The following is a 461373-nucleotide window of genomic DNA, read 5'->3' as shown; positions in this document are numbered from 1 at the left end:
TACAGAACACGAAAATGATTTGGAGCTAGTAGAGCAAAAAGAAGCAGAGCTAAATAAACAGCTAAGTGGACTTGAAACATCTTTGAAAGAGCTTGAAACGTTGAAAAAGGACCTATCTAAACAGCAAAAAGAAAAAGGAAAAGTCCTTGGTCATGTAACGGAAGAAAAAGAACATGCACATGATGAACTAGGAAAGCTTGAAAATGAACAAGAAATTCTAGCGAATCAGAAAGCGGCGGTAAAGTCTGAAGAAGCACGCCGTCAAAAAGAAGAAGCGAAGAAAGCAGAACAAGCAGCTGCTGAAAAAAGTGCACCTGCACCAAGTGGAGGATCTGATAAAGTGTCAGATACACCAGCAAGTAGCTCAGGTTTCATTAAGCCAGCTGCAGGCCGTTTCTCATCAGGCTTTGGCGGACGTTCTGGCGGACAGCACTACGGATTAGATATCGCTGCAAAGGGCACTGTATCTGTCGTTGCAGCCGCATCTGGAACAGTCACGAACTCAAGCTACTCGTCGAGTTATGGAAACGTGGTGTTCATTACACATAACATCAATGGCCAAACGTATCAAACGGTATACGCTCACCTTTCAACAAGAAGTGTGTCAACAGGTCAAAGAGTCGAGCAAGGTCAATTCCTTGGATATATGGGCAACACAGGTCAGTCTTATGGCCAGCATCTTCATTTTGAAATTCATAAAGGATTATGGAATGGCGCGAAATCAAATGCAGTCAATCCAGCGCAATATATCCGCTGACAAAAAGCCGATAACAGCATGTTATCGGCTTTTTTCAAGTAGATGAAGTTAAAATAACAGCAGTAATCCGGCAATAATAGGTGTTAAAAGCACAGCGGATTTTAAGAGAGGTTTCGGCGCAAGGCGTGTAAATTTTGCCCCAATAAAAGCCCCTAATACGGTACCGATTAAGATCTGAACGAGCAGGATAAAGTCAACATAGCCTTCTGAAATATAACCAATTCCACCGCCAATAGAGATTGGAATAATCACTAGCATCGTTGTGCCAACAGCTTGTCTAATAGACAGCTTCAGCAAAATCAAAAGCCCCACTTGAATAAATGGTGCTGATCCGATACCGAACATCCCTGAAAGCATCCCTGATACAAGGCCTAATATAATGCCCCTGATCAGCAATTGGCGTGAAGAAAGCGGCTGCTGCTCAGCATCTTCTTTTAGGACAAACAATTTGATCATCATAAAAACAGCAGATAAAAAGAGCATACCAGCTGTTAAATAGTGCAGGCTATCCTCTGGAATAAAAGGAGCCACTTTTGCTCCGGCAAATGAAGCAATACAAGCTAGTGCACCGACAATCAAACCTGATTTGAGCTGGATATTTCCTTCCCGGTAGTGGCTGTATGCACCAGATAAAGTCGTAAATGCCATAGCAGCTAAAGATGTCCCAAGTGCAGTATGGATTGGTACATCAAAGATTAACGTCAGCAATGCGATGACAAAACCAGCCCCGCCAGCTCCTACAAACCCTAGTAAAATTCCTAATAAAAGCATCGTCAATATAATATACATAGCGAAGACTCCTTCTCGATCGTAACAAAATAAAAATTACACCTATTGAAATGATTAGTCAAGCCTCCTTAGGAGAATGTCTTTACATGAAATCCCTTCTTCTGGCATATAATAACTCAGGTCATCAGGAAGAGTTGAAGAAGGAGGCCAAATATGAAAAAACAAATCGCATCCATCATGGCAAGTGTCATTCTCATCATCAGTGCAGGGGTTATGACGCATAAAGAGGCGACTCAAGCGGAGTCACCGAAAGCGGCTGCAGTGGCTGGACAAACTCAATCAAGTGATCGAGCGAAGGAAAACGGAATGGAGAAAATTGAGAAAGCCTATGACCTCATTTCGAATGAATATGTAGAGGAAGTGGATCGTCAAAAGCTGCTTGAAGGTGCCATACAAGGAATGCTTTCAACCTTAAATGATCCGTATTCAGTATACATGGACAAGCAAACCGCAAAGCAATTTTCGGATTCACTTGATTCCTCGTTTGAAGGAATTGGGGCAGAAGTTGGAATGGATGAAGGAAAGATTATCATTGTCTCTGCCTTTAAAAAATCCCCTGCGGCAAAGGCGGGTCTGAAACCGAAAGATGAAATCATCAGCATTGATGGTGAGTCGATGAAAGAAAAAAGCCTAAACGATGCTGTACTGAAAATAAGAGGAAAAAAAGGAACGTCTGTCGCCTTGAAAATCAGACGAAATGGAATTGAAAAAGAGCTAACATTCCATATCAAACGAGAAGAAATCCCGCTTGAAACCGTAACGGCTTCAATGAAAGAGGTCAATGGTCATAAAACAGGCTATATTGCGATCTCTAGCTTCTCTGAAGATACGGCGAAGGATTTTACGGCAAGCTTGAATAAGCTCGAGAAAAAGGGCATGGAAGGCCTTGTGCTGGACGTGAGAGGAAATCCTGGCGGCTATCTACAAAGTGTGGAAGACATTTTGAAACATTTTATCACAAAGGATCAGCCATATATTCAAATTGCAGAACGGAATGGCGATCGAAAACGATATTTTTCAAAACGAAAAGAACAAAAACCATACCCAGTCAATGTCTTAATTGATAAAGGAAGTGCATCCGCTTCTGAAATTCTGGCTGGTGCCATGAAAGAAGCAGGGAAGTATGAAGTGGTAGGTGACGTTTCCTTTGGTAAAGGGACTGTGCAGCAGGCGGTACCAATGGGAGATGGAAGTAACATTAAATTAACGCTGTATAAGTGGCTGACACCGAAAGGGAATTGGATTCACAAAAAAGGCGTTGTGCCGACCATTGCGATTCATCAACCAGATTACTTCACCGTTGGCCCGCTCCAGCTGAAAGAACCACTTCAGCTTGATATGAACAATGAAGAAGTCAGACAAGCACAGACATTGTTAAAAGGGTTATCATTTGACCCAGGCAGAGTAGATGGATATTTTGACGAAGAAACGAAAAAGGCTGTACTCGCATTTCAAAGCACATACAATCTCGAAAAATCAGGTGTGATTGATTTAAAGACAGCGAAAATGATGAACAAGATGGTAGATGAAGTGAAATCTTATGAAAAGAATGATCTTCAGCTACAAACTGCACTAAAAGCACTATATCTCAAAAAATAAAGAGGCGAATAAATGCCTCTTTTTTTTGGTTCATAAGTGTTACGAACATGTAATAATTTATTCTTAAAAATATATTATATCGAGAAATATATTCATTTATTTTACAAAAAACATAACATTCCTTCGAATTTACCCGATAACATATTTATATAAGAGACTTTCTGTTGATTTAAACATGTCATGAAAATGAAACTTTTGAAAGTTGTATGTTACATAAATAATTCTTACAATAAAAAGTAGCACTCATTTTAAATATTTTATTTTTTGCGGATATTCAGCTTAAGCATTGAGCTGTACCGAGGTTTGCGCTTTTCTTAAAAGAACTAGTAAATGGGGGTACACAATTGAAAAGGGCAAGTATTGTGAGAGAGAAAAAATATTACGAGTTGGTAGAGGAGCTTAAGAGTCGTACGAAAGATGTGACGTTTTCGGCTACAAAGGCATTAAGTCTACTCATGCTGTTAAGCAGGTACTTGGTCAATTACACAACGGTAGAATCAGTCGACGAGATCGATGAAGACTGTGCTGAGATATACTTCAATTATTTAATGGATAATCATAAGAGACTTGGTATAAACTTAACCGACATCAAGAGGTCCATGCAGCTTCTCGGCGGCATATTAGACGTAGATGTAAATCACTATTTAAAAGATTTTTCACTGTCGAATGTCACACTTTGGATGAATCAGGAGAAATAAACCTGATGTCAAGCATCGATTTATTTGATAGAATAAGAGAAAATGCTTGACTTGGGCGGTGAACGATAATGAGCTCGGAGTGGATGGGAGCCGGATTAAAAGCGGTCGGTCTGTTTTTAATCCATCCTCTTTTTTATTTTATGATATTAATCAGCCTATTATATGGCTACATCCGCGTAAAGCGGGAGAGAAAAGCGTTTCAAACAAGAATAGAAGATGTTTACGATGAACTGAAATTTACATATTCAAAAGGATGGGTTCCAGGAATTTGTCTATCGATCATATCTGTAGGCTTAGGGATTTCCCTTCCGCCTGGATTCATCGTGCTGATTGCAGCGATGACCATCGTTTTCTCTTTATTCTTTAAGGCGAGTGCGCTTTCGTCTGCATACACACTCGGTTTCAGTTTTATTGCGGCATTTGGACTGATGTCTGTTCAAGTGAGCCATTCTTGGCTGCCGCAGCTTTCAATGATGAATGCATCAGCCGTTGTGATCCTGTTAGGGCTACTGTTAATGACCGAAGGCATCTTAGCCTATCGAACGGCGCATTTACGTACATCGCCTGCAATGGTGATGAGTGCGAGAGGACTTTTGATCGGCCAGCAGCGAGCAAACCGTCTGTGGCTTCTACCACTTGTTTTGCTGATGCCGGCAGGTGAATGGACTTCTTCTCTGCCATGGTGGCCTGTGCTTCAAGTGCACGATCAAAGCTTTTCATTTATTGTGATCCCGTACATCATCGGCTTTGGCCAGCGTATTCAAGGATCGCTGCCAATTGTGAGTATTCAAATTACGTCACGCCGAATAATGATGCTCGGTCTAGTTGTTGCTGCAGTAGGTGCGGCAAGTATTTGGTTTGAGCCGATTGCGTGGGGAGCTGTTGTTCTAGCGATTGCAGGAAGAGCCTTTTTATCATGGAAGCAGAGGGCGAATGACAACGCTGCACCATTCTTTTTCTCTAAGCGGAATCAAGGGCTTATGGTGCTTGGTATCATTCCGAATACCCCTGCGGCTGATTTAAAGCTTGAGATCGGAGAAATTATTACAAAGGTCAATGGAATCGAGATCAAAACCGTTTCAGAATTTTATGAAGCACTACAAACCAACCGTGCTCTGACAAAGCTCGAGATCATTGGTCTCAATGGTCAGACAAGGTTTGAGAAACGCGCCTCTTACGAAGGGGAGCATCACCAGCTTGGTATCTTGTTTGTGAAGGACGATCCACAGCAAGAGCCAACGGCGATTTCATCTTAAAAAAGCTGCTAGAGATGGCAGCTTTTTTCTTTTGGGCGCGTTTCTTTCCCATAGGATTCGCCCCATTCACGCATGGCAAAGATAATGGGCTTTAACGTATTTCCAAGAGAAGTCAGTGAATACTCGACACGAGGAGGAACTTCCTCATAGACTTCACGGTGAACAATCCCGTCTTGTTCAAGTTCTCGTAATTGCAACGTCAAGACACGCTGCGAAATTCTTGGCAGAAGCCGGCGTATTTCGTTGTAACGCTTTGGACCGCAAGTCAAATGATAAAGGATGACGCCTTTCCATTTCCCTCCGATGACATTTGTAGTGATAGACACGGGACAGCCATGATTCACAATACTGACTGGATTGGATGGTGCACTCATCTCAACATTCCTTTCTTAAACGAAAATGGTCATAAACGAACATGTTTGTACCTAACGAACAAAAATGTGCGTACTTGAATCAATGGAAGCTTTTCTTTTACCATAGAGATAGGACATCACACATTCGGGTTGTTTGTTTTCCTATCATAACAATTTCTATTAGGGAATGGAAAGAAATTGGATTGTGGGAACACACCTGTTCATTAGAAAGGATGAATAATATGCGAGACAAAGAGCTATTAAAAAAAGAAATCATTGAGGCGTATGAATTCCGTCATGCGACAAAAGAGTTTGACCCAGCGAAAAAGATTCCAGAGGATGATTTTGCATTTATTTTAGAAACAGGAAGACTTTCTCCAAGCTCTGTAGGGTTTGAGCCTTGGAAGTTCCTCGTTGTTCAAAATGAAGCATTCAGAGAAAAATTAAAAGAGTATACATGGGGGGCGCAAAAGCAGCTTCCAACTGCCAGCCATTTTGTAATCATCTTGGCAAGAACAGATGCCCGCTATGATTCAGCATATGCAGAATACATCAACAAGCAAATCAAAGGAATGACAGACGAAACGTTTGAAATGGTCAAGGGGCGCTACAGAGAATTCCAAGAGAACGATCTTCATCTACTAGAAAATGACCGTACATTATTTGATTGGGCTTCAAAACAAACGTATATTGCCTTAGGTAACATGATGACAGCTGCGGCACAGATCGGCATTGATTCATGCCCAGTTGAAGGATTTAGCTACGATCACATCCATCGTATCTTAGAAGAAGAAGGGTTACTGGAGGATGGTCAATACGACATCTCTGTCATGGCAGCCTTCGGTTATCGTGTCACTGAGCCAAAACGCGGCAAAACACGTCGCCCGATGGATGAAGTAGCTGTTTGGATTCGTTAATCGCTGTTTGTCTGAAAAAGGCTGTTGACAATTGCGTGGTTAGTCAGTATATTTAAAAAATAAAATCTTTGACGAATATACAAATTTGACTATAAACGCTTTGACTTGAGAATAGTAAATGAACATCCGTTTTTTAAGAGAGCTGCGGGTCGGTGCAACGCAGTAAAACGAATCATTGAACTCGCTCAAAGAGCGGTAAGACTGAATGAATAGTAAGTCTTTACGTGTGACCTCCGTTATCGGGTTTTAAGTTGGATTCAGCCATGGCTGAATCAATAAGAGTGGTAACGCGGTTGCAAGGTCAGTCGTCTCTTCCAGGAGATGGCTGGCCTTTTTATATGCTTTTATCTCATATTTGTCTGAAGATTCAAATTTAAAGGAGCTATAGAAAATGGAAAAGGAACATGTGCAGTTAAAACGAACAATGACATCAAGGCATATTATGATGCTTGCGCTTGGCGGTGCCATCGGTGCTGGTCTGTTTAAAGGAAGCAGTTCTGCCATTGATATTGCGGGTCCTGCTGTCATTTTGGCATACATGATTGGTGGTCTTATTTTATTATTTATTATGCAAGGACTTGCCGAAATGACCGTTGCACGACCTGGAGCAAGAACATTCCGTGACTTGATTGAACCTGTGTTAGGAAAGTATCCGGCCTATTTCTTAGACTGGATCTATTGGAAGATGTGGGTGCTGAACATTGCAGCAGAAGCGATTGTGTCGGCCATCTTTATTCAGTACTGGTTCCCACAAGTGCCAATCTGGATGCTTGTGTTAATCATTTCACTTGTAGTCACAATCATTAATGTTTGCTCAGTCAAAATGTTTGCTGAGACAGAGTATTGGTTGGCTTCTATTAAAATTGCTGTCATCATCTTATTTATTATCATTGGATTTACCATGCTATTTGTCTCATTCGGACAGTATGCAGCACCTGGATTGTCTAACTTAACGGATCACGGTGGATTTTTCCCAAATGGTACTGGTGGATTAATTGCAGCAATGCTGGTTGTCGTGTATTCATATGGTGGGACGGAGATGATTGGGGTCACTTTAGCAGAAACAAAAAACCCTGAAAAAGTCATCCCAAAGGCCATTCAAAGTACGTTTGTACGCATCATCGGTTTTTATGTACTACCGTTCTTTATCATTGTCAGCTTAATCCCTTGGAATCAAGTAAACAATGAGCAAGTAAGTCCATTTGTGACAGTGTTTGCAACAATCGGAGTACCGTATGCTAGTGACATTATGAATGGTATTATCTTACTAGCGATTTTGTCTTCTATGAACTCTGGCTTGTATGCTTCATCACGGGTGCTTTATACACAGGCAATGGATGGCCGTGTATGGAAAGGATTCTCCAAGCTGTCAAAACAGCAGGTGCCTGTTCGAGCCATCCTTGTATGTACATCTACCTTGTATGCAGCTGTATTGATTTCTCTTTTTGTAGGAAGTCAAACGTTTAATTACTTAATGGGCTCTTTAAGTTACACAGTTCTATTCATCTGGTTTATCATTGCCGTCGGTCATTTGAAATCTCGAAGCGTCGCACAGCCAGGCGGATATCGCGTGAAGCTGTATCCTTTCACAACGTGGTTTTCCGTTATTGCGATCATGGCCATTTTTGTCGGCGTTGTATTCAATACACCAATTGTTCAAACGCTGGTCACAATGGGCATTTATTTAATCATTACACTTTCTTTCTTTATTAACAGAAAACGGTTTGAAACAGCCGTCTAATTTATTAAAAAGCGTGCAAGACCTTCTGAAGGGTCTCGCACGCTTTTTTTAATGCTGTTTATATTGCTTGAAGTGGACAGGGGATTGAACGGGATGTGGCTTTGCCTGAAGGCCATAGCTATCCCTGACGATATAAAGCGGCCGGTCCTTGGCTTCATCGTAGATTCGGCCGATATACTCCCCGATCATGCCTAACATAAAGAGGATGATCCCGCTAAAGAATAGTTGAATGACAATTAATGAACTCCAGCCGGTGATGGTGCTGTTTGTAAATAGCTTTAAATATAAAACTAGAAACATCGAGATGAAGCCAATAGCTGAAAGGGCAATACCTGCCACGCTGGCTAGCTTTAAAGGTTTGTAAGAAAAAGATGTGATCCCATCCATCGAGAGCTTGAGCATCTTTTTGAGAGGGTACTTTGTTTCTCCTGCCAACCGCTCATCCCGAACATATTCTACCGCAATCTGTTTGAAGCCAACCCAGCTCACTAATCCGCGGACAAATGGGTTTTTCTCGCGTATTTTTCTCATTTCATGACACACTTTACGATCCATCAATCTAAAGTCGCCGGTGTCAATAGGAATATCTACTTCGGTGATTTGACGTAGCACTCGGTAGAAAAGGGAAGCCGTGTACTTTTTGAAAGCTGTTTCGCCTTTTCGTTGCGTGCGGACCGCGTATACGACCTCATAGCCTTCCTTCCATTTTTCAATCATGTCTAAAATCAATTCAGGTGGATCTTGTAAATCCGCATCAATCACTACGACAGCTTCTCCCTTTGCATAATCCATTCCCGCTGTAATGGCAATTTGATGCCCAAAGTTACGAGAAAAATCAATAAGTCTCACATGCGGATCGGTCTGGCAGTACCCTTCAATCAGTTCAGCTGTTCGATCCATACTGCCGTCATTGACGAAGAGAAGCTCATATGCTTCTCCCGTCGAATCCATGACGGTCTTGAGGCGCTGATACGATTCATGGATCACAAGTTCTTCATTATACACTGGGACTACAACAGAGTATTGTATGTTCTTTTCCATCAGTCATCGTTCCTCCCTTTTAATAGATGAATTAATCAACGGATAGTTCATAAAGAGTACCGCTCTCCATTCCGCCCATTCGTCCATTTGACTGATCATTTTGTTTTGATTGTTGGCTGTCTGAGCTGTCTGTTTGCTGATTCGTTTTGGATGTAGAGCTGTTCTGCCATTTAGAAGCAGATACTTCTTTGCCATTTTTTTGAATCCAAGTGAGAATGTCAGAGCTGCCGCCTCTCATACCAGAAAGATAGAAGTATTTGATTTTGCCGTCTTTAACGAGCTGTTTGAATTCATTAAGCGTGAGAATGTTATCAGATCCACTAAATCCACCTAATGCCATAACAGCTTTTCCTGTTTTAATAATGTAAGGCGAAGCAGTGGTTGCATCTGTTGTCCCGAATAGGAATTCTTCTCCCGTATTGTTTTTCTCCAGATAGCTGATCAGCTTTTCATTGACTTGTGAACTCATGCTGCCACTTGAAGTTGCAAGCTGAGGACCAGCCTCTGGCAGCATACTGTTTCCTCCGTAAAGAAGAGGTGTGCTTGCCCAGTATAGGGGTGCGATCAGCATCCCAAGGATGGCAATGAGAGACATGAATTGTTTTAGTTTTTCTTTCCCTTTTATCAAAAGTAGAGAAAGGATCGTTCCAATACCAATGATACCGACTGCAATGCTTAATCCAAGACCGATTGTGCTTGTAAATGTGGATAGGATAAAGATTTCAAATGCGGTTGTGACGAATATCGCAATTGGCAGTAGCCATTTTTTAAAGCCAGTTCCCGTTTGAAACAATTGAGTCATAGACACCCATCCGGCTCCTGCTAATACAGCAATTGGCGGTGCCAGCATGATTAAATAATAGTGATGGAAAAATCCTGCTACACTGAAAAATGCAGCAACAGGTATAAGCCAAGCTAACCAAAATAGTGTTTCTTTTTGTTTTGTATTGAGACGTCTTCTTTCAAAGGCTGTCGACAAGAAGATACCAATCGCACCAAAGAGCGCAAATGGAAGCAGCCAGCTGATTTGATCGGACAGTTCAGATTGGAACAGACGTAATGGCCCTTTTGTTCCTGTTCCAAACATGCCAGAACCACTTCCCATTTTTCCGCCCCCACCATTTGGCGGTCCATCACCATTACCGCCTGAAGGCATATCAGGTGGTGTTGTGCCGTTTGCACTGCTTGGTGGTCCTTGCATTGAAGGCTGTTCCTGACTGGATGGTTGGTTTGAACTGTCTGAGTTGTTTTGAGTTCCATTTGATGGCGGCTGAGGCATGGTGGAATTATTGTCATTTTGCTGATCACCTTGCTGTGAAGGTGGCTGTCCCTCACCCTGATTTGTGCCGCCTCCTCCGCCAGACTGTTGACCAGTCAACCGCTGCAGACCATTGTAACCAAAGGCTAATTCTAGTGCTGAGTTCGATTGACTTGATCCCATATAAGGACGATTGTCTTTGGAAGTGAGATCAACCGCTATAGACCATGAAGCAGATACACCTAAAAGAACAATCATTGAAATCATCAGCGATAACAACTTTTTCTTCCATGTCGTTCGATAGGCAATGATGTAAAACAGGACGAGAGCCGGTACAATCATATACGCTTGTAGCATTTTTGTATTAAAACCGACACCGATCATTGCAAAAGAAGCAATCGCCCAAAGCACTTTCTGCTGTTTTACAGCCTTGAACATCATGGCTGTTGCGAGTAAAAGAATAAAGACGAGTAAGCTGTCAATGTTATTTGTACGAGATACAGCAACTGCGATTGGTGTACACGCCATAATAAGCGCTGACAGTCTTGCAGCAGCCTGGCCAAATGTAGGTTTGACTAGGCGGTAGATTAAATAAACAGATCCAATGCCAGCTAAAGCTTGGGGTAAGATCACACTCCAACCATGCAGGCCAAAAATTTTGGCACTGATCGTTTGCAGCCAGAAGGCGAGCGGTGGTTTATCAACCGTGACATAACCTGAGGGATCGAACGAAGCAAAGAAGAAATTATGCCAGCTTTGCATCATACTTGTGACCGCCGCTGTATAATAAGCGTTCACCGTATCGTCGTTCCAAATGTTATAAATGTTTAAAATGGCAGATAAAATCAATATGAAAAATAAATAAAGATCAAATTTCTGAAAGCGTCTAATCAAAAGCTTGTCACTCCTTTTTCTTAACTTGAAAAAAGTGTAACAAGCAAATATGAATAAATTGTTAATAAAAAAAGGCCAATTCTTTATTTTTCTGTTGAATAAAAACAGCTCTAGAAAAGAGTTGTTTTGTTTAAGATGTCATCTTATTTTATGAGGAGACAGGCGGAGTTTCAGTGGTCTCTGCACTTGGTAATTGTATAATAGCGGTCGTACCTAGGCCTTGTTCAGATTGAAGAACGAACGTGCCACGATGTTTTTTTATAATTTGATAAACAATGGCTAGTCCAAGACCAGAGCCGCCATCTTTTCTTGTGCGGGCTTTATTCACTCGATAAAAACGCTCAGAAACATGAGGGAGATCTCCTTTTGGAATTCCGCTGCCTTCATCTGTAATTCTCAATTCAGCAGTTTGTTGGTGAACGAATAATTCAATCGAAATCGATTTTCCTGAAGGCGTGTAATGGATGGCATTGTCCAATAAATTACGAACGACTTGCTCAAGTCGATCGCTATCACCATAAATAATACAATCCTCTTCGAGTTCGCGGTTGAACGAGATTCTCTTTTGACTAGCAATGAATGTCATTTGATCAAGAACATCATGAATAAGCTGCGCAAAGACGATCGGCTCCATCGTTAGTGGGTAAGATTCCCCCTCTAACTGTGCGAGATCAAGAAGGTCATGTACGAGCCGGCTTAATCGTGTGGATTCGTCTTGAATAATCTGCATGCCTTTCTTTTGATCAATAATGCCTTCTTCAATTCCTTCAGCATAGCCTTTCATATAACTTAAAGGCGTTCTCAGTTCGTGGGAGACATTGGCAAGGAACTCTCTGCGATGCTGTTCAACTTTTTCTAAGGTAGAGGACAGTTTATTAAAGGAACGGCTCAGCTGATTTAACTCATCCCCTTTTTTGGTCACAGCCATGCGTTTTGAAAAATCACCAGATTCCATTTCCATTGCAATTTCTTTCATTTGATTGATCGTCCTTACGACTTTATTAGAACTTTTATATCCAATAAAGAAAATCAAAAGCAGGATAATTAAAATAGAGATGCCAAGTGTTAATCGAATTTGAACAAACGGTTCATACACATCAGATAAAGGCATAGAGAGGAAAATGGTTCCTGATAAATCATTTTTGTTTGAGAACACAGGGATGGCAATTCCGAGAATATCTTGATGAAACTGGGGGTGTTCTCTAATTAACACAACTGTTTTCCCCTGAAGAAGCTTTTGGCGTTCTTTAAACGTAATGAGGTTATCGTTTGTATTCGTATCGAAAGGAATACCGCTTGAAAGCTCCATAGGATCATCAGTAAAAATAACACTTGCCTGACTTGAGTCATTTGCCCACTTCATTCTGTCAGTAAAATATGTGTCTTTCCCGTGTTTGTGATAGATTTCTGCCAGTTTCTTTCCTTGTAAACTTAAAGAGTCAATCTGTTTATCTATATATAAATGCTGGTATAAGTAATACGTCAGGGCAAGAGCTGAGGCAGCAACGATGCCTATAACGGAAAGGATTAAGAAAAGCACTTTCCTTTTAATAGATAATGGCTTCATTTGTCCTCCTCAAACTTATAGCCGACACCCCAAACGGTCTTAATATACCGTTCCGCTTCCTTTAATTTCAGTCTTAGTGTTTTAATATGTGTATCGACTGTTCTTAAAGAGCCACTAGGTGAGTGTGATTCCCACAATTTTTGATAGAGCTGTTCACGGGAAAAGACTTGGCCTTGATTGAGCAGAAGAAACATAAGTAAATCAAATTCTCTTCTTGTTAAATTGATGGGCTCTTGCTTGAGATAGACTTGTCTGCCATCTTGATCGATCTCCAAGTCACCAATCATGATTCGACTGCGCTTTAAAGAAAGACCTCTAATTCGTCTTAATGTCGTTTCAATTCTAGCTGCAAGCTCACGTAGACTAAAAGGCTTCATGATGTAGTCGTCTGCTCCAATTTCCAGCCCCTTAATGCGATCCTCTTCATAACTTCTAGCTGTTAAAAATAAAATGGGGATTTGAGAGGTTTGCCTGATGCGCTGGCAGACTTCGAATCCATCCATATCTGGCATCATAATATCCAATACAACAAGGTCAATGGCCTCTTTTTCAAGCTGATGTAAGGCGCCCGTGCCATTATTTGCAGTTATCACGTGAAAGCCTTGTCTCTGCAAAAAGGATCCGATTAACTCAAGCATATCTAATTCATCATCTACTATTAAAATATTCATCTGTTCTTTCATTTCTTTTCCTCCAACATGATAGCATAAGGTCCTGCTGGGATGTTCAGTCGGTTCTTCAACATAAATGTATGTTTGTCGATGACGGATACTGAATTGTCATCTAAGTTGCTGACATATATAGATGAGGAATCAGCAGTGATATAATTCGGATTTTGACCGGTCTCAACAGAGGAAAGCAGTTTGTTTTTCTCGGTATTTACTTTATATAGTGTATGGTCTCCATGACATAATACATATAAAGTAGAAGAGTTTTTTTCTGAAAAAAATGCGACTGGCATAACACCTAGTTTGATTTCTCGCTGTTTCTTACCTGTTTTAGGGTCGTAAGCAAAAATGCTCTTATTTAATGTGCCCGGTTTACCGTGTCCTCCAACCCAAATGGAATGCCCATCAAAATGAATGCCAGATGGCCGTTCTAGTACGGAAATCGTTCGTATCTTTTTTTTCTTTTCAATATCAATGACTGAAACAGAATGACTTTTTGCATTTAAAACAAACAACGTTCCTGAAGAAGACAACGCCATAGAAGAGGGTAATGTCCCGGTCTTCACAGTTGCTTTTATTTTCTTGTGCACTGTATCGATAAAATAAACGACATTTTTCTCTGAATCGGTCACAAGTAAAGTGTTGGTATCCGCATCATACGCAAGTGAGGTCAGACCTTTATTCACATCCATATAGTCCGTTGCTGTTCCTTTTTTTAAATTGATTTCTATAAGAGATTGTCCTTCCTTACTTGATGCAATGATCACGTCTTTGTTGATGTGAACAAGATCAGTGAGAGGATGTTTTAAATCAACGGAAGAGACAATTTCATTTTTTTGTAAATCAACGATTGAAAAGGAGGCTTTTTTTAGTTGAGAAATGACAGCAATTGATTGAGAGCTGCCAGGGGGCGTAAATTGCTGGTCTTTTCCGCAGCCTGCTAGGAAAAATAGTAGAGCTGACAAGCATATTAAAAAATATTTCACTCGTTTCATCCTTCTGCTCCTTTGGTGCTCTATTTTCAAAAAGCATAACACAAAAATTGTGAAAAAAAATCGAAGTTATGAATGCTGGAAGATATGAAAAGAAGTTTTTAGGTGGGGAAGTAGAGGTAAATGAAAGCTGAAATTTCTTTTTCGTTTATTCATATGACATTTTTTCATGAGTAAAAGATCATTTTCACAGTTTGATCATTGTATCCATAATCGGTTACAGTAACAAATAATCATAGCTCCCCCGCCCTAAATAGAGCGAAGGGAGTCATTAAGCAGAGTGTTCAGATGAATGAGAAGTGGGTTTCGTTTTTAGACGATGAGAGAGGAGGAAACCAAGAATACCTGCGCCCATTAATATGATAAATAAAGATTGAAAACCACTTAATATACCAATTAAAGTAGATGAAATGATACTTCCGAAATATCTAAAGGTAGAAAAAATCCCAGATGCAGAGCCGGATAAACTCTGATCAACAGATGTTAAAGAAGCCATCTGCATGCTAGTCATGCCAATACCTGATGAGACCCCCCCAGCGACTAATGTGATGATAAGGAGTGGTAAATTTGGGTAGCTGCTTAGTGTGATCAGCATAACACCTGATAAAGTAAGACAGAGAAATGAAAATCGAATCATTTTTTTGGCGCCTTTTATTGGATGGAGCTTTGCCCCGAGTAATCCACTAATAGACATACAGAGTGAAAAGATCGAAAGGAAAATCCCGCTTTGTGTATGAGAAAGCGCAAGTTTTTGCTCCATAAACAGCGGCATAATGAGAAGAATCGCGTACATCACAAAATTACTAAGCATGATAGAAAGGTTAGCGTTCGTAAAGGTACTGTTTTTAAATAATGTCAAATCAATGATGGGATTTGTAACTTTCCGTACGTGTTTGAAAAATAAAGGAATGGAAATGACCGCTAGAACGCCATAGATCATGTATTCGTTTAATAATTGGCTTTTAGTAAACAAAATGAGTGTGGCGATCCCGATTGTTAAGTATAACGAACCGATGATATCTACATTGGCTTGTAAACGCGTATGTTTCATCTTCGGAATCATAAAAACGCCTGTCACAAGTGTGAGAATCAAAAATGGTATATTCACTAGGAAAATGGAATGCCAGTCAAAGCTCTGAATGAGAATAGAGCCGATAAAAGGTCCAAGTGCGGCACCAATTCCCGCTCCAAAACCGAAAAAACCCATAGTTTTAGAAAGCTTTTCATGTGATACTGTTGCTCGAATTAAAGCAATGCTGTTCGGTGTTAATATAGCTCCGCCTGCCGCTTGAATTGATCGGAAGCTAATAAGAAAAGCAAGATTAGGTGCGAAAGCACATCCAATGGAGCCAATCAAAAAGAGTATCACACCGGCTAAATACATGCTGCGGTGGCCGTATATATCTCCCAGCTTACCCGCAATAGGTTGAGTGACTGCCATGACAATTAGATAAATCGTGACCACCCAAGTAATGTTTGATATGGATTGATCGTAATAAGTTGATATGGATGATAGAGCGACTGCGATCATGGTTGAATTGACTGGAACTAAAATAGCTCCAAGCAGCAAAGAATAAATGATCAAGTTCTCTTTTTTAAGATTCAATGTGTTTACCACCTTTGTAAAAAAGAAGAATTTCACCCAATTAAGTGGGGGAAATTCCTCTCATGAAAATGTGTGTGCATGTCTCAATAAAGTCTTCTTTTTGTGTTAAAACAAGCTGAATGTCTTGCTCTAGCTGTTGAATGAAAAAGCCAAAATACGTGCTAATAAATATATCAGCATAGATGTCTTCTTTTCCTTCTAATACACGATGCTGAGCACTCATTTTTTTGAAATAATGAATCAGCATGTCTCTCAATTCTTGAGGATAAATTTTTTCATGGTCTGTTAAATCTTTAAACATAGCGGGTTCTCTCATGCTGATATAGATAAATTCTTTTTTTGAAGTCAAATCTTCAAGGAAATAGCTACCGAGAAATTTTAAATCGGTGTATAAATCGTCTTTAAATTCAGCTTCAAGGGTTTTGGTCGGTGTTGATTTCATTTTCATAATGGCAGCAATCACGCCGCGTTTGTTTTTAAAGTTACGAAAAATTGTCGCTTCACTTACATTCGCTTTTGTCGCAATTTCTTTTGTCGTTGTTTTTTGATAGCCCTTTTCAGACAATAATTCCATTGTTGCGCGAATGATCCGCTGATTTGTTGATTTTAACAAGCATACTCACCTCAGGTTATGAATGTGTTTGCAACAAAGTAAGTATACCGATAAAATCTGTGACCGCCAATATGATCCAAACAGTGACGACTATGCCCGTGAATGCTGATTTAATAACTGGATACGCCCATTGGCTCCATCTACTGTCACGAGGTCACCAGATTTTAGTTTTTCAGTTGCGATCCGTGTACCTAAGACAGCAGGTATCATATATTCTCTAGCGATAATAGCGGAATGGGACAAAATGCCGCCAGAATCGGTGATGACTGCTTTTGCGTCTCTAAATAAGCTGGTCCATAAAGGTGTCGTTGTTTTACAAACTAAAATGTCATCTTTCTCAAATTGTGAAAATTCATCAGCAGATGTAATGACTCTGACTCTTCCGGAAGTAATGCCGCTAGATGCACCAATTCCATAGATTGCATCGTCTGTGTTGTTTTCATTTTCCCTTAGCGAACCGAGCATTCTTTCTACTTGCTGCAATTCAGCTTCAGAAGGCGTTCCTGTATAAGCTGGTGGTTGGATGGATTCATTTTCCTTCATTTCAATTTTTCTTTGCTGAATGATCGAATCGTATGTGGTCGAAGTTGTGAGCGCATTGAGTACTTCATCATCGTAAAGATACCAAAGGTCTTCTTGATGAGGGATCGCTCCTTTTTGAACAAGAAGTTCACCAATTTTTAAGAGATAGAGTCTCGCTTTTGCATCTAACATGGCATCAATGTAAAAGTGATGATCATCTCGAATATTGGCTGCATGGAGTGCAAAATGATAAAGTTCCTCAAATTTTGTTTTAAACGCTTCATCTGTCACTTGACTGATAAACTGTTCATACGTTTCTTGCCTTTTGATCACGGCTTGTGCAAATTCTTCATCAAAATCAGATTGATACCGAATGTTGTTTCTAATGATGTCCAAGACAAATTCAGGATTTTCCACCCATGTTTCCTCTGTGAAATCATGGCTTTTAACAGACCGCCAACCATAGACTTGGAGAAAAGCTTCTACGTCGGAAATGAAGTTTTTTCCTTTATCTGTGTGATTGAGGGCAAATAATAGTTCAGCATTCGTTGAATGATCTTTAAATGCCTGAAGAAGCTCGGAATCTTGAAGAACGTCTTTTGCCAAGTGAGATAGCTTTTGATCTGTTTCAAGAGACTTGTTCATCACACCTATCATCATTTCATGCAGCAGAACGACTTGTGTTTGATCCCCAGTATATGTGACAAGCATGTCTTCAATGATCGCTGATAGAATGACTTGAGGTATGACAATATCAAAATGGTCGTCATACGCTCTTAGATAAATCTCCTTTAATTCTTGAAAGCCATTAATGGCTTCCTCAATTGTTAGCGGTTGAGTGATTTGCTGATCAAGTTTTTCGTATAATGGGAACAAGTTTTGCTTTAAAATGCGATACATTCTTTCGCTTAAACGAGGAAACATTTCGAATAGGCTCTCGTCAAAAACTGGTTCCTCTGACGCTTCTGGCATAGACGGTGAAGAATACAAATGACCTCTATAAAGCTTGATATCTTTAATATTAAGGTCTGGTACTTGATACTTCTCTCCGTTTTTCTTCATCCCGTTTTTTAAAGCAGGTATGATCAAACTTGAAAAAAGAGGACTTGTGGGTCCAGGCATATGATCGTCCATTGAGATCCAGAAGTCTTGCAGCTCTTCAGGTTTCATTTGAAAGGCTGCACCTGAGGAGCCATTTGCTGTATTGGAAAAAGAAGCAGTAATCGGTCTTGCTTGAAGTAAATAAAAAGTACCATCTGACATGCCGAATTCGATATCTACTCCATGTCCATAAAGTTCTTCTACTTGTTTTGTCATTTTCGTGATTTGGATCAATTGATCATCTCGAAGACAAAATTGGCCAGCCATCTCCTCACCTACGGGTTGTTCAATGACGCCCTCTTGACAGGGGACAATTTGCACCTCTTTTGTTCCTAGTGATTTTTCAATAGAGTACGTTTCTTTGTTTACAATAAATGTATCTGGCGTCACAAGGCCGGAGACGATGGCTTCTCCTAGTCCATAGCTTGCAGTCATCATGACTTCGTTTGTTTTTCCTGATACAGGATTCTCACTAAAGATGACACCAGAGATGTCAGAATGGATCAATCCTTGTACAACAACAGCCATGAGTGGCATCTCTTCCTCGTTCTCAATCATTTCTTCCTTATATTCTGCGACTCTTGCTGCGAAGTAAGACGACCAACATTCTTTGACGGCTTGCAAGAATTCTTCATTTGTTTTGATATTTAAATAGGTCTCGTATTGACCTGCAAAGGAGGCGCCTTCGAGATCTTCCGCAACAGAAGAGGATCGCACTGCAACGGATGGATATGTTTTCAACAATGATTGAAAGGATGAAAGTAATTCTGTCTCCATTTGTGAAGGAAACGAAGCTTCTGTGATTTTTCGGGCAAGGTTTTGATCAGTTGGATGGAAATTGTGATATGAAAGAAAGCTTGCAAAGCTGTTCGTTTTAATAATAAATCCATCTGGAACTGGCAGTCCGTGATTGTTTAATTTAATTAAATTCACGCCTTTTGCCCCTGCGAGTGATGCGGATTCTTCAGCCGCATGAAATAATACTGAATACATGGGAATGCCCCCTTATCCAAATAGCCAATGGTTTCATTTGTCTCTTTTTGTTTTTAAAATGATAGTGCGCACTATCATTTTCATCATAGAATTTATTGGATGTAACTGTCAAAGACGTAAAGACCTATCTTTAGAAAGGGGACGTTTTCACTAATTTTCCTCCTCATCTATATCAAAAGTCTTCAACCGAGAAGAAAAAAGCTGAAATTGAAAACTGTGAATTGTTCATTATGCCAATCTTTACTATAATCAAGGGAGTAGACCATGTAGAGGGAGGGTTTTTGTGATTACAAAAGCCATATTTGCACTTGTTTTTCCTTTCTTGCTCGTTATTTTATTTTCAAAGGTTACTTATAATCATTACGTTGGCATTGCATTAACAGCAGCGCTTTTATTTGCTTCGTATATGAAAGGCTATACAGAAACCTACTTTATCGTAGGATTAGATATTATTTCTTTAGTGGCCGGGGCATTGTTTATGGCTAAGAAAGAAGTCGAAAAAAGAGAGAAGGCTGAAAAACATCATTGATGTGATCCCTCTTGATGAAAAGAAAATGTTTTTGATTGCAGGAGCTGTGCTTACGATTCTAGTGAGTGCAGCTTTCTTTTTTGTGGTTTTTCTGCTGATCGAATATCTCGCTCCAAAATGTTCCATACTGAAAGGAAGGTTTCTTTAGAGGGTTATGAGTCACGGCAGAGAGGGTATGGTTGTATTGGAAATAAAAATCAAGTCAGACACGAACTTTAGTTCGTATTTTTGTGTTCTTTTATGATAATATATTCATTAGATAGATTTCGTAACGAAACGGAGGCTTTGATGTGAGTGACCGCTTTGAATTAGTTTCTAACTATCAGCCCCAAGGGGATCAGCCAAAAGCCATTGAAAAGCTTGTGGAGGGCATCCATCAGGGGAAACAGCATCAAACGCTGTTAGGTGCTACAGGTACGGGAAAGACCTTTACTGTATCCAACCTGATCAAAGAAGTGAACAAACCAACACTTGTCATTGCGCATAACAAGACACTTGCCGGACAATTATACAGCGAGTTTAAGGAATTCTTTCCGAATAATGCTGTTGAATATTTTGTGAGTTATTATGATTATTACCAGCCTGAGGCGTATGTGCCTCAAACTGATACATTTATTGAAAAGGATGCCAGCATTAATGATGAGATCGATAAGCTAAGGCACTCCGCCACATCCTCATTATTTGAGCGAAGAGATGTCATCATCATTGCCAGTGTGTCCTGTATTTATGGCTTAGGTTCTCCTGAAGAATACAGAGAGCTTGTGCTGTCTTTACGAACTGAAATGGAAATTGAACGCAATCAGCTGCTGCGTAAGCTTGTGGATATTCAGTATTCTCGTAATGATATAGATTTTCAGCGCGGAACCTTCAGAGTTCGAGGAGACGTCGTTGAAATTTTTCCTGCTTCACGAGATGAGCATTGTATCAGAGTGGAGTTTTTCGGTGATGAAATTGAACGTATTCGTGAAGTAGATGCTCTCACTGGAGAAATTCTCGGTGATCGTGACCACGTTGCTATTTTCCCAGCATCTCACTTCGTCACAAGAGAAGAAAAGATGGAAAAAGCGATTATTAATATTGAAAAAGAGCTTGAGGAACAGTTGGAAAAGCTTCGTGAAAACGGAAAACTGCTTGAAGCACAGCGTCTTGAGCAGCGGACAAGGTATGACCTTGAGATGATGAGAGAGATGGGCTTTTGTTCAGGGATTGAGAACTACTCAAGACATCTCACCTTACGTCCGCCCGGTTCAACACCTTACACATTGCTTGATTATTTTCCGGATGATTTTATGATTGTTGTCGATGAGTCACACGTGACCATCCCGCAAATTCGCGCCATGTACAATGGGGACCAGGCAAGAAAACAAGTGCTTGTTGATCACGGATTCCGTCTGCCGTCAGCACTTGATAATAGACCACTCACATTTGATGAGTTTGAAAAGCACATTAACCATATTGTGCATGTATCCGCAACACCTGGCCCATACGAGCTTGAGAAAACGCCAGAGGTCGTGGAACAAATTATTCGTCCAACCGGTTTGCTTGATCCAATCATTGAAGTCCGTCCGATTGAAGGACAAATCGATGACTTAATTGGGGAAATTCATGCAAGGGTTGAGAAAAATGAGCGTGTGCTTGTGACGACTTTAACGAAGAAAATGTCTGAGGATCTGACAGATTATCTGAAAGAAATCGGAATCAAGGTCAATTATCTGCACTCAGAAATTAAGACACTAGAGCGGATTGAGATTATTCGTGATTTACGTCTCGGAAAATATGATGTGCTTGTTGGGATCAACCTTCTTCGAGAAGGTTTGGATATTCCAGAGGTGTCGCTCGTGGCGATTTTAGATGCGGATAAAGAAGGCTTTTTACGTTCAGAAAGATCCCTCATCCAGACGATTGGCCGTGCTGCAAGAAATGCAGAAGGCCGGGTTATTATGTATGCAGACAATATGACGAAATCAATGGACATTGCCATACAAGAAACAAAGCGGAGACGTGAGCAGCAAGAAGCGTATAATGAGAAATTTGGTATCACTCCGCAAACGATCCATAAGAAGATTCGAGATGTGATCAAGGCAACAAAAGTACATGAGGATTCGGAAGAATACGAAACAAAAGCAGCACCAAAGTTGTCAAAAATGAGCAAAAAAGAACGAGAAAAAGTGATCGAAAACATCGAGATGGAAATGAAAGATGCAGCAAAAGCGCTTGATTTTGAAAAAGCAGCAGAATTAAGAGATCTATTGCTAGAGCTAAAAGCGGAAGGATGAATGCCAGATGGCTATGGAACGAATAGAGGTGAAAGGGGCAAGAGCCCACAACCTTAAAAATATTGATGTTAATATCCCGCGCGATCAGCTAGTGGTCATTACGGGTTTATCTGGTTCGGGAAAATCGTCGCTTGCCTTCGATACCATTTATGCAGAAGGTCAGCGCAGGTATGTTGAATCACTGTCAGCCTATGCACGTCAATTTCTCGGTCAAATGGACAAACCAGATGTAGATGCGATTGAAGGGCTTTCTCCAGCGATTAGTATTGACCAGAAAACGACAAGCAGGAACCCTCGATCAACTGTTGGGACTGTTACAGAAATTTATGATTACTTGCGTCTATTATATGCTCGAGTCGGAAAACCGATTTGTCCTATTCATGGGATTGAAATTACATCACAGACGATTGAGCAAATGACAGACCGTATTTTAGAGTATCCAGAACGAACGAAACTGCAAGTGCTTGCTCCGATCGTATCTGGACGTAAGGGAACACACGTGAAAGTACTTGATCAAATTCGGAAGCAGGGCTACGTTCGAGTTAGAGTTGATGGCGAGATGGAGGACCTGTCAGAAGAGATTGAGCTTGAAAAGAATAAAAAGCATTCCATTGAAGTGGTGATTGATCGAATTGTCGTGAAAGAAGGTGTGGCTGCACGGTTGTCTGATTCTCTTGAAACGGCACTCCGACTTGGTGAAGGTCGTGTGATGATTGATGTGATTGGACAAGAGGAGCTGTTATTTAGTGAGCATCATGCTTGTCCGCACTGCGGATTCTCTATTGGGGAACTTGAGCCAAGAATGTTCTCGTTTAATAGCCCTTTCGGTGCCTGCCCAAGCTGTGATGGGCTTGGTTCTAAACTAGAAGTAGATCCAGAGCTTGTGATTCCGAATAAGGATTTGACTTTACGTCAGCATGCCATTGCCCCATGGGAGCCTCAAAGCTCACAATATTACCCGCAGCTTCTTGAGGCGGTATGTACACACTATGGAATTGACATGGATATTCCAGTAAAAGATATTCCGGCGCATTTATTTGATAAAATTTTATATGGCAGCGGCTCTGAGCTGATTTATTTTAAATATGAAAATGATTTTGGCCAGGTCCGTGAAAATGAAATCGAGTTTGAAGGTGTGCTTCGTAACATTGAACGGCGCTACAAGGAAACGAGCTCCGATTATATTCGGGAGCAGATGGAAAAATATATGGCCAATCAGCCATGTCCGACCTGTAAAGGATATCGCCTGAAAAAAGAAACACTTGCGGTTCTCATCAATGGCAAACATATCGGAGAAATGACCGATTTGTCTGTATCTGATGCCCTTGATTTCTATGAGAAGATTGAGTTATCTGAGAAAGATTTGCAGATTGCCCAGCTCATTTTACGTGAAATCAAAGAGCGCTTATCCTTCTTAAATAATGTCGGATTAGATTATTTGACATTAAGCCGGTCTGCTGGCACATTATCAGGCGGGGAGGCGCAGCGGATTCGTTTGGCGACACAAATTGGATCAAGACTGACAGGCGTTCTTTATATTTTAGATGAACCATCGATTGGTCTGCATCAACGGGATAATGACCGATTGATTGGAACATTGAAAAACATGCGTGATATCGGAAACACACTGATTGTCGTAGAACATGATGAAGATACGATGCTTGCCGCTGATTATCTCATTGATATTGGACCAGGTGCAGGGGTTCATGGAGGAGAAGTGATTTCAGCTGGAACGCCAGAAGAAGTCATGAAAGACCCAAAATCGTTGACTGGACAATATTTATCTGGTGAGAAATTCATCCCGCTTCCGATTGAGAGACGAAAGCCTGACGGCCGATTCATTGAAATTAAAGGGGCAAAAGAAAACAACCTTAAAAACGTGAATGCGAAGTTTCCTTTAGGTGTCTTTACCGCTGTGACGGGTGTGTCAGGATCAGGGAAAAGTACACTTGTGAATGAAATTTTATTGAAATCCCTTGCCCAAAAATTGCACAGAGCAAAAGCGAAGCCAGGACAGCACAAAGAAATCAAAGGAATGGATCACTTAGACAAAGTCATTGATATTGATCAATCTCCAATTGGCCGTACACCAAGATCCAATCCTGCTACGTATACAGGTGTATTTGATGACGTGCGGGATGTGTTTGCGCAAACCAATGAAGCGAAGGTACGAGGCTATAAAAAAGGGCGATTCAGCTTTAACGTGAAAGGTGGACGCTGCGAAGCGTGTCGTGGAGATGGCATTATTAAAATTGAAATGCACTTTTTACCTGATGTATATGTGCCTTGTGAAGTGTGTCACGGGAAACGTTATAACCGCGAGACGTTAGAGGTCATGTATAAAGGGAAAAATATTTCCGATGTGCTTGAAATGACGGTAGAGGACGCACTTCAATTTTTTGAGAATATCCCGAAAATTAAGCGGAAACTGCAAACGATCTTTGATGTTGGATTAGGATACATTACACTTGGGCAGCCTGCCACGACATTGTCTGGTGGAGAGGCGCAGCGTGTGAAATTGGCATCTGAGCTTCACCGCCGTTCAAACGGAAGATCTTTGTATATTTTAGACGAACCGACAACCGGTCTTCATGTGGATGATATTGCTAGGTTGTTAAAAGTGCTCCAGCGCTTGGTCGAAAACGGGGATACGGTATTGGTCATTGAGCACAACCTTGATATTATTAAGGCAGCCGATTACCTTGTTGATCTAGGACCAGAAGGCGGTGCTGGTGGAGGAACGATTATTGCTTCAGGAACACCTGAACAAATTGCTAAAGAAGAAGCTTCTTACACCGGTCGATACTTAAAACCGATTTTAGAGCGTGATCGTAAGCGAATGAAACAGTTAGTCAAAGAAACAGAAAGTGTGACATCCTCATAAAGAAAAACCCCTCCGAAAGAGGGGTTTCAGCGTGTAGACAAACCCTCGCATTCTTTGTCAGTCCTGCGTGCTGGTGCTCACGAATGTGAAATTCGCTCCGCGCCAGTACTCGTCCTTCCTAGGGCTGCAAAGGTTTTCTATCACGCTGAAAAGAAGGCAAAGGGCTAAAATCAAGTTCATTTTAGCCCTTTGTCAACAATCTGAACCCCTCCGAAAGAGGGGTTTTCCTTTTATTGCACATCTTCCTTTGGCATTAAGTTACTGAGGTGCGTTAAATCCTTTAAAATATGAGTGCTGCTACTATCGAGCAGTACTTTTAAATAACGGATATCACCATACTTCGGATGAGACGGATGAATGGCCTCTAGCTCCTTGATCATATCGCTGTTCATGCTTTTCTGTTTCTGTATAAGGTCTAAAAGCGTTTGTGCCGTGTGGTTAGCATTATGATGATCTGTCAAAATAATTACCCCCTATAATGATAATCACCATCTTTTCAACATATTTTAAAGGGTAATCCATGAAGAATCTACACTTAGGTGCAAAAAGAAATAATTTGTGTCTAAGGTCATATGTAAATCGAATGAGTTTGAAACTTTTTATACGCCATAAACGTATGAGTTAGAAAGGAATTTTCATCATGAAGGAGCGAATATATATGAACAGAGATCAGTCGATCATTGCATCTATTTGTTATTTTAGTGTATTTTTCATGCCGTTTATTGTACCGATCGTGGCATATTTTGTAGTGGATCAAAAGGAAACGAAACGGCATTCGCTGCGTGCATTGTGGTCACATGTTTTGCCAGTCGCAGCGTGTGTGCTGCTGGTTTTTGGAGCTATCCCCTTTTTATTGACGACACAGGCAAGCGACTCACTCGTTCCAGTGTTCACCGTACTTATCTTGTCCTTTTTAGTCGCCATTGGCTTTTTGATCTCTGTCATTTGGAATATCATTCAAGGTATTAAAGTGCTTCAATCCATCAAATCGTAGGAGGGCTTTGTATGAATGAAAAAGAACGCATTTTAAAATTAGTAGAAGACGGGACATTATCTGCAAAAGAAGCAATTACGCTACTTGAAAAATTAGAAGAAAATCAGTCCATTTCACTAGAAAAATCAACGGCTGATCATACCTTTCATGAAGAAAAAGCTGGCACAGAGAATAAAGGAACTGGTACTGAAAACCTCGGTGCAAAGCTGTTTGGATGGTTAGATTCGGCGGTGAAAAAGGTCAAAGATGTAGATCTTGATTTGAACTTTGGACAGTCCGTCGACGTTGAACACATTTTTCAATTCAAAGACGCAGCACTGTCCCATTTAGATATTCAATTGGCAAACGGCAGTCTCAATTTGATGCCTTGGGATGATGGGGATGTTCGAGCAGAGTGTCATGCGAAAATTTACCGTGCAGAGGATGGAGAGCAGGCAAGACAGCAATTTCTTCAACATCTGGATTGCGGGCTTGAAGGGGACAAATTTTTTATCCGAACTGAAAAGAAGACCATGAAGGTCAATGTCACTCTGTATGTACCACGTATCCAATACGATAAGATCAAAGTCAAACTGTTTAATGGACCGATTCGCGGGGAAAAGCTAAAGACAAAAGAACTGGCTGCAAAAACAACAAATGGCGTCGTCTCTTTTGCCTCTTTACAAGCAGAAAAAGTCGGAATTGAAACAGCAAATGGACAAATCAAACTGGCTGATCACGAGTGTGGTATGATTGAAGTAGAAACCATTAATGGGCTCATTGACCTGCGCGGGAAAAGTGAATCAATTGATGCACAGAGCTTCAATGGGAACATTGCTGTTCAGCTGTCAGATGAGAAATGCCGTTCGATCTATGCAAAAACGACAACAGGCAGTGTGGACGTTCAGATTCCGCGTGCTTGTGCAGTGACTGCGGAGCTGAAAAGCAATCTCGGATCGATCTCTCATGAGCTGCTTGATGCAAATATGATTAAAGAGAAAAATGAAACGTTGCAAAAAGAGAAAATGATCAAAGCCAATCAACAGGCGGAGCACAATATATCCATTTTTGCAGAAACAAAAACAGGCTCAATCCAAGTAAAGCACCAATCAGACAAGGAGTGATTCTACATGAAGAAGCTTTATCGTTCAGCGACAGATAAAAAAATAGCGGGTGTTGTCGGTGGACTTGCTGAATACTTAAGTGTCGATGCATCCCTGCTTCGTATTTTAACGGTGATCATCGGATTTATGACAGCATTTATGCCGATATTCTTGATCTACTTCATCTGGTATTTTGTTGTTCCGGAAGAAGGCACTAACTAAATGCTTAGATGGATCGTTAGTATTTTCGTCAATGCATTACTTTTAATCGTCATTGCTGGATATTTTGATTCAGGCATTCTGCCAGGCCTTGGTAGTGTGTATATTGAAGGCTTTGGCGCAGCGATTGTAGCAAGTATTATTTTGTCCTTGCTCAATATTTTAGTGAAGCCGTTTTTGATCATTTTAACGCTGCCAGTGACAGTACTTTCACTAGGATTGTTCCTCTTTGTCATTAATGCCATCACACTGATGATGACCTCAAGCTTTATGGGAGATAGTTTTAACATTGATGGGTTTGGAACGGCCATTTGGATGGCTGTCATTTTATCCATTTTCCATCTGCTCATACAGAAAGGAATCGTGGAACCGTTAGCGAAAAAAAGCTAACGGTTTTTTTGTGTGAATTTATATCGTTTCCCCGTTCCATCTGTCATAAAAACCGTCTTCAGGAGACACAATATCCGAAGGGAGGCGGTGCACGATGGTGAATGTGAGCAGACAAATCATTCTTTTCCTTTTTTTGAGCATTCTTTTTTGTTTCAGTCAGCCTGCTTCAGCAGGATCTTTGACACAAACACAAGTGAACATACGAAATAAGCCCTTTTCACCTTTTATCTTTGATCAATTTCAAGTAGATGTCCGTCCGGTTCAAGGAAAAAAACGTGATCTTCAATTTAGGGCATCTATTAGTCAGTCAGAGCAAATTTTGTCTGCAAACTTGTACTATAAACAGAGTGATGAGCTAGGATATCGATTGATCCCAATGGAACGATTGCCGGGGATGAAACCAGAATTCACAGCGAAAATCCCGACAGATCAATTGTGGAATCCAACAGTTCATTACTATACAGAATTCCTGACGCAGAAGTCTGTCATCAAAACAACCGAACAAGCAGTTCACTTAAACGGATTTGAAGAGGATCTCTCACAAATTCCTGAGCTATTGATGACAGAAATCGTCGTGAATTCAAAAAACCGCAAAGGCAAGGATGCTTTTGAATTCATTGAGGTGTATAACACAACTCATGCACCCATTTCACTTCGACATTACCAGCTTCGCTATCGCAATCCAGCGCAAGGCGTGGAGATGGATGATATATATTCATTCCACACAAGTTCTATCACCATTTCTCCTGGAAAACCGTATGTATTTTGGCTTAGAAAAAAAGGGCAGGAGCATTTAACGGTAGCGGACTTTAATGCGATGTACAAAAGTCATTTAAAAGAGGGCGAGCATCTATCGGTCATTGAGAGTAAAGGATTGTCCAATTCTAAATCCCGCCTTGTTTCTATCACAACAAATATAGGAGAAGAGGTATCGTCGGCATCCTATCGTTTAAAGCCTTCATTGTTTAGCGAGCACAGATCGTTACTGTTCAAGTATCCAATGGATGGTACGACACAAATGAAGCTGATCTCGAAAGTGGAGGAAGAGCCAACACCCGGAAAAGTGTTAAAAGCACAAATTCCAACTGAAAAAAAAGAAATATCACAAGATGTTCATAAACCTGTGATCGAAGATATGACAGACAATCAACCGATAAAACCAACTGAAGGCATTGAAATGAGGGCAGATGTGCAGGATGATCAGTCCGTCAAAACGGTCAAATTGCGATATCGAACCAATCGTCATGAAGATTTTAAAGAGGTGCTGCTTCAAAAGGATCATAATGATCGGCTGTTTCACTATATTATTTATTCACCTGAGCTCATTGGTAAAGATCGATTGGAATATCAGATTGAAGCGTCTGACGGCGAAAATCATGCAATGACAATGAAAAAAACAATTGATGTGGAACAAGTAAGCAAAGCTCACGGCCTTCGATTGAATGTAGAAGAAGGAGATACGGTTTCAGGCGTATTTCACTTAAAAGCAACAGCAGATCAGAAAAAAAGCATAAAATTAATGATAGATGGAAAACCAATTCGACAAGTATTTCCTGCACTTGAAGCAGATCCATATCTTGCATTTGATGTCAAAGGGACAAATTTATATTTTAAGAATGGTGTGTCTATAGGTAAGCACTTACTTTCCATTTTTGATGATTCGACAAAAGTGTATCGCACCTATACGATACCAATACCAGAAAAACACTTAGAAAAGGCAGGTCCACAAACGATATCATTCCATGCTGGGACGAAGTCATCGCCGTTTGACCGATTTCCTGGAGAAAATCACGATGATTTTGAATTGAAAAATGTCCAGATGATTTTATCGAATGGAACTCAAATTCTGCCTCTAAATGCGAGCCAGCATGAGGAATGGAAAATGGGCGACGGTGGCAGCGCTAAGAAGGTAAGAGCATTTCAGTTTCAAATCCCGAAGCAGGCATATGCTTCAAGCTATATTCAGTGGGATACAAGAAGGCTGAAAGAAGGAGTACATGTTGTTCAGGCTAAAACCGCAGACGAATCTCAATCTGTACGTGTGAAAGTCGATAACACGGGTCCGAAAATCAAGAGTAATATACAGGCAAATGACCAATATAAAGGCGTCTTTACGTTAAAGGCAAAGGTGACGGATCGTTGGAGTGACATAGCGGAGATGAAGGCATATTTAGATGGAAAACCGATCTCTTTGCCTTATCAAACGTCCTCTAGCGAATTAGAACCTGGAGAACACACATTGAAGATAAAAGCAAAAGATGCCGCTGGAAACAAATCAACTTTGAAAAAGGTTTTTAAGACGGTACATGAACACCCTGAAACGCCAGAGAGAGTGTCAGATAGGACAAAAAAGGAATCATCTAAGCAAACAGTGCTAACCAATGATCCTACTAATGATCAGTTAGATTACTCCTTTTACCGTGCCTATCAATATACATCGCTGCATCCGTCCATGAAGATTTTCAAATATGCAGCGGAAACAGAGCCGCCAAAACATTTAAATGAAACAGGGGAAATGATTTTTTCTGATCGAGAAAGAAATCGCATTGCATTTGCTGATGGTAAATCAGTGGAAACGAAAGATCTACAGCATTTTCCTTATCATCGCTTTCAAATCAAGGTTCATCACGATGTACGTGAAAAGGATGTTGTCGAGGCTGTATGGAAAGGAAGCTCATTATCAGGGAGAAAGGTAACGATGTACGCTTGGAATCATCAGCAAGAAAAGTGGGATAAAATCACTCATCACTTTGCGAAGGATGAAAAGGAATTTTACCTAAAAGGGCTGCTGTCAGTCAGACAGTATATGAAAAATCAAACGTTTGATTTGCTTGTACAAGATGAGATCAGTAAGACGTTAAAGCCTTATAAGATGGTGTGGATGTCTGATACTCAATATTATGCCAGAAGTTATCCTCATATCTTCAAAAAAATGGTCGAGTGGATCAGAGATCAAAGGGACCCATTGAATATTCAATATGTGTTCCATACAGGTGATATTGTGGATGATTCAAAGGATAAGCAATGGAATCGTGCCGATACATTTATGCGTGTGTTAGATCAGCATCAGATTCCTTACGGTGTATTAGCTGGTAATCATGATGTCAGACACAAAGACGGCCATTATAGGGAATATGGGAGATACTTTGGAGCGAAACGCTTTGAAGACAAGCCATATTACGGTGAATCTTATCAAAACAATCGAGGTCATTATGATCTTATCTCTGCTGGTGGCAATGATTATATGATGGTGTATATGGGCTGGGGGATCAAGCAAAATGAGATTGACTGGTTAAATCGAGTCATTTCTGAACATCCAGATCGCATTGTCATTTTAAATTTCCATGAGTATTTGTTAGTGAGCGGCAATCGAAGCCCAATTGGAGATTTGATCTTCCATCAAGTGGTAAAGCGTCACCCGAATATTGTCGCAGTATTTAGTGGCCACTACCACGGAGCCAGTCGAAAAGTAGATGAGATTGACGATGATCATGATGGAAAAGTGGACAGAAAAGTATATCAAATCCTTGCAGATTACCAGTCAGGTCCTGAAGGCGGTCAAGGTTTTATGCGGCTGATCACTGCGGATCAAGAAAAAAATAAGCTTCATTTCACCACATACTCACCCTACTTGAATCAAGAACATTTTTATGATCCAAAAACGTATGGAGATCAAGATGAATTTTCAATTGATGTCGATTTAACACCAAAAATGAAATCCGTTAAAACCAATTATTTTGAATTGAATGTCTACACAAACGTTCTTCTTGGAGAAGTCAAAGGTGTGAAAAGTGGTAAAAAAGCAACCTTTGAATGGAAAGGGTTAAAGCCAAATCAAGAATATTATTGGTACACTGTCGCAAAAGACCGTTTCGAAGGGAAAGCGATTTCGCCTATATGGAAAATTCATACAAAAAATGATGATCAATCAACATTTCTTAGGAAATAAAAAACTGTGCTTTCAGGAGCACAGTTTTATCTTTCCATTGTGTGAGTGAGCTTGTATCGATCCCCTCTATAAACGGACATGACATACTCGAATGGAAGGTCATTTTGAAAATAAGTTGTTCTTGCAATGGAGAGAACAGGGTCCCCTAATGAAATAGACAGCACGTTAGCTTCTTCCTTTGAAGCAACATTGGCTTCAAGCTCCTGCTTGGCATGGGCAATGGTTAGACCTGTGTTCGCTTCTATATATTCATATAAAGATCCAGCTAAATGGTCCTTTGTGAGCTCGCCAGCAAATTTTTCAGGAATATAACTCGTTTCAATAGCCATTGGTTCATCGTTTGCAAGGCGGATTCGTTTTAATTCATAGACATCTTCACTGTTCGACAGCTGTAATGATTGCAGCAAGTGCTCTGGGCATGCGACTTTTTTGAAATCAATCAACTGACTTGAAGCTTTGAGCCCACGTTGACGCATATCTTCTGTAAAGCTTGTTAAGCCTTGAAGCGGTTGTTCAAATTTCTTTCGGCTAACAAATGTTCCTTTTCCTTTTTGCCGGTATAAATATCCTTCGTTCACAAGGTTCGATAAGGCTTGTCTGACAGTCATTCGGCTAATACCAAAGCGTTCGGCATATTCTCTTTCAGAAGGAATGAGTGTATCAGGTGCTAACGTTCCATCCTCAATCTGCTTTTTCAAGTTCTCCATAATCTGATGGTACATTGGGATAGGTGACTGCTTATCAATAAACATGTGAAAATCCTCTCGTGTTTAGCGTAGTGAACCAGCTTCTCGATCAATAAAAATCGTCACATCTTCATGAAGTTTCAGAGCAGATGCAGGGAAGTCTGGGTGAATCTCTGTTCGTTCTAAATATTGTATCACGTCCGCTTTTGATTTTCCTGATGCGAGAAGGAGAATTTTTTTACTTGAAAGAATGCTTGCAATTCCCATTGTAATGGCATGTGTAGGTACCTCATCTATAGAAGAAAAGTACCTGGCATTGGCTTGGCGAGTGTGTTCATCTAATTGGACGACATGCGTCTTTGAGTCAAAGGGAGTACCAGGTTCATTAAACCCGATATGTCCATTTTGTCCGATACCAAGTAGCTGAAGATCAATGCCCCCTAAATCTTCAATGAGCTGATCATACCTTAAGCACTCTTCTTCCAAGTGAGAAGCAGCACCATTGGGGAGGAAATATTGATCTGATGGGAGATCAATATGGTCAAATAAATGACGCTTCATGTAAGTCATATAACTATTTTCATGATTTTGATCAATTCCCACGTACTCATCCAGATTCACTGTTCTTGCTTGTTTGAAAGACAATTGTTCTGTTTGATGCAACTGAATTAACTCTTTATAAGTGTCAATTGGTGTACCGCCAGTTGCCAGACCGAGAACCGCATCTGTTTTTGATTTAATGGTACGTGCAATGAAAGCAGCTGCTGCTTTTCCTAATTGATCTTTATCTGCAAATTCGATGATGTTCATCAGTGTGTGGCCTCCTTTTTTTCATAAACGATTTGTCCATGGCAGATCGTCATCATGAGTTCGCCAGATTCATCCCAAATGACCAAATCTGCCAGTTTTCCAACTTCGATCGAACCGAGCTGATGATCGATCCCGAGCTGAGTGGCTGCATTTGTTGAGGTCATTTGAGCAATTTCTGTCCATCCACATTGTGTGATCTGTCTCATACGTTTGACCCCATCTTTCATTTGTAAAATCGATCCTGCAAGTGTTCCATCTGCCAGCAATGCTTTTTCACCGCTGACTGTCACAGTCTGACCGCCAAATTCGTAGGTTCCCTCTCCAAGTCCTTTTGCACGCATTGAGTCTGTAATCATGATCAAACGTTCACTTCTCTTTGCCAAATACGCAAGCTTTACGGAAAGAGGATGTGAATGAATGCCATCTGTAATCAGCTCAGTCAAAAGCTTTTCGTTTGTAAGCGCAGCCCCTGCAACATTTGGCTCACGATGCTGAAATGAACTCATCGCATTATAAAGATGCGTGACATGACGCGCGCCGTGCTTTGCTGCTAGTTCAATCATGTCATGAGGAGCATTTGTATGTCCAATAGAAGGAATGATATTTTTTTCTTTTAGCAGGGAAAGAAATGCAAAATCAGTATCTTCCTCAGGTGCAAAAGTGACAATTCGAATCAGCTGATCTGATGCACTCAGCCATTTCTCAAAAAGAGGAAGGTTAGCCTGTGTAATCCATTGAGCAGGCTGCGCTCCAGCTTTATCTTTAGAAATAAAAGGACCTTCTAGATGAATGCCTAAACATTGTGACTGACTTCCAGCCTGCTTTTCATTATAGGGTCTCCACTGTGCGACATTTTTAAGTGCTTGCTCAATCTCTTGATGATTTTGTGTAATGGTTGTTGCTAAAAAGCTTGTCGTTCCTTCTGCGGGTAAGTGATCAGCAAGTGTATTCATGGCTTCTGGTGTCGCATCCATCATATCTGCACCATATCCCCCATGGATGTGAATATCAATCATTCCGGGGAGTAAATAAAAGTTTTCCCGGGAAATATATACTTTTTCATAATTTCCTGTCGGCGGTGATGTTGAAATATAGTCGATCTTGCCATCGCGTAAACCGACAAAACCGTTTTCAATGATTTCTGTCTTTGTCACAATATGAATATTGGAGAGCAATAAAGAACTGCTCATGATTGTGCCCCCTTATTCTCGTCGTTAGATTCAGTTTACCTTTTTTAAGTATAGTTGTCTATACCAGTAAATGTGATGAAACAGGATCAGGATAAAATACTATTTTGGGTTCATCATTGAAAGTGATAAAATAGAGCTGTATTTCTGAAACGCCTGCGATAAAAGGAGGAAGAAGCGTGCCGAAAGTTCGTACGAAGGACATAATGGAACAATTTCATCTTGAACTGGTAAGTGGGGAAGAAGGGATTAATCGTCCCATTACAATCAGTGATCTTTCCAGACCAGGTATTGAAATGGCTGGATATTTTACATATTACCCAAAAGAAAGAGTTCAACTTTTAGGGAAGACAGAGCTTTCTTTTTTTGAACAGCTCCCAGAACGCGAACGAAAGCAGAGAATGATGTCTCTTTGTACAGATATTACACCTGCCATCATTTTGTCACGAGATCGTGAAGTACCAAAGGAATTGATCGAAGCATCAAACGAAAATGGAGTGCCGGTTTTACGCTCAAGCTTAAAAACGACAAGACTTTCGAGTCGATTAACGAACTTCTTAGAAAGCAAGCTTGCACCAACGACTGCGATTCATGGCGTACTCGTAGATGTATATGGTGTAGGTGTGCTGTTAATTGGAAAAAGTGGCGTAGGTAAAAGTGAAACGGCTTTAGAATTAGTGAAGAGAGGACACAGGCTGGTTGCAGACGATTGCGTGGAAATTAGGCAAGAGGATCAGGATACGTTAGTTGGAAGCGCACCAGAGCTGATTGAGCACCTTCTAGAAATCCGTGGATTAGGCATTATTAATGTGATGACCTTATTTGGAGCGGGCGCTGTCAGAAGCTATAAGAGAATTACGATTGTTATGAACCTTGAGCTTTGGGAACAAGGCAAACAGTATGACCGTTTAGGACTTGAAGAAGAAAAAATGCGGATCATCGATACAGATGTACCAAAGCTGACCATCCCTGTACGTCCGGGACGAAATTTAGCGGTCATCATCGAGGTAGCTGCAATGAACTTCAGATTGAAACGAATGGGACATAATGCAGCGGAACAATTTACAAGTAAACTTGCCGATGTCATTGAAGACAATGGCCAGGATGAATAGGAGCTGTCTATATGAATGAAGCAATTCAACCAATTAATCCGATTGCTTTTCAGCTCGGACCTATTTCGGTTCATTGGTATGGTGTGATTATTGGGGTCGGAGCCCTGCTTGGACTCTGGCTCGCATTAAGGGAGTGTGAAAAAAGAGGCATCAATAAAGATATGTTTATTGATCTCATCTTATTTGCCATTCCTATCGCCATTATTTGTGCACGAATTTATTATGTATCCTTTGAATGGGATTATTATCAGCAGCACCCAAATGAAATCATCAAGATTTGGAATGGCGGAATTGCCATACATGGTGGACTGATAGGGGCCGTGCTGACAGCGATTGTCTTTACTAAAGTGAGAAAGGTGTCCTTTTGGAAAATCGCCGATGTCGCAGCGCCTAGTATTTTACTAGGGCAAGCCATCGGGCGCTGGGGGAACTTTATTAATCAGGAAGCGCATGGTGAGGCTGTTTCAAGAGCCTTTTTAGAAAATTTGCACCTGCCTGAGTTTATTATTAATCAGATGTACATTGACGGGACCTACTATCACCCTACGTTCTTATATGAATCATTATGGAATATCGCAGGCGTTTTGATATTAATCTTATTACGTAGAACATCATTGCGTCGAGGCGAAATGTTCTTGTCTTATTTAATCTGGTATTCAATCGGTCGTTTCTTCATTGAAGGAATGAGAACAGACAGCTTAATGCTGACTGAGCACCTTCGAATTGCACAGATGATTTCAATTGCCATATTTGCAGTGGCTGTTTTGCTGATTGTGTTTAGAAGAATCAAGGGATATGCATCTATACCGTATAAAGAGAACAACTCATCAAATTAAGAGCAAGGGGGATAAGAGATGGGGGAGACATGGAAAAACGGCTTGAAAGCAGGGTTATCGACAACTTGGACACTTGGAAAAGTCATTTTTCCGGTTACCATTCTCGTTAGTATCTTGCAGCATACACCTGTGATGGATTGGATGATACAATTCATCCGTCCATTTATGGGTCTGTTTGGTCTTTCAGGGGAAGCGGCCATTCCGCTTGTTTTAGGAAATATGCTGAACTTGTATGCGGGTATTGCAGCCATCTTGACATTAGAGCTGCCTGTGAAGGAAGTGTTCATTTTAGCGGTCATGCTCTCTTTTTGTCACAACTTGATCATCGAATCAACAGTGGCGGCGAAGGTTGGGCTGCGGGTGTCTGTCATTTTGCTAGTCAGAATCAGTCTTGCCGTCGTGTCAGCAATTGTCATTCACCTCGTTTGGCAGGGAGGCGAGGAGCCGGCGCAATATGGTTTGCTGACAGCTGCTCAGTCGGCTGATGTGCCTTCTAGCTGGTATATGATCGTACTTCTTGCTTTACAGAAAGCTGTTCTTGGTGTGCTGCAGCTGGCTTGTATTGTCATTCCTCTCATGATCATTATTCAATTCATGAGAGACTTAGGGTGGCTCCATACGCTGTCTAAGTGGCTGTCTCCTTTTACGAGAATGCTTGGAATGAAAGAAAATACGTCTATGACGATGGTGGCTGGTTTGACCATTGGTCTTGCCTACGGGGCAGGCGTCATGATGAAAGCAGTGGAAGAGGACGGTGTCAGCAAAAAGGATTTAACGCTTGCTTTCATTTTCCTTGTGGCGTGTCATGCGGTGGTCGAAGATACACTCATTTTCATTCCTTTAGGTATTCCAGTCTGGCCGCTTCTTCTTATTCGCCTTATTTCTGCTATTTTATTGACAGCTGCCATCAGCTATATTTGGCGGAGGCGGGAACATGCAGCTGTTAGAAAGGAAGCTATATGAACCAATCAACTATTAACACAGTGCTATTTGATTTAGATGGCACATTAATTAATACAAATGAATTAATTATTGCTTCATTTCAGCATACGCTTGATCATTATTACCCTGGTCAATACAGCCGTGAGGATATCCTTCATTTCATTGGTCCATCATTATTTGATACATTCTCTGCAATGGATCCGAATCTGACAGATGACATGATTCAGATGTATCGAACGTTTAATCATGAACAGCATGACCTGCTTGTGACGGAGTACGAGACGGTGTTAGACACGTTGAAAATCCTCCAAGATCGAGGGTTTAAGCTTGGTATTGTGACAACAAAAATCCGTGATACGGTCTTAATGGGATTAAAGCTGACTGGATTGGAGCCATTTTTTGAGGTCATTGTCACACTTGATGATGTACAAAATGAAAAGCCGCATCCAGAACCAGTCCAGCTGGCATTATCCAAGCTCGGCAGTGATCCGCATGAGGCGATCATGGTTGGCGATAACTATCACGACATTTTATCTGGTCAAGCGGCAGGGACGAAAACAGCAGGTGTTGCTTGGTCTATTAAGGGAGAAGAAGCCCTGTTAAAGCATCGCCCAGATTATATGCTGCAGAAAATGAGTGATCTCTTGGCGATTGTTGGAGCTGATTAAGTTGAGAAAAACAGATCGTTATCCTGTCAAAGGGGTCAATTCGCTTAGACAAGTCTATCGAACGGTCCCCTTTCTCAAGGTTGTGAAAAACTTTATCTTTATTCAACTGGCGCGTTATACGCCTTTTATGGGAATGAAAAATTGGATTTATCGCACCTTCCTTCGGATGAAAGTCGGGGAGGATACGGCGTTTGCTTTAATGGTGATGGTCGATCTCATGTTTCCTGAGAAAATCACTGTCGGCCGAAATAGTGTGATTGGTTATAACACAACCATTCTGTCCCATGAGTATTTGATTAAAGAGTATAGGCTTGGGGAAGTCTATATTGGTGATGAAGTGTTAATTGGGGCAAATTCAACGATTCTACCTGGAGTGACAATTGGTGATGGTGCGATTGTATCGGCGGGAACTCTTGTGAACAAAGATGTTCCGGCAGGCTCCTTTGTTGGAGGAAATCCAATGCGGATGATTTATACGAAAGAGGAAATGGAAGCACGTCAATCTTCGTCTGCTGAGTAGCTCGGCAGACTTTTTTGTTGACATTCTAACTTGGTGTAACTATAATGATTACAACAGAGGTGAGAAAACATGAAAATCAGCAGCAGATTTACTGTCGCTGTCCATATTCTGGCCTTGCTATCACTTGAAAAAGGTTCTTTACAGACATCGGAGGATATCGCAGGAAGTGTCAATACAAATCCAGTGGTGATTCGCCGTATCATGAGTAAGCTCAAAAAAGCAGGCCTAATCTCAACGAGTCTTGGCAAAGGCGGTTCTCAATTGAATCGCAGTGAAGATGACATGACACTGCTCGATGTGTATAAAGCGGTTGAAGTTGTGGATGAGGGAGAGTTGTTTCAAATTCATGAAAGCCCTAACCCTGACTGTCCGATCGGTGCAAATATTCAAGCTGTATTAGAATTAATTTTGTGCCGTGCTCAAAGTGCGATGGAGCAAGTGCTTGCTGAGATCAAATTAAGTGAACTAACGCAGGTTTTAATCAAAAAAATTGGATGATCTATTCAATTTTTTTTACCTCTGTTGTAACTATCGTGGTTACATCTTAAGTGATCAAAATAACAATATATTGTAGGAGGAATTTACATGAACATTGGAATCATTGGCGCAACAGGTAAAGCAGGACAACACATTTTAAAAGAAGCTCAATCGAGAGGGCACGAAGTAACGGCAATCGTTCGAGATGCACAAAAAGTGACCAATTCATCAGCAGCTGTTTTAGAAAAGGATGTTTTTCACTTAGAGGCAGGAGACGTCAAAGGTTTTGATGTGATCGTAAACGCATTTGGTGCACCAGCAGGACAAGAGCACCTTCATGTAGAAGCAGGGAAAAAACTCATTCATCTCTTGAAAGAGACACCAGAAACGCGTTTAATCGTTGTGGGAGGTGCTGGAAGTTTATTTGTAGATGAGGCCAAAACAACTAGACTGATGGACACACCGGAGTTTCCAAAGGAATACTTTGCTACTGCTTCACACCAAGGAGAAAACTTAAAAGATCTTCAAAAGACCGAAGGATTAAAATGGACATTTTTAAGTCCAGCAGCCTTCTTTAATCCAGCAGGCAAACGGACAGGTGCTTATGTGAAAGGCAAAGACCATCTTATCGTCAATTCAAAGGGTGACAGCTATGTGAGTTATGCTGACTACGCCGTTGCACTTGTCGATGAGATAGAACAAGCTGCTCATGTTGGAGAACGATTTACTGTGGTTTCTGAAGCAGAATAAGTAGAATAACATGCGTTTCATTGTCGCTAAAAAACGATGAGTGAGGAGTCTGTCTTATGAATGATCAAGAAAAATCTTTCATCTATGTATGGGATGCGTATTGTGGCTGGTGTTATGGATTTTCCAACAGCATCCGTGCTTTACACGAAAATCACCCTGAGATACCACTGACACTTGTATCGGGCGGTTTATTTGTAGGAGAGCGTCGTCTACCGATAAAGAATTATCCACACATTTCAGAAGCAAATGAGCGTATCAGTCAGCTGACAGGTGTCGAATTTGGAGACCGTTACGAAGAGTTGCTAGAAAACGGAACATTCATTTTAGACTCTGAGGCTGCTGCAATTGGATTTTCTGCATTAGATCCATCGCACCAGAGCGTGCATTGTATTTGGCTTCATCTATGCAAAAGGCCTTTTATCAAGACGGAAAAAGCCTAAGTGATGAAGAAACTTATAGAGATATCGCTATGAAACACCAACTTGACCCTGATGTATTGGTTGAACGAATGAAGGAGACAGAAACGATCAATGATGCGTATGCCGATTTTGCAAAGGTTCAGCAATTGAACGTGAATGGCTATCCTACACTTTTACTAAAAAAAGGGGATGAATACATCAGCCTTGGCGGGGGTGCGATGACGGCTGAAAAGCTTGAAGACCGTCTGAAGGAAATACTAAAAAAATAAATCATTCAAAAACATCCTCCATTCGTATGGAGGATGTTTTTGATGCATGTGTAAATTCTCTCAATGGGAGAAGTGGTTTATGCTTTAATGATAATCGCCTGGCTGCCCATCTGTTTCCAAGAATCCTCAAACTGTTCACGATCTACTTTTTGATTCTTTTCTCCGTAAGGGTTATTTAAGTAGACATGATCTTTGTCATAGCCTGTGATGACCACGCTGTGCATATTAAAGCTGATATCTATTTTCCCATTTGGTGTATTCCATGTTTCAATGTTATCTGTTTTGGCGAAGGTCGAAGTGGTAATGACCCAGACAGGATAACCTTTTTCAAGTGATTGATAGATGGCCTTTTTGACTGGCTTGCCGGTTAAGTCAACGGCTTGATTACCTACATATTTTTTCGCAAGCTGATAAATGGGTTCGTGGTACACACCAAGACCTGGTCCATTCTCCATATCGCCTACAAACCCGTCATGAGGGTCTCCTTTTAAGCCATTCTCATAATTGAGCGGGACACGCTTAATCTCGTTTGCCAATGCGTTTTTCGTTATATGCTCATAGCCGCTGTAATGAAGAAGCATGGCTAAGCTCGTGACTTCGCATCCGTTATAAAGCTTTGGTGCATCCATTTGATTAAAGAGGATGACGTCCATGGCTTTTTTATTTCCTTTTAAACTAGAATGTGTTGTTTCTGTTTTTTTCGTAGAACGTGTTTCTTCTGCTGCTAGTGCGGTATCATTTTCTTTTTCTTTGGCTTCTTGTGGTGACGTTGTTTTCTTGACTTGGTCGAATTGTGAAACGTAAATAAAGCCGAAATAAACAAGACATGCGCACAACAAAGTTAAGATTAATGTCTGGATGAATTTCACTGTAATCTCCTGTGTTATTCAATATTTTTAAGTATTATAGCATGTTCCTAAAGCAAAGAGATCAAAAAGGATTAGGTGTCATTTTAATGTAATATATGAACAAATGATTAAGGAAAAAAAGGGGAAAATAAAAATGATTGATTTAATTACTTTATTTTGTTAGCATATTATCATATTAGCGAACTAAAGGATTCGGAATTTTTTGTTTTAATGTGTTGGAGGTGCGGAAGAACATGTTCATGTTTGAAAAACCATATGGTATGCGAGATTCATTACCAGGATTGTATGAGACGAAGAAAAGAGTTAGGCATTCTTTAACAGAGGTCATGAATGGTTGGGGTTATCGTTTAATGGAAACGCCAACGCTTGAATTTTACGATACAGTCGGTGTTCAATCGGCGATTACAGATACGCAGCTGTTTAAGCTTCTTGATCAAAATGGTCAAACCCTTGTGCTTAGACCTGATATGACGGGACCAATTGCGAGAGTGGCGGCTTCAAAGCTTCACGAACAGGCGTATCCGCTTCGAGTCGGTTATGCAGCCAACGTGTTTCGGGCACAGGAAAGAGAAGGCGGAAGACCTTCTGAATTTGAGCAGGTCGGTATTGAATTGATCGGTGATGGGTCGATTAGTGCAGATGCTGAAGTCATAGCGCTTGTCGTGTTTGCATTAAAAAATGCTGGACTTCAATCCTTCAAAATTGCGATCGGGCATGTGGCTTTGGCTGAGACCTTGTTTTTAGATGTATTAGGGAATACAGAGCGGGCGAACGTATTGCGCCGATTTTTATATGAAAAGAATTATGTGGGATATAGGCAGCATGTTAAACAATTGCCGCTCTCATCCATCGATAAAACAAGGCTGCTTCAGCTTTTAGAGCTGCGCGGCGGTCAAGAAGTGACCCAGCAGGCTGAAGAAATTGTGGTGTCACAAGAGGGCAAAGAAGTACTTGCGGAGTTAAAGGCGCTGTGGGAGACACTTGAAGATTACGGCTGTACAGAATATATCCGTTTGGATTTAAGCATGGTTAGTCATATGAGCTACTATACGGGGATTTTGTTTGAAGTATTTGCGGATCATGTTGGGTCTGTGATCGGAAGTGGAGGAAGATATGATCAATTGCTTGCTCACTTTGATGCACCCGCACCCGCTACAGGCTTTGGACTTCGATTAGACCGTCTTCTTGAGGCACTCGACGCAAAAGAAATAAATGAGCCCCAAGAGGCTGTGATTTTTAGTAAAGAACAGCGGCTTGAAGCATTTGATTTTGCAGAAAAAGAGCGGACAAAGGGCAAAAGGATTGTTCTCCAAGACTTAGCGGGTATTGAAAATATTGATGCCATGACCAAGGCATTTGAGCAAGTGACTTATTTTATCGGCGCTAGAAAGGAAGAGCAAAATGGGTAAAGTGTTGACAATGGCAATGCCAAAGGGGCGGATATTTGAAGAAGCAGCAGGGCTATTAAGACAGGCTGGATATCAGCTGCCGGAGGAATTCGAGGATTCAAGAAAATTAATCATTGATGTACCGGAAGAAAATCTTCGCTTTATTTTAGCGAAGCCAATGGATGTGACGACATATGTAGAGCACGGTGTAGCAGATGTGGGCATTGCAGGGAAAGACGTCATGCTTGAAGAAGCACGGGATGTGTACGAAGTGCTCGATTTAAACATTAGCAAGTGTCATTTAGCTGTAGCGGGGTTGCCGGGAGCCAGCTGGGGCGGTGTCGCGCCGCGTGTGGCTACAAAGTACCCAAATGTCGCTTCTTCTTATTTTAGAGAACAAGGTGAGCAGGTGGAGATCATTAAGCTAAATGGTTCCATTGAATTAGCACCGCTCATCGGACTTGCCGATCGAATTGTTGACATTGTCTCCACCGGTCAAACACTTAAGGAAAATGGGCTTGTCGAAACGGAACATATTTGTGACATTACGTCACGTTTTATTGTCAATCCTGTGAGCTATCGAATGAAGGATGCGGTAATCGATGAAATGGCGCAGCGTCTGGCAAGAATCATCGAAGGAGAAGGGGAGGAAACATCATGAACATCACCTACATACAAGAAGGTGAGACAGACACTCTCTCACTCAAGCGTTCTCTAGATACAGGAACGGAAGAGCAGCGATTGGCTGTTCAGCGAATAATCGAAGAAGTGAGAAAAAATGGTGACGAAGCGGTACGGTCTTTCACGAAGCAATTTGACGGTGTCTCTATTGAACAGCCACTTGTGACGGAGGATGAAAAGACAAAAGCCTACGAACGTTTGGACCCGGAGATGATCCAAATCATCCAAACGGCGATCCGGAATATTCGAACATACCACGAGCGTCAGCTGACCTCCTCTTGGTTTTATCACCAAAAGGACGGCTCAATGCTAGGTCAGAAAGTAACACCGCTCGATGCGGTCGGTGTATATGTCCCAGGCGGAACGGCCGCCTATCCATCATCTGTTTTAATGAATGTCATCCCGGCACTTGTTGCCGGCGTTGAGCGAATTGTCCTTGTGACACCGCCAGGAAAAGACGGTCGTCTGTCTGACGCTGTACTAGTAGCAGCGAAGGAGCTGGGCATTTCAGAAATGTACAAAATGGGTGGTGCTCAGGCGATAGCTGCTCTTGCATATGGAACGGACAGTATCCAGCCTGTTGATAAAATCACCGGTCCAGGAAACATTTATGTAGCACTTGCCAAACGGGAAGTATTTGGTCAAGTAGACATTGATATGATTGCGGGCCCAAGTGAAATTGCTGTCTTAGCAGATGAAACGGCAACTGCACATGAGGTGGCAGCTGATTTGCTTTCACAGGCAGAGCATGATGCATTGGCATCTAGTATTTTGGTGACACCATCTAAAGGATTGGCTGAAGCAGTGCAAGCAGAGGTGCAAGCGCAGCTGGATACTTTGCCAAGGAAATCAATCGCAGCACAATCCATTCAAGACCATGGCCATATTTACGTGACAGAATCCTTGGATCGTGCAGTTGATATCGTGAACCAGTTAGCCCCAGAGCATTTAGAAGTGCTGACGGCGTATCCAGCATCACTACTTGGTCAAATCAAGCATGCTGGAGCAATTTTCTTAGGGCGTTACAGCCCAGAGCCGGTAGGGGATTACTTCGCAGGACCGAACCATGTGCTGCCAACAAACGGGACTGCAAGATTCTCCAGTCCGCTTGGCGTCACGGATTTCCAAAAGAAAACAAGCATCATTTCATATAGCAAAGAAGCTTTTGAAACACATAGCGAAAGCATTGCAGCTTTTGCAAGATTAGAAGGGCTTGAAGCACATGCAAGATCGATTGAAGCGAGAAAGCGGGAGGAATCAAAATGAGACAGGCGGAAACAGCGAGACAGACAAATGAAACGAACATTTCGTTAGCGCTAGAGATTGATGGTGAAGGAAAAGCAGATATTCAAACAGATGTCCCTTTTATGACGCATATGCTCGACTTATTCACAAAGCATGGGCACTTTAACTTATCTGTAGATGCAAAAGGAGACACAGATGTCGATGATCACCACACAACAGAAGATATTGGCATCGTGCTTGGACAGATGTTTAAAGAAGCGCTCGGGGATAAAAAAGGAATTAAGCGCTACGGCTCTAGTTTTGTTCCAATGGATGAAACACTTGCCCAAGTCGTCGTTGATTTAAGCAATCGTCCTCATTTGGAAATGAGAGCTGATTTCCCGAGTCAGAAGGTCGGCACCTTTGATACGGAGCTGGTTCATGAGTTTCTTTGGAAATTTGCCCTTGAAGCACGAATCAATCTTCATGTGATCGTTCACTATGGAACCAATACCCACCATATGATTGAAGCCATTTTTAAAGCGATGGCACGCGCCTTAGATGAAGCAACAACCATTGATCCGCGTGTTAAAGGGATTCCATCGACAAAGGGGATGCTCTAATGATTGGCGTCATTGACTATGGAATGGGAAATTTGTTTAGCGTATCAAAAGCACTGGAACGAGCAGGAGCGTCTTATATCGTGTCTTCTGAAGTAGAGGAGCTGAAAAAGGCAGATGCGTACATTTTGCCAGGCGTCGGTTCGTTTCGTGATGCGATGCAGCTGTTAAGACAGACAGGACTTGAGGCGTTTATCCACCAAGTCGTGCAGGAAGGAAAGCTGTTATTTGGCATTTGCCTAGGCATGCAGCTGTTGTTTGAAGAAAGTGAAGAAGCAGGAAAAACAAAAGGATTAGGCCTTTTAAAAGGACGTGTCGTTCTTTTGAAGGATCGTGATCAGGATGGACAAAGGCTGAAGGTGCCTCATATGGGCTGGAATGAGCTCACATTTCATCAGCCGTCACCATTATTTGACGGTGTGCCGGAAGGATTTGCATACTTTGTTCACTCTTATTATGTGAGCGGCATGAATCCAGAAGATCTATTGGCAAGTGCGCCCTATGGCGTTCAAGTACCTGCCGTTGTTGGGAAGGGGAATGTGTTTGGAACGCAGTTTCACCCTGAAAAAAGCAGTACAACAGGAATGGCACTGCTGAAACATTTTATTCAATTAGCAAACGAACAGAGGGTGAGCAAATGAGTGATTTTACATTATATCCAGCAATTGATATGAGAAATGGCAAATGTGTACGACTTGTGCAAGGAGACTATGACCAAGAAACCATTTATGGAGATTCACCGTTAGACATGGCGAGACGGTTTGCAAATGAAGGAGCGAAATGGATACATCTTGTTGATTTAGATGGCGCAAAAGCAGGGAAACGCGTGAATCACGAGCATGTGCTGGCGATTGCTTCCTCATTAGATGTGAATGTCCAAATTGGCGGCGGCATTCGTACAGAAGAAGATGTTGCATTTTATTTAAACAATGGCGTATCGAGAGTCATTCTTGGCAGTTCAGCGGTGTCAAACCCGGTTTTTGTGAAAAAAATGCTGGCGCAATATGGAGAGAAAATTGCCATTGGCATTGATGCACGAAACGGTTTTGTATCGACTGAAGGCTGGCTTGAAACGTCGGAAGTGAAGGCGGAGGAACTCGGTAAGGAACTGGCAAAGGAAGGCGCAGAGGTCTTTATTTTCACTGATATTCAAATGGATGGCATGCTGTCTGGTCCAAATGTGGAAAGTACGGTTCGATTAGCAGAAGCAACTGGCAAACAAGTCATTGCCTCAGGTGGTGTCAGTGCAGTAGGTGATCTGCAAAAGCTGTCAGCACAAAAGCAGACAGGTGTGTCTGGTGCAATCATTGGCAAGGCGCTGTACACAAAGCAATTTACTTTAGCAGAAGCGTTTGAAGGGCTTGACAGCATATGATGACAAAACGAATCATTCCATGTCTTGATGTAAAGGAAGGGCGTGTGGTCAAAGGGATCCAATTTCTAGGGTTGAAGGATGCTGGTGATCCGGTCGAATTAGCGCAGATCTATGACGAGGAAGGTGCGGATGAACTCGTCTTTCTTGATATATCTGCCTCTCATGAAGGCCGAAAAACAATGGTGGATGTGGTCAAACAAGTGGCATCCACTCTCGCTATCCCGTTCACGGTGGGCGGCGGGATTAACCATCTTGATGATATGAAGCGTATATTAAGAGCGGGGGCAGACAAGGTGTCTGTGAACACAGCGGCTGTTTTAAGACCGGAGCTAATAACAGAAGGAGCCGACTTTTTTGGTTCACAGTGTATAGTTGTTGCGATTGACGCGAAATACGATGAAGAGAAACAAGCATACATGGTCTATACGCACGGAGGACGCCGTCAAACGGATTTAGAAGTGAGTGACTGGGCGAAAGAAGCCGTGCGAAGAGGAGCAGGCGAGATCTTGCTGACTAGCATGGATGCCGATGGTGAGAAAACGGGATTTGAGCATTGTTTGACGAGGCTTGTATCAGAAGCAGTCACAGTGCCAGTTATTGCTTCAGGAGGTGCTGGCAATGCGCAGCATATGCTGGAGGCTTTTACAAAAGGTGAAGCTGATGCCGCACTCGCAGCCTCTATTTTCCATTATAAAGAAACCTCTATTCAAGAGGTGAAGACATATTTGAGAGAACACGGGGTGAAGGTAAGATGAAACAGGCAAACGAATTAATCTTTAATGATGCAGGTCTCATTCCTGCCATTGTACAGGATGCTCAAAGCAAGGAAGTTCTTACTTTGGCGTATATGAATCAAGAATCCTATGAAAAAACATTAGAGACAGGGGAAACATGGTTTTTTAGCAGATCGAGAAATGAGCTTTGGCACAAAGGAGCTACATCTGGACACACCCAGCGTGTTACATCTATTCGCTATGACTGTGATCAAGATGCCCTGCTTGTTCTAGTGACACCAAGCGGCCCAGCCTGCCATACAGGCAGCTATAGCTGTTTTTCAGAAGATGGCGTGAAACAGCCAAGGGGAGAACAAGACCGCTTTGCCATTTTAAATGAACTGGAACAGGTCATTTCGAAACGGCAGATGGAAATGCCAGAAGGAGCTTATACGACCTATCTATTTGAAAAAGGAGTCGACAAAATCCTGAAAAAGGTAGGGGAAGAAGCTTCTGAAGTGATCATTGCGGCGAAGAACCGTGATCAAGAAGAATTGAAATGGGAAACAGCAGATCTCCTGTATCACCTTCTTGTGTTATTACGTGAACAGCAGCTGCCTCTTGATGATGTATTAAAGGTATTGAAAAAGCGCCATCAAGGGGAATGAAAAGCTGGGGGTATCCCCGGCTTTTTGCTTTTAAATGAAAAACAAATCCTTCCTTTCCTTTTGTTCTATGTGACGACTCATGAAGTATGTTATACTACACACGGTACACTGTTCGAAATGGAGGGTATCGGTGAGTAAATACACTTCTCAAAATAATCACACACAAGTCGTCCAGCTATTCCAAGATGGGCATTACTTTTTTCATAAAGGTCTAAAAGCATATAGAGAAAGAAATCTGTCTAGGGCAAGTAAGCTGATACAGCGGGCCATCGTACTTGAGCCTGAAAATGTAGAAATGCTGTCGCAGCTTGCCATTATTTATACTGAAATGGGTCATTACCAACAATCAAATGAACTGCTTGATTTTATCCTTGAACACTTGGATGAGAATATGTCAGAGTGTCACTACTTTAAAGCCAATAATTATGCGAATCTCGGTTTGTTTCAAGAGGCATATAGATGCGCCACTGCTTATGCTGCGCTGGAAGAAGACGGGGAATTTGCAGATGAAAATGACGATCTCCTCGATCTGCTTGATATGAGTGACGATGTTGATGAAGATTTTCCTTATGATCAGGATGATCTGATTGTAAAGCAGGATCAAGCCAACCATTTGCTAGAAAGCGGCAGGCTGGATGAAGCAATCGAGATGCTGGAACAGATGATTGTTGAGTATCCAGAGTTTTGGTCAGCGTATAATAATCTCGCTTTGGCCTATTTTTATTCTGGCCAAATCGATCAGGCAAAAGAAATGTTGAACCGGGTCCTTCATGAAAATCCCGGTAATCTGCATGCCCTTTGTAATCAGCTTGTTTTCTATCATTATGAAAAAGAAGAAGAAAAGGTCAATCTGTTAGCGAAGCAATTAACGCACGTGTATCCAATATTAAGTGAACAGCGTTATAAGCTTGGCGCGACATTTGCCCTTGTTGGAGAATTTGAATGGGCATTTAAATGGCTTTATTCTTTGTATAAAACAGGTTTCCAAGGTGATAGTACGTTTTTATACTGGCTGGCAAGTGCAGCCTATTATACGGGCCACAAAACGCTGGCGCAAACCGTCTGGGATAAGATGGTGGAAGAAGATATTGATGCAGATGAAATCAAGCCGTGGCAAGATAAACCAGAGGAGTCTGAGCCAATGGTTTCAATTGAGGAACGACTCACTGCCTACTATGTCAGCAAACAAAAAGGTGAACGTGACGTCTTGCAATCTGTTCTTGATTCCCGCGCTGCGAAAACGGCCTTTGAACAGCAGTTTATTGAGTTACTTTTATTTGAAGATCAAATGGAAGAACGATCGTTTTCAGAAGATGCGGTCTTCGCAAAACAGGCGGCATCTGCTTTGGAAGAAGCGGTGCAGCCTGATAGCCACATGCCATATTTTTGGTTATTCCATATTATTCAGCAAGCACGCGCTTCAGGCGTGGAGAAGAAAAATGCCATTGCATGGGCAGCAGCTTCTTATTATCTATGGATGAATGAACAAGAAGAATCAGCTGTCAGCAAAAAAGAGATCGCAGCTTCTTTTCAGATCAGCGTTCAAACGCTGTCAAAATATGAGGATATTATTTGTGCGTTCATGGTTTGAATAGGTAAATAGATTCAGATAACAGCAGCATGGCCGAAAAGGTCATGCTTTTTTCTTGGATAAAAAGGTGGGATTTGCTAGGATTTGGCGAAGTATGACAATCTCGACATCTATTTGAAACATAAATGTAATAAAAATATTAGCTCATTTTGTCGATGTGTCATGTATAATGAAACTCGTGGATTAAAACAAAGACATATATTTAAATATTTTACTATACATAATGCAACACCTAGTGATAGAAACAATCTGGTCAACATCTGACTGAATCATCAGGAAGAAAGACACAGGAAGCACAGATTGGTCGCAGAGAATTTGCTGCTTTCTCATGTCGCTTGGGAAATTGTCAAAGGAGGAACTATACGTGAAAAAGTTTATTACTTTCGGTTTAGCTTCGGTGATTGGAGCGAGCGGTTTATTTATTCCATTTACTCATGAAGCAAATGCACAGAACTTTGAACAAAAGAAACAAGAACTAGACAGCAAGCAGTCAGAGGTAAACAAGAATCTTCAAAAGAAAAAAGAAGAGCTTTCAAAGCTTGAGGCAAAACAAGAGGCACTTGCGCTAAAGCTAAAAGAAATTGACGAAAAAGCTTTAAAAACAAGTGATCAAATCGAAGAAAAACAAAAAGAAAACGAAAAAACAAAAAAAGAAATCAAAGCACTGAAAAAAGAAATTGCTGATACAGAAAAACGTATCGAAGAAAGAAACGAATTCTTGAAAAAGCGTGTACGTGCGCTTCAAGAAAGCGGTGGTTCTACGAAATACATAGATGTATTACTAGGAGCAAAAAGCTTTAGCGATTTCATCAGCCGTGCAGGTGCTGTATCTACATTAATCAACGCAGACAGCGAAATCATTAAAGAACAAGAAAGAGACAAAGCGGAATTACAAAAGTCTGAAAACGAATTAAACACAAAGCTTGAAGATGTTCAAAAGACGCTTGCAAAGCTTGAAACACTTCAAACAGACTTAAATAAACAGCTTGATGAGAAAGACAAGCTATTCAAGCAAGTGAAAAAGCAAAAAGGAAGTGCCTCTTCTCAAATCAGCGAGTTAAACACTGAGGCAAACAGCATTGCATCTGAAAAAGACGCAACAATCGCTGCTCAAAAACAAGCTGAAAAAGAAGCACGAGAAGCTGCTCAAAAAGCAAAAGAAGAAAAAGCACAAAGACAACAGCAGCGTCAAGCAGCTGTTCAAGCTGAAGACAACAGCTCTAATAACGACAGCGGTTCTTCTTCAAATAACAGTGGATCTTCAAATAACAATAGCAGCAGTTCACCAAGCAAAAAGCCATCTTCTGGCGGTGGATCACCTGTCAGCAATAACGTAGGCGGTATCGAAGGTGCAATCAGCACAGGTTCTACGATTGTAGGACAATCTCCATATAAATGGGGCGGCGGCAGATCACAAGCCGATATTGACGCACGTCGTTTTGACTGTTCTTCATTCGTTCGCTGGGCATTTGCATCAGCAGGCATCAACCTTGGACCAGTTGGCGGTACAACAACAGATACGCTTGTAGGTAAAGGAAGAGCTGTAAGTGCATCTGACATGAAACGCGGAGACCTTGTGTTCTTTGATACGTATAAAGTAAATGGACACGTTGGTATTTACTTAGGAAACGGTACATTCTTGAACGATAATAGCTCTCGCGGTGTTTCAGTTGACTCTATGAGCAACGTTTACTGGAAAAAAGCATTCAATGGCGTTGTAAGAAGAGTCGTTGAATAAATCATTACTTACTATATAACCGTAAACAGGCTTCCTTAAACAGCAGTTTAAGGAAGCTTTTTCTTTTTTTGAAGATATGAGCAAATGATTCGCTTATTACCCGCAGATTTAATAGGATATGGGTAAGGAATAAAAGCTAAGAGTGGAAATGATGCTCTCTGTCATGAATGGAAGCATCACCCAAGGGCATTCTAATAAGAAATGCTAGCAGCAATTGAAGAGGGAGTGACAGTTGTGTCAGAAGAAAAAATCTACGATACGATCATCATTGGAGCGGGTCCTGCCGGAATGACAGCCGCTGTTTATACATCACGGGGAAATCTTTCAACACTGATGATTGAAAGAGGAATTCCAGGCGGCCAAATGGCGAATACGGAAGATGTCGAGAACTATCCGGGCTTTGAAAGCATCTTAGGGCCGGAACTTTCAAATAAAATGTTTGAGCATGCAAAGAAATTTGGTGCCGAGTATGCGTATGGCGATATTAAAGAAATTGTAGATGGTGAAGAGTACAAAACCGTCAAAGCTGGTTCCAAAGAATACAAAGGACGCTCTGTCATTATTGCGGCAGGTGCTGAATACAAAAAAATTGGTGCACCAGGCGAAAAAGAACTTGGCGGCCGCGGCGTGTCATACTGCGCTGTATGTGACGGTGCCTTCTTTAAAAACAAAGAGCTTGTCGTGATTGGCGGAGGAGACTCAGCAGTAGAAGAGGGTGTTTACCTCACTCGCTTTGCATCTAAAGTCACAATTGTCCATAGACGCGACAAACTACGTGCCCAAAGCATCTTACAAGCACGTGCATTTGATAATGAAAAAATCGACTTTATGTGGAACAAAACCGTTAAAGAAATCAATGAAGAGAACGGGAAAGTCGGCAGTGTGACATTAATTGATACCGTGACAGGTGAGGAAGAAGACTTCAAAACAGATGGCGTCTTTATCTACATCGGTATGCTGCCGCTGTCTAAACCATTTGAAAATCTAGGGATTACAAATGCAGAGGGTTACATTGAGACGAACGAAAGAATGGAAACAAAAGTTGAAGGAATCTTCGCAGCTGGAGACATTCGTGAGAAAACACTTCGTCAAATCGTCACAGCAACAGGTGATGGAAGTATTGCAGCACAGAGTGCACAGCATTATGTAGAAGAGCTTGCTGAAAAGCTAAAAGCAATGAAATAAACAGCTGTCGTAAATCCTTAATATTGCGTCACGGGCTTTTAACTGGAATGTAACACGGGTGAAACAATTATCCGTTATGATGAAACTAGTAATTGACCCCCTTTTATAAGGAATACATGTTTGGCACGGATGTGAATCCGTGTCCTTTTTTTTTGCTTAAAATCAGAAATTCACGAGATGTTCACAAATGACGCATGGAGAACCGTTAGATGTTGTAAAATAAAGAATAGATAAAGTGCCCGTCACCATATTCATACGAAAACCTGTCTGTTTTCAGTGAAGAACGGGCATGTTCATTGTGGGAGTCATGATGAACCTGTATAATAAGAAAAAGACATAAAAGAGTAGGTGACAGCTGATGCAACGAGTAACCAATTGTGTGCTGCATCACGAAGATCAAGTTCTCTTGCTGCAAAAGCCAAGACGAGGCTGGTGGGTAGCACCTGGCGGCAAAATGGAGAGCGGAGAATCGGTCAAGGATTCAGTCGTTCGAGAATTTAGAGAAGAAACAGGCATTTATATTTTAAATCCGCAGCTAAAAGGCGTGTTTACCTTTATCATAAAAGAAGGCGATCAAATCGTTCAAGAGTGGATGATGTTCACCTTTATGGCAGATTCCTTTACAGGAAAAAACGTATCAGAGTCGGAGGAAGGCATTTTAAAATGGCATGATGTAAAAGATGTGCCCAGCTTGCCGATGGCTCCAGGAGATTCCCATATTCTTGACTTCATGTTGAAAGGGAAAGGACTTCTCCACGGCACTTTTACGTATACACCAGATTTTGAGCTGATTGCTTATCGATTAGATCCTCAAGGAGACTAATAAATGAACCGTTTTCATAAAGAAGGAGAGGGAGCAGGCATGAATACGCACAAACAAGATGATATTCAGCTTGTGATTATTACAGGAATGTCAGGTGCGGGGAAAACCGTTGCCATCCAAAGCTTTGAAGACTTAGGTTACTTTTGTGTGGATAACTTACCGCCATCACTTTTACCGAAGTTTCTAGAGCTCATGAAGGAATCCAATTCAAAGATGAGCAAGGTGGCCCTTGTGATGGATTTGCGCGGACGCGAATTCTTTGATAGCTTAATTGCTGCCTTAGATGAGATGAGTGATATCGGCTGGATCACACCAAGGATTCTATTTTTAGATGCAAACGATAAGGTGCTTGTCTCAAGATATAAAGAAACGAGACGTTCTCATCCCCTTGCGACAACAGGTTTGCCGCTCGAAGGAATTGAGATGGAACGCGATCTGTTAGAAGAGTTAAAAGGCCGGGCTCAAATGATTTTTGATACATCGGATTTAAAACCCAAACAGCTTCGAGAAAAAATTGTCGCACACTTTGCCACGAGCCAAGGGCAGGTGTTTACAGTGAATGTGATGTCCTTCGGTTTTAAATACGGTCTGCCGATTGATGCTGATCTTGTATTTGATGTGAGATTCCTGCCGAATCCTTACTATATTGAGAGCATGCGTCCACAGACTGGAAACGATGAAGAAGTACGTTCCTATGTCATGAAGTGGAGTGAAACGCAAAAGTTCACGGAGAAATTAATCGACCTTCTCAGCTTTATGCTTCCGTCCTATAAACGAGAAGGGAAAAGTCAGCTGGTGATCGCCATTGGCTGTACAGGCGGACAGCACCGATCTGTGACGCTAGCGAACTACTTATCGGAGTATTTTAAAAATGACTACTATACACATGTCACTCACCGGGACATTGAAAAGAGAAGCAGAAAATAGATGACGACACTACCAAAGGTTGTCATTCTTGGCGGAGGCACTGGCTTATCTGTTTTACTTAGAGGATTAAAGACAAAGCCAGTGGACATTACCGCCATTGTGACGGTAGCTGATGATGGAGGCAGCTCAGGCAGACTGCGACATGATTTGAATATTCCGCCTCCAGGCGATATTCGAAATGTACTTGCGGCACTCTCTGATGTCGAACCGCTTGTAGAAGATTTATTTCAGCACCGTTTTAATAAAGGGAATGACTTAACAGGCCACTCTCTCGGCAATCTCATTCTTGCGGCTATGACGAATATAACCGGTGATTTTTTTCATGCCGTCACAGAAATGAGCAAGGTCTTAAATGTGAGAGGAAAAGTATTGCCAGCAGCGAATTCAAGTGTTGTTCTTCATGCGGAATTAGAAAACGGGCAAGTGGTAACAGGAGAATCAAAAATCCCAACCTATGGTGAGCGAATTAAACGAGTGTTCCTCACACCCGATACGATTGAGCCGCTCCCAGAATCGATTCAAGTCATTCGTGAAGCCGACTTGATCGTCCTTGGACCTGGCAGCTTGTATACAAGTATCTTGCCAAACTTGCTTGTACCGCATATTGGCGAAGAAGTCATTCGTTCTAAGGCGAAAAAAGTCTATATTTGCAATGTCATGACACAGCCAGGGGAAACGCTTTCCTACAGTGCAGCTGATCATGTGCAGGCACTAAACGATCATATGGACCGACCATTTATCGATACGATATTTGTGAACAATAAAGAAATTCCAGAAGAAATCAAAGCAAAATATGCAGAAGAACAGGCGCAGCCTGTACAATTCGACACAGATGTACTCAAAGCCATGGGACTAGAAGTCATCCCTGGGGAAATCATTACATATGACCAGCATGTGATTCGTCATGATACGTTGAAAGTAGCTGCGCTGCTTGTCGATTTGCTGCATCAGAAAAAATAGGAATGGGGGTGGCAAGGATGTCATTTGCATCCGAAACAAAAAAAGAGCTGACTAATCTGGAAGTGAAGGACTGCTGCACAAAAGCAGAGCTTTCTGCCCTCATCCGTATGAACGGTTCATTATCTTTTTCTAATCGAAAATTGATTTTAGATATACAGACAGAGAACGCAGCCATTGCAAGACGTATTTATACCCTTTTGAAAAAGAAATACGATGTGACTGTCGAGCTGCTCGTTCGTAAAAAAATGAGATTAAAAAAGAATAATGTGTATATTGTCAGACTGGTAGAACGAGCGAAAACCATTTTAGAGGACCTAAAGATATTAGGTGAACAATTTGTATTTGAACGCAACATTTCAGAAGAACTTGTGAAGAAAAGATGTTGCAAGCGTTCCTATATGAGAGGTGCTTTTTTAGCAGGAGGTTCTGTGAATAATCCAGAAACCTCTTCGTATCACCTTGAGATTTTTTCACTATACAAAGAACATAATGATGCTCTTTGTGAGCTCATGAATCAATTCCATCTTAACAGTAAAACACTTGAACGCAAAAAAGGCTTTATCACATACATGAAGGAAGCGGAGAAAATTACGGAATTCTTAAGTGTTGTGGGTGCTCATAACTCATTGCTTCGTTTTGAAGACGTGCGCATCGTCCGAGATATGAGGAATTCTGTGAACCGGCTCGTCAATTGTGAAACAGCAAACTTGAATAAAACGATCGGTGCCTCACTGCGCCAGGTTGAAAATATTCAATTCATTGACGAAAAGATTGGACTAGACGCCCTGCCAGATAAGCTGCGTGAAATTGCGCAACTGCGTATTGACTACCAAGAAGTCACACTAAAGGAACTTGGCGAAATGGTGGAAAGCGGCAAGATCAGCAAATCAGGCATTAATCACCGTTTAAGAAAGCTAGATCAAATTGCAGAACAATTAAGAAACGGACAAGCTGTTACACTCAAATAGGGAAATAAAAAAGGGAGGCAGATCATATGGTGGAAAAAACGGTCACAATTCAGCTGAAAACGGGTTTGCAGGCACGTCCGGCTGCTTTGTTCGTTCAAGAAGCCAATCGTTTTGGTGCTGATATTTTTCTAGAGAAAGATGGGAAAAAGGTCAATGCGAAGAGTATTATGGGACTGATGAGTCTTGCGATCAGCTCTGGGGTCACCGTCAAACTAATAGCTGATGGAGCAGATGAACAAGAAGCCATCGATGCGTTAACGGATTTTATCAATCAAGAAAACTGAGTCTCTTTCAAGGGCTCAGTTTTTTTAGGAGGGAAAGTTGTGATTCAATCAGCCTTTTTACGGAAAATTGGATATGAAGCCGCGTCCATTACGTTTGATCAATTACCGGATTTACTAAGGAAGATGGCTTATACCTTTCCTTTTGAAAATAGATCTGTGGTGGGTAAACACGCCTATGCTTTGGATCAAGAAGGTTTGAAGCATCATCTTCTGGAAGGCAGCAGAGGTGGGCTTTGCTATGACCTCAATCCGCTCTTATATTATGTCTTAAAAGAGGCAGGTCTCGCCGTAAAGCTCGTTCAAGGGACCGTATATAACAAAGAAGCAGAGAAGTGGGCACTGGATGGGACGCATGTAGCCATCGTCCTTCAACATCACCATGAGCGCTACCTCATTGATGCAGGATTTGGTGTGAATTTACCCCTTCAGCCCGTCCCTTTTACAGGTGAATGGGTGGAAGCACCGTCCCTTCGTTTTCGCGTGAACGCAGAGGAAACAGAAAAAGGAACCCATTTACTCCAATTGGATAGGGGAGCAGGTGCTGAAACAGGTTATGCTTTCACATTAAAAGAAGTCGGTGAAGATACACTTGTGCAATTGCGGCATGAGATTTATGAAAATGAAGCCTCTCCTTTTAACAAAAGGCTGCTTGCATCCAAACTGACACCAACAGGTCGTGTGATCGTGACAGAGGATCATGTCACAATACATGAACAGGAAGAAGTATCGAAAAACTTGCTTCCTCAACCTTTTGAAGTATATGTACAAACACTTCTTGCGCCTAAATCATAGAGACAGTTTGCTTGAATGGTTGTCTTTGCGGATAGGCAAACTCTTGTACCTACTGTCGCACTCACGAATGTTAAATGTGCACCCCGGCTTGCCTAGCTGAATTCCCCCTTTAGGCGTATGACTCACCGCTCATAATTGCTGTCAAAAAAGCCGGGGTTAGTATCGTACTTTATCAAGTGCTTTTCATCATTCTATTCCCCTAATATAATGAATCAATATAAGTGAACATGGAGGGATGCCAAATGGATGTATCGCAAAAATCGTTGAAAACAATGATAAGCAACACTAAACTAACAAAAAAGGAAGAAGAAATAGCGGAATACATTTTAAATAATGTAAGAGAAGCATGTCTTGTTACTTCAATAGAACTAGCTCATAGATTAAAAGTGAGTAATGCTACAGTTGTTCGATTCCCGAAAAAGTTAGGCTTTTCTGGATATAGTGACTTTCAAAAATATCTTAGAGAACAGTACTATGACAAAAGCTTAGCCATTTCTGATGATGTGACCATTCCCTCTGAAAGATTAAAATTAAGTTATGATAAAGTGATACAGTCAGATTTACTGAATGACAATTTAAAAATTCTTGAAAAAAATATATATTCTATTTCAGAGAAAAATTCATCTGAAGAGTTTAACAAGGCAATCAATTATATCATTGACGCTAGAAGAGTTTATATTTTAGGTAGTAGAGCTAGAACTGGGTTAACCGAAATAATGGGAGTTTTCCTAAATCAGATCATTGATCATGTAGTGATTAATAGTCAACAATCGTTTACTCCGTTTGATTCCTTAGCTTCATGTAGTCAGGATGATTGTGTCCTTATTTTTTCATTCCCAAGATACTCTGAAGTAGACTTTGCAGCAGCCAAAATGGCAAAAGAAATCAATGCGAAAGTTGTCATCATTACTGATAAAGCCACAGCACCTATAGCACATTTTGCTGATGTCCTACTTTTAGTTTCAGTGGATAGTAATGCATTCTTCAATTCTTACACACCTGTATTATTTTTAGCTGAGTTAATATGTACACATGTCAGTCGAGCGACAGTCGCTCATAGTGAGGAAAAATTAGAAAGAATTAATAAACATATTAGCCAGTTTGGTATGTATTAATAAAAAGTATAGTTGATATAAATATGATCTGACCTTTGCAGGTGTATTTGAATTCTTTAAGGGAGGTCAAGCTTGTATGACTACAATCATGTATGACTCCAATAAAGTAAATCCGCAAAAAACGACCCACCAGTTTTTCTAATTGGTGGGTTATTGTTTGTTTACTTTACAACATGACTAATGGAGAAATTCTGAGAAACTGTTCATGTGTTGAGAAGATAAAAAATGGAACAGGACTAGGAAATGATAAACTTATATTTTTTGAAAATTTCAAAAAATATTGTTATTAACAAAATGGTTATGATAAAATCAAAATGAAATAAATTCTTCATATTTTTTAAAAAAAGAATAAATGAAAACGCTTGCTTGTGTGACTGGTTCTTCATGCTGATTTCTATAAAGTGTATTAATTCAAGTGATTTGGAAGAAATATTTAGTGTGAAAAAAACCCGTCATGTTTTTTAACAAGATAACTGACAGAAAAAGAAGCTTATATCATCATAATGATGAAGAAAATTATTCATTTATATTATTTTGAAGAATTTCAAAAAACATTTTCTGTGTTGTAGAGGAGGAAGTATGTTGAATGATTATAAAGTAGGGAAATTAATGGATCAGCAGCTATTAAAGGAATTACGTGAAAAATTTTCGTTTCTATCCTTTGACCCAGACTATGGGGAAAGACTTTTTTTTGATAATTCAGGAGGCTCTTTAAGGTTAAAGGAAGCCATCAAGGTGAAAGAAAAGATTGATTTGTTACCGGATTGTCCAGAAAGGTACCATCAAAGAGCAACAGATCTGAATGATGTGATGGACAAATGTAAGAGTGATGTATTGAGTGTCATGTTCGGAGCTGAGTCAGGTTCTTTAATAACAGATTTAACAGCTTCTCAAGCCATGTTTAAAATGGTCTCAACTATTATTGAAAATGTTGAGGGAACGAATGCCGTCACGACTAATATTGAACATCCTTCTGCGTATGACTCATTAGAATTTTACTGTCAAAAGAACAATAAAGAATTTAGAGTTGCTAAAGCAAATGTGAATACAGGCTTTGTTGATCCCGAAGCGATCGCTGATAAAATTGACGAGAATACGATTTTGTTAAGCGTCATTGCTTCCAGTAATATTTCAGGAAATATCATGGATCTTGAAGGAATGATAAAAGCTGCTAGAAAGAAAAAACCAGATTTATATATTATTGTTGATGCAGTCCAGCATATGCCGCATGGGACTCTTCATGTAGAAAAGCTTGGTATAGATGGAGCAAACTTTGCACCATATAAGTTTATGGCGTCAAGAGGTATTGGATTCGCTTATGTTTCAGACAGATTATCGAAACTTCCACATCAAAAATTAATAGCAAAGGATGATCGTGAATGGGAACTTGGTTCACCAACACCTTCGCTATTTGCATCTATGTCAGCTGTTATCGACTATGTATGTTGGCTGGGTTCGTACGACAGTATTGGAGAAATGTCTAGAAGAGAGAAGTATCTAAAGGGTATGAAAAAAATAGTTCTTCACGAAAGAGCACTACTCCATCGACTTCTTGAAGGCAGTGATCAGATCGAGGGATTGAGATATATGAAGAACGTAAAAGTTTTTGCGGATGACCCTGATTTAACGAAAAGAGATCTCATCGTTGCGATGGGAATTCAAGGGATAGAGGATGAACAACTAAGAAAGGATTATCAAGATCGAGGAATTACCGTTTATGAACGAGTGAATACTAGTGTCTACTCAAAACGTATACTCGAAGCCATTGGATTAACTGGTGCGATAAGGGTTTCACCGTTCCATTGTCATACAGAAGAGGACATCGATCAATTTTTATGTGTAACCAAAGAGTTATCTGAAACGAAGAGAATGAGCAAACTCATCAACTAGGGGGGAACTACTAATGAAGAAATTAGGTCTCGGTACAAAAGTATTTATTGGGTTTGTCATCGGTATATTGCTAGGTTTAATCTTTAAAGAAAAAATATTAATCATTAAACCTATTGGGGATATATTCTTAACACTCATTAAAATGATCGTGGTTCCGCTCATTTTTTTCTCCATCACTTCTGGAATCTTTAGTATTGGTGATGTTCAAAAATTAAAGAAAATCGGAACAAAGACGCTGATTTATTATATTGGAACGACTTTAATAGCAGGTGGAATCGGTCTTTTGGTTGCGCATATATTTAAACCGGGGAATGGAATTGATATTGATAGTATCAAGACATCGTCCGAATATAAAGCTGCCAATATTCCTACTTTTGGAGAGACAATATTAGGTCTATTTCCATCAAATCCTGTTCAGGCTCTAGCAGAAGGAAATCTCATGCAAATTATCATCTTTTCCATTTTCTTGGGAATATCCATCGTTTTAATAGGAAACAAATCAGTCACCCTTAGACATTTTTTTGAAGAAGGTACACAGGTAATGTATAAAATGACAGGAATCATCATGGCATTTTCACCTATAGGTGTGGCTGCTTTAATGGCTTGTACGATTGGGGAATACGGTTTGGGGATATTTGGGCCTTTAGGCAAATTTATTTTAGTTGATTATATCGGTTTGATTTCTGTCATCATTTTGATGTACTTGTTTATGTTAAAATTCATAGCGAAAATTCCCTTATCCAAGTTCTTTAAGTCAATAGGTAAAATTTGGGTAGTGACTGCGAGTACGACAAGCAGTTCTGGAACATTACCTGTTACTATTTCTGTGACGAAAGAAGATTTTAAGGTGAAAGAGGAACTAGCGCAATTTACCCTTCCTATTGGAGCAACGATGAACATGAATGGTGCCGTTGTGTATTACTCTGCTGCCATCATATTTGTATCCCAAATATATGGGATTGAGATGCCAATTAGCCAGCAACTACTAGTCATATTAATGACAACTTTAATATCAGTTGGATCGCCCGGGATTCCTGGAGGTGGTATCGTTATGACCATTATGCTGTTAACTACATTAGGACTCCCTATGGAGATAGTTGGAATGATTGCTGGGATTTATAGAATCATCGATATGGGACACACCTCACTTAACGTGACAGGTGACGTAGTCAGTACACTGTGTATTGCGCGTAGTGAAAATATGATTGAAGATGAACAACTAAATGTGAATAAAATAAACGATATAAAATATTAAACGAGTTGATGTAAAGGTATAATTAACTTAATATTCTGTTTATTGAAAATAACATGATTGCCTAGTGATATATCTCATTTAGCAATATCAATTGACACAACGTTTGCAGCCCGCAAGCAAACATGATAAAAAAGACAGCTCATCAAAGGGCTGTCTTTTTCATTGATTAACGAATCCTCGTAAATGTCGCATAGTGATCGGTTGTTTTATAAATGAGCCAGTCACTTGAGTATACTAGGCGGTCAGCATTACGGAAACCGGAGACGTAGTTGATGTCGGCTTCACGCCATGTACGGCCACTAGCGGATGGAAGGCGTCCCTCCCGATTAGAGAATACGTCTCCACCGATGCTTTTGCCTGGCGCGACTTCAGCTAAATTTCCTTTTGATGCCACCCATCCGAGGGCGCTCGCTTGTGATTTGGTGATGTAATTATCAGGTAGTCGTTTATTGCGGATTAAGTAATCTGCTACACCATCAAAGGTATTAATGACGGCAAGGGTACGAAGGTCTGGTGCAAGCTGTACGGAAGCAGTCTCATTTGTGGCTGTTGGTGTAAGTGGTGTTTCTGCATGGACTTGCTGCGGGATAAATCCAGAAAACAGAATGGCAGCAATCAGAGCGAACAGAGTAAAAATCGAACTTATTTTTTTCATCTTGATCCTCCTCAAAAGGAAATGGGATGCCGTCCTCTTGATGCTTGTCTACCTCATATTATAGCACCGGCATATGAAGAGAATGTAAAGAATCAGGAGATTGGAAAAAATGAGGCTTTTTGACCTACTGTCTCTAGATGACGTAAACAAAAAGACGCAGTTCCCTGCGCCTTTTTTCAATTAAGATGAGGCAAGCTCCTTCACAATATCAACAGGGGCTTTGCCGTCAATTCCATGAAGCACATTATGAATGGCTCGTTTCAGCATAAGATCTCTTGTCGTTTCAGTAGCGGAACCGATATGCGGGGCAAGCGTGACATTGTCCATCTCTTTGAAAGGATGATCTTCCTGAAGCGGTTCTTGCTCATACACATCCAGACCAGCTCCTTTAATCCACCCTTCCTGCAGTGCTTGAATGAGGCTTTTCTCATCGACGGTTTTTCCGCGGGAGATGTTCACGAATAAAGCTGTCGGCTTCATTAATTTCAATTCCCGCTCTCCTATCATATGGTACGTCTCATCCGTCAGCGGTGTGATTAACACAATGATATCAGCTTGCTTCAGCAAGTCATCCAGTGCACAATATACAGCGCCATATGCCGATTCGGCTTTCTCGTTCCGGCTCCGGTTGTGATAGAGGACGTTCATATCAAAACCATGAGCGGCTCGTTTGGCTACTTGCTCACCGATTCGTCCCATCCCAATGATCCCAAGCGTTTGATGATGGACATCAATGCCGAATATATCTTCCTCTTGAACAAATTTTGTCCATTTTCCCTTGCGGATAAAACGATCAAGCTCGGCAATTCTCCTCGCAGAAGAGAGAATGAGCGAAAAGGCAAGATCAGCAACGGTATGATCGAGTGTATAAGGCGTGTGCGTACCAATCACGCCTCTTTGTCTCATGGCTTCTAGATCAAAATTGTCATAGCCGACTGAATTATTGCTCACCACCTTGAGTTGGGGTGCATGATCTAATAAATCTTGATCAATTTTCGTACCAGATGTTAAAAGGCCATCAGCCTTCTGCAGCTTCTCAAATAATAGATCTCTTGGGATCGGATCCTTTGACTGCCATACCTCATATGTACAATGTTCTTTTAACATGTCTTCAAAAGCGGCAGGTAAGGGTTTGGCGACAAAAATATGTGGTTTCATCATCACAACTCGCTCCTTTCACATGGTCATCTTTCTCTTTTTATTATAAAGCAACCATTTTGGCAGTACACGTTTGAATATGAGCTGCTCAATATTTAATATACTGAAATAACTGAAAAGGAGAGATTTTTATAGTGAAAGAGTAAATGACATGGCCATCTGATGTCTTTTTATGATGTAGAAAAACGAGTGATTAGTAGATGAGTCATAGAAAAATGCTAGATGTTTCGAGAGATAATCTGACAAACTGGAAAAAAGATCGAGACTTTTTGATAGAAAATTTATTATATTTGCAGTGTATTAAACGGGATGGTCATTTTCTACTAAACCTTTTCATCGTCTTTTGGTGAAATGAGAGCCATCATTTGTAAGCAAAAGCCGCATATCCCCTGTGCTGAAGCGGAACAAAGAGCAAAATAGAGAAAATGCTTACATATTCTCTCATCGTTTTCTCATTTTTTTCTTTTTTTTCTATCATTTTTCTTCTCTATGCTTGAGAACACACAAGGGAAAAGGAGGCCAGGTAAGGCGTTACAATCACTTAAAAAAGATAGGAGATGACAGGATGGGATCAACATTAGAACAGATTCTTCAGCACAATGAAGACTTTGTGAAAGAGAGACAGTATGAGCCTTTCAAGGCGGGAAAATTTCCTGAGAAGAAATTGGTTATATTAACTTGTATGGACACACGCCTGTTGGAATTATTACCCCAATCCATGGGGCTTCGTAACGGTGATGCGAAAATCATTAAAAATGCAGGAGCCATCGTCACACATCCATTTGGCAGTGTCATGCGGAGTATTTTACTAGCCATTTATGAGCTGAAAGCAGAGGAAGTATGCATTGTCGGACATCATGAATGCGGAATGGCAGGCCTTGCGGCAGACCCTTTACTTGAAAAGGCAAAAGCACGGGGAATTGAGGAAAAGTGTTTGAGCATTGTGAAAAGCGCAGGTGTCGATTTAAAGGGCTGGCTGACAGGCTTTGATTCAGTGGAAGAGAGCGTATCTCAAAGTGTGAAATTAGTCAAAGAGCACCCGCTCATGCCAAGTGATGTAGCTGTTCATGGACTAGTGATTCATCCGGCAACAGGAAAGCTGGATGTCGTTATAAAAGATAAACAGATTGACCCGCAATATACCTAAATCATCTACACATACTTGAAGGAGGCCAACACATACCATGCGTTTTTATGGAAGATTTGAAGGTTATGATTCATCAAAGTTTAGACGCGATTTAATCGCTGGGCTTGTCGTGGGCGTTGTGGCAATTCCTTTAGGCATGGCTTTTGCCATTGCATCTGGTGTCGGACCAGAATACGGATTATACACAGTCATCGTTGCTGGCATTTTGATTTCATTGTTTGGTGGTTCAAAGTATCAGATCGGCGGACCGACCGGGGCATTTGTTCCAATTTTATTCGGGATCGTCAGCCAGTACGGTATTGAAAACTTACTCATTGCTGGTTTTATGGCAGGCTGTTTGCTTGTGTTATTCGGAATATTCAAACTAGGAAAGCTCATGAAATTTATTCCTCGTCCGGTTATCATCGGCTTTACTGCTGGCATTGCTGTCATTATTTTTTCAGGACAGATTGCCAACTTCCTCGGATTAAAGGGTGTTGAAAAGCATGAAAGCTTTTTCCTCAATATGAGAGAAATCGTGGTCCATCTCGGTACCGCAAACAGTCTCGCCATTCTCACAGCGATTGTTGGGCTCATCGTGATTTTGGCGGCACAAAAATACATTCCCAAAATACCTGGTGCTCTATTAGGTCTACTCGTTTCAACATTTATAGCTGTTCTCTTTTTTCAAGGACAAGTTGAAACCATCGGCTCTGCATATGGCGAAATCCCTCGTCAGCTGCCAACTTTCGCTTTCCCTGAATTAACGATTGAAAAAATAATTTATCTGCTGCCGCCGGCTATTGTCATTGCGCTTTTGGGCGGCGTGGAGTCCATCTTGTCAGCTATGGTTGCTGATAATATGAAAGGCTCAAAGCATGACAGCAATAAAGAACTCGTCGGGCAAGGAATTGCCAATATGGCGGCACCGCTTTTCGGAGGGATTCCAGCGACTGGAGCGATTGCTCGTACGGCAACAAACATTAAAAATGGCGGAGCAAGCCCCATTTCAGGAGTCGTGCATGGTGTCGTCGTCTTGCTCATCTTAATGTTATTTGCACCATATGCATCGATGATTCCGCTTGCTGCCATGGCACCGATTTTGATGTTTGTGGCGTGGAATATGAGTGAGAAAAAAGAGTTTATCAATATTGTCAAAGTCAAAAATGCGGATTCCCTTGTGCTCGTCGTGACCTTCCTGCTGACGGTCATCGGTGATTTGATTATTGGCGTGACTGCAGGTCTCATTTTAGCGTTTATCGCCTTTATCAAAAAAATGAGCCAGACAACAAATATCCACACAAATGTCGCTGTTCCTCAAATCGAAACGGCGGCTGCCTTAGAAAGGGAGACCGATCAGAAAGGGATTAGTATGTATTCGATTGAAGGGCCACTCTTTTTCGGTACAACCGATTCATTGGAAAATTCGATTTTGGATCATGTTCAGACAAAGCCGAAAACACTCATTTTGCTTATGAACAAAGTGAATTATATGGACACCTCAGCAGAAGCGGTTCTGATGAACATTTCCAATCGATTAAAGCATCACAATGGAAAATTGATGATTGTAGGGCTTCAATCACAGCCAAAAGAGCTTTTGCATCGTACCGGTCTTTTCCATCACATTGGAAAGCAGCATTTCTTTGAACGAACGGATGATATTTCACCACAGCAGCTATAAAAGGCTAAAAAAAGCACGTGACATGTCGGTCACGTGCTTTTTACCTGCTCTTTTTCACTAGAAAACCGTTGTGTAAGTTTCTGTTGATGGGAAGAGAAGACCTCTTCTACTGTTACATCATAGAGATCAGCTAGAACTAGTAGATTTCCTAAGACATCCCCCATTTCTTCAATAAGGTCCTTTCTTAACGCGGCGACCTCCTGTGTTTTCTCATCAGGTCGATCGCGTCCAATTTCGACCGCCCTGACTGCACGAGCGAGTTCTCCTGTTTCTTCCATCAGGAAACCTAACCTGATAAACGGCCCGTATTCTGTCCAATTTCTCATTTTGTAGAAATCTTTGATCCATTTTTCCATTTCAGTTGTTTGCATTCTCTTTATACAGCTCCTTATATGGTGTTCATCTTCTAATTTTACACTATATATAGATGGAGTGGCTGTTTCTTTACAATGAATTATAGTAGAATGAGTGGGTGAAGAAATCATAGAGAGAGATGGAGCTGTTTTGATGAAAACGATTTGTGTGTTTGCTGGTTCGAATCCAGGTGTGAATGACATCTACAAACAAAAAGCTGTCGAGCTAGGGGCTTATATGGCAGAGCAAGGAATCCGTCTTGTATACGGCGGCTCACGAATTGGCTTAATGGGAGCTATAGCGGATGAGGTGTTAAAAAACGGCGGGCAAGTGATCGGAGTCATGCCACAAGGGCTTTTTAGAGGAGAGGTTGTGCATCAAGAGCTCACTGAACTCATTGAAGTCAAAGGAATGCATGAACGAAAAGCGAAAATGAGCGAGCTGGCCGATGGGTTTATTGCCATGCCAGGTGGTTTTGGTACATACGAAGAATTATTTGAGGTGCTATGCTGGGCGCAAATTGGCATCCATCAAAAGCCAATCGGATTGTATCAAGTGAATCAGTATTTCAAACCGCTCCTCGACATGGTGACGTTCAGTGTACAGGAAGGTTTTTCGAATGAATCACACCTTCAATTGCTGCATGCCTCTGGAGAACCGGAAGAATTGATTTCACAGATGGCTTCCTATCAAACACCGTCTCTTCAGCAGAAATGGACGGAGCTGTCTTAAAACAGATGCATAACAAAAAACCGCCTGTTCAAAGAGCAGGCGGTTTGTTTTGTGATTATTTTTGTTCTTCTGTATTACGGGTCAAGACTTTGTCAATGAGTCCGTATTGAAGTGCTTCTTCCGCTGTTTTGAAGTTGTCACGATCTGTATCGCGCTCAATGACTTCAATTGGCTGACCAGTACGTTCAGCAAGTACTTGGTTCAGTTTATCGCGTAAAGAAAGGATTCGTTTTGCCGCAATTTCAATTTCTGTTGCTTGACCTTGCGCACCACCTAGTGGTTGGTGAATCATCACTTCACTATTTGGAAGGGCATAACGCTTACCTTTTTCACCAGCAGCAAGCAGGAACGCACCCATAGATGCAGCCATACCAATACAAATAGTTGATACCTTTGGTTTAATAAATTGCATCGTATCGTAAATGGCCATACCAGCTGTGATCGAACCGCCAGGGCTGTTAATGTAGATAGAAATATCTTTTTCTGGATCCTCGGCTTCTAAGAAGAGAAGCTGTGATACGATGGAGTTGGCAACATTGTCATCGATCGCAGAACCAAGCATGATAATACGGTCTTTTAAAAGACGAGAATAAATGTCGTAAGCTCTTTCCCCACGATTTGTTTGCTCAATGACTGTAGGTATTAAATTCATAATGTTCCTCCTTCACCTTTTAGGTAAGTATGTAATTCAATGATACATTTTTGGTCAATAAAGGTCAAACAAAATGCTGACCTAAAATCAAATACCCCTATCCATTTTCCCCAAAACTCTTCCACTTCAAACCATCATATGAGTATATGTATGGGAATGAAGAAAATGCATCGACAGGGATAGCGATTAATCATTGCTTTCTTGCAGCATTTCCCTTATAATTTGATATGCTGACGTTCAAAAAACATATCGTGCGCTCGTAGCTCAGTTGGATAGAGCGGTGGTTTCCGGTACCACGTCTGCCGGGGGTTCGAATCCCTCCGAGCGCGTCTATAGGATCCGATGGATCATTTATGAAAGAACTTGAAAACCCTTTGAAATAAAGGGTTTTTTTGTTTTTTATGAGTGGTGTTGTGTGAGTAAATTGAGAGGAACTCTTCACTATGTATCAGCATTTAAGTGAAGTAGTTCATTTTGTATCGAAAAACACAGATTACAATTGTTAAAAAGACAAATTTTCTTTATGATAGCGATCAAGTAAAGTTTAATTGGTGTAAAATCATTGCATCAACAATATTCTCAAAGCTTGTTCAACGAAAAGGAACGAAAAGGGCAGAATTCCTTAATAAGGAGGCACTAATGAATTGTGAAAGTGTTTTACATCAAATTGAAGTAGCTGTTAAAACATTGATAAAAATAGTAAGTCAATTAGAAGAAACTGATTTAGAAAAAAGACCAACACCTCATAAGCAGTCTATCGGAGAGTTGCTGGAACACATTGCGATCATTTGTGAAGCTGACTGGCGTATTGCGAATGAGGCGACCCAAGAAGAGATGGAAACATTTTATGCTAATGTAGCATATAAAACTGTAAAGTCGATAGAAAATGGCTTAATGACTAATTTTCATGCATTAAAAAATAATTATATGAAATTATCGGACGCAGAGCTACTGTCTCGTACCACTTCCTATTGGGGTGTGACATATACAAGGTATGAATGGTTGTTAGAGATATTAGCACACGTTTATCATCATAGGGGGCAAGTACACGCTATGCTTGTTCACTGTTACGATAAAGACCCTAAAATTTCTATGTTTGAATAACTGTCCTCAATTCAAATCACCATCGTGTTGGTTCAAGTAATGTCAATTATACGTTCTTCGAGTTCATGCTCGACCTAGTTCACGATAGAAAAAGGTCTCTCAAACCCTTCTCCATTAAGAGAGGGGCTTTTGTGTGGCGTTCACTTCTAAAACTTTACATCTATACCAAACTATTTATGCTATAATTAATAATCATTCTCAATTAAAGGTGGTTTCGTAAGTGAAAAAAATGATTTGGTTTATGAGTCTGCTGGCAGTATTGTTGGTGGCTTGCGGGCAGAAAGACAATAAAGAACAAGAATCAAATACTCGTACATATACAACTGAAACGGGTGAAAAGATCACCATCCCTGACAAGCCGAAACGAATTGTTGTGTTAACAGCACAGCTTGGAAATTTTAAAAAGTTAGGTGTGACACCTGTTGGCATGACAGATGTTTATCCTAAATCATCCTTTTTAGATGAAACAGGTGTGAAGAGGGTGCCGATAGAAAATGTGGAGGCAATCGCCAAACTGAAGCCTGATCTCATCATTGCGTATTCACAAAATGATCAAGTTGAGAAATATAAAAAGATCGCAAAAACAATTACTTTCACAACAAGTGAACATAGCTTTAAAGAGATGCATATTGAAATCGGAAAGATTCTTGGAAAAGAATCGTTAGCCAAAAAACAAATACAAGAAATGGACGAGCAGCTGAAAAAAGACGGCAAAGAGGTCAAAGCAAAAATTGGTGAAGACAAGACGTTCTCTATCATGGATGTGCAGCCTAAGCAAGTGTATTTATTTGGTACAGACTTTGGCCGCGGTGGGGAGGTCATCTATCAAGGGTATGGATTTAGCCTGCCTGAAAAAGCGGAGAAAGCTCTTCCGAAAGAAGGGTATCTCGGTATTTCATTAGAAGAGATGAATGAGTATACAGGTGACTATTTACTTGTACCAACAAAGGATGGAAAAGCACCTAATCTAGATATCACAGGTAGCGGTGTATGGAAGAAGAATAAAGCAGTGAAACAAGGACATGTTTTATCCTATTCAATCAAAGAATTTATCTATGCTGATCCAATCTCAATTGAAAAACAGTCTGCTGCGTTTAAAAAAATGCTGCTCAAAAATTAATAGAAAAAAGACAAAGCACTTAAAAAGGAGGCTTTGTCTTTTTTTCTGCTATCCTCTTAAAATACTAGCCATAAGACTCATTTCTGCCCTTTTCAGGCGTATTTGTTGAGCCTGATCACTGTATAAGATTAACATGGAAGGGAATTGACAATAAGGAGATGATTCTTGTGGCGAAGGTTTTAATGATTACGTTCCCAGCTGAAGGACATGTGAACCCAATGTTAGGGATGATTAGAGCATTTGTTGATCGAGGTGATGAAGTGCATGTGGTCACAACTGAACATTATCAAAAACGGATCAAACGCTTAGGCGCTCACATACATATACATCCAGATTATATTCGGACATTAAGTGTGGAGGAAGACGATTTGGAGTCCATGCAGCCATTTTTTCATGCCATGCTACAAACGTCATTAGACATTTTAGAAGTGGTGGAAACTCTTTCTCAACAGCATTCATTTGATTTGGTCTATTTTGATATGTTTGGAGCAGGTGAGCTTGTGCGGGATTACTTACAGATTCCAGGCATCGGTTCGAATCCTTCTTTTGTGCTGCAGGAGGCGCATTTTGATACACCTCTATACAGAAAAGATGAGAAGGCGGCTCATCTGTTAGAAGAAATACATGAACGTTTTGGCGTTCAGCCAAAGCATTTGATGCAATTCATGAAAAACCGCGGCGAACTGAATATGGTGTATACAAGTGAATATTTTCAGCCGTCTGTTGATGCATTGGATGATTCGTTTGTTTTCATTGGACCGAGTTTTCTAAAACGTGCTGACCAACACGATTTTCCATTAGAAGCGCTTGAGCGGGAGAAGGTCGTCTTTATTTCAATGGGAACGGTTCTTGGAGATACTGAAGCATTCTTTAATATGTGTATTGATGCCTTTGCCGACTTTGATGGAAAAGTGATTCTCGCAACTGGTGAAAAAATCGACATGTCTCTCCTAAAAGAAGCGCCATCTCATTTTCTGATCGAGCCTTATGTGCCGCAGCTTGAAGTCCTTGAACTGACAGATGTGTTTGTGACTCACGGCGGGATGAACAGTGTCAATGAAGGTATTCATTATCATGTTCCAATGGTCGTCATCCCGGTTGACAAAGATCAGCCGATGGTGGCAAAAAGACTGACGGATCTCTCTGCTGCTCGTGCACTCGATAAAGACCAGCTGACAGCAAGGCAGTTGAGAGATACTGTAGAGAGTGTACTCGGAAGTGACACATACCGTGCTGGGATTGAAAAGATTGAAGAAAGTTTCCAAACAGCAGGTGGAACAGAAAAAGCATTACGTGTCATTGATCAGTTTATGCAAGCGAAACAGACTCAATCATGAGTCTGTTTTTTCTGTGAAAAAGACATTGTATTTCCCAGATCTGTATGCTAATATTCAATTCGTAATCATTTCGATTGATAATCGTAATGATTACGATAAAATGAATTGTTTGGGGGAAGTACATATGAATGATCAACCAGTTTACATAAAGAAAAAGGATGAGAAAAAGCAGTCCTTTGTGACATATACCTTGATGTTGTTTTCAGTCATGGCTTGCTTTCTATTGGCATCATGTTCTGAAAATAAGACCTCTTCCAGTTTAAGTGGAAGAGAAGATGATGAACTGGTGTATGCAAGTACAAAAGATATAAGAGACATTAATCCCCATCTATATGGCGGGGAGATGGCCGCTCAAAATATGGTGTTTGAATCGCTTGTTGTGAATACGGAAAAAGGCATTCAACCAGCCCTGGCCCAAAGCTGGGATATTTCTAAAGATGGAAAAACCTATACATTTCATCTTCGAGAAAACGTGACTTTTTCAGATGGTGAGCCATTTAATGCGAAGGCTGTCAAAATGAATATGGATGCAGTTGTCAAAAATCTTGAAAAAAATGCTTGGCTTAATCTCGTGTCAGAAATTAAATCCACAAAGGCTGTAGATGAACATACTTTTGTTCTCACATTGAAGGAGCCCTATTATCCAACATTAGAAGAACTTGGTTTAACACGTCCATTCCGTTTTATTTCTCCCAAAAGCTTTATTGATGGCACCACATCAAAAGGCGTCAAAGGTTATGCAGGTACAGGTCCTTATGTGTTAAAGGAACATAAGAAAAATCAATATGCCATTTTTGAAGTGAATAATCATTATTGGGGAAAGAAACCAAAGATTTCAACGGTGAAATGGAAGGTCATGCCGGATCATCAAACCATTTTACTCGCTCTTCAAAAAGGGGAGGTTGATCTCTTATTTGGAGCAGATGGTGACATGATTGATGGAGATTCATTTCAGGCTTTAAAAGAAGCTGGTCAATATGGTGTGACTGTGAGTCCTCCTGTTGGTTCAAGATCTATTGTAATCAACTCCAATCAACCAATAACACAAGATCCAAAAGTAAGAGAAGCATTTCAATATGCCATTCAAAAAGAGATGATTACAGAAGGGATTTTAAATGGAACTGAACAGGTGGCACATACACTGCTTGCTCCGTCTGTCCCTTACGCGGACATTCCGCTTAAACAGAAAACCTATCAAAAAAAGAAAGCAGAGGCATTATTAGATGAGGCAGGCTGGAAGTTAAAAGAAGACGGCTATCGCTATCAAAAAGACAAGCCGCTTAGCGTGACCATTTATTACAATTCGGATAATGCAGGTGAAAGAACGATTAGTGAATCGATACAACAGGATTTCAAGCAGGTTGGAATCAAGCTGGATATTAGAGGTGAAGAAAAACAGGCATTTTTAGATCGTCAAAAAACAGGAAAGTTTGATCTTATGTACTCTCTATCGTGGGGACTTCCTTATGACCCTCAAACATACGTCTCTTCATTCCGTGTTGCATCCCATGCTGATTACCAAGCTCAATTAGGATTGAAAAAGAAAAAGTGGCTGGATGAGACCATTACGAAAGTATTGGTGGAGCCGGATGAGCAAAAACGAAAACAAATGTACCAAGATATTTTGACTTATATTCATGATGAAAATGTCTATATTCCTATCTCGTATTCTGTGACAAAGGCTGTTTATAATAAGCGCCTCAAAGGTGTAGGTTTTCATGTATCTCAGTATGAAATTCCTTTTGACCGAATGTATTTTTCGTCATAACCGGAGGCGGAGACATGACACGCTATATCATAAAAAGATTATTGTTTCTTTTACCACTCATTGTATTCATTACCTTCTTTGCGTTTGTGCTGCTTGCGATGCGTTCAAGTGATCCAGCTGAGGTCGCTTTACGTGTGAACCAAGTAACCCCAACTGAAGAAATGGTTGAATCCATGCGTCAAGAGCTAGGCTTAGATCAACCATTTTTCTTACGATATGCCACATGGCTTAAAGATGGATTAACAGGTGATTTTGGCAGCAGCTATGTCACGCGGGAGCCAGTTCTTGATCTGATCTTGGAGGCACTTCCTGCGACTTTACAGCTTGCAGGGATGTCCCTTTTGTTTATTATTGTGCTGAGTTTGTTGTTCGGAATGGTGTGTGCATATGCGGCACATACATGGTTGGATCGAATCGTGAGAGCATTTGTGTTTATTGCAGCTTCCATGCCTAGTTTTTGGTTGGGCATTTTGTTTATCTGGCTTTTTTCAGTCAAATTTAACTGGGTCAACACGAGTGGAATGGAAGGATTTAAATCGATTCTTTTGCCAGCGATGACTTTATCACTTGGCTACTTATCGACCTATGTGAGACTCATTCGAAATCAAATTCTAAAGTTTCAGCACGAGCCCTTTGTTTTTTATGCAAGAGCTCGTGGTTTAAAGGAACGAACCATTCAATTGAAGGTGATGAGACATGCCCTTCAACTAGCGGTAACAGCACTCGGTATGTCAATACCAAAGCTCATTGCAGGAACCGTCATTATTGAAAATCTCTTTGCTTGGCCAGGGGTTGGCCGTTTGTGTGTAACAGCTATTTTTCACGCCGATTTCCCTATTATTCAAGCCTATTTGTTTGTGATGGGATGCCTGTTCGTTGTGTGCAACCTCGTTGCTGATGTCATACAAATGATCATGAACCCGCAGTTAAGAAAGGAGGTCTAAAAAATTTGATCGTATGGAATCAATTAAGAAAAGATCGAATGGCTATTCTGTCTATCTGGCTTTTGGTACTTGTCACATTAGCTGGGCTGTTTGCACCGTTTCTAGCGCCGCATGACCCAACTGACACGAACATTCTTCAAAAATATGCTGGTGTGAGTCTAACATATCCCCTTGGAACCGATCAGCTGGGGAGATGCGTATTGTCGCGGCTCTTATATGGTATTCGGACAACGATGCTTGCTGCCGTGCTGACAATGTGTATCACGATGCTCATTGGCACGATACTTGGACTCATGGCTGGCTTTTTTAGAGGGAAAGTTGATGGAGCTCTAATGAGAATATGTGATGTCATGCTGTCATTTCCAGCAGAGGTGATGATTTTGGCCGTTGTGGGCATTATGGGACCTGGGCTTTTCAATATTATTTTAGCCAATGTCCTTGCAAAATGGGCTTGGTATACAAGGATGATTCGTTCGTCAGTCCTGCAATATACGAATGAACCATCTGTTCAGTTTGTGAAAGTATCTGGGGGTTCACCTTTTTATATCCTTCGAAAACATCTATTTCCTCGCATCTCAGGAGAGATAGCTGTCTTTGCTACACTTGACGCAGGCTGGGTTATTTTAAATATTTCTGCTTTGTCTTTTCTTGGATTAGGTGTGAGTGCACCTACACCGGAATGGGGCATGATGCTCAACGAGGCGAAGAATGTCATGGTGACGCACCCGGTTCATATGCTTCCGCCTGGACTTGCGATCTTATTTGTGGTCATGGCACTGAATTTTTTGGGAGACAGTCTTCAGCAGGTCATGAACCCTGCCATGCATCTTAGCAACAAAAAAAGGGGGAGACGGTTTGCCTTTCATCGAGATAAAAAACCTGTCCGTACATGATCCGATTCAACAAAAGGATTTAGTGGCAAATATCACGTTTGCATTACATAGACAACGTTGTTTAGGCGTTATTGGAGAAAGTGGAAGCGGAAAATCAACCGTGGCAAAAGCATTAATTGGCCTCATCCCTCCTTCGCTAGAGATGATTGGGACCATTTTGTTTGACGGTGAAAAATTGACAAGTCAGGCTGCACAGCGTTGGAGAGGAAAGCGAATTGGCTTCATTTCACAAGATGTCATGAATGCGTTCAATCCAATTGAAACAATTGGTCATCAAATACTTGAAACATTCCAGCGGCATTTGGGCTTACGTGGCAAAGAAGGAACAGCACATGCGATCACTGGGCTAGAACGTGTCCATTTAAACAATCCGCATATGTTAATGAAAAAATATCCTCATGAGCTGTCGGGAGGGATGCTTCAACGTGTCATGATTGCCATTACGATCATGCTTTCTCCTGACGTGATCATTGCCGATGAGCCTACAGCATCATTAGATGCATATAACCGGCGTGAAGTCATCACGCAATTACAGACGCTGAAAGAAGAAACAGGAGCTGCCTTGATCATCATTTCGCATGATTTAGGTGTCGTTCAGGCAATCGCTGATGAAATGTTGGTGATGCACCAAGGGAAGCTGCTTGAGCATCGTCATGCAAAAGAGATATTCACATCACCTGAGCATCCTCAAACGAGGCATTTACTAGAAACGAGGCTTCGGTTATCGGCCCCCCTTGAAGCACTCAGGCAGCAGAAGAGAGTGAGGGCATTCCCATGCTGATCACAGCAAATCAACTACTTAAACATGGAGAAGATAAAGGGCGCTTTTTTCATAAAGAGGAATCCATAGCACGCATAGCTCAGGTTTCATTTCAGATTGGAGAGGGTGAATGTGTCGGGTTAGTCGGTGAGAGCGGCAGTGGTAAAAGTACAATAGTACGTACGCTGCTTGGTTTAGAAACATTAGACGGCGGAGAGATAAAGATAGATGGATGGCCAGCTCATACATGGCGTAAGATGAACCGGGGGAAAATGAGTGTTGTTTTTCAGGATTATCTATCTTCTGTCCATCCTTCCTTTACAGTGAAAGAGATCATAGCAGAACCCATGCAAATAATAAAGCGAAACATGGATGTGAACCAAAAAGTGTTGTCCCTGCTTGAACAAGTAAGACTTCCATCGTCTTTGCTAAATCAATATGCTCACCAACTAAGCGGCGGTCAGCTCCAGCGTGTATGCATAGCAAGAGCCATATCGACGAATCCAGCCATTCTCATCTTAGATGAAGTCCTTAGCTCACTTGACGTTTCTGTCCAAGTTCAAATATTGGAGCTTCTTGAAACATTAAAGCAAGAGTTAGATATGACCATTCTTATGATTACCCATGATCTAGAGGCAGCCGTTTTTTTATGTGATCGACTTCTATTTTTACATGAGGGAAGACTTGTGGAAGAATGTAAAAGTGACCAGCTGTTAGAATCGACTCATCCATTTACGCTCAAGCTAATAGATTCACTCATGCCTTTTCAGCTTGACAAAAAATAACCAATCTTTTATCGTATACGTAATAAACGACGGAAGGGTGACCCAATGCAATGAAGTACTAATCCTATGACCTGTAAGCAAAATGAAAGAACGAAGGCAGTGAGCAAACGATATGTGTTGCTATGTTTGCTGCGTTTTCATTTTTTAGCTTCGGAATAGGATGGTACAGCTTGGGAATCAAAGATTGAAGTGATGGATACGGGGGATATGTGTGCTCATTTGATGAACCGCATGTCATTCTGTATCGATACGCTTATTTTTGTACACCATTTTGCCTCCTATTCTGAGAATGGGAGGCTTTTTCATGTCTCCTGATACGAAAGGAGAGGGTTGGATGTTACTGAGAGCCCACCAATTAAAAGTATTTCGAAAGGATCGTTTGTTATTTGATATAGAGGAGCTTGCCATTCATCAAGGGGACCGAATCGGCCTTGTAGGGACAAATGGCAGTGGGAAAACGACATTGCTCCATGTACTAGCGGGGAGGGAAAAACCAGACAGCGGCACATTTGCACATACTACAACTTGTACGCTGCTTCCTCAACTAAAGACAGGAGATGGCAGACAAAGTGGTGGAGAGATGACACAAGCTTATATTGAAAGAGCTTTAAGCCGGCCTTCTGCCCTTTTATTAGCCGATGAACCCACGACTCATTTAGATACGGAGCATATTGAGTGGCTAGAAGAAAAGCTTCGTCATCATCAAGGTGCTCTGATTGTCGTCTCGCATGACCGTGCTTTTTTAGATGCGTTATGTACAGACATTTGGGAATTGAAAGATGGGAAGCTCAAACTATACAAAGGCAACTACAGCGATTTTGCCCGGCAAAAAGAACTCGAACATCGCCAGCACGTGGAGGCGTACGAGGTGTATACCCAAAAGAAAAAACAGTTAGAACATGCACTGCAAAAGAAAATGAAAAAAGCCGACAAAGCGACAAAGCCATCTCCAAAGCTGAAATCCTCGGGGCCTAAAATTGCAAAGCCTTATTATGCAAACAAGCAAAAAAAGCTTCAAAAAACAGCCAAATCTATTGAAACAAGAATGGAGAAATTAGAAAAGGTGGAGAAGGTAAAGGAAGTCCAGCCTCTTCAAATGACGCAGCACACCATGAAGGAAGTGGCAAGCCGCTCCATTTTTCGTGTCGAACATGTAGATGGCATGGCAGGAGATAAAGTCCTTTGGAAAAAGGCGAATGTTGAAGTGAGAGGCGGAGACAAAGTCGCGATCATTGGGAAGAATGGGAGCGGTAAAACGACATTTCTTCGAATGCTTGTAAACGGACATCCCGGGATTTTTCGTTCAGAAGCCGTGAAGATTGGTTATTTCAGCCAAGATCTTTCAGGACTGAATCTAGATGAATCGATCTTACAAAATGAACTGGAACAGGCGATTCAAGATGAGACGATCGTTCGCACCGTTTTAGCGAGACTTGGGTTTCGGGGAGACGATGTGTATAAGCTGACGAACGTATTAAGCGGCGGGGAACGGGTGAAGACGATGCTTGCAAAGTTGCTCGTCAGTGATGCCAATGTTCTGATGCTTGATGAACCGACGAACTTTTTAGACCTTGCGGCAGTAGAAGCGCTTGAAGGACTTTTAAAAGATTACCCGGGCACAGTTGTGTTTGTCTCCCACGACAGGAGGCTCATCGAGCAGGTGGCTACTCGTATTCTTCATGTGCACGAGGGTACCATTGAACGCTTTGATGGCACCTATGAAGAATATAAACAAAAGGAAGAAAAGCCAGCTGCTACAAAGAAAGAAGAAGAGCTCCTGCTGATTGATATGCAGCTGTCTGAAGTGCTCAGTCGTTTAAGCATCGAGCCTTCTCGTGAGCTTGAAGAGACGTTTCAAGCATTGTTAAAAAGAAAGAAGTTGTTAGAGTCATAAAAAAAAGCCCCTGTGTTTACTGCACAGGGGTCTGTTCGTTTCGTTCTTTTTTCAATTGTTCAAGTTCGCTGACTGTGACAAGCTGGTAGCCTTGTTTGGTGAGTTCATGTATGATCTTCACTGCTGCTCGAGCAGAGCTGTCATAAATATCGTGCATGAGTACGGTTTTGCCATCTGCTGCATGTGAGAGAACATGGTTTGTGATCTGCTGGCTGTTACGAATTTTCCAGTCCTCAGGATCGACATCCCACAATGAAACGTTCATGCCCACCGCTTGATTGATGTCGGGATTTGTTCCTCCATATGGCGGTCTAAAGTGCGTAGGAGTATAACCGCTGGCCTTTTCAATCAGCTTCTGCGTGTCTTTTACTTGTTTGACCGCTTCTTTTAGAGGGAGTCTCGTTAATAAAGGATGGTTATATGAATGGTTTCCGATCTCATTTCCGCTCTTTAAAATGTCGGCAAGCATTCCAGGATAATACTGAACCCTGCTTCCTAATACAAAAAAGGTGGCGTGTCCTTTATTTTCCTTCAGCGCTGCTAAAATGGTTGACGTTGTGGCTGGGTTTGGACCATCATCAAATGTGAGTGCGATGGCTTTTTTATTCGGATCAAGCTTTGGCTTTTGCGGCAGCTTGACGGCTTTTCTTTTTGGATTCGGTTCTTTGATTTCATTCTGATTTTTGGTCTTATTCATATATTCCGGCTTCAAGATATCTTTTAGCAACGTCTTTTTGATCGCCAGCGTTTGCGGACCTAAGTCCTTTGCGGCTACTTGAGAAGCTGGGAAATAGAACTCTATATATTTCTCTTTTAAGGCGAATTGACTGAAGTTTTGATCAGTAGGGGCTGTTCCTTTTTGAAGGAGTGATAGATCCTTAGACAAGGTTTTATCTTTTTTAAGCTCCGTGTATGTAATATAGGATAATTTTTTCAAATAGTCCTTTTTTGGTTGAAATAAATCTTTTGTGTCAAGAAAGTCTTTTTTCTGAAAATCGAAATTGATTGTGACGTGATGAGTGGTCCCATTTTGCTGACCTGTATACGTGTAGGTCGTAAAATAAATGGCCGCAGATTGTTTTGCATAGTGCACCATGTCATAGTCAATATTCAGTTCAAACCGTTTGTTTTCATCAATGTCCTTTGCTTCACTAAATGTCTTTTTGAAATGCTCTAATGCTGAATTCGCATAGCTTTGAATCTTGTCATCTAGCTTTTTTTGATGAAAAAGTGGATAGTTCACCGCATATCTCATAAACTTCCCGTCATTTACAAGAGTGACAATTTCAACATTTTTATAATTCGTATCCTGCTTCACATTTTTCTTCTCTGTACCGCTTGCTTGCTGATTTTGAAAGAATGCAACTGCTCCAATGACGATGGCAAGCGCAAATAGGATGATACTCCATTTTCCCTTTACTGACACAACTTTCAATTCTCCTCTCATGACGGGTCATTCTTTATTCCTTTGACATCTGTTTGTAATATTTTTATAACATTTGACTTACTTTTGTAATTTTAGGGGATTTTCATGCGGAATGTCAACTATTTTCCTATTAAAATACTGTAAAAATTGATAGGTTTTTCAGAACGAGAAAAAGCAGAAGGAAAGAATTCTCTTATTTGCCGTCTACACATACCTTCAATAATTAAAAAAATGAGCCGTACATTGATTTTTCAGAGGCTGACGGCTATAATTTTGATGATTATGATTCTCATTTTCAAACTGACTTTTAATGAAGAAAAGGATGACACCGATTTTGCCGGATAAGCGAACATCTCAACAAAAACGATCATCACCTATTTTGTTCTTTTTATTGTTTTTTCTCGCTGTCATTGGTTTATTGGCGGCTATGTTTTTGGCTGTTTCCTACGGTGCAAAGTCATTGTCTTTGCAAACGGTATGGACAGCTGTGTTTGACTATCAGTCTCATGTGACAGAGCAGCAGATCATTCATGAATTAAGGCTTCCTCGTGTGCTAGGAGCGGCGCTTGTTGGAGCGGCGTTTGCTGTGGCAGGTGCGCTGATGCAAGGCATTACAAGAAATCCGCTGGCAGATGCGGGGATATTAGGCATTAACGGCGGTGCGATGTTTGTAGTCGCTCTCTGTTTTGCTTTTTTTCCAGGAATGCCTTATTCGGCATTGATGTTATTTTCTTTTTTTGGTGCCGTTCTCAGTACACTGCTGATCTTTGCCATTGGGGCGGCTGGCGGCGTGCTGACCCCACTTCGGCTCACTGTAGCTGGAGCTGTTGTTGCCGCATTGCTGCATGCGCTAAGCTCGGGTATCGCCATTTACTTTGATCTCAGTCAGGATCTGGCTTTTTGGTATGCAGGGGGTGTGGCAGGTGTCAAATGGCCGCAGCTGATGATCCTTGCTCCAGTCATTCTCATTGTCATCGTTTGGGCGATGTTATTAGGACGATCCCTCTCGTTATTATCACTTGGTGAAGATGTAGCTGCGAATTTAGGGGTGAAAACCCGGCAAGTGCGAATACTAGGTATGGCAGCTGCGGTTCTGCTGGCAGGCGTTTCTGTATCGGCGGTTGGGTCTATTGGGTTTGTCGGGCTTGTCATTCCGCATATTGCACGAAAGCTGGTTGGGGTCAATTATCGTTTCGTCATTCCGATGTCAGCGATTTTAGGCGCAATGCTTCTCGTCTTCGCTGATCTTGCCAGCCGGACAGTAAATCCGCCAAGAGAGCTTGCCATTGGCGTCATGGTGGCACTTGTTGGTGTTCCTTTCTTCTTATATATTGCCAGAAAAGAAGGGAGGAACCTGTCATGAAAGAGAAACGGCGTGCTCTTGTCGTGACAGCCGTTTTGCTTTGTCTGAGTGCAGCTGTCGTGCTGTATAGTTTAAATACCGGCACGCTGAAACTCAGTCCTCTCGTTGTCGTCAAAACGTTATTTGGCTTTGGAGATTTCCAAAGTGAGACGGTGCTGTTTGATTATCGTCTGCCTCGAATCGTCGTGACGATACTAGCTGGAATAGGTCTAGGTATTGCAGGTGGCATTTTGCAGAGTTTATCCCGCAATCCACTGGCTGACCCTGGGATTATTGGTCTGAATGCAGGAGCCGCATTCGGCTTAATCATCTTTGTGACGTATTTTCACGTACTAGAAGGAAATCCATCTTTACTCATTCCGCTCTTTACGTTTGGTGGAGGTCTGCTTGCGGCGGCAGTCATCGTTCTTCTTGCGTACGACAGGCATGAAGGGCTTGTGCCTATCCGGCTGATCCTTGTTGGAATTGCCGTAGCTGCGGGGTTTAGTGCATTGACGTTATATTTGTCATTGAAACTGGATGAAGATACATACACCTTCGCTTCAAGGTGGCTTGTGGGAAATGTATGGGGAAGAGACTGGATTCATGTGCTTGCGCTCCTACCTTGGATCGTATGTCTTGTCCCGCTTACGCTCATGCAGTCCAGCACACTCAATGCGTTAACATTAGGTGATGCCGTCGCCTCAAGTGTCGGAGTACGTGTAGAGCGCAAACGACTTTTTCTTCTCACCTTAGCTGTTGGTCTAGCGAGTGCAAGTGTATCGATGACAGGCGGAATTGGTTTTATTGGCCTTGTTGCACCTCATTTGGCAAGGCGTCTTGTCGGCTCACTGCACCAATATTTTTTACCAGTGAGCGCTTTGCTTGGATTGTTGATTTTGGTCAGTGCTGATACACTCGGACGTTCCATATTTGCCCCAAATGCCATCCCAGCGGGTGTGGTTGTGGCTTTTATCGGAGCACCTTATTTTCTCTATTTACTAACAAAAACAAAATAAGAAAGAGGAACTCATCATGAAAAAAGTACTTGTGTTTGGTTTAACGCTCTGTTTCTTGATTCTGGCCGCTTGTGGTCAACAGGAAACAAAGAAGACAACAAATCAAGATGAAAACGGAACACCTAAGATTGCGTCCTTGTCGATTCATTTAACAAATGACTTATTAGCACTCGGGATAAAACCTGCTGGCTCTGTTGTAGGGGGAGACTTAAAAGATTTCCTTCCACATGCGAAAAAGCAGCTTAGCCAAACGAAAAAGCTGGGCATCGCAGCAGATCCTGATATGGAGTCATTGCTTGCTTTAAAACCAGATGTCATTTACGTCGATGAAGAACTGGCTGGACAAGACTTATCAAAATACAAGAAAATCGCCAAAACCGAAGTGTTTAATTTAAATGATGGCACATGGCGTGATCATTTGAAAAAAATCGGCAAGCTCGTCAATAAAGAAAAAGAAGCCGATCAATATATTAAGGACTACAATCAAGAAGCTAAAGAAGTCAAATCACTCATCCAGAAAAAGATTGGAAATGGAAAAGTGATGGCGATTCGTGTAACAGCAAAAGAGCTTCGAGTATTTAGTATGAAACGTCCGATGGGTCCAATTTTATACGATGATTTAGGACTGACACCTGTAGATGGTGTGAAAAAACTGGACAGCAAACGTCCATTTGAAGTCATTTCTCAAGAAGTGCTTCCTGACTTTGATGCAGATGCTATTTTTGTCGTCGTGAACCGTGATGATAAGGCGCAACAGGCATTCAAACAGTTAGAACAGACGCCAATTTGGAAAGGCCTAAAAGCCGTGAAGAAAAACCAAGTGTATCCGATTGCCGATCAGCCATGGTTAGATTATTCAGCTCTAGGCAACAAAATGGCAATGGATGAAGCAAAAAAGATGTTCTCTAAATAAACAGCACATAAATCAAGGCATCATTCCGCATCTAGGAATGATGTCTCTTTTTTTGATTCGTTCTTCTATTCATTCGCTTTTTGCATACATATGAGAGGGAACGAGCAGTATCGCCCGTATGAAAGGATAAGGGGAGGGGTTACAGTTGAAGGTTCAAAAAATTAGTGCAGGCACTATTGCGAGGCTTGTGCTGCTTTTATTGGCACTTGTGAACAGCGCTCTCACTGCTGCAGGAAAAAGCCCAATTCCAATTGATGAAGAAGGTGTGCAGCAATTCATTACGTTAGCCTTTCTTGGCATCACATCACTATGGGCCTATTGGAAGAACAATGATATTACGAAAAAAGCACGAACCAAAAAAGAAGAATAACAGAAAACAGAGCCTTTTCATGCAAAAAGGCTCTCAGCATGTAGACAAACCCTCGCATTCGGTGTCAGTCCTGCGCGCTGGTGCTCGTCCTTACTAGACTGCAAAGGTTTTCTATCACGCTGAAAAGAAGACAAAGGGCTAAAATAAGTTCATTTTAGCCCTTTGTCCATAAACTGAAAAGAGTCTTTTCATATAAAAAGGCTCTATTTCATCGAAGCGACAAGCGCCTCTCCCCGCAAATTGGTTTGATCTCAGTGGCTTACGCCCGGTGTTCTCCCATATTGGTAAGAAACGCTTTCACTTCCTCGATGGTTAAGCCAATGGCCTTTGCTTCACTCATGAGACGCTTCCATTCTGACATATTTGAGTCGGTCAGCTTTCTATGATGGACATGTAACGTCTTTCCTTCCTGCTCCTTTCTGTAGGTTTGGAGCAGCTGATACAGTTCTTCTTTAGGCATGCCGGATTGGACGGCATGAACGATATGATCCCGCCACTCCTGTTCACCGCCCTCAGCGTAATGAAACATCATCGTTTCTGCATCAAACAGCTCTTGTAAATCAATGTCTAGTGATGAGGATACCTTTTTTAAAAACTGGACAGATGGATTACGATGGACACCACGCTCAATTTTACTCAAATACGATTTAGAGACATGGGCATCTTCAGCCAGCTGCTGGATTGAGTATCCTTTCCTCTTTCGGTAAATGCGTATCACCTTTCCTATCATTCGATATATGATCTCCCTTCTCCCCGGCGAATCGTTCTGCGACCTTTTCGTTCATTATAAGAAATAAATTGTTCTTTATAAAATTCAAAAACGTAAGAAACAGGAAGTAAACAAAAGAAAACGAACGATTTCGTTCTTTAAAAAGAACTATAAGACCTATTATGACATTTTTCTTTGCGGGTATTATCTTTTATAATCCAATCATTAACAAAAAGAAACCATATATAACCTTTTTATGATGAAATCGGGAGGTATCTATGAATGAGAATATAGGTTTTAAGCAGCTGTTTTCTGTCATAAAAGAGAAAATGGCCCTTCTGATCCTGATTGTCCTGATCGTAACGGGCATTTCAGCCTACTATCAGTTCTATGTCTCGACTCCTGTATATCAGGCAACCACTCAAATTCTTGTTCATAAACGAAGCAGTGATGCACAAGCGAATTTAAACGATATTCAGATGAACCTTCAATATACACGTACCTTTCAAGTCCTATTAAAAAGTCCAATCGTTATTGAAAAAGTAAAAGAAACACTCAATCTTACAGAATCGGCGGAAGGATTAAAACACAAAATTGCCACAAGTACAGAAAATGAGTCAGAGGTCATAAATATTTCTGTACAAGATGAGGACCGCGCGAAGGCAGTAGCCATTGCGAATACAGCCACAGAGGTGCTGCAAGAAGAAATCAAAAAAACCATGAATATGGATCGCATTAATGTTTTGTCTGAAGCCAAGCTGTCCAACACGATACTGATGAACTCACGTAAATTCGTTCACATCGTTCTGGCACTAGGCGCCTCTGTATTAGGGGGAATGACACTCATTTTCTTAATGAATTTACTCGATGATACGGTGAAACGAACACATCAAATAAGAGAAGAGATCGGATTGCCGTCGCTCGGCAGTGTCTATCAGATGCAGGCAGACAGGAGGGCAAAAAAAGACAAGCAGTCCGTCATAACGGGAGGACAGAACATTGATTTTTAAGAGGAAAAAACGAGAAAAAAGAGATTTATCCTGTATTTCTGTATTAAATCCTCACTCTGTCATTGCGGAACAATTCCGAACGATCCGAACGAACATCGAATTCACGTCGATTCAAACGAGGCTGAAGTCGATATTGGTTACATCCTCCTTGCCGAAGGAAGGAAAATCATTTACGGCTGCAAACTTGGCAGCTGTTTTTGCACAGCAGAAAAAACGGGTCTTGCTCATGGATGCTGATTTACGTAAACCTGCCATTCATGAATATTTTGATCTAAGCCCGCACACCGGATTGACCAATGTGCTATTAAATAATTGCAGTTTGGAAGAAGCCATTTTGCCTACACCGATTGAGCATTTAGAGCTGCTTCCGAGTGGGACCATTCCACCGAATCCCGCTGAGCTGCTTTCCTCCTCTGTGATGAAGCAGCTATTTTACGAGATTGAACAGCAGTATGACATGGTGATTGTTGATTCCACACCGCTTCTACCTGTAGCCGATGCCAAAATATTAGCAAACCGGACGGATGGAAGCATTCTTGTGGTTTTAAGCGGTAAAACGAAGATTGCCGCTGTGAAGAAATCAAAAGAAGTATTAGAGGGTACGACAGGGAAACTGCTTGGGGCGATGCTAAATGGCAAGAAAGTGAAAAAGGGAAGGCACTATATGTATTAAAGAGATTGATAGGTGATGTCTCCTAATCTTTAACAACGGAGGCACTCGATCCTGCTGTGGGCATGACATATGCCTTAGATGCTCGTCATCGGTAGTGGGATGTGAGGACGGGTTTGATGCCCATTTTACGTAAGAATAGTGATGTTTTAAAAAGGGGGAGGAGCGTTGACTTACGCCCAAAGATTATCAATCATCGTGGCACTAGATTCATATCTCATCTTAGTTGCCGTCTTTTTTGGCTTTCAATTTGTCCAAGAGGCGGCGTTAACCGTATATACATTTGAAATGCTCGTCATTTCTTCGCTCAGTCTGCTTATCGGGCACCATTTGTTTTCGTATATTTTTCACGTGTACAAGCAAGTATGGGCCTATACAGGGGTTAGAGAGCTATTTTCTTTAATGAAGACCTTTGCGTGTTCATTTTTATTTTCCATGACGATGCTGTACATTTTTGTGCAGACATGGCCATTTCGCTTTTTATTTATTGTCTGGCTTTTCCATGTGTTATTCATCGGTGCATCACGTATGGCATCCAGGCTGTTTCATGATGGTGCCAAGCGGTTTCAAGTTGAAAAGGAGCGGGCACTAATCATTGGCGCTGGATCAGCCGGGACCATTATCGTTCGTCAGCTTCAGCAGTCGAGTGATGTACATATTGAGCCGGTCGCTTTCATTGATGATGACAAAACAAAGCATAAGCTTGAAATTATGGGGCTGCCTGTTCTTGGGGGAAAAGAACATATTCAAACGGCTGTTGCGATGATGGATATTCAAAAAATCATTATCGCCATTCCATCCAAAAGCAGTCACACATTAAAAGGACTATATAAGGAATGTGTAGCGACTGGAATCAAAACACAGATTATGCCGGAAATGGAACAGATTTTAAAAGGAACCCACGCGCTGAATCAATTGCGGGATGTACAGCCAGAGGATTTGCTTGGAAGAGAGCCGATTCAATTAGATACAAGCCGTCTATCCGTTCACCTAAAAGGAAAAACGATTATGGTGACAGGAGCTGGCGGGTCTATCGGGTCAGAAATCTGTCGTCAAATTTGTGTATTTTCCCCTCGGGCGATTGTGCTTGTGGGACATGGAGAATTTAGCATTCATTCTATTTTACTAGAGCTGAAAGAATTGTATGGAGACAGCATTAGCCTATATCCACAAATTGCGGATATTCAAGATAAACAAAAAATGAGTGAAATCGTTGGTCATTTTCAGCCGGATATGATTTATCATGCCGCCGCGCATAAACATGTCCCGCTCATGGAAATCAGCCCGAAAGAAGCGGTGAAAAACAATATTATCGGGACAAAAAATGTGGCAGAAGCTGCACATGAGCACGGAGTTGAAACATTTGTCCTCATCTCATCTGACAAAGCGGTCAACCCTGCCAATGTGATGGGAGCGACAAAGCGGTTTGCTGAAATGGTGATTATGCAAATGGGGGCAAGCAGTGAAACGAAATTTGTCGCCGTCCGGTTTGGGAATGTACTCGGAAGCAGGGGCAGTGTCATTCCGATCTTTAAAAAACAAATTGAAAAAGGCGGGCCAGTGACTGTCACGCATCCAGCCATGACAAGATATTTTATGACGATACCAGAAGCATCAAGGCTTGTCATTCAAGCTGGTGCACTAGCAGAAGGAAGGCAGATCTTTGTTTTAGACATGGGGGAGCCAGTCAAAATTGTCGACCTCGCAGAAAACCTCATTCACCTCTCAGGCTACACCACAGATCAGATTCCAATCACATTTACGGGGATTCGTCCCGGAGAGAAAATGTACGAGGAGTTACTCAACCAGCATGAAAAAGCACAGGAGCAAATTTTCCCGAAAATCCATATCGGCCATGCCTTGGATGGTGATCCGTATGTGCTGAACCGCTTTATTCACGAATTTAATATGATGAGTGACGATCAATTAAGACAGGCCTTGTTTGCCGCCATTGAGTCGCATGATGTATTGCCTGAACCGATGCAACGAGAGGAGGAGCCACTTGCTAATGAAGAAAAAAGTCTTGTTTTGCGCAACGGTTGATTATCATTTTAAGGCATTCCATCTCCCGTATTTCAGATGGTTTCAGGAACAAGGATGGGAAGTGCATACAGCGGCAAATGGCCAGCTGGAGCTACCGTATGTGGATCAAGCGCATTCCATTCCGATTCAGCGTTCCCCTTTTCATTTGCACAACCGGCTTGCTTATGTGGAGCTGAAAAAGCTGTTAGAAAAAGAGCATTATCAGTTCATCCATTGTCACACACCGATGGGGAGTGTCATTGGCAGGCTAGCGGCCAAAGGGACGCGCAAAAAAGGGACGAAAGTTCTTTACACAGCGCATGGGTTTCACTTTTGGAAGGGGGCACCGCTTCAAAATTGGCTGCTTTATTATCCAGTTGAGAGGTGGCTCGTTCAATATACGGATGCACTCATCACCATTAATGGAGAAGACTATGAAAGAGCCGATCGTCTGTCAAAAGAGAAGGTGGCTGTGCATTATGTTCCCGGTATGGGTGTCGATATGAAGCGATTTGCACCAGTTGATGACAAAGAAAAAGACCGCCTTCGTAAAGCATATGGTTTTACCACGCAAGATTTTATCGTGCTGTGTGCGGGTGAATTAAATGACAATAAAAATCAAGGAATGCTCATCAAAGCTTGCGCTCAGGTGTATCGGAATATACCACATGTGAAAATTGTATTTGCTGGAGAAGGGACAAGTCGGTCGTCCTATGAAAAGCTGGTCTGTCAGCTGAATCTTGAGGAACATGTACAGTTTGCGGGATTTTGCAAACACATCGAAGATTGGATGCATATGAGCGATGTATGTGTATCAACCAGCTTGAGAGAAGGACTTGGGATGAATCTTCTTGAAGCGATGTCTGCTGAAAAGCCGGTGATTGCAACAGAAAATAGAGGGCATTGTGAGCTCGTCAAACATGGAGTGAACGGCTTTTTAGTCAAACCGCATGATGTGAATGGTTTAGCCGTTTATTTACAGCAGCTCTATCATAAAAAGGACCAGCTTCACCTAATGGGGAAAGCGGGACGTTCTATGGCTCACGCATTTGCACAGGAGCAGACGGTAAGTGCAATGGAGGAAATTTACACAACGTATATGGATCAAAAAGAGAAGGTGATGTGAGCATGCGTCAGCCGAAAGTATCGATTATCATGGGTGTTTACAATTGCCAAGAGACAGTAGAAGAAAGCATTGAATCGATTCTTCGTCAAACCTATGAAAACTGGGAGCTCATCATATGTGATGACGCATCAACAGATGGCACCTATGAAAAAGTGCTGAACTATACCATGCATGATCCAGATAGAATTCGCCTCATTCAAAACGAACATAATCAAAGACTTGCCGCCAGTTTAAATCGTTGTCTCACTGAAGCGAATGGAGAACTGATTGCAAGACAGGATGGCGACGATATATCAGTGTCTACACGATTAGAAAAACAGGTTCATTTCCTCGAAGCGCATCCAGAATATGATGTGGTTGGTACGGCGATGACGGTGTTTGATGAGTCAGGGGCGAAAGGCGTTCGAGCACTTGTCTCAGAGCCTGATCGAAGGGTGCTAGCAAGAGGAACGCCTTTTTGTCATGGGACGATTATGATGAGAGCGTCTGCCTACAAGGCTTTAAATGGCTATCGTTCTGTAAAAACAACTAGACGGATGGAAGATATCGATCTTTGGATTCGTTTTTTTGCTGCGGGGAGAAAAGGCTTTAATCTGCAAGAGCCCTTATACCTTGTAAGGGAGGATGAAGCGGCCTTTCAGCGCCGGAAATTCCGATATTCAATGGACAATGCCTGGCTTGTGTTACAAGCATGCAAGCAATTAAAATTGTCGCCGTTTGATTATCTCTTTGCGCTTAAGCCGGTCATCCGTGCCTGTATGTCACCAAAGATCATGAGGTTTTATCATCAGCGGAAACTTGGAAAATCTATGGTGAAAAGGAGGACGATTCGGGATGAGTGAGCCAAAGCGTGTACTTCATGTTGTGGGCGGAATGAACAGAGGCGGAGCAGAAACGATGATCATGAATATCTATCGTGCAATCGACCGGAATGTTCTTCAATTTGATTTCATTACCCACCGGGAGGATGTCTGTAATTACGATGAGGAAATTCGTCAGCTTGGCGGGCGGATTTTTTATGTCCCAAGTATTGGAGCATCCTCTCCATGGACGTTTGTCAAAACGTTGACGAAGACGATCAAGCAAACGGGACCTTATCAGGCGGTGCATGCACATACAGATTTTCAAACGGGCTTTTCTGCCCTTGCTGCGAAACTAGCAGGTGTAAAGATACGCATTTGCCATTCACATAATACGGCTTGGAAACAGTCTCCTAGCCGGGTTGATCATTTGTTGCTCAAAGGATTCCGTCAATTGATCTTTGCCTTTTCTACGCAGCTCGTTGCATGCGGTGAAGATGCCGGTGCCTTTTTATTTGGACAAAAAAGAATGCACGATGGACGAGTGGACATTTTGCCAAATGGGATTGATTTGGACCTTTTTTTTCAGTTGGAGCCAGAAGCGAAGGTGAAGATGAAAAAAGACCTCCATCTTCACGAGAGAAAACTGATCATTGGACATATTGGCCGATTTCATGAGCAGAAAAACCATGTTTTTTTCATCGAATTAGCGCAGACACTGAAAAAACAAGGGGTCTCCTTTCAGCTAGTTCTCATAGGAGATGGGCCGCTCCGGCCGGTGGTTGAATCGTATGCAGTGAAAGCAGGATTAATGGAAGACATTGTGTTTACGGGCGTTGTCTCAGAGGTTCCGCAGTATATGAAAGCATTTGATGTGTTTGTGATGCCGTCTTTGTTTGAAGGTCTTCCTCTCGTATTAGTGGAAGCGCAGGCATCTGGACTCCCATGTGTGATTTCAGATCATATCACAAAGGAAGTCGATTTAGGTTGTGGGCTTGTGAAACGGAAATCCTTGCAAGATTCAGCACATGAGTGGATGAAAGCCATACTAGAAGCCTACCATGCAGACCCTCCTCTTCAGGAGACCATTATTTCTCAGCTTGGCCTTAGAGGATTTGATGTGAAACAGAACATCACCCGTGTGATGAATGTGTATGGATTGTAAGGAAGGATTGGCAGATGGCGGTATATTTGGTGAACATGATCATGGTCTATTTATGGTCGAGCTTTGCTGCATTTTATGGCAGACGTGATGATACCATACAAAGCGGCTGGCGGCCGAACAAGCTTCTGGTGTTTTTTCCATTTTTATTTCTTTGTATTGTGGCGGGCATACGCTACAAAGTAGGAACTGATTTTGTAACCTATGGACAAATGTATGAGTTCTCCGTCAACTATGACAAGCCTTGGCATATTTTCGGATTCGGTGTAGACAAGGCCGCCACTGATCCGGGCTTTACATTGATCTTATGGATGCTCAATCAACTGTCACATGAGCCGCAAATCATGTATATCACAGTTGGGATTATCACCTATTTTTTTATTATCAAAACACTTGTGCGATATGGACGGCCATTTGAGCTTAGTATGCTGCTATTTCTCGGCACATTTCATTATTACGCTTCGTTTAATGGCATGCGGCAGTATATGGTGGCAGCGATTCTTTTTTATGCCATCCAGTTTGTCATCAAAGGTCAGTGGAAATGGTATTTTCCGCTCGTGCTTGTATGCGCGCTATTTCATTCCTCGGCACTCATTATGATTCCAGTCTATTTCATCGTCAGAACAAAGGCATGGTCTTGGATGATGCTTGTGTTATGTATGATTTTTCTAGGCTTAACCGCTCTGTATGACCGCTTTGTCTCCGTGTTTGTGGTGATGCTGCAAGGGAGTTCTTATGGTCATTACGAGGAGTGGCTGACAACGAATACGAATGGAATGAATGTGACGAAAATTGGTGTCTTGATTTTGCCGTTATTGCTTGCGTTCTTTTGTCGAAAACGACTTCGTGAGCTGACCCCAGAGAGTGATTATATTGTGAATTTTTGCTTGCTTGGATTTTTGTTTGGCATCCTTGCAACGAAGGATGTCATTTATGCAAGATTTCATATTTACTTTGGTCTGTATCAGCTCATTTTACTGCCTTATTTCACACGGATTTTTGATCAGCGAACCAATTTCTTTATGTATATCGGAATTGCGGTTTGCTATATTTTGTACAGCATCATGCTGATGCCGTTTGATTCTTCTGTTTTACCGTACCGAACGATTTTTACAAAGTAGATTTGAAGAAAGGTGGGGCTTGCTGTCATGCCAGCTATCAGTCTATTGGTCGCAGTCTATAACACTAGTCAATATGTGGAGCAGTGTCTTCAATCGATTGCAGACCAAAGCTTTTCAGATATAGAGGTCATCCTCATTAACGATGGATCTACCGATCACAGTGGAGACATCCTTGAAGCGTTTGCTGCGCGTGATGAGCGATTTCGGGTGATTCACCAAACCAATCAAGGGCTGGGAGCGGTGAGGAACAGGGGCATAGAAGAAGCAACAGGAACGTATCTTGCCTTTGTTGATTCAGACGATGTTCTCGCTCCTCAATACTGTGAGGCTTTATATCAAGAAGCCGAAAATACCGGTGCCGATCTTGTTGTCAGTGAATATTGGATTCAGTTTGAACAGTCAAAACGGATCATACCGACGACGCTGTTAGCTCAGCAGGAAGCCGATAAGACAAGTTTAATAGAATCGTTATTACATGGTGAGATCACGGGATTCTCATGGAATAAGCTGTATCGGCGGGCATTTATCAAAAAGCATCATATCCGTTTTCCGTTGAGAGGTGAGCTTGAGAATATTGAAGATCAATATGTCACGCTGCGCTGTTTTTCTTTATCACGTGTCATTGCCTTTGTTCATGAGCCGCTTTATTATTACCGGGTTCATTTGTCATCCATTGTCCAGCGATATCAAAAGCAGTATTTTCAACATGGACTGGCGTTTTATGATGCGCAGCGTGTGTTTTTAAAAGAGCATGATGAGCTGACACCTTATGAGAAGGCTTTTTATTTTTTTATCGTGAATCATACGCTGCATTGTATGCTCAATGAATGGAAGAGCCAAAATTCCCTTTCCTTTCAAAAAAAGCTTGGTCATATGCGTGAAATGGTGACACATGAAGCTTTTCAGAAGGCTGTGAAACAAGTGGAACCATCGAAGCTGACTGTGCGAAAGCGAATGATCTTATTCCTTGCTAGGATGCAGTGGGTGTATCCGCTCTCTGCCGCAGCTTCAAGCTATCAAAAATGGATTGAATATCAAACGAGAAAATCGGGGTGATGAGTGTGACATTGCAGCAATTAAAAGCACATGCCGCAGAGTGGCTGCTCTTAAAGGTCAAGTATCCACTTCAATATAGGTTGAGCCGCCAAAGACTGCCAGAGCTGCGTCATCAGAAAAAAATCATTCTCACGCTGCTACCGGCACATGACAACTTAGGTGATCATGCGATTGCCTATGCTAGCTTCTGTTTTTTACAAAAGCACTTTCCAGACTATCAAATCATAGAAGTAGACATGCAGGAGATGTATCGTCTAGCACGTCCGCTGAAGCACGCACGGCACCCAGAGGACATTGTCTTTATTATCGGCGGGGGCAACATGGGCGATTTATATCGATATGAAGAATGGACAAGACAATTTATCATGAACGCCTTTAAGTCTTATCCCGTCATTCAGCTGCCCGCTACTGCTCATTTTACAGAAACAAAGAGAGGGAAAAGAGAAGAACGCCGCGCTATTCAAGCATATCAGCAACACCCGAGGCTTCTCTTGATGGCAAGAGATCAAACCACCTATCAATGGATGAAGAAGCATTTTCCTAATAAAGAGGTGTGGAAACAGCCTGATATGGTCCTGACATTAGACGAAACATCAAAGAGTCAAACCCGTAAAGGAGTGCTGCTTTGTCTGCGTGAGGATAAGGAGGCATATCTCACGAAAGAGAAACGAGAACAACTGCAGGAGCATATCAAAGAAACGTATGATCAAGTTGGTTTTATCACAACGACCATTGGTAAGCGAGTGAATCGAACGACTCGTTTAAAGGAATTATCCACGTTATGGTCGCAGTTGAGACAGGCACAAGTCGTCGTGACAGATCGACTGCATGGCATGATCTTTTGTGCGATCACACATACACCGTGTGTTGTCATCAGGTCGTTTGATCATAAAGTCATGGAAGGATATGAATGGGTAGCGCACTTGCCGTTTATGACCCTTTTGAAGGAACCAACGGAGGAAGCGGTGAAAAAGGCCATTCATCAGCATATGAAAACAAGCGGACAAAAGGGAGAGGAAGTTGGATGAAGGCCCTTAAACACTGCGTGAAATCACCATGAACCGTGCGTTTCTTTACAATGTCAGTGCAAATGTGATGACGTTTTTCTTGATGATGCTGATGTCTGTTTGTTTAACGCCTTACATTGTTCATACACTTGGAGTGGAAGCGTTTGGTCTGATTCATCTGACGCAAAATATGATCAATTATTTATCGGTCATTACGGCTTCATTAAGTGCTGTGGTGGTGCGTTTTTTTTCTGTTGCGGCTCATAAAGGTGAGATGGAACAAGCGCAGCGCTATCTCGCTTCCTATTTTGTCAGTTCTCTTTTTTTATCCATCTGTCTTTTTTTACTTTGTCTATTCATGTCTCAGCAGCTGGTTGAATGGCTCCATGTGCCTGCTCATCTTGCAAAAGATACACAGATCGCCTTTGTGTTAGGGGGTCTTTTATTTATGCTCAATTTCGTCATGTCTGGTATTGGGGCGGCACCGTTTTATGCGAACAAATTATATGTGTCGAGTGTTGGACAGGCCATTCAGATGTTTGGCAGGGCGCTTGTGATTGTACTGTTATTTACTGTGACGACACCAGCCATTTGGCATATTCCGCTTGCAGCCGTTATGGGGAGTTTCGCCGCTTTGGGAATGGGTCTCTATTATTTTAAGAAACTCATTCCTTGGTTTTCGTTTAAGTGGCGGTACGTTTCTTTATCTTCAAGTCTCACGCTGGTTCGATCAGGGGTGTGGCATTCATTTGAGCAAATGGGCATTTTGTTGTTTTTACAAATCGATTTATTGATGACCAACTTACTGATTGGGGCAGAAGCGACTGGACAGTATGCCGCCATTTTACAATTTCCATTATTATTGCGCACCCTTGCAGGGACACTTGCGGTTGTGTTTGCGCCAACGATCACAAAATTATATTCAAATCAAGACGAGCAGGGGCTCATTCAATACGCCGCCAATGCCATGAAATGGAGCGGTTTATTTGTGGCATTCCCCGCGGCTCTGTTAGGAGGTCTTGCCGGTCCGCTCATGCTGTTATGGCTTGGACCAGCCTTTGAGGAGCTAAAATGGCTGCTGATGATTCATGCGGCTTATTTGTGTTTCACGTTGATGTTTTTACCGCTGACCTATGTACCGACTGCCTTTAACCGATTTAAAGTGCCGGCGGTTGTGACACTCATATTAGGCGGTTCCAATGTCCTGTTAGCCTATGGATTGACTCACCTACTTCAGCTTGGGTTATATGGCGTTGCATCAGCAGGGGCCGTTGTTTTATTGATGAAAAATATCGTTTTTCTCCCATTGTATACAGCCAAGATCACGAAACAGAAAAGTACCATCTTTTACAAACATACAGTCGTTCCGCTGTTTGGGGCTCTGTTCATATGGGGGATCTGTGCCGGCATTCAGGCTGTGTATGATGTGACGAGATGGTGGGAGCTATTTTGTATTGGCGGAATATGTTTCGTTCTCTACTTAGGCTATTTGTATCAATTTGCAGGAACAAAACAAGAGCGGATACAGCTCATGCGTAAGGTGAAACAAGCTGCTATTGAACGCTCTGTCTCTCGCTAGTGTGGAAAGGAGAAGCAATGATGAAAAGAATAATAGATGTGGTCGTGGCTTTGACCCTGCTCATCGCAGGCAGCCCCCTTTTCCTTCTCATCTATGGACTCATTCGGTGGAAAATCGGAGCGCCTGTGGTGTTTCGACAAGAACGGCCTGGTCTATACGGACAGCCGTTTATGCTTTATAAATTTCGGACGATGACCGAGGAACGCGATGAACATGGCGTACTGCTTCCAGACCATCTTCGATTAACAAAAACCGGCGCCTTTATTCGTAAGCTCAGTCTTGATGAATTGCCGCAGCTTGTCAATGTACTCAAAGGGGAAATCAGTCTCGTTGGACCAAGACCGCTTTTAATGGAGTATTTACAAATGTACACAGAGGAGCAAGCGAAGCGTCATCTTGTGAAGCCTGGTATCACTGGATGGGCCCAGGTGAATGGGAGGAATACTCTCTCTTGGGAGGAGAAATTCACCTATGACCTCTGGTATGTAGAGCACCAATCGTTTTGGCTCGATATGAAAATCTTATGGATGACCTTGCTGAAAGTCATCAAAACAGAAGGGGTGCAGCAGCCAAATCATGCAACAGCTGAAAAATTCAAAGGAACCGATACGTAAAGAGCAGCCCATTGGCTTAATAGGGGCTGGCGGACACAGCAAGGTCATTCAGGAGTTGATTTTTTTGCATCCTGATTACTCATTGTGCGCTGTATTAGACGATCGATTTGAGGAGGCTGACCCTCAAAACGGCACTTTGTATGGTCCGATTTCTATGAGTCAAAAGGTAAGAGATGAAATACCTGATATGCAATGGCTGATTGCCATTGGGCAAAACGAAATCAGACAGAGGATCAAAGAACGTCTCGCATTTGAAGAGAGGGCATTTGCCACACTGATTCATCCAGAGGCAGTTGTGAGCTCGTCAACGAAGGTTGGCCGAGGAACGGTTGTGATGGCAAGGGCTGTTGTGCAAGCAGATGCAGTGATTGGTGAGCATGCCATTATCAACACCGGTTCTATCGTGGAGCATGACTGCTTTCTCGAATCCTTTACGCACCTATCCCCGGGAGCCGTGCTCACCGGCTGTGTCTCTGTGCGAGAGGGTGCTCATATTGGAGCTGGGGCTGCTGTCATACCTGGCAGAACCATTGGAAGCTGGGCAGTGATCGGCGCAGGAGCGGCAGTGACCCGAGATATACATGATCAGAAAGTCGCCGTAGGCGTTCCTGCAATTGAGATCAAAGATCGAAGAGAAGGTGGGAAATCATGAGAGACAGGAAACGAATCTACTTATCTCCTCCTCATATGAGTGGAAAAGAACAGAAGAAAATAGAGGAGGCATTTAAAAGCAATTGGATTGCACCATTAGGACCGCTTGTAAATGAATTTGAGCAAGTGGTCGCGGATTATGCAGGCGTGAAGAGTGGAGCGGCATTGTCTTCAGGAACAGCAGCCATTCACCTTGCCTTAAAACTCATTGGCGTTCAAAAGGGAGATATGGTCTTTTGTTCCACTCTCACATTTGTTGCCAGTGCAAATCCTATTTTATATGAACAAGCGACGCCTGTTTTTATTGATTCAGAAAAAGAGACATGGAATATGTGTCCGCTGGCGTTAGAGAAAGCCTTCGCTGAAACAAAACGACTTGGGAAAAGACCCCGTGCGGTTATTGTCGTTCATTTATACGGACAAAGTGCGAAAATGGATGAAATCATAGCGGTGTGTGAGGCATATGATGTGCCAATCATTGAAGATGCGGCTGAATCGTTAGGCAGTATATACAAAGGAAGAAAAAGCGGTTCAATGGGCAGGTTCGGTGTTTACTCTTTTAACGGAAATAAAATCATTACAACATCAGGAGGCGGAATGCTTGTCAGTGATGATGAAGCAGCCATCGACCGCTGCCGATTTCTCGCGTCACAGGCAAGAGAACATGCCCTACACTATGAACATCAAGAGGAGGGATATAACTATCGGATGAGCAACCTGCTCGCAGGTGTGGGAATTGCACAAATGGAAGTGTTAGAGGAGCGTGTTCAGCAAAAACGCCGCATTTTCGAGCGTTATCAAGATGCTTTAGCCGATATTGAAGGCCTTCAATTTATGCCAGAATATCAAGAAACCACATCAAACCGCTGGCTGACCACATTCACCATTGATCATCATGTACAGATGTCTCCAGTAGAGATGATAGATGCTTTAGAACAAAAGCAGATCGAAGCAAGGCGTGTATGGAAGCCACTGCATCAGCAGCCGCTCTTTCATGGTTGTCCTTTTTATACAACAGCCGATGAAGTCCCTGCATCTGAGTTGTTATTTGAGACAGGTCTTTGCCTGCCATCTGGTACAAGCATGACAGACGCAGAACAGGAGCTTGTCATTGATACATTGTACAGCGCCCTGCAAAAGAAAGCATTATCCTCCACATAGGCTGCTCGTTCATCAGCAGCCTGCCTCTCTTTTTAACAAATCCCTTAATTTATGGAATAATAAGGAATATGCATTGTCATTTCTTATCAAATATGATATTGACAACAGAGTCCTTCCTCCTTAAAATGAAAATGATTATCAGCATCAATTAGGGGGAGCAACTTATGTCTATTTGGAATAAATTTCTGAAAATTAAAATAAATACAATATTACCTATCCTACTGATCTTCTTACTAGTAGGCTGTTCTCAAGCAAATAATGGAGCAGGTGGAGACAAGGATCATCCCGATATGATCACCATGGCATGGCCAAGAGATATTGGCGAAATGAATCCGCACATATACAATCCATCACAATTGTTTGCCCAATCCATGATTTACGAACCATTGGTGAGCTATCAAAAAAATGGAAAGCTTAAACCTGAATTAGCAAAATCATGGGATGTTTCCAAGGATGGCAAGGTGTATACGTTCCATCTTAGAGACAATGTCACGTTCTCAGATGGATCTAAATTTAATGCGAACATTGTGAAAAAGAATTTTGATACGATTTTAAAAAACAAAGAAGTACATAGCTGGTTAGGTGTCATAAAGAAAATCAAAAAGACAGAAGCAGTGGACAAGCAAACGTTTAAACTCACATTAACTGAGCCTTATTATCCAACTGTTCAAGAGTTAGCTGTTGTGCGCCCCGTTCGTTTCCTAGGCGAAGCAGGTTTTCCGAAAAACGGAGATACATTAAAAGGAATCGAAAAACCAGTGGGGACAGGTCCTTGGGTATTAAAGACGTACAAAAAAGATGATTACGCGATTTTTGAACGAAATGACCACTACTGGGGAGAGAAACCAAAGGTCAAAGAAATCAAAGTGAAGGTCATTCCAGATGCCGAAACAAGAGTGATGGCATTTGAAAAAGGCGATGTAGATTTACTTTATGGAGAAGGAACGATTAGCCTCGATGCTTTTAAACAATTAGAGGCGAGCGGCAAGTATGAAACGAAGATGTCAGAGCCCATAGCCACTAGACAGCTTGTCATGAACACAAAAGTCGATCAGCTGTCAGATGAGAAAGTGCGTCACGCGCTTCAGTATGCGATCAATAAAACATCATTGGTGGAAGGTGTGACATCTGGCTTAGAGGATGTAGCGGATCACATCTTGCCGACAAACATGCCATATACGTCAGGCATCCGGGTGAAATCTTTCCAATATGATGTGGACAAAGCGAAGGCTTTACTGGATGAAGCAGGCTGGACGCTTCCAAAAGGAAAAACCATACGCGAAAAAGACGGAAAAACGCTTGAGTTTAGTATGATGTATGACTCAGCAGAATCGATTCAAAAAACAATGGCTGAAACACTGCAGGCAGAATGGGCAGCCATTGGGGTCGGCGTCAAACTTGAAGGTGTCGAGCTGGCGACGCAGGTTCAGCGGTTTAAAGCGAATAAATTTGATATGAACTTCTTTAGCAATTATGGAGCGCCGTATGATCCGCATACATTTATGAACGTTGTCTCATCAGATGGTTTTGGATTCAAAGAGGCGATCTCAGCGTATCCGAATAAAGATAAGCTGATCAAAGAAATGACAGAGATTCCATCAACAACTAATGAAAACAAACGCAAAGCACTTTATTCGTCCGTCTTATCTTCCTTGCAAGATCAAGGGGCGATTGTGCCAATCTCTTATTTTAAAAAGACAGCTGTTTATCAAAAAGATGTGAAGGACTTTGATTTCCCTGCGAATCGAGATGAACATCCTTTCACAGGCATCAAGCTGAAGTAACAGAAGGAAGGTAAGCAAATGAGCCGCTATATCATCAAACGAATGTTATCCATCATTCCTGTATTTCTACTAGCCACACTGTTCACAACTGGCATGATTCATCTGTCACCAGTTGATCCAGCGGAGGCATATTTAGCAGCGGCTCATATTCAGCCTACTGATGAGGTATTAGCCCAAAAACGAAGTGAATTTGGTTTAGATGAACCTTTTTACATGCAGTACCTTCATACGATTGGAAAAGTCGTCCGTCTTGATTTTGGGCGGTCGTATATGACCAATCAGCCTGTGCTTGATGAGGTGATCTATCGAATACCTGCGACGATTCAATTGGCGTTCACTAGTCTGCTGATCGCAATTTGTGTCAGTATTCCACTGGGCTTTTTCAGCGGGTTGAGAAAAAATGGCGTTGTAGATCATGTGAGCCGGATGATTTCCTTCCTAGGAGCATCTATCCCGACCTTTGTTTTGGGATATTTGCTCATCTTCTTTTTTTCAGTGAAACTCGATCTTTTACCTGTTGAAGGTGTTGGTACATGGGAACATCTTGTACTGCCATCCATTACACTGGCTGTGCCGTTAATTGCGATGTATACGAGATTATTGCGAGCGAGTGTGAGTGAGACGCTTCACGAGCCTTTTGTTCAATATGCGAGAATGAGAGGGCTAAAGGAACAATCGATTATGTTCAAACATGTCTTCAGAATGGCGATATCACCAATGCTGACAGGACTTGGCGTGAATCTTGGCAAGCTGCTCACAGGGACTATTATTGTAGAGGCTGTTTTTTCATGGCCTGGATTTGGACGATTTTTTATAGAAGCGATCTTTAACCGTGATCTGCCGGTCATTCAATTTTATGTGTTGATGGCGGCGTGTATCTTTATCTTAAGTAGCTTGATGGTTGATCTCCTTCAGCTGCTCATTGACCCCCGTATTTCTAGAAAGGAAGGCCGCCAGCCATGATGACAAAAGTAAAACACCTCTTCTATCATCAAAAGATGATCTCGATCTGTGTGGTGCTGCTCGGTCTCCTGCTCATTGTGACGGTATGTGCACCATGGATCGCTCCGCATGACCCGGCGACTGTTAATCTTGCAATGAAACTAAAGGGATCTTCATGGGAGTATCCTCTAGGCACCGACCAATTGGGAAGATGCAATTTATCTCGTATTCTATATGGTGCTCGTATTTCACTAGGCTGTGCGTTGTTAATCTTTGTTTCCTCTCTATCTATCGGTTTAATCGTAGGGCTGATATCTGGATATAAAGGCGGCTGGATCGATCACATATTGATGAGATTGTGCGACGGGGTCATGGCATTTCCGAATTTGGTACTGATCCTTGGATTAGTCGGTATTTTTGGACCGGGGCTTTCTCAAGTGGTGCTGGCTTTGATGCTTGTGCAGTGGGTGTATTATGCTCGCGTCTTTCGAGGGATGGTGCTTAGTTTAAAAGAACAAAACTTTATTGCAGCTGCGAAGATTAGCGGTACTTCCCATTGGAATATCATGAGAAAGCATATGATTCCGAATGTACTGCCGCCACTCGCAGTTGTGGGCACACTTGAAATGGGCTGGGCGATTATGGACATTTCCGCCATGTCTTTTCTAGGCTTAGGGGTTCAGCCACCTACGCCTGAATGGGGAGCGATGATCCATGAAGGAAAATCTTATATTCAAACAAATCCTCAGCTGATGCTTTATCCGGGCCTTGTGATTATGGCTGTGGTCATTCTATTCAACTTACTGGGAGAAGCCCTTTCAGAGAAATATGGCATCAAACGTCGTGTGTAAAGGAATGAGTCAGTTGGAAGAGTCTATTTTAAACATAGAGAACCTGCATGTGCATACGAAAACGCCGCAAGGAACCATTTCTCTCGTTCAGGAAATAGCATTTGAGGTAAAGCGCGGTCAAATTGTTGGATTAATTGGTGAGAGCGGATGCGGAAAAACGGTGACAAGTATGTCGATCTTAAACATGCTTGATCGAAAAACAACGGAAGTGACAGGCAGTATCACTCTACAAGGTCGAGAATTGATCGGTTTGAGTGAACAGCATATGCGGTCTATTCGTGGCAAAGATCTCTCATATATCATGCAAAATCCAATGAATAGCTTTACGCCTGTATGGACGATTGGACATCAATTGATTGAAACAATCCGCCGGCATACAGCTGTCAGTAAAAGGAAGGCACGGGTCCAGGCAATGAAAGCCTTAGAGAAAATGAACCTGCCGCATCCAGATCAATTACTGAGTAAGTACCCTTTTGAATTAAGCGGGGGGATGCTCCAGCGTGTCATGATTGCTATGGCTGCCTGTATGCATCCGCCTCTGATCATCGCAGATGAACCGACAACCGCATTAGATGTACACAATCAGAAGCTGGTGCTTGAGCACTTGAATCAAATTCGTCATGAATACGGAACGGCGATTTTGCTCATTACCCATGATCTTAGTGTGATTGCGGAAATGGCAGACGAGGTCGTGGTGATGAAACAAGGAAAAATCGTTGAAAAGGCTGAAGTTCTTGAGCTTTTTGAACACCCGAAGCATGATTATACAAAGAAACTTTTAGCAGCTCGTCCATCCATGCCAGCTGTTTGCACGATTTGAGGTGAGAAGACCGTTGCATTTAATAGAAGTGAAAGCAGTTAGTCATTCATATGGCAACCGATCGTTTCTGATGAGGACAAAAGGGAGAGCTCCTGTCTTGAAAAACGTCCATTTGACCATTGAAGAAGGCACTTGTCTAGGATTATTAGGTCAAAGTGGTGCAGGGAAAAGTACACTCGGCCGCATCATCCTTGGACTAGAGAAGCCGAGGGCCGGACAAGTTCTGTTTGAAGGTCAGGATATCATTCGTGCAGATCAGCGGACACATCAGCATTTCCGCCGACATGTACAAGCGGTATTTCAAGATTCATATTCAGCGGTGAATCCAAGGTGGACAGTGGAACAAATTCTATCTGAGCCGCTTGAAAACTATGAACCAATGACCCGTAAAAAACGTCAGCATATACTGATTCACTGGTTAGAAAGAGTAGGGCTCAGTGAGCAGGATTTGTCCAAGTACCCATACCAATTTAGCGGCGGTCAGCTACAGCGGATCAACATCGCCAGAGCACTGGTGCTTCAGCCAAAGCTCATTGTGCTGGATGAATCAGTCAGTAGCTTAGATATGGTTACGCAGGCAGTCATTTTAGATTTGTTAGTCGAATTAAAGAAAGAGCTGAAGCTTGCATACTTATTTATCACACATGATTTGACAGCGGCCTATCATTTAAGTGATCAATTAGCGATTCTTGATCAGGGTGAACTTGTGGCTCAGTTTCAATCGAAGGATGATTTCTTTCTATCAGAGCACGAAGCTGTGCTGAAAATGAAGGAGGCAACGCTCGCCAGCCACCCTTTGTCTCGAACGATTGGCAGGCCGGTTCGTTAACTTTTTCATTCCCTCAATGCCTCTTTTAAGAGAGGCTATTTTTCATGAAAGGCAGGTGGCATCGTGAACCATCGAGCATATTTAGCTTTGGCGATCCCTTTAACCATTTCAACGATGACCACGCCATTACTTGGAGCTGTCGATACAGCAGTTGTTGGCCAGCTTGCCAACCCCGCTTATATAGGGGGCGTCGCAGTCGGCAGTCTCATTTTTAGTACATTGTACTGGCTGTTTGGCTTTTTACGGGTAAGTACATCTGCTTTTGCCGCCCAAGCAAACGGAGCGCAGAACGAGGAGCAGGGTGTTCTTGCTTTTCTAAGGCCTTTTTTGCTGGCTATTATTGTCGGGCTTTGTTTTATTGCTCTTCAATGGCCCATTATTCAATCCGCATTATGGATCATCTCTCCTGCTGCTGATGTGCGCGAATATGCAGCGGACTATTTTCACATTCGGATCTGGGGAGCGCCATTTACCTTAATGAATTACGTCATACTCGGCTGGCTGATGGGGATGGCAAAAATGAAAGAAGCCCTTTCTTTACAAATTTTGATCAATGTCATGAATATGATCTTGGCATTGATCTTAGTTCATGCGTTTTCTTTTGCCGTCAAAGGTGTGGCAGCGGCGACATTGATCTCTGAACTCACTGCTTTTGTGTTAGGGGTCTGGATTATCTTGAAGCATACGTCAAACGGTTTTCGGATGCCGTCTATCCAGCAGGTGATGGACACACGTGCAGTAAAGAAAATGTTTCATGTGAATAAAGACTTATTTATCCGAACGATCTGTCTGCTTGTTGTGATCAACATGTTTACAGCAAAGGGAGCTTCTTTCGGAACGGAGCAATTGGCGGCGAATGCCATTTTATTTCAAATTCACTACATCATGGCCTATTTGTTCGATGGATTTGCCAATGCGTCCAGCATCCTTGTCGGTAGATCAGTAGGTGCGAACGACCGAGCGCTTTATGATAAAACTTTAACCCTTTCGAGACAATGGGCAGTTGTGATGGCATGTGTCATTGCGGCAGGTTACTTTTTCTTTAAAGTACCGATTTTGAGCCTGTTTACAAATTTGCCTCAGCTTCTTGATGTGACACTGCAATATGCCGATTGGCTCGTTCTTTATCCGTTTGCTGCTTGCTTTGGCTTGGTGATTTACGGTGTATTCACAGGTGCGACAGAAATTGCTCCTGTTAGGAATTCAATGCTGTTTGCGATGATTTTGTTTGTGGCTGTTCAGGCGGCAGTCATTCCGATATGGCACAATCACGGACTATGGTTTGCCTTTATCATTTATACTGTAGGGCGGTCCGGATTTTTGATGATGTACAAATCGAAGCTGGATCAAAAGCTTTTCCTGCATGAAAAACACCCTTTGCAATCATGAGAAAGGGTGTTGTTTTTCGTCCATTTATTCGCTTTCTTTTTTCACCTTTTGGTACGCTTCATCGAGATGCTGAATTCGCTTCAAGACAACAGCATTTTTCGTCAATTGGTCCTGCACAAGTGTAGAAACCACCGACCGATAATAAGCGTTCATGGCATGAATCTTGTCTTCATGTTGATTCATGGCAATGTGCTGTTTTAAGTTATCAATAAAGTATGGAACGGAAAAAAGTTCAGACATGGAAATCACTCCTATTTCGTATATACGGTCCGTCAATCTTCATGTAAAATGATGAGAGGGAGGGGAGACAATGAGCCTTAAACTGCAACAAGAACTAGTATTAAAGCAGGTACTCACGCAAGAACTCAGGCAGGCGATTACGCTGCTGCAATTGAATTGTGCAGAGCTGGGTGAGTATCTTGATCAGTTAGCGCTTGAGAACCCTCTGATTGAGCGGAAAGACACGGACAGCTATCAACCAGTTTATCATAAAAGAACGCAAGATCGAATGACAGAGCCGTATCGTACGCATCAAAAAGAAAGCCTGCAAATGTATTTAAAGAGACAGGCCATTGATTTGAATTTAAGTGAAAAGAATCAAAGGATTTTTCAATTCATGATTGAGTCCATTGATTCCAATGGCTATTTAAATGAATCGGTTGACCAAATGGCCGCTGTTTTAAAGGCTTCGGCAGAAGAAGTAGAGGCCGTTCTTCATCAGCTTCAATCATTAGAGCCTGTCGGTATTGGCGCTAGATCATTGCAAGAATGCATCCTGCTCCAGCTTAGACGAAAAAAGGATCGCTGGTATGAAGCAGAGCTGATCATCGAAGGGCATTTCTTTCTTTTCGCAAGGAAGGCTTGGAAGGAAATCGCAGCTAAAACAGGTATGCCGTTGAAAACCCTGCAAGCCATACAAGATGAGGTGTCGCTTCTCGAACCAAGACCAGGCCTTCATTTCTCTTATGAAGACCAGGATGTGTATATAGAACCAGATGTGTTGATTACAGCTGTGGGAGGTCACATCACATTCGAGCTGAACCAGCGTGCTTTTCCGGATATTGAAATGAATGAAGGGTATTTCGCCATGATTCAAGATCAAAAGCGGCATGAAGCATATGCATATTTAAAGGAAAAGCATCAGCAGTACAATTGGCTTGTTCAAGCGCTGAAGCAGAGAAAACAAACGATGACAAATGTCGTTCGTGAGATTATCTTACAACAGACTGATTTTTTCCTGACAGGGAAGCATAAAATGAAACCGCTTACGATGAAGCGGGTTGCAGATATATTACAAGTGCATGAGTCGACAGTGAGTCGAACAGTCAAAGGGAAAATGGTGCAGACTCCTTATGGGTTAATGGAAATGAAACAGTTTTTCCAAGCGAAACTAGAAGGGCATTCGCTTGAAGAAGCATCCAGCTACACAGTGAAGACCCACATTGCAGAGCTGATTGAATCAGAAAATAAGAAAAAACCGTATTCGGATCAGCAAATCATGACGCAGCTTCAGCAAACCTTTGGTATCCGCGTCTCTCGCAGAACCATTGCCAAATATCGTGAACAAATGAACCTTCCGTCTTCCACGCTGCGGAAGCGATATGATTAAAAAGAAGCACATGCCAGAAACAATGGCACGTGCTTCTTTTTTGATGAGTGAAAGAGTGATAGAAGATTTCTTGAGAATTGAAAAAAGGGAAGACGTGTGATCTGAATTTTGGGGTAAAGTATAAGATAGGGCATGAGGCGATAGGGTAGACAACAGTGATGAGGTGAGACCAATTGAAATATAAACAAATCAAAACAAAAAAAATATATGAAGAAATTGCGGACGCATTAGTCGAATCCATTCGAACGGGGGAGCTTCTTCCGGGCGAAAAATTAGACTCGGTTCAAGCACTTTCTGAAAACTTTCAAGTCAGCCGTTCCGCTGTGAGAGAGGCGCTGTCCGCTCTGAAAGCGATCGGATTAATAGAGATGAAGCAAGGAGAAGGCACATATGTGAAGCAGTTCGATCCTGAGCAGCTCACATTTTGTTTATCTCCTGCTTTTTTGATGAAGCAGCAGGATATCGTGCAGCTTCTAGAAGTGAGATCAATCATTGAATCAGGTGCTGTCAAAAAGGCAGCATTGCTGCGGACAGACGAGGACCTCCATCGACTGCATGAGGCACTTGAACAAATGAAGCGTGCAGAAGCGCATAAAGAAATTGGTGAAGAGGCAGACCTTACATTTCATCTTGCCATCGCTAAAGCCTCAAAGAATCATTTACTGGCGGCGTTAATGAATCAGGTCTCATCCTTATTAATTGAAACGATGCGGGAAACGAGAAAAATCGTGTTATTTTCAAGAAAAGCGTCCATACGTCAGCTTTACAAAGACCATGAACGTATTTATCAAGCTGTCATGGACAAGCAGCCAGAAGAAGCGGAGAGGGCGATGCTTACACATTTGGAAAAAGTAGAACAACTTCTTGGTGATGTGCTGCAAGAACAGGAAGGAAAGCCAGATATTCAATAAGCTGTGCCGAAAAACGGCACAGCTCTATTATTGAAGAGAAATATGCAATTTTTTCATTCGATATTGCAGACTTTGCCTGCTCATGCCCAATATCTTTGCAGTCTGTGAAATATTGTCGTCCATTTTATTTAAGTAATGGACGATGTATTGTTTTTCAAATCGTTCCATTTGGGTTTGGAAATCAGTTGTATGATCTGAGCTCGTGTAGACAAACGTATCAGTTGCAGCTGATAGATTAAGCGGACTCATCTGCATGTGTTCACTAGGACGTCCTTCTCCTTGCTTGAAACGGAAATGGTAAGGAAGGTGATGCATGCTTAAGTATGTTTCGTCCATCATCATATTCATCCCAGCTTCAATCACATGCTCCAGTTCTCTTACATTGCCCGGCCAATGATACGTTTGGAACAGGGCAAGTACCTCTTCATCAGCCGCCTTCACATTCATTTGAAACAGTTCATTATATTTTTGAATAAAATGCATGACAAATGTGGGGATGTCTTCTTTTCGCTCAGAGAGTGGCGGGATAAACAAGGTGACAATGCCAAGCCGGTAAAATAAATCCTTTCGCATTCGTCCACCTGCGATCGCATCCACAGGGTCCTCATTCATATTAGCAATCACTCTCACATCAATGGCGATTTCCTTTGTACTGCCTAACCTTCTCACACGTTTCTCTTGCAAGACGCGCAATAGTTTTGCTTGAAGAGCTGGGTGTAATGAGTTGATCTCATCTAAAAGCAGTGTACCTCCTTGTGCTTGTTCGAATAGACCGGGCTGATCTGTTGCCCCTGTAAAAGCCCCTTTTTGTGTTCCAAAAAGCAGACTTTCAATGAGGTTATCAGGCAGTGCTGCGCAATTCTGCGTAATAAATGGTCCAGATGAACGGCTGCTGCCATTATGAATGCTTTGTGCAAATAGCTCTTTCCCCGTCCCTGTCTCACCAACAATCAGCACATAAGAAGAGGTACGTGTGGCTCGTTTCGCATGTTCAATCACTTCTAAAAAGGCAGGACTCTCCCCAATGATTGAATCAAATGTAAAGCGTGTGTTTCCTTTTTTCTTCATATTGTGATGAATGAGCCGTTCCAGTTTCGTGACATCATTCGAAATTTCAACCGCCCCTTGAATCAAACCGTCTCGAACGAGCGGGTATGTATGGTTAATCGTTGTGATTTCTTTTCCATTGTAGTTGTGATACGTCTGCTTTGCATGAACCGTCTGTTTCCCGGTTCGCAGCGCTTGGACAAGTGTACTGTGCATCTCATCCTGAAACACAAAGAGGTCTAAGACATTTTTATAAAGGACATCAGAACGTTTTAAAGATTCGATCTCCATCATTTTTTTGTTATAAACAATGGTATTACCATTTTCATCAATGGCGTGAACCCCAACATCAATTAAATCGAGCATTTGTTTATATAGATCAATCTCATTTTCGAGCTTTGCGGTATGCTGATCTTTTTTCACTTGCGCCACCTCCAGACATTACCTCTATTTTACATGAAAAATTTTGCGGTTTCCTCTAAAAAAATTTGCATACGCAAAATTATTTTGCGTTAAAGATGAGCACAATCCTAGGTACAGTGCGATCACTAAGTTGGCATGATCCTTGCATAATATAAGAGTGAAGATGAACCCAATCAAAAGAGGCAAGCTTATAGAAGGAGGAATACACGATGACACAGACAAAAGCATTGATTCATCAAACAGAACAATACGGTGCGGCGAACTATCATCCGTTGCCAATTGTGATTTCAGAGGCTGAGGGAGTGTGGGTGACTGATCCTGAGGGCAACCGCTACATGGATATGCTCAGTGCATATTCTGCAGTGAACCAAGGACATCGCCATCCCCGCATTATTGAAGCGCTTAAAACACAAGCTGACCGCGTGACACTTACATCAAGGGCCTTCCATAATGATCAGCTTGGCCCATGGTATGAGAAGATTTGCAAATTAACGAATAAAGAGATGGCATTGCCGATGAATACGGGTGCCGAGGCTGTGGAAACGGCGATAAAGGCAGCGAGACGATGGGGCTATGATGTCAAGGGGATCGAAGAGAATCGCGCAGAAATCATTGCATGTACCGGGAATTTTCATGGTCGTACAATGACGGCTGTGTCACTGTCTTCGGAAGCAGAATATCAAAGAGGTTTCGGTCCGATGCTTCCAGGCATAAAGCTCATCCCTTATGGAGATATTGAGGCATTACGCGAAGCGATCACTCCGCAAACAGCGGCTTTTCTCTTTGAACCGATTCAAGGAGAAGCGGGCATTGTCATGCCGCCTGAGGGCTTTATAAAAGAGGCAAAAGCGATCTGTGAGAAAGAACATGTGTTATTGATCGCAGATGAAATTCAAGTGGGATTAGCGCGGACCGGCAAGATGTTTGCATGCGACTGGGAAGACATTGAGCCGGATATGCTGATTCTTGGTAAAGCACTTGGCGGTGGGGTATTCCCGATCTCATGTGTTGTCGCAAACCGTGATATTTTAGGTGTATTTAATCCAGGGTCTCACGGGTCTACCTTCGGCGGGAATCCTCTTGCGTGCGCAGTATCACTTGCTGCACTAGATGTTTTAATCGACGAGAAGCTTGCCGAGCGCTCATTGGAGCTTGGGCAATATTTCAAAGACAAACTATCACGCATTCAAAGTCCTGTGATTAAGGAAGTACGCGGGCGTGGACTATTTATTGGGATGGAACTGACTGAGGCAGCTAGACCTTATTGTGAGAAGCTCAAGCAAGCAGGGCTGTTATGCAAAGAAACCCATGAGACAGTGATTCGATTTGCACCGCCGCTTACCATTTCAAAAGAAGACTTGGATTGGGCAATTGCTCATATCCAAGCGTTATTTCAAGCATAAATGATCAAGGGAGAAGCCTTCAAATTCTCCCTTTCTCTTTCAATGAACGGCGAATTTTGTCAAAGGTTGATGAATAGAAGAGTGAAAGTGGGGAAGCGGATTTGAAGCCAGAACAGCATAATGAACTAGAGCGTTCCATGAAAAGCAGACATCTTTTTATGATTGCCTTAGGCGGGGTCATCGGAACAGGCCTTTTCCTTGGATCAGGACTCATTATTCATCAGGCAGGCCCAGGGGGAGCCATTCTTTCGTTTATCATTGGCGGGTTACTCATGTATTTGGTGATGCTCTGTCTTGGTGAATTAGCAGTGGCGATGCCGACAGCTGGTTCCTTTCAGGAGTATGCAACCAAATATATTGGTCCGTCCACAGGCTTTATGATCGGCTGGCTCTATTGGTTTAGCTGGGCATGTACGATCGGACTTGAATTTACATCAGCAGGGATTCTACTCCAAAGGTGGTTTCCTGATATCCCAGTTTGGCTTTGGTGTCTTGCCTTTAGCGTCATCTTATTTTCCATCAATGCCATCTCAGCTCGCAGCTTTGCTGAAACCGAGTTTTGGTTTTCAGCCATCAAGGTTGCTGCGATCTTATTGTTTATTATCATTGGAATTGGCGCAATTTTCGGAATGATTCATTTGAAAGGTGGGGAACCTGCCCCTCTATTTCGCCATTTGACGGATCATGGCGGACTTTTTCCTAATGGTGTTTTTGCGATTTTATTAACCATGGTCACAGTCAATTTCTCCTTTCAAGGAACAGAGCTTGTAGGGATTGCAGCAGGGGAGAGTGAAAATCCAGAAAAAACACTCCCACGCTCTATTCGGAATATTATTTGGCGGACGATGGTCTTTTTTGTTTTATCGATTGCGGTTCTTGCAGCGCTTCTGCCATGGCAGACCGCCGGTGCAGTGGATAGTCCGTTTGTTGTGGTGTTGGACAAGGTCGGCATACCATACGCTGCAGATATCATGAATTTTATTATCATTACAGCCGTCTTATCTGTAGCGAACTCTGGATTATATGCATCATCACGTATGCTTTGGGCGCTTTCAAAAGACGGGAAAGGACCTGTTTTCACGAAAAAATTATCCAAACGTAAAATCCCGATCAATGCTTTATTGGTGACAATGGGTGTATCCGCTCTATCACTGCTCACGAGTGTTGTAGCACCAAAAACGGTATATGTCTGGCTCATATCCATTTCGGGTATGGTGCTTGTCGTGGTTTGGATGTCTATTTGTTTATCCCAATACTTCTTTAGGAGACAATTCATAAAAGAGGGCGGAGATGTAAAGGATCTTGTCTTCCGAACGCCTTTTTATCCATTCGTGCCATTAGCAGGCTTTATCGCATTTGGCATTGTTCTTATCAGTTTATTCTTTATTGAGGATCAGCGGATTGGTCTTTATTGCGGAGTTCCATTTATGGCCGCCTGCTACATCATTTACTACCTCAAGATTAAACCGAAGGAAGATGCGAAACGGTTTAATGAAGAGAAAGAAACGATACCGAAAACATAAGCAGGCGGCTTTTGACCGCCTGCACCTTTTCAAAGACAAATGCATTCAATATAGAAGAAAATAAATAGTTTGAAAAAAATAAAATAGCGGAAAGCTAGATGACAAGCAGGTTATCGGTCAAAATGTGTCTATTTTTTGTCTAAATGTGTTTGTAAGAGTTGAAAATGCAAGATTATCCTGTTAAAATAATTAAAGAAAGCAGGGATTGATTTTTTTTGGCTGTGGCGGGACGTTTTTTGTCACAGTGGGACGTTTTTAGTCCAACGTGAAAAGAAAGGGTCGTTAGCCATGAATCGTTTATTGGAAGCTCAAAAAAAATTATTACCAGATCTTCTCACAGTTATGCAAAAGCGCTACGACATTTTGCAGTACATCAGATTAGCTGAACCAATTGGTCGCAGAAGTCTTGCGACAAGTCTTGGTCTCAGTGAACGTATCTTAAGAGCTGAAGTTCAGTTCTTAAAGGAACAAAATCTGCTGGATGTCAAAACGAGCGGTATGATGCTGACGACTGAAGGTCATGCTTTGCTTGAAATGCTTGAAGGAATGATGAAGGACGTTTTAGGTTTAACCTTTTTGGAAAATACATTAAAGAGGAAATTAGACCTGGAAGAAGTCATCATTGTTTCTGGTGACAGCGATGAATCCCCGTGGGTGAAGCAAGAAATGGGAAGAGCTGCTGTCCAATGTATGAAAAAAAGGTTTACTGGAAATAATATCGTCGCCGTCACTGGCGGAACGACGATGGAAGCTGTTGCCGAAATGATGACCCCTGATGCCAAAAACAGAGACATGATGTTTGTCCCTGCGAGAGGCGGTCTTGGGGAGAATGTAAAAAATCAGGCAAACACCATTTGTGCCCACATGGCTGAAAAAGCTTCCGGTACTTACAAACTGCTGTTTGTTCCAGGACAGCTGTCAGAAGGTGCTTACTCTTCCATTATTGAAGAGCCGTCTGTCAAAGAAGTGCTTCAAACGATTAAATCATCCACGATGCTCATTCATGGAATCGGTGAAGCAAAAACAATGGCGATGAGACGAAACACACCCGCTGAAGATTTAAAACAGATTGATGAGCATGACGCAGTGACAGAGGCTTTTGGCTATTACTTTAATCGTGATGGCGAGGTCGTCCACAAAGTGCACTCCGTCGGCATGCAGCTAGATGATTTAGAAAGCATTCCACACATCATTGCTGTTGCAGGTGGATCATCAAAGGCTGGGGCCATTGAAGCTTATTTCAAAAAACCCCGCCGAACGGTTCTCGTCACAGACGAAGGAGCCGCAAAAGAGTTATTAAGGGAGTCAATAGATCCCTCAATATAAAACATTGTGACCTATAAAAGGAGGAAACATCATGGCAGTAAAAGTCGGTATTAACGGATTTGGACGTATTGGACGTAACGTATTTCGTGCAGCATTAAACAATCCTGAAGTTGAGGTAGTAGCGGTTAACGATCTAACAGACGCTAACATGCTTGCACACCTTTTACAATATGACTCTGTTCACGGAAAACTAGATGCAGAGGTTTCTGTAGACGGTACGAACTTAGTAGTGAACGGTAAAACAATCGAAGTATCAGCTGAGCGTGACCCTGCGAAATTAAGCTGGGGTAAACAAGGCGTAGAAATCGTTGTTGAATCTACTGGATTCTTCACAAAACGTGCAGACGCTGCTAAACACTTAGAAGCTGGCGCTAAAAAAGTCATCATCTCTGCTCCTGCTAACGAAGAAGATATCACAATCGTTATGGGTGTAAACGAAGACAAATATGATGCAGCTAGCCACGATGTCATCTCTAATGCATCTTGTACAACAAACTGCTTAGCTCCATTTGCAAAAGTACTTAACGATAAATTTGGTATCAAACGCGGTATGATGACAACTGTTCACTCATACACAAATGACCAACAAATTCTTGATCTTCCGCACAAAGACTACCGTCGTGCTCGTGCAGCTGCGGAAAACATCATCCCAACTTCTACAGGTGCTGCGAAAGCTGTTTCACTTGTATTGCCTGAACTTAAAGGTAAATTAAACGGTGGCGCTATGCGTGTTCCAACACCTAACGTTTCTTTAGTTGATCTTGTTGCTGAATTAAATCAAGATGTGACAGCTGAAGACGTAAATGCAGCACTTAAAGAAGCGGCTGAAGGAGAACTTAAAGGAATCCTTGGCTACAGCGAAGAGCCATTAGTATCTGGTGACTACAATGGTAATGCAAACTCTTCAACAATCGATGCTCTTTCTACAATGGTAATGGAAGGCAGCATGGTGAAAGTCATTTCTTGGTACGATAACGAGAGTGGATATTCTCACCGCGTTGTTGACCTTGCAGCTTACATTGCAAAACAAGGTCTTTAATTTCTCACACTGAAGGAACTCACTTGGTTCTTTCCTAGAGACACGATATAATGAAGACGGACAAGGGAAGGGGAAGCATCCCTTTCCCTTTTTCTCTGTATTTATCCGTTCTGCACGATTTCTCGTTTTGATGAGGGCAAAATGGGAAAAGGATAAAGAGAGACTTGTCCAATGCGTAAGGAAACCAGAATAAAGGAGGATCTCCTGACGAGCATGAATAAGAAATCAGTAAAAGACATTGACGTAAAAGGTAAAGTTGTGTTCTGCCGCGTAGATTTTAACGTTCCAATGAAGGACGGAAAAGTGACGGATGATACTCGTATTCGCGCAGCATTACCAACGATTGAGTATTTAACAGGACAAGGCGCAAAGGTACTACTAGCTAGTCATTTGGGTCGTCCTAAAGGTCAAGTTACTGAAGAACTGCGTCTGACACCTGTAGCAAAACGTCTGCAAGAGCTTCTTGGACAAGAAGTGAAAAAAGCAGATGAAGCTTACGGCGACAACGTGAAAAAGCAAATCTCTGACTTAAAAGAAGGAGATGTGCTAGTGCTTGAAAACGTTCGTTTCTATCCTGGTGAAGAAAAGAACGATCCTGAATTATCAAAAGCGTTTGCTGATTTAGCCGATGTGTATGTCAATGATGCGTTTGGTGCTGCACACCGTGCACATGCATCCACAGCTGGTATTGCAGCGTATCTTCCGGCTGTTTCAGGCTTCCTCATGCAAAAAGAGCTTGAGGTTCTAGGAAAAGCCATTTCAAACCCTGATCGCCCATTTACAGCGATTATCGGTGGCGCAAAAGTAAAGGATAAAATCGGTGTAATTGAAAGTCTTCTTGATAAAGTGGACAACCTGATCATCGGCGGCGGACTTGCTTATACATTTGTCAAAGCACTTGGCCACGAAGTAGGGAAATCTCTATTAGAAGAAGACAAAGTAGATTTAGCGAAATCCTTTATGGACCGTGCAAAAGAAAAAGGCGTGAACTTCCTGATTCCAACAGATGTTCTGGTAGCCGACGACTTTTCAAATGATGCGAATACAAGCATTGTGCCAATCTCTGAAATTCCAAGTGATCTAGAAGCACTTGATATTGGAACAGAGACAAGAGAGAAGTATGCTGATGTCATTAAAAACAGCAAACTTGTTGTCTGGAACGGACCAATGGGTGTATTTGAAATCGATGCATTCGCTAAAGGAACAAAAGCAATCGCAGAAGCACTGGCAGAAGCAAAAGATACATATTCTGTCATTGGCGGTGGAGATTCAGCAGCAGCTGTTGAGAAATTTGGTCTTGCCGATCAGATGAGCCATATTTCTACAGGCGGCGGCGCTTCACTTGAATTTATGGAAGGCAAAGAACTTCCAGGTGTGACTGCATTAAACGATAAATAAGACCAAAACTGCTATAAGGAAGTGTCAATCATGAGAAAACCAATTATAGCTGGGAACTGGAAGATGAACAAAACACTTGGTGAAGCTGTAAGCTTCGTTGAAGAAGTCAAGTCATCTATTCCATCTCCTGACAAAGTGGAATCTATTGTCTGTGCACCAGCCCTTTTCCTTGAAAAGCTGAACAGCCTTTCTAACGGAACAGACCTTAAAATTGGTGCGCAAAACATGCACTTTGAAGAAAACGGTGCATTCACTGGTGAAATCAGCCCTGCTGCGCTTAAAGATCTTGGCATCGGCTACTCAGTGATCGGTCATTCAGAGCGCCGCGAATTTTTCGCTGAAACAGATGAAACAGTGAACAAAAAAGCACATGCTGCATTCAAGCATGGCATCGTTCCAATCATCTGTGTAGGTGAAACGCTTGAAGAGCGTGAAGCAGGCAAAACAAACGAACTTGTTGCTGATCAAGTGAAGAAAGCACTAGCTGGTTTAACGAAGCAGCAAGTCGCTGAATCTGTGATTGCCTATGAGCCAATCTGGGCGATCGGTACAGGTAAATCTTCTACAGCAAAAGATGCAAACGATGTTTGTGCGCACATTCGCCAAACGGTTGCAAGCGAATTTGGTCAAGAAGCGGCAGACAGCCTTCGCATTCAATATGGCGGAAGCGTGAAACCTGCGAATATTAAAGAATATATGGCAGAATCCGATATTGACGGTGCTTTGGTAGGCGGCGCAAGCTTAGAACCTCAGTCTTTCGTTCAATTATTGGAGGAAGGTCAATATGAGTAAGAAACCAGCTGCATTAATCATCTTAGATGGATTCGGTTTAAGAGGCGAAACAGTCGGTAACGCTGTTGCCCAAGCAAAGAAACCGAACTTCGACCGCTACTGGAACGAATTCCCGCATCAAACCTTAACGGCTTCAGGTGAGGCAGTGGGTCTCCCAGAAGGTCAAATGGGGAACTCTGAAGTTGGGCATTTGAACATCGGTGCAGGACGCATCGTGTACCAAAGCTTAACAAGAGTGAATGTGGCCATTCGTGATGGGGAATTTGAGAAAAACGAAACGTTCCTAGATGCAATGACTTATGCAAAAGAAAATGACAAGGCCCTTCATCTATTCGGTCTCTTGTCAGACGGCGGTGTGCATAGCCACATCCAGCATCTTTTTGCCTTGCTGAAACTAGCGAAAAAAGAAGGCTTAACAAAAGTATACATTCACGGCTTCTTAGACGGACGTGATGTTGGTCAGAAGACAGCAAAAGTGTACTTAAAACAGCTTGAAGAACAAATCAAAGAAATTGGTGTCGGAGAAGTCGCAACACTTTCTGGACGCTATTACTCAATGGACCGTGACAAACGCTGGGATCGTGTGGAGAAAGCATATCGCGCGATGGCGTATGGTGAAGGCCCAAGTTATCAAAACATCTATGATGTCGTTGATGACTCCTATGAAAATGGAATCTACGATGAGTTCGTTATTCCATCTGTCATTACGAGAGAAAATGGTGAGCCGGTTGCAAAAGTAAACGACGGTGACTCTGTGATTTTCTATAACTTCCGTCCAGACCGTGCGATTCAAATTTCAAACACATTCACAAATGAAGATTTCCGCTCGTTTGACCGCGGAGAAGCACATCCGAAGGATTTACACTTCGTCTGCTTCACACACTTCAGTGAAACGGTAGATGGCTATGTGGCTTTCAAACCAGTGAATTTGGATAACACAGTAGGAGAAGTACTTTCTCAAAATGGATTGAAGCAGCTGCGGATTGCTGAAACAGAGAAATATCCTCACGTGACGTTCTTTATGAGCGGTGGGCGTGAAGAAGAATTTCCTGGAGAAGACCGCATCTTAATCAATTCACCAGATGTCGCAACCTATGACCTCAAGCCAGAAATGAGCGCTTATGAGGTAAAGGATGCACTTGTTGCAGACATCAATGCGGACAAGCATGATGCGATCATTCTGAACTTTGCTAACCCAGATATGGTGGGTCATTCAGGTATGCTTGAGCCAACAATCAAAGCCATTGAAGCAGTAGATGAGTGCTTAGGAGCTGTAGTCGACGCAATCCTAGCAAAGGGCGGACATGCTATCATCACGGCAGACCACGGTAACGCAGACGTGCTCATTACCGAAGAAGGAAAGCCGCATACTGCACATACGACAAACCCTGTTCCAGTCATCGTAACGAAAAAAGGGGCGACGCTTAGAGAAGGCGGCATTTTAGCCGATCTATCTCCAACGCTTTTAGACTTACTTGGTCTTGAAAAACCAAAAGAGATGACAGGAACATCATTGATTCAAAAATAACAAATTGATTCAAAAGGAGAGAAATAACGATGCCATACATTGTTGACGTATATGCACGCGAAGTATTAGACTCTCGCGGTAACCCAACAGTTGAAGTAGAAGTTTACACAGAATCTGGCGGCTTTGGCCGTGCACTAGTACCAAGTGGTGCGTCTACTGGTGAATATGAAGCAGTAGAACTACGTGACGGAGACAAAGACCGTTACCTTGGAAAAGGTGTTCTGACAGCTGTAAACAACGTAAACGAAATCATTGCACCAGAGCTTTTAGGCTTTGATGTCACTGAACAAGTAGCGATTGACAAAATGTTAATCGAACTTGACGGAACTGAAAACAAAGGGAAATTAGGCGCAAACGCAATCCTTGGCGTATCTATCGCTGTAGCACGTGCGGCTGCTGATTTCTTACAAATTCCACTTTACCAATACCTTGGTGGATTCAATTCCAAAACGCTTCCAGTACCGATGATGAACATCGTCAACGGCGGAGAGCATGCGGATAACAACGTAGACATTCAAGAATTCATGATTATGCCTGTAGGTGCACCGAACTTCCGTGAAGCACTTCGCATGGGCGCACAAATCTTCCATAGCCTGAAATCTGTATTAAGCGCGAAAGGCTTAAACACAGCTGTAGGTGACGAAGGTGGATTCGCTCCAAACCTTGGTTCTAACGAAGAAGCACTTCAAACAATCGTAGAAGCGATTGAAAAAGCTGGTTTCAAACCAGGTGAAGAAGTCAAACTTGCGATGGATGCTGCATCTTCTGAGTTCTATAACAAAGAAGACGGTAAATATCATTTATCAGGCGAAGGTGTTGTGAAAACATCTGCTGAAATGGTTGACTGGTATGAAGATATGGTATCGAAATACCCAATCATCTCAATCGAAGACGGCCTTGACGAAAACGACTGGGAAGGTCACAAACTATTAACTGAGCGCCTTGGCAGCAAGGTTCAGCTAGTAGGAGACGACTTGTTCGTAACAAATACGAAGAAGCTTTCTGAAGGAATCAAAAACGGCGTTGGTAACTCAATCCTCATCAAAGTAAACCAAATCGGTACATTAACTGAAACATTTGATGCAATCGAAATGGCGAAACGTGCAGGCTATACAGCTGTTATCTCTCACCGTTCTGGTGAAACAGAAGACAGCACAATTGCAGACATTGCAGTTGCAACAAACGCTGGACAAATCAAAACAGGTGCTCCGTCTCGTACGGACCGTGTGGCGAAATACAACCAATTACTTCGCATCGAAGATCAATTGGCTGAAACAGCTCAATACCACGGCATTGCTACATTCTACAACATCAAAAAGTAATTTATAGCTTATAACAAAGTTCTGAATTGGGTCATAAATTGACTTGAGTTTAGACGTACAAAAACCCTCGTTTACCTGTGGTTAAATCACATTAGACGAGGGTTTTTATATTTTTGTTGAAAGAATTTATAGAAAGGACACAACCAGCGGCAAGCAGATTTTTAAAAACACGATTGTTAAGTTATGTTCATATGTATTTACTGCATGCTCGGAATTAAGTAGAATGGCGGTATCTGAAAATTGGGGGTTGTGTGATGAATTTAAATTTAGAGCGAAATTTCTTGGTGAAATTTGTAGAACCACAATTTACCGAAAGTATATTAGATGGTGGTTTGTTCTTTAAAAGGAATGGTCATTTTATTGAACTTGAAGAGAAACAGTTAAAAACAGGAATTGGTGATAAAAGAGAAGGGGTATGGACTCGTGTGCTTGACCCCGAAACAAGTAAAATGGTAATCATGGCGGAAAACGGTCAGGAGATCCCTTTAAAGTTTAAAAAGGGGGTTTATCGAACTTCTTACGCCGACCTAAAACATTTACCAATATGTTGCTTTGTATCATTAAATCTGGGTAGAGATTTTGATATTGATATGGAAACCAATAATGCAACATTAAAAGAAAATTTAAAAAATGAATTAGTAAAACAATTTGCTGGAAGGGATTTAATCTTCTTTGCTAATCCTGAGGAATTAATGAAAAGAGTACACTCAGAATGTGACCGTGAGGAGATTAATTTATTACGGGGAATAGTTAAGTATTACGATGATATAAATGAAGCTCACCCCCTATCTGAAAAAGAATATGATGAGGCTCCTCATAAGGGTCTTTTATATAAAAGAAAGTTTTTCGAATTTCAAAGAGAATATCGAATTGTATTAAAAAAAATATTTGAAGATGATTATATTTTGAATATTGGTAATTTGAGGGATATTGCTTGTAATTTAGGAACTGTTAATTCTGAGGAGGATTTGTTTAAAATAACAATAAGTGAACAAAAAAAGCGTGAAGGTCTACTTGAATAAATTATGTCAGCTATGCACTGCGTTCCACTCTTTCATGAGAGAGGGACGGAGCGTTTTTTTGTGTTGAGCGAAATCCGATGGCTAATTCATTTGGCTTATCCTATTTCTGTAAAAAATCCTCCTTCAGTTAGAGATGAAGTCAAAACCCTTCCATTTATAAGCAATAAATCATGAAAACTCTACTAAAAATATGATCTGAATTGAACTTATGCTATTTGCATGGGGGTGGTATCATTTTACATATATTAGGGGGTGATGAGATGCTGAATCCTTTTAGCCTTCGTTTTCCAGTAGGCGTGTACATGTATGTCCTTCACCTACTGGCGGCATATGATGAAAGGAAGCAACGAATTCTAACTTCTAAGAACGTACAGAAAAATGCATTTTGGATTTATGTCCTTGCCGCTATCTTAGGCATTGTGACAGTTGCCGCTTTGATTTGGGCATGCAAAACATTTGGAAAAGGCTCGAAATTTTTAGGAGAGTTCAAGTTTTTAGGCCTGTATATTAAAATCAAATGCGGCTTCTAACAAATGGTGAGAACAGATGCGGGGTCATCTGTTCTATCTGAAATAAATGGAGGGACATGATGCTGACATTACACTTAACAGAAAAAACGTATAGCCGCACCTTTTCTCTCCGCGATATTCAGTTAAATGTAGAGAAAGGACGTATGCTTCTGCTTTTGGGGCATAATGGTGCAGGAAAGACCACGATGATTCAGTCTATGTTTGGCCTGACACCATTTACGGGTTTTGTCTCTTTGCATGGTAAACAGCTGAATTTTCAATCCTCAGCACATATCTCCTTTTTGAAAGAACATGTTTCCTATATTCCTGATGATCATGCTTTGTTTGATTATTTAACGCCAAGAGAATATTTCCATTTACTCCAGCTTCCAGACAAACGAAATGGACCTCGAGAAGAGGCCTTCGTCGATCTTTTTGAGCTGAAACCTTATATGGATCAGCCAATTGCCCAGTTGTCTCATGGCAATCAAAAGAAAACCCAAATCATTTCACAGCTCCTCAGGCCTTGTGATTATTATGTATTCGACGAGCCTACAAATGGACTTGATCCAGATATGATGATCATCTTAAAAAAGGTGCTCATGAAGCTGAGAGATCAAGGTGCAGGCATTCTCATTTCTACCCATCATTTGGGCTTTGGTGAGACATTGTATGATCACCTCATGATCTTAAGAAACGGTGATATCAAGCTGGATATGTCACGTCAAGAAACAAACAAAACATTCCCTCATCAAGCACTTGAGGATATTTATAAAGAAGTGAATCAAGATTACTATATGCAGGTGGAGAGGTTGCTCAATGACTTGGACACGACACGTTCTTCATAAAATAGAATGGGGCATGCTCACAACGAAAATCAAGCAGCTCGGCAAAAAATATCCTTTGCAGCTTCTCGCCGCAGCCGTTTTTATGTTGCTGATCTACTCCATATACGTTGTCATGAGCCTGCGTTTTTTTATGCAAGTAGGGGAGAGCGAACCAGTTGCTTTATACCTTCAATTTGTGAAAATGACCCTGCTGCTTTTGGGAGCAGGTATTGTCTTTTCCCGTCATAAAATGAAGCGTCAAGAGTATCAGTTCTTCTTTTTGAATAGTGCGATGCAAAGTGTCTCATTTGTCCTTTGTGTGTATTTCTTTCCGGTGCTGTTTTGTTTCATCATGCTTGGTCTGCTTTTTTTACCCATCCTATTAGGGCTGATCATTAGCGGCGTTACACTATCTTTGTATTGGATCATTGTGGTAGGGATCACTTGCTGTGGATTGGCGCTCTATACGTTTGCTTCTTGGATGCTGATACGCATTGGTGTGAGCCATTTTATATCAAAAACAAAAGAGCATTTACTGCTGCAAACGCTCGGATTTGTGACGCTTGGTGCTTTCATGTTTCTCCTTTTTCAAAAAGCGGTTGAGATGATTCACGTATGGCCGTCTATCTATCTTGTATTTCTGATGATCTTTCTATGTGCAGGGTGGTTTTGGCTGAAGGGCTTGGCGGCTTGTTATGTCAATCGGATGTTTTTGCAGCTAAAGGTAGAGGTGAAGTCGTTTTCTTACCAAAAAATCAGATCGGATTCTTCATTTTTCACACATCTGCGGCAGGAGCTTGTTTATTTTAGCCGATCAGCTGTGTTTAAAGAACAAGGTATTTTGTTCCTGTTTCTTGTCTGTTTCACGATAGGTCTCCCATGGATCTTTACTCCGGCAGAGACTGGCTGGCTGTATGCTTTTATTGTGCAGTTTGCCTTAAAGGAGATCCTTATTATGCTTCCTCTGATGATTGGCAGGGAATATCATCTCCATCAGCGAGCCATTTTTATGTTAAATACATCAAAGGGTGCCTATTTATTATCAAGAATTTTATTTTATTACACAATGAATGTATTGATTTATTTTGTCTATATCGGGCTTGCTTATTTCATGATAGGGGTCGAAAGTGAAGGGCACGGTTTGGCGAGTTTGTCCATTTTATTGATCACTGTCATGGCGGCATGTGTCGGGTTTATCGTGAAGATTAGTGAATTTAATAAACTGTTTGTGATCGTGATGATGATTGCTGTGTTCAGTATGTTGGATATGCTTTTAGTCCAGTGGCTTTCAGCAAATATCCAGCTTCTCTCAACTGCCTATATGGCTTGTTCAGCCGCATTCTTCATCTTCATATATGCTGCCATGCTAAAGAGGCCGATTGTGCGATGATGACGCTTTTATTTTGCTTAATAGCAGTTGTGCTCATTCATGAACTCGGTCATATCCTGATGGTGATGGTGTGCAACAAAATCGAAAAAAAACCCATCTTTGATTATGTGGTGATGATCGATTGGAAGCACGTGTCGATTGTCCATGAGAAATTTTCACGGCCGGGTTTTAATGTGATGGTGGCACTTGCAGGTCCTGTGTTTCCAGTGATCTGCTCGGGTGTGCTTTTCTTCATGTGGGGGCATCCATTGACGCATCCATTGCTGCTTTTTTCTTTATTAAATACAGTGATGCTGCATCCAGCTTGCCCAGACGGGAAAAATATCATCACCAGTTTAAAAGAGATGAAAGGAGAGAACTAAATGGTTAAAGTATTTCATTCGTTTTCTAGCGGCTTAACGCTTGCGATGCTTTATGTGTTTGCTGTGTTTATGACGCCAGTATTTTTAATGCTGCTAGAGGTTCATCATGTTGAATCAAGTCCAACTCTCTTTGGTATGCCATTTTATATCATGAAAATTGAACAGTATCAATTCAGCTCAGAGGCAACGCTCTTTGGGTGCGTGGTCTGTTTTTTAGCGGGTGCCGCTCTCTACTTCTTGATTCAATATGTGATTCATGCAGTGAAAAAGAGCAGAATATAAAAAAAGCAGGCTGAATGAAGTCAGTCTGCTTGAAGAACGAGTGACAACCGCACCATATCCATACATTGAATACCGTTCTCATAAATCGGTTCATCATAGTGCTTCAGAAAGAAATCGTGGTCGATAGACGCCATGCGAAAACCGCATTTTTGATAAAGGGCGAGCTGCTGAATACTAGAGTTGCCTGTGCCGATTTCAATCGTATGAAAGTCAGCTGCCTTGGCTTCTGAAATAGCATGGCGGATCAGCTGCTTCCCAATTCCTCTACCTTGCCATGACTCCTTCACGGCGACATTCATGATTTCCACTGTCTGCTGAGACAGAGGCGTCAGAACATACACACCAATCATGTCCTGTTTATGAAAAGCCACATAACAAGAACCAGATTGTACATAGGCAAGGACTTTTTCAGTTGAAGGGTCAGCTAATAGTAAAAGATCCATAGGAACAGATTGATCATGAGACAATGGCCGAATCTGTATCAAATCATTTCATCCTCTCTATTCTTTGATATACCCTTGTTTAACACCCCAATCATATTGATCCTGTACCCATTGAGAAGGAGGATGATGGGTGACATTTGGGTCCTTTTTGACAGTTGCTTTCCTAGTCGTTTGTGCTGCCTGCTTATTCGCTTGAGCCGTTGCTTTCGCTGATGCCAGTTCTTTTTGAAGCTGGTCTATTTTCAATTCAAGCGCTTTACGTTGTTTGATTTCTTTTTGATGCGCCTTCTTTTCTTTCTTCAGCTTGTTTGTGACGGTGGACAATTCCTTTTTTTGACCATCCATTTCATCTTTCATATCCGTTCCTTCTGACTTTAATTGTGTCAGCTGCTCATCATTCTTTCTCATTTCTTGCTGGTGTTTATTCTCTGATGCGGTGAGCGACTGCTGCTGCCACACAATCCAGCCAGTTGCACCTAGGATGATCACAGACAAGACAATGATCGTGATGTTTTTTTTCATGTTCTATTCCCCTTTCGTTAAACCTCTATTATCATCGGTTAAAACAAACCAGGTTTTAACAGAACAAGGGAATATTCGCATCAGATTAGCAGACACTATGAAAAAAGGAGGGTGTCTGTTGATTTCCTTTATGATTCATGTCATTGTGTCACTATTTGCTGTCTCAAACCCCATTGGAAACGTGCCTCTTTTTATCACTTTAACAGAAGGCTACTCAGAAAAAGAACGATCCCAGACGGCCAAAAAAGCGATTGTTGTGTCTTTTATGATTTTGATTGCCTTTCTTTTGGCAGGCAGGCTCATTTTCAAATTGTTTGGCATTGATATCCATGCACTCCGTATCGCCGGAGGTATTTTTATTTTTGGTATCGCTTACAATTTGCTAAATGCAAAAGAATCACATGTTCAAAACCCTCATTCGGATGAAAAGGCAGAGAGCAAAGAGAAGGCTGATGTTTCGGTGACCCCACTCGCCATTCCGATCATTGCAGGACCTGGTACAATTGCAACCGTCATGAGCTTAACCCCAGGAAGCCACCAAGTAACGCTTCATCTGCTTGCGATTCTTATTGGCATTGTGGTCGTACTTGCCATGACCTATTATGCATTTCATTATTCGAGTTTCATTATGCGAAAAATGGGGAAAACAGAGATGAATGTCGTGACACGATTAATGGGATTGATTCTAGCTGTTGTGGCAGTTGAGATGATAGGCGCAGGCATCAAAGGGATGTTCCCAATGCTGATGTCATAAGTGTATATAAAAAAGCTGTTTTTTTCTACAAAATTGTAAAATAAAACAGCTTTTTTTAAGGTTTTGGCACATGTTGAAATACTTCTTCACTTTCAAAGAACTCAATTAAACGGCTAATCCAGTCATAATAATCGAGACTTTCCTTGATTTCTGAAAGAAGAAGATTGATTTTATCTACTGTTTCTTCTGGCAGGTCATCTTGTTCAAGCAGCTCCAGCAATTCCTTGCATGTCTTCTTATGTGCCTTGCGATTTTTGCTGACAACACGTGACCAATTGGCTGCAAACAGTGAAATAAAGGTTTGATATTGATCTTGCTCAACGTCATATAAATCTTTGCGTATTCCTTTTTCATAAACCTTTTCAGCAATATTCAAATCAAGCATTTCTCGAACGACTTGACTCATTCTTGTTTTGCTCATGCCGGTCGCCTCTGAGAGCTCACCGAGCGTCATTGGTTTACGGTTCATATGAATGATACCAAGCACTCTACCCACTGTGGCAGAAAGACCAAAGGCATTCATGTTCTCGGCAGCTTTTTCAATATAATGATCCTGTGCTTTTTGAATGGCGCCTAACGCTTGCTTGTCCATTCCCCGCTTCATCCCTTCACGACTGACAATTTGTAACACAATATATCATATACCTGTTTGTTGATGAAAACAATAAATATTGAGTATTTGCTCGTAAGTTGGAGGAAAAAGGAGGGATCGGTACATATCAGGCCGTTAACTGAAAATTTTAAATAAATCTTATGCAATACAAACACATCGTAAACTTTTTATTTTATAAAGTTTGCACTATAATAAATAAGGTGTAAATTTTCTGAAAATATATATCCGACTAATTGGAGGTGTCTCATTTGCTGAAACTAGAGAATGTATCTAAGACGTATAAAGGCGGAAAAAAAGCTGTCAAAAATATTGATTTAGAAATAGCAAAAGGAGAATTTATTTGTTTTATTGGACCGAGTGGCTGTGGTAAAACGACAACCATGAAGATGATTAACCGACTGATTGAACCTTCCTCAGGAAACATATTCATCGAGGGAGAAAACATTATGAAAAAAGATCCAGTCCAATTAAGAAGAGAAATTGGTTATGTGATTCAGCAAATTGGACTTTTCCCTCATATGACCATCGCACAAAACATTTCCCTTGTGCCGAAGCTGCTGAAGTGGCCGGAAGAAAAACGAAAAGAACGAGCGCGTGAATTGCTCAAACTCGTCGACATGGGGCCGGAATACTTAGAGCGTTACCCTCATGAACTCAGTGGAGGACAGCAGCAGCGTATCGGCGTTCTTCGCGCACTCGCAGCAGAACCCCCTTTAATCCTGATGGATGAACCATTTGGAGCACTTGACCCAATTACAAGAGATTCATTGCAGGAAGAATTTAAGAAACTGCAAAAAACGTTAAATAAAACAATCGTTTTCGTCACACATGACATGGATGAAGCGATTAAACTTGCAGACCGCATTGTCATTTTAAAAGATGGAGAGATTGTCCAAGTGGGCACGCCAGATGATATTTTACGTAACCCTGTGAACGAATTCGTAGAAGAATTCATCGGGAAAGAACGTCTACTTCAGTCAAACCCGAATATGGAACGTGTGGAACAAATGATGAACACGTCCCCAGTCACAATTACCGTCGAAAAAACATTGACAGATGCCATCTTTATTATGAGAGAAAAGCGGGTTGATTCTCTGCTTGTCGTTGATGAAAATCATGTGCTGAAAGGCTATATCGACATTGAAACCATCGATGCAAACCGCAGAAAAGCAGCCTTCGTTGGCGATATTTTAAATACAGAATTTTATACAGTACAAGAAGGTGCACTTCTTAGAGATACTGTCCGAAAGATCTTAATACGCGGCATTAAATATGTACCGGTTGTCGATGCAAAAGGGCACTTAAAAGGCATCGTCACACGTGCAAGTCTTGTAGATGTCGTATATGACTCTATTTGGGGAGAAGATACCCCGGAGGCTGTCACTGAAATGAACTAAGGGAGGTGTACACATGGATCAAATCATCGATTTTCTTGAGAAAAATGGTGGGGAACTCCTCACAAAAATGTGGGAGCATTTATACATTTCTTTAATTGCCGTTGTGTTAGGCATTATCGTGGCCGTTCCTTTAGGCGTCATTCTTACACGAATGAAAAGAGGCGCCGGTTTTGTCATCGGCATCGTGAATATCTTTCAAACACTCCCTAGTTTAGCGATTCTTGCATTTTTTATTCCTATTTTGGGAGTTGGAAAAATACCTGCGATCGTTGCGCTATTTTTCTATTCCGTTTTGCCTATTTTAAGAAATACGTATGCCGGTGTTCAAGGTGTGAACAAAAACTTGCTTGAATCTGGAAAAGGAATTGGCATGACGACATGGGAACAAATTCGTCTTGTGGAACTGCCGCTTGCTGTTCCGGTCATTATGGCAGGTGTCAGAACCTCAACGATTTATTTAATTGGGTGGACAACACTTGCTGCTTTTATCGGTGGAGGCGGTCTTGGTGACTACATTTTAATTGGGCTTCAGCTTTACCAGCCGGAATACATTATTGCGGGTGCAATCCCTGTCACTATTTTAGCGGTCATCATTGACCTTACATTGATGAAGCTTGAGAAAAAAGTAACACCAGAAGGCTTAAAAGGATTGAAGGAAGTTTCATAAGGAGTTGGCTCATATGAAGAATCGAAAAACAAAATGGATCAGTGCACTGCTTGCCGGATGCTTGCTATTCATAAGTGGCTGTTCACTTCCTGGACTAGCCGGCTCTTCAGGGAGCACGCTGCGAATCGGTGCGCAAAACTTTACAGAATCAGAAATTATGGCCTATATGGTGGGAGACATCATTGAGCATTACACAGATAAAAAGACAACCATTGTGAAGAATTTAGGCTCAAATACGGTCCAGCAGAAAGCAATGGAAAACGGTGATGTCGACATTTCAGCAACACGATATACAGGCACGGATTTAACAAGTACGCTAGGAATGGATGCAGAAAAAGATCCAAAGCGTGCAATGGAAATCGTCCAGAAAGAATTCAAAAAACGCTATGATTACAAATGGTTTGATTCCTATGGGTTTGATAATACGTATGCCTTTGCTGTGACGCAGAAGATGGCGAAGGAAAACAACCTAGAAACAGTCTCTGATTTAAAAAAGAATGCCAAAAATTATCGCTTCGGTGTGGATAATATTTGGCTGAAAAAGAAAGGTGACGGTTACGAAGGGTTTGTGAAAACATACGGAATTGAATTTGGAAGCACTTTTCCGATGCAGATCGGGCTAGTCTATGACGCATTGAAAAATGAAAAAATGGATATTGTGCTTGCCTATTCAACAGATGGCCGGATCAAAGCGTATAATCTCAAAATCTTAAAAGATGATAAACGATTCTTCCCACCATACGATGCATCACCAGTTGTCCCTGAGAAAGTATTAAAAGAAAATCCAGGACTGGACAAGGTGATCAACAGGTTGATTGGAAAAATCGATACCGAACAAATGCAAGAGCTCAATTATCAAGTCGATGGAGAACTAAAAGAACCAGCGACTGTTGCGAGAGATTTTCTAAAGAAACACAATTACTTTGAGTAAGATTGGGAGGTGTCAGAGCTGATGGACACACTACAGCAATTATGGGCGTATTATCAACAGAACGGTTCATATGTGTTAGAAGAATTTTACCGGCATTTCCTCATGTCAGCGTATGGGGTATTGTTTGCGGCAATTGTCGGAATACCAGTCGGCATCTTTGTGGCGCATTACCGCAAACTGAGCAATTGGGTGTTCGCGATAACCAATGTCATTCAAACCATTCCAGCGTTAGCGATGCTTTCTGTGTTGATGCTTGTATTAGGACTTGGTGCAAATACAGTCATCTTATCACTCTTTTTATATTCGCTTCTGCCGATTATCCGTAACACGTACACAGGTATTGTCAGCATTGAGCATGCCTATTTAGAATCGGGGAAAGCGATGGGCATGACGAAATGGCAAGTGCTGAGAATGGTTGAATTACCGCTTGCTTTATCTGTCATTATGGCTGGTTTAAGAACCGCACTTGTGATCGCAATCGGTATTACAGCGATTGGGACATTTGTTGGTGCTGGAGGACTTGGTGATATTATCATCAGAGGATCAAACGCGACAAACGGAACAGCCATTATTTTAGCAGGTGCTATTCCAACTGCGCTCATGGCCATTATTGCCGACCTTGTCATGGGCTGGCTTGAACGCTATTTAAGCCCAATCAACAAGAAAAAAGAAAGCAAGGCGTTAGCTGAAAAAAACATGACGTCCGCATAAATGCTTGAAAAGACAAAACCTCCTCTACATCTGTAGGGGAGGTTTTTTTATCATGATTAGGCGGCTCACATCAGGAGACATTTATGATTCAAGTGTGATCCATTCAGAGGACCACTTCGCAATTTCCTCAAAAACGGGTGCAAGTGAGCGCCCCATATCAGTTAATGAATACTCAATACGCACGGGTGTTTCAGCAAAAACCTCCCGTTTTACAATGCCTGCTGCTTCCAGCTCTTTTAATCTCTCAGATAAAACCCTTCCGCTTAAATTGGTCAGAGCTGCTTCGATTTCACTAAAGCGCTGCGAACCTGAGAGAAGCTGAAAAACAATCAGTGCCACCCAGCGTTTACTTAATAACTCAACTGCTTTTTCAAACCGTGGGCACATATCAGATTGATTCATCTTTCTTCACTCCAATCTGAACCCATTATACCGTAATTCTGTCAAAAATCGGCGCAAAAAGCTTGTCAATGATCAAAACATTTTACGATGACGAACGGCTGTTTAGTAGAAATAACAAATAGCGGTTTAAATCCTCTATTTCATGTTTAGAAAGGGTGGACCATATGTCCCCATTAAATATTTCAAGATCATCAAGTTCATAGTGCTCTGCTGCTTCTTTTATTTGGGTAAAAGCCGTTTCTTCTTCCTTTATGACATAGGCAGAAGATGCTTCTTCAATATACCCTGCAGCCTGCATCATGTCCTCATAAGGTACTTTTAATGCACTTGCTAGTTTTTTAATTGTAGGAGGTTTCGGAATGCCGCGTTTCCCGTTTTCAATCCGAGAAATACCAGCAGCGCTGACCTCTGAATACATCGCTAATTGGTTCACCGATAGTTTCCTTTTCTCACGTAATGCTCTTAAATATGCACCGAAGTTCATCAACTCAAAACCTCACATGGTTAAAGATTATTTATCTCTAGTGTACTCGATTTGTTGACTATTGGCAATAAGTGTACCATGAAAATATTGACATTAGTTAATGGTGGATGTATCTTATGTTTATGCCCCGCTATTTGTTCGCCTTTTTTTGGTTAATGAGCGTGAGAAAGTATTGATTCAGCTGGCTGATGTCTTGTGCGGTGAGTGTTTCCCATTGGTCTCCATCGAAAATAGGGAGATGTTCTACATCCTTTTGAAGCGCCGTTTGATAGATTTTTAATATGGATTCATATTTCGGTTTCATTTCATGCACTTTTTCCTGTTCAATATAACCGGCAAGCAGCATTAAATCCTCATAAGGCACCTTCAAAGCGCGTGCTAATTTTTTTATGGTTAAAGGCTTTGGCACACCACGCTTTCCATTCTCAATCCGAGAAATACCGGCAGCGCTTACGCCTGAATACATGGCGAGTTGATTGACAGACATCTTTCTATTCTCTCTTAAAATGCGTAATTGTTCACCAAAGTGATTCATGTCATCGAACCTCACATTTCAGTATATGACTTATTTTAGTATGATCATTGACCAAAGGAAATAGAAAGGGCGTAAAAGTGTTGACATAAGTTAATGAATCCGAGAGATGTGAGAATCCTACATGTTGTACATATTGATCCTATAGGAGGTTGTAATGATGGTCGAAAAGATTCAGATCAGGCGGGCTTTTGTGATGCAGTATATGATCGAAAACGATATGTCTTTAAATCAGCTCGCAGATGAAATTGGCATCTCTCCTGCCACACTCAGCAGGGTATTGAATGGTCACCGTAAGCCAGGACAGCTTGTCATTGGCAAAATGATTCATTACTTTGATAAAAAATTTGAAGATTTATTTTACTATGAAGATGTTGACAAAAGTCAATGAATAAAATCATTGTATGATCATTAAGGAGGCGGCTTCATTGAAAAGAACTGGAATGGTAAGACACATCGATTCGCTTGGCAGAATTGTTCTGCCTTCAGAAATGCGAAAGGTACTCAATATAAAAGAAGAGCAGCTGTTAGAAATTTTCATCGAAGATCAAACCATTATGCTGAAAAAATATGATGCAGATAAGAGCTGTTTATTAACTGGCCAAATAACGAAATACAACAAAAGTTATGGAAATGGTAACGTCGTGCTGAGTCCTGAAGGAGCTGAACGGTTGTTAGTAGAATTAAAACAGCTCTTAAAAGAAGAAGCAACTCGCTAAAAACGCTTTTTAACCTCAAAAATTGCATATAAAAATGCTGCATACAATCCATTGGAGCGAAATTGAATCAAAATGACAAATAAAGTCGACAATATATAGGAAATCTTTATTTTGATGTTTCGTGACATGCACCTTGTTTTCATGTAAAATAAAGTTATGTGTACCAGTTTGTCTGGAGGTGTTTTCATGCACGCATTTGTTATCACATTACTCGTAATTGTCAGTATCGCACTTATCATCGTTGTATTATTACAATCAAGTAAAAGTGCAGGACTGTCAGGCGCTATTTCAGGTGGAGCCGAGCAGCTTTTCGGTAAGCAAAAAGCGAGAGGTCTTGACTTGATTCTTCACCGATTAACTGTCATTTTGTCAGTGCTTTTCTTCATCTTAACACTTGCATTGGCATATTTAGGCGTGTAGGCGCGAGTAACAGAAGGTCTGATCTTTTTTCAGACCTTTTTTTATTATCAGCACTCTTTTGTGTTTGTTTCATACATACAAGTGGAAAATATAAACCATATCAGAAGGAAAGGAAGTCACATCATGAAAGTTGTTACACCAAAACCATTTACGTTTAAAGGTGGAGAAAAGGCGGTGCTTCTTCTTCACGGTTTTACTGGGAATACAGCCGATGTTCGTATGCTTGGGCGTTATTTGAATGAAAGAGGCTATACATGCCATGCACCTCAATACAAAGGACACGGTGTACCGCCAGAGGAGCTTGTTCATACAGGTCCTACAGATTGGTGGAAAGATGTAGAAGAAGGCTATCAATTTTTAAAAGACGAAGGTTATGAGGAAATTGCGGTCTGCGGACTATCCCTCGGAGGAGTTTTTTCATTGAAATTAGGTTACACTGTACCTGTAAAGGGAATTGTACCTATGTGTGCACCTATGTACATAAAAAGTGAAGAAGTCATGTACCAGGGTGTACTAGATTATGCCCGTAACTATAAAAAATTCGAGGGTAAGTCAGAGGATCAAATTGAGCAAGAGATGGAAGAGTTCAAGAAAACACCAATGGGTACACTCAAGGCTCTTCAAGAACTCATTGCAGATGTCAGAAACAATGTTGACATGATTTATTCACCTACTTTTGTTGTTCAGGCACGTCATGATCATATGATTAATACAGACAGTGCCAACATTATTTATAACGAAGTAGAGACAGATGAAAAACATTTAAAGTGGTATGAAGAATCGGGCCATGTTATCACGCTTGATAAAGAGCGGGAGAAGGTTCATCAGGATGTATATGCATTCTTAGAATCACTCGATTGGTCAATTTAAATATATAGGGGGTTAGAGTGTGCAAAAAGAAGAATTTATGGATGAATTACTTGCGTTTATGCAAGAAGAGGCGTACAAACCATTAACGGTACAGGAATTAGAAGTCATGATGGAAATTACCAATCCAGATGATTATAAAGAGCTCGTCAAAGCACTTGTGATATTAGAGGATCAGGGACTGATCGTCCGTACCCGCAGCGACCGCTATGGTGTACCGGAAAAAATGAACTTGGTAAAAGGGAAGCTGTCTGCGCATGCAAAAGGATTTGCATTTGTGACACCAGAAGAGTTTGGACAGGATGATATTTTCATTCCGCCAAATGAGCTAGGCACAGCAATGAATGGCGACACCGTCATGGTTCGTGTCAGCCACAAATCAAATGGCACCAAAAAAGAAGGAACGGTCATCCGTATTCTGGAGCGTAATACTCAGACGGTTGTCGGTACCTATACAGAAACGAAAAGCTTTGGTTTTGTCATTCCTGATGATAAAAAAATCACAAACGATATCTTCATTCCGAAATCCGCTAAAAACGGAGCGGTTGAAGGTCATAAAGTCGTTGTCACGCTGACAAGCTATCCAGAAGGTAGAATGAGCGCAGAAGGTGAAGTGACTGAAATCCTTGGTCACAAAAATGACCCTGGCATCGATATTTTGTCGATTATTCATAAACACGGGCTGCCAGGTGAGTTTCCGGAAGAAGCGCTCCAGCAGGCAGTAGACACACCTGAAACGATTGATGAAAAGGACCTTGAAGGTAGACGTGATCTGCGCAATGAAACGATTGTGACGATTGACGGTGCAGATGCAAAAGACTTAGATGATGCCGTAACCGTGCAAAAGCTCGATGATGGCAAATATAAGCTCGGCGTGCACATTGCAGACGTTTCTCATTATGTTACAGAGAATTCGCCGATTGATCAGGAAGCCTATGAGCGCGGAACGAGTGTGTATCTTGTAGACCGCGTTATTCCAATGATTCCTCATCGCCTGTCAAATGGCATTTGCTCATTGAATCCGAAGGTTGATCGTCTCACACTCTCTTGTGAAATGATCATTGATCGTAGTGGGAAAGTCGTCAAACACGAAATTTTCCAAAGTGTGATCAAAACGACGGAAAGAATGACCTATTCCGATGTGAATAAGATTTTAGTTGACCAAGATGAAGAGCTTTTAGACAAATACGAGCCGTTAGTACCAATGTTCCAAGAGATGGAGAAGCTTGCAGAAATTCTGCGTGACAAGCGAATGGAGCGCGGAGCAGTCGACTTTGACTTCAAGGAAGCAAAAGTACTTGTAGATGATGAAGGCGCAGCAAAAGACGTAGTCATTCGTGAGCGTTCCGTTGCCGAAAAATTAATTGAAGAATTCATGCTGGTGGCAAACGAAACAGTTGCCGAGCATTTCCACTGGATGAATGTTCCGTTCATTTACCGAATTCACGAAGAACCAAATCCTGAGAAGCTTCAGCGCTTTTTAGAGTTCGTGACGACGTTTGGTTACATTGTGAAAGGGACGTCAACGAACATTCACCCGCGTGCACTTCAAAGTGTACTTGATGCCGTCCGTGATCAGCCGGAAGAAGTCGTGATTCAAACTGTGATGCTTCGCTCAATGAAACAGGCGAAGTATGATCCAGAAAGCATTGGACATTTTGGATTATCAACGGAATTCTATACACACTTCACATCGCCGATCCGCCGCTACCCGGACTTAATCGTGCATAGGCTGATCAGAACCTATTTAATAGAGAAAAAGACAGACGAAGCGACCCTTGAAAAATGGGGTCAATTGTTGCCAGAAATCGCTGATCATGCATCTACAATGGAGCGCCGCTCTGTTGATGCTGAGCGCGAAACAGATGACCTGAAAAAGGCAGAGTATATGCTTGATAAAATCGGTGAAGAGTTTGATGGTATGATTAGTTCCGTCACGAATTTCGGACTATTCGTTGAACTGCCGAATACGATAGAAGGCCTTGTCCATGTGAGCTACATGACAGACGATTACTATCGTTTTGATGAACAGCACTTTGCCATGATCGGTGAGCGGACAGGGAATGTATATCGCATTGGTGACGAAATTACTGTCAAAGTGGTGAGTGTGAATAAAGATGAGCATTCCATTGATTTTGAAATCGTCGGGATGAAAGGCACTCGCCGTAAATCACCAAAAGACTTCAAGTTCAAAAAACGGACAGATCCACCAGCCAAAAAAGGACGCGGAGGTCAAAAGGCCTCTGGGGAAAAAGGCAAAGAGGATAAAGGCGGCGACTGGTTTACAGGTCGTAAAAAGAAGAAAAAGAAAAAACGCGTTTTTGATAACGCACCGAAACAAAAGCGCAAAAAGAAAAAGTAACGTGACAAAAAGCAAATAGGGCACCATGCTCTATTTGCTTTTTGACCACGTGGCATCAGCATTGTCGAAAGCTGGATTGTTTGATAAAATAATCCGTACGATTTGGACCGTGTCTGTGTCAAAAGGAGGGTGTACGCCAATGCCAAAGGGAGAGGGAAAGGTTGTTTCCCAAAACAAAAAAGCCAATCATGATTATTTTATAGAAGAAACATACGAAGCCGGACTTGTATTACAAGGAACTGAAATCAAATCCATTCGAGCAGGAAAAGTGAATTTAAAAGATTCCTTTGCCAAAATCGAACGAGGAGAAGTGTTTCTTCACAATATGCACGTGAGCCCATACGAGCAGGGGAACCGTTATAACCATGATCCGCTCAGAACGAGAAAGCTGCTTCTTCATCGCAAGCAAATCAGCAAATTGATTGGTGCGACAAAGGAAGAGGGCTACTCACTTGTTCCCATTAAACTCTATTTGAAAAATGGCTTTGCCAAAGTGCTAATTGGAGTCGGTAAAGGGAAGAAAAAATATGATAAACGTGAAGATCTGAAGAAAAAAGATGCGAAACGTGAAATCGAGCGAGCTTTCCGTGACCGGCAAAAGCAATTCTAGACGCATGCAGATGGCTTGCTGAGAGCGGAAGCATTATGCTACAATATGTTATGCAGTAAACAATCATCGTCGTTTTTTACAGAAACCACCAGTTGTTTCGAGCGATGAGATTGTTATAATAGTCATATACGGAAGCAGTTAAGCGAAAGAACGTTTCCATCCCGTATATCCCTTTTACAAGGGGACGTTACGGATTCGACAGGGATGGTTCGAGCTTAGGCTGCGAGCCGAGAGGCGATCTCGTTAACACGCACCTAAATGTAACTGGCAAAACTAAAAGTTTTAACCAAAACTTAGCACTAGCTGCCTAATAAGCGCAGCGAGCTCTTCCTGACATCGCCTATGTGTCTGTGAGGAGCCCAATGAAGTAGGCTACGCTTACGTTTTCGTCTGAGGACGTAAGAAGAGATCCATCAGACTAGCTCTCCAAGCGCCCGTCAGCAGGCATGAGGATGAGTGAACACGTAAATATGTTGACTACGCTCGTAGACGCTTAAGTAATCGATGTCTCTGGACGTGGGTTCGACTCCCACCGTCTCCATCAAAACTTTTAGAATGCAGTCGTATCAAGGGTTTGAAAGCCCTTGATGCGGGTCTGGTATCATGAAAATCTAATTACTCAAAAAAAGACGCTATGAATAGCGTCTTTTTTTTATGTTTTTATTTAATAATAGTTGTTTGTTTAAAAAACATAGGATATCTTCCAATATAGTATTTTTATGTTATAAAAATTGAATTAATTTCTAAACAAACATCTTCATTTAGCCGATGATGAATTGTAGGGATATTTAACCATTACTATATTCTTATGAAAATTTATTTAATTAAATGAAGAAGATAGAACAAATTGTTCAATATAAAAGCAGAAAATTGCGAACAAACTCGGTATTTGGAAAAATCTCAACAAAAATGTTGAAAGTAAACTAGGAGGATAAGTACTTATGAAATCAGGAAATAAAAAATCGATATTGGCAGTAATTATGATGTCAGTCATGCTTTTAGCATTTGGTGCAGCATGCGGTGACACAAAAGCCTCAGAAAAAGAATACGCTGATTGGTACGAATCAAATCGAAGCGATCTTGAAGATGCTATGCTTACATACGCGAAGCGTATGATGGAGGCTGACCCTACCGACGACCAATGGGCTAAAAACGTTAAAAAATCACTAGATGATCTGCAAAAAGTTGTCGATGACGTAAAAGCGAAAAAGAACGCACCTGCTGCTTACAAAAAAGCACATGAGCATTTGGTCAAAGCAAGCGAAGGGTATCAATACTTAATTGATGAAACACCTAAAACGATTAAGACAATCGATGAAAATACGGTAGATGGACTCAATGTGATTGAGCACAGACTTGATAAAGCCCTTGAAGAAACGAAGAAAGCAGACGACGAAGTTGAAAAAGTAGCAAGCGATTCAAAAAACGATAAGAAATGAGGAAACAGACCTTGAAAACAAACAAAAAGTCGATCATTGCAACAATCCTTTTAGTATTCGTATTAGCGCTAACAGCAGCGTGTGGTAAAACAGAAACAACATCAGAATTAAGTCGTAAAGAAGCGAATGCTGCGTCAAAACCAAAAGAAACAAAAGCCGAGCAAGAAGCCTATGTTGATTGGTATGACGCACATATGGATGCCCTTGAAGATGAAATCATCGTTTATGAAGACCTTTTAAGAAATTCCGTGGCGGGGGATAAAGTATGGATGTCAAAAGTTGATAAATCTATTGCAAGAGCGCAAAAAATAATCAATAAAGCACAGAAAAAAGAAGCCGTTCCAGCAACATTTAAGACGGCTCATAAGCACACACTCCGTGCCGGAAAGGAATATCAATTCATTGTTGATAATACAGATGAAATGCTGTCTGAATATGATCCCGAACTCAAACTCATGCAAGAGGTAGTGAACACGATTGATGAAGTACATGCTGAAATTGAAAATGCAGACAACGAAGTCGATCGTCTTGTAGATGAAAAACAACTAAAACAATAAAAATGAGTTACTAGCATGAATGCAATCAACCCAATAGCTATTGATGCAGAACACAGCGGTTATGCTGCTGTGTTTTTTTATAGTTTTTTAGTGAAGATACCTTTAATCTAGAATCTATTGAGAAAGCGCTATAAATCGATTTGTCCTAATAGATGAAACTTATGAAAACGATTAGACATTGATATTTCTCCTATCACAATATGCTTCTCCAAGTGAAGCATAAAAAATAGTGAAAAGGATAAGGCCTCGTAAACAGAAAACATTCGAAACTTTCCAAAAAACCGCCAACCAATTCAAAATCACATCTTCCCATTTGAGACGTCCTCATATATAGTAAGATTAGACTAGTTCTAAATAACTGAAATTGGGGCGTTTACATGGATTCGATTGTTTTACATTTTATTGTGATCATGAGTGTTTCTGGCATTCTGTCCGTAATATTATCAATCATTGCTCATGCAAATCGCCATCGGTATATTGGCTGTCAATTGTTTATGTATATGTCTGGAGCAACTGCGATTTATATTTTTGGACATACATTTGAATTATTGGCGCGCACCCCTCAAGAAATTACATTCTGGGTTAGTTTTCAATACATAGGTCTTCCGTTTATTGCACCGTTCAGCCTAATGATTGTGCTGCAGTTTACTGGTTTCCATCAATATGTAACAAAGCGCCGCGTGCTTCTCTTCTTGTTGATTCCAATTTTAACCACCATTCTGGTGTTCACCAACTCTTTTCATTCACTCTTTTACCGAAGCATCACGATGAATACAGTAGACGGGTTTTTATTAGCTGATTTTACCATTGGTTATTGGTATATCATTCATGGGGTCTATACATTTGGCTGTTCCATGCTCGCTATTTTTATGCTGCTTTGGTTTTTACGTGTGAAGAAAGAATATTTGAAACAGGTTCTGATCTTGCTCGTTGGAATATTATTGCCGATCACGACCTCTTTTATCTATTTATTAGGTGTCACGCCTTTTCACATTGACCCAGTACCAGTGGTGATGTTTTTAACCAACGCACTCTACTTATGGGCGATTATGTCTTTTCATCTCTTTAAGCTCTCTCCCATTGCCATGGAGCGTGTGTTTGAACATATGTCAGAAGGTGTTCTTCTATTGGATCGATACCGAACACTGATTGATTATAACCCTGCGGCTGCATTGATCATTCCTGTGCTCGCTAAAAAGGGAATCGGCTATAAAATCGATGATATATTCTCAGGGATCATCAAAGAGCCAGCGTTTATACAGTGGCTGCGTTCTCCGCAGGACCATTCACAGTACGATTTAATGTGGGAAAAAGAGCAGCCCTTCTATTATCATCTCACTGCTTCTTCTCTTTTTAATAGAAGAGGCGAAGTCGAGGGCAGGCAAATTGTGATCAGCGATGTTACGGAGCAGCGACTATTGCAGGAAGAGCTGGAGCGCCGAGCATATATTGATGGTTTGACGAATATCTTCAATCGGTCTTCCTTTATTGAACGAACGCAGATGTTATTGGAAGAGGATGCGCAGGATACTGCGATATTGCTATTTGATATTGATTTCTTTAAACAAATCAATGATACGCATGGACATCATATTGGAGACGAGGCGTTGCGTCATGTTGTGTCCATTTGTCAGCAGCATTTGAAGATGGATGATTTATTTGGCCGATATGGTGGAGAAGAGTTCGCCATTTGTCTGCCGCATCATTCATTTGAAGAGGCATGTCATATTGCGGAACAGATGAGACATTCATTTGAAGTGAGTTTCTTTCAGACAGATGAGAAAAAAGTAAGAGTGACAGCAAGCTTTGGCGTCGCCCATACAGCGAATGATCCCTCTATATTAGAAACGCTTCTATTTGAGGCAGATCAAGCCTTGTATATGTCAAAACGCCAAGGACGTAATCGGATTTATGCATCAACTGGTTCGGACTATATGCTATACCAAAAGCAGGATCTTCCGCCTGCTTCTCATTGACTGTTGTCCTTCATTTAGATATGATAAACATAACATTTGAACGGTTTCCTAAAGGGGAGTAGCTTTTACGGTTTGGTCGTCATTACAGAAACATCCGTTGTTTCTCGGCCATTCCGGCATGAACATGTTAGCCAGACCTTTGCCTATCACACATGAGGCAAAGGTCTGGCTTTTTTTAAGGTCTTTTTGCATCTGTGTGGTTGGAAGCTGGACAAATGAGGGGTTTCAACATACAGATGAAAGGATGATGGATCTTGAAACAATATGTGATGGCGTTTCTATTTACCGGTACGTTTTTGTTAAGTGGATGTTCAGGACTGCTAGACCAAGTAAACGATACAACGACATATGTCACAGAGGCAAATGAGTATGTGACAGATATTCAGCAATTCACAGAGGATTTTCCACAGCTTGCGGAAGAAGCTGTACAAGATGCTGCCAAAAGAGCAGATTTGACGCAGCAACTGGAATCATTGAAAGCAGACATTCAAGAATTTAATGAACTCACAGCCCCATCAATAGCAGAAGACCTGCATGCACAAATCATAGAGAAAAATAAAGTGCTGTCAGAGGAGATTCAAGCCTATTTACAGCAATTGAAAATGGACAACTTCGATGCTGCAGCTATTTTAGAGGATCAGCAAGGGCTCATGAAGCAGCTTCAGCAATCGGTCAGCCTTTTGCAAGATATTGAACAACTAACAAATTAGGATAAGCAAACGGTGATCACAGCATATCTTTGCCTTTTCAGGTGAAGATATGCTTTAATTGAATGTAACACAAGTATGATAGAAAAAAGGTGATCAGATGACAGAACATGAAGAAAGACATATCGCTTCGCCTAGAGCTGAGAAGGAAAAAGAGCAATTAATCAATCGCTTAAAACGAGTGGAAGGTCAAGTGCGAGGGATTCAGCAAATGATTGAAAACGATCGTTACTGCATAGATGTCGTGAATCAAATTTCTGCTGTCAATGCAGCTTTAAAAAAAGTGAGTCTTCAATTAATGGAAAAGCATACACATCACTGCGTAGCGGATGCCATTAAGAGCGGTAATGGGGATGAAGCCATTGAGGAGTTAATGAATGTCTTCACGAAGCTGACAAAATCGTAGCAAAAAGCGGATCATTTATGTTTACAATGATACCCTACTAGGGTATAGTAAAATTAGAAAATGATTGATGGAGGCGATGAGAAGTGGAACAAGCAACACTACAAGTGCAAGGCATGTCTTGCGGACATTGTGTGAAAGCAGTCGAAGGAAATGTAGGAGAATTAGCAGGTGTTGAATCTGTGAAAGTCCATTTAGATAAGGGTCAGGTGGAGGTTTCCTTTCACCCAGATCAAATCACGTTACACCAGATCTCTGATGTCATTGAAGAACAGGGATATGATGTCGTATAAAATGAGCATACGTGCTGCATAAGACAGCACGTATTTTTTTAAAAATAACAATACCCCCATGGAGTATGTGGAGAGGTGAGATAAATGAAAAAAGAAATTGATTTTCAAATTACGGGAATGACTTGCGCCGCCTGTGCAGGCCGCATTGAAAAGGGCTTGAACAGGTTGGAAGGTGTGGACGACGCCAGTGTGAATTTTGCGCTTGAAACATCCCACATTGTGTATGAAACAGAACAACTCACAGCAGAGGATCTAAAACAAAAAATTCAATCTCTTGGCTATGATGTGGTGATGGAGCAAGCCGAATTTGATATAGAGGGAATGACATGTGCGGCTTGTGCAAACCGAATTGAGAAAAAAGTCAACCGGATGGATGGTATTGATCAAGGATCAGTGAACTTTGCGCTTGAGTCACTTCAGGTGACATATCATCCAGGGAAAATATCTCCAAGTGACATAAAAGAGGCTGTGAAATCCATTGGATATTCATTAATCGAACCAGCCGAAGAGCATGCAGAGGAAGGGAAAAAAGACCATCGCCAAGCAGCTATTGAGAAACAAACGGCACGCTTTTTGTTCTCGATGATTTTGTCATTGCCTCTTCTTTGGGCAATGGTCAGTCATTTTTCTTTCACATCGTTTATTTGGCAGCCAGAAGCGTTTATGAATCCATGGGTTCAGCTCGCATTAGCAGCGCCCGTCCAGTTCATTGTCGGCTGGCCTTTTTATGTAGGTGCTTATAAAGCGTTGAAAAATAAAAGTGCCAATATGGATGTCCTTGTGGCACTAGGGACATCGGCTGCTTTTTTCTATAGTTTATATGAAAGTATTCAGTCAGCAGTTCAAGGCACACATGAAGCGGCCCTTTATTATGAAACGAGTGCTGTGCTGATTACGTTGATTGTGCTCGGAAAGTTAATGGAAGCAAGAGCGAAAGGGAGATCATCAGAAGCGATTCAAAAACTGATGGGCTTACAAGCGAAAGAAGCTGTGATAGAGCGAGATGGGAAAGAAATGACCGTTCCTATTTCTGAAGTGAAAGTGAATGATCTTGTGTTCGTCAAGCCAGGTGAAAAAGTCCCGGTAGACGGAGAAATCATCGAAGGAACAACAGCGATCGACGAATCGATGATTACAGGAGAAAGTCTGCCAGTTGATAAAACCACAGGAGATACAGTCATCGGGGCAACCATCAATAAAAATGGATTTGTGAAAGTGAAAGCAACAAAAGTAGGAAAAGAAACGGCTCTTTCACAAATCATTCGAGTCGTCGAACAAGCGCAAGGCTCAAAAGCACCAATTCAAAGAATGGCAGATCAAATTTCAGGGATATTTGTCCCCATTGTTGTAGGATTGGCTGTGCTCACTTTTTTGATTTGGTATATCTTTGTTGATCCAGGAAATGTGACAGCAGCCCTTGAAACCTTTATAGCGGTCATCGTCATCGCATGTCCTTGTGCGCTTGGTCTTGCTACACCGACCTCTATTATGGCAGGCAGCGGCCGGGCAGCTGAATCAGGTATTCTGTTTAAAGGCGGAGAACACTTAGAGGTAACCCAATCACTAGATACAGTAGTGCTAGATAAAACAGGGACTGTGACAAAAGGGGAGCCGAGTCTTACAGATGTGATTGCGTCTGCCAATTGGACAGAAGATACGCTGCTTCAGTTAGCAGGATCGGCAGAACAGCAGTCAGAGCATCCACTTGCCAAAGCGATTACAGAAGGCATGAAGAACCGGGGTCTCCAAACGATCGAGGTAGAAGCCTTTCAAGCAGATCCTGGTCATGGAATTGAAGCAAGGGCTGCAGGACATGAGCTTTTGATTGGCACACGGAAGCTCCTAAAGAAACATCATATCAGCTGCGAAGCACTAGAAGCAGTTGTGACTGAGCTTGAAGAACAAGGAAAAACGGCGATGCTCATTGCCATTGACGGCGAGCCAGCAGGTATTGTCGCCGTTGCTGATACAATCAAATCGTCTTCTTCTCAAGCGGTCGCTCGTCTCAAAGAGCAAGGGATTCACGTCGTGATGATGACAGGAGATAACAAACGCACAGCAGAAGCGATTGCGAGTGAGGCAGGCATAGATCATGTCATTGCTGAAGTTCTTCCAGAGGAAAAAGCGGCTCATATTGCAGCGCTTCAGAAACAAGGAAAAAAAGTGGCGATGGTTGGAGACGGCATCAATGATGCCCCTGCCCTTGCAACAGCAAATATCGGGATGGCTGTCGGAACAGGTACAGATGTTGCCATGGAAGCGGCAGATATTACGCTCATGACTGGAGATCTCCATGCCATTGCAGATGCACTTGAATTTAGCAGAAAAACGATGAGAAACATTAAACAGAATCTATTTTGGGCACTTGCTTACAATTGTATTGGCATACCAGTCGCCGCATTTGGGTTCCTGGCACCATGGCTTGCAGGAGCGGCAATGGCCTTTAGTTCTGTATCGGTTGTGCTGAACGCACTAAGATTACAGCGATTGAAACCTGTCAGAGAGGGTGTGGCAAAATGAAGCTGAATGTCAAATGGGTGTGGACGTTGAGTGCTGTGATTTATGTAGCCATTGTACTGATAGGCTATGCGGTTTATGTCGAACTTTCTCCTCTTCAAGAGCCGCCAGCTGATCATATGCAACATGAGACTTCATCAGAAGCGAAGTCCTCGCATTCGGTGTCAGTCCTGCGCTTCGGTGCTCGCCCTTTCTAGACTTCAATGGATTTCTATCACAAAGAGCTAACATAAAGTTCATTTTAGCTCTTCTCAACAACCTGAGACTTCGCCAAAAGCGAAGTCTTTTTTTAACAATTTTGTGGAAAAACCCACCTTTTAAAAGATTTTTCATAAAAAATTCACTTCTTTTTGTTCCTTTTTGTCGTTTTTTGTAGGTTCATCGTTAAGATGCGATTAGGCAACAAAGAAAGCGTTATCAAAAAAAGGGGGTCCACGTATGAAAAAGTTAGGGTTAGCTTCTCAAATACTCATCGCACTTGTTTTGGGTGTTGTCGTAGGAGCACTATTTTATCAAAATGAAACCGTTATTAATGTGTTAACGCCGATTGGCGATATATTCATCCACTTAATTAAAATGATCGTTCTTCCAATTGTTATTGCTGCATTGATTGTAGCCGTTGCAGGTGTAGGCGATATGAAAACCATCGGAAGACTCGGTGGAAAAACGATTCTTTACTTCGAAATTGTGACAACGATTGCATTAGCAGTTGGACTGCTTGCAGCAAACGTTTTCCATCCTGGTACAGGAATTGATATGAGTAACATGGAGAAAGGCGATATCTCTAAATATGAAGAGACATCTAAGTCTTCTGCCGAAAAAGCTAGTTTCTCTGAAACGATTGTGCATCTTGTGCCAACAAACGTGTTCCAATCCATTGCAGAAGGTGATCTATTACCAACAATCTTCTTTACAGTGTTATTCGGATTAGGAATTGCAGCAGTTGGAGACAAAGGAAAACCAGTGTTAGGATTTTTTGAGGGCATCCTCGAAGCGATGTTCTGGGTGACCAATAAAGTGATGAAGTTTGCACCATTTGGTGTATTCGCGCTCATCAGTGTGACGGTGATCAAATTCGGGGTCGGAGCGCTTCTCCCGCTAGGTAAACTGGTACTTGTCGTTTACGGCACAATGGCATTCTTCGTTATTGTCGTACTTGGCATTATCGCAAAATTAGCTGGAACAAGCGTCTTTACACTATTTAGAGTGTTAAAAGAAGAAATCATTCTTGCATTCTCAACAGCAAGTTCAGAAGCTGTATTGCCTAGATTAATGGACAAAATGGAGAAGTTCGGATGCCCGAAAGCGATCACGTCGTTCGTTATCCCAACAGGCTATACCTTTAACTTAGATGGAAGTGCCATCTATCAATCCATTGCCGCCATATTTGTTGCACAAATGTACGGCATGCCTCTTTCCATCTATGAGCAAATTACGTTACTATTAATCTTAATGCTCACATCAAAAGGAATGGCTGGTGTACCAGGTGCATCGATCGTTGTTGTCATCACAACACTTGGAGCAATGGGACTTCCACTTGAAGGACTTGCCTTCATCGTTGGGATCGACCGTATCCTTGACATGGTTCGTACAACTGTTAACGTATTTGGTAACTCACTTGCAGCCATTGTCATGTCTAAGTGGGAAAAAGTGTTTGATCAAGAGAAATCGAAGAAGTATATTGAGGAATTAAAACAACAAACAAAAGCAGCGTAAAAGGAGATCTTTTCAAATGACGAAGCTACAGGACAAGCAAGTTCGTATCGAACGAGACTTTCTAGGTGAAAAGGAAGTAGACACTCAAGCGTATTATGGAATTCAAACATTACGTGCAGTAGAGAACTTTCCAATTACTGGCTACCATGTTCATGAGGAACTCATCAAAGCATTAGGGATTGTCAAAAAGGCAGCCGCACTTGCAAATATGGATACAAAGCGACTATATGCTGGTCTTGGAGAAAAAATTGTTCAAGCCGCAGATGAGGTTATTGAAGGAAAATGGAACAATCAATTTATTGTCGATCCAATTCAAGGCGGGGCTGGCACTTCAATGAATATGAATGCCAATGAAGTCATTGCAAACAGAGCGCTTGAACTACTAGGAAAGGAAAAAGGCGCTTATACTGAGCTAAGTCCAAACACGCATGTGAACATGTCGCAGTCAACAAACGACGTTTTCCCAACAGCGATTCATATTTCAACATTGAATATGATTGAAAAACTACTTTATACGATGGAAAACATGCATCAAGTCATGACAGAAAAAGCGCAAGAATTCGATCATGTCATCAAAATGGGACGTACGCATCTTCAGGACGCTGTTCCAATCAGACTTGGTCAAGAGTTTAGTGCATATGCAAAGGTTCTTGCTCGTGATATTAAACGAATCAAGCAGTCTAGACAGCATTTATATGAAGTCAATATGGGCGCAACAGCAGTTGGAACAGGACTGAATGCTGATCCTAAATATATTCGCCAGGTAGTTGGTTATCTAGCTGACATTAGCGGATTGCCGTTAGTTGGAGCAGAAGATTTGGTCGATGCTACGCAAAATACAGATGCTTATACAGAAGTATCAGCTGCACTGAAAGTATGTATGATGAATATGTCCAAAATGGCAAACGATATTCGTTTGATGGCTTCAGGTCCTAGAGCAGGCTTTGGTGAGCTGCACTTGCCGCCGAGACAGCCAGGTTCATCTATCATGCCAGGGAAAGTCAACCCAGTGATGCCTGAGGTCATGAACCAAGTGGCATTCCAAGTCATTGGAAATGACCACACGATCTGCCTTGCATCAGAGGCTGGTCAGCTTGAACTGAACGTCATGGAGCCAGTTTTAATATTCAACTTACTACAGTCTCTCAGCATGATGAAAAATGTATTTGAATCCTTTGTCGATAACTGCTTGCGTGACCTAAAAGCAGATGAATCTAGATTAAAAGAATATGTAGAAAAGAGTGCTGGTGTCATGACGGCGGTCAATCCGCATATTGGTTATGAAGCTGCTGCACGAATTGCGAGAGAAGCGATTCTTACAGGCGTATCTGTACGTGAGCTTTGTCTACAAAATGATGTGTTATCAGAGGAAGAGCTTGATGTCATCTTAAATCCTTTTGAAATGACGAAACCAGGTATTGCTGGTGCATCACTTTTAGAAAAGGATCGTTTAGAAGATTAAGCGGCATCATGAGAAGCGCACACCGACAAATGTCCGGTGTGCGTTTTTTCATGGACTGTTTGTTTTTCTGAAGCTCACATAGTATACTATCGTCAATTATTAGGGATGTGACTGCGTTTGAATTTACTGAAAAAATGGTTGAATACAGAGCCTTATTTAATTATCATGCTCATTGTTCTGACTCCGATTGGGGGAGAGCTGAAATTTTATCCATTTGAGGATAGCTTTCGGGTCAGCTTTGGAACCGTTGTCTTTTTCTTTATCCTGCTTCAAATGAAAAAATTCCCGGCATGGGCAAGCGGCATCATTGCGGGGGGATCAGTGTTTGCATTCCGGGTGCTTCTTGATACCGCTGTGTCAGGCCACTTAGCGCTGGAAGAGGCCGTTTCTTTAAGATTTCCTTCCCTGCTGTATTACGTCGTCTATGGCACGCTTTTTTATGTATTACAGGTCAGACGTTTCCGTGATAAGCCTTGGCTCATTGGGGCGACAGGGATCATCATGGAACTATGTGCAAGTGTAGTCGAAATGATTGCACTCAGGGGAGCCATTGATGAAATTTTAACAGTGAGAACGCTGTTTCAACTATTTGTATTGGCGATTTTCAGAAGCTTTTTCGTATTGGCTTGTTATACGATGATTCGATTATACGAAGAACAGGCGAGAGAGCGCCAAATGAAGAAGGAAAAGGAACACCTGTTGATGCTGCTGTCGAATCTTTATACGGAATCTACATATTTTTATAAAACCCTTGCACATGCTGAGCACATTACAGCTACTTCATATCAATTGTATCAGTCTCTGCATCATGCAAAGGATACGGAATCATTAGATTTGAAAAAACTCGGAAAAACAGCCCTGCAAATTGCAGGTGAGGTACACGAAATCAAAAAGGATAATCAGCGGATTTTTTCTGCCTTATCAAAACTGATTCATGAGGAAAACTTTCAGGAGTATGCAAGTCCTGCTCATATCGCTGGACTTGTAATTCGTATCCATGAAAATTACGCGGAATCTCTTAAAAAACACATCGTTTTTCATTATGATGAAGAAGGGCAGCATCCCGCTTATCACGTGTATACCATTCTATCTTTATTAAATAACATTGTATCCAATGCCGTTGAAGCCATTCCGGTGAATGGAGAGGTATCACTATCCATTTCACGGAAAGAGAATGATGTGATTTTTCAAATCAGTGACAACGGGCCAGGCATTAAAGAGCGTAACCATCATGTGATCTTTAAACCGGGCTTCACTTTAAAATACGACCAAGCCGGGAACCCATCAAGCGGCATCGGTCTTTCCTATGTGAAAGACACAGCCGAGAAGCTTGGCGGAAGTGTTGAAATGAAGAGTATCCCAAATCAACAAACGATGTTCACTTTAACGATACCAATTGATCAAGTCAGCAGAAAAGAGGGGAATGGGAGATGAGATTTTTTATTGTTGATGATGATGAAGCTGTTCGTTCTTCACTGGCACAGCTCATTGAAGATGAAGAGCTTGGCATTGTGGCAGGGGAAGCAGAGGATGGTGCTGAAGTAACAGCGAGCTACTTAAATGATTTGCATATTGATATCTTGTGTATTGATCTTCTGATGCCTGAAAGGGACGGTCTTGAGACGATTCGAGCGATCAAGGATGAATTTCATGGGAAATATTTAATGCTGTCACAGGTAGAAACAAAGGAACTCATCGGCCAGGCATATACGCTCGGTGTCGAGTATTATGTGACAAAGCCGATCAATCGGGTAGAGGTCTTAAGTGTGCTCCATCTCATGATTGAACGACTGCATTTAGAGCACTCAATTGAAAATATTCAGCATTCGCTCAAATCGGTCATGCAGTTCCAGCAGCGCGGACAGACAAAAACGAAGCAACGCGGGAAAAGTCTTGCAGAGGCAGGTCAGTTTTTGCTCGCGGAGCTTGGGATTGTCGGTGAAAAGGGGTCTAAGGATTTACTAGATATGATTCTTTTCACAGATCAGTATTTAGCGTTACATGCCGATCAGCACGACTCTTTTCCTTCATTAAAAGTGATTTTTACTGGCATCACAGAGGATAAATTAAACGAACCTTTTACATCAGCAGACATCGCAAGAGAAGCAAAAGCAGCGGAACAGCGGGTAAGACGTGCGATCAACCAATCATTGAAACACATCGCCTCGCTCGGGTTAACCGATTTTTCACACCCAACCTTTGAAAACTATGCATCAAAATTTTTCGATTTTACCATTGTGCGTAAGAAAATGAGTGAACTCACAAAAGAGACAAGTGGAAGAGAAGAGCACACACGTATCAATGTGAAGAAATTTGTACAGGTGCTCTATTACGAGGCGAAACGTATTTTTATGGAAGATTAAAAAGACATGCTCTCTATAAGGAGGGCATGTCTTTTTTTGTGATGGATTGAAGATGCATCTGCAGCACGGAGCGCATGAGCTGAGGCGGTAAACGATGGGGCTGTACGATTCCATTCAATGCAAGCCCATTGATGACCGCATAAAGCCGCTCAGTTTCTAATAAAAGATCGATATGATCTAGCAGTAGCTCATCCTCGTTCAATTTCATTAAGCAAAATTGAACGGTTTGAAAAAGCTCGTCATACATCTTTGCATTGAGCGGCTGTAAATCTGGTTCAGTCAGTGCTTTGACTGTAAAAGCCTGCCACACCTCCATTTCAAATATTCGTTCTTCGTCTAGTGGAAGAACCTGCTCCAATAACGTGAATACATTTTCCTCTGTTGAACCGTTTAATGGAAGCTTAGCAATTCGCTCCTTCACTCTTTCCTGAATTAAATTCATGGAGAATAGAAACAATTCTTGCTGTGTGGAAAAATAATGACGCATAGAGCCGGCTGAAATGCCAGCTTCTACGGCTATTTTTCGTACAGAAGCGCTTTCCAATCCCTCTTGTTTAATCACTCTCATAGCAGCTTGAGCGACCTTTTGTTTTTGTTTATGGTGATCGACGATTTTTGGCATACGTTGATTTTAGCACAGCTATTGTTTTTTTAACACAGTTGTGTTATTTTTTTATTTAATACAATCGTATTAAAAAGGATGTGGGGAAATTGGTCGGTTTATTGATTGTGGCATGTGAAATTGGTTTTTGGCTGTTTATTCTTATGGGCTTAACACTGCGTTATGTGTTTAAACAGAAAAAATGGGGTGCTTTCTTTCTTGTCTGTACGCCGGTTTTAGATCTCATCCTTCTTGCGGCTACTTATATAGATTTAAAGCAAGGGGCTGTGGCGAGCGTCATTCACGGGCTTGCGGCTGTTTATATTGGTGTGAGTCTGGCCTTTGGACATCAAATGGTGAAATGGGCGGATGCTAAGTTTGCTTATCGTTTTGCAGGAGGCCCTAAGCCGAAGGGAAAACCAAAGTACGGGAAGGAGCGGTCTTTGTATGAAATGGTGGGCTGGACGCGTCATTTCATCTCTTATGTCATCGGAGCGGGGCTATTATATGGATTGACCTATCTCATCCAAGCACCAGAACGAACGGAATCTCTGATGCAGCTTGTCAGTGTGTGGGGGATGGTCTTAACCATTGATTTCATCATTAGCATCAGCTACGTCATTTGGCCGAAAAAACACCCGGAAAATATAGCAGGATGACAAAAAAGACAGGCGGATTTACTCCACCTGTCTTTTCTTATGATGACAGTCCTTTATAAATGGTGTCAATATTCCATTTCATCATCTTATAGTAGCTGTCCCCATCTTCACCTTCTTTGCCAATAGAATCCGTAAATACTTTCCCCTTAATCGGAACTCCGGTTTCCTCAGATAGGCTTTCAAGGCTGCGCTTATCTACACTTGTTTCAAGAAAAAGGGCAGGAACTTGATGATCTTTGACAAAATGAATGATGCGCTTCATTTGTCCAGGTGTTCCTTCACTTTCTGTGTTGATCTCCCAAATGTAGCCGGCTTTCAGTCCATACGCATCCGCAAAATATTTGAATGCCCCTTCGCTTGTGACAAGGAGTTTTTTGTCTTTTGGGAGTTGATCAAACTTGTCTTTTGCTTCATCGTGAAGCGTTTGAAGCTTTTTGATATAGGTTTCAGCATTTTTCTCGTAATCCTCTTTATGCTCAGGATCTGCTTGAATGAGCGCATCTCTGGCATTTTGCGCATAAAGAATCCCATTCTCGACATTCAGCCATGCGTGTGGGTCCTGCTGGCTTTCAAGCCCTTTTGAAGACAAATACTTCACTTTGACGCCTTTACTCAGCTCGGCTACAGGTGCATCATCCCCGTCCTTGCCGCTCGATTCAAGCAGTTTTTGAAACCAGCCATTCCCTGTTTCAAGGTTCAAGCCATTAGATAGAACAAGGTCTGCATCCGTCGTATACTGAACATCCTTTGGCAGTGGGTCAAATTCATGTGGGTCTGTACCAATAGGAACAATGCTGTGAATAGAGACATGCTGTCCTCCTACTTCCTTCACAATGTCATAAAGAATGGAGTAGGTCGTGACAACTTTTAATTTACCGTCATCTTTTCCGGAACTTTTTTGCTGAGTAGAACAGCCTGCGATGACCAAAAGGGCAATACATACTGCGGTCAAACGGATTGCTAATACCTTCTTCATATATGTCCTCCTTTTACATAGACGCTTCCTTTTTTAACTGTGTTCGTTTTCGCTTCGATTTTAAGGATCTCCACAATATCCCTTGTTTCGGTGAAAAGATAAAGGCACTGCCGAATAATATGGTCGCGACCAGCACAATGGAAGCACCAGACGACAAGTTATACGTAAAGCTGAGTCCAAGTCCTACGACGGCTGAAACTGCTCCAAAAAAAGCAGATAAATAAATCATGATCCATAGCCGGTCTGTCAATAAATAAGCGGTGGCAGCTGGTGTAATAAGCATTGCAACAACAAGAATAATACCTACAGTTTGCAGGGATGCCACGGTCACTAAGGTCAATAAGGTCATGAGGAAATAATGGATCATGCGATTCGGTAAACCGTAAACGGAAGAAATCACTGGATCAAATGAACTAATGAGCAGTTCTTTGTAGAAAACAATGACAGCCAGTAAAATGAAAATGCCGATGCCAAGCGTGATCCACATATCAGATGAACGAACGGCTAGTACGTTTCCAAACAAGATATGATATAAATCGCTGGAACTTTTCAAAAATGTAATCAAAATGATCCCAATGGAAAAAAAAGCAGTGAATACGATCCCGATGGCAGAATCATTTTTAATGCGGCTGTTTTGACTGACATATCCGATGCCGATGGCTGTCAGTACACCAGTTAGAACCGCACCAAAGAAAAAGTTAATGCCGAGCATATAAGAGATGGCGACACCTGGAAGTACAGCGTGTGAAATCGCATCTCCCATCAAAGCCATTCCCCGTAATATGATAAAGCAGCCAATGACGCCGCAGATGATCCCTACCATAACGGATGTAAATAACGCTTTTTGTAAAAACGCATATTCAAAAAGTCCGGTTAAGAATTCCATTACGCGTCTCCTCCTGCTGATTTTAAAAATGGCAGCTGTGTTTCATATGCTTGGAGCATGACCTCAGGACGAAGAATATCATGGACAGGCCCTGCTTTGACCAGCTTCTTATTTAGAAGAACGAGATGGCTGAAGTAATCATCGGCTTTACTTAAGTCATGGTGGACGACCAGAATGGTTTTTCCTTCATCTCGTAATTCCTTCAAAATGCGGATCATCGTTTCTTCACTTGCCATATCAATTCCGACAAATGGTTCATCTAAACAAAAGAGCTGTGCGTTTTGAGCGAGTGCTCGCGCAAGGAAGACACGCTGCTGCTGACCGCCGGATAATTCCCCAATCTGTCTTTTGGCAAAGTCCTGCATCCCGACCTTTTCTAAGCAATGGTACGCATAGGCACGGTCTTCTTTTTTCGGTCGTTTGATCAATCCGAGCTTTGGGTATGTGCCAAGCAGTACGGTATCCAGCACATGGATAGGAAACGTCCAGTCTAGATCATTTCTTTGCGGTACATAGGCGATCTGTTTTCTCACTTGTTTAAAGGGTTGTTCAAAAAAACGAATGTCGCCTTGATCCTTTTCAATTAAATCCAAACATGCTTTCAATAAAGTCGATTTACCAGCACCATTTGGACCAATGATTCCAGTCATCGTTCCTTCCTGTATGGAAAGAGAGACGTTTTCTAGTGCATCCTGTCCGTGGTATGAGACATACAGGCGGTCGATTGTTAAAGCATATGACATCTCTTAAGGCCCCTTTCGATCATCAATTGCGTTTCCTAAAAATATATGCATACATTTAATAATTTTGACTAAAGGATGAAATGATTCTCTAACGCTAATTTGTTTCCTTAAGGAAACTTTTATCTTATTCTAATCGTATGTCCTTCTTTTGTAAAGAGAAATGCTGAATATTCCCATCAAGCGATCGTTTTTATGTTATGCAACGAAGAGGGGACATGAGCATGGATTATTGAAAATTCACATGACATCCTTGAATACGAAAAATCTCAAACATTTGCTTATAAATGATTGACAGTTTGTAAGAACTCCTCATATAATAAGGGTAATTCAATATATGAATATGTGCTCATATATAATATCTACAGCAGCTGATAGGTTTGATTGAATCAGGGAAGGCTACTTATATAGAAAAAGGTGAGAACATGAAAAAGATGAAGGATGAATACGTATTAAGCGGTCTCGATTGTGGAAACTGTGCACGTAAAATTGAAACAGGTGTCAGCAAACTCGAAGGGGTTGAAGCCTGCTCAATTAATTTTGCGACGGGTACATTAACTGTGACACATGCTGATGCACAAGAAACGATGTCAAAGCGTATTGAAAAAACCGTTCAGTCCATTGAACCTCATGTGAGTGTATCACCAAAAGAAGAAGGACATCACCACGATCACGATCATGGAACAAAGAATTTAAAAACGATTGTACTGAAATTAATTGGTGGTGCAGTCATTGGAACGGCGGCTTATTTTATACCTGACAATGGCTTACTGAAGTTCATCATGTTTTTCGCCGCGTATTTACTAGTTGGCGGAGATGTTGTCTTGAAAGCACTGAAAAATATTGTGCGTGGTCAAGTATTTGATGAGAACTTCTTAATGACTATAGCCACAGTTGGTGCTTTTGTGATTCAGCAGTATCCTGAGGCACTGGCAGTCATGCTGTTTTACCAAATTGGAGAACTGTTCCAAGGGGCAGCTGTGAATCGCTCTAGAAAATCAATTAGCGAATTAATGAATATCCGTCCAGAATACGCAAACCTCAAAGTGGGGCAAGAAACAAAAAAGGTAAAGCCGGAAGAAGTCAAAGCTGGTGACCGTATTGTCGTTAAACCAGGTGAAAAAATTCCTTTGGATGGACGTGTGATAGACGGTTATTCTCTTGTGGATACCTCTGCACTAACTGGGGAGTCTGTTCCAAGAGATGTGGAAGCAGGAAAAGAAGTGCTTGCTGGATTTGTGAACCAAAACGGTATTCTTGAAATTGAAGTGCAAAAAGAGCTCAGTGAGTCAGCGGTTACGAAGATTTTGGATTTAGTCGAAAATGCAAGCAGCCGTAAAGCGCAGACAGAAAACTTTATCACAAAGTTCGCTAAATATTATACACCTGCTGTGGTCGTGCTAGCTTTATTGCTTGCCTTTGTACCACCGCTTCTCATCCCATCAGCTCAATTGTCTGATTGGGTGTACCGGGCACTTGTCTTTCTTGTCATTTCGTGTCCATGTGCTCTCGTTGTATCCATTCCATTAGGTTTCTTTGGCGGAATTGGTGCCGCATCAAAACGAGGCATTTTAGTGAAAGGCAGTAACTACTTAGAAGCCTTGAACTCTGTCCGCTATGCGGTGTTTGATAAAACAGGTACTTTGACAAAAGGGAACTTTACAGTCACTCATATCGAAGCAGCGAATGAGAAATGGTCAGAAGAGGAATTGCTTTCTTTTGCAGCGCTGGCAGAAGCGCATTCTTCGCATCCGATTGCAGAATCGATTAAGGCGGCTTATGGAGCGTCTCTTGATGAGAGCCAGATCGAATCTTACGAGGATATTGCGGGGCATGGGATCAAAGCGACAATTCGCGGAGCCCATGTATTGGCAGGTAACCATCGCCTTATGGAACGAGAGGGCATTGCTTTTGAAAAAGAAAAACGAAGCGGAACGGTTGTGTATTTAGCAATAGACGGTGAGTTTGCGGGATCGATCTTGATTGCAGATGAAGTAAAAGACGATGCAGTTGAAGCGATATCTTCTCTAAAAGCTGCGGGCATTCAAACCGTGATGCTTACAGGGGATGCTGCGCAAGTAGGAAATGCAGTCGCACAGCAGATCGGCATTGACGAAGTTCACACTGAATTATTGCCACAGGATAAAGTCGCCAAAATCGAAGACATGTATGAGAAAAAAGCATCTCAAGACAAATTATTGTTTGTTGGTGATGGCATAAACGATACGCCGGTTTTGGCAAGAGCGGATATAGGTATTGCCATGGGTGGACTTGGTTCAGATGCAGCAGTTGAAGCGGCTGATATTGTGATTATGACAGATCAGCCATCGAAGGTAGCGGAAGCTATTGCTGTCGCTAAAAGAACGAGAGCCATCGTATGGCAGAATATTGCGTTTGCTCTTGGGGTGAAAGCCGTCTTTCTCATACTTGGTGCATTCGGTATTGCAACGATGTGGGAAGCCGTCTTCTCGGATGTTGGTGTCACTGTACTGGCTGTTTTAAATGCGATGAGGGTCATGAAATAAAATTGTAAGGAAAAATTCATGAATAGCGTCTTTCATAATAGACCCCCTCTTGTTAAAATAGAAGAAGTTGGATAATGGCATTTTCCTGAGCTGTTATCCTTTTTCTTTGTGAAGGAATGAATGAAAAAGATAAGGTAGGTGCTTTTGTGAGTAAAAAAAATAATCAATCTTCATCCATCAAGTTTGCAGTTATATTAACCATCATTGCAGCTCTTCTCATCGGTATTTTCGTTGTGATCGGTAACAACAACAGCCAAGAAGCACAAACAGTCGACAGTAAGCCGTCTATTAAAGGACAGCCTGTCATGGGAGATCAAAAGGCAAAAGTGCAAGTTGTCGAGTTTGGGGACTACAAATGTCCATCATGTAAATCATTTGAGACAGACATTTTCCCAAAATTGAAAGCAGACTACATAGATAATGGCGATGTATCCTTCTCATTTATTAACTTACCACTGCCTGTTCATGGGGACGGTGCGGTATTAGCAGCACTGGCTTCTGAAGAAGTGTGGAAAGAAGATCCGAAAAACTTCTGGGCATTTCATGAAGCGGTCTACAACGCACAACCAGATAGTGAAGCAGAATGGGTAACGCCAGCAAAGCTCACCGAATTGGCGAAGAAGACAACGAAAATTGATACGGACAAGCTGAAAGATAACCTATCAAAGAAAACATATCAGCCACAGCTGAACACAGATGATCAACTGGTGAATCAATACAAAGTAAATGCAACACCAACTATTTTCATTAACAATAAACAAGTCCAAAACTTTTATGACTATGATGAAATCAAAGAATTAATTGATCAAGAGCTGAAAGGGAAAAAATCATGAAAAATAAACTGATTTACTTATACAGCGCTTGGATCGTCTCAATTGTGGCGACGATGAGCAGCCTGTATTTAAGCGAAGTAAAGAAGTTTATTCCATGTGATATGTGCTGGTTTCAGCGCATTTTCATGTATCCGCTTGTGCTTTTACTTGGAATTGCTACATTCCGTGGCGATGTCAAAGTGAAGTACTACGTTCTCCCTTTGGCTGGGATTGGTGCTTGCTTTTCCATCTATCATTATATGGAACAAAAGATTCCAGGCTTTGCATCGATTCGTCCTTGTCTAAGCGGTATTCCTTGTTCCGTTGATTATCTGAACTGGTTTGGTTTTATCACCATTCCACTCTTAGCTCTCATTGCATTTATTCTGATCATCATTAGTATGCTGCTTTTAAATGCAAAAGAAGATTGAGGAGATAGCCTGCTTAAAAGCAGGCTATCAGCGTGTAGACAAACCCTCGCATTCGGTGTCATTCCTGTGCGCTGGTGCTCACGAATGTCAAATTCGCTCCGCTCCAGTGCTCGTCTTTCCTAGACTGCAAAGGTTTTCTATCACGCTGAAAGTAGACAAAGGGATAAAATCAAGATCATTTTATCCCTTTGTCAACAATCTGAGCCTGCTTAAAAGCAGGCTATTTTTTATTTTTGCAAAAAGATAAAATTTAAAGAAAATTTGTATTGCTTTTCATTTGTGTCAGATATACATTAAGGGGAGAGTGTTAGATGATCAGACAATGGTAAGGAGATAAGCGGAAAATGGCATGGGAAGTGTTAAGTATTATTGGCATTGTGGCATTCGCCATTAGTGGTGCGATTGTCGCAATGGAAGAAGAGTACGATATTCTTGGTGTGTACATTTTAGGGATTGTCACAGCATTTGGCGGGGGAGCGATTCGGAATCTATTAATTGGTCTTCCGGTGTCTGCTTTATGGTCGCAGGGCAAAATGTTTACCATTGCCCTTGTATCCATTACGATCGTGTTCCTATTTCCAAAGCTTTTGCTCAAGCACTGGAGCACGTGGGGGAATTTCTCGGATGCGATCGGTTTAGCAGCCTTTGCGATTCAAGGCGCATTATTTGCTGTACAAAGAGAGCTCCCGCTCAGTGCGGTCATTGTGGCAGCCATTTTGACTGGAAGCGGCGGCGGCATTGTGCGTGATTTATTAGCAGGACGAAAGCCACTTGTGCTAAAAGCAGAGATTTACGCAGTATGGGCAGCCCTTGGCGGCTTACTCGTCGGACTCGGCTTAGCGCAAGGAGAGCTTGCTTTATATCTGCTGTTTGTCATCCTCGTCATATGCAGGGTTTGTTCCTACTTATTCAAATGGCGGCTTCCCGCTAGGTCTTATTTTTTAAATAAAGGGTAAAGAAAAGGGCGATGTCGCTCTTTTTTTTATGTGTTATTCGAGCTTGATGTCAGCAGGTCAAGCTGTTTTCGTGTAAAATAAAAGTAGGTTCTTTATTCATCATTGGAACAATACACGAGATGAAAATATTGTCATTTGACTGAATATGTAGATTCAGTCTTTTTTTGCCTAGATGGATTGTTATGTGTTGGTTTCGCTTTTTGCGGGATACTAATGAAACGCTCATGACCGAACGGATGGATCAGAAAGAAATGAACACATCTTTGCATGTAAGCAAAACATGACGGAAAAAATGAAATGGGAGGGACATGTACTAGTGGAGATTTTTTTGGCAGTGCTCGTACTACTAGCACTCATTGCATCATCTAATATTATCAATCGTTTTCTGCCCTTTATTCCAGTACCATTAATCCAAGTGGGTTTAGGGATATTGGTCGCAGCTTTTCCTTCAGGTTTACATATTTCTTTAAATCCTGAGCTATTCTTCGTTTTATTCATTGCACCGCTGTTATTTAATGATGGGAAGCGTACCCCAAGGGACGAGCTGTGGAAATTAAGAGCGCCCATTCTTCTATTAGCTTTAGGGCTCGTATTTGCGACAGTCATTGTCGCAGGATATACCATCCATTGGATGATTCCAAGCATACCACTTCCAGCTGCATTTGCGCTTGCAGCGATTTTATCACCGACAGATGTAGTGGCTGTAAGTGCACTTTCCAGCCGTGTGAATATGCCGAAGGGGATCATGAGACTGCTGGAAGGCGAAGGGCTGATGAACGATGCATCAGGACTTGTTGCCTTTAAATTTGCTATTGCTGCAACGGTTACAGGGGCATTTTCCATTGCAGAGGCATCCTTTAGCTTTGTTCTGATTGCTGCTGGCGGATTATTGACCGGATTTATTCTGTCGTTTTTTATCATTCGTTTCCGCTATTTTCTCCGCCGTTTAGGCATGGACGATGTCACAATGCACATCATCCTGCAAATCCTCACGCCGTTTGTGATTTATTTAGCAGCGGAAGAAATTGGCGTATCCGGCATTTTAGCCGTTGTTGCCGGTGGTGTGACACATGCCATCGAGCAAGACCGAATGGAAGCGAATTTAGCAAAACTGCAAATTGCTTCTTCAAACACGTGGAATATTATTTTATTTATTTTAAATGGCCTTGTTTTCGTTTTACTTGGATTACAAATTCCTGATGTATCGACCGTCATTTTCCAAGATGAAGCCTTTAATAATATGCAGGTCATCAGTTACATTTTAATCATTACATTCTGTCTGATGATTCTCAGATTCCTATGGGTATGGCTGTTCTGGGCAGGGAACTGGAGTGTATCGAAAAAGAAGAACACGAAAAAACCGAAACTGCGTGCTTCCATGCTGATGACATTCTCTGGTGTTCGTGGTGCTGTTACATTAGCGGGTGCTTTCTCCATCCCGTTTACGCTTGCAGACGGATCACCATTTCCTGAGCGTCATTTAATTATTTTCCTCGCAGCAGGCGTCATTTTATGTACACTCATTTTAGCGAGTGTGCTACTGCCTATTTTATCGGAGAAAAAAGATAAGCAAGTGGATGTGGACTTAGATACAAAGATTCAGCACGCAAAACGGAAGCTGCTGAGAAGTGCCATTAAAACGTTAAAAGAAGGAATGAATGAGGACAATCGAGAAGTATCCCTTGCACTCATCAATGATTTCCGAATGAAGCTACGAAATATTCAGCGGGAACCGTACCAGTTTGGTATGAGAAAACAAGAGAGAAAAATCAGACTGCACGGCATTAAAGCAGAACAGATGAAACTTCAGCAGTTGATTGAGGAAGAGAAAATCGACAAAGAAGAAGCATATGAGCTGCAAGAGAGATTTCATGAGCTGGAAATGCTCTATTCCAACTCCTTTAAAATTCGTTTCTCAAAAGTGAAGTTTCTGCGCTTACTACAATGGCTTCAATTGTGGCGTCCGCATCAGCGTATTTCAAGCGGCATATTAGAAAACGAGGAATCGTATAAACAAATCCGTAAGAAAACGGCTGAAGCTGCGGTGGATTCTATTAAGCACCATATGACCGAAGACAATCAACAAACGTGTCATCAAGTCATTGGGTTTTACAATCAAGTGATTTTCCGCTGTGAACATGGTCCTTCTTTCTTCCAGCAAAAGGATCGTACGTTTGACCGGAAGAAGAAAGAGCTTAACTTCCAAGCCGTACAGACGATTCGTAATGAAATCCAAACCTTATATGAAAATGGCGAAATCAATCGTGATATTGCCCATCATTTAAGGGAATATATCAATGACATGGAAGCAGTCTTACTGACCAATACATGATGTTGTCAACTTCTCCCCTTTGTTTTATGATGAAAAAAAGAGACGAGCAGGGGGAGAGGCAGGATGACATATTACGGAGCGATTGAAGCTGGGGGGACAAAGTTCTGCTGTGCCATTGGTAATGAGCATGGGGATATCATAGAGGAATTAACCATTCCAACAGCGCACCCGGAAAAAACCATCCAATCACTTATTCCATTTTTTCAGCAACATGAAATTGCAGCATTAGGGGTTGGTTCCTTTGGACCGATTTGTGTCCAGAAAGACGATCCTTCTTACGGTTACATCATGAATACGCCGAAAGTGGAATGGAAGCATTACCCGTTGATACCTGAGCTGGAGAAACAATTAGGTGTACCGGTGTCCTTTACGACAGATGTCAATGCCGCAGCATTAGGTGAACTGACAAAAGGGGCCGCCAAAGGGCTAAGCAGCTGTCTGTATATCACGGTCGGTACGGGGATTGGTGCCGGGGCTGTTGTGAAAAATGAGCTTCTCCACGGTCACTCACATCCAGAAATGGGACACATCCTGGTCAGGCAGCATGAATCAGATCAGTTCGCAGGTGTCTGCCCGGCGCATGGTACTTGCTTAGAAGGACTGGCGGCAGGACCAGCTATTGAGACAAGGTGGGGAAAGCCAGCTAAAGAGCTTACCGAAGAAGAAGAAGTTTGGTCTCTTGAAGCAGATTATTTAGCACAGGCATTAATGCAATACACGCTGATATTAAGCCCAGAACGCATCATCATGGGTGGAGGCGTCATGAAGCAAAAACAGCTATTTCCGCTCATTCGAGAGAAGCTGGCTGCGTATGTCAATGATTATGTCGACATGCCGCCGCTTGATACATACATTGTCTCTCCTGGACTTGAGGACAAGGCAGGTATGACAGGTGCTTTACTGCTAGCGATTGAAGCGAAGAGAAACGCCTGATAATAGAGTTTTCAAACGCAACATGAGATAATGAAAAAGATGGAATCTATGAAAAGGTGGTTGTTAACATGGTCAAAAGCTTGAATGATACCGTAACACTAAATAACGGAGTAGAAATGCCATGGTTTGGTTTAGGTGTATTCAAAGTGGAGGACGGCAACCAAGTGGTTGATGCCGTCAAAGCAGCCATACGAAACGGTTATCGCAGCATTGATACGGCTGCCGTTTATAAAAACGAGACAGGCGTAGGGAAAGCCATTAAAGAATCTGGCGTAAAAAGAGAAGAATTGTTCATTACGTCAAAAGTATGGAACACAGATCAAGGATATGACAAAGCACTCGCTGCATGCGACGCAAGCTTAAACCGGCTCGGTCTTGATTACTTAGACCTCTATTTGATTCATTGGCCTGGACCAAATGCAGACACGTTTAAAGAGACATGGCGTGCGCTTGAGAAGCTTTATAAAGATGGAAAAGTAAGAGCGATTGGTGTCAGCAACTTCTACGTGCAGCATTTAGAAGAGCTGTTAAAAGATGCGGAGGTTGTTCCAGCGGTGAATCAAGTGGAGTTTCATCCAAAACTGACACTTGTAGAATTACGACAATATGCGAAAGAAAAAGGCATTCAAATTGAAGCATGGTCTCCGCTGATGCAAGGAAAGCTTTTGGATCATGACGTATTAAAGGAAATTGCAGCACAATACAACAAATCTGTGGCTCAAGTGATCTTGCGTTGGGATCTGCAAAGCGGCGTTGTCACCATTCCAAAATCAATCAATGAAGATCGCATTAAACAAAATGCCGACATTTTTGACTTCGAGCTTTCACAAGAAGACATGGAAAAAATCAATGCACTTAATAATAACGAACGTGTCGGGTCTAATCCAGAAACGATGACGGTTGGGTTTGAATAAATAAAATTATTCCCTCAGCGTGTAGACAAACCCTCGCATTCTTTGTCAGTCCTGCGTGCAGGTGCTCACAAATGTCACACCAGTACAGCAAAGGTTTTCTATCACGCTGAAAAGAAGACAAAGGGCTAAAATCAAGTTCATTTTAGCCCTTTGTCAACAATCTGAATCCCTTTCTCTTTTTGAGAAGGGGATTTTTTAATTCCTGCTTCGGCGCACAGCCAACAGCATGAGGAAAGACAGGATCACAATACAAATGGTCCAAGCCCACGCAAGTTCCATTCGTCCAGAATCAATCGCCACATAGATGGCTGTTGGGAGGGTTTGCGTTTTCCCAGGAATGTTGCCAGCGAACATTAAAGTCGCTCCAAATTCTCCTAACGCCCTTGCGAAACTTAAAACTGCACCAGAGAGAAGAGATGGCAGTGCGAGTGGGACGGTAATATAGGCAAAAACCTGAAAAGAATGCGCACCATCAACTTTTGCAGCACCTTCAATGTCTGACTCAATCGTAGAAAATCCAGCTTTCGCTGATTGATACATGAGCGGGAATGCGACAACTGTCGATGCAATGACTGCTGCCCAATAAGTGAAGATGACAGGCTGATGGAAGATCCATTCAATCGCTTGTCCAATCACACTGTTCTTCCCGAACGCAACGAGCAGCAGAAATCCTACGACCGTTGGCGGAAGGACAAGCGGCATCATGAGGAGCGTTTCCACGATCATTTTTCCTTTGAAAGATGTACGCGCCATCCAAAAACCAATGGACGTTCCTAAAACGACAGCCAATAATCCACTGAAAGCAGCCACTTGTACGGACAGCCAGATAGGTGAAAGAAAATCTTTGGTCAGCATCGGCATTATTTCACTTGAAAGCCGTACTTTTTAAAAATCGCTGCGGCTGGATCTGATTGGAGATATTGAAAAAATGCTTTCGCCTCTTTCATGTGATCGGTCTGTTTTACAATGCCAACAGGATAAATGATGGGGGAATGCATGTCTTGATTTGCCTCATCTACTATCTTTACTTTGCGAGAAACGAGCGCATCCGTCTTATACACGACACCAGCTTCCACATTTCCTGTTTCGACATAGTTTAATACTTGACGAACATCCTTTCCATAGACAGCGTTCTGTTTCACTTGGTCCCATATATTCAGTTTTGTGAAAATCTCTTTTGCATATGTACCAGCAGGAACAGATTCAGGTGTGCCAAGCGCTATCTTTCCTTTTATGTGCTCAACATCGCGAAAGGTTTTGATAGAAGAGGAACCGTCTTTTGGCACGATGAGGACTAGCTCATTTTGTATGACATCCTTTGTATGATCCTGATCGATGTCGCCAGATTGAACAAGGTCATCAAAAGGCTCTTCAGCTGCTGAGAAGAAGAGATCCGCTTTTGCTCCTTGAGCGATTTGCTGTTTCAATGCGCCGGATGATCCGAAATTATTCGTGAGTGCCACGTTTGGATGATCATCTTCATAGGCAGATTCAATCTCTTTTAAAGCATCCTGCAGGCTTGCCGCCGCTGAAATCACAAGTTCTGTCTTTTTGCTTTGATCTGATGACGTCGACTCCGTTTGACACCCAGTCAGGAGCAAACAGATGGTGACGTAGGTTAAGAATAAATATTTCATGATCACACCTCTTTATCATTCAACATCATGTGTATCCTTTATTATAATCAAACTTATTTGACCATTCATAGGCTTTCAGGAAAAGAGAAAAGAAAAAGCCGCCAGAGGGCAGCTTTTAATGCTGATAAAAACGTAGTAAGTTCCCGTTGATCACTTTATCTGATAGAGACAGCTCTTTATTGGCTTTTTCTATATAAGGCTGGCATACTTCATCTTCTTCAACAGGTTGTTTTGTTTTTTGATCATAGCACGTGTTCTTTGTATAAAGATAATCATCCGTAATAAAGTTTCCATTTCTCAGCACAGCGAACGGTGTCCGTTCATTGGAGAAAAGATCATTCCCAAATTGAATAGAATCTTTTGATTCAATGCCGAGTAAATGAAGAAGTGTCGGTTTGACATCCATTTGACCGGCTGTTTCAGAAATGGTTTGAGGGGCCTCGTCTGTCACCCCAGGAATGTAAATCAAAAAAGGGACCCGCTGCAGTTTAACCGCATCAAACGGTGTGATTTCATCCTGCTTCAGCAGCTCTGCCATTGCCTCATGATGTGCTTCTGAAATGCCATAGTGGTCTCCCATCAGGACAAACATTGTATTTTCATATAGTCCTTCTTCTTTCATTCGTTCAAAGAACCTTTTGATGGCTTCATCTTGATAGCGGACGGTGGTCACATAGCGGTTTAAAATGGTGCTAGTCGAATCGTATTCATCAATGAACTGATCCTTTGGATCAATTTCAAATGGGAAGTGATTGGTTAAGGTAATAAACGTGCTGTAATAAGGCGTCTTCAGCTTTTTTAAATAATCGATGGATTGGTCAAAAAAGTCGATATCCTTTAAGCCCCAGCCAGTCGAATTCTGTTCATTGACATCAAATGAATCGACATCATAAAAGCGGTCAATCCCAAGAGATTCATACATCACATCACGATTCCAGAACGTTTTATTATTCGCATGAAATTGGACGGATTGATAATTCTCTTTTTTCAATTGCTTGTACAGTGTGTCATATTCGTTGTCACTCGCTGTGAAAAAGACAGCGCCACTGCTAGATGGATAGAGGGAGTTTGCGACGATAAACTCTGAGTCCGACGTTTTGCCTTGCTCTGTCTGCTGATAAAATTCATCAAAATAGAAGCTTTTTTTGGCAAGTTCATTTAAAAATGGTGTGATGTATTGTCCATTCACCTTTTGATTCATGACAAATTGCTGCGTTGATTCAAGTGAAATGAACACGACATTTTTGCCTTTAGCAAGTCCAAAGTAGTCTTCATTCGGTGCACTGTAATCAGCTTTTGTGTAGTTTGCCACTGTTGAAAGTGTATCTTCGTCAGCAAAGGCTTTTTGTCCAATTCGTGCTGTTTGAGCGGCACCGTCATACAAATGGAATTGAAACAGCCCAAGATTTCGAACAATGACTTCTCGATCATATGAGCTTGTCAAAAATCGAGGGTGGTCCATCAAAGCTGAGCTGACATGGAACAATAGCAAGCTGCAGCAAACCACATAGTATGTTTTGATCGTCTTAAAAGACGCTTTTGGTGATAGCGGTTTCCGTTTTAAGAGCCATGCCAGCACCACAAAATCAATCAGCATGAGTATAAATAGCGGATGAAACAATTCAGTCATACTGCTGCCCATATCTCCCATGTTCTTTGCTTGAAATAAGACAGGAATGGTAATGAAATCAATATAAAAACCGTAAAAGATCGTATTCGATATCAAAATGGCTGTCAAAATAAAATTTGTGGTCAATAAAAAGACCTTTTGTTTCGTTTCATTTAAGAAAAGAGCAATCCCAAACAAAGGGAGCAAAAAGCTAAGTGGATTGATCAAAAGCAGCCATTCGTGAAACAGATTGGCCGTTCGTATATGAAATCCGAATTGATAAATGATGTATGTTTTCATCCACATAAAGAGGATGGAGTACACTAAAAACCAGTGATTTTTGAAAAACGCTTTCATTTATGTAACTCCTCACCATTCTGTATTCAGCTGCAAGGCAAAAACACTTATCTTAAAACTACTAAAAAAATGAGGAATGATCAATTCATATCCTGCTTTTTTGCAAAACTCTTTTTTCTTTTTCTAAAACGGCAATGGGATGGATATTCCGCAAATGACAGCCATGTAATAGCAGGTGACAATGGTCAGAGCAGCTAGTACGACTTGTTCTCCTGTGCTGCCTGTTTTGACATAAAAGGGGAGACGTACTTTCATGGTTGCAGGGAACAAAAATTTAATACCGTTCACTGTGCCTGCATCAAGGATGAGGTGGCTTGCCATCCCAACTAGTAACCCGGTACTGAGGCTGTCATTTGGAATGTATGTTGTCGCAATAAAATAAATGATCAGCAGAAATAATAAACTATGTGTAAAGGTGCGGTGACCGAACACACTACTGATCAGTGTGGAAAGGAGCGGGAATTTCCTGCCGATTTTGCTTTTCGTATGACATAGATCTGGGATGAGGGCACCTACTGATCCAGCAGCAGCCATCGTCACTGGTTCGAATCCGTAATAATAGGCGACGGCTGTGGAGGCGGCAATTCCGCCCATAATATGTGTTTTTCCTGTCATGATGCGTACTCCTGTTCTGTTTTTTGTTCAAGTACTCACTATATCAAGGGTGAATCCATTCAGCAAGGCTTATTTCTAAAGAAAATGGGATAAAATAGTTGGCTGTTTGGAAAAACATTCTATAATAAGAAGGAAGTCATGTTGACACTAACGATAAGGATGCGATTCGGATGAGTAATGCAGACATTTTAAAAGAAATTGTTCTTGTACATTATGAAGTCAGCCGTAAATTAAACCGCAAGTTACTTGAGTTAGAAAAAGACATCACGCCTCCACAGATATATGCTCTTTCTATATTGATACAAGGAAAAGTATCACATGCTGAAGAGCTCAAACAAAGACTCTCTCTCAACCCAGGTGCCGCTTCCATAGCCCTCAATAAATTATGTGAGCAAGGCTACATTCAGAGAGAACGGGACAAGGACGATCATTCCCTTGTCCGGCTAGAAGCCACGGAAAAAGGGCTGGCTATTTACGAAAAGCATACACGTCTTTTTGGAAAGGTGATTCAGCATATGATGTCAGACTTCACAGAGGAAGACTTAAAGACCTTTCTAACGTATTTGCAAAAAATGAGACAGACCTTTCACGATGAATGAACCGCTCCTCTTTGTATAATGCTGAGCGCTGTAGCACAAATTAAACAGGCAAAGGCATTTTATGAAAAGGGGGGAAATAGCGATGTCATTTTTCCAAAAGGATAAAAAGGCGAAAAGCGAGAAAGACCATCAGCAGGTAGATCAGCTGTTAGAAGAAGCAAGTAAAGAACTAGCAGGCGATCCGCTTCAGGAAGCTGTCCAAAAGAAGAAAAACAACCATCAATAAGCTGACAAAAAGGCGGAGAATCATTTCTCTGCCTTTTTTCTATGTTTTTCCCTTTGACAGATATGAGAATGTTTGATAACCTTCGTGTAGTAAAAATGAATAGAAATCCTCACGCTATGTCTCAGTGAGGTAGAGGTTGCGCGGATGATGAGTCACTCATGGGAGAGATGGAATCGTTGATCATGAGAAAAAAGGCATCAGCGCCGAAGTGTAGAGAGAGCTCCAACTTTCTTTATGCTGGGTCTGCATTGAACAAATGCAGGACTGCCACGTCTTTGAAGCGTGGAGGGCTATCCGGAGATCAAGGTGTATGTTTTGAAAAGCATGGACTTTTGTTCAGGCTTTTTTTTATGTTCTGATTGCCTAAGAAAAGGGTATGCTGGTAAGAAAGTGACCCAACATGAACATAAAGAATGCAAGTCATTGCTTCACAAATATATCAATGAAGATACTGCCGGGTCTGGTCCAAAGTGAATATAACGGAGGTACGAAAATGGAACAGACAAAAAAATGGGGTTTTTGGTTATTGACGGCTTTTGTCGTCGGAAATATGGTAGGTTCAGGCATCTTTATGCTGCCTAGTACACTTGCCCAGCATGCAAGTCCTTTAGGTGTGACGATGGCATGGCTTGTCACAGGTGGCGGCGTACTGATGATTGCCTTTGTGTTTGGACATTTGTCCATTCATAAACCGCAGCTGACAGCTGGACCACAAAGCTATGCAAGAGCGCTTTTTAAAGATCCGAAAAAAGGAAAAGCAGCCGGTTTTACAATGGTTTGGGGATATTGGGTGGCAAGCTGGATTAGTAATGTCGCCATTATCACAAGCCTAGCTGGTTATTTAACAACCTTTTTCCCAATTTTAACCGTGAAAACGGAGATCTTTACTTTTGGAAAAGAAGCGATCACACTTGGTCAGCTCACAACGTTTATCGTATGTACAATCCTTCTATGGGGGACTCATACGATTTTAATTACAAGCTTAAGTGCAGCAAGTAAGTTGAACTTTATTACGACCTTTTCAAAGGTGCTTGGATTCGTCCTTTTTATTGTCGCAGGCTTATTTGCATTCCAAACCGCATTATTTGAACATTATTACTTCCCTGTTGAAGCAGCAAGTGGTGAAGGAGTGCTCGGACTTGGAGGCCAAATTCATCATGCGGCCATTTCCACACTATGGGCATTTATCGGCATCGAATCTGCTGTCATTTTATCAGGAAGAGCCTCTTCGCAACGTGATGTCAAACGTGCGACGATTACAGGACTTTTAATTGCACTGTCTATTTATATGATTATTACCTTGATTACAATGGGCGTTCTGCCGCATGATCAATTGCAAGGTTCTGATAAACCATTCGTAGACGTGCTTCAGCTCATTATCGGACCGGCTGGCGGCATTGTCATGGCATTTCTTGCGATCATTTGTTTATTTGGTTCGATGCTTGGCTGGATTTTGCTTGGTTCTGAAGTCCCTTATCAAGCAGCAAAAGCTGGCGATTTCCCAGCAGTGTTTGCAAAAACAAACAAAAAAGGCAGTCCTGTTTTTGCTTTGACTGTCACAAATATCATGTCACAGCTGTTTATTTTCTCAGTCATGTCACGTACGATTAATGAAGCCTTTACTTTCTTAACAACATCAGCGACACTTGCGTATCTCATTCCGTATATCGTGTCGTCGATCTACAGCTTTAAGGTCATCATGCAAGGTGACACATATGAGCTCCAAAAAGGAAACCGGACAAGAGACGGGATCATTGCGCTTGTGGCCATGGGGTATTCCGCTTGGGTCATTATTTCAGGCACAGCTGATTTAAAAACATTTGGTCTTGGTATTGGATTGTTCTTAGTTGGCATTTTACTCTACCCATTCATGTTAAAAAAATTTGCCAAAGGTACAGTTTAAAAAATACGTTTCTCCAGCATTGGAGAAACGTATTTTTTTATGAGGCAGATGTTAATCGATCCACAATAAATTCGAGCTGACCTTCTAGTGACACAGGATCATTAAAGAAGTAACCGACTGTATCTGTTTCAAATACGCGTTTGTTTTGGACAGCAGGAAGTGATGCCCAGATGCTGCTTTTATATACTTGATCGCCATTACTTTTTGAACCGCTCCATGGGCTTGTGAAAATATAATCACCTGCAAATTCTGGAAGCTTTTCAAGAGAAATGTTTGCATAACCGACACCACTGTCGATGGCTTCTTTTTGGACGGCCTTCGGAGCTTTTAATTTCAGCTCGTCATAAATGATTTCACCACCGCGTGCAAAAGTGTTACCGAAAATGTAAATGCCCTTATCGAATGGTGATACGATCGAAACGGTTTTGTTTCCTACAGCTTTTGTTACTTTTGGTTTCACTTCAGCAATTTTGGCATCCCATTTTGTGATCCAATCCGTTGCTTTTTTTGATGTACCTGTCATTTTACCGAATTCTTTTAGCTGGTCTTTAAACGAATATTGATTGTATTGAATGGCAACTGTAGGTGCAATTTTTTTGTATTGATCAAATTTCTCATCTTCTCCCCAAGCAATGATCATATCCGGCTTCAAAGAGGCTACTTTCTCAACAGAGGGAGATTTTCCAAGATTTTTCACTCCATCTGTTTTTCCTTTATAGAAAGGGTTTTTAAAGATGGGTGCGGTGGTAGCAATTGGGGTTTTGCCGAGTGTGACGAATCCCCGTAATAGCTTTCCGCCAGAAGCACAATTCGTTGTGGGTTTTGAGGCAGTTTCACTTCACCCTTTACATCTTGATAGGTGATCGTGTCATTTTTCTTGGCTCCCGATTCTTTATTAGAAGTGCTGCCGCAAGCAGCAGTAAAAATCATAAGGGTCATGAAGGAAATCAAAAGAAGTCCAGTTCGTTTTTTCACAAAAGTTCGCTCCTATTCAATTGTTTATGATAATGATTCTCATTCGCGATTATATCTTAACATGATAGAAGAAAAAATGCATCGGCTATTTTATGACCAAAATGAAAATGGTGAAATTCTCCCGGTTTTTTGATGAAAATAAAGAAATTTATTAGAACAAGGATTTCAAAACGTGAAGAAAGTGATATACTAGACTCCGAGATTGATAATCATTATCATTAATAACGAATAGATATGAACGGAAAGGAAGAGACTGGTTTTGGGCTCACAATCGAATAAACAGCTGTCAGCTAAAGATGATGCGATAGATATTGTGACAAAGCCTTTTGGTACAGCAGCTGTTGTCATCATAGGAATCATTGCTTTAGCATTTGGTCTTTTTTTATCAGTATCGCTAGGAGCGGCAAACATTCATTTACACACGGTATGGGAAGCCGTCTTTCATTTTGACTCACAACAAACCTCACATCAAATCATTAGGGAACTAAGGCTGCCGCGTACAGTTGGTGCCGCACTTGTCGGTGCCTTTTTAGCAGTATCGGGTGCCATCATGCAAGGCATGACAAGAAATGCGCTTGCGTCTCCTGAAATCATGGGTGTGACAAATGGCTCTGCATTTGCGATTGCCATTGCGTTTGCTTTTTTCCCAGGCCAATCTTCTTTTACATTAATTCTTTGGTCATTTTTGGGTGCAGCACTTGGCGCCTCTATTGTATTTGGGGTTGGAACCCTTTCAAAAGGGGGACTTACTCCTGTGAAGCTCGCATTAGCCGGTACGGCTGTTGGCGCACTTTTAAGCTCAATTTCCTCAGCGATTGCCATTCGATTTGACGTCGCGCAAGATATGAGTTTTTGGTACGCAGGCGGTGTGGCTGGTGTAAATTGGAGCAATATTAAGATCATCATTCCAGTTGCGGCTGTAGGACTGATCATCGCAATGATTCTTGCCCGCTCCATCACGGTTTTAAGCTTAGGTGATGAATTAGCAAAAGGGCTTGGACAATATACACGAACAGTCAAGGTACTTGGCATATTGGTCGTGATCCTTTTAACAGGTGCAGCCGTGTCAGTTGCAGGTTCTATTGGCTTTATCGGGCTTGTGATTCCTCATGTTACGCGTTTCTTGGTCGGCGTTGACTATCGCTGGATTATCCCTTGCTCAGCTATTTTAGGGGCTATTTTGCTCATTTATGCAGACATTGCGGCAAGGCTTGTCAATGCGCCGTTTGAAACGCCAGTTGGTGCCATTACAGCCATTATAGGCGTTCCTTTCTTCTTATATTTAGCGAGACGTGAAAGGAGCGGAATTTAAATGGAAATGGTACAGCAGGCAAAGAAAAAGAAATACAAACGAACGATGGTCATGATCTTTTTAGCCATCGTGGCTGTGTTCCTAATAAGTTTAAATACCGGAGAGATAAGGATTTCTCCGATGGATACATTCAAAACATTTTTTGGACTCGGAAGTGAAATGGATGAGCTTGTATTATTCGAGTTCAGACTTCCGAGGATGGTCATCGCTTTACTTGTTGGCGCTTCTATCGCTGTATCAGGAGCCATTTGGCAAGGTGTTTCTCAAAATGGTTTAGCTGATCCCGGCATTCTAGGTGTAAATGCGGGTGCAGGTTTTGCGGTTGTTTTGTTTATCTTTGCCTTTCAGGGCTCGATGTCGAACTTAGGTGATTTTACGATATTTGTACTGCCGCTTTTCGCTTTCGCAGGGGCAGCCTTTGCTGCATTTCTCATTTATGTGCTAGCGTGGAAAAAGGGCATTACGCCTGTTCGATTGATTTTAACTGGTATTGGGATCAATGCTGCATTTTCGGCAGCAATTGTGGTCATTCAATTAAAGATGAGCCCAAATGATTTTAACCAAGCCATTGTGTGGCTGTCAGGAAGTATTTGGGGCTCAAGTTGGACATATGTCTTATCAGTCGTGCCGTGGATGCTGATTTTTCTTGTATTAGCGATGGTGAGGGCACGCTACTTAAATATCATGAATTTGGGTGATCAGATATCTTATGGCTTAGGGATTTCAGTTCATAAAGAAAGAAGTTTTCTCATGCTGATTGCAGTTGCATTAGCCGGTGCAAGTGTCGCTGTTGCAGGGAGTATATCGTTCCTAGGGTTAGCGGCACCACACCTCGCAAGAAAGCTAGTTGGACCGAAACATCAAGGAATGATACCGGCGTCCGCTATGATTGGTGCACTGCTGTTATTACTTGCAGATACACTTGGGCGTGTCATACTTGCTCCATCAGAGGTGCCCGTTGGACTTGTCGTTTCTGCCTTAGGCGCACCTTACTTCATTTACTTATTGATGAAAACGAACTAATGAGGAAGGAGAGTACAACAGATGAAATCACTTGAAACAGAAAAGCTTTGTATTGGCTATCATGACCGTTTGATTGTAGACGATTTAAATATCAGCATCCCAAAAGGCAAGGTGACGACATTAATTGGGCCGAATGGGTGCGGGAAGTCAACGATTTTAAAAACAATGTCTCGTATTATGAAGTCCCATCAAGGTGCTGTTTATTTAAATGGCCAGGCTATCCATCAAACACCAACAAAAGAAATTTCAAAACAAATGGCCATCTTACCGCAGACGCCTGAAGCACCAAGTGGTCTGACCGTTTATGAGCTTGTGTCATATGGGCGTTTCCCGCATCAAAATGGATTTGGCCGTTTATCAAATGAGGACAAACGAATCATCAGATGGGCACTTGAGGAGACGGGAATGATTGCATTTCATGACCGGCCAATTGAAGCACTCTCCGGTGGACAGCGTCAGCGGGTATGGATTGCGATGGCACTCGCTCAGGAAACAGAGCTGCTTTTATTAGACGAACCAACGACGTATTTAGATCTTGCTCATCAGCTGGAGATCCTTCAGCTATTAGAACGCTTAAACAGAGAGCAGGGCAGAACGGTGCTGATGGTGATTCATGACCTGAATCATGCTGCACGCTTTTCACATTACATGATTGCCCTCAATCAAGGGAAAGTCATTAAAGATGGTACGCCTCATGAGGTCATGACAAAAGAGGTGCTCAGTCAGGTGTTCCACATCGATGCAGAAATTGTTCTTGATCCGAGAACGAATAAGCCGATCTGTTTAACATATGACTTAATGAATCATGAAAGAAAGCTTGAAGCTGTGAACGGATAATAGATGGACAAAAAACTCGGTATGTATGACCGGGTTTTTTTTGCATTTTTTGATATTACCTTGTTATGCCATTTTCTCCAGTTGATCTTTTTTCGCTTTTATGCAGAAAAGAGGTACTTTTTTACTTTGGACAATGGTAATATACGGTTAGAGATCATAGCTAGAAAGGAAAGAGATGCGTGGAAACAGCAAAAATATTGATTGCAGATGACGAAGAAGCAATTGTAAAAATGGTTGAACGCGTATTAAAAAAAGAAGGGTTTCAACATATTTATAAAGCCTATCATGCAGATGAAGCATTAGATATTGTCAAAAACGAGGACATCCACCTCTTACTTCTAGATGTGATGATGCCCGGTAAGTCTGGCTTTGATGTTCTACCTGAAATCAGGAAAATGACGAAGGTACCGATTTTCTATTTAACAGCAAGAACGTCTGATGTAGACAAATTGACTGGATTTGCACAAGGTGCAGACGATTACATCACAAAGCCATTTAATCCGTTAGAGCTAGTAGCTAGAATTAAGGCGCACTTAAACCGAACTTATATCTCCTTACAGGAGGAGCAGGAAGAAGCGCACAGTCAATATGAATATGCTCATTTCTCGTACCATCCTCATGCAGCCGAGTTGAAAGTAAGGGGAAAGGTGACGGCTTGCTCAGCTCAGCTTTTGTCCTTGCTGAAGTATTTTTGTGACCATCCGAATGTGGTACTTTCAAAAGATCAAATCTATGAGAAAGTATGGGGTGTTCCGTCATATGGTGACAACAACACCGTCATGGTTCATATCCGAAAGCTGAGAGAAAAAATAGAGTTAGATCCAAGCCAGCCTGAATATATTGTGACGATCCGTGGTATGGGCTATAAGTTCATTCCGCAACCTGTGAAGGTTCTTCAATAGTTTATGAATTTACGAACAAAACTTTTCTTTCACTTTGTCGGACAAATGTTTATTGTCATCGTCATTCTGACGATCGGGCAAACATTCTCTGAAAATCTTTATTTTCAAAAACGCTATGAGAATATGACTGAAACTGGTTTAACGAAGGCAGATGGAGATACACTCATGAGCTGGCTTTATTTTAACGAGGATGGAAAAATGGAAGCCGATGATCAGCTCAAACAAGCAGTGGAAAAACGTGATGGCTGGCTACAAGTGATTGATTCCAAAAAACGCAATGTCTATAGCTATCAACTCCCTAAAAACATTCCAACATCCTATCAAAAGGATGAAATGATCAAGATCTTTGAAAAAAGACAATTTAAAGATTACAAGATGTACTTCTGGCCAATTGAGATTGATCAAGAAAGCTTTATCGTCTTATATGGATTTAAAACGAACAGCACAAAGGTAGCCAATTATCTCAAGCAGCATGAAAAAAACCTGGCTGCATTGTCTCAATATTCAGTTGAAACAAAAGAATTTTTGAAAAGAATGAATGGATCGGTGCATCTGTTTAATGAAGAAGGAAAATACTTAAAAGGTATCCGAGCCAAAAATAATTTGAAAAATAACGTAACGGATGTTGAACTGCTCAAGTATCAATCAAAGCCTTGGGAGTTTAGAAGTGACTTGTCTTATATCAGAGTGAATAAAGATCTGTATATGATTGTTTCGGTGCCAAACAAAGTATACAGCCCAGACGAGCTTTATGATAAAGAGACAGAGGCTTTAAACCAATATACAACGCTCTTGATTGCAGGTCTTGCGCTCACGATTATTATCGTTATGACATTATGGTACTCGTATCGCTATGGGCTACCGATCTATCACATTATCCGCTGGCTGATTTTCTTATCAAGAAATAAATTGCAGGAGCCAACAAATAGAAAAGGTATTCCAGTAAGTAAAAATAAAAAGGGCCGTATTAAGCGAGAGTATCGGCTGTTTGAGGATATCCTTAAAACAATGGATCAGCTCACCAATACGTTAAAAGAGAATGAAGCAAACCGAAGAAAAATTCAAACCACAAGGGAAGAATGGATCGCAGGGCTGTCTCATGATCTAAAAACGCCTCTTAGCACGATTTACGGCTATGGATTAATGCTAGAATCAGATCAATACCAATGGTCCAAGGAAGAAGTCATGGAAATGGGACAAGTCATTCGTGAGAAATCAGAATACATGTCGACCTTGATTGAGGATTTAAACCTCACGTATCGATTGAAAAATGGTGCATTGCCTATTAATCGAAAACCTGTTGAGCTTGGTGAATTTTTAGCCTCCATTATGGACGAATTTTCAAGAAGCACGCTTTCTGAAGATTATATGTCATCCTTTGAAGATCAAACAGAGGGTGTCATGTTTGAGATCGATAAAGCCTGGTTTAGACGAGTCATTGAGAACCTGCTGGCAAACGCAGTGAAGCATAACCAGAAAGGTACTCTTATTCAAGCTATTCTATCTGAAACAAATGATGAAGTTCGGATCGAAATGAAAGATAACGGACGCGGAATGGCGCAAGAAACGGTGGATCATTTATTTAATCGTTACTATAGAGGGACAAATACGAATGATCCAACAAATGGAACAGGATTAGGACTGGCGATTGCAAAAGAGCTTGTCTTGCTGCACGATGGCGATATTCAAGTAGAAAGTGAATTAGGTCAAGGAACAACTATTGCGATTATCCTAAAGAAAACACCATCTGTAAAATAGCCAAAAAACGATTTTCTTTTCTAAAGGAGATCGTTTTTTCTTGTTTTAGGATTGAAATCGATTTTGTAAACGATTACAATAAAATTGTTAACGTGAACAAAATCATTTTCATCATTATAAGAGATGGGGGAGTTAGATGAAAGCCTTTTTAGATGAGCAGTTTTTATTAAACAGTCAAACGGCGGAAAAGCTATACCATGAGTTTGCAAAGAACCTTCCGATTATTGATTACCATTGTCACTTAAGTCCAAAAGAAATCTATGAAAATAAAACGTTCCAAAATATAACCGAAGCATGGCTTTACGGAGATCATTACAAATGGCGCGCCATGAGAACAAATGGGATACCTGAAACACATATCACAGGAGATGCCTCAGATTATGATAAATTTTTAGCATGGGCGAAAACCGTTCCGATGACGATTGGAAATCCTCTCTATCACTGGACCCATCTAGAGCTAAGACGATATTTTGATGTCGAAGAACTGTTGAATGAAGAAAGCGCAGACATCATCTGGAAAAAAGTAAATGAAAAGTTGCAAGGAGATGGATTTGGTGCGAGAGATTTCATTGTGAAATCAAATGTTGAAACGGTTGTGACGACAGACGATCCGGTTGATTCGTTGATTTATCACCAACAACTGCGGGAAGAAGGCTTTTCTGTGCAAGTACTGCCAGGGTTTCGGCCAGATAAGGCATTAGATATCACAAATGATTTGTTTATCGAGTATGTTCATCAGCTGGCGGAGGTTTCATCTATCCAGATCGAATCCTATCAAGACTTCATAAAAGCACTTCATATGCGAATCGATTTCTTTCATGAACAGGGCTGTTTGATTTCAGATCATGCCATCAATGAAATGACGTACGAAGACACGACGGAAGAAGAAGCTACGATCATTTTTCATAAAAGAATGTCTGGACATTCATTGACGGAAAAGGAGAAGGTTCAATTTAAAACGCACACATTCATTGAACTAGGTCAGGCATATGCTCAGCGGGGATGGGCGATGCAGCTTCATATCAATGCGCTCAGAAACAACAATTCCAAAATGTTTGAGCGGCTTGGACCAGATACCGGATATGATGCAATGAATGATGAAGACATTGCAAAACCCCTTTGCCGCGTATTAGATCGGTTAGAACAAGCACATGCATTGCCAAAAACCATCCTCTATTCCTTGAATCCAAGGGACAATGTGGTGATTTCAACAATAGCTGGAAGTTTTCAAGATGGAAAGACTCCTGGGAAAATGCAGCATGGAACAGCCTGGTGGTTTAATGATACAAAGCAGGGAATGACAGAGCAGATGATGGCACTCTCCAGTATCGGACTGATCAGCCGATTTATTGGAATGCTGACAGATTCACGAAGCTTCCTGTCGTACACAAGACATGAATATTTCCGTAGACTGTTATGTGACATCATTGGAGATTGGGTGGAAAAAGGTGAAGCGCCTAATGATCTCAATTTGCTAGGGGGAATGGTAAAAGGAATCAGCTATGAAAATGCAAAGCAGTATTTTCAATTTGAACGGGCAAATGAGCTTCCGCATAAAAGCAAGATGATATGAACAAAAAGCAGGAATATGAAAGCGTTTTTATGATAAGATGATAAAAAATCATAAAAGGCGGAATAGCATGACAGTCACAATCAAAGATATAGCAAAATTGGCAAACGTTTCTCATACCACAGTATCAAGGGCTTTGAATAATAGTCCTTTTATTAAAGAGAAAACAAAACAAAACATCTTGTCGATTGCAAAACAGCTGAATTATTCACCGAATGTCCATGCCAGAGGCCTTGTCTCGCAAAAATCATTTACAATTGGTCTGTTTTTTACGAGTTTAACAGAAGGCACATCCTCAAGTTTCTTTGTTGATGCATTAAAAGGCGTCAACAGTGTGATAACAGAAAACTATCATTTGGTTGTAAGAGGAATTGACGATTTTCACGATTACACAACCATTCATAAACAGCGGTATGATGGTATTTTGCTCATGAGCCAAAGCGAGCATGATGAAGCGTTTATCCATCATGTGAAAAAGCAGGGCATTCCCATTATTGTACTGAATCGCCGTGTAGAAAGTAATCAAGTGATGAATATATTAGCGGATGATGGTGAAGGGGCATACCAAGCTGCACACTATTTCATTCAGCAGGGGCATAAACAAATTGCCATTATTGAAGGGAAAGAAGGGTTTAAATCCACACAGGAAAGAAAAGCTGGTTTTTTGCAAGCACTCATTGACCATCATGTACCCATGAAGAAAGAATACATGATCATAGGCGACTATCATATGAAGAGCGGCTATGAATCAATGGAAGCCTTACTCACTCTTGATGATCCGCCAACTGCCCTTTTTTGCTCAAACGATGACATGGCGATTGGTGCGATGAATGCATTGTTTGCAAAAGGTAAAAGGTGTCCTGATGATCTCTCTATTATCGGTTTTGATGATATTTCATTTTCATCTTATACAACGCCTGCCCTCACAACAGTCAAAAAGCCAATTGAAAAAATGTGTGCGCTTGGAGCAGAAGCCATCCTTTCAGTCATCAACGGTGAAAAACAAGAAGACGATCATCTGGAAAAAGTGTATGTCCACACAGAGCTGATGATTAGAGATTCAGTAAAAAAGGTGCAGTAATCAGCATCTTTTAAATAAAAATGTTCACGTGTGCAAAAAATGCGGGGAGGAAAAGCATTTGAGACGATTATCCAAAGATGTGTACCCAGTGGCTGAATATCCTGAAACCATTCTACAAATTGGCGAAGGGAACTTTATGCGGGGATTTATGAATTGGCAGATTCAGAAGCTAAACGACTGTACAGATTTTAAAGGAAGAGCAGTGGTTGTTCCTCCTCGAAAAGGATCAGTGACTGCTCTAAATGAACAAGATGGTTTGTACACTTTATGTATTCAAGGATTTCATGACCAAAAAGAAATGAACGAACGGATCGTCATTCAATCCATCAGCAGGGGAATCAGCACATATACAGATTATGAAGCCTTTTTACATGTAGCGGAAAGTCCTGATGTGCGCTTTGTCTTTTCTAATACAACAGAGGCAGGACTTGTGTTAAGAAAAGAGGACCGATTAGAAGATCGGCCGCAAGCAAGTTTTCCAGGAAAGCTGACAGCCTTCTTGTATCACCGCTTCAAAGCTTTTTCTGGAGATGAGAAAAAGGGCTTGATCATTTTACCTTGTGAATTGATTGAACAAAACGGTGATCGATTAAGAGAATATGTGATCACAATGGCAGCTGAGTGGAATCTTCCGCCTGATTTTGTGGCTTGGGTGAAGGAAGCCAACACATTCTGTAATACGTTAGTTGATCGGATTGTCCCAGGCTTTTCTCAGGAAGCAGCGGAGACTGTTCAAAAAGAAGAGGGGTATATCGATGAATTGCTTGTCACGGCAGAATATTATCACCTGTTTGTCATTGAAGCACCTTCGTTTGTTCAAAAAGAGCTTCCTTTTCAAGAAGCAGGGTTAAACGTACTTTTTGTGGAAGATATCGCTCCCTATCGTATGAGCAAGGTTCGCATTTTAAACGGTGCGCATACAGCGATGGTGCCGATTGCATATGCATGTGGCTTGGATACTGTCAAAAAAGCGGTGGGTGATGAGCATGTTGGTGTGTTCATTCGCCGCATGCTTGAGGAGGAGGTGCTGCCAAGTTTGCCACTTCCTGAAGAAGAGCTGCTTCTTTATACACAATCCGTTTGGGATCGATTCTGCAACCCTTTTGTCAAACATCAATTACTCGATATTGCCTTAAATGGTGTATCTAAATTTCGGGCACGTATTCTCCCGTCTCTTCTAGATTATATAGAGCTAAAAAAACAGTTGCCTACGAAGCTTATGTTCTCACTGAGCAGTTTGATTTATTTTTATCAAGTCCATGCAGATCAAATAAAGGATGATGAGTCTGTGATGGCATTCATGAAGGAAGCATGGGAGGAAGTGGACCATTCCTATGAATTAATGGTCGATCGACTTCTTTCAAACGAAGTTTTATGGGGGATGGATTTGACGAGGATCGCAGGGCTGAAGGATGCAGTAGCCGAGCAGCTCACCTGCATACATGAAAATGGCATGAGAGCTGCTGTTCACCAAATACTTCAATATGAAAGTCAGGGGGAGAAGGCATGAGGGACTTTGTTGTGATTCATCCTTCAGATAATGTTGGCATCGCTTTAAAAGTGCTTGAGCAAGGCGAAGAGCTTCAGCACCAAGGTCATATAATCATTTTAAAAGAAACCGTTGCTAAAGGTCATAAATTTGCATTGGCTGAGATCAAAGAAAAAGAGAATATCATCAAATATGGCTACCCCATTGGTCATGCATCCACTGCGATTTCGACTGGAGAATGGGTGCATACGCACAATATCAAAACGAATCTATCAGGTAAGCTCGATTACGAATACCGCCCTTCTTTAACAGAAAACCCCTATGAAAAAACGAATCTGACATTCAAAGGGTATAAACGAAAAAATGGCGCAAGTGGTATACGAAATGAGCTTTGGATTGTCCCAACAGTTGGGTGTGTCAATGGCATTGCCGATCAAATCATTCAAATATTTACCGCTGAAATGGGGGGAAGCATCCATCCTTTTGAAACGGCATTAGTATTAAAACACAATTATGGATGCTCACAACTTGGGGATGATCATGAAAACACAAAAACAATACTTCAAAATGCCGTAAAACACCCAAATGCTGGAGGGGTTCTCGTTCTAGGGCTTGGCTGTGAAAACAATGATATTGAGGATTTTAAAGCTACATTAGGGGAGTATGACCAGACGAGGGTGAAATTTTTAAGAAGCCAAGAAGTAGGGGATGAGATTGAGACGGGTGTCGCTTTGCTCAAGGAAATTTATGACGCAGCGAAAGAAGATCAGCGTGAAGACATTCCGTTATCTGAGCTGAAAATTGGCTTGAAATGCGGAGGATCAGATGGGTTTTCAGGCATTACCGCAAATCCACTTTTAGGCAGACTGTCCGATTTTATTGTGGCTCAAGGCGGAACCACCGTCTTAACAGAAGTACCGGAAATGTTCGGGGCTGAAACGATCTTAATGGAGAGAGCGGAATCAAAAGCGACATTCGACAATATTGTGCAGATGATCAATGATTTTAAACAATACTTTATGGATCATCGACAGCCAGTATATGAAAATCCTTCCCCGGGAAATAAAGCAGGAGGAATTTCGACATTAGAAGATAAATCTCTCGGCTGCACACAAAAAGCGGGTACTTCCGTTATAACGGATGTTTTAACATACGGGGAGCTGCTAAAACGAAAAGGATTGAATTTATTAAGTGCGCCTGGGAATGACTTGGTTGCTTCATCTGCTCTCGCAGCGTCTGGCTGTCAGCTCGTCCTCTTTACAACAGGCAGAGGCACACCGTTTGGCACATTTGTTCCAACGATGAAGGTATCGACCAATACCACGTTATACGAAACAAAAAAACATTGGATCGACTTTAATGCGGGGGAATTGCTTGAAGATGTACCAGAAGATGTGGTGCTAGAGAAATTCATTGCCACGGTGATTGATGTGGCGAGTGGAAAACTGTTAAATCATGAAAAAAACAATTTTAGAGAGCTGGCCATTTTTAAAACAGGTGTGACACTTTAAGACGTCTGGGGGATGAGGAAATGTCTAAAAAACGGAATTTGATGTATGTGACAGCAGGAACAGTACTAACAGGAATTGGACTCGCACGTTTAGCAAAGCAAGGGAAAAAAGACAAAGAAACAAATGGCATAGATCATGTGTTAAAGCAGATAAAAGCACCAAAGTTCCCAGATCGTGAATTCAATGTCATTCATTATGGTGCAGATAACAAAGGGATAGAGCTTTCGACAAATGCTATTCAGTCTGCCATCGATGATGCACATCGTTTGAAAGGAGGGCGTGTACTGATTCCTGAAGGGACATTTTTGACAGGCGCTCTAGAATTGAAAAGCAATGTAGAGCTTCATCTTCATGAAAACGCCTATGTGAGCTTCAGCCAAGATACACGTGATTATCTTCCGCTTGTTCTAACAAGATATGAAGGAATTGAGCTTTATAATTATTCACCACTTATTTATGCCCATCATGCAGAAAACATTGCGATTACAGGAGCAGGCACGCTGGACGGGAGGGGGGATGAACACCACTGGTGGCCTTGGAAGTATGGAACAAATGGTCAACCCTCTCAAGATCGGGATCGTCAGCTTCTTTTTGAAATGGCTGAAAAAAGAATACCAGTGGAAGAAAGAGTGTTTGGCGAAGGCCATTATTTAAGATCAAGCTTTATCCAGCCATACAATTGCCAAAACATTCTCATTGAAGGAGTAACAGTAAAGGATTCACCGATGTGGCAAGTCCATCCTGTGTTAAGTGAAAACGTCATCGTCCGTGGGGTGAATATCATCGGTCATGGCCCAAATACAGATGGTGTGAATCCAGAGTCGTGCCGACATGTGCTTATTGAAGATTGTTATTTTGATAATGGCGATGATTGTATTGCCATTAAATCGGGCAGAAATGAGGACGGCCGGAGAATCGGTGTTCCATCTGAAAACATCGTCATTCGTAGAAATACGATGCGTGATGGTCATGGCGGAGTAACGATCGGGAGTGAAATCTCTGGAGGCGTCAAGTATGTATATGCAGAGGATAATGTCATGGACAGTCCGAACCTCGACAGGGCATTGCGCATTAAGACCAACTCTGTCAGGGGCGGTACCATTGAACACATCTATTTTAAAAACAATCTAGTGAAAAGCTTAAAGCATGAGGTGGTCTGTATCGACATGATGTATGAGGAAGGGGATGCCGGTCCGCATAGGCCTGTAGTCCGTCATATTGAAGTAGAAGGGTTAAAAAGCAGCGGGGGACGATATGGCGTGAAGATCGCCGCATACTCACATTCCCCGGTCACACACTTTAAAATGAAAGACTGTGTCATTGACGATGTCACGTACCCTCTTTCATTGGAACATGCAGTATCTCCTTCATTTCAGAAAGTTGTCATTAATGGTGAACATATCAACCAATAGCGGAAGTGAAAACAGCCACGTCAAAGGCTGTTTTTCTTTTATAAGGACAGACAAGACGTATTCGGAATCACATATACAACCTATCTGCACTGTAGTATAATATTCCCGAAATTAGAAAAGAATTGACGAAAGAGATGACGTCAAGCAGTACATAAAGCAGGGGGTTTATTGATGAAGAAGTTAACTGGTATTTGGCTATCATTATTACTTGTGATCGGTGTTTTAGCAGGGTGTGCAGGTGCGGAAACGGACCAAAAAACAAACAGTTCAAAGCCTAAAGAGACAGCGGCTACGGCATTTCCTGTATCCATCAAAGATGCAGCTGGTAAAACCGTTGAAATCAAAGAACAGCCTAAACGAATTGTTTCGTTAATTCCAAGTAATACAGAGGTTGCCTATGCCCTTGGCCTTGGAGATAAAATCGTTGGTAGATCAGACTTTGACAACTATCCAAAGGAAGTAGAAAAGGTGGAGAAGATTGGCGGTCTTGATTTCAATGTAGAGAAGGTTATTTCCTTAAAACCTGATCTTGTCTTAGCACATGCATCACAAATGAGTTCAAAAGACGGATTTAAACAGCTTGAAGATGCAGGTATTCAAGTGCTGACTGTTAATGATGCAGCCTCTTTCAAAGATGTGTATAAGTCTATCCATATGATTGGTGAAGCAGCTGGCGTAAAAGAGGCATCAACGAAGCTTGTAGATGAGATGAAATCAAAACTGAATGACATCAAAAAACAAGCAGAATCCATCTCCAAAGACAAACAAAAAACAGTTTTTGTCGAAGTATCAGGTGCGCCTGAAATTTATACAACAGGTAAACAAACGTTTATGGACGAAATGTTGTCTGTCATTCATGCAAAAAATGCTGCTGGCGACCAAACAGGCTGGGTGCAAATGACGGAAGAATCAATTATTAAACGAAATCCTGATGCCATCGTTACGATTGATGGTGCAAGCTTGGATGATCTGAAAAAAAGAGACGGCTGGAAGGCAATCAAAGCAGTCAAAGAAAAACAAGTCTTTCAATTGAATACGGATCTGGCATCACGACCGGGACCGCGATTGGTTGAAGGAGTGGAGGCTCTTGCGAAAAGCATCTATCCTGACACGTTCAAATAAAATCATCATCGCATACACAGCAAGTGCTTTACTTCTTGTCGTGAGCATTGGAATGGGAATCTCATTTGGCAGTTTAGGGATTCCCATTCCTTCTATACTTCGGATCTTTGTTCATGAAGTATTTGGAATTCAGGCCGGAACCATTGATGCAATTGACCGCAATATTATGATGAATATCCGGCTGCCGAGAGTGATATTAGCGGCGTTAGTCGGAGCAGCTCTGGCGTTATCTGGTGCAGCCTTTCAAGGTTTATTAAAAAATCCTCTCGCTGACCCTTATACACTTGGGGTATCTCAAGGGGCATCTGTGGGGGCTGTAGCCACATTGTTTTTCAGTTTGCAGTTTCCTTTGCTTGGCAGTTTTACACTGCCTTTTTTGAGTATGACAACAGCGCTTGTCACACTATGTCTCGTCCTCTTTTTTGCCCGTCTGGTTCACCGAGGAATGAGCATTTCTTCTTTAATTTTGACGGGGGTCATCTTTAGCTCTTTTTTAGGAGCCCTCATTTCATTAATGATTGCGTTAACAGGTGATGATTTAAAAGAGATTATTCATTGGCTTCTAGGCAGTGTGTCTATGAGAGGCTGGCGATACATTGCTCTTTTCCTTCCTTTTTTCCTCATTGGTACATTTGCACTGATCTTGATAGGAAGAGATTTAAATGTGATGACATATGGCGAAGAAAAGGCAAAACTGTTAGGGGTGCATGTGAAACGGAGCAAATATGTTGTGCTGCTTGCTGGTTCCATTCTGACTGGAAGTGCGGTGGCTGTGTCAGGAACGATCGGATTTGTAGGACTGGTGATTCCGCATTTTATCCGTCTTTTATCCATTACGGATCATCGTCATTTGCTGCCTTTGTCGATGCTGAATGGTGCTTCCTTTCTCGTTTTAGCAGATGTGCTCTCCCGTACGATCATTGAACCGACTGAATTGCCTATTGGCATCATTACGGCGTTAATTGGTGCTCCTGTCTTTGGTATCATCCTCATCCGCAGATATAGAGGAGGGACGCATCTATGATTCAAGTGAAGGAAGTTAGAGGAGGATATGGTGAAAAAGAGGTCATTCATGGCGTGAGTTTTGAAGTGGAGCGAGGGGAATTCCTCGGCATCCTTGGTCCGAATGGGAGCGGTAAGACGACGCTACTTAAAATGATCGCAGGTATTTTAGCACCTGAGAGCGGCCAAGTAACACTAAGTGGCCATCCAGTTCAATCCTACCGGCCAAAGGCACTTGCGCAAAAATTGGCGGTTCTTCCCCAGAAGACCGATCAAGCCTTTTCATTTACAGTGGAAGAAACGGTCCAGTTTGGGCGTTATCCTTATCAGAAAGGGTGGCTGCAATCTGTTACGAAAGAAGATATTGAGATTGTCAGCAAGGTGATGGACCAAACAGATATTGCTCAATTTAAGGATCAATCCATCCATGAGTTAAGCGGTGGAGAACAGCAGCGGGTTTACTTAGCTCAAGCGCTGGCTCAGTGCCCTGACTATTTATTGCTCGATGAACCAACCAGTTTTCTTGATTTAGCTTATCAAAAAGAGTTACTCGATTTGATTAAACAAGAGACCACTTCCTCTAACTTAACGGTGATCGGTGTGTTTCATGATGTGAACATTGCCAGTTTGTATTGTGACCGTCTGCTTTTGCTGAATGAAGGAAAGTTGGACATGCTGGGAGAACCGCATCATGTGTTGACCACCGAACGGGTGAACCGGGTGTATGAAACAGATGTAACACCTCTCCAACATCCACTGCGGGCAAACCCTCAGCTGGTAATTGAACCTGCGTCCATCTCTGAACATTCAAGGCTGAACTTAGCGGATGGGTGGAAAACATATGGCGCAAACGGAATGACATTTTCTACTCATCAGCCATTGCGCATCCTTTCATCACATGAGAAAAGCGGGGGTTTCTTTTGGACACGGTCCCTTGGCACTGGAACTGAAGCACTCCATGACATGCTGGATGATGAGGAAGGGAATTTATTTCTTGGTCAATCTGATGGGCCGAAGCAATACGCCGCTGAAGATGATGATGAAGATGTCCTTCTTTATGGGATGCATCAAGAAGGAGAGCTGTCCGTTTGGCTTGTGCTGAAAGGAACGATATCAGATGGTGCGTCTGTCCAGCTAATGGGCGAGCTGATGCACTTCATTAAACAAGAGACAAGTGTCCAGGTACATCATCTTTGTATCGCTGCTGCCAATGCAGAAGAAAAGGAGCATACTGCTCATTTACATGAAAGAGTCAGACTGAAAGTGAAGCATCTTCTTCATACATTGAATGCCATGAAAAAGTGAACCGGTTGGTTCACTTTTTTTGTTGAAAACATCAACATCTACTTATGTCACCCACTGAATATTTGAAAAAAACGAAAAATATGTTGTTAAATAAATCATATTGCTTTTATAATAAGAATCATGAAAGCGTTTTAATGATTAGTTGTTTAAAAATGCAACAATCGGAAGGGGAGGATCATTTGAACATTCAGGGAATCATTCCAGCCATTTTGACACCGCTTACAGAAGAAGAGCATTTTCATCCAGAAGTGACAAAGCAACTCATTGATCATTTAATCGACTCAGGTGTGCACGGCATCTTTGCTTTAGGGACAAACGGCGAATTTCATTTGTTTTCAGAGGAAGAAAAGCTTCAAATTGCTGAAACTGTTGTAAAGGCTGCGGGCGGCAGGGTGCCTGTATACATGGGAGCAGGTGAGAATAGCACTGATGCAACTATTAAGCTGTCAAACAAGTTCGCAGAATTAGGCGTAGATATCTTGTCGGTTATCACCCCTTATTTTGTTGCGCCATCACAAGAGGAGCTGTATGAGCATTTTCGTCATATTTCAGAGAATGTGACCATCCCCATCTTACTTTATAACATTCCATCAAGAACAGGTGTGTCACTTGCGCCAGAGACGGTTGCAAGGCTCAGCGTCCTACCGAATGTGTTAGGTATTAAAGACAGTAGTGGAGATATTGCCAATATCAAAGCGTATCTCGATGTCACAAAGGATGAAGAGTTTGTCGTGCTTGCAGGAACGGATTCCCTCATTTTAGAGACATTGAAGTTAGGCGGAACAGGTGCAGTGGCGGCAACGGCAAATGTGCTTCCCAAAACCGTCGTTGGCATTTATGAATCGTTTCAGCAAGGAAATCTTGACCAAAGTGAGCAATGTCAGCAGCAGCTGCAGCCGTTAAGAGCGACATTCACATTAGGAACGTTACCAGCACCTTTGAAAAAAGCAGCTGAACTTTCAGGGATTCCTGTAGGTCCGCCAAAAAGCCCGGTCAAAGCATTATCCGGCGAGGCTTTAGAAGCTGTGGCGAACATGATGGAGAATTATCGGATACAAGCAAAAGCAGCAAAGGAGTCGTGAAGAGATGACGATATCACATTATCACTTTCAAACGGCATCACACATTGTTTCTGGCGCCCACTCTCTAGAGCTCCTTGGGGAGAAACTAGAGCTATTAGGACTTAGCAAGTTGAGATCGATTTTTATTTTAACGCAGCCATCCATCGTATCTCTTGGTTACGCAGATCAAATCAAAACAGAACTTGCAAAAAAAGGGATTGTGAGTGAGATCAGCACAGAGATTAAGCCTGAACCAACGGAAGAAAATATCGAGGACGTATTCCAGATATTTTTAAAAGGGGAGCATGAAGCCATTATTGGGATTGGTGGCGGGAGTGTACTGGATGCGGCCAAAATATTAGCTGTTCTAAAGACGAATGATCAGCCAATTTCTGATCTCGTTGGCACGAACCTTGTTAAAAAAAGAGGAGTTCCAACGATTCTCATTCCAACAACCTCAGGTACGGGATCAGAAGTGACACCAAACGCGATTGTTACCTTTCCGGAAAAAGAATTAAAAATTGGCATGGTCAGCCCATACCTTTTGCCTGATCTTGTGATCTTAGATCCCGCACTGACACTCAAATTGCCAAAAGCCATTACCGCAGCTACAGGGATGGATGCGTTTACGCATGCGCTTGAATCGTATATTTCAAATAAAGCCAATCCATTTAGTGATATGTTTGCACTCGAATCGATGAGGCTCATTTCAGGAAGTATTCAGGAGGCCTATCATCATGGGGATAACATGACAGCAAGGGAAGATATGCTGGTTGGTGCCATGTATGGCGGGATGGCGCTCACAAGTGCTGGAACCGCTGCTGTTCATGCAATGGCTTATCCGTTAGGGGGGAAATACAAGATTTCACACGGTGTCGCTAATTCCATGCTGCTTCCTCATGTTACGGCGTTTAATGCAGACCATATCAAAGATCGTCTTGAAGATATTGCTAGAGTGATAGGGATCGAAGAGAAAGGCTCAAAGCATACGCTTGCAGAGCAAGTGATTCGTCAAATTGAAGAGTGGACAGCGGATTTACACATTCCTCAACAACTCAAATCCTTCGGTGTGTCAAAAGAAGATGTGCCGGCACTTGCTGAAGCTGCTTCGGAGGTGAAGAGATTAATGGATAACAACCCGAAGCCGATGTCTGTCTCTGATATTGAACAGGTCTACATGAAACTGCTCCACGTTTAACACTTCATACGTCACTGGGATGGGACATGAGAAGTTGCTTCATACGGCTTGCACACAAAGGGGGATTTTAAGTGAATGTCTTAAGCAGTTCTGTCATCACATTTATTTTAATCGTCATTATTCTCTATATTCTGTTTACGACCTGGCTGACGATGCGTTTCCGTAGTAAGTCTAACTCAGAATTTAACAATGCCGCTAAGTCACTTCCAGCTATTGTGGTCGGTATTTTGTTAATGAGTGAATTCATTGGGACGAAGTCAACCGTCGGAACAGCTGAATCTGCTTTTACACACGGGCTTTCCGCTTCATGGTCTGTTATCACAGTTGCTATTGCCTTTTTTATTTTTTCCTTTTTCTTAGTGGGAAAGTTTTATCGAACAGGACAATACACGATTTCAGGTATTATTGATCAAAAATTTGGAAAATCAACAAAGCTTGTTGTCTCTGTCATTATGATTGCAGCCCTGCTCTTAGTGAATCTAGGAAACTATTTAAGTGGTTCAGCTGCCATTGCATCTATTCTTGGCCTTCCTTTAATGACCTGTGCCATCATCACGGCGGTTGTGAGTACATTTTATTTTACTTTCGGAGGAATGAAGGGGGTTGCATGGGTCACGATCCTTCATTCAATTGTGAAGTATGCGGGGATTTTAATTACACTAGGGGTAGCCCTTTATTTAACAAAAGGCTTTGAGCCAATGAAACAAACATTACCCGACCATTTCTTTACATGGGATGGGACCATCGGTTGGGGAACGATTGGAGCTTGGTTTATAGGAAATATGGGTGCCATTTTTGCGACGCAGTTTATCATTCAAGCGATCACCTCGTCGAAAAGTGAACGAGAAGCGAAAAAATCGACCCTGTATGCAGCACTCCTTTGTTTGCCGCTTGCCATTGCGATCGGGATCATCGGTGTCTCAGCCCGTTATTTGTATCCAGACATTGACCCTATTTATGCTTTCCCTGTCTTTTTACAGCATATGAATCCGATTTTGAGCGCTATTGTGGCAACATCGCTTGTCGCGTCCATTTTTGTTGGTGTCTCGACGGTTGCACTTGCTACAACCACGTTGATTATTGATGACTTTTATGTACCGAAAAAGAAACCATCACCAGAGCAGCGTATGAAGGTGACTCGGTATGTAGCTGTCATGGTTGGGATTGTGCCGCTTGTGGGGGTCGCACTTGCACCAGAGTTGCTGTCACTTTCCTTTTTTACACGAGCACTTCGAACATCGATTGCAGTTGTAGCAGCAATGGGCTTTTACTTGCCATACTTTAATTCAAATAGAGGAGCAACCATTGGTCTTGCCGTTTCAGGCATCGCCACGACGGTGTGGTATTTACTCGATAATCCATTTGGAATCGATAATATGTATGTGGCCATTATCATTCCTTTCCTAGTTCTGGTGATGGATCGATGGATCAGCCCGCCAGCTAAAAAGGATCAATCACTGAAAGGAGAATTATGATGACAAATGAAGACATCATGATCAAAATAGATGGAAAATTGCGACAAAATGAACAAGACGCAGCAAGAAAAGAAGCCTTTCTACCATCAGATTGCGTGCAAAACCATGCGGCTAATCTCATCGAGCTGGATAATGGAGATTTGCTGTGTGTATGGTTTGGCGGTACGCAAGAAGGAATTCCTGATATCTCTATCTATATGTCAAGGCTCAAGCAAGGAAGTAATCAATGGACGAAGGCTGTGAAGCTGTCTGATGATTCTACACGATCTGAACAAAATCCAGTTCTTTTTCAAGAGAAAGATGGCAGGCTGTGGCTGCTTTATACAGCACAACTTTCTGGCAATCAAGATACAGCTCTTGTGAGATATCGTTTATCGGAGGATAGAGGAGAGACTTGGGGAGAGATTGGTACTTTATTTGATCAGCCGGGGACGTTTATACGACAGCCTATTGTTGTATTGGATAATGATGATTGGCTCCTTCCGGTGTTCTATTGTAAAACGATTCCTGGCGTAAAATGGACAGGAAACCGTGATGTCAGTGCTGTGAAGATTTCCTCAGATCAAGGGAAGACCTGGGAAGAGGTCACTGTGCCAAACAGTACTGGCTGTGTTCATATGAATATCGGAAAATGTGCGGATGGTTCCCTGCTTGCCCTCTTTAGAAGCCGGTTTGCTGATTCGATTTATATGAGCCGTTCAGTGGATCATGGACGGACATGGTCTGAGCCAAGAGCAACAGAGCTGCCAAACAATAACTCATCCATTCAATTTACGGTGCTCCATAATGGTCATCTTGCCCTCGTTTATAACCATATCAATGCGGATGATCAAACAGAAAGAAGAGCGTCCTTGTATGATGAGATTGAGGATGAAGGCGATACACGAACGGCTGTTGATACAGAGGCGCGTCCAGCCTTTTGGGGAACACCGCGTGCGCCAATGACACTTGCCATCTCGACGGATGACGGTGCGACATGGCCCGTCAGACGTAACCTTGAAATTGGCGATGGATATGCCATGACAAACAACTCAAAGGACAAATTGAATCGAGAGTATTCCTATCCATCCATCACAGAAGGAAAAGATGGTAGTCTGCACATTGCGTTTACTTTTTACCGGCAGGCCATCAAGTATGTGTGTGTGAAAGAAGAATGGACTCATCACACGTCTTAACCGCAAGGGATCAGTGTTTCCGTGAATTGTAACCCTCATTTTCTTCATTTATAATTGATGTTTGGAGGGTTGTCTCAATTTGCTAACATTTGGACTCCCTCAACGTATGTCTCACGATGAAGAGATAAAAAATGGGGGGTCCTTTTCATGAGTATAAAAGTATTAGGTATTGCGCCGTATAAAGGATTAGGCGATGTATTAATCGACCTTGCCAAAGACGAAAAAAGCATCACATTCCAGCTTGAAGTCGGAGATCTTAGGTCAGGTGTTGCACTGGCAGAACAGGCCGAGGCTCAAGGAATGGATATTATTATGAGCCGCGGGGGGACAGCTGCGCTTATTCAAAAGCACGTCAACATTCCAGTGGTGGATATCCCTGTGTCAGGCTACGACTTGCTTCGTGCCCTCACGCTGATTAAAGATTACCAAGGGAAAAAAGCAGTAGTTGGATTTGAAAATATTACACAAGGTGTACGCACCATCGGAGAGTTATACGGGATCAAAATTGATATTTATACGATACAGCAAGAGGAAGAAGTGTGGGATCTTTTACAGCAGTTACAGGAACAAGGGACACAGGTTGTGCTGGGGGATGTGATTACAGATAAAGCGGCCAAGGAGTTGGGGATGCAAAGCATGCTCATTACCTCAGGACGTGAATCTGTCAAAGAAGCGTTTCATCAAGCAAAACAAATGTACCGTTTATATAAAGAGGCGACAGCTGAGCAGCGCCTCTTTCGTGAAATGATTGATCAGGAGTCAAAAGGGATGCTGATCATTGATCAGCACAATCAGCTTTATTTTATCAATCAACAAATGAAAGAATGGACAGAAAAAGGGTTATTTGCACCGTTTACGTCTCATGTTGATGTGATGGCTTGGTGCCCGGCGCTTGAACCAGCAGTAAAAGCGGTTCGAGAAGGAAAACAAAATGGATATTCTCAAATCTCCTTTCAGCAGCAAGTGTGGCATGTCAAAGGAAGCTTATTATCTAAAGGTGAGCTGCTTTTGACGATTGAGAAGCCTTCTGCTGTGATTAATAGGGAGGGGCAGCGTATATGGACGCTGGCTGCACCTGTTCATTCAGCACATCCATTTGCTCTTTTTACTGAGCAGAGTTCAAATATGAAAGATGTGATTAAAAGGGCAAAGGCGTTCAGCCAAACAGATCGATCGATTTGTCTCTATGGTGAACAAGGAACTGGTAAATCCAGCCTTGCTTTTGCTATTCACCAAATGAGCGAGAGGAAAAATGAGAGCTTTATGACGGTGCATTGCAGCCGTTTGGCTGAATTAGATGATGTAAACATAATTCCGGTGCATCAAAAAGGGACGATCTTTCTGAAGGATATTGATCGTGTCCCAATGGCTATGCAGCCCCTCATGGCCGAGCAGCTTATTCATCATCAGCAGAACATTCGCTGGATGGCTGCATCTACAGTTGATTTGTTCAAATTGATGCAATCTGGGGCGTTTCATGAAGACCTATATACGTGTTTGCAGGAGCTCGTCATTCATGTCCCGCCGTTATCTGAACGGGCAGAAGATATTGAGGATATGAGCCGGTTATTTATAGCTGAATTAAATTCTCTTTATGGGACGCAGGTTGTTGGGCTGTCAGCAGAAGTGATTGCCGCCTTTCAAAACGAGCGATTTAGAGAAAATGTCCGGCAGTTCAAGCGGATTATGGAAGAACTGGTGCTGACAACAAAAAGTGGATATATCACGTTGAGTAAAGCAAAGCCGGCAATTGAGCAACTTGCTTCTGAGAATGAAGAAAAACAGCTGTCCAGCTATTTACATGGCACGCTTGACGAGATTGAAAGACGAATCATTCGGACGGTGCTGGAAGAAGAAAATATGAATCAATCAAAAGCAGCAAAGCGGCTAAATATTAACCGCACGACGCTGTGGAGAAAGCTAAAGGAATAATATGCAATGAGACCGAGGTGTCTAAATGACAAACGATCTATTAAAAAAAGGAGCGAACTTAGAGCAAAAGGTGATCATTGTGGCTGATGATTTAACAGGCGCAAGTGATACAGGTGTTCAATTTGTGAAGGCCGGTTTAAAAGCCTCTGTGCTGTTCCAGCCGACATTTGAGGATATGAGCCGGTACAAGGAGGAAGATGTACTGATTGTTGATACAGATTCACGAAGTATGTCTTCTGAAAGAGCGTATAATGAGGTCAGTCAAGTGGTTCAGCCGTTTCTACAAGGGGATTCGCACCTTTTCTTTAAAAAAATAGATTCAACGTTAAGAGGAAATATAGGAGTAGAGCTTCAGGCACTAATGGATCTTGGCCGGTTTGATGCGGCAGTCATTGCCCCCGCTTACCCCGATGCGAATAGATCTACGGCCTATGGGATTCATTATGTGGAGGGTGTGCCTGTTCATCTATCAGAAGCAGCGAAGGACCCAAAAACGCCTGTCCTGACATCCAGTATTTCAGACTTAATTGACGAGCAGACAAACATCAAGCCAAAACATCTTTCGCAGCAAGCGGTCTATTCAGAGCTAAACGAAACGAGTCATGACATTTCATCTTTATTAAAACATGGTCATCAATGGTTTGTGTGTGATGCAGAAACGAACCATGATTTAACACAGATCGTTGATTTGTTTATGAAGATCAATCAAAGAGTGCTTTGGGTCGGGTCAGCCGGACTCGCTGGCGCATTATCATCCTATATCGCGAAATACCGCAATCTTTCTCATGCAAAAAAGCATGAATCTGTTCTCATCGTTTCAGGAAGTGCTTCTCAAAAAACAAATGAGCAGTTTGCTTTTTTAAGAGAAAAACACGATTGTCTCGAGGTGAAAGTGAACCCGTTGAATGTATTAAACGGCCGTGAAGCATGGGAAAGGAAATCAGTCATGGATCAGCTGCTCATGCGTCAGGATGAAGATATTCTCCTTTATACAGACGCAAGGCCAGAAATGGTTGAACAGATGTTGGCATACGGTGAAGCGAATGGTATGACAAGACAAGAAGTAGGAAGTACCTTATCTGTCTGTCTTGGTAAGATCACAAAAGACATTGTTGAATTAACAGGGGTAAAACGCCTTTTTTTAACTGGTGGAGATACGGCGCGTGCGATATGCCATGAGCTTGGAGCAGGCGGGATTCAGCTGTTGAAAGAAATTGAACCCGGCATCCCGCTTGGGCGGCTCGTTGATACGAGTGTATATGCAGTCACAAAAGCAGGGGCATATGGTCAAAAAGATTCTGTGCTCCATGCGGTTGAAGTGTTGAAAAACATAGAGGGGGTAGACGAATGGCAAAACCAATCATTGCTGTAACGATGGGAGATGCTTCTGGGGTTGGTCCTGAAATTATTTTAAAAGCCTTCCAGCAAAGCCGTTTACATGAAGAAGCCGTTCTATTTGTCATTGGAGACACCCATATATTAAATAGGGCGAAAGATTTTGTGAATACAGGTGTGGAGATTGTCAGTATTAAAGAACCGGAGGAAGCGGAACAAGTAAAAGCTGGTGCCGTTCCTTGTCTTGATCTTCATCTATTAACAAGCGATATTCCAGTAGGAGAGATTTCAAAAGAAGCAGGGAATGCCGCTTTTCGATATCTTGAAAAAGCCATTACACTTGCGAATGACTGTAGAATTGACGGCATTTGTACAGCACCTTTAAACAAGGAAGCACTTCATAAGGCTGGTCATATGTATCCAGGGCATACAGAAATTTTAGCTGACCTGACAGGTACGGACGATTATGCCATGATGCTGGCAGCTCCTAATTTAAAAGTGGTGCATGTGACGACACATATCGGATTAATGGATGCCATCTTAAAAATCAATCCTGAACGTGTATACACAACGATTAAACTGGCTCATGATACCCTCGTTCGATCTGGTATCCCTGCACCTAGAATTGCTGTGTGCGGGATTAATCCGCATGCCGGGGAGAATGGTCTGTTTGGAAACGGAGAAGAAGAGGAGAAGATCATTCCAGCGGTAGAACGAGCACAGGATGAAGGGGTTCAAGTATTTGGCCCGCTACCAGCTGATACACTGTTCTTTAGGGCGACAAGAGGCGACTTTGATATCGTTGTGGCGATGTATCATGATCAAGGGCATGGACCAATCAAGGTGCTTGGCTTAGAATCAGGCGTGAACATTACAGTTGGATTGCCTATAATCCGTACAAGTGTCGATCATGGGACGGCATTTGATATTGCAGGAACAGGAAAGGCTGATTCTGCGAGTATGGAAGAAGCCATTCGGCAGGCAATCATGCTTTCTGGTACGAGAGAGAACCGATAGTAAAAGAGAAAGAGCCTTCAAATGGAGGCTCTCAGCGTGTAGACAAACCCTCGCATTCGGTGTCAGTCCTGCGCTTCGGTGCTCACGAATGTCAAATTCGCTCCGCGCCGATGCTCGTCCTTCCTAGACTGCAAAGGTTTTCTATCACGCTGAAAAGAAGACAAAGGGTTAAAATAAAGTTCATTTTAACCCTTTGTCAACAATCTGAGAGCCTTCCAATGGGGCTCTTTCTTTAGTTCATATACGTTCCGCCATTCATATTGATGGTTTCCCCTGTGATGAAATCTGACTGATCAGAGGCTAAAAAGGTAACGGCGTTTGCGACTTGCTGCGGTGTTCCAATTGTTTTCAGAGGAATTCTTTCTAAAACAGATCTACGGTATTCATCACTCCACTGTTTGCTCATGTCTGTCTCAATTGGCCCAGGACAGACAGCATTTACATGAATGTGATGTGCTGCTAATTCTTTGGCAAGATGCATCGTTAAGTAATTGATACCTGCCTTTGAAACGCCGTAAGCGGGTGATGCATTGTGATGAGGGGTTTTGCCAGTAGTTGAACTCATGTTGACAATCTTCCCGCCTTGCTGTTTGATCATGTCAGGAATGACTGCTTGACACATGAGAAACGTACCCGTCAAATTAATATCAATTAGTCTTTTCCATTCATCAACAGATGTATCGACTGTTGATTTCCGCAAATTGATCCCAGCATTGTTGACCAATATATCAATCTGTCCAAAATGGTTTTTTGCCTTCTCAACGAGGGAGGCAGCTGTCGCTGGTAAACTAGCATCACCAGCGACAGAAACAGCGCGTGTCTCTTTTTTATTCAGAGAGGAGCAAACGTCTTGCAATAGCACTTCATTCGTTCCGTTCAGCACCACTTTAGCTCCTTCAGAGACAAATGCCTCCGCAATGGCGCGGCCAATCCCTCTGCTTGCACCTGTAATGATTGCTACTTTGTTTTGTAAAGTCATCTATCATCCCACCCATCTGTCATAATTAAAAAGCGCTTTCATTTATTATAAAATGTGATGTTTCATCATTCAACATATAAAGTGGAAATGAAGAGGTTTTGAATAAAAGTGTTTCATAATAAAACAAATACATCTTTTCCACTTCAGGGTATACTAAAAGGAACAAGCAATGGATAAGGGGGAACCTCAATGAAACTTTATACAAAAACCGGAGATCAAGGTCAAACAGGCTTGATTGGCGGGCGGGCTGATAAAGATGACGCAAGGGTAGAAGCGTACGGTACATTAGATGAGGCGAATAGTTTGATTGGACTAGCCCATGCAAACTTAAGGCAGCATGGCGAATTGTTTCAAGATATTCTATCTGAGCTGATGGTCATTCAGCATGAACTGTTTGACTGCGGCGGTGATTTAGCAGCGGTGAAACCACCGAAAGAAGGCAAGTTAAAAGAAGAATCTGTCACAGTCCTTGAAGAGCGAATGGACGTGTATGTAGAAGAAGCCGCACCGCTGACTAAATTTATTTTACCTGGGGGCCAGGAAGGTGCTGCCCTCTTACATGTAGCGCGAACAGTCGTCAGGAGAGCCGAGCGGCATATTGTGACACTCGCAAAGCAGGAGGAAATTTCAGCAGTTACGCTCACATATGTGAACCGTCTATCCGACTATTTATTTGCTGCCGCCCGTATTGTGAATCATCGGCTCGGTGAAGCAGATGTTGAATATGAACGAAGTGCAGACGTGTTTCGTTCTAAATGAGGAAAAGCACTCTTCTAGTCGAAGAGTGCTTTTTCTATGGATTCAACCGTTCAGTCTGAGCCATGTTACGACTCTGGTCGCAATCAAAGATCAATCTACGACACGTTTTGTCGGCTTCCTTTTTTGACTATAGTTAAAGCAAGGAGCAAGAAAGGAGGCATGAAGATGAAAATCACAAGTAAAACCATCATCGGTTCAATCCTGATGTTTATCGGTTTATCCATCTTCTTTGGTGGTTCATTGGGCGGGCTGATCCCGACTTTGATTGGGGCGTGGCTCATTTATGTAGGTGTCAAAAAATATGATAAAGGCAGTAAAACAACAGGGGTCATACTCTCTATTATCGGTGTATTGCTCGTCGCACAGTCACTGCCATTTTTACTCGGAATCGCATTTGCTGGAGTACTTCTCTACTTTGGTTGGAAGATGATCAATGGTGAATCTGCAAAGGAATCATCCGGCAGAACAACATATATGGAGCCAAACACGGCACCGAACATGGAAGAATCTATGCACACGTCATTTGATCAAGAATGGGAAGACTTTTTAAAGAAAAAATAAAGGGAGGAATATGAAATGGTATTAAGAAGAGTACGTGATATGTTTGTTGCAACAGTCAATGAAGGCTTAGATAAATTGGAGAATCCGCGTGTCATGCTGAATCAATATGTTCGTGATATGGAGGACGATATTGCCAAAGCGAAGCATGCGATTATCAAACAGCAAACCATTCAGCAAGGTTTCTTGAGAAAAGCAGAAGAAACAGAAGCATTTGCTGATAAGCGAAAGAAACAGGCGGAGCTGGCGTTTCATGCAGGAGAAGAAGAACTTGCACGGAAAGCACTGACTGAAATGAAGTATTTTGAAGAAAAGCACAACGAATATCAAGAAGCCTATCAGCAATCTGTTAAACAGCTGAAAGAGCTGAAAGAACAGTTGCAGCATCTAGAAACAAAGCTGCGTGATGTTAAAGACAAGAAGCAAGCGCTGATTGCAAGAGCCAATGCCGCACAGGCAAAGCAGTATATGAATGAATCTATGAATAAGGTTGATAGTGAAAGTGCTTATAAAGAATTTCTACGCATGGAGAACCGTATAGAGGAAATGGAGACAAAAGCGGGCAGTTATGCACAATTTGGCGATCAGGGTGCATATGCTCATCTTGATTACGCTGATGAGGTTGAAAAGGAATGGCAAAAGCTTAAGCGATCAAAGCAGCTTGAGAAACAGCCGGCAAACTAATGGGAATGTGTCAAAACGGAAGAAAAACAGGATTTTTCTTCCGTTATTTGATTTCTTTCTGTTTCGCTTTTCCTTATAATAAAAAGGTCAAAGGATAAAGGGATGATATAAATGAAACGGTTCATTGGTCTAATTTGTATACTTGTTGGTGTTTTTTTGATGATTGGGATGCTTTTCAAAAATGGAGATCTCTTTCATTTGAGCTTTTCTCGTGATAAAGCGGTCACAACAGCTTCAGCGAAAAAGGATGAGGTTGAACAATTAGATATCTCTCTTTCTGGATTTCGCATCAAGGTGAAGCCGGAAGATCGTTCGGATATTTCTGTGATGGTTGTGAATGGAAAAGGGAAAATGTATGCGGAACAAACAGGCGGAACATTCAAAGTCCGTGCTGAAAATAAAGGATTTTTGTTTTTCTCTGCATTTGAAAAAGGAGAACTCTTAGTCAAAATTCCAACAGATTATCATAAAGATGTGAAAATAACAGGTGGAATCGGCGTGAGCGAAGTAAATGGCGAAGGAAAGCTGTCTCTTCAAGATGTGACGCTCAAATCAACGAGCGGAAACCTCACAGCTGAGAACTTCTCAGCAAATCGTGTGGAAATCAAAGCGACTTCTGGCAGACTTTCAGTGTCTCATATTGATGCGAAGGAAAGTGATATTGGTGCCACTTCTGGTCGTGCTGATATTCAAGATGTAAAAGGAAAGCTGCAATTAGGCATGACAAGCGGCAGGCTAACAGCAAGCTTTGATACAATTGATTCACCAGTCGACTTTCACATGACATCAGGCAGTGCGAAATTTAACTTGCCAGATGAGGGAGATTTCAAAGTCCAAGTGAAAAAAACGAGTGGACGTATTGATCATTCGTATGATTTTGACCAAGCGGATAGTGAAGGCCGAGGTTTTACCGGCACGCATGGGAAAGGGACACACTTAGTCGATATTGAGATGACAAGCGGAAACTTAAAATTGCGGTAAACAAACGTAAAAAGGAAGGAGGCGAGTCAACTGCGTTTTTCTAGAAATCAAATTTTAGGCATCATTGTGGTGATTTTCGGTATTAATCTTTTTCTCAAAATTATTGGGATTGGGGCAGACCTATTTTGGCCAGTGTTTTTTGCTCTAGCTGGTTATTGGCTGCACTCTCGATCTAAACGTTGGCTCGGTTCGGTTTCCTATATTTTTGCAGGCTTTCTCTTCTTGAAGTTTCTACTAAATATCACGTTTAGTTTGACTGGGTATTTATTTGCTGCCTTTTTGATCTATGCGGGCTATCGTTTATTGAAAAACAAACCTGTTTTTGATGTCGATAAAAAGGAATCATCAGACGATGGAAAGCCTTCACTGAAAGTCAATCTTGAAAAAGAGGGCGATCAGAAGAAAACAAAAAGCCAGGCAAAGCCGCGCAAAGAACATGATTTCTTTATCGGTGAAGTCAGGCTGATGAAAAAACCATTTCAATTAAGCGATTTGACCATTTCAGGTTTTATTGGCGATGTCAAAATCGACTTATCAAAGGCGATTATTGCTGAGGAAGAGAGCACGATCGTCATTAGTGGGCTCATCGGAGATGTCGATATTTATGTACCTCAGGATATTGAAGTGTGTGTGAGTGCTTCGGCTGCAATTGGTGATATGAAAATCATTGATGAAAAAAGAAGCGGGTTCGGCAGTAAAGTGTATGTCATGACAAATGATTATGATGAGAGCAAGCGAAAAGTGAAAATCTCCATTTCTCTCCTGATTGGGGATGTGGATGTGAGGTACTTATGAGGAAACTGCATTTAGGCATCCAGTGGCAATCTGTTCGTCTTGCAGTCGGTATCTCGCTTGGTGTTGTCATCATGACGACACTCCCGATGTTTTTTTATTACCAGCTTGATCCTATGATTTTGCTGTCTACGCGGTGGTTCGGCATCCCGTTTTTTTGTATTTTACTCATTATTAGTCTCGCCATTGGTGTATCAGCGGGGCATGTGTTTGGCTATCAGCAACAGAAGCGGCTGGATCAGCTTGTAGAGTCGATTTTGAAGTTTGAAAATGGGAATTTTGCCTATAGACTGCCTTCTCTAGGTGATGATGAAATTGGTTTGGCGGCAGATCAATTAAATGAAATGGCGAAACGAGTGGAAGGGCAAGTAGCCTCCTTACAAAAGCTCTCAAATGAGCGAGCTGAGTGGCAGGTTCAAATGAAAAAATCGGTTGTCTCAGAAGAGCGTCAGCGTCTAGCGCGTGAGCTGCATGATGCAGTCAGCCAGCAGCTATTCGCCATTTCGATGATGACGTCTGCGATTCTTGAGGGGATGAAGGAAAAGGATGAAAAGATTTTAAAGCAAATGCGTCTTGTGGAACGAATGGCTGGCGATGCACAAAATGAGATGCGTGCACTCCTTCTGCATTTAAGACCGATCACCCTTGAAGGAAAAGACTTGAAAAAAGGCTTGATTGAGCTACTCAATGAATTTCAGGCAAAGCAGCCAATTGATATTGATTGGGAAATAGAAGATGATGCTCCGCTGTCTAAAGGGGTGGAGGACCATCTGTTCCGAATTGTGCAAGAAGCCCTTTCCAATGTGTTTAGGCATGCAAAGGCGACAAAGGTGACAGTACGTCTGCTTATTCGGAACCGTCAAGTTCAGTTGAAAATTATCGACAACGGGATTGGTTTTCAAACAGATCATGTGAAGACTGCTTCCTACGGACTTGAATCGATACGAGAAAGAACAAGTGAAGTAGGCGGTGTCGCAGAGATTATGTCATTTGAGGGAAAAGGCACACAAATTGATGTGAAGGTTCCCATTTTTGATGAAGGAAAAGGAGAGAACGTTCGATGATTCGAGTGCTTTTAATTGACGATCACGAAATGGTGAGAATGGGTCTTGCTGCTTTTTTAGAGGCACAGGCGGATATTGAAGTCATCGGTGAAGCGTCAGATGGACAAAAAGGTGTAGAACTAGCGGTTGAATTAAAGCCAGACGTGATTTTAATGGACCTTGTTATGGAAGGCATGGATGGCATCGAAGCAACGAAAAGAATTTGTCAAGAAATAGAGGATGCTCGGATTATTGTACTGACGAGCTTTATTGATGATGATAAAGTGTATCCAGTTATTGAGGCTGGTGCATTAAGCTATCTTTTAAAAACATCGAAAGCAGGAGAAATTGCTGATGCCATCAGGTCTGCGAGTATCGGCGAACCAAGACTTGAATCAAAAGTAGCTGGAAAGGTCATGAACAAACTCCGCCATTCATCAAATGGGTCCATTTTGCACGATTCGTTAACCGCAAGAGAAATGGAAATATTAAAGCTGATTGCCGATGGGAAATCGAATAAGGTCATTGCTGAGGAATTGTTTATTACCATCAAAACAGTCAAGACGCATATTACCAACATTCTTTCCAAGCTTGATGTAGAAGACCGCACACAAGCAGCCGTGTATGCACATCGCCATAAGCTGATTCAATAAAAAAACAGCTTTCAAATGAAAGCTGCTGGAACATGCGCAAAATTAGTCCTTCTGTCCTGTGATTGGACGTTCGGATAGTTGATGGAGCTCAGGAACTGGAAAAGCCTCCTGCTCCTCGGCCGATTTGTCTTCCAGGGTTTTCTTCATCTCGGAAAGCAGTTTGACGCTTTCCTTTGCCACTGCCGCTTTTTTCTCTTGCAAATCAATGATCTGTGAAAGTCCAACAAATAAACCGCCTCCAATCAGAAGGAGCGCAGGGGTTTGTCCATAATAAATCACGATCAAAAATGTGCTTGAAAAGCTGTCGGCTTCAATGAAGAAATCTTCTTTTGATTGCATGAATACCACGACTAACAGGAGTATTCCTAGAATCAAAAATAGAATGCCGGCCGAAAGTAAAGCTCGTTTCATGATTGACACCCTTTTTTTCTTACCATTTTAACATACTCTATAAGGATTGTGTTGCGCCCTTAGTCCCGAAGTCACGGATTTTCACATTTACCTTGTAACGAATATCCGATTCACTGAAAATGTCATCCCAATGTTTTGCTTCTTTTCGGAATTCCTTCGGATAGGCAATACTCGCTTTTTGATAAAATCCACAAATATCTGCTTTGATCTCATGCTGTAATTCCCCGATAAAATCTTTTACATTTTCCTCAAGTCGATGTGCCACGACTTTCTCAATTTCTTGGAGATATTTTTCATTAAATGCGTTTTCCCGTTCATTCCAATCCTCAGACAATCTTCCATCAAGCTCCACTGACACATCAAATTCATATTTGCCACTGGCTGTTTTATGGGTGTCAATGTTGTGTTTGATTTTAAAGATCTCAAAAGAATAAATGCTATGTTCATATTGGAATTCAATCACTCCGCCTGTTGCATCTCCAGTCAGCAGGTTGTAGGACTGCACCGCTAAAGGAGAGATGTTGGTGAGAAATCGTTTGTTCTGAATAATCGAGGCACCATCCAGCATTAATTTGCCCTGACTGACACTGACTTTAGGAATGGCAAAAGATACGTTGTTTTGCATAGCAGAAGAAATATCTCCTAAGGAAACGGGTTTGAACATACGAATGGTCGTTTTTGTATTCGAAGAAATATCGTATAAGGTGGAAGCGGCAGGCTGGCCGTCGTCATTGATTTTCAGCATATCTCCAGGCTTCTCAGAGGCCATAAAGACAAGGCTTCCTCTTCGTGTTTCATTGTCCCGAATGAATTGATTGATGACCAAATCGAAATTATTTTCATTGATAAGGTCTTGAGAAAACAAATAAACCCTCAGCTGCTGAGCAAAAATGCGGTGTGTTTTTAGGGCCGTTGTACGAAAAATTTGGTGTATGGAATCACCGCTTGTCTCAATAATCTTCGTCGGATCTTTCACGCTTGATTCTTGCTCAATTTTTTGCGGAACGAGCACCTGCATAGACAGCTTCAATTTATGTCCGTCATCTCCTTTATCTACAGCAAATCCAATTGCCATGTTGAGCTCCTCGATATTTGTACTATCCCAGCACCCGCATAATAGAATCAGTGAGAAGAGCGCAAGAACCGCTTTCTTTTTCATGCTGTTTTCCGCCTCCTTTTGAAAAATACGATGATAAATAAAAGAAACGGGAGTATACCAAATAGAAGAAAGAACAAGTTGTTTACGTAGGTTAAATAGTCTCGGACCGTATCAACATCTTTTGGGAAAAGAGCGGCAAAGAAGATCACAATGCCCATCAAGGCGAGCGCGATTTTTTTAGGGAATTTAGTCAATTTGATGACTCCTATCGTAGCAAAAAACGTATATCCTACAAAGCTCGTATAAAGCTGGACAAGCCAAACAATCAGCAAAAAGGATTCAATCCGTTCAATAAAAATCCCCTGAATATCAAATGATTGAAATAAGGCAATGGTCGGCCACGTCAGAGTCGCCGTTTCTTTCACCGTGAGCGCACCAACCACAAGAATATAGGTGAAAATATAGATGATCGCAGGAATCAAAAAGCCGATGGAGCCATATGCAAAAGTGTGTTTTTGCGTATTCATATAGGCAGGCATGAAAAGCATCATTTCAATGCCGACAAACGAAATGGCCGAAGCATTCAAGGAATTGAAAACAGGGGAAATGCCCTCTCCTAAAACTGGCCGTAGGTTATCGAGCTTAAACTCTTGTACACTAAGTCCGTAGGCTACAAATAAGATGATGAGTGTGACAATCAGAAAAAAAGGGCACAGTCGGGCAAAATCACCAATCCCCCCAATCACAAGGTAAAAACCAACCAAAATAAAGCTGATCATCGTCACGGCTACAGGTGTGTTTTGAAGTAGAAAGAATTTTACCATCTCAGACATGGCTCGTACTTCATAGCTGGCAACGCCGAGAAAGTAAATAATAATCAACAGGTTGGCAAGTGAGCCAATCCATTTCCCAAGTCCTTCTTTTGTATAGTCATAGTAGGAAGAAAAGGAGACCTTTTTCATCATGAGCACATTGACAAAAATGAACACAATGTATATCACACTCATGAGTAAGAGTGCAATCCAGCCGTCAGGTGTAGGCGCAGCTTGAGCCATTGATCTTGGCAGAATCATCATACTTGCACCTAGTGTGGTATTGGCGATAATGGCACTTGCCTGATAGCTTGTGATCGACTCTTTATGATTGACCATGTCGTTCCCCTTTCTTTTGATTTTTCAAAGGCAATCTGATGATGGAATTGTCCTCATTTTTATAACTGAACACAAAATCTGGTGAAAAATATGGGGTGCCAAAGCTTTTTTGTCTTGTCAAATGAGTGAGTAAGACGAGCATAAACAGGACAAGTCCATATAAACCGAATGCAGCTGCAGTAAACATGGACACAAAGCGAAGGACACGAAATGATATCCCCATTCCATATTGAGGAAAGGTAAAGGATGCAAGTGCAATGACGCTGACAATAATGACCATAATGGAGCTGACGATATGGGCTTGTACGGCTGCCTGCCCAATGACAACACCGCCCACAAGTCCGATTGTTTGTCCAAGTGGATTAGGAAGCCTTAACCCAGCCTCTCGCAGCAGCTCAATGGTCATTTCCATGATGAGTGCTTCCACAATAGGAGGAAAGGGGACATTCTCTCGTGTGCTTGAGATGGAAATAGCTAAAGTTGTGGGCAAAAGGCCTTGATGGAAGGACACAAGGGCAATATAAATGGCTGATAAAAACAATGTGAGAAAGATGGACGTAAAACGGAGCAAACGAATAAGAGAGGCGGCGATCCATCTTTCATAATAATCATCAGGTGACTGCATAATCGTCGCGAGGGAAGCAGGCACAATTAAGATAAAAGGCGAATGATCGACAAAGATGGCGACGCGCCCATTGTTTAAAGCAGATGCCACTTTATCAGGCCGTTCTGTGTTTTGAATTTGCGGAAAAGGAGAATACACATTGTCTTCAATGAGCTCCTCAAGAACGCCTGAGTCTTGTATATCATCAATGGTGACTTGTTTGAGACGCTTTTTTACCTCTTTTAAAACAGAGGGCTCAACGATACCGTCAATGTACATGATCGATACTTGGGTGTATTTCTTTTCGCCGATTTTCATGTCTACTGTTTTGAGATCAGGGTTTTTCAAACGCTGTCTGACGAGAGCTAAGTTCGTGTTGATATCTTCAATGAAACCAATCTTTGGTCCTCTTACGACGGTTTCAGATGTAGCATCTCCTAAATTGCGTTTCTTCGTTCCGTGCGTTTCTAAAATATAAGCGTGCTGAAATCCATTAATCAGTACGACACAATGTCCTTTAAAAATAGCATCTACTAGTTCTTCAGAGGTTTTTACCGTACGGGTAGTCATCATCGATAAATTGGATTCTAGCTTCTCTTTTGTTAGCGAGGCATGATCTTGCAATAGCAGCTTTAAGAAGGTTTGAATCTGCATCGCTTCGTTCATTTCTTTAATGTATAAATAGTAGACAACCTGTCCATGAGGCAATGTTTTTTTCTCATGGATCAAATCATCCATGTCCTTTAACTGAGGGAGAATGACAGAGAGATTATCGTATAAGTGCTCTTTCAATGGAGTTTGATTCAAATGGATCACCCACCTCAATTTCTTTTTCTTAGCATTACCTGCTTGAAAAAACAATATTCTGTGTTACATTATTTTGTGGTATATGAAAGAATCACGGTGTTGGAGGAAAGAAGATGGCGCAAATTCGTTTAGCAGGAACAAAAGAGGAGATCGACCGTATTCTACAGTCGTTTGACAAGCATTATGAGGTGACTTATACGTCAAAAGATTACGGAAAAACAAATCCAAAATACAAATATTCCAAAGATGTTCGTGTTTATATTGAACTAAAATTAAAATAAAGATAAAATTTTAATTGAAAACGCTTAAAGGATTTTCGTTTTTTGTATAGAATAGAGTTGAGTGATGAAGCTATGGAGGGATACATAATGACAGAATTTAGAATCGAAAAAGATACAATGGGCGAAATCAAGGTGCCACAGGACAAGTTCTGGGGTGCACAAACACAACGAAGCAAAGAAAATTTCAAAATCGGTTCTGAGAAAATGCCAAAGGAAGTTGTGAATGCGTTTGCAATTTTGAAACGTAGCACAGCGATTGCGAACGAACGTCTTGGCAACTTAGAAAGTGAAAAAGCAGAAGCGATTGCTGCTGTATGTGATGACATCATCAGTGGAAAGTATGACGAGCATTTCCCGCTTGTTGTATGGCAAACAGGAAGTGGAACACAAAGTAACATGAACATGAACGAAGTCGTTGCAAATAGAGCAACTGCTTACTTGAAAGATAAAAATAGTGAATTCAGCATTCACCCGAATGACGATGTCAACCGCAGCCAAAGTTCAAATGATACATTCCCAACGGCTATGCACGTGGCAGCTGTTTTAGCTGTGTACAAAAAGCTATTGCCTGCGATTGACCAGTTAAGAGCGACGCTTGATGAGAAAGCAAAAGCATACCAAGAGATCGTGAAAATTGGCCGTACGCATTTGCAAGATGCAACACCTCTTACAGTGGGCCAAGAGATTAGCGGCTGGGTGTACATGCTTGATCGTTCAAAAGAAATGATTTTAGAATCTACTGAAAAAATGAGAGAACTTGCCATTGGCGGAACAGCTGTTGGTACGGGAATTAACGCACATCCTGAGTTTGGTAAATACGTGGCAGAAGAAATCAGCCAGTTAACAGGTCAAACGTTCAATTCTTCACCAAACAAATTCCATGCGCTGACAAGTCATGATGAAATCACATATGCACACGGTGCGCTTAAAGCACTTGCAGCTGACTTAATGAAAATTGCCAATGATGTGAGATGGCTTGCAAGTGGTCCTCGCTGCGGAATTGGTGAATTGATCATTCCTGAAAATGAGCCAGGCAGCTCCATTATGCCAGGAAAAGTCAACCCAACTCAAAGTGAAGCTTTAACAATGATTGCCGCACAAATCATGGGGAATGATGCAACAATCGGTTTTGCCGCAAGCCAAGGAAACTTCGAGCTGAACGTATTTAAGCCGGTCATCATCTATAACTTCTTACAGTCGGTTGAATTGCTTGCTGACGGTATGAACTCATTCCATGACAAGTGTGCCGTTGGAATTGAACCAAACCTAGAAACGATCGAGAAAAACCTAAACAATTCATTGATGCTTGTGACGGCACTCAACCCGCACATCGGATATGAAAATGCAGCGAAAATTGCGAAGCTTGCGCACAAAGAAGGATTAACACTAAAAGAAGCTGCACTTCAATTAGAACTATTAACAGAAGAGCAGTTTGAAGAGTTTGTGAAACCAGAAGAAATGGTGACACCGAAAGCAAAATAAGACACCAGAGGCCTCTGTGCCTCTGGTTTTTTTATGGAAACTCCCTGAAATCACAGAAAAGAAGTTTGATTGTTTGTCACAATCATAAACCCAGGGCAACCAAGCCCTGGGTTTTATAAATGATCTTCTTTTAGAATGCGTAATAAGGAGCCTGAGACCGGCTGAAGCGGTGTGTATAATTTCAATTGGTAAAGCATGCCTTTGACGATGACTTGTCTTGGTTTTTGTTTGTTTAACTCATTTTCTAAAATGCCAAGCGCTTCAAATAAATCTGGCTCGTCTTTCACTTCATAATGTGCTTCAGCCAGCTCTCTTAATTCTTTTAATAGAGATTCTGTGAGCGGGTCAAATGATCGTTCATAAATCGGGCCGAACCAGTCGCTTGCTTGGTCCACAGAAATGAGTGGATGGTCATTTCGCTTCATCATACCGCCCATTAGATCATCGATACGGTGAATCATTGTTGCGGCAAGCTCCTCTGCTTCGAGCTGAAAATCATATAAAATGGCAAGCTCAAAGTAAACGTGACTCATGCCCTCAATCGTTAAACATAGATCAGCCATATAAGGAATGGCTGCATCTCCATACACTTGCTTAATGTTATCAATGTGCAACTGAATCGTCGCAAGTCGAATTTGCTTTGCGAGCTGCTGTGTTTCTTCGTTCAATGGGAGCGCCCTGTCGCTTAGCTGCATTTTAATAAAATCTTTTTGCTGCAAAATATTATCGTAATAGACAGTGAGCTGTTTCCGGTAGGCCTCTTTAGGTGTGCCGCCCTCTGTTTGAACCTCGTGAATCCGGGTAAATACCTTATCGTAATAGTAATGCAAGATCGAAATAAGCAGTGCTTCTTTCGATTTGAAATAAAGGTAAAACGCACCCTTTGACATGTGGCATTCATCTGCAATTTCCTGAACAGACGTTGTATTATAGCCTTTGCTGGCAAATAACTTCATACCAGCCTCAATAATCATTTTTTCTTTCTTTTTCAATATGAATGTCATCCTTTCTTACCGAGAGACAAATGTCTTAGGAAACGTGCGCAAAGAGATGTGACTTATCGGTCATAAACGACAAAACTTTTCAAAAATTAATCAGATTGTAACTTGTTTTTTACAGTGTAATTCTTTATATTATAAAGTAAGGTGACCAACCGGTCAAAAAATGTGAAAGGATGATGTTCCATGAGAGAAATTGATGATATGATTAGACGCTTGAAAACAAAAGGAATTCAAGTAGAAAAAGTCAAAATGCCGAAAGAGACAACCATTGAAAAGAAATGGATGTATCAAGCTGGCAAGAAAATCAAAGCCACATACCGTGATTTCAATGGGTATTCATTCATCTAAAAAAGACTGCGGTGTAAAACCTACAGCCTCTTCTTTGGAACAGTGATCGTATAGCGTACACCTAGTTCATCATTTTCAATTGATATGGACGCTTGATGCATTGAAAGAATTCGTTTGACAATGCTTAATCCAATGCCGAATTCGCCCTTTTTTCCCTTACTAAAAGGTTCGTATAGGCTGGATAGCATGTGTTCTTCAATTGGAGGGCCATCATTACGAATGACGATGCGAATTTGATCCTCTTCCTGCTTCATATGAATATCAATTTTACTTTTTGCGTAGCGAAGTTGATTTTCTAATACATTTTCAAATAGTTTGCTCCATTGTTCTGGATCGCCTTCAAGTGCAGCCTCATCATCTAAGTCCACGTTCCACTGCAATTCATTTTTCGACCAGCGTAAACGGTCAACCACTTCCAGCATTGTATTACTCACAAGGAAGGGAGAATGCGCCGGATGTTGTTTTGATAAATAATCAAGCTTTGTTAAATACAGCAAATCTTTGATTTTCTTCTCAAGCTTTTCCGCTTCGCCTTCAATCACTTCCACCGTTTGTTCAAGATCTCCTTTAGGGAAAATTCCATCTTTAATAGACTGCGTATAACCGCGGATGACCATCACAGGTGTTTTTAAGTCGTGTGATATATTTTGCAAAAGCGTTCGTTCTGTTTCATCCTTTTGAATGAGCTTTTGTCTCATTTCTTCAATCGTATGCCCCAGTTTGCCAATTTCATCTTGCCGGTCAACAATCACAGGATCGTCCCAGTCTTCTTGTGCAATGCGCTTGACGTGCTTTTCAAACGCGACAATTGGACGTGATAAGTAGCGGGCGAGCCAAATCGATGGAATCCAGCTTAGTAAAATAACCGTTCCTAAGATGAAAATCAGCTGTTTAAACAGTGTAAAGGACAAGTCATCTCGATAAGAATCGGGTGCATATGACAAGAGAATATATTGTGTATTGCCTGTTGAGACTTTTTTGATCACAAAAAAGATATGCTGACCATTCACTTCTTCAGAATAGCGTTTTGTTGCGCTTTTTTGTTTTTTAACAAAGGACTGCACTTTTTCAATAAAGGCATGCGGGAAAAACTGAGCCATTTGATTTAATTCATCTGACGGAATCAGAATGTGCTGAACCGAGCGGTTTTCTGGTGTCGACTTTGGTGAGCCGTCTCGATTCAGAGGGTATTCTGTTAACACTTGCTGCTCGTTTTCGATGTTTTTATAAATTTCATTCGTAAAGAAGCTGCGTAATGTATTTGAAAATAAAATGATCAGGACAATCGAGATGGTGAGTAAAATGCCAGAGATGACAACCCAAATTTGAAAAGCGAGTGGTTTGTTCTTCATCCTTTTAGCATCCTATAGCCAAATCCATAAATGGTCTCGACTTTTAAGTCAGGCATTTTTTTGCGCAGCCGTCTGACAAGATCATCGACCACACGATCTGTCCCGAAGTAATCGTGCCCCCAGATCTTGACGAGGATATCTTCCCGGGAAAAGGCATGTCCTTGATGATGGGTAAATAAGAGCAGCAAATCAAATTCCTTAGACGTTAAGTTAATCAGCTGATCTCCTTCATACACCTCTCTTACGTCCTCATGAATGATATAGGAAGAAACGGGTGTGACGCTTTGCTGCACTGTGTCACTGTTTTTATATACAAGCTCCAGCAGCTTTTGCACACGGATGATCAGCTCGCGCGGAAGAAAGGGTTTCGCAATATAATCACTGCTCCCGAGTTCTAAGCCAAGCACACGATCAATATCTGCATCACGTGCCGAAATAAAAATGACTGGTACGTCAGGCGAGGCTGCTTTGATTTCTTTAATGAGTGTGTAGCCGTCTGTATCAGGCAGCATAATATCTAAAATCCATAGATGCGGGGGCTTGTTCATTGCTTCGCGTGCCGCTTCTCCGGTTAAAAAAGAGGACACATTCCAATTTTCACTCTCTAAATATTTGGTTAACAGTTCATTTAAATTCTGTTCATCTTCAACTAAATAAATGGTGTACGACAAAGTCTTCCACATCCTCTCAACGTCATTATAACGGGATACAAAGGCGGCATGTCAACAATCACACGCTTTTTTCACAATTTCACATATTCTTCTCATCATTATCCCATAATGTTTGTTTATGATAAGCTCAAGGGAAAAAAGGGCATAGACAAAAGGCTAATGAATAGGTGCTTTTCACCAATGTGCACACCTTGCTTTTTTTCTATGAATAAGTATTATATAATTTGACATATTGTCATAAAGAATTTTTCAATGATATTGCCATTAAGAGGACATGAGTCCTGTCTAGACATATGAATGAAGCATTTCATGAAAATGATGCAAAGGAGTGCAAGCGATGGATTTCCGAAGAGAAGATGAAGAGAAAAAGATGAATGATCAAGAACACGCACATCAAGAGAATGAGAAACAAATAGAAGAACCAGAAAAAGAGAAAGAACTCGTTTTTCACCATCATGAAAACGAAGCATCTGCCTCTCAGGAGAGGGTGACAAACGAATCTCCTCAAGTGATTGATGACCGTTCGTCTAAAAAGGAGAAAAAACGGAAGGCTGCATGGCTGAGTCCTATTCTTGGAGGGATTATTGGAGGCGGTCTTGTGCTTGGCATTACACCGCTTTTACCGCAGTCACAAGATACAGCGGCAAACACTCAAACCCAAACAGCATCAAGCGAACCGACTTCATCTGAAAATTTCTCAACAAAACAAATCACCAATGCGACGAATGTTGCTGATATGGTAGAAGATTTAGAGCCGACGATTGTAGGGGTTTCAAACTATCAATCTACACAAAACTCGTTCGGTCTTAGCGGTGATTCAACTGAAGCAGAAGCTGGAACGGGTTCTGGTGTCATCTTCAAAAAAGATGGCAAAAAAGCATACATTATCACAAATAACCATGTAGTCGAGGGTGCCAATAAATTAAAGGTCACACTATACGATGGAAAAACAAAAGATGCGAAGCTTGTCGGCAGTGACGTAATGACAGATTTAGCTGTCGTGGAAATAAATGCTGACGGCATTGATAAAGTTGCAAGCTTTGGAGATTCTTCTAAGCTTCGGGCTGGAGACAAAGTCATCGCAATCGGGAACCCGCTCGGTGCGCAGTTCTCTGGTACAGTAACAGAAGGGATTATTAGTGGTCTCGATCGTACCGTTGAAGCCAATACATCATCTGGAACTGTTGAGATGAATGTGCTTCAAACAGATGCAGCCATTAACCCTGGAAACAGTGGCGGTCCGCTGATCAATACAGACGGTCAAGTCATCGGCATCAACAGTTTGAAAATTAGCGAAAGCGGAGTAGAATCACTCGGATTTGCGATCCCAAGTAACGATGTAAAACCGATCGTAGATCAGCTGTTGAAAAATGGAAAAGTCGAACGTCCTTACCTTGGCGTACAAATGATTGACCTTGAGCAAGTGCCTGAAACGTATCAGGAAAATACACTTGGCCTATTTGATAAACAAATCGGTAAAGGCATTTATGTAAAAGATGTTTCAAAAGGATCTCCTGCACAAAAAGCAGGCTTGAAGTCTGGAGATGTCATCATCAAGTTCAAAGGAAAAGATGTAGCGAACAGCTCACAGCTGAAAGAAATCCTTTATAAAGAAACAAAAATTGGCGATAAAACGACAATGACTGTCATTCGTGATGGAAAGAACAAAAATCTTGATATTACCCTTGGGCAGTCTGATAACGAATAAAAGAAAACAGGTGGATAATCGATCCACCTGTTAGATTGTTGACAAAGGGCTAAAATGAACTTTATTTTAGCCCTTTGTCTTCTTTTTTTCAGCGTGATAGAAAGCCTTTGCAGTCTAGGAAGGACGAGTACTGGCGCGGAGCGAATTTGACATTCGTGAGCACCAGCACGCAGGACTGACAAAGAATGCGAGGGTTTGTCTACACGCTGACAGGTGGATAATCGATCCACCTGTTTTTTTGTGTCTATTTTTTTGAAGATAGTGTCCGTAAAATAATGTTTTCCCATACATTCCAAGGCAAGAGCTGCTTTGCTATGAATGAAAGCCGAACACCTTTCCCGACAAGATACCTTAGCTTCTTTAGCCGCTTCTTCTCTGCAAGCGAAACCACAAGCTCTGCAACTTCGCCGGGATCTCCATAGTTGTTTTTTTGCGCCTCTATATAGGACATCATGTTTTCATAAATAGTTGTGTATTTAGAACCTGCTGCGGGTGGTGTCATTTGCTCATTCATGGAGGTGTTCCAAATGTTCGTTTGGAAAGAACCCGGCTCAATCAAAGCGGCCTGAATGCCAAACGCAGCCAGCTCAATTCGCAAACTCTCTGTATAGCCCTCTAGCGCAAACTTTGACGATACATATGGAGAGAGTGCGGGCATTCCCATGAGTCCGCTGATACTGCTCATATTCAATATTTTTGCACCGCTCGTCATCAACGGAAGGACTGCTTGTGTCATTTCCATCACACCAAAGACATTCACTTCAAATTGCTCTCGGTACTGATCAACAGGCACCTCTTCAGCAAAACCAGCATAGGCCGTTCCCGCATTGTTCACAAGCAGGTGAATGGGAGCATAGGCATTAAGCCTTTTCTGAAATGCTTGAATGGACTGTGTATCTGTCACATCTAATGCTTCAATATGTATCGATTCGGATAAAGCGGCGTTCTTTACTTCTTCGGAAAGCTTTTTCGCATTGGTCTCCTGTCTTACGCCAGCAATCACAGTGTACCCTTGCTGAGCAAGACGCAATGTGATGAGCTTTCCGAAACCGCTGTTGGCACCAGTCACAATGGCTGTTTTATTCATCATCCGGTTCTCCTTTTTGTTTTAATCTATCATAGTCTGCTGTTTTATTGAATAACGAAAAGGGGCTTGGAGAAGAATAAAAAACGATGCTATGAAATAGGAGGAAATACATGATGTGCTGGAAGAAGGCGGGACTGCTAGGAGTGCTGTTCTTTATGCTGTCTGGCTGTCGTTCAATCGAACCAATACAACATCCACATGAAGCAGAAGCTGAAAGTCTGTCAGCTGTTCAAATGAAGGAACTGCCATTTCAGCATTTGCAATTGCATGTACAATATGGACAAAAAAGCGAATTATATGAAGCCACCTATCGTCAAGCTGGTGGAAGAGAAGAAGCACTAATTCGAGATCATATGAATGGTGTTCGCTATGAAGGGGAAGAAGCTTTACGTGAAATGAAGATGAAGCTCAATGATATGTCGATTCCTAGTGCAAAGCTGAATGAAACATATGTCAATGAATTATTATCTGCTTTTAATTTAGATGATGATTATCAGCGGATACGAGTCGATATCAAGCTCGAAGATGGGACAAAACGTGCATTCGAAAAGAAAAAGTAAACGAGACTTTCTCATTTTTTAATTGAAAATGATTTTCAAGATCACTTAAATCTGATACACTAAATTGAGATAAGTGATCTTTGACGTCTACATAGACGATATTCAATATAAAAAATTTGGATGAGAAAAGGAGCGTTTGAGCGGAATGAGTGCCATTTCTACTGAAGGTTTAAGCTTAGGCTACGGAGAAACAATGATCATAGACGAACTAAATGTATCGATCCCTAAGGGTGAAATCACAGTATTTATTGGCAGCAATGGATGCGGTAAATCCACGCTACTTCGCTCTTTGGCCCGTCTCATGAAGCCAATGGGTGGTTCTGTCCTGCTTGAAGGTCATTCCATTGCCAAATTACCAACAAAGGAAGTGGCGAAACAGCTCGCCATTCTTCCGCAAGGACCGGAAGCGCCAGAAGGGTTAACGGTACATCAACTCGTCAAGCAAGGGCGATATCCTTATCAAAATTGGCTGAAGCAATGGTCAAAGCAAGATGAAGAAGCGGTAAATCGTGCACTGAAGTCAACGAAGATGGAAGACCTTGCTGATCGAACGGTTGATTCATTATCAGGTGGACAAAGGCAGCGTGCATGGATTGCGATGACATTGGCACAGGAGACGGATATTATTCTATTAGATGAGCCAACAACGTATTTAGACATGACGCACCAAATTGAAATCCTGGATCTTCTTTTTGATTTAAATGAAAAAGAGCAGCGCACGATTGTCATGGTTCTGCATGACCTCAATCTCGCTTGCAGATATGCGCATCACCTTGTGGCCATTAAAGACAAGTCAATTTATGCAGAAGGAAGACCGGAAACTGTCATTAACTGTGATCTTGTGAAAAATGTCTTTGATATGAACTGCCAAGTAACAACAGATCCTTTATTCGGAACACCGTTATGTATTCCGCACGGCAGAGGACGCTGTATTGTCCAACAGGCACAAGCTGAGACATTTCTTGCTGCAAGATAATCGTATGTGAAAAGCCTGAAATCTGTTACACGCAGAGTCAGGCTTTTTTCTGAAAAAAGGAGCGGAATACAAATGGGAAATGAATTAGATGAAAAGCTCGAAGGCCTGCTTGATAAATATACAGAGCTGCTGCTTGGTGAAACGAATGAGGAACTGAAAAGAGATGTCTCGCAGTGGATCATCTATTCTCATATTGCCAAAAGCATGCCGCCTTTAGCCAAGCATTTTAATGACACGTATCCAGAGGCAAAAGAAGACATCAAAGAAACGATTCAGCGGATCAAGCAATTAAATGAAGCTCATCGTGCCAATAAAGACCGTTAAAAAACTGCCAGTACGAGCTGGCAGTTTTTCTTTATGACATGGGTGATGATCCGTACGGTGATTGATCTGTCAGTGTTTGCTGGAACTTCTGATGTGCCTGCTGGAGCTTCTGCTGGTCAGCTGCTTCGACAGAGTACCAGCCATATTGGAACATGACATCATATAAATGTCTTTGCGTTTTTTGTGTTTCTAGCGCAATTCGCTGAATATCTTGGTAAAGAGATTCATGGCTGAATTCATTGAGCGCTGTGTTATATCCGCTTGTCATATATTTTTCAGTCGACAAAAGGTCTGTGACAAAGTCGCGATCGTTCATGTTTGTCGTTGTTGGAACCGGCGTTTGTGGATTCCCGATTTTTTGTTGGTTTTGCTGTTCCATGTCTGTTACCTCCTATTGCATAAAGCCAGAAGACTGGCCTTGCCCTGAGCTGCCTAAATGTTGAAGTATTTGTGTGTAATGCTGATGGTGCATTTGACCAACTTGATTGAGTTCTTGTTTCAATGTTTGATCCTGACAATGCTCGGCCATAAAGTGGGCCTTTTTCATCGCGATCAAATTCCAGTTCAGCATATCCTCTAGGTACAAGGAATCTTTTACTGAAATCACCTGTGGGGGCATATTAATTTGCTGGTTGTTCAAGATGTGTTCCTCCTTACGATTTCTTTTTATATTGCTGATTTTGACTGGTCTTTTTACCACCTAGGTCTGCTTCTTGTGATGGACCTGCGTTTCCTTTCACACTTGCAGCACTTACGCCTGCTTTTGATGGGTTCTTTTGCAAACGAGACATGTGGACATCACCTCCATTCTTACAATTCCCCCTCGTCTTTAATTCATACGCTGTAAAGAAAGACGCATGAGAATGTGTAAATTTTTGAAATCTGCTATTGAACTGTTTCGGAAAATCTTTTAAGATAAAGAAAGAGGCATTGCTTTTTTTTGGACAAAAAATGAATGACTGTTCATTCAAAATGTTTAGGGGGATATTTATGGGCAAACATATTCGCAAGGCGGCTGTCATTGGTTCAGGTGTCATGGGCTCAGGCATTGCTGCACATCTAGCCAATATCGGGATACCAGTAACATTGCTAGATATTGTGCCACATGAACTGACAAAGGAAGAAACGGCAAAAAAGCTAACGCTTGATCACCCTAGTGTTCGGAATAGATTAAGCCAAGACGCAATGAAAAAATTGTTAAAGCAAAAGCCAGCACCTCTTACTTCAGCCAAAAACCTATCATACATCACACCCGGAAATCTCACAGATCACCTTTCCTTATTACACGATGCTGACTGGATCATTGAAGTCGTCACTGAAAAGCTCAGCATTAAACAACACGTATTCTCTCTCATCGACGAACACCGCAAAGAAGGCAGCATCGTATCCAGCAATACATCCGGTATTTCTGTTGAAAAAATGGCAGAAGGCCGATCAGCTGATTTTAAACGCCACTTTTTAGGCACTCACTTTTTTAACCCAGCTCGTTATTTAAAGCTGTTAGAAGTAATTCCTATTCAAGAAACAGATCCAGAAGTACTCTCATATATGAAAACATTTGGTGAAGATGTACTTGGCAAGGGTGTGGTCGAAGCAAAAGATACACCGAACTTTATTGCCAACCGAATTGGCACTTATGGGCTTCTTGTCACAGTGCGTGAAATGCTTGAGAACAAATACACGATCGGAGAGGTCGATTCTGTTACAGGTCCACTCATTGGCAGACCGAAAAGTGCGACCTTCCGCACACTTGATGTGGTGGGACTCGACACATTTTCTCATGTAGCCCGCAATGTGTATGAACAGGTAGAAGGAAAGGAAAAAGATATTTTTCAGCTGCCTGAGTTTATGGAAAGAATGCTCGAAAAAGGGTGGATCGGCAGCAAAGCAGGGCAAGGATTTTATCAAAAAAACGGAAAGACCATTTTAGAGCTTGATCCTGTCACACTCACATACGGAGAACGGACAAAGCTGAAGGATCCGGGCATTGACATTGCCAAGCAGCAAAAGGGGACAAAAGCGAAATTGAAAGCGCTTATTTATCAAGATGGCCGTGCTGGGCAATTGCTTTGGAATATGACCGCACCTGTTCTTCTTTATTCAGCTCAACTAAAAGGCGACATTGCGGATGATATTCAGTCCATCGATAACGCCATGAAATGGGGATTTGGCTGGCAGCATGGCCCGTTCGAGCTGTGGGATGCGATTGGCGTGAAAAAAGCCGTCAGTCGAATGGAAGCGGAAGGGCACAGCATCCCGTCGTGGGTGCAAGATATGCTTTCAGAAGGACATGACACATTCTATCAAGAAAATGCCGAAGGAGACCGTGCATTTTATCAGAATGGTGCTTATGAACAGGAAAAGGGAAACGACAAGAATATGTCGTTAGCTAGATTGAAAAAGAAACACGATGTCATTTTTAAAAATACGGGTGCAAGCTTGATCGATATCGGGGATGATGTTGCCTTGCTTGAATTTCATTCGAAAAGTAATGCCATTGGGCTTGATGTCATTGATATGATCAACCGTGCTGTAGATGAAACGGAAAAGAATTATAAAGGGCTGGTCATCGGTAACCAAGGAAAGAACTTCTGTGTTGGTGCGAATCTCGCCTTAATTTTAATGGAAGCACAGGACGACAACTTCTTTGAAATTGATTTTGTCATTCGCAGGTTCCAGCAGGCGATGATGAAGGTGAAGTATAGTGACCGTCCAGTTGTGGCTGCACCATTTGGTATGACACTTGGCGGAGGGACGGAGCTTTGTCTACCAGCAGCCGCTATCCAAGCGTCCAGTGAAACGTATATGGGGCTTGTCGAAGCGGGGGTCGGACTCATACCGGGCGGAGGCGGAAACAAAGAACTCTATATTCGCCATCTGCAAGGAGCGGAAAAGCCATCAGCAACTGCGATCCAAGATGCTACGCTACAAACCTTTGAAGCCATTGCGATGGCAAAGGTATCTACATCAGCAGAGGAAGCGCGTGATATGAAGATGCTCCGAGTGAATGACCGGATCAGCATGAATGGTGATCATTTAATCCATGATGCGAAACAACTCGTTCTTTCTCTTGATGAAGCGGGTTATCGTGCACCGCTGAAGCGAAAGGTGCCCGTGATGGGGGAAACAGGCTACGCAGCAATGGTGCTGGCTGCTGAAAACATGAGATTGTCTGGATACATTTCAGACCATGACATGACCATTGCGAAAAAACTAGCACATGTCATTTCTGGCGGCAAATTGCCATTTGGTACAGAGGTGGATGAACAATACTTATTAGAGCTTGAAAGAGAAGCCTTTTTAAGTCTTGTAGGGGAAGTCAAATCTCAGGCACGCATGCAGCACATGCTCGTTAAAGGAAAACCTTTACGTAACTAGGGGGGAGTCAAAATGAGAGAAGCAGTGATTGTAGCTGGCGCAAGAACACCAGTAGGGAAAGCCAAAAAAGGATCATTAAAACATGTCAGACCTGATGATATGGGCGCATTGTGTGTAAAAGAAACGCTAAAGCGTGCCGGTGATTATGATGGAACAATCGATGATTTAATCATCGGATGTGCGACACCAGAAGCAGAGCAAGGGCTAAATGTGGCCCGGAATATTGGGGCATTAGCAGGTTTGCCATATACAGTACCTGCTATTACCATTAACCGCTATTGCTCTTCTGGTCTGCAGTCAATTGCTTATGCAGGTGAACGAATTATGCTTGGGCAGGCAGAAACCATTTTGGCCGGAGGCGTCGAATCGATGTCGCAAGTCCCAATGATGGGTCACTCCATTCGTCCAAACGCTCTTTTGGCAGAGCAAGCGCCTGAATACTATATGAGCATGGGCCACACAGCGGAGCAAGTGGCGCAAAAGTATCAGGTCACACGGCAAGATCAAGATGCTTTTGCGGTGAGGAGCCATCAAAAGGCAGCAAAGGCACTTCAAGAAGGGAAATTTTCAGATGAAATTGTTCCCGTTGATGTGACAGAAAGACGGGTAGGAGAGCAGAATCATCAACTAGAAGAACGCCAATTTACGTTCTCACAAGATGAAGGTGTCAGAGCGGGCACAACAGAGGAGGTTCTCTCAACGTTACGACCTGCCTTCTCAACAAAAGGCACAGTGACTGCAGGAAACTCTTCGCAGACGAGTGATGGAGCGGCATGTGTCATGATGATGGATCGCGAAAAAGCATCTTCTCTTTCTCTTCAGCCGCTCGCCAAGTTCAGAGCGTTTGCTGTTGGTGGTGTACCACCTGAAGTCATGGGAATTGGGCCGGTTGAAGCCATTCCGCGTGCGCTGAAAATCGCTGGTCTAGAGCTGAAGGACATCGGGCTGTTTGAATTAAATGAAGCATTTGCTTCTCAGGCGATTCAAGTCATTCGTCATTTAGGGATCGATGAAGAGAAGGTAAATGTCAACGGCGGCGCCATTGCATTAGGACATCCGCTAGGCTGTACAGGAACGAAACTCACGCTGTCCCTCATTCATGAAATGAAACGGCGAAATGAACAATTTGGTATTGTGACGATGTGTATCGGCGGGGGCATGGGAGCAGCAGGCATTTTTGAATTGATCTAAAGGGGGAAAACAGGATGAAAGCAATGGAAGAAGTAAAAAAGGGTGGCAGTTTCTTAATTGATGAGACGAATTATGAGCATATCTTTACACCAGAGGATTTCTCTGATGAACATCAAATGATCGGGAAAACAACAGAAGATTACATTTTACAAGATGTCGTTCCGCACATCGATCAAATTGAAAATCATGAATTCGAGCATTCTGTTCGTCTCTTGAAAAAGGCTGGAGAGCTTGGCCTGCTTGGTGCGGATGTTCCTGAGGAATTTGGCGGGCTTGGGCTAGATAAAATCAGCTCAGCCATCATTACTGAAAAATTTGCAAGAGCAGGCAGCTTCTCTCTTTCTTACGGCGCCCATGTCGGGATCGGTTCTTTGCCGATCGTGCTATTCGGCAATCAAGCGCAAAAGGAAAAGTACCTGCCAGGACTCGCCTCTGGAGAAACAATTGCGGCATATGCCCTAACAGAGCCAGGGTCAGGTTCTGATGCGCTAGGTGCGAAAACAACGGCAGTCCTGAATGAAGCTGGAACACATTATGTCCTCAATGGGGAAAAACAATGGATCACAAACTCCGCATTTGCCGATGTGTTTGTCGTGTATGCGAAGATTGATGGTGAACACTTCTCTGCTTTCATCGTAGAAAAGGATTTTCCTGGAGTCAAAACAGGACCTGAAGAGAAAAAGATGGGCATTAAAGGGTCCTCGACGAGAACGTTAATCCTTGAAGATGCCGAAGTGCCAAAGGAGAATTTGCTTGGTGAAGCAGGCAGAGGTCATGTCATTGCCTTTAACATTTTGAATATTGGACGCTATAAACTGGCTGTAGGGACAATCGGTGCATCAAAACGAGTCATTCAATTATCGGCAGAGTATGCCAATCAGCGTAAGCAGTTTAAAACACCAATTTCTCAATTTAGCTTAATTGGCGAAAAAGCAGCCAACATGTCGGCAAAGCTTTATGCCATGGAAAGTGCTGTATACCGCACAGTCGGGTTATTTGAACAAAGAATGGGTCTGTTAAGTGACGAGGAGCAAAAGGATGGGAAACAAATTGCGCAATCCATTGCAGAATATGCGATTGAATGCTCTCTTTGTAAAGTGCTTGGCTCTGAAACGCTCGATTACATTGTGGATGAAGGTGTGCAGATTCACGGCGGATATGGTTTCATGCAAGAATACGAAGTCGAAAGAGCCTATCGCGACTCACGAATTAACCGTATTTTTGAAGGAACGAATGAAATTAACCGATTGCTTGTGCCAGGCACCTTCTTGAAGAAAGCGATGAAAGGAGAGCTTCCGCTTCTTCAAAAAGCGCAAACCCTACAGGAAGAGCTAATGATGATGATGCCGGAAGAGCCGGGTGATCAGCCGCTTGATCAAGAGAAATACTTACTTGCCCATGCGAAAAAGATCGCCTTGATGGTATCTGGAATGGCGGCGATGAAATATGGGAAAGCATTAGACAAAGAGCAAGAAATCCTTGTGAATATAGCAGATATCGTCAATGAACTCTTTGCTGCTGAGTCGGCGGTCTTGCGTACGGAAAAAGCAATCGCAGCATCAGGCACAGAAAAAAATGCACAAAAGCTTGCGTATACACAAATTTTCACGCAGGAAGCCTTTTTAAAAATTGAAGCTCATGCGAAAGAATCATTGATTGCCATGGAAGAAGGAGATTCACTCCGTATGAGTCTGTCAGCCCTTCGCAAGCTGACAAGATTCACGCCAATGAATGTCATCGCGAAAAAGCGTGAGGTGGCGAAACGAATCTTTGAAGCAGAGAAATATATCGTATAAGACGGCTTAAAAGGTGCGGATATCATGTCGCACCTTTTTGTAAGCATACATTTAGGTTTTTCATATGTTTTGTGATAAAATGTTGTCACTATTTGCAGGAGGTGAAAATGGTGGCTTTAGATTTTTACGAATACCCATCTTGCGGTACATGCCGAAAAGCAAAGAAATGGCTGGAAGAACACAATAAAGACATCAACAGCATACATATCGTCGAAGAGACGCCTGATAAAGAAACATTAAAAGCCCTTTACGAAAAAAGCGGTTTAGAGCTGAAGAAATTTTTTAATACGAGCGGTCAGAAATACAGAGAGCTGCAGCTGAAAGATAAACTTCCTGCAATGTCAGAGGACGAGCAGCTTGAATTACTTGCGTCTAACGGAATGCTAATCAAGCGTCCAATTACAACAGACGGCAAACGAGTGACAGTTGGATTTAATGAAGATACATTTAAAAGCGTCTGGAAATGATGTAACTTTCATTCAGATTGTGGTATCTTCAATATAGATTGTAAGAAAAGACTGGAGGGGTATGAAATGAGCACACCAAAAGATTTACGTTATTCAGAAGAACACGAATGGGTCAAAGTAGAAGGAGATAAGGTGCGTATCGGTATTACGCATTTTGCTCAATCTGAGCTAGGCGATATCGTGTTCGTTGAGCTTCCTGAAGTAGGAGACAAAATTACAGCGGACGAGCCTTTCGGAAGTGTAGAATCAGTCAAAACAGTTTCTGAACTATACGCACCGATTAACGGCACAATCGTTGAAGTAAACGATGAGCTTGATGACAGCCCAGAGTTCGTCAACGACTCTCCATACGAAAAAGCTTGGATGATCGTAGTAGAGCCAGCGGATGCATCTGAAATCGAGAACTTAATGACAGCTGAGCAATATGAAGAAATGACAAAAGAAGACTAATTCATGTGAAATTGGACACTCTACCTTTATGGGGGGTGTCCAATTTGTCTTTTCAAAAAGAACAGGTGGATATAACAGAGCATGTCACTGGACGATTCAAAGAGAGCGGCATGGTGCTTTACCATCAAAACGAAGAGATTGGCACGATGATTAGTGAAAATCAATATGAATTAAAATCAGGTTATTCCTATGATCAAAACCGTTTTTATCGTCTGTCAGATACATTGACCCATGGGACTGAAAAATATGTAGACTGTGACGATGAAAATGGCTGGTGCTGATCACAGATAAGGCTGCAGTGAGTGCTGCAGCCTTTTTGTTGATCAATTGCCCAATCTTTACAACCTGAATGAAAGATTGTAATCTAAGGAAGAAGTGAATCAACGTCAAAAGGGCCGGGTGATCGTGATGAATGTCGAGATAGAAAAGGTCATCATTGTAGAAGGTAAATCAGATAAACAGAAGCTAAAAGAAGTCATAAGTGAACCTGTTACCATCATTTGCACCAATGGCACGATCAGTACATCGAAGCTGGATCAGCTTGTGGACGATTTATTCGGGAAAGACGTTTACATATTAGCAGACAGTGACGATGCTGGCGACAAACTGCGGAAGCAATTTCGAAAAGAATTCCCTGAAGCACTGCATCTTTTTGTCGACAGAACGTACCGCGAAGTGGCCGCTTCACCGTCAGCCCACATTGCATCTATTCTATTAGCTGCAAACATTGATGTTCATTCGAAATATTTATAAGGGTGACGTATATGAAAGAGATAGAAGAGCATGAATTCAAGGAGATAGAGGACGATTTATTTCTTTTGTACTTATATACACCATTTTGCGGAACATGCCAGCTGGCAAAGAAGATGCTGGCAGTGGTTGATGCCATGCAGCCGGAAGTTCCTTTTTATGAGAATAACTTAAATTACTCGCCAAGTTTTGCGAAAGCATTTGAGATCGAAAGTGTCCCTTGCTTTCTCCTGTTTAAAAAGGGTGAAATCGTGCAAAAAGGCTATGCCTTTCACTCCGTTCCATATCTTCACGAAATGATTGAAACCGCTAAATAAAGCGGTTTTTTGTCATATTTCAAGCAATTCATTTGAAAATTTGTCGAGCTATTTATAAAGGACAAGCCGATGTTTGTAGAGAAATGTTATGTATAACCAAATGACAGGGAGGTTATACATGTGGAAAATGTGAAAGCCCATGGAAGTGCAGGGCAGCGATTATTGTTAAAGCCGTTGCTCTCATCATCATCCTTGAAGATTACATTTGAGGCGGAAACGGACTCTTGTACATTGATTGTGGATGAACGTGGTGAAGTGAAGAAACTACCTGCAATTGAGTTATCGGATCTCATCTTTTATGGTGAGCGAAAAGAGATTTTGCAATTATTAGATGGAGACATGTCCTTACAGCAGCTGATCAGCAGAGGACAAGTGAAAGTGAAAGGCTCATTTCGAGCACTTCTTCGACTAGAAGCAGTACTTTGGCTGACGAACGGTTTTTTTCGAAAAATGATAACGTAGTCGTTTACTTGGAAATTAGCGATTTACAGCGTTGACATATCTCAGATAGCATGATATTCTACGTTAGTAAAAACATGAACATCACATAAAACAACATATTTTCTCTTATTAAGAGAGGTGGAGGGACGTGCCCTATGAAACCCGGCAACCGTCAGCATAGCTGAAATTGGTGCCAATTCACTCAAAGCCGCAATGCTTTGAAAGATGAGAGAAAGGCGTATTTGATATAAAAGGCCTTTCTGCTTGCGTTGCAGTTAGGTCTTTTTTACTGACCTTACGTCAGGCTAGCGTCATAACAGTCGGAAGAATAAATGAACGTATGTGATGGCAACCTATAGATTCAGCAAGAAAGCAGGTGAACAGACTGTGATCCATTTACAGAATGTATCAAAAACGTATCATTCAAAAAGCGGAAATGTTGATGCCGTGAAAGACGTCAACTTGGATATCGATAAAGGTGAAATATTCGGAATTATCGGGTATAGCGGCGCAGGGAAAAGTTCCCTGATTCGCCTATTAAACGGTCTGGAGATGCCAACAGAAGGAATCGTTGAAGTGGCAGGCAACCGAATCAATGAAGTATCGAATACGAAACTTCGGAAAGCAAGACAAGAAATCAGCATGATTTTCCAGCACTTTAACTTGCTCTGGTCAAGAACAGTGAGACAAAATATTATGTTCCCGCTCGAGATCGCAGGTGTACCAACGTCAAAACGGAGAGCTCGTGCAAACGAACTGATTAAATTGGTCGGTTTAGAAGGAAAAGAAAATGCCTATCCTTCTCAGCTCAGCGGCGGGCAAAAGCAGCGTGTAGGGATTGCGAGAGCATTAGCGAATGACCCAAAAGTTCTGCTATGTGACGAAGCGACATCTGCTCTTGATCCACAAACAACAGATTCCATCCTTGAGCTTTTAGCCGATATTAATAAACGACTAGGACTCACCATTGTATTGATCACACATGAAATGCATGTCATTCGCAAAATTTGTCACCGTGTGGCGGTGATGGAGAATGGCCGTATTGTCGAAGAAGGCGAAGTATTACGTGTCTTCAGACAGCCGAAAGAAGAAATGACGAAACGATTCGTGAAACAGCTTGCTGAACCAGAAGAAGCAAAAGAAACGATCGAGCACGTCCTAGAGAGAGTAAAAGAAGGTCAGGTCGTCCGGTTGTCCTTTATCGGAGATTCTGCCGAACAGCCGCTGATCACGGAAATCATTCGATCCTTCAAGGTCGATGTGAACATCCTGCAAGGAAAGATTTCTCAAACGCAGGAAGGCGCGTTTGGAACACTCTTTATCCATATAAATGGAGACGAGAACGAAGTTGAAAAAGCCATCGCCTATATCCAAAGCAAACAGGTTGAAATCGAGGTGATGACACATGTTTGAGAAATGGTTTCCGAACGTTGATCTAGAGGTTATTTGGAACGCGACGGGTGAAACGGTCTATATGACACTCATTGCATTAGCGTTTGCTTTTGCTATCGGCATCATCCTTGGGCTGCTGCTCTTTTTGACAAGTAAAGGCGGTTTGTGGGAAAACAAACCAATTAATGCTGTTATCGGCGCAGTCGTCAACATTTTCAGATCGATTCCCTTTATCATATTAATCATTCTATTATTAGGATTTACTAAACTAATTATGGGCACGATATTAGGCCCAAATGCAGCATTACCAGCCCTTGTCATTGGCTCAGCTCCTTTCTACGCACGTCTTGTTGAAATTGCACTGCGTGAAGTAGACAAAGGAGTCATTGAAGCAGCACGATCTATGGGAGCGAAAACGTCAACAATCATTTTCAAAGTATTGCTGCCAGAATCATTGCCAGCCCTTATTTCAGGTATTACCGTAACAGCGATTGCTCTGATTGGCTCTACTGCGATTGCAGGAGCAATTGGAGCAGGCGGACTTGGTGACCTTGCTTATGTGGAAGGATACCAATCTGGTAATACAGATGTCACACTTGTAGCCACTGTGTTTATTCTGATCATCGTCTTTATCATTCAAATAATCGGTGATTTGATTACAAATAAAATTGATAAACGTTAAGGGAGGAATTATTCATGAAGAAATTGATTTTAAGTGCACTATTTCTAGCATTTGCAGGCATTTTAGCTGCGTGCGGTTCATCAAATAACGCAAGCGATAACAAAACCATCACGGTTGCCGCTTCAAAAACACCACATGCCGAGATTCTTGAAGAAGCAAAACCACTTCTAAAAGAAAAAGGCTACGATCTAAAAGTGAAAGTACTGAGCGATTATAAAATGTACAACAAAGCATTAGCTGAAAAAGAAGTGGATGCGAACTTTTTCCAACATATCCCTTACTTAAACGAAGAAAATAAATCAAACAAAGATTACAACTTAGTGAGTGCTGGTGCCGTTCACCTTGAGCCTTTCGGTATCTACTCTAAGAAATACAAATCAGTAAAAGATATTCCAAACGGCGGCACGATCATCATGACAAACAACGTAGCTGAGCAAGGACGTATGCTTGCCCTATTACAAAATGCTGGTGTGATCAAGCTTGATCCAAAAGTAGATACAATCAACGCAACAGTCAAAAACATCAAAGAAAACCCGAAGAACCTAAAATTCAAAAAAATCGCTCCTGAACTAACAGCGAAAGCTTATGAAAACAGTGAAGGCGATGCAGTATTTATCAACGTTAACTATGCGATCCAAAATAAATTGAATCCGAAAAAAGATTCAATTGAACTTGAGCAAACGAAAAATAACCCATATGCAAACATCGTCGCTGTTCGCAAAGGTGACGAAAAATCAGAGAAGATCAAGGTATTAATGGAAGTTCTTCACTCTGATAAAATCAAAGAATTCATCGACAAAAAGTATGATGGTGCAGTATTGCCTGTATCTGAATAACAACTTGTAAACCTCGTTTTCATCAAAGCGAGGTTTCAACTTGTAGACAAACCCTCGCATTCGTTGTCAGGTCTGCGCTCCGGTGCTCACGAATGTCAAATTCGCTCTGCTCCGGTACTCGCCCTTCCTAGACTGCAAAGGTTTTCTATCACGCTGAAAAAAGAAGACAAAGGGCTAAAATAAAGATCATTTTAGCCCTTTGTCAATCATCTGCAACCTCGCTTTCATGAAAGCGAGGTTTTTTTGTGTATTTTTTCAAATCTCGCTCATAATAAAAACGAACAAATGACCTGAAGGGATGGAATGAAGATGAATGAACAACATATGAGCGGATCGATGCAGCAATCACTGACGGATTATAAAACGGCAATGGGTGAATTTCAGAAGAAAATGCCGGTGTTTGGCAAGAAATTCAATGAATTTACGGAGCAGTGCTTTCAGAGCGATTCATTAACACAAAAAGAAAAACAAATGATTGCCCTCGGCATCAGCATTCATGCACAGGATGAATATTGCATGATCTATCATACAAAGGGAGCACTCGATCAAGGCGCAACAGAAGAGAATTTGCTGGAGGTCGTCAGTGTGGCGACAGCGTTTGGCGGCGGTGCTGCGCTAAGTCAAGGTATCACAGTTGTTCAGCAATGTATCGATGAATTTGGAGGACAGACGCATTAAGGGAAGGATAAGATGGTATTTATCCATCTCAGGGAGTTGAGTCGTTCTCAGCCGGTTGTGTGAGAAAATATGCCAGCATAGCGTGTTATATCCCTTTTGAGTGAAGCAGCGTGCCTTTGATACAATGAAGCTACACTCAAAGAAGGGAATGGTTTATTATTTGTTCGGACCATAGTACACTGGGATTGGATTATACCGCCGAGATGGAAAAGGCCATGCATAAAGCTCATGGCATGAGCTATGCAGAGTACGAAAGAGACCATGACTTAAGGATGAAAGTGGAATATAAACGAGAGCAGTCCTATCGAGATGAGAAAAGGCAGCTCGCAAAAATGAATATACAAGGCTATTAAATAGCTAAGGGACGGGGAGAATAGTTTCCCGTCCTTTCTTTATGAAAACTGTCTTTTCGACATAAATCCTTTTATCTACCTGTATTTTTTGTTAGAATTTTGAGAGCATCCTCTCACGCTTGTCGTGAATGTGTTGTATTCACTTTTAATTTGTTATAAAATTAGAATGAGAATAAATTGAGAATAATGATTATTTTGGAGGTATCGATATATGACTGCTTCGACATTAACAATTAAGGACTTGCACGTTGAGATTGAAGGGAAAGAAATCTTAAAAGGTGTAAACCTAGAAATAAAAGGTGGAGAATTCCACGCAGTAATGGGACCAAACGGAACAGGTAAATCTACTTTATCTGCTGCTATCATGGGCCACCCTAAGTATGAAGTGACAAAAGGCAGCATCTTGCTTGATGGCGAAGATGTTCTTGAAATGGAAGTAGATGAGCGCGCTCAAGCGGGTCTTTTCCTTGCAATGCAATATCCATCTGAAATTAGTGGTGTGACAAATGCAGACTTCCTTCGTTCGGCTATTAACGCACGCAGAGAAGAAGGCGATGAAATCTCTCTCATGAAATTCATCCGCAAAATGGACGAAAACATGGAATTCCTTGAAATGGACCCAGATATGGCACAACGCTACCTAAACGAAGGTTTCTCAGGCGGGGAGAAAAAACGCAACGAAATTCTTCAATTAATGATGATTGAACCAAAAATCGCCATTCTTGACGAAATCGATTCTGGTCTTGATATCGATGCGCTGAAAGTTGTTTCTAAAGGAATTAATAAAATGCGCGGCGAAAGCTTCGGCTGCTTAATGATCACTCACTATCAGCGTTTATTGAACTACATCACACCAGATCATGTTCATGTCATGATGCAAGGACGTATTGTGAAATCTGGCGGACCAGAACTCGCGCAGCGTCTAGAAGCAGAAGGTTATGACTGGATTAAAAAAGAGTTAGGAATTGAAGACGAAACTGTTGGTCAAGAAGCGTAAGCGTTAGGAGGATTATTGATGACATTAGAAACGAAATTATCAGTAGATCAAGATTATGTCAAAAGCTTCTCCGAGAAGCATCAGGAACCGGCATGGATGAGTTCCCTTCGCTTACAGGCTCTTGAAAAAGCAGAAGACCTTCCAATGCCAAAGCCTGACAAAACGAATATTTCTAAATGGAATTTAACCAATTTCAAACAGCATACAGTCGAAAGTGCGCCATTTGGATCTTTAGAAGAGCTTCCTGAAGAAGTGAAGTCTCTTATTGATTTAGAGGACACAGATAAGACAGTCTACATTCAGCGTGATCAAACGCCAGCATACTTGTCTCTTTCTACAGAAGCAAAAGACAAAGGCGTGATCTTCACTGATATCCATACAGCGATTCGCGAACATGGAGACTTAGTAAAGAAATATTTCATGACAGATGCAGTGAAAGTGGATGAGCACAAACTAACAGCTCTACATGCTGCTTTAGTGAATGGCGGAGCTTTCCTCTATGTACCGAAAAACGTAGAGCTTGACGCCCCAATTCAAGCCGTTTATCTTCATGAAAATGACGAAACAACGTTGTTCAACCATGTCATCGTTGTAGCAGACGATCATAGTGCTGTGACATATGTAGAAAACTACATCAGTACAGCAACACCAGAAGAAGCGATCTTCAATATCGTGTCTGAAGTCTTCACAGGTGCAAATGCCCGCGTCACTTACGGTGCAGTGGATAACCTTGCAGAAGGTGTGACAGTCTATGTGAATAGACGTGGTATGGCAAATGGTCGTGACAGTAAAATCGAATGGGCGCTTGGTCTGATGAATGATGGAGATGTCGTGTCTGAAAACATCACGAAGCTTATGGGCGACGGTACATTCGGTGATACAAAATCAGTTGTTGTTGGCCGCGGGAATCAAACGGAAAACTTCACAACAAGCATCATCCACTTCGGTAAAAACTCTGAAGGGTATATCTTGAAGCATGGTGTCATGAAGGATCAAGCATCTTCTATCTTTAACGGGATTGGTAAAATCGAGCATGGCGCAACGAAGTCAAATGCAGAGCAAGAATCTCGTGTTCTCATGCTGAGTGAGAAAGCACGCGGTGACGCTAACCCAATTCTTTTAATCGATGAAGATGATGTAACAGCAGGGCACGCTGCTTCTGTTGGGCGTGTTGATCCAATTCAACTTTATTACCTCATGAGCCGTGGGATTTCCAAAGAAGATGCAGAAAGACTTGTCATTTATGGCTTCTTAAATCCAGTCGTCAAAGAACTGCCGATTGAAGGAGTTAAAAAGCAGCTCGTTTCTGTGATTGAAAGGAAAGTAAAATAATGAATATCAAAGACGTTCGTGAGCAGTTTCCAATCCTTCATCAGCAAGTGAACGGACATGATTTGGTGTATTTGGACAGTGCAGCGACATCTCAAAAACCACGAGTTGTCATTGATGCAATGAATGAGTATTACCGGTCTTACAACTCGAACGTCCACCGGGGTGTTCATACCCTTGGCACAAAAGCAACGGACGCATACGAGGGTGCAAGAGAGAAAGTTCGAGCATTCATTGGTGCTTCTTCTGTCCAGGAGATTATTTTTACTAGAGGTACAACAACCGCACTAAACACAGTGGCAATCAGCTATGCAAGAGCAAACCTCAAAGAAGGCGATGAGATCGTCATTACGCATATGGAACATCATGCGAATATCATCCCTTGGCAGCAGGCAGCAAAAGCAACTGGCGCCACATTGAAATATATTCCGTTACAGGAAGACGGCACGCTGTCGCTTGAAGATGTGAAGCAAACCATCACACATCAAACGAAAATCGTTGCTGTCACACATGTTTCAAACGTATTAGGAACCATCAACCCAATTAAAGACATCGCAAAGATTGCTCACGATCACGGTGCAATTATCGTCGTCGATGGTGCCCAGAGCACCCCGCACATGCAAATTGATGTTCAGGACTTGGATTGCGACTTTTTCGCCTTCTCTGGGCATAAAATGTGTGGACCGACTGGCATTGGTGTTCTTTACGGGAAGAAGGACCTTTTGAATAATATGGAGCCTGCTGAGTTTGGCGGTGAAATGATCGACTTTGTGGATCTATATGATTCTACATGGAAAGAGCTGCCGTGGAAATTTGAAGCGGGAACACCGATTATTGCAGGAGCAATTGGGCTCGGAAAAGCGATTGATTTCTTAAATGACATCGGAATGGAGGAAGTCAGCCGTTACGAGCATCAGCTTGCGACTTATGCACTTGAGCGCTTTAAGGAGCTTGAAGGTGCCACGGTTTACGGACCGCAGCACCGAGCTGGACTTGTGACGTTTAACTTGGACGACGTCCATCCTCATGATGCCTCAACTGTTCTAGATACGGAAGGTGTCGCCATTCGTGCTGGACATCACTGTGCACAGCCGCTCATGAAATGGCTTGGTGTATCAGCGACTGCAAGAGCAAGCTTCTATCTGTACAATACAGAAGAGGAGATTGACGAGCTCATGGCAGCGCTCCGTAAGACAAAGGAGTATTTTACGAATGTCTTTTAATGTAAACTTAGACACACTGTACAGACAAGTGATTATGGATCATTATAAAAATCCGAGAAACAAAGGTGTGTTAAACGACAGCATTGTCGTCGATATGAACAACCCTACGTGTGGTGACCGCATTCGTCTCACGATGAAAATCGAAGACGAAAAAGTCATCGATGCGAAATTTGAAGGAGAAGGATGCTCGATTTCGATGGCATCTGCCTCTATGATGACGCAGGCGATTAAAGGGAAAGATATTGAAACAGCTTTGAAAATGTCTCAGATTTTCTCCGATATGATGCTAGGAAAAGAATACGACGATTCCATTGATCTTGGTGACATTGAGGCGCTGCAGGGAGTCGCAAAATTCCCAGCGCGCATCAAATGTGCAACATTATCCTGGAAGGCGCTTGAAAAAGGCGCATCTGCCGAAGATAACGGCAAATCATAAGATTGGAGTGAAAATGGATGGCTAAAAAAATGCCAGATGTTGGTGAATATAAATACGGCTTTTCTGATAAAGACGTTTCCATTTTCCGTTCAGAGCGCGGACTGACAAAAGAGATCGTTGAAGAAATTTCTCGTATGAAAGAAGAGCCTCAGTGGATGCTCGACTTCCGTTTGAAATCTCTTGAGCACTTTTACAACATGCCGATGCCACAATGGGGCGGAGATTTAAATGCATTAAACTTTGATGAAATTACGTACTACGTAAAACCATCAGAACGCTCTGAGCGTTCTTGGGATGAAGTACCAGAAGAAATCAAACAAACCTTTGATAAGCTTGGAATCCCTGAAGCAGAGCAAAAGTACTTAGCAGGTGTATCTGCTCAGTATGAATCTGAAGTTGTGTATCACAACATGAAGCAAGATCTTGAAGATCTAGGCATTGTGTTTAAAGATACAGACAGTGCATTAAAAGAGAACGAAGACATCTTCCGTGAGCACTGGGCAAAAGTCATTCCTCCGACTGACAACAAATTTGCTGCGCTTAACTCGGCTGTATGGTCTGGTGGTTCATTCATCTACGTACCAAAAGGCGTAAAAGTAGATACACCACTTCAAGCATACTTCCGAATCAACTCTGAGAACATGGGTCAGTTCGAACGTACACTGATCATCGTTGATGAAGGCGCACACGTGCATTACGTAGAAGGTTGTACAGCTCCAGTTTACACAACAAACTCACTTCATAGTGCGGTTGTTGAAATCATCGTGAAAAAAGGCGGCTACTGCCGTTATACGACGATTCAAAACTGGGCAAACAACGTCTTCAACCTTGTGACAAAACGTACAGTATGTGAAGAGAATGCAACAATGGAATGGATTGATGGAAACATCGGTTCTAAGCTGACAATGAAATACCCAGCTGTCATCTTAAAAGGTGAAGGCGCTCGTGGTATGACATTAAGTATTGCCTTAGCAGGTAAAGGTCAGCACCAAGATGCAGGTGCAAAAATGATTCACCTTGCACCAAACACATCTTCAACGATCGTATCGAAATCGATTTCCAAACAAGGCGGTAAAGTCACATACCGTGGAATCGTACACTTCGGACGCAAAGCAGAGGGGGCACGCTCAAACATCGAGTGTGATACACTCATCATGGATAACAAATCAACATCTGATACGATCCCTTACAATGAAATCTTAAACGACAACATTTCATTAGAGCACGAAGCGAAGGTATCAAAAGTATCAGAAGAGCAGCTATTCTACTTGATGAGCCGCGGAATTTCTGAAGAAGAAGCAACAGAAATGATCGTCATGGGCTTCATCGAGCCATTCACAAAAGAACTGCCAATGGAATACGCCGTTGAAATGAACCGTTTGATTAAGTTTGAGATGGAAGGTTCTATTGGTTAATACAGAGGATTGAAAATGATTGATATAAGAGGTTGATGAAGCGTGCCGAATTTGTGCCGATCAAGATGACCTTTTAGTGTAGGAGACGAACTTTTTAAGTTCGTCTTTTTCTATTTCATTGGTTACATCTAAGTTGACTAAAAAATGTAAAAATCTTTATTGAATGATACTGGATTAAGATTTCTCTTTTCACTAAGAAGGTTAAAGGTAGACAAAAGTGGAAAGATCCTACATCTGGTTGGTCCATTTCAAGAGATTTTGGGAAAGGGAATTCTCATGGAGGAAGTTACTACAAATTAATGAATAAATCCGGAGAGCGTATAACTCACTAAATAAAAGTGGTCGAGTATTAATAAAATAAGAATTGTACATAAAAGAATAAATGGAGAATGAGATATGGTTCACCTAGATTATTTACAAAGTGAATTCAATATTGATTTAATTAATGATTCCTTGGACGAGTTACCTCTAAGCCTTCATATTCAACTCGAAAAAGACATGTATCAGTTTAATGATCAAGGCCATTTAAATCCTCAATATTTTAACAAGGTTTATAATGTTGCAATAAGTATATTTGATGAACTTTTTGGGGAGAACGATTTATTGTTCGTCGTCACAATTGTTCGAAGCGAGCATTCATTACAGAGGCCGATAGGAGTATATAGTAAGTATTCAAAAAAAATTAATAAATATAGACTCAATGTAAAAAATTCTAAAGACGAGAATGGAAAAGTCATTCAGTATTCTTTAGAAACAAAAAAACAGCATATAGAGTACAAGAAAATAATAAAGGCTATATGTAATCAAGATTTTAAAAGTATGGCTCCGAGGTTCAATGACAAATATTGTAGTTATCCTGAAATATTCTTTATAAATAAAGATTTTATTTATCATATTTATGATGACAGAGGGGCATTTTTATTATTTAAGGATGAGAGAAAGTATGAAAAATTTAAAACAAAGTATAGTACTTTAATGGTAGGAGAAGATTATAATTAAAAGAAACTCTCTTATTGTTAGTTTCCTCTCACTATTAATAATTCATCTTGTTAGATACTTTGCTGACGAAAACAACTCTTATGATAGCTTACGTCTTTCGAAATTTAATGTTTAATTTTCGGAGGCTCATAGATAGTCTCTTAATCTAGGGAAGTGATTAATGATATGATAAGTGTTCTTGAAACATTTATGGATGAACCTTGGTGGATAATCAATGAAAGTATGTCGGAGTTTTTAAATGATGAATTAAAGAAAGAAGTTTATCCACATCACATTCTCTACGGAAAAAAGGCTATCGCAGTTGCGAAAAGGGAAGATAACGATGATGTCGTTTATTGGATAAGTGAACTAAAAAAATTCGCATTGGTTCATCTAACGTATTCCGTAGAAAACTCAAACCCATATCCAAAAACACAGTTGCTTACAATAGTTGAATTGGAGGAACATTGTAAACATGTATCCGAGTTTTACTAAATATGTGCTGATTCAAAAGTAGAGGGAACCTTGACAATAAAGGTTCCCTCTTAATTTCATTCATTACCAACACTAAAGTTTAACAGAGCCATTATTTAAATAAACCACATCATGATTATCATTAAAGCCATGGAATGGGATATAGGGTTTGTTTCCTCATTTGCGTTTGACCGTATCGAGAAAACTTTTTCATCAAACTCTTTTCTAAATAATCATAAATACTTGCCATATTCAAATTAGTACTGTATAGTTCTAATTATGACAAAGGCAAAATTAATGAATCAAAAACGTGTACTTGAAGTAGCTGCAACATTATTTTTGGAAAAAGGGTTTGCTTATACAAGTATGGATGAATTAGTTCGTGTAAGCAAAGTATCAAAGTCTAATGTGTATTATCACTTTTCTAATAAGGAAGAATTATTAGAAGGGGTCGTTGATTATTGGATTGACATGTATCAATCTGCAATGGATGACGTACTGTCTCAGACCCAATTTTCAGTTGAAGATCGTATTCAACTGTTTTTAAAGCAATTATCACAAGGCGTTCAGTCGAGAGAGTATAAGGGTGGCTGTCCATTTATTACTCTTTATATTCAAAGTCCTGCAAAGGCCACACAAATAAAAGAAAAAATAGGACTTTTTTTCACAGGATTACAAGAGAAAGTTTCTCTATTATTGAAACAAGGGGTAGAGAATGGGGAATTCAGAGATACGATTCAGATTGATGAGGTGGCATCACTTTTTATGACAAATCTTGAAGGAGCGTTATTTATTTCAGAAACATTGAAAGATGCCACTGTCATCACAAAAACAGCAGATCATTTATTTAACTTGCTTCGATAAAGAAGCATTTTTTTTACATCAAATTAGTACTGATTAGTACTAAAAAGGAGATTTCACATGAAAACAGTATTTTTAACGGGTGGAACGGGCTTTATTGGGAAGCAATTAGTCGAGGAATTAGCGAAAGAGGATGTGAACATTCTTCTTTTAGTAAGGTCAAAAAGTAAAGCAACACGCATTTTTCAAGAAAGAGGTATTTTAAAAGAGTCAGTGCTGCACTTTGTTGAAGGTGATTTGACGAAAATAGATTTAGGTCTAAGTCCTGAAGATAAAGAGAGGGTATTGAAAACGGATGTGATCATTCACGCAGGAGGCCCTATGGATATTCAAGCGACAAGTAAAGAGGCAGCTTCCGTCTTTTTAAATGGCGCCAAATATATTGGTGAATTAGCTAAAAGTATTCATCAATCGAAGGGTTTACAGCAATTTATTCATGTTGTCGGTTATATGAGTCCTTTTGATGATCAAAATAGCAAGATTGCCATTGACGTGTTTGAAGAAGGAAACGATTACTTGAAAATAAAAAATTCTTATGAGAGAACAAAGTTTTTAGCAGATCTTTATATCCGTCAACAGGCATCAGCAGTAGGTTATCCGCTATCTATCATTAATCCGCCAACTGTCGTTGGAAGTAGTCAAACAGGGAGTACAGAGCAAATTGCAGGATTGGGTTTGCTTGTAAAGAGTATGCGAAGAGGGCTCATGCCGGTGATTCCTGGAGGTAAGAACTATCGGTTACCACTTATTTCAAACGATGAGTTTGCGAAGTTTATTGTACAGGTTTTCAAGTTGGAGCAGCCGGCTATTCAAACATATACACTTGTTGAAGACAAAGAGCACGATCAGAACGTTGCTGGACTATTAAGTATGATGTCAGAAAGTATGAATATGAGGACGCCAAACATCTCTGTCCCAATGCCACTGATGAAAGCTATCATGAAGAGTGGTGTAAGTAAACTCACAAACATTCCTTCTGACGGATTGAATTTTATGACAAAACGAACGTTCTCAAATGTTTCAGTGAAAAAAATAATGGGAGAAGATTGGTTTAAGAAGACGAGTGTCATGACATTTTTCCCTGCTGTAGTAGCTGATCTAGATTATCGAATGATGGCTCAAAATAGTGAGCACCAGCATTTATTTAAACGAACATTATGCGATAATAACACCCTTTACCAATTACAAGGAGAAGGGAAGCCGTTTATTTTATTACATGGTTTATTGAGTGATGGAGAAGATTTATTTCCTTTAGCACAAGAGCTTCATGAGAAAACAGGTCAACCTGTATGGATTTTGGACCTTCCTGGTTTGGGGCGTTCTCCATTTAAACGAGAGAAACATCTTCTAGATATCTATTTAAATGTAGTGAAAAAAGTAGTAGAGAAAGCGACGAATGGTGCACATCTAATCGGCCATTCATTCGGTGCGTTTATCTTACTGGAAGCATTGGGACAAGGGTACATAGATAAGAAGTATTCAATCACTTTACTTCAGCCGCCTGTTGCTAAACAAAAGGCAAATTCACTACATGTTCCTCAATTTCTGAACAAATGGACATTAAGATTGGCAACGACTCATTTGATAGAGCGTTATGTGTTAAGAAATGGTTTGTTTGAAAGCACGGAGAGCATCCCTAAACATTATATTGAAAAAATCAGAAACAGCTTTACTTCTCCTAGAATTTTAAATACGACGGTTCAGCTTAACCATTTATTACTGAAAACCGATCAAGGTGACTTTAAAGAAGTCACAAAGGATCATCTTCACATGATTTGGGGGGAGTATGACAGAGGCTATTCTGCGCCATCGCATCTTGGGAAGGTTGATTTTGTTCCGTATGGCCACCATTTCCCTCTTAGCCATCCGAGTGAAACGGCAGCATTAGTCATCAATAATATTTGTACTATCAGATAGGAGTCACCCCAAAACGAAAAAATGAGAATGATGACAAGTGAGCAAAATTTTTCGTTCTGGGTCTTGAAAAAATAGAAGTTAACGAGGTGCATAAAACGCATCTAAGGTTTTCGTCATATCATCAGATGCAGATTGTAAGATAGTCCTTTGATCTAAAATCGCTGTTCCTTGTGCCCGGACAATATGAAATTGTTGAAAGCCCATCAAGTTTTGGAATATTTCCTTTAGATAATAATATGAAAATTCCAGTGGTGTGTACCGATCGTTATTTGTGAAAATTGAGCCGCTTGCTTGAAGCAAAAGTACACGAAAATCGTCAGTCATCAGACCAACTGAACCATTTTCTGTATATTTGAACGTTTCTCTAGCAATTAAGATATTATCTATATAATCTTTCATACGTGACGTCACATTGAAATTATGAACAGGTGATACAATCACGATTCGATGATGTGCTTTGAATTGAGCCAATAAAGCTGATGAGGAAGCGGCGATTTTTTCCTCCGCAGCTGTTAATGTTTGTTCAGCTGTTTGCTTATCCCAAATACCTAGTAGCTGTTCTTTTTCGATACGAGGAATTTCAGTTCCATATAAATGTAAAATTGTTGGCTCCTCATGAGGAAATCTTTCTTTAAACTGCTTTAAAAATAGTGTTTGCAGTTTGTTTGAATAACTTTCTCGATGAGTGAAATCTGGGTGCGCGTTAATGATTAGTGTTTGCATATACATGCTCCTTTTCTTTTGATAAACTGAGTATAAAATATAAAGGTGACAATACATGTCACCTTTTTCAGAAGGAAAATCAAATGAAAAAATCAGAACGCTTAAACCAAGAGCTTATTTTTTTAAGTGATAAATATTCATTTCAGTTAAAGGATTTAGAATCGGAATTCGGCATTTCTAAACGTACGGCTTTAAGAGATATGGAAGAGCTAGAGTCCATGGGCTTAGCTTTTTATGTTGAAAATGGCAGACATGGAGGATATCGGATCGTGAATCAATCTCCATTGGTTCCGATCTATTTTCAAATAGATGAAGTTCAAGCCATTTTTTTCGCTCTTAAAGCCTTAGATCTGTTGTCAGCAACACCGTTTAAAAAGTCTTACTCACAGATTCGCCAAAAACTGTTTGCTACAATGTCTGATGAGAGAAAACATCGGATCACGAAGATTTTGGATGTGATTCATTACTATCATGTCGCGCCAGTGAGTGAACAAAATCATTTGGATTTGATATTGCAGGCAATGATGGAAGATCAAATCGTGAAGATGACATACACTCAATATGAACATAAAAGGATCAGGCTACAATTTCTTGAGTTGTTTTATCGAAATGGGATTTGGTTTACCGAAGCATATGATGTTCAGAATAAAAAGTGGGGCATCTACAGATGTGATTGTATGACGGACATGATGATCGAAGAAGAAACGAAAGACACATTGACGAAAGAAGCATTAAAAGCACTGCAGCTCGAGCACGAAAAAACCTATCATGATATCTCTTTTAAATGTCGATTAACGGAACAAGGGAAAGAGAAGTTTTTGAAGAATCATTATCCGAATATGAGATTGGAGACCATTGATGATACGCCTTATATTGTAGGGGGATACAACCAAGAAGAATTATCGTATATGACTCACTATTTGATCTCATTTGGGAAACATGTGAAAATTGAATACCCCGATGAATTAAAAGAGAGTTATTTGACTCAATTGCAAGAAATGATGGATCAATATATAAAATGAACGGATTGTATCTGAACCACAAAAACTCAACACATGAAAAAAGGCGAACTGTCGTAATTCGCCTTTTTTTATTACTTCGCCGCCTGAAATGTATTTGTTTTCGATTGGTCATTGACCTTTCCATACGTCAGCTGACGCCAGATAAATTCCATCGGTCCAGACTTAAATCGCTTTAACCATAACGTACTGAAAAGGACAAGGAAGGCATACACGCCAATAGCCATGAAGAACGTGCCAGCCGATGAAAGATGATCGGCAAGTCCAGCTCCGTACTTGAGAAATAGCATTGTTCCAATAATGGAGTGAAGCAAATAACAGGACAGGGACATTCGTCCGACTTTGGTGAACACCATTAAAGCACCTCGCAGCTGAGGAATGTGCAGAAACAGCATCGCAAGTGAACTCATATAAAACATACTGCCAGTCAATCCCCCATTTTGCTCAAGTGCAGAGACAATGTTCATCCATGGCGTATGTTCAAAAGGGGTGACCGCTGTCATAATCGTACTGGCTAGTGTGATAAGAAAAGCAATTGTACAAATCATCCAAATACGATTCCAAAGCGCTTTTTTCGTCTCCATGTTTTTGAAAAATGACATTTTCACAAAATACACACCAAGTAAAAACATGAAGAACATGGAATAGACGGTGGAAAATGAGCTCGAAGCCATCGTGAACATATCCGTCCACCGGTCACCTATCGATGCTAAATAAGTAAGACTGTTGTGACTGGTCAATTCAAAATCGGCAAAATCCGGCTTGCCTGATGATCCTGTACTGATGGTATTGAGCAGCATGGTGAAAAGAGGCGTGAGCAATTGAATCACAAAGAGTGTGATGAGCCAGTACTGGATGGTTTTGGCTGTGCGTTTGTAAAAGAAAAGCAGTAAAAAGCCCGCGATAGCATAATAGGTTAAAATATCTCCAATCCATACAAACGTGACATGCAGAAGACCGATCCCTAAGAGAATGGTTAATCTGCGAGCAAACAACTTGTTCGGGCTGTCCACCTTTTGAGCGGCTCGATCCATAAATATCATAAAACCAACCCCGAATAGAAAAGAAAATAACGTAATGAATTTCCCCGAGGCAAACCAATTCACAATGTGGTGAAAACCATCATTAGACTCCATCTCAAATCCCTTGACCGAATCTACAATCAAAAAATAGTTGACCAAAATAATCCCCATTAAGGCGAATCCTCGTACGATGTCCAAGAAATGCACCCGTTCTTTGAGACTCATTGGTTGTCCGTGTTCTACCTTGTTTACATTCATATCTATGCTCCTTTTCGTGTATTGGATCTAAAGATAAATCCTTCAATGAATCAATATACAGGTCAATTCTTAATCATTTATGAAGATCCAATTTTTTGAAAATAAATGTGACAACTTGATGGCAATTGATCATATTCATAAACACTTAAGATTTATGGTGTATCTTTTCACATAGCTAGATGATATATAGTAATAACATATAAGAATGAACATCATGAAGGATGAGGTGATTGAGACATGACCCATCGAATATTAGTTGTAGAGGATGATCAGGAGATCGGTGATCTTTTGCAGGAATCTCTGACACGTGCAGGGTATGAGGTGCTGAGAGCCATGAATGGCAAGCAGGCATTGTATGTTGTAGATGATTCGCTTGATTTGGTGATTTTGGATGTTATGATGCCAGGTATCTCTGGGATCGAAACGTGCCAGCAAATAAGAGCCACCTCAAATGTGCCGATTTTATTTTTGACCGCCAGATCTAGTACATGGGATAAAACCGAAGGATTACTCGCTGGCGGAGATGATTATATGACAAAACCTTTTTCAGAAGAGGAGCTTCACGCTAGGGTCATGGCGCAATTGCGCAGATATACCATCTATCAGGAAAAAAAGGAACAGGAAGAAACCTATTTAGTTGGCGGTAGCCTGAAGGTGAGTGAAGAATTTAATGAAGTGTGGAAAAATGGGCAGCAAATCAAGTTATCTGATTTAGAATATCGGATATTAAAACTGCTCATGAACAAACGAAACAAAATATTTTCTGCTCAAAATATTTATGAAAGCGTGTGGGGCCAGCCTTATTTTTATTGTTCAAACAATACGGTCATGGTGCATATCCGAAAGCTGCGTGCCAAAATTGAAGATGACCCGGCTCGTCCCGTGTATATCAAAACAGAATGGGGGAGAGGATACCGGTTTGGCACATCGTAAATATACGCTGACCAAAAAGCTGTCACTGCTCATTTTGGTCACTGCTATCGTAAGTGGTGTTGTCTTTTTGACACTGCAAAAGATCACCGATCACCTGATCGAAGGATATTTGAGTTCAGATGAGTATGATCAGGCAGAGTCAGCCAGATACATTCAAACCTTCAGCCGCTACGTTTCAGAACATGAGCTGACTTCAACGGATCGAAAAGCATTCGGTGAGTGGGTGAAAAAAGAAGATTATATTAATCTCACTGTTTACAAGGATGAAGTGCTTCAATATGACTCGATTTACTCTGCCGCTGACGAATCGGCCTATGGGAAAGAAAAGGTGACCGACTACGCAAAGCGTCATTCTTACCCGGTTCAATTTAGCGACGGAGAAGGTAGGGTTATGGTAGACGGATTTTACTCTTCTCGATATTACGATCTCGCCTTTACACTAGAACTGCTTGGTGCAACACTCATTTTTCTCCTGATTGTGCTTGTTGGCATTCGCCGAAGCCTACGTTACTTGCAAACGATCCGTGAAGAGATTCATATTCTTGAAGGCGGTGAGCTCGATTATGAGATGACAGTGAAGGGGCATGATGAGTTGGCCATGATTGCAAAGAGCATTGAGGATTTAAGAACAGCCTTTTTGGACAAGCTTCACGCCATTGATGATCTGCAGGAAGAGAGCCGCAGTTTGGTGACCGAAATGTCGCATGATATGAGGACCCCGCTGACATCACTCATCATGAATTTGGAATTTGCGAAAAAAGAGGGGGCCCTAACGGATACCCGCAAGGAGCAATATATAGCGAGTGCGTATGGAAAAGCCCTGCAATTAAAGAATCTGTCTGACAATCTATTTGCCTATTTCCTGCTAGATAAAGAGCACGAGTCAGAGCTTGAAACCGTTGCAGTGAAAGAAGTGATTTATGATCTTCTATCAGATCAGGTCGCCCTGCTGCATCAGGAGAATTTCACGGTCCATATTGTAGGCGAAATGCCGGATAGCTATATTAACGTAAACGTCGAGGAACTTGGCAGAGTGTTTGATAATGTGATGTCAAATTTACGTAAATACGCAGATCCTGAAAAGGACATTCAGATCACTTTTTTATCCGACCAAGATGTCTTTGAAATCCATGTGAGCAATGCGATAAAAAAGACAGACATCATCCCGGAAAGCAATGGACTCGGGGAACGAAGCATCAAGCGGATGATATCCCGAATGCATGGACAGTTTGAAAGTGTAGAAAAACGCGATACCTACTACATCGTGCTGCGATTTTGGAATACCAAAATGTAGAGAGCAAAAACAACATCATGGAATGGGGAAACAATCTGATGAAACGATTCAACAATTTCCAAAAGGTACCTGATCTTCTGCAAGCTCTTCTGAATATCTGCCTGTTCTTTCTAGCGATTGCGCTAAGCGTACTCTTAATTAGTGAAACATGGTACATCGTGCAATTCGTCTATAAAACATTGTTTAACAAAGGAGAAAGCTATTATGGAATGCTTGGCGAGCTGCTGATCTTCTTTATGTATTTTGAGTTTATTGCCTTAATTATTAAATACTTTAAATCCAACTTTCATTTTCCGCTACGTTATTTTATTTATATTGGCATCACAGCTGTCATCCGTTTGATTATCATTGATCATGAACAGGCCGTATCGACATTCTGGTGGGCACTGGCCATTCTTGCGATGACTTGTGCACTCTTTATCGCGAGCAAAAGAGATACTGCTCATGAGCATGAGGAAGTGAAGTGAGGAAGAAGAAGGACGAGTGGTCAACACTCGTCTTTTTTGTGTTTAAATGAACAGTTTTTGAATATGTGTTGATTAATGAACAATGATTGAAAGATTGACAATTGATGATGATGGATCTAGAAAATATAATATAAATAGACAGTTGTTCATAAATGAATAGGTGTATAGAAAAAGTATTCTGTCCAAAGCAGTTAACGGATTCACAAGTTCTTATGTTATGCTTTAGAAAAAGAGAAACCATTCTTTTCCTAGACATTGATTGTCATCATTCTATCTATAGGGGTCGATCGTATGCGAAGTATTCAAAGTTTGTTTGTTGAATGGTTACTTGTACTTTCAAAGAAGAAACTGAATGTTGAGGGGTATTTAGAAGAACGAAGAATGGCGAATCAATTACCTTATGTGCTGCCTGAGAAGTTGAAAAAGAAATATCACATCACCAAAAGCAGCACGTTTTCAGTCGATACGTACATGTTGAAATCAGATGTGCAGCCAGATGATCATCAGGTGCTATTTTTACATGGAGGAGGCTATATTGAGCAGCCGCTCGTATGGCATTGGCGTTTCTTGGATCGATTGACGAAGCAATTAAATAGTACGGTGTATGTGCCAGTTTATCCAAAAGCACCGAATCATCAGTATATGGATGCAATCGAGAGTGTTCTCCCAGTTTACCAAGCTCTTTTAGAAAAAGGAACACCAGAAAAAATCGTCATCATGGGTGATTCTGCTGGCGGCGGTTTATCGCTCGCCTTTGCTCAATACTTAGCAAAAAAAGGTCTCCCGCAGCCTGGAAACTTGATTCTATTATCACCATGGCTTGATGTGACATTAAGTAATCCTGATATCGCTAAAATGGTTCCAAAAGAGCCAATGCTCAACCTAGATTTACTAATCGAATCGGGCAAAGCCTATGCAGGTGATACAGATGAAACACATCATTTGATCAGTCCAATCTATGGAGAAATCAAATCGTTAGGACGAATTTCTGTTTTTATTGGCACTCATGAATTCTTTCTCCCAGATGCCCGGAAATTCAAAGAGATGGCGGACAAGCAGGGTGTTCCCATCAACTATATCGAATACCCAAAAATGAATCACGTCTTTCCTGTCTTCCCTATACCAGAAGCAAAAAAAGCGTTAAACCAAATTGTCGCGATTATTGAAAGTAATACCTTTCTTTTGAAAGATTGCAATGAATAAGAAATAGGAATGAGGATGACTAGCGAGGCTGGCCATTCTTGTTTCTGTTTGAAGGAGAAAAAAATTGACAGATACCAAGACAGAACCATTCTCATTTACAAGCATGCAGCAGGCAGCACCTGTGCATATTCCAAAAAGACAATTAATGACATCACATGACGGCACAAGCCTTGCGTAATATCCGTTTATAGCTGAAAAGAAGAACGAGGCAAATGTCATCTTAATCCATGGTGGAGGCGCTCACAGCCTAGCTGGTTATGAGCATATCGCCAATACGCTGCAGTATGATTATTGCTACGATGGTGCCAAAAGAACCTACGCTGTAAATAAACTTTTAAAAAGCTTTAAAGCTATCCATATTTTAAGAACTTATAATAAATTATATATAATTTCATCAAACTTAAAAGGCTATTGGACAAGTGAGAAAAGTTTGAAAAAAATTGGGATTAGTGGGAGAATAAGAAAAAAGATTGTGAGAGGCTAGGTATGAATAAGAAAAACAAAGTTCAAAAAATTCTTTCGTGTAAAATATCAGAAGCTAATTTTCATTCGTATTATATAGATTTTGATATTGGTTCTTCAGGAGAGTTAACTCAACGAATAGATGAATTTGTACAGATAATGTGTGAAGAGTTACCCAATTTTGCCTTCGGTTTTCATAAAGGTGAAAGTATTTCTGTGGATGAAATACTTCCAGTATTAATAGAAGCTGCAGCATCTATCTACAGAGTGACCAATTTTAAACAAGTAGCTGAAATATATAAACGTGGAGAAATAATAGAGGATGAAATAGATGATAAATATCTTAGACGAGGGGAATTTGGTGAATTATTTCTTCATTCAATTTTAAAATATTTATTTGGAACTTACCCTTTAATAGCTAAAATTTATTTTAAAGATTCATTCGGACATGCTGTTCATGGATTTGATTCTATTCATATTCAACCAGATACAAAAACTCTCTGGTTAGGAGAATCTAAATTATATACTGATGGGAAAAGTGGAATTGATGCATTAGTAAAAGATTTGTTTGACCATTTTAATTCCAATTATTTTGAAAGTGAATTCAATATAATCTCCAAAAGAATTGAAGATTCTAGGGACACTATTGATTCAAAAGGTTTTAATTCTGAATATTGGATAGAATTATTAAACAAGTATACTAGTCTTTCAGAAAAATTAGAAAATATTGTTATACCTATGTTTTGTGCATATGAAACTTCTACTTTAGATTCCTATGAAAATGATTACGATACGTTTGAAACAAGATTTGATGAAGAAGTTAGAAAACTTAATAAAAGATTTATGGAAAAAGGAAACAAACATCCCCTCTATAGTAAATTAAATATTATTGTAATACTTATGCCAGTAAAGAGTAAAAAAGAACTTGTCTCTAAACTACATAATAAATTATCAATTATTCAATCTTTAGGAATAGGGGGATAGAAAATTGAATTGGGAAGATATAAATATTTATAATATCAATAATTTAAATTTTCAAGATAGCTTTTCTTTGGCGAAGTATGTTTCAAATTTATCTTTAAGTGATAAAAAAAATGAGGCAAGGAAGATACTAATTCATATTTTAGAAATTTGGGATTATGTTAATAATGATACAAAAGATATATGGCTAGATATAGCTGAGAGTCATGGCTTCTACCCATACATAAAAGATAGACTAGATATTACTTCTGAAATTAGACAAGCATATCATTATTCAGAAAACATAGAAAATATAGTTTTCCATAAAGAACAGAAAATTCTTTCTAATTATTTAAAAAGAAAGGAGAATATTGTTGTTAGTGCACCAACTAGTTTTGGGAAAAGTTTGTTGATTGAGGAGATAGTAGCTAGTAATAAGCATAGGAACATTTTAATTATCCAGCCTACTTTAGCTTTAATTAATGAAACTAGATTGAAACTGAAAAAATATAAAAATTACAATATGATTGTAAACACATCTCAAAAAATTGAGGGGAAGAATTTGTTTATTTTAACAGCTGAACGGGTTTTAGAGTTTAAAAACTTTCCCAAAATTGATTATTGTATATTAGATGAATTTTATAAAATAAGTTCAACACGAGATGATGAGAGATCAGATGTATTAAATATAGCTCTAAAGAAAATTTTAAGTAATAAAGAGACAGCTTTTTATTTTATAGGCCCTAATATTGACTCAATTTCTTCAGGTTTTGAGGAAAATTACAATGCGAAATTTGTGAAAACAGATTATTCCTTGGTTGATACTAGAGTGGAACTGGTGAAAGTAGACTTTAAAAGTAACAAACCACGTTTAAAAGAAAAAGATAGAAAGATAAAATTATTTGAAATGCTATTTAAAAAGAAAAAAGAACAATCTATTGTATATGTCTCATCGCCTGATCGAGCAATAAAAATAGCAATGGAATACTATGATTATTTAGAAGAGAAGGAGCTTCTAGAAAAACAATCAGTATTACCAATAAATGAATGGATATCTGAAAATATTAATCCAAGTTGGAGTTATAATAAATTATTATTACAGAGAATAGGCGTTCATTCAGGAACAATACCAAAACATTTAACTCACTCAATTATTGAATATTTTAATAAAAAGAACTTAGATGTACTTTTCTGTACATCAACTATAATTGAGGGAGTAAATACTTCTGCTAAAAATGTTTTTATTTTTGATAACCGTAAAGGTTCTAATGAAATAGACTACTTTGATTTTTCTAATATAAGAGGAAGAGCTGGAAGGTTATTGAAACATTACTCTGGGAATGTGTATGTTTTTCATTCGATTCCCAAAAAAGCTAAAGTTGAATTAGATATGCCTTTTTATGATCAAGAAAAAATTTCAGATGAAATATTAATTAATTTTAATAAAAGTGAAGTTAAAGCAAAAAACATTGAAAGATATGAAGAGCTTACTAGTTATGATGAAAGGTTATTATCCATTATAAAAAAGAATGCTGTTTCTGTAAGTGGACAAAAAAAGATTATAGAAAGTATATTAACCACGCTAAGATCTAATCCAGAGCTAATTTTATGGACAGGTGAACCTTCATTTAAAGCAGTTAAATATATAACTGATATTTGTTGGGATAACTTATTGAAGGAAACAGAAACAACTAGGCCTATGACAAAGAAAAAATTACCTGTAGTTGTATATAATAGCTTAAGAAGCAAGTCAGTAAAAGAATCATTAAATAAAGAGTACAAATATTTAAAAGATCAATTTACTAAGTTGACAAAACAACAACTAATAGATAAAGCAATTAGTAATTATTTTAGAGAACAGCGACATTGGATTTCTTATAAAGTTCCTAAGTGGCTTGAGGTCGTAGATTCATTACAGAAGGAAATATGTAAAATAAATGGAGTGTCAAAATCAGGAGATTACTCATACGTTGCTTCTCAATTGGAGAATGAAGGGGTAGAAGGTGATTTTTCAGTCTTGTTAGATATGGGGGTACCATCTAGTGCTATTAATAAAATTAAAAACCAATTTTCTAAGGGAATAGATATTAAAGAATTAATTTCTGAAGCTAAAAATATTGCTGATTCATCAAATACCAATTTAATTGAATATGAAAAAGAAAAATTAAACGAGCTATAAGATAGTGTCAGAAACTATACAAATGGTTTTTCTTATTTGGTTATAAATCTAATAAGACGAATTATAATCAAATCCCTTTTGCAACCGTTCAAGTATGGAAATTCGTTCTGTCTGCGATGACAAAAGGGGTGCTGATGAGTCATTCTAAAGCTGTACGTTTTCACTATCCTGCATGGACGATCGAGAAAGATCCGCTTCTGTTAACTGCCATCACAGTCAATCTATCTCTTGCCTTAACCCCATCTGCACATCTGTACCTAAAAAACAATTTGCGAAGATGGATCGGCCGTATGGCATGTTTGTTGGAAGCAAGGATGAGCTGTTTGATGTTGAGACAGTTCTCCCTTATCATGAACTGCCGAAGAAACGGATCAAAAAACAATCAGTCTATCAAGTGCTTGAAGGACACACCCATTTGTCGATTCTACTAGAAGTGGGAAAACAGATTGGAAGAACTATCTAAGTGTGGGATCGTTATATTTAGCATGACCAACTAGTCAACACTCTACCTTTTTCTTAAAAATTTACATTGACACCATCCTTTTCTATGATAAAATCATAGTGTGATAATGAGAATCGTTATCAAACGATATGACTACATATAGAATGGATAGGTGAGGTACATGTTCAAAAAATCTTTTTGGTCGCTACTAGTTGTGCTCTCCATCGTATTACTTGCGGCTTGTGGCAGTAATAGCAGCGAAGGCAAGTCAGATAGTAATGAGAAAACAAGAACCGTTGAAAGCGCTATCGGTTCAACTGAAATTAAAGGATCGCCTAAACGTGTAGTGACGTTGTATCAAGGAGCAACTGATGCAGCCGTCGCTATGGGCATTAAACCAGTGGGTGTTGTAGAATCTTGGCTTGAAGCACCTACGTATAAATATTTAAGAGATGATTTAAAGGGTGTCAAAATTGTTGGGCAGGAAACACAACCAAACTTAGAAGAAATTGAAAAGCTGAAGCCAGATTTGATCATTGCATCAAAAATCCGTCACGAGCAAATTTTTGATCAGCTGAAAGAAATCGCTCCAACTGTTGCAACAGAAACAGTGTTCACTTTTAAAGACACAGTGAATTTAATGGGTGAAGCGTTAAACAAGCAAGACAAATCAAAAGAATTGCTGACGAAGTGGGATGACCGCGTCGCTGACTTCAAAGAAAAAGCAAAAAAAGACATTAAAAACTGGCCAATGAGTGTGTCTGTGGTGAACTTCCGTGCAGATCATGCAAGAATCTATCAAACTGGGTTTGCAGGTTCAATTTTAACAGAGCTAGGCTTTGAAGGTCCTAAAAATGTCAAAGATAAAAAGCAAGATATCATTACACTTACAGACAAAGAGAGCATTCCACAAATGGATGCAGATGTGATCTATTACTTCATGGATGATCAGGATAAAGCAGTTGAAAAAGCATATAAAGAGTGGACAAGTCATCCTTTATGGAAGCAGCTTGATGCAGTGAAAGCGAAACAAGTGCATAAAGTTGATGAAATCACTTGGAACATGGCTGGCGGTATCACCGCTGCAAACATGATGCTTGATGATATTTATGATCGTCTAGGGCTTGATAAATAAGTGTAGCAGAGGAGAAAATGTGAAAAACCATTTTCTCCTTTTTCCATAACAGATTGAAAGCGGGAATCAGATGAGAAGTTTATTAAAAAAGGATTCGAGCAAGGCACTGCTATTTGCTGGATTCATCGTGTTGATGTTGGTCTTTTTTATGCTCAGTATTTCTCTTGGGCAAACCTCAATTTCCCTCAAAGCCACCATCCATGCGTTTCTTCAGTTTGATGAGTCAGATCCAAATAGTGTGATTGTCATGACATCCAGATTATCAAGAGCTTTAATTGCGACGGTTGTTGGATCAAGTCTAGCAATTTCAGGTGCACTCATGCAGGCATTGACGAGAAATCCGCTGGCTGCACCAGATCTTTTAGGTATTAATGCAGGTGGACTCTTTTTTATTGTGATTTCGATTGTTTTCTTTTCTACCGAGTCGTTAACAGGTTATATGTGGACGGCCTTTTTAGGCGCTGCCATTGCAGGTATGCTTGTCTTTCTTCTAGGCTCCATTGGAAGAGACGGACTGACACCGGTCAAAATTGTACTCGCAGGTGCTGCGATATCTGCTCTGTTTGCGTCCTTTACTCAAGGACTTTTAATCGTGAATGAACAGTCCATTCAAAGCATCCTGTTCTGGATGGCTGGTTCAGTGTCAGGAAGAAGTATAGATATGCTGCAGCCTGTGCTGCCTTATATTCTTGGGGCGACTGTGGTGGCGCTGCTTCTTGGCCGCTCGATCAATGTCCTTTTATCGGGTGATGATATTGCGAAAGGGCTTGGCCAGCGTACGTTGCTTTTGAAGATGACGATGGGGGTACTTGTCGTCTTTTTAGCAGGTGGTTCCGTCGCTGTCGCAGGATCCATTGGATTTGTTGGTTTTCTTGTGCCGCATATTGTGAAAAAGCTTGTTGGACCTGACCACCGCTGGGTACTGCCGTATTGTGCCGTTGTAGGGGCTTCGCTTTTACTTGTCGCAGATCTTGCCGCTCGTTTTCTGATCATGCCGCAGGAAGTACCGATTGGTGTCATGACGGCGGTAGCAGGAGCGCCTCTATTTGTTTATCTCGTGCGCAAGGGGTTGAAGACAGGTGGCTAAAACATATACAGTGCGTTCAAAGGGCGGGCGCATTTCATTTCAATTTTCAAAGCGGACGTTTTTAATTTTACTATTATTGACAGGCGTTGCCTTTGGTTTATTTATTCTGAGCCTTTGTATGGGCAGCCGCTTTATTCCGCCTACTGATGTGCTGCTGCATATCTTCGGACAAGGCGAGGGAAATACGTTTGTATTAAATACGTTGAGGATTCCAAGGACCCTGCTTGCGATTTTAGTGGGAGCGGCACTTGCGGTATCGGGGCTTATTTTACAAGGTCTCATTCGAAATCCGCTTGCATCGCCTGACATCATAGGAATTACGAGCGGTGCGTCGTTTGGCGCCATTATGTTCATCGTCTTTTGGATGGGCACTGTGCCTATTGCTTATCAGTCGTTGTGGGCCATTGCAGGCGCTTTTGCGGTATCATGCCTGATTTATTTGCTTTCATGGAAAAAAGGCGTCAAGCCGATCACGCTCGTCTTGATGGGGATTGGGATTTCCGCCATTATGAAGGCGTGTGTGACGTTTACTCTTGTGCTCAGCGATACGATGACCACGACCAAGTCATACATCTGGCTGACGGGCAGTTTATATGGTTCTACAATGAAGGACGTCATCGCAATGCTTCCTTGGGTATTGATTATTTTACCGATTGTCATGGTGCTGGCAAGAACGATGAATGTGAAGGAGCTTGGAGATGATCTTGCAACAGGTCTCGGTGTCAAGGTTCAGGCGAAGCGGTTATTCTTTCTACTGATGAGTGTAACATTAGCCGGTATTGCCGTTGCATTCGCAGGTGGTATTGAATTTGTTGGACTGATGGCGCCACATGTGGCAAGGATGATCATCGGTCGTTCCTTTATTGCGCTTGTTCCAGCATCTGCGCTTGTTGGAAGTATTCTCGTGATGCTGGCAGACTTAGTTGCGAGAACGGCTTTTCTCCCGTTAGATGTCCCGGCAGGTGTGTTTACGGCGGCAATTGGTGCACCGTTCTTTATTTATTTGTTATATCAACAGCGAAATCGTTAAACGAAAGATGGGGGTTTTGATATGAAGCCAGAGTGGGTTGAGAGAGAATTACTTGATTTCGGGGTACACATCACAAATGGACCAATGACATCTGATCGCACACTTGCTGCGCTTTTTTCAGAAGCATCTATCAGACGTTTATTAGAAGCTGAAAAGGAAGCGATGCATGCACCGAATATAGCAGTGGCGGCGTCCATGTTTTCAAAACGCTATGCCTATTTAGCTGTTAGTTCTACTTTGTACTTGATGACGATGTATGATGCTGTCTACCGGTTTTCACCAGAGGCGTGTGTCTTTAGAGAAGATCGCAAAATTGAGCTAGATGAAACGCTCTGTTCATTTGTTCAGTTAGAAGGAGATCGTCATGAGTGGAGAGAGCAGGTCGTCCGCATGCTATTTACGCAGTGTGTCACACCTCTTTTAGATGTATTGAAACGTTCTTCAAGACTTCCGTATTCAATTTTATGGGAAAATGTAGCGGTACGTATCAATTCTCTTTACCGTAGCATGATGCGAGAAACGGAAGAGCCTAAAATGAAAGAGCGCGTACGGGAGGATTATTTGTTTCTGAAGAAGGCATCGGGTGATCTTTTCGGAGCGAAGCAAAATCCTTTTCAGCACAGCTTAAATTTAGATGAAAGTTTGCTAGACACATCAAATCGAAAGACTTGCTGTATGTATTATAAGCTTGAGAAGAAATCGGAAAGTCTTGATTATTGTCTCGTCTGTCCGCTTGAAAAAAAGAAAGGCACTGCTTGTTCATAGCAGTGCCTCTCTTTTTTATTCCCAAATATCGCTTACCCATTCAGGGTGATCAATAAAAGGATTGCGATTGTGCTGGTACGTTTGATAGATGATTTCGTTACGATTCCGTTCGATTTGATCGACTGGATCTTGCTTGTGCCATTTCAATAGGACAGACATTTTGCCATGAAGAGGGGCGCTTCCATTATTCACTTTGTTGTTCAATTCTAAATCTGGGAAATGATCATCGCCTTCATATCGGACGGCCATATAAAAGAGCATTCTTGCTACATCTCCTTTCACCCGGCTATGAGGTTCAAATGAGTCGCTGTCGTAGAAGTTGCCCGGCGCTCCCTTGTATTCATTTCCGCCCATATCAAAATCTAAATTTCCTCGTGTGCTATTCGTTTGTACGTCTGTTGCCCGAAGGTGATGGAGATCTGTACCAGGTCCCTGGCTCGTCCCAAAATTGCCGTGAGATTTAGCCCACACATGCTCCCGGTTCCACTGTCCCACGTTTCCTCCATTTGCTTGCTTTGACCTGGAGATACCGCTATAGAGCAAGAGCACATTGCTTGGATTTTTTGGATCTTCATCCGTTTTCTTTAATGCATCCCAAACCTGGCTGTAGGATAGCTGCGTATGATCATCAATAATATCGTGTAATGCTTTCTTAAGAGCAGGCCCAGATTTGCCAGCAGCAGATTGGTAATAGGAATCAATTTGACTTGAAGCGGTTGTTTTCGCATGTTGAGCAGATGTTTCGGTTTGTAGCTGTAACGGGGAAAAGGTGATGGTTTGACTCGGTTCATTCAGAGTAAAGCCTTGAGCATTTGCAGCGGGAGGCAGCGGAGCGGCAAATGTACCGAAAATCATGATTCCGGCGGCCACAGTTCCAAATAAAGATCTTTTCATTCTATTTCCTCCTTCATAGGGAATGTATACTCTTTAGTTCTATCATATTGCCATAAAGAAATAAATGGATTTATCGTAAATTTTATGTAACCAATTCGTAAGAAAAGAGATTGCTATTTTATCAGCATTGCTGTATAAGTGGGCATATAAGGATGGACACAGCAAGGGAGAGGATGGATAACGTGAAAGAACTACACACACCTACTAGAACCATTATGACACCAGGACCTGTCGAAGTAGATCCGAGAGTCCTTCGGGTGATGAGTACACCAATTCTTGGTCAATTTGATCCTGCATTTACAGAGATCATGAATGAAACGATGACCTTATTACGATCACTTTTTCAAACAGAAAATGAATGGGCTTATCCAATTGATGGGACGTCGCGCTCAGGACTTGAAGCTGTGCTTGCCAGTGTGATCGAGCCCGGAGATGTGATGCTCGTTCCGGTCTTTGGACGCTTCGGTCATTTGCTGATTGAAATTGGACAGCGCTATGGTGCTGAGGTACATACAATGGAATGTGAATGGGGAACGGTTTTTAAGCAAGACGACATCATCGCAGAGATGCATCAAGTCAAGCCGAAAATTGTTGCGATGGTTCATGGTGAAACATCTACCGGAAGATTACAGCCGCTTGAGAAAATTGGTGAAGCATGCCGAGCGCTTGATGCGCTTTTTATTGTAGACGCTGTGGCGACAATTGGTGGTGTCGAGGTCAAGGTAGACGAATGGAAAATCGATGCGGCAATTGGGGGCTCGCAGAAATGCTTGTCTGTTCCATCAGGGATGTCACCGATCACATATAATGAACGAGTGGCTGACGTCGTACAATCGAGAAAGAAAGTAGAAAAAGGGATTGCAACACAGGACGAACTGCAAAAACAGGTAGACATTTCTCCAATCAAAAGCAATTACTTTGATCTAAGCCAGCTGCAAGATTATTGGAGCCCGAGGCGCTTAAATCATCATACAGAAGCGACAACGATGCTTTATGCACTGAGAGAAGGGGTTCGACTTGTGCTAGAGGAAGGTCTGGAGGAACGTTTTCAACGCCACTTGTTTCATGAAAAGGCTTTAATGGCAGGACTTGAAGCGATAGGGCTTGAATTATTTGGTGATCCAGACTGCAAAATGCCGGTCGTGACGTGTATCGTCATTCCAAATGATATCGACGGAGAAGCGGTCCGGGCTGATCTTCTTCATCATTTTGGAATTGAAATTGCGAGTTCATTTGGACCGCTTGCAGGACAGATATGGAGAATTGGCTCAATGGGCTATAGCTGCCGAAAGGAAAATATTCTATTTGTTTTAGCAGGCCTTGAAGCCATCTTGATGAAATACGGAGCAGCCATCAATTGTGGCGCTGGGTTACAGGCGGCTCTTTCCATCTATGAACAAGCTGAATAAAAAAGGGATTCTCAAAATACTCGCCACCAGCGGGTATTTTTTATTTGGGAAAAAACGTTGTTTTTTGAAAAACTAGACTTATAGAGAGCGATATCGCTATACTGAAGAAGTTCTTATCATTTTTGTCATCATTTTCATTTATTTTGAAGAAAGAGGTTTTAATATGAAAAAAATGGGCAGATTGTACATTTTGATGCTCAATATTTTTATTGCCATGCTTGGATTTGGTCTGATCGTTCCTGTCATGCCAAGTTATATTGAAGCCTTTGGCGCAACTGGGAAAACACTTGGTTTCCTCGTTGCTGCAACTGGCCTCACACAATTTGCTTTATCACCCGTTGCTGGAGCGCTGACTGATCGATTTGGACGCAGAAAATTGATTATTGCCGGGATTGCTGGCTTTACGATTGCCCAGTTTATTTTTGCATTTGCTGATCAGCTTTGGATGCTGTTTGTGTCTCGGTTTTTTGGTGGTGCTGCCGGAGCTTTACTCATGCCCGCCATGTTTGCATACATCGCTGATATCACAAGTGAGAAGGATCGAGGGAAAGGAATGGGGCTATTTAGTGCAGCAATGACGTTAGGCTTTGTCATTGGACCAGGCGTAGGCGGCTATTTGGTTGAGTTTGGGATCGCTTTTCCTTTCCTCATCGCGGGTTCCTTTGCAGCCCTGTCGACGTTGTTGTCTTTCTTGTTCTTACCTGAAACTTTAACAAAGGAAAAGCAGGAAGAAGCACGATTGAATAAAGAGCTTCATTTCAATCCTTTTACGCAGATGATTCAGGCTTTAAAAACACCATACGGTTTTTTGTTTATCTTGGCCTTTGTTTTGAATTTCGGAATCATTCATTTTGAATCGATCTTTGGCTTATATGTGGACCAAAAACATGGCTTTACACCGAAGGATATTGCATTTGTCATTACGGTAGCTGGACTTGCCGGTGTCATCGTTCAAGGGGCTTTAGTAAATACCTTTGTGAAACGATATGGCGAAATGCGTGTCGTCCGTTATGCCCTTTTAGCTGCGGCGTTTATGCTGATCGCCTGCCGCTTTGCCCCTTCCTTTTGGCTAATTTTTACGGGTTCCATTTTGTTTTTATCGGCCACCTCGTTTGTTCGTCCAGCCCTCAATACATTACTATCTAAAATGGCAGGGAATCAGCAGGGGGTAGCAGGCGGCCTCAATACCTCCTTTATGAGCCTTGCGAATATCGTCGGGCCAAGTCTTGCGGGTATTTTATTTGATGTGAATATTGAGCTGCCATTTATGTTTGGAACGCTGGTGCTTTGTATGAGTTTCATTGCTTCTATTTTATGGGCGAAAAAAGCGCAGCAACATTCCCATGCCGTATCGTAAAGACAGCATAGAAAAAACCGATCAGCACAAATGGATCGGTTTTTTTCGTCATCGCTCATACTTCACGACTGGTGATTTTTCTTTATGCAGCGCATGAATCAATGCATCGTCTACATGCAAATGCTCCTTCACTAATTGAGGAGGGGTTAAGGCCATCCATTGGTTCAATGAAATATCAGCAAATCGATCGCTTTTAAACATTTCTAGAAACCAAAGGCTCGTTTGCCCAATATTTTGTATGTAATGCCCCATCCCGAAAGGAACATAACCAACATCACCTGCTCTGTAATTAAAGGTGCGAGCTGTCCCGCCTGCTCCAAAAACCGTCATTTTGGCTGTATCGGTTAAATAGTATTGCCACTCATCATTATTCGGGTGCCAGTGCATTTCTCTCATCCCGCCAGGTTTTACCTCCACAAGTGCAGCAGCAATGGTTTTAGATACTGGAAAATTGCGTGAGTCGACGATTCGCACGGTTCCCCCAGAGGTCACGATTGGTTTTTGACGAAGGAGCTGGTGGGTAAATGGCGGTTTGATGCCGCCGTATGGATCAGAGACGGTTTGGCTTTCAATGGATGCCGGTGAAGAGCCTTGAAACATATAGCGCTGTTTATGTGGAATGTGATCAAACAGCTTGATTGGCACGCCGAAATTAGCAGAAAGAATGTCTTTTGGTGTATGAGCAAACCAGTCTGTGATGGTGAACGTATCAAATTCAGAAAAAGCACCATCATCAAACACAAGGAGAAACTCACAGCCATCCTCAAGACCTTGAATGGAGTGCGGAATACCGGGCGGGAAATACCACAAGTCTCCTTCTTCTACATCAGCGATCATATTCCGTCCTTCTGCATCTACAGATGTGATCCGGGCTTTGCCTAAAATCATATATGCCCATTCCGCCTGCTTATGCCAATGAAGCTCACGAACACCTCCGCGCGTAAGCCGCATGTTTACACCAGCAATCGTTGTTGAAACAGGCAGCTCTCGCTCGGTAATTTCCCTCGACCAGCCGCCATGATTCAAGTGCATATGTGTATCAGAATATGAAAATTTTAAATTAGGAATCGTCCCCGCATCCGTTTTAGGGGGAACGAACATATCTGGGTTCTCCATATCACGCAGAACGTCTCGCGGGCCTAAATCGGTTGCGCCGGCCCCATCGTCTCGAATCGGTTGCGGGATGTGACGAATCTCCTCATCCATTTGACACCACTCCTTGTCATTCACATTTCTCCTCCAAAATATATGAGACGTAAGAAAAAAAGATTCAATTGGAATCGGCTGAAAGGTGCTTTTGAATCCGCAAAGCTAATCGCAAACGCAATGTTGCATCAGGATCTTTTAGGCTGATCTGGAGCAGTTCTTCACATTTCTCCAGTCGATATATCACGGTGTTGCGATGAACAGATAAACGTTTGGCTGTTTCTGAAATATGGCAATGTGTTTCGACATAAACAGATAAGGTGTGGAGAAGGTTTGGATCGACTTGTGATTGTTCATATAATGGGTGGAGATACCGCTCATAGAATGTTGTTAAATCTTTTGGTGGGATGAGTTTCAGTAAATCTGACACATCTTTTGCTTGATAGAACTGAATATATTCAGCTCGTAATGAGAGCAGGCCTGATTGCAGAGCATGGGCAGCTTCACTGAATCCTTTTGGCAGATCGGTGATGAGATAACCGCTTAAGCTTACACCAAAGGAAATGGTGGCATTCACATGCTGTTTAATAAGGATCTGCATTTGTTTTAAAAAAGAGCAGATCGATTTGTTCATTGCCTGCCAGCCGCCAGTCTCTTCTATAAGGAAGATGCCGATATCTCCTTTGACAAAAAGAAAGGCGGGAAATGGACAGTGCGAAAGGGTGCTTTCAAGTAAAGCAAACACATCATCTACAAGGGTTTGCTGCTTAAGGAAACAAGTGAAATGACTGCTCTGATCAAGTTGACAGACGATACATAAATAGGGAATCGTTGTGTTTAATCCAAACATGCGTGCCAGACAGGCAACATCTTGTTCTGAGGAAATCGTGCCCTCCACCCATTTGCGAAACCATTCATTTTTGGCTCGCTCTGTCGATTGCTTGATGGCATGTTGTTTGATGCGTGAAATGGACATGGCATGTACAGCTTGTTCAATTATCAAATGCAGCCCCATGTCGTCTTGAGGATGAATGAAGGCGGGAACGACTAAATAATCATAAGCTTGTTCGTTTATATAGATAGGAAAAACAGAAACGCTTTCTTTTGAATGAACCATAGAAAAATAATGCTGCTGCGTACTGTGAAACAAGCGGAGCATTTGTATCCAATCTGGATTTGTCATACCTTGGGGTGAGGTGAAAAGAATACGTCCATACTGATTGATCAAATAGACAGTTTGATGAATTCTTTGGGCCACTTTTTGCAATGCTTCAACATGATGATCGACAATGTTCATATCCACTCATTCTCCTTTTTTTTAGAGCTGAAGCCTTTGGTGAAGATGAATAAAAAAATGGACAATCGCTGTCAAAGTCTCTGATATCAATTTTATGTTATCAGCTCCATTCAATTTAGATAGAAAGTTGTGATGTAATATCACAAAAAAGATGGCAGGGCAAAATCACGTCACATCAGTCATCTTCATTCAGAAAAATGGGTAAATATGATATGTTGTAGACAGAAGAATTTCTTTCAGAAAGATGGGTATCCCAAGAAACAAAGACTTTCAATGGGAAAATCCGTTTAGACAAGCAAGTGGCAAGAGGTGAGATAGATGATTTATATCGGATTAACTGGCTGGGGAGATCATGATAGTCTGTACCCGCCGAGAATCGGCAGCTCTCAAAAGCTGTTTCACTACGCATCAACGTTTCCCATTGTGGAACTGGATGCAAGCTTTTATGCTGTTCAGCCTGAGCGGAACCATGAAAAATGGATAAAAGATACGCCAGACGCCTTTCAATTTGTTGTGAAAGCATATCAAGGAATGACCGGGCATCAAAGAGGCGAGATCCCGTTTGCTTCAAAGGAAGAAATGTTTGATGCCTTTATTCTTTCACTGACTCCTCTCATTCGAGCAGGGAAACTGGCGATGGTTCTGTTTCAATTTCCACCATGGTTTGATTGCAAAAAGGAGCACGTCCACTATTTAAGATGGTGTAAGGAGAAGATGGGGGACATTCCTTGTGCACTCGAATTCCGAAACCGAACTTGGTTTTCAGACGAGTTTTATGAACAAACCTTATCCTTTATGGAGAAAGAAGGGTGGATTCATTCCGTCTGTGATGAACCGCAAGTCGGAGAAGGGTCTATACCGCCAGTCATAAAAGCCACACATCGTGACAAAACATTGGTCCGTTTCCACGGAAGAAATAAACAAGGCTGGCTTCACCCGGCAGATCATGAGAACTGGCGTGAAGTTCGTTACTTATATTTATATAATGAAGCTGAACTAAAGGAATGGAAAAAGAACCTCGACATCCTACATCAACAATCGAAAGATGTATATGTCGTATTTAATAATAACTCAGGCGGAGATGCGGCAGCGAATGGCCAGCAAATGATTGATTTGCTGGATTTGACGTATTCAAGCTTATCCCCGAAGCAGTTAGATTTATTTAGTTAAACGAGAGCTGGGGCTTTCAATTTGAACGAGACGGTTCAGTGACAACTTGAGGGAGAGATCAACATGCTGCAGAAGCTATGGTTATATCATACAAACGACTTGCACAGCCACTTTGAAAACTGGCCAAAAATCGCAGCTTATATTGAAGAAAAGCGTCAAGTTCACGATCAGATGCTCTTATTTGATATTGGCGATCATATGGATCGAGTAAACCTTGTATCAGAAGCGGATTATGGAAAAGTGAATGTCAAACTTCTCAATCAGCTTGGCTATGATGGAGTCACAATTGGTAATAATGAAGGCATTACGTTGCCTCATGAGCAGCTCGACCAATTATACGAAGACGCGCAATTCCCGGTGATTTTATCTAATTTATTTGAAAAAGGCAAAAGACCATCGTGGGCAAAGCCTTATGAAGTGATCACGTTTAACAATGGACTGAAGATCGCCGTCTTAGGGGTGACCATTGCGTATACACCTGTCTATGAAAAGCTGGGCTGGGACATTACAGACCCATTTGAGAGCATACGGGAGATGCTACAAGAAGTGAAAGGACAAGCCGATGTCATTGTTCTTCTTTCCCATCTAGGCATCATCCATGATCGAGAGGTAGCCCATGACTTCCCGGAAATCGACATCATCTTAGGCTCACATACGCATCATCTTTTAGAACAGGGCGAGATGGATAATGGCGTTCTTCTTGCATGTGCTGAAAAGTATGGGCATTACATTGGCTGTGTCGAGCTGACCATTGACACAGCGAGTAGCGAGCTCATCGAGAAAAAAGCGACGGTGCAATCAGTGGACCAGCTGATCAGTGAATCCGATGAAGCGATCACGACTTTACAGAAAGCAGAAAGAAGAGCGAAGTCACTCATGCAGGAAAAAGTGACATCCATTAAATCTAAGCTCGAAACAAAGTGGTTTGATGACTCCCAGCTTCCGCAACTTTTAACAGATGCCATTAAAGAATGGTGCGAGGCAGATATCGGCATGATGAATGCTGGGATGGTGCTTGATTCATTAGAGGCTGGCATCGTCACAAGAGAAGACATTCACCGGATATGCCCGCATCCCATTAATCCAATCAGGGTGACACTTACTGGGAAGCAATTGGTCGAAACAGTGTCTCGTGGCTGTGAAGAAAAAATGGAACAGCTACGCATCAAAGGCTTTGGATTCAGAGGAGAATTAATGGGAAAAATGCTATACAGCGGTTTGACTTATTCATTAGAAGAGGGCGAAGCCAAACGAGTAAAAGAGGTCTATGTAAACGGCGAGCTGATCCAAGAGGACGTGTCCTATACAGTTGGCACAGTGGATATGTATACACTTGGCTCTCTTTTTCCTCATATACGTGACCATGAACACATTGAATATTTCATGCCGGAATTTTTACGTGATGTCCTGAGCTGGCGATTGAAGGACGCAAAGTGAAATCCGCTCCAGCCTAACAACACTTGCCCTCCCTTCACATAGATTGTGTTGAAGGGAGTGAAGGGATATGGTGAATTTAACACCTATTACAATTGATGGCCATTCCTTTACAGCCGTCACCGTCAAACTGCCAAAGACCAATTTCATGGCAGTGACAAATGAGCATGGTTATATTATGTGCGGTGCACTTGATGTCGGGCTCCTAAATGAAAAGCTTGCAGATAGAGGAATCATCGCAGGAAGAGCAGTCGGTGTAAGAACCATCGAGCAATTGCTGGATGCACCTTTAGAATCTGTGACATATGCCGCTGAGTCGCTCGGCATTCATGCTGGCACAATTGGAAGAGATGCATTATTAAAAATGGTGAAATAAAATGAACAGATGATTCCTATCCCCCCGCCTGTCTGCATACACTTGTAATGGAGAAGGGGGGATTTTTTATTGAGATTGAACCGCCGTTATCGCCCCTATAAAAAGGGCCCTCTGCCATTTCGTTATGTCATGCTGCTTGCCATATTATTTTTTGTGCTCTCAACTGTCATTAGCCTATTCTTCATCAATCGTTCCATTAAACCAACGTTGATTCACATTGCTGAACTAGAAACAGAACGAATCGCCAATCATCTCATCCAATATTCTGTTCAGGATTTTGCAGATGATCAGGAGAATATGAAGGATATGGTTGTGATGAATACAAGTGAGAACGGAAAAGTGACAACTATCGACTTCAATGCGCAAGCAACATCGAAAGCAATGGCTGACCTGTCACGTCACCTTCAAAAAAATCTAGAGGACATTGAAAAGGGGAATTTTCAAAAAGAGGCAAAAGAAGCATTAAAGGATCAAACAGATGGACATGACGGCATTATATATAACATTCCGCTTGGGCAAGCGTCCGGAAATGCACTTATCGCCAACCTAGGACCAAAAGTACCTGTACGCTTCAGTGTCATTGGTGACCCGCATACGGACGTTGAAAAAAACATTAAGCCTTATGGCATCAACAATGCCTTGATTGATATTAGTGTGCTCATTGAGGTGAAGGTGAGAGTCATCATCCCATTCGCCTCAGAAACCATCGTCGTCAAAAACTCCGTGCCTGTCTCCATTCAAGCCGTTCAAGGAGATGTCCCAGATTATTATAATGGCAGCGGAACAAATTCAGGCGCTCCATCGATTGTTCTGCCAGAAAAAAAGGAGAAGAAAGAATAACAGCCCAATGGACGAATTGGGCTGTTTTTTTCATACGCTGTGATTGCATATAGTGTTTTTGTGATGAACGTTTTGTTGTTACGAAACAGACAGTCTTGTCCTTGCATCATTTTCATCGGTGATATAGGTCACGTCTTCAAATCCACATTCAACTGCATTCTTGTATAGCCATTCGAGTGTTCCCTTATTTTTGCAATAGATCGTGACATAGGAGCAATCGGTCACTAAAAGAACAAGCTCGCATTGGCTTTCAATAAATTCTTCATAGGTCTTAATATGAGACAATGTCCCTTTTGGATATGCTTGTAAATCGGCGAAAATCATATAATACGTCTTGTTTTCAATGAGGTGTTTGAGTTCTATACCGTCCATTTCTGTTTTACCTTCAGGAAAAAGTTCTTCATCTTTTTCGCCATCAACTAGTATATTCGAGTCTTCGGTATCGATTCGCCAGCTGAATTTGGTGATGTCGATCGGTTTTAGCACTTCTCCAAGGAAGACTCCGTATTCATTTGGAATGGTAAAGGTCATTCCTCTTTTCAAAAAACAACCCCCTAACTCTTTGTGAAGTAATCTTTCATTGGTTGCCATGCTTAGACTTTTTTTCATGTGATCTGTTCATCTTATCCTAATTAACCACTTGATTCCATACGGATCACGTGCCATGATAAATGTTCATTGTTTTCCTTTTCTGAATAGTGAAAGCTATCCTGAAGACTGATTTTTCACGATCGTCTGTTGTGAAAATGAGAGGAGGATTTGATTGATATGAAGAAAATTCATGTAAGCGGATTTTGTTTTTTGGTATTTGCCATTGTATTTAGTGCTAAATATATGTCAGCATCGATATTATTAGCTGGGAGTGACAGTTTGAGTGTCGACTTATTTAGAGGGATGTTTGACATGATTCCACTCGAAGTAACAGTTGTGTATCTCCTTTTTTTCATCATGGGTATTCTTTTTTTAGTTTTAGGATTGAAAGAGAAGCATAAGCAGTAACAGTAGACAAGTGATGACCGGGGAAATGTTGATACATATTAAAAGGAGAAGCAAGCGGTATCGCTAAACTTCTCCTTTTATTTATCGACGTTTCCGTTCGGCTCTTTCCCACGCCCTTAAATGAGGGTAAGGATCAAACGACCATTCAGTTCGTCCATTGTCTTTATACATGCCATAATGAAGGTGTGGCGGGAATTTTCCTGCTGTGCCAGGTGGACCGTAACCGGAGCTTCCGACTGATCCGATGACTTGACCAGGTTCTACAATCTGCCCAGCTTTGAGTCCTTTTGCAAAGCCATTTAAGTGGGCGAAATAATGATAATGATTATGAATATCTCGAATGCCGATCCGCCAGCCGCCAAAGCGATTCCAGCCTTTCATTTCAATCACGCCGTACGATGTCGCACGAACAGGAAGACCGTAATGAGCAAAAAGATCAGTGCCCTCATGAATTCTTCTGCCTCCAAAGCCTCTCGCATCACCCCATGTACTCCTGTAGCTGTAGTCAGCGCCAACCGGAAGAGGAAACGCATGCTTTCCAAGGTCAAGATGGCCGTAATGCTTATAGAGCTTCATAAAAGATGAAATGATTCCAACGGTTTGATCACGTCCGTAATAATCCCACAGCGCAATTTTTAATTGATCGATGCTGCTGCCGTAATGGAGCAAGTATTGAGCAAACGTGAACAGGACATCTTCATCGTTATCGATTTCCGCTTTTCCATCCCCATTACCATCAAGCCCAATACCGTCAAACACTTTAATGCTTAATGGAGAGGTATCCTGCTTATTGGGATTTTCTGGTCCTATCCACATTTCCCGGGGAATGTAGATACCAATCACACCTGTTTGTTTTGGTAAATCTCTTCTGCTTTTGCGTATATTGTGTTCATACTGATCAACCGCAGCAAGTACATACCACGGGACCTGTGTGGTGATGGCGATCTTTTCATACAGTGCCATTCGCTGTTTTAATTCATCGGGCTGTTTGTTTGCCCCTTGTGCATGGACTGATGCGGGAATCATTGAAAGAGCGATGATGATCGCTAAAACCACTTTCACAAACGTCCATCTCCTTTCTTCGAACATCTCTTCTACCGTTTAGTGTGGTTTGATCACGTTATTTCATAAGAAGAAAATGTTAGTAATTTTCTTCTGTTATTTTAGGAGTCTTTTGGGTATTTTTGCAGCTCATTCCCTTGTTGTTCAATCTGTACTATGTTAAAGTGTCTAAAGAAAAGGCCTTAGGCCGAAGATTCAATTTTTTGCGGCAACAGCTGCATCCATCGTATATAGCAGGAAGATTATTGTATATGCACCTTTAACGAATTCATATGGAGATGATGGAATTGGCAAAGAAGGAAGAGCACGTAAGAAAACCGGACTGGCTTAAAATTAAGCTGAATACGAATGAAAACTATACCGGTTTGAAAAAAATGATGCGGGAAAACAACCTGCATACCGTTTGTGAGGAAGCGAAATGTCCGAATATTCACGAATGCTGGGCAGTGAGAAGAACTGCTACATTTATGATCCTCGGATCTGTTTGTACGCGCGCATGCCGTTTCTGTGCGGTGAAAACCGGACTTCCTACTGAGTTAGACTTGCAAGAGCCAGAACGCGTGGCGGATTCAGTGGCTTTGATGAATTTAAAGCACGCTGTTATAACAGCGGTTGCAAGGGATGACCAAAAAGATGGCGGAGCAGGCGTATTTGCTGAAACTGTTCGTGCCATTAGAAGAAAAAGTCCATTCACAACAATTGAAGTTCTCCCTTCAGACATGGGTGGCAATTATGATAATTTGAAAACGTTAATGGATACACGCCCTGATATTTTAAATCACAATATTGAAACAGTACGCAGGTTAACACCAAGAGTTCGTGCACGGGCTACATACGATCGTTCATTGGAATTCTTGCGTCGTGCAAAAGAAATGCAGCCTGACATTCCAACGAAATCAAGCATTATGATTGGACTTGGTGAAACGAAGGAAGAAATCATTGAAGTCATGGATGATCTTCTTGCCAATAACGTTGACATCATGGCAATTGGTCAGTATTTACAACCTTCGAAAAAGCATTTGAAAGTACAAAAATACTACCATCCAGATGAGTTTGCAGAGCTGAAGGAAATTGCCATGTCAAAAGGCTTTAGCCACTGTGAAGCTGGACCGCTTGTCCGTTCTTCTTATCATGCAGACGAACAAGTAAACGAAGCGTCTAAGAAGCGTCAGGCGCAAGCATAACAAAGAAAACGCCAGAGCTCTCTGGCGTTTTTTCTCGTATTAATTTTGGCCGTAAGGTGCGTTTCGTCTCATGGTCCGATCGGAATTCGTCATGCCATTGGCATCTTCTTTCGTTGAAATATCTCCGCCTTGAGGAGAGTATTTCATTTGTTGAATCGTTTTCGTTAAAATTTGATCAAAATCACGTGAGTTGGTTTGAAGACGTGAAAAATTGGCAATGGATTGAAAGTGCTCTGGGTTATCAGAGACGTACACATGATAATAACGAGGGAGAACAGAAACCGCTGTTTTTTTCACTTGATCGGCTGATTCATCTCGGTTTTTGTTGCCTGTTCGATACACAATGAGGGCATCCTCGTCTGTGACAAGTGTTGCTGCATCCTTTATATTTGGCAGCTGGATGGCTAAACTTGTAATCACGTGGGCAAGGTGCTCACGATTTAAAGCAGGGGTTCTTTCCTTCTGATCGGTTACTTGCTGGCGCTGATAACGAACATAGCCTGCTCGATTCGTATCTGCTTCTGGCATGTTGGAATTATTTCCTTCATGACGATCAGACAGGCGGATTGTCTTGCTGGAAGAATCTTCATCCACTTGCCGGTTCATGCCTGATTGAAAGCCGCACCCGCCTAAAAGCATGCATAGGAGAATAGTGGCTGTCAGTTGTTTCATCATAAATGTGACCTCCTTTTTTCTTTAGCTTCGGCTAAATCGGAAAAAACATGCTTTAGCAATTGATGGAGTTGTTCCAATGAATTATCATTAAAGGTGGATCGTTTAAAAAGAGGTGAGAAGATGATCGTCATTCAGAATGCTACCTTTGATCTTGTCAGAGAAATCAAAGACGGCTTTGATGAGGAAGCGTTTAAAGCAAGGTACTCAGATATTTTAAATAAGTATGATTATATTGTGGGGGATTGGGGCTATAACCAGCTTAGGCTGAAGGGGTTTTTTGATGACCAAAACCAAAAGGCCACATTCGATACAAAAATCAGTACACTCGATGAATACATTTATGAATACTGTAATTTTGGCTGTGCCTATTTTGTCTTAAAGCGGATTAGAAAATAACGCAAAGGGGGCGTCATGATGTATTTCGTAGACAGAAAGAAGATTGAAGAGACATTACGTTTTTTTGAGGAGCAATATGATTTGATGCGCAGCCATCAAACATGGTCAAGTCCTTTAGAAAAAAAAGCGCTGGAACGAATTGTTCATTTGCTCGTCGAATGTATTCTTGATACAGGAAATGATATGATTGACGGCTTTATCATGCGGGACCCAGGAAGCTATGACGACATCATGGATATTCTTGTGGACGAAAAGGTTGTACCAACAGAAGAAGGCACTCACCTGAAAAAACTGGTCTCGTGCCGTAAAACACTTGTTCAGCAATACCAAGAAGTGGTTCATCACGATTTGTTGCAGGTCATCAGTGAGGTAGAACAGGCGCTGCAAGTCTTCCCGAATCGAATTCGCACTTACTTGGAGCAGGAGCTTGGACCAGTATCAGCGTTTAAATAAACCATTGGAGTTGTAAGCAGCATGAAATACAAAGGCTATTTAATTGATTTAGACGGGACGATGTATAAAGGAACAGAAAAGATCGAAGAGGCGGGGCAATTTGTTCACAAGTTAAATGAGTTGAACATCCCTTATTTGTTTGTCACGAATAACTCTTCACGCACGCCGAAGCAAGTAGCAGAGAAACTGGTTTCATTCGATATTCCAGCAACGGAAGAACAAGTCTTTACAACAAGTATGGCGACGGCAAACTATATCGCAGAACAAAAGAGAGATGCCTCGGTGTATGTGATCGGAGAAGAAGGAATTCAGCAGGCCATCGAAGAAAAAGGCTTGTCGTTTGGTCAAGAAGACGCTGATTTCGTTGTCGTTGGAATAGACCGCGGTATTACATATGAAAAACTAGCGGTAGGAGCCATTGCAATCCGTCAAGGTGCACAATTTGTTTCAACAAATGGAGATATTGCCATTCCGACAGAAAGAGGGCTGTTACCTGGAAATGGATCGTTAACATCTGTGTTGACGGTTACGACAACAGTGCAGCCAACATTTATCGGGAAGCCAGAGTCTATCATTATGGAACAGGCCATGCGGGTGCTCGGGACAGATGTGTCAGAGACGCTCATGGTGGGCGATAACTATGATACCGATATTATGGCAGGGATGAATGCAGGGATGGATACACTGCTTGTCCATACAGGCGTCACGACAAAAGAGCTGCTTCAGAAATATGACAAACAGCCAACCTATGTCATGGATTCATTATCTGAGTGGATTGAACGATTATCTTAATGAAAAGAGGACAAGCGTCAGACGCACGTCCTCTTTTGTGTTTTATTCTGCATTTCTCGCACTATGTGCCAGTCTGCTTGATGCTGCCGCAGCAATAGCACCGACAATGTCATCTAAAAAGGTGTGGCATTCGCCTGAGGATTTATCGTTGAGTTTTCCAAGAATCCCTGGTTTTTCTTTGTCGATATATCCGTAATTCGTAAAGCCGATGGAGCCATAAATATTAACGATGGCAAAGGATAAAATTTCATCAACCCCATATAGACTTTCATCTGTTTCAAGAATGGATTGCAGCGGTTCTGTCAGCTTTTTTTGCTCAGCGAGAACATCTAGTTCAACGCCTGTTAAGATGGCATTTTGGACTTCACGTTTTGCGATGACACGTTCCACATTGTGGATGCACTCTGTCATGTCTAAGCCAGGATGATATTTTTCCTGTAAAAAGAAGACAAGGTCTGCTATATCTTGAATGGTTACGCCTCGTTCTTGTAAACGGCGTCTTGCTGTTTTTTCTACTTCGTTCATCTCATGATGATGCGGCATGTTCCTCACCCAATCCTCGTAATTTGTCCACAACGTGTGAAATAGCTTCGGATAGTAAATAGTATTCATAAATCCCTCAACCTGCGACTACGATATGATAAGAGACTGATTTTATGAACGCAGGTGAAATCATGAAAGAAACCATTTATCACACATTTGGTATTGATGTGCGTCAATTTATGCCATATGGCAGTTATCAGAGCTTTCAAACGGCGAAAGCTCTCTTCATCATTGTTCCCGTGTCTCATTTGCGAGAAGAAGAACTCACAGAGCTTTATCATATCAGTCAGTATTTACTGAATGACGGTGACCCATACGTTGCCGTGTTTGAATTAACAAACGAAGAGAAACCGACTTTTACCCATGGAAAAGAACTGTACGCTCTATTAAAGGCAGCACCGCGGGTTACAAGCCGTTCATTTCAGCACGCATCAGAGCTGGCGGCCTTTCATGTCAGGGGGAGAGGGTTTCCTTATGAGGTGTCTGAAACAAAACGTGTCGGAGCTTGGAAGGAATTATGGGCAAAACGGTTAGACCAGCTGGAAGGCTTTTGGATGCAGCAAATGCATCAAAAACCACTTGAACGATTTGAAAAGAAATTCATTGAATCCTTTCCGTATTATCTCGGATTAACGGAAAATGCCATTCAATATTTAGTGGATACAGAGCTTGATGATGAACCAAAAGAATGTGATTCAGGAACTGTTTGTCATCAGCGCTTTTCACGTATGACCTGGCCACATGAGCAGCCGCTTCGTTTACCTGTAGATTGGGTATTTGATCATCCAACAAGGGACATCGCAGAATATTTAAGAGAAACCTTTGTCCAGCATAAGGAGGATTTAATTGAAGAGGGATTTTCCTTTTTGCAGCAATATGAGCAGGTTACGCCTCTTTCATCATTTTCAAAGCGTCTGCTGTACAGCCGTCTTCTGTTTCCGCTTCATTATTTTGAAATTGTCGAAGGTTATTATATGTCAGGAGAAAATGAAAAATCTTATTATGAAGAACGATTAGATTATGTTTTAAATGATGCGAACCGCTACGAATATTTTCTCAAGGTGTTTCAAGAATTGAGTGCCATGCGCAGCGGTGGGCATCTCATTCCTCCTGTTGGATGGATTCATCAATCCGCTGATTTGAAGTTTCAGTGAACAGACGAAACGTCTCTTTTCTCTTGAGGCGTTTTTCGTTATGCTTAAAGAAATCAACCAAAGGAGTGTTCTTCTTGACGAAACCTTATGTCTATATCACAAGAAAGCTTGATGAAACAACACTTACACCATTAAAAGAAGTCGCTCATATTGATATGTGGACGAGCGAGGATGAGCCGTGTCCAAGAGAAGAGTTAGAAAAACAAGCGGCTCAAGCAGATGGGCTGCTCACGATGCTGTCAGATCAAGTAGATGAGGCACTTTTATCAAATGCTCCAAATCTAAAAGTGGTCGCGAATCTCGCGGTCGGCTATGACAATATTGATCTAAAGGCAGCTAAAAAGCACGGGATCACGGTATGTCATACACCGGACGTCTTAACAGAATCGACGGCTGATTTAGCCTTTGCGCTTTTGATGGCGTCAGCAAGACGAATTGTCGAAGCGAGTGATTGGATTAAGGATGGGAACTGGACAGGCTGGGGGCCGCTTCTTCTAGCCGGTGCTGATGTGCATCATAAAACGTTAGGGATTGTCGGAATGGGCAGTATTGGAACCGCACTGGCCAAGCGGGCAAAAGGTTTTGATATGAATGTTCTGTATCATAATCGTTCAAGAAAGCCAGAAGCAGAAGCGCAGCTAGGTGTGACCTATGCCGCATTTGATGAGCTGCTTACGCAGTCTGATTTCATCGTTTGTTTGACGCCTTTAACGCCTGAAACGAAAGAAATGTTTAATAAGAAAGCATTTGAGCAGATGAAGAACACGGCTTACTTCATCAACGTTTCCAGAGGGCAGACGGTAGATGAAGATGCTTTATATGATGCTGTCACGACAGGAAAAATTGCAGGAGCAGGTCTGGATGTATTTAGCAAGGAGCCAGTCAGCCCAGATCACCCGTTAACGACATTACCAAATGTGACAGTGCTTCCTCATATCGGAAGTGCAAGTGTTGAAACGAGAAAAAACATGATGCATTTATGTGCTGAAAATATTGCGCTTGTCCTGCAAGATCAGCAAGCCAAAACGCCAGTTCAGGCGTAATCTCAAGCTTCCCGGCTTCGGGAGCTTTTCTCACAAAAATATTTTGAAAATATAGAATCTTGATATAAATAGCTGTTAAGCGGTTTCATTCTCATATTCTCTTATTTTATTACCTTGTCAAAATGAGGATACCCCTTTATAATGTGTGTACATTGAATGTCTGTGTTAGGTTAACAAATGTCTTTTTAGAGAGGACATTTACGGAGAAAGGTGGAATTTCAGGTGAAGGCAATTCGAGTTGGACTACTAGGATTAGGAACAGTGGGGAGCGGTGTCGTTAAGATTATTCAAGATCATCAGGATAAATTAATGCACCAGATCGGCTGTCCGGTATTAATACAAAAAGTGCTTGTGAGCAATCCCGATAAAAAAAGAGATGTGGATGTGGCAAGAGAGGTCTTCACAACTGAAGTATACGATGTGATTCGAGATCCAGAGATCGACGTCATTATTGAAGTGATGGGCGGCATTGAAGAGACAAAACAATATTTAATAGATGCACTAAATGAGAAGAAGCATGTCATTACAGCCAATAAGGATTTAATGGCGCTATATGGCACAGAGCTTTTACATGTAGCAAAAGAAAACGGCTGTGACCTTTACTATGAAGCAAGTGTCGCAGGTGGGATTCCGATTTTGCGTACACTAGAGGAAGGTTTAGCCTCTGACCGCATCACAAAAATGATGGGAATCGTGAACGGGACAACGAACTTTATTTTAACAAAAATGAATGTCGATAAAAGCGCGTATGAAGATGTATTAAAAGAAGCACAGGATCTTGGCTTTGCAGAAGCAGATCCGACGGCGGATGTAGAAGGACTGGATGCGGCAAGAAAGATGGCCATTCTGGCAAGACTCGGCTTTTCCATGAATGTAGACTTAGAGGATGTGAAAGTGAAAGGCATCTCTGACATCTCGGACGAGGACATTAATTTCAGTAAACGTTTTGGCTATACAATGAAGTTGATTGGAATTGCCCAAAGAGACGGAGAGAAAGTGGAGGTCAGCGTACAGCCAACTTTACTTCCTGATCATCACCCGTTATCTTCCGTCAACAATGAATTTAATGCTGTCTATGTTTACGGAAGTGCTGTCGGAGAAACGATGTTTTACGGACCTGGAGCAGGCAGCCTGCCAACGGCAACAGCTGTTGTCTCAGATTTAGTCGCTGTTATGAAAAACATGCGTCTTGGTGTGAATGGCAGTGGATTTATTGCACCGCAATTTGAGAAGAAAATCAAATCATCATCCGAAGTATTTGCTCAGCAATTTTTAAGAATACATGTGAGAGATCAAGTCGGGGCTTTCTCCCGCATTACATCGATTTTTTCTGAAAGAGGCATCAGCTTTGAAAAGATCCTTCAGCTTCCTGTCAAAGGGCATGATGAGCTTGCTGAAATTGTGATTATTACACATCAGACATCAGAAGAAGATTTCTCAAATATCCTGCAAACATTAAACGATCTCGACGTGGTGGTTCAAGTGAAGAGCACGTACCGAGTAGAAGGGAACGGTTTAAGCTGATGAAGTGGAATGGACTCATTGAAGAATTTCAAGAATTCTTACCAGTAAACGAACACACACCTAAACTAACATTAAATGAAGGAAACACACCGCTGATTCATCTCGCAAAGCTATCTGAAAAGCTTGGGATTGAACTTCATGTGAAAACAGAAGGCGTCAACCCTACAGGTTCTTTTAAGGATCGCGGGATGGTCATGGCCGTCGCAAAGGCAAAAGAAGAAGGCAATGATACGATCATGTGTGCATCGACAGGGAATACGTCTGCAGCAGCAGCAGCTTATGCGGCGCGCGCTGATATGAAATGTATTGTCATCATTCCAGATGGAAAAATTGCCTTCGGTAAGCTGGCGCAGGCTGTCATGTACGGAGCAGAGATTATTGCCATTGACGGCAACTTTGATGATGCGCTGAAAATTGTCCGCAGCATCTGTGAAAAAGCACCGATTGCACTTGTTAACTCCGTCAATCCATACCGAATTGAAGGACAAAAAACAGCGGCATTTGAAATCTGTGAGCAGCTAGGCTCCGCACCGGACGTACTGGCGATTCCTGTTGGAAATGCGGGGAATATTACAGCGTACTGGAAAGGCTTCAAAGAATATCATGAGAAAAAAGGCACGGGACTGCCAGTCATGCGTGGTTTTGAAGCAGAAGGAGCTGCAGCCATCGTTAGAAATGAAGTCATTGAGCAGCCAGAAACAGTCGCAACAGCCATTCGCATCGGAAACCCTGCAAGCTGGAAGCAAGCTGTAGCGGCGGCAGATGAATCAAACGGGAAAATTGATGAAGTGACAGATGAAGAAATTCTTCATGCCTATCAATTGATCGCACGTGAAGAAGGTGTGTTTGCAGAGCCAGGCTCTTGTGCATCAATTGCAGGTGTACTCAAACAAGTGAAATCTGGAGAAATTAAGCCAGGCAGTAAAGTCGTCGCTGTACTAACAGGAAACGGATTAAAAGATCCGAATACGGCGATTGATATTTCACATATCAAACCGGTCACACTGGATGCAGATGAAGATCAAATTCTGGAACATTTAGAAAAGGCCGCACGCGTATGAGTAACGCCTCCATGCTTTTTTCAATCACAGTACCGGGAAGCACTGCCAACTTAGGACCAGGCTTTGACTCAGTCGGAATGGCGCTCAGCCGCTATTTAAAGCTATCGGTCTATGACCATGATAGCTGGCTGTTTGAAGCAGAAACAGATGTCGTGTCTGGTATTCCATCAGGCACCGATAACCTGATCTACCAAACAGCTAAAAAGGTCGCAGATGACTTTGGAAAAACACTCCCGCCTGTTCATGTCAAAGTGTGGAGTGATATTCCATTAGCAAGGGGGCTGGGCAGCAGCGCTGCTGCTATTGTCGCCGCTATTGAGCTCGCCAATCAGTTGCTTGAATTAAAGATGACCGATGATCAGAAGCTCTTTTTTGCAAGTGAGGTAGAAGGTCATCCAGATAATGCGGGTGCCTCTTTATTCGGTGGTTTACTCATCGGTCTTCATGAAGAAGACAAGACACATGCCGTTAAAGTACAGCATGTGGATGTAGATGTCGTCGTCGTGATTCCTTTTTATGAAGTGCTCACAAAGGATGCCCGTGATGTCCTGCCAGAGGATTTTTCCTATAAACAGGCCGTGAGTGCGAGTGCTGTGAGTAACGTCCTTGTCGCCGCCTTAATGACGCAGAACTGGCCGCTTGTAGGGGAAATGATGAATAAAGATTTATTTCATCAGCCATACCGCACGATGCTTGTCCCAGAGCTGTCCAAGGTGGAGCACGTTGCTTCATTAAAAGGCGCGTATGGAACGGCATTAAGCGGTGCTGGGCCGACTATTTTGACCTTAGTGGAAAAAGGGAAGGGAGAAGCGCTGAAAAAGCAGCTTGCCCAAAATTTCCCGCATTGTGAAGTGGATGTACTGACGGTGCCGGTAGAAGGTGTCGTCGTCGAGCATCATTCTGTGAATCAAATGAAGAACGTGCTGTGAAGACGCACGTTCTTTTTTTATCCTTGTTTTTCATAACAAAAGCAGGGATTATTATTTAGAGAAGCGAACTATTTTTTGATACATAAAAGGGGGCGATCTATTGATGAAGAAATTGATAATAGCAGAGGATTTAACACAAATCGTGTCTGTTTCTCATCCAGTTTATTCACCAGATGGAAAAAAGGCTGTTTTTACAAAAGTAACGGTGAATGAAAAAAAGGATGATTACAATATTCATTTATGGGTTCGAGATGAAGAGACAGGGGAGCTGTCTCAATGGACATTTGATGATGGGAAGCATCATCAGCCAGCATGGTCAAAAGACGGAAAGCAGCTTGCGTTTATTTTGCAGAAGCCAAAGGAAGTCCCCCAGCTCGCACTCATTCAGAGCGATGGCGGCGGCATACGTACCTTAACGAATATTCCTTACGGCGTCTCTCATCCTGTATTTTCACCGGATGGAGCGTTCATTTATGCAGCGGTCTCATTAAAACAGGATGAATCTGTTCATGATGAAAAAAAAGAAGAGCGTGATGACTTTGCTCCGGCCGTATATGATGATTTGACTTATAAAGCAGATGGCAGAGGCTTTTTAGACGGGCGTCTGACGCAAATTGTAAAAATCGATGTCCGTTCCGGCGAGGTAGAGATGGTTACGAGTGAGCCGCATCATCATGTGAATCATGTCATCTCTCCTTGCGGGAAGTGGCTTGCGTATATTCAGTCAAATCCTCAGACGTTTTACATAAGTGATATCTGTCTCCTTTCCATAGAGGACGGTACATCCAAGAAAATCACCCAATCAACAGGCGCTTACACGACTGTATCATTTTCTCCAAATGGAGAAAGCCTTTTGTACATTGGACACGAACGTGAATTTGAAAATGCGACCATCCTGTCATTGTGGCTGCATGACCTGAAGGAGAAAAAGACCGTTCAATTGTCAGAAATGCTCGATATGTATGTAGGAAACTGTATGGCAGGGGATAGTGTTATGGGTGAGGCCAATCAGCTTCCACAATGGACAAAGGATAGTCAGGGGTTTTATGCGCTTGTTTCTGATCAAGGGAGTACCGGAATTTATTATTTCTCTATTGAAGGCTTAGCCTATCCCGTTCGTTTAGAGGCAGAACATGTGACGAATTTCAGTCTTCATCCAGACGAATCAAAAATACTGATCAGCCGTCTTTCACCTGTCTCGCCTAGTGAGCTGTATGAGCTGACTTTAGGGGAATCCTCACTCAAGCAAATCACGTTTGAGCATGATGACTTTCTAAAGGAACATGTCATATCCGAACCTGAACCAATTTCTTTCCAGTCAAAAGAAGGAGACGTTGTACATGGCTGGTTGATGAAGCCTGCTCAGATGGAAGAGGGGAAGACATATCCACTAATCTTAGAAATTCATGGCGGGCCGCATGCGATGTACGGTCATACGTATTTTCATGAATTTCAAATGCTTGCCGCTGAAGGGTATGCGATTGTGTATATCAATCCTCATGGCAGTCATGGATACGGACAGATGTTTACAGACCGGGTAAGAGGCAGCTATGGTGATGTTGATTATGAGGATGTCATGCTGGCTGTTGATCATGTGCTCGAAGCCTATGACTTTCTTGATGAAACAAGGCTTGGCGTAACAGGCGGCAGCTATGGCGGTTTTATGACCAACTGGATTGTCGGACAGACAGACCGTTTCCGTGCAGCTGTTACACAGCGTTCCATCTCGAACTGGATTAGCTTTTATGGCATCAGTGATATCGGTTATTTCTTTACAAAATGGCAGATTGATGGGGATATTTATGACTCTGTTGATAAGCTATGGGATCGTTCGCCGCTAAAGTATGTAAAACAGGTGAATACACCGCTTCTCATCCTGCACAGTGATGAAGACTACCGTTGCCCAGTCGATCAAGGAGAACAGCTTTTTGTGGCATTGAAGGAGCTTGGAAAAGACACGAGATTAGTCAAATTCCCGAAGGCTTCTCATGATTTATCGAGAAGCGGCCACCCTGGGCAGCGTATTCAAAGACTGACCTTTATTCAAGAATGGTTTAGAGAGAAGTTATCCTAATTAAAAAACGACCCAGTAAGGGTCGTTTTCATGTCATATATGAATTAGAAAACCTGTTCAACTTCTACAACGCCAGGTACTTCTTCTAATAATGCGCGCTCAATACCGGCTTTCAATGTAATGGTTGAACTTGGGCAGCTGCCGCATGCACCAAGAAGGCGTAATTTCACAATGCCATCTTCAATGTCTACAAGCTCACAGTCTCCACCATCACGTAATAGAAATGGACGAAGTTTGTCCAGTACTTCCTGTACTTGGTCTTTCATTTCGACTTCAGTCATTAGATATAATCGCTCCTTTCACAACATATCACCATTATATTCATCTGGACGATAAAAATCTATTGATTGGTTTCAAAGTTTCCTTCTCATTATAGCACAATCTCATCTTGAAACAAAAAGTGATTTTGACTTTTTTCATACAGAAAATTCAGCTAAAATAAAGAAAGAATGGGGGCTTGTCAAATGAACAAAACCGTTGACCTTTATGTATATGGAAGAGATGTCCTGTGCGCTAGCTGCGTGAATCTGCCTTCTTCAAAAGATACATTTGAGTGGCTAGATGCAGCATTAAAACGAAAATATCCAAATCAGCCGTTTCGCATCACATATATCGATATTGAGCATCCGCCTGAAAACGAACGCCAAAAAGAATTATCTGAACGAATTCTTGATGATGAATTCTTTTATCCGCTTGTCCTTGTTGAGGATCAAATTGTAGGAGAGGGCAATCCGAAATTAAAAGATATTTATCAAGAAATGGAGAAATACGGGTACGAAGAGAGCAGTGAATGAGCTGTTCTTTTTTTAGAAAAATAAATCGAACAAACGTTCTTTTTAGGTTGATTTAGAACGTTTGTTCGCATATAATGAGATGAAAGGAGCGTGAGCATCATGAATTATTTACTAAAACAATCTCTTCATCAACAAATACCGATTGATATGATTTATATGAAGAAAAATGGAGAGTGCTCGAAACGAAAAATCATTGTACATCGTCAAACTGAACAGTTCATACAAGCGTATTGTTTATCGAAGAAGACGATCAGAACGTTTCGTAAAGACTGCATCCTTGCGCTTGCTCCTATCAAAGTGAACCATCCATCGGCACATGCCGTTTCATAATAAAAGCTCCTTCATTAGAAGGAGCTTTGAGAAAAAATTCACATCATTTTATCCATTGTGGTGCTTGTACATCCAAAGAAGTCCAGATTTTAAGAGTCTTGGAACACGACCAACAAGCGGGCGATCCGCCACTAAGCCAAAGCCGGCTTTTTTTCCTAAAGAGCCGAGTACGCCTTTTAACTTAAACTGCGGGTAAGCCTCAGGAAGCGGCTCGTTCTTCCAGCGTTTCTGTAGAGATTGCACAATTTGCTCTGCCTGTGCCTCGGCAAGCTGTGCACTTGGTGCGTGCGGCAAGCTTGCGCAGTCACCTACGACATAGACATGCTCATCTCCAGGGAGATTGTGATGAGGAGTTAAGACGACACGGCCTTGGGCGTCTTTTTCAACATCCATATCTCGCACGACTTTACTTGGCTGAATTCCTGCTGTCCACACGATGACATCTGCTTCAATGGCATCGTCATGGTTGTACACAACTCCTTCTTCAACCTTCGTAATATTGGCGCAATTAATGATCTTTACATCATTTTCTTCAAACCATTTTTGTACATATAAACTTAATCTTTTTGGGAAACTGGAAAGAATCAGTTCTCCGCGGTCAAAAAGAATGATGTTTAAATCAGAACGGCTTTCACGCAGTTCACTGGCCAGCTCTACCCCGCTAAGTCCAGCACCGACGATACCAACCGTTGCACCTGCACTCAAATTGTTTAATTTGTTATACGTATGTCTTGACTGATCAATGGTTTGAATGCTGTATGTATGTTCTTTCGCACCAGGGACATTGTGATACTTGTCCTCACAGCCGAGTCCGATTACCGTATCATCATATGGAAGCGGTTCACGGTCGCTAAATAAGATCTGTTTGTTTTCAATATCAATTTTTTCTACTTCCCCGTATTGAATATCCAGCTTCGGATGCTCTGGAAAAGATACTCGAATGTGATGATCAGAGATCGTTCCAGCAGCAAGTGCATAATATTCTGTTTTTAAACAGTGGTAAGGATTTCGATCAATTAATGTGATAGTAACATCATCAGGTAATTGATTTGGCAATAAGCGGTGGAGAACCCGCATATTCCCGTAACCTCCGCCGATCAAGACTAAATTTTTCATGACGATTCTCCTTTTCCCCCTAGACATTGAAAAACACTTATACTAAAAAACTTTAAGTTAAAATACCAAATAAAATTATATCGAATTTACTGTGAAACCACAATAATTGTTTCAAAATAACCTACATATTCATTACTTAGTCCTAAATAGTAAAACATTTTACGGGGAATAGGCGTAACGATTTATTGAAGCTCATGTTTTGACTAATAGAAGGAATTTCGGTAGGATAGTAAGGCAAATGTGAGGTGAAGCACAGTGTTTCCACTGATCGAATTTTGTGTAAGTAATCTTGCACAAGGGTCTCAAGAAGCAAAAGAGAAACTTGAAAAAGACCCAAACTTAGATGTAATGGAATACGGTTGTTTAAGCTACTGCGGCAAATGTATGGACTCCCCATTTGCCCTTGTGAATGGAGAATTTGTTTCTGGAGAAAATGCAGAGCAGCTAGTCGAGCGTATTTATGCTTTTATAGAGGAAAACGACATGTTTTAAATGCACCACATGGGTCATGAGGTGCATTTTTTTCATACATTCAGTTTCCATTTTTCAGGAGAAAATGTAGAAAGCGTATCCAATATGTTATGCTAATAAAATATCATCAAAATGAAGCATCACACGAGAGAAAAAGAGACATATGCATAATAAAAGCCCTTTGCCATGGCAGCAAAGAGCTTCTATGTATGAAAAACGGGGGATGATAAGATTGTCTCCTGAATCGACTCCTTTTATACTATAAAGAAACAACATTTTTGGAGGACGCTCATGACATCATTTCAATTCACGAAAATGCACGGACTAGGAAACAATTATATATACGTCAATCAGATGAAGGAACAGCTTCCAGAAGAGCAGCTGTCAGAGATAGCAATTCAGGTTTCTTCTGTTTATACAGGAATCGGTTCTGACGGGATGATCCTCATTTGCCCATCAGATGTTGCGCCTGTGAAGATGCGCATTTTCAACAATGATGGATCAGAGGGGAAAAACTGCGGTAACGGTCTGCGTTGCGTTGCAAAATATGTGTATGAGCATCAAATCGTAACAGACACAACGTTTAAGATTGAGACATTGTCAGGACTCGTTGAGGCGACCGTTCATGTGCAGGATGGTCAAGTTCAGTTAGTGACAGTAGATATGGGTAAACCTCGTTTTGAAAAAGAAGCGATGCCAATGCTTGGTGAACCGGCCAGTACAACGATTAATGAACCGCTTGATTTTGGCACGACGACCTTAAATGGAACAGCTGTTTCAATGGGGAATCCCCATATCGTTTTCTATTTAGAAGACATTGAACAGGCGCCGCTCGATTCGCTTGGGCCAATTATTGAAAAGCATGACATGTTTCCAGAAGGCGTCAATGTAGAATTTGTGGAACGTGTCAGTGAAACGGAACTGCATTTTCGCGTGTGGGAAAGAGGATCAGGGATTACGCAAGCGTGCGGAACAGGAGCATGTGCTGCGGCTGTATCAACGATTGTGAATGGACATGCGAAAAAAGAAACGGATATGACCGTTCATCTAGCTGGCGGAGACCTCATCATTCGCTGGAAAGACAATGACCATGTGCTGATGACAGGACCTGCTGAAACAATTTGTGACGGCACATTCTATCTCTAAACCATTTATTTGAGAAAAGGCAACATCACGTTTATAATTGAAAAGAAACATCCAGTCAAAAGGAGGGATGATCGTGAGTACACCAGTAACGATTACAGAAGCTGCTGCATTGCAGATTAAAGATATGATGAAAGAACATGAAGAAGAAAATGCGTTCCTGCGAGTGGGCGTAAAAGGTGGCGGCTGCAGCGGTCTTTCATACGGAATGGGCTTTGACCATGAAGTCTCAGAGAAAGACACGCAGTTCGAACAGCAGGGCATCAAGGTCCTTGTCGACTCCGAAAGCCTTGACATCATGAACGGCACCATCATTGATTTCAAACAATCACTAATGGGCGGCGGTTTCACGATTGACAATCCGAACGCGATCGCATCATGCGGATGCGGTTCTTCGTTCAGAACAGCCACGAATACCGGTACGCCGGAAGAGTGTTAACAACTGATCATGGATAATAATAAGCCTCCTTGTTCGTTTGTTCTTGTAACAACACGATTGAGGAGGCTTTTTGTTTGAAGAGGAAAGGTGACCAAAAAAGACACTCATTCCGCATCTCTTTTTATATAGCTTCTTCTATTTTCAAAAGTTCTTTATCCAAGACATCCACCAACTCTTGGGTGCTAAACATATAGATCACCACTTCTTTATTGCCATCTTCCACATGGACTTCAACCTCAATTTTTATCTTGGCTCGTTCTCCAAGATACACCACTTCAAAAGTGCCCATTCTTTTTGTTTCATTGTTTTTATTCATTTTTTGAACGTTGGTGAGTATCTGTTTGATTTCTTGATCACTCAAACCAGCATCTAAAATCGAAGTAGACACATGTGTTAAAAAAGGTTCTAGCTGATCAACATCCATATTCAATCCGGCAGCGAATTTAGCATAGTGTTTGTTATAGTCTTTTGCGAACACTTCTACTGAGCCGCCAATTATCAGTAACAAGCTCAAACTAATCATGAAACGTTTTATCATCTTTCCACCTATCCTTCACGACTTCATGACGATCTTCTCCTTCTTATATCGGCTGAACCAATCAAACCTTCATTGATTCCATTTCTTCTCAAACAATTCATAAATCGCTCAATTTTGTTACAGCTTGTCCTCACAACTGGCTATTTCCACTCGAAAAGAGTATCATGAGAACCAAACATAAACTGTCATCAGAAAAGAGGTTGCTGAGGTTTGAGTGAACAAATCAATTGCAGGAACTGTCATGAACTGATTCCGTATCGTTCAAAAACATGTCCATCTTGCGGGATAGACAAGCCGCTTCCGAAAAAGGAACGTGTGAAGGATCGGGTGATTTTGGTTGTGGCAGGAATTGTTGTGGTGTTACTTGCTGCAATGGTACTTGGAATGGCGAATGCCTATATTGGGATTTTTAAATAAACAAAAAAGGAGTTCCGCAGATGGAACTCCTTTTTTTGATCCGTTCTTATTTATTTTCAAATAAGCTTGTGGAATGAAGCGGCTGTACACGAGCTTTCGGGTCCATGTAAGCTTTGGCGTTGTTCACAGCAGTTGGTGCTTCACCAAATCCGCTTGCGATTAATTTGACTTTTCCTTCATACGTACAGATGTCTCCTGCCGCATAGAAGCCTTCGATATTGGTTTCCATTGTGGATTTGACCACGATAGAGTTCTTTTCGATTTCAAGGCCCCATTGTTTGATTGGTCCAAGGGATGAAACAAAACCGAAGTTGACGATCACGTCGTCCACATCTAGTACTTGCTTTTTATCGCCTTTGACTTCTTCAAGCACAATTTGTTCAATGCGGTCTTCCCCAATGAGCTCAGTTGGCACAAATGGTGTCAGCACATTGACTTTCGAGTTGTGCAAGTTTTCTACACTGTGCTCATGTGCACGAAATTTATCACGACGGTGAATAATCGATACTTCTTTTGCGATTGGCTCAAGCATCAGTGCCCAGTCAACCGCAGAGTCTCCACCGCCAAGAACAGCAACACGTCTGCCAGCGAATTGGTTCAAGTCATTGATGAAGTAATGCAGGTTGCTTCCTTCAAATGATTCTGCTGTATCTAGCTCAAGCTTTCTCGGTTGGAATGCACCGTTACCAGCTGTAATGATGATCGTTTTTGAATAATGAACCTCTTGATTCGTAACGAGTTTGAAGATACCGTCAGCTTGTTTTTCAACCGTTTCCACAGCTTGCTCTAAGCAAATGGTTTGATCAAATTTATCCATTTGTTCCTTTAGATTATCAATTAATTCTTGTGCGCGGATTTTTGGGAAACCAGCCACATCATAAATGTATTTTTCAGGGTAAAGAGCGGATAGTTGACCGCCGAGCTGAGGAAGGCTTTCAATGATTTTCACACTTGCCTGTCTCATGCCCCCGTAAAACGCAGTAAACAACCCGACTGGGCCGCCCCCGATAACGGTAATGTCATATACCTTAGAATCTTCTTGCATTCCTTAATCCTCCCAAATGAAAATTGTTATCACTATATCATATCATACCACATATCGTCGTTTGACTTGTTTTGAAAAACTTGTCGTTTTTTGATGCCGATGCTGTGAAAAGGGGAAAAAAGAGAGAAAGACCGTTTATCCTAAGGATTTTCAGTTTAAAGCCTTGAAAAAAGGAGCAGAACTCGCTATTATTGTTAAGGGAACTAAATATTAATTTTTTATGAATTTTTGTCGGATACGGTCAAATGCTTTCGTTTTTTGTAGGTGAAAGTTCAGATTTTCACATACTTATTTTTTTGTTTAAATTTCATAAAATGCCGCAAAGCGGTTGAGAATAACGATATGTAATTCTTTATCCGTTTTACAGCAAATTTAAAAAAGGTGGATGTGATTCCAGTGAATAAACCGAAAATCGTTGTATTAGGTGCAGGTTATGGCGGATTAATGACTGTAACAAGATTAACAAAACAGCTTGGCACAAATGATGCGGACATTACTCTTGTGAACAAGCATAATTATCATTACGAAACAACATGGTTACATGAAGCAAGTGCAGGTACTCTTCATCATGACCGTTGTCGTTATCAAATCAAAGATGTGATTAACAGTTCCCGTGTCAACTTTGTACAAGCAACAGTTGAAAGCATTAATAAGGAAGAGAAGAAAGTTGTGACATCAGATGGCGAACTTTCTTATGACTACCTTGTTGTTGCGCTTGGTGCTGTTCCTGAAACATTTGGTATTGCAGGACTGAAAGAATATGCATTCTCAATCTCTAACATCAACTCTGCTCGTCAGCTTCGTGAGCACATTGAACTTCAATTTGCGACATATAATACAGAAGCTGAAAAGCGTCCAGAGCGTCTGACAATCGTTGTCGGCGGTGCAGGCTTCACAGGTATTGAGTTCCTTGGTGAGCTTGGAAACCGTGTACCTGAGCTTTGCAAAGAGTATGATATTGATCAAAAAGACGTGCGTATTATCTGTGTAGAAGCTGCACCAACAGCTCTTCCAGGATTCGATCCTGAATTGATCGACTATGCGATGAACTACCTTCAAGGTAAGGGTGTTGAGTTCAAAATCGGTACAGCGATCAAAGAATGTACGCCTGAAGGCATCATTGTTGGAAAAGACGATGATACAGAAGAAATCAAAGCTGAAACTGTTGTATGGGCTGCTGGTGTACGTGGTAACCCAATCGTTGAAGAAGCTGGATTTGAAAACATGCGCGGCCGCGTAAAAGTGTCTCCAGATCTTCGTGTACCAGAAAATGAAGATGTATTCATCATCGGTGACTGCTCATTAATCATCAATGAAGAAATTAATCGTCCATACCCACCTACTGCACAAATTGCGATGCAACAAGGTGAAACAGTAGCGAAAAACCTTGCAGCACTAGTAAAAGGTGGCACGCTTGAAAGCTTTAAGCCAGACATCAAAGGAACAGTTGCTTCTCTTGGTGAACACGACGCTGTAGGTGTTGCGTTTGGTAAAAAACTTCAAGGAACAAAAGCTTCTGCAATGAAAAAAATCATCGACAACCGTTCATTATTCATGGTTGGCGGACCAGGACTTGTTCTGAAAAAAGGAAAATTCAAGTTCTTCTAAATCGATATAGACAAAAACGTGTATCCCTGTGGTACACGTTTTTTAATGTTTGACGGAATATTTTCTCACTTGGTACTGGACAGAAAAATATGTTATGATGAATTATCAGAAAATTTAGATTAAGGAGTGAGCAATATGAATGCACAAACGAAAGAAAAAAAGTCAACTTGTCAGTATTGTTCAGGAAAAGGATATTTTCAGTTATTGCTCGGCGGATCAGAAACATGTGAGGAATGTAAAGGGACAGGAAAGAAGCATTAATCTTACGGCTTTTTCCATTGATTGACTTCATCTCTATTTCCAAGTTAAACTAATGATGGGATATTTGGGGGTGGAGATGAAGTGATCAGTTTACCAGTCGTTATCATTTCAGTTATTTTATTTTTCGTGTTATTCTTCGGCATTGGCTTTTTGCTGAATATGCTGCTGAGAATGTCATGGATTATGGCAATTTTATATCCAATTGTATGCCTTTTCATTATCAATAATCAAAAGATGATTGCTTATGTAAGAGAACCAGGCATTGCTTTTTCCGGGATAGGAGACCGCATCGTTTCTCTTGCTGCGGCAGATATCATTATTTTATTAAGTGGTTTAATTGGTGCCATTGCCTCAGGTTTTGTCATCAATGCTCTTCGTAAAAGAGGCTATCAAATGTTTTAACTCACTTGTCTACACGCAAGTGGGTTTTTTTGTTTCTCCTTTGCATAGTTTCCATTTTGTTTGGAAACAAATAGATGGGTAGAGGAGTGACAAATAGAAATGAAAACATGGATGAAACGATTGTTCATGACAGTTCTGTTTATGCTTGCCTTGATGACAAGCTTTACGGGCATATCTGGCGTAGAACCAAGTGATTTAGCTGCATGGGTGAAAGAGACCGATGCCGGTAAGCACGTATCTTCTTTTTTAAAGCATCCAAAAAGGCAGACGATGGCGGTGAAAAGTGACGATTTGCGTGCTGTTTCTCTCGAAGAAGCATTTAATTGGAACGATTATCCGAAGCAAAAGGTTGTCGCCACAGGTTATACAGCAGGTGTAGAATCAACAGGTAAGACGAAAGAACATCATGCATATGGCATTACATATTCAGGCGTCAAAGTAAAACGTGATTTATATTCAACCGTGGCAGCGGACCCATCTGTCTTTCCGATAGGAACTGTCCTGTTTATCCCTAATTATGGCTATGGTGTAGTCGCAGATACTGGGAAAGCGATTAAAGGTCATAAGCTTGATTTATATTATGAAACGGTTGATGATGTGTATAGAGAATGGGGTAAAAAAGTGCTGGACGTTTATGTGGTTAAAAAGGGTGAAGGGACGCTGACAGAAAAAGACTTAAATCAGTTGAATGAAGCGGAATCGATGCAAGTGTTCCGGCAGCAGTTTCAAGCCAATAAAGAATAAAAAAGCTTTGGATTCAAAAGGTCCAAAGCTTTTTCGTTTCTACATGAAGTAATAATCTAAGATGAGTGTGAGCAAAATTCCTGTTAAGCCGCCGAAGAAGACTTCAATCGGCTTATGCCCAAGAAGCTCTTTCAATTTCTTTTGCTTCTCTTTTTCTTCCGCACTTGGGAAGTTCTTTGCCTCGGCAACAAACCGGTTAAAATCTGTGACCAGTTTGTTCAGAACAGTTGCCTGTTCTCCCGCCTGTCTGCGAACACCTGTCGCATCAAACATCGTAATAATGGCAAAGATGGCGGAAATGGCAAAAATAGATGTTCCTAGCCCGTGCTCTAAAGCAACTGCTGTTGAGAGTGCTGTTACTGCTGCGGAGTGTGAACTTGGCATTCCGCCTGTGCTTGTAATGAGCGACCAATCTAGTCGTCTAGAAATGATAAATTGAATCGGTACTTTTACAAATTGTGCAAAAAAGATGGCTGCAAGGCTGGCAAGCAGCGGAAAATTCGTCAGTACGCTCATGAACAAGAAACATCCTCTCTTTAAGAAAAAATAACGTGCGAAATGATAAAGTATTTACCCTAGTAAGATAAAAAAATGATGGCAGTAAGAACTGTTGCCAAGTCCATGTTCATTATAACATTAAAGAAAGTAGATGTGGAACGAGGAGACCATGGACAGGTTGCTATTGATCGCTGCCGCTTTTTCATGATGCCCTTCCGCGTGCCAAAATATAAATGTTCTTCAAGGGAAGACAGGCTGGCAATGATCGTATCAGCACATAAATTTTGATATAATAGAAGTTCCAATGTGAAATATGGAGTTCATTGAAGGAGCGTGTGATAAATATGTTTTTCTCGACAAATGAGTTGCAACATAAAGATACACTGGCCATCGGACTTTTTCAAAAGAGCCAATTATCAGGAAAAGCAAAAGAAATGGATGAGTTACATGGAGGAAGAATCACTGAATTATTAAAAGAAGGCGATATTTCGTCCAAGCGAAATCAGCTTTCGAAATTTTTCCCATCCCCTAAAACCGGCATTAAACGTATTTATTTTGTCGGGCTTGGGAAGGAGTCAGATTACACGTTTGAAGAGGCAAAGGAAGTGTTTGCGCATTTATTTAAAAAGCTTCATCAAGATAAAAAGCAAGCAGTTTCGGTTTTGCTTGATACATTCACAGGAAAGGATCTGCCTGTTCAAGATGCAGCCCATGCCCTTTCTGAAAGCTGCCTTTTAGCTACATATGAATTACAAGATTTTAAACATAAAACGAATGAACCGGATCGCTTTATCGAATTTGTTTATGCAACGACGGATCATGATGCTGCCGAAATTCAGGCAAGTTTGAAAGTGGGCGAAGTCTACGGACAATCGGTCAATTCGGCTCGTACACTTGTGAATATGCCGCCGAACATGCTCACGTCCTCTGATCTTGCATCCTATGCGGCAGAGCTTGCTTATAAATATGAATTCGAGATTGAAATTTTAGATAAAGAACAAATGGAAGAGCTCGGAATGGGCGGTATTCTAGCCGTTAATAGAGGCTCAACAGAACCACCGAAGTTGATTGTATTGAAATATCAAGGCAAGGAAGAATGGACAGACGTCATTGGCCTTGTCGGTAAAGGCATTACGTATGATACAGGTGGGTATTCCTTAAAGCCAAGAGCAAGTATGGTAGGGATGAAAACAGATATGGGCGGCTCAGCCTCTGTTTTAGGCGCAATGGAAATCATCGGTGAACTTCGTCCAGAGCAGAATGTCATTGCGGTCATCGCCTCAACAGATAATATGGTCTCAGCAGATGCGATGAAGCCAGATGACGTCATTGTCTCACTAAGCGGCAAAACAATTGAAGTGCTTAACACGGATGCAGAAGGTCGGCTTGTTTTAGCAGATGGTGTGACCTATGCGAAGCAGCATGGTGCCTCTGTGCTTGTGGATGTTGCGACACTAACAGGCGGTGTCATTGTGGCACTCGGGAATGAGACAACAGGCGTGATGACCAATAACGATGAACTGTATGCCCAGTTTAAAGAGGCATCAGAAGAATGCGGGGAAATGATTTGGCAGCTGCCAATCACCGAAAAAGATAAAAAACGAGTAAGAAACAGCAAAATGGCTGATCTGAATAACTCACCAGGCCGTGATGGCCATGCGATCATGGCAGGTGCATTTATCGGAGAATTCGCTGAAGACACCCCTTGGGTGCACTTAGATATTGCAGGAACAGCCACGACAGAAAAGCCTTCATGCTTTGGACCAACAGGAGCAACAGGTGTGATGGTCAGATCATTAGCAACATTTGTGGAACGATTTGAACCGAAGAAATAAAGACAGAAGCTCTGCCAGTTGGCAGAGCTTTTTATGTAGGACATACGCCATTTGACGAAGTAAATTTTCTATGGTAACATACGTTGGTACTTTAATTATCTACTACATTAGTAAACTAAAGGATTTCGGAGGTTTCACCATGAATGCAGTTGTTTTAGCGGTTGTTTTAATGTTGATATTAAGCTTGCTGCGGGTCAATGTCGTGATTGCGTTGGCACTTGGCGCTTTAGCGGGCGGACTTGCAGGTGGATTAGGTCTAGGGGGAACAGTTCAAGCGTTCACTGACGGTCTTGGCGGAAATGCGACAGTGGCGATTAGTTACGCACTATTAGGTGCATTCGCAGCCGCACTGACGAAAACGGGTCTTCCTGATGCCATGGTCGAAGGAGCTGTGAAGCTTCTTGGAAAAGAAGGCGATTCAAGAAGAAAAACATTATCAAAAGTGCTCATTATTCTGGTCATTTTGATTGTATCTTGTTTTTCTCAAAACGTTGTTCCTGTTCATATTGCCTTTATTCCGGTCTTAATCCCGCCATTATTAAAGGTGTTTAACGAGCTTCAAATTGACCGCAGACTGCTAGCATGTGTGATGACTTTCGGACTTACTGCACCATATATTTTGCTTCCGGTCGGTTTTGGACAGATTTTTCACGGAATGCTTCGTGACAACATGAAAGATGCAGGTTTAACAGTGAATTTAGCAGACATTCCGTATGCGATGCTGATTCCTGTAGGCGGCATGGTTGTTGGCTTGATCGTTTCACTCTTTGTCTATCGTAAGCCAAAAACATATGAGAATCGTGACATTACGGATGTAGAAAAATCAGCATATACAAAAAAGAGCTTATTCTTTGCTGGACTTGCGATCCTTGTATCACTTATTGTTCAGTTATATCTCTCTCAAAGCCTTGGAGTCGAAGGGATGATCTTCGGTGCGCTTGCAGGCTTGCTTGTCTTGTTTGTAACTGGAATGATGAAACGTGATGAAGCAGATGCGCTGATTACATCTGGCATGAACATGATGGCATTTATCGGATTTGTCATGCTTGTTGCAGCTGGATTTGCCAATGTTTTAACGAAAACAGGAGATATTGAATCTCTCGTCAAGGCGTCTTCTCAATTTATCGGAAACAGCCAAAGCTTAGCGGCTATTTTAATGCTACTGGTGGGTCTGCTAGTGACAATGGGCATTGGCTCATCATTTGCAACGATTCCGATTATTACGACGATCTTTGTCCCGCTTTGTTTACACTTAGGATTCAGCCCGATGGCGACTATTGCGATTATTGGTTCAGCTGCGGCGGTAGGAGATGCAGGTTCACCTGCAAGCGACAGTACACTCGGACCAACATCTGGACTGAATATGGATGGACAGCATCACCACATTTGGGGTACATGTGTCCCAACATTCGCCTTTTATAATATCCCGCTCGTCTTGTTCGGCTGGCTTGCGGCAATTATGCTATAAATGAAAAAAGGTTCCTTACTCATAGAGTAAAGGAACCTTTTCTGATATTAGGAAGCTGTTTGTTCTTTTCTAAAGGATGTGGCTTTTGAAACCGATCGATAAATTTTAGGTGCCAGCATCGCAAGGAGGATGGTCAGCGTGTAGTCTTTTACCATAAACCACATCATGAAGAACCATGTGGTTTGATAAGAGATTGGTGCGTTCAGCCATACATTTAATGCGATGTATGTATAAGTTGTCCCGATCACATACATCACGGTCGTTCCTGCAATGGCTGCAAATAAAAAGCGGCCAAAACCAGGGTTTTGTCTTTTTTCAAGAATGAATCCGGCAAACCATGCAGCAGGAATGTATGATAACACAAAGCCACCGCTTTTTCCTAAAATAACGCCTAGACCCGCCGAGAACTGTGCGAATACAGGTGCACCAGCGATCCCAACAAGAGCATAGACAATCATGGCCAATGCGCCAAGTCGTCTGCCCAGCAAAAGACCAGCAAGCACACAAAAAAACGGCTGCATCGTAAGTGGGATTCCGCCGACCTGTAAAAATGGCACAATGGATGTGATATTGGCTCCGATAGCCATGAGTGCAGCAAACATCCCGACGAGCACAAAGTCAGCTGTTCTTGTCTTCTTTTGCATGATATTTCCCCCTGTCTTATCTGTACAAATAGATTAAGGGGAAGAGGTTCTTTTGTCAACTCATTTTTATTTTAGGTTAACAATAAAACCCGCCCCTGAAAAGGGCGGGCTAGATATTAAGCTTCGGTCATGGAAGAGGTTTCAAGAACTTTACTAACAGGCACATAATCATAGCCGAGATCACGAGCGACAGCTTCATAGGTGATATGTCCGTTCATCACATTGACGCCTTCAGCAATCGCCTTGTTTTCTTTGATCGCTTTTGCAGCGCCTTTATTTGCAATCTGCAGTGCGTATGGGACTGTGACATTTGTTAAAGCAACTGTCGATGTTCTCGGAACCGCTCCGGGCATATTGGCAACAGCATAATGTAAAATGCCATGCTTTTCATAAGTAGGCTGATCATGTGTTGTGATATGATCGATTGTTTCCACAATCCCGCCTTGGTCAATGGCTACATCGACAATGACAGAACCAGGCTTCATTTGTTTCACCATTTCTTCTGTGACAAGGGTTGGAGCTTTAGCACCAGGGATGAGAACTGCACAAATGAGCAGGTCTGCCTCGCTCACTGAATCTGCAATGTTAACAGGATTAGACATTAACGTTTTCATTTGATGACCAAACTGATCGTCCAGCTGACGTAATCGTTCCGCATTTACATCAATAAGGGTGACATCTGCGCCAAGTCCGATCGCCATTTTCGCTGCATTTGTTCCAACGACGCCGCCGCCAATAATGGTGACTTTCCCTCTCGATACTCCTGGCACGCCGGCGAGCAAAATGCCTTTTCCGCCTTTTGGCTTTTCTAAAAATTGAGCACCAATCTGAGCAGCCATTCTACCTGCTACTTCAGACATTGGCGTTAATAGAGGGAGTGATTTTCCGTCCGTTACCGTTTCATAAGCAATGGCTGTTACACCTTTTTGTTTTAATGCTTCAGCCAAGGAGGGCTCTGCTGCAAGGTGCAAGTACGTAAATAAGATCAGATCTTCTCTGAAATATGAATATTCTTCAGGTAATGGTTCTTTTACCTTCATAATCATATCAGAAGATGCCCACACATCTTTCGCTTGATCAAGAATCTCTGCACCAACAGATACATAATCGTCATCAGTGAAACCGCTTCCAAAACCAGCGTTCGTTTCAATTAAAATCTGGTGTCCAGCTGAAAGCAATTGAGATGCTGCTCCTGGTGTTAATGCGACCCGGTTTTCATTGTTCTTAATCTCTTTCGGAATGCCGATGATCATATCAATTCCTCCTATGCTTATCTATTGATATTGTATGTCTAGTGTATCCTGAAAGTTTAGAAAATTCTTCGGTTGAATGAAAAAATTAAAAAACGCCTCTTTGTGAAATTTCACAAAGGGACGTTTTTTAGCTTCATATCAAGATAAATGGTCATTTTCTCATTCATGTTTTTTAAATCAATTTCTGCAATGTCCGTAATCCGCTTCAGTCTGTAATTCAATGTGTTGATATGAATATTTAACTGCTTTGCGGCGATATTGGCGTTGCTGTCACAATCAATAAACCGTTCAAGGGTCTCGACGAGGTTGGAATGATGCCTGAGATCGTAATCCTCAAGCTTTGATAAAGAGTAACTGGAATAAGACGATCCCTTTCGTTTTTCAGCAAGCACATCTAAGTATTGATAAATACCCAGTTCAGAAAAGCTGTTTAATTGTTCTGTTTCCACAGGAAAGCGTTCTTTTGTTTTTAAGACGGCCAGTGCTTCTTTATAGGATGGCTGAATATGAGTAATGTGATCGTAAATTCCACCAATGGCCGCTTGAACGTCATGGAGCTGATACCGATCAGACAACTGCTTTAGCATGCCGCTTGTGAATTGTTTAATATCTTGAAGCGGATGTTCTGTTTTTGGGGAGACAAGAATAATGAATTCGTTAAAATCAACAGTCGTTAACAGCACCTGCACTTGTTGCGTTGTTTCAAGCAGATAGGAGAGCTTCTTTTCCGTATCTTCTGTGAGTTCATCACGAAGGCGAAAAATAATAATCGCATACGTGTCTGGACACCTCATCCCAAGTCTCAAGAAGAGATCAAGCATCTCATCCTTTTCATGAATATGTCCTGTGAGCATCTTCCAAAATAGCTCCTGATTGCGTTCTTCTGTTTTCGTTTTTCGAATTTGTAAATTGAGTAATTTGTTTTTCACGGCATGTGCTGCCATCTTGAGAAGGTCCATTTCTTCATCTGAAAAAGGCTGCGAGGATTCAATCGCCCAGATAAAGCCGAGCACCTCTTTGTCTTTCCATATGGAAATGGCAACCCTGCTGGATAGACCGACTTCTGCAATTTGAGGTACGCGAAGCGGTTCATCTGTTTTAAGGAGTGTAGGAATGATACCGTCTTTCCAAAGCCGATTAATGACTTTTTCCGGTACACGGCGGGAGATAATGGTTGAAGTTCTGGCGGGATCAGTGAAATCATTATGTGTGCTATAGGCTAATAATCGATGATGAGTATCTTCTATAGTAATAGGGCAATTGAGCACATCACTAATTTGGTCTGCCACATCCTCTAAACGATCAAGGCTATACTTAAATGGATCTGTCTTTTTTGTCATAAAAAACCCCTGCTTTTTCGAATATTTCACGTACTTACATTATGAAGAGAATCAGGTACGTAAATCAACAAAAAAATGCCATAATCATTAAAAAAACAAAAAGCTTGAAAAATGAGCACATTGGTCATGCGTTGATCACAAAAAGAAATAGTACAATAATAATGTAGTAAAAAATCAATAGGCGGAAAGATTCATGGAAGTGCACGCCCTTTTATTAAGAATATATGACCAAAAAACTGTTAAATACTAGATAAAGAGCGAAAAAACAGTAATTCCATAGACTCATTTTGTAAAATAAAAACAGATTTGTTTGACTGTGTATCATTTCTGTTTTTATAATAATAACGTCAAAAAATAAGTGGATTAGCCCATTATATGGCGGCTATGCACGGGAGGTAATGAGGAATATGTCAGGAATTATTCGCGTAACCCCAGAAGAACTAAGAGCGACCGCTAAGCAATATGGTGTTGAAAGTCAAGAAGTGTTAAACCAAGTTGATCGTCTAAATAGAATGATCTCTGACCTAAAAGGAATGTGGGAAGGTGCTTCTAGTGAAGCATTCGCTGATCAATACGAACAGCTTAAACCTTCATTCATCAAAATGTCTGATCTATTAACAGATGTCAGCAATCAGCTTGATCAAACTGCAAATACACTTGAAAGCACTGACCAAGACATCGCTAGCCAAATCCGCGGCTAATCAAAGGGATTTCCTTTCTAAGTGTGAAAAGCAGAAAAAGCGCCGAGTCTGTCAGTTGATGCCGGCGCTCTTTCTATTTTGTGAGGTGGAAATTTGTGTATATCGATATTACCATCGACTTAAAAAACTATGATGGCAGTGTGTTTGATTTGAGACTATCAAATTATTTACATATTAAACAAGTCATCCATATCGCCTGGCAGGCAAAACAAATCTCACTACCTAAACGAGATGGCGGATGGGTGCGTGTAGTCAATAAGAAAGCTGTGTTTTCAGGCGAATATAAGCTGTCAGACTGTGGAATCACCACAGGAGACAGGCTGGAAATACTATGAAAGGACTTTTGTAAATGGCAGATAAAAAGAGTTCCTATTTAGAAGAACAATTAGAAGCAGTCATGAAAAAAGAGGAAGGCACTTACACCTTCATTTTTCAAAGAGAGACAATTAAACTCTTAGACGGTTTAGAAGCGGCACCGATTAAAGACATCAATCCTTCATTTAAAAAAGAGATCCAATTAACCGAAGGTGAGGTCATCATTTCCATTCAACCGCCTCCTGCCTATCAGGAATTTCGTTTCATCCATGCAAAGGATGAAAAAAGCAAATGGATTTTTTCATACCAGCTTGTCGATGCAGTGTGCAAACACGACGTGAAGCGGCTGCATCCTATTGTTTCTCCTGAAAACATTGTTTTTCATCAAGGCTTAGCGCCTGCATTTTTGCATTACGGGGTTAAAGAAAGCATCCCGCCATATGAAACCGACCAACATCGTCTGTTAAAAGAGGTCAAAGCCGTCATTCTTCGAGTGGTGGACCATGAATATCAGTTTCAAGAATATTTGGCTTATCATGATACGTTGAAATTATCTGAGCTGGCAAAGGAAATAAGTGATACACAGTCACTGGAAGAATTGTCTGCTTTGATTCAACAAAAAATAGAAGCCATCGAAGCAAAAGAAAAGACGCTCTTAACCATTCCAAAAAAGAAATGGAAGATCGAACGATACATTGGGCTTGGTCTCCTTGTTCTTTTGATTCCTGCATTGGTGTATACCATTTACACGTTCTTTTTCGCCATGCCGAAACAAGAAGCGTATGTGGAAGCGAACAAGTATTATCTCAACAAGCAGTACAGCCAAGTGGTGGATACGCTCGAAAAATACAAAGCCGATCAAATGCCAGTCTCTCTTCAATATGAACTGGCCATTTCGTATGTGCAAACGAATCAAGGGAATCTATTGCTTGACCAGCACAAAAAAGAAATCACGGATACGTACACATTGCAGACAGACCCGCAATACTTCCTGTTCTGGATTCATATTGGACAAGGCAATAGCAAGGAAGCTCTGGATATTGCAAGGGTGCTCGGGGACGACCGATACATATTCACAGCACTCGTCGCCTACCGCAATGAAATTCAAAATGACGACAGCCTATCTGCTGAAGAAAAACAAAAACAGCTAGATCCAATCATTAAGGAAATGGCGAAGTATGAAGAAAAAGAAACAACGGAGACGAGCACCAATGACTCCTCAGATGCAAGCCAAACAGATGAAACAGCTGAACAAAAAGAGCAGTCAAAAGCCGATCAGGAGAAAAAAGAGAAAGAATCTGATGCAAAAAAGAAAACCTCTCAGACGAAAAAAGATGAGAAAAAATAATTCTTTCGATACAACTGACAGTTGGTGCTGTCCGATGAGGAGGTGGAGCGTTTGAGTCTTCTATGGGTTTTTTATGAGGAAGATTATCAAACCGTCCGTTTAGATGAGCAGTTCAACCGAGAAGCTGTGATTGGACCTGAAATAGAGCATACAGTAACGATTCCTTCCCTTTCGTTTGATGAAGGATTGATTCGTTTATCTCCAGATGAAACGAATGACGGCTTTTCTCTTTATCAGGGCGAAAAAAAGAGAGGTCACTTACTTCCACATGAACCATGTCAGGTTGGTTCACTCACACTCATGTTGATGGATTCACATCATGATCAAATCATTTATTACCTAGGAAATAGAGTCGAAGTGACTATTTCAAGTGAAGAAATAGATGAAGCGGATGTGTGGAAAGAACAAGCCTATTCAATGTTTCAAGATGCCAAATCCTTCACGTTGGAAAAAATAGAAGGCACTTGGTATGTCATTCCCCAAGATGAGACGATCTATGTGAACGGGAAACAGCTGCACGGTCCACAGCAGCTTCTTGCTGGGGATGAGCTGTTTTGGAACTTTTTGACGCTGTCATTGAAAGATGATGATTTATTGCAAGTAACAGCATTTGAACCATTTCAAACACGTTTAGAAAAAACAAGGCCGCCGAGTACCGAAACGAAACAAAAATATCCTTTATATAGACGAACACCACGTTTGATTTACGATCTGCCAGATGACCGGGTGTCTTTCAGCTTTCCTTCACAGGAGAGTGAAAATAATGGCAGAGGACTTTGGCTCGTAGTTCTTCCGCCGCTTGTCATGCTGATTGTCATGGGGATCGTGGCCCTTGTACAGCCGCGAGGCATCTTTATTGTCGTGTCAATGGCGATGTTTATTATGACGTTAATTACTTCGTCCGTTCAATATTTTAAAGAGAAATCACAGCGCAAAAGACGAGAAGAGAAGCGGCAACGCGTTTACTCTCTTTACTTAGAAAATAAGCGGAAAGAGCTGCAAGAGCTGTATGACCGTCAACAATTTATTTTAACGTATCATTATCCGTCTTTTGAACAAATGAAATATTTGACGTCAGAAATCAGCGGGCGTATTTGGGAAAAGACGCTTGTCAGTGATGATTTTTTACAGCTGCGTCTAGGGACAGGTGCAGTTCCTTCAAGTTATGAATTATCGACGAGCGGCGGCGATATGGCCAATCGTGACATCGATGACTTAATGGAACAAACCCAGCATATGCAAAACGTCTATCGCGAGGTAAAAGATGTACCGATTACGTTCGGTCTTGCGGACGGTCCAACCGGATTAATAGGAAAACCGGCAATTGTCAAAAATGAGCTTCACCAGCTTGTCGGCCAGCTTGCTTTCTCGCACAGCTATCATGATTTGAGATTTGTTTTTATCTTTAATGAACAGGAGTATGAGAACTGGGAATGGATGAAATGGCTGCCGCACTTCCAACTTCCTCATACATACGGGAAAGGGTTTATATATAACGAACAAACACGTGATCAGCTCTTGTCTTCTATTTATGAAATTTTACGAGAGCGTGATCTGGAAGAGGAAAAAGAGAAAAAAATCTTTACGCCTCACTTTGTGTTTATCGTGACAAACCATGAACTCATTGCGGAACATGTGATTTTAGAATACCTAGAAGGCAGCCGGACGGATTTAGGCATCTCAATTATCTTTGCGGCAGAAACAAAGGAAAGCTTGGCTGAAAATATTTCAACGCTTGTTCGTTACATTAACGAAGAAGAAGGAGATATTCTCATTCAGCATAAGAAGGCCGTACGAATTCCATTTCAGCTGGATGCACATGAGCGAGCGGACAATGAGCTGTTTGCCAGAACCTTAAGAACATTAGATCATCAAGTCGGGATGACCAACTCAATTCCAGAAACGGTTTCCTTCCTTGACCTGTTTCATGCCAAACAGGTAGATGACATTGGCATTCGTGAAAAATGGCTGACATCTGAAACAGCAAAGTCATTATCTGTGCCTATCGGTTATAAAGGAAAAAACGATATTGTCGATCTGAATCTGCATGAAAAAGCACATGGCCCACATGGTCTGTTAGCGGGAACAACGGGATCAGGAAAAAGTGAGTTTTTACAGACGTATATTTTATCCTTGGCTGTACACTTTCACCCGCATGAAGTGGCGTTCCTGCTCATTGATTACAAAGGAGGCGGAATGGCGCAGCCGTTCCGAAATATTCCGCACTTACTTGGTACGATCACAAACATTGAAGGCAGCAAAAACTTTAGTGAAAGAGCGCTTGCCTCTATTAAAAGTGAACTGAAGAAAAGGCAGCGCTTGTTTGATCAGTATCATGTGAATCATATCAATGACTATACGAAACTCTATAAAGAGAAAAAGGCGGAACAGGCGATGCCTCATTTGTTCTTAATCTCTGATGAGTTTGCTGAATTAAAAAGTGAAGAGCCAGATTTTATTAGAGAGCTTGTCAGTGCTGCGCGGATTGGACGAAGTCTCGGTGTCCATCTCATTTTGGCGACACAAAAGCCTGGCGGGGTCATTGATGATCAAATTTGGAGTAACTCCCGCTTTAAAGTCGCATTAAAGGTACAAGATGCATCAGACAGTAAGGAAATTTTGAAAAATAGTGATGCAGCGTCGATTACCGTGACAGGTCGTGGATATTTACAAGTGGGGAACAATGAAATCTATGAATTATTCCAGTCGGCTTGGAGCGGTGCACCGTATATGGAAGATGGCTACGGATCAGAAGATGACATCGCCATTGTAACGGACACTGGACTGATCCCATTATCAGGGGTAAGTACAGAGCCGGCTGTGAAAAAAGAGACAGTGACGGAAATTTCCGCTGTTGTGGATGAAATTGAACGTATGCAGCAGGAGCTTGGAATTGAAAAGCTTCCGAGTCCATGGCTTCCACCGCTTGAAGAACGGATTCCGAAAACACGTTATGCATCAAGTGAAGAGCACGTCTTCCATTTCGCTCTTGTCGATGAGCCAGATCAGCAAAGCCAGCATCCACTTTCTTATCAAATGATGGAGGATGGAAATATTGGCATCTTCGGTTCATCCGGCTACGGCAAATCACTTGCTGCAACCACACTGCTTATGAGCTTCGCAGAAAGATATTCACCTGAAGAATGGCATGCATATATTTATGACTTCGGTAACGGCACCTTGCTACCGCTTGCCAAACTTCCGCATACGGCTGATTATTTCTTAATGGATCAAATGAGAAAGATTCAAAAGTCGATGAAGCGTCTTCGTGAAGAGGTTGAATATCGCAAGCGTTTATTTAGACAGCAGGAAATGAGTCATATCAAAATGTACAATGCGCTGAATGAGAAAAAGCTTCCATTCATATTTATCGTGATTGACAACTTTGACATTGTGAAAGACGAAATGCATGAACTCGAATCTGAATTTATTCAGTTAAGCCGTGATGGACAATCGTTAGGCATTTATTTCTTAATCACAGCGACTCGTGTCAACGCAGTCCGTCAATCTCTTATGAACAACTTGAAAACAAAGATTGTCCATTACTTAATGGATCAAGGAGAGGCATACTCCATTATTGGCAGACCGAAATTCAGCTTAGAGCCGATTCCAGGACGAGTCATTATCAACAAAGAAGAGCTTTACTTTGCCCAAATGTTCCTGCCAGTTGAAGGAGAGAATGATCTCGAATTGTTTGAGCATTTAAAACAAGAGATCCAGCTTCTTCATGATCGCTTTGAATCAGCTGAAAAACCAAAACCTGTACCAATGCTTCCTGATAAACTGACCATTTGGGAGCTAGAGAGTCGCTTAGAAGAACAAAAACAGCCGTATGACATTCCAGTCGGACTAGATGAGGAATCTGTTGCACCTGTTTACTTTGACTTGAAGAAGAATAAACACTGCCTCATCATCGGTCAAACGCAGCGAGGGAAAACAAATGTGACAAAGCTGATGCTTGATCAGCTATTAGTAGCAAAACCTGAGAAGCTGGCTGTCTTTGATTCGATTGATCGGGGGCTCTCTCATTATGCAAAAGAAGAGAACATTGATTACCTTGAAACAAAGGATGATATCACAGAATGGGCAGAGGAAATAGATCGTTTATTCAAGGTGCGTGAAGAGATGTACGTCGAAGCTGTGCGCCGAGGAGAGACTGATCAGTTGTCGTTCTCTCAAATTGTGCTTGTGATTGATGGCATTACGCGTTTTCAGCAGACAATCGACCCGCGTCTTCAAGATCAATTGGCTGATTTCATGAAGTCATATGCACACTTAGGCTTCAGCCTGATCGCGTCAGGAAATCATACCGAATTCAGTAAAGGCTATGATGCACTCACAAACGAAATCAAACAGGTTCGTCATGCCATGTTACTGATGAAAAAATCAGAGCAAAACATCATACCGCTTCCGTATGCAAGACAAGAACCAGAGATTCAGCCAGGCTTCGGATATTTGGTTGAAAACGGGAAAGAGAAGAAAATCCAGGTTCCTTTATGTGCGGTAGAAAGGAAGAGTGTTCAATGACAGAGCAGCAAAAAAGCTCCATCAAAATCGTGTCGACCATGATACTGATTCTCGTCTTGCCGGTTCTATTTTTCCATCTCATTGGGGATGATCCGGCAAAACAGAAAAAGAATGCCACACGTAACATTGCCGTGGTCAATGAGGATATGGGGGCGAGCGAAAGTGAAAATACCGCTCGTTTCGGACAGGATGTGGTGGCGGCATTATCAGAGCGTCCAGATTACACATGGACAGTCGTCAATCGAAGTGCGGCAGAAAATGGCCTGAAAAATAGAAAGTACGATGCAGTTCTCTATATTCCCTCTGACTTCTCTAAAAATGTGCTGAGCTATGATAAGGATCATCCTGAGAAGGCATCTATCCAATTCTCAATCCAAGATCAGCTCAATGCAGTGAATAAAGAAAAAGTACAAAGAGAGCTAGAAAATGCTCAAAAGAAAATGAATGAACAAATGTCGACTTTATATTGGAGTTTTGTATCACAGGAAATCGGCAATGTCAGAGAAGAGTTTGAGCATATTGTTGGCAAAGAGGTCGAATTCCAAAACACGATGTACAACTTCTATAAGCCAAATTCAAACAAACTATCTGATGCCGTCCAGCAGCAGAAGAAACAAATAGAAGAACTAAAAAATGCGATGGCCGATTCACAAAAACAGTATAAAGACGGTTTAAGTACAACAGAAGAAGCGAAAAGCCAGCTGAAGGATTTCGTAAAAGTAGTCGATCAATATCAGCAGTATCAAGACAAACAAAAGGATCTCTTGATCAAAGCGCAATCGACAAGTAAAAAACAAATCCAGCAAGGACTCAAACAGCTTGCGGAGATTCAAAACCAAAATGCCCGCAGCTTTAGCGATCAAATGGGCGGACTCAAAACCGATATCAATGGGGTCCAAAGTCAGCTTAAAACAACGGACAGCGCAATTCAATCTGTTCAAAAGGCAAGAGAAGACGCAATCCCTAAGCAATCGTCGGGATTAACGGACCTTGTGAAGGCGTCTCAAGAAGAGCTGTTGAAGAACTATGAAGGTCAATACTTAGAGGCCTATAAAAGTAAGATCATCGCCTTGCAGAATAAGCTAGAGACAAAAAGGCAAGAGCTAATCAACGCACCCGAGCAGCCAGCTGATCCTGATGATGACGGGCAATCAGATCAAGATAATGAGAACCCAGAAGAGATTGGCATTAACTTAGATGATGAAACAAATGAACTCTCGCAAATTTCATCGGAAATGAACGATCTAGCCGATCAATTAGAAGATCAGACTGCACCTCCTACTAATGAAGATGATAAAGAGGGGGAAAATGGTCAGGATGCTGTTCAGCCAGATAACAGCAGCACGAATCAATCAAAAGATGACCTAAAAGCACTGTCTAATCGTTTAGAAGAAGTGAAAAAGAAGATTCAAGAAAAAGCGACCGCTCATAACGACCAATTGAAAGACAAAGTAAGTCAAATGAGTAAGGAGCTTGAAAGCCTCACGAAAAAAGTAGAGAAGCTTGAAAAGATGATTCTGAGGTTACAAGATCGATATAACGTCATTCCGAATGAAATCAAAAATCAGGAATCCTCTATTTTAAACAGAGTGCAAGAGCTGAAACGAGTAAACTCGCCGATTGGCAACACTTTGAATACGAAAATATTTGATCAAGAGTTTAAAACAAATTCAACAAGCACCAAAAAGTTAATGGAATACTCCAATCAACTGTCTCAGCTAGAGATGATGCTTGGGAATCTATATCAACCAACAAACAACTCATCTCTACTAGACACAAAAGGAGATGAAATCCAGTCCATCCTTTCCATCAAAAAAGAAGAAACGGAAAACTGGGATACACTCAAAAATCAGATGCTGACGTCAAATGATGATGTGTCTACCTTTATTGATGAGATGCAAAAATTCTCAGATGGCTACGCAGAATACATTTCGACTCAGCAGGCAAGTATGGAACAGGAGTTAAATGCCATTTCTGAAAGTGCGGACACAGTAGCTGAACAAATGGCTGATCAAGGAGATGCGGTGTATACAGCAGACCTTGCGGGCAGTTCGATTGTTGTGAGTGCACAGGATTCAATTGGTCAGGAAGTGCTTCGTCTTTCTGAAAATATGAGCTCGTTAACCGACCGCCAAAAAGGGGTGGCCGATTATACGAATAATATTGAAGAAAGTGTCACAACCGTCCAAGAAAAAGCAGACACGTTGAACGAAAACTGGAGTAAGAATGTCAATTCTACGAAGCTTGTTCAACAAGATTTAAAGGGTATTTTAGGCAACACTTTAGACGATCAAGGCAACAGCAACTATGTGTATAACCATTTAGCCAATCCGCTGAAAATTAGCGGCGATGTGCCAGAAGAAAAAACGCAGACTGTACCGCCAGTAGTCATTTTGGTTATTGTGATGATCAGCAGTTTGTTGATTGGCTTTTTTAGCTCGTACTATGCGTCAGCGCCAATGCTGGTCAAAGGTGCACTCTTTGGTATTTTAAATCTGCTAGTCGGGCTCATGATCAGCCTGTTTGGACTCAACATTTACAAACTAGCTGATGACCAAGCCATTCAATGGTCGATCTTTACGATTTTGCTGCTAGTGGCGTGCTCTGCCTTTATTCGCACAGCTTTCCTTTTCGGTTCAATTGCCGGATGGATGGCAGCAACGGCGCTTATTTTCTTCTTTGTTGCACCGTTAATTGATTTGGTCATGCCAAACTTCCATTTTACAAATCCAGTGACAGATGTGTATTTGTCCATCCAATATGGAAATGGAGACAACTTCGGTATGGGCATCACAGGGCTACTGATTTTAACGATATTGTTCATGGTCATTCCACTAGTGAAGAAGCTATGGAAAGACAAAACAGAGGAACGTGATGTCACTCATGAGGCTTAATCTATTCGTCAAAGGGATGGCACTTGGTGTCATATCCCTTTTTCTCCTCAGTCCTGCTGCTTTTGCTGCTACAGGTGAAGATACGGATACGAATGTCAAGCCGAATGAATATCAAGAAAAGAACCTCAATATTAATTCGAGTATATTGAGGGATCAAACGAAATACGAACAAAGCAAAACAACATCTAAAGTCAAAACGGACATTCACTTTGTTGACCCGCCTAAGACCTCTGGTGGTCAACTTGCGCCGCAAATTTTTAGTGATCTGAAAGAAAATCCGCCTAAAACGCCAGCTCGTATGATGAAAGAGATGAATATCTCTTTCAGCGATTCGGCTGTATCAACGCCTTCTGGCGATGATCATGAAAAGCAGAGATCGGCGCTTCTACCAATCATTTTTGGCATCTTGATCGCCTTTGGCATCATGGTCATGATCATTCTCATTCCAAAGGTGAATGTGAAGACGGAAAAGAAATAGCCTGCCTTTTGAAAAGGGCAGGCTTTTCTTTATGCAGATGCAGATTGCTTGATGTGAGACCGATTCACTATTTAAAATAGTGTTATCAAGGGAGGAGATTGTCATTCGAATTTCAATCGTCACAGGCGGATCAAAAGGATTTGGTTTAGCACTTGTCAAACAGCTACTTTCACGTGGGGATATCGTGTATACCGCTGCAAGAAGTGAGTCGCCACTATCCCATCCACACCTCACGCATTCACAGGTCGATCTCACTGATGAGGAATCGGCTGCAAAGTGGCTTCAGGGCATCTTGTCCTCGCAAACTCTCGCAGACGCTGATGACGTCTTGCTTGTCAATAATGCAGGAATGGTCACTCCTATCAAACGTGCAGGGCAAGGCGAAGAGGATACGCTTCATCAGCATTATACGCTGAACCTTGTCATCCCTGTTTTGCTCAGTCATGTGTTTGTGAGAGAGACACAATCTCTTGAAGGGAAGAAAACCATCGTGCATCTTTCTTCTGGAGCAGCTAAAAATCCGTACAAAGGATGGAGTGCCTATTGTAGCTCAAAAGCAGGGCTTGATATGTTTATGAGGACTTTACATGAGGAACAACAGGACGAAGCATATCCTGTCACCACGTTTTCCTTTTCACCCGGTACGATTGATACGGATATGCAGGGAGAGATTCGGAAATCCTCCAAACAGGACTTTGAACAAATTGAGCGGTTTCAGCAATTACATGAAACAGGTACGCTAAAGAGCCCAGATGAAGTGGCCGGTATTTTACTCGACCTTCTAGCAGATGACCCAGCTGGCGGTTGTGTATACGATGCCCGTGAGTATGGAAAAAAGCAGTCATAACGGCTGCTTTTTTCGTATTGTACAAGCAAAGACAGCTTATTGAGCATAAGCTAATCTTGAGACTCATCGGAAATATGACAGAACATTTGAGTTTCTTTTCAGAATATGTTAGGATGCTAAAAATATAGATAAGGAGGGGTTTCCATGAGAAAGGTTACATTAATGGATGTTTACACCCATCCAGTCGCTCAAAAATATTTAAATCGTTCAGGAAAAGCCCACGCCATTGCTTGTGCTTATCACGCATTCAAACTGGCGATGCAGGCGGGGATTAACCCGGATCTTGCTGTGAAAGCAGCACTCTTGCATGACATCGGCCACTATGAATGGTATACAGCAGGCGGAGAATGGGATTACGAGACATATAGACGAAATGATATTCATGCCATTAAAGGGGCAGAGCGGGCACATAAACTGCTCATACGGCTAGGCGAGGAACCAAAAGCAGCCAAAGAGATTGCCCTTGCGATTTTGCTTCACACAGATTCATATTTGCCAGAGGGCGACCTGCATAAGGACACACTCCAGCAAATTGTGAAGAAAGCAGATGAAATGGACGAAGAGCCTGGTGGACACCACCATTACAGACAAATAGATGAATCACTTGCGCTCAAAAAAATTGCTGATTTGGATGAGAAGGTGCAGCAGGCGCTTCAGCCCATGAAACGCTCTGTTTAATATGGAATATCTCCATGAATCGTTCCGTGCTGATCCACATACAAAGTGCGAATCACAGTACGGTTAAATGCCGATGTCCCTGACGCAGTGAGACCTGTGTAATGAACCGTGACGGAATAAGCACCTTCTTTTTTCAATTTGACGGCTGATGAAGAGCTCGTTTTCAGTGGATGATCCTTCTCGGCATCTTTAAAATAAATGGTCTCTACAGTTTTGCTTAATCGTTTAATCAGCTTGCTCGAATGTGTCGATGCATCTCCTGATTTCGCTGCAGCGATTTTGATTTCTTCATTTAATGGTGAATCAAAGGATACAAGTAGCAAATAAGGATCCTTTTTTCCTGAATTTGATCGAATCGTCCATTTTCCTGGAACGGGTTTATTGATTGGCACATGGTGTGAATAGGCGCCTTCATATGGGAATGATGCTTCGGATGTCGTCAAATTGGTTAAGACATCTCCATTTGGCGCAACGATTTCCGGATTGGCTTCCTGTCTTTCATTTAACCACTGAATCGATAGGCCATTCGTTCCTTCCTCTACATAGAACGCTTCTGTTTTATCCTTTTCACTTTCTCCACCTTTCACATAAACGTTTGTATTTAGCTCCGAAGAAACTGGTTCTTGCTCTTGTTCGTCTTCACTTTCAGCGCTTGCGGTACTTGCACGCAGCTGTGCCTGAAATACGGGGAACATGCTTGTGCCGTTTTTGATCGAAAAGTGATCCCACTTTCCTGTTAAAATATTGTTTGCATATGCTAGCTTTGTGCTGCTGACCGTCACAGCGCCATCGTTTGCACCAAAGCTTTTTAAATACATGCCGCCTAAATAAAGCACTCCGCCAAAGGTTCCCCATTCTGAACCAGAATAGGTCACATATTTATGAGGAAACGTCTCCAACCGGTCGGTTTCACTTCGAAAAGCTGCCATCATCCCGGTTTGCAGAGAATAGAGCGCGTCGCTCTTTTGTCCAAGGATTTGCGCAAGCCAGCTTCCGCCTTTGCTATAGGCTAAATCCGCAAGCGGCGTCCCATAATGTGGAGAGCCCAGTGTGATGACTTTCTCTACATATGGATGAGCGTTGTAATACACGAGTGCAGCCTGCGTATCCACTCCGCCTTTACTATGACCGATTATGATCAGTTTTCTGCCGAAAAATTCATAGATTTCTTTTAACTTTTCTGCTAATAGTTTCCCATTCTTTTTCATGTCCTGATCTGGATATAAATCTATGAACGCGCTTTCGTATCCGTTCAGAACAGCTTGTTTTGCCATATCGTTTCGATCAGACCATGTGGAGGAAGAACTGTTTATGCCATGAACAAAAACAAGTGGGGGTTTTGACAGGTCTTTTTGTACCGGTTCTTCTCCTTTAAACCACTTCCCTGGTGTACCAGGTGCATCTCCAATTGTGCCTGCGTGCGCATAACTTGCAGAGGATAGTAAGAGCATGACAGCAACGATACAGATTAATTTTTTCAAGATCATTCACCTCTTCAAATAATTTAAGATGTTGGCAGCACCAATCTATTATACTTCTAAAAATTGTAAAAAAATATGAAATGTAAAAATACGGTAATAATGTTGTAGGTTTGCTGAGTGACACTCACATGGGTCATTGCATACGCTGTGGGTAAATACACAAGTAAAGGGGCAGGTAGCATGGCACAACAAGGAAGTCCACAGCTTGTTTCATTAGTTGATCCATATGTTTATCAAACATTGCAGAAAGTAGTCGGTATGAGATTAATTGTTCAAACAGTGAAAGATACAGTACGTGGAAAGTTGAAGGAAGTGATGCCGGATCATATTGTGATTGAGGCGGGGGCAAAATCAGTGTTTTATGTGCGGATCCAGCAAATCGTGTCGGTGATGCCTGATCACAGTGAAAGAGTGTAACAAGCAGACGCACAGGTGTCTGCTTTTTTCAATGCTTACAGAATGTATATCTGGAAAAAGTGCATGATATACCAATTGTTCTTTTTTTTTCAAAAAATATGGTTCTAAAACAAGAAGCAGTTGACAGAAGGTGGGTTGAATAGTAGTTTTTTAATAAGGTCAATACGTAACAGGAGGAGCATCTTTGTTAAAATCTAAAGTTCATTTTTGGACATTCCAAATATTACTGGTTTTACTGATTGTGTACGTATCAACAAAAGTTTCGTTTTTATTTCAGCCGATCATTTTATTTGCTTCAACGTTGTTTGTTCCTATTTTACTGGCAGGTATTCTCTTTTTCATCTTTAATCCGATTGTTCGATTTTTGTCGAAGAAGATACCTAGGACGCTCGCCATTCTGATTATTTATCTTCTATTCATCGGGCTTATCACGTTTGTTGTCAATGCTGCTGGACCTGTCATTGTCACGCAGGTGGGTGGACTTGTCAAAAGCTTCCCGGGGTATGTCACGGACATGCAGAAATTTATCAACGATTTCTCGCATTCTAAAACATTTACGTGGATGATGAACCAAGATTATGTGTCTGTTTCAAAGTTTGAACAGTCGATCGTTTCGACATTAAAAGATTTACCGGAAAATATTGCTTCAAGTATGTCGGCGGTGTTTGGCGTGATTGCGAATATTGCCCTCGCTGTCATTACCGTTCCATTCATTTTATTTTACATGCTAAAAGACGGGCATAAGTTTCCGGACAAGCTCGTTCAATTTTTGCCAATGCCTTACCGTAAGGAAGGATTGAAGATTTTTAAAGAATTAAACGATACGCTTGCTGCTTACATACAAGGGCAAATCGTTGTTTGTTTATTTGTCGGAGTTGCTTGTTTTATCGGATACTTATTAATTGGTGTGAAATATGCGCTCATTCTCGGCATCATTATTGCGGTGACAAACGTCATTCCATATCTTGGGCCATATCTTGGTGCGGCACCAGCTGTGCTCATTGCTTTTCTTGATTCGCCTGGAAAAGCGGTTGTGACTGTTATTGTCATTCTTGTTGTTCAGCAGATCGATGGAAACGTCATTTCTCCATTGATCATTGGAAAACGTCTCAACACACATCCGTTAACAATTATCTTGCTATTAATTGGGGCAGGAAGTTTTGGCGGAATCCTGGGCATGATTTTTGCCGTCCCTGTCTATGCGCTGCTGAAAGCCATCACACTCAATATTGTCAGATTGGTTCAGCTACGTCAGCGCTCTCGAAAAGAACAGCATTTAAACGTTTAGGGCAGATGCACAACTTTTCCCTTTTTGCATAACATAACTCACATAAGCGAATAGGGAGGAGAAGGAAGATGCCTGCGATTGTTGGACCCATTCATATTGAGTCTTTAGGCGGAAACGGCTCGGCTACTTTTGGTGACGTTCTCGCCATTGCCCCTTTGGCTGTAGATCACTCGACCGGTGGAGCGGGAGCTTTTAATTCAGGTGATTATATGTCCCTGACAAGCGATCCGAATGCCACCATGCTTTGGGACTTTACACTGTTTGGCCAGCCTCAATCATTTAATGCATAAAAGACAGCTGATCATAGGACATATCAGCTGTCTTTTTTATGTTGGATAGACACGTATTGTTCCGCTAGGCATATGATGAGGGTAGTAAAGGTGGTGGAAAGATGCCAGCAATTGTTGGACCCATTCATATTGACCGTGTCATAGGAAACGGTTCTGCACATTTCGGTGATGTGTTTGCCATTTCGCCAAAAAGTGTGGATCATTCCGCTGGTGGTTCAGGCACCTATAATGCAGGAGATTTTGTTCAATTCTTCAACAATCCGAACGTCACATTTGTTTGGGATTCAAACCTGATCAGCCAGCAAAAGAGCTTTAACGCATAGCCAGCTTTGAAAGGGTCTCCTTTTCAGAAGCTGTCTTTTTTTATGGTACAATGGATAGAAGAAGGAAGAAGAAAAAGGGGGGTAAAACACATCAAATGAAAATAAGAAAAGCGCATCTGACAAGCGGGCAACCAACAACCTACAATGTATATTTACATGAAAATAAAAAAGAATATAAAACGCTTGTCGCTGTACCTGATATGGAATGGAGTATTTCTATCGCGTATGAAGACGAAAAAACGCAGCTTGAGCAAGCACTAGAACAATCTTTAAACAAAAGAGTAGAAATAGACGAAGCCCGTGAACTTGCACAAAAAATTGTGCACTGGGTCACAGAAATGTAAATTCAGAAACCAGGAGTGAACACAGCAATGAAAGAAGAATCCGTAGACTTTTATTTGCAGCAAGGGATATTTGGACATGCTGAAACAAAACCCGATGAACGAAGAATGTATCTCGGCTCATTAAGAGAACGTGCTCTTCTCGCTCTGACAAAAGGGCAAGTATCGAGACATAAATCGTATCAAGAGGTAGAGCAAGTATTGAAGGCAAACCGAGAGGCCACTGTTCTTTTAAATGGTGAATTGTCATATGCTTCTTATTCTCCATATGTCAAAATGGCAAATGCCGCTGGTTGTTCTTTTAAAGTGGTCAACCATCACGAGTCACATTCACCTTTTGGGCTTGTGATAGAGGTGCCGCATGCGATCAATCAAGAGCATATCTATATAGAAGATGAGCTTTTTCAAAAAGCTTTTTCTCGTGAATCTGTTGAATAGGTTTCCCTAGTGAAATGAATAAGCTATAATGATTCAAAAGAGCATATGGGAGAGATGCGGATGGGCAAAGCATTGATTTGTATTGATTATACAGTTGATTTTGTTGCAGACGATGGAAAACTGACGTGCGGAAAGCCTGGACAGGCGATTGAGTCGAAGATCACAGAGATCACTTCTTCATTTATTGATGAAGGACACTTTGTTGTTTTTGCCGTCGATCATCATGAAGAGCAAGATCCATATCATCCAGAGACAAAGTTATTTCCGCTCCATAATATTCGCGGGACAGAAGGAATTGAACTTTACGGAAAACTAAGTTCACTATTTCACACGTCAACACATTTAAATCATGTCTATTATATGGAAAAAACAAGATACTCTGCTTTTGCAGGCACTCAATTAGAAATGAAACTGCGCGAGCGTGGCATCACTGAACTTCACCTAGCCGGAGTGTGTACCGATATTTGTGTACTTCATACAGCTGTTGATGCGTACAATAAAGGCTTTGAACTTGTGATTCATGCGAATGCCGTAGCGAGTTTTAATGAAGCGGGGCACGAGTGGGCACTTTCTCACTTTGAGCATACGCTTGGTGCGAAAGTGGTTAAGTAAGGGAAGGAGAATGGAAGTTGGAGCATCGGTTTATTGACGACAGTTTATCACTACATACAGATCTTTATCAAATTAACATGGCAGAAACGTATTGGAGAGACGGCATCCATGAGAAGAAGGCAGTCTTTGAACTCTTCTTTAGAAAGCTTCCATTTGACAACGGCTTCGCTGTATTTGCTGGTTTAGAGAAAGCGATTGAATATTTATCGGACTTCTCCTTCACCGAGAGCGACCTTGCATATTTAAAAGATGAACTCGGTTATAAAAGCGATTTCATTGAATACTTAAGCGGATTGTCTTTTACAGGGACACTTCATTCAATGCGAGAAGGAGAAATTGTCTTTGCGAATGAACCTATTATGCGCATCGAGGCAACACTTGTTGAAGCGCAGCTAATTGAAACGGCACTGCTCAACATCGTGAACTTCCAGACGCTAATTGCAACAAAGGCGGCTCGTATTAAAGGAATCATTGAAGATGAGACAGCATTAGAATTCGGAACAAGACGTGCGCATGAAATGGATGCAGCCATGTGGGGAGCAAGAGCAGCACTGATCGGCGGATTTCAGGCAACAAGTAATGTCCGTGCAGGTAAACGCTTCAATATTCCCGTATCAGGCACACATGCCCATGCCCTTGTACAAGCATATCGTGACGAATATACTGCATTTAGAAAATATGCCGAAACACATACAGACTGTGTCTTTTTAGTGGATACATATGATACGGTCAGATCAGGCATTCCAAATGCAATTAAGGTAGCGAAAGAATTCGGTGATAAAATCAACTTTATTGGGGTCAGACTTGATAGCGGAGACCTTGCCTACTTGTCTAAAAAGGCGAGAACGATGCTGGATGAAGCTGGATTCCATGACGCCAAAGTCATTGCATCAAGCGATCTTGATGAACACACCATTATGAACTTAAAAGCACAAGGTGCAAAAATTGATGTATGGGGTGTTGGAACGAAACTGATTACCGCATTCGATCAGCCAGCTCTTGGTGCTGTATATAAGCTTGTATCGATTGAAGAAAACGGTCAGATGAATGACACGATCAAAATTTCTTCTAACCCAGAGAAAGTGACAACACCAGGCCGTAAACGAGTGTATCGCATTATCAATCAATTGAATCATCACTCTGAGGGAGACTACATTGCCCTTGAAGAAGAAGATGTTCAAAGTGAAGATAAGCTGAAAATGTTCCATCCAGTTCATACATTTATCAGCAAATTTGTTACAAATTTTGTGGCAAAGGACCTTCATGTCCCAATTTTTGAACAAGGGAAGCTGGTGTATGATAATCCAGATATCCAAACGATTCAAGCATATGTGCAGGACAGTCTCGGACTCTTCTGGGAGGAATACAAACGAATCAGCAAACCAGAAGAATACCCAGTCGATTTGAGTCAAAAATGCTGGGATAATAAGATGCAGTTTATCCATGATGTGAAAAATAAAATCAAAAAAGAGCTTTATGAAAGCTGATTACCCCGGGAAAGGAGATCATCAAGCCAGATGGTCTCTTTTTTTTCATGTTGGACGATTCAAAATGAACCTTATGGGCAATCATTTGGTATACTGAAAGCACATCTTGTTTGTCATTGCATAAAGGAGGAATGGAGCAGTTGAGGGTGTTTGTTGCAAGGCAGCCTATTTTTAACAGAAAAGAACAAGTCGTATCATACGAGCTGCTTTATAGAGATAGTGAAACCAATACATATAGCGCTGAAGATGGTGATCAAGCGACAACGGACCTCATTATCAATAGTTTTTTAAACATTGGCATCGAAACACTGACAGAAGGAAAACGATGCTACATCAATTTCACCGAAAGCTTGCTTTCGTCTGATCTGCTCACTTATTTTGATCCACATCAGCTTGTGATCGAAATATTAGAAAATGTACCGATTACCCCGGCACTTATTATGAGATGTAAGCAATTAAAAAAGTGGGGATACACGATTGCGCTCGATGATTTCTTTCTGAGCGGAACACATTTTCATGACAAGTTACTCGATGAACTCCTCTATTGCATTGATATTTTAAAAATTGATTTTCTGAAAACAACATGTGAAGAACGAAGAGACATTTTACATACATATAAAAAGTATCGACTTCGATTCCTTGCTGAAAAGGTAGAAACGCGAAAAGAATATGAAGAAGCGTTAGAAGCTGGCTTCCATTTGTTTCAAGGATATTTCTTTAGTGAGCCGCACGTCATTTCGGGACGAGCCTTATCGACTAGCTTCCACGCATACCATCAGCTATTGAATGAGCTGAGCAAGGAGCAGCCGAATATTCAGACCGTGACGCACTTTATAGAAAGTGATCTTTCCCTTTCATATCAATTATTAAAAATGCTGAATTCTGGCGGCATGAGACGTCTTTATCAAATCAAGAGCATTCGTCAGGCGATTATCCTGCTTGGGTTTAATGAAATACGGCGATGGATCTTTATCCTTTCATTTAAAGAACTGAATGTCCAAGCCAACTCAAGCCAAAAGGAAATCATCAAAATGTCGTTCATTCGTGCCAAAACGTGTGAACTCATTGCTAGTCGGACTGAACGAGAGCATCCCGCTTCTTATATGTTAACAGGTATGTTTTCACTCATTGATACGCTTGTCAGGGCGGACATTACTGAACTTGTGAAAGAACTGCCTCTTTCGGATGAAGTAGGTGAGGCACTGCTTGGCTATGAAAATGACTATTTCCTTGTGTTAGACGTTGCCAAACGTATTGAACGAAATGAATGGGATGATGAAATGTTAGGTGGAAGTCTCCCTAAGCAGGAAGCCTACGGCTGTTATATAGAAGCCATTGAATGGTGTCATAAAATGTTTGAATCTTAAGAAAAGCCGCTCACACTAGAGCGGCTTCTTTCTTTGTTATCCCCACTGTAAAAGTAGAAAAAGCCTGCTGGAAGAGAGGGATAAGTAGATACGGATGCCTTCTGGACTAAAGCGGATATCGATATTGCTTTTCACCCCAATCTGCTTCAGCATTCGAATCACACTTGCGGTGTCAGCACGTTCAGCAGCTTCCATGATTCGCTGTCCAAACGAAAGCGAACCGGAAATCTGCTGTGTAATGAGGGATGCATCAGCCACGAGACGGGTTGATTCCTTTGCAGCCTTTTGAAACGCATGAGCATCTACTGGAGGAAAAGTCATGGGTGTTCGCGGGTATGCGTTCCCTATTGCGGGAACCTGCAAAGGCGGATAAGGAACATAGTAAAACACATGGTCACCTCTTCTCTCATTGAAGTGAATTTGGACGGATATCTGTTCTAAATGTATGAAGAAAATCCGAATAAAGAATCAAAATGATCTTTCTACCTTTGCATATTCATCATAAAAATAGGTACTTTTGCGGTCAATTTCGGTGAATGTCGCCAAAAAATTGCGGTGTCTACAGTAGAGCCTGTCGTCTGACCTATAACATGAAAAACCGAGGAAACAGAGGGGATCGTACGTTCTGTATCATGAGAATTGTGACGAATGATGCCTGTTCATGTCGCAAAAATGACGTATTTCCTTTGAAATTGAGATAAAAGTATCATTTGAAAAGTCTGAAAATGATGAAAAAAGACCTATTGAATTTTGCGGTATCACGCACACATTTTGTGCATACTTTTCGGTGAAAAAATACTCAATAGCATTTACACTGTTAGTAACAGATCAAATACTTATGACCCAATCAACATACACAAATACATTGATCTTCCAAAAAAGGAGAGTGGAATCGATGGAAAAGTATGAAATCGAAGAACTTAAACAACTATTATGGAAACTTGAAAACGAAATTAGAGAAACAACGGCTTCTCTTCATAACATTAACAAAAGCATTGATCAATACGACAAATATGAATATGTGAAAATTTCTTAAAGACTTGATAACCATCAAGTCTTTTTTTTATCCAAATACATACAAAAAAAGGATATATTATTATATAATTGTTAAATAGTGATGTCAGTGGACATTTGCTTATTTCTTTTTAGTAAAATAAGAGGCGAGAGGGTGAGGATCAAGATCGAGTATGCTAAACTATCTAGAGAATACAAAAATCAAGCAGAAAATGTCTGATTTTATTCAACATGCAGTCAGGCAAAATGATTTACAAAAGCTGCTTCTCGAATTTACAGATATAAAGAATGAATTTCCTTTTGGGCAATTGGCTTACCAACATTATGAGGCATTTGGCGGACAAGACAAGCAAGCGATTACAAAACTGGCAGCAGGGATTGAACTTCTCATCTTATCTGCCGATATATTAGATGATATTGAAGATCAGGATAATGATTCGTATCCTTGGATGAAATGTCAGAGCGGAATTGCGATTAATGCGGCGAATGTTCTTTTTGTATTGAGCTTTGAAGTCTTTTCAAAGCTTGATCATGCACCGGAGCTTTTAAACAGTGTATACTCCTATTCCATTCAGTCAATGCAAGGACAGCATTTGGATATGACACTGGAACCGGAGAATGAGCAGGATTGTTTAAGTATCATGAAATTAAAGGCAGGATCACTGTTTGTGTTACCCTGTATGTTAGGGGTTATCTTGGCAACAGGTTCATTTGAAAAAAATGTAGAAGAATATGCTTATTATCTAGGCATGGCAGAGCAGCTTGAAAATGACTATGTGGCTCTTTTTAATAAAAAGAATATTGATTTTAAAAGAATGCAAACATTACCGCTAGTATATTTAAAAAATGAATTTAATCCTTCCAGTTCTGACTTGCTCAGTTATTATCAATCAGAGGATAAGAGTATTGGCTCTGAAGAATTAAAGGATAAATTAAAAGAATCTGGCGTTCAACAATATGTATTTATTATGAGAAACCTTCTCAGAAATAAGTTTAAAGAAGCATTCGAAATACTACATTTAAAGGCTTCTAAAAAGGAAAAGCTAATACTTTTTTTAATTGGAGATGGAGAAGATGAACATTCAGAAACTAGTTAGTTATCTAGCGGGAAACCCCTCGGCGTTAAAGCAAGTTGCTAATGGAAATGCATCGTTACTTCACGTTGATCAAGTGACTGCGAGTATTATTGTTGAAGGTTTTCAGAAAGAAGATACCATTAGATCAAAAAAATGGAGAGATGCTGGGGACTATTGAGGCTCTATGCAAAAATTTTACTCGAAATTAACTGTTATTTTAATTATCCTTAGTTTCATTTATGTGATTTATATTTCCTACATCAATGTGTTTAATATCTTTGTAGGAGCAGTCGTTTCGGTGAATAGTGACGGACAACTTGAAATAGAGGATGTTGTTGATTTTACAGACAGTTATTATGCTGGTGTTAGAAAAGGCGATATCATCCTTGAAGTGAACGGTAATAAAGAACCAACCGAAGAAGTAAGAAGAGGTTATTTAGCAAACGTCAAAAGTTTAGTTGTTGATAGACATGGTGATGAAATTGTCATAGAGAATGTGAGGTTATTAAGTCAAGAAAATCTATTTATTTACTTAATACCGATCATTTTTTATTCAATCTGCCTATTTTGTATATTTATGATTTTAAAAATCAATAAATCTAGGAAAAAAGAGTCTGCCTATATCCTTGCCCTTTTTTTATTGGCTGTTGCTGTAGCATATGTCAGTTCTGGTGGATCTGGTAAAGGTGAGTATATTAGTGGTTTTATCGTCATTACTACGATGACTTGTGTACCTCCTTTATATATGCACTTTATGTATCAGTATTTGAAGGAATTGGGTACGAAAATTATTAGCGTACGTGTGCTTCTTTCTTTGTATGCAGTTCCATTTATAAATCTTGTTTTAGAAATTTATTTTAAAAATATGGTTTTAGCTGCTTTCAACTTATTTTCGTTTTTTACACTTGCATTTATAACGATTATTATCACATTCAGATCAGCTAAAAGGTGGAAAGGTACGGAAATTGGTAATGTCCTTAGTGCATTTGGACTTGTCTTAATCACGTCATTCAGTCCTTTTATGCTGTTCTTTATCATTCCATATTTTTTTCATAAGTATTTTATTTCGCCTTATATTCTTGCTTCGTTTGCATTATTAATTCCGTTTTTCTTAGTCTATCAATTTATGTCAAACAAATTATATAATGTTGATTTCTTTATGGGAAGAATTAAATATTACAGCCTTTTAGCGATCACACCTACGATAGTAGTGGTGATTATATTTGATTTCATTCAGAAGCCAAGTGCTAATTTTTATACATTGAAATTTACAATTATCACATACATTCTTATGCTCACCGTCTTTTATTTTAAAGAAATCATCGATTTTCGTTTTCGTCTAAAGCGTTTCTCAGAGAAACATAATTATCAGGATAGTGTGTTTAAATTCACCCAGCTCATTCGTGATGCTTCATCACTTCATCAAGTGTTATATCATTTGAAATACACCATTTTAGAAGTGCTTGTTGTGAATAAAGCCTTTGTGCTTGAGGTGAAGGCTGATGGACAAATTGAAGAAATTGATGAGCAGACAGAAGACAGCAACCTATGGAAAAAGTATGTCGATCAATTTCACGATTTATTAGGCGAAGTAGGGAAAATTATCGAGCTTAATAAAGGGTTTATGATAAAAATTGGTGAGCGGGGCGGTCACTCGTTTGTGATTTGCTGTTTATCTAATTTACGGACACCTAAGCTAACCCGCGATGAAATCTCATGGCTGAAAACATTGGCATTTTACACAAGTGTCAGTTTAGAAAATGTCGTCAATATCGAAGAACTGATGGAGCATCTTGAGGATTTGAAACAGCGGGAAGCCAATCCCGCCTGGCTGAAGAAAGTCATGTTCGCCATGGAAGAGAAGCAGCGCTCAGATTTAGCGAGGGATCTTCATGATTCTGTGCTGCAGGATTTGATTTCACTGAAGAGACAGTCCGAGATGTTCTTAACCAATTTCCAAAACAACCAATGCCCAACATCTATTGAAAATTCATTGATCTCATGGAATGAACAAATGTCTAAGGTGATTCAAACCACTAGAGAAACATGTCATGAACTTCGGCCGCAGCTCCTCTATGATTTGGGGTTAGTGAAGGCAATTTCGAAGCTGACTTCGCAAATTCAAGAGGAAGCGCCATTTCATATTAGACTGAATACAACCCGCTTTGATAAAGAACTGGACATTGATATTGACTCACAGCTGAATATTTACCGGATTGTGCAGGAGCTGTTATCCAATGCGTTGAAGCATTCTAAGGCCAGCCAAGTCTTAGTGATGCTCATTTGTATTAAAGATCAAGTTGTTCTCCATTATGAGGACGATGGAGTCGGATTTGATGCAAGCCAGCTTGATCAGCACACGATGAGCATGGGTCTTTCTGGCATAAGGGAACGAGTCAAAGCTCTAAATGGAAAGCTTCAAATTCACACAGCACCTGAAAAAGGGCTCAAGGTGAAAATTGAAATGGAATTGTAACGATTTCTTAAGGAATAAGACTTGGCATCTGCCAAGTCTTTTATATAAAATGGAAGTGAGTGATTTAAAGGGAGGAAGACATGAAGAAGATATTGGTCATTGATGATCATCCGGCTGTCATGGAAGGGACAAAAAGCATATTAGAATCAGATCAGCAGCTATCAGTCGATTGTTTAAGTCCTGATGCAGAAGGCGCCTTTTTAAAGACGCATGACTTTTCCATCTATGATGTGATCTTGATGGATTTAAATCTCGGGGATATCAATGGAATGGACATTGCCAAACAAATTCTAGAAACGAATCAACAAGTGAAAATTATCATTTATACAGGATATGAAGTAGATGATTATTTCGAAGAGGCCATTCGAGCTGGATTGCATGGTGCAATAAGTAAAACAGAGACAAAAGACAAAATCATTGAATACATACACCGCACATTGCAAGGAGAAGTTGTCATTCAGCTATCCTATTTAAAGAAATTAATTTCACAGCAGCAAGAGAAGCCAGAACAGGCGCAGCAGACGGATCATGAGCTGTTAACAGAGCGTGAATGTTTAATCTTAAGAGAAGTGGAAAAAGGGTACACAAACCAAGAGATCGCCGATGTGCTTCATTTGAGCAAACGCTCGATTGAATACAGTTTGACCTCCATCTTTAATAAGCTGAATGTTGGATCTCGAACGGAAGCGGTGTTAATTGCAAAATCGGAAAGTGTCCTGTAAACGTGTGAAGGGAGAGGGTCTTGATGGATGTGAGTGGTTCAAATACACTGCTTGAGGCACTGGGGATTGAGATTGTGGAATGCAATACGTCACGATGCGTGGCGACAATGCCAGTCGATCACCGAACAAAACAGCCATTTGGATTACTGCACGGAGGAGCATCAGCTGCTCTAGCAGAAACAGTGGCAAGCATGGGTGCTGCTGCTCATTTGGATTTAACGAAGCAGGTCTGTTCAGGTATTGAAATCAATGCCAATCATTTAAAATCTGTACGTGATGGAGTGGTGACAGCTACAGCTGTTCCTGTACATGTTGGACGGCGTACAATGGTATTCCAAATCGATATAAAAGATGATCGAGACCGTCATATCTGTACGTCAAGATGTACACTCGCTGTCATTGATCGCATATAAAAAAGCTCCCGGTGCAGCGGAAGCTTTTTTTAATACCCTTTTATGAACATGCAGGTAAAGTGAACAAGACCTGAATGTCATATTCTTCATTTATAAATAAGAGTCTTCTTTTCGTTTAATGACAAAGTTACGGAAACCGCCATAATCATCTTGGACACTTCGTTTGTCCATTTTCACACCAGTGTTGTAAGCGGCTCTGCCGATCAAATGAGCGCCGACTGGTGCGGTCAGAAAGATAAAGACAATCCCAAGCAGGATTTTCGCAGAGATGATCCCTGCAAGAAACCATTCATGAAAGAACACACCAACTAAAATGAGAACAACACCAAGTGTCGATGCTTTTGATGCAGCATGCATACGTGTGTAAACATCCGGCAGGCGAAGGACACCAATGGCTGAAATCAAACAGAGGATGGCGCCAAGCAGAATAAAGAAAATCACGATCGCTTTAGCGATGACGATCATTTTCAATCACTTCCCCTTTCTCAAGGAATTTGGAAAAAGCGACAGTGCCGATAAAGGCAAGAATACCGAGCAGTAAAATAATTTCAAAGAACGTAGTGGTTTTCAGTAAGATAGACACGATGGCTGTCATCCCAATTAAATTGATTCCTATCGCATCAAGCGCACTAACGCGATCTGGGATAGAAGGTCCTTTGATGACCCGTATGACAAAAAGCAAAGTAGACAGCGCAAGAATTCCAAGTGACATTTGCAAGATCAGTTCCATTACTTACCGCTCACCTCCTGAATCGCTTTTTCAAATGATACCCGAATATCGTGGATGGCTTTTTCAGCATCTTCAATATCCATCGCATGAATATATAAAATCGAACGATCATCGGAAATATCGATGACCAGTGTACCAGGTGTTAATGTAATCATATTAGCCAGTATGGTGATTTCCCAATCTGTTTTTAAATCTGTACGAAAGGCGAAAATACCAGGCTTGATCTTAAGCTTTGGAGATAACACCGTCTTGAGTACACTCAAATTGGCAAGAAGCAGCTCTCTGATAAAAATGATGACGAGCTTGAAAATCGCATAAAGGGCATAGCCGTAAAAACGTTGCGGGAAGAATCGCCGTAGCATAAAAATGGCGATCATCCCTAGTGCAAAGCCTGATACAAAGTCTGCAGCTCTGTATGTATCATTCATAAACATCCATGTAAAGGCGAGGAGAGCGTTTAATAATATTTGAAAGGCCATGTTCATCTACTCCTTCAGCACAGCTTGAATATATTTTTCTGGTGTTGAAAGCATTTCCGCAGCTTGATTGATATAAGGTGCAATGAATTCTGTGCCTAATCCAATCGCAAGCGATAAGATAACAAGCAGTACCCCAGGATATACCATTCCTCTAATGGATGGCTTTCTTCTTCGCATATCCTGTTCCTCTCCCCAAAACGCGAGCATGAAAATCCTCATAACAGAATAAAGGACAAGAAGACTGGACAGTAAAACAAGGATAGAGAACGTCATGTACCCAGCAGAAAACCCACCTTCAACAATTTTCAGTTTGCCAACAAATCCACTTAGCGGAGGAATACCCGCAAGTGATAAAGCCGATATGAAGAACATCCAGCCGAGTAGAGGCTGGGATTGAATCAGCCCACCCATTTTTTTCAGATGATTGGTTCCAGCATACACAAACAGTGCCCCTGCGAGCATAAATAGAGCTCCTTTGATCACCATATCGTGAATGAGGTAATAAATGGCGCCTTGAAGTGATGCCGGTGTATTGGCCGCAATCCCAAACAAAATGACACCAACAGCTGTGACAATGTTATAAATCACAATTTTTTGCACATCAGAATAGGCGATAGAGCCAATGACACCGAATATAACCGTTAGAGCGGCTAGCCAGGCCATAATTGTATGTGTAAAACCTGTATCATGTATAAAGATGAGCGTAAAGACCCTGGCAATCGCATATAGCCCGACCTTTGTCAGCAGTGCGCCAAACAAAGCTGAAATTGCTGCCGGCGGTGCATGATAAGACCCTGGCAGCCAGAAGTACAGCGGGAAGACCCCAGCTTTTAAGCCAAATACAATCAGGAACAGAATGGCAATCACGGTGATTAACCCTGTTTGCCCAGATTCAGCTATTTTCACACTTAAATCAGCCATGTTCAGTGTGCCTGTGACTGCATATAAACACGCTACGCCAACAATAAATAATGCCGATGAGATAATATTAAACACAATGTATTTCAGTGATTCACGAAGCTGAGGCTTTGAACCACCCAGAACAATGAGCATATAAGACGCCATCAGCAACAATTCAAAGAAGACAAACAGGTTGAAAATATCTCCCGTTAAAAAGGCACCACTGACGCCAGCTAACAAGAATTGGACACCAGAATAATAGAACAGCCGCTCTCTTTCTTTCCTAATCGTTTGAAAGGAAAAAAGAACTGTGACAAGTCCAACAATGGAAGCGGTCAGCACAAGAAGTGCAGCAAACTGATCGGCCACAAGGGCAATGCCAAACGGTGCTTTCCAGCCACCCAAATAAAGGGTTTGTATGCCGTTTGTGAAAATCGTTTGGACCAAATAGACATTACAGATAATGGCTAAAAGAGATGCAAATACACTAAAGCCTCTCGACAGCATGGTGTTTTTATTCATAAAAATCAATAATGTAGCAGCTAGTAATGGTATTAATATAGGCAGGATCACGAGATTATTCATGCTGATCATTTCCTCTCATTTGATCCATGTCATCTGTTCTCAGCTCTTGGAAGGCACGGAAGGCCATCACGAGCAAAAAGGATGTTACACCAAAAGCAATGACAATAGCTGTTAAAATTAATGCTTGTGGCAATGGATCTACATAGGATGTGAGCCCCTCTTTCAAAATAGGAGGTGCTCCCTTTTTTAAGCCGCCCATTGTTAATAGAAGCAAATGGACGCCGTGACTTAAAACGGCAGTACCGACGATGACCCGCAGAAGGCTTTTTGAAAGCATTAAATAGGTCGCTGCCATAAAAATGATTCCGACGATAATAGACATTAGAAATTCCATTATTCCTTCTCTCCAATCGTTTGAATAATGGTCATGGTGACACCAACAACAACTAAATACACACCGATATCAAACAGGACCGCTGTCGCCAGTTCTGTTTTCCCTAGAAACGGCAGTTGGAAATAATCAAATGCATGGGATAGGAAAGGTGCTCCGAACAGAAAAGATCCCATACCTGTTAGGATGGCAACGAGCAAACCGACACCAGCCACATAAATAAAGTCAAATGGTAAAATGCGTCTGACTGTTTTAAGGTCATAGGCTAAAAGCAGAAGGACGACAGCACCAGCACTCATCAAACCGCCAATGAATCCTCCGCCAGGATTGTTATGTCCTGCAAGAAATAGGTGAAGTGAGAAAAGCAAGATGATGAATGCTGTAATTTTAGTAGTGACTTGTAAGAGCATATCATTCGTATCAATCTTTCTCATCGCCGTACGCCTCTCTTCCGTTTTCCTTGTGCTTTTACCTTCAATAATCCATAAATACCGAGTGCCGCAATGGCCAGCACTGTAATCTCAAAGAGTGTATCAAAGCCCCTGAAATCGACAAGAATGACATTGACAATATTGTCTCCGCCAGCCAGTTTGTAGCTGTTTTCAATGAAGTACGTTGAAATCGTGTCAAGAGACTGCTGGCTTGTTGAAGCAAAAGCAAGACAGGTGACAACAACTCCAACACCTAATGAGATCATCAAATTTGTTAATTTAAATCTTCGTGTTTTTTGCTTCAGACTCAGCTTTGGCAAATGATAGAAGCAAAGTAAAAACAGCGCGACAGAAATGGTTTCAATAATGAGCTGTGTCAGCGCAAGGTCAGGTGCTCTGAAAATCACGAAGAATAGTGACAGCGTGTAGCCCATAACACCTAGCGCAATAATAGCTGTTAAGCGTGAACGAGCAAATACAGTCGTGACTGTCGCTGCGACCATCACAAGTGAAAGGATGGCTTCGTACGTGCCGATTGATGCAGCGTGCTCAGTTTGAAATGAGAAGGCTTGCTTGTAGAACATCACGCTGCCCAGCACGATAATCATAAAACCAAATACATAGACAAGATAGTCACGAAGGAATCCTGTCATATAGCTGTTTGTTAGGCGGTATGACCCTTTTTCTACACCTATAAGTGAACGATCATACAAAGCGTTAAATGACCATTTTTCTTTAAATATGTTGTACATTGGGCGCCATTTTGACAGCGTTAAATAGCCAATGGTACCGAGCGCAACTACACCAATTGTCATGTAAAGCTCTGGCTGGAATCCATGCCACGCTTCAATTTTTACGGCAAAGCGGCTTCCTGTTTGAATGGCTTCTGGAATGATCGCTTGAATGGCAGGTTCAATGACAGAATAGGCAAGAATATTAGGGAAAAAGAAAAACGTGACCACAAGTGCAGCTAAAATAATTGGCGGGATCAGCATACCAATCGGTGCTTCATGCGGTTTTTTCTCCAATTGATCGACATTCAGACGGCCTCTAAATGTTTTGAAGACGATCATCATACTGTAGATGAACGTAAACACACTAGCGAGCCAAGCGATAGCAGGGAAGACAGCCCCCCATGTTGAAACATCCGTAAAGCTGATGTCAGAAATCCGAATCATACTTGTGAAAAATAGCTCTTTACTTAAAAATCCATTAAAAGGCGGGAGTCCAGCCATCGAGAATGTACCAATTAACGTAATTGTAAAGGTAATTGGCATGATGGTCATTAATCCACCTAATTTGCGAATATCACGTGTACCTGTTTCGTGATCGATAATCCCTGCTGCCATAAAGAGACTTCCTTTAAAAGTCGCGTGGTTAATGAGATGAAAAATAGCAGCAAGAACGGCTGCGCCAAAAAAGGCAGGGTTGTTTTCATGAATGGCAGCTGCGCCTACTCCTAGCATGAGCATAATCATACCGAGTTGACTCACTGTCGAGAAGGCCAGAATGGCTTTCAAATCATTTTGCCGAACGGCGTGGAAAGATCCCCAGAATAGTGTGATAAGTCCGACAATCGAAATGGTCCAAAACCACACCTCTGATATAGCAAAAATCGGACTAAAGCGGGCAACCAGATAAATACCGGCTTTGACCATAGTAGCAGAATGCAGATAACTGCTTACAGGGGTTGGTGCTTCCATAGCATCAGGCAGCCAAATATAAAATGGGAACTGCGCTGATTTCGTGAAGGCCCCTAGTAAAATGAGAACCATCGCAGGGATGAAATAAGGTGATGCCATAATGAGCTGAAGCTGATTGACTGCTTCGCGAATACTGAATGAATCAGTGATCAGGTAAATGAGGATGAAGCCGCCAAGCATAGCTAATCCGCCAAACACAGTAATAAGCAGTGATTTGGTTGCTCCGTAACGAGAACGTTCACGCTTATACCAATACCCAATTAAGAGGAAGGAAGAGATACTTGTTAGCTCCCAGAACAAATAAAGTACGACCATGTTATCAGAGAGGACAACACCGAGCATAGCGGTCATAAACATTAATAAATACGTATAGAAAGAGCCAAGCTGTTCTTTTTCCTTTGATAAGTAGAAAATACTGTACAGTACCACAAGTGCACCAATACCTGTGATGAGTAAAGCAAATAACAGGCTGAGACCATCTACATATACAGTGAAATTCATCCCTAGAGAGGGAATCCATTCAGCTTGTGAGAACAACGTTCGTCCATTCGAGGTGATCTGGAGCATTTGGATGAAATAGGTAAATAAAAGAATAGGCAAGATGAGAACAAACCATCCTGTATGTATACGCCTTACGTATTTAAAAAGAAAAGGGACGACAAAGGCAAGTAAAAAAGGTGATAGGATGGCGAAGTGAATAAGCTGCAAGAAAATGAACCTCCTTTGATCAATATAAATTCACGTTCTAAAGAACTGGTAATTAAAATTATAGCGTAAATACAGACATAGTGCATTGGTTTGAACTGATTTACGACAAATTGAATTTGTTTTGAGTTCTTTTGACCACAAAAAATATTTTATCAAAAATGAAACTCGTTGTATATTGTTTTGTATTTCGTACATGCTTTTCTTAAAGGAGCTGATCAAATGAAACGAAAGATCGCCATCAGCTTAAGCATATTCTGCACGATTTTAGGAGGAGCATTCTTGATTGAACGAAATGATCAAAAAAGGTGGCAGGCCGGGAGTGAATGGCCGCTATTTTCTGAGCAACTCCTCCATATGACCTATCCGCAGGCGAAACAGTATCCTTTTCAGCCTCGGGAGTATATACGAATTGTATTAGCTGATGAATGAGGATGTATGGGAGAAAAGAAATATAAAAAAAGCATGTCCTTTATGAAAAGGACATGCTTTTTGTTTCTTTTTTAAGTAAACATTCTGAGTAAGATTGTTGCGCAAATAACGGTTGCTGCTCCGCCAAGACGTGTAGAGACTTGAGCGAAAGGCATAAGGCCCATTCTTCCAGAAGCTGAAAGAATCGCAACATCACCAGTACCGCCTAATCCACTGTGACAGCCAGTCACAATGGCAGATTCAACTGGATACATGTTCATGAATTTACCAACAAAGTAACCAGAACCAACCATGCCTAGAACAACAGCAATACATACACATACGAAAGGAATCGAAATGACAGTAGCCACATCATCAAGTGGAATGTATAGAATTCCTAAACCAACCATTAGAGGCCATGTAAAGCTTTTCGATACAAACTTGTAGAACTGCTGTGAGCCGTTTTGCAAATGCTGAGGCATCACGTTTAAGTATTTGATTAATGCAGCAAGAACAATCATTAAGATTGGACCTGGAATATGAACAAAACTTTCTAATAAGCCGCCAAAGATAAAGGTTGTACAAGCAACAAGTACACCTGCACCCATTAAGCTGAAGTCAACTTTAGTATCCATGTCAGGCTGTTCAAAGATTTCATTTGCTTCTTTTGATTTAACAAGTCGTCCATTCCCGTTTAGTTCAGGACGTTTTTCACCAAGCTTTTTCATTGCGCCAGCACAAATGATGGCAATGACGTTCCCAATGACAGCAGCCGGAATTAATTGAGAAATTAATGACTCTGCTGATACACCAAGAATTTGTGAATAAGCAATTGATAATGGCAATATTCCTTCACCGACACCACCGGCAATAATCGGTACAATGATAAAGAAGAACGAATGATGCGGTGTGTAACCAACTAGAAGACCCACTAGAATTCCAGCAGCTACAGCTGTAATTGTACCTGCAACAAGAGGAACAAACATACGAATAAGGCCTTGTACTAAAACAGTTCGTTGCATCCCAAGAATACTACCTACTACAAGAGCAGATATATAGAAGTATAGGAAGTTCGACGTTTTCATCAGAGACGTAACCGCTTCCAACGAGTTTGGATTCAGAACATGAAAAAAGACCAGGAACGATGGTACGAATAAAGAAAGAATCGCCGGTCCACCAATATCTTTTAAGATTGGAATACGTTGTCCTACATCTCCTAGGAAAATCCCCAAAATCATAATAACAGCGAAACCACCAAGCATATTTGCTGGAATTTTATTAAAATAAGCGGCAGTTAAAATAATCGCTGCAAGTACTATATACACAGGTAGATCAATAACACCAATTTTCCAAGAAAGAATTTTTCGGAAAACGCTTTTATTATTGTCAGAATCGTTTGTAATCGATTTCAATTGTTGTGTATTAGCCACATAAACACCCCCAAATGCTATTTGTCTCAATTGTAGAAGATTCTGTGACACTCATCTATTTATTAAACTAAATTAAGTGTAATAAAAGTAAAATAAACGGGGGTTTTGTCGTTTTTATCATACAAAAATCCCCTGAAGATAGTTTGTCCTTCAGGGGATTGATCATACATGGTATTTATTTATCGTTTTCCTTTTAAATAAGGAGTACCAAGTGCTTTTGGTGCGTCTGCTCGTCCAATGAAGCCAGTAAGAGCTAGGATCGTCAGCACATATGGTGCAATGAGCATGTACACGTTCGGGATATCTTGAAACAGCGGAAGCAGAGAGCCAATGATGCTTAAGCTTTGTGCAAATCCAAAGAATAAAGCAGCGCCCATAGCGCCAAATGGGTGCCATTTCCCGAAAACAAGGGCGGCTAACGCAATGAAGCCTTGTCCTGTAATGGTGGCGTGTGAGAAATCAAGAGCGATGGTCGATGCATACACAGCTCCGCCAAGACCGCCAAATAGACCACTAATGAAGACGCCGATATAGCGCATCCGGTATACCTTGATTCCCATTGTATCAGCTGCCATTGGATGCTCTCCGACTGCACGAAGTCGCAAGCCAAACGGCATTTTAAATAAAACAAACCAAGCGACAACCGCAAGAACTAATGCGAGAATGGACGTATAATACACATCTTTAAAGAAAATATCACCAATGATCGGAATGTCACTTAAAAGGGGAATATCTCCTTTATAGAAAGGTTCTGTAATTTTATCCGTTTGTGCTTTGCCATAAATCAGTTTGACAACAAACAGCGTAGCACCAAGGGCAAGCATGTTAATCGCAACACCACTGACCGTTTGATCTGCTCTGAACGTAATAGTGGCAACAGCGTGAATGAGTGAGAACACGCCGCCAATGGCCATACCAACAAGAAGACCGAGCCACGGGGTCAAGGCACCAAACGTATCAGCAAACATTAAGTTAAAGATAATACTAGAAAATGCTCCGACGACCATCAAACCTTCAAGACCGATATTGACGACACCTGATCTTTCTGAAAAGACGCCTCCAAGAGCGGTTAAAATAAGTGGTGCAGCATATACAAGTGTAGCCGGGACGATGATTTCAAGAATTTGCAGAAATCCCACTTATTTTCCCCCCTTTTTCTTCAATTGTTGAATGACAAGACGGATGATATAGCTTGAGGCAACGAAAAGAATAATGATCGCAATCACAATATCAACGACCTCAGTCGGTACGCCAGATTCAAGCGGCATGTTTAAAGCACCGACTTTCAATCCACCAAGCAATAATGCCGCTAAGACGACACCAATAGCTGTATTTCCGCCTAATAAGGCAACAGCGATTCCATCAAAACCAACGCCAGTGAAGGCATCTTTTATTGATGCATATTCAAAGGTTCCGAGCCCTTCCATCGCACCTGCAAGCCCTGCAAAGGCACCAGAAATGAGCATGGAATATATAATGTTTTTTCTCACATTCATTCCAGCATATTGGGATGCGTGTTGATTCATACCAACAGCACGCAATTCAAACCCTTTAGAGGTTTTTTGGATAATGATCCACATAATAACGGCAGATAGGACAGCTACAATGATTCCGTTATGCATGCTTGAAAAATCAGTGATTTTTTCAAAAAAATCAGAGTGTAATGAGGCAGTCGAATTAATATTATCTGTTTTATCTTTATGATCTGTAAGAACATTTGTAATAATAAAATTAGTCACATGAAGTGCAATGTAGTTCATCATAATAGTGACAATCACTTCATGAACATAAAAACGAGCTTTTAAAAACCCAGGAATAAAGCCCCATAATGCACCAGCAGCTGCTGCAGTGATCAGTGCAAGAGGCAGGTGGATATACGCAGGTGCATGGACGGTTGTTCCTATCCATACAGATGCAATCCAGCCAATGAGAAGTTGACCTTCTACCCCGATATTAAAGAGGCCTGTCCGAAATGCAAAGGCAACAGCAAGTCCTGATAAAATATAGGGCGTGACTTGTCGGATGGTTTCTCCCATATAATACGTTTCACCGAATACGCCATTCCAAAGGGCGCTATAACCTTCGATGACACTATAACCGCTTGCCAGCATAATGATGGCCCCAACGAAAAGACCAAGTACAATGGCTATAAGCGGAATCAGCAGATTTGTTAAGCGATTAGACATTTGCTTCTTTCCCCACTTCCTGTTGCGTACTTCCAGCCATTAACAGACCAAGTTCTTGCTCTGTTGTTTCTTTTGGATCAACAATGGCAATAATGCTGCCTTCGAAAATAACGGCAATCTTATCACTGACATTGATAATTTCATCAAGCTCAAAGGAAATGAGCAGAACGGCTTTGCCTGCATCCCTTTGTTCAATCAGACGCTTATGAACAAACTCAATGGCTCCGACGTCAAGTCCGCGTGTCGGCTGTGCGGCAATTAATAAATCAGGGTTTCGGTCCACTTCACGGCCAATAATGGCTTTTTGCTGGTTACCCCCTGATAGCGCACGTGCTTCTGTATATTCACTAGGCGTCCGTACGTCGTATTCAGCAATGATTTGTTTTGCTTTTTGATAAATATTTTTCATATTCATCAAGCCAAACTTCGAATATGGACGCTGATAATACGTTTGTAAGGAAATATTTTCTCCAATTGAAAAATCAAGGACAAGTCCGTGCTTATGACGGTCTTGAGGAATGTGTCCGATACCAGATTCTGTGACCTTACGAGGCGGGAGATTTTGAATGGCTTTCCCGTTTAGCATGATCGTGCCAGATTCGGATTTTTTCAGACCTGTAATGGCTTCAATTAATTCAGATTGACCATTTCCGTCTACACCCGCAATTCCGACAATCTCACCAGCTTTCACTGATAAATTGAGTTGTTTCACAGCTTCAATTCCTCGCGCATCTTTGACAGTGAGATCTTGAATTTGCAAGACTTCTTCAGCAGGGGAGGCTGCTTTTTTGTCTGTTTTAAATGAGACTTCGCGGCCGACCATTAAGCTGGCAAGCTCGTCTTTGTTTGTGTGTTCCACATCAAGTGTACGAATACCTTGCCCTTTTCGGATAATGGTCACGCGATGACAGGCATCCATAATTTCTTTTAGTTTGTGGGTAATTAAAATAATGGATTTGCCTTCATTGATTAAGTTTTTCATAATTTGTATGAGTTCTTTTATTTCTTGAGGTGTTAAGACGGCTGTTGGTTCGTCGAAGATCAAGATGTCAGCGCCGCGGTATAGTGTTTTTAAGATTTCTGCTCGCTGCTGCATACCGACTGAGATGTCAGATACTTTAGCGGCAGGGTCTATTTTCAGTCCATAACGGTCAGAAAGTTCCTGCACTTGCTGAATGGCTTGTTCTTTGTCAATCTTTCCAAATTTCTTTGGCTCTTTTCCTAAAATGATGTTTTCAGCCACAGTAAATGTATCAACTAGCATAAAATGCTGATGGACCATTCCAATGCCTAAATCACTTGCATCATTTGGACTTGAGATTGTAACCGGTTTTCCGTGTACCTTGATTTCACCTTTTTCAGGCTGATACAGTCCGAAAAGCACGTTCATAAGCGTTGATTTTCCAGCGCCGTTTTCACCAAGCAGCGCATGAATTTCGCCCTTTTTTAGCTGTAGCGTAATGTTATCATTTGCTACAATGCCAGGGAATTCTTTGCGTATATTCAACATTTCAATGACATAATCCACAGGTTTAACCGCTCCTTTTTTAGGGTGCTGATGAAGATAAAAACTAGCAAAAGAAAAGCTGCAAAACAAGGCTGCAGCTTTTCTTTTACCACCTTTTACGAATAAAGAGGAGGTAAAGGAGAGGCAAGGGGATAAGACGCGCTTATCCCGATGCACAAATTAAGCTTTAAAATCTTTTAGTTCATCACGTGTTGCAGGGATTTTCACTTCACCCTTGATGATTTTTTGTTTCCATTCTTCGATTTTCTTCAATACATCTTTATCAAGATTCTCTTGAGATGGAGAGATGTCAACGCCGCCTTCTTTCAGTCCGTACGTGATGACTTCGCCACCAGGGAATTTACCTTCTTTTGCTTTTGTTGTTAAGTCTTGTACCGCTGTGTCTACTTTCTTAATCATAGAAGTAAGAGTGACACTTTGTTTTGTTCCAGGTACTTTACCTTCGTCATACTGGTCTTTATCAACACCAATGACCCAAACATTTCGATTTGGATCTGCCTTTTTTAAATTGGTTGCTTCTGTAAAGACACCCGTTCCAGTACCTCCAGCTGCATGATAAATAATGTCAACGCCAGATTTGTACATACTTTCAGCTGTTGCTTTACCGATGTCTGCTTTATCAAATGCACCAGCATATTTCACTTCAACTTTTGCTTTTGGATTAGCTGCTTCAACGCCTGCACGGAAACCAACTTCGAATTTTCTGATTAATTCAGAATCAACGCCGCCAACAAAACCAATTTTGTTTGATTTTGTAGAAAGAGCCGCTGCAACACCTACAAGGAATGACCCTTCGTTTTCGTTAAATGTAATACTAGCTACGTTCTTCTTATCAACAACTGCATCCACAATTGCAAATTTGGAATCTTTTCGCTGATCAGCTATTTTAGAAATGGCACTCTCCATTTTATAGCCGATACCATAAATTAGGTTAAATTTTTGTCTAACAAGTGTATTTAAATTTGTTGGATAATCTGCATCCGTTTTTGATTGTAAGTAATCAAAGCCGTTTTTACCTTTTGTTAAATTGTTGTCTTTCCCAAATGCTTGTAAACCTTCCCAAGCTGATTGGTTAAACGATTTGTCATCGACACCACCGACATCAGTTACCATTGCAACAGTGAATTGATCTTTATCTTTTTTGTTTTCACCGCTGTTTGAGCCAGAGTTGCCGCATGCTCCAAGGATGGTTCCTGCTGCTACGACTAAGGACAATGCAAGTCCAATTTTGCGCTTCTTCAAAACATAACCCCCTATAAAATTTAAAAGTTTCAGAAAAGTCTCGCGAAAAAAGACCGACTCTTGCCTTCTCCTATCCTTGTGAAAAGGGTATTTTATCCTGCATTCTTTAAAAATTGATGGAAACAGGAGAGAAGATGTAAGACATCAGACTTATATCTCGTTGAACTAATCAATCATAATTTATCATTTCCCATCGAATAAATAAATAGAAATTTGTTTTATTTTTAAAAAAATGTTAAAAGGCTAAATTCGATGTCTTTTTATGTGCTGAAATATGATATAATGCCGCTTTTATGATGTGCTCTACTACAGTGGAACCACTGATATCAAGGGGTTTGTGACATCGTATGCCATAAAAAAACATCTGGCCTTTGTGAAAGGTCAGATGTGTCCAATTAAAGATATTGCTGAATCAAATTCATGTTGCTTGTATTCAGTTTATATTGGAAAACAGGGCGGCCGATTGTCCCGTATGCCATCTCCACATCAACCACTTCGATATCCTCAAGAAATTTCAAGTATTTTCTAATTGAAACTTGGGAGATTTCAGTATGATTGGCTAGGTCTTCGGTCGTGAAAGCCTGCTGACCGAATGATTGAATGCTTGTCCAGATGAGTTTGAGTGTGCTCTTCGTCAGGCCTTTTGGCAGCAGGACTTTTTCCGCCTCTGCTTTTTTATGAAAAAGCTTGGCGTCTAAATCATTTTGAGAGATGCTGTTCATCGTTTGGTATAGGGCATGTTTTCTTTTATATTCTGCCAGTGCTGATTGGAAGCGTTCAAACTCAAAAGGTTTGATTAAATAGTCGACAGCTCCGTTTCGCATCGTTTGCTGTACGACATCCACTTCATTTGCAGCTGAAATGACGATGACGTCAACGGAATGATTTTTCTCACGAATTTCTGATAATAGGGCGAGCCCATTTTGTCCAGGCATATAAATATCAAGCAATACAAGGTGAATGATTTCTGATTTTAAGATGTCTAGTGCCTTTTGAAATGAGGTGGCAATCCCTTTTAATTCAAATCCTTCTATTTGGGTCAAGTAGCGTTTATTCAGCTCTCCGACCATTGGGTCATCTTCTACGATCAACACATTAATCATGTGAATCCTCCTTTTGTTTATATGGAATACGGAGACTAAAGGTCGTTCCTTCTCCTTTTTCGCTTGTGACGATCATATGTCCGTTCAGTTTTTTGATGCTTTGGTCAACAAAGTAAAGGCCAAATCCTCTGTCTTCTCCTTTTGTTGAAAAGCCTTGATCAAACATAATGTCCTGTTCTTCTTTTGTCAGACCGACACCTGTGTCTGTAATTTCAATATGAAGCTGCTCTTGGACATATCTGAATGAGATGGAGATATTTTTGATCTCTGTATGGGAAACGGCATCGAGTGCGTTATTTAACAGATTACCGATGACCGTAATAAGGTCATGTGTGACTGCTGGGTCCTCCGAGTTTGGTACCTGTGTACTGCAATTGACTTCTAAAGCTGCGCCTTGTTCTCTGATGTAGCTTTGTTTTCCTAGTAAAAACCCGGCTAAGACTGAGTTTTTCACATGGTTGATGATTTCATTTGTTTCTGTCTGCTGATAAATCGCAATATCTTTAATATAGGTGCCAAGGTCATCATAGTTCTTTAGCTGTACCAATCCTAAAATGACATGAAGCTTGTTCATAAATTCGTGTGACTGGGCACGAAGTGCATTGGCATACATCTTCACCCCGCTCAGCTGCTCAGCTAGGTGTTTGACTTCTGTTTTGTCACGGAAAGTTGCGATCGCTCCGACAATTTCCCCTTTTACCGTAATCGGCACCTCATTAAAGACAAGCTCCAGTCCGTTCATTCTGACATCGCGATCAAGCAGCGGTTTCCGTGTTTTGATTACTTGCTTTAAGCCGCTTGAAGGAAGAAGGGCCTGTACATCTTGTTCTCTAGGGTCAATCATAATGCCCATATTATGAAAAAGACGTTTAGCTTCTGCATTTGCCAGCTTGATTTTACCGTGCTGATCGACGGCAAGAATGCCTTCTTTTGTTGATTCTAGCATAGCGCTTCGTTCTTTTAATAATGTGGCAATTTCATCTGGCTCTAGTCCAAACATAATCTTCTTTACTTTACGTGCCACAATGAGTGCGCCGATAATGCCAGATAAAAGGCTAAGCGATGTGACAAAGTAGAGCGGGAGCAGGCTTTGATGAATAATTAAATCAATTTCCTTTAATGTAATCCCAACTGCCACAGCCCCGAGCTGCTTGCCATCTTGGTTATAAACAGGAACAAAGGCACGCATGGACTTGCCAAGTGTTCCAGATGCGGTACTAATATGTTCTTTACCCTGTAATGCCGGTTTTTCATCACCGCCAGCAAACCGCTTCCCAATCTTTTGCGGATTCGGATGTGTTTTGCGGATACCGTTCATATCCATGACGACAACGAATTCGGTTTTGGTAATACGCTGAACACTTGTTGTATATTTTCGCAGTGCTGTATATGATTGATCATTTTCCAATGATTTTGCTGTGATCGGAGCCTCTGCCACCATTTTGGCAGTGGAGAGGGCGATATCACGTTCCTGCTGATGAATATTTTTGGCTGTTTCTGACCAGATCGTAAAGAATGTGATACAGAGGGAGATCAGGACAACAATACAGACAAAGATCGTCAGCCGTGTTTGCAGTCTTAAAGTTTTTTTCACGAGTATACCCCTAACGCGCAATTTTTTCGTAATAGTAATACTTTAACGGGAAAATGTAAGTTTGTGAAGGAATGTACGTGCAAAATCACAAATTTGATTTAGATTCCAGTTTACTTGGAAAGCATCTTGTCAATCCGTTTTAAGTGAGCCATAATAAAAATGAGCTTATGAGAAAGGATCTATTTATGAAAAATACATATTTGACTGGATATTTTCCGCTGATTTCAATTTTGCTATTCAGCTCTGCCTTTTCTATTTTTACAGTAGGTATCACGACTGACTTCTTGACCCAAGCAGGGATTTTAAAAGGAATGCTGGAATTTTTCTCTGAACAGGGCATTCGTCTTGCTTTATTTGCCGCATTTGCACTTGTTTATTTTATGATTTTATCTGCTTTAAAACTCATTGCAGATACGGTGTTAGAGTTGGCGCTGCTCTTTTTTGCAAAGGACCCTGAAGGGGAGAACTTAAAGAAAATTCGGATTGCATCGGTTGTCTATTTGTTTGCCAGCTTACTTGCATTTCTATTGACGCAGCAGCTCATTTTGCTTGTTGGACTTTTTGTTTTAGCAAGTCTCGTCTATTTTATCTGGGTTGTGGTACGCATTTATCAATCACTTTCCATGCTGAATTTAATTGGGTTTATGATGTTTAATCTGCTGTTTTGGGCCACGTTTTTGATCGGCATTTTGTACTTATTTATTAAGCTTTATAACAGTGTGATGGCAAGTCTGCCAGCTTAATCAGACGAAAGAAAGCATCCTCCGATTTATGGAGGATGCTTTTTTTATGGAAGAAACCGCTTCTGAATATCAGGTGTAGGCATCATACAGGATGTTTTTTGACCAAACCATTTGTAGCGATTCTTTGCAATGAGCTGATAAAACCAGTCACGGATTGGACGAGGGATCGCGAGGAGTAAATAGCTCCATCTGTATATCCCTTTTAAATGCCGCGCCGCTTTTAAGATGCCTGTTGACTTCATATAAAGGGTCCCATTTTCAATATAAATGAATGAATTGAACTCATCTAAAGGCAAGCCGTTTTCTTTTAAAATACGCTGCCCTGTATCTGATTGTAAAGAAGCAAACATCATCCGCTCATTCGGGTCGCGCTTGATGATAAACTGAACAGCACCACTGCACACGTTGCAGACACCGTCAAATAAAATGAAGTGAGAGGGTTGTGTTGAATGCATCGCAATCAAACCTCCTGTTTATCTAGCGTATTGCATAGTTTGTTTCCAAATACGTAAGTGTGGACTTGAACTATAAATAGATTCAACGGTTCCTCTATCTCTTCCTACCCATACACCCATTGTGTATTGATCTGTCAGGCCAACAAACCAAATGTCTTTGTAGTCATTGGATGTGCCTGTTTTTCCCCCAATGTAAGGAGAATTGAAATTCGCCTTTTTCCCTGTTCCACTTTTCACAACAGAGGCAAGCAGCTTGCGCATTGTTTCATTTGTACGCTGAGAATAGATTTGCTTCGGCGACTCTTTCCACTTGTAAAGGGTTTTGCCGTTTAAGTCTGTGACCTTTGTAATGGAGTGATTTCGCGTATAGGCACCTTGATTGCCAAACACGGTATATGCATCGGTTATTTCTAGCGGCGAGAAGCCTTTTGTAAATCCTCCAAGTGCAGAAGGGAGGCGGTAATCATCTGCGACAATATGTTCGAATGAAAACTTTTCTAAATAGCTGAAGCCTTTTTTGACACCGACTGTATCAAGCATACGAATCGCTGGTGTATTGTAAGAGTTCTTAAAGGCTGTTTCAAGTGTTACAGTTCCATACGTTTTATGATTATAGTTTTGCGGGCAATATCCGCTACTGCAAAACTTGCCGGCACTGATTTTGCTTGATGCCGTGGCACCGGTTTGATCAATATAAGGGCCATAATCTAACAGCGGCTTAATGGCGGAACCTGGTTGTCTTTGCGCTTGATAGGCGTAGTTGAAATCAAACTTTTTATAATTCTTCCCGCCAGCAAGTGCGACAATTTGATGGGTTTGGTGGTTAATGACTGCTGAACCGCCTTCCACACCTTGATAAGGCAATTGTGCATTGAGCTGATAAACCGCTCTTTGTTGTAAGGAAGGGTCTAGTGCTGTATAAATCTTCACACCATCTTGAAGCAATGCACTGACCTTTTCTGATAATTCTTTTTGAATTGCCTTTTTTGCGCCAGCTGTTTTGGCTTTTTTCAATCGTTTTGTAAAGCCTTCCTGATCAGACACCAGATCGGTAAATTCTTCATTGGCGTATGTCACATAGTCAGGGTAAAGATTTTTCTTTTCACTTAAGGACAAGCTGATTTTTTCTTTCACTGCTTTTTTGTATTGCTTCTTAGTAATGACACCATCTTTTTCTAAAATACCAAGCAGCCGTTCCTGGCGTTTCTTTGTATGTTTGAATTGTTTCAATGGGTCATACAGCGTAGGGTTGTTAGGAATTGCAGAAATAAATGCCATCTGTGCAAGCGTCAAAGAACTAAGCGGCTTATCAAAATAGTAATTAGCCGCAGAACCGACACCGTAAACCCCGTTACTGAAATAAATCGTATTTAAATAGCTTTCGAGAATTTCCTCTTTTGTAAATTTTCGCTCGAGCTCATAGGAATAGAGCAGTTCTGTAAACTTTCGGCTGAATGAACGTTCATGACTTAAATATAAATTACGGGATAACTGTTGTGTGATGGTGCTAGCGCCTTGGCTAATGCCATGGTTTTTCACATTTGCGGCAAGGGCACGAATCACGCCCATAAAGTCAATGCCTTTATGGTCATAAAAGTTGCGGTCCTCTGATCGGAGGAACAGCTCCTTGACGGAATCAGGAATTTTATCGTACTTCACGAAAACACGGTTCTCATCGTTTGATACGATCTCAGAGATAAGAGAACCATCTCGATCATACATATAACTGTTTTGGGAAAAGTCTACCTTTTCCAGCTTGATTTTTTGATCAAGCACTTCGTTAACAGGTTTTACACTTGCGGCTTCTTCCTTTGATAGATAAAAAGTCAGAACAAATAATGGAATGAGGGCAACAAGTAATAACCATCCAATGATTGCACGAAACATGAGGTCACTCACTTTCTTCGGATTTCTAGCCATATCGTACCATTCTTTTGCGATTACGAGAAGGTTATTTTTAGAAAAGAATAGACGTGAAGTCTAGTAAACAAGGCATTTAGACAGAAGAAAAGAGTATCTGATGATGGATCAGACACTCCTCTCTTTTGTCTTTGATTGTGAGCGGACCGCCCATAAAAATAATGCCCCGAAAAGGAAAATGCCTGCGGTAACATAAAAGACAGCTGGAATTCCGTAATGACTCGCCACAATACCGCCTATGACGGGTCCGACGACATTTCCAAGAAAGCGGAAGCTGACATTGTAACCAAGCACTTCCCCTTGCATAGAGGCAGGCGCTTTGATGCGAATATAGGCCGTCGTACAAGGAATGATGCCGCCTAGTGCCATCCCGTATAAGAAACGGAAGATGACTAACATCCCGTAGGAATCTGCCATCGCTTGCGGGATAAATAAAATGGAGGAGAGGATGAGAAGGGCAAGCAGCACCTTATCGTGACCAATACGATCTCCAAGGTCTCCCCATTTCCGTGTAAATAGCAAATTGCCAAGCCCGGTTGCAGAAAACGCCAGTCCTGCATAAAAGGCAAGGTTGACTGGGCCGTGTAAATCATGAATGTACAAGGCTAAAAGCGGCTGAATACTAAAGTTCCCGACTTGCGTAATAAATGTGAGCAGCATGGTGACGACAAGTAAAGGCTGTTTGAAAATATGGACAAGGACATCCTTCCGTGAGTAAGAAACCCGTTTTGCTTCTTTTGAACGGATCGGCTGTTCTTTCACACCGAAGATAATGACAATCGCTGACACATATATGACAGCAGCTGTTAAGAAAAATGTATAAATGAATCCGACACTGTCTGCCATAAATCCACCCATTAATGGACCAAATAACCCTCCGGCGACATTACTCATCTGCATTGTACCAAGGGTCTTACCGGCTGTTGCCTTTTCGGTCTGTGCAGAAATCAGTGCCATCGAAGTCGAAATAAAGCCTGTCACAAGCCCCATGAAAAGCCGTAACGCAAATAGTTGATAAACGGTTTGAACAAGCCCCATTAATAAAATGCTTGTTGCAATCCCAATGCCGTTAATGAGCAAAATCTTTTTATAGCCATGCCGGTCACCAATCCGTCCCCAAATTGGAGAAATGAGAAAGGCTGTTAAAAACGTAACCCCAAAGACATAGCCGCTCCATCTTTGAACAAATTCATTCGAATAACTGCTATCAAGAGACTCTATGTAAAGTGATAAAAAAGGGACGATCATTGTAATGCTGGCAGATACAAAAAAGTTCACAAACCACATGATGTACAAGTTTTTCTTCCTGTTTGTGATAAAGACCACCTTCTTTATTTATTTCGTGTTCCTTAATAATTATAAAGGAAAATAAACGATCTTTCATCTGATGAATAGGTTGGGCATAGTGAATCTGCATTATTTTCACGAAAATGAAGTGATTTCAAAGTCCGTCTTAATATAATAGTAGCAGGATGGAAAACAGACGAGAAAGTGGGGTGAGACTGATGGAACAGAAGACGCTGCTTGTGGTCGATTTTGAATTTACGATGCCTGATGGGAAATATCATCCGCAAAATTTTTTCCCGGAAATCATTGAAGCCGGTGTCGTCAAAGCATCAAATGAAACGATCATAGACACATTCTCAAGCTATGTCAAACCGAAAAAGTTCCCGAAGCTGACAAAGCGCTGTAAATCGTTCCTTGGCATTACGCAGCAGGATGTAGAAAGCGGGATTTCTTTTGAGACGTTTATCGAGAAGCTCGTGTCACTCGATGGGGGAGAAGACTGTGAGATTATCACATGGGGAAATATGGACATGAAGGTACTGAAGCAAAACTGTATGCTCAATCATATTGGTTTTCCTTTTAAGGGGAATCAAAGGGATCTGGCTTTTGAATATAAAACCTTTTTTGGGGATAGAACACTCACAGGACTTCGGAAAGCAGCTAAGGAGTACGGCAGTGAAGGAGCTGGTAAGCATCATAAAGCACTCGATGATGCCATGACCACTTATCAGCTGTTCACCCTTTTTGAAAAAGATCGATCCTATGTGGAAAATCCGCAAACAACCAAAATTGGTGAACTCATTGACTTCTCTCACTTTTTTGATTCGGCAGATTAGCGGGCGTCTTCTGGAAAATAATCTTTTTCAAGAGAAGAGAGGCACGCTCTTGATTTTTCAGCCCACTTGGAATCATCCGCACTGAGCCCTTTTTTCAATTTGTCTACGGCGTCTTTCAGTGATACTTGATAATCAGGGATGTCGCCATCATAAGGCTTGACCATATGATGAGGGATGTTCGTCTGTTCCCTAAAGGCCAAAGCCCGTCTTTCCTGAAAAAAAGGTACGTCCGCTTCTTTTGGATGATGCAGGTCACCTTGAGTGGGGTGTGTGAAAACCGCTTTTACTTGAACGAGATAAGTAGATGGTTTAACGGCTGTCACTTCCCCAATGTAAACACCTGTTTTGTAAAAACCTTTCACGATTTGTCCAATCTGAATGTCTGTCATATGAAATTCCTCCATTTCCTTCGCATAAGAAGGTATTTCCTTTCTTTTAGCCAATATAGTGAAGTAAACGAGCAAAAGGGGGAAGAGCGGAACATGTCGTTCATCATATTCTTTCTACTGTATTTTCCTGAAGATAAAAGGGAGTATATCCCTGCGGCAATCACGACGGTGCTTTTCTTTGCTGCTGCATTTATTTGCTTTCGTCTGATCGTTCGTGCTTCTAAGAAGCAGGAGCAGATCGATGAAAAAAGGACAAAAAAAATGGATTGATCATTTTCTTCTTGTATCTTCAGGAAACTTCACGGTGACTGTTGTACCAGACTGCAATGAGCTTTTGAAACGAATGGTTCCATGATGATTTTCAATGATGGAAAATGTCACTGTCAACCCAAGCCCTGTTCCTTTATTTTTCAATGTGTAATAGGGTTCACCAAGCTTTTTCATTTGGCTTTCTGACATGCCTACACCGTTATCAACGAAATAAAGGCAGATTCGATGATTTTCTTTTGAAGCAAATAGTTCGATTTTACCTTCGTGTTCGGGCGCTGCTTCGATTGCATTTTTGATTAAATTAATCATGACTTGTTTGATTTTCGTTTCATCACCTTGGATGTATAAGTCTGGTTCAATCGATTGATGAATCGTGACCGACTTAAAATTCGCATAGGATGTCATCAGCGATGCACACTCTTCAAGTAATTTAGATAAATTGAGAGACTCAATTTGATAATAATTTTGTTTCGCAATATCAAGATAGCTCGTAATAATATCCTGCGCACGGTCAAGTTCAGATAAAACGAGATTTTTATAATCTTTATTGGTTGACGGCTCTTTTGTATTGTCACTTGAAAAGAGCAGTTGGATAAATCCTCTCACCACCGTCAGCGGATTGCGGACTTCATGGGCGACACTTGCTGCAAGTTCACTCACAATCGTCAGTTTCTCTGATTGGACAAGCTGTGTTCTCATTTGCGCATTCTCTTTCACAAACTCAATGGAATAAATACTCAGCACAAGAAAGAATATGTAGTAAAGAGTTGAGAAAAATAATTCGAGCAGCTTTTGTTGCATAATGAATGCAGGGCTGTACTCAATTAAGCTGACCACAAGCAGTCCAATGTAAATAAACATCCCTTTTGATAACGCAATTAGGACTCCGTATAACAGCTTTCTCTGCTTAGAATATTGGCGCCATTTCCGGTAAAGCAGGAAAGGAATGAAAAAGTAAATCGGTACAACAATCAATCCAACCCATAAAAAAGAGCCATACATCACGAACTTTACGGTTGAACTAACTAAGATAGCGACGATTCCGGCGGTATATCCCCCGTATAAAATAGCCAGTACAAGGGGAATCGATTGAAGCCCAGTCTGCAAATCTAAAATCGAACCAACTGGATACATAATACATAGTGCTGATGAAATGGATGCAAATATGGTGATGAGCAGTTTATTCGTTTTAGGGAAATGAGCAGGGGTCCGGCTTAGCCATAGTGCATGATATAAAAAGATTGGAAATAGAATAAAAGATACATGGAGCAGAAAATCCTTGAACATTTCCATTTAAATGCTCTCCTCGTAAATAATTGTAATTCCTCTCATTATATCATTTCATGTACAAAGTAGATATGATAATAGGAGGGTTTTTTTCTTTAAAAAGAACACCCGCTAGGATGTTCTTTTGATAGAAATGGTTTTATTCGGATGATAGAGTGAATGCTTGATGAAGGCGCTTCAGACCTTCTTTCACTGTTCCGGCAGGACAGCCTAGATTCATTCGAATAAAGCCGTCTCCTTCGTGCCCATATACGTTTCCGAGCTCTAGTATGACCTTGCCCTTTTTCAGCAGATTACGTTTCAATTCTGCTTGAGTGAGCTCATAATCACGAATATCCAGCCATAATAGATAAGAAGCATCTGGTTTCATATAACGCATGCTCGGCAGATATTCATCAATATAATCCATTGCGATCTTCATATTATTTTCGAGATAAAGAACAAGTGAATCAAGCCACTCATCTCCGTGGCGATAGGCCGCCTCCATGGCAGGAATCGCAAAGGCATTCAGTTTGGACAATCCATTTCTTTGCAATTCATTGGTGAAAAGGGTTCTTTTTTCTTCATCAGAAATGATAATGGCAGATGCCTGAAGACCAGCTAAATTAAATGTTTTACTCGGTGCAATACACGTTATCGTGATGTTAGCTATCTCATCAGAAAGGCTGGCAAAAGGCACATGCGGCTGTCCGTAAAGCATCAGATCGGAATGAATTTCATCTGACACGACGGTGACACCGTACTGTACACATAGGTCTCCTACACGCTTTAATTCCTCTTTTGACCAAGCTCTCCCTGAAGGATTATGCGGATGACAAAGAAACATCAGCTTTGCTTCTGGTCTGCTTAATTTTTTCTCTAAATCATCAAAATCCATCATGTAACGGTTGTTTTCTATTTTTAAAGGATTGGTTGAGACGATACGTCCATTTCTTTCAATCATTTGATAGAAGGGCGTATACACCGGTGACTGAATGACCACTTCATCATTCGGAGCTGTAAAGGCTTGTACCGCAAAACTAAGTGCTGTCACGATACCTGGTGTGAAGGTGACGGCATCTGTTTGTATCGTCCAACCGTGTCTTCTTTTGAGCCAGTCAGCTACTGCTTGCTGCGTTTCCTGATCCTGAAATGCATAGCCGAATACACCGTGATCTAATCGTTCTTTTAAAGCATCAAGCACGACTTGGGGCGCTTTGAAATCCATATCTGCGACCCACATTGGCAGCGCATCTGTTGTCAGGAACAAAGACTCTGCTTGATCCCATTTGACTGATTTTGAACCTTTACGTATGATCTGTTCGTCGAAATTCATGAAACCCACCTCTAGCCGTTTTTCAACCACTCTTGGTTGTGCTAAAATAAACATCACAAAATTTATTATAAGCGGTGATCCCCATGAAAGATAGTCAAGCTGTAGAAGAGATGATTCAAATCATTAAGGCATGGGACCCTTTTCAGTATGGAGAGGACTTTTACGAAACGGAGCCTGCTGACGTCATCAGTGCCTTATACGACGCAGAAGACCCGTTATCTTTCGCGAAAGACATTCAAGCCATTTACCATCACTCATTTGATCAGCTTCTTCCGATGGAAAGCTGTCAGCATATCGCAAATCAGCTTTTTGTCATAAGAGAAGGTAGCTCCTGCTCGTTTTAAGACAGGCTGAAATGACCAATTTGATCAGACACAAAGACCGGATTTTCCTCAGGGATGAGGTGCCCGGTTTTTTTTAATGCGTGAAAGGTTGAATGCGGCAGATCCTTGTGCAGTCTTTCGCCAATTTGAATAGGAACGATCCGGTCTTCCTCCCCCCAAATCAGCAGGACAGGTGTCTCCATTTTCTTTAAGACATCTGACGCTAAATCGCCTTCCCTGTGCCGAATCAAACGAAAAATACCTCTGAAAATTTGGTCATCTGAAAAAGGCTTTAAATATCCGTCGACCATCTCTTGATCAATAATCGAATGATCATGCACAACAGCGGTTAAATTTTTCATAATACCTTGCTTGAACAACTTTCTTTTTAAATAGAGATAAAAATAAGGAATATAAGTGCTGTAAACAAGCGACTTTTTGGACTTATTCATATACCCTGAACTGCATAAAAGAACGGCTTTTTCAAATAGGTCGGGACGCTCAGAGGCAGCATATAAAGCAATTTGTCCCCCCATGGAATGCCCCACGAGGATCGCATGCTGAATCTGCAAATAACCAGCTAGTTCAATGATGATTTTTGCCATGTTCCGATAGCTGTAAATGAACGTATTCGATTTTTCGGACTGCCCGAATGGAGGCAGATCAATCGCAATTAAATTGAAGTCTTGTTTCAGAAGCGGGATGAGCTTTCGATAGCTGAAAGTAGATGAGAAAAGGCCGTGAATCAAAATCAATGTCTTCTTACCTTCATTTGGATAGTGTTCGTAATAGATATCTAAACCGAATTTACTTTTCATATAGGATGGCTGTACAATGTCCACACTCATCAACTCCGATATTTGATACTCACTCTCTGTTAGGTGACTGTATTGTACCCTAAAAAGTGGATTTTAAGCTACGATTAGAATCTTTTCCATGCTTAGCATAATGGGAAAAACGTGCTATAATGTTCAGAAGATTTTTTAAAACTAGCTTTTTACAATCAGAGGTGTGAAATCAATGAAACTAACCGAAAAAGAAACTGAAATATTAGAGATTTTAGATGAAAACAGCCGCGCCGATTTAAATACAATTGCAAAAATGGCAGGTGTGACATCAGAAGAAGCAGAAGCCATTATTCAAAAGCTCGAAGATCAAAAAGTCATTATTGATTATTCGACCATGATTGACTGGCGAAAAGTAGACGGACACGAAGGCGTTACAGCGATGATTGATGTGAAAGTGACCCCAAAAAGAGGCGTCGGTTTTGATGAAATTGCTGAACGCATTTACAGGTTCCAAGAAGTGGAGTCCGTGTATTTAATGTCAGGCGTGTATGATTTATCTGTTGTGATCAGAGGAGATCCATGTCTGATATCGCCCGCTTCGTATCTGAAAAATTATCGACACTTGATTCTGTTGTTTCAACCACTACCCACTTTATTTTGAAAAGATATAAGCATGATGGGAAAGTCTTTGAAACAGGGGACGATGACAAAAGAATCGTGGTGTCTCCTTAAATGAAAAAGTCTTATTTATCTGAAACGGTACAAAGCATTCAGCCGTCAGGTATTCGGAAATTCTTTGATTTGGCAGCCACAATGGAAGGGGTTATCTCCCTCGGGGTCGGCGAACCGGATTTCGTGACAGCTTGGAATGTGAGAGAAGCCAGTATTATGTCTTTAGAGCAAGGACTGACCTCTTATACAGCAAATGCTGGGCTGCTCTCTTTGCGAAAAGAATTGAGTCATTATTTATATAAGCGGTTTCACATTGAGTACAGTCCTGAAGAAGAACTCATTATTACCGTTGGCGGTAGCCAGGCGCTTGATTTGGCCTTTCGCGCCATTTTAAACAACGGGGACGAAGTAATCATCCCAGAGCCTTGTTTCGTCGCATATGGGGCTCTGACGACACTTGCGGGCGGTGTACCGGTTTATTTAAGTACATCGGCTGAAAAAGATTTTAAAGCCGATTCTGCTGATCTTCGTACGAAGCTGACGCCGAAAACAAAAGCCATCTTGCTATGCTCTCCATCAAACCCAACAGGGTCTGTTTACTCGAAAGAAGAGCTTGAAGATATTGCTCAGTTTGCAAAGGAGCATGATCTTTTAATTATCACGGATGAGATTTATGCAGAGCTGACGTACGATGAAGCTTTTACGAGTGTGGCGGCGATTCAAGATATGAAGGAAAGAACGATTTTGATTTCAGGCTTTTCAAAAGGATTCGCTATGACGGGTTGGCGCTTAGGCTATGTGGCAGCACCGCCAGTCCTCCGTGATGCCATGCTGAAAATACATCAATATTCTATGATGTGTGCACCAGCTATGGCACAATATGCCGCAGAAGAAGCATTAAAAAATGGACTTGAAGATGTGGAGAAAATGAAGAAAAGCTACAGAAGGCGCCGTAATTTGTTTGTCGGCTCTCTCAATGAACTTGGACTCACTTGCCACCAGCCAAACGGAGCGTTTTACGCTTTCCCGTCCATTAAAAGCACAGGCATGACTTCAGAACAATTTGCTGAGGAGCTGCTGCTTAGCGAGAAAGTAGCGGTTGTCCCTGGAAATGTATTCGGTCCAAGTGGTGAAGGACATATTCGTTGTTCATATGCGTCGTCACTCGATCACTTGCAGGAATCACTTTCAAGAATCCAGCGTTTTTTACAGAATAGACAAGTGAAAGAAGAAGCACCTGCTATCTTAAAATAAAAAAAGGCATCAATCCATCTGGACTCATGCCTCTCAAATTAGGGGGGAATACTAGAAAGCATTCTTGTTTTCAGGTATTCCCCCTTTTAAACTGATCTAAACCCAATTAAAAAATATTTTGCGTAAAAGAGCGTTCTGTGATATAGTTTTTAATTGCGTATAAACGAATATTAAAACATTTATTTAGGAGTTGTTATCATGGCGACAAAGTTTGAAGTAGGCAGTGTTTACACTGGTAAAGTAACAGGATTACAAGCGTATGGTGCGTTTGTTGCATTAGATGAAGAAACTCAAGGACTTGTGCATATTTCTGAAGTAACACATGGCTTTGTAAAAGACATCAACGAGCACCTTTCAATTGGTGACGAAGTACAAGTAAAAGTTCTTTCTGTTGATGAAAATGCAGGTAAAATCAGCCTTTCTATCCGTGCGACACAAGATGCACCAGAAAGAAAAGAAAGCAAACCAAAGAAACAAAGACCACAGCAAGCGAAAGAAGAAGCTGCTGCACCACAAGGTTTCAATACACTGAAAGATAAACTTGAAGAGTGGATTGAGCAATCTAACCGTAAAGACCTTATCAAGAAATAAAAAAAGCACCGCTTCAAACGGTGCCTTAGGCTGCCTCATAGGCAGTCTTTTTTTTATGTCTTTTTCATTAGCGGACCTCTGGATTTGGCTCGTCACGGCGGACAGCTTCTTCACTAGGTTTGAACAACAGACCAAGATTGACAAGACCTGCAATTCCAACAAGACCATAAATAATACGTGATAATGCAGCACCTTGACCGCCAAAGATCGCTGCTACTAAGTCAAATTGAAAAAAGCCGATTAGTCCCCAGTTAATAGCACCGATAATCGTGAGCACGAGGGCAATACGCTGAATAGCACTCATCGTGATTCCTCCTTTCGCTACAGTATCAATACATTTATATTTTGCAGATTTTTAGCCAAACTATGCGTAAGAAAATGGATGAAAGCAAATTACTTTACTTTTGGAATGAAAGAAGCGCATAATGTAGCGCGAGGAGGAGATCACATGGATCGATTTACTTATTGGAACCCAACGAAATTAATTTTTGGAAAGGGAGAAGTATCAGCCCTTTCAGATGAACTAAAACACTACGGAAAAAACGTATTGCTTGTATATGGTGGAGGCAGCATTAAACGAAATGGCCTTTATGACCAAGTTGTCAGCATCTTAAAAGAATCAGGAGCTGCAATCACTGAGCTTGCTGGTGTTGAGCCAAACCCGCGCTTAACAACGGTTAGAAAAGGGGTTGAGCTTTGCAAAGAGAACCAAATTGATTTTATTTTGGCAGTCGGCGGCGGTAGCGTGATTGACGCAACAAAAGCGATCGCAGCTGGTGCGAAATACGATGGAGATGCTTGGGATATCGTCACTCGTAAGCATGTCCCAATGGAAGCCATCCCATTTGGTACAGTATTAACACTTGCCGCGACAGGTTCTGAAATGAACTCTGGCTCCGTCATCACAAACTGGGAAACAAATGAGAAATACGGATGGGGCAGTCCGGCTGTCTTCCCTAAATTCTCTATTCTTGACCCAGTCAATACATTTACTGTGCCAAAAAACCATACGATTTATGGCATGGTCGACATGATGTCTCACGTATTTGAACAATATTTCCATCACACGGAGAATACACCTTACCAAGATCGTATGTGTGAAGGACTTCTTCGTACGGTCATTGAAACAGCACCAAAGCTGATCAATGATTTGGAAAACTATGAGCTTCGTGAAACGATTTTATTCACAGGCACCATTGCACTGAATGGAATGCTTTCAATGGGCGCACGCGGAGACTGGGCATCTCACAATATTGAGCATGCGGTATCCGCGGTGTATGACATCCCGCATGCAGGCGGACTTGCGATCTTGTTCCCGAACTGGATGAAGCATGTCATTCAAGAAAACCCAGGTCGCTTCAAGCAATTAGCAGTGCGTGTATTCGATGTAGATCCTGCGGGCAAAACAGACGAAGAAGTTGGCTTAGAAGGAATCGAAAAACTTTCTGCTTTCTGGACAAGTCTAGGCGCACCAAACCGTTTAGCTGACTATGACATCAACGATGAGAAAATTGATCTGATTGCAGACCGTGCAATGGCACGTGGTGAATTTGGCCAATTTAAAAAGCTGAACAAAGAAGATGTTCTAGCTATTTTAAACGCTTCTTTATAATCGAACATGGAAAAGATAGCTGCTTTTAAGCAGTTATCTTTTTTGAGTTCTGCATGTACATATGTTACAGTAGTCTTTCATGTTTTTGGATATAAATGTTTTAAGGAGATGTAGAACAGATGGAAAACTTTATTTACTATAATCCAACGAAATTGATGTTTGGAAAAGGACAACTAGACGGACTAAAAAGCGAACTCGCTCGTTATGGAAAGCGAGTGCTTCTTGTATATGGTGGAGGCAGTATTAAGAAAAATGGTCTTTATGATAAGGTTATCAGCGCTTTAAATGAAGCAGAGGCTGACGTATTTGAACTGTCAGGAGTCGAACCGAACCCTCGTCTCACTACAGTGCAAAAAGGGATCGACATTTGCCAAAATGAGAACATTGATTTCTTATTAGCAGTTGGTGGGGGAAGTGTCATCGACTGTACAAAAGCCATTGCAGCTGGAGCTGAATATGACGGGAATGTTTGGGATATTATTTCAAAGAAAACGACCGCTCAAAAAGCACTGCCATTTGGCACAGTATTGACACTTGCAGCGACAGGCTCAGAAATGAACCCGGATTCTGTGATCACGAACTGGGAAACAAATGAAAAGTACGTGTGGGGCAGTTCAGTCACGCACCCTGCTTTTTCAATTTTAGATCCTGAGCACACATATTCTGTGCCAGAGAATCAAACGGTGTATGGCATGGTTGATATGATGAGCCATGTATTTGAACAATACTTCCATAACGTCAAAAACACCCCTCTACAAGATCGGATGTGTTTTGCTGTTCTTCAAACAGTCATCGAGACAGCACCAAAGCTACTTGAAGACTTACAAAACTATGAGCACCGTGAAACCATCCTTTATGCAGGAACAATTGCTTTAAATGGCACGCTGCAAATGGGTTACTTTGGCGACTGGGCATCACATACGATTGAGCATGCAGTATCAGCAGTCTATGACATTCCGCATGCAGGTGGACTTGCGATCCTCTTCCCAAACTGGATGCGTCATACACTTGATCATAATGTCGAACGTTTTAAAAACCTCATGTTGAACATGTTTGACATTGAGACAGAAGGAAAATCGGATCGTGACATCGCATTAGAAGGAATCGACAAGCTGTCAGCCTTCTGGACAAGCCTCGGTGCACCGAGCCGTTTAGCGGATTATGATATTGGTGAAGATCAACTGGACAAAATTGCTGACATCGCAGCAAAAGAAATGGAATATGGTGGTTTTGGTAACTTTATGAAACTTGGCCGTGATGACATTTTAGCGATTTTGAAAGCTTCTCTATAATTTGGATGGCCGCTTCTCTTCATGAGGAGCGGCTTTTTGCTGCATCAATGACGATCACTTGATTTCAATAGCTAGTTCCGCTAAAGTGAAAGGGACAGAACTAACGTAATGGAGGGCTTACAAGCGATGACACATATTCAATTTGACTACTCGAAAGCGTTACCTTTCTTTCAAGAACATGAGCTTACATATTTAAAAGATTTTGTGAAGGTGGCCCATCATAATATTCATGAACAAACGGGTACTGGCAGTGATTATTTAGGCTGGGTTGACTTACCGAAGCAATATGATCGCGAAGAATTTGCCCGCATTAAAAAAAGTGCAGAAAAGATTAAATCTGATTCTGATGTATTACTCGTTGTTGGAATTGGTGGTTCTTATCTTGGCGCACGTGCGGCCATTGAGTTTTTAAACCATTCTTTCTATAATAGTTTGCCAAAAGGCAAACGCAAAACACCGCAAATCATCTTTATTGGAAACAACATCAGTTCTTCTTATTTAACAGATGTAATGGATCTGCTAGAAGATGCCGATTTCTCCATTAACGTGATTTCAAAATCTGGTACAACTACAGAGCCAGCCATTGCGTTCCGTATCTTTAAAAAGCTCCTTATCGAAAAATATGGTGCTGAAGAAGCGAAAAAACGCATCTATGCGACAACTGACAAGGCACGCGGGGCACTCAAAACATTAGCAACTGAAGAAGGCTATGAATCATTTATCATCCCTGATGACGTCGGCGGACGCTATTCCGTTTTAACAGCAGTTGGTCTATTGCCAATCGCTGTAAGCGGTGCAGACATTGATCAAATGATGGAAGGTGCTGCGAAAGCAAGTGAAGACTTCGCTTCATCTGAGCTCTCAGAAAATGCGGCTTATCAATATGCGGTTGTCCGTAATGTTCTTTATAATAAAGGACGGACAATTGAAATGCTGATTAACTATGAGCCAGGCTTACAGTACTTTGCGGAGTGGTGGAAGCAGTTATTCGGCGAAAGTGAAGGGAAAGATGAAAAAGGAATCTATCCTTCATCTGCGAACTTCTCAACAGATCTTCATTCACTTGGTCAATATGTACAAGAAGGAAGAAGAGACTTGTTTGAAACCATCGTGAATGTAGACAAGCCACGACATGAACTTGTCATCGAAGCAGAAGAACAAGACCTTGATGGGTTAAACTATCTTGCAGGAAAAACGGTTGATTTCGTCAATAAAAAAGCATTTGAAGGCACAATGCTTGCTCATACGGATGGAAAAGTACCGAACCTGATTGTGACAATTCCTGAAATGGATGCTTATACATTCGGATATCTCGTGTACTTCTTTGAAAAAGCATGTGCGATGTCTGGGTATTTACTAGGCGTCAATCCATTCGACCAGCCTGGAGTAGAAGCGTATAAAGTGAACATGTTTGCTTTATTAGGAAAACCGGGCTTCGAAGAGAAAAAGGCAGAACTTGAGAGCCGTCTCAAACAATCATAAGAATAAAAGGCACATCTTTGCATAAGGTGTGCCTCAGATTGTTGACAAAGGGCTAAAATGAACTGTATTTTAGCCCTTTGTCTTCTTTTTAGCGTGATAGAAAACCTTTGAAGTCTAGGAAGGACGAGCACTGGAGCGGAGCGAATTTGACATTCGTGAGCACCAGTGCGCAGGACTGACAACGAATGCGAGGGTTTGTCTACACGCTAAGGCACATCTTTTCATAAGGTGTGCCTTTTTTTATGTTCTCATGGTGTCAGTGCAAGCCTCCCTAAGTTCTGTACATAGAATAATCAATGGAGGAGGTTGATGAAGCGATGAGAACAAATCATATTTATATCCATGACATTTCCGGGCAGGCCATCGTTAACTTTGGGAATGTTGGGCGAATTTGTCCAATGAGTGCTGTAAAGGACACATCTGGAGCGGGCAGTGCGAACGAGACAAATGCATCATCCAGCCAGACCTTATTTGATGCTGCTTTTACAAACAATGTGCAAATCACGAAAGGCAAATGTATGAATTCCTCTCTTTAACGAACCCTATACAAAAAGGAGGGTTCTGTATGATTCATGTACCATCTAGGCTAACTGGTGAAAGCTTTTCACTGTACCATTTAGAAGAAAACATGAAGCCGCTCGGATATGTCATTAATGGGAATTGGGATTATGATCATGGATATTTTGATTATAAAATTGACAACCGTGACGGCTATACCTTTCTCAGAGTTCCGTTTACAGCCGAGAAAGGACAGCTGGATCAGCCAGGCGTTGTGGTGAAAATGGGACATCCATTTCTCTTAAAGCATGTCTATCAAGATAAATTAGATGACCATGCGATGGTTGGAAATGTAGGGGCATCTTTTAACCAATTCCAAGAACCGAAAGAGAAAGACGGAGATGTGTCAAAGGCTTATGCCGAAATTGGCTTTTCACTCGTCAAAGAATTAGAAGATGTACTGCTTTAAAAGCTGATCAGCTCATCCTCTGGATGAAGCTCATATCCAAAAGGAGGATTCATCATGGGTCCTTCTTTTTTTTGTACGCCTACAATGATCACATGATGCTCTAAAAAGTGATGAAGTGCCGTTAAGAATGTCTCTCCAGCTAATGAAGCTGGTACTGGAATGATAGTGATCTGTTTATGGAGGGTCATGTTTCTTTTTATTTTTAACGCCATGAGCTGTTCTTTTAAAAGAAAATGCTCCACCATTAAATGATTCACGGCATCAGAAGTATGGATGACTTGATTGGCGCCAGCCCGCTCAGCATTTTTCACATAGCGATCGGTTAAAATTTCAATTAAACAATATAACGAAGGATTTAATCCTTTTGCCGCAAGCAAGGTTAAGACACTCTGCATATCAGCCGTCACTTCATTTTCATGCTGGTCGGCGGTAATCATCAATGTATCAGCACTCATAATATTTGCTCTGCGAAGTGTGGCATCCTCTGTACCATGGCCTTTAATAAAATGGACATTCTCTAAAAGAGGTCCTTCTTTTAAGGAATCATCAATGAGTACAATCGGCATGGCGGGATCAATGGTTTGAAACGATTGAAGCAGTTTGTTCGTTTTCTCATTCCAGCCAACGATAATGACATGTCCTTTCCCCTTAAAAGCGACCTTTCCTTCTACATAATGGTGCTGCTTACTGAACACAGCGGCAGCGAGTGTGGCAAAATAAGCCGTGACAAAGCTTGCCCCGATCAGAATCAGCGCCATACCTGCGATTTGTCCGGGCATGGTTTGCGGCACAAAATCACCATAGCCTACCGTCGCGACTGTAATGAGAGCCCACCAGATCCCATCAAAGATCGTATGATACTGCTTTGGTTCAAGTATGACGATTAATTGTCCAAAAAAGAGAAGCAAGAAACAGATGATGATCGCAATGCGAACATAAAGAGGCCATCTTAGCCAGGCAATGAAGATACGGTTTGATTTCATCGAACTCGTCCTTTCAGGGAGACTGCTAATGTCAGTATGCCCGATTAGGAAACAATTTTTCATCATCGTCATGTATTGAAACAGAACCCATATCTTAAAATAAGAGAGAAGAAGGAGGGAATGCGAATGTCGTTTGTTCAAAAGACCGTACTTCTTTTTATCGGCGCACACTTTTTATCATCTGCGGTGATTTTACTCGTGTTTGATTTAAATGCGGTGAACCATTTTATGAATGATTTCTCGTGGCTTCGTTTTTTTCAAGACCTATATGGAACGGTGACATTTTATACAGCATGCATCGGAATGTTCTTCTTTTTCATTGGTGTAGTGATTCCCCTTAAAAAGACCTAGTGCTTTTTGCTGTACACGTTACATAAAAGTCATTAAAATTGTAAATAAATATATAAAATAAAAAGGAAGCTGATGAGCATGCTGTTTTTTTATTTTTTAACATTTGCCGCATTGGGATTGTCTTTTTGGGCACAATTTAAAGTAAAGAATAATTTTGAAAAGTATTCAAAGGTTGAAGCTGCCAGTATGAAAACAGGTGCTGAAACCGCTCGATATATTTTAGATCGCAACGGGTTATACGATGTACCCGTTGAACCGGTAAGAGGAACTTTGACTGATCATTACGACCCGACGCAGCGTGTGGTTCGTTTATCTGAACCAGTGTATTATGGCCATTCCATTTCGGCCATTTCAGTCGCATCACACGAGGTTGGACATGCCTTGCAGCATCAGGAATCCTATGGTGCGCTTGTCTTGAGACATAAGATCTTCCCTGTCGTGAACTTTGCATCTGGTGTTGCCCCGCTTCTTTTCCTAGGTGGATTATTGCTCGGCAGCCTTAACTTAATCGGGCTTGGGATCGTTCTGTTCTCAGCTGCTGTGTTCTTTCAGCTAGTGACATTGCCTGTTGAGTTTAACGCAAGTTCTCGTGCAAAGAATATCATTGTTTCAGAAGGAATCATTAGAAGCAGTGAAGAAAGAGGCGTGAACAAGGTGTTAAATGCCGCAGCTCTTACGTACGTAGCAGCGGCCCTTGTCTCCCTGTTTGAATTGCTCCGTTTTGTAATGATCTTCCTAAATGGCCGTAATGATTAATTGACGCCAGAGGAGGTGAGCCCTTACCCGTGTTAGGTAAGGGTTTTTTTTGTATATTTTAAACGTATTTTTAGTCCTATTACTCATTGCTGCGACAGCATTTTTTGTTGTCACTGAATTTGCGATTGTGAAAATTAGAGGTTCAAAAATCAATCAGCTGATTGAAAGCGGTGATAAGAGAGCCATTCATGTTCAGAAACTGACAACCAACCTTGATGAATATTTATCTGCCTGTCAGCTTGGCATTACCATCACGGCATTAGGCTTAGGGTGGTTAGGGGAGCCAACAGTGGAACATTTCCTGCATCCGCTTTTTGAAAAGGCAGGGCTTCATTCCGCTTTGACAGACATCATATCGTTTATCATTGCCTTTGTGATCATTACGTTTTTGCATGTTGTCGTTGGGGAACTTGCTCCCAAAACGATTGCCATTCAAAAGGCAGAAGCCGTCAGTCTTGTGACGGCAAAACCTCTTATTTTTTTCTATAAAGTCATGTACCCGTTTATTAAAGCATTAAATGGGGCTGCACGAGGCATTGTGAAATTATTTGGTTTTCATTCTGTCAAAGAACATGAAGTGGCGATTAGTGAGGAAGAATTGCGTCTCATCCTGTCTGAAAGCTACGAAAAGGGCGAGATCAACCAATCTGAATACAAATATGTCAATAAAATATTTGAATTTGATAACCGAGTGGCGAGAGAGATTATGATCCCGCGCACAGAAATCTCTGCCATTGAAATTGAACAGAGCCTGGAAGACGTGACGCATTATATGCTGAACGAAAGGTATACACGTTATCCTGTCATTAAAGAAGACAAAGATCATGTCATTGGTGTGATCAATAGCAAAGACGTATTTAAAGCAAGTTTTCTCAATCAAGAGGTGTCCATTGAAGACTTAATGCGCCCTGTCATTCGTGTCATTGAAAGTACACCGATTCAAGAACTGTTGATTTTGATGCAAAAGGAACGGATTCATATGTCGGTGCTTGTAGATGAATACGGCGGAACAGCAGGTCTCGTCACAGTTGAAGACATATTAGAAGAAATTGTGGGCGAGATTCGAGATGAATATGATCAAGATGAAACCCCGCATATTGTGAAAAAAGGTGACTTCCACTATGTCATGGATGGAAAAGCCTTGATCGATGAAGTAAATGATTTATTGGATTTAGCGATTGAAAATGATGATGTTGATACAATTGCCGGCTGGATGATGACGCATAAAATTGATTTTGACATTGGAGATATCATTGAAGCAGAAGGCTGTGAATTTAAAATTGTCGATGCAGAAGATCATCATATTCGAACCATAGAAGTAAAAAAGGTTCACTTTTCCTAAAAACCTCGGAGCTATTGACGAGGTTTTTTTGCTTGGTAAACTTTAGGTAAGAAGATTTGTTTCTGCCAACCGGCAGTGATTGGTTTCACATAAAAAGGGTATGGTTTTATAGACATGATCAAAAGGAGCCAGTGAAATGAAAAAAATCAACGTACAAACAGACAAACACGATGACATGATAGACATTACCCATGAAGTTCAGCAATATGTCCGGGAAACTGGGATTCAAAACGGAACGGTTATGGTCTATTGTCCACATACGACGGCTGGAATCACCATTAATGAAAATGCCGACCCAGACGTCAAACGAGATATGCTGCGCCGGCTTGACGAAGTCTTTCCATGGGAACATTCAAAAGATCGTCATATGGAAGGCAATACAGCAGCGCATATGAAAGCTAGTTATATGGGAGCATCTCAGCACGTTCTTGTCCATCATGGTGATCTTGTGCTTGGAACGTGGCAGGGAATCTATTTTTGTGAGTTTGACGGACCGAGACATCGTCACTTTTATGTACAGGTGTCATCTAACGAGTAAGGGCGGGGGAGAAGATGGGAGAATTCACAGCGTTACTTCAAATTGAACATGGCATCATTCAAGCACCAATGGCAGGAGGAGCGGTGACGCCGCAGCTTGTCGCCGCTGTTTCACAATATGGCGGTCTCGGCAGCTTAGCAAGTGGTTATGTACAGCCTGAAAAGATGAGGCAGCAAATCAGACAGGTCAAACAGCTGACATCTCGTCCATTTCAAGTGAATGTGTTTGTCCCTGAACCCATTTCAGAAACGAAAACAGAAGATGTATCATTTTGGACAGATCGGCTGCCTGTCATTCCAGAAGCACAGATGATCCCTAGCGAGGAAGAATTATGGAAGGACTATGAACAAAAAATCAACATTCTTCAAGAAGAAGAAGTCCCAGCTGTTTCGTTTACATTTGCCTGTCCAAATGAACAAACAATTCATCACCTGAAACAAAAGGGGATCTTTCTCATCGGAACAGCTACAACAAAAAAAGAAGCACTGCTTTTAGAAGAAAAAGGAATGGATGCCATTGTTCTGCAAGGAAGTGAAGCAGGAGGGCATCGAGGCACCTTTTTACCTTCAAAGGGAGATGCTCTGCAGGGACTTTTCTGCCTGATCAGTGATGTCAAGTCTGTCTGTCATATCCCATTGATTGCAGCTGGAGGTATCACAGACAGGACCACTATGAAAGCAGCACTAGCACTTGGAGCAGATGCGGTTCAAATAGGGACAAGATTTTTAGCGAGTCAAGAAAGTGCTGCGGCAGATGTGTACAAAAAGGCGCTGTTACAGGCAGAAGGCAGTGAAACAGCGATGACACGGCTTTTCTCTGGAAAAAAGGCCAGAGGTATTGTCAATCAGTGGATGGAGGAAGAAAGACGAAATGAAGACCGGGTTCTTCCCTATCCTATACAGCATGTATGGACAACACCGATGCGAAAAGCGGCAGCTGCTACAGGAAACCCAGAACAAATGGCTCTTTGGGCAGGTCAGGGGGTTGGCCGTATTCATTCCATTTTAACCGTTGAAGAGATCATGCATGAACTCACGCAGATATAATTTGATGATGGGTGGTGTGACAGGATGGAAATCTTAAAACATTCATATCGGAAAAAAGGACAAATTGAATTTCTATTTGATAATTTTCCTCACTCCCCTGCCGTTCTTACCCCCATTCGTCATTACTATTTCGTTCGTTATGTGAAATGGAATCAGCACGACCCTCCAGTCACAAGAAACGATCTAGAAGAAATGGAAATCCTAGCAAACGCAATGCTTGGCACGCTCCATGATTACCGAAAACGCAAGGCATACAAAGGCCCCTTGTCATAACCTATAGACAAGAGGCCTTTTTTAGCTGCCAAACATTTGCCTGAGATAAATAACATCCATCCTAGTAGTCTGCGGCAGTAAATAAGCGGACTGAACCGCCCCTGGCCGTCTTCTGGCATTTAATTTATCGATAATCTCTGCAGCTGTTAAGATCCCAAGCCCATGCCCATAATATTGATCTTCCCCTAAGTAAATCACATTTTCTCCGCGCCATTGAGACTGTTGATAGCTAAATTCTGGATTCTCGAAATATAGGCAATCCCCATAAATAAAATCATTTCCGCGCTCTGTATAAATGGACAATGTATCATAGTGCCAGTCATACAGTGTTAAACTTCTAAGTCTTCGATTGAACTTCTCGTCTCCTACCGTTTGCAAGACTCCCATATAAAACACAATGACAATCGCTGTGGCACATTCAAAGGCATATTTTGAGCCATTTTCAAAGATGTCTTTAATCCCCGTAGATGGCTCGACTTGATAGCGCAGTTCTAACGCTCCGGCCTCTGATACACGCCAATAGGCGTCATTCGCACGGGACCTTTGAAAGATAGCAAATGAGGCACCGCTCTTATTCAAATCTCTTGCTGCATTCATGATATTCGATCTTAAAGTCACCTCAAATAACAAATCAGATGCTTGCCTATAACGGAACGTATCATTTGAGGCTTGTAACTGCATCAAAATGATCCGCTTTTGTCCTTCTAGCTGAAACGATGCCAGCTGCTCATTTGTCACTGGCTGTCCTGAAAGGATAATCATATGAAAAGCGCCCCCTTTTGTATTAGCGTATGCGGGATGCTTGGGCAAGGAATCAATTTGTGAAAATAAACAAAAAGTCATCCTTTTTATTTGAAAAACATGAAAATAATATGAAGCTGTCCGATATAAAACATAACGTTTAAAAGGAGGAAAAACATGAAAAGTATCATAAAATGGTTGAAAAAACCATCGATTTCTAAAAGGCTGATTATTTCATTCACACTTGTTCTCGTCTTGCCTATCATTACACTCAGTACGATTTCATATCAGATTGCCAAAGAAGAATTAGATCATGAAATCATGTACGGAGCCAACGCAAGAGTCAATGAGCTGAATGACATGATTGAGCAAAAGCTTTTGAATAAGGAGAACGCAGTCAAACTGTTTACCGAAACATCTAGTGCTGCAGACTTTAAAAAGAAAAACCAGGACGAACTGTATGAGCATTTTGAGATATACAGTAAAATCAATGAAGACGATGTGGTTGGGTTTTATGCAGCAAGTAAAAATCGTGACTTTATTCAGTTCCCTAAAGTGGACATGCCAAAAGGCTATGATCCAACAACTCGTGATTGGTATAAAGCGGCGATGCAGGACGAAAAAGGTGAACCTGTGGTCACCAATCCATACATCTCTGCCACAACAAACGGCATGGTTGTCACAATCGCTCAGCGTCTAAAGGACGGGTCGGGAGCCATTGGGATTGATATTGATGTTCAGGATATCGTCGATAAAATCAAAGATATTAAAATTGGACGAGAAGGATATCCAATTATTGCAAATAAAAATAAACAGATTGTCGCTCATCCAGAAGAAAAATCAGGATCTGCAGTGACTGGAAATATTTCATCAATCCTTTACAGCAGCAAAGAAGGAACATCAACTTATGAGAATAAAGGAGAGCAAAAACGTCTCGTTTTTGTAACAAATGATTTAACAGGTTGGAAAATTGCTGGAACGATGTTTGTATCAGAAACAGAAGAAGCAGCACAGCCAGTTTGGAATTCTGCCATTATTCTTTTAATTTCTTCTTTTATCCTTGGCGGTATTGCGATCTTCTTTATCGTTCGCTCCATCACAATTGGACTTAGAAGGCTTGTTGATTTCTCAGAAAAGGTGAGTGAAGGGGATCTAACGGAAACCCTCGAAACCAAATCGAAGGATGAAATAGGAGACCTCACAAGAAGCTTTAGTAAGATGAGTGAATCTTTGCGTGAAGTTATCCGAGCGGTCCAGCAATCTGTCGACAATGTAGCTTCAGCTTCAGAAGAGCTGACTGCTAGTGCCAGCCAAACAAGTCAGGCGACAGAGCATATCACCATGTCGATTGAACAATTCTCAAATGGGAATGAAGCACAAAATGAGAAAGTCGAATCTAGCACGAATCAGCTTGTCGCAATGAATGAAGGATTACAAGGTATGTCACAAACTTCATCAGAAGTGACTGCTGTCTCCATTCAATCGACAGAAGCGGCTGGACAAGGCGGACGTATCGTTGAAAGCACAGCGAATCAAATGAAACATATTGATACATCTGTACAAGAAGCCGAACAAGTCATGAAAGAATTAGAATACAAATCTAAAGATATTACGAGTATTTTAAATGTCATTAATGGCATCGCAGATCAAACGAATTTACTTGCACTCAATGCAGCCATAGAAGCAGCAAGAGCAGGTGAATCAGGGCGCGGTTTCTCTGTCGTAGCAGAGGAAGTCAGAAAACTAGCGGTCCAATCTGCAGATTCAGCGAAAGAAATTGAAAAGCTGATCCAAGAAATTGTGTTGGAAATTTCCAAATCTCAAGAGATGTTTAAAGCTGTTAACCGAGAAGTAAATGCAGGACTTGGGATGACAGAAGAAGCAAAAGAAAGCTTCCAAAACATCTATGAGGCGGCAGAAGGTATGTCGAAAAAGCTCACTCAATTAAATGATACAGCGGTTGACCTATCAAGCGGATCAAAACTTGTGTCACAAGCCATGCAAGAGATGCGTCAAGTTTCAAGAGAAAGTGCGGCGAACATTCAAGATATTGCGGCATCTGCTGAAGAACAATTGGCATCTATGGAAGAAATTTCGTCCTCTTCTGTCACACTTGCCAATATGGCTGAGGAACTAAAAGAGCTGACAAGTCAATTTAAAATTGATTAAAAAACGATGAAAAAATATCCAGAATTGTCTGGGTATTTTTTTTATTTTTAAACGTCATTTCCAGCCCTCTAAAAATAAACCTTTCATCCGATAATAACTTTAGAGAAGTAAAGGGGGAAAGAGAAAATGGGAAAAATGATCCAATGGTTCAAAAAACCATCCATTTCTAAAAAATTAGTTATTGCCTTTTTGGTAGTCCTTATACTGCCAACCGTCGCACTCACAATCAGTGCATTTTTTACATCAAAAACAGAGTTAGACAAGCAGATTATGGGCAGTGCAATGAGTCAGGTCAATGCATTTGATACCTTAATCGATGAGAATATTGGGAACAAGGCAGAGGCTGTGACTCTGTTTACAGATGATCTCAAAGCGGCTAATCTTCAAGAAAAAAATAGACAAGCTACCATTAAAGAATTGCAGCAATATGGAAAAATTAATGAAAAAGATGTCTCAGCCATTTATGCAGGTTCAGAAAAGGGTTTGTTCATGCAATACCCAGTTCAAAAAATGCCTGAAGGCTATGACCCGCGAGAGCGTCCATGGTATCAAGAGGCCATGAGTGCTGATGGTAAACAAGTCATCACGAAGCCATATGTCGCAGCATCTACAGGTAAAATGGTCATCACCATTGCCCAAAAAACGAAAGATGGCTCAGGGGTAATTGGTCTTGATATGGAAATTGACAGCCTCATTCAAAAGCTAAAAGAAATCAAAATAGGTCAAAAAGGATATGCTTTCATCATGGAGAAGGATAAAACCGTGTTAGCAGATCCAACCCAAAAGCCAGGAAGCAAAGTCAATGAGAATTTGGCGAACATTATTTTTAAAAACAAACAAGGAAACGGCAGCTATACACTAAATGGAACAGATAAAAAGGTAGCTTATGTCACCAATGAACTAACCGGCTGGAAAATCGGCGGCACGATGCTCGTATCAGAAGTAGAGGATGCAGCTAAACCCGTTTTCAATACAGCCATTATTGTGTTCAGTGTGACACTGATCGTAGCAGGAACCCTCATCTTCTTTATTGTCCGCTCTATTTCAAATAGATTATCCAATCTGGCCCGTTTCTCGAAAAAGGTCAGCGATGGTGATTTACGTGATAAACTTCAGATTCAATCAGATGATGAAATAGGACAAGTTGGTAAAGGCTTTAATACGATGATTGACTCATTAAGATCCCTCATTGGTGCCGTCCAAACCTCCGTTGAAAATGTCGCTTCTTCATCAGAAGAACTGACCGCAAGCGCAGGACAAACAAGTAAAGCAACAGAGCATATTACATTGGCCATTGAACAATTCTCTACTGGTAACGAAAGCCAGAATGATAAAGTGGAATCAAGCTCAGAAGAGTTAGAAGAAATGAACAGAGGCCTTCAGCACATGAATGAATCGGCCGAATCGATTACCGCTTCATCCATCAAATCAACAGAGATTGCAGGAGAAGGCGGACAGCTAGTAGAAAAAACCGCTTCTCAAATGAACGTGATTGATCAATCAGTGAAAAAAGCAGAGAATGTCATCAGTGCGCTAGAAAGCAAATCAAAAGATATCACCCAGATTCTTGGTGTCATTAATGGCATCGCAGATCAAACGAATTTACTTGCGCTGAATGCAGCGATTGAGGCAGCAAGAGCTGGCGAATCTGGTCGAGGTTTCTCCGTTGTAGCAGAAGAAGTAAGAAAACTTGCTGTTCAATCTGCCAACTCAGCGAAAGAAATTGAAAACTTAATCAAAGAAATCGTTCAAGATATTGATGTATCACAAGAAGTATTCACAGCAGTAAATCAAGAAGTTCAATCAGGCTTAAGCTTTACTGAACAAACGAAAGTCAGCTTCCACAATATTTTCGACATGACCAAAGAAATCTCAGATCAGCTCCAAACAATGAATCGAACAGTTGTCCAGTTGTCAAAAGGATCTGCACATGTTTCTGAGGCTGTCCGTGAGATTGCAGACGTATCACGTGAAAGCTCCGCCAATATTCAAGACATTGCCGCTTCAGCTGAAGAACAGCTGGCATCAATGGAAGAGATCAGCTCATCCTCTGCCACCCTTTCTTCAATGGCAGAAGAATTACGTGATTTAATTAGCAAATTTAAAGTCGAATAAACCAAATGAAAAGAACCTCCAGCTAGCTAGGGGGTTCTTTTTTTGAAGTGAGTAAATCGAAAGGAATAGGTAAATATGCTTATTTTGGTGGTTTTTTGAACATTACACCTTGAAAAATAATCCGTATTACCTAAGAATAGAGGGGGATGATCCCAAATCATAAACCAAAAGGAGTAGAGTCATGAAAAAAATCAACTTTTTTAAGCACTTTACGATGTCAAAGAAATTAATTACTGCATTCTTAGCGATTCTCCTAGTGCCCATTCTTGTGTTGGCCGCATTTTCCTATGAAGTGGCGTCTAAGTCTCTCAATGATGAGATTATGTCTAGCGCTGCAAATGGTGTGAATCAATTAAATGAACTGATCAATAAAGATGTACAGCCTAAAATTGATATTGTTTCATATTTATCTAAATCGGTGAAAAAAAAGGAACTGGCCTCTAAAAATAAGGATTTACTTAAGGTGAAATTAGAGCAACTATCGGAAACAGACGACGATGTCGTAGAAGTATTTGTTGCAGATCAGAATGGTAAACTAACTGAATATTCCGAGATTCATAAAGGCAGTGCCAAAAGCGCAAAAAATGAACCATGGTTTCAACAATCAATGGGAGATGACAAACTCATCATTTCAGATCCTTTTACAGACAAGTCATCAGATGACCTGCTCATCACAATATCAGAACAGTTAGCAGATGGTTCTGGTGTTATCGGCATAAATGTACGATTGAACACAATTGTGAAAGATACAAACAGCATCAAAATTGGTCAAGAAGGTTATGCGTTTGTTGCTACCTCAGACCAACGTTACATTGCTCATAAAACGGAAAAGGCCGGGACGAAACTGACAGGCGATTTCATCGAAAAAATGTATAACAATAAAAAAGGCAGTTTCGAATATGAATTCAGCGGACAGCCGAAGCAAATGTTTTATGACACAAATGAAGCGACAGGCTGGAAGCTCGCGGGCACCATGTATGTTAACGAAGTGAAAGAAGCCGCGCAGCCAGTGCTTGACTTAACCATGATCATCCTAGCTGCTGCGATTGTCATCGGTGGAATCGCGATTTATTTTATTATTAAATCAATTCGAAAACCACTCATAGAGCTCTCTGAATCGGCTGAGAAAATCAGTCAGGGGGATCTTACCCAGCATATTGAGGTGCGCACACATGATGAAATCGGCAAACTTGCACAGAGCTTTAACGATATGTCGGCAAAGCTGAAACAAGTCATTCAAGCCGTCCAGAATTCAATTGAAAATGTTGCTGCCTCATCTGAAGAATTAACGGCTAGCGCAGGACAGACAGCTCAAGCAACTGAGCATATTACCTCATCTATTGAACAGTTCTCAAACAGCAATGAACATCAAAATGAGATGATTGAAAAAAGCTCTGTCCAGCTAAACGACATGGATCGCAGTTTATCACATATGGTCAACACGACTTCTCACATGATGGAATCATCTATCGAGTCTAGCAAAACCGCTCAGGCTGGTGGAGAGCTCGTTCAAAAAACAGCAGGTCAAATGCAAACGATTGAACAAGCAGTGAAAGAAGCAGAGCTTGTGATTGCAGGGCTAGAACAGAAATCTAAGGACATTACAAGCATTCTTGGAGTCATCAACGGCATTGCAGATCAGACGAACCTCCTCGCTTTAAATGCAGCGATAGAAGCCGCACGTGCAGGTGAGGCAGGAAGAGGCTTCTCTGTGGTCGCAGAAGAAGTCCGCAAGCTGGCAGAGCAATCAGGCAGCTCTTCAAAAGAAATTGAAAGCCTAACGAACGAAATTGTAGATGAAATTGAAAAGTCGCAGAAGATGTTTAGACAAGTAGCAGGTGAAGTTCAATCTGGATTAAACATTACAGATGAAACGAAAGTGAGTTTTGAGAAAATCACCCATAAGACATCAGAAATGACAGAACAAATGAAACAAATGAACGGATCAGCCCAAGAACTTTCTCATGGCTCAAACGATATTTCACAAGCAGTCAATCAAATCAAAGAGCTTTCACGTGAAAGTTCCGCAGGTTTCCAAGATATTGCGGCTTCAGCAGAAGAACAGCTGGCATCAATGGAAGAGATCAGCTCATCTTCCGCCACTTTATCTCAAATGGCAGAAGAACTGAGAGAGCTCATCAAACAATTTAAAATATAAGAGTCATAGTAGAACCCCTGACGTTTTGACGTCAGGGGTTTCAGCGTATAGACAAACCCTCGCATTCGGTGTCAGTCCTGCGTGCTGGTGCTCACGAATTCAAATTCGCTCCGCGCCAGTACTCGTCCTTCCTAGGGCTGCAAAGGTTTTCTATCACGCTGAAAAGAAGACAAAGGGCTAAAATAAAGTTCATTTTAGCCCTTTGTCAATAATCTGGAACACCTGACGTTTTGACGTCAGGTGTTTTTCCGTTATTTGCACATAATTTGGGTATTTTGGACTTATCTAGACTTTAATAAGTTAAAAAAGTAAAGAACCTAGTAGTACTTCCGATATATATACTATCTTACTAAAAGGAGTTTTCTTTTTTATGAATTTCATACAGTATTTCAAAAAACCATCGATATCAAAAAAGCTCGTTTTCTCTTTCTTATTTATTCTTTTATGCCCAATTATCGTATTGGCATTCTCTTCATATCATACGGCGAGCACCTCTTTAAATGATCAAATCATGCAAAGTGCAAAGGAAAATGTAGAACAGCTGGACAAAAACATTACGAAGGTTGTAAAAGTAAAAACAGACGCAGCCGATTTCTTTAGCAAATGGATTACGGAGAAAAAGCTGGGGCAAAAAGGAACGACTGATATTCAAGGACGCTTTGAGCAGTTCATGAGCATGAATGATGACACAGAAGGCATCTTTGTTGCTTCAAGTGATGGAAAAGTGTTCTCAAGATATCCTAATCAAAAAATGCCTGCTGATTATGTCGCAACTGAGCGGGATTGGTACAAAGATGGCTGGGCGAAAAACGGTGAGCTGTCTGTTTCCGCTCCATATCCAACCGCATCAACTGGTACGCTTGTTGTGACGATTTCTAAAAAACTAGAGGATGGTTCTGGTGTTATTGCCATGAACCTGGACATTGCGAATCTAGTAAAAGAGTCTAATAGTATCAATATTGGTAAAGAAGGTCATGCTTTTATCGGCAGCCCAGATCGAACATACGTGGCACATCCAACGAAAAAAGCAGGAACAAAATTAACAGGTGATTGGGTAGACAAGCTTTATACACAAGACAAAGGTTCAATGAGTTATATGTTTGAAGGAAAAGAAAAGCAAATGGAGTTCACAACAAACAAAGCGACTGGTTGGAAAATTGCCGGTACAATGTTTGTCAATGAAGTAGAAGAAGCGGCGCAGCCAGTCTTCAACATGGCGGCTATTATATTAGCTGGTGCGCTCATCATTGGCGGTATTCTCATCTTCTTTATCATCCGTTCTATTACAAAACCACTTTCCATGCTTGTCTCCTCTTCTAAGAAGATTAGCGAAGGAGATTTAACAGAAAAAATTGATGTTAAATCAAAGGATGAAATTGGTCAGCTCGGTACAAGTTTTAATGAAATGAGTGAGTCACTCAGAGACGTCATCCAAGCTGTACAGACATCTGTTGAGAACGTGGCGTCATCGTCGGAAGAACTGACGGCAAGTGCAGGTCAAACGACAAAAGCAACCGAACATATTACATCGTCCATTGAAACATTCTCGAACGGAAACGAAAATCAAAGCGAAATGGTGGAACAAAGTGCAGCCCACTTGAAACAAATGAACGAAGGGCTAAATGAAGTTGCACAAACATCTGATGTCATTACAGAATCATCGGTTCAATCAAAAACAGTCGCAGAAACAGGCGGACAGCTTGTTGAACAGACAGTTGGCCAAATGAAAACGATTGATCATTCAGTGAAAGAAGCTGAAAGTGTGATCAACGGATTAGAGCATAAATCAAAAGATATCACCAACATTTTAGGTGTCATTAACGGTATAGCAGATCAAACGAATTTACTGGCACTGAATGCAGCCATTGAAGCAGCACGTGCGGGTGAGTCAGGCAGAGGCTTCTCGGTTGTAGCAGAAGAAGTCCGTAAACTGGCAGTTCAATCATCAGATTCTGCAAAAGAGATTGAAAAACTCGTCAAAGAAATTGTCTCTGAAATAGAAACGTCTCAAAATATGTTCAAATCTGTGAATGAAGAAGTGAAAAATGGCCTATCAATTACAGACCAAACAAAAGAAAGCTTCTCACAAATCAATCAGCAAACAGCGGAAATTGCGACAAGAATCAATGAAATGAATACGACAGTTCGTGAGCTTTCAAAAGGATCTGAGCAAATTTCTAAAGCAGTGAATGAAATTGCAGATGTATCGAGAGAGAGTTCAGCAAGTATTCAAGATATTGCGGCATCAGCAGAAGAACAGCTGGCATCAATGGAAGAGATTAGTTCTTCTTCGACGACGCTTTCCCAAATGGCGGAAGAATTGCGTGACTTAATTAAAAAATTCAAGATCAGTGAATAATGGAAAGTGGTTCTCCTCAAGGGGAACCGCTTTTCTTTTTAAGAGATGATCTCGTACAATAGAGGAAATCCGAAGAAAAGGAGAGATGTTATGCGTTTATCAAATAAGAAGGTCATTGCGTTAGTCAGTGATGATTTTGAAGATTTAGAGCTATGGTATCCCGTTTTGCGATTAAGAGAAGAGGGGGCAACTGTCCATCTCGTAGGCGAAAAAGCAGATCATGAATATATCGGGAAGTACGGAGTGCCAGCTGTATCAGATGCAGACTTCTATTCCATTCAAGCAGATGATTATGATGCGGTTCTCGTTCCTGGGGGATGGGCACCGGATAAACTGCGCCGATATCCAGAAGTATTAGACATCGTTCGTACGTTTGATGCAAAGGGCAAACCGATCGGACAAATCTGTCATGCCGGATGGGTGCTCATTTCAGCTGGTATCCTGAAAGGTAAAAAAGTGACGAGTACACCTGGTATTAAAGATGATATGACGAATGCTGGAGCGGAATGGTTTGATGAAGCCGTTGTGACAGATGGTCATATTGTATCTAGCAGACGCCCGCCGGACCTTCCGCCATATGTGAAAGCATTTGCCGATGTATTAGCGGCAAACTAGATTCACACGAACAAACAAAGGGCTGTAAAACGCCCTTTGTTCATTCAATGCCTCATTACATTTGTCTGTCGGCTGGATAGATAATGCCCATTTGTCTTCTCGCCTCGTCCATGACGGACATGGTTTGAACGGATAAGGCAAATGTATTGACTGGCGACTGTCCCTTTTTTTGCTTGATGCATTGAATGAAGTGATCGATTTCATAATACATAGCCGGTTGATCATCTTTGAGAGAAATATCGGTTTGCTGTCCATTCCGATCATGGATGATGATACGAGAAGGACGGTGAAATTGATCAATCACCATCGTGGCATCCTCCCCTTGAATTTCAGCAGATACATGAGATGTTGAGATTTTTGAATGGAAAAGAAGTGCTTGATGTCCTTCATATTGTAAAAGTAATGAACCGCTCCCATCTACTCCAGAAGAAAGTGTATAGCCTCTCGCGGTGATTTGATGTGGCAGCCCGAATAAATAAATGATGGGAAAGACAAGATACACGCCGATGTCCATTAAGGAGCCATTGGATAATTCCGGCTTAAAAGCATTTGGAATCTCACCGTTTCGGTAGGCATCGTATCTTGAGGAATATTTACAGTAATGAGCGATCACTTGCCGAATGGGGCCTAGTTGATCAAGATGCTGTTTGATTTGAAGAAAATTCGGCAGAAATGTGGTCTTCATCGCTTCCATTAAGCACACCTGATATTTTTTCGCAGCAGCAATCATTTCTTCAGCCTCTTTCCGGTGAGAGGCCAATGGTTTTTCACATAATACATGTTTTTGATGCGCCATCATCAGCATCGCTTGCTCTTTGTGAAGGGCGTTTGGACTTGCGATATACACAGCATCAAACGCATCACTTTCCGCCATTTGCTGTAAATTAGTAAAGACGGTCTCAATGCCATACTTGCCTGCAAATGCCTGTCCTTTTTCAGCAGACCGAGAATAGACGGCCGTACATGTAAAATCCGCCACTCCTTCACCAGCCTGTAAGAATCGATCTGTAATCCAATTCGTTCCGATGACAGCAAATCGAATCATCACATTCCCTCCTTCTGCTTTTCTCTGATTATACATGCTTTGAAAGCGTTTGTATGAAAGAATCTTCTTTTTTATTGAAAAGCGGATGAAACCTTTACCTTAGCTGATGCGTCTTACATAAAGAATATAAATGTACGAAAAGTGGATAGTTTCCTCCTTCATTCGGGTAATACTTGAGAAGGAGGGAGGAGGAAACGAACATGAAGCGCATCCTACATATAGGAAGTACATACGCATTCGCGCTTTTATTTATAGCAGCCGGTGTTTTTCATGTGATAGAGCCAAGCGGCTTTGCCCGCATGATGTCTGGATGGCCATTTCCCTATGGCATCATTTATGCCACCGCATGTTTGGAATGGCTGCTCGCCGTATTACTGCTTCTTCCAAACGTAAGGATTGTGGCAGCAAAAATGATCGCTGTCTATCTGGTGCTCATTTTCCCTGCGAACCTATTTGCTGCGAGAGAAGGGATTCCATTTCCAGGGCAAGAGAGCACAGAACAAGCCTTGTTATGGATGAGATTAATCGGACAACCGATTTTGATTGGATGGGCCATGTCCATTGCGAAACTGGAAGAAAAGCTGAAACAATGATCACAAAATGATGATCAAGTAGTGTACAATTTACTAATAAAATAGCCCGTGTTTGGAGGAAAGATATGAATTCTATGCAAATGTGGAGCAGTCGATTTAGAAAATTTTTTCTTGATAACAAGTTTGTTCTCTTTTTACTCATCCTGCTATTAATAGGGTTGAATATCCTTGTTTTCATGAAAGCATCTTTTATTTTCACACCGCTCATTGTACTCATCAAAACCATTGCCTTACCGATTATTTTAACGGGGGTTGTGTATTATTTATTAAATCCAATTGTGAATTTATTAGAGAGATTTAAGGTCAAACGGATCTTTTCGATTTTGCTTTTATATATCGTCATTATTGGGATCATTACAGTGACCATTGTATCTATTATTCCTTTTTTACAAGCACAAACGATGAGTCTGTTTCATAATCTGCCAAAATACGTTGATACGGTAGAAGAACAGATTCGACAACTAACAGGAAGCAACTTCATTAATCAGGCGCAGAAAACGATGAATTTTAACGTCTCTGAATTGGTGAGTAAAGCATCAAGTCAAGCGACGAAGATTTTGGAAAGTACTTTTACCGGAGTCGGCACTTTCTTAGGGGCGCTTACTGAAATTATCATCTCGATCGTGACGGTTCCGTTCATTCTGTTTTATCTATTAAAAGACGGCAAAAAACTGCCTGACTATTTCTTGAAATTTATTCCGAATAAGTTTAGAGAGCATACACATATCGTGCTTCACGAAATGAACCATCGCTTAAGCTCTTATATTCTTGGACAGATCATTGTCAGCTTCTGTATCGGTGTTCTTCTTTTAATCGGTTATCTGATTATTGGACTTGACTATGCGCTGCTTCTGGCGATTATTGCAGCATGTACAAGTGTAGTGCCTTACCTTGGGCCAACAATTGCCATTACACCAGCGATTGTGATTGCACTTGTCACATCACCCATTATGCTACTGAAACTGATCATTGTCTGGACAGTGGTTCAACTTATTGAAGGGAAATTCATTTCTCCTCAGGTCATGGGGAAAAACCTTCATATCCATCCGATCACGATTATCTTTGTTCTATTAACAGCAGGTAAATTGTTCAGCGTAGTCGGCATCATTGTCGCGATTCCGACGTATGCCGTTCTGAAAGTGATCACGACCCACCTCTTTGATTGGTTCAAAATGCGATCCAATTTGTATAAAGAAGAAAAGGTTTGATGTCATAATCTTTTTTAGAAAAAAATATAGTATCATAAAGACGAGCTTTCGAAAAAGAAAGCTTGTCTTTATGTGGACATAGATGTTTGCCTTCAAAAGATCAGAATTGAAAGGAAAGAAAATCATGAATCTATGGGATTTATTCGTGGCACTGGTTTTAGGAATTGTCGAAGGATTAACAGAGTATGCACCTGTCTCGTCTACAGGGCATATGATCATTGTTGATGATCTTTGGCTAAAATCAAAAGACATCATTACGCCAGAGGCTGCAAACACATTTAAAGTCGTGATTCAGTTAGGTTCTATTTTAGCTGTCATGATCGTGTTTAAAGATCGTATTTTGAACTTGTTAGGCTTAAAGAAAAATATCACAGAAGAACAAAAACGCAGCGGACATAAGCTGACCATTGCTCAAATTGCTGTTGGACTCGTCCCAGCCGTCATTTTAGGATTCTTATTTGAAGATTATATTGATAAATATTTGTTTGATGTGAGAACGGTCGCTGTCGGTTTGATTTTAGGGGCTGTGCTGATGCTTGTCGCTGATTGGATCAATAAACGTAAAACAGAAACAAGCTCTGTGGATAATATGACGTACAGACAAGCGCTGTATATCGGGTTATTTCAATGTTTAGCACTATGGCCAGGCTTCTCGCGTTCGGGTTCTACAATAGCAGGTGGTGTTATTCTTGGTCTGAATCACCGCGCGGCGGCTGACTTTACGTTTATTATGGCCATGCCGATTATGGCGGGAGCAAGCCTCTTAACACTTGTTAAAAATGCCGAATATTTAACAACAGACATGCTTCCATTCTTTATTGTGGGCTTTGTGAGTGCGTTTATTGTGGCTCTCTTTGTTGTTCGATTCTTCCTAAAACTGATTAATAAAATCAAACTTGTGCCTTTTGCGATCTACCGAATCATCCTAGGTCTGATTTTATTTATCCTGTTTATGTAATGATGGAAAACTACTCTTTTAAAAGAGTAGTTTTTTTGTTGTTTTGCCCTTTTAAACAGTAAAAACGGCCTCTTAATTGGTAGAAAAAGAAGTTTTTTCTTAAATTAGTGTTTAAGTGACAAAGAAAAGGGTAGTACATAAACATACCAATTAAAGGAGGAGTTAGAAATAATGAGGAAAACAAGTAAATTTTTTGTTAGCTCTATGATTGCTACGTCAATGGTTGCTGTCCCTTTATCTCTTACGACTTTTGGTCAAAAGGCTGAAGCTGCTACGACAACAGGTGTCGATGGAAGTGTCTCGATTGATCCAGTAGCCATTGCCGATAAAATTGAACAAGCAGTAAAATCATCTCAAAATCGTGATGGATTTGTAAAAAATGCGGCATACAGTGCATTCTATGAAGCTGGTCAAAATTACAACGTAGTTGTTCAAAACTTAAGCCAAGATCATGACTTTAGCGGACTGAACAATGTTGTTTATTATGATAGTGTTGAATATGACGGCATTACGTTTGGTATTTGGGTATTTGAAGATGGTACGTTTGTCAACAATGGTGACGGCGGCTATATTAACTGGACTTTTGTTGGCAGCTTTGACCGCGAAGAAGGAAGCGGTACTGTCGATTTCCATAAAAGATTCTAATCTCAACGTCAAAAGTCTGCCGATCCATCGGCAGACTTTTTTAAAGCGCACATTCTTCTATTTCAAAACCTAAATCTTCAATGATGTGATGATCGGTTTGAACTTGCTGTCCTTTTGTCGTTAAATAATCGCCTACGAAAATAGAGTTTGCTGCATATAATGCGAGAGGCTGAAGCGTTCGCAAATTAAACTCTCTTCCGCCAGATACTCGAATTTCCTTAGCCGGGTTGATAAATCGCATCAGTGCCAAAACCTTCAACGCTTTAATCGGATGTGTGCGTTCTTGATGTTCAAGAGGCGTTCCTTCAATTGCATGGAGAAAGTTGACGGGAATCGAATCCGCATCAAGGGCTCTCAGCGCAAAAGCCATTTCAACAATTTGTTGATTGGTTTCGCCCATTCCAATAATAACCCCTGAACATGGTGACATCCCTGACTGTTTGACCTTATCAATGGTCGATACGCGGTCATCATACGTATGGGTCGTTGTAATTTGAGCATGATGATCTTGATGTGTATTGAGATTATGATTATACCGATGAACACCCGCTTCCTTCAGCCGCTTCGCTTTTTCTTCATTTAATAATCCAAGACATGCACACACCTTCAAAGGCATTGTCTCAGTAATTTCCTTTACTGCTGCGGTGACTTCATCTAATTCACGGTGCGAAGGTGCTCTCCCGCTTGCTACAATACAATAAGTCCCCGCTTTTCTTTTTAACGCCTCACGCGCACCGGCCACAATGGTTTTTTGGTCAAGCATTGTATACCTCTCAACAGGAGCTGTTGAAATCACCGATTGTGAACAATACCCGCAGTTTTCAGGACAATATCCGCTTTTGGCGTTAAAGATCATATTTAACTTCACCTTTTTTTGAAAAAAATGAAATCTCACCTGATAAGCTGCATGCATAATAGGTAACAATTCACTATCGTCAGCTTCAAGAATGTCTAAACCCTCTTGCAACGTGATCGGTTCATTTTTCATGGCCTTCTCCGCTATCGTTTCCCAAGACAAAGATATGTGTTTTATCATCATCAGCCCCTCATTATGTAAACTTATTATAATTAAAAGTTAACATATTGGTTGGTCTATTGCAAAAATTGAATGTATAGCTGGTTTTAGAGAATTGTCACATTATTAAAGGCGATGATATGATGTCATCGCCTTTAGTTTAATAAATTTATTAGAGTTTTAGTTGGTAATTGTATAGTTGTTAATTACACGTTCACCATCTGAATTTAGATAAGATATTTTAACAAAGCCAGGTTTTAAAAAGTAAATGAAAGTGAAATTTGGAGCAGTTTGTTTCAGTTCAACAGCGTCTGTATTACCGGATAAAGTTATTCTACTGATTGGAATTGAAAAAGCACCAGACCATCCTACCTTAACTTTACGGTCGATCGTAATCACTTTATTCATAATAGGAGCTTTTGCTATAACTGGTTCTTTAGGCTGTGCAGCTGCATGAGCACCTTCTGTTTGGAAGAACGTAAGAGCACCTAAAGCAGCTAAAGACAATGTACAAGCTTTCATTAATTTTTTCATCGGTAACACTCCTTTTTTTAGTATATACATATATTAATAATAATAGAATTATATGTCAATCAAAATAAGTGGAAAAATGAGTATTTTTGGTGAAAATTGTCACATATTATGTAGGGGAAGACGATTTTATCCCGAAAAACATGATTTTTTATTCATATGTCATTCTTTTTTAGGGGGAAAAAGAGACATAAAAAAAGCTGGGTATCTACCCAGCTATGTGATGCTTTATGAAAAGAGATCTTTTATTTGTCGTCTGTCTGTTTTGGCTGACGGCCTTTTTGTTTTTCTTTCTCTCTAATGTAGTTAATAAAGTCGATGGTTTGTCTTCGTGCTTCTTCAGAAAAATCGGAGGCAGCTTTAAACGCAATTTGCAAATCAGGATCATCTGCAAGATCGTCATCAGAGGCGTTTTTGTCTTTACCTGTGAGAAGATAATCTGTTGAGACCCCGTATAACTCGGCGATTTTCACAATCATTTCACCATCTGGCTTTCTCAATCCATACTCCCAGTTAGCATAGGTCGACATCGCCTTTAACCCGAGTTTTTTGGCAACGGTAGACTTACTCCATCCATGTTTCTCTCTTAATTCAGTTAGAATCTTTCCAGTCAAATTATCCATCGGAAACACCTTTTTTCATATTATGTGTAAATTTTATCATGAATTACACGGAAAAGATAAATAAATACACAAAAAGAATAAAAATATGATTGACTTACCCGTTTTGTGTATATTATCATAATGAATATAACTTACACATAATGAGTAAGAGGTGGAAACATGAAACTTGAAAATTTACGAGAAGAACGAATATTACAAGGAAAAACACAAACGTATATGGCGAAAAAACTTGGATATAAGTACACGAGTGGCTATGCAAATATAGAAATGGGCCGAACAAAGCCCAGCTTAGAAATAGCCAAGCATATTGCAGATTTGCTAAATATCGGTGTTCAAGAGCTTTTTTTTGGTCAAAAGTTACACAAAAAGAGTAATAGTCTTGAGGAAGACCGTTCTTAAAAAGGGGAGACAAACAGAATGAGTATCGAACATCCGATGGTGTCACAAATGAATGATTTCGGCTATCCAAAACGTTACTGGCCATATGAAATGTCCCGAAATGGTTATCGATTAGAGGACGAGGACCGTGAGAAAGGATTTGATGATGATGAGACATCAGATGACATTTGATGCCCGAAAAGAAGCACAGCATTGCCTAGTACAAGCTGGCGGCTGGATCACTTTTCATCAAAAAGAGCCGATTTTTGCTTTCCCCACGGCAGAAGAAAAACGCACATACATGACCCTCATGGCAGAAAAAGCCGTTGATGACAAGAAGAAGGAAAGGATGAATGCGACATGAATCGATTGAAGCAAATCATGACATTCCTGAAATGTTTGCTCAATGCGGGTCAAAACGAACAAGACATTCGGCAGTGGGCGAAGGATGACGGGAGATCGTAGCATGGTCCTTCATTTTATCATTGAAAAAGAACATTTATGCACAAAAGAGACATTGATAAACAGAATTCAAACAGCCGCTAAAGCGCAATGCACAAGCAAAATAAAAGGCGCATTATCACTCGACATTCGCTCATTTTACAATATGCCCATTGATCTAGCGAACAGCCAAGACACGCGTACATCTGCAGAAAAAGGCTTGATACGCCCGGTACACATCAGCATTCTTCAACCAAATTTGCAGTATATACAAGAAGCACTTCATGCCGTTACCGATGACGCCTCTTTACAGATTGTAGAATTAAGAGTTTCACAGTTTTATAGCATGCGTCCTCGAATGGAAATCATTTTAAATACGATGGGTGATGATATGAGATCCTCACCACCAAATAAGGAGACAAGCATATGAACGAGCCAAAACAACTCATGATTCAAGAAAACCAGACATTTGTCGGTGAAATGGAAAAAGGAAAGATTCAAGTCATTGTGTTAGATGGAAACGTAGGAACGGCTTATATGATGGATGTACCTGAGCATGGAAAAACGATTATTCAAACAGCAAAAGGACATTTTGCAAGAGTCGATCATGAGATTGGTTTTAAAATCAGCTAGTCTGATGAACAAGAACAACTGAATAAGTCCAAGACGGAAAGCCTGCGGACACTGATCAAGACCCTATAAAAAGGGGCTGATTGGTGTCCGTTTTTTATTTTCTTAAAAAAGGGAGAGAGCATAGATGCAAGATTTATTGATTGAATATAAAAGAAGTTTAAAAGATGCCAGAAAACGATATGAACAATTGAAAGACAAAGAAGAGAAACAGATGTCAGATCAGGACAAACATGATCAAAAAATGATCGCCAGTATGGTCAGTGATTTAGAATACGTGGTGGAATGGCTTCAAATCGGTAGAGAGCCAGGCGCACGCAGAGGATTAGATAGACGGTCTGTGTATCAGCGCACCATTCTTGCTAATCAAGAGGTATTAGAGGCTTTATCACATGAATACACCCTCATTCAAGAGAAAGAAAGAGAGGTAAGTGAGCGGGATAAAAGGCGAATCGATGAAGCTTTGTCTGTTTTAACAGATCGAGAGAAGGACGTATTTTTTATGCACACAACGCAGGGTCTGTCATTTAGCGAGATTGCGATCATGCTAGATGTAAAAAAAGGAACAGTCCAAAAACATATGGAAAGAGCTCGGACCAAAATGTCCAAAAAAGTACAAGAACGCCTATTCAGAGCTGCTGAATAGGCGTTTTTTCTTTCATCACATCAATCTTCAAAAGCTTGTCTTACAGTTGCCACCTATAGTTAGAAAGACCAAACGAATGTTTGCTAGCCCGGCACAAATGATTTCTCATCAGGGAATCATTCGAACTAAAAGGAGGCGGCAGGTGAATGTAAATGAAAGATAAACGGATAGAGGCTAAGCAGGATTATATGAAAGGGATGACGTACCAGCAACTAGCCGATCATTACAACGTCTCCATCCATACCGTTAAATCATGGAAAAGACGATACGGCTGGCAAAGACAAAAAACACCGTCAAAGCAGGCGCACTCGATCTTTCATCAATTTCTTTCAGATGAAACGATTGAAATCATGGAAAAAATGGATGGGCGCACATCTCTTGATATCATCTGGGATCAAATTCAAATTCAATACGCAGCCATTATTCGAGCGCAGCGCATCATGCATGTAGCAGATCAAGATGACATGATCAAAGAACTGAAAAAGGCGACGTACTTGCCTTCTTCATTAGAGGAAGAAACAGGCGAAGGCATTCATCCAGAGCCAGAGATCACGGCAGAGGAATTTTCGTTTCAATTTTCATGGGATCGGCATGCTACTTTTTTAAATGCCCAATCTCGTGCAATGGGAGAACTAAGACGGCTGATTAAACAGTTTGAAGAGCTCGCTCACGCAAAAGATGAACGAAGATTAAGGCTGAAGCAAATTGAGCTGACAATCGAAAAAACAAAAAAAGCAGTTCGTGAGGAAAAAGAAGAAGATCTTCATATCATGATCAAAAGAAAAGAGGACGATTCATGACGCCGTTGATTGAAAAAGAAGTCAATCCTCACTTTGAACACTTTTTGTTCGATTGGAATCAAAAGTTTCAGTTTTTAGTAGGCGGTTATGGCTCCTCCAAAAGCTATCACATTGCTTTAAAGCTGATTTTAAAACTGCTTGAGGAAAAACGAACAGCACTTGTCATTCGAGAAGTGTATGATACGCACCGGGAGTCGACCTACTCTCTTTTACAAGAAATCGTCAGCGATCTTGGCATCGATCATCTAGTAAAGTGCCGCAGTTCACCGCTTGCTCTCACTTTTCGCAATGGGAGCAGCATTTTATTTAAAGGACTGGACAAGCCTGAGAAATTGAAGTCGATCAACAACATCTCAATGATTTGGATTGAGGAGTGTTCCGAGGTTTCTTATGAAGGGTTTAAAGAACTGCTTGGAAGGCTGAGACATCCGGTTTTACCTCTTTATATGATGTTATCGACGAATCCCGTTGGTCAGGATAATTGGACGTACAGACATTTCTTTCGAGATGAGCAGCTGAAACGTTTTGTCCTTGATGACGAAACCTTATACAAACAGCGAACCATCGTGATAAAAGATACGTACTATCACCACTCAACAGCAGAAGACAATCTATTTCTTCCTAAAAGCTATGTCAAGCAGCTGGATGAGCTGAAAGAATACGATCCAGACCTTTATCGAATTGCAAGGAAAGGATACTTCGGTATCAATGGCACAAAAGTGTTTCCGCAATTTGAGGTCAGACAGCATGCCGACGTATTAGAAGCGATCGGGCAGATTGAAAGACCGCTGAAACGAACGGGGATGGATTTTGGATTTGTCGAATCCTACAATGCGCTCATTCGGTTAGCTGTCGATCATGAAAAAAAGTACTTATATATTTATTGGGAATATTACGACCGCGGGAAAACAGATGATGAAACAGCTGTTGATTTGAAAGAATTTGTTGAATCAAAGGAACTCATTAAGGCAGATGCAGCAGAGCCTAAAACGATTCACTATTTTCGGCAGCGCGGATTTCAAATGGTCGCTGCGCATAAGTTCCAAGGGTCACGTTTGCAATATACAAAGAAAATTAAACGATTTAAGAAAATCATTTGTTCTGATGCTTGCCCTTATACCATCTATGAACTTCAATCACTAACCTATAAGGCAGATAAGAACGGCCGCTTAGAGGAAGATGAATTTCAAATCGACCCACACACATTATCCGCCATTTGGTATGCGCTAGATGATTATGAGGTGACCGATTTGAAACAGACTGCTTCAGAGCGTGTCCGTCCAAACCGAGAGAGGAGGTCCATACAATGAAACAATTAAAAGCAACGATTATGAAGGCCAACATGTCTGATCATACAAAACAAATGTATGAGGATGAATTTTCATACGAAAAAGATGACATTGTCCCGCCGCCCTACCATATCAATGAATTAAAAAGCATGGCAGAATACTCAACGATTCTTCAGCAATGTATAGATGCGTATCGAACAAACATTTTAGGCTTTGGCTTTGGGGTGGAATACGCCTTTGATTTTAATGCGGAAGATGTGAAACCGGTCAAAAAGAAGACAGCCGAGAAGGAATGGACAAGACTCGAAGAGTTTACGAAATACATGAACTATGATGAGTCTGCTGACGTGATTCTTGGTTATGTCCTAGAAGACCGGGAGAAAACAGGAAATGGCTTTTTAGAGGTGCTGCGGGATGGACAAGGAAAGCCGGCAGGAATCGAGTATTTGGATGCACTCCATATCCGCATTTGCAAGCTGAGTGAGCCAGTCGACGTCGAATTCCGCTACACAGAAAACGGCGAATTAAAGACGATGAATCGTAAGAAACGATTCCGAAAATATGTGCAGGTCATCAATGAGAAGAAAGTCTTTTTCAAGGAGTATGGTGATCCGCGCATATTAAATTGTGAAACAGGCAAGTACGATGATGCTACACCAGAACCACTTCAAGCAACAGAAGTCATTCATTTTAAAATTGGCAGTGGGACGTATGGGATTCCCCGCTGGATTGGCAACATCGTCAATATGTATGGCGCACGAAAAGCAGAAGAGCTGAATTATCTTTATTTTAAGCAAGGAAGGCATGTACCTGGTGCCATCATTGTTGAAAACGGCATGCTGTCAGAGACTTCTTATCAGCAGCTACAAGATTATATGGATGATATTGAAGGGTCTGATCATGCGCATAAGTTTTTATTGCTTGAAGTAGAAGGACTTCCGACAGAAAAAGGATTAACAGGTGAAGAAGATGTATCAAATGTCAAAGTGAACTTTAAATCCTTGGCGGAAATCCTGCAAGAGGATGCGCTCTTTTTAGAATACGATGAAAAGACGAGAAACAAAATCCGCTCCGCTTTTCGTCTGCCGCCTATTTACACAGGAGAGTCACAAGATTATAACAAGGCTACAGCAGATACCGCGCGAAAAACAACGGAGGAGCAAGTGTTTCAGCCAGAGCGGCATCTTATTACAGGGAAACTCAATACTCTTTTTCTCCCGGATTTAGATATATGGCATGTCCGCTTTCTATTAAATGGTCCTGACTTTAGAGATCCATTAGAGATAGCGAAGGTTCTAACACCATTTATTCAGGCTGGGGCAGTATCGCCAAATGATTTACGAGATCTTGCGGGGCGTATTCTTGGTAAGACGTTAGAGGAATGGCCGGAAGAATTCTACCACCGACCTTTAGAAAGCCGCATAAAAACAGCTGATGGGCTGTCTCCATCCGAGTCAAACCAGCTGGAGAAATAAAAGGACGTGAGCTTTTTTGAAAGGGGGTGAACATATGCCAAGGGAATTAAAAAACGCAAAAATTACACATGTTTCCTATGTGGACAAGGCCGCCAATCAAAAGAAATTTTTCTTGATGAAAGCAAAGAAAAAGCAGCCTGACTTTCAAAAAGAAGTCAGTGTCCTGACGAAGGCAGAGGATGCGCATCGCCTCGTATATGGTGTCGTGTATGAACCGAATACACCTGATGCACATCAAGACTTTATGTCGGCCAAAGAAATTGAAAGGGCAGCACACGGTTTTATGAAAGATGCCCGTCACATTGATAAACAGCATGATTTTCAAGACGGTGTTGGCGAAGTCGTCGAATCATACATTGCCCCAGCGGATTTTGAAGTAGGCGGGGAGCTGATTCAAAAAGGATCTTGGGTACTTGTGACAAAGGCATCACAAGATATTTGGGACCAAATTCAGCAAGGCCATATTACAGGCTACTCAATGGCTGGAACAGCAGACATCATCGCAATAGAGGAACACGATCAGCTCCTATCTCAAGAAACGAACGAGAGAGGGCTTTTTTCTTTGCTGAAAAATTTCTTTTTGAAAGAGGAAGGTGCAAATATGCCACAACAATTTTGGAGCGTTTTAGATCATCTGCTGGAAACGTTGCAGTCAAGTGATGGTGATGAGTCTAGCGTAAGAGCGGCACTTGAACAATTGATTCCAATCGTGCAGGATGTGTTGAAAACAAATGATGTCCTCCAAACGATTGGTGAAAGACCAGCATCCGTTCAAAAGCAAGATGCCGGATTAACGACTGATCAAGTACGCGAACTAGAAAAAGCAAAAATGGCCATCGACAACGTTTTACAAGCGGATAAACAAGGGACAGATCAAACAGGTGAAGAAGAACCTGTGCAAAAAGTGCTGGAGCAAGTGGTTGCGCCAATTCGTCATCAGCTCTCTTCCTTAGAGAAATCAGCAGGCAGAGAAAAAGCAGCGATTCAGGAAGTGCTTCAGCAACAGCTACTGCCTATTTCAGAGCGGATACACATGCTTGAAAAAGCGCGGGGCATTTCTAAACAAACAAATCACGATACACAAAATGATATGACAAAGCCCATATGGGATGGCTTACTATAAGCCTAAATAAGGAGGAAAAAGTGTGAGAAATCAAGAGTTGATTCGCAAGGCTGAAATGACACTTGCCAGCTTAAAAACAGGCGGTCTCATGAACGCAGCCCAATCCAACACATTCATTAGAATGATGCAAAATACACCAACCGTTTTAAATGATGCACGTATCATTCCAATGGAAAGTGATTCACAAAAAATCGAAAAAATCGGCTTCGGTCAGCGCATTTTACGCCCAGCAGAAGAAGGCAAAGCGCTTGATGCAAAAGACCGTGTTGTCCCAGCGACAAGCACTGTCCAGCTCAATGCAAAAGAAGTCATTGCTGAGATCCATATGACGTACGACAGCATTGAAAACAACATTGAAAAAGACGGGATTCAGCAGACCATTATGCAAATGCTGGCGGAACGAGCGGCAGTCGATATTGAAGAACTGATCGTCAACGGTGATACAACATCACAAGATCCATTTTTAGCTCAAATGGATGGCGTACGAAAACAGGCAGTTTCTCATATTGTCGATGCGAATGGAGCGGAAATTAGCCGTCAAATGTTCAAACAAGCCTATAAAGCGATGCCGTCAAAATATTTACGTGTACCTCAGGATTTCCGTTTTTATACATCGCCAAGTTTAGAGGTCGAGTGGAAAGACCAAGTAGCAAACCGTCAGACAGGTCTCGGAGATGCGGTGATTCAAGGCGGACTTTCTTCTGCATTCGGTGTTCCGGTCAAAGGTCTTGCCAATATGCAGCCATATGATGAAGAAGGAACAGACGTATCAGATATTTTACTGACACATCCGAAAAACATTATCGTAGGGTTTTCTCGCAATATTCGTATTGAAGTAGAAAAAGATATTCGCAGCCGTAAGTTTATCATTGTTCTGACAGCGAAGCTCGACAGCAAATTTGAGGAAGAGGATGCTGTAGCCAAAGTAATGAAAGTGAAAGAGTAGGTGACAGCAGGCTATGATCATTTCTGCTGAGGAACTACAAGCCTATTCTGTATTTGATCGCGTGAAAAATCGTTCTGTAGAGAGACTAGCGGCAGATATTATTGAAGCAGAAGCAGCGGTATTTCAAATTGTCGGGCACGATTTTACACATGAAAAATATCAGCCCATTCCTGAAAAAGCAAGGATCGCCTTATTAAAAATGGCCCAGTATTTTGCCATGCTGAATGATGATGAATCCATGATAAAAGGCTTGACTTCAGAAAAAATGGGTGATTATTCATATGCAAAGGCAGCGGACAAAGTGAAAGGCAGACCTTATGTGTATGCCCTTCTTGTTGATTATATTGAACCTTCACTAACTGGCGGCAGCGCCAATTTAAAGGTGAGATCATTATGAGTTATGATTCTCTATTAACGGATCGCTGTGATCTTTTTCACTTAGAGAATGAAGAGGCAGTCCGCGGCAAATTTGGTATACCAGCAGGAGATCTGCAAACGGACATCTCTTATCCTGATACACCAAGTATGAGAGATGTGTCTTGCTATGTTGTAGAAAAAAGCCAGTCACTCGTGCAAGAAGAACCGAATACAGTCATCTATCAGTCCTATCTCGTCCATTTCCCTTTAGCAAGCGACATTCGCTTGCATGACAAAATGGTGTGGAACGGCATCTCACTCAAATTGCAGCAGCCAAAAAGAGTGAAAAATCATCACATGGAAGTGATGGCCGTCAGAAAGGAAAACCTATGAAAATTGATGGACTTGACCGGCTGCTATCCCAGCTCCAACAGGCAAATAGTGGCGGCTTAACGGCGCAATATCAAGAGTGGTTACAGGAAATGGGCTTACAGTTTTTAGACATCATTCAAGATGAAATCATCAAAGAAAAGGCTGTTGATACAGGCCGTCTCCTCAATTCCTTTCAAAAAGGTGACAAGGAGAATCACTTTCTCACTTCCCGAGGCGGGCTCACGCTAGAAGTAGGGACACAGCTCGATTATGCCTCTTACGTGAATGATGGACATGCCATTTCTTCAAATGGAGAACGAAGATGGGTGCCTGGCAGATGGAACGGCAGCCGCTTTGAATATGATCCGAATGCCAGTACTGGCATGATGCTTTCATCTCAATGGATTGAAGGAAATGGGTACTGGGATCATGCCGTCATGCTCTATGAACAAATGTTTGAACACTCGCTGGATCGAAAGCTTCAAAGCTGGATCGATCGACATTTTGGGAGGTGATGGAATGAATCAAGAAGTCGGGGCAATCATGCATTATATATACACACACTTTCCTGTGAAAATGTATGATCGTCTTCTGCCAGAGCGTTTCCAAGTGCCATCTGTTTATGTGCCGCCAGTGACTGTCATTAGTGGTCCAGATACAGTGTCTACTTTTATGAAATCTTATTCGCTGCAAGTGAAAGTGTTTCATATGGATACAGAAAAAGCGCATGATGCGGCGGAAACAGTCGTCGATGCATTGCTTGCTGATCGTCAAATCATTCAGATGATCAGTGAAGATGGAGAGGTGCTTGATGATTATGTCCGCATAAAAAGAGTGGAAACAAGAATCATAGATCAAGGTGTAGCAGCGATTGTCCTGACGTGGGATAGCAGCTATTGGTACAACCGAGATAAACAGCCAAGCCTAGAAGATATCAATTTTTCAGATGGGGTGATCAAACGTGAGCAAGACTAAAAAAACACAGCTCGATCAAACAGCGGGCGAAGAAAAAGAATTTGGCTTTTCATTTGAAGCCTTAAAAGAGCACAGTAAGGATCTTTTTGGGGTAAAACCAGAAATCCTTGAAGGTGCTCTTTTTTATATCAAACATCAACCAATTACAAAAACAGAAGCAAAGAAGCACATCGATGCTTTTTTGTCCAAGGAGGTTTAAAGGATGAACGGAGGCACTTTTACACCAGGTACAGAGAAAAAGCGTCCTGGCATTTACTTTAATTTTAAAACAACAGCAGAGCAGCGAATTACTTTAGGCGAGCGAGGAACAGTTGCACTTCCTCTTGTCATGAGCTGGGGAGAACCAAAAACCTTTATTTCCGTTTCCGATATGGAAGACTTAAATAAAAAGGTCGGGCTCAACATTGATGATAAGTCACTTCTTCTTTTCCGTGAAGCGAAGAAAAAAGCGCAAACGGTCTTGCTTTACCGCCTAAACGAAGGAGAGCCAGCCAAAGCGGAAATCGCAGAAAACTTTGTGGTTACTGCCAATTACGGTGGTCAAAAAGGAAATGAGATTACCATTCAAGTGGCAGAAAATGTACTCGACAGCACAAAACGTGACGTCATCACCTATCTTGGAACAGATATTGTCGATAAGCAGGTGGTCAAAGATGTCAAAGATCTTGTGAAAAACAAATACGTTCAATTTTCTGGTGAAGGCGAAGCGGTCATTACTGCTGGAGCGGCTTTAAGCGGCGGGAAAAACGGTGTGGCAAGTGTCGCAGATTATACAGCTTTCCTAGAAGCAGCTGAAACGGAATACTTTGATGTTATTGCCCTCCCAGTCGATAATAGTGAGCAATTAAAAGCAACATTCGCGTCATTTATTGAGCGTTTACGTAATAAGCAAGGACGTAAGGTACAAGGCGTTGTGGCTAACTATGCAGCTGATCAAGAAGGTATCATCAATGTCACAAGCGGTGTTGTTTTAGAAGACGGAACAGAACTTGCGCCTGCTCAAACAACAGCTTGGGTTGCGGGAGCAAGTGCAGGAGCGACTTTTAATCAGTCACTGACCTTTGTTGAATACGAAGGCGCAGTCGATACATTAGAGCGTCTTGATAATGATCAAGTAGAATACCGTTTATCACAAGGAGAGTTTCTTTTCACTTTCGATGCAAGAGACCGCACGGTGAGCGTTGAAAAAGATATTAACTCTTTGACAAGCTTCACGGTTGAAAAGAACCAGCAAATGGCGAAAAACAAAATCATCCGTGTGCTAGATGCAATCAACAATGATTTAACATTTGAACTGAAAAATTTGATTAAATTACGCAAAGCCAATGGCAATGACATTCCAGCATCTGATGATGGAGTGCAGCTTGTGAAAACACTGATTACACAGTATCTCACACAACTTCAAGATGGCAGCGGTATTACAGGCTTTAACTCAGAAACAGATATCGTCATTGGCCTCAATGAAGATCGTGATGGATTTATCATCGATTTAGCAGTACAGCCAGTAGACGCAGCAGAAAAATTCTATTTCAATGTGGAGGTGAAGTAAGATGGCTTTTAAAGCGCAAAATACAATCTCAGGTAAAGAAGGTCGTCTTTTCTTAGAAGGTGAGGAACTTGCCTTTATCAAAACGTTTGAAGCAAACGTGGAGAAAAATAAATCAGAAGTGAACGTAATGGGCCGCCGAATGACTGGCCATAAAACAACTGGGGCAAACGGAACAGGAACGGCAACATTCTATAAAGTTACGTCACGTTTCGTTCAACTCATGCTCAACTATGTGAAAAAAGGGGAAGATCCTTATTTCACTCTTCAAGCGGTAATTGATGATAAATCATCAGGCCGAGGCACAGAGCGTGTGACATTATTCGATGTCAACTTTGATTCAGCTAAAATTGCTGGACTAGATGTCGATTCAGAGGCACTTGAAGAAGAAGTTCCATTTACATTTGAAGACTTTGATCTGCCTGAAAAGCTGAAGAATTCTTTCTAAGAAATGCGGAGGAAATTAGCTAATTAATTAGCTAAATAAAAACCAAATATGCTATAATGCAAATGTAATGAAAAATGAATGCATTTGTAATGCACATTGCAATAAATGACACACAAAATTATGTTTACATGCAAAGCGATTTGCATACAATAAAAAGAAGCCAGGATGCGCTAACATCCCGGCAATGTACAATGAGGCCCTTCAAGGGGCTGGCTAATCGAATAGGATGTTCAGGATAGACTTTCCCTTTCACCTACCAAAGCTCAAGGGGGAGTCTATTTTTTGTCTATATATGTCAACAGGGCAATGATAAATGACCCGAAAGCAAGCATTAACATCAGTGCTTGGAATGTTGACATGAGCATCACCCCCTTCCTATCGGGGATGAGCCAGACGCCCTTGAGCAAGCCGTTCAATTGTACGAGTTATATTATACATGAAAAGATTGGAAAGCACATTCAAAAAATGGATGTGCTTTTTTGTATTCAAAAAAACAAACAAAAGGGAGTTTTTAAACATGAGCGAAAAACAAACATTTGATCTTTCATTTTTTATGCCAGGACAAACAGTAGAAGCAGAAGAGGTCAAAGTACCAATTTCTAAGCGTTTTGTTGATAAAAAAGGGAATGTCATTCCTTTTGTCTTCAAAGCGATTACCACGGAACGTATTGATGAATTGGAAAAAGAAAACACCACGTTCAAAAATGTCAAAGGCAGAGGCCGCGTAAAAGACTTAGACAGCCAGCGCTTCTATGCACGAATTGCCATTGAATCGACGATTTATCCAGATTTCCGCTCAAAGGAATTAAGAGAAGCCTACAGCACACAAGATCCAGTTGAAGTTGCAAAACGTGTTTTATCTGTCGGCGGTGAATATGCAAACTGGTTAAACAAAGCGATTGAAATCAATGGATTTGAAGACGAAATTGAAGATTTAGAAGACGCAGCAAAAAACTAATAAAAGATGGGGATAAGGAAGCGGTGTTTTTATATTACGCCATGCATGAGCTTCACTATTCTCCATCAGAACTCCTCGATTTATACGAAGCACCAAGACAATTTAAGGCATTCTTATTCGGACTCATCAGCTACAAACTCGACATGCTAGAAAAAGAAGCAAAGAAAGGAGGGAAATAAACTGGCGAAGCTCACTGCACGATTTGAATTAGAAGACAAAGTATCAAAGAAGCTGTTGCGCATTCAAAAACGATTTCAAACGTTTGAGAAGCAGCTCAAACCATTTAGAAAACCGGTGAAAATAAGCCTGGAAATGGATGAAAAGAAGCTAAGGAACCTCAATTTATCGATTAGAAGGTTATCTGTATTATCCATGAAGCTAGATCAAGGAATCTATCGTGATCTCAAATCATTAACAAACCAGCTGAACATGATACCGAAACAGATGGTCATATCAATTCAAGCAAAAGGACTAGATGTCATTAAATCCAGTATAGATCGCTTGAAACAATCACAAGCAAGTCCAATCCTGCTGACGTTCAAACTGAATGATCAGTTGTCAGGAAAAATGTCATCAATCAAAAAATCAATCCTTCAGCTCATGAACAGAACGTACTATATGAGATTAAACATGGTTGACCAAGCCACCGCTGCCATTCAACGAATCAAAAAGACACTCAAAAGCTTGACAATGGCTAAACATGAGATCAGAGTGTCTGTTCAAGACAATGCAAAGAGTAAGTTGAAAAAACGAGATCAGGCAGAGTCAGTTGTGAAAGAACAAAACATAAAAAAAGAACCTGAGGCTGTTAGTCCGTCGGTTAAAACGGATGAACCTAAACAGGGTTGGCTCCAGAGCCTTGCTAATAAAGGATTAAGTGAAATTGAAAAATATGCAGGTGATGTTGCAGACAAGGTGAAAGAAAAATTAAGTCCTAGAAAGTTTTGGGACGAAAAGGCACTTCCTTGGGTTGAAAATAAAATGGAAGAGTATAAGCAAGATGTAATCGGAAGAATAAAAGAGAAGATTAAATTTAATCCTGAAAAAAAACTAGATGAATTGGTGAAAACTGGATTAGATAGACTCTTAGGTGCAAGTAATCAATCAAGTGAAAATAACAGTACCACTCCGGCGCCAACAACAGCGCCAACAACAGCACCAACAACAGCACCAACAAATGCAGCTCCCAACAATAAACCTCAGCCGCGAGGTGGTAAAGGTTTGTTTCGCAATAGTTGTTGTCCCTGTTGTGCAAGAGGTTTAAGCAGGGGAGGATCTACTAAAACCAAAAATAGAAATGGTCAATCACCAAGACAACCTAGAAATCCAAATGCCACAACAAGAACCGAAATGAATAGAAGACCTCCAAGTAAATTAGGGGATGCGTTGAAAAATATCGGTAAAGGGAGCGGCAAATTATTAAAGAAAGTACCTATTCTAGGCAGTGTACTTAGTGCAACAAATCTAATCGGTATGAAAAAAGAGAATGCTGGTGAAAAGATCGGTGCGACTGGAGGCGGCATCGCCGGAGGGATGGCAGGTGCAGCAGCAGGTGCAGCTATTGGAAGTGTAGTACCAGGAGTAGGCACAGCCATCGGCGGCCTAGTAGGCGGCATCGCTGGCAGTATGGGCGGAGAATCTATCGGTGAAACAATTGGTAAATGGTTTGATGGCGGCGGATTTGAGAAGATTGGCCAAAAAGCCATTGAAATCAAAGATCAAATTGTTGAAGTGTGGTCTACAGTCGCAGACTGGTTTATCCAAAATGTGTGGACACCATTAAGCAGCACGGTTGGCACGGTAGCAACCATGATCTGGACAAGTCTAGTCAATGCCTGGACATGGATACAAGAAACATTCAGTGCAGTAGCAGGCTGGTTTATCGAAAACGTCTGGACACCACTAAGTGGTACAGTCGTTACAGTAGCAACCACGATTTGGACAAGTCTAGTCAATGCCTGGACATGGATACAAGAAACATTCAGTGCAGTTGCAGGCTGGTTTATCGAAAACGTCTGGACACCACTAAGTGGTACAGTCGTTACAGTAGCAACCACGATTGGACAAGTCTAGTCAATGCCTGGACGTGGATACAAGAAACATTCAGTGCAGTTGCAGGCTGGTTTATTGAGAATGTGTGGACACCGCTAAGCAGCACAGTTGTTACAGTCGCTACTGGGATTTGGACAGCATTATCAAATGCGTGGAAAACCATTCAATCAATTTTTGGAGCAGTATCCTCTTGGTTTATGAACAATGTATGGAATCCGCTTGTAGAAACGGTTGGAACCATCAAAGATAGCATTGGTAAGAAGTTTGAAGAAGCGTATAAAGTGGTGACAGATATATGGAATGGATTATCCAAATGGTTTAAAGATAATATTCAGACACCGATCGTAAAAGTGGCTGGTGCCATAAGTGATGGTTTTTCTAAAGCATTTAACTGGGTTAAAAAGATTTTTGACAAAGCGGGCGATGGCATTAATTTTGTAGTAAAACATTTATTTGGAGATCCTGATAAAAAAGCCACAGGAGGCTATATCACCCAACCTACCTTATCATGGATTGGTGAAGCAGGTAACGAATTTGTCATTCCAACTCAAAATAACCGGGGACGCGGGAAGATGCTGCTTGCACAGGCTGCTTCTCATCTTGGAATGTCTGTTGTGCCAAGCAGCAGCGGAGCAGCAAGTCCAGTTTCTAGCTCTCCAGCTCAAATAACGCCTAATGCTCCAGCAGCTCCAAATGCTTCTGCCGGTTCGATTGGTGGAACGGTTTCAATGAATGGAAACATCCAATCTGCCAGCATAGGTGAGCAATTTAATCATGATTTTGAACAAGGGCTGAATCAAAAGGTGGTTTCACTTGATCAATGGAAGCAAAAAAACATTCAGCAGCCATTTAATCAAATGACATCAGATTCAGGAAAGTACGGACAACAAACGGTATCGGCATTTGCTACTGGCCAGCAAATGACACCAACAGGAACTGACAGCTTTTTGCAAAGTCGTGTAAAAGCACCATACCAACAAGTGATGACAGCATCACCAACTTGGGGTTCTGGAACTGTTAGTGGCTTTGCAACAGGTCAAAATGCCACATCAATTGGCACAAGCCAATACGTAGACCAACACGTCAAACAACCATTCCTGCAAGCCAAACAAGAATCACCAGGATGGGGTTCAGGAATGATCGACGCCTTCAATAGCGGCATGCGTTCAAAAGCAAGTGAAGTCACACAAGCTGCCAAAGAAATGGCGAAGAAAGTGGAACAGGCGTTTAGAGAAGAACTAGACATTCATTCTCCTTCGCGTGTCATGATGAGTCTAGGGAAATTCGCATCGATCGGTGTCGTCAAAGGGCTCGATTCAGTTGATGTGAAAAAGTTTGCTGAAAATCAAGCGGGTTCATTAATCGGAGCGTTCAGCGGTATGGGTGCTTCAGGTCTTAGTGTTCAGCAATGGCTCATGGCAGCTCTGATGGCGACTGGCACATCGATGAGTTGGCTTCCAGGTCTTATGACAATCGCTCAGCACGAATCAAATGGTAACCCGAAAGCCATCAACTTGTGGGATTCCAACGCCAAGAAGGGAACGCCTTCTAAAGGGTTAATGCAAACCATTGGAACGACCTTCCATTCCAATAAAGGCAAGGGTATGAATGATATTTGGAACCCAATTCATAATGCCGTAGCAGCCATTAACTACATTAAGGGCAGATATGGAACAGTCTTCAATACACCGGGATTACGGAGTATGAGAAGAGGCGGTCCTTATAAAGGCTACGCCAATGGCGGTCTGATTACTCAGGAGCAGGTAGCTAGAGTCGGTGAAGGAAACAAACGCGAATGGATTATTCCAGAAGAAAGAGGCATTCGCGGGAGATATTTATTGACGCAGGCAGCAAAGGCACTTGGGATGCAAGTCTATGATCCATCAAATGCATCTGCTCCTTTACCAGAATCACAGATGCAGCAAGTCACCTCAGCACAGCCAGCTGGGACTGCAACAACGTCAGGCAATAAACAAATCACCATCCAGTTCAATGGTGATCAGCATTTCCATAATGGACAGGATCAGCAATTGCTTGTCGAAAAAATTAGACAAATGCTTGTAGACGAACTGGAAGTAGAGCTTCAGACAGGAACGAAAGGGGTCGTGATCGATGGGTAAATCAGTGTATCAATTGTGGATTTCCCAAGGCAAGGAGAAGTTGCGATTCCCTGTGCTTCCATCCGAACTTGAGATTACAAATAACGTACAAAATGAAACAGTGAAGGTCTCCTCCTTTGGAGAACTGACTTTTATTGATGTACCATCGGCTAAACAAGTATCATTCACCTCATTATTTCCTAAGAAATATTCGCCAATTGCTGAATATAAAAGCATTCCATCACCAGAGAATGCAATAGCGAAAATTGAACGAATGATGCGTTCAAAGAAGTCTGTGCGACTGATTGTGACAGGGACTAAAATCAATATGACGTGCAGCATTGAGAGCTTCACTCACAAGGAAGGGTCTTATGACATAGGGGATCGTGAATTTACGATCGAGTTAAAGGAATATAAAACCGCATCGCCTAGGAAAATCAAACGAAAGAAAAAAGCGAAACAAACCAAAAAGAAAAGACCCTCAAAAACACCACCAAAATTGTACACTGTCAAAAAAGGAGATACTCTTTGGGCCATTTCAGGCCGTTTTTATGGCGATAGTACAAAATGGCGGCGTATTTGGAATGCCAATAAAGCAGCGATGATCAAACGAAGTAAACGCAATATTAAACAGCCGGGACATTGGATTTTTCCAGGGCAAAAATTGAAAATACCACAATAGGGGGGCTGACATTGATTGAGCTTTTTGCCATCAGAAGCGGCACGATGTATGAGCTTGTCACAGAGAGTGTGACACTTCAGGGGCAAAGGTATCAGGCCCCTCGCTCTATTCAGGCGAACATTATCACAAAGCAAGGCAGTCAAACATATTACCGTGTCTCAGAAGGAGACACGGTTCTTTTTAAATGGAAAGGAAAAGAGCTGTTCAGAGGCATCGTGTTTTCTAGGACGCCTGTTGAAGGAAAGCTGACCTTTACCGCATACGATATGCTCCAATATTTAGTGAAAAACCAAGATGTATATGTTTTTTCAAATCAACGAGCAGATCAAATTTTGAGGCGGATCGGGGCAGACTTTCAAATTCCTATGACATCCATCGCAAATACAGGACATGTCATGAAGTCTCTCGTTTTTAAAAATGACACGAGTTTATATGACATCATTTTAAAAGCATTGAAAGAAACGAAGCGGCAAACCGGTAGAAATTATCAAATTTATTCTGCTAAAGGCAAGATGGGGCTGAGAGCTTGGCCCGATCCAGAGGACGTGTGGGTCATTGAATCAGGCGTCAACCTCATCGGTTATCAGTACAGCACCTCCATTGAAGAGACAGCAACACGTGTGAAGATGCGCACGTCTGTAGACGAACAGGGGAAGAATAAGAAAAAAGGTAGCAAATCAGATATTGTGGTGATCGAACAGGACAAAGCCGGTCAGAGTCAGTACGGCATTTTACAGCATGTGGAGACGGTCACAGGTCAAATCAACCAGCCGCAGCTTCAAAAAAGAGCGAAAGTACGCCTAGCTGAAAAAAAAGGCGTCAAACAAGAAGTGAAAAGCATACAAGCACTGGGAATCCCTGAACTGCAAAGCGGTCTGCCAATCTATTTGAAAATCCCTGAAATCAACATCAAAAAAACCTACTGGATCGATCAAGACAAGCATGAATTCAATGGAGTGAAGCACACCATGACAATTGACGTCGTTGAGAAAAATTCCATGCCAAAGGGTGATCAAGCATGAGATTAAGTGAAGCAATTAAACGACTCGCTGTCAATGCAGTAGATGCAGCTTCTCCAATTGATCTGGTGATTGGAGAGGTCACAATGGCTTCGCCTCTTCACATCCGATTAAATGAAAACAGTAAGCTGATCATTCCAGAAGAACTGCTCATTTGGCCCAAACGCTTAAATAAGGGTGAGGATGATGAGTTGAAAAAGGGAGACAGCATTATGGTACTTGCAATGGCAGGAGGGCAGTCCTTTTACATCATCGACAAATTGTAAGGGAGGTGATGAATGTGGCACTTTCACCAGAGGAAGAAATCGAGGAAACAGAAGAAGACGAAGAGGTAGAAACCTCGACGACGTATCGCATAGATTTTGAGAATGGTAGGCTGACAAATGAAGCCATTACAGGCATTGAAGCGATCCGTCAATTTATTTATATGACATTGCGAACAGAGCGCTATGCACATCCCATTTACAGTCACGACATTGGTACTGAAATTCAGGAGCTATTGACCGATACAGAAGCAACAGATGAATACAAAGAAATGGAGATTCCAAGATTGCTAGAAGAAGCATTGGTTGTTGATGAGCGGATTGATCATATTGAAGAGATAGAGGTCACGAAGCAAAATGATGCTTTTCAAGTCAAACTAGCCATTGTCACAGATGAAGGCACATTAGAAATAGAGGAGGTGATGGAGGGAGATGTTTGAGGAGCAAACGTATGAGGCGTTGATGGAAAGAATGCTGGACAAGTTGCCAGATGACATAGATAAAAGAGAAAACAGCGTCATTTGGAATGCCTTGGCACCTGCTGCTGCTGAACTGGCTCAGTCGTATATTTGGCTTGATCAAGTATTTGAGCTTGTCTTTGCTGATACAGCACAGGGGGAATTTTTAGATCGACGAGCAGCAGAAGTGGGGATTGAACGAAAGCCAGCCACTACAGCGGTGTGGTCCGTAACCATTCAACCAGAGAACGTAAACATTCCAGCAGGATCAAGATTCTTTATTGAAGATGTTTATTTTCAATTTTCAAAGGACGGTACACTTGAATGCGAGACAACAGGTACAGCCGGCAATGGGCAATTAACAGGTCAGCCGCTGCTATCGCTTGATACAATTCCAGGTCTAGAGTCGATGATCATGAAGGAATTGGTGATACCAGGGCAAGAGGAAGAAGATGATGCGTCATTATACGATCGGTATTTAATACGCGCAAGGCGAGAGGCTGTCAGTGCCAACAGAGCACATTACAAAAAGTGGGCCGAGGAAGTGGTTGGTGTCGGCAGAGCGAAAGTATTCCCGCTATGGAATGGAGAGGGAACGGTCAAAATTGTCATCACAGATGGCAATCTAGATGTAGCATCTGAGCTTCTTGTCAAAAGGGTCCAGGAGTATATCGATCCTGTACCGGGAGAAGGAGAAGGGCAAGCTCCTATTGGCTCAAAAGCAACTGTGGAAAGCGCCAAGTGGCTGGATATTGACGTAGAAGTGTCCGTCGAACTTCAGATGGACTGGACACTTGAGGGTGCGCAAAAAGAAATAGAAGAAAAGGTCAAAGCACTGTTAAAATCAATCGCATTTGAAAAAAGTACGATTCGAATGTCCGCCTTAAATGATATTTTGTACCATTCAGAGAGTGTGTCCGATTATGCAAACGTCTTATTGAATGGGGAGTCAAAAAACTTAGTATTACAGGACATTGAGATACCACGTCTGAGGCAGGTGAAGGTTATTGAGCAAACTTGATGAAATGAAAAACTACTTGCCGCCTTATTTCACAGAGATTTATGATGTGGATCATTTACTAAAAACAGAGGCACCAGAGTTTGAACAATTGGACGAATCCATTTTTGATGTAACGGATCAGTTCTTCCCTTTAACAGCGACGTGGGGATTGAATCGTTGGGAAAGATTGCTCAAGGTGCAGCGAGAGTCAGATGATTCGATTGAGCTGCGCAGGGCACGATTAATCAATATGATGTCGAACATTCCACCAATTACGTATCTGTCATTAGAGAAATCTGTGAATCGATTTCTTAAAAATCCGAGTGCAATCATCCGTCTTACAGTCAACCGTTATCATTTTGCATTGCGTGTGAATCTGGATGACCTGCAAAACACAAGATATATCGTCGAAATACTCGAAACGTTAAAGCCAGCACATTTGGCGTATACGTTCACCGCCATTCATCATACCGATGTTCATGAAACAAATGATCATCACCAGCGGCTCACACTGCGAAGCAGAGTGGGCTTTTTCGATCATATTCCAATTTTACTCAATGGTGAATTCGTATTAAATGGAACGTTCTATCTCAGCGGGATACGAGGTACTACGGAGGTCCCTGCTCGTTTTCGGCATTCATTAAAGATGAGAATGCCGCTTCAACAAGAGAAAGAAACAGCATATCGTCTGAATTATGTCATGACTGGAGTATCGCATGAAACGAAGCAAGCAGCTACACTGACTTTGCGCGCAAAGAACCAGCTTTCACATCAAACGAAAAAGAGGATGACGTTCCGCTTACCAGTACATGTTCAAAATGAACAAGGCGGCAGTTTACTGATCAAGGAGCATTACTGGATTCTCGATGGATCCGTTCCACTTGATGGATCAAAAATGCTGGCAGCAACTTCTAAAAAAATAGACCTATAAGGAGGATCACAATGGCTGATCAATTAACCGTAACCACACTATATGCACGTCAACAAATGGCAAAGGCACGAGCAGAAGGAACAAAACTCACAAAAGTCGTCAAAATGGCATTCGGAAATGGAGGAACAAAGGATGGAAAACCGATCTCTCTTGACGGAACCGAACAAGCACTCAAAAAAGAACTGATTCAAAAAAATATTGATTCATTTACCTTCATGGAACCGGCAAAAATCCGCTACACCTGCACCATCGCTGAAGGAGAACTCGCAGGCGAAGTCATCAATGAACTAGCCCTTGTCGACGAGGCCGGCAAATTCACCGCCATCCGCACCATGACAGACAAACAAAAAGACGGCGACATCGAATTTGTTTTTGAGATTGATGATATTTATTAATGGAGGGATTTTAATGGAAATAAATTCACCGAAAACATTTGAAACTAGTGACAAAGCTCATGCCGACTTATTCAATGAAATGGTCCAAACCTTGCTCGAAAACGACAATGGACTGTTAGAACAGCTTACGAGTCACACTCAAGATATGAACTTACATGCATCTGAAGAAGAAAAGAAAAAATGGAATGACTCGCAAATCTATAAAATAACTGCAGATAATGGTATGCAACTTATCAATGTCTCAGCAGATTCAAAAATATTTGATGCAATTAAGGATAAAGGAACATGTACATTTTACGCAGCTCCTGGAGTTGAAGATTCTCCATCATCGTCAAATATATCACTGAGAGGTATGCAAATAGTTGGCCAAAATAACATAGGGGCAGGCTTTGCAGTAGATATAGCAGGGAATGCTTATAGTTTTTACTACAATTCTGGTCACACTACGATTACGTGGACACCTCTACCAAATATATCGGATTTAAACAAATGGAATGGAAGCCAGCTGATTAAAATCACAAATGATACTGGGGGAGTACGTGTATCTGTGGGAGCGTCAGAAAATTTATTAGATAAATTAACTGAAACAGGAAAAACATTTGGTACATTCTATTCACCAGCTGGTGTACAAGAAAATCCTTCAGCGCTGGCATCTCGCGGTTTTTATCATTTTACTTCATCTGATAGTAACAACAGAGGTACGTTTGGATGGGTTATTGCAATAGACTATAAAAATAACATGTTTACAAATTATCTTGACTTAAATCTAGGCTGGCAAGGTTGGAGGCGTAGTCTTACTGAAGCAGATCAAGAAGTAACGTGGACCACACCTAGAATAATAAATGGATGGAAACTATATAGTACAAGTTCTTTACCGATTCGGTTTAGTAAAAACGCTTTAGGAGAAGTCGAAATTAATGGAGCTGTTAGAGATGGTCCATTAGGGGAAATTCCTGTTTTTGTTTTACCTGAAGGCTACCGTCCAAAGCAACCTGTTTATTACGTTGGAGTGGCCTCTAGCCTTGGAACTTCTGGAACACCGCAATTTCATAGAACATTGATCACAACTGATGGACGAGTGTGTGTGCAATTATCTTCTAACACAGCAAATCCAACAGAATTCATTGCGTTTTTAATAAAATTTAGTACGTTATAGGAGGTAATAATATGTGGATTTATAAATATGATGATCAATTAATCTATATGCCAGGTGAAGAGCTGAACGTGAACGAGAATGATGTAATTCCTGAAAATTATACGGAGATACCACCGCCAGTAGAATCATATATAGCAAAATATGATCCTCGCTCTCGTAAGTGGAAGGAGACGGCTTCACAAAATTATATTGATAGCTTAAAAATGAAACCTGCACCAAATGATTTGGAATTACTAAAGAAACAAAGTGCTTTATTATCTAAACAATTAACGAAGTTATTGGCTATGCAGAAAGGGGGGACTTCAGAATGATGTTTCCAACTGTAGCAGACATCAAACAATTTTGGGACTGGCAGTGTTACGGCCCAGAGGACATTGCATTTTATGTAAGCATCGGCTGGATATCGGCAGATGACTATCAAGACATAACAGGAGACAAATACGAAGCCTAATGGCTTTATTTTTTTACCGTAAATAGGTGATTCCGGCGAAACCATTAAATCATAACTTATCCTCAATCTCATTGAAACAATTTATGAAGTTGATGAAAGGAGAGAACACATTGGATATAAAAACTCCTCGTTCTTTTGAAACGAGTGATAAAGCTCATGCTGATCTATTCAACGATATGTTGAAAATACTGATTCATAACGACACTGGTATATTAGAACAATTAACTAATCATATCGATGATTCGAGACAGCACTCTTCAGAACTAGAAAAAAAGAAATGGAATGAGTCGCAGCTGTATAAAATTACAGGTGATAATGGAGTACAACTTTTAAATATTCCTGTCGGCACAAAAATTTTTGACTCAATTAAAGACAAAGGGACATGTACATTTTATGCGCCCAGTGGAATAGAGGATAGCCCTTCACAATATGCCATTAGAGGGATACAGACAGTGGGACAAAATAATATTGGAACAGGTTTTGCGATAGATACATCAGGTAATGCATATTACTTCTACTATAATTCTGGTCATCTATCTATCACTTGGACTCAGATTCCGACAGCAGCTGAAAAAGATAAATGGAACAACAGTCAGCTTCATAAAATAACAAGAGATAACGGTCAACCCTTTTATAAAAGCATAGGTGAAACCACCGACTATAACGAGATGACAGAAACAGGATTGTATCTCATTTATAATGCTGGTTTAAATGGTCCAAAAGAGATCAAAAGGGCATTTATGATCGTGATAAGTTATGGGAATACCCTATTACAAGCTATATACGATGCAGTTAATGGTCTGAACTCTTTTTATAGAATTAGGAAGACTGACTATACATGGACTGAATGGGAAAGGCAGCTAACATCTAAAGATTTAAATGCTATTCAAGCATTTCCTATTACCAATCCAGATGGTTTTGGAAAATTTCACATAATCAATTCTGTTGATTTTCATGACATACTACCTCGTTATAAAGGTTTTGTTCATTTCACCTCAGACACATCAGCTATTAACGGACCAGGTGTTGCTTTACGAGGGGTTTGGGTATGTAATAGTGCAGGAAACTACGGTTCTATTATTGGTTTTGATAATCTCGGCCGGACATGGCGAAAAACAGTTGTAAATAGCGTATGGTCAAAATGGGAACGTTTGTTAACCAGCGCAGAGCAAATAGAATGGAAGTCCCCGACAACAATAATAAACGGATGGAAACAATACGGCACTCAAAAAGTGCAATTTTATAAGAATCCATTTGGAGAGGTAGAGTTAATTGGTTCTATTACAGGGGGGACTATCGGTTTTGCAGTACCTGTTTTTACATTGCCAAATGGTTATCGTCCAATACAGGATATGCATTTTATAGGGGTAGCATCTAGTATCGGCGCTGGTTCAACACCACAAACACACAGAACACATATTGATACTGATGGTAATGTGTATATACAAAGTGTCTCCAATTCAACAAACCCAAATGAATTTATCACTTTCGGCTTTAAATTCATGGCTGCACAGGAGGGATGAAAGTGAATTGGATATATAAATACGACGGAAAATACAATTACCTTCCAGGGGAAGAAATAGAAATTGAAGAGGAAGCAGACATCCCAAAAGGATATACAGATGTAAGACCTCAAGATGGTTTGTACAACGGTAAATACAATGAAAAGAAAAGGGCATGGTATGAGTCGGCAACACAAGAATACATTGATAGTTTACAGCCAAAAACACTGCCACCATCAGAAATTGAGCTATTAAAACAGCAAAATGCTGATCTCCTTCAGCAGCTGGCAGAGTCAGAAAAGGGAGTGGAAGAACAATCAAAAACAATATCAGAACTTGTCATGCTGCTGAATGAAAAGGAGGTCATTTAATTGGATTGGTTCCGTAGTATTTCATTGTTCTATCAATGGAAGTGTTATGAAAATGAAGATGTAGCAAAATTTGTTCGTTTCGAGAAGATTACGCCGGAACAATACAAAGAAATAACAAACGAAGAATATGCAACTAACGCTGAATAGGCGTTTTTATTTTGCCTTCTTTTAGAATGTGCAAAGTGAGGGAGTAGGTGAGTGTAGTGGAAATGGATTTGACTCAATATTTAATGACACAAGGACCGTTTGCGGTGTTGTTTTGTTGGGTGCTGTTTTACGTATTAAACACAACAAAGGAAAGAGAAAACAAGCTCAATGAGCAAATCGAGGCGCAAAATGATGTGTTAGCAAAGTTTAGTGAGAAGTATGACGTCGTGATCGACAAGCTCGATAAAATTGAACGGAATTTAAAATAGGAGGGAAACATCATGAAAACATTCGACAAAGGCACTGTGATTCGCACAGTGCTTCTTTTTATTGCGCTTATCAACCAAACGCTTGTCATGTTTGGACAAACAGTGCTGCCGATTAGCGAGGAGCAAGTGCAAACCGCAGGAGAGGCACTATATGTGGCAGGTTCCACAATTTTCACTATGGTCACTGCCGTGATCGCTTGGTTTAAAAATAATTATGTGACCTATAAAGGTCAATTGCAAAAAGATGCCCTGAAACAAAGAGGGTTAACAAAATAATTTTTGAAGGAGAAACAATATGGTGAAGATCATTCAAGCACTCATCCCAAAACAAAATCGCAACAGACCAGGAAACAGGATGAAGCCGCTCTATATTACGGTGCATAATACGTCAAACAGTGCAAAAGGCGCTAATGCGGCCAGTCATGCAGCGTTTGTTGCACGTTCGAGTACCGGGGTCAGCTGGCATTACACCGTTGATGATCAGGTGATTTATCAGCATTTACCGTTAAACGAAAACGGTTGGCACGCAGGGGATGGCAGAGGCACCGGCAATATGAAATCAATCGGAATTGAGATTTGTGAAAATGTAGACGGCAACTTTGAACAAGCAGTCGAAAATGCCCAGTGGCTCATTCGAAAGCTGATGGGAGATTTACGAATTCCTTTATCAAATGTAGTGCCTCATAAACATTGGAGCGGGAAAGAGTGTCCAAGGAAACTTCTCGGACGATGGGATCAGTTTAAAGCTGGAATAGCCACAGCGCATACCGGCAGCAAAAGTACAAGAAAACCAGTTCAGGCAGAAAGCTTGAACCATAAAGCACCCGCTTCCAAACAGAAATCGTCAAATCTGCCATCTGGCATTTTAAAAGTCACCAAGCCCTTAACAAAAGGCTCTCAAGTCACTGCCGTGCAAAAAGCCTTATCATCCCTCTATTTTTACCCAGACAAAGGGGCAAAAAACAACGGGGTTGACGGCTATTATGGACCGAAAACGGCGAATGCGGTCAAGCGGTTCCAGCTCATGAATGGCTTAACTGCAGACGGAATTTACGGACCGAAGACGAAGAGCAAAATCGAACAATTGCAGAAGAAGTGATGATCTATAAAAAAAGCTATCAGCAAGTGAGGAAATGCCACCTTGCTGATAGCTAACAAAAAATAACATCTTTTGTGATATAATCAACCAAATCACTATCGTGAGAGGAGTGAAAAATGAAAAAAGAACTGTTCCAGATCATCATGCTGTCAGTGCTACTCATCTATTTCATTTATCACGCAATGACGAGCGATTTTCCTGTGTCCTACACAATCATTCTCATCCTAACTTATCTTTCTGTGATCACATACCGCATCATAAAGTTATTAAGAAAAAACAAAGAACAAACAGAACTGTAAGAGATATGTACATAAAAAAACCATCCTTGATTTTACAAGAATGGTTTTTCGTATGGAGCATAGCGGGATCGAACCGCTGACCTCTACGCTGCCAGCGTAGCGCTCTCCCAGCTGAGCTAATGCCCCGAAGTATTACGTCATAACTTATTATAATCAATCCTCCTGTAAAATTCAAGCTGTAAAACACAAACACCCGGCTATTTTTCTTTCTGATCAATCGGAATATAGTCAAAGATGTCTCCCGAATGAACCGAGTGGGCTAATCGTCTAAGCCAATCATAATAGGCTTTTGAGCTTTCAAGCTGTTCAATGAGCTGTTTCGCTTCCTCTCTTTCATGTTCCGCCGCCTGCTCATCACGAGCTACATCTTGAAGGCGTTCTTGCGCTTCTTCAATCGCTGCTAGATTGACCTCAACCTCTCGTTCCCATTTTTGCGGGAAGAAGTTCATGAAAAACTTAAAAAAGTCTTTCTCAGCAACAAAGCTGTGTTTTCTTCGGCCACGGTGAAAAGTCTTTTTGACAATATTCATGTCTTGCAGTTTTTTCACACCCGTACTCATACTAGGCTTACTCATTTGCAGCTCTTCACGCATTTCATCCAGCGTCATTTCCTCATTTAAATACATCGTTCCATATAAAATACCCGCACTTCTAGTAATGCCATAGAGATCCATTGTTTCAGCGATGGAATCAATGACGAGATCTTTAGCAGCTAAAATGCGTTCTTCTGCTTGTGGCTGTTCCTGCTTTTTCATCTTGTCCCTGCTTTCTATTAAGTGAATTCAATACGTTCAAAAAATCTTTATGGACTATATGTTAACGAAAGAATGCAAAATGTCAAAATAAAAGAAGCATATCCACCCTTTGACAGAAAAATTTGAACATGTTAAATTAATTATGTTCAAAACGTTAAATTTTTATTTAATAAACTTACCAAAGAGAATCAGAGGAGGTTCCTTCTATGAGTCAAACACTATTTATCGATGGACAATGGGTTGGCGCTAAGAGTGGCGACACAAGAGATATCATCAATCCATTTAATCAAGAAGTGATCGCGACAGTCAGTGAAGGATCAAGAAATGACGCGCAGTTAGCCATTAAGGCAGCAAGAAAAACCTTCGATCAAGGTGATTGGGCAAACATGCCTGGACTTGAAAGAGGAAATATTGTGTTCAAAATTGCGGAATTGATTAGGCGAGACCTAGATGAATTAGCCAAATTAGAATCACTTGATACGGGCAAAACATTAGAAGAAAGCAAAGCGGATATGGACGATATTGCGAACGTGTTCCAATATTATGCAGGTCTTGCTGATAAGGATGGCGGGGAAATCATTGCATCGCCTATTCCAAACTCAAAAAGCGAATTAGTCCGAGAACCTGTCGGTGTATGCGGTCAAATCACTCCTTGGAACTATCCATTGCTTCAAGCGAGCTGGAAAATCGCTCCTGCCCTTGCAGCTGGAAATACCATCGTACTAAAGCCAAGTGAAATTACACCATTAACCACGATCAAAGTTTTCAAACTTATGGAAGAAGCGGGTGTTCCAGCAGGCGTTGCCAACTTAGTGCTTGGGCCTGGAGCAACTGTTGGAGATGAGCTGGCTGTCAATGACCAAGTCGATTTAATTTCATTCACAGGCGGTATTGAAACAGGTAAGAAAATCATGCAGGGAGCCAGCGGGAATGTGAAGAAAATCGCCCTTGAGCTCGGCGGGAAAAACCCGAATATCGTCTTTCAAGATGCTGATTTAGACGTAGCGGTTGACCAGGCAATGAATGCTGTGTTTTTCCATGCAGGGCAAGTGTGTTCAGCAGGTTCACGCTTGTTAGTGGAAGAATCCATTCACGATGAATTTTTAGAAGAACTGGTGAAGCGTACGAAAAAAATCAAGCTAGGCAACGGCTTTGATGAAGGAACCCAGAGCGGACCGCTTATCTCAGCTGAGCATCGAGAAAAAGTAGAAAAATACGTCAGCATCGGTTTAGACGAAGGCGCAACATTAGAAACAGGTGGGAAACGACCTGATGCAGAGGAGCTTCAAAAAGGATTCTTCTACTTGCCGACGATTTTCTCAGGCTGTACATCAGACATGCGAATTGTTCAGGAAGAAGTGTTTGGACCAGTCCTCACTGTCGAATCCTTCCAATCAGAGGAAGAAGTCATCGAGCTGGCAAATGACACGATTTATGGTTTAGCAGGAGCAGTTTGGTCTTCTGATATCGGCAAAGCCGAACGAGTGGCTCGTCAATTAAGATTAGGCACGGTATGGATCAACGACTTCCATCCTTATTTTGCCCAAGCACCGTGGGGTGGGTATAAACAATCAGGTCTTGGGCGTGAATTAGGACGTACGGGCCTTGAAGAATATACGGAACTAAAACATTTATATCGAAATTCAAAACCAGAAGCGGTTCATTGGTTTAAATAAATATCACTTATCTGGAGGAGATTCTATATGACGTTAAATATGAAAATTGAAAGCATGCAAAAATTCCATACGTTTGAAATTCCGACTGTCATCAAGCATGGCATTGGGGCAGTGAAACATGTTGGGGAAGAAGTGAAAGCATACGGCGTTTCAAAGGTATTGCTTGTCACAGATCCTGGTATTTATCAAGCAGGTGTTGTAGATCCAGTGATTGCTTCATTAAAAGAAGCGCAAGTTGATGTGGTTCTATTTAATAAAGTAGAACCAAACCCGCCAGTCCGTTTAGTGAGTGAAGGATCTGCGTTATATGAAAAAGAAGGCTGTAATGGTTTAGTCGCAGTAGGCGGCGGAAGCTCAATGGATACAGCGAAGGCTATCGGTGTGGAAGCGACTCATGAAGGATCAGTTCTTGATTACGAAGCGGCTGAGGGGAAAAAACCGCTTGAAAATAGAATCCCTCCGTTAACCACAATTCCGACAACGGCTGGTACAGGTTCAGAGGTCACGCAGTGGGCAGTGATCACTGATGAAGAAAGGGAATTCAAATTCAACACAGGTGGACCGCTCATTGCAGCTCACCTAACAGTGATTGATCCTGAGCTTCATGTATCTATGCCGCCGCATGTGACGGCAATGACGGGTATTGATGCGCTTGCTCACGCGATCGAATGCTATACGATGAAGTTTGCTCAGCCAATTACAGATGCGGTAGCGCTCATGGCCATTGAATATGCTGCTCATTATATTCGCCGTGCCTTTGCCGATGGAGAGGATTTGGAAGCAAGATATGGTATGGCACAAGCTGCGATGCTTGCTGGACTTTCCTATGGCAGTGAATCAGCTGGCGCAGCCCATGCGATGAGCCAAACGCTTGGAGGCATTATTCCAGTCGCACATGGTCAATGTGTAGCGGCAATGATGGGACCTGTCATGGAATATAACTGGAAAGGGTACCCAGAGAAATTCGCTCGAATTGCGCAAGCATTCGGGATTGATACAAGCAGAATGACAACAGAGGAAGCTGCAAAAGCAGCAGTGAATTGGATGTATGATTTAGTGGAAGACCTAGAAGTTCCTTCATTAGAAGAACAAGGTGTACCAAAAGATATGATCGACCGTTTATCTAAAGAAGCAATGAAAGATCCGCAAACAGTTGGAAACCCAAGAGACCTCAACGAAAAAGCATACAACTGGATTTACGCTCGCTGCTTTGATTTAACACCTAAAACAGTGTAACAATGAAAAAAGGCTCCCAAAAGGGAGTCTTTTTTACATCTTATAGCTGTTCTTTAATTTCTTTAATTTGATGAATATGGCGCTTTTCATGTGCGCCGATAAAATCAAGGTATTGCTTTAATGAAAGTTCTTCAAACACAGGATGTGCAATCACGCGTTTGAAATCTTCCTCTGTAAACGTTGATAAAATTTGATTTAATTTCTCACGAGCTGTATCAAGCTCATCTTTTAAATGTGTAGGTGTCACATGCTTCCGATCTGGTTCAACAATACTAGGCGCGGTGGCTTTTTTTGAACGATCCTCTGCCATTTCCACCGGCTTTGGCTCATATTCTTTAATCGGTGCTTTTTTCCCCTCGGCAGCTAGATGTTTTGCTGCAACTAGGTCCATCTTCTTTAAATGATCTGCAACTTCTTGAATACTCCAAGTATCATCAGATAATTTTTGATTTAATTGTTCTTCGCTCAATCCTTGCAGCTCTTGCCACAATTCTTGTCTTGCTTCATGTAATAAACTCATTTCTCTCACCTCAAGATCAAATTTTATCATACTGGTACAAGACAATCATTCTTTAGCTATCCGAGAAATCCTTTAATGAATTGTGATGAAAAATGAAACCTTTACAAAAGTGGTTCGTATTACCTGTTAGAAGGAATACACTTGGATGTGAGCATAGTCTAAATGAATGAAAGGCTGCTCATTTCATAAAGAAAGGGTGAGGAAGATGGATGTGTTTGGGCTGCCTCTTCAGACGCTGTACTTATACATATTGATGGTATCAGGAATCCTGACGCTTGTTTTCGTCTTTTTTGGCGATGTATTTGATGGATTGTTTGAAGCGATTCCTGTCCCGTTCCTTCAACCAACATTGATCCTCGCATTTCTTACCTTTTTCTCGGCTGGAGGATTTATCTCTGAAAAAACAGCAATTGTAGGAAGTGGACTTGGCGCCGTATTATCTGCCATCCTCGCAGTGGTTCTCGTTACTTGTTTAAATGTATTTGTCTTAGTCCCGCTTTCCTCTGCTGAAGAATCTCTTTCATATACGGAGGCCGACCTAAAAGGAAGAACTGGGGAGATCATTGTATCTGTACCAAAAGATGGGTTTGGAGAAGTGCTGTTAATTAGTAACAGCGGAAAAATCTCAAAGCCTGCCGTCAGTTTCGACGAAGAGGAGATTCCATATGGAACCCGGGTGCTGGTCGTCGAAGTGAACAAAGGAGTGTTATCTGTTATACCAAATGAAGAAATCTAGGAGGGAATGCTATGCCAGGAACAACCATATTAATTATTATTGGAATTGTGCTTGTGATTCTCATTGCACTTATTGGTGTATTTGTTTCGAAATACCGGACTGCTGGTCCAGATGAAGCATTAATCGTCACAGGAAGTTACCTCGGAAGTAAAAATGTTCACGTGGATGAAGGTGGAAACAAGATTAAGATTGTAAGAGGTGGAGGTACCTTTGTACTCCCTGTTTTTCAACAAGCAGAGCCGCTCAGCTTACTATCTAGCAAGCTAGATGTTTCAACGCCTGAAGTCTATACTGAACAGGGTGTACCGGTCATGGCGGATGGAACGGCCATCATTAAAATTGGCGGATCAATTGAAGAAATCGCCACTGCTGCAGAGCAGTTTTTAGGGAAAACAAAAGAAGATCGTGAAAATGAAGCAAGAGAAGTACTAGAAGGACACCTTCGCTCCATTTTAGGGTCAATGACAGTTGAAGAGATTTATAAAAACAGAGAGAAATTTTCTCAAGAAGTACAGCGTGTCGCTTCTCAAGATCTAGCGAAAATGGGTCTTGTCATTGTATCGTTTACAATCAAAGATGTCCGTGATAAAAATGGCTATTTAGAATCACTAGGTAAACCTAGAATTGCTCAAGTGAAACGCGATGCAGATATTGCGACAGCAGAAGCAGATAAAGAAACACGTATCAAACGTGCAGAAGCAGATAAAGATGCGAAGAAATCTGAGCTTGAGCGTGCCACTGAAATCGCTGAAGCAGAAAAAATCAATGAGCTGAAAAGAGCAGAATTCAGACGTGAACAAGATACAGCAAAAGCAAGCGCTGACCAAGCGTACGATCTTGAAACAGCTCGTAATCGTCAGCACGTAACTGAACAAGAAATGCAAGTCAAAATCATTGAACGTCAGAAGCAAATTGAATTAGAAGAAAAAGAGATCCAGCGTCGTGAGCGTCAATACGATTCTGAAGTGAAAAAGAAAGCAGATGCGGACCGTTATGCTGTTGAGCAGTCGGCTGCGGCGGAAAAAGCGAAGCGTCTTGCAGAAGCAGATGCGAAGAAATACAGCATTGAAGCAATGGCAAAAGCAGAAGCAGAGAAAGTTCGGATTGACGGGCTTGCCAAAGCGGAAGCCGATCGTGCAAAAGGGGAAACAGAAGCAGAAGTCATTAGGTTGAAAGGACTTGCGGAAGCAGAAGCGAAAGAGAAAATTGCAGAAGCATTCGAACAGTATGGTCAAGCGGCGATTCTTGATATGATTGTGAAAATGCTACCTGAATATGCGAAACAAGTATCTGCTCCACTTTCTAACATTGATAAAATTACAGTTGTTGATACAGGTGGTAACGGGGAAGGCAGCGGCGCCAACAAAGTGACCGGCTATGCGACAAACCTTATGTCCAGTCTTCAAGAAAGCCTGAAAGCTTCCTCTGGAATTGATGTCAAAGAAATTATTGAGAATTTCTCTGGCAAAGGCAATGTGAAACAAAGCATCCAAGAACTGACGAATGAAATCAAACAGCCAAGAAAAAAAGAAATCGCTGATCGTCAAATAGAAGAATAAAAATCAAAAGACACCTTCTGATAGAGGGTGTCTATTTTACTTGGGGCACATGCCGGTGTCTTTTGATAGATGAAGAGAGATTCACAAGAATGCCTGCAGATATCATCATGAACAACAATGAAGATCCGCCGTAGCTAATAAAGGGAAGAGGAATCCCTGTAATGGGGAGAAGCCCAAAGACAGCTCCTAGATTAAAGGCTGCTTGAATCATAATTTGAAAAGTAAGCCCGATCGTTAATAGCTTTCCAAATGGATCTTGTAAACCTTGAACGATTCGAACGGCGCGATACATGATGAGTAGGTAGGCACCCATCACAAACAACAGCCCCATGATTCCCAGCTCTTCACTAATGATGGCCATAATAAAATCTGTATGGGCTTCAGGAAGAAATCCTAGTTTTTGTATGCTTCCGCCTAAACCATTCCCGGTCAGTCCTCCTGAATCCATGGCGAGATAGGAATGGATCAGCTGATAACCATCTCCATCTTCATACATGAAAGGATCACGAAAAGAAGTGATCCGTTTCAAACGATAAGGAGCGGTCACAGCAAAAAAAGTGATCCCTGCCGCAGCTGTCGAACCTAGTAGAATGAGGTGGCGTGTTTTAAGTCCAGCACATAATAAGACGATACCGCAGCTCAATAAAATAGAAACTGCTGTACCTAAATCTGGCTGTTTTAAAATCAATAAAAAAGCTAGACTTAAAAGAAGAAGTGGAGGTAGTACTCCTTTTTTAAAGGATGTAATGTACGCTTGTTTCCTTGCATATACATAGGCAAAATAGATGATCATCACTAATTTCACAGCCTCAGACGGCTGGATGATCAGAGAGCCTAATTGAATCCATCGTTGTGAATTGTTTTTGACAACGCCGATTCCTGGAAGCAGGACAAGGATAAGACATAACAGTGACAGCATCACAAACCACCGAATCCATTTACGGTAAACTTGATATGGAACCAGGGCCGCAGCGATGAAAAAGAAGAATCCAATCAAAAGCCATTGCCACTGTTTCATGAAGAAGTAGCTGCCCTTTCCATATTTTATTTCGCCTAAAGGATAACTCGCACTGTACACCATTAGTAATCCAAAGAAACAAAGACAAACAATCGTCCCAGCAAGAATGTGGTCGATTTTTTTTAGGTGAGAAAGAATCAATGACATCACCTTCAATCCCAGTTACGTCCAAACATGTAGGATGAGGACCTCAAATTGACACTAAACACAAGGCCAATGGCAATCATATTGGTTAAAAGCGCACTGCCTCCATAGCTGATAAAAGGAAGGGCAAGACCAGTCACAGGCATTAGCCCTACTGTCATCCCAACGTTTTGGAAGACTTGAAAAACGATCAGCCCAACCACTCCAGCACATATATAAAGCCCATAAAGGGTATTCGCATGCATTGCCACATGAATCATTCGATAGACCATCATAAGATATAAACAGATCAATAGGGAGGCGCCGATAAAACCAAACTCCTCGCCAATGACTGCAAATATAAAATCTGTATGGGCTTCAGGGATATTTCCCCCTTGTACTTGATTTCCTTTTGTATACCCGCTTCCTGATAATTGCCCTGACCCAATGCCAAGCATTGCTTGTTTCAGTTGATACCCATATGTCGAATCAAATTCATCTGGGGAGAGCCACCCATAAATGCGATCAAGCTGATGAGGTTTAATCACTTTTGTAAAGTGCTCAAAATGTTCATTGTGCAAGTAGGTCAAAAATGCAAGAAGCGCGAGAAAAGAAGCGATCAATGCAGCGATCATCTTACTTGAAATGCCTGACACAAGCATCAGTGTAAAAGCGATAGACAAGATCACAAGTGCCGTCCCCAAATCTGGCTGAATTAAAATCAGGAAAAAAGGAACAGCGGTCCAGCATATGATGTTCATTGTAGGAATCATGCTTTCTTTAAACGAAAAGCGCTGATGTTTGTATCGATTTAAAATAGCCGCTAACAGAAGAATGACAAAAATTTTCATAAATTCTGATGGTTGCACTTTCATGGGTCCCAAGCTGATCCACCTTTGAGAGCCATTTTGATTCGTGCCAAAAAAATGAACGAGAATGATGAGAAAGAGACCACCTGCAAATAATCGAAAAGATAACCGCTCAAGCAGTTCATAATCAAAGTAAGCAACTGCCGCCATAAGGCCAAAGCCGACGATATACCAGAAAACTTGTCTTTTGACGAAATAAAACATATCTTGCGTTTCATACTGTCCCGATCCGCTATACACAGCCAGCAGGCTGATCACAAAGAAGCAAATGACAGTGAATAATAATGCGAAGTCAATGCTGTTCTGTTTTTTCATGTCTCTGTCACCTGCTATGACCTATTTGTCAGCTGGTTTAATACGACCTGCACCGCTGCAGCGTCATCAATATAGCCGATCGGAAAAATATAATCTGGTATTAAATCAACGGGCATAATGAAGTAAAGTAATGCGCCTCCCATCAACATCAATTCTCGAGAAGTCCCCCGTCCGCTCATGAACGAGCAGTACATGCTTTTCAATTGATCAAGAAATGGCCCAACACCGCTTATCGTATCTATCTTTTTTTCAAAATATGCCGAGATCGTTTCTTTTCCCTCGTCTGATTGACTATAGGTCTCATATTCATTTAGCTTCTGTTTCAGTTCATTCTCGCTGAATTTCCCGTCATAGACATCATGATCTTTCAGCGTTCGCTCAATCTCTTCTACGGCTTGAATGAACGTATTACCGTGAACTCTTTCGTTTTTAATTGAAAATCCAGCCGTGGCCAATAGATGATCTAAAGAAATGTGTAGAGCATCTGATAGCCGCTGTAAATGGTTCAAAGTCGGTTTTCTTTTTCCGTTCATGATTCTAGACAGTGTGGCTTTATCAATTTCTGTTTGTGTACTGAGTTCTCTTAATGAAAGAGAACGTATTTGCAGTTGTTCTTTTAAAAACTGCCGAAGCTCAGTTGTTTTAAATTCCATCTCTTTCTTCACCCTTTTCATAAAGTTCAACTCTTCAATAGAAGAAGTCGTACCCAATATATAGGGGTGTTGACAGAATGTCAACGAATATCCATTAGAGATTGATTTTTATAAAATAGCAACTTATCATATGAAACATAGAGTAAGAAATGGCTAAAAGGGGTGTGCAGATGAAGGTTAGACATGCAGTACATAATGATATTCCTAAAATTGCCGAAATTCATGTGAAGAGCTGGCAAACGACTTATCACGGCATTATTTCACAAGAGTATTTAGATGCTTTGAATGTAGAGGAGCGGGAAGAGAGCTGGAGAAGCAGGTCGCTTGAAGGCACGTTTGTCGCAGAGGATGCTGACGGAGTATTTGGTTTTGCTTCCTTCGGAAAACAGCGTGATGAGAGATATTCAATATATGATGGCGAGCTTTATGCCATCTATTTGTTGCAGAGAAAACAGAAATCAGGAGCGGGTATGGCTTTGATTGCAAAAGGTGTGGATTATTTAATAGAGAAAGGCTATCAGAATATGCTGCTCTGGGTATTTGAGCAAAATTCAGCGAAGCAATTTTATCAAAAACTTCAACCTAGTTTTGCCGTCACCAGCCAGTTTGAGCTGGCTGGTGAGAACCATGAAGAAATAGGGTATGGATGGGAGCTGTCTGTACTAAGTGCTCAGATTCAACAGATTATATCGTCAGCTTCCAGTAATAATGAGAGAAAAAAGTAAAAAGGGTGGCGAGTAAAATATAAGATATAAAAGGAGAAGCCTCTACTTTTCCTTTCACACCTGCTATTTTTAATGCCTCATAGAAACTGGCCAAAAAGTAGGCGAGACTGAGGATGTAACAGCACAGCATAATGGAGTAAGGATTCATTGTCGTACCTCCAGCATGAAATCTTCTACTATTAATAGATTCAATAGAGCAGCAAATTATGCATAAAAAAATAACCCGCTGAAACAGCTGGGTTATTTTTGTCGAGGAAAAACCAAACGAGACGCACTAGGGATGAGTAAACAAAGAACAATACTACAAATGATAAATGAAGGAATCATATATGTGCTGTTATAAACTAATGAATACACCCATCCTGGTGTTCCTTTTGGTGCATAATGAGAAAAGAAAACTACACCTGAAATAAAGAACGTCAGCAGTCTGAAGAAACTGGCGACAAATACAGCTAGGATAATATAGAAGAATTGTTTCTTTCGCTTTTTATCCTGAATGGCTTTTTTAATTGATCCTGAGAATAGCCCGCTTAAACAAATCACAACAGATGCGACAAAGTAATCGAGAAACCCTTGTACAGGTGTAGCAATAATAGGATTGTTCATCAGCTGCAGTCCTGCGATTAACACACCGATGATAAATCCAGCAGACACGCCCCATCTAATGGACATGAGAATGACAGGAATCATGATCAGTGCAATTGACCCGCCGTTTGGCATTCTTAAAAAGAGACCTGATAAATAATCTAAAACAAGTGCAAGAGAAGTCATAATGGCGATCTCCATCAGTCGTACTAATTGATTTGATTGCTGCATAAAAAAATCCCCTTTTCACGAATTGTGCAAGGAGAGACCATGTCAGGATGAGTATGTGATTCATAGAAAAACATATCGGCTTGCATACATACATGTATGCAAGTGATTCCACATTCCTACTTCAGTATTAACTGACAGGTTCAAAGGGTCAGAACAACGAATTGTTCACTCTCAGCACGAGGCTCCCCCTGCGGTTATTAAATTTCAATCTATTATAAATATACTAAAGACCTACAGGATCAACAATAGTGAATTACTGAGAGAAGCCCTTTTTGTACGAATATATAGAAAGAGATCAGGAAAAATAAATTATTTAGAAAAAATACTTGTTTCTTCTTTTAAAAGGTGTTATATTTGTATTCGCCGCTGAAACAGCGCGGTTGAGAAATAACATTCGAGAAAAAAGTTGTTGACTTCATTTTGATAGAATGTTATATTAATAAAGTCGCTTCTGAGCGATAACGAAGATGATCTTTGAAAACTAAACAAGACAAAACGTACCTGTTAATTCGAGTTTTTATAAAAAAATCCTATGATACATCATAGGTAGTCAGTCAGACTGACGAGGCAGGAAATGATCACATGCTAAGTTCGCTACATCGTGTAGCAACGCATGTGTGATATGCATCCTGCATACCTCGGAGAGTTTGATCCTGGCTCAGGACGAACGCTGGCGGCGTGCCTAATACATGCAAGTCGAGCGGACAGAAGGGAGCTTGCTCCCGGATGTTAGCGGCGGACGGGTGAGTAACACGTGGGTAACCTGCCTGTAAGACTGGGATAACTCCGGGAAACCGGAGCTAATACCGGATAGTTCCTTGAACCGCATGGTTCAAGGATGAAAGACGGTTTCGGCTGTCACTTACAGATGGACCCGCGGCGCATTAGCTAGTTGGTGAGGTAACGGCTCACCAAGGCGACGATGCGTAGCCGACCTGAGAGGGTGATCGGCCACACTGGGACTGAGACACGGCCCAGACTCCTACGGGAGGCAGCAGTAGGGAATCTTCCGCAATGGACGAAAGTCTGACGGAGCAACGCCGCGTGAGTGATGAAGGTTTTCGGATCGTAAAGCTCTGTTGTTAGGGAAGAACAAGTGCAAGAGTAACTGCTTGTACCTTGACGGTACCTAACCAGAAAGCCACGGCTAACTACGTGCCAGCAGCCGCGGTAATACGTAGGTGGCAAGCGTTGTCCGGAATTATTGGGCGTAAAGGGCTCGCAGGCGGTTTCTTAAGTCTGATGTGAAAGCCCCCGGCTCAACCGGGGAGGGTCATTGGAAACTGGGAAACTTGAGTGCAGAAGAGGAGAGTGGAATTCCACGTGTAGCGGTGAAATGCGTAGAGATGTGGAGGAACACCAGTGGCGAAGGCGACTCTCTGGTCTGTAACTGACGCTGAGGAGCGAAAGCGTGGGGAGCGAACAGGATTAGATACCCTGGTAGTCCACGCCGTAAACGATGAGTGCTAAGTGTTAGGGGGTTTCCGCCCCTTAGTGCTGCAGCTAACGCATTAAGCACTCCGCCTGGGGAGTACGGTCGCAAGACTGAAACTCAAAGGAATTGACGGGGGCCCGCACAAGCGGTGGAGCATGTGGTTTAATTCGAAGCAACGCGAAGAACCTTACCAGGTCTTGACATCCTCTGACAACCCTAGAGATAGGGCTTTCCCTTCGGGGACAGAGTGACAGGTGGTGCATGGTTGTCGTCAGCTCGTGTCGTGAGATGTTGGGTTAAGTCCCGCAACGAGCGCAACCCTTGATCTTAGTTGCCAGCATTCAGTTGGGCACTCTAAGGTGACTGCCGGTGACAAACCGGAGGAAGGTGGGGATGACGTCAAATCATCATGCCCCTTATGACCTGGGCTACACACGTGCTACAATGGACAGAACAAAGGGCTGCGAGACCGCAAGGTTTAGCCAATCCCACAAATCTGTTCTCAGTTCGGATCGCAGTCTGCAACTCGACTGCGTGAAGCTGGAATCGCTAGTAATCGCGGATCAGCATGCCGCGGTGAATACGTTCCCGGGCCTTGTACACACCGCCCGTCACACCACGAGAGTTTGCAACACCCGAAGTCGGTGAGGTAACCTTTATGGAGCCAGCCGCCGAAGGTGGGGCAGATGATTGGGGTGAAGTCGTAACAAGGTAGCCGTATCGGAAGGTGCGGCTGGATCACCTCCTTTCTAAGGATATATGGAGCAGCGCACGTTTTTCGTCTTGTTTAGTTTTGAAGGATCATTCCTTCAAACATGTCTCTAGCGAGACAGGATTGTTCTTTGAAAACTAGATAACAATAAGTAATACATTCACATTGAATGCAATGCAAAGTTCATCACACATAGTGATTCTTTCTAAAGTAAGAAATGGTTAAGTTAGAAAGGGCGCACGGTGGATGCCTTGGCACTAGGAGCCGATGAAGGACGGGACGAACACCGATATGCTTCGGGGAGCTGTAAGCAAGCTTTGATCCGGAGATTTCCGAATGGGGAAACCCACTGCTCGTAATGGAGTAGTATCCATACTTGAATACATAGAGTATGAGAAGGCATACCCGGGGAACTGAAACATCTAAGTACCCGGAGGAAGAGAAAGCAAATGCGATTCCCTGAGTAGCGGCGAGCGAAACGGGAACAGCCCAAACCAAGAGGCTTGCCTCTTGGGGTTGTAGGACACTCTATACGGAGTTACAAAGGAACGATATAAGCGAAGAGGTCTGGAAAGGCCCGCCAAAGAAGGTAACAGCCCTGTAACTGAAATGTTGTTCTCTCCAGAGTGGATCCTGAGTACGGCGGAACACGTGAAATTCCGTCGGAATCCGGGAGGACCATCTCCCAAGGCTAAATACTCCCTAGTGACCGATAGTGAACCAGTACCGTGAGGGAAAGGTGAAAAGCACCCCGGAAGGGGAGTGAAATAGATCCTGAAACCGTGTGCCTACAAGTAGTCAGAGCCCGTTAACGGGTGATGGCGTGCCTTTTGTAGAATGAACCGGCGAGTTACGATCCCGTGCAAGGTTAAGCAGAAGATGCGGAGCCGCAGCGAAAGCGAGTCTGAATAGGGCGCATGAGTACGTGGTCGTAGACCCGAAACCAGGTGATCTACCCATGTCCAGGGTGAAGTTCAGGTAACACTGAATGGAGGCCCGAACCCACGCACGTTGAAAAGTGCGGGGATGAGGTGTGGGTAGGGGTGAAATGCCAATCGAACCTGGAGATAGCTGGTTCTCTCCGAAATAGCTTTAGGGCTAGCCTCAAGGTAAGAGTCTCGGAGGTAGAGCACTGATTGGACTAGGGGCCCCTACCGGGTTACCGAATTCAGTCAAACTCCGAATGCCGATGACTTATCCTTGGGAGTCAGACTGCGAGTGATAAGATCCGTAGTCGAAAGGGAAACAGCCCAGACCGCCAGCTAAGGTCCCAAAGTATACGTTAAGTGGAAAAGGATGTGGAGTTGCTTAGACAACCAGGATGTTGGCTTAGAAGCAGCCACCATTTAAAGAGTGCGTAATAGCTCACTGGTCGAGTGACTCTGCGCCGAAAATGTACCGGGGCTAAACGTATCACCGAAGCTGCGGACTGTTCTTACGAACAGTGGTAGGAGAGCGTTCTAAGTGCAGTGAAGTCAGACCGGAAGGACTGGTGGAGCGCTTAGAAGTGAGAATGCCGGTATGAGTAGCGAAAGACGGGTGAGAATCCCGTCCACCGAATGCCTAAGGTTTCCTGAGGAAGGCTCGTCCGCTCAGGGTTAGTCGGGACCTAAGCCGAGGCCGAAAGGCGTAGGCGATGGACAACAGGTTGATATTCCTGTACCACCTCCTCACCATTTGAGCAATGGGGGGACGCAGGAGGATAGGGTAAGCGCGGTATTGGATATCCGCGTCCAAGCAGTTAGGCTGGGAAATAGGCAAATCCGTTTCCCGTGAAGGCTGAGCTGTGATGGCGAGCGAAATTTAGTAGCGAAGTTCCTGATTCCACACTGCCAAGAAAAGCCTCTAGCGAGGTGAGAGGTGCCCGTACCGCAAACCGACACAGGTAGGCGAGGAGAGAATCCTAAGGTGATCGAGAGAACTCTCGTTAAGGAACTCGGCAAAATGACCCCGTAACTTCGGGAGAAGGGGTGCTTCTTAGGGTGTTAAAGCCCCGAGAAGCCGCAGTGAATAGGCCCAGGCGACTGTTTAGCAAAAACACAGGTCTCTGCGAAGCCGTAAGGCGAAGTATAGGGGCTGACGCCTGCCCGGTGCTGGAAGGTTAAGAGGAGCGCTTAGCGTAAGCGAAGGTGCGAATTGAAGCCCCAGTAAACGGCGGCCGTAACTATAACGGTCCTAAGGTAGCGAAATTCCTTGTCGGGTAAGTTCCGACCCGCACGAAAGGCGCAACGATCTGGGCACTGTCTCAACGAGAGACTCGGTGAAATTATAGTACCTGTGAAGATGCAGGTTACCCGCGACAGGACGGAAAGACCCCGTGGAGCTTTACTGCAGCCTGATATTGAATGTTGGTACAGCTTGTACAGGATAGGTAGGAGCCTTGGAAACCGGAGCGCTAGCTTCGGTGGAGGCATCGGTGGGATACTACCCTGGCTGTATTGACCTTCTAACCCGCTGCCCTTATCGGGCAGGGAGACAGTGTCAGGTGGGCAGTTTGACTGGGGCGGTCGCCTCCTAAAATGTAACGGAGGCGCCCAAAGGTTCCCTCAGAATGGTTGGAAATCATTCGCAGAGTGTAAAGGCACAAGGGAGCTTGACTGCGAGACCTACAAGTCGAGCAGGGACGAAAGTCGGGCTTAGTGATCCGGTGGTTCCGCATGGAAGGGCCATCGCTCAACGGATAAAAGCTACCCCGGGGATAACAGGCTTATCTCCCCCAAGAGTCCACATCGACGGGGAGGTTTGGCACCTCGATGTCGGCTCATCGCATCCTGGGGCTGTAGTCGGTCCCAAGGGTTGGGCTGTTCGCCCATTAAAGCGGTACGCGAGCTGGGTTCAGAACGTCGTGAGACAGTTCGGTCCCTATCCGTCGCGGGCGCAGGAAATTTGAGAGGAGCTGTCCTTAGTACGAGAGGACCGGGATGGACGCACCGCTGGTGTACCAGTTGTTCTGCCAAGGGCATCGCTGGGTAGCTATGTGCGGACGGGATAAGTGCTGAAAGCATCTAAGCATGAAGCCCCCCTCAAGATGAGATTTCCCATTCCGCAAGGAAGTAAGATCCCTGAAAGATGATCAGGTTGATAGGTCTGAGGTGGAAGCGTGGTGACACGTGGAGCTGACAGATACTAATAGATCGAGGACTTAACCTATATTCTAATGTGAAAAATGAACATTGTTATCTAGTTTTGAGAGAACATTCTCTCCATCAGGTTTGGTGGCGATAGCGAAGAGGTCACACCCGTTCCCATACCGAACACGGAAGTTAAGCTCTTCAGCGCCGATGGTAGTTGGGGGTTTCCCCCTGTGAGAGTAGGACGCCGCCAAGCTTATCAAAGGATCAGTTCCAATCGGAACTGGTCTTTTTTGTGCTGTTTGAAAGAAGATCACCTTGATACATATGTGGTATAAATCAGGTTGTTTTAATTCACTATAAGCGTGGAGATGCTCTAAATCAACGTGAAAGTCTGTGAAGCATGTTCACTTTTAAGTATGGAGAAAAGTAATAGAGAGAAAGAATAGCAGGTGTATAGATGCCTGATACAAATTCATTCATATAAATGGAGTTGTATCAGGCTATTTTATTGAAATCAAAACATTCATTGCGTTTAACAGTTGAAATAAAGAAATATCTATATCATTAAAGTATAAAAATTGAAAGGCTGTTGATATTTTTAAAGGATTTACTCGTTTTTAAAGAGAATATAGAGAAGAGAAATACAGCTGTTAATCGTTGAATTGAAGCTGTTTTGACTGGTAACATCAACATCATCTGTTAAAAGAAATACGTCATGAAAAATGAAATAAAATTTTTTTAATATAGCCTTTACAAATGAGTGAAACCTGTATATAATAATCTTTGTCGGATCGAGAGATTCCTACATAGTGGAGGATTAGCTCAGCTGGGAGAGCATCTGCCTTACAAGCAGAGGGTCGGCGGTTCGAGCCCGTCATCCTCCACCATATTTATTCTTACATAATGTTAGGATAGATAAAGCCGGTGTAGCTCAACTGGTAGAGCAACTGACTTGTAATCAGTAGGTTGGGGGTTCAAGTCCTCTTGCCGGCACCACTTTCATATGGTAAGATAGACAAGTCGCTTTAAAAGCGAGCCATTAGCTCAGTTGGTAGAGCATCTGACTTTTAATCAGAGGGTCGAAGGTTCGAGTCCTTCATGGCTCACCATTTTCATGCGGGTGTGGCGGAATTGGCAGACGCGCTAGACTTAGGATCTAGTGTCTTTATGACGTGGGGGTTCAAGTCCCTTCACCCGCATTGCCAAACAACATAAAGAAATCCTGTAATGCGGAAGTAGTTCAGTGGTAGAACACCACCTTGCCAAGGTGGGGGTCGCGGGTTCGAATCCCGTCTTCCGCTTATACCATCCACGCCGGGGTGGTGGAATTGGCAGACACACAGGACTTAAAATCCTGCGGTAGGTGACTACCGTGCCGGTTCAAGTCCGGCCCTCGGCATTATAAAATAAGCGCCCGTAGCTCAATTGGATAGAGCGTTTGACTACGGATCAAAAGGTTAGGGGTTCGACTCCTCTCGGGCGCGCCATTAAGATCGGGAAGTAGCTCAGCTTGGTAGAGCACTTGGTTTGGGACCAAGGGGTCGCAGGTTCGAATCCTGTCTTCCCGACCATCTTTTATGGGGCCTTAGCTCAGCTGGGAGAGCGCCTGCCTTGCACGCAGGAGGTCAGCGGTTCGATCCCGCTAGGCTCCACTTTTCAAAAGATTATTTTATATCATGGCGGTGTAGCTCAGCTGGCTAGAGCGTACGGTTCATACCCGTGAGGTCGGGGGTTCGATCCCCTCCGCCGCTATAAAGGACCTTTAGCTCAGTTGGTTAGAGCAGACGGCTCATAACCGTCCGGTCGTAGGTTCGAGTCCTACAAGGTCCACCATCTATACGGAGGAATACCCAAGTCCGGCTGAAGGGATCGGTCTTGAAAACCGACAGGGGTGTCAAAGCCCGCGGGGGTTCGAATCCCTCTTCCTCCGCCATATTTTTAAAAAATGATATCATCGCGGGGTGGAGCAGTTCGGTAGCTCGTCGGGCTCATAACCCGAAGGTCGCAGGTTCAAATCCTGCCCCCGCAACCAAATTTTTTCTCTAATGGTCCGGTAGTTCAGTTGGTTAGAATGCCTGCCTGTCACGCAGGAGGTCGCGGGTTCGAGTCCCGTCCGGACCGCCATTTTCAAATGAATACATGGCTCGGTAGCTCAGTTGGTAGAGCAACGGACTGAAAATCCGTGTGTCGGCGGTTCGATTCCGTCCCGAGCCACTTTTACAAATAAATATCAGTATGGCGGTTGTGGCGAAGTGGTTAACGCACCAGATTGTGGCTCTGGCACTCGTGGGTTCGATTCCCATCAATCGCCCCATACATATTTTTGCGGGTGTAGTTTAGTGGTAAAACCTCAGCCTTCCAAGCTGATGTCGTGGGTTCGATTCCCATCACCCGCTCCATTTGCATATCGTTCATGGGCCTGTAGCTCAGCTGGTTAGAGCGCACGCCTGATAAGCGTGAGGTCGGTGGTTCGAGTCCACTCAGGCCCACCATGACTTTCCGCAGTAGCTCAGTGGTAGAGCTATCGGCTGTTAACCGATCGGTCGTAGGTTCGAATCCTACCTGCGGAGCCAAATGGAGAAGTACTCAAGTGGCTGAAGAGGCGCCCCTGCTAAGGGTGTAGGTCGCGCAAGCGGCGCGAGGGTTCAAATCCCTCCTTCTCCGCCATTTTTCTGGCCCGTTGGTCAAGCGGTTAAGACACCGCCCTTTCACGGCGGTAACACGGGTTCGAATCCCGTACGGGTCATTTTTTAAAGAGGTCTAATAAAGACCTCTTTTTTATTTTCCACAAAACGAAAAACCGCCATCATAGCGGTCTTTTCTTACATATTCATGGAATAGATCGTATAAGACAAGTATGTCGCAAAGAATACCCATAAAACATAAGGAATCAATAAAATTGGGACAACTTTGCTTAGTTTACGTGAGACGATGACAAGTGCGAGTGCTGTCAGTGCTACAAGCAGGCAGTCGATCGTAGCTGCAAATAAATCTTTTTGTGTAAATTGAAAAAAGCTAAAGGCTTGATTGAATACATAATTTAAAAGAAACAGAATCCAAAATGGTAATGTGATTTTTTGAAAACCATACTTTGCATAAATGATGGCGGCAGATAACGAAATGAGGGCGAATAAGACAGCCCAGACCGCACCGATGACACCACCACTAGGTGTCCATTCAGGTTTATTTAGTGCGTCATACCATTCTCTGTCGATAGGGAACAGGAACCCTGCAATAGAAAATAATGCGTATGTAATAAAGAAGACGATAACCGCCCAAATGATACTTTTTTTAGCCATCCAGAAATCTCCTCCCAATCAATTCACTCTTCAACTTATTTCCCAATTATTACATGATATAAACATCAAGCCCCCAATATGTGGGGACTAATCATTTTTTTTAGTATAAGGTTCTTCTTCATACGGCTTCAAGTCACCAAACACTGTCATGACGCCTTCTTCATCTAATGCTTCTTCATAAGCTTCGTGTGCTTTATTTGGATAGACCTTGCTTGCTTTTCCTTCAATATCAGCAGCTGCAAACCCTTCATAGTCTTCCACATAATCTTCATCTTCTGATTGTGTATACACATCATCGTATGTCAATGGAGGAAATTCCATATCGGATGGGGTATCAGTGTTCCCATAGCGTTCTACGTCTTGGTAGGCATCTTCTCCGTCATATGCAGCACTTTCTTCATTTTCAAATTGCCCTGAGGGCGGACTTAATAAGTCCTCTTCAATGGGACGGTTTTGTGAAACGGTCTGTTCTTTTGAATGCTCTGTGCATGTGACGGCGGTGGGAAGGGCTTCTAAGCGTTCTTTAGGAATAGGGGCTTTACACACTTTACACAAACCATAAGAGCCGTCTGCCATTGCTTGGAGTGCTTCATTGATATCGGACAGATGCTCATGTTCCAAACTGTTTAAGGCAATGTCTTTTCCGCGTTCGAATAGTTCTGTCCCTTGGTCGCCAGGGTGGTTATCATAGGCCGACAGTTCGCCCACTGAATCATAAGGAAATGATACTTTCTGTTCATCGTCATGGCTTTTGGCTTCAATTTCTTGTTTTTCATCGAGAAGTCGCTGCTTCAACTGATGTAATTCGTTTTTAGACAACAAAGCGATCACCCTTTCATATCAAACATATTGTTAGTATGAGCAAATTTTTATGTAAGACTTGTGCCAATTTGAAGCAATTCTTCAATAAAAAACGCCTGCGGCTGCAGGCGTTTTGTGTTATGCGAGATAATATTGTAAGATCAATGCGATCGTTAACAGGAAACCAAAAAACGTATTGGTTTGTGCTGTCGACTTCATGGCATTCATTAATTCAATTGGTTTTTCTTTTTGCTTAAATTCTTTAATGGCTGTATAAGCTTTTGGCACACTGAGTAAGACAAGAAGACTCCAAAGACCCACGATATCCATAAAGATATAAACAAAAATGAGTACATATGAGATCACAAACATGGAAAGTAGGATGTTGACTGCCGCTTTACGTCCAGCTAGGATAGCAAGTGTCTTTCGTCCATTCTCTTTATCACCGTCTAAATCACGGATATTGTTCGACAGTAAGATGGCACCAACTAAAATAGAGATAGGTAATGAAATGAGCACAGCTTTTGATGTCAATGTTCCTGTTTGGATATAGAAACTAATTAAAATGATGCCTAGTCCCATAAAAGCACCTGATACAAGTTCTCCAAATGGTGTATAAGCAATTGGTACAGGGCCACCGGTATAAAAATAGCCTGCTGCCATACAAATTAGTCCTATGAGTGCAATCCACCAGCTAGACATCATGCAAATATAGATCCCAAGTAATAAAGAAAGCGCGAATAAGGCATAAGCGAGGCCTAAAACTGTTTTTGGTTTTACACCGTTTCTCACGATCGCTCCGCCGATACCGACAGATTTCTCATTGTCCAATCCGCGGACATAATCAAAGTACTCATTAAACATGTTCGTTGCAATTTGGATAAACATCGATGCAAATAGCATAGCTAAAAATAGCCCAACATGTATTTGACCACTCGGAAGTGCTAGGACAGTTCCTAAAGTAACGGGAATAAATGCCGCTGTTAATGTATGCGGTCGTAGTAAATTCCACCAAATCCGCCAGTTCTTATCAGGCTTAATTGGTGAAAGCTGATCTGATATCGATTGATGCTGCATAAAATATACTCCTTTAAATAAAAAAATACGTACACGTCCAAATTCCAGTTTAGCAAAGTTCAAAAAGGTGTCAATATATTGATGCGATGAAACAAGAAAAAGATGTTTGCTAATCGTTCCCATCTAGAGAGAAAGCTTGATCTTCGAACAGGTCTTACCATTTTTTAAGGGATGTTCTCATTTCAATATGCGGGAGCGAAAAAATCTTGAAAGCGTGATATAATAAGGATTCGAGGTTTTAAAAGCTGTTTTCTTTACTAAGTTCATCTGTTAAGGTTTATAATAGAAAAGCAGGTCATTCGACATACTCGAATGTTCATGTATTTTTTTACATGATGGTTTTATTTTTATATGTTATTTCATGGATTTTGGAGGAATGTATCATGGTGACAACAGTGCAAAGTACTTTCCGGCAGGAAGCGCTTGCGACATTAGAAGAAGCGAATAACGTCAACCATGCTGTTTTGATAAGCTACTCCAGAAGAGTTGACGATCTGGATCCTCTTGCCTTTTTCCAAAGCGGCGAAGCGGATTTTTTAGGCGAGCGGTTTTTTTGGTCTGATCCAGAAAGCCAAATGATATTTTCTGGACTTGGCAGAGCGGCCGTGATTAAATCATCAGAGCAAGGCAAAGAACGATTCAATATCGTCCATCAAGAATGGGAGCAGCTGAAACAGCATATGTTCCATTTTCATGATGAGAAGGAGTTAAAGCAAGCGGCAGTTGGTCCGCTTTTATTTGGAGGATTTTCATTTGATCCATACGAAGAAAAGGCGCGTCACTGGGAAGCATTTGGCGAGGCTCATTTTTTTGTGCCATCGATGATGCTGACTGTTTCAAAAGAAGGCACGTTTCTAACGATCAATGAATGGAACGAGGTGGACGGGAATGTTCATCAGCTCATTCAAGAGTTAGAACAGAAAGCTTCTAATTTTGATGCATTGCCTGTCAGAAATCATGGACAAGCTGAGCTTGTTCATATGGAAGAGTTAGATGTCCAGGAATGGATGAAAGCAATCCATGAAGCGACAGAACACATTCGTGTGAACGAATATGAAAAGGTGGTTTTAGCAAGAGAAGTCTTGCTTCACTATAAAAATCAAATTGAACTCGCTCCACTATTAGCAGAATTACTAAAACATCAAACAACGAGTTATGTATTTGCTATAGAGCAGGGAAGACAAGCATTTGTCGGGGCGACGCCTGAACGTTTAGTAAAAAAAAGCGGTGGTGAAGTGTTTTCATCGTGTTTGGCAGGTTCCATTGTACGTGGTCAAGATGAAGTAGAAGATCAGGCACTAGGTGAGGAACTGCTTTGTGATGAGAAAAATTTGATTGAACATCAAATTGTCGTGAATATGATTGAACAGGCATTTGAAGCAAACTGCCATCATGTGCATAAGCCAAATCAACCAAGTCTTTATAAAACGAAAAACATTCAGCATTTATTTACACCCATTGTGGGAGAAATTAAAAGCAGCTGTTCACTCTTTTCATTAATTGAACAGCTTCATCCAACACCAGCGCTTGGAGGATATCCTAAGGAAAAAGCGGTAGAGGTGATTCGTGAAATCGAACCGTTGAAACGCGGTTGGTATGCGGCGCCAGTGGGATGGATTGATTCTAAGGACAATGGAGAATTTGCTGTCGCCATTCGATCAGGTCTTATTGAGGAAGACCAAGTTCGTTTGTTTGCTGGATGTGGAATTGTAGAGGATTCCCTTGCAAAACAAGAGTATGAAGAAACGCAAGTGAAATTAAGACCAATGCTGTCTGCTCTTGGAGGTCGTCCTATTGAATAATCAAATCATGACAAGATATATTGGCAGATTAATGGATGAATTTGTGCAAAGTGGTGTGAATGAGGCAGTTGTTTGTCCTGGCTCCCGTTCAACACCGCTTGCGATGCTCGCTCTTGCTCATCAAGAAATCAATGTCCATGTGTTAGTGGATGAACGGTCTGCTGCTTTTTATGCACTGGGTCTTGCGAAAGCGAGCCAAACACCAGTGCTACTCATTTGTACATCAGGTACGGCAGCAGCTAACTTTTACCCAGCTGTTGTCGAGGCACATTATTCTCGGGTACCATTGATTGTTTTAACTGCTGATCGGCCGCACGAATTGAGGGAGGTTGGGGCACCTCAAGCGATTGATCAGCAATTCTTATTCGGTAAGTTTGTTAAATGGTTCACAGACTTAGCCTTGCCAGAAGAAAGCCAAACGATGCTGCGGTATGTCCAAACTACTGCTGCTAGGGCAAGTCATGTGTCTATGCAGGAGCCAAAGGGACCAGTTCAGGTGAATGTGCCGCTGAGAGAACCATTGCTACCTGACTTGTCTATTGATCCTTTTAATAGAGAAGAAGGAGTTGCGAACAAAGTTTTAGCAGCAGGTCAAGCTCGTCCGGATGATCGGGTTATGTCAGAATTAGTGTCTATCATGAACAAAGCGGCAAAAGGAATCATTGTTGCTGGTGAACTTCACTCGCCGGAAGAGCAGGCGTCAGTGTTACGTCTTGCAAAAGCTTTGCATCTGCCTATTTTAGCTGACCCGCTTTCTCTTTTGCGAAATGGACATGAAAGTGAAGAATACATCATAGATGCATACGATTCTTTGTTAAAAGATGAGGCATTGCAGCAGCATCTCTTGCCTGAAATGGTCATTCGTTTTGGACCGATGCCTGTGTCTAAGCCATTATTTAAGTGGCTAGAAAAGCATGCGGAAGTGAAGCAGATTGTCGTCGATGCTGCGGGTGGTTATCGAGATCCTGGTTTAAGCGCATCATACATGATTGAAAGTCATGCAGCCTCTTTTGTAGAAGAAGTCTTGATGAGAGCGGAAAAGCGTCAGGATACATCTTATTTACGACGCTGGCAGAGTGTCAATTCTTCTTTTAGAATGCATGTAAATCAATACAATGATGAGGACCTGACATTTGAGGGAAATGTGTATCGTCAGCTGCAGCACCTTTTGCCAAAAGAGAGTGTGCTCTTTATCGGAAATAGTATGCCTATTCGAGATGTCGATACCTTTTTTGAAACGCAGTCAAAACCGTTTCGGATGATGGCGAATCGCGGAACAAATGGTATTGATGGTGTTGTGTCCACAGCTCTTGGAACATATGCAGCCTTGAAACAACCCATCACTTTAGTCATCGGCGATTTATCTTTTTACCATGATATGAACGGTCTTCTTGCAGCTAAGCTAATGGACATTCCGCTCACGGTTGTATTGTTAAACAATGATGGTGGAGGAATCTTTTCTTTCCTTCCGCAGGCATCCGATGAACCGTATTATGAAAAGCTCTTTGGTACGCCGACTGGGTTGAATTTTGAGTATGCATCAAAGCTATATGGGGGAACCTATTCGAAGCCAACAACGAAAGAAGAGTTAAAAGATGTGTACTTGGCGCATATCCAAGAACCAGGGCTTCATTTAATTGAGATTGAAACTGACCGGCATTCTCGCGTGGGCAAACATCGCCAAATGATGGACGAGATATTGAGGGAAGTGAAAAAAGAATGCCTTCACTCATAATACGAATGCACGATGGAGTGGCGTATGAGGTGATAGACCATAATCCATCTGCTGAAAATGCCACGTTATGTTTACATGGCTTTACAGGGAGTGCAGCTTCTTGGGCTTTTTTGAATACTTATACAGAAAAACATACGAGATTGATTCAGGTCAGCTTGCTTGGACATGGTCGCACAGACTCACCAAAGAGTATAAGAAGATATGCAATGTCCCAACAGCTGGCAGATCTTGCTGAGATTTTAGATCAATTAAAGCTTCACAAAGTGAACATTCTCGGATATTCTATGGGAGGGCGTATTGCTTTATCATTTGCCTCCCGTTATCCAGAACGTGTAAACAAACTGATTCTTGAGAGTACATCTCCAGGGCTGAACTCTTTTAAAGAGCGGATGGCGAGGCTGAATCATGATCATCAGTTAGCTCAAAAGATCAGACATGAAGGGTTAGCGCAGTTTGTGGATTTTTGGGAGAACATTCCGCTGTTTGCTTCGCAGAAATCCTTGCCAGCGGACAGGCTAACGCAACTGAGAGAGGGAAGGCTAAAAGCCGATCCTAACGGGCTGGCTCGCAGCTTAGAAGGTATAGGAACCGGTTCACAGCCGTCTATGTGGCAAGCATTAAAGCAGATAAAACAGCCTGTTTTACTCATTTGCGGAACACTTGATAAAAAGTTTTGTCACATCGCCAAACGTATGCAGCAGGCGCTTGAATACAGTCAATTCACAGTAGCAGAGCATGCCGGGCATACAGTTCATGTGGAACAACCACATTTTTTTGGTAAAATAGTAAGTGAGTTTATTTTATCGCAAGATTAGAGGAGGAAATATTGATGGCTATTGAATGGCAAACTGAGCGTCAGTATGACGAAATTTTATATGAAACATATAATGGGATTGCAAAAATCACCATTAACCGTCCGCACGTACATAATGCCTTTACACCAAAGACCGTAAGTGAATTAATTGATGCATTCTCACGTGCTCGTGACAATTCAGATGTTGGTGTCATTGTCCTTGCAGGTGCTGGAGGTAAAGCATTCTGTTCTGGTGGAGACCAAAAAGTACGCGGTCATGGCGGCTATGTAGGAGACGATCAAATTCCGCGTCTAAACGTCCTAGACTTACAGCGTTTAATTCGTGTCATTCCAAAACCAGTTATTGCGATGGTTGCGGGCTATGCGATTGGCGGCGGACATGTGCTTCATGTCGTGTGTGACCTCACGATTGCAGCAGACAATGCGATTTTTGGACAAACAGGACCAAAAGTGGGCAGCTTTGATGCTGGTTATGGATCTGGCTATCTTGCACGTATTGTGGGTCATAAGAAAGCAAGAGAAATCTGGTACTTATGCCGTCAATACAATGCACAAGAAGCGCTTGATATGGGACTTGTCAACACAGTTGTACCATTAGAGCAGCTGGAAGAAGAAACAGTGAAGTGGTGTGAGGACATGCTAGAAAAGAGCCCGACTGCTTTACGATTCTTGAAAGCTGCATTTAATGCGGACACAGATGGATTAGCTGGTATTCAGCAATTTGCAGGAGATGCGACCCTTCTTTATTACACAACAGATGAAGCAAAAGAAGGACGCGATTCCTTTAAGGAAAAACGGAAGCCAGACTTCGGTCAGTTCCCTCGTTTCCCTTGATTCAATGATATGGATGAAAACAGCTTAGTGCATCAGACTGAGCTGTTTTCTTTTATGAAAAGGAGGTGTCATGATGAAGCAACCCAATTGGCTGCTGCACCGTGCGTATTTAACGCCAGACCGGGTCGCACTCATTTATCAAGACAAAGAGTGGACATTTCGTGATTTAGCGAATGATGTAGACCAACTTGCGAATCGACTGACACGTGTCTCTTTTAAAAAAGGGGATACGGTTGCGATTTTAATGAACAACCATCCTCATATGGTCATGCTTGTTCACGCTTGTTTTTTATTAGGCTTCAAGATTGTGTTATTGAATAATAAGTTAACAAAAGCAGAGAGACGTTTTCAGCTGGAAGATGCGAAAGTCATGGCTTTATTAACAGAGCCTGCATATGCAAATGAGCATCATGGTGATTTACCTGTTTATACAATAGAGACTTTACCTGATGCAGATCATGATATGGAAAAGAAGGTCGTACATGATATTGATTTAAATGAGACGGCGACGATTATGTATACATCTGGAACGACAGGACGCCCTAAAGGGGTGGAGCAAACGTTTGGCAATCATTTTCATAGTGCTGTTTCCTCGGCATTGAATTTAGGGATCAGGGAGGACGACCGCTGGCTCATTGCCTTGCCTCTTTTTCATATAAGCGGTTTATCCGCTATATTTAAATCTGTCATATACGGTATGACTGTCGTGCTACATCAAAAGTTTGATGTCGATGAAGTCAAGAATGCTATTGAACAGCATCGAGTGACGATGTTGTCAGTTGTTCAAACCATGCTGTCCCGTTTATTAAGTGGACTTGAAGAATGTCCATCATCTTTGCGTTGTCTGCTGTTAGGCGGAGGCCCTGCGCCTTATGCGATGCTTCAAGAGAGTAAGGAGAAAGGATTTCCTGTGTTTCAATCGTACGGTATGACGGAGACCTGCTCGCAAATTGTGACACTTGCGCCAGAATTTAGTGTGGAAAAGCTTGGATCAGCGGGAAAACCCCTTTTTGGGTGTGAATTAAAGATTCAAGATGAGGACCGTCCGTGTCGTCCTTTTGAGCATGGTGAAATCATGGTAAAAGGTGCAAATGTCATGAAAGGCTACCTTTATCGTCAAGAGGCAACAGCTGCTGCATTTGAGCAGGGCTGGCTGAAAACGGGTGATATTGGCTATGTAGATGAGGACGGATTCTTATTTGTGCTTGATCGGCGGTCAGACTTAATTATTTCTGGCGGAGAAAATATTTATCCAGCAGAAATTGAAGCAGTTCTTTTAACACATCCAAATGTAAAGGAAGCCGGAGTGACGGGTATATATGATAAAAAATGGGGAGAGGTACCTGCTGCCTTCCTTGTGACAGATGAGCAGATTCCGGAGAATGAGCTCTATGCTTTGTGTCAGTCGCAATTAGCCAAGTATAAATGGCCCGCCGCTTTTCACTTTGTGGATGAGCTGCCAAGGAATGCGTCGAATAAATTGCAGAGGCACAGACTCAAATCAAAGGGGTTTTTAGATGATTCAAATTGAACGTGTGATCTTATATCATGTCACGATGAAACTCAAACAGCCATTTACAACGAGCCTTGGGACCATTTCAGAGCGTGAGTTTATTATTGTCGAGGTCAAAGATCAAACAGGATTAACTGGATGGGGAGAGGTATCTGCCTTCTCTTCTCCGTGGTATACAGAAGAAACCATCGAGACCTGCTATCACATGCTCAGGGCTTTCTTTATCCCGAACGTGCTGACCCGATCTTTTACACATCCTTCGGACATACCAGACAGCTTGTACCATTTTAAAGGCAATAGAATGGCCAAAGCGGGAATTGAGGCAGCTGTGTGGGATATTTATGCGAAGCGAGAAAATAAGTCCTTGCGTGACGTCTTAGGCGGTACTAGAGATAGAATTCCATCTGGTGTCGTTGCGGGGTTAGGACCAATAGATGATATGATTCAGCAAATCGAGCAGTTTGTTGATCAAGGCTATCAGCGTGTGAAAGTGAAGATTAAGCCGGGACAAGATATTGGACTTCTACAAAAGATAAGGGAGTCTTTCCCTCACCTCCCGTTAATGGCGGATGCAAACTCTGCTTATGAATTAAAAGATATTAGCAAACTGAAGCAGCTCGACGATATTCGTTTATTAATGATTGAACAGCCTTTAGCTGCAGATGACATTGTCGATCATCGGCATTTGCAAAAGCATTTAAAAACACCAATCTGTTTGGATGAAAGTATTTGTTCTTTAGATGATGCGAGAAAAGCTGTAGAACTTGGAAGCTGTCAGATTATTAATGTGAAGCCTTCACGAGTTGGAGGGCTGACTGAAGCTCTTAAAATTCATGCGTTCTGCAAGGAGCAGCAGATTCCGTTATGGTGCGGTGGAATGATTGAAACAGGCATTTCTCGCGCGCAAAACGTGGCACTTGCATCACTTCCGCAATTTACGATTCCTGGGGATATTTCAGCATCGGCGAAATATTGGGAGCAGGATATCATTTTTCCTGAAATTAAAGTTGAAAATGGGTTTATTGAAGTACCGCGTTCTCCAGGTATGGGTGTAGAAGTTGATTATCAAGCGCTTCGTTCTTTCTCAGATAAAATTGATGTGTTTACAAAACATGATTTTGTGAAATGAAAACGAATGAATCGCCATTTGCACCATCCATAGAACCACTGTATAGTTAAGGAAAGTTTTTCCTTCCTGTCTGAACAAAAAGAAAGAGCGGTCATCCGCTCTTTCTTACTCTTCTACAAGCCCGCTGTCGTAAGCAAGCTGTCCAATATACTGACGCATGTCATTGGGCATGTCGGAAACATGTCCGTATTCATAATCCCAAAGATTTAAAAAGGAGTGAGCTGCTTGATAAAATGCAGCCTCGTCCGCGTCCTGAATTTCTTCAAGAAACGTTTGAGCAAGCCGATCGTTTTTCAAAGCGAAGCGCCTCCTTTAATGAGACTTAAAGGTCTTGAGGTTTAAACGTTTTACAGTCAGTTTCTTCACTTTTCTCAGCCGTATTTCCTGTATGGCTGACGACATAAATTGCATCTGCACCACAACGATTTCCAGTATTCCAGTAGGAACAGTTGTTTACTTCACAAAGGATTTTTTGACTCATACAGATGACCTCCTTTTGAGTATGTCTTTCATTTATTAATGTAACCGAAGCACGGGTCGTTCATTCATGTTAATCTTCCTGACGAATATAACGCTTATCTTTCATAAACAATTTCCAGAAGAAGTAGAACCCAGGGAATAGGATGATAAACCCTACAATATACGTAATAAATAATGCCCTAAATGTGACGGGATCTGTAAACCCAGACATGATGGTAATATCAGGATAGGCCATATAGGGCAAATGCGCATGACCATACACATAGCTTGCTAAGAAATATTGAATTGTAATGGCGATAACCGCTAAACGTGGTCTCCCTTTCCGATGTTTAAAGCGACTGTTTGGTAAAAATAGAGCCAAACCTGCAAGCAAAAACATGAGTAGAGAAACAAGCAGGATCGGGATGTTCTGCATCATTTTTGTGAACAGCCAATTGGCCTCACTTCTCAGTGTGAGCATGATAAAGAAAGCCATCATGAGAGAAAGTGGACCTGTAATCAGTGCTCCTCTTCTATAAATGTTATAAGCCTCATCTTCGTTTGCAACATTAGAAAAATCAGCTAAAAGCAAAGATGAGAGGAAAAGGGTACTGAAAATCGCAAAACCTACGAAAGAATAGACATTTGCGCTTGTAAAGACCAATCCTAAATCTAATGAGTAGACATTATTCTCCTGAAAAATGAATCCACCATGTGTAATGGGGAGAACCATGATGAGGATGGACGGAATAATAAAGCCGCTAATTCCTGAAATATATGTCACGGCTTTTCTATATTTTTTAGGCAGTGAATGAGAGAAGACGAGAAATCCGCTTCGCAGTGCAAGAAGCAACAAAATAATGCTGCCGGGTATTAATAGAACAGTGCCTAGCACAAATGTTGCACCTGGAAACAGGCTAAACAAGGCAACGACGATGGCCACAATGAAGACGTTTGTTACTTCCCAAGTTGGAGAAAGATACTTATTTGCGATATTTGCGGCCTTTGTCTGCTCTTTGTTCATGTAAATCATTGACCAAAATCCTGCACCGAAATCCATTGATGCCATCACTGCATAGATAAACACGAATCCCCATAAGATGGTGATTGCAATGAGTGCATCAGTTGTTACATCCATTTGCATCAAGATCGCTCCCTTTTTAAGATTCTGTTAACCGTAAGTCTTCTTCAATTGAATGTTTTCTAAAGTAGTACGTCAATACAATCACAGTTGCGATGCCTAAAATGAGATAGACAATGGCAAAAAGGATGAAAAGTGTACCGATAGATCCTGATGATGTGACGACTTCAGAGGTTTTGAGCATTCGATAAATCACCCATGGCTGACGGCCTGTACAGGCAAAGATCCAGCCAAATTCAATCGCCAAGAGACTAAGGGGCCCGCCAAATAAATAAAGGACAAGCAGCCATTTTGGATAATGTTCGCGTTTTAAAATTTTGCGGTAAAACAGTGCTAACACAGCAAAGAAAATGAGCAATGAGCCGATAATGACCATTCCGTTAAATAATGTGTGAATAAATAAAGGCGGCCACTCGTCCCTAGGAAAATCATTTAACCCTTTAACCACAGTATCAAAGCTATTTCCTGCAAGAAAACTAAGTGCCCAAGGGATTTCGATCGCTCCTTTGATTTCTTGCGTATTGGCATCAGTAAAACCGCCAATGGCCAGAGGCGCATGTGATTGCGTTTCAAATAACCCTTCAGCACCCGCTAATTTTTCAGGCTGATATTCATACAGAAGCTGAGCTGATTCGTGACCGTTTAAGGCTGTGAGAAAAGAGAAAAGTCCGCCTACAATCAGTCCAAGAAAAAGGGCTTTTCGATGAAAGGTATAGAGCTTTTCGTTTTTTCTTGTTTTCAACATTTTAAATGCAGCGACAGAAGCAATGACAAAAGCGCCTGTTGTAAAAGCAGACAGTACTACGTGAGTAGCAGTTACAACAAAACTAGGATTGAAAAATGCCTTCCAAGGTTCGATATTCGTTATTTCTCCATTGACCATTTGAAAGCCAGCGGGTGTTCCTTCAAAAGCATGTACGTTTGTAATGAGAATCGCTGAAGCTGCTGCACCAATGACAACGAAAATAACGGTAATGATGCGCATGGCTGGTGATAAACGATCTGCTGCGTACACATAAATAGACATAAATAATGCTTCAATAAAGAAAGCATAAATTTCTATTTGAAATGGCAGTGACATGACTTTTCCGATGACCTCCATAAAACCAGGCCATAGAAGGGCAAGCTGCGTACCAGCAATGGTACCGGTTGGAATGGCAACACCTAACAGAACAGCCTGCGCTTTTGTCCATCGTTTGGCCATGATGGCATAATGCGGGTCCTTCGTTTTTTGAAAGATGAGTTCAGCTAACAAAATCATTAGCGGGATGCCTACGCCAAGCGAGGCATAAATAATATGGAAGCCCATTGTTGTGCCGAACAGACTTCTAGCTAAAACGAGATCAGTCAATTTTTTCTCCGCCTTTCTTATCGCATCTCTTTTGATGGTGTTTATTATTCTCCACCATTTTTAGATTATTCTTCCTGACTAAGAAAGCTTGTTTTTTGACAAGTTGTAAAAGGGGGAGTAGAATATAACTATAAAACGTAACCATTACGTTTTAATGATGAAGGGAGTTTTGACATTGAAAAGAGATATTCATCCAACCTCACATGAAGTTGTATTTATGGACGTAAACAGCGGTTACCGCTTCTTAAGTAGATCAACAAAGACATCACATGAGACCGTAGAGTGGGAAGATGGGAAGACTTATCCTGTCATTAAAGTAGAGACAAGCTCTGATACGCATCCATTTTATACAGGACGCCAGAAATTCGGAGAAAAAGGCGGCAGAGCGGAGCAGTTTAAGAAAAAATACCAAATGTAGACAAAGAAACACACCTGATCATGGTGTGTTTTTTTGTGCAGTAAAAAACCCCGGCTGATCGCACGGGGTTCATGAATTCATTCAACATTTAAAGCTGTTTTTAATGTGTTTAAATTTTGTTTCATTAAGCTGACATAGCTTTCGCCATTTTTAGCATCATCTTCTGTAATGGATTCTAGATTTTTCAGTGTAAGGCTTTTTGCCCCAATTTCACTGCGAATCGTATCTGATACTTTACTGCTGACGTTATTTTCAAAAATGACATACTTGATGTGATGCTTTTCTGCCTGTTGTACGATATTTTCAAGCTGTTTTTGGGAAGGCTCTTCAGAAGCAGAGAGTCCTAGTACACTGATTTGCTCAATGCCATAGCGTTTTTCCCAGTAGCCGTATGCTGCGTGAGAAACGAGAATTTCTTTATGTTTTGCTTTAGATAACGTTGTTTTGAATTCCTGATCTAACGATTGTAATTCTTTTTTTAGTAATTCATAGTTTTTTGTGTATTCGTCTTTATGATCTGGATCTAGTGAAACGAGTGTGTCTTTAATGTTTTTTGCCATTTGCTGTGCATAAACAGGGTCTAGCCATGCATGGGGATCTTTATCTCCGTGGTCGTGTCCATCATGGTCATGATCTTCACCTTCATGATCGTGATCATGGTCCTCCCCTTCTTCATGAGCATGTTCTTCTTGTGTTGATAATAGCTTGATGCCTTCAGCTGCTTTCACTGTTTTCACGCCTTGGTCTTTTAACGTAGAAGCCGTTTTATCAGCAAATGCTTCAGCACCTGTTCCGCTGTAAATAAAGGCATCTCCTTCAGCCATTTCAACCATCGTTTTTGAACTTGGTTCAAAGCTGTGTGCATCTGCATTGGCAGGGTACACACTTTGAGCGTTCACGTGAGAGCCGCCAATTTTTTCAGTGAAATCTTGAATAGGGAAGATCGTCGTGTAAATGGTTAATTTCCCATCTGCTTTTCCTTTTGAAGCATTTGTCCCCGCACTGCTTGAGCAAGCGGCAAGACCGACCGCTAATAAAGCAGCTGTTAAAATAAAAAAGATTTTTTTCATCTAAGAATATCTCCTCTCAACCTATTAGATAGAAATGATTACGATTTAATGTCCTGAGTTATTGTATCGTAATAATTACGATTTGAAAAGAGGAAAATAAAAAATTTTCATCAGAAGATGTTTCCTCTAAAAAAATAGACGTCAAAACGTGACGAAATTTAAAACATTGTGCTATATTTATTTTTAAAAAAAGAAAAAGGAATGGACAAACTTATGAAACTTTTAGACGAAATCATCGAATATAACCAACAATTTATTGAAGAGAAGCGATATGAAGAGTTTACAACAACGAAGTTTCCACAGAAAAAAGCTGTCATTCTATCATGTATGGATACAAGACTTGTTGAACTGCTTCCACGCGCCATGAACATGAAAAATGGCGATATTAAAATTGTCAAAAGTGCTGGCGCTCTTGTTTCTCACCCATTTGGAAGTATTATGCGAAGCATTTTAGTGGCTGTTTATGAATTGAATGCTGACGAGGTGTACGTCATTGGGCATCACGATTGTGGGATGAGTAAAATAGACAGCGAAACACTCTTAAATAAAGCCATTGAGCGTGGTATTCCAGAAAAACGGATTGAAGTACTGGAATACTCAGGAATCGATTTTCAACAGTGGCTCAAAAGCTTTAGCTCAGTTGAAGAAAGTGTGAAAGACAGTGTATCTGTCGTTAAAAATCATCCGCTTCTTCCATCTGATGTGCCTGTACATGGTCTTGTCATTGATCCTGGAACAGGTAAGCTTGACTTAGTTGTCAATGGTTATGAAGAAAAGTAAGTTATTTTTCCTTTTTAGGCGGGACCGGATCCATGCCTCCAGGATGCAGCGGGTGACATTTTAAAATTCGTTTAATCGTGAGCCAGCCGCCTTTTAAAGCGCCATGCGTTTTGATCGCCTCTAGCCCGTAGTTTGAGCAAGTGGGGTAAAACCTGCAGCTCGGTGGTGTTAGAGGGGAAATGCATGTTTGATAAAAGCGAATGATGCCGATAAAAATTTGTTTCATAGAGGTTCCTCCTTGTCTGTCTTTTCACAGTATAAGAAAAAAGGACAAGGAAGGGAAGTTTTATAAACTAAACTGGTCGGAACAATATGTTATAATATAGGAAATTGCAATTATAGGAGTGGTGATTAATGCCTTCAGTCGAAAGCTTTGAACTTGACCATAATGCTGTAAAAGCACCTTACGTTCGTCATTGCGGCGTTCATAAAGTGGGATCAGATGGGGAAGTGAACAAATTTGATATCCGTTTTTGTCAGCCAAACAAGCAGGCAATGAAACCTGATACGATTCATACATTAGAGCATTTACTTGCGTTTAATATTAGAACACACTCAGAGAAATATGATCATTTTGATATTATTGATATTTCTCCAATGGGCTGCCAGACTGGCTACTATTTAGTTGTCAGCGGTGCACCGACACCAAGAGAGATCGTTGAACTGCTTGATGCAACATTCAAAGATGCAGTGGAAGTAACAGAAATTCCTGCTGCAAATGAAGAGCAGTGCGGTCAAGCGAAGCTTCATGATCTTGAAGGAGCAAAACGTTTAATGCGTTTCTGGCTGTCTCAGGATCAAGAAGAGCTATTAAAAGTATTTGGATAAACAGTAAGATGATGAACCGGACATATTGAATGTCCGGTTTTTTATATGAAATGAAACGAGAGCTGTTAAAATAGGGGATATTTGTTAAAATGGACATGTCAGTAAAAAAAGGGGGATACACGAATGCGGAAAATGGTAGGAATCATTTTGATGCTCGCATTACTTAGTGCATGTGGAAACTCGGCAGCGAGCAATGACAAGGGAGAAGTGCCTGAGCTATTAGAAGTCAAACTAACAGGGCCGGAGCAAGTGGAGAAAAATGAAAACGTTATCGTAAAAGCAGCTGTCACATATGGTGATACGCCTGTTGATGATGCAGATGATGTTGAATTTGAAGTGTGGAAAGATGGCGACAAGGATAACAGCAAGATGATTCAGCCAAAGAAAAAGGAGAAAGGTGTATATGAATTGCATACAGCTTTCAAACAAGATGGCCTTTATATCATACAAGTCCATGTGACAGCTAAACAGCAGCATAATATGCCGAAGACAAACATCCATGTAGGTGATGTGAAAAAAGAGAGTTCATCTACTGAAGAAGAAGATACCTCACATCATTGAAAGCGGTTTTATTTTGGGTTAGGACGTTGGTTTGGTTCAGCATCCTGTGGTGAATCGACTTTATGCTTGTAATCATAAGCCTTTGATGTCGTCCACAGTGATAAAAAGACAACGATTGAGATAATGATAAAGCTGATAATCCCAAGTAACAGCATCTAACTCCCTCCTTATTTCCATATTAACATATATTTCATGCGGTCAAAATAGAAGAAAATGATGGCAGGTTTCAGTATAATAAAAAAAGGGTAATCCCATACTAAACGCAACTACATAAGGAGGAATCAACATGTCTGAAAAATTATTAAACGTCGTCAATAAACAAGTAGCAGATTGGACTGTGCTTTACGTAAAATTACATAACTATCACTGGTATGTAAAGGGAAAAGATTTCTTTACACTCCATGAAAAATTCGAGGAATTATATACAGAAACAGCCACTTATATCGATGATTTGGCTGAGCGTATGCTCGCATTAAATGGACAACCTGTTGCGACAATGAAAGAGTGCTTAGAAATTTCTAGCATTCAAGAAGCGGAAGGCAATGAATCAGCCGAGCAAATGGTGAAAAATCTGTATGATGATTTCTCTAATATTGCAGAAGAACTTAAGCAAGGCATGGAGCTGGCTGCAGAAGTTGGCGATGAAACAACAGGTGATATGCTGCTTGCAATTCATCAATCCATTGAAAAACACAACTGGATGCTAAAAGCATACTTAGGATAAGCGAATGTGAAAGGAATGTCGATCATCAAACAGATCGGCATTCTTTTTTTGTGGATTTGTGACAGACAGCCCATTGAATTGATGGGGCTTTCAGCCGAAGAGAAAAGGGAAGGGAGGGGAGAAGATGTCCTCAATTGCAGGAATGATGAGCCAGCAAGTGGCGAGTATTCAAAAAACACTTAATATCAGTTTATTGAATTCACAGCTTGCCACGAACACAGCCCAAGCCATGGTGATGCTCGATCAAGTGCAGCAGCAGCCTCAAGCTGTTCAGCCCAAAGATTCAGACGCTACGTTTATTGATGTCAGAGTTTAACCAAGAAAGCCGCCGTCACAGGCGGCTCTTTTTATGCGCTTCACGAATTTTTTGAACAGCTAACCATGCCTTTATTTTTTGTCGTCCAAGCTATTCATCAAATGCGGCATATACTATTGAGGTAAGAAGTTCCACTATGAAAGGATGTTGATGCCAAGTGAGCAAGGATTTAGGCATCTTTTCGTTGTTTACAGTCAGTTTGTCGGCAATGGGCTTTCTGTTTGGTGGAGCAGGATATTTACTCATGATATTAGTGACACTCATGGCTATAGAATTAATTTGTTCAAGCCTAAGAGAATCTGTGACTGGACAACTTACGATGAAGCGTTTTTTGACCAGGCTTGTTCGAAAGGTTGTGACGATCTCTTTAATATCCATGGCACATTTCTTCGATGTCATGCTGAAGACTGGGGGGACAATTAAGGATTTAGCGCTCATCTTTTATATTATTTATGAATCGTACCAGATTGTCTCAACAGCCAGAGCTCTCGGAATTCCCATTCCACAGTTGTTTATTGATGTGTTAGACATGATTAAAAATAAATTGCGCAAAAAGCCGTAATTTCTTCATATCTGGTCATACTAAAGGAAAAAGGATGAATCAGATGTCGAGACACACATACTATGTATCCGTTCAAGACGGATCAATCTCACAGCACAGAGACGCGGCTGCTTGGCAATTTCAGATAGAAGCAGATGATGACCAAATCTTGCAGTTAAGAGAGTATTTTGATGAACAGTATATGACAGATTGGAAAGGTTTCTTTCGGGCGCATGTTCCATTTCTTGAATATCATTATGATAGTCCAAACGACGAAATGGATAGGAAAAGAAAAGAAATTTACTCGATGATTCATGATCTCGGTAACGAAGAGACAAAGAACTTTATTGAGACCAATGGACTGATGAATTGAAAAAGCATGTAGACAAACCCTCGAATTCTTTGTCAGGTGCTCACGAATGTCAAATTCGCTCCGCGCCAGTACTCGTTTTTCCTAGACTGCAAAGGTTTTCTATCACGCTGAAAAGAAGACAAAAGGCTAAAAGAAAGTTCATTTTAGCCTTTTGTCAACGATTTGAAAGTATGTAGAGACATTCTACATGCTTTTATTTTCGAGGCTGTAAGATACCGCCGATTAGATCACTGATTCCGCCTCTATTTTCCTGCTGTGAGTTGGTGATTTCGTGTGAGGTACTCTGACTCTGGGGTTTGTACCGGTTATCATCTATCCCGACCCGCATTCCAGATGTTCGTTCAGATGGCTGGATAATCACAATTTGGTCCTGTTCATGAAATTCAAACAAGTAGGATTCGCCTGATGTTTGTCCAATGAACGTTTTCCAGTTCACATCTAATTTGACTTTCGGTGCTTTGCCCGTCCAAGCGACAATGGCGTCAGGATCTACACGGCAAGGTGCTTTTAAAATCAGCGGGTTTCCATTTGTTTTGATGGCAACCTGCGCCCCGTGACCTTGATACGAGAGCTTTGAAGTAAATAGCCCTTTCTGTGATAAAATCCCAACGCCTACTGGTGTCACGCCATAGTGACATTCTTCGGTAAAGGCAAGTAAATCTTCACTTTCCACGCTAACATGTTGCCAAGGACCGTTCGGCTCAAGATTGATGACGGTCACATGCTCGCTAGAATCAGCCAAGTAGCAAGTGCCTTGTCCACTCACTTCCATCATCTCAAGGTTTTCACCTGTTAATTTTCTGCTAATATGATTAAATACTTGGCTGACCATATTCCCTTTATTCGTCCCAAGTAATCGTTTACGGTATTGAAATGTACCTTGATCGGCAATCATAGCGCCTTTTTTGGCAAAAAAGATCCCGTTGCCTTCTGCTTGTAAGGTCAATTCTTCGATCGTGTTGAAATGAAATCCCATTTGTGCCAGCTCCTTTTCTTTGTCAAGATGTGAATCCGTAGATGCGGCATAGGTCGTTTAAATCAAGGGTCGTACCTTGTCCGGTAGCGGTGATTTTCCATTCGTTCTCAACTCTCGTTAGTTCAGCACAAATGATGGATGTACAAAATGAATAATCCTCTGTTAACTGAAAGGTACAAATCTCCTGTTGTGTGATTTGATCTGAAAGGCGCAAGTAGGCATTGGTCACCTGTCCAAAATGATGTGCCCGCTCGTGTGCATCATGTATCGTGGCTGTTACGACGATTTTCTGAATATCGGGTGAGACTCTGCTCAGCTGCATAATGATGATCTCATTGTCCCGATGGCCTCCGCCGACCTGATGATCACCTAGATGGCGAACAGCTCCATCTAAGCTTTGCTGCTGATGATAATAGATCAGGTGTTTTGGAGACAGAAGCTTGTCCTCTTCATTTAAGAGAAACACTTGCGTATCTAAATCAATTGGCTGACCAGATAAGTCCCAGCCAAGTCCGATATGAATTTGATCTACATTTGGATTGTCTTTTGTTAAATCTAACTTTTGTCCTTTCATGAGGTGTTTCTTCACTGCCTCAAGAGAAGCGTCTTCTTTCTCATGTTGCCTCATTGGCCATGCTTTGTTATTTTCTTGTTTTGATCCATTTGTGATGCTCATGCTGGTTTCCTCCTCGTCTGTGTAGGACAAACACTTATTGATTTACGTCATCATGGGCAAAAGGTTTCATGATTAAAATGGGATGAGGATGGAGATGATAAAAAGGTTTTAGCAAGAATACTTATTTTACATACAGACGAGATAGAAGCACTTGTTTGTTTCACTTTTCATAAAAATTCTTCAGAGAAATGTGATCTGTGGTATGATGTTTTACAAGAAGCAAGGACAGGATATGAGGGATTTCACATGCATGTATTTAAAGACTATTATCATAATACGGTCAAGCTCTCTTTTGAAGAGCAGCCTTTTTCAAGTCATCCTAAGCATGTTTGGGCTATTTGCCGCTATCAAGGAAAATGGCTACTTACTGAACATGAGGATCGAGGCTACGAGTTTCCAGGAGGGAAAGTAGAGCCAAATGAAGAAGCAGATCAAGCCGCTATACGAGAGATTCACGAAGAGACGGGTGCTGTTGTTCGTGAATTAACGTATATTGGGCAATATCAGGTGCTTGGCAGAGAGAAAGTCATTGTCAAAAATATTTATTTCGCCGATATTGAAAGGCTCGTCAAGCAGGACACGTATTTTGAAACGAAAGGACCCGTTCTTTTCGCAGACTTACCAAGATCCATCGCAAAAAATAAAAATTTCAGTTTTATTATGAAAGATGATGTCTTAAGACAAAGTCTTGCTTATTTAGAAAAGAACGGTTTGATTCGTTAAAAAAAGCGCAGGGAAATGACCCTGCGCTTTTTATTTTTGCAGAAAACGGCGTTCCAGCCATTCAACAAGCTGATACATGATGGTGGCGAAGACGGCGATAATGAAAAGACTTAAGAACACGAGTGTAAAGTTGAAGACTTGAAAGCCATAGATGATCATATAGCCGAGTCCTTTTGAGGAAACAAGGAATTCTCCCACAATGACCCCAACCCAAGAAAGACCAACATTGACCTTAATGGCAGAGATCATCGTTGGAATACTTGCTGGTAAAATGACCTCACGGAAGACCGTTCTTTTTTTCGCACCAAAGGTTTTCATGACTTTTAAATAATTCTCATCGACTTCTTGAAAGGCTGTATAAATGACGATGGTGGTAATGATCACACTGATAATGGCACCCATCGCGACAATGCTGATCATGCCTGGTCCAAGGGCAACAATTAAAATGGGGGCGAGAGCGACTTTCGGCATCGCATTTAAAATAACCAAATAAGGATCAAGTACATTTGCAAGTCGGGTGGACCACCATAAGGCGGCGGCTAATAAAATGCCGCAAAAAGTACCAAGTAGAAAGCCGAGCACTGTTTCAAATAGCGTAATGCTCATATGATTAATTAATGAACCATCTGATAATTTTTGTACAAACAATTGGCAGACGGCAGATGGTGAACTGAAAATGAGCGGGTCAATCAGTCTGAAATGGCTCGCAAGCTCCCAAAGTGAAAAGAAACTGGCGAAAATGATCAACTGGTAGACTCGCGTCATGCGTTTTTCCATTCGAACTTTTTTTCGATAGGCTTCATGTAAAAGATCACTGTGTTTCAACTGTCTTCAGCTCCTTCCAAATCGTTTGAAAGAGCTCTTGGAAACTTGCTGTCTGTCTCGCTTCAAAAGGAGAGAGCGTCCTCAGATCATCGGGAACGGTAAACATTCGCTGGATAGAGCCGGGATGCTTTGAGAATAAGAAAATACGATCACTCATCGCAATGGCTTCGCCGATGTCATGCGTGACAAGAACAGCCGTTTTTTGGTAGTTTTTTAATGTGTGAAAGACGAGGTCTTCTAATGTCAGTTTCGTCTGGTAATCTAGTGCTGAAAATGGCTCATCTAGCAGAAGCAGGCCGGGATCAACTGCAAGCGTTCGGGCGAGAGCCGCACGCTGCCTCATCCCGCCTGACAGCTCTTTCGGGTATTTTTCTTCGACATCATTGAGTCCAAGCTTTGGCAGTAAGCTAAGGGCAGCTGAGGTGGCTTCATGTGAATCTTGTTTTGCAATTTTTAACCCGAGAATGACATTTTCCTTGATCGTTTTCCATGGGAACAAATAATCTTGCTGGAGCATATAACCGATTTGATGCTCCTGTTGATTCGGTTCTTTTCCTTCGATTAAAATTCGACCTTCAGAGGGTGGCGTAATGCCTGCGATGATGGAAAGCAAGGTTGTTTTCCCGCAGCCGCTAGGACCAATAAATGAGATGAATTCACCTTGAGTGATCTCCATATTGATGTGCTGTATGGCCGTTGTTTTTTCTTTTAAAGAGAAGTATGTGTGGGTCACATGGTCAATTTGAAGGAAAGACATGTGCTACCTCCTGTTCTATTTGTGATCTGTGACCTTCTTGGCAATGGATGAATCGACAAGTTGTTTGTACGGGATAAATTCCGGCAGTTCACCACTTGCCTTCATGATTTCCTGTAATTTGTTCCATTCCTCTTCATTTAGAAGAGGATCTGTTGCATAGGAGTTCTGCTGTTTGTAGCGTTTGATAGCTGTTGATAAGACATCAAGGTCTGTATCAGGAAATTGAGATTGGATTGTCTTGGCAATCTCCTCTGGACTCTTTGCTTTGACCCATTTTTGCGCTTTGTAAATGGCACGAGTAAAGGCTTCAGCTGTCTCTTTGTTTTCTTCTAAGTAACTCTTCTTTGCCATAAAGGTGGTATAAGGCACCTTGCCGGAAGCCTCACCAAAGGAGGCGGTAATGTACCCTTTGCCTTCTTTTTCAATTAAGGAAGCTGTCGGTTCGAATAACTGCACAAAATCGCCAGTTCCAGAGGAAAAAGCACCTGAAATGTTGGCAAAATCAATATTTTGAATCATGCGAAGATCTTGTTTCAAATCAATGCCTTCTTTTTTCAGGACATATTCACCGACCATTTGCGGCATGCCGCCTTTCCGTTGTCCGAGAAAGTCTTTTCCTTTCAATTGATCCCAAGAAAATTGATTGATTTTTTCCCTTGAAACAAGAAATGTACCGTCTGTTTGTGTCAGCTGTGCAAAGTTCATGACAGAGTCTTTCGTGTCTTGTGCTTCCACATAAATAGAAGATTCAGATCCGGTCAGAGCGATATCAGCGCCGCCGGATAAGAGAGCTGTCATTGTTTTATCGCCGCCCCAAGTGGTTTTTAATTCAACCTCTAAGCCTTCATCTTTGAAAAATCCTTCGGAAAGGGCGACATAAAGCGGTGCATAAAAGACCGAATGGGTCACCTCGGCTACTTGTACGGTCTGCTCTTGGTCTTTTTTACAGGCGACAAATGGAATAAAGAGCAGGACAACGAATATGAATGCCAGTCTGACTTTAATGGAACGATTCAAGAGTAATTCGCCTCCTTTGTTCTAGATCACTAATTAAAGTATGTCAAAAGGGATTTTTGGTGAGTGCCTAGATGAAATAAGAAGCGCATTGTTTATTTATAGAACGTGTCTTTTTTTCTATACTAGAAGCATGAATGCTTTCTTGAATTTGGCAGAAATAAAGGAGCGGTTTCGTGTATAGATTGAGTTGGGTATTTGTTGGTTGGTATGTAGTAGGTCTTATTTTAATGGTCTTTTTTGAAGTGCCGGCATGGCTTCAGTTTGCGAATGGTATCTTTCTTGTGCTTTACGCCTGCTGCGTCATTGAGATTGGCCGAAATATTTACGGGGCATGGAGCTTTGTGATCGTAAGAGCAGCCATTGTGGGTGTGTTGACGTTTACAGTTGAATGGGTGGGGATCACAACTGATTTTCCATTTGGGGCCTATGATTATTATCCGACGCTTGGATTTCTTGTGGCGGGAGTGCCTTTGACGATCGCTTTTGCATGGGTTGGTGTGTTTTTAAATAGTCTTTTTTTATCAAGACAACAATCGAAGTGGAAACGAGCCGTCGAAACGGGTATATGGATTGTACTGCTTGATCTCATATTAGATCCGGTAGCGGCTGAACGAAAGTTTTGGGTGTGGTATGACGGCGGAGGTTTCTTTGGTATCCCTTTTGAGAATTTTGTCAGCTGGGGTATCATTGGAGCAGGACTTTCATTTCTGTTCCCGCTCGTATCAATTGATCAGCAGGCATTACGCTGGAATGGGCGTATTTATCAGGCCATGGTGTTCTTCTTTGGTCTTTTAGCATTAAAGGGCGGGCTGGATGTCATTTTTTATTTAGCAATGATCATTGTCATCTTGTGTGAAGGAAGGGTTCGATTTGAAAGAAAGCGACAAAAACCGATCGTTTAGACGACTCTTTTATTTTTATCTTGAACGATATTTACTGAACAAACATTTTCGCTGTGTCATGATGAAAGGTACGGTTGACCCAAAGGAGAAGCATCCTGTTCTTTATCTTGCTAATCACAGTTCATGGTGGGATGGACTGATCATTTTTCTTTTAATAGAACAAATGTCTGAGCTGGATCATGCCATGATGATGGAAGAGAAGCAGTTGAAGCAATATGCTTTTTTTCAAAAACTTGGTGCATTTCCAGTTCATAAAGAGAAGCTGAAAAGTGTCAAGCAGGCATTAATGACCGCAAAGGAGAAGATGGAGGCTGGCGGGGCTGTGTGGCTCTTCCCGCAGGGGAAAATTATGCACCAAGACATAAGGCCGCTTGAACTGGAAGGCGGAGCTTCTTTTTTAGTCAGGCAATTTGAGCAGGTCGTCATCAAACCTGTGACGCTGCATTATACATTTAATCAATTTCAAAAACCGACGGTATCGGTTGAGTTTGGAGAAGATGTCCTAGTAGCTGGCGGATCACTTCGGAGTAAGGAAGTAACAAGTTTACTCGGAGACCTGCTTGAAACACAGTTAAACGCACATCAAGCACAGGTTATTGCTGATCCAGATTTTTCAACAAACGAACAATTTAGGCAGGTGACAAGGACAAGCCGGTCAACTAGTGATGCGTTTGATTCCTTTAAAAAGTGGGTGAAAACATGGCGGTCTTCTTAATTGTCATCAGTGTTTTGCTGCTCTGCCAATTGATGTTTACGATTTGGAATATGAAGCAATTTCCTGTACTCAAGCCAGCATCTCTTTCACCTGATGAACCCATTTCATTATCGATCCTCATTCCAGCGAGAAATGAAGAAAAACGGCTGGAAGCCTGCCTTCAGTCGATTGTTGATCAGCGTCTCCATCCAAAAGAGTTGATCGTGCTGGATGATCACTCGACAGATCAAACGAGAATGATTGCAGAGGGCTTCGCAGAGACATATCCATGGATTCGCGTGCAGTCAGGTCAAGTATTGAAGCGCGGCTGGCTTGGAAAATCATATGCTTGTTCCCAGCTTGCTGAGGCAGCATCTTCTGATTGGCTGTTATTTTTAGATGCAGATGTCCGCTTAAAACAAGGAGCTATTGAAGCGGTGTACAAGCAGTTATGCATACAAAAAACGGGCATGCTTTCAGGTTTCCCAGAGCAAAAAACGGGAACGCCTTTTGAGCATCTTGTCGTTCCTATGATGATGTTTACGATTGGCTGTCATCTGCCAGTGAAGTGGGTCAGAACATCTCAACATCCTGCTTTTGCCGCAGCACATGGCGGCTTTATTGCCATTGAAAAGAACTGTTATCACGAAATAGGTGGTCATGAAGCGATCAAGGATTCTCTTGTGGATGATATGGCTTTGGCTAAACGAGTGAAAGCGAAGGGCTTTCCGTTCACACTGGCAAGTATTCATTCTTTTGTCTACATGAGAATGTATGAGAGTGGACAGGAAGTATGGGAAGGATATCGGAAAAATTTGTTCCCGGGAGTGAATCGAAACATTGCTTTGTTAAGCAGTGTCTTTTGTTTATACTCCGTCCTTTATGTAGTTCCTGTTATCTGCTTTATGATCGCACTGATTCATTTTGATGTGGTCAATCTCTGTTTAGCCCTTCTTTGCTACGGGCTGGGTGTATCCATTAAAGCGGTCATTGATATCGAAAATGGAAGAACGTCTACGATGGCCTTTTTATTGCCTGTCAGTATCATGAGCCTGATTGCCATTGGTTTTGCTTCTATGAAAATTGGGCTGAAAAAAGAAGGCTATGAATGGAAAGGAAGAAGGTACGAATGAAAAAAGTGATCATTATTGGCGGCGGACTTGGCGGGTTATCGGCTGCGATTCGCTTACAGTCACGCGGTTTCCAGGTCACCATTTTAGAAAAAGAAGCTTCTTTAGGCGGGAAATTACAACGCCATCAAGCGTCTGGCTACTCTTTTGATTTAGGACCGAGTACCATTACAATGAAGGCGTATTTTGAGGAAGTATTTACCTCCTGTCATAGACGAATGGAGGATTATGTGACGTTTTATCCGATTTTCCCCCTTACTAAAAACGTTTTTTCAGATGGACATACGGTCGAGTTTACGCCAGATATTGAGCAAATGGAATCACAAATTGCAGTTTTTAGTCCAGAGGATGCAAAGCAATACCGGGCATTTTTACAGGAATCGAAGAAGCTTTTTCAAATGGCAGAGGATCAGTTTTTAAATCGTTTGTTATTGACCTGGAAGGATAAAGCGGATGTCAAGCTAATGAAAGCCCTTCTTGCTGTGAAACCTTTTACATCTGTTCAGCGCTTGCTGCGTCAATATTTTCGTCATCCTCATACATTGGCGATGTTTGGCCGGTATGCGACTTACATTGGCTCTTCTCCATACGAGGCTCCTGCTATTTTTAATATGATGGCTTATTTAGAAGGAGAAAAAGGCATTTATGGTATTAAGGGCGGTACGTATCGTTTAGTTGAGGCATTTGAGACACTGGCAAAGGAATTGGGTGTCCAAATTCATCTCAATGAATCGGTCAAAAAGATTCATGTAAAGAATAAACGAATCCAAGGAGTTGAAACGGATCAGCAGATATATGAAGCAGATCAAGTCATTGCGGGGGCAGATGCACTGACTGTTTATCGCCAATTAATTGATGAAGAAGACCGCCCGAGCTTTGGAAATCAAAAACTGGCAAACATTGAGCCATCGTTATCAGGTTTTGTTCTTTTGTTGGGCGTCCCTAAAGTCTATGAACAACTGTCTCATCACAACGTGTTTTTTCCAGAGAATTATGAACAAGAATTCAAGGATATTTTTCAAAAAAAACAGCTTCCTCATGATCCGACGCTTTACATCTGTTATTCAGGTCATTCAGAGCCAGCTTTAAGCGGAGGACCAGGAAGAAGTAACTTGTTTGTATTGGCCAATGCGCCATATGTGACAAAAGAGCAAAATTGGGACATGCTAAAGGAGACATATGGCCAGCATATGAAAACAAAACTAAAGGAAAAGGGTCTCTTTGATCTTGACCAGCTTGTAGAATTTGAAGCGGTACAAACCCCGCTTGATTTGCAGCAAAAAACGGGAGCGTATCATGGGGCCATTTATGGCATGTCGTCAAACTCATTCAAGCAGGCATTTTTTCGCATCAATAATCAATCAAAGGATATTGAAGGACTTTGGTTTGTTGGTGGCACAAGTCATCCAGGCGGCGGCACTCCGATGGTGACAAAATCAGGCCAGCTCGTCGCAGAGGCCATTATCAAGCATTTAACGTAACACCGAATGAAAAGGAGAGAATTCAAGTGATTGTGGAAAAGAGAAGGTTCCCGTCGCCACATCCGCATATTCACTTATATACAGTGACATATGAGGCCGATGGACTTCGGATGAAGGGGCTGCTCGCTGAACCGGCCGGAGAAGGTCTCTATGACGGTTTTTTATATTTACGGGGCGGCATTAAAAATGTGGGAATGGTTAGACCTGGCCGAATTGTGCAATTTGCTGCGCAAGGGTTTGTCGTCTTTGCGCCCTTCTACCGAGGGAATCAAGGAGGCGAAGGGAACGAGGATTTTGCCGGAGAAGATCGGAAAGATGCATTTGCTGCATTTCAGCTGTTGAAACATCATCAAAAGGTGAAGCAGGAGCGCATTCATATCTTTGGTTTTTCCCGCGGCGGAATTATGGGCATATGGACCGCTGTTGAAATGAAGCATGAGGCCGCTTCCTTTGTGACATGGGGAGGCGTAAGTGATATGAAGCTCACCTATGAAGAACGTGTGGATATGAGAAGAATGATGAAGCGTGTGATAGGAGGTCCTCCGCATAAGGTACCAGAAGCATATGAGGCTAGAACGCCTTTGAATCATGTGCACCAAATTGAAGCACCTGTCCTAATCATTCATGGGGAGCTGGATGAGAATGTATCCATTGAGCATGCGTATTTATTAGAAGATGCCCTGCGTCAGCATGGCAAGTCTGTGGAAACATGGTATTTTCACGGATATCATCATTATTTCCCGCCACAGCATAACCGGGAGATTGTCAGACGGTTGACGACATGGATGCACAGCCGAAAAGGCGGAAATGTGGTAAAATAAACGGTAGAAAGAAATATAGAAAGTAGGGGGATTTTCATTATGGGAATGCCTGTTGAATTTAATACAATGATTGTCACAAAAGGAAAAGAGACAAGAATTGAAGAAAATGTGTTTGAGCTCATGAAGGAAGGGTACCGCATTTATCCATTAAATATTCCGCTTGAGGTGCGTAAAACGAAAGACGGAGAAAAAACAGGGACAGCACATGTTGAAAAGCTGGAGCTCACAGACAATGTCACGAAGGTGACGTACCGTCTTGTGTCATTACATTCAACGAACTAAAAAAGCTGAGGGATCATTCCCTCAGCTTTTTCCTTTTGATTAGACGAGTGGTCCGCCTTTTGCTTCAATATCACTTGCTGCATGGCTGAATTTTTTGAAGTTCTTTTTAAATTCATTTGCAAGGAAGTTTGCTTTTTCTTTGTAAGCCTCTTGATCGTCCCATGTTTTAGCAGGCTGAAGCACTTCATCTGGCACTCCTGGAATATGAAGCGGGATGTGTAATCCGAAGATGTCGTCAGTGATCATTTCAGCGTTGTCAAGATCGCCTTCGATCGCTGCCTGCACCATTGCTCTTGTATGAGCAAGATTCATTCGTTTGCCCGTACCGTAGCCGCCGCCAGTCCAGCCTGTATTCACAAGGAATACTTTTGCGCCGTGCTCATCGATTTTTTTACCAAGCATTTCAGCATAGACATGAGCAGGAAGTGGTAAGAATGGTGAACCAAAGCAAGTAGAGAACGTTGTTTCTGGTGACGTCACGCCACGCTCAGTTCCCGCTAATTTACTTGTGTAACCGCTCAAGAAGTGGTACATGGCTTGTTCTTTCGTTAAACGGCTGATTGGAGGTAAAACGCCGAATGCATCAGCTGTTAAAAAGACGATGGCAGATGGGTGACCTGCAATACTTGGTTTCACGATGTTATCAATCATTTCGATTGGGTAAGCCGCACGTGTATTTTCAGTAAAGAATGTGTCATCATAATCTGCTTCACGTGTTTCTTCATCAAGTACTACATTTTCAAGCACTGATCCGAAGCTGATGGCTTTGTAAATTTGTGGTTCTTTTTCTTCACTTAAGTTCACACATTTTGCATAGCATCCGCCTTCAATATTGAAGACACCTGTGTTAGACCAGCCATGCTCATCGTCTCCAATCAGCTTGCGGCTTGCACTTGCAGAAAGCGTCGTTTTTCCAGTACCTGAAAGGCCGAAAAATAAAGCAACATCGCCTTCTTGACCGACGTTAGCAGAGCAGTGCATTGATAAAATATCTTGTTCAGGAAGCAGGTAGTTCATAACAGAGAAAATGGATTTTTTCATCTCTCCTGCATATTCTGTTCCACCGATCAGAATCGTCCGTTTTTCAAAAGAAACGATAATAAACGTTTCAGAGTTTGTGCCATCTGTTTCAGGATCTGCTTTAAAGTGAGGTGCAGATAAGATGGTGAAAGGTTTTTCGTTTGATGATGGTGTTGATCCATCAGGTCTGATGAATAGCTGCTTTGCAAAGAGATTGTGCCAAGCGAATTCATTTACAACTGTAATTGGCATACGGTATTTTTCGTCAGCACCTGCAAAACCATCAAAGACAAATAGTTCATCACGTTCTTTTAAGTATGACACAACCTTTGTATATAAACGATCAAATGCCTCTTTCGAGATCGGCTGATTGACTTGACCCCAATCAATTTTATGTTCAGAGTTTTCTTCTTTTACGATGAATTTATCTTTAGGCGAACGTCCAGTGTAGGCACCCGTTGTGGCGCGGACAGCACCAGTTGAAGTTAAAACGCCTTCATTACGTGCCAAAATCTTTTCAACAAGTTTCGGAACAGATAAATTTTGGTGCGTATTTTCTAATGAGAGCAATGACTGCAAATCTTCTTTTAAATCCACTGAGTTCATAAAAAAACCCTTCCTTTACCGTTGAATTTGTTTGTTTTGATTAGTATAACACATTGATAATAATAGTCTATACTATTTAAACATTTTTGTGTGTGTTTTTTCATTTCTGCTATGAAAATATGCTTTTTGGTGATGCTAATGATGAGGTGAAAAAAAGGGGAGATAATTCCTATGAACCATTGACATGACGCAAGGGTTTAAGATAAGATATCTTATTGAACGGATACTCTTATCCCGAGTTGGTGGAGGGACAGGCCCGATGAAGCCCAGCAACCGGTTTCTTATGAAAAAGGCATGAACATGCTGAGAAACCAAGGTGCTAACCTGATGCAAGGTACAAGAACACCTTGAGCGATAAGAGTGAAAGGCATGCGATCTCAGACCCTTTCCTCGCAATGAAGGAAATGGTTTTTTTATTTTTGGGATATCATATGAACAAATTGCCAATAACATCTCTAATATAAACATGTTGAAATATAAGAGGGAACGAGTTCCGTATCATATTGGAGGCCTCATCTTGGGATGATGTGGTCTTGTACAGGAGGAAATAGCCATTATGAGTCAAAATCGTCGTTTATTTACTTCAGAATCAGTGACCGAAGGACATCCAGATAAAATCTGTGATCAAATTTCAGACAGCATTTTGGATGAAATTTTAAAGAAAGATCCAAATGCACGTGTTGCCTGTGAAACTTCTGTAACAACCGGTCTCGTATTAGTAAGCGGTGAGATTACAACGTCTACTTATGTCGACATTCCAAAGACGGTGCGTGACACGATTAAGGAAATTGGCTACACACGTGCGAAATATGGTTTTGATGCGGAAACATGTGCGGTTCTTACATCAATTGATGAACAGTCTGCTGATATTGCGCAAGGTGTAGACAAAGCGCTTGAAGCACGTGAAGGAACAATGACTGAAGAAGAAATTGATGCAATCGGTGCAGGTGACCAAGGTCTGATGTTTGGTTTTGCAAACAACGAAACTGAAGAGCTTATGCCACTGCCGATTTCTCTTGCACATAAATTATCTCGCCGTTTAACAGAAGTACGCAAGAATGAAACACTTGCATACCTTCGTCCAGACGGAAAAACTCAAGTAACAGTTGAATATGATGAACAAAACAAACCAGTTCGTATTGATACGGTGGTTATTTCTACACAGCATGCACCAGAAGTGACGCTTGAACAAATTCAAAGCGACTTAAAAGAGCATGTCATCCGCCCTGTCGTTCCAAGTGAACTGATCGATGAAGAAACAAAATACTTCATCAACCCAACAGGCCGCTTTGTTATCGGTGGACCTCAAGGGGATGCTGGTTTAACTGGACGTAAAATCATCGTTGATACTTATGGCGGGTATGCTCGTCACGGTGGCGGTGCTTTCTCTGGTAAGGATGCAACGAAGGTTGACCGTTCTGCAGCATATGCGGCTCGCTATGTAGCGAAAAACATCGTAGCAGCTGGTCTTGCAGATTCATGTGAAGTACAGCTTGCTTATGCAATTGGTGTTGCACAGCCTGTCTCCATTTCAATTGATACATTTGGAACAGGAAAAGCCTCTGAAGAGAAATTAATTGAAGTGGTACGTGCAAACTTTGATCTTCGTCCAGCTGGCATTATTAAAATGCTTGACTTACGTCGTCCGATCTATAAACAAACCGCTGCATACGGACACTTTGGCCGTCATGACTTGGATCTTCCATGGGAAAAAACGGATAAAGCCGACACGCTTCGCAAGGAAGCATTAGGAGAATAACAACATACAAAACCGCTTATTTTAAGCGGTTTTCCTTTTGATTAAAAAAAATTCTACAAAAAGCGTAAAAATGTGAAACAAAATTGGACAAAATACTGTCTAATTATAGGTCTACTTTTAAGAAATAACATAACGTGGAGGCAATAATATGTGTGGGTTTGTTGGTGTATTTAATCACCGTCCATTGTCCGAAACTACTGAGCAGGAAGAGTTAATTAAGCAAATGAATCGTCTCATCGTTCATCGAGGTCCGGATGATGAGGGGTACTTTCATGATGAGCATGTAGGATTTGGATTTAGACGTTTAAGTATTATAGATGTTGAACACGGAAAGCAGCCGCTTTCTTATGAAGATGAAAAATATTGGATTATTTTCAACGGAGAAATTTATAACTATGTGGAGCTGAAAGAAGAGCTTGTGAAAAAAGGCTATACGTTCAGCACAGATTCTGATACGGAAGTCCTTCTTGCCACATATCGCCACTATAAAGAAGAAGCGGCATCGAAGCTTCGCGGGATGTTTGCATTTTTAATTTGGGATAAAGAAGCGCAGTTATTATATGGCGCAAGAGATCCTTTCGGCATTAAACCGCTCTATTTTACACAATTGGATGACCAAGTGTACTTTGCTTCTGAACGCAAAAGCTTAATGGCTGTGAATGAGAACATTTTATTTGATGAGACTGCTTTGCAGCAGTACATGTCTTTTCAGTTCGTTCCTGAGCCAAATACACTTGATCAAAAAGTGCACAAAGTCGAGCCAGGTCATCAGTTTACACTGCGTCCAGGCCAAGACATTGCATTTAAGACTTACTGGAAAGTTCAATTCAAACCTGAACAAACACAAGAGCAGAAATTAGTAGAAGAAGTACGTGATGCTATCTATGATTCTGTAAAAGTCCACATGAGAAGTGATGTGCCTGTTGGTTCATTCCTATCAGGCGGGATCGATTCTTCTTTCATCGTGTCGGTCGCAAAGGAATTTCACCCTGAACTGAAGACATTCTCTGTTGGTTTCCAGCAGGATGGATTCAGTGAGGTAAATGTAGCAAAAGAAACAGCTGATAAGCTGGGATTGCAAAACTTTAGTGCTGTGATTTCTCCTGAGGAATATATGAATGAGCTTCCAAAGATCGTCTGGCATTTAGATGATCCTTTGGCTGATCCAGCGGCGATTCCATTGTATTTCGTGGCAAAAGAAGCGAAAAAACAAGTCACAGTTGTTCTTTCAGGTGAGGGAGCAGACGAGCTGTTCGGTGGATATAATATTTACCGTGAGCCGCTATCTCTAAAGCCTTTTGAATCTGTACCATCCATGCTGAAAAAGCTTCTTCTTCGTCTGGCTCGTTTAATGCCAGAAGGAATGAAAGGGAAAAGCTTTATCGTTCGCGGCTGTACGCCATTAGAGGAACGTTATATCGGCAATGCGAAAATCTTTGAAGAGCCAGTGAAGAAAAACCTCTTAAAGCAGTATGATCCGAACATCACGTATCGTGACGTGACGAAAACATACTTCGAGGAAAGTGCAGGCTACAGCGATATTAACAAAATGCAATATGTTGATATCCATACGTGGATGCGCGGGGATATCCTGCTGAAAGCAGATAAGATGACAATGGCGAATTCTCTTGAGCTTCGTGTTCCATTCCTTGATAAGGTCGTATTTGAAGCAGCTTCTAAAATTCCAGAAGAGTTGAAAACGAAAGACGGCACAACGAAATATTTATTGCGTAAAGCAGCAGAAGGCATTGTGCCGGACCATGTGTTAAACCGTAAAAAACTAGGTTTCCCTGTTCCAATTCGTCATTGGCTGAAAAATGAGATGAACGCTTGGGCGAAAGATATCATTAAAAACAGTCAGACAGATGAATACATTAACAAGGCATATGTTCTTGATTTATTAAATGATCATTGTGCTGGAAAAGCAGATCATAGCCGTAAGATTTGGACTGTCCTGATCTTTATGATCTGGCATAGCATCTATGTAGAGCGCAGCATTGATCCAGAGCAGTTGAATCACCAGCCGAAAGAAGTTATTTTTAGCTAATGAAAAAGGTTTTCAGCTTTGTGCTGAAAACCTTTTTTGTCATGATAGAAAGTAGTGGAAAAGGGTAAAATAACAAGCGGTACACAGTTATTGCTTAATATCCTGAAAAAAACATGATAAAGTGAAGATACATGTATGATGTTAACGCGATAAAAGGGAACGATAGTATTGTCCTTTTTCTACATATTCTCTGCGGATACGATCCATGTCTTGGATATCTTCATCTGTTAACTGGCGAACGACTTTGGCTGGACGGCCAAAAGCGAGTGAACCTTTTGGGATGACTTTTCCTTGCGGGACAAGGCTACCTGCACCAATAAAGGCTCCTTCGCCAATTTCCGCACCATCGAGAATGATGGAACCCATGCCAATGAGGGCATTTTTTCGAATGATAGAGCTATGTAATGTGACTTGGTGTCCAATGGTAGCACCATCTTCAATAAGAAGTGTTTTTCCAGGACTTTGATGCAGACAGGATAAGTCTTGAATGTTGACGTTTTTTCCAATTCTCACAGGAGCTACATCGCCTCTAATGACCGTTTGGAACCAAACGCTTGAATATTCTCCAATTGTGACATCACCTGTAATGGTGGCGTTTTCTGCAATAAAGACCGATTCATGAATCTCAGGTGTAAACTGATGATATGGATAAATCACTTTTTCGACTTCCTTTCTTAATACAACATTTGTGAGGTGTTTACTTTGTGGACTTGGCATGCTGAAAGACCGGTTGGTACAATTGTCATTGTACATGGTGCTAGTGAATATCATGGCCGATATAAATGGCTGATCGAAATGTGGCGAAATGCAGGCTATCACGTCGTCATGGGTGACCTGCCTGGGCAAGGGACATCGACACGTGCGAGAGGCCACATTCGTTCTTTTCAAGAATACATTGATACAGTGGATGAATGGATTGAACATGCGAAGTCGTTCAGACTTCCGACATTTTTACTTGGACATAGTATGGGGGGACTGATTTCGATTGAATGGTTCAAGCAGTATACCCATACGAAGATTGATGGCCTTATTTTATCATCACCTTGTTTAGGTCTGCAATTTAAACCGAAGAAGCTGATGGATTTTGCGTCAAAAGGGCTAAATGTGCTGGCGCCGTCTTTTAAAGTCGAATCTGGGCTGTCGATCGAACTTGCTACACGGAATCAAGATGTGATAGAGGCAGATTCCAATGATTCGCTTTATGTGACGAAGGTGTCGGTTCGCTGGTATCGAGAACTGGTGAAAAATATCGATGCGGCGATGCAGCCAACGAATGTCTTTCGGTCGATTCCACTCCTGCTCATGCAGGCAGGCGATGACAAGATTGTAGATAAAACAAGAGTGATGAAATGGTTCAATGGCATTGAATCAACCAATAAATCATACCGTGAATGGGAAGGGCTTTATCATGAAATTTTTAATGAGCCCGAGCGAGAAGATGTGTTTAAGGCGGCAAGAGCCTTTACTGATCAATATATTTGATTGTGAGCTTAAGTTGGGGGTGGATTGATTTGTCAGTACCAGAACGTCCTTTTGCACTGATGACGAAGGTGTATAAAGATATTTTTCCGCTAGTTCATCAGGAGCTAAAAAAGTGGCGGGCGCATGCAGAAATGATTGAAAATGAAGAACTGAGAACGCAGGCACTAGCGAGCATATCCAGTAAAACCTTTCACTGTGAAGGCGGGGGAATTTTATCTCTTCTTGCAGGTGAAGCGAAGGAAACGTGTATTGAATTCATTGTGGCGTACCAAACGATTAGCGATTACTTAGATAACTTGTGTGACCGCAGTACATCACTTGATCCAAAGGATTTTCATATGCTGCATCAAGCGATGAGAGATGCACTCGATATTCATGCGGAGCTTAAGCCGTATTATCAATTCCGTGATGATCAAGAGGATCATGGGTACTTGCATGCGCTAGTCAGGACGTGCCAAGATGTGCTGTCACGTCTAGCGCATTATCCGATCATTCAGCCCTATTTACATACGCTGTGTGATTATTATAGTGATTTACAAGTACATAAGCATGTGGTTCCTCATGAGCGTGAACCTCGATTAGAGTCATGGTTCCGCCAGTATGAAAAGGATTTACCAAAGATGGAGTGGTATGAGTTTTCCGCATGTGCAGGATCAACGCTGGGTATTTTCTGTCTTGTGGCTTATGCACTGCAGCCTGATTTTACAGAGAAGCAGGCGAAGCAAATTTACGAAAGCTATTTCCCTTATATTCAAGGTCTGCACATCTTACTGGACTATTTAATCGACCAAGAAGAGGACAGGCTGGAAGGCGATTTAAATTTTTGCTCGTACTACAACTCTCATCATGAGATGATGGATAGACTACAGCATTTTATTGAAAAAGCGGATGAACAGCTGAAAGGCATTCCACACGAGAATTTTCACAAACTAATCAATAGAGGGTTACTTGCGGTCTATTTGTCTGATGAAAAAGTGACAGCTCAAAAAGAGATGAACAAGCTGGCAAAGCGGTTGATCAAATCAAGCGGGAAAACATCGTTCTTTTTCTATATCAATGGCAGAGCCTATCGAACCTATCAGAAAATGCCTTGGATGAAATCTTCTTAACGTATAAAATAAGCTCATCAGCTTGTAGAAAATGTTTTTCTACAAGCTTTTTTGTTTTGAACTGTTTCGCTTTAGACCATGTACAGTTCTTTTATGATTACAATCCTCTTATTTGCTGCCGATATTATTCTTAGTGTACGAAAAGTAGGAGAAAAGTATGAATTGAATGAATCGTATCTACTCCTTATGACGTATATTTGTTGAAAAACTTAAAAAAGGGGAAGGTCGAATATGTCGTTTTTTAAAAAGTTTGCAGCAAGTGTAGGAATCGGTGCAGCAAAAGTGGATACAATTTTGGAGAAAGATGCGTATGAACCGGGAGAAGAAGTAAAGGGAACAGTCCATGTGAAGGGCGGAAAAGTGCCTCAAGATATTCGCTATATTGATTTAAAGTTGAAAACATGGTACACCATTGTAAAAGATGATGAAGAGCAACGAAAACACACAACCATCCATTCTGTCCGAGTGACTGAATCATTCACGATTCAGCCTGCGAAAGCTCAGCAGTTTACATTCTCGTTTCACCTTCCTCTTGATACTCCAATGACTGTAGGTAAAGTAGAGGTGGCTGTTGTGACAGACCTTGATATTCAAGGTGGTATTGATAAATTTGATCATGACCGCATTTTTGTAAGCGCGCACCCTTGGGTGAAACGTGTGCTTGAAGCTGTTGGAAACTTAGGCTTTCACCTTCATGAAGCAGACTGTGAAGAAGCACCTTATTTTAGGCGCCGCCTTCCCTTTGTTCAAGAGTTTGAGTTTATACCGACTTCCGATTATTATCGTCAAATGCTTGATGAGTTAGAGGTGATTTTCTTCATTGATGAAGAGGGGCTAGATCTCATTTTTGAAGTTGACCGTAGAGCAAGAGGGCTGCGTGGCTGGCTGGAAGAAATGTATAATGACGGAGAACAGCTTGTACGTGTCCGCTTTACTCGATCAGAGCTTGCAGATGCAGAAGAGCTGGAAGTAGTGCTTGAAGAAATCATTGACCAATACGCTTATTAAATAATAAAACTCAAATCCATTAAGAGGATTTGAGTTTTTTTTCGATGGCTACCACGAAGGGCGGATCGTTTTGAATATTCATGTATTGATAAGATATCACCTGTACTTCTTCGTGATGGAGTGTTTTGCAATAATCAAGGAGGATGTCCTTCTCTTTTTTTCCTTCGGGGTGCCCGTGGTAAATCACAAGAACGATCAGACCACCAGGCTTAAGCCAATCAATGAGCTGTTTGATCGCTTCAATGGTCGTATGGGCCTGAGTCGTGACGGCTTTATCGCCTCCTGGTAAGTACCCAAGATTGAACACTGCACCAGATATGTGGCCATAAGCATCCGCTGGCAGATGCTCAGCAAGTTGTTCATGTCCGTCATGGATCAGGTGAACGTAAGGGTAGTGCTCACCGAGTCTTTTGCTTGTTTGCTCAATGGCTTCCTTCTGTACATCGAATGCGAAAACTTGTCCATCCTTCCCGACAAGGTCAGCTAAATAGCGTGTATCATGCCCATTCCCCATCGTTGCATCAATGACAATATCGCCTTTTTGACAAGCACGCTCTAACAGCTCTTTACTAAAAGGGAGCATCCGTTTTAAAATCATTTTGCCGCTTCTTCCAATCTGACGAAACGTTTGCCTTGGTAGCTGTTACGTCTTTCAAGCTCAGCATTAATGGCATTGAGCACTTCCCATTTATTCACACTCCACATTGGACCTACCATTAATTCAATGGGACCATCGCCTGTAATACGATGAATAATCATTTCTGGGGGCAGGATCTCCAGCTGATCACAGACAAGCTGGACATATTCCTCTTGGCTGAGAAACTCTAGTTTGCCTTTCTCATATTGCTTTACCATCGGTGTTCCTTTTAACAGGTGAAGTAGATGAATTTTAATTCCTTGCACATCTAAATCAGCGACAGCTTTTGCTGTCTCCATCATCATATCTCGGTTTTCAAGAGGAAGACCGTTGATGATATGTGAACAGACTCGAATGCCATGTTTTCGCAGTTTTTCTACACCTTCTACGTAGCATTCATAATCATGGGCACGGTTGATGAGCATCGCTGTCCGCTCATGTACAGTTTGTAGACCAAGTTCAACCCATAGATATGTCCGTTCGTTTAACTCAGCTAAATATTCCACGACGTCATCTGGCAGGCAATCAGGTCTTGTGGCAATCGATAAACCAACCACTCCATCCAGATTCATGACGGTTTCGTATTTTTCTTTTAAAACAGGAAGCGGCGCATGTGTGTTTGTGTAAGCTTGGAAATACGCCATGTATTTTCCGTCTTTCCATTTTGTATGCATCCGATCCTTGATTTCATTAAATTGAGTGATGAGATCATCCGCCCGGTTCCCTGCAAAATCACCAGATCCTGCTGCGCTGCAAAATGTGCAGCCTCCATGTGCGACAGTACCATCACGGTTTGGACAATCAAAGCCGCCGTCTAATGCGACTTTAAATACTTTATGACCAAAGTGCTCACGCAAATGATAATTCCATGTGTGATAACGTTTCTCGCTGTTTGAATATAAAAAAGGGTTATGCTGATCCAAGTCAGTAACCTCCTTGCATAATAGGCATCCTTAAAGTTTAACAAAAATCACGAAAGAGGACAATTGAATCTGTCCAACATTTTCTTTAGTGAAAAAGCTTTACGTGGGCAAAATAGGCGAGAGCAATGATGAAATGGAGGGATGGCTAGATGGCAACTAGAAAATCAATCGATGAATTTGTCCAAAAAAGCACTGAGACTCTTGAGTTTGCAAGCGAACAGTTTGATTTGAGCTCTCGCCAAGAACATTATAACGTAGAAGAATTTTCAAAAGCGCAGCTCATGCTTGAGGATGCGGTGAATGAATTAGAAAAGTTAAAAGATGTCGCCAATGATCAGCAAAGAGAACGTTTAGACAGAACGCGTGTACAAATTCAAAGTCTGCAAAACCAAATGATTTTAGGTATTTCATACGAGAACGAATGATGAACAGATCCTTCTTTTAAGGGTCTGTTTTTATTTTTTGGCTGTTTTCGCAAAGTTGTTTTTGGATAAATAGGTTTTTGTTCTGTTAAAGTATGTTATATATAGAAATTGCAAATATCTTCAAGGGGGTAGAAGAAATGTTGGAGACTCTTCCTGATTGGTTTTGGGCATTATATTACTTGTTTTTCTTAGCAACATTAGGAACCGCAATATTCAGTGTTGTGAAAAATAAACATAGGGGATTGTCCATTCTAACCATTGTATTTACTGTTACAATTCCGATTATTAGCCTGATAAATAGCATTGGTAGAGTAGAAGGAATGAATGAATTTGAACACTTATTTAGTCAATTGCGACAGGGTGCAGTTTGGTCTATCTTTACAGTTATAGGCTATATATTTTTATTAGTATGGTGGGTGCTAATCCTGTTCAAAAGCAAGTCCAAAAACAAAGTAATAGTATCTAATTAAAACATTGTAGAGACCTCAATATTCGGGGTCTTTTATTATGCACTTTTTCAGGCGATTATGAAAGTTATTAACGTGTTGAACACCCTAAACCAGAAGCAAACCTGGCTTCCGAAAGCTTTTAAGTAGCTTCGTCATTTTATCTGGTTCGTCTGCCTATTTTTTTCTAGAGTCTCTTGACTTTTCAATCAAGTGTCTATATTGTATTAAGTGTACTACATCAACTAATACACTACAGACACTTAAACGTGAAGAAAGGTGTTTAACCATGAAAAAAGAAAAAAAACCAATCAATTTAAAGTGGATGGTGCTGGCTGTTGCGTTAGCATGTACATTTTTTTTCGTTCTCGTTTTCATTGGTTTTGAAGTTCAAAAAGATTTTATTCCAAATTCGGTCCCTTTAATGCAAGGACATGATCAAGCGATAGGACTGCAAAAGCATGAATGAGAAAAGAGGGAGCCATCATGATTCAAATAGATCCAAGAAGCGCTGCACCAATATATGAACAAATCATTGAGCAGTTAAAAATTTTGTGCTTAAAAGGCGTGATGAAACCAGGTGACAAACTGCCTTCTGTGAGAGAGCTTGCCACCATTATTATTGCGAATCCAAACACCGTCAGCAAAGCGTATAAAGAGCTTGAACGGGAAGGAATTATTGAAACATTAAGAGGTCGTGGAACGTATGTGACAGAAGGTGCACAGTTAAAGCTGAATGAAGGGAAGGTGTTAGAGATGAAGGAGCAATTAAGGCAACTCATTATTGAAGCTCATTATGCCGGTATTGATATTCATCAACTCAAAGAGTGGCTGGAGGAGATCAGCTCAAGTCTAAAAGGAGGAAAACAAGTTGATTGAGGTCAGAAATGTATCAAAGAAATTAAATGGACGCGAAGTACTCAGCAACGTTTCCTTCAAGATAGGCGAAGGAGAGATCTTTGGTCTGCTTGGCCGGAATGGCTCTGGTAAAACAACACTTCTTCGCTTGATTCAGCAAATCCTTCTTCCAGATGAAGGAGAGATTTATTTTAAAGATGTACTCGTAAAAGACCACCCGTTAGTGAAGCAAAATATTGTGTATATGCCAGTCGTAAATCCCTACTTTGACCGGTACAATTATGGACAGCTTGTGAAGCTGTTAAAACAACTGTATCCAAAGTTTGACGTGACATATGCCAATGAGCTTGTGAACCGGTATGAGATTCCGGAAAAAGTGAAATACCGGGAATTGTCGACAGGTTTAAAGAAACAGCTATCCCTCATTTTAAGTTTTGCCATCAAACCAGCAGTCATTTTGTTAGATGAGCCGACAGACGGGATTGATGCAGTCACAAGAAATGACGTTCTTCAGCTGATGATTGACGAGGTGGCAGAACGACAAACAACGATTTTAATTACATCTCACCGTTTAGAGGATATTGAGCGTATGTGTAACCGAATCGGGT

The 461373-nt window shown here is 41.5% G+C and carries 468 protein-coding genes, 23 tRNA genes, 3 rRNA genes, 1 other RNA gene, 8 pseudogenes, 4 riboswitches and 1 other annotated feature (2 of these 508 running past the window's edge); of the genes and pseudogenes, 379 read left to right on the top strand and 124 right to left on the bottom strand.

The genetic code is table 11. The annotated features are described in order from the left end of the window. Positions 1-757: the 3' portion of a murein hydrolase activator EnvC family protein gene (locus AC0VYC_RS16325; protein ID WP_475388844.1), read on the top strand. The gene continues 506 nt to the left of window position 1, outside the view; 757 of the gene's 1263 nt are visible here — the last part of the coding sequence; its start codon lies off the left edge, out of view; it ends in the stop codon at positions 755-757. A gap of 48 nt (positions 758-805) precedes the next feature. Here AC0VYC_RS16325 and AC0VYC_RS16320 read toward each other — a convergent pair whose 3' ends face one another. After that, complete coding sequence (locus AC0VYC_RS16320; protein WP_017368130.1) at positions 806-1546, bottom strand: sulfite exporter TauE/SafE family protein; 741 nt, start codon at positions 1544-1546, stop codon at positions 806-808. A 153-nt stretch (positions 1547-1699) separates the two neighbouring features. On the opposite strand from AC0VYC_RS16320, the gene ctpB reads away from it, so the two are divergent. The 3 genes from ctpB (at position 1700) to AC0VYC_RS16305 (ending at position 5099) form a co-directional block, all read left to right on the top strand. Then, entirely contained in the window at positions 1700-3145 is a 1446-nt protein-coding gene (ctpB, locus tag AC0VYC_RS16315; protein ID WP_096881914.1) for a carboxy-terminal processing protease CtpB, read from the top strand. Between the two features lie 344 nt (positions 3146-3489). Beyond that, the gene (locus AC0VYC_RS16310) at positions 3490-3843 is read left to right on the top strand and encodes a swarming motility protein SwrAA (RefSeq protein WP_007500014.1); all 354 of its coding nucleotides are present in this window, start codon (positions 3490-3492) and stop codon (positions 3841-3843) included. A gap of 68 nt (positions 3844-3911) precedes the next feature. Further along, positions 3912-5099 (top strand): PDZ domain-containing protein, encoded by a 1188-nt coding sequence (locus AC0VYC_RS16305; RefSeq protein WP_056702907.1) that lies wholly within the window; start codon positions 3912-3914, stop codon positions 5097-5099. 8 nt (positions 5100-5107) lie between these two features. Here AC0VYC_RS16305 and AC0VYC_RS16300 read toward each other — a convergent pair whose 3' ends face one another. After that, positions 5108-5473, bottom strand: coding sequence for a winged helix-turn-helix transcriptional regulator (locus AC0VYC_RS16300; protein WP_045033986.1), 366 nt, complete (start codon positions 5471-5473; stop codon positions 5108-5110). Positions 5474-5694: 221 nt separating this feature from the next. Here AC0VYC_RS16300 and AC0VYC_RS16295 point away from each other — a divergent pair, with 221 nt between their 5' ends. Beyond that, a complete protein-coding gene (locus AC0VYC_RS16295) occupies positions 5695-6369 on the top strand; it encodes an NAD(P)H-dependent oxidoreductase (protein ID WP_045033987.1) in 675 nt (224 codons plus the stop codon). A 91-nt stretch (positions 6370-6460) separates the two neighbouring features. Continuing rightward, positions 6461-6685, top strand: a binding site (T-box leader). Between the two features lie 75 nt (positions 6686-6760). Continuing rightward, on the top strand, positions 6761-8110 hold the full coding sequence (locus AC0VYC_RS16290) for an amino acid permease (RefSeq protein ID WP_440147767.1): 1350 nt from the start codon (positions 6761-6763) through the stop codon (positions 8108-8110). Between the two features lie 48 nt (positions 8111-8158). Here the strand turns inward: AC0VYC_RS16290 and AC0VYC_RS16285 are convergent, their stop codons facing one another. The 8 genes from AC0VYC_RS16285 to AC0VYC_RS16250 all read right to left on the bottom strand — a co-directional run bounded on the left by AC0VYC_RS16285 (position 8159) and on the right by AC0VYC_RS16250 (position 19365). Continuing rightward, positions 8159-9151 (bottom strand): glycosyltransferase family 2 protein, encoded by a 993-nt coding sequence (locus tag AC0VYC_RS16285; RefSeq protein ID WP_268373193.1) that lies wholly within the window; start codon positions 9149-9151, stop codon positions 8159-8161. A 31-nt stretch (positions 9152-9182) separates the two neighbouring features. Beyond that, positions 9183-11303, bottom strand: a complete 2121-nt coding sequence (locus tag AC0VYC_RS16280) for an ArnT family glycosyltransferase (protein WP_268373195.1) — start codon at positions 11301-11303, stop codon at positions 9183-9185. A 148-nt stretch (positions 11304-11451) separates the two neighbouring features. After that, on the bottom strand, positions 11452-12870 hold the full coding sequence (locus AC0VYC_RS16275; protein ID WP_047945637.1) for a HAMP domain-containing sensor histidine kinase: 1419 nt from the start codon (positions 12868-12870) through the stop codon (positions 11452-11454). Beyond that, a complete protein-coding gene (locus AC0VYC_RS16270; RefSeq protein WP_025208049.1) occupies positions 12867-13553 on the bottom strand; it encodes a response regulator transcription factor in 687 nt (228 codons plus the stop codon). The genes AC0VYC_RS16275 and AC0VYC_RS16270 overlap by 4 nt, the downstream gene beginning before the upstream one ends. Then, positions 13550-14533, bottom strand: a complete 984-nt coding sequence (locus AC0VYC_RS16265; protein ID WP_203143716.1) for a YncE family protein — start codon at positions 14531-14533, stop codon at positions 13550-13552. The genes AC0VYC_RS16270 and AC0VYC_RS16265 overlap by 4 nt, the downstream gene beginning before the upstream one ends. A 268-nt stretch (positions 14534-14801) precedes the next feature. Next, positions 14802-16136, bottom strand: coding sequence for an MFS transporter (locus AC0VYC_RS16260; protein ID WP_335350571.1), 1335 nt, complete (start codon positions 16134-16136; stop codon positions 14802-14804). A 40-nt stretch (positions 16137-16176) separates the two neighbouring features. Next, entirely contained in the window at positions 16177-16749 is a 573-nt protein-coding gene (locus AC0VYC_RS16255; protein ID WP_008348201.1) for a TetR/AcrR family transcriptional regulator, read from the bottom strand. 90 nt (positions 16750-16839) lie between these two features. Then, the gene (locus AC0VYC_RS16250) at positions 16840-19365 is read right to left on the bottom strand and encodes a PEP/pyruvate-binding domain-containing protein (RefSeq protein ID WP_335350572.1); all 2526 of its coding nucleotides are present in this window, start codon (positions 19363-19365) and stop codon (positions 16840-16842) included. Positions 19366-19648: 283 nt separating this feature from the next. Between AC0VYC_RS16250 and AC0VYC_RS16245 the strand changes: the two genes are divergently transcribed. From AC0VYC_RS16245 to uvrA, 3 genes are all read left to right on the top strand, one after another. After that, the gene (locus AC0VYC_RS16245; RefSeq protein WP_008348197.1) at positions 19649-19894 is read left to right on the top strand and encodes a CsbA family protein; all 246 of its coding nucleotides are present in this window, start codon (positions 19649-19651) and stop codon (positions 19892-19894) included. A gap of 290 nt (positions 19895-20184) precedes the next feature. Beyond that, positions 20185-22170 carry an excinuclease ABC subunit UvrB gene (uvrB, locus tag AC0VYC_RS16240; protein WP_025208044.1) on the top strand — a complete coding sequence of 662 codons (1986 nt, stop codon included), beginning with the start codon at positions 20185-20187 and terminating at the stop codon, positions 22168-22170. 7 nt (positions 22171-22177) lie between these two features. Then, on the top strand, positions 22178-25054 hold the full coding sequence (uvrA, locus tag AC0VYC_RS16235) for an excinuclease ABC subunit UvrA (RefSeq protein ID WP_475388838.1): 2877 nt from the start codon (positions 22178-22180) through the stop codon (positions 25052-25054). A gap of 230 nt (positions 25055-25284) precedes the next feature. Here uvrA and AC0VYC_RS16230 read toward each other — a convergent pair whose 3' ends face one another. Continuing rightward, positions 25285-25515 carry a hypothetical protein gene (locus AC0VYC_RS16230; protein ID WP_008348188.1) on the bottom strand — a complete coding sequence of 77 codons (231 nt, stop codon included), beginning with the start codon at positions 25513-25515 and terminating at the stop codon, positions 25285-25287. A gap of 197 nt (positions 25516-25712) precedes the next feature. Between AC0VYC_RS16230 and AC0VYC_RS16225 the strand changes: the two genes are divergently transcribed. From AC0VYC_RS16225 to AC0VYC_RS16205, 5 genes are all read left to right on the top strand, one after another. Continuing rightward, positions 25713-26048, top strand: coding sequence for a hypothetical protein (locus AC0VYC_RS16225; protein ID WP_008348186.1), 336 nt, complete (start codon positions 25713-25715; stop codon positions 26046-26048). A gap of 11 nt (positions 26049-26059) precedes the next feature. Then, positions 26060-27151 carry a DUF4097 family beta strand repeat-containing protein gene (locus AC0VYC_RS16220; protein WP_007500040.1) on the top strand — a complete coding sequence of 364 codons (1092 nt, stop codon included), beginning with the start codon at positions 26060-26062 and terminating at the stop codon, positions 27149-27151. A 6-nt stretch (positions 27152-27157) separates the two neighbouring features. Then, positions 27158-27352, top strand: a complete 195-nt coding sequence (locus AC0VYC_RS16215; protein WP_008348183.1) for a PspC domain-containing protein — start codon at positions 27158-27160, stop codon at positions 27350-27352. Next, positions 27353-27739, top strand: coding sequence for a phage holin family protein (locus AC0VYC_RS16210; RefSeq protein ID WP_007500042.1), 387 nt, complete (start codon positions 27353-27355; stop codon positions 27737-27739). A 94-nt stretch (positions 27740-27833) separates the two neighbouring features. Then, entirely contained in the window at positions 27834-31688 is a 3855-nt protein-coding gene (locus AC0VYC_RS16205) for a lamin tail domain-containing metallophosphoesterase family protein (protein ID WP_475388835.1), read from the top strand. A 26-nt stretch (positions 31689-31714) separates the two neighbouring features. On the opposite strand, the gene AC0VYC_RS16200 is transcribed toward AC0VYC_RS16205, so the two are convergent. From AC0VYC_RS16200 to nagA, 3 genes are read right to left on the bottom strand one after another with little or no spacing between them, the layout of a single operon-like run. Beyond that, positions 31715-32440 (bottom strand): GntR family transcriptional regulator, encoded by a 726-nt coding sequence (locus tag AC0VYC_RS16200; RefSeq protein ID WP_138279047.1) that lies wholly within the window; start codon positions 32438-32440, stop codon positions 31715-31717. An 18-nt stretch (positions 32441-32458) separates the two neighbouring features. After that, positions 32459-33184, bottom strand: coding sequence for a glucosamine-6-phosphate deaminase (gene nagB / locus AC0VYC_RS16195; RefSeq protein ID WP_058336964.1), 726 nt, complete (start codon positions 33182-33184; stop codon positions 32459-32461). Next, positions 33184-34374, bottom strand: a complete 1191-nt coding sequence (nagA, locus tag AC0VYC_RS16190; RefSeq protein WP_047945642.1) for an N-acetylglucosamine-6-phosphate deacetylase — start codon at positions 34372-34374, stop codon at positions 33184-33186. Before nagA ends, nagB begins: the two co-directional genes overlap by 1 nt. A 176-nt stretch (positions 34375-34550) precedes the next feature. Here nagA and hprK point away from each other — a divergent pair, with 176 nt between their 5' ends. From hprK to AC0VYC_RS16150, 8 genes and pseudogenes are all read left to right on the top strand, one after another. Further along, positions 34551-35483, top strand: a complete 933-nt coding sequence (gene hprK, locus AC0VYC_RS16185; RefSeq protein WP_003212943.1) for an HPr(Ser) kinase/phosphatase — start codon at positions 34551-34553, stop codon at positions 35481-35483. Positions 35484-35494: 11 nt separating this feature from the next. After that, positions 35495-36319: a prolipoprotein diacylglyceryl transferase gene (gene lgt, locus AC0VYC_RS16180; protein WP_073412807.1), complete on the top strand. Its 825-nt coding sequence runs from the start codon at positions 35495-35497 to the stop codon at positions 36317-36319. Between the two features lie 18 nt (positions 36320-36337). Beyond that, complete coding sequence (locus AC0VYC_RS16175) at positions 36338-37282, top strand: nucleoside recognition domain-containing protein (protein WP_056702882.1); 945 nt, start codon at positions 36338-36340, stop codon at positions 37280-37282. Then, entirely contained in the window at positions 37279-37929 is a 651-nt protein-coding gene (gene ppaX, locus AC0VYC_RS16170; RefSeq protein ID WP_017357895.1) for a pyrophosphatase PpaX, read from the top strand. Before AC0VYC_RS16175 ends, ppaX begins: the two co-directional genes overlap by 4 nt. A 1-nt stretch (position 37930) precedes the next feature. Then, positions 37931-38449 (top strand): acyltransferase, encoded by a 519-nt coding sequence (locus tag AC0VYC_RS16165; protein WP_035701530.1) that lies wholly within the window; start codon positions 37931-37933, stop codon positions 38447-38449. Between the two features lie 69 nt (positions 38450-38518). After that, entirely contained in the window at positions 38519-38947 is a 429-nt protein-coding gene (locus AC0VYC_RS16160) for an Rrf2 family transcriptional regulator (protein WP_024719891.1), read from the top strand. An 87-nt stretch (positions 38948-39034) separates the two neighbouring features. Then, the gene (locus AC0VYC_RS16155) at positions 39035-39676 is read left to right on the top strand and encodes an NAD(P)-dependent oxidoreductase (protein ID WP_035389623.1); all 642 of its coding nucleotides are present in this window, start codon (positions 39035-39037) and stop codon (positions 39674-39676) included. 56 nt (positions 39677-39732) lie between these two features. Continuing rightward, a pseudogene (locus AC0VYC_RS16150) lies at positions 39733-40364 on the top strand (DsbA family protein). Positions 40365-40441: 77 nt separating this feature from the next. Here the strand turns inward: AC0VYC_RS16150 and AC0VYC_RS16145 are convergent. After that, a complete protein-coding gene (locus AC0VYC_RS16145; protein WP_046344544.1) occupies positions 40442-41233 on the bottom strand; it encodes a C39 family peptidase in 792 nt (263 codons plus the stop codon). A gap of 233 nt (positions 41234-41466) precedes the next feature. Here AC0VYC_RS16145 and AC0VYC_RS16140 point away from each other — a divergent pair, with 233 nt between their 5' ends. The 20 genes from AC0VYC_RS16140 (at position 41467) to AC0VYC_RS16045 (ending at position 61430) form a co-directional block, all read left to right on the top strand. Continuing rightward, positions 41467-42642: an ATP phosphoribosyltransferase regulatory subunit gene (locus AC0VYC_RS16140; protein ID WP_017368113.1), complete on the top strand. Its 1176-nt coding sequence runs from the start codon at positions 41467-41469 to the stop codon at positions 42640-42642. Continuing rightward, positions 42635-43282 carry an ATP phosphoribosyltransferase gene (hisG, locus tag AC0VYC_RS16135; protein ID WP_007500071.1) on the top strand — a complete coding sequence of 216 codons (648 nt, stop codon included), beginning with the start codon at positions 42635-42637 and terminating at the stop codon, positions 43280-43282. The genes AC0VYC_RS16140 and hisG overlap by 8 nt, the downstream gene beginning before the upstream one ends. Next, positions 43279-44568 (top strand): histidinol dehydrogenase, encoded by a 1290-nt coding sequence (gene hisD, locus AC0VYC_RS16130; RefSeq protein WP_056702874.1) that lies wholly within the window; start codon positions 43279-43281, stop codon positions 44566-44568. Before hisG ends, hisD begins: the two co-directional genes overlap by 4 nt. Further along, the gene (hisB, locus tag AC0VYC_RS16125; RefSeq protein WP_007500075.1) at positions 44565-45149 is read left to right on the top strand and encodes an imidazoleglycerol-phosphate dehydratase HisB; all 585 of its coding nucleotides are present in this window, start codon (positions 44565-44567) and stop codon (positions 45147-45149) included. Before hisD ends, hisB begins: the two co-directional genes overlap by 4 nt. Beyond that, on the top strand, positions 45149-45787 hold the full coding sequence (hisH, locus tag AC0VYC_RS16120; RefSeq protein WP_056702871.1) for an imidazole glycerol phosphate synthase subunit HisH: 639 nt from the start codon (positions 45149-45151) through the stop codon (positions 45785-45787). Before hisB ends, hisH begins: the two co-directional genes overlap by 1 nt. Next, the gene (gene hisA / locus AC0VYC_RS16115) at positions 45784-46521 is read left to right on the top strand and encodes a 1-(5-phosphoribosyl)-5-[(5-phosphoribosylamino)methylideneamino]imidazole-4-carboxamide isomerase (protein WP_041091644.1); all 738 of its coding nucleotides are present in this window, start codon (positions 45784-45786) and stop codon (positions 46519-46521) included. Before hisH ends, hisA begins: the two co-directional genes overlap by 4 nt. Beyond that, the gene (gene hisF, locus AC0VYC_RS16110; protein ID WP_475388829.1) at positions 46518-47276 is read left to right on the top strand and encodes an imidazole glycerol phosphate synthase subunit HisF; all 759 of its coding nucleotides are present in this window, start codon (positions 46518-46520) and stop codon (positions 47274-47276) included. Before hisA ends, hisF begins: the two co-directional genes overlap by 4 nt. After that, positions 47273-47902 (top strand): bifunctional phosphoribosyl-AMP cyclohydrolase/phosphoribosyl-ATP diphosphatase HisIE, encoded by a 630-nt coding sequence (hisIE, locus tag AC0VYC_RS16105; RefSeq protein WP_041091647.1) that lies wholly within the window; start codon positions 47273-47275, stop codon positions 47900-47902. The genes hisF and hisIE overlap by 4 nt, the downstream gene beginning before the upstream one ends. Positions 47903-48032: 130 nt before the next feature. Next, the gene (locus AC0VYC_RS16100; RefSeq protein WP_203143698.1) at positions 48033-49493 is read left to right on the top strand and encodes a tetratricopeptide repeat protein; all 1461 of its coding nucleotides are present in this window, start codon (positions 48033-48035) and stop codon (positions 49491-49493) included. Between the two features lie 364 nt (positions 49494-49857). Continuing rightward, positions 49858-51231 (top strand): C40 family peptidase, encoded by a 1374-nt coding sequence (locus AC0VYC_RS16095; protein WP_167403837.1) that lies wholly within the window; start codon positions 49858-49860, stop codon positions 51229-51231. Between the two features lie 234 nt (positions 51232-51465). Further along, positions 51466-52416, top strand: coding sequence for a thioredoxin-disulfide reductase (gene trxB / locus AC0VYC_RS16090; protein ID WP_029575420.1), 951 nt, complete (start codon positions 51466-51468; stop codon positions 52414-52416). Between the two features lie 358 nt (positions 52417-52774). Then, positions 52775-53239: an 8-oxo-dGTP diphosphatase gene (locus tag AC0VYC_RS16085; RefSeq protein ID WP_008348133.1), complete on the top strand. Its 465-nt coding sequence runs from the start codon at positions 52775-52777 to the stop codon at positions 53237-53239. Between the two features lie 39 nt (positions 53240-53278). Beyond that, positions 53279-54166 carry an RNase adapter RapZ gene (gene rapZ / locus AC0VYC_RS16080; RefSeq protein ID WP_024719879.1) on the top strand — a complete coding sequence of 296 codons (888 nt, stop codon included), beginning with the start codon at positions 53279-53281 and terminating at the stop codon, positions 54164-54166. Then, positions 54167-55126, top strand: a complete 960-nt coding sequence (locus AC0VYC_RS16075; protein WP_008348128.1) for a gluconeogenesis factor YvcK family protein — start codon at positions 54167-54169, stop codon at positions 55124-55126. A 17-nt stretch (positions 55127-55143) separates the two neighbouring features. Next, entirely contained in the window at positions 55144-56094 is a 951-nt protein-coding gene (whiA, locus tag AC0VYC_RS16070) for a DNA-binding protein WhiA (protein ID WP_008348125.1), read from the top strand. Between the two features lie 26 nt (positions 56095-56120). Continuing rightward, entirely contained in the window at positions 56121-56378 is a 258-nt protein-coding gene (locus AC0VYC_RS16065) for an HPr family phosphocarrier protein (RefSeq protein WP_008348124.1), read from the top strand. Positions 56379-56417: 39 nt separating this feature from the next. After that, complete coding sequence (locus tag AC0VYC_RS16060; RefSeq protein WP_335350269.1) at positions 56418-57170, top strand: arylamine N-acetyltransferase family protein; 753 nt, start codon at positions 56418-56420, stop codon at positions 57168-57170. Positions 57171-57412: 242 nt separating this feature from the next. Next, entirely contained in the window at positions 57413-58285 is an 873-nt protein-coding gene (locus AC0VYC_RS16055; protein ID WP_039963728.1) for a MurR/RpiR family transcriptional regulator, read from the top strand. A gap of 579 nt (positions 58286-58864) precedes the next feature. Further along, positions 58865-60175, top strand: coding sequence for an aminotransferase class V-fold PLP-dependent enzyme (locus tag AC0VYC_RS16050; RefSeq protein WP_335350268.1), 1311 nt, complete (start codon positions 58865-58867; stop codon positions 60173-60175). A gap of 13 nt (positions 60176-60188) precedes the next feature. Next, positions 60189-61430, top strand: coding sequence for a dicarboxylate/amino acid:cation symporter (locus tag AC0VYC_RS16045; protein WP_144679153.1), 1242 nt, complete (start codon positions 60189-60191; stop codon positions 61428-61430). A gap of 166 nt (positions 61431-61596) precedes the next feature. Here AC0VYC_RS16045 and AC0VYC_RS16040 read toward each other — a convergent pair whose 3' ends face one another. Beyond that, positions 61597-62085, bottom strand: a complete 489-nt coding sequence (locus tag AC0VYC_RS16040; RefSeq protein ID WP_144679154.1) for a ribonuclease — start codon at positions 62083-62085, stop codon at positions 61597-61599. A 180-nt stretch (positions 62086-62265) separates the two neighbouring features. After that, complete coding sequence (locus AC0VYC_RS16035) at positions 62266-63243, bottom strand: 2-hydroxyacid dehydrogenase (RefSeq protein ID WP_268372669.1); 978 nt, start codon at positions 63241-63243, stop codon at positions 62266-62268. Positions 63244-63808: 565 nt separating this feature from the next. Here AC0VYC_RS16035 and AC0VYC_RS16030 point away from each other — a divergent pair. Beyond that, positions 63809-64390: a beta-class carbonic anhydrase gene (locus AC0VYC_RS16030; RefSeq protein ID WP_039169096.1), complete on the top strand. Its 582-nt coding sequence runs from the start codon at positions 63809-63811 to the stop codon at positions 64388-64390. Between the two features lie 37 nt (positions 64391-64427). Then, positions 64428-66050 carry a SulP family inorganic anion transporter gene (locus AC0VYC_RS16025; RefSeq protein WP_061420267.1) on the top strand — a complete coding sequence of 541 codons (1623 nt, stop codon included), beginning with the start codon at positions 64428-64430 and terminating at the stop codon, positions 66048-66050. A 29-nt stretch (positions 66051-66079) separates the two neighbouring features. Here AC0VYC_RS16025 and AC0VYC_RS16020 read toward each other — a convergent pair whose 3' ends face one another. Continuing rightward, entirely contained in the window at positions 66080-66421 is a 342-nt protein-coding gene (locus tag AC0VYC_RS16020; protein ID WP_039169100.1) for a MazG nucleotide pyrophosphohydrolase domain-containing protein, read from the bottom strand. Between the two features lie 136 nt (positions 66422-66557). Here AC0VYC_RS16020 and AC0VYC_RS16015 point away from each other — a divergent pair, with 136 nt between their 5' ends. After that, the gene (locus AC0VYC_RS16015; protein ID WP_327862219.1) at positions 66558-67136 is read left to right on the top strand and encodes an LOG family protein; all 579 of its coding nucleotides are present in this window, start codon (positions 66558-66560) and stop codon (positions 67134-67136) included. Between the two features lie 55 nt (positions 67137-67191). Here AC0VYC_RS16015 and clpP read toward each other — a convergent pair whose 3' ends face one another. Continuing rightward, on the bottom strand, positions 67192-67788 hold the full coding sequence (clpP, locus tag AC0VYC_RS16010; RefSeq protein ID WP_007500118.1) for an ATP-dependent Clp endopeptidase proteolytic subunit ClpP: 597 nt from the start codon (positions 67786-67788) through the stop codon (positions 67192-67194). Between the two features lie 253 nt (positions 67789-68041). Between clpP and AC0VYC_RS16005 the strand changes: the two genes are divergently transcribed. The 10 genes from AC0VYC_RS16005 (at position 68042) to abc-f (ending at position 78393) form a co-directional block, all read left to right on the top strand. Further along, positions 68042-68117, top strand: a tRNA-Arg gene (locus AC0VYC_RS16005). Between the two features lie 310 nt (positions 68118-68427). After that, entirely contained in the window at positions 68428-68892 is a 465-nt protein-coding gene (locus AC0VYC_RS16000) for a DinB family protein (RefSeq protein WP_096881887.1), read from the top strand. 229 nt (positions 68893-69121) lie between these two features. Continuing rightward, positions 69122-70012: an ABC transporter substrate-binding protein gene (locus tag AC0VYC_RS15995; protein WP_039169106.1), complete on the top strand. Its 891-nt coding sequence runs from the start codon at positions 69122-69124 to the stop codon at positions 70010-70012. A gap of 167 nt (positions 70013-70179) precedes the next feature. Next, positions 70180-71349, top strand: coding sequence for a macrolide family glycosyltransferase (locus AC0VYC_RS15990; protein WP_144666138.1), 1170 nt, complete (start codon positions 70180-70182; stop codon positions 71347-71349). 124 nt (positions 71350-71473) lie between these two features. After that, positions 71474-73117, top strand: coding sequence for a nickel ABC transporter substrate-binding protein (gene nikA / locus AC0VYC_RS15985; RefSeq protein ID WP_039169217.1), 1644 nt, complete (start codon positions 71474-71476; stop codon positions 73115-73117). Between the two features lie 14 nt (positions 73118-73131). Continuing rightward, the gene (gene opp1B, locus AC0VYC_RS15980; protein ID WP_024719867.1) at positions 73132-74061 is read left to right on the top strand and encodes a nickel/cobalt ABC transporter permease; all 930 of its coding nucleotides are present in this window, start codon (positions 73132-73134) and stop codon (positions 74059-74061) included. Positions 74062-74066: 5 nt separating this feature from the next. After that, positions 74067-74954 carry a nickel/cobalt ABC transporter permease gene (gene opp1C, locus AC0VYC_RS15975; protein ID WP_024719866.1) on the top strand — a complete coding sequence of 296 codons (888 nt, stop codon included), beginning with the start codon at positions 74067-74069 and terminating at the stop codon, positions 74952-74954. Next, on the top strand, positions 74917-75735 hold the full coding sequence (locus tag AC0VYC_RS15970) for an ABC transporter ATP-binding protein (RefSeq protein ID WP_024719865.1): 819 nt from the start codon (positions 74917-74919) through the stop codon (positions 75733-75735). Before opp1C ends, AC0VYC_RS15970 begins: the two co-directional genes overlap by 38 nt. Further along, a complete protein-coding gene (locus AC0VYC_RS15965; RefSeq protein ID WP_096881883.1) occupies positions 75729-76499 on the top strand; it encodes an ABC transporter ATP-binding protein in 771 nt (256 codons plus the stop codon). Before AC0VYC_RS15970 ends, AC0VYC_RS15965 begins: the two co-directional genes overlap by 7 nt. A gap of 334 nt (positions 76500-76833) precedes the next feature. Further along, a complete protein-coding gene (gene abc-f / locus AC0VYC_RS15960; RefSeq protein ID WP_342502266.1) occupies positions 76834-78393 on the top strand; it encodes a ribosomal protection-like ABC-F family protein in 1560 nt (519 codons plus the stop codon). 16 nt (positions 78394-78409) lie between these two features. Here abc-f and AC0VYC_RS15955 read toward each other — a convergent pair whose 3' ends face one another. Further along, complete coding sequence (locus AC0VYC_RS15955; RefSeq protein ID WP_041091297.1) at positions 78410-79819, bottom strand: polysaccharide deacetylase family protein; 1410 nt, start codon at positions 79817-79819, stop codon at positions 78410-78412. Positions 79820-80129: 310 nt separating this feature from the next. Here AC0VYC_RS15955 and AC0VYC_RS15950 point away from each other — a divergent pair, with 310 nt between their 5' ends. The 4 genes from AC0VYC_RS15950 to AC0VYC_RS15935 all read left to right on the top strand — a co-directional run bounded on the left by AC0VYC_RS15950 (position 80130) and on the right by AC0VYC_RS15935 (position 83463). Beyond that, on the top strand, positions 80130-81182 hold the full coding sequence (locus AC0VYC_RS15950) for a FecCD family ABC transporter permease (RefSeq protein ID WP_038475387.1): 1053 nt from the start codon (positions 80130-80132) through the stop codon (positions 81180-81182). Next, entirely contained in the window at positions 81179-82180 is a 1002-nt protein-coding gene (locus AC0VYC_RS15945) for a FecCD family ABC transporter permease (protein WP_025208010.1), read from the top strand. Before AC0VYC_RS15950 ends, AC0VYC_RS15945 begins: the two co-directional genes overlap by 4 nt. A 16-nt stretch (positions 82181-82196) precedes the next feature. Further along, complete coding sequence (locus tag AC0VYC_RS15940) at positions 82197-83093, top strand: iron-hydroxamate ABC transporter substrate-binding protein (RefSeq protein WP_007500130.1); 897 nt, start codon at positions 82197-82199, stop codon at positions 83091-83093. Between the two features lie 145 nt (positions 83094-83238). Then, positions 83239-83463: a phage holin gene (locus AC0VYC_RS15935; protein ID WP_008347764.1), complete on the top strand. Its 225-nt coding sequence runs from the start codon at positions 83239-83241 to the stop codon at positions 83461-83463. Between the two features lie 259 nt (positions 83464-83722). Here the strand turns inward: AC0VYC_RS15935 and slrR are convergent, their stop codons facing one another. Continuing rightward, positions 83723-84193: an HTH-type transcriptional regulator SlrR gene (slrR, locus tag AC0VYC_RS15930; RefSeq protein ID WP_007500131.1), complete on the bottom strand. Its 471-nt coding sequence runs from the start codon at positions 84191-84193 to the stop codon at positions 83723-83725. A 257-nt stretch (positions 84194-84450) separates the two neighbouring features. Here slrR and AC0VYC_RS15925 point away from each other — a divergent pair, with 257 nt between their 5' ends. The 19 genes from AC0VYC_RS15925 to AC0VYC_RS15835 all read left to right on the top strand — a co-directional run bounded on the left by AC0VYC_RS15925 (position 84451) and on the right by AC0VYC_RS15835 (position 104766). After that, on the top strand, positions 84451-85182 hold the full coding sequence (locus tag AC0VYC_RS15925; protein WP_024719858.1) for a YveK family protein: 732 nt from the start codon (positions 84451-84453) through the stop codon (positions 85180-85182). Then, entirely contained in the window at positions 85172-85855 is a 684-nt protein-coding gene (locus tag AC0VYC_RS15920) for a CpsD/CapB family tyrosine-protein kinase (protein WP_008347761.1), read from the top strand. The genes AC0VYC_RS15925 and AC0VYC_RS15920 overlap by 11 nt, the downstream gene beginning before the upstream one ends. A 165-nt stretch (positions 85856-86020) precedes the next feature. Then, positions 86021-87895: a polysaccharide biosynthesis protein gene (locus tag AC0VYC_RS15915; protein ID WP_024719856.1), complete on the top strand. Its 1875-nt coding sequence runs from the start codon at positions 86021-86023 to the stop codon at positions 87893-87895. Continuing rightward, a complete protein-coding gene (locus AC0VYC_RS15910) occupies positions 87861-89000 on the top strand; it encodes a glycosyltransferase family 4 protein (RefSeq protein WP_327862225.1) in 1140 nt (379 codons plus the stop codon). Before AC0VYC_RS15915 ends, AC0VYC_RS15910 begins: the two co-directional genes overlap by 35 nt. 2 nt (positions 89001-89002) lie before the next feature. Continuing rightward, positions 89003-89842 carry a glycosyltransferase family 2 protein gene (locus AC0VYC_RS15905; protein ID WP_475388815.1) on the top strand — a complete coding sequence of 280 codons (840 nt, stop codon included), beginning with the start codon at positions 89003-89005 and terminating at the stop codon, positions 89840-89842. Continuing rightward, on the top strand, positions 89835-90965 hold the full coding sequence (locus tag AC0VYC_RS15900; RefSeq protein ID WP_284725737.1) for a glycosyltransferase family 1 protein: 1131 nt from the start codon (positions 89835-89837) through the stop codon (positions 90963-90965). Before AC0VYC_RS15905 ends, AC0VYC_RS15900 begins: the two co-directional genes overlap by 8 nt. 14 nt (positions 90966-90979) lie before the next feature. Then, a complete protein-coding gene (locus AC0VYC_RS15895) occupies positions 90980-92083 on the top strand; it encodes an EpsG family protein (RefSeq protein ID WP_024719852.1) in 1104 nt (367 codons plus the stop codon). A 27-nt stretch (positions 92084-92110) separates the two neighbouring features. Further along, positions 92111-93139, top strand: a complete 1029-nt coding sequence (locus tag AC0VYC_RS15890; protein ID WP_335350328.1) for a glycosyltransferase family 2 protein — start codon at positions 92111-92113, stop codon at positions 93137-93139. Beyond that, positions 93139-94167, top strand: a complete 1029-nt coding sequence (locus AC0VYC_RS15885; RefSeq protein WP_475388813.1) for a polysaccharide pyruvyl transferase family protein — start codon at positions 93139-93141, stop codon at positions 94165-94167. The genes AC0VYC_RS15890 and AC0VYC_RS15885 overlap by 1 nt, the downstream gene beginning before the upstream one ends. Before the next feature lie 28 nt (positions 94168-94195). After that, positions 94196-95725 carry an MATE family efflux transporter gene (locus tag AC0VYC_RS15880; protein WP_427243737.1) on the top strand — a complete coding sequence of 510 codons (1530 nt, stop codon included), beginning with the start codon at positions 94196-94198 and terminating at the stop codon, positions 95723-95725. Between the two features lie 20 nt (positions 95726-95745). After that, positions 95746-96339 carry a sugar transferase gene (locus tag AC0VYC_RS15875; RefSeq protein WP_017359198.1) on the top strand — a complete coding sequence of 198 codons (594 nt, stop codon included), beginning with the start codon at positions 95746-95748 and terminating at the stop codon, positions 96337-96339. Continuing rightward, positions 96302-96991, top strand: coding sequence for an acetyltransferase (locus AC0VYC_RS15870; RefSeq protein WP_061420203.1), 690 nt, complete (start codon positions 96302-96304; stop codon positions 96989-96991). The genes AC0VYC_RS15875 and AC0VYC_RS15870 overlap by 38 nt, the downstream gene beginning before the upstream one ends. After that, the gene (locus tag AC0VYC_RS15865) at positions 96988-98151 is read left to right on the top strand and encodes a DegT/DnrJ/EryC1/StrS family aminotransferase (RefSeq protein WP_406886281.1); all 1164 of its coding nucleotides are present in this window, start codon (positions 96988-96990) and stop codon (positions 98149-98151) included. The genes AC0VYC_RS15870 and AC0VYC_RS15865 overlap by 4 nt, the downstream gene beginning before the upstream one ends. Positions 98152-98315: 164 nt before the next feature. Then, positions 98316-99935 carry a nickel ABC transporter substrate-binding protein gene (gene nikA / locus AC0VYC_RS15860; RefSeq protein ID WP_475388812.1) on the top strand — a complete coding sequence of 540 codons (1620 nt, stop codon included), beginning with the start codon at positions 98316-98318 and terminating at the stop codon, positions 99933-99935. An 18-nt stretch (positions 99936-99953) separates the two neighbouring features. Then, entirely contained in the window at positions 99954-100898 is a 945-nt protein-coding gene (nikB, locus tag AC0VYC_RS15855; protein ID WP_045034029.1) for a nickel ABC transporter permease subunit NikB, read from the top strand. Continuing rightward, positions 100895-101728: a nickel ABC transporter permease subunit NikC gene (gene nikC, locus AC0VYC_RS15850; RefSeq protein ID WP_268430580.1), complete on the top strand. Its 834-nt coding sequence runs from the start codon at positions 100895-100897 to the stop codon at positions 101726-101728. The genes nikB and nikC overlap by 4 nt, the downstream gene beginning before the upstream one ends. A 4-nt stretch (positions 101729-101732) precedes the next feature. Then, entirely contained in the window at positions 101733-102548 is an 816-nt protein-coding gene (nikD, locus tag AC0VYC_RS15845) for a nickel import ATP-binding protein NikD (protein WP_178897334.1), read from the top strand. Positions 102549-102561: 13 nt separating this feature from the next. Beyond that, positions 102562-103377 carry an ABC transporter ATP-binding protein gene (locus tag AC0VYC_RS15840; protein ID WP_178897333.1) on the top strand — a complete coding sequence of 272 codons (816 nt, stop codon included), beginning with the start codon at positions 102562-102564 and terminating at the stop codon, positions 103375-103377. Positions 103378-103440: 63 nt separating this feature from the next. Then, a complete protein-coding gene (locus AC0VYC_RS15835; protein WP_096881872.1) occupies positions 103441-104766 on the top strand; it encodes an MATE family efflux transporter in 1326 nt (441 codons plus the stop codon). A gap of 24 nt (positions 104767-104790) precedes the next feature. On the opposite strand, the gene yvfG is transcribed toward AC0VYC_RS15835, so the two are convergent. Then, positions 104791-105006 (bottom strand): protein YvfG, encoded by a 216-nt coding sequence (gene yvfG, locus AC0VYC_RS15830; protein WP_017359206.1) that lies wholly within the window; start codon positions 105004-105006, stop codon positions 104791-104793. 70 nt (positions 105007-105076) lie between these two features. Between yvfG and rpoN the strand changes: the two genes are divergently transcribed. Next, on the top strand, positions 105077-106375 hold the full coding sequence (gene rpoN, locus AC0VYC_RS15825; protein ID WP_327871924.1) for an RNA polymerase factor sigma-54: 1299 nt from the start codon (positions 105077-105079) through the stop codon (positions 106373-106375). A 173-nt stretch (positions 106376-106548) separates the two neighbouring features. After that, positions 106549-107286 (top strand): FadR/GntR family transcriptional regulator, encoded by a 738-nt coding sequence (locus AC0VYC_RS15820; protein WP_047945671.1) that lies wholly within the window; start codon positions 106549-106551, stop codon positions 107284-107286. A gap of 27 nt (positions 107287-107313) precedes the next feature. Here AC0VYC_RS15820 and AC0VYC_RS15815 read toward each other — a convergent pair whose 3' ends face one another. Next, entirely contained in the window at positions 107314-108756 is a 1443-nt protein-coding gene (locus tag AC0VYC_RS15815) for a sigma-54 interaction domain-containing protein (RefSeq protein WP_082136021.1), read from the bottom strand. Positions 108757-108965: 209 nt separating this feature from the next. Here AC0VYC_RS15815 and AC0VYC_RS15810 point away from each other — a divergent pair, with 209 nt between their 5' ends. The 14 genes from AC0VYC_RS15810 to AC0VYC_RS15745 all read left to right on the top strand — a co-directional run bounded on the left by AC0VYC_RS15810 (position 108966) and on the right by AC0VYC_RS15745 (position 123479). Further along, positions 108966-110159 carry an ornithine--oxo-acid transaminase gene (locus AC0VYC_RS15810; protein WP_045034035.1) on the top strand — a complete coding sequence of 398 codons (1194 nt, stop codon included), beginning with the start codon at positions 108966-108968 and terminating at the stop codon, positions 110157-110159. A gap of 137 nt (positions 110160-110296) precedes the next feature. Next, complete coding sequence (locus AC0VYC_RS15805) at positions 110297-111682, top strand: amino acid permease (RefSeq protein ID WP_045034070.1); 1386 nt, start codon at positions 110297-110299, stop codon at positions 111680-111682. 288 nt (positions 111683-111970) lie between these two features. Beyond that, on the top strand, positions 111971-113008 hold the full coding sequence (locus tag AC0VYC_RS15800) for a sugar-binding transcriptional regulator (protein WP_475388807.1): 1038 nt from the start codon (positions 111971-111973) through the stop codon (positions 113006-113008). A gap of 31 nt (positions 113009-113039) precedes the next feature. Further along, the gene (gene gap, locus AC0VYC_RS15795; protein WP_007500174.1) at positions 113040-114047 is read left to right on the top strand and encodes a type I glyceraldehyde-3-phosphate dehydrogenase; all 1008 of its coding nucleotides are present in this window, start codon (positions 113040-113042) and stop codon (positions 114045-114047) included. A gap of 213 nt (positions 114048-114260) precedes the next feature. Continuing rightward, on the top strand, positions 114261-115445 hold the full coding sequence (locus AC0VYC_RS15790) for a phosphoglycerate kinase (protein ID WP_017359212.1): 1185 nt from the start codon (positions 114261-114263) through the stop codon (positions 115443-115445). A gap of 30 nt (positions 115446-115475) precedes the next feature. Further along, complete coding sequence (gene tpiA / locus AC0VYC_RS15785) at positions 115476-116237, top strand: triose-phosphate isomerase (RefSeq protein ID WP_017359213.1); 762 nt, start codon at positions 115476-115478, stop codon at positions 116235-116237. Further along, positions 116230-117765, top strand: a complete 1536-nt coding sequence (gene gpmI, locus AC0VYC_RS15780; RefSeq protein WP_017359214.1) for a 2,3-bisphosphoglycerate-independent phosphoglycerate mutase — start codon at positions 116230-116232, stop codon at positions 117763-117765. The genes tpiA and gpmI overlap by 8 nt, the downstream gene beginning before the upstream one ends. Before the next feature lie 29 nt (positions 117766-117794). Continuing rightward, a complete protein-coding gene (gene eno / locus AC0VYC_RS15775; protein WP_041107840.1) occupies positions 117795-119087 on the top strand; it encodes a phosphopyruvate hydratase in 1293 nt (430 codons plus the stop codon). A 254-nt stretch (positions 119088-119341) separates the two neighbouring features. After that, complete coding sequence (locus tag AC0VYC_RS15770; protein ID WP_327871925.1) at positions 119342-120109, top strand: hypothetical protein; 768 nt, start codon at positions 119342-119344, stop codon at positions 120107-120109. A gap of 260 nt (positions 120110-120369) precedes the next feature. Beyond that, positions 120370-120639: a hypothetical protein gene (locus AC0VYC_RS15765; RefSeq protein WP_039169204.1), complete on the top strand. Its 270-nt coding sequence runs from the start codon at positions 120370-120372 to the stop codon at positions 120637-120639. A 56-nt stretch (positions 120640-120695) separates the two neighbouring features. Then, complete coding sequence (locus AC0VYC_RS15760; RefSeq protein WP_256688719.1) at positions 120696-121466, top strand: ATP-binding cassette domain-containing protein; 771 nt, start codon at positions 120696-120698, stop codon at positions 121464-121466. Further along, complete coding sequence (locus AC0VYC_RS15755) at positions 121438-122835, top strand: hypothetical protein (RefSeq protein WP_138279014.1); 1398 nt, start codon at positions 121438-121440, stop codon at positions 122833-122835. Before AC0VYC_RS15760 ends, AC0VYC_RS15755 begins: the two co-directional genes overlap by 29 nt. Beyond that, positions 122832-123197 (top strand): zinc metalloprotease, encoded by a 366-nt coding sequence (locus tag AC0VYC_RS15750; RefSeq protein ID WP_039169208.1) that lies wholly within the window; start codon positions 122832-122834, stop codon positions 123195-123197. The genes AC0VYC_RS15755 and AC0VYC_RS15750 overlap by 4 nt, the downstream gene beginning before the upstream one ends. Next, positions 123198-123479 carry a hypothetical protein gene (locus AC0VYC_RS15745; protein WP_041507784.1) on the top strand — a complete coding sequence of 94 codons (282 nt, stop codon included), beginning with the start codon at positions 123198-123200 and terminating at the stop codon, positions 123477-123479. Positions 123480-123499: 20 nt separating this feature from the next. Here AC0VYC_RS15745 and AC0VYC_RS15740 read toward each other — a convergent pair whose 3' ends face one another. Both AC0VYC_RS15740 and AC0VYC_RS15735 read right to left on the bottom strand, forming a co-directional pair. Further along, a complete protein-coding gene (locus tag AC0VYC_RS15740) occupies positions 123500-123964 on the bottom strand; it encodes a GNAT family N-acetyltransferase (RefSeq protein WP_039169210.1) in 465 nt (154 codons plus the stop codon). Positions 123965-123979: 15 nt separating this feature from the next. Beyond that, positions 123980-124444 carry a hypothetical protein gene (locus tag AC0VYC_RS15735; RefSeq protein WP_096881867.1) on the bottom strand — a complete coding sequence of 155 codons (465 nt, stop codon included), beginning with the start codon at positions 124442-124444 and terminating at the stop codon, positions 123980-123982. A 118-nt stretch (positions 124445-124562) separates the two neighbouring features. Between AC0VYC_RS15735 and AC0VYC_RS15730 the strand changes: the two genes are divergently transcribed. Further along, a complete protein-coding gene (locus tag AC0VYC_RS15730; RefSeq protein WP_024719834.1) occupies positions 124563-125198 on the top strand; it encodes a MarC family protein in 636 nt (211 codons plus the stop codon). Positions 125199-125253: 55 nt separating this feature from the next. Here the strand turns inward: AC0VYC_RS15730 and AC0VYC_RS15725 are convergent, their stop codons facing one another. After that, the gene (locus AC0VYC_RS15725) at positions 125254-125790 is read right to left on the bottom strand and encodes a GbsR/MarR family transcriptional regulator (protein ID WP_017359221.1); all 537 of its coding nucleotides are present in this window, start codon (positions 125788-125790) and stop codon (positions 125254-125256) included. A 269-nt stretch (positions 125791-126059) separates the two neighbouring features. On the opposite strand from AC0VYC_RS15725, the gene AC0VYC_RS15720 reads away from it, so the two are divergent. Genes AC0VYC_RS15720 through AC0VYC_RS15705 form a run of 4 tightly spaced genes read left to right on the top strand, consistent with a single transcriptional unit; the run spans position 126060 to position 129517 of the window. Next, on the top strand, positions 126060-127208 hold the full coding sequence (locus AC0VYC_RS15720; protein WP_025207985.1) for a betaine/proline/choline family ABC transporter ATP-binding protein: 1149 nt from the start codon (positions 126060-126062) through the stop codon (positions 127206-127208). 13 nt (positions 127209-127221) lie between these two features. Continuing rightward, on the top strand, positions 127222-127875 hold the full coding sequence (locus AC0VYC_RS15715; RefSeq protein ID WP_024719832.1) for an ABC transporter permease: 654 nt from the start codon (positions 127222-127224) through the stop codon (positions 127873-127875). Positions 127876-127888: 13 nt separating this feature from the next. Beyond that, the gene (locus AC0VYC_RS15710; protein WP_008347678.1) at positions 127889-128806 is read left to right on the top strand and encodes an osmoprotectant ABC transporter substrate-binding protein; all 918 of its coding nucleotides are present in this window, start codon (positions 127889-127891) and stop codon (positions 128804-128806) included. Between the two features lie 21 nt (positions 128807-128827). Next, the gene (locus AC0VYC_RS15705) at positions 128828-129517 is read left to right on the top strand and encodes an ABC transporter permease (RefSeq protein ID WP_475388802.1); all 690 of its coding nucleotides are present in this window, start codon (positions 128828-128830) and stop codon (positions 129515-129517) included. Between the two features lie 81 nt (positions 129518-129598). On the opposite strand, the gene AC0VYC_RS15700 is transcribed toward AC0VYC_RS15705, so the two are convergent. The 3 genes from AC0VYC_RS15700 to AC0VYC_RS15690 all read right to left on the bottom strand — a co-directional run bounded on the left by AC0VYC_RS15700 (position 129599) and on the right by AC0VYC_RS15690 (position 130938). Then, positions 129599-129919, bottom strand: a complete 321-nt coding sequence (locus tag AC0VYC_RS15700) for a winged helix-turn-helix transcriptional regulator (RefSeq protein WP_007500199.1) — start codon at positions 129917-129919, stop codon at positions 129599-129601. Between the two features lie 82 nt (positions 129920-130001). After that, on the bottom strand, positions 130002-130403 hold the full coding sequence (locus AC0VYC_RS15695; RefSeq protein ID WP_159145118.1) for a helix-turn-helix domain-containing protein: 402 nt from the start codon (positions 130401-130403) through the stop codon (positions 130002-130004). A 130-nt stretch (positions 130404-130533) separates the two neighbouring features. Further along, complete coding sequence (locus tag AC0VYC_RS15690; protein WP_007500204.1) at positions 130534-130938, bottom strand: helix-turn-helix domain-containing protein; 405 nt, start codon at positions 130936-130938, stop codon at positions 130534-130536. Positions 130939-131092: 154 nt separating this feature from the next. On the opposite strand from AC0VYC_RS15690, the gene AC0VYC_RS15685 reads away from it, so the two are divergent. The 19 genes from AC0VYC_RS15685 to AC0VYC_RS15595 all read left to right on the top strand — a co-directional run bounded on the left by AC0VYC_RS15685 (position 131093) and on the right by AC0VYC_RS15595 (position 149346). After that, positions 131093-131326 (top strand): helix-turn-helix domain-containing protein, encoded by a 234-nt coding sequence (locus AC0VYC_RS15685; RefSeq protein WP_008347669.1) that lies wholly within the window; start codon positions 131093-131095, stop codon positions 131324-131326. Between the two features lie 37 nt (positions 131327-131363). Further along, entirely contained in the window at positions 131364-131654 is a 291-nt protein-coding gene (locus AC0VYC_RS15680) for an AbrB/MazE/SpoVT family DNA-binding domain-containing protein (protein ID WP_008347666.1), read from the top strand. Positions 131655-131840: 186 nt separating this feature from the next. Next, on the top strand, positions 131841-132074 hold the full coding sequence (secG, locus tag AC0VYC_RS15675; RefSeq protein ID WP_003212746.1) for a preprotein translocase subunit SecG: 234 nt from the start codon (positions 131841-131843) through the stop codon (positions 132072-132074). A 123-nt stretch (positions 132075-132197) separates the two neighbouring features. Further along, a complete protein-coding gene (locus AC0VYC_RS15670) occupies positions 132198-132944 on the top strand; it encodes an alpha/beta hydrolase (RefSeq protein WP_008347663.1) in 747 nt (248 codons plus the stop codon). 19 nt (positions 132945-132963) lie between these two features. Further along, the gene (gene rnr / locus AC0VYC_RS15665; protein ID WP_024719828.1) at positions 132964-135303 is read left to right on the top strand and encodes a ribonuclease R; all 2340 of its coding nucleotides are present in this window, start codon (positions 132964-132966) and stop codon (positions 135301-135303) included. Positions 135304-135442: 139 nt separating this feature from the next. Beyond that, the gene (gene smpB / locus AC0VYC_RS15660) at positions 135443-135913 is read left to right on the top strand and encodes an SsrA-binding protein SmpB (protein ID WP_008347658.1); all 471 of its coding nucleotides are present in this window, start codon (positions 135443-135445) and stop codon (positions 135911-135913) included. 180 nt (positions 135914-136093) lie between these two features. Next, positions 136094-136457: a transfer-messenger RNA gene (gene ssrA / locus AC0VYC_RS15655) on the top strand. A 397-nt stretch (positions 136458-136854) separates the two neighbouring features. After that, positions 136855-137352 carry a hypothetical protein gene (locus AC0VYC_RS15650; protein ID WP_008347656.1) on the top strand — a complete coding sequence of 166 codons (498 nt, stop codon included), beginning with the start codon at positions 136855-136857 and terminating at the stop codon, positions 137350-137352. Positions 137353-137363: 11 nt separating this feature from the next. Next, entirely contained in the window at positions 137364-137909 is a 546-nt protein-coding gene (locus AC0VYC_RS15645) for a hypothetical protein (RefSeq protein ID WP_024719826.1), read from the top strand. Between the two features lie 377 nt (positions 137910-138286). After that, on the top strand, positions 138287-139885 hold the full coding sequence (locus AC0VYC_RS15640; RefSeq protein WP_058336929.1) for a histidine kinase N-terminal 7TM domain-containing diguanylate cyclase: 1599 nt from the start codon (positions 138287-138289) through the stop codon (positions 139883-139885). A 254-nt stretch (positions 139886-140139) separates the two neighbouring features. Beyond that, the gene (locus AC0VYC_RS15635; protein WP_058336928.1) at positions 140140-140595 is read left to right on the top strand and encodes a DUF6376 family protein; all 456 of its coding nucleotides are present in this window, start codon (positions 140140-140142) and stop codon (positions 140593-140595) included. Between the two features lie 97 nt (positions 140596-140692). Continuing rightward, positions 140693-140998, top strand: a complete 306-nt coding sequence (locus AC0VYC_RS15630; protein ID WP_017359234.1) for a metal-sensing transcriptional repressor — start codon at positions 140693-140695, stop codon at positions 140996-140998. A gap of 83 nt (positions 140999-141081) precedes the next feature. Further along, complete coding sequence (gene copZ, locus AC0VYC_RS15625; protein WP_017368060.1) at positions 141082-141288, top strand: copper chaperone CopZ; 207 nt, start codon at positions 141082-141084, stop codon at positions 141286-141288. An 84-nt stretch (positions 141289-141372) separates the two neighbouring features. Beyond that, the gene (locus tag AC0VYC_RS15620; protein WP_427243744.1) at positions 141373-143808 is read left to right on the top strand and encodes a heavy metal translocating P-type ATPase; all 2436 of its coding nucleotides are present in this window, start codon (positions 141373-141375) and stop codon (positions 143806-143808) included. After that, positions 143805-144002 carry a hypothetical protein gene (locus tag AC0VYC_RS15615; RefSeq protein ID WP_160757998.1) on the top strand — a complete coding sequence of 66 codons (198 nt, stop codon included), beginning with the start codon at positions 143805-143807 and terminating at the stop codon, positions 144000-144002. Before AC0VYC_RS15620 ends, AC0VYC_RS15615 begins: the two co-directional genes overlap by 4 nt. 241 nt (positions 144003-144243) lie before the next feature. Further along, the gene (locus tag AC0VYC_RS15610) at positions 144244-145521 is read left to right on the top strand and encodes a cation:dicarboxylate symporter family transporter (protein ID WP_007500222.1); all 1278 of its coding nucleotides are present in this window, start codon (positions 144244-144246) and stop codon (positions 145519-145521) included. Positions 145522-145537: 16 nt separating this feature from the next. Next, the gene (gene aspA / locus AC0VYC_RS15605; RefSeq protein WP_035701391.1) at positions 145538-146983 is read left to right on the top strand and encodes an aspartate ammonia-lyase; all 1446 of its coding nucleotides are present in this window, start codon (positions 145538-145540) and stop codon (positions 146981-146983) included. Between the two features lie 117 nt (positions 146984-147100). Then, positions 147101-148417 (top strand): ATP-binding protein, encoded by a 1317-nt coding sequence (locus AC0VYC_RS15600; RefSeq protein ID WP_017368058.1) that lies wholly within the window; start codon positions 147101-147103, stop codon positions 148415-148417. After that, positions 148414-149346, top strand: a complete 933-nt coding sequence (locus AC0VYC_RS15595) for a response regulator (RefSeq protein ID WP_039168273.1) — start codon at positions 148414-148416, stop codon at positions 149344-149346. Before AC0VYC_RS15600 ends, AC0VYC_RS15595 begins: the two co-directional genes overlap by 4 nt. 13 nt (positions 149347-149359) lie before the next feature. On the opposite strand, the gene AC0VYC_RS15590 is transcribed toward AC0VYC_RS15595, so the two are convergent. Further along, positions 149360-149968: a TetR/AcrR family transcriptional regulator gene (locus AC0VYC_RS15590; protein WP_041091908.1), complete on the bottom strand. Its 609-nt coding sequence runs from the start codon at positions 149966-149968 to the stop codon at positions 149360-149362. Positions 149969-150057: 89 nt separating this feature from the next. Between AC0VYC_RS15590 and AC0VYC_RS15585 the strand changes: the two genes are divergently transcribed. Then, positions 150058-150606: a hypothetical protein gene (locus tag AC0VYC_RS15585; RefSeq protein WP_047945414.1), complete on the top strand. Its 549-nt coding sequence runs from the start codon at positions 150058-150060 to the stop codon at positions 150604-150606. A 37-nt stretch (positions 150607-150643) separates the two neighbouring features. On the opposite strand, the gene AC0VYC_RS15580 is transcribed toward AC0VYC_RS15585, so the two are convergent. The 3 genes from AC0VYC_RS15580 to AC0VYC_RS15570 are packed head-to-tail and all read right to left on the bottom strand — an operon-like array spanning position 150644 to position 153211. After that, positions 150644-151582 carry a metal ABC transporter substrate-binding protein gene (locus AC0VYC_RS15580; RefSeq protein WP_096881855.1) on the bottom strand — a complete coding sequence of 313 codons (939 nt, stop codon included), beginning with the start codon at positions 151580-151582 and terminating at the stop codon, positions 150644-150646. Between the two features lie 13 nt (positions 151583-151595). After that, positions 151596-152468 (bottom strand): metal ABC transporter permease, encoded by an 873-nt coding sequence (locus tag AC0VYC_RS15575; protein ID WP_007500236.1) that lies wholly within the window; start codon positions 152466-152468, stop codon positions 151596-151598. Beyond that, on the bottom strand, positions 152468-153211 hold the full coding sequence (locus AC0VYC_RS15570) for a metal ABC transporter ATP-binding protein (protein WP_019743627.1): 744 nt from the start codon (positions 153209-153211) through the stop codon (positions 152468-152470). The genes AC0VYC_RS15575 and AC0VYC_RS15570 overlap by 1 nt, the downstream gene beginning before the upstream one ends. Positions 153212-153633: 422 nt before the next feature. Between AC0VYC_RS15570 and AC0VYC_RS15565 the strand changes: the two genes are divergently transcribed. The 7 genes from AC0VYC_RS15565 (at position 153634) to AC0VYC_RS15535 (ending at position 162111) form a co-directional block, all read left to right on the top strand. After that, on the top strand, positions 153634-155733 hold the full coding sequence (locus AC0VYC_RS15565; RefSeq protein WP_144666047.1) for a heavy metal translocating P-type ATPase: 2100 nt from the start codon (positions 153634-153636) through the stop codon (positions 155731-155733). A 146-nt stretch (positions 155734-155879) separates the two neighbouring features. Further along, the gene (locus AC0VYC_RS15560) at positions 155880-156566 is read left to right on the top strand and encodes a DsbA family protein (protein ID WP_017359241.1); all 687 of its coding nucleotides are present in this window, start codon (positions 155880-155882) and stop codon (positions 156564-156566) included. After that, a complete protein-coding gene (locus AC0VYC_RS15555; protein ID WP_007500241.1) occupies positions 156563-156976 on the top strand; it encodes a disulfide oxidoreductase in 414 nt (137 codons plus the stop codon). The genes AC0VYC_RS15560 and AC0VYC_RS15555 overlap by 4 nt, the downstream gene beginning before the upstream one ends. 344 nt (positions 156977-157320) lie before the next feature. Beyond that, a complete protein-coding gene (locus AC0VYC_RS15550; protein ID WP_007500242.1) occupies positions 157321-157932 on the top strand; it encodes a trimeric intracellular cation channel family protein in 612 nt (203 codons plus the stop codon). Between the two features lie 316 nt (positions 157933-158248). Then, positions 158249-160264 carry a Na+/H+ antiporter gene (locus AC0VYC_RS15545; RefSeq protein ID WP_047945413.1) on the top strand — a complete coding sequence of 672 codons (2016 nt, stop codon included), beginning with the start codon at positions 158249-158251 and terminating at the stop codon, positions 160262-160264. A gap of 63 nt (positions 160265-160327) precedes the next feature. Beyond that, the gene (locus AC0VYC_RS15540) at positions 160328-161197 is read left to right on the top strand and encodes an ROK family protein (RefSeq protein WP_475388793.1); all 870 of its coding nucleotides are present in this window, start codon (positions 160328-160330) and stop codon (positions 161195-161197) included. Between the two features lie 68 nt (positions 161198-161265). Next, a complete protein-coding gene (locus tag AC0VYC_RS15535) occupies positions 161266-162111 on the top strand; it encodes an aldo/keto reductase (protein WP_041507765.1) in 846 nt (281 codons plus the stop codon). A gap of 195 nt (positions 162112-162306) precedes the next feature. On the opposite strand, the gene modB is transcribed toward AC0VYC_RS15535, so the two are convergent. The 4 genes from modB to AC0VYC_RS15515 form a co-directional block, all read right to left on the bottom strand. Beyond that, positions 162307-162972 carry a molybdate ABC transporter permease subunit gene (modB, locus tag AC0VYC_RS15530; RefSeq protein WP_203143662.1) on the bottom strand — a complete coding sequence of 222 codons (666 nt, stop codon included), beginning with the start codon at positions 162970-162972 and terminating at the stop codon, positions 162307-162309. Next, on the bottom strand, positions 162972-163748 hold the full coding sequence (modA, locus tag AC0VYC_RS15525; RefSeq protein WP_427243746.1) for a molybdate ABC transporter substrate-binding protein: 777 nt from the start codon (positions 163746-163748) through the stop codon (positions 162972-162974). The genes modB and modA overlap by 1 nt, the downstream gene beginning before the upstream one ends. Positions 163749-163863: 115 nt before the next feature. Continuing rightward, complete coding sequence (locus tag AC0VYC_RS15520) at positions 163864-165714, bottom strand: LTA synthase family protein (protein ID WP_058336922.1); 1851 nt, start codon at positions 165712-165714, stop codon at positions 163864-163866. A 123-nt stretch (positions 165715-165837) separates the two neighbouring features. After that, positions 165838-166329 (bottom strand): metal-dependent hydrolase, encoded by a 492-nt coding sequence (locus AC0VYC_RS15515; protein ID WP_008347118.1) that lies wholly within the window; start codon positions 166327-166329, stop codon positions 165838-165840. A gap of 170 nt (positions 166330-166499) precedes the next feature. Between AC0VYC_RS15515 and AC0VYC_RS15510 the strand changes: the two genes are divergently transcribed. The 3 genes from AC0VYC_RS15510 to AC0VYC_RS15500 all read left to right on the top strand — a co-directional run bounded on the left by AC0VYC_RS15510 (position 166500) and on the right by AC0VYC_RS15500 (position 169057). Beyond that, entirely contained in the window at positions 166500-166928 is a 429-nt protein-coding gene (locus AC0VYC_RS15510) for a MarR family winged helix-turn-helix transcriptional regulator (RefSeq protein ID WP_007500254.1), read from the top strand. An 82-nt stretch (positions 166929-167010) separates the two neighbouring features. Next, positions 167011-167154 carry a small acid-soluble spore protein SspJ gene (gene sspJ / locus AC0VYC_RS15505; protein ID WP_008347117.1) on the top strand — a complete coding sequence of 48 codons (144 nt, stop codon included), beginning with the start codon at positions 167011-167013 and terminating at the stop codon, positions 167152-167154. 122 nt (positions 167155-167276) lie between these two features. Next, a riboswitch (Lysine riboswitch) is annotated at positions 167277-167455 on the top strand. A 192-nt stretch (positions 167456-167647) separates the two neighbouring features. Continuing rightward, positions 167648-169057, top strand: a complete 1410-nt coding sequence (locus tag AC0VYC_RS15500; protein ID WP_475388790.1) for an amino acid permease — start codon at positions 167648-167650, stop codon at positions 169055-169057. Positions 169058-169094: 37 nt separating this feature from the next. On the opposite strand, the pseudogene AC0VYC_RS15495 reads toward AC0VYC_RS15500, so the two are convergent. Further along, positions 169095-170032: pseudogene (locus AC0VYC_RS15495) on the bottom strand (ABC transporter substrate-binding protein). A 259-nt stretch (positions 170033-170291) separates the two neighbouring features. Between AC0VYC_RS15495 and AC0VYC_RS15490 the strand changes: the two are divergent. The 20 genes from AC0VYC_RS15490 to pdxA all read left to right on the top strand — a co-directional run bounded on the left by AC0VYC_RS15490 (position 170292) and on the right by pdxA (position 195549). Then, entirely contained in the window at positions 170292-171344 is a 1053-nt protein-coding gene (locus tag AC0VYC_RS15490; RefSeq protein ID WP_008347113.1) for a FecCD family ABC transporter permease, read from the top strand. Beyond that, positions 171345-172367: a FecCD family ABC transporter permease gene (locus tag AC0VYC_RS15485; protein WP_007500263.1), complete on the top strand. Its 1023-nt coding sequence runs from the start codon at positions 171345-171347 to the stop codon at positions 172365-172367. It abuts the gene before it with no gap. Between the two features lie 21 nt (positions 172368-172388). Then, positions 172389-173204, top strand: a complete 816-nt coding sequence (locus AC0VYC_RS15480) for an ABC transporter ATP-binding protein (RefSeq protein WP_017368048.1) — start codon at positions 172389-172391, stop codon at positions 173202-173204. 179 nt (positions 173205-173383) lie between these two features. After that, positions 173384-174106: a response regulator transcription factor gene (locus tag AC0VYC_RS15475; protein WP_047945406.1), complete on the top strand. Its 723-nt coding sequence runs from the start codon at positions 173384-173386 to the stop codon at positions 174104-174106. A gap of 3 nt (positions 174107-174109) precedes the next feature. Next, positions 174110-175864 (top strand): HAMP domain-containing sensor histidine kinase, encoded by a 1755-nt coding sequence (locus AC0VYC_RS15470; RefSeq protein WP_212360973.1) that lies wholly within the window; start codon positions 174110-174112, stop codon positions 175862-175864. 136 nt (positions 175865-176000) lie between these two features. Beyond that, positions 176001-177437 carry a glucuronate isomerase gene (uxaC, locus tag AC0VYC_RS15465; protein ID WP_335350317.1) on the top strand — a complete coding sequence of 479 codons (1437 nt, stop codon included), beginning with the start codon at positions 176001-176003 and terminating at the stop codon, positions 177435-177437. 67 nt (positions 177438-177504) lie between these two features. Beyond that, positions 177505-178515, top strand: coding sequence for a LacI family DNA-binding transcriptional regulator (locus AC0VYC_RS15460; RefSeq protein ID WP_058213615.1), 1011 nt, complete (start codon positions 177505-177507; stop codon positions 178513-178515). A 58-nt stretch (positions 178516-178573) separates the two neighbouring features. Continuing rightward, positions 178574-180025 carry a tagaturonate reductase gene (locus tag AC0VYC_RS15455; protein ID WP_342461983.1) on the top strand — a complete coding sequence of 484 codons (1452 nt, stop codon included), beginning with the start codon at positions 178574-178576 and terminating at the stop codon, positions 180023-180025. After that, positions 180022-181515, top strand: a complete 1494-nt coding sequence (locus AC0VYC_RS15450) for a UxaA family hydrolase (RefSeq protein WP_475388787.1) — start codon at positions 180022-180024, stop codon at positions 181513-181515. The genes AC0VYC_RS15455 and AC0VYC_RS15450 overlap by 4 nt, the downstream gene beginning before the upstream one ends. A 20-nt stretch (positions 181516-181535) precedes the next feature. Further along, on the top strand, positions 181536-182927 hold the full coding sequence (locus tag AC0VYC_RS15445; RefSeq protein ID WP_073412701.1) for a glycoside hydrolase family 28 protein: 1392 nt from the start codon (positions 181536-181538) through the stop codon (positions 182925-182927). 171 nt (positions 182928-183098) lie between these two features. Further along, positions 183099-184049 (top strand): ABC transporter substrate-binding protein, encoded by a 951-nt coding sequence (locus AC0VYC_RS15440; protein ID WP_138278996.1) that lies wholly within the window; start codon positions 183099-183101, stop codon positions 184047-184049. Beyond that, positions 184015-185073 carry a FecCD family ABC transporter permease gene (locus tag AC0VYC_RS15435; RefSeq protein ID WP_138278995.1) on the top strand — a complete coding sequence of 353 codons (1059 nt, stop codon included), beginning with the start codon at positions 184015-184017 and terminating at the stop codon, positions 185071-185073. The genes AC0VYC_RS15440 and AC0VYC_RS15435 overlap by 35 nt, the downstream gene beginning before the upstream one ends. Then, positions 185070-186356, top strand: coding sequence for a heme ABC transporter ATP-binding protein (locus AC0VYC_RS15430; RefSeq protein WP_475388785.1), 1287 nt, complete (start codon positions 185070-185072; stop codon positions 186354-186356). Before AC0VYC_RS15435 ends, AC0VYC_RS15430 begins: the two co-directional genes overlap by 4 nt. A gap of 179 nt (positions 186357-186535) precedes the next feature. Next, positions 186536-187438 (top strand): 4-hydroxy-tetrahydrodipicolinate synthase, encoded by a 903-nt coding sequence (gene dapA / locus AC0VYC_RS15425; protein WP_475388783.1) that lies wholly within the window; start codon positions 186536-186538, stop codon positions 187436-187438. 4 nt (positions 187439-187442) lie between these two features. Continuing rightward, a complete protein-coding gene (locus tag AC0VYC_RS15420; protein ID WP_475388781.1) occupies positions 187443-188615 on the top strand; it encodes an iron-containing alcohol dehydrogenase in 1173 nt (390 codons plus the stop codon). Positions 188616-188686: 71 nt separating this feature from the next. Further along, the gene (locus tag AC0VYC_RS15415) at positions 188687-190090 is read left to right on the top strand and encodes a sodium:solute symporter family protein (RefSeq protein ID WP_427243757.1); all 1404 of its coding nucleotides are present in this window, start codon (positions 188687-188689) and stop codon (positions 190088-190090) included. Next, on the top strand, positions 190090-191265 hold the full coding sequence (locus AC0VYC_RS15410) for a sialidase family protein (RefSeq protein WP_427243758.1): 1176 nt from the start codon (positions 190090-190092) through the stop codon (positions 191263-191265). Before AC0VYC_RS15415 ends, AC0VYC_RS15410 begins: the two co-directional genes overlap by 1 nt. 147 nt (positions 191266-191412) lie before the next feature. Then, positions 191413-193197, top strand: a complete 1785-nt coding sequence (locus AC0VYC_RS15405) for a sigma-54-dependent Fis family transcriptional regulator (protein ID WP_138278991.1) — start codon at positions 191413-191415, stop codon at positions 193195-193197. 25 nt (positions 193198-193222) lie between these two features. After that, positions 193223-194569, top strand: a complete 1347-nt coding sequence (locus tag AC0VYC_RS15400) for a four-carbon acid sugar kinase family protein (protein WP_427243759.1) — start codon at positions 193223-193225, stop codon at positions 194567-194569. Further along, entirely contained in the window at positions 194545-195549 is a 1005-nt protein-coding gene (pdxA, locus tag AC0VYC_RS15395) for a 4-hydroxythreonine-4-phosphate dehydrogenase PdxA (RefSeq protein ID WP_427243760.1), read from the top strand. The genes AC0VYC_RS15400 and pdxA overlap by 25 nt, the downstream gene beginning before the upstream one ends. A gap of 232 nt (positions 195550-195781) precedes the next feature. Here the strand turns inward: pdxA and AC0VYC_RS15390 are convergent, their stop codons facing one another. Beyond that, positions 195782-196528 carry an SDR family NAD(P)-dependent oxidoreductase gene (locus tag AC0VYC_RS15390; RefSeq protein WP_039168189.1) on the bottom strand — a complete coding sequence of 249 codons (747 nt, stop codon included), beginning with the start codon at positions 196526-196528 and terminating at the stop codon, positions 195782-195784. Positions 196529-196717: 189 nt separating this feature from the next. Between AC0VYC_RS15390 and AC0VYC_RS15385 the strand changes: the two genes are divergently transcribed. The 7 genes from AC0VYC_RS15385 (at position 196718) to liaR (ending at position 201998) form a co-directional block, all read left to right on the top strand. Then, a complete protein-coding gene (locus tag AC0VYC_RS15385) occupies positions 196718-197287 on the top strand; it encodes a cob(I)yrinic acid a,c-diamide adenosyltransferase (RefSeq protein WP_159145102.1) in 570 nt (189 codons plus the stop codon). 165 nt (positions 197288-197452) lie between these two features. Beyond that, entirely contained in the window at positions 197453-197848 is a 396-nt protein-coding gene (locus tag AC0VYC_RS15380; protein ID WP_024719792.1) for a hypothetical protein, read from the top strand. A 15-nt stretch (positions 197849-197863) separates the two neighbouring features. Further along, positions 197864-198529: a stress responsive protein LiaH gene (gene liaH, locus AC0VYC_RS15375; RefSeq protein ID WP_427243761.1), complete on the top strand. Its 666-nt coding sequence runs from the start codon at positions 197864-197866 to the stop codon at positions 198527-198529. A 111-nt stretch (positions 198530-198640) separates the two neighbouring features. Then, positions 198641-199510, top strand: a complete 870-nt coding sequence (liaG, locus tag AC0VYC_RS15370; protein WP_045034575.1) for a LiaG family protein — start codon at positions 198641-198643, stop codon at positions 199508-199510. A gap of 30 nt (positions 199511-199540) precedes the next feature. Further along, positions 199541-200305: a cell wall-active antibiotics response protein LiaF gene (gene liaF / locus AC0VYC_RS15365; protein ID WP_034647740.1), complete on the top strand. Its 765-nt coding sequence runs from the start codon at positions 199541-199543 to the stop codon at positions 200303-200305. Then, entirely contained in the window at positions 200302-201366 is a 1065-nt protein-coding gene (gene liaS, locus AC0VYC_RS15360; protein WP_475388777.1) for a two-component system sensor histidine kinase LiaS, read from the top strand. The genes liaF and liaS overlap by 4 nt, the downstream gene beginning before the upstream one ends. Further along, on the top strand, positions 201363-201998 hold the full coding sequence (liaR, locus tag AC0VYC_RS15355) for a two-component system response regulator LiaR (RefSeq protein ID WP_007500305.1): 636 nt from the start codon (positions 201363-201365) through the stop codon (positions 201996-201998). The genes liaS and liaR overlap by 4 nt, the downstream gene beginning before the upstream one ends. 42 nt (positions 201999-202040) lie before the next feature. On the opposite strand, the gene AC0VYC_RS15350 is transcribed toward liaR, so the two are convergent. From AC0VYC_RS15350 to AC0VYC_RS15335, 4 genes are read right to left on the bottom strand one after another with little or no spacing between them, the layout of a single operon-like run. Next, a complete protein-coding gene (locus AC0VYC_RS15350; protein ID WP_007500307.1) occupies positions 202041-202409 on the bottom strand; it encodes a hypothetical protein in 369 nt (122 codons plus the stop codon). A 37-nt stretch (positions 202410-202446) separates the two neighbouring features. Further along, a complete protein-coding gene (locus AC0VYC_RS15345) occupies positions 202447-203568 on the bottom strand; it encodes a Ger(x)C family spore germination protein (RefSeq protein ID WP_268430636.1) in 1122 nt (373 codons plus the stop codon). After that, a complete protein-coding gene (locus tag AC0VYC_RS15340) occupies positions 203565-204659 on the bottom strand; it encodes a GerAB/ArcD/ProY family transporter (protein WP_008347081.1) in 1095 nt (364 codons plus the stop codon). The genes AC0VYC_RS15345 and AC0VYC_RS15340 overlap by 4 nt, the downstream gene beginning before the upstream one ends. Continuing rightward, entirely contained in the window at positions 204646-206070 is a 1425-nt protein-coding gene (locus tag AC0VYC_RS15335) for a spore germination protein (protein WP_475388774.1), read from the bottom strand. The genes AC0VYC_RS15340 and AC0VYC_RS15335 overlap by 14 nt, the downstream gene beginning before the upstream one ends. A gap of 113 nt (positions 206071-206183) precedes the next feature. On the opposite strand from AC0VYC_RS15335, the gene AC0VYC_RS15330 reads away from it, so the two are divergent. Further along, a complete protein-coding gene (locus AC0VYC_RS15330; protein WP_003213147.1) occupies positions 206184-206351 on the top strand; it encodes a YvzF family protein in 168 nt (55 codons plus the stop codon). An 87-nt stretch (positions 206352-206438) separates the two neighbouring features. Then, entirely contained in the window at positions 206439-207833 is a 1395-nt protein-coding gene (fumC, locus tag AC0VYC_RS15325) for a class II fumarate hydratase (protein ID WP_017359275.1), read from the top strand. A 113-nt stretch (positions 207834-207946) separates the two neighbouring features. On the opposite strand, the gene AC0VYC_RS15320 is transcribed toward fumC, so the two are convergent. Then, a complete protein-coding gene (locus AC0VYC_RS15320) occupies positions 207947-208825 on the bottom strand; it encodes a TetR/AcrR family transcriptional regulator (protein ID WP_017359276.1) in 879 nt (292 codons plus the stop codon). Between the two features lie 192 nt (positions 208826-209017). Here AC0VYC_RS15320 and spxO point away from each other — a divergent pair, with 192 nt between their 5' ends. Continuing rightward, positions 209018-209182 carry an anti-adapter protein SpxO gene (spxO, locus tag AC0VYC_RS15315; RefSeq protein ID WP_096881830.1) on the top strand — a complete coding sequence of 55 codons (165 nt, stop codon included), beginning with the start codon at positions 209018-209020 and terminating at the stop codon, positions 209180-209182. A 20-nt stretch (positions 209183-209202) separates the two neighbouring features. Here spxO and AC0VYC_RS15310 read toward each other — a convergent pair whose 3' ends face one another. Together AC0VYC_RS15310 and AC0VYC_RS15305 are read right to left on the bottom strand one after the other, a co-directional pair. Beyond that, positions 209203-210534, bottom strand: coding sequence for a HAMP domain-containing sensor histidine kinase (locus AC0VYC_RS15310; protein ID WP_017359277.1), 1332 nt, complete (start codon positions 210532-210534; stop codon positions 209203-209205). Next, entirely contained in the window at positions 210531-211205 is a 675-nt protein-coding gene (locus AC0VYC_RS15305; protein ID WP_475388771.1) for a response regulator transcription factor, read from the bottom strand. The genes AC0VYC_RS15310 and AC0VYC_RS15305 overlap by 4 nt, the downstream gene beginning before the upstream one ends. Before the next feature lie 337 nt (positions 211206-211542). On the opposite strand from AC0VYC_RS15305, the gene AC0VYC_RS15300 reads away from it, so the two are divergent. Next, positions 211543-212913: a S1C family serine protease gene (locus AC0VYC_RS15300; protein WP_342499202.1), complete on the top strand. Its 1371-nt coding sequence runs from the start codon at positions 211543-211545 to the stop codon at positions 212911-212913. A gap of 244 nt (positions 212914-213157) precedes the next feature. On the opposite strand, the gene AC0VYC_RS15295 is transcribed toward AC0VYC_RS15300, so the two are convergent. Next, positions 213158-214000 (bottom strand): SDR family oxidoreductase, encoded by an 843-nt coding sequence (locus AC0VYC_RS15295; RefSeq protein ID WP_475390069.1) that lies wholly within the window; start codon positions 213998-214000, stop codon positions 213158-213160. A gap of 113 nt (positions 214001-214113) precedes the next feature. Here AC0VYC_RS15295 and AC0VYC_RS15290 point away from each other — a divergent pair, with 113 nt between their 5' ends. From AC0VYC_RS15290 to AC0VYC_RS15280, 3 genes are all read left to right on the top strand, one after another. Next, positions 214114-214560: a YusW family protein gene (locus tag AC0VYC_RS15290; protein ID WP_171465740.1), complete on the top strand. Its 447-nt coding sequence runs from the start codon at positions 214114-214116 to the stop codon at positions 214558-214560. A gap of 145 nt (positions 214561-214705) precedes the next feature. Then, complete coding sequence (locus tag AC0VYC_RS15285) at positions 214706-215536, top strand: ABC transporter ATP-binding protein (protein WP_008347057.1); 831 nt, start codon at positions 214706-214708, stop codon at positions 215534-215536. Between the two features lie 72 nt (positions 215537-215608). Next, a complete protein-coding gene (locus tag AC0VYC_RS15280; protein ID WP_017359282.1) occupies positions 215609-215860 on the top strand; it encodes a YusU family protein in 252 nt (83 codons plus the stop codon). 31 nt (positions 215861-215891) lie between these two features. On the opposite strand, the gene AC0VYC_RS15275 is transcribed toward AC0VYC_RS15280, so the two are convergent. Genes AC0VYC_RS15275 through AC0VYC_RS15265 form a run of 3 tightly spaced genes read right to left on the bottom strand, consistent with a single transcriptional unit; the run spans position 215892 to position 216651 of the window. Beyond that, positions 215892-216239, bottom strand: coding sequence for a spore coat protein (locus AC0VYC_RS15275; protein WP_060832634.1), 348 nt, complete (start codon positions 216237-216239; stop codon positions 215892-215894). Between the two features lie 12 nt (positions 216240-216251). Next, positions 216252-216503, bottom strand: coding sequence for a hypothetical protein (locus AC0VYC_RS15270; RefSeq protein ID WP_475390067.1), 252 nt, complete (start codon positions 216501-216503; stop codon positions 216252-216254). Positions 216504-216513: 10 nt separating this feature from the next. Beyond that, positions 216514-216651, bottom strand: a complete 138-nt coding sequence (locus AC0VYC_RS15265) for a YuzL family protein (RefSeq protein ID WP_008347049.1) — start codon at positions 216649-216651, stop codon at positions 216514-216516. Between the two features lie 199 nt (positions 216652-216850). Here AC0VYC_RS15265 and AC0VYC_RS15260 point away from each other — a divergent pair, with 199 nt between their 5' ends. The 23 genes from AC0VYC_RS15260 to AC0VYC_RS15150 all read left to right on the top strand — a co-directional run bounded on the left by AC0VYC_RS15260 (position 216851) and on the right by AC0VYC_RS15150 (position 238221). Next, positions 216851-219238 (top strand): 3-hydroxyacyl-CoA dehydrogenase NAD-binding domain-containing protein, encoded by a 2388-nt coding sequence (locus AC0VYC_RS15260; protein ID WP_475388767.1) that lies wholly within the window; start codon positions 216851-216853, stop codon positions 219236-219238. Positions 219239-219250: 12 nt separating this feature from the next. Continuing rightward, positions 219251-220429, top strand: coding sequence for an acetyl-CoA C-acetyltransferase (locus tag AC0VYC_RS15255; protein WP_039168145.1), 1179 nt, complete (start codon positions 219251-219253; stop codon positions 220427-220429). Positions 220430-220443: 14 nt separating this feature from the next. Continuing rightward, positions 220444-222225 (top strand): acyl-CoA dehydrogenase family protein, encoded by a 1782-nt coding sequence (locus AC0VYC_RS15250; protein ID WP_251210442.1) that lies wholly within the window; start codon positions 220444-220446, stop codon positions 222223-222225. A 110-nt stretch (positions 222226-222335) separates the two neighbouring features. Further along, the gene (locus tag AC0VYC_RS15245; RefSeq protein WP_008356673.1) at positions 222336-222692 is read left to right on the top strand and encodes an arsenate reductase family protein; all 357 of its coding nucleotides are present in this window, start codon (positions 222336-222338) and stop codon (positions 222690-222692) included. Between the two features lie 66 nt (positions 222693-222758). Beyond that, a complete protein-coding gene (gene gcvH / locus AC0VYC_RS15240; protein WP_008347039.1) occupies positions 222759-223142 on the top strand; it encodes a glycine cleavage system protein GcvH in 384 nt (127 codons plus the stop codon). 44 nt (positions 223143-223186) lie between these two features. Continuing rightward, positions 223187-223423 carry a YusG family protein gene (locus AC0VYC_RS15235; RefSeq protein WP_008347037.1) on the top strand — a complete coding sequence of 79 codons (237 nt, stop codon included), beginning with the start codon at positions 223187-223189 and terminating at the stop codon, positions 223421-223423. 127 nt (positions 223424-223550) lie between these two features. Continuing rightward, complete coding sequence (locus AC0VYC_RS15230; RefSeq protein ID WP_008347035.1) at positions 223551-223895, top strand: toprim domain-containing protein; 345 nt, start codon at positions 223551-223553, stop codon at positions 223893-223895. 11 nt (positions 223896-223906) lie between these two features. Then, positions 223907-224209, top strand: coding sequence for a thioredoxin family protein (locus AC0VYC_RS15225; protein WP_007500346.1), 303 nt, complete (start codon positions 223907-223909; stop codon positions 224207-224209). Between the two features lie 120 nt (positions 224210-224329). Next, complete coding sequence (locus tag AC0VYC_RS15220; protein WP_008347033.1) at positions 224330-224671, top strand: SCP2 sterol-binding domain-containing protein; 342 nt, start codon at positions 224330-224332, stop codon at positions 224669-224671. Between the two features lie 102 nt (positions 224672-224773). Beyond that, positions 224774-224882: riboswitch (SAM riboswitch) on the top strand. Positions 224883-225037: 155 nt separating this feature from the next. Further along, the gene (locus AC0VYC_RS15215; protein ID WP_427243809.1) at positions 225038-226063 is read left to right on the top strand and encodes a methionine ABC transporter ATP-binding protein; all 1026 of its coding nucleotides are present in this window, start codon (positions 225038-225040) and stop codon (positions 226061-226063) included. After that, entirely contained in the window at positions 226056-226724 is a 669-nt protein-coding gene (locus AC0VYC_RS15210; protein WP_025207943.1) for a methionine ABC transporter permease, read from the top strand. The genes AC0VYC_RS15215 and AC0VYC_RS15210 overlap by 8 nt, the downstream gene beginning before the upstream one ends. Positions 226725-226738: 14 nt before the next feature. Beyond that, the gene (gene metQ / locus AC0VYC_RS15205) at positions 226739-227560 is read left to right on the top strand and encodes a methionine ABC transporter substrate-binding lipoprotein MetQ (RefSeq protein ID WP_007500351.1); all 822 of its coding nucleotides are present in this window, start codon (positions 226739-226741) and stop codon (positions 227558-227560) included. A 309-nt stretch (positions 227561-227869) separates the two neighbouring features. Then, the gene (locus tag AC0VYC_RS15200) at positions 227870-228238 is read left to right on the top strand and encodes a carboxymuconolactone decarboxylase family protein (RefSeq protein WP_024719777.1); all 369 of its coding nucleotides are present in this window, start codon (positions 227870-227872) and stop codon (positions 228236-228238) included. A gap of 215 nt (positions 228239-228453) precedes the next feature. Further along, a complete protein-coding gene (locus AC0VYC_RS15195) occupies positions 228454-228591 on the top strand; it encodes a YuzK family famiily protein (RefSeq protein WP_162835676.1) in 138 nt (45 codons plus the stop codon). A 211-nt stretch (positions 228592-228802) separates the two neighbouring features. Beyond that, positions 228803-229588 carry a Fe-S cluster assembly ATPase SufC gene (gene sufC / locus AC0VYC_RS15190; RefSeq protein ID WP_007500355.1) on the top strand — a complete coding sequence of 262 codons (786 nt, stop codon included), beginning with the start codon at positions 228803-228805 and terminating at the stop codon, positions 229586-229588. An 18-nt stretch (positions 229589-229606) separates the two neighbouring features. Then, the gene (gene sufD, locus AC0VYC_RS15185) at positions 229607-230920 is read left to right on the top strand and encodes a Fe-S cluster assembly protein SufD (RefSeq protein WP_041091866.1); all 1314 of its coding nucleotides are present in this window, start codon (positions 229607-229609) and stop codon (positions 230918-230920) included. Then, positions 230920-232140, top strand: coding sequence for a cysteine desulfurase (locus AC0VYC_RS15180; protein WP_008347019.1), 1221 nt, complete (start codon positions 230920-230922; stop codon positions 232138-232140). Before sufD ends, AC0VYC_RS15180 begins: the two co-directional genes overlap by 1 nt. Beyond that, the gene (gene sufU / locus AC0VYC_RS15175; protein ID WP_008347017.1) at positions 232130-232576 is read left to right on the top strand and encodes a Fe-S cluster assembly sulfur transfer protein SufU; all 447 of its coding nucleotides are present in this window, start codon (positions 232130-232132) and stop codon (positions 232574-232576) included. The genes AC0VYC_RS15180 and sufU overlap by 11 nt, the downstream gene beginning before the upstream one ends. Before the next feature lie 17 nt (positions 232577-232593). Next, positions 232594-233991, top strand: a complete 1398-nt coding sequence (gene sufB, locus AC0VYC_RS15170) for a Fe-S cluster assembly protein SufB (protein ID WP_007500362.1) — start codon at positions 232594-232596, stop codon at positions 233989-233991. 396 nt (positions 233992-234387) lie between these two features. Next, a complete protein-coding gene (locus AC0VYC_RS15165; RefSeq protein ID WP_335350440.1) occupies positions 234388-234990 on the top strand; it encodes a DUF3885 domain-containing protein in 603 nt (200 codons plus the stop codon). Positions 234991-235155: 165 nt separating this feature from the next. Beyond that, positions 235156-235464, top strand: coding sequence for a hypothetical protein (locus tag AC0VYC_RS15160; RefSeq protein WP_335350439.1), 309 nt, complete (start codon positions 235156-235158; stop codon positions 235462-235464). A 276-nt stretch (positions 235465-235740) separates the two neighbouring features. Continuing rightward, positions 235741-236307, top strand: coding sequence for a TetR/AcrR family transcriptional regulator (locus AC0VYC_RS15155; protein WP_045034565.1), 567 nt, complete (start codon positions 235741-235743; stop codon positions 236305-236307). A 57-nt stretch (positions 236308-236364) separates the two neighbouring features. Then, the gene (locus tag AC0VYC_RS15150) at positions 236365-238221 is read left to right on the top strand and encodes an alpha/beta fold hydrolase (RefSeq protein WP_475388763.1); all 1857 of its coding nucleotides are present in this window, start codon (positions 236365-236367) and stop codon (positions 238219-238221) included. Positions 238222-238299: 78 nt separating this feature from the next. Here AC0VYC_RS15150 and AC0VYC_RS15145 read toward each other — a convergent pair whose 3' ends face one another. Next, entirely contained in the window at positions 238300-238944 is a 645-nt protein-coding gene (locus AC0VYC_RS15145) for an FMN-dependent NADH-azoreductase (RefSeq protein WP_475388761.1), read from the bottom strand. Positions 238945-239027: 83 nt separating this feature from the next. On the opposite strand from AC0VYC_RS15145, the gene AC0VYC_RS15140 reads away from it, so the two are divergent. After that, positions 239028-239966: a helix-turn-helix transcriptional regulator gene (locus AC0VYC_RS15140; RefSeq protein ID WP_096882174.1), complete on the top strand. Its 939-nt coding sequence runs from the start codon at positions 239028-239030 to the stop codon at positions 239964-239966. A 71-nt stretch (positions 239967-240037) separates the two neighbouring features. Here AC0VYC_RS15140 and AC0VYC_RS15135 read toward each other — a convergent pair whose 3' ends face one another. After that, positions 240038-241243: a DUF418 domain-containing protein gene (locus tag AC0VYC_RS15135; RefSeq protein WP_427243776.1), complete on the bottom strand. Its 1206-nt coding sequence runs from the start codon at positions 241241-241243 to the stop codon at positions 240038-240040. Between the two features lie 237 nt (positions 241244-241480). Here AC0VYC_RS15135 and AC0VYC_RS15130 point away from each other — a divergent pair, with 237 nt between their 5' ends. The 11 genes from AC0VYC_RS15130 to AC0VYC_RS15080 all read left to right on the top strand — a co-directional run bounded on the left by AC0VYC_RS15130 (position 241481) and on the right by AC0VYC_RS15080 (position 253200). Beyond that, on the top strand, positions 241481-242176 hold the full coding sequence (locus AC0VYC_RS15130; RefSeq protein ID WP_024719771.1) for a response regulator transcription factor: 696 nt from the start codon (positions 241481-241483) through the stop codon (positions 242174-242176). Beyond that, positions 242163-243470 carry a HAMP domain-containing sensor histidine kinase gene (locus AC0VYC_RS15125; protein WP_475388759.1) on the top strand — a complete coding sequence of 436 codons (1308 nt, stop codon included), beginning with the start codon at positions 242163-242165 and terminating at the stop codon, positions 243468-243470. The genes AC0VYC_RS15130 and AC0VYC_RS15125 overlap by 14 nt, the downstream gene beginning before the upstream one ends. A 38-nt stretch (positions 243471-243508) precedes the next feature. Beyond that, on the top strand, positions 243509-243937 hold the full coding sequence (psiE, locus tag AC0VYC_RS15120; RefSeq protein WP_008346998.1) for a phosphate-starvation-inducible protein PsiE: 429 nt from the start codon (positions 243509-243511) through the stop codon (positions 243935-243937). Positions 243938-244228: 291 nt separating this feature from the next. Then, entirely contained in the window at positions 244229-245140 is a 912-nt protein-coding gene (locus AC0VYC_RS15115) for an alpha/beta hydrolase (RefSeq protein WP_475388758.1), read from the top strand. A gap of 486 nt (positions 245141-245626) precedes the next feature. Beyond that, a complete protein-coding gene (locus AC0VYC_RS15110; protein WP_178929910.1) occupies positions 245627-246586 on the top strand; it encodes a HamA C-terminal domain-containing protein in 960 nt (319 codons plus the stop codon). A 4-nt stretch (positions 246587-246590) separates the two neighbouring features. Further along, complete coding sequence (locus AC0VYC_RS15105) at positions 246591-248741, top strand: DEAD/DEAH box helicase (protein ID WP_178929911.1); 2151 nt, start codon at positions 246591-246593, stop codon at positions 248739-248741. Between the two features lie 277 nt (positions 248742-249018). After that, on the top strand, positions 249019-249204 hold the full coding sequence (locus AC0VYC_RS15100; protein ID WP_335350433.1) for a hypothetical protein: 186 nt from the start codon (positions 249019-249021) through the stop codon (positions 249202-249204). A gap of 160 nt (positions 249205-249364) precedes the next feature. Next, complete coding sequence (locus tag AC0VYC_RS15095) at positions 249365-250318, top strand: ABC transporter substrate-binding protein (protein ID WP_007500381.1); 954 nt, start codon at positions 249365-249367, stop codon at positions 250316-250318. A 70-nt stretch (positions 250319-250388) separates the two neighbouring features. After that, positions 250389-251405, top strand: coding sequence for a FecCD family ABC transporter permease (locus AC0VYC_RS15090; protein WP_327854916.1), 1017 nt, complete (start codon positions 250389-250391; stop codon positions 251403-251405). Further along, on the top strand, positions 251398-252435 hold the full coding sequence (locus tag AC0VYC_RS15085; RefSeq protein ID WP_041091855.1) for a FecCD family ABC transporter permease: 1038 nt from the start codon (positions 251398-251400) through the stop codon (positions 252433-252435). Before AC0VYC_RS15090 ends, AC0VYC_RS15085 begins: the two co-directional genes overlap by 8 nt. Positions 252436-252456: 21 nt before the next feature. Then, positions 252457-253200 carry an IucA/IucC family C-terminal-domain containing protein gene (locus AC0VYC_RS15080; RefSeq protein ID WP_327854915.1) on the top strand — a complete coding sequence of 248 codons (744 nt, stop codon included), beginning with the start codon at positions 252457-252459 and terminating at the stop codon, positions 253198-253200. Between the two features lie 15 nt (positions 253201-253215). Here AC0VYC_RS15080 and AC0VYC_RS15075 read toward each other — a convergent pair whose 3' ends face one another. Next, the gene (locus AC0VYC_RS15075) at positions 253216-254094 is read right to left on the bottom strand and encodes an endonuclease I family protein (protein WP_327854914.1); all 879 of its coding nucleotides are present in this window, start codon (positions 254092-254094) and stop codon (positions 253216-253218) included. A 173-nt stretch (positions 254095-254267) separates the two neighbouring features. Between AC0VYC_RS15075 and AC0VYC_RS15070 the strand changes: the two genes are divergently transcribed. Next, complete coding sequence (locus AC0VYC_RS15070; RefSeq protein WP_327854913.1) at positions 254268-255503, top strand: pyridoxal-phosphate-dependent aminotransferase family protein; 1236 nt, start codon at positions 254268-254270, stop codon at positions 255501-255503. Between the two features lie 163 nt (positions 255504-255666). Then, the gene (locus AC0VYC_RS15065; protein WP_268431636.1) at positions 255667-256860 is read left to right on the top strand and encodes an MFS transporter; all 1194 of its coding nucleotides are present in this window, start codon (positions 255667-255669) and stop codon (positions 256858-256860) included. 48 nt (positions 256861-256908) lie between these two features. Here the strand turns inward: AC0VYC_RS15065 and AC0VYC_RS15060 are convergent, their stop codons facing one another. Both AC0VYC_RS15060 and AC0VYC_RS15055 read right to left on the bottom strand, forming a co-directional pair. Further along, entirely contained in the window at positions 256909-258066 is a 1158-nt protein-coding gene (locus AC0VYC_RS15060) for an oxalate decarboxylase family bicupin (RefSeq protein WP_475388754.1), read from the bottom strand. A gap of 64 nt (positions 258067-258130) precedes the next feature. Continuing rightward, entirely contained in the window at positions 258131-259303 is a 1173-nt protein-coding gene (locus AC0VYC_RS15055) for a PucR family transcriptional regulator (RefSeq protein ID WP_475388752.1), read from the bottom strand. Between the two features lie 318 nt (positions 259304-259621). On the opposite strand from AC0VYC_RS15055, the gene AC0VYC_RS15050 reads away from it, so the two are divergent. The 4 genes from AC0VYC_RS15050 to yunB all read left to right on the top strand — a co-directional run bounded on the left by AC0VYC_RS15050 (position 259622) and on the right by yunB (position 263123). After that, positions 259622-260473 (top strand): DUF72 domain-containing protein, encoded by an 852-nt coding sequence (locus AC0VYC_RS15050; RefSeq protein ID WP_008346854.1) that lies wholly within the window; start codon positions 259622-259624, stop codon positions 260471-260473. A gap of 63 nt (positions 260474-260536) precedes the next feature. Beyond that, complete coding sequence (locus AC0VYC_RS15045) at positions 260537-261910, top strand: bifunctional metallophosphatase/5'-nucleotidase (protein WP_475388751.1); 1374 nt, start codon at positions 260537-260539, stop codon at positions 261908-261910. A 67-nt stretch (positions 261911-261977) separates the two neighbouring features. Further along, positions 261978-262283: a YunC family protein gene (locus AC0VYC_RS15040; protein WP_007500404.1), complete on the top strand. Its 306-nt coding sequence runs from the start codon at positions 261978-261980 to the stop codon at positions 262281-262283. Positions 262284-262352: 69 nt separating this feature from the next. Beyond that, positions 262353-263123, top strand: a complete 771-nt coding sequence (yunB, locus tag AC0VYC_RS15035) for a sporulation protein YunB (RefSeq protein ID WP_007500406.1) — start codon at positions 262353-262355, stop codon at positions 263121-263123. Positions 263124-263201: 78 nt separating this feature from the next. Here yunB and AC0VYC_RS15030 read toward each other — a convergent pair whose 3' ends face one another. Beyond that, the gene (locus tag AC0VYC_RS15030) at positions 263202-263666 is read right to left on the bottom strand and encodes a DUF2691 family protein (RefSeq protein ID WP_135009719.1); all 465 of its coding nucleotides are present in this window, start codon (positions 263664-263666) and stop codon (positions 263202-263204) included. A 225-nt stretch (positions 263667-263891) separates the two neighbouring features. Here AC0VYC_RS15030 and AC0VYC_RS15025 point away from each other — a divergent pair, with 225 nt between their 5' ends. Then, positions 263892-264122 carry a hypothetical protein gene (locus AC0VYC_RS15025; RefSeq protein WP_008346846.1) on the top strand — a complete coding sequence of 77 codons (231 nt, stop codon included), beginning with the start codon at positions 263892-263894 and terminating at the stop codon, positions 264120-264122. Between the two features lie 81 nt (positions 264123-264203). Here AC0VYC_RS15025 and AC0VYC_RS15020 read toward each other — a convergent pair whose 3' ends face one another. After that, positions 264204-265148 carry a M23 family metallopeptidase gene (locus AC0VYC_RS15020; protein ID WP_234710308.1) on the bottom strand — a complete coding sequence of 315 codons (945 nt, stop codon included), beginning with the start codon at positions 265146-265148 and terminating at the stop codon, positions 264204-264206. A 323-nt stretch (positions 265149-265471) separates the two neighbouring features. On the opposite strand from AC0VYC_RS15020, the gene lipA reads away from it, so the two are divergent. Next, complete coding sequence (lipA, locus tag AC0VYC_RS15015) at positions 265472-266368, top strand: lipoyl synthase (protein ID WP_008360456.1); 897 nt, start codon at positions 265472-265474, stop codon at positions 266366-266368. A gap of 39 nt (positions 266369-266407) precedes the next feature. On the opposite strand, the gene AC0VYC_RS15010 is transcribed toward lipA, so the two are convergent. Continuing rightward, complete coding sequence (locus AC0VYC_RS15010) at positions 266408-267043, bottom strand: YhcN/YlaJ family sporulation lipoprotein (RefSeq protein WP_007500413.1); 636 nt, start codon at positions 267041-267043, stop codon at positions 266408-266410. A gap of 120 nt (positions 267044-267163) precedes the next feature. Here AC0VYC_RS15010 and AC0VYC_RS15005 point away from each other — a divergent pair, with 120 nt between their 5' ends. From AC0VYC_RS15005 to AC0VYC_RS14995, 3 genes are read left to right on the top strand one after another with little or no spacing between them, the layout of a single operon-like run. Continuing rightward, the gene (locus tag AC0VYC_RS15005; protein WP_008346837.1) at positions 267164-267439 is read left to right on the top strand and encodes a YutD family protein; all 276 of its coding nucleotides are present in this window, start codon (positions 267164-267166) and stop codon (positions 267437-267439) included. 18 nt (positions 267440-267457) lie between these two features. After that, positions 267458-267892, top strand: a complete 435-nt coding sequence (locus AC0VYC_RS15000; RefSeq protein ID WP_024719757.1) for a DUF86 domain-containing protein — start codon at positions 267458-267460, stop codon at positions 267890-267892. Positions 267893-267913: 21 nt separating this feature from the next. After that, positions 267914-268684, top strand: a complete 771-nt coding sequence (locus AC0VYC_RS14995) for a TIGR01457 family HAD-type hydrolase (RefSeq protein ID WP_268372775.1) — start codon at positions 267914-267916, stop codon at positions 268682-268684. Positions 268685-268726: 42 nt separating this feature from the next. Here AC0VYC_RS14995 and AC0VYC_RS14990 read toward each other — a convergent pair whose 3' ends face one another. Further along, positions 268727-269227: a phosphatidylglycerophosphatase A family protein gene (locus AC0VYC_RS14990; RefSeq protein WP_024719755.1), complete on the bottom strand. Its 501-nt coding sequence runs from the start codon at positions 269225-269227 to the stop codon at positions 268727-268729. 113 nt (positions 269228-269340) lie between these two features. On the opposite strand from AC0VYC_RS14990, the gene yutH reads away from it, so the two are divergent. The 6 genes from yutH (at position 269341) to AC0VYC_RS14960 (ending at position 277012) form a co-directional block, all read left to right on the top strand. After that, positions 269341-270381, top strand: a complete 1041-nt coding sequence (gene yutH, locus AC0VYC_RS14985) for a spore coat putative kinase YutH (protein WP_035389301.1) — start codon at positions 269341-269343, stop codon at positions 270379-270381. A 74-nt stretch (positions 270382-270455) separates the two neighbouring features. Next, positions 270456-271424 carry a 2-hydroxyacid dehydrogenase gene (locus AC0VYC_RS14980; RefSeq protein WP_017367983.1) on the top strand — a complete coding sequence of 323 codons (969 nt, stop codon included), beginning with the start codon at positions 270456-270458 and terminating at the stop codon, positions 271422-271424. A 222-nt stretch (positions 271425-271646) separates the two neighbouring features. Then, entirely contained in the window at positions 271647-272948 is a 1302-nt protein-coding gene (locus AC0VYC_RS14975; RefSeq protein ID WP_024719752.1) for a homoserine dehydrogenase, read from the top strand. Continuing rightward, complete coding sequence (thrC, locus tag AC0VYC_RS14970; protein ID WP_048002236.1) at positions 272948-274009, top strand: threonine synthase; 1062 nt, start codon at positions 272948-272950, stop codon at positions 274007-274009. Before AC0VYC_RS14975 ends, thrC begins: the two co-directional genes overlap by 1 nt. Further along, positions 274006-274938, top strand: coding sequence for a homoserine kinase (gene thrB, locus AC0VYC_RS14965; RefSeq protein ID WP_007500423.1), 933 nt, complete (start codon positions 274006-274008; stop codon positions 274936-274938). Before thrC ends, thrB begins: the two co-directional genes overlap by 4 nt. Before the next feature lie 103 nt (positions 274939-275041). Beyond that, complete coding sequence (locus tag AC0VYC_RS14960) at positions 275042-277012, top strand: S9 family peptidase (protein WP_475388747.1); 1971 nt, start codon at positions 275042-275044, stop codon at positions 277010-277012. Positions 277013-277056: 44 nt separating this feature from the next. Here the strand turns inward: AC0VYC_RS14960 and AC0VYC_RS14955 are convergent. Beyond that, positions 277057-277356, bottom strand: a pseudogene (locus AC0VYC_RS14955) (NifU family protein). Positions 277357-277476: 120 nt separating this feature from the next. Between AC0VYC_RS14955 and AC0VYC_RS14950 the strand changes: the two are divergent. Both AC0VYC_RS14950 and AC0VYC_RS14945 read left to right on the top strand, forming a co-directional pair. Beyond that, positions 277477-277806 (top strand): YuzD family protein, encoded by a 330-nt coding sequence (locus tag AC0VYC_RS14950; protein WP_008346819.1) that lies wholly within the window; start codon positions 277477-277479, stop codon positions 277804-277806. Positions 277807-277905: 99 nt separating this feature from the next. Then, on the top strand, positions 277906-278136 hold the full coding sequence (locus tag AC0VYC_RS14945) for a WYL domain-containing protein (protein WP_008346816.1): 231 nt from the start codon (positions 277906-277908) through the stop codon (positions 278134-278136). A gap of 48 nt (positions 278137-278184) precedes the next feature. On the opposite strand, the gene AC0VYC_RS14940 is transcribed toward AC0VYC_RS14945, so the two are convergent. Beyond that, entirely contained in the window at positions 278185-279252 is a 1068-nt protein-coding gene (locus AC0VYC_RS14940; RefSeq protein ID WP_024719749.1) for an NAD(P)/FAD-dependent oxidoreductase, read from the bottom strand. Positions 279253-279507: 255 nt separating this feature from the next. On the opposite strand from AC0VYC_RS14940, the gene AC0VYC_RS14935 reads away from it, so the two are divergent. The 3 genes from AC0VYC_RS14935 (at position 279508) to erpA (ending at position 281305) form a co-directional block, all read left to right on the top strand. After that, complete coding sequence (locus AC0VYC_RS14935; RefSeq protein WP_008346813.1) at positions 279508-279744, top strand: YuzB family protein; 237 nt, start codon at positions 279508-279510, stop codon at positions 279742-279744. Positions 279745-280014: 270 nt separating this feature from the next. Beyond that, on the top strand, positions 280015-280869 hold the full coding sequence (gene dapF, locus AC0VYC_RS14930; RefSeq protein WP_286069582.1) for a diaminopimelate epimerase: 855 nt from the start codon (positions 280015-280017) through the stop codon (positions 280867-280869). Between the two features lie 73 nt (positions 280870-280942). Beyond that, complete coding sequence (erpA, locus tag AC0VYC_RS14925) at positions 280943-281305, top strand: iron-sulfur cluster insertion protein ErpA (RefSeq protein WP_017358921.1); 363 nt, start codon at positions 280943-280945, stop codon at positions 281303-281305. Positions 281306-281426: 121 nt separating this feature from the next. Here erpA and AC0VYC_RS14920 read toward each other — a convergent pair whose 3' ends face one another. Beyond that, positions 281427-281843, bottom strand: a complete 417-nt coding sequence (locus AC0VYC_RS14920; RefSeq protein ID WP_427243784.1) for a hypothetical protein — start codon at positions 281841-281843, stop codon at positions 281427-281429. Between the two features lie 210 nt (positions 281844-282053). On the opposite strand from AC0VYC_RS14920, the gene AC0VYC_RS14915 reads away from it, so the two are divergent. Next, a complete protein-coding gene (locus AC0VYC_RS14915) occupies positions 282054-282260 on the top strand; it encodes a hypothetical protein (protein ID WP_008346803.1) in 207 nt (68 codons plus the stop codon). Positions 282261-282306: 46 nt separating this feature from the next. Here AC0VYC_RS14915 and yumC read toward each other — a convergent pair whose 3' ends face one another. Then, positions 282307-283305 carry a ferredoxin--NADP reductase 2 gene (gene yumC, locus AC0VYC_RS14910; protein WP_035389290.1) on the bottom strand — a complete coding sequence of 333 codons (999 nt, stop codon included), beginning with the start codon at positions 283303-283305 and terminating at the stop codon, positions 282307-282309. Positions 283306-283695: 390 nt separating this feature from the next. Here yumC and AC0VYC_RS14905 point away from each other — a divergent pair, with 390 nt between their 5' ends. From AC0VYC_RS14905 to AC0VYC_RS14890, 4 genes are all read left to right on the top strand, one after another. Further along, positions 283696-284913, top strand: coding sequence for an NAD(P)/FAD-dependent oxidoreductase (locus AC0VYC_RS14905; RefSeq protein ID WP_160758061.1), 1218 nt, complete (start codon positions 283696-283698; stop codon positions 284911-284913). Between the two features lie 135 nt (positions 284914-285048). Beyond that, positions 285049-285174, top strand: coding sequence for a YuiA family protein (locus AC0VYC_RS14900; RefSeq protein WP_008346797.1), 126 nt, complete (start codon positions 285049-285051; stop codon positions 285172-285174). A gap of 81 nt (positions 285175-285255) precedes the next feature. Then, on the top strand, positions 285256-285576 hold the full coding sequence (locus AC0VYC_RS14895; RefSeq protein WP_003212933.1) for a YuiB family protein: 321 nt from the start codon (positions 285256-285258) through the stop codon (positions 285574-285576). A 99-nt stretch (positions 285577-285675) separates the two neighbouring features. Continuing rightward, complete coding sequence (locus AC0VYC_RS14890; protein ID WP_039168936.1) at positions 285676-286320, top strand: 3D domain-containing protein; 645 nt, start codon at positions 285676-285678, stop codon at positions 286318-286320. 39 nt (positions 286321-286359) lie between these two features. Here the strand turns inward: AC0VYC_RS14890 and AC0VYC_RS14885 are convergent, their stop codons facing one another. Continuing rightward, complete coding sequence (locus AC0VYC_RS14885; RefSeq protein WP_024719744.1) at positions 286360-286836, bottom strand: divergent PAP2 family protein; 477 nt, start codon at positions 286834-286836, stop codon at positions 286360-286362. A 326-nt stretch (positions 286837-287162) separates the two neighbouring features. Between AC0VYC_RS14885 and AC0VYC_RS14880 the strand changes: the two genes are divergently transcribed. Both AC0VYC_RS14880 and AC0VYC_RS14875 read left to right on the top strand, forming a co-directional pair. Beyond that, positions 287163-288653 (top strand): leucyl aminopeptidase, encoded by a 1491-nt coding sequence (locus tag AC0VYC_RS14880; RefSeq protein WP_335350426.1) that lies wholly within the window; start codon positions 287163-287165, stop codon positions 288651-288653. A gap of 139 nt (positions 288654-288792) precedes the next feature. Beyond that, entirely contained in the window at positions 288793-290121 is a 1329-nt protein-coding gene (locus AC0VYC_RS14875; protein WP_024719743.1) for a Na+/H+ antiporter family protein, read from the top strand. A gap of 47 nt (positions 290122-290168) precedes the next feature. Here AC0VYC_RS14875 and AC0VYC_RS14870 read toward each other — a convergent pair whose 3' ends face one another. The 3 genes from AC0VYC_RS14870 to AC0VYC_RS14860 all read right to left on the bottom strand — a co-directional run bounded on the left by AC0VYC_RS14870 (position 290169) and on the right by AC0VYC_RS14860 (position 293358). Next, positions 290169-290765, bottom strand: coding sequence for a biotin transporter BioY (locus AC0VYC_RS14870; RefSeq protein WP_212360851.1), 597 nt, complete (start codon positions 290763-290765; stop codon positions 290169-290171). A gap of 116 nt (positions 290766-290881) precedes the next feature. After that, positions 290882-292018 (bottom strand): alanine dehydrogenase, encoded by a 1137-nt coding sequence (gene ald / locus AC0VYC_RS14865; protein WP_335350425.1) that lies wholly within the window; start codon positions 292016-292018, stop codon positions 290882-290884. A 110-nt stretch (positions 292019-292128) separates the two neighbouring features. Then, a complete protein-coding gene (locus tag AC0VYC_RS14860) occupies positions 292129-293358 on the bottom strand; it encodes a PucR family transcriptional regulator (protein ID WP_255816760.1) in 1230 nt (409 codons plus the stop codon). 407 nt (positions 293359-293765) lie between these two features. On the opposite strand from AC0VYC_RS14860, the gene AC0VYC_RS14855 reads away from it, so the two are divergent. The 8 genes from AC0VYC_RS14855 (at position 293766) to AC0VYC_RS14820 (ending at position 305146) form a co-directional block, all read left to right on the top strand. Next, positions 293766-294059, top strand: coding sequence for a WXG100 family type VII secretion target (locus tag AC0VYC_RS14855; RefSeq protein WP_003213769.1), 294 nt, complete (start codon positions 293766-293768; stop codon positions 294057-294059). A gap of 95 nt (positions 294060-294154) precedes the next feature. Beyond that, on the top strand, positions 294155-294394 hold the full coding sequence (yukD, locus tag AC0VYC_RS14850; protein ID WP_008345897.1) for an ESX secretion system protein YukD: 240 nt from the start codon (positions 294155-294157) through the stop codon (positions 294392-294394). A 14-nt stretch (positions 294395-294408) separates the two neighbouring features. Continuing rightward, the gene (gene essB, locus AC0VYC_RS14845) at positions 294409-295722 is read left to right on the top strand and encodes a type VII secretion protein EssB (protein ID WP_008345895.1); all 1314 of its coding nucleotides are present in this window, start codon (positions 294409-294411) and stop codon (positions 295720-295722) included. A gap of 51 nt (positions 295723-295773) precedes the next feature. Beyond that, complete coding sequence (gene essC, locus AC0VYC_RS14840; RefSeq protein WP_475388741.1) at positions 295774-300249, top strand: type VII secretion protein EssC; 4476 nt, start codon at positions 295774-295776, stop codon at positions 300247-300249. Continuing rightward, positions 300246-303143, top strand: coding sequence for a type VII secretion protein EsaA (gene esaA / locus AC0VYC_RS14835; protein WP_342473525.1), 2898 nt, complete (start codon positions 300246-300248; stop codon positions 303141-303143). The genes essC and esaA overlap by 4 nt, the downstream gene beginning before the upstream one ends. Then, entirely contained in the window at positions 303124-303621 is a 498-nt protein-coding gene (gene essA, locus AC0VYC_RS14830) for a type VII secretion protein EssA (protein ID WP_475388740.1), read from the top strand. Before esaA ends, essA begins: the two co-directional genes overlap by 20 nt. 103 nt (positions 303622-303724) lie before the next feature. Then, a complete protein-coding gene (locus AC0VYC_RS14825; protein ID WP_475390063.1) occupies positions 303725-304468 on the top strand; it encodes a (S)-benzoin forming benzil reductase in 744 nt (247 codons plus the stop codon). A 144-nt stretch (positions 304469-304612) separates the two neighbouring features. Further along, positions 304613-305146, top strand: coding sequence for an HD domain-containing protein (locus AC0VYC_RS14820; RefSeq protein WP_007500462.1), 534 nt, complete (start codon positions 304613-304615; stop codon positions 305144-305146). Here AC0VYC_RS14820 and AC0VYC_RS14815 read toward each other — a convergent pair. After that, positions 305143-306627, bottom strand: coding sequence for an esterase/lipase family protein (locus AC0VYC_RS14815; RefSeq protein WP_475388738.1), 1485 nt, complete (start codon positions 306625-306627; stop codon positions 305143-305145). The genes AC0VYC_RS14820 and AC0VYC_RS14815 overlap by 4 nt on opposite strands. Before the next feature lie 180 nt (positions 306628-306807). On the opposite strand from AC0VYC_RS14815, the gene AC0VYC_RS14810 reads away from it, so the two are divergent. The 9 genes from AC0VYC_RS14810 to AC0VYC_RS14770 all read left to right on the top strand — a co-directional run bounded on the left by AC0VYC_RS14810 (position 306808) and on the right by AC0VYC_RS14770 (position 313190). Beyond that, positions 306808-307044 carry a YuzF family protein gene (locus AC0VYC_RS14810; protein ID WP_003213721.1) on the top strand — a complete coding sequence of 79 codons (237 nt, stop codon included), beginning with the start codon at positions 306808-306810 and terminating at the stop codon, positions 307042-307044. Between the two features lie 184 nt (positions 307045-307228). Further along, the gene (locus tag AC0VYC_RS14805; RefSeq protein ID WP_008345881.1) at positions 307229-308332 is read left to right on the top strand and encodes an AI-2E family transporter; all 1104 of its coding nucleotides are present in this window, start codon (positions 307229-307231) and stop codon (positions 308330-308332) included. 68 nt (positions 308333-308400) lie between these two features. Then, a complete protein-coding gene (locus AC0VYC_RS14800; RefSeq protein WP_008345880.1) occupies positions 308401-308622 on the top strand; it encodes a spore germination protein in 222 nt (73 codons plus the stop codon). Positions 308623-308723: 101 nt separating this feature from the next. Continuing rightward, positions 308724-308945 carry a spore germination protein gene (locus tag AC0VYC_RS14795; protein WP_008345878.1) on the top strand — a complete coding sequence of 74 codons (222 nt, stop codon included), beginning with the start codon at positions 308724-308726 and terminating at the stop codon, positions 308943-308945. A 95-nt stretch (positions 308946-309040) separates the two neighbouring features. After that, a complete protein-coding gene (locus tag AC0VYC_RS14790; RefSeq protein ID WP_008345876.1) occupies positions 309041-309289 on the top strand; it encodes a YueH family protein in 249 nt (82 codons plus the stop codon). A gap of 27 nt (positions 309290-309316) precedes the next feature. Then, positions 309317-309724, top strand: coding sequence for a YueI family protein (locus AC0VYC_RS14785; RefSeq protein WP_024719733.1), 408 nt, complete (start codon positions 309317-309319; stop codon positions 309722-309724). Positions 309725-309784: 60 nt separating this feature from the next. Next, positions 309785-310336: a cysteine hydrolase family protein gene (locus AC0VYC_RS14780; RefSeq protein WP_475388736.1), complete on the top strand. Its 552-nt coding sequence runs from the start codon at positions 309785-309787 to the stop codon at positions 310334-310336. Between the two features lie 17 nt (positions 310337-310353). Continuing rightward, positions 310354-311823 (top strand): nicotinate phosphoribosyltransferase, encoded by a 1470-nt coding sequence (locus AC0VYC_RS14775; protein ID WP_007500472.1) that lies wholly within the window; start codon positions 310354-310356, stop codon positions 311821-311823. A gap of 140 nt (positions 311824-311963) precedes the next feature. Then, positions 311964-313190, top strand: a complete 1227-nt coding sequence (locus AC0VYC_RS14770) for an EAL and HDOD domain-containing protein (protein WP_035701209.1) — start codon at positions 311964-311966, stop codon at positions 313188-313190. Between the two features lie 36 nt (positions 313191-313226). Here AC0VYC_RS14770 and AC0VYC_RS14765 read toward each other — a convergent pair whose 3' ends face one another. Next, positions 313227-313580 (bottom strand): YuzC family spore coat inner layer protein, encoded by a 354-nt coding sequence (locus AC0VYC_RS14765; protein ID WP_017367963.1) that lies wholly within the window; start codon positions 313578-313580, stop codon positions 313227-313229. A 505-nt stretch (positions 313581-314085) separates the two neighbouring features. Here AC0VYC_RS14765 and degQ point away from each other — a divergent pair. The 6 genes from degQ (at position 314086) to AC0VYC_RS14735 (ending at position 318891) form a co-directional block, all read left to right on the top strand. After that, positions 314086-314226 (top strand): degradation enzyme regulation protein DegQ, encoded by a 141-nt coding sequence (gene degQ, locus AC0VYC_RS14760; protein ID WP_003213123.1) that lies wholly within the window; start codon positions 314086-314088, stop codon positions 314224-314226. Positions 314227-314377: 151 nt separating this feature from the next. Continuing rightward, positions 314378-315301, top strand: a complete 924-nt coding sequence (locus AC0VYC_RS14755; protein ID WP_100324828.1) for a polyprenyl synthetase family protein — start codon at positions 314378-314380, stop codon at positions 315299-315301. Beyond that, on the top strand, positions 315270-315458 hold the full coding sequence (gene comX, locus AC0VYC_RS14750; RefSeq protein ID WP_306160900.1) for a competence pheromone ComX: 189 nt from the start codon (positions 315270-315272) through the stop codon (positions 315456-315458). Before AC0VYC_RS14755 ends, comX begins: the two co-directional genes overlap by 32 nt. A 6-nt stretch (positions 315459-315464) precedes the next feature. After that, on the top strand, positions 315465-317756 hold the full coding sequence (locus AC0VYC_RS14745) for an ATP-binding protein (RefSeq protein ID WP_475388733.1): 2292 nt from the start codon (positions 315465-315467) through the stop codon (positions 317754-317756). An 80-nt stretch (positions 317757-317836) separates the two neighbouring features. Further along, positions 317837-318478: a two-component system response regulator ComA gene (gene comA / locus AC0VYC_RS14740; protein WP_007500477.1), complete on the top strand. Its 642-nt coding sequence runs from the start codon at positions 317837-317839 to the stop codon at positions 318476-318478. Positions 318479-318501: 23 nt separating this feature from the next. After that, positions 318502-318891, top strand: coding sequence for a hotdog fold thioesterase (locus AC0VYC_RS14735; protein ID WP_017358943.1), 390 nt, complete (start codon positions 318502-318504; stop codon positions 318889-318891). Positions 318892-318981: 90 nt separating this feature from the next. On the opposite strand, the gene mnhG is transcribed toward AC0VYC_RS14735, so the two are convergent. From mnhG to AC0VYC_RS14700, 7 genes are read right to left on the bottom strand one after another with little or no spacing between them, the layout of a single operon-like run. Continuing rightward, positions 318982-319356 (bottom strand): monovalent cation/H(+) antiporter subunit G, encoded by a 375-nt coding sequence (gene mnhG / locus AC0VYC_RS14730; protein WP_003213369.1) that lies wholly within the window; start codon positions 319354-319356, stop codon positions 318982-318984. Further along, on the bottom strand, positions 319340-319621 hold the full coding sequence (locus tag AC0VYC_RS14725) for a Na(+)/H(+) antiporter subunit F1 (RefSeq protein WP_008345849.1): 282 nt from the start codon (positions 319619-319621) through the stop codon (positions 319340-319342). Before AC0VYC_RS14725 ends, mnhG begins: the two co-directional genes overlap by 17 nt. Continuing rightward, complete coding sequence (locus AC0VYC_RS14720) at positions 319621-320100, bottom strand: Na+/H+ antiporter subunit E (protein WP_008345848.1); 480 nt, start codon at positions 320098-320100, stop codon at positions 319621-319623. The genes AC0VYC_RS14725 and AC0VYC_RS14720 overlap by 1 nt, the downstream gene beginning before the upstream one ends. A gap of 6 nt (positions 320101-320106) precedes the next feature. After that, positions 320107-321585, bottom strand: a complete 1479-nt coding sequence (locus AC0VYC_RS14715; RefSeq protein ID WP_475388730.1) for a Na+/H+ antiporter subunit D — start codon at positions 321583-321585, stop codon at positions 320107-320109. Next, complete coding sequence (locus AC0VYC_RS14710) at positions 321578-321919, bottom strand: Na(+)/H(+) antiporter subunit C (protein WP_003213576.1); 342 nt, start codon at positions 321917-321919, stop codon at positions 321578-321580. Before AC0VYC_RS14710 ends, AC0VYC_RS14715 begins: the two co-directional genes overlap by 8 nt. Beyond that, entirely contained in the window at positions 321919-322350 is a 432-nt protein-coding gene (locus AC0VYC_RS14705; RefSeq protein ID WP_008345843.1) for a Na(+)/H(+) antiporter subunit B, read from the bottom strand. Before AC0VYC_RS14705 ends, AC0VYC_RS14710 begins: the two co-directional genes overlap by 1 nt. Next, entirely contained in the window at positions 322347-324758 is a 2412-nt protein-coding gene (locus AC0VYC_RS14700) for a Na+/H+ antiporter subunit A (protein ID WP_178929931.1), read from the bottom strand. The genes AC0VYC_RS14705 and AC0VYC_RS14700 overlap by 4 nt, the downstream gene beginning before the upstream one ends. 219 nt (positions 324759-324977) lie before the next feature. On the opposite strand from AC0VYC_RS14700, the gene AC0VYC_RS14695 reads away from it, so the two are divergent. After that, the gene (locus tag AC0VYC_RS14695) at positions 324978-325187 is read left to right on the top strand and encodes a hypothetical protein (protein WP_019744044.1); all 210 of its coding nucleotides are present in this window, start codon (positions 324978-324980) and stop codon (positions 325185-325187) included. A gap of 71 nt (positions 325188-325258) precedes the next feature. Here the strand turns inward: AC0VYC_RS14695 and AC0VYC_RS14690 are convergent, their stop codons facing one another. The 7 genes from AC0VYC_RS14690 to malK form a co-directional block, all read right to left on the bottom strand. Beyond that, positions 325259-326596 (bottom strand): 2-hydroxycarboxylate transporter family protein, encoded by a 1338-nt coding sequence (locus AC0VYC_RS14690; RefSeq protein WP_017367956.1) that lies wholly within the window; start codon positions 326594-326596, stop codon positions 325259-325261. Positions 326597-326775: 179 nt separating this feature from the next. Beyond that, positions 326776-327735: an ABC transporter permease gene (locus tag AC0VYC_RS14685; protein WP_008345835.1), complete on the bottom strand. Its 960-nt coding sequence runs from the start codon at positions 327733-327735 to the stop codon at positions 326776-326778. Further along, positions 327736-328782, bottom strand: coding sequence for an ABC transporter permease (locus tag AC0VYC_RS14680; protein ID WP_025207902.1), 1047 nt, complete (start codon positions 328780-328782; stop codon positions 327736-327738). Further along, positions 328775-330310 (bottom strand): ABC transporter ATP-binding protein, encoded by a 1536-nt coding sequence (locus AC0VYC_RS14675; protein ID WP_058213661.1) that lies wholly within the window; start codon positions 330308-330310, stop codon positions 328775-328777. The genes AC0VYC_RS14680 and AC0VYC_RS14675 overlap by 8 nt, the downstream gene beginning before the upstream one ends. 159 nt (positions 330311-330469) lie before the next feature. Further along, on the bottom strand, positions 330470-331552 hold the full coding sequence (locus AC0VYC_RS14670; protein ID WP_017358951.1) for a BMP family lipoprotein: 1083 nt from the start codon (positions 331550-331552) through the stop codon (positions 330470-330472). Between the two features lie 395 nt (positions 331553-331947). Further along, positions 331948-332655, bottom strand: coding sequence for a response regulator (locus AC0VYC_RS14665; RefSeq protein WP_024719723.1), 708 nt, complete (start codon positions 332653-332655; stop codon positions 331948-331950). Beyond that, a complete protein-coding gene (malK, locus tag AC0VYC_RS14660) occupies positions 332648-334249 on the bottom strand; it encodes a malate sensor histidine kinase MalK (protein WP_327855670.1) in 1602 nt (533 codons plus the stop codon). The genes AC0VYC_RS14665 and malK overlap by 8 nt, the downstream gene beginning before the upstream one ends. A 185-nt stretch (positions 334250-334434) precedes the next feature. Here malK and AC0VYC_RS14655 point away from each other — a divergent pair, with 185 nt between their 5' ends. Beyond that, on the top strand, positions 334435-334992 hold the full coding sequence (locus AC0VYC_RS14655; RefSeq protein WP_017367952.1) for a YufK family protein: 558 nt from the start codon (positions 334435-334437) through the stop codon (positions 334990-334992). A gap of 44 nt (positions 334993-335036) precedes the next feature. Here AC0VYC_RS14655 and AC0VYC_RS14650 read toward each other — a convergent pair whose 3' ends face one another. The 3 genes from AC0VYC_RS14650 to AC0VYC_RS14640 form a co-directional block, all read right to left on the bottom strand. Beyond that, positions 335037-335447 (bottom strand): thiol-disulfide oxidoreductase DCC family protein, encoded by a 411-nt coding sequence (locus AC0VYC_RS14650; RefSeq protein ID WP_017358953.1) that lies wholly within the window; start codon positions 335445-335447, stop codon positions 335037-335039. An 18-nt stretch (positions 335448-335465) separates the two neighbouring features. After that, positions 335466-337367 carry a transglycosylase domain-containing protein gene (locus AC0VYC_RS14645; RefSeq protein WP_024719722.1) on the bottom strand — a complete coding sequence of 634 codons (1902 nt, stop codon included), beginning with the start codon at positions 337365-337367 and terminating at the stop codon, positions 335466-335468. A gap of 108 nt (positions 337368-337475) precedes the next feature. Continuing rightward, on the bottom strand, positions 337476-338654 hold the full coding sequence (locus AC0VYC_RS14640) for an MFS transporter (RefSeq protein WP_220482436.1): 1179 nt from the start codon (positions 338652-338654) through the stop codon (positions 337476-337478). A 218-nt stretch (positions 338655-338872) separates the two neighbouring features. Between AC0VYC_RS14640 and kapD the strand changes: the two genes are divergently transcribed. Then, on the top strand, positions 338873-339490 hold the full coding sequence (gene kapD / locus AC0VYC_RS14635) for a 3'-5' exonuclease KapD (RefSeq protein WP_025207898.1): 618 nt from the start codon (positions 338873-338875) through the stop codon (positions 339488-339490). Here kapD and kapB read toward each other — a convergent pair. Beyond that, positions 339487-339879, bottom strand: coding sequence for a kinase-associated lipoprotein KapB (gene kapB, locus AC0VYC_RS14630; protein ID WP_047945340.1), 393 nt, complete (start codon positions 339877-339879; stop codon positions 339487-339489). The genes kapD and kapB overlap by 4 nt on opposite strands. Positions 339880-339972: 93 nt before the next feature. Here kapB and AC0VYC_RS14625 point away from each other — a divergent pair, with 93 nt between their 5' ends. After that, positions 339973-340149 (top strand): hypothetical protein, encoded by a 177-nt coding sequence (locus AC0VYC_RS14625; protein WP_008345810.1) that lies wholly within the window; start codon positions 339973-339975, stop codon positions 340147-340149. Here AC0VYC_RS14625 and AC0VYC_RS14620 read toward each other — a convergent pair whose 3' ends face one another. Both AC0VYC_RS14620 and AC0VYC_RS14615 read right to left on the bottom strand, forming a co-directional pair. Continuing rightward, the gene (locus AC0VYC_RS14620; RefSeq protein ID WP_008345807.1) at positions 340150-341442 is read right to left on the bottom strand and encodes a sensor histidine kinase; all 1293 of its coding nucleotides are present in this window, start codon (positions 341440-341442) and stop codon (positions 340150-340152) included. It lies immediately after the preceding gene. A 133-nt stretch (positions 341443-341575) separates the two neighbouring features. Continuing rightward, positions 341576-342751: a MalY/PatB family protein gene (locus AC0VYC_RS14615; RefSeq protein WP_058336859.1), complete on the bottom strand. Its 1176-nt coding sequence runs from the start codon at positions 342749-342751 to the stop codon at positions 341576-341578. Between the two features lie 83 nt (positions 342752-342834). On the opposite strand from AC0VYC_RS14615, the gene AC0VYC_RS14610 reads away from it, so the two are divergent. Next, complete coding sequence (locus AC0VYC_RS14610) at positions 342835-343095, top strand: YugE family protein (protein WP_045034535.1); 261 nt, start codon at positions 342835-342837, stop codon at positions 343093-343095. Here AC0VYC_RS14610 and AC0VYC_RS14605 read toward each other — a convergent pair. After that, entirely contained in the window at positions 343092-343916 is an 825-nt protein-coding gene (locus AC0VYC_RS14605; RefSeq protein ID WP_017358960.1) for an alpha/beta fold hydrolase, read from the bottom strand. The genes AC0VYC_RS14610 and AC0VYC_RS14605 overlap by 4 nt on opposite strands. Positions 343917-344094: 178 nt before the next feature. On the opposite strand from AC0VYC_RS14605, the pseudogene AC0VYC_RS14600 reads away from it, so the two are divergent. From AC0VYC_RS14600 to yugI, 3 genes and pseudogenes are all read left to right on the top strand, one after another. Continuing rightward, positions 344095-344594: pseudogene (locus AC0VYC_RS14600) on the top strand (Lrp/AsnC family transcriptional regulator). After that, on the top strand, positions 344595-345788 hold the full coding sequence (locus AC0VYC_RS14595; protein WP_039169726.1) for an aminotransferase: 1194 nt from the start codon (positions 344595-344597) through the stop codon (positions 345786-345788). Between the two features lie 198 nt (positions 345789-345986). Beyond that, positions 345987-346379, top strand: a complete 393-nt coding sequence (gene yugI / locus AC0VYC_RS14590; RefSeq protein WP_024719717.1) for a S1 domain-containing post-transcriptional regulator GSP13 — start codon at positions 345987-345989, stop codon at positions 346377-346379. 67 nt (positions 346380-346446) lie between these two features. Here yugI and AC0VYC_RS14585 read toward each other — a convergent pair whose 3' ends face one another. Further along, positions 346447-346683, bottom strand: coding sequence for a DUF378 domain-containing protein (locus tag AC0VYC_RS14585; protein WP_008345792.1), 237 nt, complete (start codon positions 346681-346683; stop codon positions 346447-346449). A gap of 144 nt (positions 346684-346827) precedes the next feature. Here AC0VYC_RS14585 and AC0VYC_RS14580 point away from each other — a divergent pair, with 144 nt between their 5' ends. The 5 genes from AC0VYC_RS14580 (at position 346828) to AC0VYC_RS14560 (ending at position 351732) form a co-directional block, all read left to right on the top strand. Continuing rightward, complete coding sequence (locus AC0VYC_RS14580; protein ID WP_017358962.1) at positions 346828-347991, top strand: iron-containing alcohol dehydrogenase; 1164 nt, start codon at positions 346828-346830, stop codon at positions 347989-347991. A 119-nt stretch (positions 347992-348110) separates the two neighbouring features. Then, entirely contained in the window at positions 348111-349283 is a 1173-nt protein-coding gene (locus tag AC0VYC_RS14575; protein WP_008345787.1) for an iron-containing alcohol dehydrogenase, read from the top strand. Between the two features lie 126 nt (positions 349284-349409). Continuing rightward, a complete protein-coding gene (locus tag AC0VYC_RS14570; protein ID WP_024719715.1) occupies positions 349410-350765 on the top strand; it encodes a glucose-6-phosphate isomerase in 1356 nt (451 codons plus the stop codon). A gap of 317 nt (positions 350766-351082) precedes the next feature. After that, on the top strand, positions 351083-351301 hold the full coding sequence (locus AC0VYC_RS14565) for a spore germination protein (RefSeq protein WP_058013817.1): 219 nt from the start codon (positions 351083-351085) through the stop codon (positions 351299-351301). 29 nt (positions 351302-351330) lie between these two features. Further along, positions 351331-351732 (top strand): YugN-like family protein, encoded by a 402-nt coding sequence (locus AC0VYC_RS14560; RefSeq protein ID WP_024719713.1) that lies wholly within the window; start codon positions 351331-351333, stop codon positions 351730-351732. On the opposite strand, the gene AC0VYC_RS14555 is transcribed toward AC0VYC_RS14560, so the two are convergent. After that, positions 351729-352715 carry a potassium channel family protein gene (locus AC0VYC_RS14555; protein ID WP_041507696.1) on the bottom strand — a complete coding sequence of 329 codons (987 nt, stop codon included), beginning with the start codon at positions 352713-352715 and terminating at the stop codon, positions 351729-351731. The two genes, AC0VYC_RS14560 and AC0VYC_RS14555, sit on opposite strands and share 4 nt — an antisense overlap. Before the next feature lie 126 nt (positions 352716-352841). Here AC0VYC_RS14555 and AC0VYC_RS14550 point away from each other — a divergent pair, with 126 nt between their 5' ends. The 6 genes from AC0VYC_RS14550 (at position 352842) to AC0VYC_RS14525 (ending at position 357021) form a co-directional block, all read left to right on the top strand. After that, entirely contained in the window at positions 352842-353066 is a 225-nt protein-coding gene (locus tag AC0VYC_RS14550) for a YuzI family membrane protein (protein WP_008345775.1), read from the top strand. Positions 353067-353147: 81 nt separating this feature from the next. Beyond that, entirely contained in the window at positions 353148-353822 is a 675-nt protein-coding gene (locus AC0VYC_RS14545; protein WP_024719711.1) for a zinc metallopeptidase, read from the top strand. Between the two features lie 49 nt (positions 353823-353871). Beyond that, positions 353872-355164: a hemolysin family protein gene (locus tag AC0VYC_RS14540; protein WP_024719710.1), complete on the top strand. Its 1293-nt coding sequence runs from the start codon at positions 353872-353874 to the stop codon at positions 355162-355164. Positions 355165-355300: 136 nt separating this feature from the next. Further along, the gene (locus AC0VYC_RS14535; protein ID WP_025207889.1) at positions 355301-355702 is read left to right on the top strand and encodes a secondary thiamine-phosphate synthase enzyme YjbQ; all 402 of its coding nucleotides are present in this window, start codon (positions 355301-355303) and stop codon (positions 355700-355702) included. A 14-nt stretch (positions 355703-355716) separates the two neighbouring features. After that, positions 355717-356748 (top strand): NAD(P)H-dependent flavin oxidoreductase, encoded by a 1032-nt coding sequence (locus AC0VYC_RS14530; RefSeq protein ID WP_251210415.1) that lies wholly within the window; start codon positions 355717-355719, stop codon positions 356746-356748. 24 nt (positions 356749-356772) lie between these two features. Continuing rightward, the gene (locus AC0VYC_RS14525) at positions 356773-357021 is read left to right on the top strand and encodes a hypothetical protein (RefSeq protein WP_251210414.1); all 249 of its coding nucleotides are present in this window, start codon (positions 356773-356775) and stop codon (positions 357019-357021) included. Between the two features lie 21 nt (positions 357022-357042). Here the strand turns inward: AC0VYC_RS14525 and AC0VYC_RS14520 are convergent, their stop codons facing one another. Beyond that, positions 357043-357783: a protein-glutamine gamma-glutamyltransferase gene (locus AC0VYC_RS14520; RefSeq protein ID WP_008345763.1), complete on the bottom strand. Its 741-nt coding sequence runs from the start codon at positions 357781-357783 to the stop codon at positions 357043-357045. Between the two features lie 156 nt (positions 357784-357939). On the opposite strand from AC0VYC_RS14520, the pseudogene AC0VYC_RS14515 reads away from it, so the two are divergent. The 8 genes and pseudogenes from AC0VYC_RS14515 to AC0VYC_RS14480 all read left to right on the top strand — a co-directional run. Continuing rightward, positions 357940-358989: pseudogene (locus AC0VYC_RS14515) on the top strand (cache domain-containing protein); the annotation flags it as partial. After that, positions 358981-359931, top strand: coding sequence for a methyl-accepting chemotaxis protein (locus tag AC0VYC_RS14510; protein WP_370529240.1), 951 nt, complete (start codon positions 358981-358983; stop codon positions 359929-359931). The pseudogene AC0VYC_RS14515 and the gene AC0VYC_RS14510, both read left to right, overlap by 9 nt. A 126-nt stretch (positions 359932-360057) precedes the next feature. Next, positions 360058-361101 (top strand): annotated as a pseudogene (locus AC0VYC_RS14505) (HAMP domain-containing protein); the annotation flags it as partial. Continuing rightward, the gene (locus AC0VYC_RS14500) at positions 361096-362046 is read left to right on the top strand and encodes a methyl-accepting chemotaxis protein (RefSeq protein ID WP_370529239.1); all 951 of its coding nucleotides are present in this window, start codon (positions 361096-361098) and stop codon (positions 362044-362046) included. The pseudogene AC0VYC_RS14505 and the gene AC0VYC_RS14500, both read left to right, overlap by 6 nt. A 181-nt stretch (positions 362047-362227) precedes the next feature. Next, positions 362228-363265 (top strand): annotated as a pseudogene (locus AC0VYC_RS14495) (HAMP domain-containing protein); the annotation flags it as partial. Continuing rightward, complete coding sequence (locus tag AC0VYC_RS14490) at positions 363257-364204, top strand: methyl-accepting chemotaxis protein (RefSeq protein ID WP_370539194.1); 948 nt, start codon at positions 363257-363259, stop codon at positions 364202-364204. The pseudogene AC0VYC_RS14495 and the gene AC0VYC_RS14490, both read left to right, overlap by 9 nt. Positions 364205-364574: 370 nt before the next feature. Next, positions 364575-366563 carry a methyl-accepting chemotaxis protein TlpB gene (gene tlpB, locus AC0VYC_RS14485; protein WP_039169704.1) on the top strand — a complete coding sequence of 663 codons (1989 nt, stop codon included), beginning with the start codon at positions 364575-364577 and terminating at the stop codon, positions 366561-366563. A 90-nt stretch (positions 366564-366653) separates the two neighbouring features. Next, positions 366654-367178, top strand: a complete 525-nt coding sequence (locus AC0VYC_RS14480; protein WP_008344162.1) for a type 1 glutamine amidotransferase domain-containing protein — start codon at positions 366654-366656, stop codon at positions 367176-367178. A gap of 55 nt (positions 367179-367233) precedes the next feature. Here AC0VYC_RS14480 and AC0VYC_RS14475 read toward each other — a convergent pair whose 3' ends face one another. After that, positions 367234-368223 carry a Gfo/Idh/MocA family protein gene (locus tag AC0VYC_RS14475; protein ID WP_326111188.1) on the bottom strand — a complete coding sequence of 330 codons (990 nt, stop codon included), beginning with the start codon at positions 368221-368223 and terminating at the stop codon, positions 367234-367236. A gap of 200 nt (positions 368224-368423) precedes the next feature. On the opposite strand from AC0VYC_RS14475, the gene AC0VYC_RS14470 reads away from it, so the two are divergent. From AC0VYC_RS14470 to AC0VYC_RS14455, 4 genes are all read left to right on the top strand, one after another. Next, positions 368424-368816, top strand: a complete 393-nt coding sequence (locus tag AC0VYC_RS14470; protein WP_041507688.1) for a DoxX family protein — start codon at positions 368424-368426, stop codon at positions 368814-368816. 65 nt (positions 368817-368881) lie between these two features. Then, positions 368882-370024 (top strand): AI-2E family transporter, encoded by a 1143-nt coding sequence (locus AC0VYC_RS14465; protein WP_024719700.1) that lies wholly within the window; start codon positions 368882-368884, stop codon positions 370022-370024. Positions 370025-370148: 124 nt separating this feature from the next. Beyond that, on the top strand, positions 370149-370982 hold the full coding sequence (locus tag AC0VYC_RS14460; protein WP_024719699.1) for an undecaprenyl-diphosphate phosphatase: 834 nt from the start codon (positions 370149-370151) through the stop codon (positions 370980-370982). 171 nt (positions 370983-371153) lie between these two features. Continuing rightward, on the top strand, positions 371154-371627 hold the full coding sequence (locus AC0VYC_RS14455; protein WP_007500557.1) for a hypothetical protein: 474 nt from the start codon (positions 371154-371156) through the stop codon (positions 371625-371627). Positions 371628-371667: 40 nt separating this feature from the next. Here AC0VYC_RS14455 and bioB read toward each other — a convergent pair whose 3' ends face one another. The 3 genes from bioB to AC0VYC_RS14440 form a co-directional block, all read right to left on the bottom strand. Continuing rightward, positions 371668-372663 carry a biotin synthase BioB gene (gene bioB, locus AC0VYC_RS14450; RefSeq protein ID WP_335350718.1) on the bottom strand — a complete coding sequence of 332 codons (996 nt, stop codon included), beginning with the start codon at positions 372661-372663 and terminating at the stop codon, positions 371668-371670. Between the two features lie 159 nt (positions 372664-372822). Further along, positions 372823-373176 (bottom strand): hypothetical protein, encoded by a 354-nt coding sequence (locus AC0VYC_RS14445; protein WP_335350717.1) that lies wholly within the window; start codon positions 373174-373176, stop codon positions 372823-372825. 242 nt (positions 373177-373418) lie between these two features. After that, positions 373419-373796, bottom strand: a complete 378-nt coding sequence (locus AC0VYC_RS14440) for a helix-turn-helix domain-containing protein (RefSeq protein ID WP_007500560.1) — start codon at positions 373794-373796, stop codon at positions 373419-373421. A gap of 159 nt (positions 373797-373955) precedes the next feature. Here AC0VYC_RS14440 and AC0VYC_RS14435 point away from each other — a divergent pair, with 159 nt between their 5' ends. From AC0VYC_RS14435 to AC0VYC_RS14350, 18 genes are all read left to right on the top strand, one after another. Then, entirely contained in the window at positions 373956-374195 is a 240-nt protein-coding gene (locus AC0VYC_RS14435) for a helix-turn-helix transcriptional regulator (protein WP_017358976.1), read from the top strand. Positions 374196-374213: 18 nt separating this feature from the next. Next, positions 374214-374366, top strand: a complete 153-nt coding sequence (locus tag AC0VYC_RS14430) for a hypothetical protein (protein ID WP_340959084.1) — start codon at positions 374214-374216, stop codon at positions 374364-374366. Further along, a complete protein-coding gene (locus tag AC0VYC_RS14425) occupies positions 374356-374538 on the top strand; it encodes a hypothetical protein (RefSeq protein ID WP_017358978.1) in 183 nt (60 codons plus the stop codon). The genes AC0VYC_RS14430 and AC0VYC_RS14425 overlap by 11 nt, the downstream gene beginning before the upstream one ends. Positions 374539-374640: 102 nt before the next feature. Continuing rightward, positions 374641-375045 carry a RusA family crossover junction endodeoxyribonuclease gene (locus AC0VYC_RS14420; RefSeq protein ID WP_041507685.1) on the top strand — a complete coding sequence of 135 codons (405 nt, stop codon included), beginning with the start codon at positions 374641-374643 and terminating at the stop codon, positions 375043-375045. 17 nt (positions 375046-375062) lie between these two features. Further along, positions 375063-375248, top strand: a complete 186-nt coding sequence (locus tag AC0VYC_RS14415) for an XtrA/YqaO family protein (protein ID WP_370648332.1) — start codon at positions 375063-375065, stop codon at positions 375246-375248. Positions 375249-375372: 124 nt separating this feature from the next. Beyond that, the gene (locus AC0VYC_RS14410; RefSeq protein ID WP_024719695.1) at positions 375373-375891 is read left to right on the top strand and encodes a sigma-70 family RNA polymerase sigma factor; all 519 of its coding nucleotides are present in this window, start codon (positions 375373-375375) and stop codon (positions 375889-375891) included. Positions 375892-376043: 152 nt separating this feature from the next. Next, positions 376044-376691: a phage terminase small subunit gene (terS, locus tag AC0VYC_RS14405; RefSeq protein WP_008344125.1), complete on the top strand. Its 648-nt coding sequence runs from the start codon at positions 376044-376046 to the stop codon at positions 376689-376691. A gap of 8 nt (positions 376692-376699) precedes the next feature. Beyond that, positions 376700-378001 carry a PBSX family phage terminase large subunit gene (locus AC0VYC_RS14400; protein WP_427243812.1) on the top strand — a complete coding sequence of 434 codons (1302 nt, stop codon included), beginning with the start codon at positions 376700-376702 and terminating at the stop codon, positions 377999-378001. Continuing rightward, entirely contained in the window at positions 377998-379455 is a 1458-nt protein-coding gene (locus AC0VYC_RS14395; RefSeq protein WP_041507681.1) for a phage portal protein, read from the top strand. The genes AC0VYC_RS14400 and AC0VYC_RS14395 overlap by 4 nt, the downstream gene beginning before the upstream one ends. Before the next feature lie 34 nt (positions 379456-379489). Further along, positions 379490-380578: an XkdF-like putative serine protease domain-containing protein gene (locus AC0VYC_RS14390; protein WP_061420044.1), complete on the top strand. Its 1089-nt coding sequence runs from the start codon at positions 379490-379492 to the stop codon at positions 380576-380578. Positions 380579-380600: 22 nt separating this feature from the next. Continuing rightward, positions 380601-381524 (top strand): phage major capsid protein, encoded by a 924-nt coding sequence (locus AC0VYC_RS14385; RefSeq protein ID WP_427243801.1) that lies wholly within the window; start codon positions 380601-380603, stop codon positions 381522-381524. 13 nt (positions 381525-381537) lie between these two features. After that, positions 381538-381921, top strand: coding sequence for a protein YqbG (gene yqbG, locus AC0VYC_RS14380; protein WP_056702591.1), 384 nt, complete (start codon positions 381538-381540; stop codon positions 381919-381921). Beyond that, on the top strand, positions 381918-382274 hold the full coding sequence (locus tag AC0VYC_RS14375) for a YqbH/XkdH family protein (protein WP_056702588.1): 357 nt from the start codon (positions 381918-381920) through the stop codon (positions 382272-382274). Before yqbG ends, AC0VYC_RS14375 begins: the two co-directional genes overlap by 4 nt. Beyond that, entirely contained in the window at positions 382271-382768 is a 498-nt protein-coding gene (locus tag AC0VYC_RS14370) for an HK97 gp10 family phage protein (RefSeq protein ID WP_025207873.1), read from the top strand. The genes AC0VYC_RS14375 and AC0VYC_RS14370 overlap by 4 nt, the downstream gene beginning before the upstream one ends. Before the next feature lie 4 nt (positions 382769-382772). Continuing rightward, on the top strand, positions 382773-383228 hold the full coding sequence (locus AC0VYC_RS14365; RefSeq protein ID WP_041091933.1) for a phage tail terminator family protein: 456 nt from the start codon (positions 382773-382775) through the stop codon (positions 383226-383228). After that, on the top strand, positions 383215-383427 hold the full coding sequence (locus AC0VYC_RS14360; RefSeq protein ID WP_008344108.1) for a YqzN/YkzM domain-containing protein: 213 nt from the start codon (positions 383215-383217) through the stop codon (positions 383425-383427). The genes AC0VYC_RS14365 and AC0VYC_RS14360 overlap by 14 nt, the downstream gene beginning before the upstream one ends. A 3-nt stretch (positions 383428-383430) precedes the next feature. Continuing rightward, positions 383431-384777, top strand: coding sequence for a phage tail sheath family protein (locus AC0VYC_RS14355; RefSeq protein ID WP_045034526.1), 1347 nt, complete (start codon positions 383431-383433; stop codon positions 384775-384777). 1 nt (position 384778) lies between these two features. Then, positions 384779-385222, top strand: coding sequence for a phage tail tube protein (locus AC0VYC_RS14350; RefSeq protein WP_003213309.1), 444 nt, complete (start codon positions 384779-384781; stop codon positions 385220-385222). Positions 385223-385497: 275 nt separating this feature from the next. Here the strand turns inward: AC0VYC_RS14350 and AC0VYC_RS14345 are convergent, their stop codons facing one another. Next, positions 385498-385587 (bottom strand): putative holin-like toxin, encoded by a 90-nt coding sequence (locus tag AC0VYC_RS14345; protein WP_072368332.1) that lies wholly within the window; start codon positions 385585-385587, stop codon positions 385498-385500. A gap of 152 nt (positions 385588-385739) precedes the next feature. Between AC0VYC_RS14345 and AC0VYC_RS14340 the strand changes: the two genes are divergently transcribed. The 20 genes and pseudogenes from AC0VYC_RS14340 (at position 385740) to AC0VYC_RS14245 (ending at position 400373) form a co-directional block, all read left to right on the top strand. Then, the gene (locus AC0VYC_RS14340) at positions 385740-386180 is read left to right on the top strand and encodes a phage tail assembly chaperone (RefSeq protein ID WP_008344099.1); all 441 of its coding nucleotides are present in this window, start codon (positions 385740-385742) and stop codon (positions 386178-386180) included. Between the two features lie 41 nt (positions 386181-386221). Continuing rightward, positions 386222-386359: a hypothetical protein gene (locus AC0VYC_RS14335; protein WP_008344097.1), complete on the top strand. Its 138-nt coding sequence runs from the start codon at positions 386222-386224 to the stop codon at positions 386357-386359. Position 386360: 1 nt separating this feature from the next. Continuing rightward, positions 386361-390352: pseudogene (locus tag AC0VYC_RS14330) on the top strand (transglycosylase SLT domain-containing protein). Beyond that, the gene (locus AC0VYC_RS14325; protein ID WP_007500584.1) at positions 390345-391013 is read left to right on the top strand and encodes a LysM peptidoglycan-binding domain-containing protein; all 669 of its coding nucleotides are present in this window, start codon (positions 390345-390347) and stop codon (positions 391011-391013) included. The pseudogene AC0VYC_RS14330 and the gene AC0VYC_RS14325 overlap by 8 nt, the downstream one beginning before the upstream one ends. An 11-nt stretch (positions 391014-391024) precedes the next feature. Next, a complete protein-coding gene (locus AC0VYC_RS14320) occupies positions 391025-392035 on the top strand; it encodes an XkdQ/YqbQ family protein (protein WP_017367933.1) in 1011 nt (336 codons plus the stop codon). Further along, positions 392032-392298 (top strand): DUF2577 family protein, encoded by a 267-nt coding sequence (locus tag AC0VYC_RS14315; RefSeq protein WP_039169977.1) that lies wholly within the window; start codon positions 392032-392034, stop codon positions 392296-392298. Before AC0VYC_RS14320 ends, AC0VYC_RS14315 begins: the two co-directional genes overlap by 4 nt. 14 nt (positions 392299-392312) lie before the next feature. Beyond that, a complete protein-coding gene (locus AC0VYC_RS14310) occupies positions 392313-392735 on the top strand; it encodes a DUF2634 domain-containing protein (RefSeq protein ID WP_024719684.1) in 423 nt (140 codons plus the stop codon). Further along, entirely contained in the window at positions 392728-393774 is a 1047-nt protein-coding gene (locus tag AC0VYC_RS14305) for a baseplate J/gp47 family protein (RefSeq protein ID WP_427243804.1), read from the top strand. The genes AC0VYC_RS14310 and AC0VYC_RS14305 overlap by 8 nt, the downstream gene beginning before the upstream one ends. Then, the gene (locus AC0VYC_RS14300; protein ID WP_427243805.1) at positions 393761-394684 is read left to right on the top strand and encodes a YmfQ family protein; all 924 of its coding nucleotides are present in this window, start codon (positions 393761-393763) and stop codon (positions 394682-394684) included. The genes AC0VYC_RS14305 and AC0VYC_RS14300 overlap by 14 nt, the downstream gene beginning before the upstream one ends. Before the next feature lie 11 nt (positions 394685-394695). Continuing rightward, positions 394696-395079, top strand: a complete 384-nt coding sequence (locus tag AC0VYC_RS14295; protein WP_017359000.1) for a phage tail-collar fiber domain-containing protein — start codon at positions 394696-394698, stop codon at positions 395077-395079. Positions 395080-395092: 13 nt separating this feature from the next. Continuing rightward, positions 395093-396235 (top strand): hypothetical protein, encoded by a 1143-nt coding sequence (locus tag AC0VYC_RS14290; protein WP_138278938.1) that lies wholly within the window; start codon positions 395093-395095, stop codon positions 396233-396235. An 11-nt stretch (positions 396236-396246) separates the two neighbouring features. Next, positions 396247-396546: a hypothetical protein gene (locus tag AC0VYC_RS14285; protein WP_138278937.1), complete on the top strand. Its 300-nt coding sequence runs from the start codon at positions 396247-396249 to the stop codon at positions 396544-396546. Continuing rightward, positions 396543-396686, top strand: a complete 144-nt coding sequence (locus AC0VYC_RS14280) for an XkdX family protein (RefSeq protein WP_034624530.1) — start codon at positions 396543-396545, stop codon at positions 396684-396686. The genes AC0VYC_RS14285 and AC0VYC_RS14280 overlap by 4 nt, the downstream gene beginning before the upstream one ends. A 110-nt stretch (positions 396687-396796) precedes the next feature. Continuing rightward, positions 396797-398209, top strand: a complete 1413-nt coding sequence (locus AC0VYC_RS14275; RefSeq protein ID WP_138278936.1) for a hypothetical protein — start codon at positions 396797-396799, stop codon at positions 398207-398209. 2 nt (positions 398210-398211) lie between these two features. Next, entirely contained in the window at positions 398212-398559 is a 348-nt protein-coding gene (locus AC0VYC_RS14270; RefSeq protein ID WP_138278935.1) for a hypothetical protein, read from the top strand. Next, positions 398560-398706: an XkdX family protein gene (locus AC0VYC_RS14265; RefSeq protein WP_008344064.1), complete on the top strand. Its 147-nt coding sequence runs from the start codon at positions 398560-398562 to the stop codon at positions 398704-398706. A 56-nt stretch (positions 398707-398762) separates the two neighbouring features. Beyond that, positions 398763-398975 carry a BhlA/UviB family holin-like peptide gene (locus tag AC0VYC_RS14260; protein ID WP_008344062.1) on the top strand — a complete coding sequence of 71 codons (213 nt, stop codon included), beginning with the start codon at positions 398763-398765 and terminating at the stop codon, positions 398973-398975. A gap of 12 nt (positions 398976-398987) precedes the next feature. After that, positions 398988-399251: a phage holin gene (locus tag AC0VYC_RS14255; protein WP_019743388.1), complete on the top strand. Its 264-nt coding sequence runs from the start codon at positions 398988-398990 to the stop codon at positions 399249-399251. Between the two features lie 19 nt (positions 399252-399270). Beyond that, a complete protein-coding gene (locus AC0VYC_RS14250; RefSeq protein ID WP_335350713.1) occupies positions 399271-400074 on the top strand; it encodes a peptidoglycan recognition protein family protein in 804 nt (267 codons plus the stop codon). Between the two features lie 116 nt (positions 400075-400190). Next, a complete protein-coding gene (locus tag AC0VYC_RS14245) occupies positions 400191-400373 on the top strand; it encodes a hypothetical protein (RefSeq protein WP_041507665.1) in 183 nt (60 codons plus the stop codon). A 53-nt stretch (positions 400374-400426) separates the two neighbouring features. Here AC0VYC_RS14245 and AC0VYC_RS14240 read toward each other — a convergent pair. Together AC0VYC_RS14240 and cudC are read right to left on the bottom strand one after the other, a co-directional pair. Then, positions 400427-400499 (bottom strand) — tRNA-Ala (locus tag AC0VYC_RS14240). A 71-nt stretch (positions 400500-400570) separates the two neighbouring features. Further along, positions 400571-401128: a choline uptake/conversion transcriptional regulator CudC gene (gene cudC, locus AC0VYC_RS14235; protein ID WP_025207856.1), complete on the bottom strand. Its 558-nt coding sequence runs from the start codon at positions 401126-401128 to the stop codon at positions 400571-400573. A 206-nt stretch (positions 401129-401334) separates the two neighbouring features. Between cudC and betB the strand changes: the two genes are divergently transcribed. Both betB and AC0VYC_RS14225 read left to right on the top strand, forming a co-directional pair. Continuing rightward, the gene (gene betB, locus AC0VYC_RS14230; RefSeq protein ID WP_475388712.1) at positions 401335-402804 is read left to right on the top strand and encodes a betaine-aldehyde dehydrogenase; all 1470 of its coding nucleotides are present in this window, start codon (positions 401335-401337) and stop codon (positions 402802-402804) included. Between the two features lie 27 nt (positions 402805-402831). Then, complete coding sequence (locus AC0VYC_RS14225) at positions 402832-404040, top strand: iron-containing alcohol dehydrogenase (protein WP_025207855.1); 1209 nt, start codon at positions 402832-402834, stop codon at positions 404038-404040. A 40-nt stretch (positions 404041-404080) separates the two neighbouring features. Here the strand turns inward: AC0VYC_RS14225 and AC0VYC_RS14220 are convergent, their stop codons facing one another. Beyond that, on the bottom strand, positions 404081-404560 hold the full coding sequence (locus AC0VYC_RS14220; protein ID WP_073416001.1) for a DinB family protein: 480 nt from the start codon (positions 404558-404560) through the stop codon (positions 404081-404083). A gap of 205 nt (positions 404561-404765) precedes the next feature. On the opposite strand from AC0VYC_RS14220, the gene AC0VYC_RS14215 reads away from it, so the two are divergent. Both AC0VYC_RS14215 and AC0VYC_RS14210 read left to right on the top strand, forming a co-directional pair. Next, entirely contained in the window at positions 404766-405296 is a 531-nt protein-coding gene (locus AC0VYC_RS14215; protein WP_017359006.1) for an NfeD family membrane protein, read from the top strand. Positions 405297-405307: 11 nt separating this feature from the next. Beyond that, positions 405308-406855, top strand: coding sequence for a flotillin family protein (locus AC0VYC_RS14210; RefSeq protein ID WP_008344044.1), 1548 nt, complete (start codon positions 405308-405310; stop codon positions 406853-406855). A 31-nt stretch (positions 406856-406886) separates the two neighbouring features. On the opposite strand, the gene ftsW is transcribed toward AC0VYC_RS14210, so the two are convergent. Genes ftsW through AC0VYC_RS14195 form a run of 3 tightly spaced genes read right to left on the bottom strand, consistent with a single transcriptional unit; the run spans position 406887 to position 409854 of the window. Continuing rightward, entirely contained in the window at positions 406887-408020 is a 1134-nt protein-coding gene (ftsW, locus tag AC0VYC_RS14205) for a putative lipid II flippase FtsW (RefSeq protein ID WP_475388708.1), read from the bottom strand. A gap of 5 nt (positions 408021-408025) precedes the next feature. After that, complete coding sequence (gene rodA, locus AC0VYC_RS14200; RefSeq protein ID WP_008344041.1) at positions 408026-409180, bottom strand: rod shape-determining protein RodA; 1155 nt, start codon at positions 409178-409180, stop codon at positions 408026-408028. Positions 409181-409194: 14 nt separating this feature from the next. Next, on the bottom strand, positions 409195-409854 hold the full coding sequence (locus AC0VYC_RS14195) for a DUF1232 domain-containing protein (RefSeq protein WP_335350711.1): 660 nt from the start codon (positions 409852-409854) through the stop codon (positions 409195-409197). Positions 409855-410003: 149 nt separating this feature from the next. Here AC0VYC_RS14195 and AC0VYC_RS14190 point away from each other — a divergent pair, with 149 nt between their 5' ends. Next, positions 410004-410558, top strand: coding sequence for a GNAT family N-acetyltransferase (locus AC0VYC_RS14190; RefSeq protein WP_138278929.1), 555 nt, complete (start codon positions 410004-410006; stop codon positions 410556-410558). A 240-nt stretch (positions 410559-410798) separates the two neighbouring features. Here AC0VYC_RS14190 and thiT read toward each other — a convergent pair whose 3' ends face one another. Further along, complete coding sequence (thiT, locus tag AC0VYC_RS14185) at positions 410799-411374, bottom strand: energy-coupled thiamine transporter ThiT (protein WP_007500615.1); 576 nt, start codon at positions 411372-411374, stop codon at positions 410799-410801. A gap of 96 nt (positions 411375-411470) precedes the next feature. Continuing rightward, positions 411471-411573, bottom strand: a riboswitch (TPP riboswitch). A 436-nt stretch (positions 411574-412009) separates the two neighbouring features. Here thiT and AC0VYC_RS14180 point away from each other — a divergent pair. The 24 genes from AC0VYC_RS14180 to AC0VYC_RS14065 all read left to right on the top strand — a co-directional run bounded on the left by AC0VYC_RS14180 (position 412010) and on the right by AC0VYC_RS14065 (position 419341). Then, positions 412010-413558, top strand: a 16S ribosomal RNA gene (locus AC0VYC_RS14180). Between the two features lie 182 nt (positions 413559-413740). After that, positions 413741-416671: ribosomal RNA gene (locus AC0VYC_RS14175) — 23S ribosomal RNA — on the top strand. 61 nt (positions 416672-416732) lie between these two features. Then, a 5S ribosomal RNA gene (gene rrf / locus AC0VYC_RS14170) occupies positions 416733-416848 on the top strand. Together the 16S, 23S and 5S rRNA genes form the textbook arrangement of a ribosomal RNA operon. Before the next feature lie 558 nt (positions 416849-417406). Then, positions 417407-417482, top strand: a tRNA-Val gene (locus AC0VYC_RS14165). A 33-nt stretch (positions 417483-417515) separates the two neighbouring features. Beyond that, positions 417516-417591, top strand: a tRNA-Thr gene (locus AC0VYC_RS14160). Between the two features lie 37 nt (positions 417592-417628). Then, positions 417629-417704: transfer RNA gene (locus AC0VYC_RS14155), tRNA-Lys, on the top strand. Positions 417705-417711: 7 nt separating this feature from the next. Beyond that, a tRNA-Leu gene (locus AC0VYC_RS14150) sits at positions 417712-417794 on the top strand. 30 nt (positions 417795-417824) lie between these two features. Further along, positions 417825-417896, top strand: a tRNA-Gly gene (locus tag AC0VYC_RS14145). A 12-nt stretch (positions 417897-417908) separates the two neighbouring features. Beyond that, positions 417909-417994: transfer RNA gene (locus tag AC0VYC_RS14140), tRNA-Leu, on the top strand. Between the two features lie 11 nt (positions 417995-418005). Then, a tRNA-Arg gene (locus AC0VYC_RS14135) sits at positions 418006-418082 on the top strand. 7 nt (positions 418083-418089) lie between these two features. Further along, a tRNA-Pro gene (locus AC0VYC_RS14130) sits at positions 418090-418166 on the top strand. An 8-nt stretch (positions 418167-418174) separates the two neighbouring features. Next, positions 418175-418247, top strand: a tRNA-Ala gene (locus AC0VYC_RS14125). Between the two features lie 26 nt (positions 418248-418273). After that, positions 418274-418347 (top strand) — tRNA-Met (locus tag AC0VYC_RS14120). Between the two features lie 4 nt (positions 418348-418351). Beyond that, positions 418352-418428: transfer RNA gene (locus AC0VYC_RS14115), tRNA-Ile, on the top strand. Between the two features lie 7 nt (positions 418429-418435). After that, positions 418436-418528 (top strand) — tRNA-Ser (locus tag AC0VYC_RS14110). Between the two features lie 22 nt (positions 418529-418550). Beyond that, positions 418551-418627, top strand: a tRNA-Met gene (locus tag AC0VYC_RS14105). A 15-nt stretch (positions 418628-418642) separates the two neighbouring features. Next, positions 418643-418719: transfer RNA gene (locus tag AC0VYC_RS14100), tRNA-Asp, on the top strand. A 17-nt stretch (positions 418720-418736) separates the two neighbouring features. Beyond that, positions 418737-418809, top strand: a tRNA-Phe gene (locus tag AC0VYC_RS14095). Positions 418810-418833: 24 nt separating this feature from the next. Continuing rightward, a tRNA-His gene (locus AC0VYC_RS14090) sits at positions 418834-418909 on the top strand. A gap of 11 nt (positions 418910-418920) precedes the next feature. Next, positions 418921-418994 (top strand) — tRNA-Gly (locus tag AC0VYC_RS14085). A 16-nt stretch (positions 418995-419010) separates the two neighbouring features. After that, positions 419011-419087 (top strand) — tRNA-Ile (locus AC0VYC_RS14080). A gap of 6 nt (positions 419088-419093) precedes the next feature. Further along, a tRNA-Asn gene (locus AC0VYC_RS14075) sits at positions 419094-419168 on the top strand. A 3-nt stretch (positions 419169-419171) separates the two neighbouring features. Next, positions 419172-419262: transfer RNA gene (locus AC0VYC_RS14070), tRNA-Ser, on the top strand. Positions 419263-419269: 7 nt separating this feature from the next. After that, a tRNA-Glu gene (locus tag AC0VYC_RS14065) sits at positions 419270-419341 on the top strand. A 76-nt stretch (positions 419342-419417) separates the two neighbouring features. On the opposite strand, the gene AC0VYC_RS14060 is transcribed toward AC0VYC_RS14065, so the two are convergent. From AC0VYC_RS14060 to AC0VYC_RS14050, 3 genes are all read right to left on the bottom strand, one after another. Beyond that, positions 419418-419894, bottom strand: a complete 477-nt coding sequence (locus AC0VYC_RS14060) for a TspO/MBR family protein (RefSeq protein ID WP_335350652.1) — start codon at positions 419892-419894, stop codon at positions 419418-419420. An 87-nt stretch (positions 419895-419981) separates the two neighbouring features. Continuing rightward, entirely contained in the window at positions 419982-420716 is a 735-nt protein-coding gene (locus AC0VYC_RS14055) for a TraR/DksA C4-type zinc finger protein (protein WP_475388706.1), read from the bottom strand. A 117-nt stretch (positions 420717-420833) separates the two neighbouring features. Beyond that, entirely contained in the window at positions 420834-421772 is a 939-nt protein-coding gene (locus AC0VYC_RS14050; RefSeq protein ID WP_017358382.1) for a 1,4-dihydroxy-2-naphthoate polyprenyltransferase, read from the bottom strand. Positions 421773-422155: 383 nt separating this feature from the next. On the opposite strand from AC0VYC_RS14050, the gene AC0VYC_RS14045 reads away from it, so the two are divergent. The 6 genes from AC0VYC_RS14045 to menC all read left to right on the top strand — a co-directional run bounded on the left by AC0VYC_RS14045 (position 422156) and on the right by menC (position 429599). Beyond that, positions 422156-423574 carry an isochorismate synthase gene (locus AC0VYC_RS14045; protein ID WP_008342907.1) on the top strand — a complete coding sequence of 473 codons (1419 nt, stop codon included), beginning with the start codon at positions 422156-422158 and terminating at the stop codon, positions 423572-423574. Continuing rightward, positions 423567-425309 (top strand): 2-succinyl-5-enolpyruvyl-6-hydroxy-3-cyclohexene-1-carboxylic-acid synthase, encoded by a 1743-nt coding sequence (gene menD, locus AC0VYC_RS14040; RefSeq protein WP_144680055.1) that lies wholly within the window; start codon positions 423567-423569, stop codon positions 425307-425309. Before AC0VYC_RS14045 ends, menD begins: the two co-directional genes overlap by 8 nt. Further along, positions 425294-426124 carry a 2-succinyl-6-hydroxy-2,4-cyclohexadiene-1-carboxylate synthase gene (gene menH / locus AC0VYC_RS14035; RefSeq protein ID WP_025207850.1) on the top strand — a complete coding sequence of 277 codons (831 nt, stop codon included), beginning with the start codon at positions 425294-425296 and terminating at the stop codon, positions 426122-426124. The genes menD and menH overlap by 16 nt, the downstream gene beginning before the upstream one ends. 14 nt (positions 426125-426138) lie before the next feature. After that, complete coding sequence (gene menB / locus AC0VYC_RS14030) at positions 426139-426957, top strand: 1,4-dihydroxy-2-naphthoyl-CoA synthase (protein WP_008342913.1); 819 nt, start codon at positions 426139-426141, stop codon at positions 426955-426957. Between the two features lie 70 nt (positions 426958-427027). Further along, positions 427028-428488 carry an o-succinylbenzoate--CoA ligase gene (locus AC0VYC_RS14025; protein ID WP_058337241.1) on the top strand — a complete coding sequence of 487 codons (1461 nt, stop codon included), beginning with the start codon at positions 427028-427030 and terminating at the stop codon, positions 428486-428488. Further along, on the top strand, positions 428475-429599 hold the full coding sequence (gene menC / locus AC0VYC_RS14020; protein ID WP_327861888.1) for an o-succinylbenzoate synthase: 1125 nt from the start codon (positions 428475-428477) through the stop codon (positions 429597-429599). Before AC0VYC_RS14025 ends, menC begins: the two co-directional genes overlap by 14 nt. Before the next feature lie 105 nt (positions 429600-429704). Here menC and AC0VYC_RS14015 read toward each other — a convergent pair whose 3' ends face one another. The 4 genes from AC0VYC_RS14015 to AC0VYC_RS14000 form a co-directional block, all read right to left on the bottom strand. Beyond that, a complete protein-coding gene (locus AC0VYC_RS14015) occupies positions 429705-429896 on the bottom strand; it encodes a hypothetical protein (RefSeq protein ID WP_327861889.1) in 192 nt (63 codons plus the stop codon). 25 nt (positions 429897-429921) lie between these two features. Beyond that, positions 429922-430080, bottom strand: coding sequence for a DUF1540 domain-containing protein (locus AC0VYC_RS14010; protein WP_008342921.1), 159 nt, complete (start codon positions 430078-430080; stop codon positions 429922-429924). Between the two features lie 69 nt (positions 430081-430149). Beyond that, positions 430150-431196, bottom strand: coding sequence for a cytochrome d ubiquinol oxidase subunit II (locus tag AC0VYC_RS14005; RefSeq protein ID WP_169476099.1), 1047 nt, complete (start codon positions 431194-431196; stop codon positions 430150-430152). A gap of 22 nt (positions 431197-431218) precedes the next feature. After that, positions 431219-432550, bottom strand: coding sequence for a cytochrome ubiquinol oxidase subunit I (locus tag AC0VYC_RS14000; protein ID WP_035391038.1), 1332 nt, complete (start codon positions 432548-432550; stop codon positions 431219-431221). 175 nt (positions 432551-432725) lie between these two features. Here AC0VYC_RS14000 and AC0VYC_RS13995 point away from each other — a divergent pair, with 175 nt between their 5' ends. Next, complete coding sequence (locus AC0VYC_RS13995; RefSeq protein ID WP_017358374.1) at positions 432726-432968, top strand: type B 50S ribosomal protein L31; 243 nt, start codon at positions 432726-432728, stop codon at positions 432966-432968. Positions 432969-433045: 77 nt separating this feature from the next. Here the strand turns inward: AC0VYC_RS13995 and AC0VYC_RS13990 are convergent, their stop codons facing one another. Then, positions 433046-434038 (bottom strand): metal ABC transporter solute-binding protein, Zn/Mn family, encoded by a 993-nt coding sequence (locus AC0VYC_RS13990; protein WP_475388701.1) that lies wholly within the window; start codon positions 434036-434038, stop codon positions 433046-433048. A gap of 213 nt (positions 434039-434251) precedes the next feature. On the opposite strand from AC0VYC_RS13990, the gene AC0VYC_RS13985 reads away from it, so the two are divergent. Then, complete coding sequence (locus AC0VYC_RS13985) at positions 434252-434818, top strand: beta-class carbonic anhydrase (protein ID WP_017358372.1); 567 nt, start codon at positions 434252-434254, stop codon at positions 434816-434818. A gap of 1 nt (position 434819) precedes the next feature. Here the strand turns inward: AC0VYC_RS13985 and yidD are convergent, their stop codons facing one another. Beyond that, on the bottom strand, positions 434820-435044 hold the full coding sequence (yidD, locus tag AC0VYC_RS13980; RefSeq protein ID WP_327872076.1) for a membrane protein insertion efficiency factor YidD: 225 nt from the start codon (positions 435042-435044) through the stop codon (positions 434820-434822). A 128-nt stretch (positions 435045-435172) separates the two neighbouring features. Here yidD and AC0VYC_RS13975 point away from each other — a divergent pair, with 128 nt between their 5' ends. Both AC0VYC_RS13975 and AC0VYC_RS13970 read left to right on the top strand, forming a co-directional pair. Continuing rightward, positions 435173-435646, top strand: coding sequence for an S-ribosylhomocysteine lyase (locus tag AC0VYC_RS13975; protein ID WP_008342935.1), 474 nt, complete (start codon positions 435173-435175; stop codon positions 435644-435646). A gap of 123 nt (positions 435647-435769) precedes the next feature. After that, positions 435770-436207, top strand: a complete 438-nt coding sequence (locus AC0VYC_RS13970; protein ID WP_008342936.1) for a FixH family protein — start codon at positions 435770-435772, stop codon at positions 436205-436207. An 8-nt stretch (positions 436208-436215) separates the two neighbouring features. On the opposite strand, the gene ytzI is transcribed toward AC0VYC_RS13970, so the two are convergent. Beyond that, entirely contained in the window at positions 436216-436362 is a 147-nt protein-coding gene (gene ytzI, locus AC0VYC_RS13965; protein ID WP_017358370.1) for a YtzI protein, read from the bottom strand. 131 nt (positions 436363-436493) lie between these two features. Here ytzI and AC0VYC_RS13960 point away from each other — a divergent pair, with 131 nt between their 5' ends. From AC0VYC_RS13960 to AC0VYC_RS13945, 4 genes are all read left to right on the top strand, one after another. Continuing rightward, complete coding sequence (locus tag AC0VYC_RS13960) at positions 436494-436931, top strand: Dps family protein (protein ID WP_025207844.1); 438 nt, start codon at positions 436494-436496, stop codon at positions 436929-436931. A gap of 124 nt (positions 436932-437055) precedes the next feature. Beyond that, positions 437056-437247, top strand: coding sequence for a hypothetical protein (locus AC0VYC_RS13955; protein WP_008342942.1), 192 nt, complete (start codon positions 437056-437058; stop codon positions 437245-437247). 157 nt (positions 437248-437404) lie between these two features. Continuing rightward, positions 437405-437809: a phage holin family protein gene (locus AC0VYC_RS13950; RefSeq protein ID WP_008342944.1), complete on the top strand. Its 405-nt coding sequence runs from the start codon at positions 437405-437407 to the stop codon at positions 437807-437809. A gap of 43 nt (positions 437810-437852) precedes the next feature. Next, positions 437853-438161, top strand: coding sequence for a hydrolase (locus AC0VYC_RS13945; RefSeq protein WP_475388696.1), 309 nt, complete (start codon positions 437853-437855; stop codon positions 438159-438161). A gap of 193 nt (positions 438162-438354) precedes the next feature. Here AC0VYC_RS13945 and AC0VYC_RS13940 read toward each other — a convergent pair whose 3' ends face one another. Together AC0VYC_RS13940 and AC0VYC_RS13935 are read right to left on the bottom strand one after the other, a co-directional pair. Next, the gene (locus AC0VYC_RS13940; protein ID WP_008342947.1) at positions 438355-439137 is read right to left on the bottom strand and encodes an AIM24 family protein; all 783 of its coding nucleotides are present in this window, start codon (positions 439135-439137) and stop codon (positions 438355-438357) included. A gap of 22 nt (positions 439138-439159) precedes the next feature. Then, entirely contained in the window at positions 439160-439813 is a 654-nt protein-coding gene (locus AC0VYC_RS13935; RefSeq protein WP_039168327.1) for a TerD family protein, read from the bottom strand. 246 nt (positions 439814-440059) lie between these two features. Here AC0VYC_RS13935 and ytkD point away from each other — a divergent pair, with 246 nt between their 5' ends. Further along, a complete protein-coding gene (gene ytkD, locus AC0VYC_RS13930) occupies positions 440060-440536 on the top strand; it encodes an RNA deprotection pyrophosphohydrolase (RefSeq protein ID WP_008342951.1) in 477 nt (158 codons plus the stop codon). A gap of 30 nt (positions 440537-440566) precedes the next feature. Here ytkD and AC0VYC_RS13925 read toward each other — a convergent pair whose 3' ends face one another. The 3 genes from AC0VYC_RS13925 to AC0VYC_RS13915 are packed head-to-tail and all read right to left on the bottom strand — an operon-like array spanning position 440567 to position 443135. Beyond that, a complete protein-coding gene (locus AC0VYC_RS13925) occupies positions 440567-441313 on the bottom strand; it encodes an ABC transporter permease (protein WP_370529235.1) in 747 nt (248 codons plus the stop codon). 34 nt (positions 441314-441347) lie between these two features. Next, positions 441348-442118: an ABC transporter ATP-binding protein gene (locus tag AC0VYC_RS13920; RefSeq protein ID WP_008342956.1), complete on the bottom strand. Its 771-nt coding sequence runs from the start codon at positions 442116-442118 to the stop codon at positions 441348-441350. A gap of 15 nt (positions 442119-442133) precedes the next feature. Beyond that, positions 442134-443135 carry an ABC transporter substrate-binding protein gene (locus AC0VYC_RS13915; RefSeq protein ID WP_024719321.1) on the bottom strand — a complete coding sequence of 334 codons (1002 nt, stop codon included), beginning with the start codon at positions 443133-443135 and terminating at the stop codon, positions 442134-442136. 173 nt (positions 443136-443308) lie between these two features. Here AC0VYC_RS13915 and AC0VYC_RS13910 point away from each other — a divergent pair, with 173 nt between their 5' ends. Genes AC0VYC_RS13910 through AC0VYC_RS13885 form a run of 6 tightly spaced genes read left to right on the top strand, consistent with a single transcriptional unit; the run spans position 443309 to position 448445 of the window. Then, complete coding sequence (locus tag AC0VYC_RS13910; RefSeq protein WP_396485144.1) at positions 443309-444037, top strand: carotenoid biosynthesis protein; 729 nt, start codon at positions 443309-443311, stop codon at positions 444035-444037. After that, a complete protein-coding gene (locus AC0VYC_RS13905; RefSeq protein ID WP_008342962.1) occupies positions 444006-444752 on the top strand; it encodes a lysophospholipid acyltransferase family protein in 747 nt (248 codons plus the stop codon). The genes AC0VYC_RS13910 and AC0VYC_RS13905 overlap by 32 nt, the downstream gene beginning before the upstream one ends. Beyond that, a complete protein-coding gene (locus AC0VYC_RS13900) occupies positions 444737-445864 on the top strand; it encodes a glycosyltransferase family 2 protein (protein WP_047945238.1) in 1128 nt (375 codons plus the stop codon). Before AC0VYC_RS13905 ends, AC0VYC_RS13900 begins: the two co-directional genes overlap by 16 nt. After that, the gene (locus AC0VYC_RS13895; protein WP_335352208.1) at positions 445861-447342 is read left to right on the top strand and encodes a phytoene desaturase family protein; all 1482 of its coding nucleotides are present in this window, start codon (positions 445861-445863) and stop codon (positions 447340-447342) included. The genes AC0VYC_RS13900 and AC0VYC_RS13895 overlap by 4 nt, the downstream gene beginning before the upstream one ends. A gap of 26 nt (positions 447343-447368) precedes the next feature. Further along, a complete protein-coding gene (locus AC0VYC_RS13890; protein ID WP_017367901.1) occupies positions 447369-448163 on the top strand; it encodes an alpha/beta hydrolase family protein in 795 nt (264 codons plus the stop codon). 39 nt (positions 448164-448202) lie between these two features. Beyond that, the gene (locus AC0VYC_RS13885) at positions 448203-448445 is read left to right on the top strand and encodes a DUF2584 domain-containing protein (RefSeq protein ID WP_003217584.1); all 243 of its coding nucleotides are present in this window, start codon (positions 448203-448205) and stop codon (positions 448443-448445) included. 39 nt (positions 448446-448484) lie between these two features. Here the strand turns inward: AC0VYC_RS13885 and pckA are convergent, their stop codons facing one another. Next, positions 448485-450071, bottom strand: coding sequence for a phosphoenolpyruvate carboxykinase (ATP) (gene pckA / locus AC0VYC_RS13880; protein ID WP_007501908.1), 1587 nt, complete (start codon positions 450069-450071; stop codon positions 448485-448487). A 226-nt stretch (positions 450072-450297) separates the two neighbouring features. Further along, positions 450298-450432, top strand: a riboswitch (SAM riboswitch). A gap of 195 nt (positions 450433-450627) precedes the next feature. Between pckA and metK the strand changes: the two genes are divergently transcribed. Then, positions 450628-451830, top strand: a complete 1203-nt coding sequence (gene metK / locus AC0VYC_RS13875; protein WP_008342973.1) for a methionine adenosyltransferase — start codon at positions 450628-450630, stop codon at positions 451828-451830. Between the two features lie 148 nt (positions 451831-451978). Beyond that, the gene (asnB, locus tag AC0VYC_RS13870; protein WP_475388692.1) at positions 451979-453877 is read left to right on the top strand and encodes an asparagine synthase (glutamine-hydrolyzing); all 1899 of its coding nucleotides are present in this window, start codon (positions 451979-451981) and stop codon (positions 453875-453877) included. Between the two features lie 141 nt (positions 453878-454018). Here asnB and AC0VYC_RS13865 read toward each other — a convergent pair whose 3' ends face one another. Beyond that, the gene (locus AC0VYC_RS13865) at positions 454019-454534 is read right to left on the bottom strand and encodes a gamma carbonic anhydrase (protein WP_268360648.1); all 516 of its coding nucleotides are present in this window, start codon (positions 454532-454534) and stop codon (positions 454019-454021) included. Positions 454535-454579: 45 nt separating this feature from the next. Here AC0VYC_RS13865 and AC0VYC_RS13860 point away from each other — a divergent pair, with 45 nt between their 5' ends. The 3 genes from AC0VYC_RS13860 to AC0VYC_RS13850 all read left to right on the top strand — a co-directional run bounded on the left by AC0VYC_RS13860 (position 454580) and on the right by AC0VYC_RS13850 (position 457476). Further along, entirely contained in the window at positions 454580-455359 is a 780-nt protein-coding gene (locus AC0VYC_RS13860) for an alpha/beta hydrolase (protein WP_019743683.1), read from the top strand. Positions 455360-455388: 29 nt separating this feature from the next. Next, positions 455389-456468, top strand: a complete 1080-nt coding sequence (locus AC0VYC_RS13855; protein ID WP_017358359.1) for a tetraprenyl-beta-curcumene synthase family protein — start codon at positions 455389-455391, stop codon at positions 456466-456468. A gap of 231 nt (positions 456469-456699) precedes the next feature. After that, on the top strand, positions 456700-457476 hold the full coding sequence (locus tag AC0VYC_RS13850) for a sporulation protein (protein WP_039168344.1): 777 nt from the start codon (positions 456700-456702) through the stop codon (positions 457474-457476). Between the two features lie 19 nt (positions 457477-457495). Here the strand turns inward: AC0VYC_RS13850 and mnmM are convergent, their stop codons facing one another. Both mnmM and mnmL read right to left on the bottom strand, forming a co-directional pair. Then, on the bottom strand, positions 457496-458074 hold the full coding sequence (mnmM, locus tag AC0VYC_RS13845) for a tRNA 5-(aminomethyl)-2-thiouridylate-methyltransferase MnmM (protein WP_475388689.1): 579 nt from the start codon (positions 458072-458074) through the stop codon (positions 457496-457498). Beyond that, positions 458071-459036, bottom strand: coding sequence for a tRNA modification radical SAM protein MnmL/YtqA (mnmL, locus tag AC0VYC_RS13840; RefSeq protein ID WP_017358356.1), 966 nt, complete (start codon positions 459034-459036; stop codon positions 458071-458073). The genes mnmM and mnmL overlap by 4 nt, the downstream gene beginning before the upstream one ends. Positions 459037-459185: 149 nt before the next feature. Between mnmL and AC0VYC_RS13835 the strand changes: the two genes are divergently transcribed. The 5 genes from AC0VYC_RS13835 to AC0VYC_RS13815 all read left to right on the top strand — a co-directional run. Next, the gene (locus tag AC0VYC_RS13835) at positions 459186-459461 is read left to right on the top strand and encodes a YtzC family protein (protein WP_017367895.1); all 276 of its coding nucleotides are present in this window, start codon (positions 459186-459188) and stop codon (positions 459459-459461) included. A 137-nt stretch (positions 459462-459598) separates the two neighbouring features. Continuing rightward, positions 459599-459931, top strand: coding sequence for a hypothetical protein (locus AC0VYC_RS13830; RefSeq protein WP_061419967.1), 333 nt, complete (start codon positions 459599-459601; stop codon positions 459929-459931). A 265-nt stretch (positions 459932-460196) separates the two neighbouring features. Next, entirely contained in the window at positions 460197-460376 is a 180-nt protein-coding gene (locus AC0VYC_RS13825; protein ID WP_008342991.1) for a hypothetical protein, read from the top strand. 17 nt (positions 460377-460393) lie between these two features. Next, positions 460394-460786: a GntR family transcriptional regulator gene (locus tag AC0VYC_RS13820; RefSeq protein ID WP_024719312.1), complete on the top strand. Its 393-nt coding sequence runs from the start codon at positions 460394-460396 to the stop codon at positions 460784-460786. Then, positions 460779-461373, top strand: the 5' portion of a protein-coding gene (locus AC0VYC_RS13815; RefSeq protein WP_007501894.1) for an ATP-binding cassette domain-containing protein. The gene runs 284 nt beyond the window's last position; 595 of the gene's 879 nt are visible here — the first part of the coding sequence; the start codon lies at positions 460779-460781; its stop codon lies beyond the right edge, outside the window. The genes AC0VYC_RS13820 and AC0VYC_RS13815 overlap by 8 nt, the downstream gene beginning before the upstream one ends.

The sequence above is a fragment of the Bacillus sp. iso_77 genome, from assembly GCF_056173625.1.
The sequence above is the reverse complement of the archived record's forward strand: the minus strand, read 5'-3'. Positions and strand labels throughout refer to the sequence as shown.

Excerpts from the sequence above, each read along its gene's own strand:
- AC0VYC_RS16320 (WP_017368130.1), bottom strand. The coding sequence starts at position 1,546 with ATGTATATTATATTGACGATGCTTTTATTAGGAATTTTACTAGGGTTT.
- ctpB (WP_096881914.1), top strand. The coding sequence starts at position 1,700 with ATGAAAAAACAAATCGCATCCATCATGGCAAGTGTCATTCTCATCATC.
- AC0VYC_RS16305 (WP_056702907.1), top strand. The coding sequence starts at position 3,912 with ATGAGCTCGGAGTGGATGGGAGCCGGATTAAAAGCGGTCGGTCTGTTT.
- AC0VYC_RS16300 (WP_045033986.1), bottom strand. The coding sequence starts at position 5,473 with ATGAGTGCACCATCCAATCCAGTCAGTATTGTGAATCATGGCTGTCCC.
- AC0VYC_RS16295 (WP_045033987.1), top strand. The coding sequence starts at position 5,695 with ATGCGAGACAAAGAGCTATTAAAAAAAGAAATCATTGAGGCGTATGAA.
- AC0VYC_RS16290 (WP_440147767.1), top strand. The coding sequence starts at position 6,761 with ATGGAAAAGGAACATGTGCAGTTAAAACGAACAATGACATCAAGGCAT.
- AC0VYC_RS16285 (WP_268373193.1), bottom strand. The coding sequence starts at position 9,151 with ATGGAAAAGAACATACAATACTCTGTTGTAGTCCCAGTGTATAATGAA.
- AC0VYC_RS16275 (WP_047945637.1), bottom strand. The coding sequence starts at position 12,870 with ATGAAGCCATTATCTATTAAAAGGAAAGTGCTTTTCTTAATCCTTTCC.
- AC0VYC_RS16270 (WP_025208049.1), bottom strand. The coding sequence starts at position 13,553 with ATGAAAGAACAGATGAATATTTTAATAGTAGATGATGAATTAGATATG.
- AC0VYC_RS16265 (WP_203143716.1), bottom strand. The coding sequence starts at position 14,533 with ATGAAACGAGTGAAATATTTTTTAATATGCTTGTCAGCTCTACTATTT.
- AC0VYC_RS16250 (WP_335350572.1), bottom strand. The coding sequence starts at position 19,365 with ATGTATTCAGTATTATTTCATGCGGCTGAAGAATCCGCATCACTCGCA.
- uvrA (WP_475388838.1), top strand. The coding sequence starts at position 22,178 with ATGGCTATGGAACGAATAGAGGTGAAAGGGGCAAGAGCCCACAACCTT.
- AC0VYC_RS16225 (WP_008348186.1), top strand. The coding sequence starts at position 25,713 with ATGAACAGAGATCAGTCGATCATTGCATCTATTTGTTATTTTAGTGTA.
- AC0VYC_RS16220 (WP_007500040.1), top strand. The coding sequence starts at position 26,060 with ATGAATGAAAAAGAACGCATTTTAAAATTAGTAGAAGACGGGACATTA.
- AC0VYC_RS16215 (WP_008348183.1), top strand. The coding sequence starts at position 27,158 with ATGAAGAAGCTTTATCGTTCAGCGACAGATAAAAAAATAGCGGGTGTT.
- AC0VYC_RS16210 (WP_007500042.1), top strand. The coding sequence starts at position 27,353 with ATGCTTAGATGGATCGTTAGTATTTTCGTCAATGCATTACTTTTAATC.
- AC0VYC_RS16205 (WP_475388835.1), top strand. The coding sequence starts at position 27,834 with ATGGTGAATGTGAGCAGACAAATCATTCTTTTCCTTTTTTTGAGCATT.
- AC0VYC_RS16200 (WP_138279047.1), bottom strand. The coding sequence starts at position 32,440 with ATGTTTATTGATAAGCAGTCACCTATCCCAATGTACCATCAGATTATG.
- nagB (WP_058336964.1), bottom strand. The coding sequence starts at position 33,184 with ATGAACATCATCGAATTTGCAGATAAAGATCAATTAGGAAAAGCAGCA.
- nagA (WP_047945642.1), bottom strand. The coding sequence starts at position 34,374 with ATGAGCAGTTCTTTATTGCTCTCCAATATTCATATTGTGACAAAGACA.
- lgt (WP_073412807.1), top strand. The coding sequence starts at position 35,495 with ATGAATGAAGCAATTCAACCAATTAATCCGATTGCTTTTCAGCTCGGA.
- AC0VYC_RS16175 (WP_056702882.1), top strand. The coding sequence starts at position 36,338 with ATGGGGGAGACATGGAAAAACGGCTTGAAAGCAGGGTTATCGACAACT.
- ppaX (WP_017357895.1), top strand. The coding sequence starts at position 37,279 with ATGAACCAATCAACTATTAACACAGTGCTATTTGATTTAGATGGCACA.
- AC0VYC_RS16160 (WP_024719891.1), top strand. The coding sequence starts at position 38,519 with ATGAAAATCAGCAGCAGATTTACTGTCGCTGTCCATATTCTGGCCTTG.
- AC0VYC_RS16155 (WP_035389623.1), top strand. The coding sequence starts at position 39,035 with ATGAACATTGGAATCATTGGCGCAACAGGTAAAGCAGGACAACACATT.
- AC0VYC_RS16140 (WP_017368113.1), top strand. The coding sequence starts at position 41,467 with ATGTTCATGTTTGAAAAACCATATGGTATGCGAGATTCATTACCAGGA.
- hisG (WP_007500071.1), top strand. The coding sequence starts at position 42,635 with ATGGGTAAAGTGTTGACAATGGCAATGCCAAAGGGGCGGATATTTGAA.
- hisD (WP_056702874.1), top strand. The coding sequence starts at position 43,279 with ATGAACATCACCTACATACAAGAAGGTGAGACAGACACTCTCTCACTC.
- hisB (WP_007500075.1), top strand. The coding sequence starts at position 44,565 with ATGAGACAGGCGGAAACAGCGAGACAGACAAATGAAACGAACATTTCG.
- hisH (WP_056702871.1), top strand. The coding sequence starts at position 45,149 with ATGATTGGCGTCATTGACTATGGAATGGGAAATTTGTTTAGCGTATCA.
- hisA (WP_041091644.1), top strand. The coding sequence starts at position 45,784 with ATGAGTGATTTTACATTATATCCAGCAATTGATATGAGAAATGGCAAA.
- hisF (WP_475388829.1), top strand. The coding sequence starts at position 46,518 with ATGATGACAAAACGAATCATTCCATGTCTTGATGTAAAGGAAGGGCGT.
- hisIE (WP_041091647.1), top strand. The coding sequence starts at position 47,273 with ATGAAACAGGCAAACGAATTAATCTTTAATGATGCAGGTCTCATTCCT.
- AC0VYC_RS16085 (WP_008348133.1), top strand. The coding sequence starts at position 52,775 with ATGCAACGAGTAACCAATTGTGTGCTGCATCACGAAGATCAAGTTCTC.
- rapZ (WP_024719879.1), top strand. The coding sequence starts at position 53,279 with ATGAATACGCACAAACAAGATGATATTCAGCTTGTGATTATTACAGGA.
- AC0VYC_RS16075 (WP_008348128.1), top strand. The coding sequence starts at position 54,167 with ATGACGACACTACCAAAGGTTGTCATTCTTGGCGGAGGCACTGGCTTA.
- whiA (WP_008348125.1), top strand. The coding sequence starts at position 55,144 with ATGTCATTTGCATCCGAAACAAAAAAAGAGCTGACTAATCTGGAAGTG.
- AC0VYC_RS16065 (WP_008348124.1), top strand. The coding sequence starts at position 56,121 with ATGGTGGAAAAAACGGTCACAATTCAGCTGAAAACGGGTTTGCAGGCA.
- AC0VYC_RS16055 (WP_039963728.1), top strand. The coding sequence starts at position 57,413 with ATGGATGTATCGCAAAAATCGTTGAAAACAATGATAAGCAACACTAAA.
- AC0VYC_RS16050 (WP_335350268.1), top strand. The coding sequence starts at position 58,865 with ATGTTGAATGATTATAAAGTAGGGAAATTAATGGATCAGCAGCTATTA.
- AC0VYC_RS16045 (WP_144679153.1), top strand. The coding sequence starts at position 60,189 with ATGAAGAAATTAGGTCTCGGTACAAAAGTATTTATTGGGTTTGTCATC.
- AC0VYC_RS16040 (WP_144679154.1), bottom strand. The coding sequence starts at position 62,085 with ATGAAAAAAATAAGTTCGATTTTTACTCTGTTCGCTCTGATTGCTGCC.
- AC0VYC_RS16035 (WP_268372669.1), bottom strand. The coding sequence starts at position 63,243 with ATGAAACCACATATTTTTGTCGCCAAACCCTTACCTGCCGCTTTTGAA.
- AC0VYC_RS16030 (WP_039169096.1), top strand. The coding sequence starts at position 63,809 with ATGGGATCAACATTAGAACAGATTCTTCAGCACAATGAAGACTTTGTG.
- AC0VYC_RS16025 (WP_061420267.1), top strand. The coding sequence starts at position 64,428 with ATGCGTTTTTATGGAAGATTTGAAGGTTATGATTCATCAAAGTTTAGA.
- AC0VYC_RS16020 (WP_039169100.1), bottom strand. The coding sequence starts at position 66,421 with ATGCAAACAACTGAAATGGAAAAATGGATCAAAGATTTCTACAAAATG.
- AC0VYC_RS16015 (WP_327862219.1), top strand. The coding sequence starts at position 66,558 with ATGAAAACGATTTGTGTGTTTGCTGGTTCGAATCCAGGTGTGAATGAC.
- clpP (WP_007500118.1), bottom strand. The coding sequence starts at position 67,788 with ATGAATTTAATACCTACAGTCATTGAGCAAACAAATCGTGGGGAAAGA.
- AC0VYC_RS16000 (WP_096881887.1), top strand. The coding sequence starts at position 68,428 with ATGAATTGTGAAAGTGTTTTACATCAAATTGAAGTAGCTGTTAAAACA.
- AC0VYC_RS15995 (WP_039169106.1), top strand. The coding sequence starts at position 69,122 with ATGATTTGGTTTATGAGTCTGCTGGCAGTATTGTTGGTGGCTTGCGGG.
- nikA (WP_039169217.1), top strand. The coding sequence starts at position 71,474 with ATGAATGATCAACCAGTTTACATAAAGAAAAAGGATGAGAAAAAGCAG.
- opp1B (WP_024719867.1), top strand. The coding sequence starts at position 73,132 with ATGACACGCTATATCATAAAAAGATTATTGTTTCTTTTACCACTCATT.
- AC0VYC_RS15965 (WP_096881883.1), top strand. The coding sequence starts at position 75,729 with ATGCTGATCACAGCAAATCAACTACTTAAACATGGAGAAGATAAAGGG.
- abc-f (WP_342502266.1), top strand. The coding sequence starts at position 76,834 with ATGTTACTGAGAGCCCACCAATTAAAAGTATTTCGAAAGGATCGTTTG.
- AC0VYC_RS15950 (WP_038475387.1), top strand. The coding sequence starts at position 80,130 with ATGAAGAAAAGGATGACACCGATTTTGCCGGATAAGCGAACATCTCAA.
- AC0VYC_RS15945 (WP_025208010.1), top strand. The coding sequence starts at position 81,179 with ATGAAAGAGAAACGGCGTGCTCTTGTCGTGACAGCCGTTTTGCTTTGT.
- AC0VYC_RS15940 (WP_007500130.1), top strand. The coding sequence starts at position 82,197 with ATGAAAAAAGTACTTGTGTTTGGTTTAACGCTCTGTTTCTTGATTCTG.
- slrR (WP_007500131.1), bottom strand. The coding sequence starts at position 84,193 with ATGATAGGAAAGGTGATACGCATTTACCGAAAGAGGAAAGGATACTCA.
- AC0VYC_RS15925 (WP_024719858.1), top strand. The coding sequence starts at position 84,451 with ATGAATGAGAATATAGGTTTTAAGCAGCTGTTTTCTGTCATAAAAGAG.
- AC0VYC_RS15910 (WP_327862225.1), top strand. The coding sequence starts at position 87,861 with ATGAAGAAAAAAGTCTTGTTTTGCGCAACGGTTGATTATCATTTTAAG.
- AC0VYC_RS15905 (WP_475388815.1), top strand. The coding sequence starts at position 89,003 with ATGCGTCAGCCGAAAGTATCGATTATCATGGGTGTTTACAATTGCCAA.
- AC0VYC_RS15900 (WP_284725737.1), top strand. The coding sequence starts at position 89,835 with ATGAGTGAGCCAAAGCGTGTACTTCATGTTGTGGGCGGAATGAACAGA.
- AC0VYC_RS15895 (WP_024719852.1), top strand. The coding sequence starts at position 90,980 with ATGGCGGTATATTTGGTGAACATGATCATGGTCTATTTATGGTCGAGC.
- AC0VYC_RS15890 (WP_335350328.1), top strand. The coding sequence starts at position 92,111 with ATGCCAGCTATCAGTCTATTGGTCGCAGTCTATAACACTAGTCAATAT.
- AC0VYC_RS15885 (WP_475388813.1), top strand. The coding sequence starts at position 93,139 with ATGAGTGTGACATTGCAGCAATTAAAAGCACATGCCGCAGAGTGGCTG.
- AC0VYC_RS15880 (WP_427243737.1), top strand. The coding sequence starts at position 94,196 with ATGAACCGTGCGTTTCTTTACAATGTCAGTGCAAATGTGATGACGTTT.
- AC0VYC_RS15875 (WP_017359198.1), top strand. The coding sequence starts at position 95,746 with ATGAAAAGAATAATAGATGTGGTCGTGGCTTTGACCCTGCTCATCGCA.
- AC0VYC_RS15870 (WP_061420203.1), top strand. The coding sequence starts at position 96,302 with ATGCAACAGCTGAAAAATTCAAAGGAACCGATACGTAAAGAGCAGCCC.
- AC0VYC_RS15865 (WP_406886281.1), top strand. The coding sequence starts at position 96,988 with ATGAGAGACAGGAAACGAATCTACTTATCTCCTCCTCATATGAGTGGA.
- nikA (WP_475388812.1), top strand. The coding sequence starts at position 98,316 with ATGTCTATTTGGAATAAATTTCTGAAAATTAAAATAAATACAATATTA.
- nikB (WP_045034029.1), top strand. The coding sequence starts at position 99,954 with ATGAGCCGCTATATCATCAAACGAATGTTATCCATCATTCCTGTATTT.
- nikC (WP_268430580.1), top strand. The coding sequence starts at position 100,895 with ATGATGACAAAAGTAAAACACCTCTTCTATCATCAAAAGATGATCTCG.
- nikD (WP_178897334.1), top strand. The coding sequence starts at position 101,733 with ATGAGTCAGTTGGAAGAGTCTATTTTAAACATAGAGAACCTGCATGTG.
- yvfG (WP_017359206.1), bottom strand. The coding sequence starts at position 105,006 with ATGTCTGAACTTTTTTCCGTTCCATACTTTATTGATAACTTAAAACAG.
- rpoN (WP_327871924.1), top strand. The coding sequence starts at position 105,077 with ATGAGCCTTAAACTGCAACAAGAACTAGTATTAAAGCAGGTACTCACG.
- AC0VYC_RS15810 (WP_045034035.1), top strand. The coding sequence starts at position 108,966 with ATGACACAGACAAAAGCATTGATTCATCAAACAGAACAATACGGTGCG.
- AC0VYC_RS15805 (WP_045034070.1), top strand. The coding sequence starts at position 110,297 with ATGAAAAGCAGACATCTTTTTATGATTGCCTTAGGCGGGGTCATCGGA.
- AC0VYC_RS15800 (WP_475388807.1), top strand. The coding sequence starts at position 111,971 with ATGAATCGTTTATTGGAAGCTCAAAAAAAATTATTACCAGATCTTCTC.
- gap (WP_007500174.1), top strand. The coding sequence starts at position 113,040 with ATGGCAGTAAAAGTCGGTATTAACGGATTTGGACGTATTGGACGTAAC.
- AC0VYC_RS15790 (WP_017359212.1), top strand. The coding sequence starts at position 114,261 with ATGAATAAGAAATCAGTAAAAGACATTGACGTAAAAGGTAAAGTTGTG.
- tpiA (WP_017359213.1), top strand. The coding sequence starts at position 115,476 with ATGAGAAAACCAATTATAGCTGGGAACTGGAAGATGAACAAAACACTT.
- gpmI (WP_017359214.1), top strand. The coding sequence starts at position 116,230 with ATGAGTAAGAAACCAGCTGCATTAATCATCTTAGATGGATTCGGTTTA.
- eno (WP_041107840.1), top strand. The coding sequence starts at position 117,795 with ATGCCATACATTGTTGACGTATATGCACGCGAAGTATTAGACTCTCGC.
- AC0VYC_RS15770 (WP_327871925.1), top strand. The coding sequence starts at position 119,342 with ATGAATTTAAATTTAGAGCGAAATTTCTTGGTGAAATTTGTAGAACCA.
- AC0VYC_RS15765 (WP_039169204.1), top strand. The coding sequence starts at position 120,370 with ATGCTGAATCCTTTTAGCCTTCGTTTTCCAGTAGGCGTGTACATGTAT.
- AC0VYC_RS15760 (WP_256688719.1), top strand. The coding sequence starts at position 120,696 with ATGATGCTGACATTACACTTAACAGAAAAAACGTATAGCCGCACCTTT.
- AC0VYC_RS15755 (WP_138279014.1), top strand. The coding sequence starts at position 121,438 with ATGACTTGGACACGACACGTTCTTCATAAAATAGAATGGGGCATGCTC.
- AC0VYC_RS15750 (WP_039169208.1), top strand. The coding sequence starts at position 122,832 with ATGATGACGCTTTTATTTTGCTTAATAGCAGTTGTGCTCATTCATGAA.
- AC0VYC_RS15745 (WP_041507784.1), top strand. The coding sequence starts at position 123,198 with ATGGTTAAAGTATTTCATTCGTTTTCTAGCGGCTTAACGCTTGCGATG.
- AC0VYC_RS15735 (WP_096881867.1), bottom strand. The coding sequence starts at position 124,444 with ATGAAAAAAAACATCACGATCATTGTCTTGTCTGTGATCATCCTAGGT.
- AC0VYC_RS15725 (WP_017359221.1), bottom strand. The coding sequence starts at position 125,790 with ATGGACAAGCAAGCGTTAGGCGCCATTCAAAAAGCACAGGATCATTAT.
- AC0VYC_RS15715 (WP_024719832.1), top strand. The coding sequence starts at position 127,222 with ATGGATCAAATCATCGATTTTCTTGAGAAAAATGGTGGGGAACTCCTC.
- AC0VYC_RS15710 (WP_008347678.1), top strand. The coding sequence starts at position 127,889 with ATGAAGAATCGAAAAACAAAATGGATCAGTGCACTGCTTGCCGGATGC.
- AC0VYC_RS15705 (WP_475388802.1), top strand. The coding sequence starts at position 128,828 with ATGGACACACTACAGCAATTATGGGCGTATTATCAACAGAACGGTTCA.
- AC0VYC_RS15700 (WP_007500199.1), bottom strand. The coding sequence starts at position 129,919 with ATGAATCAATCTGATATGTGCCCACGGTTTGAAAAAGCAGTTGAGTTA.
- AC0VYC_RS15695 (WP_159145118.1), bottom strand. The coding sequence starts at position 130,403 with ATGAACTTCGGTGCATATTTAAGAGCATTACGTGAGAAAAGGAAACTA.
- AC0VYC_RS15690 (WP_007500204.1), bottom strand. The coding sequence starts at position 130,938 with ATGAATCACTTTGGTGAACAATTACGCATTTTAAGAGAGAATAGAAAG.
- AC0VYC_RS15685 (WP_008347669.1), top strand. The coding sequence starts at position 131,093 with ATGATGGTCGAAAAGATTCAGATCAGGCGGGCTTTTGTGATGCAGTAT.
- secG (WP_003212746.1), top strand. The coding sequence starts at position 131,841 with ATGCACGCATTTGTTATCACATTACTCGTAATTGTCAGTATCGCACTT.
- AC0VYC_RS15670 (WP_008347663.1), top strand. The coding sequence starts at position 132,198 with ATGAAAGTTGTTACACCAAAACCATTTACGTTTAAAGGTGGAGAAAAG.
- smpB (WP_008347658.1), top strand. The coding sequence starts at position 135,443 with ATGCCAAAGGGAGAGGGAAAGGTTGTTTCCCAAAACAAAAAAGCCAAT.
- AC0VYC_RS15650 (WP_008347656.1), top strand. The coding sequence starts at position 136,855 with ATGAAATCAGGAAATAAAAAATCGATATTGGCAGTAATTATGATGTCA.
- AC0VYC_RS15640 (WP_058336929.1), top strand. The coding sequence starts at position 138,287 with ATGGATTCGATTGTTTTACATTTTATTGTGATCATGAGTGTTTCTGGC.
- AC0VYC_RS15630 (WP_017359234.1), top strand. The coding sequence starts at position 140,693 with ATGACAGAACATGAAGAAAGACATATCGCTTCGCCTAGAGCTGAGAAG.
- AC0VYC_RS15620 (WP_427243744.1), top strand. The coding sequence starts at position 141,373 with ATGAAAAAAGAAATTGATTTTCAAATTACGGGAATGACTTGCGCCGCC.
- AC0VYC_RS15615 (WP_160757998.1), top strand. The coding sequence starts at position 143,805 with ATGAAGCTGAATGTCAAATGGGTGTGGACGTTGAGTGCTGTGATTTAT.
- AC0VYC_RS15610 (WP_007500222.1), top strand. The coding sequence starts at position 144,244 with ATGAAAAAGTTAGGGTTAGCTTCTCAAATACTCATCGCACTTGTTTTG.
- aspA (WP_035701391.1), top strand. The coding sequence starts at position 145,538 with ATGACGAAGCTACAGGACAAGCAAGTTCGTATCGAACGAGACTTTCTA.
- AC0VYC_RS15595 (WP_039168273.1), top strand. The coding sequence starts at position 148,414 with ATGAGATTTTTTATTGTTGATGATGATGAAGCTGTTCGTTCTTCACTG.
- AC0VYC_RS15590 (WP_041091908.1), bottom strand. The coding sequence starts at position 149,968 with ATGCCAAAAATCGTCGATCACCATAAACAAAAACAAAAGGTCGCTCAA.
- AC0VYC_RS15580 (WP_096881855.1), bottom strand. The coding sequence starts at position 151,582 with ATGAAGAAGGTATTAGCAATCCGTTTGACCGCAGTATGTATTGCCCTT.
- AC0VYC_RS15575 (WP_007500236.1), bottom strand. The coding sequence starts at position 152,468 with ATGGAATTCTTAACCGGACTTTTTGAATATGCGTTTTTACAAAAAGCG.
- AC0VYC_RS15570 (WP_019743627.1), bottom strand. The coding sequence starts at position 153,211 with ATGTCATATGCTTTAACAATCGACCGCCTGTATGTCTCATACCACGGA.
- AC0VYC_RS15565 (WP_144666047.1), top strand. The coding sequence starts at position 153,634 with ATGAAAAAGATGAAGGATGAATACGTATTAAGCGGTCTCGATTGTGGA.
- AC0VYC_RS15555 (WP_007500241.1), top strand. The coding sequence starts at position 156,563 with ATGAAAAATAAACTGATTTACTTATACAGCGCTTGGATCGTCTCAATT.
- AC0VYC_RS15550 (WP_007500242.1), top strand. The coding sequence starts at position 157,321 with ATGGCATGGGAAGTGTTAAGTATTATTGGCATTGTGGCATTCGCCATT.
- AC0VYC_RS15540 (WP_475388793.1), top strand. The coding sequence starts at position 160,328 with ATGACATATTACGGAGCGATTGAAGCTGGGGGGACAAAGTTCTGCTGT.
- AC0VYC_RS15535 (WP_041507765.1), top strand. The coding sequence starts at position 161,266 with ATGGTCAAAAGCTTGAATGATACCGTAACACTAAATAACGGAGTAGAA.
- modB (WP_203143662.1), bottom strand. The coding sequence starts at position 162,972 with ATGCCGATGCTGACCAAAGATTTTCTTTCACCTATCTGGCTGTCCGTA.
- modA (WP_427243746.1), bottom strand. The coding sequence starts at position 163,748 with ATGAAATATTTATTCTTAACCTACGTCACCATCTGTTTGCTCCTGACT.
- AC0VYC_RS15520 (WP_058336922.1), bottom strand. The coding sequence starts at position 165,714 with ATGAAAGCGTTTTTCAAAAATCACTGGTTTTTAGTGTACTCCATCCTC.
- AC0VYC_RS15515 (WP_008347118.1), bottom strand. The coding sequence starts at position 166,329 with ATGACAGGAAAAACACATATTATGGGCGGAATTGCCGCCTCCACAGCC.
- AC0VYC_RS15510 (WP_007500254.1), top strand. The coding sequence starts at position 166,500 with ATGAGTAATGCAGACATTTTAAAAGAAATTGTTCTTGTACATTATGAA.
- sspJ (WP_008347117.1), top strand. The coding sequence starts at position 167,011 with ATGTCATTTTTCCAAAAGGATAAAAAGGCGAAAAGCGAGAAAGACCAT.
- AC0VYC_RS15500 (WP_475388790.1), top strand. The coding sequence starts at position 167,648 with ATGGAACAGACAAAAAAATGGGGTTTTTGGTTATTGACGGCTTTTGTC.
- AC0VYC_RS15485 (WP_007500263.1), top strand. The coding sequence starts at position 171,345 with ATGGAAATGGTACAGCAGGCAAAGAAAAAGAAATACAAACGAACGATG.
- AC0VYC_RS15480 (WP_017368048.1), top strand. The coding sequence starts at position 172,389 with ATGAAATCACTTGAAACAGAAAAGCTTTGTATTGGCTATCATGACCGT.
- AC0VYC_RS15470 (WP_212360973.1), top strand. The coding sequence starts at position 174,110 with ATGAATTTACGAACAAAACTTTTCTTTCACTTTGTCGGACAAATGTTT.
- uxaC (WP_335350317.1), top strand. The coding sequence starts at position 176,001 with ATGAAAGCCTTTTTAGATGAGCAGTTTTTATTAAACAGTCAAACGGCG.
- AC0VYC_RS15460 (WP_058213615.1), top strand. The coding sequence starts at position 177,505 with ATGACAGTCACAATCAAAGATATAGCAAAATTGGCAAACGTTTCTCAT.
- AC0VYC_RS15450 (WP_475388787.1), top strand. The coding sequence starts at position 180,022 with ATGAGGGACTTTGTTGTGATTCATCCTTCAGATAATGTTGGCATCGCT.
- AC0VYC_RS15445 (WP_073412701.1), top strand. The coding sequence starts at position 181,536 with ATGTCTAAAAAACGGAATTTGATGTATGTGACAGCAGGAACAGTACTA.
- AC0VYC_RS15440 (WP_138278996.1), top strand. The coding sequence starts at position 183,099 with ATGAAGAAGTTAACTGGTATTTGGCTATCATTATTACTTGTGATCGGT.
- AC0VYC_RS15430 (WP_475388785.1), top strand. The coding sequence starts at position 185,070 with ATGATTCAAGTGAAGGAAGTTAGAGGAGGATATGGTGAAAAAGAGGTC.
- AC0VYC_RS15420 (WP_475388781.1), top strand. The coding sequence starts at position 187,443 with ATGACGATATCACATTATCACTTTCAAACGGCATCACACATTGTTTCT.
- AC0VYC_RS15410 (WP_427243758.1), top strand. The coding sequence starts at position 190,090 with ATGACAAATGAAGACATCATGATCAAAATAGATGGAAAATTGCGACAA.
- AC0VYC_RS15405 (WP_138278991.1), top strand. The coding sequence starts at position 191,413 with ATGAGTATAAAAGTATTAGGTATTGCGCCGTATAAAGGATTAGGCGAT.
- AC0VYC_RS15400 (WP_427243759.1), top strand. The coding sequence starts at position 193,223 with ATGACAAACGATCTATTAAAAAAAGGAGCGAACTTAGAGCAAAAGGTG.
- pdxA (WP_427243760.1), top strand. The coding sequence starts at position 194,545 with ATGGCAAAACCAATCATTGCTGTAACGATGGGAGATGCTTCTGGGGTT.
- AC0VYC_RS15390 (WP_039168189.1), bottom strand. The coding sequence starts at position 196,528 with ATGACTTTACAAAACAAAGTAGCAATCATTACAGGTGCAAGCAGAGGG.
- AC0VYC_RS15385 (WP_159145102.1), top strand. The coding sequence starts at position 196,718 with ATGAAACTTTATACAAAAACCGGAGATCAAGGTCAAACAGGCTTGATT.
- AC0VYC_RS15380 (WP_024719792.1), top strand. The coding sequence starts at position 197,453 with ATGAAAATCACAAGTAAAACCATCATCGGTTCAATCCTGATGTTTATC.
- liaH (WP_427243761.1), top strand. The coding sequence starts at position 197,864 with ATGGTATTAAGAAGAGTACGTGATATGTTTGTTGCAACAGTCAATGAA.
- liaG (WP_045034575.1), top strand. The coding sequence starts at position 198,641 with ATGAAACGGTTCATTGGTCTAATTTGTATACTTGTTGGTGTTTTTTTG.
- liaS (WP_475388777.1), top strand. The coding sequence starts at position 200,302 with ATGAGGAAACTGCATTTAGGCATCCAGTGGCAATCTGTTCGTCTTGCA.
- liaR (WP_007500305.1), top strand. The coding sequence starts at position 201,363 with ATGATTCGAGTGCTTTTAATTGACGATCACGAAATGGTGAGAATGGGT.
- AC0VYC_RS15350 (WP_007500307.1), bottom strand. The coding sequence starts at position 202,409 with ATGAAACGAGCTTTACTTTCGGCCGGCATTCTATTTTTGATTCTAGGA.
- AC0VYC_RS15345 (WP_268430636.1), bottom strand. The coding sequence starts at position 203,568 with ATGAAAAAGAAAGCGGTTCTTGCGCTCTTCTCACTGATTCTATTATGC.
- AC0VYC_RS15340 (WP_008347081.1), bottom strand. The coding sequence starts at position 204,659 with ATGGTCAATCATAAAGAGTCGATCACAAGCTATCAGGCAAGTGCCATT.
- AC0VYC_RS15330 (WP_003213147.1), top strand. The coding sequence starts at position 206,184 with ATGGCGCAAATTCGTTTAGCAGGAACAAAAGAGGAGATCGACCGTATT.
- fumC (WP_017359275.1), top strand. The coding sequence starts at position 206,439 with ATGACAGAATTTAGAATCGAAAAAGATACAATGGGCGAAATCAAGGTG.
- spxO (WP_096881830.1), top strand. The coding sequence starts at position 209,018 with ATGAGAGAAATTGATGATATGATTAGACGCTTGAAAACAAAAGGAATT.
- AC0VYC_RS15310 (WP_017359277.1), bottom strand. The coding sequence starts at position 210,534 with ATGAAGAACAAACCACTCGCTTTTCAAATTTGGGTTGTCATCTCTGGC.
- AC0VYC_RS15300 (WP_342499202.1), top strand. The coding sequence starts at position 211,543 with ATGGATTTCCGAAGAGAAGATGAAGAGAAAAAGATGAATGATCAAGAA.
- AC0VYC_RS15295 (WP_475390069.1), bottom strand. The coding sequence starts at position 214,000 with ATGAATAAAACAGCCATTGTGACTGGTGCCAACAGCGGTTTCGGAAAG.
- AC0VYC_RS15290 (WP_171465740.1), top strand. The coding sequence starts at position 214,114 with ATGTGCTGGAAGAAGGCGGGACTGCTAGGAGTGCTGTTCTTTATGCTG.
- AC0VYC_RS15285 (WP_008347057.1), top strand. The coding sequence starts at position 214,706 with ATGAGTGCCATTTCTACTGAAGGTTTAAGCTTAGGCTACGGAGAAACA.
- AC0VYC_RS15280 (WP_017359282.1), top strand. The coding sequence starts at position 215,609 with ATGGGAAATGAATTAGATGAAAAGCTCGAAGGCCTGCTTGATAAATAT.
- AC0VYC_RS15275 (WP_060832634.1), bottom strand. The coding sequence starts at position 216,239 with ATGGAACAGCAAAACCAACAAAAAATCGGGAATCCACAAACGCCGGTT.
- AC0VYC_RS15265 (WP_008347049.1), bottom strand. The coding sequence starts at position 216,651 with ATGTCTCGTTTGCAAAAGAACCCATCAAAAGCAGGCGTAAGTGCTGCA.
- AC0VYC_RS15260 (WP_475388767.1), top strand. The coding sequence starts at position 216,851 with ATGGGCAAACATATTCGCAAGGCGGCTGTCATTGGTTCAGGTGTCATG.
- AC0VYC_RS15255 (WP_039168145.1), top strand. The coding sequence starts at position 219,251 with ATGAGAGAAGCAGTGATTGTAGCTGGCGCAAGAACACCAGTAGGGAAA.
- AC0VYC_RS15250 (WP_251210442.1), top strand. The coding sequence starts at position 220,444 with ATGAAAGCAATGGAAGAAGTAAAAAAGGGTGGCAGTTTCTTAATTGAT.
- gcvH (WP_008347039.1), top strand. The coding sequence starts at position 222,759 with ATGAGCACACCAAAAGATTTACGTTATTCAGAAGAACACGAATGGGTC.
- AC0VYC_RS15230 (WP_008347035.1), top strand. The coding sequence starts at position 223,551 with ATGAATGTCGAGATAGAAAAGGTCATCATTGTAGAAGGTAAATCAGAT.
- AC0VYC_RS15225 (WP_007500346.1), top strand. The coding sequence starts at position 223,907 with ATGAAAGAGATAGAAGAGCATGAATTCAAGGAGATAGAGGACGATTTA.
- AC0VYC_RS15210 (WP_025207943.1), top strand. The coding sequence starts at position 226,056 with ATGTTTGAGAAATGGTTTCCGAACGTTGATCTAGAGGTTATTTGGAAC.
- metQ (WP_007500351.1), top strand. The coding sequence starts at position 226,739 with ATGAAGAAATTGATTTTAAGTGCACTATTTCTAGCATTTGCAGGCATT.
- AC0VYC_RS15200 (WP_024719777.1), top strand. The coding sequence starts at position 227,870 with ATGAATGAACAACATATGAGCGGATCGATGCAGCAATCACTGACGGAT.
- AC0VYC_RS15195 (WP_162835676.1), top strand. The coding sequence starts at position 228,454 with ATGCATAAAGCTCATGGCATGAGCTATGCAGAGTACGAAAGAGACCAT.
- sufC (WP_007500355.1), top strand. The coding sequence starts at position 228,803 with ATGACTGCTTCGACATTAACAATTAAGGACTTGCACGTTGAGATTGAA.
- sufD (WP_041091866.1), top strand. The coding sequence starts at position 229,607 with ATGACATTAGAAACGAAATTATCAGTAGATCAAGATTATGTCAAAAGC.
- AC0VYC_RS15180 (WP_008347019.1), top strand. The coding sequence starts at position 230,920 with ATGAATATCAAAGACGTTCGTGAGCAGTTTCCAATCCTTCATCAGCAA.
- sufU (WP_008347017.1), top strand. The coding sequence starts at position 232,130 with ATGTCTTTTAATGTAAACTTAGACACACTGTACAGACAAGTGATTATG.
- sufB (WP_007500362.1), top strand. The coding sequence starts at position 232,594 with ATGGCTAAAAAAATGCCAGATGTTGGTGAATATAAATACGGCTTTTCT.
- AC0VYC_RS15165 (WP_335350440.1), top strand. The coding sequence starts at position 234,388 with ATGGTTCACCTAGATTATTTACAAAGTGAATTCAATATTGATTTAATT.
- AC0VYC_RS15160 (WP_335350439.1), top strand. The coding sequence starts at position 235,156 with ATGATAAGTGTTCTTGAAACATTTATGGATGAACCTTGGTGGATAATC.
- AC0VYC_RS15155 (WP_045034565.1), top strand. The coding sequence starts at position 235,741 with ATGAATCAAAAACGTGTACTTGAAGTAGCTGCAACATTATTTTTGGAA.
- AC0VYC_RS15150 (WP_475388763.1), top strand. The coding sequence starts at position 236,365 with ATGAAAACAGTATTTTTAACGGGTGGAACGGGCTTTATTGGGAAGCAA.
- AC0VYC_RS15145 (WP_475388761.1), bottom strand. The coding sequence starts at position 238,944 with ATGCAAACACTAATCATTAACGCGCACCCAGATTTCACTCATCGAGAA.
- AC0VYC_RS15140 (WP_096882174.1), top strand. The coding sequence starts at position 239,028 with ATGAAAAAATCAGAACGCTTAAACCAAGAGCTTATTTTTTTAAGTGAT.
- AC0VYC_RS15135 (WP_427243776.1), bottom strand. The coding sequence starts at position 241,243 with ATGAATGTAAACAAGGTAGAACACGGACAACCAATGAGTCTCAAAGAA.
- AC0VYC_RS15130 (WP_024719771.1), top strand. The coding sequence starts at position 241,481 with ATGACCCATCGAATATTAGTTGTAGAGGATGATCAGGAGATCGGTGAT.
- psiE (WP_008346998.1), top strand. The coding sequence starts at position 243,509 with ATGAAACGATTCAACAATTTCCAAAAGGTACCTGATCTTCTGCAAGCT.
- AC0VYC_RS15115 (WP_475388758.1), top strand. The coding sequence starts at position 244,229 with ATGCGAAGTATTCAAAGTTTGTTTGTTGAATGGTTACTTGTACTTTCA.
- AC0VYC_RS15110 (WP_178929910.1), top strand. The coding sequence starts at position 245,627 with ATGAATAAGAAAAACAAAGTTCAAAAAATTCTTTCGTGTAAAATATCA.
- AC0VYC_RS15100 (WP_335350433.1), top strand. The coding sequence starts at position 249,019 with ATGGATCGGCCGTATGGCATGTTTGTTGGAAGCAAGGATGAGCTGTTT.
- AC0VYC_RS15095 (WP_007500381.1), top strand. The coding sequence starts at position 249,365 with ATGTTCAAAAAATCTTTTTGGTCGCTACTAGTTGTGCTCTCCATCGTA.
- AC0VYC_RS15090 (WP_327854916.1), top strand. The coding sequence starts at position 250,389 with ATGAGAAGTTTATTAAAAAAGGATTCGAGCAAGGCACTGCTATTTGCT.
- AC0VYC_RS15080 (WP_327854915.1), top strand. The coding sequence starts at position 252,457 with ATGAAGCCAGAGTGGGTTGAGAGAGAATTACTTGATTTCGGGGTACAC.
- AC0VYC_RS15075 (WP_327854914.1), bottom strand. The coding sequence starts at position 254,094 with ATGAAAAGATCTTTATTTGGAACTGTGGCCGCCGGAATCATGATTTTC.
- AC0VYC_RS15070 (WP_327854913.1), top strand. The coding sequence starts at position 254,268 with ATGGATAACGTGAAAGAACTACACACACCTACTAGAACCATTATGACA.
- AC0VYC_RS15065 (WP_268431636.1), top strand. The coding sequence starts at position 255,667 with ATGAAAAAAATGGGCAGATTGTACATTTTGATGCTCAATATTTTTATT.
- AC0VYC_RS15060 (WP_475388754.1), bottom strand. The coding sequence starts at position 258,066 with ATGGATGAGGAGATTCGTCACATCCCGCAACCGATTCGAGACGATGGG.
- AC0VYC_RS15055 (WP_475388752.1), bottom strand. The coding sequence starts at position 259,303 with ATGAACATTGTCGATCATCATGTTGAAGCATTGCAAAAAGTGGCCCAA.
- AC0VYC_RS15050 (WP_008346854.1), top strand. The coding sequence starts at position 259,622 with ATGATTTATATCGGATTAACTGGCTGGGGAGATCATGATAGTCTGTAC.
- AC0VYC_RS15045 (WP_475388751.1), top strand. The coding sequence starts at position 260,537 with ATGCTGCAGAAGCTATGGTTATATCATACAAACGACTTGCACAGCCAC.
- AC0VYC_RS15040 (WP_007500404.1), top strand. The coding sequence starts at position 261,978 with ATGGTGAATTTAACACCTATTACAATTGATGGCCATTCCTTTACAGCC.
- AC0VYC_RS15025 (WP_008346846.1), top strand. The coding sequence starts at position 263,892 with ATGAAGAAAATTCATGTAAGCGGATTTTGTTTTTTGGTATTTGCCATT.
- AC0VYC_RS15020 (WP_234710308.1), bottom strand. The coding sequence starts at position 265,148 with ATGATTCCCGCATCAGTCCATGCACAAGGGGCAAACAAACAGCCCGAT.
- AC0VYC_RS15010 (WP_007500413.1), bottom strand. The coding sequence starts at position 267,043 with ATGATGAAACAACTGACAGCCACTATTCTCCTATGCATGCTTTTAGGC.
- AC0VYC_RS15005 (WP_008346837.1), top strand. The coding sequence starts at position 267,164 with ATGATCGTCATTCAGAATGCTACCTTTGATCTTGTCAGAGAAATCAAA.
- AC0VYC_RS15000 (WP_024719757.1), top strand. The coding sequence starts at position 267,458 with ATGTATTTCGTAGACAGAAAGAAGATTGAAGAGACATTACGTTTTTTT.
- AC0VYC_RS14995 (WP_268372775.1), top strand. The coding sequence starts at position 267,914 with ATGAAATACAAAGGCTATTTAATTGATTTAGACGGGACGATGTATAAA.
- AC0VYC_RS14990 (WP_024719755.1), bottom strand. The coding sequence starts at position 269,227 with ATGCCGCATCATCATGAGATGAACGAAGTAGAAAAAACAGCAAGACGC.
- yutH (WP_035389301.1), top strand. The coding sequence starts at position 269,341 with ATGAACGCAGGTGAAATCATGAAAGAAACCATTTATCACACATTTGGT.
- thrC (WP_048002236.1), top strand. The coding sequence starts at position 272,948 with ATGAAGTGGAATGGACTCATTGAAGAATTTCAAGAATTCTTACCAGTA.
- thrB (WP_007500423.1), top strand. The coding sequence starts at position 274,006 with ATGAGTAACGCCTCCATGCTTTTTTCAATCACAGTACCGGGAAGCACT.
- AC0VYC_RS14960 (WP_475388747.1), top strand. The coding sequence starts at position 275,042 with ATGAAGAAATTGATAATAGCAGAGGATTTAACACAAATCGTGTCTGTT.
- AC0VYC_RS14950 (WP_008346819.1), top strand. The coding sequence starts at position 277,477 with ATGAACAAAACCGTTGACCTTTATGTATATGGAAGAGATGTCCTGTGC.
- AC0VYC_RS14945 (WP_008346816.1), top strand. The coding sequence starts at position 277,906 with ATGAATTATTTACTAAAACAATCTCTTCATCAACAAATACCGATTGAT.
- AC0VYC_RS14940 (WP_024719749.1), bottom strand. The coding sequence starts at position 279,252 with ATGAAAAATTTAGTCTTGATCGGCGGAGGTTACGGGAATATGCGGGTT.
- dapF (WP_286069582.1), top strand. The coding sequence starts at position 280,015 with ATGACATCATTTCAATTCACGAAAATGCACGGACTAGGAAACAATTAT.
- AC0VYC_RS14920 (WP_427243784.1), bottom strand. The coding sequence starts at position 281,843 with ATGATAAAACGTTTCATGATTAGTTTGAGCTTGTTACTGATAATTGGC.
- yumC (WP_035389290.1), bottom strand. The coding sequence starts at position 283,305 with ATGCAAGAAGATTCTAAGGTATATGACATTACCGTTATCGGGGGCGGC.
- AC0VYC_RS14900 (WP_008346797.1), top strand. The coding sequence starts at position 285,049 with ATGAATGCACAAACGAAAGAAAAAAAGTCAACTTGTCAGTATTGTTCA.
- AC0VYC_RS14890 (WP_039168936.1), top strand. The coding sequence starts at position 285,676 with ATGAAAACATGGATGAAACGATTGTTCATGACAGTTCTGTTTATGCTT.
- AC0VYC_RS14885 (WP_024719744.1), bottom strand. The coding sequence starts at position 286,836 with ATGAGCGTACTGACGAATTTTCCGCTGCTTGCCAGCCTTGCAGCCATC.
- AC0VYC_RS14880 (WP_335350426.1), top strand. The coding sequence starts at position 287,163 with ATGTTTTTCTCGACAAATGAGTTGCAACATAAAGATACACTGGCCATC.
- AC0VYC_RS14875 (WP_024719743.1), top strand. The coding sequence starts at position 288,793 with ATGAATGCAGTTGTTTTAGCGGTTGTTTTAATGTTGATATTAAGCTTG.
- AC0VYC_RS14870 (WP_212360851.1), bottom strand. The coding sequence starts at position 290,765 with ATGCAAAAGAAGACAAGAACAGCTGACTTTGTGCTCGTCGGGATGTTT.
- ald (WP_335350425.1), bottom strand. The coding sequence starts at position 292,018 with ATGATCATCGGCATTCCGAAAGAGATTAAGAACAATGAAAACCGGGTC.
- AC0VYC_RS14860 (WP_255816760.1), bottom strand. The coding sequence starts at position 293,358 with ATGACAAAAAAGACAGATCCATTTAAGTATAGCCTTGATCGTTTAGAG.
- AC0VYC_RS14855 (WP_003213769.1), top strand. The coding sequence starts at position 293,766 with ATGTCAGGAATTATTCGCGTAACCCCAGAAGAACTAAGAGCGACCGCT.
- essB (WP_008345895.1), top strand. The coding sequence starts at position 294,409 with ATGGCAGATAAAAAGAGTTCCTATTTAGAAGAACAATTAGAAGCAGTC.
- esaA (WP_342473525.1), top strand. The coding sequence starts at position 300,246 with ATGACAGAGCAGCAAAAAAGCTCCATCAAAATCGTGTCGACCATGATA.
- essA (WP_475388740.1), top strand. The coding sequence starts at position 303,124 with ATGTCACTCATGAGGCTTAATCTATTCGTCAAAGGGATGGCACTTGGT.
- AC0VYC_RS14820 (WP_007500462.1), top strand. The coding sequence starts at position 304,613 with ATGAGAAAGGTTACATTAATGGATGTTTACACCCATCCAGTCGCTCAA.
- AC0VYC_RS14810 (WP_003213721.1), top strand. The coding sequence starts at position 306,808 with ATGGCACAACAAGGAAGTCCACAGCTTGTTTCATTAGTTGATCCATAT.
- AC0VYC_RS14800 (WP_008345880.1), top strand. The coding sequence starts at position 308,401 with ATGCCTGCGATTGTTGGACCCATTCATATTGAGTCTTTAGGCGGAAAC.
- AC0VYC_RS14795 (WP_008345878.1), top strand. The coding sequence starts at position 308,724 with ATGCCAGCAATTGTTGGACCCATTCATATTGACCGTGTCATAGGAAAC.
- AC0VYC_RS14790 (WP_008345876.1), top strand. The coding sequence starts at position 309,041 with ATGAAAATAAGAAAAGCGCATCTGACAAGCGGGCAACCAACAACCTAC.
- AC0VYC_RS14785 (WP_024719733.1), top strand. The coding sequence starts at position 309,317 with ATGAAAGAAGAATCCGTAGACTTTTATTTGCAGCAAGGGATATTTGGA.
- AC0VYC_RS14780 (WP_475388736.1), top strand. The coding sequence starts at position 309,785 with ATGGGCAAAGCATTGATTTGTATTGATTATACAGTTGATTTTGTTGCA.
- degQ (WP_003213123.1), top strand. The coding sequence starts at position 314,086 with ATGGAAAAGTATGAAATCGAAGAACTTAAACAACTATTATGGAAACTT.
- AC0VYC_RS14755 (WP_100324828.1), top strand. The coding sequence starts at position 314,378 with ATGCTAAACTATCTAGAGAATACAAAAATCAAGCAGAAAATGTCTGAT.
- comX (WP_306160900.1), top strand. The coding sequence starts at position 315,270 with ATGGAGAAGATGAACATTCAGAAACTAGTTAGTTATCTAGCGGGAAAC.
- AC0VYC_RS14745 (WP_475388733.1), top strand. The coding sequence starts at position 315,465 with ATGCAAAAATTTTACTCGAAATTAACTGTTATTTTAATTATCCTTAGT.
- comA (WP_007500477.1), top strand. The coding sequence starts at position 317,837 with ATGAAGAAGATATTGGTCATTGATGATCATCCGGCTGTCATGGAAGGG.
- AC0VYC_RS14735 (WP_017358943.1), top strand. The coding sequence starts at position 318,502 with ATGGATGTGAGTGGTTCAAATACACTGCTTGAGGCACTGGGGATTGAG.
- mnhG (WP_003213369.1), bottom strand. The coding sequence starts at position 319,356 with ATGATCGTCATCGCTAAAGCGATCGTGATTTTCTTTATTCTGCTTGGC.
- AC0VYC_RS14725 (WP_008345849.1), bottom strand. The coding sequence starts at position 319,621 with ATGGAACTGATCTTGCAAATGTCACTTGGAATTCTTGCGCTGTCTACT.
- AC0VYC_RS14720 (WP_008345848.1), bottom strand. The coding sequence starts at position 320,100 with ATGGCCTTTCAAATATTATTAAACGCTCTCCTCGCCTTTACATGGATG.
- AC0VYC_RS14715 (WP_475388730.1), bottom strand. The coding sequence starts at position 321,585 with ATGAATAATCTCGTGATCCTGCCTATATTAATACCATTACTAGCTGCT.
- AC0VYC_RS14710 (WP_003213576.1), bottom strand. The coding sequence starts at position 321,919 with ATGGAATTTCTAATGTCTATTATCGTCGGAATCATTTTTATGGCAGCG.
- AC0VYC_RS14705 (WP_008345843.1), bottom strand. The coding sequence starts at position 322,350 with ATGAGAAAGATTGATACGAATGATATGCTCTTACAAGTCACTACTAAA.
- AC0VYC_RS14695 (WP_019744044.1), top strand. The coding sequence starts at position 324,978 with ATGAAACGAAAGATCGCCATCAGCTTAAGCATATTCTGCACGATTTTA.
- AC0VYC_RS14680 (WP_025207902.1), bottom strand. The coding sequence starts at position 328,782 with ATGTCTAATCGCTTAACAAATCTGCTGATTCCGCTTATAGCCATTGTA.
- AC0VYC_RS14665 (WP_024719723.1), bottom strand. The coding sequence starts at position 332,655 with ATGATTAATGTGTTGATCGTAGAAGATGACCCAATGGTCGGAGAGCTG.
- AC0VYC_RS14655 (WP_017367952.1), top strand. The coding sequence starts at position 334,435 with ATGAAAAATACATATTTGACTGGATATTTTCCGCTGATTTCAATTTTG.
- AC0VYC_RS14650 (WP_017358953.1), bottom strand. The coding sequence starts at position 335,447 with ATGCATTCAACACAACCCTCTCACTTCATTTTATTTGACGGTGTCTGC.
- AC0VYC_RS14645 (WP_024719722.1), bottom strand. The coding sequence starts at position 337,367 with ATGGCTAGAAATCCGAAGAAAGTGAGTGACCTCATGTTTCGTGCAATC.
- AC0VYC_RS14640 (WP_220482436.1), bottom strand. The coding sequence starts at position 338,654 with ATGTGGTTTGTGAACTTTTTTGTATCTGCCAGCATTACAATGATCGTC.
- kapD (WP_025207898.1), top strand. The coding sequence starts at position 338,873 with ATGGAACAGAAGACGCTGCTTGTGGTCGATTTTGAATTTACGATGCCT.
- kapB (WP_047945340.1), bottom strand. The coding sequence starts at position 339,879 with ATGACAGACATTCAGATTGGACAAATCGTGAAAGGTTTTTACAAAACA.
- AC0VYC_RS14625 (WP_008345810.1), top strand. The coding sequence starts at position 339,973 with ATGTCGTTCATCATATTCTTTCTACTGTATTTTCCTGAAGATAAAAGG.
- AC0VYC_RS14620 (WP_008345807.1), bottom strand. The coding sequence starts at position 341,442 with ATGGAAATGTTCAAGGATTTTCTGCTCCATGTATCTTTTATTCTATTT.
- AC0VYC_RS14615 (WP_058336859.1), bottom strand. The coding sequence starts at position 342,751 with ATGAATTTCGACGAACAGATCATACGTAAAGGTTCAAAATCAGTCAAA.
- AC0VYC_RS14610 (WP_045034535.1), top strand. The coding sequence starts at position 342,835 with ATGAAAGATAGTCAAGCTGTAGAAGAGATGATTCAAATCATTAAGGCA.
- AC0VYC_RS14595 (WP_039169726.1), top strand. The coding sequence starts at position 344,595 with ATGAAAAAGTCTTATTTATCTGAAACGGTACAAAGCATTCAGCCGTCA.
- yugI (WP_024719717.1), top strand. The coding sequence starts at position 345,987 with ATGGCGACAAAGTTTGAAGTAGGCAGTGTTTACACTGGTAAAGTAACA.
- AC0VYC_RS14585 (WP_008345792.1), bottom strand. The coding sequence starts at position 346,683 with ATGAGTGCTATTCAGCGTATTGCCCTCGTGCTCACGATTATCGGTGCT.
- AC0VYC_RS14580 (WP_017358962.1), top strand. The coding sequence starts at position 346,828 with ATGGATCGATTTACTTATTGGAACCCAACGAAATTAATTTTTGGAAAG.
- AC0VYC_RS14575 (WP_008345787.1), top strand. The coding sequence starts at position 348,111 with ATGGAAAACTTTATTTACTATAATCCAACGAAATTGATGTTTGGAAAA.
- AC0VYC_RS14570 (WP_024719715.1), top strand. The coding sequence starts at position 349,410 with ATGACACATATTCAATTTGACTACTCGAAAGCGTTACCTTTCTTTCAA.
- AC0VYC_RS14565 (WP_058013817.1), top strand. The coding sequence starts at position 351,083 with ATGAGAACAAATCATATTTATATCCATGACATTTCCGGGCAGGCCATC.
- AC0VYC_RS14560 (WP_024719713.1), top strand. The coding sequence starts at position 351,331 with ATGATTCATGTACCATCTAGGCTAACTGGTGAAAGCTTTTCACTGTAC.
- AC0VYC_RS14555 (WP_041507696.1), bottom strand. The coding sequence starts at position 352,715 with ATGAAATCAAACCGTATCTTCATTGCCTGGCTAAGATGGCCTCTTTAT.
- AC0VYC_RS14550 (WP_008345775.1), top strand. The coding sequence starts at position 352,842 with ATGTCGTTTGTTCAAAAGACCGTACTTCTTTTTATCGGCGCACACTTT.
- AC0VYC_RS14535 (WP_025207889.1), top strand. The coding sequence starts at position 355,301 with ATGAAAAAAATCAACGTACAAACAGACAAACACGATGACATGATAGAC.
- AC0VYC_RS14530 (WP_251210415.1), top strand. The coding sequence starts at position 355,717 with ATGGGAGAATTCACAGCGTTACTTCAAATTGAACATGGCATCATTCAA.
- AC0VYC_RS14525 (WP_251210414.1), top strand. The coding sequence starts at position 356,773 with ATGGAAATCTTAAAACATTCATATCGGAAAAAAGGACAAATTGAATTT.
- AC0VYC_RS14520 (WP_008345763.1), bottom strand. The coding sequence starts at position 357,783 with ATGATTATCCTTTCAGGACAGCCAGTGACAAATGAGCAGCTGGCATCG.
- AC0VYC_RS14510 (WP_370529240.1), top strand. The coding sequence starts at position 358,981 with ATGAGTGAATCTTTGCGTGAAGTTATCCGAGCGGTCCAGCAATCTGTC.
- AC0VYC_RS14500 (WP_370529239.1), top strand. The coding sequence starts at position 361,096 with ATGATTGACTCATTAAGATCCCTCATTGGTGCCGTCCAAACCTCCGTT.
- AC0VYC_RS14490 (WP_370539194.1), top strand. The coding sequence starts at position 363,257 with ATGTCGGCAAAGCTGAAACAAGTCATTCAAGCCGTCCAGAATTCAATT.
- tlpB (WP_039169704.1), top strand. The coding sequence starts at position 364,575 with ATGAATTTCATACAGTATTTCAAAAAACCATCGATATCAAAAAAGCTC.
- AC0VYC_RS14480 (WP_008344162.1), top strand. The coding sequence starts at position 366,654 with ATGCGTTTATCAAATAAGAAGGTCATTGCGTTAGTCAGTGATGATTTT.
- AC0VYC_RS14475 (WP_326111188.1), bottom strand. The coding sequence starts at position 368,223 with ATGATTCGATTTGCTGTCATCGGAACGAATTGGATTACAGATCGATTC.
- AC0VYC_RS14470 (WP_041507688.1), top strand. The coding sequence starts at position 368,424 with ATGAAGCGCATCCTACATATAGGAAGTACATACGCATTCGCGCTTTTA.
- AC0VYC_RS14465 (WP_024719700.1), top strand. The coding sequence starts at position 368,882 with ATGAATTCTATGCAAATGTGGAGCAGTCGATTTAGAAAATTTTTTCTT.
- AC0VYC_RS14460 (WP_024719699.1), top strand. The coding sequence starts at position 370,149 with ATGAATCTATGGGATTTATTCGTGGCACTGGTTTTAGGAATTGTCGAA.
- AC0VYC_RS14455 (WP_007500557.1), top strand. The coding sequence starts at position 371,154 with ATGAGGAAAACAAGTAAATTTTTTGTTAGCTCTATGATTGCTACGTCA.
- bioB (WP_335350718.1), bottom strand. The coding sequence starts at position 372,663 with ATGATAAAACACATATCTTTGTCTTGGGAAACGATAGCGGAGAAGGCC.
- AC0VYC_RS14445 (WP_335350717.1), bottom strand. The coding sequence starts at position 373,176 with ATGAAAAAATTAATGAAAGCTTGTACATTGTCTTTAGCTGCTTTAGGT.
- AC0VYC_RS14440 (WP_007500560.1), bottom strand. The coding sequence starts at position 373,796 with ATGGATAATTTGACTGGAAAGATTCTAACTGAATTAAGAGAGAAACAT.
- AC0VYC_RS14435 (WP_017358976.1), top strand. The coding sequence starts at position 373,956 with ATGAAACTTGAAAATTTACGAGAAGAACGAATATTACAAGGAAAAACA.
- AC0VYC_RS14430 (WP_340959084.1), top strand. The coding sequence starts at position 374,214 with ATGAGTATCGAACATCCGATGGTGTCACAAATGAATGATTTCGGCTAT.
- AC0VYC_RS14425 (WP_017358978.1), top strand. The coding sequence starts at position 374,356 with ATGACATTTGATGCCCGAAAAGAAGCACAGCATTGCCTAGTACAAGCT.
- AC0VYC_RS14420 (WP_041507685.1), top strand. The coding sequence starts at position 374,641 with ATGGTCCTTCATTTTATCATTGAAAAAGAACATTTATGCACAAAAGAG.
- AC0VYC_RS14415 (WP_370648332.1), top strand. The coding sequence starts at position 375,063 with ATGATTCAAGAAAACCAGACATTTGTCGGTGAAATGGAAAAAGGAAAG.
- AC0VYC_RS14410 (WP_024719695.1), top strand. The coding sequence starts at position 375,373 with ATGCAAGATTTATTGATTGAATATAAAAGAAGTTTAAAAGATGCCAGA.
- terS (WP_008344125.1), top strand. The coding sequence starts at position 376,044 with ATGAAAGATAAACGGATAGAGGCTAAGCAGGATTATATGAAAGGGATG.
- AC0VYC_RS14395 (WP_041507681.1), top strand. The coding sequence starts at position 377,998 with ATGAAACAATTAAAAGCAACGATTATGAAGGCCAACATGTCTGATCAT.
- AC0VYC_RS14390 (WP_061420044.1), top strand. The coding sequence starts at position 379,490 with ATGCCAAGGGAATTAAAAAACGCAAAAATTACACATGTTTCCTATGTG.
- yqbG (WP_056702591.1), top strand. The coding sequence starts at position 381,538 with ATGATCATTTCTGCTGAGGAACTACAAGCCTATTCTGTATTTGATCGC.
- AC0VYC_RS14375 (WP_056702588.1), top strand. The coding sequence starts at position 381,918 with ATGAGTTATGATTCTCTATTAACGGATCGCTGTGATCTTTTTCACTTA.
- AC0VYC_RS14370 (WP_025207873.1), top strand. The coding sequence starts at position 382,271 with ATGAAAATTGATGGACTTGACCGGCTGCTATCCCAGCTCCAACAGGCA.
- AC0VYC_RS14365 (WP_041091933.1), top strand. The coding sequence starts at position 382,773 with ATGAATCAAGAAGTCGGGGCAATCATGCATTATATATACACACACTTT.
- AC0VYC_RS14355 (WP_045034526.1), top strand. The coding sequence starts at position 383,431 with ATGAACGGAGGCACTTTTACACCAGGTACAGAGAAAAAGCGTCCTGGC.
- AC0VYC_RS14350 (WP_003213309.1), top strand. The coding sequence starts at position 384,779 with ATGGCTTTTAAAGCGCAAAATACAATCTCAGGTAAAGAAGGTCGTCTT.
- AC0VYC_RS14345 (WP_072368332.1), bottom strand. The coding sequence starts at position 385,587 with ATGCTCATGTCAACATTCCAAGCACTGATGTTAATGCTTGCTTTCGGG.
- AC0VYC_RS14340 (WP_008344099.1), top strand. The coding sequence starts at position 385,740 with ATGAGCGAAAAACAAACATTTGATCTTTCATTTTTTATGCCAGGACAA.
- AC0VYC_RS14335 (WP_008344097.1), top strand. The coding sequence starts at position 386,222 with ATGCATGAGCTTCACTATTCTCCATCAGAACTCCTCGATTTATACGAA.
- AC0VYC_RS14325 (WP_007500584.1), top strand. The coding sequence starts at position 390,345 with ATGGGTAAATCAGTGTATCAATTGTGGATTTCCCAAGGCAAGGAGAAG.
- AC0VYC_RS14315 (WP_039169977.1), top strand. The coding sequence starts at position 392,032 with ATGAGATTAAGTGAAGCAATTAAACGACTCGCTGTCAATGCAGTAGAT.
- AC0VYC_RS14305 (WP_427243804.1), top strand. The coding sequence starts at position 392,728 with ATGTTTGAGGAGCAAACGTATGAGGCGTTGATGGAAAGAATGCTGGAC.
- AC0VYC_RS14295 (WP_017359000.1), top strand. The coding sequence starts at position 394,696 with ATGGCTGATCAATTAACCGTAACCACACTATATGCACGTCAACAAATG.
- AC0VYC_RS14290 (WP_138278938.1), top strand. The coding sequence starts at position 395,093 with ATGGAAATAAATTCACCGAAAACATTTGAAACTAGTGACAAAGCTCAT.
- AC0VYC_RS14285 (WP_138278937.1), top strand. The coding sequence starts at position 396,247 with ATGTGGATTTATAAATATGATGATCAATTAATCTATATGCCAGGTGAA.
- AC0VYC_RS14280 (WP_034624530.1), top strand. The coding sequence starts at position 396,543 with ATGATGTTTCCAACTGTAGCAGACATCAAACAATTTTGGGACTGGCAG.
- AC0VYC_RS14255 (WP_019743388.1), top strand. The coding sequence starts at position 398,988 with ATGAAAACATTCGACAAAGGCACTGTGATTCGCACAGTGCTTCTTTTT.
- AC0VYC_RS14250 (WP_335350713.1), top strand. The coding sequence starts at position 399,271 with ATGGTGAAGATCATTCAAGCACTCATCCCAAAACAAAATCGCAACAGA.
- AC0VYC_RS14245 (WP_041507665.1), top strand. The coding sequence starts at position 400,191 with ATGAAAAAAGAACTGTTCCAGATCATCATGCTGTCAGTGCTACTCATC.
- cudC (WP_025207856.1), bottom strand. The coding sequence starts at position 401,128 with ATGAAAAAGCAGGAACAGCCACAAGCAGAAGAACGCATTTTAGCTGCT.
- betB (WP_475388712.1), top strand. The coding sequence starts at position 401,335 with ATGAGTCAAACACTATTTATCGATGGACAATGGGTTGGCGCTAAGAGT.
- AC0VYC_RS14225 (WP_025207855.1), top strand. The coding sequence starts at position 402,832 with ATGACGTTAAATATGAAAATTGAAAGCATGCAAAAATTCCATACGTTT.
- AC0VYC_RS14220 (WP_073416001.1), bottom strand. The coding sequence starts at position 404,560 with ATGAGTTTATTACATGAAGCAAGACAAGAATTGTGGCAAGAGCTGCAA.
- AC0VYC_RS14215 (WP_017359006.1), top strand. The coding sequence starts at position 404,766 with ATGGATGTGTTTGGGCTGCCTCTTCAGACGCTGTACTTATACATATTG.
- AC0VYC_RS14210 (WP_008344044.1), top strand. The coding sequence starts at position 405,308 with ATGCCAGGAACAACCATATTAATTATTATTGGAATTGTGCTTGTGATT.
- ftsW (WP_475388708.1), bottom strand. The coding sequence starts at position 408,020 with ATGTCATTGATTCTTTCTCACCTAAAAAAAATCGACCACATTCTTGCT.
- rodA (WP_008344041.1), bottom strand. The coding sequence starts at position 409,180 with ATGAAAAAACAGAACAGCATTGACTTCGCATTATTATTCACTGTCATT.
- AC0VYC_RS14195 (WP_335350711.1), bottom strand. The coding sequence starts at position 409,854 with ATGAAAAGGGTGAAGAAAGAGATGGAATTTAAAACAACTGAGCTTCGG.
- AC0VYC_RS14190 (WP_138278929.1), top strand. The coding sequence starts at position 410,004 with ATGAAGGTTAGACATGCAGTACATAATGATATTCCTAAAATTGCCGAA.
- thiT (WP_007500615.1), bottom strand. The coding sequence starts at position 411,374 with ATGCAGCAATCAAATCAATTAGTACGACTGATGGAGATCGCCATTATG.
- AC0VYC_RS14060 (WP_335350652.1), bottom strand. The coding sequence starts at position 419,894 with ATGGCTAAAAAAAGTATCATTTGGGCGGTTATCGTCTTCTTTATTACA.
- AC0VYC_RS14050 (WP_017358382.1), bottom strand. The coding sequence starts at position 421,772 with ATGCAGCATCAATCGATATCAGATCAGCTTTCACCAATTAAGCCTGAT.
- AC0VYC_RS14045 (WP_008342907.1), top strand. The coding sequence starts at position 422,156 with ATGGTGACAACAGTGCAAAGTACTTTCCGGCAGGAAGCGCTTGCGACA.
- menH (WP_025207850.1), top strand. The coding sequence starts at position 425,294 with ATGCCTTCACTCATAATACGAATGCACGATGGAGTGGCGTATGAGGTG.
- menB (WP_008342913.1), top strand. The coding sequence starts at position 426,139 with ATGGCTATTGAATGGCAAACTGAGCGTCAGTATGACGAAATTTTATAT.
- AC0VYC_RS14025 (WP_058337241.1), top strand. The coding sequence starts at position 427,028 with ATGATGAAGCAACCCAATTGGCTGCTGCACCGTGCGTATTTAACGCCA.
- menC (WP_327861888.1), top strand. The coding sequence starts at position 428,475 with ATGATTCAAATTGAACGTGTGATCTTATATCATGTCACGATGAAACTC.
- AC0VYC_RS14010 (WP_008342921.1), bottom strand. The coding sequence starts at position 430,080 with ATGAGTCAAAAAATCCTTTGTGAAGTAAACAACTGTTCCTACTGGAAT.
- AC0VYC_RS14005 (WP_169476099.1), bottom strand. The coding sequence starts at position 431,196 with ATGGATGTAACAACTGATGCACTCATTGCAATCACCATCTTATGGGGA.
- AC0VYC_RS13990 (WP_475388701.1), bottom strand. The coding sequence starts at position 434,038 with ATGAAAAAAATCTTTTTTATTTTAACAGCTGCTTTATTAGCGGTCGGT.
- AC0VYC_RS13985 (WP_017358372.1), top strand. The coding sequence starts at position 434,252 with ATGAAACTTTTAGACGAAATCATCGAATATAACCAACAATTTATTGAA.
- yidD (WP_327872076.1), bottom strand. The coding sequence starts at position 435,044 with ATGAAACAAATTTTTATCGGCATCATTCGCTTTTATCAAACATGCATT.
- AC0VYC_RS13975 (WP_008342935.1), top strand. The coding sequence starts at position 435,173 with ATGCCTTCAGTCGAAAGCTTTGAACTTGACCATAATGCTGTAAAAGCA.
- AC0VYC_RS13970 (WP_008342936.1), top strand. The coding sequence starts at position 435,770 with ATGCGGAAAATGGTAGGAATCATTTTGATGCTCGCATTACTTAGTGCA.
- ytzI (WP_017358370.1), bottom strand. The coding sequence starts at position 436,362 with ATGCTGTTACTTGGGATTATCAGCTTTATCATTATCTCAATCGTTGTC.
- AC0VYC_RS13960 (WP_025207844.1), top strand. The coding sequence starts at position 436,494 with ATGTCTGAAAAATTATTAAACGTCGTCAATAAACAAGTAGCAGATTGG.
- AC0VYC_RS13955 (WP_008342942.1), top strand. The coding sequence starts at position 437,056 with ATGTCCTCAATTGCAGGAATGATGAGCCAGCAAGTGGCGAGTATTCAA.
- AC0VYC_RS13945 (WP_475388696.1), top strand. The coding sequence starts at position 437,853 with ATGTCGAGACACACATACTATGTATCCGTTCAAGACGGATCAATCTCA.
- AC0VYC_RS13940 (WP_008342947.1), bottom strand. The coding sequence starts at position 439,137 with ATGGGATTTCATTTCAACACGATCGAAGAATTGACCTTACAAGCAGAA.
- AC0VYC_RS13935 (WP_039168327.1), bottom strand. The coding sequence starts at position 439,813 with ATGAGCATCACAAATGGATCAAAACAAGAAAATAACAAAGCATGGCCA.
- ytkD (WP_008342951.1), top strand. The coding sequence starts at position 440,060 with ATGCATGTATTTAAAGACTATTATCATAATACGGTCAAGCTCTCTTTT.
- AC0VYC_RS13925 (WP_370529235.1), bottom strand. The coding sequence starts at position 441,313 with ATGGAAAAACGCATGACGCGAGTCTACCAGTTGATCATTTTCGCCAGT.
- AC0VYC_RS13920 (WP_008342956.1), bottom strand. The coding sequence starts at position 442,118 with ATGTCTTTCCTTCAAATTGACCATGTGACCCACACATACTTCTCTTTA.
- AC0VYC_RS13900 (WP_047945238.1), top strand. The coding sequence starts at position 444,737 with ATGGCGGTCTTCTTAATTGTCATCAGTGTTTTGCTGCTCTGCCAATTG.
- AC0VYC_RS13895 (WP_335352208.1), top strand. The coding sequence starts at position 445,861 with ATGAAAAAAGTGATCATTATTGGCGGCGGACTTGGCGGGTTATCGGCT.
- AC0VYC_RS13885 (WP_003217584.1), top strand. The coding sequence starts at position 448,203 with ATGGGAATGCCTGTTGAATTTAATACAATGATTGTCACAAAAGGAAAA.
- pckA (WP_007501908.1), bottom strand. The coding sequence starts at position 450,071 with ATGAACTCAGTGGATTTAAAAGAAGATTTGCAGTCATTGCTCTCATTA.
- metK (WP_008342973.1), top strand. The coding sequence starts at position 450,628 with ATGAGTCAAAATCGTCGTTTATTTACTTCAGAATCAGTGACCGAAGGA.
- asnB (WP_475388692.1), top strand. The coding sequence starts at position 451,979 with ATGTGTGGGTTTGTTGGTGTATTTAATCACCGTCCATTGTCCGAAACT.
- AC0VYC_RS13850 (WP_039168344.1), top strand. The coding sequence starts at position 456,700 with ATGTCGTTTTTTAAAAAGTTTGCAGCAAGTGTAGGAATCGGTGCAGCA.
- mnmM (WP_475388689.1), bottom strand. The coding sequence starts at position 458,074 with ATGATTTTAAAACGGATGCTCCCTTTTAGTAAAGAGCTGTTAGAGCGT.
- AC0VYC_RS13835 (WP_017367895.1), top strand. The coding sequence starts at position 459,186 with ATGGCAACTAGAAAATCAATCGATGAATTTGTCCAAAAAAGCACTGAG.
- AC0VYC_RS13830 (WP_061419967.1), top strand. The coding sequence starts at position 459,599 with ATGTTGGAGACTCTTCCTGATTGGTTTTGGGCATTATATTACTTGTTT.
- AC0VYC_RS13825 (WP_008342991.1), top strand. The coding sequence starts at position 460,197 with ATGAAAAAAGAAAAAAAACCAATCAATTTAAAGTGGATGGTGCTGGCT.
- AC0VYC_RS13820 (WP_024719312.1), top strand. The coding sequence starts at position 460,394 with ATGATTCAAATAGATCCAAGAAGCGCTGCACCAATATATGAACAAATC.